This window comes from Paenibacillus sp. J22R232 (assembly GCF_056269165.1).
The window spans coordinates 461373-922745 of record NZ_JBWDNK010000002.1; the positions used below are offsets into that span (position 1 = coordinate 461373).

The following is a 461373-nucleotide window of genomic DNA, read 5'->3' on the forward strand; positions in this document are numbered from 1 at the left end:
AAGTACCAAGGTCGGGCAACCGGTTAACTTCAATCTTCGGTATCCCGATGCAGGAATGGGTCTTAATAGCAGGAATAAATTTTCGCTCCCTTCGGATCTTGTCCTAAAGCCTAAGTGGCCTGTACAGCCGCTTATCAATGGTACTTATGTTAACGACTATCAATTAGCTTCTAAACATATTTTCAATAACAATCGTATTTTTTCTTATTATCGTAAAAATAATGTTGATACATCATGTAACTGTTACGTTGCTGCTTATGAATATTCAGAAAGAGACGCCGTTACAGGTGTTCAATTAAGCCCAGCATTTACTATCGATGGAGGCACATGGGACACCGAATTACAAGAAGATGAAAAGTTCTATAGGAAAGAAGTGATCGATAAATCATATGTTAAAATAACGAGTTATGCCGACAGAGGACAGACGAAAGAAGTGCATACTTTTAATTTAATAGGCGTTGATAATAGGATTATATCGATAGGTTCATTTAAATTAACACCTGATTTTAAATCAGTAATCGTAGCGATTATTCATAATGATACGAATTACGGCAGGGTCCAAACCAACTACTATAAATATAGTTTTGAAAATCGTAACGTCGTATGGATTGCTACGGGTGCCGAATACAGTTCTTATGCGGGTGGTGGTTATTCTTTTACTCCGGAGATCTCTTTTACACCTGATGGAACAATTTATACTGCGGGAACGATAATTACAAAGATTTTGCCAAATGGCGTTAGAATTGATTCTCCAATTGTAGACGGTTATTCATCAGGCTCACCCGTGACGTTGAGTGATGATGGACAGTATGTTTACCGTGTTAATATTTCATCCATAAATGGAGATGAAATGAGATATACACTTACTACTTACAGAGCTAATGATCTAAGTGTCGTTAATAAATACGTGAACAGTGATTATTACGGCAGATATGACGAAGCCCAATATGGATTCTTTAGTCCAGTAGTAAGGACGGACGGGAATGTTCTACTTACGAATCGGAGTGCGCAATACCTTTTTTCAAAGACAGGAACGTTACTACTAAAATCCAATTTATTTCCTAATTTAGACTATTATTCATATATAAACTTTAGCTATCAACCAGGCGTGCTGCCTAATGGCGATGTGTTCACTGTAAAAAAACAAAGGATGGGTGCTATTGGTTACGGGCTCCTAAATATCACGCAACAAAAAGATATTATTCTAGTAGCGAATCAAGCGGGAGATGATTGGGGGGCAGGTGCTGGTGGTGTTACAGTAACACCCATTCTACCTAATGGTTCCGTATTCCTTATAGACACAAGGAATTGGCCTCATGTTGTCGTTCCCTTTGTTTCACAATCCGGGAATGCGAATTTACAGGATATTGATGCGAATACGGTAGGTATTTTTGATGATAATTGGGGTGGATTGCTGTATGATGCCGGAAGCGTAATTAAAAATTATGCGCTCGAATTTAATGTCAGCGTGAACGATATTAAAAATGACAAAATTATCGGAGCAGGCTTCCAGATTCAAAATGAAATGAATATGTACAGCGTTGAATGGAGCAAAACACATTTGATTCTGTATAAAACAGTAAATAGCGTGAAGACAGTGCTTCAGTCCGTTCCAGTAGCGCGTTCACCATTTTCATCTTATTTATTCAAAGTAGAAGCCACAAATGGCAAGCTAAGCGTATTTCTCAATAATACGAAACTAATAGAAGTGACAGACAGCACCTACACAAAAGGGGCGGCTGGGATCATGTCTCTTGGCCAATCGTCGGCTGCGTTCACGCAAGTAAAGAAAATCAATTACGGTGATACGTATACGCAAGAAACGTATGATTCGGTACTTGTTAATGATCCTATCACTTATGAAAAATTGTTTAGCGATATCGAAAAGGATCCAATGGCAGCTGAAGAGTGGAGCTATAGCCATAACCCGAATTTCTTCGAAAACTCAGAAGCAACAAGCGCGCATCATGGCCAGACTTACGGGGCAACAATCAATGCCATTGAAAAAGCCGGTGTCTACGAAATTACGTTCCGAGCACAAGATAATCCTGGATTGCTCGGTTATCGAAAATGGTCAGAACCTGTGAAAAAGCTCCTTTATGTCCATCGCCGACCGGTTGCTCAGCCTGATGTCAGATTTACAGGTAAGGTTTTTGCCGAAGGAGAAGCACTCGATTACGAAACATTCGATACCTCTTACGATCCTGATATTGCTCATATTTTAGCGGACAAAGTTTTCCGGACACGATGGGCGGACCAAGCTACATGGACGGCTGGAAAACGCGAATATTATAACCGCCCTGGCGTGGAGCTTATCGTTCAAGAGCAAGTAAGAGATATACATGGGGCATGGTCCTATTGGGGACAGTCGATCGTTTACAAGGCCGCAATAGCTCCCGTCAATCAGACGAAGCCGGTCATGACGATCACCTCGCCCGCAGGCTTGGCGGCGGCTTCGCCTACTGTTCTGACCAAAGAGCCTGCTATTCATTGGACTTATTACGATGCGCAAAACGATCCCCAGCAAAGCTATCGCTTGGTGCTCGCGTATGCTGACAACAATGAAACCGCTCTGTATATAGAGCATGAGGGCAACGCTCGTTCATATTCAATTTTAGAGGGTTCAATTGAGCAGGGTCGTGTCGTGAAGGTATATGGACAGGTCAGCTCCTCAGGAGTTTGGTCGAACATAAGCAATAGCAGATATTTTGTACTTGATCTCCCGCCGCAAATCTATTTGCTATCTTTTAATGGGGAGGATGCGAGTCAGCCGGTCTACTCGAAGAGCAGCCGTCCATTACTGCGAGTATTCACGGTAGACCCGGAGAACCACCCGATCAAAGCCATTGACTATGAGGTGTTCCATGCCGAATCGGGAGCAAAAGCAGCAGATACCGAACTAGCTACAGCTGCTTCTAGTTACTCGCCTGCTGCGTTAGCTGAAGGACTGCATTATTGGAGAGCAAGGTCCAATGACAGCTATTTATGGGGGCCTTATTCGAGCAACGGGTTTTTCTTCGTCGATACGGTAAAACCAAGGGACGTAAACGAACGGTTGGAGGTTGAGCCAACTGCTGTATCGGTTAGCTTTGAACCATTTAGCGATGCCATGCCTTCCTCCGGACATGCATCGCGGATATTCTATTTGCAGAAGGTAAATACAAACGGGAGCGTAACCAACATCGATTTGAACGGCGACGGCCAAGTGGAGTATAGTTTGCCGCTGGCACTTGACCGGACAGCGTATCGCGTAGCCGGGTTGGAAGCAGGGCAAGAATACCGACTAACTGTCATCGATCATGATATCGCAGGCAACGAAGGAGAGTTTACGTATATTTATTTCGTCACCAATCGTCCGCCGACGGCCGATTTCGATTGGACGCCAAAGCCGATATATGAGGGAGATCTAACCTCCTTCATGTCGGCAGCAAATGATCCGGATGGAGATACACTCTCCATTCTCTACGAGCTTACGAGCCCGACTGGTAAGAAAATCAACTTTTCCTATGTATCTGCGAGTCCAGGATACAAGGGAGTAGGGCCGGCGCTGAAATTGGATACAACAGGCTTGTGGAAAATGATCCTAACTGTAAACGATGGCGCAGCTCCACCTGTGCAAGTGACGAAAACGGTTCAAGTGCTGCCGCTACGGCTGACCGGTCTCGTGAAGCATACCGAGTTATGGGAGCAGCGCCGCAAAGCTTTCAATTTTAAATCATCAGGCAACGAGAATGCGCCGCGCGGCCAGTCTGTTTTTTGGGCAGGTGAAAAGTTTTTGCTTGAGGCGAATACGACATTGACGGCAACCGCGACGAAGGCAGAAAAAGTAGTGGTGAAGCTGGATGGCTATGAGGCTGTATTAACTCCTGTAGATGCCGTATCCCGCGATAAGTGGAAGGGAGAGCTGTGGAATGAGGATTTTTCAAAGCTGCCCAATGGTGATCTCAGCTTTGAATTTATCGTTTATTATAATAACGGTACCATGAAGACGGATTGGGTTACTGTAATCATTGAGGGGCAGTCGCTGCAATTGGTTGGCGTACACCGCGTCCAGTAACAATGCTTCGTATCGGATAGAACTAGATAGTACTAGATAATACTAGATAGTGAAAAGACCGAAGCATGTGAGCTTCCGGTCTTTTCCTGTTTGTATTTCAATTTGTATGTCAATCAAGATACTAATGAGGTTTCTATTGCACTTTCTGGAGCGTAGCTTCCACGATGGTGCAGACCATTGTGGCAACAGGGATATACCAAGTAACATCCGCCCTAGGTTGTACTTCCTGCAACGTAGCTTATACGATGGATTAGACCATTGTGGCAACTGGGATGTTCCTAGTAATTTCCACCCTACGTTGCAGTTTCTGCAATAGAATGCCCATTTAGTAAGCCAACCCCCACTCTACATTGCAGTTTTTGCAATGAAATCAGCAGATTCTATTTTGTTGCAGCGGAATTTACGTTTTTCGTTGTACTTTGTACAACGTGGCCCTCAGATACTGACCCGTATGAGGTTTCTATTGCACTTTCTGCAACGTAGCATCCACGATGGTGCAGACCTTACGAGGCAACTGGGATATACCTAGTAACGACCACTCTACGTTGTGCTTTCTGCAGCGTAGCATTCACGATAGTGCATACCATCGGGGCAACTAGGATGTACCTAGTAACGTCCGCCTACGTTGTACTTTCTGCATCGTAGCTGCCACGATAGTGAAGACGATACGAGTCAACTCGGATATATCGGTAACATCCGCCCTACGTTGCAGTTTCTGCAATAGAATGCCCATTTAGTAAGCCAACACCCACTCTACATTGTAGTTTCTGCAATGAAATCAGCAGATTCTAGTTTGTAGCAGCGGAATTAACGTTTTTCGTTGTACTTTGTACAACGTGGCCCTCAGATACTGACCCGTATGAGGTTTCTATTGCACTTTCTGCAGCGTAGCATCCACGATGGTGCAGACCTTACGAGGCAACTGGGATATACCTAGTAACGTCCGCCCTACGTTGCACTTTCTGCAGCGTAGCTTCCACGATGGAGCAGACCTAACGAGGCAACTGAGATATACCAAGTAACGTCCGCCTACGTTGTACTTTCTGCAGCGTAGCATCCACGATGGTGCCGACCTTACGAGGCAACTGGGGTGTACCTAATTACGACCACTCTACGTTGCACTTTTTGCAGCGTAGCATCCACGATAGTGCAGACCATCGAGGCAACTAGGATGTACCTAGTAACGTCCGTCCTACATTACACTTTCTTCATCCTAGTAACGTCCACCCTACGTTGCAGGTTCTGCAGCATAGCTTCGACAATAGCTCAGGCAATCTAGGTTACTTGATAACCTAGGATGAGGAGCATAGCTATTGCCCGCTTTTAATTTTGGAGAAAAACGTGCTGATCGCGTAATAAGCCGCTCCACGCACCGCGGATTGATCTTGAAGCTCGGCGAATAATATTCGCATCCGCTCGCGATGATAGGGCAGCGTACGCTGGTCAACGGCTGCTTGCACAGCAGGCTCCAGCCACTGCGCCGCGTGGCTCATACGATTGCCGATGATGACTACGTCAGGATTAAAGACGTTGACAATGTTGGCAATGCCGGCGCCCAAATAATCGCCAATGGAGCGAATGAGCGCCACGACGCGTTCATCTCCCCCAGCAGCTGCTTCCAATAGCTCCTCGAGGCTTTCATAACCGAGTAAAGAAGCGCGCTCAAGCAGCGCATTCTCAGATGCGTACAATTCCCAACATCCTCTGTTTCCGCAGCTGCACGGTTTGCCGTCATACTCAATCGAGAGATGGCCGAGCTCGCCGGAAAATCCCGAAGTCCCTTTATAGAGCTCTTTATTCAGAATGATTCCCGTCCCGATTCCGATTCCCACGCTTACATAAATTTGATTAGGGATGCCGCGGCCTGCTCCATACTTCTGCTCGCCCTGCGCACCCGCATTGGCTTCGTTGTCGATCGTGACAGGCAGGCCAAAGCGCTCCTCAAGCTGCTTCTGGAGCTCAACCTGACGCCACTTCAAATTGGGGGCAAATAGGATGGTGCCGTTGTCGTCCACAATGCCGGGAACGCCTACCCCAATTCCTACGATGCCGTATGGACTGTCGGGAGCTTGTTTTATTAACAGCTCGATGCAGGCGGTTAACTGAGCAATTGCCTGCTCGACATTCAGCTGCTTGAGTCCTTGCTGATGCTCGATATTCTGCTGTTCGGCAATCTGCTGCTTGAGTCCTTGCTGATGCTCGATATTCTGCTGCTCGACATTCAGCTGCTTGAGTCCTTGCTGATGCTCGATAATCTGCTGCTCGATATTCTGCTGCTTGAGTCCTCGCTGCTGCTCGGCTATGACATTGCCTTCCATGTCTACGAGCAAGCCGCGGATATAATTAACGCCGAGATCTATGCCTACCGCATAACCAGCCGTACCGTTGAACAGCAGCATGACGGGCTTGCGCCCTCCGCTCGATTGCCCGGGTCCATTCTCGAGAACGAGGTGGCTGTCGATTAAATCTTGCACCAAGCTTGAGACGGTCGCTTTATTAAGCCCGGTCAGCTCGGATATTTGCGCCCGCGAGAGCGGGGCATGCTTCAGTACGGCTTCAAGCACGATGGCCGTATTGATCTTTTTGATGAGCGCTAAGTCTCCTGTTGGTTTGATTTTCAAAAAATAAGCCTCCGTCCAAGTCACAATATCTATCATTGTATCACGAAATGTCGAATATACAGCTTGCTGGCTTCGCATACTGAATACGGCGATGCACGGAAATGCAAGGTACGTTTATTTTAACATAAAAACTTAGTTTGTTTAATAGACAAACTAAGTTAAGGCATGTTATTCTAAATGTAAGCACTAACAAAAATATCGAATTCCGATAAGGAGGATTTCAATTTCTATGAGTTATTTCAAAGAAATCAACACGATCCAGTTTGAAGGTAAAGGTTCCGATAATCCACTGGCATTCAAACATTATGATCCTAAACAAGTCATTCTAGGCAAAACGATGGAAGAGCATCTTCGCTTCGCTGTTGCTTACTGGCATACATTCAACGCTAACGGTACAGACCCGTTCGGCGCACCGACTATGGTTCGCGGATGGGATCAATATAACGGGCTTGACCGTGCGAAAGCGCGCGTAGAGGCTAACTTTGAATTTTTGAACAAATTGAACGTGCCTTACTTCGCGTTCCACGACGTGGACATCGCTCCAGAAGGCGCGACGCTGCAAGAAACGAACAAAAATCTGGATGTTATCGTTGCCCTAATGAAGGACAACATGAAATCCTCTGGCAAGAAGCTGCTTTGGAACACGGTTAACATGTTCTCGAACCCCCGCTTCGTGCACGGCGCAGGAACGGCGGTTAACGCTGATGTTTATGCTTACGCAGCCGCACAAGTAAAGAAAGGCCTCGAAGTCGGCAAAGAGCTTGGCGCGGAAAACTACGTTTTCTGGGGCGGCCGCGAAGGCTACGATACGCTTCTTAACACGGATATGGGCTTTGAGCTTGATAACCTTGCTCGCTTGTACCATATGGCAATCGCATATGCGAATGAAATTGGCTTCGATGCGCAATTCCTGATCGAGCCTAAACCGAAAGAGCCAACGAAGCACCAATACGACTTCGACGCGGCAACAACGATCTCATTCTTGCAAAAATACGGCTTGAAAGACCACTTCAAGCTTAACCTTGAAGCGAACCACGCTACGCTTGCTGGTCATACCTTCGAGCACGAGATTCGTACGGCTGCTATCAATGGCGTGCTGGGCTCGCTTGATGCGAACCAAGGCGACTTGCTGCTTGGCTGGGATACGGATGAGTTCCCGGTTGACCTGTACTCCACAACGCTTACGATGTTTGAAGTATTGAAAGCTGGGGGCATCGGCCGCGGCGGCATTAACTTCGACGCCAAGGTTCGTCGTGGCTCGTTCGAAGCGGAAGATCTGTTCCTAGGCCACATTGCTGGCATGGACAGCTTCGCTTGGGGTCTTAAAGCGGCAGCTAAGTTGACGGAAGAGAAAATCCTCGACAATATCGTTGACAACCGCTACCGCAGCTTCAAAGAAGGCATCGGCGCAGAAATCGTATCGGGCAAAGCAACGCTTGCGTCGCTTGAGCAATATGCGCTTCAAAACAACCCGATCAAAAACGAATCAGGCCGCCAAGAGCGCATTAGCCTGATCTTGAGCGAAGTTATTTTCAGCGTTTAAGTCGGGAGGCTTTGAGCATATGAGTTACGTAATCGGGATAGATTTGGGTACAAGCGCCGTTAAGGTGCTTCTCGTTGATAAGAACGGCACGGTGGCTGGGGAAGCATCCCGCAGCTACCCGCTGTTCCATGAACACACCGGCTGGAGCGAGCAGCGCGCGGATGACTGGGTTGAAGGAACGGTAGAGGCATTGAGAGAGCTTACGTCCGCTGCGGGCATTGATGCCAGTACGATTGAAGGCATTAGCTTCTCCGGTCAAATGCATGGACTAGTGCTGCTAGATGGCGAAGGCAATCCGATCCGCAATGCGATCCTGTGGAACGATACCCGTACGACGGGACAATGCCGCGACATTGAGCAAAAGCTTGGCGACAAGCTGCTCAGCATTACGCGCAACCCCGCTTTGGAGGGCTTTACGCTGCCTAAGATCCTTTGGGTGCGCGAGAACGAGCCGGAAGCCTTCGCCAAAGCAAAGCTGTTCCTTCTTCCGAAGGATTACCTGCGCTATCGGTTAACGGGCGAGCTGCATATGGATTATTCCGATGCGGCAGGCACGCTGCTGCTTGACGTAGCTGGAAAAGCCTGGAGCGGCGAAGTGCTTGAAGCGTTTGAGCTTCCAGCGAGCTTCTGTCCGCCATTAGTGGAATCACACGGCCTAGTCGGCCATTTATTGCCGGAGTACATCGAAAGCACCGGACTTCCGGCCACTACGAAAGTGTTTGCCGGCGGTGCAGACAATGCATGCGGAGCGATTGGCTCGGGCATTCTGTCCGAAGGCTTGACGCTGTGCAGCATCGGTACTTCAGGTGTCATTCTCTCATATGAGAATGACAAGTCGAAGGACTTCGCGGGCAAGGTTCATTTCTTCAACCACGGCAAAGAAGATTCCTTCTATGTCATGGGCGTTACGCTGGCTGCAGGCTATAGCTTAAGCTGGTTCAAGAAAACCTTCGCGCCAAACGAATCCTTCGATCAATTGCTTGAGGGCGTTGGCGGCGTAAAGCCGGGAGCAGGCGGACTGCTATTTACTCCTTATCTCGTCGGTGAGCGTACGCCGCATCCGGATTCCGTTATCCGCGCAAGCTTTATCGGCGTAGACGGCTCGCATGAGCGGATTCATTTTGCCCGCGCGGTTATGGAAGGCATCACGTTCTCGCTTAATGAGTCGGTCGATATGTTCAGGAAAGCGGGCAAAAAGGTCGACACTATCATTTCGATCGGCGGCGGCGCTCAGAATCCGGTTTGGCTGCAAATGCAGGCAGACATCTTTGATGCCAAGGTCGTTTCGCTTGCGAATGAGCAGGGACCGGGACTCGGTGCAGCCATGCTAGCTGCTTACGGCTCCGATTGGTTCGAGAGTTTGGAAGCCTGTGCCGACAAATTCGTGAAGCATGCGGAATCGTATTCTCCGAATCCGGAGGCAGTTGCTGCTTATGCGGGTATCTTTAAAGTGTATCAGCAGGTTTACGAGCAAACCAAATCATTGAACGAAGCATTGGCCCCTTATCGCGGATAAATTGCAAAGAACGGCTTGTCTCTCAGGAGATGGGCCGTTCTTTTTAGCAATATAAGAGTTTATAAGTTTCACGCGATAAAGTATTCTTCTATTTCTACGAAGAACGGATACTCTCCTCTTGCAGAGGACGGCGAAACCGCTTCTTCTTGCAATTTTCCAAATAAGCTTAGGTCGCTGCTTCTTGAAAAAACAGATGCCGATTAAGAATGAAGCAGCGATTAGTGCTTATAGCTGCTCCAAATCATTTCCGGCCGTACCCCCAGCTCGCCAGCGATTAGCTCCGCGGTTAGGCGCTGGGGCTTTTTTATTTTGCCATTGCGAATTTTGGAAATCGTCGTTAAGGAGATGAGGGTTGACTGCGCGAGCGAGGTGACGGATATGTTTTTGCTCAGCATGAGCATGCGGAGCTTATAGGAGGGATCCTCGTCTTGATTATTAACATTCAGAGAAGTAAGTATGACGACGAAGTTTTTGAAGGTGCGGTTCCCGTTATAGAAAGGCTGGACAACCGCTTCGGCGCCGTAATAGCGGTCTCCGAGCTTAAGCTGAAAATCAACGGCTTCGTCCGTACGGTTGTTTTTGGCATAGTCGAGCACTCGCTTGAGCTTGCTTCTGTCATGCTCGGCGACAAGGTCGAATATCGACTTATTCACGTACGACGACGAGGGCTGCTGCACGGGGGCATAATAATGCTTAAGGCTCATGATGCTGTATCGTTCGTTGATGAGGGACGATATCATTATTTTTTTGTGAGTTATATATTCATCAATCCATTTGGCTTCGCGCATATCCTTGCAAATCAGCACATAGACGGTTTGCTCGCCAATTTGCAGCTTACGGCAGGTCAGACGGACATCGGCGGGCAGAGAGGCTTTGGTCACCAACTTGCATTCCAGCAGGGGAGAGAGGGCGAAATCATCCGACAGCTGATGAATGGCTTGATCGAATGTCAGGCCGTTCTCCTCGGTCGAGATGATAAAAGAAGGATCAAGCAGCATAAGATCTGATTTCTTGAAGCCGGAAAAAACAGCAAAGGCTTGATTGACATCGCGAATGGACCAACGGGATTCGTCGGACTCGATGATAAGCATAGGATCTGAAAGCAAATAAAATAAATGATTCATCGGTGACACCCTCCCATCGATTCACGTATGCATCATACGCGTATGTAATGATTATGTCATAAAACCTAACATAATTATATAGTTAGTTGTGACTAAATCTTGTCATGCGTTTTTAATGCCTATTACATAATTGTTTCATAGCTGGGCAAGCTATCCCAAACGCTAGAAAGGATGATCGGACATGCCCAGCAATTCCGCATTACTATTTGATTTCAATGACGCTCAAAGCGCTGTTTTGGCCTGCGATACGCTTAGGGAGCTTGGCTATGAGACGGTTCTCCATGATGGGAGCCGCATGCATGTCCACACTGCGGGCAGCGACCTGACTTCGGCGCTTGAGATTGTCCAGTCTCACGGTGGGCAGCTGGTGGATCACGCTCAGATTGATGCCGATGCCGTCATGGGCAGCGCGTATTCGCTCGATGCGATCGCGATTCCTGCCCATCTTGTCAATGAGGATTGGATAGACGGAGATCAAACGATTATGGATGACGAAGAACTTCGCAACCGTGACGAGGACGCGGACTACCGTGACGAGTTTCTTCCGGATCCAGGCACCTATGATCATTTCTCGGGAGATGTTCGGATCTAATGGGGTTGACCCCTACCTAGACTTTCTGAAAAAGAAATCCGTAAACGAAAAAAAGGCTGTCCAATGTCTGAAGACATTTGCGACAGCCTTTTGCGTGTGCAGCTATAGTACCGCATGCAGTCCTGCCGTGTAGCCTGTGGAGAATGCGGCAGTAATGTTGTAGCCCCCGGTATATCCGTGAATGTCGAGAATTTCTCCGCAGAAATAAAGCCCGTCCATCAGCTTCGACTGCATCGTTTTTGGATCTACTTCCTTCAGGTTTATGCCCCCGCCCGTTACGAAAGCATCTTCTATCGACAGGGAGCCGTACACCCGAACCGGGAAATGCTTGATGAGCTGCGAGAGGGCTAGCCAGTCCTGCTTTGGAATGTTGTCATAGGTGAGGCTATCCGGCAATCCTGCCTTCTGGAGCAGAAGCGGAATCATTTTTTCGGGTAAAATGCCTTTTAGCACGTTTTTAATCGTTTTCTTGGAATCGTTCTCGGCAAGCCGCAGCGTCTCCTGATACACCTCGTCTTTGCTTTTTTCTGGCATGAGGTCGATCGCTACTTCAATATTGCCCGTGCCGAACTGCTTCAGCGCTTTGACGACGAACTGGCTGCACCGCAGCACGATGGGGCCGGAAATACCGAAATGCGTGAACAGCATATCGCCGTGATGCTTAATAAGCTGCTTCCCCTTCGGATTCCAGACGGATAGCCCAACATCCCTTAAGGAGAGGCCCTGCAGCTCCTTGCTTACGATAAAAGGCTCGTTCGACGTGAGGGGCACCTCCGTTGGGAAAAGCTCGGTAATCGTATGGCCCGCTTTTTCCGCCCAAGCATAACCGTCTCCGGTTGAACCGGTCTGCGGAACCGATTTTCCCCCTGAAGCGACGATTACGCTTTTGCTGCTGAAGGTTTCACCGGATTTTGTGCGAACACCTGTCACGCTTCCGCCTGCATACATGATATGATCGACAGGAGCGTTTAATATGATTTTGACGCCTTGCTTGCGAACCTGGTTAATTAACGTATCTACTACCGTTTTCGCTTTGTCCGACACGGGGAACATCCGGCCGTTATCCTCTTCCTTGAGGGCAATGCCAAGGTTTTCGAAGAAAGCGATTATATCCTTGTTATTGAAATTGGAAAAGGTGCTGTGCAGAAAACGCCCGTTTCCCGGAATATGCTTGATCAGCTCATCCAATTCCTTGTTATTCGTTACATTGCATCTGCCTCCGCCGGAGATGCCGAGCTTGCGGCCTAGCTTCTCGCCTTTATCGAGAAGAAGCACTTTCGCTCCTTCCTTGCTTGCGGCTATGCTGGCCATTAGTCCGGCAGAGCCGCCTCCTATTACAATTGCATCATATTGCATCGCTATCCACCTGCTATATTATTAGTAGGTTCTATCATACCACAAAAGAAAGGCGGCGTTCGGATGCTGCGTAAGGAATGGGTAATTGTAGGGGCCAAAGGGGCATCGCTATACGTTAGGGAATGGACGCCCGTTACGGGCAAACCGAAGGCCGTCGTTTGCCTGATTCATGGAATGGGGGAGCATGGCGACCGATACGTCCATGTTGCTGCCCGATTTGCAGAGGCGGGAATTGCGGTGATTGCACATGATCAGCACGGGCATGGGCGATCGTCGGGCAAAAGAGGGCATTTGCACTCGCTAGGCGCAGCAGCGAGCGACGCGGGTTTAGTCATTGAGTCGGCTGCCGAACGTCACCCTGGCCTTCCTATCTTTTTGTACGGACACAGCATGGGCGGCAATGTCGCCATCAATTGCGCGCTGCGGCTCCGCCCCGGCATTCAAGGTCTTATATTGACCAGCCCCTGGCTGCAGCTGGCCTTCAAGCCTCATGCGGCGGTAGAGTGGCTTGGCCGCAGGCTGGCTGCTGTCATGCCGGCGCTGCAGCAATCGACAGGTTTGAATCCCGCTGATCTGTTCCGACCCGGCTACGAGCATGCTGCTGCGATTGTAGGCGATCCGCTCTGCCATACCCGGATAACGCTTCACACCTTTAAGGAAATAAGCGATGGAGGGGAGTGGGCGCTTGCCAACGCGTCGAGCCTTCATGTGCCAATGCTGCTCCTGCATGGCACCTCAGACCGCGTAACTTCGATCGGAGCAAGCGAGCAGCTTGCGGGCGTGCTTGGAGACGTTTGCAGCTATAGGCGATGGGACGGCGGCTACCATGAGCTGCATAATGATCTCGAGGGGGAACGGGCGATAGGCGAGCTTATTTATTGGATAGAACAACAATTGTAAATACATGTATTTTGTGTTTTAATCGGAATAATAGGATTATATTTATGATAACGCTTTAATAAATATCTGATAATTAAATATGTGGCATGCATTCAAGGCGCGGCAGGGGGAACCGAACGTTGTGTTAAAGGAATTGCTGTTACAATTCATCGTGTCCTTGATTCCCGTATTCGCTTTCCAGCTTTGGTTTAACAAAGAGCAAAGTTGGAAGGGAATACATACATTTTTGGGTATCTTTTGCGGTCTGTCCATGGTTCTTTGTATGGTGACAGCCACGACCGTATTTGGCTATGAAGCCGATTTTCGCCTGATTCCGTATTTGATAGGCGCTCTTTATGGCGGCGTACCTACACTGGTTTTATTAACGGTCATATACATAGGCATTCGTATTCCGATGCTTGACAGTATGTGGGAAATACTTAGCTTCAGCTTGTTCGTCGTCGTTTTCGTTCCGACTATCCTAATGGCTATTCGGCGTTTTCAACGTATTTCTGCCGATCGGAAGAAAATAAAAGGACTTCTGATTATGTCGGGCATGATGCTATTCTACTCGATTACGATTATAGGCTTCATCTCGATCATAGAGGAGAAATGGTCGCCAATCATGCTGCTTGCGCTGTTAATCTCTACGTCAGCGGCACTGTTTGCCACTTGGCTGTCTATATTTATGATTGAGAATGTGAAGGAGAAGCAGCAGCTGTATGAAGAAGTGAAGCATTTATCGGTCAAATACCGCAACGAAGTAGAGAAGCTGCAGCAGTTTATTGATGAAACCTCCTTTGGCGTCATCATTGTAGACGGAGATGGAGCGATTACGCATTTTAATGAAATTGCTAAAACCTTACTTAGACTAAGGCCCAAATACATGGGGGCAAGGGAACTGCTCGGCACTTCTTTCTCTCTCGTATTCCAAAACGGAGAAGGGGAAACCTACGTCAATTTGCTTAATCAAGCGCTAAGCGGGGAGAAATCATCCCAAGTTCCTTTGGTAAGCGGAGAAAAGATGCTGCTGCTGACCACTATTACGCTTCGCATGCCGTTGGATGAGCAAAATTCGGGAGCAGCCCTGATCGCCCAAGACGTAACGGAGCTTCGCCATCTTCAGGATGAAGTAGGGCGGATGGAGCGGTTAAGCTTGGTCGGCCAGATGGCGGCCAGCATTACGCATGAGATCCGCAACCCGATGGCTGTTATCCGCGGTTTTGTTCAGCTCATTCAAGAGCGCAGTCCCAAAAGCCAAGAGGAATATTTCCGCATCGTAATCGAGGAGCTGGATCGCGCGAATATGATCATTAGCGACTTTTTATCGCTTGCCCAGAATCGGGCGATTGTCATGGAGCCTTCATCGCTCCACGACATCATTAATGAGCTTGTACCGCTACTTAATGCCGATGCGAACTTGCGTGGACAATTGCTCGAGGTTAGCCTGTGCGAGCATATGCCGCTAATTATGATGAACAATAGGGAGATAAAGCAGCTGTTTCTTAACCTTGCTCGGAACGGGATGGAGGCGATGGGGAATAAAGGTTCGCTTCATATAACTACCCGCCATATCGGGGATAAAGTCGAGCTCCGAATCGAAGACCAAGGCATAGGCATACCGCCTGAACAAATGAAGCATCTGTTCGAGCCTTTTTTTTCTACGAAAACGCAGGGAACGGGACTGGGACTTCCATTGTGCCTAAGCATAGCCGAGAGGCATAATGGCTGCATTGACGTAGAATCACGCGAGGGCGAAGGAACGACATTCATCGTGACGTTTTTTTTATCTCGGGTGCTGGCAAGCTAGAATAGATCGTCTATGATCATCTTCGTGAGGGGATTTATAAGTGAGCAGCTGCCTGCGCATACTACCAAAGAAGGATAACCGTTACATGCGGTTAGATGCGTTCTAGGGAGGAGGCGTTGGCAATGACAGCTAATAATGAGAGCAAAGGACGTTCTGCGGAGCAAGCAGAGCAGGAAGCAAAAAATAAGGCGGGTAGCGGTGAACAGCCCGAATCTGCTGCATTTGACAAAAAGCTGGACGGACCTAACCGTCCTTCGGTTTAGGATGGTGGGAGCGATGGCTCATGACGGTCAAGAAGAGAGCCGGGTTGGCGATGATCCGGCGCTTGATCCGTACGAGATTGCTTTTCTTCCGCAGTTTCGCGAGGGACGAGGCAACCGTGCTCCGTTCGTGAACAAGCATGGCATCGTTATTGGAGACCATGAATATGAATCTCCGGACTCTCCTTTGTCGCAATGGAGCGTTGACACGGATCCAGCCGTCATGGCTGGCGATGAATGGATTCATCCGTTCAAAGATATCGGATTTCTGACAGCCGAGAACCGTGATATTTTTGAAGAAGGCCTGCCGCCGCAGGGGGGCATATTTACCCATCCTGACAAAAATGCATCACACGGCTTGGACGAGTCTTGCGACTGAACAGAAAAAGAACAGCCGGAGCGAGCGCGCTCCGGTTGCTTTATTTTGACTACGGACGGTATAATAGTAGCTAAAATAAAGTAATTAAAGGAGTGTGTTTCGATGTCGATGTCATTCGAACGATACATGTTAGATATGGTGCAGCCTATGCGGGACGATCTTACTCGCATCGGTATCCAGGAGCTTCGCACACCTGAGGAAGTAGAAGAAAAATTGCCTAATGCCAAAGGCACGGCGCTTGTTGTCGTGAACTCGGTTTGCGGCTGCGCGGCAGGCCAATGCCGTCCAGGCGTTGCGGATGCGCTGCAGCATGATATTACGCCGGATCATTTGTATACGGTATTTGCCGGTCAAGACAAAGAAGCAACGGCCAAAGCTCGCGAATATTTCGCGCCATACCCGCCTTCCTCCCCTTCCATCGCTTTGATGAAAGACGGAGAGCTAGTACACTTTATCGAGCGCCACCAGATCGAGAATCGCTCCGCAGCAGACATTGCCGCTGATCTTTCGGACGCTTTCGATCGGTTCTGCCGCTAATTCAGGAAGGTGACTATGAGCTTACAACAAGAAATTATTGAGAGATTGGGCGTAAAGCCGGAAATTGATCCTGCAGCCGAAATTCGGGCTCGCGTTGATTTCTTGAAGCAATATGTGACCCAGTCGGGTACGACTGGCTTGCTGATTGCGATAAGCGGGGGCATTGACAGCGCGGTTGCAGCAGGGCTTTGCAAGCAAGCAACGGATGAGCTGAGCACAGAAACCGGCAAGGATTATATGACGCTGGGCGTGTTCCAGCCCTATGGCGACCAAACGGATATAGCCGACAGCTACGCCGTTGCGGAAGCGTTCAAGCTGAAGCATCGCGCGGAGACGAATATCGCCGAAGCAGTCGATGAGATTGCGATCGAAGTGGAGCACAGCTTCAAATCGATCGGAATTCCCCGTCATTTGAGCCGCGGAGGCAAAGGAAACGTAAAGGCAAGAACGCGTATGGTCATGCAGTACGCGCTCGCGTTCGATTTGAACCTGCTTGTAGTCGGAACAGACCATGCTTCCGAAGCAATCACAGGCTTTTATACCAAATGGGGCGATGGCGCGGTAGACGTGACACCGCTAAGTACCCTTAACAAGCGTCAGGTGCGTCAGCTGGCCTCGCATATCGGCGTGCCCCAAAGCGTGCTGGATAAAGCGCCGACAGCTGGGCTTTGGGATGGACAAACCGACGAGGATGAGCTAGGCATCACCTATGGCGACAATAGCGATTACCTCGAAGGCAAGGAAATCGGTGCTGAAGCGCGCGAGAAGCTTGAGAAGCAATATGTGAAAACCGAGCATAAGCGGTCCCCTATTCCGGGTATATAAGCTGCCGCTTACGCAAGCTTGCAACATACGGACTGTCCAGCCACCGATCAATCGGAGCGGGGCAGTCTTTTTTTAATATTTAAGAATGTATATTTTTTTACATATATCTGTGCTTATATTTCCGCGAAACGACTGCTTTTGGCACAGAGGAAGGCGACAGCCGTTTACGCTTGTTACCCGGGCTAGCCCAAAGAGGAATTCGGAAGCTTTCTTGTCAGCCGGCCGAATCAGCATCTTTGGTGCGAATGGAGTGGGGGAAGTGCAGAGTTTGAAAGTAAACATAAGTTATCTAATCGCAGCACTATCGGCGATGCTCCTTGGATATGGCTCGAGGCGGTACGCCGATGGTCTTCCCGCATTCGTTGCGGTGCATATGGGCGATACGCTTTGGGCGGGGATGGTTTATTTCGGTATTCGCATGCTTGGCGCCTCAGTGAGCTTGAAGCGCTCAGCGCTGCTGAGCTTCCTGTTTTGTTTTGGCATCGAGTTCAGTCAGCTGTACCAAGCTGAGTGGATTAACGCGATCCGTGGGACAACAATAGGCGCGCTTGTGCTCGGAAGCGGCTATTTGACGGTGGATTTGGTTCGATATTCAGCAGGAATCGGAGTTGCGATGTTATTGGACCGCTTACTGCTGCATAAACGGAAAATATGAAGTAGGGAGGGGCAGGAACATGCCGGATCAGAGCGTATTAGAGGAGGGCCTCGCCATCCTCTCGCAATGCAAGCAAGAAACCGGAGACATATGGCATGCGCATTATGGTGCGGCAGCGATCGCCGGTTATTTTTTTGCCAAAGAGCTTAAAGGGGATCGGATTCTTTCTCATGCGATTGTTTCCCAGACGGTGGCCATGCTGAACAAGCATGGCACAGCCTCCCTATCTGTGAATAGCGAGCATTGCGATCTAGCTTATGCCGAATCGGCCGTATTGGCTGCTTTGGAACAAACGATTGACGAGCTCCACTGGGTCGGTCATAACGTAATTTATAGCGCGGTTAGCTTGCTGGCGATCCGTGAGCTGCGGGGCTGGGGAACGGAAGCGCAAATTCATGGTATATCCGAGCTGATTCTCTCTTTCCGGAAGACCATTCCCGGGCGTTCATGGATCGGCTATACGGTTTCGGAAGTAAAGAGGCTGGAGCTGCCAATCGTGGATCAGCTTCAGCTCCCACGGGAGCCTAAGGAGCTCTCTGCATTCGTGCTGGAACAGCTGGGGGGGTTCTCCGTCATTTATGAGGCAGAGTCTCACCATGACCTTATCGGCCACATGCTGACGTTCTCCCACGCGCTGAATCTCTTATACGATATGGGACATCATTCCTTTTTTCAGAGAGGACAGCTGCCGCTGCGCAGGCTGGTTCACGTATTGCAGGCAAGCCAGCATCTCAAACCAGGCGAAACCATTAAGCTTCATTCGGCTGTTGACCGTATTCCGCTGGAGCTGGCGGAACGGTCGGAGTATTTGCCTACCGAGCTTGGATACTGGGAGAAGGGGCAAAGCAAACAGGACTGGGATTTCGGCCATGCTTTTAAATTCCCGTTCAGCTTTTATGACCATTTGAAGCGGGTAGGCAGCAGTGAAGCGCCATTCATTGAAAAATTCCGGTACATAATTGGCCGTTAAGCGGCTGGTTTGAGTAGTTGGCCGGGAAACAGCTGCCAATGAAAGGACGGTTGTCAGCCTTGGACGAGGCGTATACAATGTGTAAGAAGAAAATAGATGATTTGTTTAAGTAGGGAGTGCAACAGTCTTGTCACCTAGTGTTATTGCTTCAGCTTCGCTTTCTTCTTTTCGTTTCCGCTTAGTTACGCTGCTGCTTGTCGTTGTGGTTGCAGGAATGAGCCAAGGACTGCTGCTGCCGCTATTATCCATTATGCTGGAGGATTCAGGAATATCCTCCGATCTGAATGGCATTAACTCGGCCGCGATGTATATTGGCATTTTCTGTACGATGTTTTTCGTGGAGAAACCGGTACTTCGTTTTGGTTACAAAAATGTAATCATTGCCGGAATCGCGCTGGTAATTCTCGCCAGCCTCTTGTTTCCATTCACCCATTCGCTTGCGGTATGGTTTATTCTTCGGATGCTGGTCGGAGTGGGCGACAGCTCGCTGCATTATGCGACCCAGCTCTGGATCGTAAGCTCCAGTCCCGCGAATAAGCGCGGAAGGTATATTTCCTTATATGGGATGGCATACGGATTGGGCTTTAGCCTAGGACCGCTTGGCATCAACCTGCTTCCGCTGGGAAGGGCGGTTCCGTTTGTTGTATCCTGTTGTTTTTTCAGTGTCGTGCTTTTGCTCGTGCTGCGCATGAAGAACGAGCTGCCTGAGCGCCTTGTCGGCGACGCCGCAGCGGAAAACCGTTTCGTTCGAACGTACCGCGTCGCGTGGTTCGTTCTGATACCAGGATTTCTGTACGGCTTGATGGAAGCATCAATGAACAGCAGCTTTCCGCTGTATGGCTTGCGGATCGAGCTTAGCCAGCACTGGATTTCTCTGCTGCTGCTCGCGTTCGGTGCAGGCAGCCTGCTGCTTCAATTGCCGCTCGGCATTTGGAGTGACAGAATTGGGCGCAAGCCGATATTGATCGCTTGCGGCGTTATAGGGTCGCTAGTATTTTTCGCTGTGCCTGCGGCAGGAAGCAATGTGGCTTTGTTGTTTGTCTTATTCGCAATCGCGGGCGGCGTGGTAGGGTCGTTCTATTCACTCGGTCTGGCTTATGCGGCGGATATATTGCCGCGATCCATTATGCCCGCAGCGAATGTCATTGCATCCATTCATTTCAGCATTGGCAGCATTATGGGGCCGACGCTTGGCGGTTACGGCATCCGTTATTTATCCTTGCACAGCATCTTTTTGTTTCTTGGCGCTGCTTTTCTTGTTTTCGCGATACTTGGGTTCCGTTTTCGTCCGAAGGAACGGACTGAAGATGCGGCATGAAGCTTATTTGAACGCGAAAGGATGCCTTGTCCAAAGGCGTCCTTTCGCACCATGCCGATCACCTATATTTCTTCTCGCTTGAGGAGCTTTGCTTCGTTTTTTCCTTATTCTTCTCGTCCTTCACCTGCAAATTCAGGTCCTCGATAGGAATGGGATCGACGGTCTGCTGGCTCTTGAATTTATCGAACAAGCTCTCGTTCTCGGTTGGGTATTGCTCGGGATGGTCCCGCTTGCCTTTCCTCGCAACGCCGTCTGCATCCTTCTCGAATTCATTCATGCATGGTCACCTCTTTATGTCGAATTATGATGTAATTACCCAAGCACCCTGCTAGCCAAACAATTAGCTTCCGTTCGCCATGCCATGTTTGGTTCTCTTCTTGAAAGGGTATAAATAAACCGACACCAAATTTACCATACGAGGAGGAAATGATATGTCGGAAATCAACCATGTCGTGGATAAAGATGGAGAGCTGGAGATCGGGAAAATCGATCAAGCATTGGATCGGATGGACTCGGATAAAAAGGAAGAGATTTTGCAAAACTTCGAACAATTCAAAGGTTATCTTGCCAAACGAATCGAGCTTGCCGAGAATATCGGCTTAAACGAGGAACAGCTTGCTTTGGTCGCACAGAAGGTAGCCGGTTATTTGGCGAAGCACGAAGAGCCGCGCAACCGGGAAGAAAAGCTGCTGCAGGAGCTTTGGAAGGTCGGCAACGAGGCAGAGCAGCATAAGCTGTCCCATCTGCTCGTGAAGCTGGCGCAAGCTAAGGCATAAGCTATAGCATAAAGAAGGCTGTCTCCGAGGTTTTATCAACCAAGGGAGACAGCCTTTTTGTCTTATGATGCATGTTCCGTGGGCGAATGATCTAGTCGGAGGAAGCAAGCTTGCTGCTTGGGCTCTTGTACCAGGCTAGAAAAGCATCGGCTACAGCCGTACCGGCTAGTCCATTCGGATGCGGATCGTTATTCGGGCTCATGTACGCCGCCTGTACCAGCTGGTCCTGCGGTTCAGGCTGCCCAAGCACCTTTGCGATGTCGAAGATGCCTGACACGCTGTCTGCGGCTGTATGGCGGATCCAGTCGTTGACGGTACGCCATACATTCTCCTGGGCACCTTCAAAATTGAAAGCCGGCAGCGTGCATAACCAAAGCTTGCATGCTGGCTTATTGCTTTGCAGCTGCATGATAACGGAGCGGAGATCGGCAATTAATTGCTCCGCGCTGCGATTGGCCGTGCCGATATCATTTACGCCGAGGCAGATCACAACCTCGTCGCCCTGCTTCGCTTTGGATAGCCAGGCGCTTTCTTTAGTCAAATCATAAGCGCGGGACCAGCCGCTTCCAATATTCCAGACGCCAACCCCCGGGCCGAGTCCGGCCGCGATCTTGGCTGCCCAGAAGGCGTATCCGTCCTGCTCCGTCCTGACGCCTTGCGTAATAGAGTCCCCGAGAAAGACGATATGCTTCGATACCGGTTTTTTATAAACGAGCAGGGAGGGGAGCACTTGGCGGTTGCCTGCCGGAACGAAGCCTTCTCCAGTGGATTGCGCCGCATGGCTCCCTTCCGCCTCATAGGCGCTTGCAAGCAAGGTCTCCGTATTATAAGGAAGCCCGTTCAGCGGGCCATCTATCGTTATAGTCCAGCTGAAGGCTAGAAAATGCTGGTCGGGTATATGAACCGTGACGGAGTCGCTCCAGAACTGCTCGCCCTGCTCTACGTTTCGCGAGATTTCTCCATCGAACGTAACGGTACGCTCGCTGCCCGCAATGATACTTCCGTCCGGCAGGGAACCTCCATCTGCAACGAAGCACTGTTCAATGCGCCAGCGCCCTCCATGATCGTTAGCCCTCGATTCAGAGCCGTCTGCCCAAGTTGAATCTACCGTGTTGCTATGCCAAAGCTTTATTGGAAGCTGGCCGAATTCACGCGGACGAATATAGGTACGGAAGGTTATGGTTGTTATCTGTTCCGGCCTCCACATAAAGTTAGCTGCACTCGATAGTGCGGTTAGTGATGTCCATTCCTTAAGCAATAACTTCAGCTCCTATATATGTATTTCGGATTAAAGGGATTATTTCTTTCAAATTATCATGATTTGATATGGAACACAACGAGAGGTTTCCTAGGCGAGCCATATTAGATATGATAAGAAGAAAATGATGCCATGCAGGGGGAACCGAACAATGGGATTTATCACTAGGCAAAATGAGATTGTGCTCCGAATTGCTGCAGCAGCGCAGCAGCTGCCCGTATTAAGCAGCGGTCTGTGGTTCCATCACGATATCCGCGATAACTTTTATTACGCGTCCTATCTATTTGCCGCCGCGGAAGATCATCCAGGACAAGTATCTATCGGCTCGGCAGCTGCCAAGCAAACGGCTGAGGCCGTGCTGCTTGCGGTCCTAAATCTTCAGGACAAGGAGCAAGGCAGCGCCACCTACGGACATTGGCCGCTGAATCTAGGCACCGATCCGCGCGAAGCTGCTCCGAATCCTCTGCCCGCTGAGCTGATGGGGAGCCTGATGGCTTATTTCGTTAACCGCTACTGCTCACGGTTAAGCATGCCGCTGCAGGAGGCTTTCGCTTCTGCATTGAAGCATGTCTATCAAAGCCGGTTCTATTTGCAAAACAACGTGTTCGGCCACCATGACGCCAAGTACACATCCGCTAAGCTAATATTCGGCCAGCTGTTCGGCGACGGCGCTCTGCTAGAGGACGGAGTTCGTAATCTCAAGCGTACGCTTGCTCATATCCGCAGCCAGGGCATGTCTGAATACAATAGCTTGCCATGGTTCTGGCACTGGGTACAAGCCTTTACATGCGCGTGGCAAATGATAGACGACCGATCCATAAAGCAAGAACTGGCAGGCATGCTGGATTTTCTATGGCTGGAACGGGCGAACTTCTATTTGAAAGGCGCCTTCGTAGGTGCCCATTGCCGTGCGCAGAGACATGATATTCCGCGGGATAGCAACGTTCTGCATGACTATGTGCAATTCGGTGATTTCGAACTGCCTGCCGAGATGCCGAGAACCGAATATGCCGGCTTCTTGTTTTATGAGGCATCATCTGAGACACGCAGCATAGCGATGAACCGCATGGAGCCTACCGAGGTCAAAAAGCGCATTACGAAGCAAACGGAGACAAGCGCTTCAACGCTTCACAGCTACGCGTATATTACGAGCGATTATGCCGCAGGTGGAATGTGGGAGCGTTATGCGGAATTCGATAACGAGCAGCACCGCTGGGACATTTCACTGCCTTTAAGCCAGCAGGCCGGCGTGAACCAAGCATATTTCTTCCATCCTTCGGATTCGAACGCAGAGGAAGACCCTAGGCATCAAACGGGATATTCAGAGGTCTTATTCTATAGAAATACGATTATGGCTCTATATTCTATCCCAAATGGAACATTGGATCGCATATGCGGCATATTGCCGGCAATCGAATGGTTGCAAGAGCCGGACATGCTGCTTGGTCGGTCGAAGCACGTATACTTTGTTGTGTATAGCATGCAGCCCTGCGAGCTGGAGCGTGAATCTGACCGGGTCGGCGTGTCGAGCAGCGGGCAGCGCAATGGTATTGTTATCGAGGTAGTCGGCGCGGAGGAAGCAGCGCTTAGGGGGATGAACGGCTTTGAGGCATTCGCGTCAGCGGCTAGAAGCAGAAAGCCGGAATGGTCTGTAAGCGATGGCTTGAAGGTAAGCTATATAACAGGCGATCATGTCGAGCTTATGCTTAATATGGATGCGAATGGCGGCGTAGAAAGAAATATAAACGGGCAATCCGTCGATTTCACGCAATATACGATATAAAATGGATGAAAGAAAAGAGCAAGTTATCGAAAAGATAACCTGCTCTTTTTTGCGCAAAAAAGAAAAAAAAGACCTGACAATCTTGGTATGCGTATCCCCATTCGTCATACATGTCATAATCATCAGTTTCATGTCAAAATCATGATCGATCGCAGGGTATAATCTTAAATCGGTCTCGTCCTCAAAATTATCCTCTATAATGGGAAGCATAACTTCATAGCTATGGATGGCAAAAAAGGGGCAGACGATATGGGATTTTTCATGAATGCTTCGCTTCAGAAGAAAATTATTTTTTTAATGCTGCTGCTTTATGTGCCTCTACCGCTGCTTGGCCAATTTTGGTACGAGAAATCATACAAAGCGATCAAGGAAAATGCGATCGGCTCAAGCTACCAGTTGGTTAATCAGGTAAATGACCATTTGGACACGTATTTTAAGGAAATCCAGCGGTTAATGTACCCGGTTCTAGTGAATGACCTGACCTCTGATTTCTTGAACGGGAGGATGACGGATTCCTTTGAACGCTTCCGGCTGTCCGAGCAAGTAGAGCGAAAGCTGTTGAATCCCCTGATGACCAATAGAGAGGACATTCACGGCGTTTCGCTGGTTACCGGCAAAGGCATTGCTGTCTCCTCCTCGAGCTTTATGTCGGCAGAACGAAGGTTCGCTATCTATGATGAGCGGATGAAGGATATAGGCAAATTTGTCATTATGGGCCTGGAGCACGAAGAGGAGGGGCCTACATTCCTTACGATGGCCATTAAATTCAGCAGCTTGAATTATGGCGATAAGGATAGGGGCATGCTGATCGTGGATTTGAAGTTGGACGAAGTGATTAACATTACCCAGAATGTCCGTATCGGCAAAACAGGTTATATATGGATCGCCGATCCCGAGCAGAAAACAGCCTATCATCCGAGCGGCTACGGAACAGAAACGAGCATACCGGAGCATTACCTCAAGGAAATGGGGGACCAGCGTCGCGGGACATTTACGATGCCTACGGATGAAGGGAACAAGCTGATCGTGTTTTTCCGCTCTGACAGCACCGGGCTTACCTTGTTCTCCGAGGTTCTCCTCGATGAGCTCAATTCCTCGCTGCTGAAGGTTAGCCGAATATCTACGTTCGTTTCCCTATTGTTGTTTTTTCTCGTCATGGTCGTTGCAAGCGCAGTCATGTACTCTCTAAGCAACTCCCTGCTAACGCTGCTGCGATTGATGAAGCGGGCAGAGCTGGGCGAGCTTAGCGTACGTGCCCCGGAGAACAAGAACGCCGAGATAGGCAGTCTTTACCGCGGCTTCAATAAGATGGTGGGCGAAATCAAACGGCTGGTCGAGATCGTTCACGTATCGGAGCTTAGGGAAAAAGAGCTGGAGGTGAAGCAGAAGGAAGCGCTGCTGCACGCGATGCAGGCGCAAATTAATCCCCACTTCCTGTACAATACACTCGAATTCATCAATTCCAGCGCGATTGTCGAGGGAAATGACAAAATCAGCCGCATGATCGTTTCGCTTGGAGATATGTTCCGTTACAACGTGCAAAATCCGAACGATAGGGTTACTTTATGGGACGAGAAGCAGCATATCGACGCGTATCTATCCATCCAAGCCGAGCGCTACGAATCTTTGGCCTATTCGGTTGAGGTGAAGCCGGAGCTGGGGTACCGCGTATTATCCGTCCGTTCCATGCTGCAGCCGATCGTGGAGAATAGCTTCAAGCACGGCTTTCAAAAGCATAAAATACCGCCGAATTATGTCCGCGTATCCGTTGCGGAGACGGCTGACGGCTGCCTCGTTTCCGTGGAAGACGGAGGCAAGGGCATGACGGAAGAGGTGCTTGACTCCTATAATAAGTTGTTTGATATGCCTATCAAGGAGCTGATGGAGCACAAGCCCTCGTCAGAAAATAAAATGTCTATCGGATTGCTGAATGTGCATACTAGAATACGATTGCTGTTCGGAGAGCCTTACGGGCTGTTCATCGCCGCGTCCGGCGCAGACGGCACCTGTATTGATATTTTGTTGCCCGTCAAGCTCGAAGACCATCATGATGGAAGCAAAGGAGACGGCCATGGACTACCGAATTCTTCTCGTGGACGATGAAGCGATGAGCAAGAAAAGCTTATTTAAAATGTTGACTGGCGCGAACGCAAGCTACCAAATCGTCGGGGAAGCCTCCGATGGGGAGGAAGCGCTGCAAATAGCTAGGCGCGAGCTGCCTCATATGGTTATAACCGATATCAGCATGCCGGTTATGGATGGCATCGAGCTTATACAGCGGCTGCGCGAGGACGGCCATGATATGGATATTATCATTTTGTCAGGCTACGGCGAATTTGAATATGCGCAGGAAGCGCTGCGGCATGGCGTCGTGGATTATATCCTGAAGCCAATGAAGCCGGAGCAGGTGCTCGGGCTGGTAGCCAAGCGATTCGAACATTTTATGAAATCCAGACAGATTGCCATCATCAAAAATCAATTAATCGCACCGATCAGCTCGGCGGCAGAACGGATCGGCCATGAGCTGTGGATTGCCAATGAGCCGGGCATGCGTCAAGAGATGAACAGCCTCTTTGCCCTGATGGACGATACTGGAGTTATGCAGGAAGAGCGGATATCGCTGCTGCGCGATGCGGCTTCGTTGATCCGAAACCGGCTGCAGCCGCAATTCACGCATGAAGCGTGGGCATTTCCTTACGAGAGCCAAAGCTACGAACAAGCCTCTGCTTCTTTTGCAGGATGGCTGGAGGGCCTTCTGAATGAAATCAGGGATAAGCGAAATTGGGGCAAGCGTGGCGTGATCCATCAGGCAATTGATTATATTAAGGCAAACTTTTCGGATTCCGAGCTCCATTTGGAGAAGGTGCTTGCCCCGCTAGGCATTTCCTCCACGCACTTCTACCATATGCTTATGGAAGAGACCGGCATGTCCTATATTGCCTACCTTACGCATATCCGGATGGAGCATGCCAAGGCGCTTTTGGAGCATAGCGATTTGAAAACGTACGAGGTCGGCCAGCGCTGCGGCTACCCGGATTATCCTCATTTTACGAAGCGGTTCAAAAGGCAGATTGGCTTGTCGCCGTCGGAGTACCGAAAAAACATGCAGCATTCATGAGAGTTATGAAACCGCTAACATCAATAATGAAAACGACATGCACGCGACGAAAATGCCATTTTATTCGAATTCCCGGTTGACTACAATGAAGGGGCAAGCACATCTTTTACAAGGGGGATTCATCTTATGAAACGGCAAGCGGCTACAATGATGGCCATTCTGTTAAGCACCATGTTGATTCTGTCGGCATGCAGCGGCAATAACACAAACAACGGCGGCAGCGCTCCGCAAGCGGGAGAAGAAACGCCAGGGAATACAGCTGCGGCTGGCACGGTGAACGAGTTCGGCTGGGAGCTTCCGGCTAAAACGACGAAAATTCATTTCTATCAGGCTGATCAGGGCAATCCCGACAAAATAAATAAAAAACAAGCAGCCTTTCATACCTATCTGCTGGACAAGTTTAACGTCGATATTACGAGAAGCTCCTTGGACGTAGATCCGAAGGAAAAGCTGAATTTGATGCTCGTATCCGGCGATTACCCGGAGGTTATCGCAGCCATGGACGATTCCGCGATTTCGCAGTGGAAGGCTCAAGGCAAAATCATGGATTTGGCTCCGCTCGTGGATCAATACGGACCCAATATCAAAAAAGAGCTCGGCGCGCGTTACGAGTCCTACCTCGATGAAGACGGCAAGCTGTGGGGCATTCCACGCGGCTGGGGTTATCTGCCGATTCCGGACTTTACGGCACATATCCGCTGGGATTGGTACCAGGAGCTCGGCGCTCCGGCTATCGAAACGCCTGAGGATTACTACAACGTGCTTAAGCAGATGGTAGCGAAGCATCCGACTAACGCCAACGGCGAGAAAACGTACGCGCTGTCCTGGAATTCCGATGTGAACATCAACAATGCGCTCGGCTTCTGGGGACTGAAGGATGGCTACAAAGAGGATGCCGACCACAATTTGACCCACTGGCTGAATACGGAGGAAGGCAAGCAAGCGGTCCTTTACTACAACCGGTTTTTCCTTGACGGCATGATGGACCCGGACGCGTTCGTCAACAAGTTCGACGACTGGAGAATTAAATTTTCAAGCGAGAGAATTGCGGGGCATATCGGCCCTTGGTGGCAGTCATGGAATGCCGGCCATGAAGTATGGCTCAAAACGGATGCCGATTACAAAGAGGACAAGCGTTACGTACAGATTGCTTTTAAAGCGCCTGGCGCGGAGAAGGCTTACCTGTCGCCGAAGGACACGCATGGCTGGAACTACACGGTATTGACGGATAAGGCGCAGTCGCCGGAAGAAATCATTAAATTCCTTGATTTTATGATGACGCCAACGGGTACGCGCTTGCTTGGCTGGGGGATTCCCAATATCGAGGATTCCTACTGGAACTATGAAGAGGGCGGCAAATGGTCGTTCAGCGAAACGACGAAGCAGGCGCTTCTAGACGGCAAGCTGGACTTCGAGAAAACGGAAGCCGCCAACGGCAGCAACTCGTTCTGGCTTGCTTATCCTCAGGGACTGCTCAGCGACGACCAGAAGAGCACGGCTTGGTATGACCAGAACTTCATTCAGGATGACAAATGGAAAAAACTTATGCATGAAAACGTTAGCGACACGATCTACGACAGCACAGAACGCCGCGTGAGCTTTATGAATGACAATCCACTAACGATTAAAAACCAGCAAATCGAAGAGCTGATCAAAACCGGCTTTGCGAAGGCAGTGATGTCCAAGTCTGAAGCGGAAGCAATCAAAAACTTCGACGAGCTGCGGGAAAAAGCGGTCAAGATCGGACTTGCCGATATCGAGCAATACCGTACGGAGCAATTTAAAAAGAACATTGCTTTGCTGAAATAAACCGGAGAGCTGGAGGGAAGCCGAATCATGAACATCCTTAGACGCTTTTCCAGAGAGAGACAAATTTGGCTGCTTAGCTTGCCGATTATCCTGTGGGTGCTGCTCTTTGCTTATTTTCCCATGTACGGCTTAATCATTGCCTTTCAAAATTATATTCCCGGCCAGACGCTGTTTGGGAATTGGGTCGGTTTCGACAACTTTGTCCGCTTCTTCCAAGAGCCTGATTTCTGGATGATTATGCGCAATACGATCGTCATTAGCTTACTGAACCTTTGTATCGGTTTCCCGGCACCGATTATTCTGGCCTTGCTATTGAATGAGGTTAAGAACCGCGCGTTTAAGAAAACGATACAATCGTTGTCCTATATTCCTTATTTCATTTCTTGGGTTGTTGTAGCCAGCATTCTATTTACGCTGCTTGGCAGCGACGGCATCATCAACGACCTGCTGCAGCGCCTTGGCTTCATTCAGGAGCCCATCTTGTTTCTCGGTGAAGGGAAATACTTTTGGGCGATTATTACCTCAGGCAACCTGTGGAAGGAAATCGGCTTTAGCTCCATCATTTATTTATCCGCGATAGCGGGAATTGACCGCGAGCAATATGAAGCGGGAAGAGTCGATGGGCTGGGACGCTTCGGGCTCATATGGCATATAACTTTGCCAGGAATACGGGCGACGATCGTCCTGCTGTTCATCCTGGCGCTCGGCGGCATCCTGAATGCGGGCTTCGAGCAGCAATTGCTTCTGGGTAGCCCAACGACCCGGGATTATCATGAGGTCATTGATACGTATGTCTACCGTTTCGGCGTACAGCTTGGCAATTACTCCTACGGTACGGCAGTCGGCTTAATGAAGAGCTTAATCGGGCTTACGCTGGTGGTGCTCGCGAACCGGCTGTCGAAACGATTGATGCAAACCTCGATATTCTAGAAAGGAGCCTACAGGATGAACACACGATCCAAACCGGTATCTGAACGCGTTTTTGATGTCTTGAATATTACGGTCTTGCTATTATTTGGCGCAATGGTCGCCTATCCCTTTCTGAATTTGCTGGCCCTTTCCCTGAACGATGGAGCAGATGCCGCGCGGGGCGGGATCTATATTTTCCCAAGGAAGTTTTCGCTGGATGCCTATGTCCTGCTGTCGCAAAACCATAAGCTGCTTGAAGGCTTCGGCTGGTCGGTGCTGCGCGTGATTGTGGGTACATCGACGGCTCTGTTCGTGACGGGACTGCTTGCTTATATCGTAAGCATCCGGCATTTCTCCGGGCGCAAGTTTATGCGCATCCTGTTCCTCGTTACCATGTATTTCAACGGTGGGCTCATCCCGGTTTACCTGCTGATGGTTAAGCTTGGGCTGACAGACTCCTTTAACGTGTACTGGATTCCTACGCTGATCAGCGCTTATTTCATGCTGCTCATGGCCTCTTATATTTCGGAGCTGCCGGAAGCGCTGTTCGAATCCGCGAGACTGGACGGGGCAACGGAAATTACGATTTATATTAGACTCGTCATTCCGATGTCGCTCCCCGTGTTCGCCGCCGTATTCATTTATGCCGCGGTGGGGCATTGGAATTCATGGTTCGATGTCATTCTGTATAATTCCAGCGGGCATTTCGATACCTTGCAGGTATACTTGCGGCGTCTGCTTCTGGAGGTTGAAGCTTCCCAGCAAATTATGGACCAGCAATTGATCTACCAGAAATTCAACAGCTTATCTCCGCTGACGCTGCGCGCAGCGACAACGATTTTGGTAACGGTGCCGATTCTGCTTGTCTATCCGTTCCTGCAAAAATACTTTATTGGGGGCCTGACGATCGGCTCTGTGAAAGGATAAACGGCGATGAATATGGCTTCAAGCAAGATAACGTTCCGCTCAGATGACGAGGCGCTGAACCAAGGATTTGAATGGGCGAAGGGACAGGCGCTGGCTTACGCCCATGACGGGAGCGATCCCGTCGGCCTTTGGTATGAAGGGGCTTTGCCCGGGAGAGAAGCGTTCTGCATGCGGGATATTTCCCATCAAAGCATGGGAGCCTCCGTGCTTGGCTTGCAAGCGCACACCCGCAATATGATGCAGCGGTTTGCCGAGAATATCAGCAAGGGCAAAGATTATTGCACATACTGGGAGATTACAGGCGATAACGAGCCCGCCCCGGTGGACTACGAGAATGACGAGGACTTTTGGTACAATCTCCCTGCCAACTTTGACGTGATTGAGGCTTGCTACCGGCAATACCTGTGGACGGGTGACCGCTCCTATCTGGAAGATCCGGTTTTGCAAAACTTCTATCGCTTGTCTGTGACGGAATACGTGCAGACATGGGACAAAGACGGCGACGGCATTCCGGAGTATTACCCTTCCTATGGACGAAGAGGGCTTGCTAGCTACAACGAGGCCGGGGATTATCCCAAGATCGGAGCCGATTTGATCGCGGTTATGATCGCAGGCTATCAAGCCTATGCCGAGCTGGAAAAAAAGCTGGGGAACAACGAGCTTCATGCTGAATACTCGGCTAAATCGACACAACTCCGCCAGCAACTTGAACAGCAGTGGTGGGATAAAGAAGGCAGCTGCTTCTTCGTTGCCCTGGGACATGACGGTGGCTTTTTCGCGGGTGAGTCCGGCGAGGGCCAATTCCTGCCCCTTTATTACGAAGCGATTGCGGATAGAGAGAAGCGGGAGGGCGCGTTTCGCGAAATGCATAAGCAAGGCGTCTCCAACGTGGAGGGCATGTCTTATTTGCCGGAGACGTATTACCGGTGCGGCGAAGACGTCGAGGGCTTGCGCAGCCTGAAGGCGCTGATGGACCCAGCGCTCGATCGCCGCGAATATCCCGAAGTGTCCTATTCCGCGGTCGGCGCGGTCGTTTCCGAGCTTATGGGCATTTCAGCGGACGGAGACGCAACCGTAACGACGGTGTCACGCTTGACGGAGGACGTGAGCTGGGCGGAAACTTCCGAAGTTTCCGTGCTCGGTAGAACGGTGAGCGTGAAGCATACAGGCAGAACGTCCACCGCGTTCACTAACCTATCTGGCGGCGAAACGCTCGTATGGAGGGCGGTGTTCTACAAGGCGGCTGAAGCTCCGGATAAGCTGCATCATAATGGTGATGCGATTGAAAGCGCAAGCGCCTATGATAAGCTTGGCCGTCCGTATGTGTATGCGGAGATTGCGGTTGCGCCTGGAGAGACGCATACCGTCTCGATCGCATAGGGAGCAATTAGAGAGCGCAATAAGGAATATGGAACACAAAATACGAAATACGGAGGAAGCATGCAGCGTTGCCGATAATCGGCTGCTGTATGCTTTTTTTATGCATTGCCGAGCAGCTTGAGATCGTCTCGCGAACCTCGAATGACAGCATTTGGGGGCTGGATTTGCAGAACGGGGCTATCGTTTGGAATCAGCGATTCTGTGACCTGCTGCACCGCGCAGAGGCAACCGATTCGTGCATGGCACCTTCACACATCGTTCACAGCTCAATAGCCCTAACGAGTCATGCGCAAAGAAACCTCCATTGATACAATTTGGACAGTTAATCCAAATCGATGGAGGTTGTTTTATTATGTTGTTCAAAAAGAAATTAGTGGGCGCTGCTCTTGCGGCCGTATTAACGTTTGGGGCGGCAGTCCCGGTATTTGCTCATGACGGCTGGTCACAGACGAGTGCGCCGATCGTAGCGCAAAATCAGGTATCCTATGTGGAGATGATGTACGGAAACCACTCAAACGAGCATAAAAGCTATCGGATCGACGGGCAATGGGGGAGCACTTCCAAAGTGTTCGTAACGACGCCATCCGGTGTGAAGTCGGATATAACGGGAACCCGCTTCTATGCAGGGGAGCCGGCAACGGCGGAAACGCCGGCGCTTAACAACTATTTTGTAGCATCCTTCAAATCAAGCATTCCAGGCGCTTATATTATTTCGACGGAATCGGATAGCGTGTACAAAGGCGCGGAAGCTGCAAGCCGCACGCTTCGCAGCGCGAAATCGTTCGTAGCTGTCAGCGACATTCCCGTCATTGAGCGCGTAAGCGCGCTTAAAGGCTTTGCTAAGCAAGTTAGCCCTGACCGTGCAGAGCTTGTGCCTGGATTTAACCCAGCGGCAGTGACGCCGGACGAATCGGTGTCGATCCAGCTGCTATTGAAAGGCAAACCGCTTGCGGACACGGCTGTCGACGTCATTCGCCGCAGCAATTCGGAAGCGACGGAGCTGAAAACCGATGCGAAAGGCATCGTAACCTTTAAAACGGGAGCTGCCGACTATTACTTGGTTCGTGCGAAGCCTAGCACGACGGAAGCGAAGGAAGGCGAATACAGCACAACGAATTATGAAGCGACATTGACCTTCACCGTTCAGAATGAATCGATTAAGCTGCCGGGCTCGGCACCATCGGTGAAACCGCTTGTTTACGTCAACGGAAGCGTTGCGGCAGCGAACAGTCTTGCCATTGAACAAGGAATGACAAAGGTAGACGCGGAATTTATCAAGAAAAACGTAGACGCAGCATATCAAGGCAAAGGATTGGTATCCCTCCGCTCGGCAGCTGTAGCGGCAGGCGCTGCCGTTGAATATTTCCCTGCGGTAGGCGGAAATCAAGCTGCGGTTGCGATTTATACGAAATAAGGCTAAACGATGAAACAGGCATTGAAATGCATAATGGTTCTTATGGTAATGTGGGCATGCTTGCCGAGCTTAGTCTCGGCGCATGCCTATATTGCGCAATCGACCCCCTATTCGGATGCGGAGCTGACCGCGGCACCGCCTGCAATCCGACTTACTTTTACGGAAAAGATTGATACGAAGCTTAGCTATGTAACGCTGAAACGAATCGACAACGGTGCCGAGACTGCCGGCGTGTTAAGCGGCGATGCGGACATAACGCTTATATATACCATTCCTAAGCTAAGTGACGGCATTTATGAAGTGAGCTGGCAGGTGCTTTCGCTTGATTCCCACATTACGGACGGCTCCTTCCAATTCGCGGTCGGCACCAAGCTTGCGCATGCGAAGCCAGACGATACGGTATCGCTGGACGGCGGGGGAAAAGGAAGCTCGGATGCGGGGTCAGGTAATAGTCCGGCAGCAACGGATAAACCGATTTCCACGGTAAAACCTAAGCCTACGGTAAAACCAGGCAGCACGCCTAAACCGACAGCTGTAACGCCGTCTTCGGCAGCTCCGCAGGAGACGGCTGCCACGACTGCCGTTCCTGTCGAAACGGAATCGGCTGCAAGCAGTCCGGCAGCAACTGAATTACCAGCTGCGTTAGATGATGGTGATAAAGGAGCCGGGAATGCAGAAGAGGGTAGTGCCAGCACTCCTCCGGAAGATGAGGGGACTGAAGCTGAAGCTGGCGCGGAAACCCCGCCTTTGCAGGGAGCCGCGAACGGCAGTAGCGAGAGCGAGCATGCCGGCAGCAGCCATGCGGAAGCAGGCGAGCATGAGCACAAAGGCGGGCATGGCAGCATGGTCGCGCTGCGTGTGCTTGATATTTTGACAAGCGTGCTTCTGCTCGGCATTTTGTTTTTCCGATATGCAATGTGGCGAGAGGATGAGGCAAAGCCGCCTTTTGGTTTCTCCCTTCATGCCGAACGAATCGTTATTGCTGCGGCAGTATTCGTCTGGATCATTACAGGGTTAACGCGGTTATCCATGTTATCCGAGCAATTCGGCGGTATTTCCCTCTTTACGCTTGCCAGTGGTTCCATGATCGGCAAAGTTGCGATACTCAGGCCAGCGCTGGCCCTTCTCCTGCTGCTGCTTGCCTTTGCCCCAAGCAAAGAACGAGTATGGGCGAATCCCGTTAAGTTTGTTGCGGCGGTTGCCCTCATTGCGAGCTTTCCATTAACGGGTCATGCGTACGCCTCATTAGTCGGTGCTTCGACTGCAATCGTGGCGCATGTCTTCCATATGGCAGCTGCGGCGATTTGGTTCGGCGGGCTTGCGGGCTTGTTCGCGTTGACCTTTGAAAAGAGGGCAGGGGAGCGTTTGAACGAAGCGGCCGTGCGTTTCTCCTCGTGGGCGCTGCCAAGCATGCTTCTCGTGCTGTTAAGCGGGATCTGGCTGGCTTCAGCGAGGCTGTCTGCATGGGGAGAGCTATTCAGCACCGCATATGGCAAGCTGATCGTAGCGAAAACCTGTTTAACGCTGCTTGTGCTCGTTATCGGAGCGCTTCATATGTTTGTATTCATGCCGCGAATTTCTAAGCCAGATGCAAGGCGGGGGTTGCTGCTCGGTATCCGGGCGGAGGTGCTGCTTGCGGTTGCGTTGTTTGTCGCAGCCGGCTGGCTTTCGTCAACCTCGCCGCCTGAGGATAACGCCTCGGCACAGAGCGAGCCGATTTATTGGCATGTGATGGGCGATAAAGCGCATATGAGCATGCGTATTTCAGACGGCAAGCAGTCGAATGAACAAACGGCGAGGCTCGACGTTTGGCTTCCCGAAGGCCAGGGTGCGCCCGCGTCGGCCCAAGCAGTCGTCACCATTGACGGAATCAGCGGTCAACTGCCGATCCCGCTCGCGCTGCAGCCGCAAGAAGAGGAGTTGTTCGAATATCCCGGTTTTACCAAATACACGTACCGGGCAGCTGGGGCATTTATCGAAGCGAACCAGAATAGCTTAATTAAAATAGATATCGAGGATAGAGAAGGCAATAAATTTCATTACGAACGCTCTTTCGGGGATGAGCACCAGCATCCGTAACAGAGCCTTGATGCAAGGCTTGACTTCGTAAGAAGCATCTGCTAATGTCACCTTCAGGGAAAAGGCGGGTGTTAGCATGATCATCGGCATCGGACATGATTTATCTGAAATTGAGCGAATGGCTAAAGTGCTGAGCGGGAGCGCTGGCAAAAGGTTTCTGGAACGCGTGCTCTCAGCGGGCGAACGCGATCTTGCAGCCGGATTTTCAGGCGAGCGGCTTCATCAATTTACAGCTGGTCGTTTTGCAGCCAAGGAAGCTGTCGTGAAAGCTTTTGGCTGCGGGATCGGGAAAGTAATTGGCTTTACGGATATTTCGATCTTGCGTGGAAACTGCGGTAAGCCCGAATGCTTTCTTTCTTCCGGAGCGTGGGAACGGCTTGGACTAGAGCCGGAAGCGATGCGAATTCATGTGACGATTACGCATGAGCGCAAGCTTGCCTCTGCTTTTGCAGTGGTGGAAAGGATAAGGGAGTAACCTTTTGCCTATACTTGGAATGTACTATACCAAGTCAGCTTGTCGAGAGGGGATCACCTGGCATGAAGGAGCAGCGTCAGCAGAAGACGAAACGCCGGTTCAAAACGGGTCAATGGGTCGAGTACGAAGGCCTTTATACGGATGATTGGGGCGGTGACCTGGTACTGATGCAGGGCGATTTGTTCCCCTTGCATCCGCAGATGGGTGAAACGCACTGGACCTATGCGGGCCAGTCGGCCTTCCAATTTATGAATTCTCCCAAAATAAACGGCCACCACATCGGATATTAAACGATAGCTATTAAAAAGGATACCGGAAGCGGCGTTGCTGCTTCGGTATCCTTATTTTTATTTCTTGCCGGCCAGCCATTCGGATAGACCCGCTATTTCTTCGGCGCTCAAGCGCTCTTGAAAGGCAGGCATCGAGCCTTCGCCTTCTTCGATTTGCCGGGCAATATCCGCGGCGCTCATCCGGGCTCCAACCTTGCGAAGATCGGTTGCAGGTCCGACTCTGCCTTGCAGCCCGGTGCCATGACAGCTTACGCAGTTGGCTTTGTAGACGGAGACGACCTCGCTAGGTCCTTCTAACGCATTTTTGCCGTCATCTGCAGATTTTTCGTTGCTACCGCAGCCTGCTAAGGCGAGTACGAGCATAAAGGGAACAAAATAAGCAAAGGAGGCCTTCGAAATATGGTGAATCATTAATAATATCATTCCTCTCAATATTTCATAATTATGGAATTTTTGGACTTATCAAGGTGGATTCACAAGACGTCCATATGAATTTGCAACATTAATTCGTATAATAGAGAAGCTAGTTAACGATAACAATTACGTTTCCTTTATTATATCGCAATTTAAGTTACAGGAGAATTCATGAAACCGACAATAGATAGTATTTTACAAAACCAACTGCATAAGCTTCAAGCCGAGGTCCTCATTAGCGCATATACGGATAGCATGCCAGGCTGGATCGAGCAGAGGTCGGAGCCGGATTTTTTTCGGTTCTGTTATTGCGAGAAAGGAAAAGCCTGGCTTGATGTAGGAGAAGAAAAATATATCATTCAGCCGGGAACTCTTTATTTTTTGCCTGCAGGTACGCTACAATCATTTGGTACGGATGGCGCAGAACCGTTTGGCCGCTATTGGTGCCACTTCCGTCTGGAGCTTGGCGACGTGCAGGTTATCAATTCCTTGCAGCTGCCTCGGTTCATTTATGTGGAGGAGAGGCACAAGATTAAGGCACTGTTCACGAAGCTGGTGGAATGCCAGCAGATGCGCTCGATGACGAGGGAGCTTCGGTTGAAGGCGATCTTGCTGGAGCTGCTTGCCATCTACCTGGATCAAAGCCATGCCCAGCGTGAAACGCTGCATGAATCCGGGTTCGAGATCAAGTGGAACGAGGTTCTTGCTTATATCGAAGCTAATTTGCATGCGAATATCCAAGTAGAGGAGCTGGCGAAGTTCGCCTTCCTGCATCCGAATTATTTCATCACATCCTTCAAAAGCATTATGGGCTGCTCGCCGATTCAATATGTCACTAACCGGCGCATTGCGCTAGCGAAACAGCTGCTAATGGAAACAGATCTTCCAGTAGCGACGGTTGCGAAGCAGGTAGGCATGCAAAATCATTATTTATCGAGGCTGTTCAAAAGATATACAGGTATTACGCCGGTCCAATATAGACGGATCGGCAAGCATAACGGCAGTATTCGATTGCATTCTGCCAATGCGACGATCGAGGAGGAAAACAGCTAGTGGAACAGAACGAAATAAAAACGTTTTTTAGCACGGAGCTGCTTGGATGGTACCGGCTTATTAAGCGTGATTTGCCATGGCGCATGAACAGGGATCCTTACCGGGTATGGGTATCGGAAATCATGCTCCAGCAGACGCGCGTAGATACCGTTATTCCTTACTATAATCAGTTTATGAGCAAATTTCCAACGGTAACCGCGCTTGCGGAGGCACCCGAGACCGAGGTGCTTAAGAGCTGGGAAGGGCTCGGCTATTATTCAAGGGCAAGGAATCTGCAAGCAGGCGCCAAAGAAGTAAAGGAACGTTACGGCGGGATCGTGCCTGACGATAAAGCATCCGTTGCCGGCCTTAAAGGCGTAGGTCCTTATACGAGCGGGGCTATCATGAGTATTGCGTTCAATCGTCCGGAGCCTGCCGTGGACGGCAATGTCATGCGGGTGCTCTCGCGTTATTTCTGCCTGGAGGACGATATTGCGAAACCGTCCACGCGTGTCAGCATTGAGAAGCTGGCAGCCTCTCTTATTCCCGAAGGGGCTGCGGGAGACTTTAACCAAGCGCTGATGGAGCTGGGCGCACTCGTATGCACGCCAAAGTCGCCAAGCTGCTTGCCTTGTCCCGTCATGGAGCATTGCGCGGCGAGACTCTCCGGCAGGGAGACGGAATTGCCGATTAAGACGAAAGCGAAGCCGCCCCGAGCGGAATTCAGGACGGCAGCTATCGTAATGGGAAGCGGGGACCAGGCAGGCAAGATACTCGTGCGCCAGCGTCCGGAGACGGGGCTGCTTGCCCAGATGTGGGAGCTGCCTCATCTGCTGCTGCCGCCGGATAAAGCGAAGCTGCTAGCCGATACGGCGCCAAAGGAGCAGGGGGAGCTCGCTGAGATGATCAGCAGAATGCTTGAATCGGATACGGGAATGTTAATCCGTCCGCGAAGCTGGTTCACGGATGCCGATCATATTTTCAGCCATATTCATTGGAAGATGCGGTTTTATTTGGCTGATTTAGGCGAGGATGCAGCGTCGCTTGAAGCTGCCGCCGCGTCGACAGGCAAGGGCAATGCCCTTGTTGCGGCTGAATCTACTGGCGAATATACGTCTGAAGCACGCACGGGACAAGCTGAAGCGTCGAGCATTTATCGCTGGATTGGCAAAGAAGATATGGAAACATTGCCGTTTCCGAATTTATTTTTGCGGATTTTAAAGCAATTTTGGGCATAAAGGAATATAAGGGGCGGGGGAGAAGCTGATGGGCCAAATGCTTGAGCTGCTGCTGCAGCACAAAATCGTTGCGATACTAAGGGGAATTGAGGACCGGCATGCGGATGCGGCTGGGCAGGCTTTGATCGACGGCGGCATTCATATGATGGAAATTACGATGAATACGGAAGGCGCGGCGGTGATGATCGATCGATGGCGTGCCAAATTCGGGGCAAAGGCTGCGATTGGAGCGGGTACGGTAACGGACTTGGAGCTGGCTGAGCAGGCGGTTGCGGCAGGCGCGCAGTTTCTTATCTCTCCTAATTTGGACGAAGAAGTCATTGCATATGGCCTTGAACGCGGCATTTCCGTATGGCCGGGCGTGATGACGCCGACAGAGATCGTCAAGGCCTCGAAGGCAGGAGCCGAGGCTGTGAAGATTTTCCCGATGGGAACGCTAGGTATAGGCTATTTGCAGGAAATACGCGGTCCGTTGAACGCTATTCCGATGATGGCCACAGGCGGGGTGGATTTGCATAATATTGCCGATTATTTCAAAGCAGGTGCCAATGCCGTCGGAATGGGCAGCAAGCTCGTTAATTTGGAGTGGATTCGCGATGGGAAATTCGAGCAGGTCACGAAGAGGGCACGGCAATTCGTAGATGCCGTGCGTGAATTGTAGCGTAAAGGAGGCAGCCTTGTGGACGTTGTCTTGATAGGGATAATCGTACTTATACTGCTCATCGCCCTCATGTCTGCGCTTGTCTGGCAAATGGGGGTTAAAAGCCAGACGCCGCGTAAGCTTGCGAATGGAGAGTCCCCTGAGGCTTTGACGCAGTGGGAGCGGCACACGTTCATGAGCCACGGCTCCAGGCTCGAAGGGTGGCTGCTGCAGCCGGCTAACGATGCGTTGCTTGCGGCGGGGCTTGCCCCGCTCGTCGTGATTGCCCATGGCTGGGGCTCTAACCGCACGCGGGTACTCCGTTATACAAGGCCGATCTATGAAGCGGGCTATGCGGTGTTCATGTATGATGCGCGAAGCCACGGAGATAGCGAGTCGATTGCGGCTCCATCGGCGCTTATGTTTCGCGATGACGTGCTGGCCGCCGTGGAAGCGGCGAGGAGCTTACCGGGAATCGATACGAAACGAATTGCCATTATCGGCCATTCGCTTGGCGGCTTCGGCGCGCTTCTTGCGCTGGATCGAGGCTTGCAGGTAAGCTGCGTGATCACTGATTCTATGCCTGTTCGCTTCGAGACGATGATGAAGTCGGAGCTGCGGCGCAAAAAAATACCGATATTTCCGTTAGCCTATCTGATCCCGAGGATATGGCTTATTCGCGCAAAAATATCACTTACCCAGTTCAAGGAAGCTGACATACCGAAAGTCCTTCTGCGCCGGGCGGGAAGGTCCGGAGCTGGGCGAACGCCTGTATTGATGGTACATGCGGTAGGCGATGATTTCATTAGCTCAGAGGATTTGAAGCAATTAAAGGATGAGCTGCCGGGTGAAGTCGTAAGCACTTTGTTTGTTTCGGGAAACGGTCACAGCCAATCGGAGCAGGACCCTGCTTTCTGGGAGAGCGTATTGCCTTTCCTGCAAGAGACGTTAATGGTTGCCGATAAAAAAAAGGAAGCCCGCGGCACGAGGCTGCAGGCTTCAAGAGAGAATATATAATAAAGGGGGGTCATGAATTCATTATATAAGCATAAGATGAAACCAAGCTGAGAGAAACATTACAGTTTCATTACATAGTTATTAATCGTTGCTGTTTTTTAAAAAGACTTGCGATGCCATGCTTCTGAATAGGAGAAATTAGCCTCGCATACCGTTTAGGAGGTTCGAATGCAGAGAGTAGGATCCAAACTATTAGTCGTTGTTGTCATAATCGCTGCCGCGTTCTGGCTAGATCTTAAGCTGGATTTGTTTCCCGCAGCGGCCGAGTCGGAAGAGGTGGCGACCATGGGCGAGACGAATAAGCTGGAGGCGCTGGAGCTTGAGATCGCAAAACATTTTCAGGCACGATCAGAGCGATTCTCGGTTACGTATACGGGGGACAAGCAAGAACTGTCTGATCAAATGACGGATGTCATTCGGTTAGCGCTCAAACATGATGACTACTCCGCCTATATTCTTGAATCCTACATCTATACGATTCGCAGCTGGGGCAATAAATCGACGATCGCTCTCGAAGCAAGATACCGCGAGACTCTCGAGCAGACAGCTGTCGTCGACCGCGAAGTAGCAAAGGCGCTGCAAGCCATTATCGAGCCCGGCATGAATGACCATGAGAAAATCAAAGCGATCCATGATTGGATCGTGAGCCACGTGGAGTATGACCAATCGTTGTCCCATTACACAGCTTATCAAGCGGTAACCTTGGGCGAGGCCGTATGCCAGGGCTATTCGCTGCTAGGCTACAAGATGCTTAAAGAGGCCGGGCTGACGGCGCTAATCGCTGAGGGCACCGTGAATACGGGAGAGCATGCGTGGAATATGGTAAAGCTTGGCCATGCATGGTACCATCTTGATTTTACATGGGATGACCCGGTCGGCATTAAAGCAGCGGACAAAGACGTTCTAACGAAAACGGCTAATCCTGAACAATCTACCATTAGGTACAATTATTATTTGCGGACTGACGAAGAGCTGAAGGCTGACCATCAATGGACGAAGTCGTACCCGTCAGCAACAATATCGTATGCGGATACGATAAGCGAGCTGGAGCAGCAAGGCCATTCCAGTGAACGCAGCCGCTTCACCAAGCTGAAGCTGGCACTTGGCCTGCACTGGCTCGATCCTGAGTATACGGTATCTAGCGAAGACCAGCTCGCGCAGGTCATTCGTACGGCACTGGATTCGCGGTCAGCGAGCTTGGCATTCCGTTACGAGCAAGGAGACCGGTTTCCGGAGGCGCTAAAAGCAGCGTTCGAGCAAATCAACATAGCCGTAGGCTATCGGGCAAGCTACGAGCCTTATGCGGGAGACGAATCGCTGCTCGTCCGCTTGCAGCTGGAATACGGCAAATAATAGGGTCTGAATGCAGATGGCGTCCCAAAAGGACACACGAGAGTCGGCCTCCATATTATGCACAATTAACCTTCAATTCCACAAAAAAGTGGAGTTGAAGGTTTTTTTACGATGTATGTGGCAAACAAGCGGGAGCTTCGTTAAAGCGACTCTGGTTTAGGGAGATGAAGCAATTCTGCAAGCTGCGCAGCCAGAAATAATGGCGTGTAGGGTAAGTCATTTCGAAGCCAGAAAACAATCGTGCCGATAAATGCGGCGGAGCCGTACCAGATCGCGATATCTTTTTGTACGATCAAGGTTGAGGATTCCTCAAGTATGTTCATCCGAGTGGTGATAAGATCAGCAATCAGCTCCATGAGCCGTTCCGTAAAGACGGGTATGCGCTTGGAAGCCAGCAGAACCTTATAAAAATTCGAGTTTTCCGCGATGTGCTCAAGCATTTTGACGATGATTTGTACGTTGAAAACGGTTTGGCTATGCGCTTCCTTCAAGATGGCCTGCATTTCGTTAATCATGTCTTCTGCCAGCCTATCGATCATATCCGGAATATCCCGATAATGAAGATAGAAGGTAACGCGATTAATCGTCGCTCGCTCCGCGATGCGGTTCACGGTTACTTTCTCAGGCTCAAGCTCATGAAGCAATTCAATAAATGCGTCTCTTATTAATTGGCGCGTGCGAAGAATACGCGGATCTATTCGCACTGGTTTTGCTGACAAGAGCAAGCACTTCCTTTCTCCTTCGACGTGCTATGCGACAGATTCTGCGCAATTTGTAGATTATGTATCAAATAGGCGACACAATGATTGAAACCGTAAACTAATAAACATTTTTATAAAAGCTGTAGCTTGTGAACGATAGGATATGTGATTATAATTCTATTTACATCTAGTTCACTATACCACACACTGTAAATTAGTTGTAAATTGAATGCGAAAGGAATACGTAAAATGAGTAAAACGGCAACATTTGATAGTAGTACGATTAAGAAAGGCCCGCTTTTGTTTGTCATGATTTTGGGAGCATTCATTGCTATTCTGAATCAAACGATTATGAGCGTTGCTTTACCGGAGCTCATGGTCGAATTTGATATTTCAGCCTCTACAGGCCAATGGCTGACTACCGGCTATATGCTGGTTAATGGCGTTCTGATTCCGATAACGGCGTTCCTCATGCAGCGATTTACGACGCGTGAGCTGTTTCAAACATCCATGATTATTTTCCTCATCGGCAGCATTGTTTCAGCCTTTGCGCCCGGATTTGAAGTTTTATTGACCGGCCGCTTGATTCAAGCAGCAGGGGCAGGAATTTTAATGCCGCTTCTCATGAATGTTATCCTTACGATCTATCCGCCTGACAAGCGCGGAGCTGCAATGGGCATGGTGGGGCTGTCTATCATCTTTGCTCCTGCCGTTGGTCCTGCAATAGCCGGTTATATTTTGGAGCATTATTCATGGCGTGCTCTGTTCTACGGCATCATTCCATTTGCCGTCCTTGTTATTGTGGTTGCTTTTGTATATCTGAAAAATGTTTCCGAACGTACCTATCCCAAAATCGATGCGTGGGGCGCGGTACTCTCAACAATCGGATTTGGTTTCCTTCTTTACGGATTCAGTAGCGCTGGCGGCAAGGGCTGGTCAAGCACGGAAGTGGTCCTGTCTATCGTAGTAGGCGTATTCGCCTTGATTTTGTTCACATGGCGACAACTGGTTATCAAAAGTCCGCTTCTTGACCTTAGGGCCTTCAAGCACAACATGTTTACTCTGACAACGCTAATCAACATTGCGGTTACGATGGTCATGTATGCCGATATGATGCTGCTTCCTTTGTATTTGCAAAATGCCCGTGGATATACGGCGTTGGAGTCCGGAATACTCATGCTCCCAGGCGCGCTCCTTATGGGCTTGATGATGCCTGTGGCTGGGAAACTGTTCGATAAGTTCGGAGCGAAATGGTTGTCTATTATCGGTATGGCCATTACGATCGTAACGACACTCGGATTCATTAATCTGACGGATTCCACGAGTTATACGTATCTGGTTCTCATGTCTACAGGACGACGCTTAGGGATGGCGCTCTTCTTAATGCCAATCACGACGGCGGGCCTCAATCAATTGCCTACGAGACTGAATGCGCATGGTACCGCTATTTCCAACACGATTAAGCAAGTGGCAGGCGGCGTAGGTACGGCATTGCTAGTTACGGTTATGACGACCCGGACCGAGTCTCATCTCGTTGACCAAATGACGGCAACCGGAGTGGCGACTGCTTCTAAGGAACTTATAAAAGAGGCTTCCATTCAAGGTATTAATGATTCGTATCTCGTGATCGTCGGTATCGGAATCGTTGGCCTGTTGCTTTCCTTCTTCATTAAACGGGTAGGACAGGCAGAAGAGGAAGAAACGGTAACTAAGGAAGCTCTTGTAAAACCGAAAACCGTAAGTGCAACTTAGAAAATATTAGGTAAAGGTATGCAGGCAGGCTTTTCATTAAATGGTTGAGCGCACAAAAATGCATATTGAAGCATGAATGAAAGGCTGGAGAGCGATCTCCAGCCTTTTTTGTCCATTGCTTGCAATTCGATTACTTGCAATTCGATTACATGCAATTCCAGCGAAACTATGTTTATATGTTTTTGAGACGATATTCTGTCCATGCATAACATGCATGGTCGCTTACATTTCATTGACGCTGTTCGATTAGATTGAAAGGATTCTAGGGGTCAGCCGGGCGTAAATATGATTTCTTTTCATTCACAGAAGAACGGGTGTGCAGGCTGTGACATTCACAGCTTGCACACCCGTTTGATGTTCTATTCAAAAATAGGAATTGCCAGGCTTGCTGGGTTTGTTATTCGCCATTGTTTCTCGCTGCCGTCATTTGCTGCCAAACGGAGCCGGCAGCCTCCTCGCCGCGCTCGATTCGCTCAAGCGCCATTTGGGCTTGGAGCTGGATTTCGAATTCGCTGTCCTTTGCCGCCTCGCGGAGCGCCTCGATTGCCGATTCGTCTCCTGCCTCGTACAGGAATCTCGCAGCCCGCCAGCGGACGAGCTTGTTCTTATCACGAAGCGATTCAATCATCGGCTGCGTCGCTGCAGGATCGCCAATGTCCGATAGCGTATCGCCTGCGGTCCGCCTCACGGAAGTAGACGGGTCGCGGAGCGCAATGAACAGATACGACAATGCTTCCGGAGCACGCAAATCGCCAAGGTAAATGACGGCGAGCCTTCTAATCGATGTGTTCTCGTCCTTGATCGCTTCTGCGAGCAGAGGCAAGCCTTCGATTGCGGACACATATCTGTCCAGCGCCGCATAGCGTACCTGCCAATCGGGAGAGGCAAACTGAGCAGTTGCTTCCTCAAGCGTAAGCGGCGCGGGTCTAACGACGGATGGCGCTGCGCCGTCCTCAATTCCTGTTTGGCCTTGCTCGATCGCGGCTTGAACGAGCGTCTCTAGCCGCTCAGTCGAATAAGAGGCTTCCAGCTCGCGGACGATCTCAGCGGCGATCTCATCAGGCTCACCGTAGCGGACGCCGAATTCCTCCAGCTTGCGCTCCCGAATCATGCCTGAGCCGGCAGCGCGGCTTACGGCTTCGCCGAACTGGGCAGGCAAAGCAGAGCGTGCTTCCGTATCGCCCATTTGTACGCGTACCTGCATCGGGATGCCCCGGTACATTTGGACCAGAACCTGCGCTTCGCCGTAGCTTGTGGCAGGTCCTTTGCCGCTTGCCTGCTCTCCATCCGCGGCATCCTTCTGGAGCAGCTGTCCAGCCGCCGCTAGAATGGCCGCCCAATCCGCTCCGGGCTTGCGGTCCAGCGCGATAAAGTCGGCTGTGCGGAATAAGCTGCGTACGCCATTGATTTGAAGCAGCTGCTGCAGCAGGGCTGGAGCTTCGCTTGCCTCGCTCGCCTTATAGGTAAATCTGCGGCCGCGCGGCAGCGTCTCGTCCACGTTCAGCTTCATGGAATTCGGACTCGGCGTGGGCTCTATGGAAATTAATTTCATAAGGAAACCTCCTGAAAAGGTGATGGATTCGTCATTCGTTTCCAGCAATTGAGTAACGTTTGCTGCGTCGAAAGCGTAGTCTTATGTGTAAAACCTATATAACCAAGTGTAACTGATTTTAGAAATGGATGCGAACGTTGTACGGCATTCGGGTCAGAATCATTTTGCGGCAGGAGGCTTTACGTATAAATAACATATTTGCAATGTAAGCTGTCACCTTGGTATCTTATAAAAACAAAACAATTTGCGGGGAGGGATGAACGGTTGAGGTTAAAACGATTTGCCAACATAGATCCGATTGAACAGCACACATCGTTGAAGCAATTCAAAAGATGGCGTCAAGAGCGCATTCGCAGGCTGAGAATGAAGGATTATTCATTCACCGTTCCGAATGTCGAGCCTGACATCGCATATTTGGAAGATAACCGAAAATGGCCTTCCCTCACTTGGGTGGGGCATTCGACCTTTTTCATACAGCTAGGCGGTTTGAATATTATGACGGACCCGGTCTGGTCCACCCAGATGGCTTTTCAAAAAAGGCTCTCGCCGCCGGGTATTCCAATCGACGATGTTCCGCCTGTCGATGTTGTCCTTATTTCGCATTCCCATTATGATCATTTGAATATCAACTCGCTCAGGAGGCTGATCGGTGGCAGGCAGCTGCTTGTTCCGGCAGGACTTGGGGCTAAGCTTCGAAAAAAAGGCTTTATCCGCGTCCATGAGCTGCACTGGTGGGAATCCGTTATGATTAGCGGCGTCAAATTCACCTTCGTGCCTTCCCAGCATTCCACGCGGCGCAGTCCCTGGGATACGAACAGCTCGCACTGGGGAGGCTTTGTCATTGAGCGTCCTGCGTCGCGCAGCGGCAAGCTTGCGAGCAGGCCGGCAGGCAGTGACGCTTCGATTGCGAAGGTGTCTTCGGCAAGTGCCGAGGCCCGCGCCGAGACGGCAAGCGCAGCCCAGGCGACTGATCGCTTGCACCCGTTCTTTAGCGGAGCGGCAGAACAGGAGAGGCCTCAAATTGCGGATTTCCCGACGATTTATTTCGCTGGAGACAGCGGCTACTTCCAAGGCTTCAAGGAAATTGGCAAAAGGTTTCCGATTGACGTAGCCTTGCTGCCGATCGGCGCCTACGAGCCTGAATGGTTTATGGCACCGCAGCATATTACGCCTGAGCAGGCGCTACAAGCGTTCGATGATTTGTCCGCCAAATGGTTCGTGCCGATGCATTTCGGCGCGTTCAAGCTAGCCGACGATACGCCGCGCGAAGCGCTGGATCGGCTGGAAGCCGAGCGCAGGAGCCGAAGCATCCCGGATGAGCGTATCGTTATTTTGCCGCTTGGCGAGACGTGGCGATTATCGGGGAAATAACAAACGCGAACAAATGCACGCCAAATTCGCGCAATGACGGCAGTTGAGGAACGGGTTATACTGTTCTAGAGCATAGATTGGCAAATAATGACGAAACAAGGTTTGCAAGCAAACCTAAGCTAGAGCTAACGATGCAAGGTTTGCAAGCAAACCTAAGCTAGAGCTAACGATGCAAGGTTTGCAAGCAAACCTAAGCTAGAGCTAACGATGCAAGGTTTGCAAGTAAACCTAGGCTAGAGCTTACGAAGCAAGGTTTGCGAGCAAACCTAAGTAAAAGCTTACGAAGCAAGGTTTGCAAGCAAACCTATAAGGAGGAGCAACAAATGAGTCAAGCTAACATACGCCTTGGCATTATCGGGGCAGGCGCGATCGGAAGCATCCATATGCAAACATTCAAAGCGGTAGAAGGCATCGATGTCGTGGCAGTAACGGACGTTTACCTGCCGCTTGCCGAGCAACGGGCATCCGAGCACGGTATCGAGACTGTACATGCAAATCCGCAAGCGCTGCTTGAGGACCCGTCGATTGATGCCGTCGTTATTGGCGTGCCGAACAACTACCATGCTGCGCTTGCGATTGAAGCGCTGAAGCACGGCAAGCATGTTCTATTGGAGAAGCCGATGGCAATCAATTCGGATGCTGCGCGCGAGATCGTTGAAGAGGTTGAGAAATCAGGAAAAATCCTCATGATGTCGCATCAAATGCGCTGGAGCGGGCTAAGCCGCGCGCTTAAGCAGCACATTGACAATGGCGATGTCGGACAGGTATACAACGCGAAAGCGGGTTGGTTCCGCAAAAAAGGCATTCCGGGCTGGGGCTCGTGGTTTACGCGCAAGGATCAGTCCGGAGGCGGGCCGCTAATCGATATTGGCGTTCATATGCTGGATTTATCCCTGTATCTAATGGGTAACCCGAAGCCGGTATCCGTATACGGATCAACCTATGCAGAGTTCGGACCGAAGCGCGAGGGCATTGGCAACTGGGGAACGCCGAACTGGGACGGATACTATGACGTTGAGGATCTTGCTTCCGCGCTGATCAAGCTCGATAACGGCGCAACCCTGTCATTGGAAGTCAGTTGGGCTGCGCATGCGGCATTTCTATCGGAGGAGCCGTTCATTCACCTCATGGGAACGCAAGGCGGCGTCGCGATCGTAGGCAAATACGGCAAGTACGTAACGCATGCTGAGACGGGCGTTGCCGAAAGCGATATTGAACCTCTGGACGGCGAAGAGGATCGGATTCTGATGAGCCGCCACTTCGTAGAATGTATCCGGGAAGGCAAACAGCCGATTACATCCGCTCTATCCGGTTATACCAATAACCGAATCCTAGACGCGATTTACGAATCATCCCGTACGGGCAACGAAGTCAAGCTGAACTGGGACTAAACCAGCGACGCTGCGCCTTAAGACGATGTGATCGCTACGCGTAAGCCCTCGTAGAAGCTTGCTGTCCGCAGAAAGCTTCTACGAGGGCTTTTTACGCATGCAGCCTCTGACAAATAACGTTTAACAACAAGCGAACCCTGCGAAAAGGCCGCGACAAAGGCAAAAGAGGGTTCGGTTTCCGAGCATACTGTGGTATAATGGTTCGATATAAACTGATTTTGTAGTGAAGGACGGGATTAAACGAATGATTAGTACAAGTGGCATAACGCTCCGTTACGGGAAGCGGGCGCTTTTTGAAGATGTAAGCATTAAATTCACGCCAGGCAACTGTTACGGCTTGATTGGCGCGAATGGCGCCGGCAAATCGACTTTTCTCAAAATATTATCCGGTGAAGTAGAACAATCGCACGGAGAAGTGCATATAACGCCGGGCGAACGGCTAGCCGTTCTGAAGCAGAACCATTACGAGTACGATGAGTCAGTCGTTCTCGAGACGGTTATGATGGGGCATAAGCGTTTGTATGAAGTCATGAAGGAGAAGGACGCGCTGTATGCGAAAGCGGACTTCACGGATGAGGACGGCATGCGCGCAGGCGAGCTGGAAGCAGATTTTGCGGACATGAACGGTTGGGAAGCTGAATCGGAAGCGGCTGAAATGCTGAACGGCCTTGGCATCACGCCGGATCTGCATGACAAGAAAATGGCAGAGCTAAGCGGAAACGAGAAGGTACGCGTATTGCTGGCTCAAGCATTGTTCGGCGCACCGAACATTCTATTGCTCGATGAGCCTACCAACCACTTGGACATTGAGTCCATTCGCTGGCTGGAAGATTTCCTTGCCGACTATCAAGGCACCGTTGTCGTAGTCAGCCATGACAGGCATTTCCTGAACACGGTATGTACGCACATTGCGGACATTGACTTCGGCAAAATCCAAATGTACGTCGGCAACTACGACTTCTGGTATGAGTCAAGCCAGCTTGCCTTGCAGCTGATGCGCGGCGAGAACAAGAAAAAGGAAGACAAAATCAAAGAGCTTCAAGCGTTTATTCAGCGCTTTAGCGCGAATAAATCGAAAGCGAAGCAGGCGACGTCAAGGCAGAAGCTGCTTGAGAAAATCTCGCTTGACGATATTCGTCCGTCGAACCGTAAATACCCGTTCATCCTATTCAAAGGCGAGCGCGAGGCAGGCAAACAGCTGCTGCTGGTTGACGGATTGACCAAAACGATTGATGGCGAGAAAGTAATCGACAATCTAACCATCGCGCTTAACAAAGGCGACAAGGTTGCATTTGTTGGTCCGAACAGCTTGCCTAAGACGCTGCTTTTCCAGCTGCTTGTCGGGGAAGTTGAAGCGGATGCAGGCAGCTATTCATGGGGCGTAACGACGTCACAGGCTTATTTCCCTAAAGACAACTCCCCTTATTTCGACGGCATTGATCTGAATCTGGTGGAATGGCTTCGCCAGTATTCAAAGGATCCGGATGAGACGTTCATTCGCGGCTTCCTTGGCCGCATGCTGTTCTCCGGCGACGATGCGATGAAGAAAGCAAGCGTATTGTCCGGGGGCGAGAAGGTCCGCTGCATGCTGTCTAAGATGATGCTTGAGGGCGCTAACGTGTTTATTCTCGATGAGCCAACGAATCACTTGGATCTCGAATCGATCACAGCGCTTAACAATGGCTTGACGGATACGGATTGCACGATTCTCTTCACCTCGCATGACCATCAGTTCGTACAGACGATCGCAAACCGAATCGTTGAAATTACGCCGAATGGCGTAATCGACCGAATGATGACCTATGACGAATATCTAGAAAGCGCGGAAGTAAAAGCACTTCGCGAACGCATGTACGCGGTATAAACTGCTGCTATAGTTAAGAGAGCTCGCCTGTGAGGTTTATCTCACAGGCGAGCTCTCTTTTTGGGTTCGGAAAACATAGATTATAGCGATAGCTGGTCCGGCGTTGCCGTGAACTATGGCGAAGTTTGCGGCGTGATTCAGAACTTTCAATTAGCCGCTTGGGAGGCTGGTATCGAGCGGCTAGCAATAGGAGTGAAGGTCATTCAATCGTTGAGTGAAGAAGAGAGCGGCTTCCGCATGAAGCATGCTCTTTTGTTGAGCGGACAAGCAAATGTAAATTTTTGTTGCAAAGCCGGATATTTGAGACTATACTATCGTTGAAAAGGTTTTCAGAAAGCCTTTTCATGAATGTGCGAGGATAGACGGAGTATGCTCTCGTTTGCTCCAACCCATCCTAATGAGCAAGAAGGACGTGCAACTATGAAATCGACCATACGAGATGTAGCAAAGTATGCCAATGTATCGATTAGTACGGTATCGAGAGTCATGAATGCACCTGATACCGTGGTCGAAGAAAAGCGCTTGAAGGTGTTGGAAGCGATCGAGGTGCTGCAGTACCAGCCAAACGGTTTCGCTCGCGGCTTAATCTACAAAAAGTCCGATACGCTAGGCGTGATGATACCGGATATCGAGAATCCCTATTATGCAGGACTCATTCGGGGTATGCAGGACGCCGCTGTCATGCTGAACCATAGCTTAATGATTTGCAATACTGACCGAGACAAGAAGCGGACAATCGCATACGTTCAGACGTTTTTTGAGAAGCAGGTTGACGGCATTATATTCGCTAGCGACTCGCTGCACGAAGAATATTACGAGGAAATGCAGCGTTATCGCCTGCCTTTCGTGCTAGCTTCCACGAATGCGCCCGAATACGACATCCCCTCCGTTGATATTGACGATGAGCAGGGTGCATATGAAGCGGTAAAGCATTTGATCGAGTCTGGGCATCGCCGTATCGGCATGATTAGTTTCCCATTGGGGGATACGATCTCCGGCGAACCGCGTTATGCCGGATATAAGAAAGCGCTGCTAGAGTTTGGAATTGTCCATCATACGGATGAGATTGAGTTTGCCGAGCATCGATTCGAGCATGCGTACGAGGCGTCTGAAAAGCTTTTCGCCCGTTGCCCCGAGCTTACCGCTATATTTGCCGCATCGGATGAATTCGCAATGGGTGTCATTTCTTATTTGCGGGATCATGGCAAATCAGTACCCGACCAGATGTCCGTCATCGGCTTTGACAACATTCGGATGGCGCAGATGTTTATTCCCAAGCTGACAACGATTGACCAACCCACCTATGATATCGGCTATCGCTCGGTAGAGAAGCTGCATGAGCTGATTACGACCGGCGAGGTTGCCGTTTTGAGAGAAAAGCTTCCGCATCAGCTTGTGATCAGAGAATCGACCGGAATGAAATAGTTCAATAGGTGCTTGATTGTCAAAAGGCCTTTAAAGCTTTTTGAAACGAGCACCGCCCGGAAATCTTGAAAAGCTTTTCATATTAATTGAAAACGGTTACTTTATAGTGTTTGCTTATCCAGTTTAGATTATGGGCATAAAAAAAAACGGTATTGGCATTTTAAAGGAGGTGAGGCAAGCGGCGAGAGGAAAGTGACTTCTGATGTTTCGAAATGGCCATGAAGGTTTAAGGAAATTACTGGATTGTTTAAATAAGAAAGGATGAGGTCTATGTACGCGAAAAACACAAAGAAAGCATTGACTGCCTTTATTCTGCTAATCGTTCTTGCTATGGCAATAACGGCTTGCGGAGGAAAAAACAATGTTAATAACGGGACAAATACGCCGACTGAGAAGCCGGATGCAACTGCTGGCAATGGGAATACGGATGCGAATGGCGGCGACAGCGCGCTTGCCCAAGCCATGAATGGTGATTTCAAAGGCAAAAAAGTAACGATGTTCGGACCGTTTACGGACGCAGATGAAGTGAAATTCACGGAAAGCATCAAGGCGTTTGAAGAAAAAACGGGAATCGATATTGCATACGAAGGCTCAAAAGAGTTCGAAGCTACGATTTCTGTCCGTGTGAACGGCGGCAATGCGCCAGATATTGCGGATTTTCCTCAACCAGGCCTATTGAAGGGATTTGTAGAGGCAGGAAAAGTCGTTGACGTGAAATCATTTTTGACCGATGACTATTTGAAAAAGCAGTACAATCAAAGCTGGTTGGATATGGCTACGATGAAAGGCTCAAGCGGCGACGTCATGGCTGGCGTATGGGCGCGAAGCAGCGTGAAGAGCTTGGTATGGTATAACAAAAAAGCTTTCGCTGACGCTGGATATACCGTGCCAAAAACATGGGCAGAGCTTATGACGCTGACGGATCAAATCGCAAAGGACGGCGATCCGGCTTGGAGTATCGGCATTGAGAGCGGTACTGCGACAGGCTGGCCTGCAACAGACTGGATGGAGGATATTATGCTCCGTACGACGACACCGGAAAACTATGATAAATGGCTAACCGGCGAGCTCCCGTTCACCGATCCCATCGTGAAAAATGCCGCTGAAAAAATGGCTGAAATTTGGTTCAACGAAGATTATGTTTATGGCGGCCGCAAATCGATCGCTACGACTTCTTTCGGCGACGCGGTGAAACCGCTCTTTGACAACCCGCCAAAGGCGTGGCTTCACCGTCAAGCTGGCTTCATTACAAGCTTCTTCCCAGAAGGCTTGACTGCAGACGATTATGACTGGTTCCCGCTGCCTGCAATTGATGAGCAGTACGGCCAGCCTGCTTTAATCTCTGGCGATATCTACGCCATGTTCAATGACCGTCCAGAGGTTCGCGCAGTGCTTGAGTTTTTCACGACTGGCGAATCACTCAAAACATGGATTCAAACTGGAGGCGTAACGGCGCCGATGAACGACGCAGACGCTTCATGGTATCCGAATGATCAGGAACGCAGAATGGCTGAGTTTATAAAAACAGCGGATACGATCCGATTCGATGGCTCTGACTTGATGCCGGGTTCAGTTGGCGCAGGCACGTTCTGGAAAGGGATGACCGACTGGGTTAGCGGAACGGTTGATCTCGACACGGCATTGAAAGAAATCCAAGCTGGCTACAAAAAATAAGCCGTAAGAGATCACGGGGAGAGGTGCTCGCTGAAAGGCGAGTGCCTCTGCTAACCGATAACTTTATGAAATGGCTTGCTGCGCAAACCTAAGCTATTGCTTACGAAGTTAGGTTTGCTGCGCAAACCTAAGCTATTGCTTACGAAGTAAGGTTTGCTACGCAAACCTTGGAGGAGGACTCATATGGAACTGCAAGCTCGAAAAGGCAATGCTCTGCGTTTGCTCTTGATATCGGTAGTGGTGCCAGCCTTGAATATTGCCATTCATTGGGGCATCTTTTTATTCTTCCGCGACTCCAGCCTTCCGCCTGTATTCAATGCGGTGCTGGCTGTGCTTTGGGGGGCGCTAGGCATCTATTCCATTTACTACTCCTTCAACTGGGTAGTTGAGCAATATCCGGATCAATGGAAGCGAAGAATATTGCCTTTTGTATTTGTTGGTCCGGCGGTGCTGCTGCTAGGCTGGCTGCTCGTTTTTCCAACGCTTAGGACTTTATATTTAAGCTTCTTTGATGCAGGGTCGGTCAACTTTGTCGGATTCGCCAACTATGTTGCCGTATTCACGGATCGGCTTCTCCTAATGGCGCTTCGCAACAATCTGCTATGGGTATTTTTCGGGACGCTGGCGTGCGTAAGCTTAGGCTTGCTAATAGCCATTTTGGCTGACCGCAGCAGCTTCGAGAAGCTGGCTAAAGGATTGATTTTTATGCCTATGGCCATTTCGTTTGTCGCTGCAGGGGTAATCTGGAAGTTCATTTATTACTATCAGCCAGGTACGGAGCAAATCGGCCTATTGAATGCCATTGTCGTGAAGTTCGGCGGCGAGCCGCAGGCATGGCTCAGTATGATACAGCCGTGGAACAATCTGTTTCTGATCGCAATCCTCATATGGATGCAAACGGGTTTTGCCATGGTTATTTTCTCGGCTGCGATTAAGAGCATCCCGGAGGATACGCTGGAAGCGGCAAGGATGGACGGCGCAGGCGAGGTTCGGATTTTTTTCAAAATCATGATTCCGTACATTTCGGGGACGCTGCTGTCCGTGACGACTACGATTATTGTTTTTACGCTCAAAATATTCGATGTGGTTATGATCATGACCGGCGGACAATATGAAACGGATGTCGTCGCAACGCAGTTCTACCGGCAGCTCTTCATGTATCAAAACGCCGGCTACGGCTCGACTTTGGCTATCGTATTGCTGATCGCGGTTATTCCGGTCATTATTGTCAATCTGCGCCAGTTCCGTAGAGAGGGGGGATTCTAGGATGAGCAAAAACAAAAAAATTCGCAAGTCCAAATGGCTCGTGAATACGGTGCTCGCCATCATCTGCCTCATATGGACGATTCCGACGCTTGGTCTGCTGGTATCCTCGTTTCGGCCGGCAGCAGATATTTTGTCTACAGGCTGGTGGAACATACTGCCCCATCGCGATTGGCAAACCACGGAGCAGCTTCAGCTTCCGAAGGAAACGGATTTGCGGGAGCCGATTAAAGTCAATGGTGTGACCTATACGGATGATCAATTGCGTGCAGGCGTGGAGGTAAACGGAGAAAGACTGATTTGGGAAAATCGGCGAGCAAGACTGCTGAATGTACAGGATAAGCATTGGACGATTATTTCCAGCTTCACGACCCAAAACTACGAGACGGTGCTCGGCGGGAAAAGCTATTCGATTACGATGCCGGACGGGACGACGAAAACGGAGAAGGGCAGCGGAATGTCGCGTTCCTTCTGGAACACGATCGCGGTAACGGTACCGGCAACGGTCATACCGATTTTTATTGCTTCCTTTGCGGCGTATGCCTTTGCCTGGCTTCGCTTTCCAGGTCGAAAAACGCTGTTCGTCATTGTAATCGCCCTGCTTGTCGTACCGCTGCAGGTGGCGCTAATCCCGATTCTGCGCGATTACACATCGCTAGGCTTAAACGGAACCTATTTCGGCATATGGCTCGCGCATACCGCGTTCGGCTTGCCGCTCATAACTTATTTCATGTACACTTCCATCAGCCAGCTGCCGAAGGATTTGTTCGAATCTGCATTTATGGATGGAGCCACGAATTTCACGATCTTCAGCAAGCTGATCCTGCCGTTGTCGGTTCCGGCGCTTGCATCCATCAGTATTTTTCAGTTTTTATGGGTGTGGAACGATTATCTGGTATCGCTTATATTCCTTGGCAGCCAGCCGGAAGTGCAGGTGCTATCCATGAATATCGCCAACATGGTCGGTTCAAGAGGAAATGATTGGCATCTGCTGACGGCTGCCGCATTCGTTTCGATGCTGATGCCTTTGGCTGTATTTTTTGCCTTGCAGAAGTATTTCGTACGGGGCATGCTCGGCGGCTCGATCAAAGGATAGGTTAGTAAGTTTGCAGTACGATAGGAATGGCGCAGCGCCTCGACCGAATGCCGAGCATGCGCCATTTGTTTTTTGAACCTCGCAATCTGATAATTAAGGAGTGATCATCATGCAGTCAAATGAGGCTTGGTGGAAGGAATCCGTCGTGTATCAGGTATACTGGCGCAGCTTCCGAGATACGAATGGGGATGGCATCGGCGACTTAAGGGGAATCATTCAGAAGCTGGACTATATTCAGTCGCTTGGCGTGACGATGGTGTGGGTCAACCCCTTTAATGAGTCTCCTGACAAAGATAACGGCTATGACGTTTCTGATTACTATGCAGTAATGGACAAAGCGGGCACGATGGCGGATTTTGAGTCGCTGGTAGCAGAGACGCATGCGCGGGGCATGAAGCTGATGATGGATGTTGTCGTGAACCATACCTCGGATCAGCATGCATGGTTCAAAGAATCACGATCTTCGGCTAGCAATCCGAAACGGGATTGGTATATTTGGCATGATGGCTATCAAGGCAGACCGCCAACGAATTGGCGCTCTTATTTCAATCCGTCATGCTGGGAGCTTGATGAAGCATCGAATCAATATTATATGCATTCCTTTGCGGTTGAGCAGCCTGATTTGAACTGGGCGAATCAAGAAATGAGGCAAGAGATTTACAAGATGCTGCGATTTTGGCTCGACAAAGGTGTGGATGGTCTGCGGCTTGACGCTCTCGCGCTGCTAGCAAAGCCAACGCTGTTTGCCGATGTAGAAAATCCGCGGGACATTCGATATTTGACGCATAATGCGGGGCTTCATCGGTATTTGCAGGAAATGAACCATGAGGTGTTCAGGCATTACGATATGATGACAGTTGGCGAAATTGCTTTCGCAACACCGGAGTCGGGGCCGCTATTCGTCGATGAGGAGCGCCATGAGCTCAATACGCTGTTTCACTTCGAGGTGGCGGACGAAATGCCTGAGTGGGACATGCTGCGTTTCAAGCGCATCCAGAGGCTTTGGGCAGAAGCGTTGGACGGGCGCGGCTTTGGCTCTCAGTTTTTGAATAATCACGATCATACGAGGCAAGTATCCAGGTACGGCAACGATTCTGACTATCGGGTAGAGTCGGCCAAGCTGCTCGGCACCATGATCCATACGCTGCCAGGCATTCCATATATTTATCAAGGTGAAGAGATAGGGATGACTGGGGTCAGATTCGAGACAATCGGTGATTACAAGGATATCGCCATGATAAATAGATATGTAGAGGAAGTGGGGAAAGGTGGCGATCCTGCGGTCGTGTTCCGTGATTTGCAGCCGCTTAGCCGTGATAATTCAAGGACGCCCATGCAATGGGATGACGGGCCGCATGCAGGCTTTGGAGAAGCAGAACCATGGCTGAAAATCAATCCGAATTACGGGGAGATCAATGTTGCGCAAGCGGAGAAAGATCCGGAATCGGTATTGGCTTATTATCGAAAGCTGATCGCTCTGCGCAAAGCGAACCGGATTATGGTGTATGGCGACTTCACTGATATAAGCGCAGAGGATTCGCATTTGTATGTCTATGTGCGCGAGCTGGAAGGGACGGAGTGGATAGTGCTGCTCAATCATAGCGCGGAGCACCGCAATTTTGCATTTTCAGAATCGTGTTTTGGCAACAATGGTTTAAGTTTGAAGCTTATGCTTGGCAATTACTGCCAGACCGAGGTCGGTTGGAGCAGCGAGACGCCCGAAATGGAGCTTAAGCCTTACGAGGCAAGAATTTACGAGGTTATTTGAAGTTGACGAGCGGCTCGTTTCATTTCTGAAATGATGTGCCAATCATACGCTGAAAAAAGCTTTCATTGAAAATAGAGATAGGAATCAAAGCGCTTTAGACCTCCGTCTAGAGTGCTTTTATTTGTAAGCACCTGCTTTGGCGTCGGGACCAATTGTTGCATCAATGCATAAAAGTACGCACCTGGTAAACACTGTTTCTCTAGACCCACATGGCTTTGTTCGGGTATGATACCGATAGGTTATCGGAGTGCTTTACAAATACATACGTTTTTACGCTTGGGAGGGTATTGAAACTGAATCAGTATGAGGAGATTAAACAGGGCGAAAAAGGTGCCTGGGTTAGCATTGGGGCCTACTTGGCTTTATCTGCGCTAAAACTCGGTGCGGGCTACTGGTTTGTGTCGGGAGCTCTCGTTGCGGACGGCTTCAACAATCTAACGGACATCGTGGCGTCTGCTGCTGTATTGATCGGACTTCGAATATCGCAGAAGCCGCCGGACAAGGATCACCCTTACGGGCATTTCCGTGCAGAGACGATTGCTGCGCTTATAGCTTCCTTTATCATGGCGACGGTAGGCATTCAGGTACTGATCGGCGCCGTAAAGTCATTGTTCAACTCGGAGCACCAGATTCCGAGCCTAAACTCTGCTTGGGTCGCGTTATTCGCGGCTGTCTGCATGGGCGGCGTATATATCTATAACCGAAGGCTGGCCCTTCGTATTAATAACCAGGCGCTGCTTGCTGCGGCCAAGGATAATTTGTCGGACGCGCTTGTCAGTATCGGCGCAGCAATTGGCATTATTGGGGCTCAGTTCGGCCTCCCTTGGCTTGACCCGGTTGCGGCTTTGGCAGTGGGGGTCATTATCTGCAAAACGGCTTGGGAAATCTTTTATAGCTCGACGCATGCACTGACAGACGGATTTGACGAGAATGAGCTTTCTACGCTGCGCACGACGATTGCCAAAACAAAAGGCGTCAAGGCCATTAAGGATATCAAGGCAAGAGTTCATGGAAGCCATGTGCTTGTTGATGTCATCGTTCAGGTTGACCCGGAGCTTTCTCTAATCGAGAGCCACCAGATCAGCGACGAGATTGAGCATCGAATGGGTAGAAAGCATAATATTATGAGTGTCCATGTTCATGTGGAGCCTCAAGAGAATGTCGAAACTTCCGATATTATGTCGACTGAAAAGCATTGAAATAAGCGGTAATTGTTACCAATTACGGGTGATGTGATGACGCATGGTACCTATGGCTCATTTTCATTATCTACCCAAAAGACCCAAAATTATGAGAAAAAAATGATTTAACTGTCTTGAAACAGCTGTGAATGTTAAAAGCAATAGGTGAAAAGGCGGTTCCTAAGGGGGATCGTCTTTTTTGCATTATTTTACAGCGGTTGTATATGTCTTCCTGCCCATTTGATCGCCTCTTTAAATAGGTGTATTGGACGATACTTGTCTTCCCTAAACGAAACTACAATGGGATCAGAACCCGTTATATTTTCACTGTTTTCACACCAAGGGAGGCGTATAGTTTGCATTACACGATGAAACAAAGGATGGCAACAGCAACGTTAACGGCAGCGTTATTATTCAGTTCGATTTCGGTTCCGGCAGCGCTTGCTGCACAGGCAGGAGAGGTTCAGTCCGGCGTAAATATGCGGTCGGCACCTTCCACGTCAGGCTCGATTATTCGAAGCCTAAAGAAAGGCGAACAAGTTGCGGTTGTCGAGAAGGTCAATTCCTATTGGTATAAAATAACCGATTCCTCAGGCAGAACGGGTTACATATCGACTTCTTCCCAATATATTGAGCTGCAAAGCTCAGCACCGGAGCAAACGGGCAATGCAACCGTGAAAGCGTCGGTTTCCTTCCGCAAAGCGGCATCCACGTCAGGTGAACGCATCCGTTATTTGAAGAAAGGCGAGAAAGTGACGATCATTGCAAAAACGAACAGCTATTGGTATGAGGTTCGGGACGGCAATGGCGTCAGGGGATATGTGAGCACGCAAGCTGCATATCTAAGCGTCTCGGGCACTATTCCGGATGGAGGGACAGGCAATGACGGAGGCCCAGTCACCGCACCGGATGAAACGAAGGACGAGGCGGTTGAGAAAATGATCGCTGCGGGAATGAAGTATTTGGGTACGCCTTATGAATACGGTTCAGACCGCAACACGACGACTACCTTCGACTGTTCTGACTTTGTAAGGCAATCGTTTCTAGATGGGCTAGGGGTGAGGCTGCCGGCAGATTCAAGGCAGCAAGCCCAGTACGTCAAAGATAAAGGAACGGCAAATACGAATTGGAGAGCGCTTGAACGAGGTGATTTGGTTTTCTTCATGTCCTATAAAGGAAGTAAGGCTTCCGCGTACAACGGTATCGACAAATCCTCGCAGACGATCACGCATGATGGCATTTACTTAGGTGACGGAAAAGTATTGCACACGTACTCCAATGAAGGCGGTGGCGTTACAATCAGCAATATTGAAGGAACGCACTGGGAATACCGTCTCGTGTTTGGCGGAAGCGCGTTATAATCAAGCAAAAAGGCCGATCAGACTTATCTGATCGGCCTTTTATATATAAGAATTTATTTGTTTTCACATAATAATGTGCTTATATATCTCCGCGAAACGGCTGCTTTTGCCGCTGAGGAGGGCGACAGCCGTTTACACTTGCGTGTTTCTATACATAGCAATTAAGAATCGATTTGTATGGTTGTTCCTTCGGTTTGCTTGATTGGTTCTTGCGCCGCAGGCTGTGCTTGTTGTTCCGCTAAAGCCTTTTTTTTGTTGCGTTTCTTGCGAATGATCAAATACACGACGATGATTGGAACGGCTCCGAAGAATATATACAAGGAAACGTCTTTTACCATGCTTTCAGCGGCACGTCCATAGAAATAGAACAAGAGGCCGACGATATAAAATTTCAAGCCCCGTCCAATAGCCGCATACCCGATTAATCTCCAGATTGGAAAGTTCAAACAGCCTGACAGAATCGTAAATACTTTGAATGGAATAGGCGTGAAAGAACCGATGAGAATGGCGGCTTCGCCGTTCTTCTGGAATTTTTCAGTGGCAGCGTCAATCCATTCTTTTTTCAAAAACTTATATAGGACTGATTTGCCCATCACCTTGCCTAGATAATACCCTACGGGTGTACCTAAGAGACAAGCAACATAGCCCACGGTAGCCAGCCATAAGGCTGTAGATGGATTGAGAATGCTTAATGATACTTGAAGGAAAAATGCTGGAATCGGAAAAATAACGGCATCAAGAAATGCATGAATAAATAGTCCCAGAGGCCCGAAATCCTTTAAAAAATCGACAACTGCTTGAAACATTACCAGGCTCCCTTTCCATCAACTAACTGCACATAAAGCCTGCTTATCGAGATATTCGAAAATGGAAACTCCCTTATTTGCTAATATATGCTGCAGCTTGTTGAAAAAGCGCTTTAGCGCTTGATATTTTGATTATAGCACAATTAATCCGGTTAAGAAGATGATAGTTGTCATGTGTTCATTTTAATGCTAGTTCCTAAGAACGAATACGTATGATTCGCATATAGGTTTCAACCACTTTTATTAAACGTCCGATTTAACAATAAAGGGTTGTACCGTTCGTGTTCAGTGGCATGAATGGATATTCCCATCATACTTGAACAGAAAAACGCCGTATATTTACGGGATGATCCCATAGATATACGGCGTTTATTAAATACTCATAGAGTGCTTTACGTTTTTGGGCCTGTTGTAATTACCGTGAAATAATCGGTTGCTTATGGCGCGGCTATGTGGCCGATGTTATTCCCGCGTCTGACGGCGGGAAACGCCGCTCTGCTGAGCGGCTTGAATGACCCTTTTGCGAACCTCTTCGACAACGCGCGTATTGAAGACACTCGGAACAATGTACATTGGACTTAGCTCGTCATCGCTTATGACAGATGCGATAGCTTCTGCTGCCGCAAGCTTCATCTCCTCATTGATCGTCGTTGCACGGCTGTCGAGTGCACCGCGGAAGATGCCAGGAAAGCAAAGGACATTGTTGATCTGGTTGGGATAGTCCGAGCGCCCAGTGGCAAACACCGCAACGATATCCTCCGCAAGCTCTGGCCTAATCTCGGGCTCTGGATTAGCCATTGCAAAAACGATCGGGTCCTTTGCCATCGTCTCTATGTGAGCGCGTGTCAGTATACCGCCAGCCGAAACGCCGATAAAAACGTCAGCGCCGCTCAAAGCTTCTGCCAGTCCGCCGCTTTGGCGCTCCGGGTTCGTATTGTCCGCGTACCATTGCCACATCTGGTTGTCATAGGTCTTGTCGGCAGTCAGGATGCCTTCGCGGTCAACCCCAACGATATGCTCCGCGCCGCCAGCGAGCAGCATTTTGGTGCATGCGGTGCCGGCAGCTCCGATGCCGCATATGACGATTCGCGTATCGCGTATGCTCCGGCCAGTCAGCTTCAATGCGTTAAGCAAGCTTGCGTATAGGACGACGGCCGTGCCGTGCTGGTCATCGTGAAACACGGGGATATCTAGCTCATCCCGAAGCCTTTGCTCGATTTCGAAGCAGCGCGGTGCGGAAATATCCTCCAGATTAATGCCTCCGAAAGCGGGCGCCAGGTTTTTAATAGTAGCGATAATCGCTTCGGTATCTTGTGTGTCGAGACAGATCGGGAAAGCATCGACATCGGCAAATTGCTTGAAGAGCATCGCCTTTCCTTCCATGACCGGCATGGCAGCGTAAGGTCCGATATTGCCTAAACCAAGGACAGCGCTTCCGTCTGACACGACTGCCACCATGTTTCTTTTGACCGTGAGCGTAAAAGCCTTGGAGGGCTCTTCGAATATAGCTTGGCAGACCCTTGCGACGTCAGGCGTGTAAACCCGGGACAGGTCGTCGCGGTTTTGAATAGGCGTTTTGGGCTGGATCGTTATTTTTCCGCCCAAATGAAGCAGAAAGGTACGATCGGAAATGTGTACGAGCCGAATGCCGGGAATGGCCTTCAAAGCGGACGTGAGTCGTTCAGCAGCGCCGTTTTCGGTAATTTTCACGGTCAAATCACGCAAGCTTTTATTTTTATCCGTATGTATGACGTCGATTGCAATGATGTCTCCCTTAGCTTGCTCAATCGCGGTAGCAGCCCGTCCGAATTGCGCGATATTGGTATCAATCTCAACCCTCAAAATAATCGTTTTGCCGTCGGTCATCTGTGATCCCATTATAAACAGCTCCCTTCGTTCATTATACTATTTGAATAAGTACACACTATTTATGCTTCATAATCTCCCCAAAAAAGAAAGCCGTCACTGCATTAGTCGCAGGACGGCATTCGGACAACTCATTGGGTCGTATTGTAGGTTTCTCTTAGTTAGTAGACCTTCTCTGAATTGACCGGAGGCATAAGGCTCGTGGATGAGCGAAAACCATCGATCGACGGTATCGTTCGAATCGAGCATTTCACCAAAACCGTTGCTAATGAAGTATTCGCAGTTTTCTTCTTCTTGGCCGGGAATCGGTTCGTAGAAAAGCATTGGAATTCCTTTGCTCATGCCTTCCGTACAGGTCATGCCGCCTGGCTTCGTAATGAGCAGATCGGACACGTCCATCAGTTTGTTGACCTCTCGGGTAAAGCTGAGGATGCGAATATTCGGATGCCGGAAGAGAGGATCGGACAGCATCTTTTCCTTCATCTTCTCATTAGAGCCAACGCAGTAGATCAGTTGGGTGGTTTCGCGCCACTTGGTCATGTATTCGAGGGCATTGTCCTCATACATGATTCCCCAGCCGCCGCCCATAATGAGAACCGTCGGCATATTTTTCAACTGAAACTGCTCGCGTACTTCCTCTTTATCGTATGTATGCCAGAAATTCGGATGAACGGGAATGCCTGTTACTTCTATGCGATTCTCCGCGATCCCTTTGTCAATCAGTCTCTCCTTAACGAGAGGCGAAGAAACCAAATATCGGTTGACCTCTTTGTTCACCCAAGAGCCATGTGCATCGTAATCCGTAATTAACGTGTACAGCGGCATGTCCAATCCAAGACGCTTGAGTCTTGCGACAACCGCATTGGGTCCCGGATGCGTGCAAATGATCAGATCCGGCTTCAATTGGGAGATGACTTGCGATGTCTGGGTATAAAACATGCGATGGAGCGCAAGCTGTGTAAGTCGATTGAACGATTTTTTATAGTTGCTGCGGTACATAAGACCGACCATCTTGGGCTGTTTGCTAACTGTTTTGCGATATGCGGATATTATCCATGGACCAAGCACCGGATTAAGAAATTTTCCAAGCTCGATGACGCGGGTCTGAATCCCCGGACTTAACTGCTTTAGTCCGACAGCGAGCGCATAGGCAGCTTGAGTATGACCGGAGCCAAAGCCTTCAGAGAGCAGGAGCACTCTTTTCTTACGCATTCATTCCACCTACTTTTCTAATTCCATATTACGATGCAAGTGCAAGTAACACAAGTTTTATCCTTAAGGGTTGCGAATAAAGCTTTGGATAATTTATCCTAGAATGACGAAGTGCATGTGATAAGCTTATGCTTCCCTGTCCCTAACTATATTTACATATATTTTACAAGTGATAATAAAACAAAAAGCGAGGTTAATCAAAATGGAAATAACGAATCAAAATGACAAGGGCATCAAAATCGGTGACCATGTAAAAGCTGAGGTTCGATCCGGTCAGTATGTAGGAGAGCTCATCGAAATAAACGGACCCCGCGCCGTAGTCAAGGTGTTAGCCGTACTGAAGCATCCGGAGCAGGGGGATTTGCATAACCCTTATAATCCGGATGTTCCTATGTTCCATGAGCGGCGTGCCCTTAGCTATACAGAAAAAACAACGGTGCTGCTGCGTGACGTACTTCCCTATGCGGGCTCCGTACCGGAGTATGGTGCATCATTGAAAGCTGCTGCCGAGGCAGAGGTTGCCGCGCTGGACCGCCTGCATCGCTGGGCCGCAAAGGCACTCGAACAGATGCAGCAGCTTCAGAAGGAATACAAATAGACAAACTGCTATTTATTAATGAAGACCGTTTTTATGGTGCCGCGATAGATGACCTGGAACTGGAGTCCTACGGACAATGCTGCAAGCGGCACATACAGGGTTAGCGACTTGCCGAAGTTGTCAATAAAGGCAGGAGGCGCATCAAGCAAAATGGCTGCGCCATTCACCGTGATTGCAGTGGAGCCGGCCGTGATACCGACCGTACGGTCTGCCAGCATAATCGTTGCCGTGTGCGTGGGGGCGTTCCATTTCACGCTCGCCCCCATGGCTTCCGCAACGCTTCGGAGCGGCAAATAGGTGTGGTTCATTACAATTCGAGAGCCGCTTGTATCAAGCAGCTCTTTTCCGTTGATTACGATATGAATAGGCTCTTTCGCTCCCGCGGCCTTAACCTCGCGATAGTCACCCCATATGGCCTTTGCGAAGGCTAACCCCATTGCCGCATAACCCGCGCTGGTTGGATGTATGTCGCCGTCTGCAATGGATGTGTAGCGGAGCTCGTTATCTACGAAAGCGGCTGCGGCATTTGCGACTTTCACTTGATAGCCGTCTGCCGTCAACCATCGAACGACAAGGTTTAGACGCTCGCGCAGCTGCTTTACGCTTGATTCAAGGAACAAACGGTCGGCTTCTGGGTATAATGGAAAAACAAGCGCGCCGAGCCTAACCGGCTTAGGAATGGGCAAGTACTGGTCTGCAATAATGATTTGCGCTTGGGGCTGAAGACGGAGCATTAACCGCAGCGCCGATTCAAGCTCTGCTTCATACCCGCTCAGCGCATTCGTTAAGCTTGATGCCGTTTCTGCTGGATCAGCTCCTTTCTTGAGCTTCTCCAATATCGCGTACATGTCATTGCCGCCGATCGTTATCAGAATTAAGTTCGCTTGTTGCAATGCGGAACCCAGCAAGTGGGATTCAGCGATCAGACGCTCGGCACGTGGATCGGGTAGCCCTGTCTGAATATCTGCGCTTTTGACGTCCATCCCTTTGACTATTGCTTCCATCCAACGATTAGGGCCGGCGGTTCTAAGGCCAAGTATGCCGTAGTTTGCATAATCGGTGCGGTAACCGCGAAATAAGGCTTACTCGTAAACATGCTCTACATAGCCGTATGGGGTGGAGTGCTCGGTGAAGCCATGCTCATAGCCGGCAGTCACAGAATCACCGACGGCGACGATACGGTAGGTTTTGGATATGGCGGGAGCCGCCAAGTTGGATAGGGAAGCAGGCGCTGCCCGTACGGTAGGGCCAATCAGGGGATGCAGTGCAAACGTACTTACAAGTAACAGCGCAATAATAATGGACACTGCAGGCTGAACGGCCACTTTCCTTAACTTGCTATACAACAGGAACACTTCCTTCTGATAAAATATAAGGAAATAGAAGCAGCGAACTATGCTATGCTTGTATTTCGCGGTGAATCGGCCTCAGCATTGCTGAATAAAGGCAATATTCCAGTGCTATTGTAGTAAAATAGTGCAAATAATTATGAAAATATTAAATTGATTCCGCTATGGCCTAATGTTAAAATAATATAATAATCGCAATGTCGCGGTATAGGCCCGGTATATGGTCAATTAATCGGATGCGCTCTTTTTGCCGGAGCAGCAGCCGTTTAGCTTATGGGTGGAAAGGAGCAGGCCGATGCGCCTCGCTGACTACCATTCTATGATATAACAAGCGAAAAATGAAGCGTAATGCGTATTCATCGGTGCTTATTTTCAACACGTTCACGCTTACCCAAAAATCTTCTCATAGAAAGGTTGCACACAATGAAAGAACATATTTTGGGATTGCCGCCTAAGCAGGGGCTCTATGATCCGCAGTTTGAGAAAGATGCATGCGGCATGGGCTTTGTGGCCAACATCAAGGGAATCAAATCACACAAGGTCATCCGCCAAGCGCTGATGCTGCTCGAGAACATGGAGCATCGCGGCGGTCAAGGCAGCGAACCGAATACAGGAGATGGAGCGGGTATATTGCTTCAAATTCCGCATGCCTTTTTTGCGGCTGAATTAAAGAAGCAAGAAATCGTGCTGCCTGCCGAAGGGCATTACGCAGTAGGCATGATTTTCATGCCCCAAGATGAAGCTGCTCGCAGCGCAATTGAGCGTGAAGTGGAATCGATTGTTCTGGAAGAGAACCAATCGGTAATCGGATGGCGTACGGTTCCAACGGATGATAAGAAGCTAGGTGAATCGGCATTGGCTGTTAAGCCATATGTCCGTCAGCTATTTATTGGCATGAACGATAGTTTGAAGGACAACATGGCGTTCGAACGCAAGCTATATGTGATTCGTAAGCGTTCGGAGCTTGCGATTCGTTATGCCGGCAAAGAAGGCGGCAATATGTTTTATTTCTCGAGCTTGTCCTCGAGAAAGATCGTTTATAAAGGGATGCTTACAACGGAGCAGGTTCGCTCGTTCTACACCGAGCTGAACGATGAGTCGGTCGTATCGGCAATGGCACTCGTGCACTCCCGTTTCAGCACAAACACGTTCCCGAGCTGGGAACGCGCGCATCCTTTCCATTATATGATTCACAATGGCGAGATCAATACGCTTCGCGGTAACGTGAACTGGATGCATGCCCGTCAAACGTTGTTTGCAACGGAGCTGTTCGGTGACGATATCGAGAAAATCAAGCCGGTCATTAACCCTGACGGCTCTGATACGGCCATGTTCGATAATACGCTTGAATTCCTGTTCTTGTCGGGCCGTTCGATGGCGCATGCCGCGATGATGATGGTTCCGGAACCATGGTCCAACCATGAGAACATGAGCGACGAGCGCAAAGCGTTCTATGAATACCACAGCACGTTGATGGAACCGTGGGACGGACCGGCAGCGCTTGGTTTTACGGACGGCGTGAAAATCGGTGCGGTGCTCGACCGTAATGGTTTGCGTCCAGCGCGTTATTACGTAACGAAAGACGATCATATCATTCTCGGTTCCGAAGCAGGAACCGTCGAGATTCCGCCAGAGGATATTTTGTACAAAGACCGCTTGCGTCCAGGCCGCATGCTTTTGGTTGATACAGAGAAAGGCCGCATCATTTCCGATGAGGAAGTGAAAGCGGAGATCGAGACAGAGCATCCTTACCGCGAATGGTTGAATGAGCATCTCGTCGATCTTGAGGATCTGCCGGAAGCGCCTGAGCTTCCCGAGCCGAATCACGCTACTGTCCAAATGAGACAGCAGGCTTTCGGCTATACGTTTGAGGACGTGCGGAAAGTGCTTGAGCCGATGGCTGGCAGCGGCGCAGAGCCGATTGCTTCGATGGGCTACGATGCACCTCTTGCCGTATTGTCAGAGCGCCCGCAGCGCCTGTACAACTACTTCAAGCAATTGTTCGCGCAAGTGACGAACCCGCCGATCGATGCGATCCGCGAGGAAATCATTACGGCGACGGGTACGACAATCGGACCTGAACGCAACTTGCTTAACCCTGAGCCGGAGAGCTGCCGCCATATCAAGCTGGATACGCCGATTTTGTCCAATGAGCAGTTCGCTAAGCTTCGCCATGTGCGTCGCCCAGGCTTCCGTTCCATCACGCTCCCTATCTTCTTCCCTGCAAGCGAAGGGGAGACGGGCTTGCGCGCCGCGCTTACGCAAATGTGCGAAGCTGCCGACCGCGTAATCGCTAAGGGACATAACCTGTTGATTCTTTCCGATCGCGGTGTGGACAAAGACAATGCTGCAATCCCAGCTTTGCTTGCGGTATCCGCTTTGCATCACCATTTGATCCGTCAAGGTACGCGTACGAAGGTAGCCATTCTGCTTGAGTCTGGCGAGCCGCGCGAAGTACATCACTTTGCATTGCTGCTTGGTTACGGCGTAAGCGCAGTTAACCCGTACCTTGCTTTCGAAACGCTGGACGATATGATTCGCCAAGGCATGCTTCGTGGCGTATCGCATGAGAAAGCAGTGAAAAACTTCATCAAAGCCGCCACTAAAGGCGTTATTAAAATATTGTCCAAAATGGGTATCTCAACGATTCAATCCTACCGCGGCGCTCAAATTTTTGAAGCACTCGGCTTGATAGAGGATGTAATCAACGAGTACTTCACATGGACGCCTTCCCGTATCGGCGGTATCGGTCTTGATGTGATTGCTGAAGAGACGTTGAAGCATCACAACCGTGCATTCTCGGAGCAAGAGGGAAGCGAGAAGGAGCTTGATTCGGGCGGCGATTACCAATGGCGTAAAGACGGCGAGGACCACTTGTTCACGCCGCAGACGATCCATACGCTTCAGATGGCTTCGCGCGCGAATGATTACAAGCTGTACAAGAAATTCTCGACGCTCGTTCAGGGCGAGGACAAGAAGCATTTGACGCTGCGCTCCCTGCTTCAATTCAAGGATGGACGACAAGCGATTCCGTTAGACGAGGTTGAATCGATCGAATCGATCGTGAAACGCTTCAAAACCGGCGCAATGTCGTTTGGTTCCATTAGTAAAGAAGCGCATGAAAGCCTCGCTATCGCGATGAACCGTCTTGGCGGCAAATCGAATACGGGCGAAGGCGGGGAAGATCCGGCGCGCTTTATCCCTGACGCAAATGGAGATTCCAGACGCAGTGCAATTAAGCAAGTAGCTTCGGGACGTTTCGGCGTAACGAGCAACTACTTGGTAAATGCCGATGAGATTCAAATCAAAATGGCCCAAGGCGCGAAGCCTGGCGAAGGCGGACAGCTGCCTGGCCTTAAAGTATATCCTTGGGTAGCTGAGGTTCGCGGCTCGACCCCAGGCGTAGGACTCATTTCACCGCCGCCGCATCATGATATTTATTCCATTGAGGATTTGGCGGAGCTCGTTCATGATTTGAAAAATGCCAACCCGCGCGCGCGGATTAACGTTAAGCTCGTTTCCGGCGTTGGCGTAGGCACGATCGCGACTGGTGTCGCGAAAGGCCGCGCGGATGTTATCATGGTCAGCGGCTATGATGGAGGTACAGGCGCATCTCCAATGGGTTCTATCCGCCATGCGGGTCTGCCATGGGAGCTTGGTCTAGCTGAAACGCATCAAACGCTCATGCTTAACAAACTGCGTGACCGTGTCGTGCTTGAGACGGATGGCAAAATGATGAATGGCCGAGATGTTGCCATTGCAGTATTGCTTGGCGCGGAAGAGTACGGCTTCTCTACGGCACCACTCATCGTGCTTGGCTGCATTATGATGCGTGTGTGCCAGCTGGATACTTGCCCGGTAGGCGTAGCTACGCAGAACCCTGAGCTTCGCAAGAAATTCATGGGTGACCCAAGCCATGTCGTTAACTACCTGCGCTTCATTGCTGAAGAGCTGCGTGAGATTATGGCTGAGCTTGGCTTCCGTACCATTCAAGAGATGGTCGGACGCGTTGATATTCTTGAAACGAAGCAGCTTCGCGAGCATTACAAAGCGAAGGGCATCGATCTTTCGGGCTTGCTGTACGAAGCGGATCTTCCGCAGGATGCTGTTCGCTACAACATCCAAGAGCAGAATCATGGCCTTGAGCTATCGCTTGATATGCAGCAGCTGGTTCCTCTTGCGCAAGCAGCGCTCGAGAACGGCGAACGCGTACGCGGTACCTTCCCGATCTTGAATACGAACCGTGTTGTCGGTACGATTCTTGGCAGTGAAGTTACTCGCCGCTACGGTGCAGCTGGGCTACCTGAAGATACGATTTCTTATCATTTTGTTGGAACGGCTGGACAGAGCTTTGGCGCATTCGTGCCGAAAGGCATCACGCTATCGATCGAAGGCGATTCGAATGACTACGTCGGTAAAGGCCTCTCTGGCGGTAAAATCATCGTTGCACCATCTCCGAAGGCAACTTTCGTGGCTGAAGAGAATGTCATTATCGGCAATACTGCGCTATATGGCGCAACTAGCGGCCAAGCGTATATCCGCGGTGCGGCAGGCGAACGGTTCGCTGTACGTAACAGCGGAGCGAATGTCGTTGTCGAGGGTGTAGGCGATCATGGCTGCGAATATATGACAGGTGGACGTGTCGTTATCCTTGGCAACACAGGCCGTAACTTTGCGGCTGGTATGTCTGGCGGCGTTGCATACATCTACGACGAGAAAGGCGATTTCTACAATCATTGCAATCTTGAGATGGTATTGCTGGAGCGTCTTGAAGAGTCGGTCGATGTAGCAGAGCTGCGGGGCTTGGTTGAAGCACATGTGCAATATACGGAAAGTGCGATTGGATCACGTTTGCTGAATGATTGGGATGCGTCTTTGTCGAAATTCGTCAAAGTTATTCCGAAGGATTACAAACGCATGCTCGAGCAAATCCGTAAGGTTGAGGATACCGGTTTAGTAGGAGAAGCAGCATTGCTTGCTGCCTTCGAAGCGAATAAACGAGAGCTTGCGCGCGCAGGCGGGAAATAATATATTCAAGCGTCGTAACTGAATGATTGAAATAAGGGACTGTCCCTGAAGTAGCATAAACTACTTCAGGCGACAGTCCCTTTTGTTTTTCGACAAAATGCCACCAAATTAGAAAAAAGATGCGCCCATTAACTGACAAATTCCATCCGGCGAGTCGGGTATAATGATGTTAATATTTCTATCATTATCACTTTCTTATTAGGAGTTTATTCATATGAGTAGAGTCGAAGTCAAGAGGACAACAGAAGTAGCAGTCATGCCGTCACCTGTCATTGTTCTTGAAATAGATGACATATTCGATCAGATCGGGATATGCAGCGCTAAATGGCCGGCAGTGGTTGAAGGGATTAGTTCTCCAACCGTTCTGCTCGCACAAAGTTAATAAACCATTTTGTTTCCTCCGCGGTAAGAACTCGCCCATCAATAGTCAGTTGATATTTATTCAGCAGTTCATCATCCGCAAGCTCGAGTTGATCGACAAAACTCCGCACGCCATCGCTTAATTGCTGGCCCCGGATAGATGTCCGGCCAATCAAATAGTCGACCGTAACATGAAATAAATTTGCGAACTTCAATAACGTCTCAGAGTCGGGCTCTCTTCGGTTTTTCTCATAATGCGATAATGCAGCGCGTGAGATGCCTAGCGCGGCAGAGGTATGCAATTGCGTCCATTTCCGCTCAGCTCTGAGTGCCGCTAGTCGATTGCCGATATTCATTCAATGCCTCCTGTAATGAAAAGACTTCTGTCTATCTATTCTAATACGGATGTGAGAATTATGCATACATTTGCGAAAATTCATGAGGAAAAAGAATCAAATTATGTACTAGGTACGATGGAGGAGTGGCAAATGGCGACAAATGCAAACGATACCTCGCGCGCCCACATCAGGCTTCGCTTCACGGAAGGCGTAAAAGCAGAGTTAAGATTGGTAAGCAAGGACGGTCAGCAGTTGACTCCCTCGACGACTACCGTTCTACTGCTTAATTTAAGTCAAAACGGCTTGTGCTTTCTGTCTGGCCTGCACTTGCCCGTTCAGCATAATTATTTTGTTGAATTTAGAATGACGATCTCAAACGTTCAGATTATCGTTAGGGGAAAAATCGTCTGGAATGCCAAACAGGATAACCAATATGCACATGGCGTATTGTTCGAATGCTCGAATACGCTGCGTTCTTTGATCATAGGCGTAATGAATCAGGAAATTTTGGAGAGGCAGCCACAGCAGCAAAAAATCCATTATTTATATAGTCGGCTATTGAATACGAAAAGGCTGCATTACAGCGGATAGGCCGTTACTAGTTATTAGGCGAGGGACTGCAAGAAGGGGGATTATGCTTTGAAAATTATTTTGTTATCCGGCGGGTCTGGCAAAAGGTTATGGCCGCTGTCAAACAGCAGCCGTGCCAAACAATATTTGTCGGTGCTAGAAGGCCCGGATGGGACGATGGAGTCCATGCTGCAGCGACTATGGCGACAGCTGGATGAGGCGGATTTGCAGGAGCATACGCGGATATCGACCTGTCGCGAGCAGCTCGAGCTGCTGCAGAGGCAGCTTGGCTCGGAAGCGCCGGTCATTCTTGAGTCCGAGCAACGGGACACATATCCAGCCGTAGCATTAGCTTCAGCCTATTTGTATTCGATCGCAGGCGTATCATTAAGCGAAACGGTTATCGTAATGCCGGTTGACGCATTTGTGGAAAGTGATTTCTTTTCATGTATCAGAGGACTTCCGAAGCTGGAGAGAGAGAGCCGCTCAGAGCTGCTTATGGTCGGGACTAGGCCGTGCTGCCCTTCTGAGCAATATGGATATATCATTCCGGAATCGAGCCGGCTGAGCGAGGAAGAAGGCTCGTATGAGCAGGCAGTAAAGCTTTTCAAGGAAAAGCCATATGAGGCAGAAGCATCAGCATTGATTAAAGCAGGTGCGCTGTGGAATACCGGCATTTATGCGTTCAAGCTTGATTTTATGATCACGTTGCTCATGAACCGCGGTCTGCCAATCCATTACGATGAGTTATACAAGCAATATTATAAGCTGCCCAAAGCGAGCTTTGAGGCTGAGGTTACGCAAAAGACGGCATTGCGCTCTGTTATTCGTTATGATGGGCAGTGGAAAGATCTTGGAACATGGAAAACCTTATCCCAGGAAATAGCCTTTGAAAGGCTGGGGGCTGGGGACATTTCATATGATAGCGACAAGTCGCAGCTATTTAATGAATTAGACATACCGATCTCAATTGTGGGTTTGAACAATATCATAGTGGCTGCAAGCCCTGATGGGATCCTCGTTGCTAATAAAGACGCCGATTCGATGCTGAATGCAAAGCTTCAGTCCATGAACGAGAAGCCTAAATACGAGGAGCGGCGCTGGGGACATTCCAAGGTAGTAGATTCAGTGATCCTCGCTTCGGGATTACATAGCATGACCAAAAGGCTATTTATAGCAGCTGGCAATAATATGAGCTATCAAATGCATTTCAAACGCAGGGAAGCATGGACGGTTTTATCAGGGGAAGGGATTCTAATTCTTGATGAGATGTACAGGCATATTGGACCTGGGGATACGATAACGATACCGGAACGAGCCCGCCATAGCGTACGTGCCATCGTAAATATGGAGATGATTGAAGTTCAAACGGGCGAGCAGATTACGGATGACGATATCATTAGGCTTGGTGTCACTTGGGATGAAATTACTAGTCAAATTAATATAGTATAGGAGACTAGAGGATGATGGTTCGGAATGAGCTGGCTGTCATTATTGCGAAGGTCATTGCTAGCAGAGGTTTTATCGATATTACGTGCTACGGAGATGCGATGTATCCGTTCGTACAGGATGGAAACGTATCCACATTCGTGAAAGTACGCGAGAAGGATCTGCATATTGGCGATGTGTGCTTGTTTGTAAACAAAGAAGGACAGCTTTTGCTATATCGCATCATTGATTTAGATGATGAACAGCACCCAGCTATTTATACATTCCGAGCGGATACCTATGATGTGCCTGAGCTGCCCGTGCCCTACCCACAAATCATTGGAAAGCTAAGAGCCGTTCATAGGAAAGGCAGAGCGATATACGTTCATCATTGGCGCTCACGGTTGCTTGAAGCTGCAGTACTGCAAGTCCCTTATTGGACAAAAATATCAAGGTGGGCTGCCCATAGACGTTATGATCGAGCGTCTGCAATTGGAAACGAACGATAATCTAATAAAAAGTTGATACAATCATTACGAAAGAGAGAGGGAGCGATCTATCGGATGATATGTTCAAAGGACCGTTTTTATTGTGTTAGTTGCAGGGAGATGCTTACAAATCCTGAAGCGGACATTTTGTTCCGAACGGGTTTTTTCCGAGTGGTACATCCAATGGGTTATTGCTTAGCATGCAGCGTGGAGCAGGATAAGCTGGATGCTATAGTAGGAACGGCGGGTAAGACCAGTAACTATGACTATAAAATGTTCCTTCGCGCAGATGCGAAAGTTGCCGAACATGTTATACAGCCCTATCGAACGAATGATAATTCAAGCCTCCATTCCGCAGCTCAGCTGTAGGGTGGAGGTGTATTTTTTTGTAAACTTCCAATTGTTTCCTTAATCGTTTATAATGAATAAGATTTGGATTTTTGAAGGAGGAGCACAGATATGGAGCAGCCTATTGTTAAATTGCATAACGTAACTAAAAAAATTGGCAAAAGAACGATCATTGATCGATTGACGCTAGATTTGCCGCTTGGGGAAGTATTTGGTTTTCTTGGACCCAACGGTTCTGGTAAAACGACAACGATCCGCATGATGGTGGGTTTGATGTCGCTCACTGACGGGGAAATTACGATTGGCGGGCACAGCATAACCAACGAATACGAGAAAGCGATTCGTCATGTTGGGGCAATCGTGGAAAATCCTGAAATGTACAAATATCTAAGCGGATATGATAATTTGATTCATTACGCACGCATGATACCAGGCATTACCGAGCATCGTGTTCACGAGGTCGTTAAGCTGGTTGGACTAGAAGGCCGAATTCGCGATAAGGTCAAAACATACTCACTCGGCATGCGTCAACGCTTAGGCGTCGCCCAAGCCATCTTACATAAACCGCAGCTTCTCATCTTGGATGAGCCGACGAATGGCCTCGATCCTGCGGGTATTCGCGAGCTTCGTGATTATTTGCGCTTGTTGTCCAAGGAAGAAGGCATCGCTGTATTCGTATCCAGCCATTTGCTCTCCGAGATGGAGCTAATGTGCGATCGTGTTGCCATTATTCAGAACGGGAAGCTGATTGATGTAAGGACGATTAAGGGCGAGCACACGTCTAAGGCAAGCAATCGGGTCGTCATTGAGATTGATCAAGTTCAAGCAGCAATTAACGTATTGCAAGCTGCGGGTCTAGCAGGTGAGCTTGAGGGAGCCAATGCGATTGCGGTAGAAGCAGACCGGGAGAGCACGGCTGCAATCAATGCATCGCTCGTCGCCGCTGGCATTAAAGTGTACGGTATCCGTGCACAAGTCAAAACGCTAGAGGATCAATTCCTCGAAGTGACTGGAGGGGAACGAATTGGGTAATTTTTTGCCGCTGATTCAGAATGAGAATATGAAAATTTACCGTCGTCCTCGCACGTGGGTAATGGCAGGGATTTTGGTTCTGCTAGTATTAACGATTTCGATTTTATGGCTTATATTCGGTGAAAGAAGCAGCACCTCGATGTGGGATGTAGCCTTTATGGAATCATCCATTTTGTTCTTGCTCGTAACCATATTTACAGTTGTTATCGCAGCTGGGGGAGTTGCAGAGGAATTTACGAGCGGGACGATAAAATTGCTGCTGATCCGCCCTTGGTCGCGCTCCAAAATACTATTGTCTAAATATATATCGATTATGATATTCGCGCTTTTGCTTGCTATCATCTTGTTTGGCAGCACGCTGCTCGTGAACTGGATTTGCTTTGGAATAAATGCAGGTCCAGATGCCGAAACAACATTTATAGGGATGGAAGGCGGCAATCCGTTTTCCTATATGCTGAAATACTACGGTTTAACGCTGATTTCACTGGTTGTGACAGTAACATTGGCTTTCATGCTGTCCACCATATTCCGCAGCAGCGGGCTTGCTATCGGATTTGCGCTTTTCCTGCTGCTTGGTGTGAATAGCTTTGTTGGACTCATTGCAATGCTGGATTATACGTGGATCGATTATTTGTTGTTTATCCACTTGAATCTAACGCAGTATTTAGACGGTAACCCGATGAGGGAAGGCATGACTTTAGGGAATTCCCTAGCCGTGCTTGGCGTTTATTATGTCGTATTCATCGCGTTAACCTGGTATATCTTTAAAAAGCGGGATGTTGCTTCATAGGAATGGATGTATCGCTGCATTGATGGACGATCTCGAAATGTTTTTTTGAGACTCAGTTTCTGCTTTGTAAGCAAGATTGAATGAACAAGAACCTTCAGCTCCACTTTCTAGTGGCGTTGAAGGTTTTTTTGTGCATGCTGTAGGTCTGTTCGCTGGTACTACCTATTATCTTTAATACATATGGAAAAACGGCTTGCTGCACTAAGCATGCAGGCGAGCCGTTTTTCTCGGAATAAAGCATTATTTTGCAGAGGCTAACTCCAGCTGTGAAAGAGCTTGTTCGATTGCCGGCGTGAACGCAAAGGAGCGTCCCTGCTGCTGTTCGGGCGGCAATTCAGCCAACTGATCAATTCTTCTTTGTATTTCAAGGGATAGATCGTTTACGCGCTGCGAATATTTTCCGGCGTCCAGCTCATTTTTTTCGGCTAGTGCCGATTCGTAAGCTTTGACGTAGGACGTAATGGCAGCTTCATACAAGTTGATGTCCCAAGGGAATTTTTTAAGACCTTCGTCAATGACATCCAAGGATTCGTCGAATGAGCCTTTCGTTTGGAACAAACGATACTGAGACATAAGCAGCACACGGTTATAGGGATCAGCCTCTCTTCCGAGATACACGGTTTGTATAGCATCCTCCAACAAGGCAGCATCGCTCGTCTGTGCGTAGGCTTGCTCTAGCCAATTTACTTTCGTCAGTGCAAACGCCGAATGCGATGGCGATGCATGAATGGCCTCTTCTAACATGGGAAGCAGCTTATCCAGCGAGGTCTGCTGCTGAACGGCAAGCGTATATGTCTTGTCGTATTTATTAACCGCACTGGTTTCACGAGCGGCGATAATGATCGCAAAAAGGGATAGTACCGCTAACAGAGATGGGATTGCAAGCTTGAACCAGCCTTTGTCTGTTAATGATTTTAAGCTTATTCGCTCAAACGTAAGCTTGCTTCCGTAAGGTGCAAGCATGGAGCCCAAGCAGATAAAGACAACGGCACTGATATAGACATAGCTCATATCAAAATCAATCGCACTATGCATAAGCAGGCCTAATGAAAAGATGAAAAAGATAAAATGACTGCCGCGAAGCTCAGGATGGCGGATGAATTTTCTAATGTATAAGCCGTATACAAATACGAGAAAAGCAATGAGTGCTAGTAGTCCTAACCAGCCGCTTTCTACTAGTACTTGAACGAAAAAGCTGTGGGCTTGCCGGCTCCAATATGGATTGTTCTGATATTGCTCGTACATCGCTTGCCAAGCGCCGCCGCCGCCGCCGAGCAGTGGGTAGTCTTCGGCTACATGAAGCCCGTCTTTGTAGAACGTAAGCCGTTCAAGAACACTATGCTGCTGCAGATTAATATTCTCAAAACGGGTAGCAATTTTGTCAGGAAGCAATCCGCGAATGGCACTGCTGCCAAGCAAACTTCCGGCAACGATAGCTGCCAGTATAATCGCGATAACAGGTACGGCTAAGAAGGACCATTTGCGCGTGGCCAGCTTCGCCAGCTTTGTCTCCATCCAATCGCTCACTTTGGCATGATAAAGCATAACTAGAGCGGTTGTCACAATCATTCCGAGCAGAAGAAGTCCCCAGTTCTGCAACGGCAAGGAGCTAAATAAGGAAATAGGGCTTTCTGCTTTCGTTTCTGTAGGCTGCACAAGCTTAGCGATCGCATCCGCATTCGTAGTGAGCTTGCCTAATATGGACATAGAGACAATTACGGATAGTACCATGAAAATAAGATACGCAATTTGTTTTGTGAAACGAAGAAACGGAAGCAAAACCAGTATCATGACCGGAATGACAACAATTGCCCCGCGTGAATAGGTAAACATGAAGGAGATCCAAATTGGAACAAGCATAGCTGCATGAATGATTCGTGCAGAAGGACGAATACAGTGTACGGCATAATAAAGGCTAACTAGAAATAAAGCGACGAGGAAGCCCGCATACGTATTTGAATATTGAAAGACCGAGGATAGGCGATAGCCGTCGTGGGCTAGCCAAAGCGCGTCCCTGTTGTACATTTGACCAAATAAGTTGAAAATACCGAGCAAGACAATTAAGTAGGAAGAAAGCATGAGCGCGTATTCAATCGTTTTGCGGGATTGCTTAGACTCCGCCAGATAAAGGCTAGCAATGAATAAAGCTGCGAGTAAGAAAAAGACAAGCGTCATGAACTTTGCATAATAGCTGGAAACGGCTTGAATGGAAGACAGCCAATAAATGAGCGGCAAAATCATGACGCCAATCGACAAAAAGCCCCTGTAGCTGTGATGCTGGGCTTTGCGGTAAACGTAGGCGGCTGCGGCAATCAGCAGCACATATCCAAAAATAGCAGCAGCATAAATGGGCTTCTCAAAAGCCAGTTCATAACCATTGAACAAGCCTTTCTCATAAGGGAAAATGATCAAAAATAAGGCGATACCAATCGTTCCAATCCAACGCAACAGCGTAACATCAGCGGCTGCCGCAGGCGTATTGGCTTTTTCATTCGTTCGTGCGCTCATTCTTAAGTACTCCTCATCCTTGTTATATGTATGGAAATATCGATTGCTTCTGTTTGTATTTTAACAAATAGGGGGGGAGATTGCTAGAATAGGTGGGATATAATTTGTATGTTGTTTACAAATTTGTAGGTATTGGGATTTGTCGAATGCGGCGACGTTTCGCAAAAATTCTACAATTTGTTTGGTTTTGGAAGGAGAATGAGGTATGAATATGGGAGGAACTTTGGTAAGATAACGAGGGTGAAGAATCAGGAGAAGTCTCTTTGATTATTGATAAATGAAGTCTAACTTATTAAAAAGTAGTTCAATAAAAATAAAAATAGATAGAATGAGGTAAAGAAATGGTTAATACAAAGAAATTCATGTTACGTCATTTGTGGAATCAAAAAAGTCTAATCAATCAATTCATTAAAAGAGAAGTTATTGGCAGATACAGAGGTTCGTATCTTGGTATTGTATGGTCATTTATTAATCCATTGATGATGCTGCTTATTTATACTTATTTTTTTAGTGTGGTATTCAAAGCTAAGTGGGGCGGCGGAGCAGGCGAGAGCCAGGTTGAGTTTGCTTTGATTTTATTTTGTGGTCTAATTACCTTTAATTTATTTTCAGATGTAATTACTCGTTCTCCAAGCATCGTTATCAATAATCCAAACTACGTAAAAAAGGTCGTATTCCCACTTGAGATATTTCCAATTACTATATTAGGCTCGGCATTAGTCCATTTTTTAATAAGTCTATTTATTCTTACTTCAGGTTTAATACTCTTGATGGGTATTTTTAACTGGACAATCATATTTGTACCGATTGTTTTATTGCCGCTACTATTTATGTCTTTAGGTTTAAGTTGGTTTTTCGCTTCATTAGGCGTTTTTATTCGTGATATAGGCCAATTTTTAGGAATAGCTGTACAAGCGTTAATGTTTCTAAGTCCAATTTTTTATCCAATTTCAATTATTCCTGAAAAGTTTCGTTTTTTCTATTATATAAATCCGATTAGCTACGTTGTAGAGGATATGAGAAAAGTTATTATATTAGGCCAATTGCCTGATTGGTCATGGTTATTTATTGGAACAATAATTGGAGTCCTTTTGTCATGGTTGGGATATGCTTGGTTTCAAAAAACGAAAGGCGGTTTTGCAGATGTCCTTTGATGCACCTATTATCTCATTAAAGCATGTGAGTAAATCGTTTAAAATGTATGAAAAACCTATAGATCGATTGAAACAGTCCATTTTGAGAAAGAAAACATATAAAGAATTTTGGTCTCTAAAGAACATTTCGATGTCTTTGCACAAAGGACAAACCATTGGGATTATTGGGAAAAATGGATCTGGAAAGAGTACATTATTACAAATCATAGCTCAAACGTTACAACCAACTGACGGGGAGGTTGTTATAAATGGTAGAATCGCTGCTTTGCTTGAACTTGGCAGCGGGTTTAACCCGGAATTTACTGGTAGAGAAAATGTTATTATGAACGGAGCTATTAATGGCTTTAGTCCAACCGAAATTAAGAATAGAATGGATTCAATTGAAGAATTTGCTGATATAGGGGAGTTTATTGATCAGCCCGTGAAGACGTACTCATCAGGGATGTTCGTACGACTTGCGTTTTCTTGTGCCATTCATGTTAATCCAGATATTCTGATTGTTGACGAAGCTTTAGCTGTAGGTGATATGCAGTTTCAACTGAAATGTATTGAAAAGATGAAAGCATTTAAGAATGAAGGGAAAACTATTTTATTCGTAAGCCATGATGGCTACTCTATACGTAATTTTTGTGATGAAGCGATTTGGATGATAGATGGTCAAATTCATCAACGCGGGGACGCAAACACAGTAACAAAAAATTACGAGGATTTTATGAAATTTGGTCTTGATACAGAAACAAAGGATGACACTATAGAGCCTGAGAAAAATGCTTCAACCCATGTTATCTCAATAGACAAAGTTGAGTTCAAAAATGAAATTGGAGAAATAAAGAAAGATTTTGAGTTTGATGAGGATGTATATGTTGAAATGTCGTATCGTCAATTTAAGGAGCAAGAGTTCTTAGTAGGTGGCATCGCTTTGTTTGATCGGCAAGGTACTTATATATGTGGCTTAAATACGAAACTCGATGGATATGAATTGCCGAATGTTCCTGGAAAATACAAATTGATATTGAAATATGAAAAGATAAAACTGTTACCTGGGACTTATTCGGTTGATGTTGGCTTTTTTGAAAGCTCAGGTTTAGTAAGATTGGATTATAAGGCACGATATGAGTCTTTCCGGGTTAGCTCTAACAAATATTTTGCTGAAGGAATTACATTCATTGATCATAAATGGGATTTCGAAAGGTAGACGAAGGTATGAAATACGACTTTAATATTGATATGACATCGGATAATTCTTTATCGTTGATTCTCAGGGAAATTAAACCATATACGACCGTATTGGAATTTGGACCTGCTAAGGGTTATATGACTGCTTATCTAAAATATGAGCTTAATTGTAAGGTGATCGGTGTGGAAATAGATGCTGAAGCAGCTAAAATTGCGGAATCATTTGTTGAAAGAATGATTGTATGCGATGCAGAGACCTTAGAATGGAAGAATGAGATTCCTATTGGGGTTGAGTTTGATCATATTATATTTGCTGATGTGTTGGAACATTTGAAATATCCTGAAATTGTATTAAAGGAAGCAAGTGCTTATCTGAAATCAAATGGAACTATCTTAACGTCTATTCCTAATATCGGACATTCAGCAGTCATTATTGAATTATTAAAAGGTAAGTTTGAATACCGTTCTTTAGGGCTCCTTGATAACACACATTTGAGGTTTTTTACAAGGCAGAGTGTCAAGGAACTAATGAATAAAGCAGATTTGAAGCCGCTTAAATGGAAAACCACAAATATGTCGCCTGAACATACTGAGCTAAAACAGGATTATACAAGTATGCCAGTTGAAGTGAGTGATTTTTTGATTGCAAGACAAGATGCGCATGTTTATCAGTTTATTACGGTTTCGGGTAAAATAAGTGAATATGATTCGATCGAAGAGGTAGTTGAAAATACATCATACGTTTTTGCAGAATACGCTCAATTATTCTGGGCAAAAGATAAAAAGTTCAATGAAGACTCTTCATTGAAAGTATCGATAAATCCAATGGATAAGAGTTTGAAATTATATCAGTTTAACGTTAGAGGTGAATTCTTGCATCATCCATTGAGATTTGATCCAACAAATTTCGAAGGATTAATTGAGATTGATCATATCGTTTTATCAGATGAAAATGGGAATATTATTAATAGATGGATCGGACAGAATGTAGCATCAATGGTTACATGCATGCACGGCATAGAATATATCTTAAATGAAGAAAAGTGTGTATTGAGCGCTTATGGGAGCGATCCGCAGTTGCTTCTTCATTTTGATCTAATGCAAACAGAAGAAGAATACCAAGTTAGTATTCAAATGAAGATACAAAGAGATTCGGAAGGGTTTTTATCGCAATATGCCCAGTACATGACTAGTTTTAAAAAAGAAATTTCAAACATACAAAACGAAATTTTAATTACAAAAAACGAAAAAAATGAACTAATCAATTCTTTAGAGGAATTGAAAGTTAATCAAGATGTGTTAATTACCAAGCTAAAACAACTAGAGACCGATTTAGACATTTCTGGGAACGAGATCGGTTTATTGAAAACTCTGTTGAGAACGTTAGATAATGAGAAAAGCATTTTGTTAAATTCTCGATCGTGGAAGCTAACTAAACCTCTACGGTGGTTAACAAATATAATAAGAGGAGTGTCGGAACGGAAATGAATGAAGTTGTATTAACAAAGAATACAATGGAAGCGTTGGATATTATCATCGTAACGTACAATTCAGAAAAATGGATAGATATGTGTCTAGATAGCATTACTAAAACAAACTTCCCGCTTGATAAGATTCATATTACCTTTGTAGATAATAATTCTTCTGATCAAACGAAAAGTTTAATTGAAAAGTATTCTAAGTCTCATTATTTTGGTGGTTTTTATTTTCATTTCTTGAATGATAACCTAGGTTTTGGCGCCGCAAATAATTATGGTGTGAATAAAACAAAACAAAAATTTGTGTTGTTTCTTAATGTAGACACTGAAGTTGAAGAAAACGCAATACATGAACTTATGTTAAATGCATCAAATAGCAGTGAAGATGTTGCTTTATGGGAATGCCGACAATTCCCTTATGAGCATCCTAAAAATTATAATCCTATTTCAATGGAACTGACTTGGGCAAGTGGTGCGGCTTGTATGGTTCTTAGAGAGGTATTTATAAGTATAGGTATGTTTGATGAAAAGATATTTATGTATGCAGAAGATGTAGACTTAAGCTGGAGATTAAGAGCACATGGTTATAAACTTATTTATGTACCTAAAAGTATTATTCATCATTATACTTACGAAAGTGCAGGTCAAGTAAAACCTAACCAGTTTTATAACAGTACTTATAATAATCTAATGTTAAGATATAAATTTGGAACCGTTCGGGATATTGTAAATGGTTATGTACTTTATTATAGTTTGTTTTTTAATAGAGTACCTTTTGCTGGACATAGAAAAACTGTATTAAAAAAATTGGTGAAAAGTTTGGTGGAAGGTCAACGTTATAGATCTTGGAGAAGAACTAATTCGCAGTTAACATTCAAACCTTCTTTTCACTTGTGGGATTATGAGATAATTAGGGATGGTGCTTTCTATGTGAATCAACTTCCTCATAGAAAACCGCTCGTTTCGATACTTATTAGGACATGTGGAAGACCTGCTATGCTTAGAGAAACGTTAGAGAGTGTAAGAAATCAAACGTATTCTAATCTGGAAATTGTAATTGTAGAGGATGGTCCAGACGTTTCTAGACAGCTAATAGAGAAAGAATTTAATGATTTGAATATTATATATCAGGCTACTGGAGAAAAAGTTGGTCGATGTGTGGTTGGAAATATTGCAATGAATAGTGCAAACGGTGAATTTCTAAATTTCTTAGATGACGATGACGTTTTATATGCTGACCATGTTGAAGTATTATGTTATCAGCTTATAAATAATCCAGATAAAAAGGCCGCATATGCCCACGCATTTGAAACACCGATTAAAGTACTGTCAAAAGATCCATACATCTATGAGGAACTATTTCATAATGTTCAACATAGACAGTCATTTAATAGATTAGTGTTATTGCATCACAATTACTTTCCAATTCAATGCGTTCTCTTTTCAAAAGACTTGTATAATGAGCTTGGTGGGATTGACCCCGAATTAGAAGTGCTCGAGGATTGGGATTTATGGCTGAAATATGCATTGAAATATGATTTTATATATTTAGAAAAGGTAACTTCTGTTTATAGAGTTCCTGCTGAAACACAACATCATCATTCAAGACAATTATTGTTTGATAAATATTTAAAGATTGTCCGTGATAAGTATGCGAGCCAACAAACGCAATTGCCAATTGGCAATTGGTTTAATGATGCTGACCATATTTTGAGTAGACCACAAAATATAATCTATAATATTCAATCAATGTCATTAAAGACTCTCGTTTTCAAGGTGAAAAACAAGTCGTTCTCTCTGTTGAAAAGAATTTTGAAATAGTTATTTTTCTTGAAAGGAAAAACCTAAATGCACGGTAACAATTTATTATCTAATAAACTGAATGGAAGAATAAATAATTTTGATATTATTCGATTTTTGGCTGCGTTATTAGTCATATTTTCTCATAGTTATCCTCTGACAGGTAACGTTAATGAACCACTCGCAATTATGTCAAAAGGCCAATGGACATTCGGTGGAGTGGCAGTAGCGATTTTTTTTATTGTAAGTGGTTTTTTAATTAGTATTAGTTTTGAGAGATCTACAATGAAGCAATTTCTTATTAATCGAGGTCTAAGAATTTTTCCTGCATTAGTTGTTGTTATCATCTTGTCTGTAGTTATTTTAGGCCCAATGCTTACCGAAATGCCTCTCAAACAATATCTTAGCTCCAGTCAAACTTTGAGCTATTTGAATAATATTACCCTATTTAATATACAGTATGGATTACCGGAAGTATTTACACATAACTTGTATCCGAACGCCGTGAATGGGTCGATATGGACAATCCCCTATGAAGTTATTTGTTATTTGGGACTGGCTGTAGTTGGCTATTATGGGGCATATAAAAACAAGAAAGTAATATTACTTTTTTTTATTGGTGCACTATTATTTAATAATGTACTTTCTCCTCAATATCATTCTATAAATATTAACGGGTTTTTACTTGGGAGTTTATCAGAACTAGTTCTGTTTTTTTTGGTAGGGATGGTGTTTTATAGTTATCGGGAGAAGATAGTTTTAAAAGGAAAATATGCAATCTTGAGCGTTTTAATTTTATTTTTTTCGTTATTTAGCAATCAATTAAAACTTGCATTTTTATTTTGTGGAAGTTATTTGATTTTTTATTTTGCTTATCATAGCAAAATAAAGCTCAATAAGTTCTCAAATAGTGGAGATTTTTCTTATGGGTTATATATATTTGCTTTTCCAGTACAACAAGTAGTTCAATTGTTTCTTAATCATCAGCAATCACCGATTAAAAATTTTCTAATCTCAGCGCCTCTAACACTAGTACTTGCGGTGCTTTCCTGGCATTTTGTAGAGAAGAAAGCTTTGAATTTCAAAAGAAAATCTTAATGACCAATACTAATTTTATTTTAATACACATTGGTGGCATCTTATTTTCTCAGAATGGATACCTTTAAACGCGCATATGAAGAATTTCCTGAAAAATGGCGTAACAGTAACCTATTTAATTCAGTATTTTCCGATCCAGAAGATCAAAGCATCTTGTTTATTGTTTGTTATTCTGTACTACATTTATTAATACTATATAGGAGATTAACTGATGGAAATTAGTAAAGAGGAGTATAAAACGAATAATAGAGTCGAATGGGTAGATGTATGTAGAGGCTTGGCAATATTAGCTATTTTTATTGGCCATATTGCTCCAGGAGATAACGTTACCACTTTTGTTTTTCGGTATCATATTCCTCTGTTTTTCTTTTTATCTGGCTTATTTTATTCAAAAAAACAAGGGTTGTCATTTAAAAATTATGTCATTAATTGTGTAAAGACTATTCTAATACCATATATTTTCTTTTGTTTATTAAACATTGCATATTTTATAGCTACAACAGGAAGCGAGTTTGGATTAGTAAAAACATTTATAATCCAATCGTTATGGGGAATACGCAATCAAATAGGTTTTGCTGGTCAGTTATGGTTCTTTACATGCCTATTTACAATACAACTATTGTATTACATTTTGAATAAAGTAATTAGAAAAAAAAATATATTGTTTGTAATTACTTTTGTGTCTGCCCTAATAAGTTCTACTACAATAAAAGCTCCAAATGACCCATCTGTGCTTTTTAATATAGATAGTGCTGTTTATTATATTTTTTTCTTTTGTTTAGGTGATATTATATTTGCAAAAATTAGGGACTTCTCTTTTGCGCAAATGAACTTATTTTTTAAAGTGGTTTTTACAGCATTTGTTTGTTTGGTTTTAGTAAGTTGTTTTTACATTTATTCAAGACCTAATGATATCGATACGATAATGCTTAATTTCTCGAATGCAATTGGTGGTAGTTTATTTAATTCGTATTTATTTCAGATGTTTATTCTATTAATTACAATTCTCTTAATAACGACGAATCTAATTGTTGCTTATGCTTTAAAAAAATCTCATTATCTATCGTATATTGGGAAAAATACTCTGCTTCTTTGTGGTTTTGAAAGTATCTCCATGTCGATTGCTACAGCAATGCTTGCATTTGTAGATATTTCTGTTAAATCAAACTTGGTTTTATTTAAAGTGTTTTTAATGGTTCTAAAAGTAGAAATAACAAAAAGATTATTCTTTACACTGGTAAATAATCACATACCATGGGTGAAAGGTAGAGATTTATTTCAAACAGTTAATAGAAAATCGAAGTCAGTAAAATCTATTGGGTAAAGTTATTCTCAATACAAAAGGAGGCTACACTGTTGAAAGGAATAATTCTAGCAGGTGGAACAGGATCACGCTTGTTTCCCCTTACAAAGGTAACGAATAAGCACTTATTGCCTGTCGGTAAATATCCGATGATTTTTCACTCTATCGCGAAGCTCAAAGAAGCCAACATCCAAGATATTCTCATCGTAACCGGTAAAGAGCACATGGGCGATGTTGTTAACTTATTAGGTAGCGGTTACGAGTTCGGCGTATCTTTTACTTATAAAGTACAAGACGAGGCTGGCGGAATAGCTCAGGCTCTTGGTCTAGCAGAGCACTTTGTAAATGGTGATCAAATGGTCGTTATTTTAGGAGATAATGTGTTCGATCACAGTATTTCTCCTTTTGTAAGTAACTTTAAGAAACAGAATAAAGGAGCTAAAATTCTGATACAAGAGGTTTACGATCCGCAGCGTTATGGAGTACCTGAATTGAATGAAGAAAAAATTGTTTCTATAGAAGAAAAGCCGAAACTGCCCAAAAGCAGCTATGCTGTAACAGGAATTTATATGTATGACAGTCAGGTATTTGAAATCGTTAGAACGCTTAAACCTTCTAGTCGCGGAGAACTCGAAATAACGGATGTAAATAATGCCTATATTGAGGTGGGTGAGCTTAGCTATGATGTCCTCCAAGGCTGGTGGACGGATGCAGGTACTCATGCTTCTTTGACCAAAGCTAATGAGCTTGCTAAAGACATTACCTTCGGCGAAGAGTTCGGTAAACTAAAACTATAATTGTGTAGGTGACATATGAAAATAATAGATTCTAAGCTCCCAGGAGTAAAACTACTAGAACCTGCTGTATATGGTGATCATAGAGGCTTCTTTATGGAAAGCTATAATGAACAAGTCGCACATGATAATGGGATTTTGCATTCTTTTATCCAAGATAATCATTCCTTATCCGTAGAAGCTGGGGTACTCCGCGGCATGCACTATCAATTGTCACCTAAGGCACAATCGAAGCTTGTTCGTGTTACAGCAGGTGCAATCTATGATGTCGTCATTGATATCCGTAAAGGTTCACCGACATTTGGGCAATGGCAAGGCTTTATTCTAAGCGCAGCCAATAAACGCCAATTGCTAGTGCCACAAGGCTTTGCCCACGGTTTCTGCACACTTGTTCCCAACTGTGAGGTTCAGTATAAGGTGGATGCCCTTTACTCACCGGAACACGACCGAGGCATTGCCTGGAATGACCCAGCCCTTGCAATCGACTGGCCGACATCCAATCCGATCCTATCGGATAAGGATGGCAAGCATCCGTTGCTGGCTGACGTGGAAATCAACTTTGTATATGAAGGGTGAGTTATCTCGTGAAATTACTTATTACCGGCGGTGCCGGCTTTATCGGAAGCAATTTCGTGTTATATATGATTGAGAACTACCCGAGTTATGAAATCATCAATGTGGATGCGTTGACCTATGCAGGAAACCTTGAAAACCTACGTTCGATTGAGGAGCACCCGAGCTATACATTCGTGAAAGCAGACATTGCGAATAGGAGTGAATTGGAGCCATTATTCGAGCAAGGCTTAGATGCGGTCATTAACTTCGCGGCAGAGTCGCATGTGGACCGGAGCATTCTGCATCCTGAAATTTTCGTTCAGACGAATATTCTTGGCACGCAGACGCTGCTTGATCTGTCTAAGCAATATCATGTTGCGAAGTTCGTGCAAGTATCTACAGATGAGGTATATGGCACACTCGGCGAGACAGGCCTCTTCACTGAGGATACGCCGATTGCTCCAAACAGCCCGTATTCAGCAAGCAAAGCCGGTGCGGATATGCTCGTAAGAGCTTATCATGAAACATTTGGCCTCAATGTGAACATTACACGATGCTCCAATAACTATGGACCGTATCAGTTCCCGGAGAAGCTGATTCCGTTGATGATCCAGAATGCGCTTCAGGATAAGCCGCTTCCCGTTTACGGTGACGGTCTTAATGTGCGGGATTGGCTCTATGTAGAGGATCATTGCAGTGCAATTGACCTTGTCCTTCATAAAGGAAGCGCCGGTGAGGTTTACAATGTTGGTGGGCGGAATGAACGGACTAACTTGCAAGTTATCCGAACTATCCTAGAGGAATTAGGCAAGCCAGAATCACTGATCTCCTATGTCAAGGATCGCTTAGGCCACGATCGACGGTATGCGATTGATGCCGATAAAATCCGAAATGAATTAGGATGGCAGCCAAAGTTCAATTACGAGGATGGTATCAAAGAAACGATTCGCTGGTATCTCGGCAACACGGAGTGGATGGCGCAGGTGGCATCAGGAACCTACCAGCAATACTATGAAACGCAATACAAGGCTCGCCTGGAGGCGAACGAATCCGATGTCTAAAATAAAAGTGATCATTACGGGCGCGAATGGGCAGCTTGGACGTGAATTGACGGAATGGAAAACGGAAACGGCAGAAATCATCGGTTTTGGCCGCAATGAACTGGATATTACGAGCCTTCCGGCTTGCCGCAACTTATTTTCAATACATCGTCCTGATGTCGTCATTCATTGCGCTGCCTATACGGCAGTAGATAAAGCCGAGTCCGAGCCGGACGAGGCTTTTCGTGTAAATGCCGCGGGTACCCGCAATGTTGCGGTTGCAGCTCGCGAGGTTGGTGCGAAGCTTTGTTATATAAGCACGGACTATGTTTTCGATGGAGCAGGAACAACACCATACAATGAATATGACCGAACGAATCCACAAACGGTTTATGGAAAATCAAAGCTCGCGGGCGAGATAGCCGTGCAGTCGCTGCATGATCAATTTTACATCGTGCGCACCTCTTGGGTGTATGGGAAATACGGAAGTAACTTTGTTAAGACGATGCTCAAAATGGCTGGCGAACGTGATCGATTGAAGGTAGTATCCGATCAAGTCGGATCGCCGACGTATACATATGATCTGGCTGCCTTTTTACTAGAGCTTGTACAAACAGATTATTACGGCATCTATCATGCATCTAATTCCGGTATCTGTTCTTGGTATGATTTCGCCAATGCTATCTTTGAGGACCGTGCGATTTCTATTCAAGTTGATCCTTGTACAACGGCTGATTTTCCTAGACCAGCGCCAAGGCCTGCATACTCGGTCATGGATCACATTGCTATTCGCAGTAACGGTTTCCACCCCCTTCGTCCTTGGAGGGAAGCGTTAAACCACTATCTCAAAGACAGTGAGTGATAATTGGATGGCTACAGCCAGCGTTTGTATCGTTACCTATAATAGCGCAAATGACATAGTAAATTGCATTGAAGCCGTTCTTAGGCAAAGTTTCCCGATTGCTAGCATTGTCATCATCGACAATGCTTCCACTGATTATACGGCTGAGCGGGTAATGCCCTATGCGAAGCAGAAGCATGTTCAATTTATTGCGAACAAAGTGAACAACGGGTTTGCTGGTGGCCAGAATCAGGCTATTCGGCAGACCCGTTCGGATTATGTGCTCGTTTTGAATCCTGACGTGACGCTCGACCCGAATTACCTCACTGAAATTATACGATTTATGGAGCAAAATCCTTCGGTAGGAAGTGCAACCGGAAAGCTTGTTTTTGCGTCTAATACTGAAGTGATGGATAGTGCAGGGCTTGGGATAAAGCGCACAAGAAACGCATATGACCTAGCAGCGGGAGAGCTTGCAGCCAACTGGAAAGAAACCATGCAAGTGTTTGGCGTTTCTGGTGCAGCGGCTGTTTACCGCAGAGCAATGATCGATGACATCTCCTATTCCGATCAATTTTTTGACGAGCATTTTTTTGCGTATAAAGAGGATGTAGACGCTGCATGGCGTGCAAGCAAGCTCGGATGGGCTGCTTTCTATATCCCAGCAGCCTATGCTCTGCATCATCGAGGCTGGAAGAAGGGCGGACGCAGCAGTGTGCCGCTGTTCATTCGCCAGCATTCCTATCAGAACCGATTTTTTACGCTGATTAAGAACGAGGCGGTAGGCTGGCATTCTTTGGCGATAGGACCTTTAATAGCAGCTACTGAAATGATGAAGCTAGGTTACATTGTTCTAAAAGAACCTGGCTTGCTTCGCTGTTGGCCAGAAATTTTTCGCAGTATGCCAAGCATGCTGGCCAAACGGAAGTGGCTCATTCAAAAGGCAAAACAGAGGAATCTCCACTAGGACCATATAAATGAATCTCTCTCATCATATGGTATTAAATGGGGTTCTCCTTGCTTGTTATATTTGGTACAATGCAGGTAGAGTCGAAATTTAAGGAAATGCGGGTGAAAACGGCGAATGCTAAGGCAAAACCAACGATTTCTGACGCAATTGTATATGTTGGCGGACTTGTTCTGCACATTGGTCGTATTTATGGCCGCGTATTGGCTTAAATTTTACAGCGGTCTGCTGCCAAGCTATAATTCCGTTTCATTCTCTACCTATTTACTCTGGGGAACCATATATTCATTCTCCGCCGTACTTGTAGGATTTTATTTTCAATTCTACTCACCTAAACGCCGCAAAAACTATTCCTATGAAATATTGCGTATTTTACAGATCCAGACGATTAGCTTTCTCGGGCTGCTAAGTTTATTTTTCTTCACCCGCGAGGTACATATTTCCCGGGAATTTCTCGCCATATTTTTCGTTATGAATTTTCTCGCCATTACATCATATCGCTATTGGGTGAAATCGGTCCTCGCATCGCTGCGCCGCAAAGGCTATAACAAACGCTTTGTACTAATCGTAGGCGCTGGAGCAGTGGGACGCAGCTTTTATTCCAACCTGCAGCAGCATCCTGATCTAGGCTATGAGGTGGTTGGTTTTCTAGATGATTACCAGAAGGAGCATGCGGTGGAGCATCAGAGTATGAAGCCGATTATCGGCATGCTGAGCGATCTGCGGATGAAGCTGGACAAGGAGCCGATTGATGAGGTCATCATAGCGCTGCCGCTTGAGGCCCATGCGAAGTATGCGGAAATTATTGACGTATGCGAGCGGACCGGCGTTAAAACGCTGATCATTCCTGACTTTTTCGATTTGTTGCCAGCAAAGCCCTTCTTTGATAATTTTGCTGGAATCCCGCTTATTAATGTAAGGGACATTCCGCTTGACGAGCTCAGCAACCGTATTCTTAAACGCTGGTTTGATATCGCTTTTTCGCTGGCAGCCGTTATCTTAACCTCTCCGATTATGCTGTTCATCGTAGCAGGTCTCAAGCTAACGTCTCCAGGCCCGATTCTGTTCAAGCAGGAGCGCATGGGACTTGATCGCAAAACCTTTTATATGTTCAAGTTTCGCTCGATGCATGTGTCGGATGATTCGGTGTCGAACACGCAGTGGACGGTCGAGAACGACCCGCGCCGCACCAAGTTCGGCAGTTTTCTTCGGCGCACGAGTTTAGATGAGCTTCCACAGTTTTTCAATGTGCTGCTGGGGCATATGAGCGTTGTAGGACCGCGTCCGGAGCGCCCTTATTTTGTTCATCAGTTCAAAGAAGAAATTCCAAAGTATATGATTAAGCATCAAATCAGACCCGGCATTACAGGCTGGGCCCAATCGAATGGCCTAAGAGGCGATACTTCCATTAAGGACAGAATCATGTTCGACATTTTTTATATAGAGAACTGGACATTCTTCTTCGATATCAAAATTATTCTTAAAACAGTTCTGAAGGGCTTGATTAACAAAAATGCTTACTAAGAGCAACCCGGTATGCCTCGTTTCTGTCATTATTCCTACATTAAATGCTGGACCTGAACTGAATGAGCTGCTTAAACGGCTAAAGCAGCAATCGCTGCCTCCCTACGAATTGATCGTAATTGATTCCAGCTCGAATGATGGAACGGCAGAGCTTGCCCGTGAGGCTGGCGCGCATGTGATCCGTGTGAAGCGAAGCGAGTTCGATCATGGCGGAACCCGCAATCATGCCGCAATGCAAGCCAAGGGCGATATCTTGATGTTTATGACGCAGGATGCGATGCCGTGCGACGAGAAGCTTATCGAGGAATTGGTTAAGCCGCTGCTAATTACGGAGAAGAACGTATATGCTTACGCCAGGCAGTTAGCGAAGCCGGGAGCAAACGTACTGGAGCGGCTAGCTAGAGAACATAACTATCCAGCCGAATCGAAGCTGAAATCCTATGAAGATATCGACCGGCTAGGAATAAAGACGTTTTTTTGCTCCAATGTGTGTTCGGCTATTCGTCGAGAAGTGTTTGAAGCAATGGGACGTTTTCAGGAGCCGGTTATTTTTAACGAGGATCTCTTTATGGCTGCCAAATGCGTGCTGAGCGGGTATAACATTGCTTATAGCGCCGAGGCTGCTGTATACCATTCACATGATTATTCGGTTGCCGAGCAGTTTAAACGTTATTTCGATAATGGCATTTCGATGCGCTGCAACACTTGGATCACGCCGTACAGCGCAGTTGGCAAGGCAGGCTCGAACTTAGTAAAGCTGCAGCTTCAACAGCTGCATAAAGAACGTCAATGGCTGCTGGTACCTCAGCTTGCAGTTGAATCGGCAGCGAAGCTGATTGGATATAAGTTAGGCATGAATTATCGCTTGCTTCCCTCGTTTCTTACAAGGAAATTTAGCATGCACCGACTCATTCTCACGCATATCGAGAATCAGGCGACAGGAGTTGCCATGAAGCAATAATTCCACTTATATATGGATTAGAAGCTTTTCCGAATTTCAAAATTCGGGAGGCTTTTTTTATTTACGCCGTATACGTTGCTTACCGCCCGCTCAAACTAGACACACCTGTCAGAGCCTGCTCGGATGAAGGAAAGAGGTGTTAACCCCCATGTGGTCACTATGGATCACAGCTGCGCTTGCTGTTTACGTGATGCAAGTTGCCGTTGTGCTTGTTATGGAGCATCGGCGCCCGGTACAGCTGACCGCCTGGCTTCTCATTGTTCTCGTTTGTCCGATCATCGGATTTATTGCTTATCTCATGCTTGGCAAGGATTATGCTAGACGCAGACGAATCCAGCACTTCAAAGAAGAGACGCTGCGCTACGCGGAGCAGCTAACGGAGAGAGCGGCAGTGCCCATAGCGAGAAGAGGCGAGCAAATGAATAGGCAGGAGCAGCTCTTTCGCATGCTGAGTGGCCTAGCATCGTTTCCTGTTACAACGAACAATAAAACATGCGTACTGACCAATGGCAAGAGCACCTTTGAAGCGATTCTAGCTCAGCTGGAGCGTGCGGAGCATCACATACATATGGATTATTATACGATTCGGGACGATGACATCGGCAGACGCTTTCTGAAGGTGCTTACTAGGAAAGCCAAGGAGGGCGTAGAGGTTCGGATCGTGTATGACGGCATAGGCAGTCTTCATTTAAGCCAAGCATATATTGAGGAGCTTCACCAATCCGGCGTGTGGACAAGCTGTTTTTTACCGCCTAAGGTAGCTTTTTTTGATCGGAAATTGAATTATCGCAACCATCGTAAAATTGTAATCGTCGATGGCGCGGTTGGCTTTGTGGGGGGAATCAATATCGGGGATGAATATTTGGGCAAAGATCCGAAGCTTGGGTTTTGGCGAGATACGCATTTGCGGCTTGAAGGGAATTGTGTGGCCTACTTGCAGGAAGTTTTCATGAATGACTGGGCATTTGCAGCCAAGGAAGAGCTTTCGGGATCACGTTATATGCCTAAGCTGCCGGATTGCGGCAAGGAGCGCGTGTTGATCGTATCAAGTAAACCGGGACAGCATAATCATAAAATCGTTGAGGTTATGTTTGCGGCGATTACGGCAGCGTCCTCTAGAATTTATATAACGACGCCGTATTTCATTCCTGATCCAAGCTTGACGATGGCATTAAGGACGGCAGCGCTTGGGGGAGTTGACGTTCGGTTAATCATTCCGGGTATGGGCGATTCGAAGCTTGTACTGTTGGCGACTTTATCCTACATTCAGGAGATGCTTGATGCTGGCGTTAAGGTTTATCGGTACGAGAAGGGCTTCATACACGCAAAGGTGATGATTGTCGATCATTTGCTTGCTACGGTCGGTACGGCAAATGTCGATCTGAGGAGCTTGCTCAGCAATTTTGAACTTAATGCGGTACTCTTCGAGAAAGAGACGATTAATCGATTAGAGGCTGACTTTATAGAGGATCTAAAGCACAGCTGCGAGCTGCAACGAGAGTCCTTCTCCAGACGGTCAAAAGGACAGAAAATGGCGGAATCCGTGCTTCATATGCTGTCGCCTTTGTTATGAATGATGAATGGCATTACGCATTTTCGGGCATATTTTTCGAGATGGCTCTGGAAAAGAGCCATTCAGCAAAATTGAAGGAAGCGTGGGAGGGTAGAACTATGACCGAAGCGGGCAATGATGAAAAGCAAGCGGCGTCGGACCCGAAGCATGAGGGGCGCGAGGATTATTTTATGGACATTGACAGAATGGTCAATGAAGGACTTGGCGGAGGTAATGTTACGCTGCAGAACGGCCTAATTGATGAGTCAACGACGGACACGATGGGGCCGGAAGATAAATAACGGAGCAATGGCCCGGTAGTGATTTGAAGAAAAAGGAGGATGCGCTTCTGATGGATACGACACGCGCGAAGCAAATATATGATTCGGATCAGACCTTTGCTGTCCAGCTCGATGAAGATTCTGTCTGGATAGAAAACGTCGACGAGGCGAACGGCATGGCAACTGTAACGGTCGGCAATAATCCGATCAATACAAAAACGGTTTCATGCGACCGGCTGAAGGAAATCGATAAGTAAACAATAAAAGAAAAGGCTTGCAAATAACCGTATGAGCCATGCTTTCAGCATGGGTTCATATGGTTATTTTTATATGGAAAAAAATGATATTTTATCCTAGAATGAATCAGTGAGTTTTTTCTTTTATTATTTGCAAGGACGAGCAAGATGGACGGTAGAAGAGAGGGAGATAGGTTTGAACAAAAAAGGGCAAGGTCAACGAAAAAGCTCCAAGTGGATAAAAGGGATGATCGGTTTTGCGATTTCACTGGGGTTACTGAACGGAATGACATTCTCACAGTCATCTTTTGCCGCGGGGGAGAAAGCATACGTGGAGCAGGAGGAGGCAGTACAGAATAAGAAGCTCATTTCGGAGGAGCAAGCTCTCCAACGTACAGCCAAGCTATTCCCAGGATTGCTGGAAGCAGGTAAAAACGATTTATCGATCAAGCTCGATGAAGAGGATGAAAACAGGCCTAAATGGAACATTAATTGGAAGCAAAACACTAATTCGAGCCAATTTTTCACTTCAGTTCAGGTGAATGCTTTGAACGGTCAGATTATCGACTATTTTAACACATTCCATGCTGCAGCCAAATCAATCTATCCCCTCAAAGCAACGCTGGAGCATGCAGATAAGAAGGCTAAGCAGTTTGTAGCTAAAATGATACCAGGCATAAAAGAATCCGATCTGATCCTTGAGCCGGAGGATACGCAGTTTAGCAGGTCAACTTTATTTTATCCGGCTTACTATTCTTTGAATTACCATTTGCTTATTAACGGATACTCTTCCGAAGAGGAGAGTGTTAACGTCATTATTAACGGAAATGGCGATGTGGTTGCATTTAGCGCTTATCTTACCGATGCTGTCTATCCAAAGCCGGATGTGAAAGTAACGAAACAGCAGGCGGAAGACAAATTCAAAGCTGAAGTGCAGCCCGAATTGTTTTACATACCGGTTTATGATGAAAACTACAGTCACACCGATCCGTTAAAAAGTGACTATCGTATGGCTTATGGGGATAAGAGCAATGCAGCTCCCTATATAGATGCCAGAACAGGCGAAAAGTTAGGGCGTTGGAGCAGCGGCAACACGGAGGAGAAAATCGTTTATTCTGAGTTGAAATCGTCGGCTTCGCCATTTAAATTGGCCGAGAGTGGGGCATTATCCGAAGATCAAGCTTTAGCGGCAATTTTGTCAAAAATAACTATTCCGCCTAATGCGACGCGTGGCAATACCACCTATCTGGATGAATGGTATGGTCGCGGCTATTCGGTGTGGGAGTACAATTGGCAAATGCAAAAGGAAGCTGCATTTCAAACAGAAATGACTGCAGCGGTTGACGCAGAGACAGGGCAACTGCTTTCATTCTATTCGGATATTAGTGAAAGCGAATACGACACAGAACTCGCTGCGAAGCAACCGAGTATTTCAATGGAGACCGCTAAGCAGAAGGCAATTGATCTTGTGACAGGCGTATTTCTAGATGCGGCTAAATATTTGCGGATAGAAAGCGGTGTCTACGAGTTTACGGATTACGGACAAACCTTCTATACCTTTTATTTCAGCCAACTATACAACGGAGCTCCGGTTGGGGATAGCTACACGAGGGTAACCATAGATGGAGATGGTTATTTGTGGGAGTATAATCGGTCGTATGTGGACCCCGAGAAATTAAAGAATAAAATAAGCACCCTCAAGCAAAATACAACTCAGGAAAAAGCGCTTAGTATACTGCAGCATGCGATTAGTGCTGAACTGATTTATATTCAACAGAGAATTTCTGATGCTGCTAGCGAAAACCAAACAGCGGTCAAACTCGTTTATGAAGCACTTATTAATAAATCAAACGACGATTATATCGTAAACGCAGAAACAGGCGAGCTAGAGCTTGCTTATAATGAAACTCAGATTCCAGTTATAGAGACCATCAATAAGCCAACGGATATAGATATGCACTGGGCGAGTAATCAGTTAGGAATGATGGCCGAATATGGCATTCTGGAGACGGATGAAGAAGGAAAGTTGTATCCTGATTCCATCATTACAATAGGAGAATGGATAGCGATGCTTGAAAGAGCCATAAATGGCAATAGTGATGAATACGGTACGATACCGTTTGATATCGAAAGGGACTTTGGGGGATTGGAAGAAGAAGAGCCCGAAGATGACTATCCTGTTTTTTCTTATGAGCCCAAATGGCTGCAGGTATACAAAAACGAGGAATCGGATTTTTTCGAGCGAACATTAACGAGGGATCAGCTTGCATTAATGCTCGTACAAATGCTTGATTACAATAAGCTATCAGTCTTTATGATTAAGGATAAGGACATTACCTCTTTAAAAGACGCTTCATCGATTATTAATAAAGGGGCCGCTGCTCTCGCTATCAAACTTGGATTGCTGACTTCCTCAGGAGGCAAGTTTCACCCGAATGAACCCGTGACTAAAGCTCAGGCCAGCGTACTATTGATTCGCCTCGCAAACTTACAGGACAAGCTGGATACCCCGCTTATTTAAAAACGTGGATTCAAAAAAACCTGACTGCCAATGCGGCAGCCAGGTTTCTTTTTTATACATTAGCCGCCATAAGCGTCGCGAAACGCTGCACAGAGCTCAGCGCGGTTAACTTCCCACAGCTCCGCGATTTCCGCGCTGACGTTGTCGTCCCACCAGTCGGATTGTACCTTGCGGTTGCTCTCATTTTCAACGATCCATTTAAGATTAAGAATGACTTTTTTGACGTAGATAGCCTCTGCCTGATCCATTTTTTCTTTGGATATCCATAGCTTCATCCGCTTTACGGTTCGGTACAGCTCGTTGCTGCAAGCCCTGCGGATTTTACGAGCGGTCGGATAGCCGGCATTATGCTTGGGAGCATTTGTTTTCATCGATAACCGACTCCTCTCTTTATCCCATATGTATGCGGATCGGGAGGAGTAGGTCACTGCGGAGCCGTTAGGATCGCCTGTTAATCGTTAACCGTAATATATCCGACCATGGGGCCGCCATGACGCATATCGGTATGGGTGAGGCAAATAATCGGATAAGTGCCTGCTTTCTCAGCGGTAAAGCGAACGATCGTCGTTTTTCCTTTCGAAACCTCGCCGCGAATGCCAAGGCCTTCTACGACGAACGGATGGGAGTTGCCGTTCACTCCCGTAATGTGCAGCTCTACGGGCTCGCCTTTGTTGACGACAATCGAACCGGGATCCCAGCGATATACCTCCAGCTCTTTGCCGTCTGCGGTTGTCGTGCTGTATTCGCCAGTGACCAACTGGAAGATGCGCGGCTCTGAAGGCTGTGCGTTAACCTCCCGAGAACGGTCCCAGCTTAAGTAGACGCCTGTCAGAATGATCAACACAGCAACGACGATAAAGAGTTGAATTTGCCGCTTGCTAACAATAAATACCTTGGCCATGAAACGCTCACCTCATCCATTCGTATCATTTAAGGCTAGTCTATGCAGGGGCTTGTCAGCACATGACAAAAGTGGAAGGCTGTCCTTATCGTATGTTAGAATAGCTTCAGCGTAAGCGAAAGACCTATTTGAAGAAGGAAGGCGGATTGAGAGCAGGAATGGATTTTATTCATGAATTATTGGACGGCGTGCTGCAATGGGTGGAGAGCTTAGGTTATTTCGGTATTTTAATTGGACTGTTAATTGAGGTTATTCCAAGTGAAATCGTATTGGGCTTTGGCGGGTATCTCGTATGGAAAGGAGACATTTCCTTCTGGGGCGCGGTTTTGTTCGGAACGCTCGGCGCGATCGGCCAGAACTGGATTTTGTACTGGATCGGCAGATACGGCGGCCGCCCAATTGTTGAAAAGTACGGCAAGTACATTAAGATCAAGAAGAAGCATGTTGATATCTCCGAGCAATGGTTCATTAAATACGGAGCGGGCATTGTGTTCACCGCGCGTTTCGTTCCTGTAATGAGACAGGTAATCTCGATTCCTGCGGGCATGGCGCGCATGAACTTTGGCTTATTTACGCTGCTCACGGCGCTGGCATCGCTGCCTTGGTCCATTTTGTTTGTTTATTTGGGCAGGTCGCTTGGCGAGAACTGGGATAAAATTGATGAAAAAGCGGCTCCGTATGTCCAGCCTGCCATCCTCATCGCGATTGCGCTGATGATCGTATACGTGTTATTCAAATTTGTACGCTCGCGCCGTAAATCGGTATAATGGAGAGCGTAAGCATACTTTTTATTTTGCGTAACCTTAAATAATAGATGAAAGAGGGATTCTGATGAGCAAGAGCATAGCAGATAAGCTGGGCAAAGGCATTAGCCCACAGAAATTTATCGACGGCATGACTAAAAACAAGGAGCAATTTCTGGATTGGTCCGAGAAGTTTGCCTGGTCCGATGAAAGCGACAAGGAGTATTTCGAATCACTGAACAACCGTGACGATCTTCGCGTATTGATTTTGATGGCAGATTGGTGCGGTGACGTGGTTCGCAACATCCCCGTCGTGTTCAAAGCGCTTGAGAATAGCGGCGTTCCAACGGAGGTTCTGATCATGGAGGAGCATTTGGATACGATGGATCAGTTTTTGACGATGGGCGGACGTTCGGTGCCAGTCGTTATCATTGCTGATACAGGCGGAGCCGTTCTTGGTCAATGGGGTCCTCGCCCAGCACATGTTCAGGAAGCGATGATCGCATTCAAGAAAGAAAATCCGGATCGCGATGCGGCTGATTACCAAGACAACCTTGCCGTGACTAGGCAAGAAATTGGTCGCCGTTACGGAGAAGGCACAGGTTACCAAAGCGTTATTGTGAAAGAGCTTCGCACTTTACTGGAGTCATTCTAAGATCGCGATGACAACGACGATGCGAATTGAAACCTTCACACTAGGACCGATCCAAACGAACGCTTATCTCATATCCGTAACCGAGCCTGCGGCAAACGAGAACGAAAAACCGAAGGAGCGGGCGATTGTCATCGATCCAGGCATGAATCCCAAAAAGCTGCTTGAGCGGCTTGAGGGCGTACAGGTAGAAGCCATTCTGCTGACGCATGCCCACTTTGACCATATGGGCGGAGTAGACGAGCTGCGCAAAGCGGCAGGCTGTCCTGTCTACATACATGATCTCGAAGCGGATTGGCTGACGGATCCGCGTAAGAACGGTTCGATGCGATGGCAGGACGTCACGCCTCCATTATCGACCGATCCGGCCGAATATGCGCTTGCGGAGGGACAAACCTTGAAGCTGCTCGGCTTATCCTTCCGAGTGATGCACACGCCAGGGCATTCGCCGGGAAGCGTCAGCTTCCTCTGCGATAACCATCTTTTCTCGGGAGATGTGCTGTTTAAGATGTCTGTAGGCCGCACTGACCTGCCTGGCGGGCGCGAGAGGGATTTATATGACTCCATTCGCTTGAAGCTATACAAGCTAAGCCCAGAGGTTATCGTGTATCCGGGGCATGGCGGACGAACGACCATTGGCTTTGAAATGGCCAATAACCCTTATACGGGAGCATGATGGATAGGAAGGGGCATGACGTTTGACGGATACGAAGGTTCAGCCATATATAGAGGATGCTGAAGACGGAGCAGGAAAGCAGAAGCTGACAACGGAGCAGAAGACGGCTGAAAGTCAGCGCATCATAGCCGGAATAGCCGCCCAGCTGGCGATTCCGGCCAGCAAAGTAAAATCGGCGGTCAGCCTATTGGATGAAGGCAATACGATACCGTTTATCGCGCGTTACCGTAAAGAAATGACTGGCGAGCTCGACGAGAACGATCTGCGGTCCATTGAGGAGAAGCTGCAGTATATGCGGAACCTTGAGGAACGCAAGCGCGAGGTCATTCGGTTGATCGATGAGCAAGGCAAGCTGACGGACACTCTTCGCACTGATATCAACAAGTCAGTGAAGCTGCAGGAAATCGAGGATCTCTACCGCCCTTATCGGCAAAAACGTAAAACAAGGGCGAGCGTGGCAAAGGAGAGGGGTCTCGAGCCGCTGGCGGATTGGCTATGGTCGCAGCCTCGCAGCGGTGATCCGCTCGCGGAAGCAGCCCGTTACGTGAATGATGAGAAGAGCGTGCCTACGGCCCAGGATGCCCTTAATGGCGCAATGGACATTATTGCGGAGAACATTGCTGACGATGCGTCTATACGAGCATGGGTCAGAAAGTTCACTTTCGATCAAGCGCTGCTCAAAACCGATGCCAAAAACCCCTCTGAAGAGACGGTTTACGAAATGTATTACAGTTATCAAGAGCCGGTACGCAAGCTTCCTCCCCATAGGGTGCTGGCGATTAACCGCGCAGAGCGCGAGGACGTGCTTCGCGTGAACTTTGATTTGCCGTCTGAGCGTATACATGAGCATATCCAGCGGAGGCTGCTCCGCAACGGCACCGCACAAGGCGTACGTGACGTTCTAACGGTAGTTATTGAAGACTCTTATAAACGACTGATCTCCCCTTCTATCGAGCGGGAGGTGCGCGGTGAGCTGACCGAGAAGGCTGAGGAGCATGCGATTTCGATTTTCTCCGAGAACCTCCGCAATTTGCTTCTGCAGCCGCCGGTTCGAGGTAACGTTGTACTCGGCGTCGATCCGGCTTTCCGAACGGGCTGCAAGCTTGCAGTCATTGACGACATCGGCAAGCTGTTGGAGGTTGCCGTATCGTACCCGACGCCTCCAAACAATAAGGTAGCTGAAGCGGAGAAACTGATTAACGGGTTAATTGACAAGTACAAGGTCGAGCTGATCGTAATCGGCAACGGAACCGCGTCCCGCGAGACCGAGCAGTTTATTGCAACCTTGATTGGCAAACGCAAAGCAGCAGGAGCAGGCGGGCCTGAGCTGAAATATATCATCGTAAATGAAGCAGGAGCTAGCGTGTACTCAGCCTCTAAGCTCGCGCAAGAGGAATTTCCGTCTCTTGACGTGGCGGAGCGGAGCGCGGTTTCGATTGCAAGAAGGCTGCAGGACCCGCTCGCTGAGCTTGTGAAGATAGAACCTAAGGCAATCGGAGTCGGCCAGTACCAGCATGACGTTAGCCAGAAGCGGTTGGATGAAACGCTGGGCGGCGTAGTCGAATCTGCGGTCAACCATGTTGGCGTGGACGTAAATACGGCATCAGCGTCGCTGCTCTCCTACGTAGCTGGGATTAATGCGACAATCGCCAAAAACATCGTAAAATATCGCGATGAGAACGGTCGATTCGTGAAGCGTAACCAATTGCAAAAGGTGCCTAGGCTTGGCGCCAAGTCCTACGAGCAATGTATTGGCTTCTTAAGAATTGCGGAGCCTGTCAATCCGTTAGACAGTACGCCGATCCATCCGGAGTCGTATGATGTGGTAGATAAGCTGTTTAATGAGCTCGGTCTAAAGCTGAAGCAGCTCGGTTCTGAAGAGCTGAAAGCAAAGCTGGCGGAACTGGACGCGGACCGCATTGCCCCTACGCTTGGCGTGGGTGTTCCGACGCTGCGCGACATCATGGACAGCTTGCTTCGGCCAGGCCGTGACCCGCGAGAGGAGCTGCCTCCACCGATCTTCCATACGGACGTGCTGAACATCGAGGATTTGTCCCCAGGGATGGAGCTGCACGGAACGGTGCGCAATGTCATCGATTTTGGCGCTTTCGTGGATATCGGCATCAAAAACGACGGGCTCGTGCATATTTCCCAATTGAGCGATAAGTTTGTCAAAAGGCCGATGGACGTCGTATCCGTCGGTGATACGGTTACGGTATGGGTGCTTAGCGTGGATCTCAAAAAAGGCCGCGTGAGCTTAACGATGCGCAAGCCTAACTAACGAAGCCATATAAAGGGTTTGCCTAATTGCCGGCAAACCCTTTATACTTTAAGGAATGCATGGGCATCGCAAACTACCCCACAAGAGGAGTGAGATGACTATGAAAGCAGACCGGCTAACCAGCTCGGCACAGCCCAAATGGTTCGGGCTAGCGCTGCAAGCACTCGTCGTTCTATCGCATAAATCAGAGGTATACCCAAGCGCTGCGATTGCCGACCGGTTGGAATCAGAGGCTACGCAGCTGCGCAAAGTTATGGCGAAGCTGGCTGCGGCACAGCTTATTGAAACGCGGGAAGGCCGCGACGGTGGATACCGGCTGAAGCGACCGCCAGAGCTTATTTCACTCGCTGACGTTTATAGAGCTCTTAAGGTTGGGGAGCCGCTATGCAGCGGCATGTTGGACACCATTGGCTGCCGAGATTCAAACGCGCATATGCAGTCTGCATTCGTTGATATTGCAAAGGAAGTTGAAGAGAAGACCCTTGAAACGCTGCAGCAGCATACGATTGCCCAGCTTGCGCAGAGAACGCTGCTTCATTCTTCTTAATCAATGAAAATTTCACGAATTCACCTAATTGACAAATGCGCAATGTGCAACGTATACTGTGTATGTAAATGTTACAGTTCATTTCGCTGTTTACTGTGCAGCAACAGACACAGTATTATTTTTGAGATTAACTGAGTAAACTGACGCACAGATAAAATAATCCTTTGGAGGGAAAACCAATGTCTAACACACAAACAGCTTCACAAGTAAATGCTCAAAACAATGAAGGTACAGCTCCTTCTTTTTACACCGTGCTTGACGAGCGCCGTTCTGTTCGTAAATACGATAGCAGCGTAGTTATTTCCGATGCCGAAATTAATGAGATTCTGGAAATTGCAACAAAAGCCCCATCTGGTTCGAACATGCAGCCTTGGCGCTTCCTTGTCATTACGGATGCCGAGCTTAAGCAAAAGCTTCTTCCGATCGCGTTCAATCAACAGCAAGTCGTAGAAGCTTCGGCGATTGTTGTTATACTTGCCGATACGGAAATGTATGCCTTGTCTGAACAAATATACGGAGCTGCAGTAAAAGCAGGCTACATGACTGAAGAAGTGGCGAACAACTTTATTACGAACTCCACGAACATGTACTCGAGCTTGCCTGCCGAACGCTTGAAGGATATCGTTATTTTCGATACGGGCCTTGTCGCAATGCAAATTATGCTTACCGCGCGTGCAAAAGGCTACGATACCGTTCCTATGGGCGGTTACAATAAGGATCAACTGAAAGAGCTGTTCAACATCTCCGACCGTTACGTGCCAACCCTGGTATTGCCAATCGGTAAAGCATCTACCGCAGGACACCCAACGACGCGTTTGCCGCTTGAAGACATCGTTTCATACAACGCCTTCAAAGCTTAATGCCACAAGATTAGCCATGCAAACAAAAACCGGCCCAGCGCTTGCGCTGAGGCCGGTTTTGCTATAACAATATAAGCAGTTATTCGCTCACATGTATAACTTCACTTATATTTACTGCAAAGCGTTTATACTCTTGCTTCACGGCAGGAAACGCATGCAGTTATGTGCTTCATGTGGGATCCTTTATTGGAACTCGGTGCCATTGCTGATTTCCTTCGGACTTTGTTTATTACGGTAGAAATACCAGCAGTCATTAAGCAGCTTGATTTGTCTGCGATCTTTTTTCTGAAAAGCGCGCATGAGTTGATTGCACAGCCACTGTGGCATACGTATCGTCCTCCTCCCGGCCTAACTTGTTGTAATACTACAATATGGGGGAGGGCGAGTGTCCGTGCAGGTCCAACCTAAATGCTCTGTTCCTCTTCGTATTCCTCATACCACTGCTCAAGCTGTGCCTGCAAAGCGCGTATTTCCGTCAGCAGCGAAATGAGCGGATACGACTTTTCTTGCACGCCGGCAAAATCCTTCTCCAGGCCATTGATGTAATCAAGCCCGGAAACGATTTGGATTGACGAATCATGAAGCTCGACATTGCTGCATTCCGCAACCGCGTAAGGCAAGACCGGAACATGATCGGCCGTCAGCTTGTCGATTTCCTTATGAAGACGAAGGTTAAGCGCGCTTAGCTGGTAAGCGTGCGATTCGGGCATTTCAACAAAAAGAATGGTATCCTCTTGTTTCAATAAGACATAGCGCATCGTTGCCATAATAGTTGTTGTTCTCCCCTCGGTATGCATCCGTACGTATTTATGACCTATTTATTAATTCCTACTTGACAGTGTAGCCTATCGCGGCTTTAAAATTCAAGTAGTTGGGGGAGAATAATCGATGAACAATGAGGCTTTGCAGCAATGGGTTGAGCAAGTGTCGATCACCTATTTCGGACGACCTTTCCTGCATATCGCGACTTTCAATGCCCGCTTGAAGGCAACGGGCGGACGATACTTCACGCGCTCGCACAATATTGAGATCAGTCCGCATCAGCTAACCGCGTTCGGGCATGAGGAAACCGAAAAAATCATTAAGCACGAGCTATGCCATTATCATTTGCATATTATGAAGCGGGGCTACCAGCACAGGGATGCGGATTTCAAAACCTTGCTTGCCCAGGTTGGGGGCTCAAGATACTGTCAGACGCTTCCTGAACGGGCACAACGGATGCAGCAGCCGTTTCGTTACAAGCTCGTATGCATCAAATGCGGTATGGAATATTTGCGGAAGAGAAAGATCGATCCATCCAAATACGCGTGCGGAAAATGCCGTGGAAAATTAACGCTTAAAGTGATTGACAATCAAACTGCTACATGATATATTATTACTTGTCACTTTTACTTTTCCCTGATAGCTCAGTTGGTAGAGCACTCGACTGTTAATCGAGTTGTCACAGGTTCGAGTCCTGTTCGGGGAGCCAGATTTGGAGAGATACCCAAGTGGCTCAAGGGGACCCTCTGCTAAGGGGTTAGACTGCGTAAGTGGTGCGAGGGTTCGAATCCCTCTCTCTCCGCCACCATTTTTCACATTAATTTGCAACGGCAGGACCGTTCATCCGGTCTTTTTTATTTGCCACATAGGGTGCAGGTTATGTGTAATGGCTTTAGAGTAGTGAATAAATGGCCCGTTGGTCAAGTGGTTAAGACACCTCCCTTTCACGGAGGTAACAGGGGTTCGAGTCCCCTACGGGTCACCAATTTTTTCAAAGTGTACGAGCTCTAAGGAGTTCAAGTGCAAATAACAGCGAGAGCCATTAGCTCAGTTGGTAGAGCACCTGACTTTTAATCAGGGTGTCGAAGGTTCGAGTCCTTCATGGCTCACCATTTCTTAGCACGACTAAGCGAATGTGAGTGAAGGATAACAACATATAAATGTGCGGTAGTGGTGGAACGGCAGACACGCTATCTTGAGGGGGTAGTGTCCCATGGACGTGCAGGTTCAAATCCTGTCTACCGCACCATAACTTACTTCTTGCCGATGTATATAGGTGAACTTAGAGGGTGTCATTTCATGAGCACTTTTCTGATAGATGATGCCACTTTATATTCAGATCATAAAATCTGACTAGAGAGTGGTTTTTTCGTTATAAGTTACTCGAACCGTCCAAACAGATGCATCATTAGAGATGAGGAGCTGTAAACATGAAAATAAACTTAAACTTTACGAACAAGGGTCAAGCGGCGATTGGGAAATTTAATAACGAGGAATTGCTTGAGATTTTTGGAAGGTACAGCAACACCTTGATGAAAAAATATTCCATTGAAGTTACCGTTCCTGCAGAAGGCAATGAGGCCATTATTGAAAAAGGCGTATTGTCCGTTTATGTTGATAAAATCGAATGCGACGTAGAAACGTTCTTCAAGGAGCTCGGAAGAGACGTTAAGGTTCCGCTCAAAAAGAGACTTACTCCTGAAGACAAACTCGATAACGTATTTAAAGCGGAGACGATTGAAGCTTAATTCAACTACTCGGAATAACGGGTTCAAAAATAATGCTTGTACTTCAGTTGAATAGCTGATATAATCATTTTTGTTGTCTCGGATAACATTTGTTATCTGAATGAATGGCCCGTTGGTCAAGTGGTTAAGACACCTCCCTTTCACGGAGGTAACAGGGGTTCGAGTCCCCTACGGGTCACCAATAATCCTCAATGTGTATCAGCTCTAATGAGCTCGGATCACGTCACAGTGAGAGCCATTAGCTCAGTTGGTAGAGCACCTGACTTTTAATCAGGGTGTCGAAGGTTCGAGTCCTTCATGGCTCACCATTTACTCAGCTTGCAAGAGCGGGAGTAAGGGAACCTTCAACATTTCAAATGTGCGGTAGTGGTGGAACGGCAGACACGCTATCTTGAGGGGGTAGTGTCCCATGGACGTGCAGGTTCAAATCCTGTCTACCGCACCATACTTTATAATCATTGCGGCTCTAGCCATAGAGTCGCTTTTTTGCGTAAATAAGCTGTTTTCGCACAGATGTAGTTAGCCAATAAAGCGGGTTATTGTTAAAAGACGGCAATTTTCATAGAATGGAGGCGTGGTATGTATGCCAGGGGTTCATAGCAACTTAAGGGAATTGATGAGAGCCAAGGACCCGACCTTGTCGATTCGTCAGCTAGCCAAGGACATCGATTATCACTTCGATTCCGTGCGTAAAATGTACAAGGATGAGATGGTCCAATATCCGCGTGATCTCATATGGCGGTTATGCAAGTATTTCAATGCAACGCCAGGAGAGTTTATCGTAGTCATTCATGAGGATGTAGAAGAGCATGGTCAATAAAAGGAACCCTGTACGGGAAGTACAGGGTTCCTTTGTTATATCTATCGTATGCTTGTCAATTAAGCGACTATTTCTTCCGCATGTGTTTGTGAAACCCGGATCAGCACGGCCCCTGAATCGGACAAAACCTCAATGCCTTCGTGGAAAGCCAAATCGGATACATGGAGCTGATCACCAATTCCAAGTCCGCTTATATCTACCTCGAATGCGCTGAGCAGATTGTCAGGCATGCAGCGTACTTCTACCTCGTACATTTCTACTTGCAGAATCCCACCTGCTTTTACTCCTGCCGGTTCGCCGGAGAAATGAATCGTCACTTTGGAATCTAGGCTCTCATTCATGTTCAGTTGGTAGAAATCGACATGAACGATTTTGTTGCTGAGCGGATCTCTTTGAATATTTTGAATCAGCACGGGCTTGTTTCCTTGTGCTGGAATCGCCGCGATGAGAATGGCACGCTGGTTATTCTTGACTGCTGCAAGGATTTCTTTCTCGTTTACAATGACGGAGATGCTGCCTACATCCTTGCCATACACGATTGCAGGAATTTGACCTTGCTTTCTAAGTACATTTATTTGAGATTTGGTAAGATTGACCCGTTCGTTTAACTGGATAGAGTTGCTCATTTTTGTTGCCTCCTAATCGAATGGGTTGCTATGAATCGAAAATAAAAAAAGACGGATTAGCAATAGAATGTCTAATCAGTCCGCTAACGACCATATTTTCTTGTCATATGTTAATTTTATCACAAGTTTGCTCGTTGTCAAATGAGAGGCAGGTTATGTTCGATTGACAAGAAAATATGGTCGTGTTAAGGTTTAAGCAGCAGACAGGAGCGGATAATCAAGCAAGGGCTGTAACTAGAAGCAGCCAAATAGCGATAACGGAATGACTACAAGCCAATAACATAGGGACGGATAGGGGAATAAAGATATCTTTATTTCTTTTTTTTGTATCCATATGGAATAAAATTTAAATTATGGGAGTGATTTCTACGAAGAATGCATTGGTAAAGCATAACGTGGCTTTCCTTGGAACAAGTTTGCCAAGAGAATGCGGTTTGGCTACCTTCTCGCAGGATATGATGAATGAACTCGAACGGATTCAAGACTTCAATAAACCGAGAATGATTGCGGTCAACAATAACAAAACATATGCCTACGGCAATCAAGTTATGGGACAAATCGGGCAGCAAACCCGTGCGGATTATAGCAAAACAGCGGTAGAGCTTAATCAATCGAGCGTTGAGCTTCTGATTATCCAGCATGAATTCGGCATATATGGCGGAGAAAGCGGAGAATATATTCTCGATTTGGCTGAGAAACTAACCATCCCCTTTATCGTTATCTTCCATACCGTATTATCTGAGCCAAGTATGAAGCAGCTCACGATTATGAAGCGGCTTGCAGAACTGAGCATCAAGGTTATTACAATGGCCCAGACTAAAATCATAGATTTGCAAGAGGTTTATGGCATTGCGTCTAATAAAATCGAAATGTTCCATCATGGCGTGCCTGTCGTAGCTACGGCGAGCCGTTTGGAGTTGAAAGCTAGATTCGGTTATGCGAATCGGCAAATTTTATCCACGTTCGGCTTTCTGAGTCCGGGAAAAGGAATTGAATATGCGATAGAGGCGATGAAAGGCGTTGTTGCGAAGCATCCGAATGCTCTTTATATCATTTGGGGGAGGACGCATCCCGTTGTGAAGCAAGAGACAGGGGAAGTGTACCGGCAGCAATTGATTGAGCTTGTCGCAAGACTTGGCCTCGATAAGCATGTTGCGTTTGTCGACAAGCATCTGACGCAAGAGGAAGTCGTGCAATCATTGGTGCTATCAGATATTTACATGACCCCCTATCTCGGGAAAGACCAAGCGGTGAGCGGAACGCTTGCTTTTGGCATCGGCTATGGCAGGGTCGTTATCTCAACCCCATACCGTTATGCCGTGGAAATGCTTGCAGATGGAAGAGGATTGCTTGCGGAGTTCCGCGATGCGGATTCGCTTGAAACGCATATCGTTAACGTGCTTGATGATCCGGAATTAAAGGCTGAGATGGAAAGAAAGACGCTTGCGCTTGGGAGCACGATGATGTGGGACGAAGTGGCGAAGCGCTACGCGGTTCTTTTTCGCAAGATTATAGCTCAAAGATATGCGCTAAAAGGGAGTGCCGTGTAATGCAGAAGTCAGTGGCTCGCCCGCTCATTATGGACTATTTGAAAAGCCTCACGGATGATACGGGCATATTCCAGCATACGAAATTCGGCATTCCCGACAGAAGCCACGGATATACGTCGGACGATAATGCCCGGGCGCTTATCGCTGCTGTCATGCTTTACAAAAGCAGCAAGGATCAGGCGACGCTTGCGCTGATCAGGACGTACTTGGCATTTATCTATCATGCCCAGAACGAAGATGGCAGCTTTCGGAATTTCATGGGCTACAACCGCGAATTCCTGGAGAATACGGGCTCCGAGGATTGCTTGGGACGATGTATGTGGGCGCTTGGCTACACGCTTGCGGAGCCAGCCATTCCTCAAAATTTGCGGAACACATGCAGGTATTTGATCAACCAAGCGATTCCGAGAATGCGGGAGCTGGGCTCGCCGCGCGCCATAGCATATGCGTTGATCGGATTGACCACCATGCTGGAATCTGCGGAAGCTTTGAGCTATGGCTTGCCATATTCGAATAAAGAGGACGAAGACCCTGGTTTTCTGCCCCGGGCAGAGATTGAAGCCATAATCGAAGAATTGGCATTGCGTCTGCACAAGCAATATGAAAGCAACAAAGGAACGGGTTGGCATTGGTTCGAGAATAGCATCACGTACGGCAACGCGATGCTTCCATGGGCGATGCTGCAAGCTTCCACGGTCTCGCATACGGAGATGTTTCGGCAAACGGCCAAGGAGAGCCTCGGATTTTTGGCAGCGGCCACATTCTCGAAGGATGGCTATTATAAGCCGATTGGAAGCCATGGCTGGTTGGAGAGGGGCGGAGTCGCCGCATTGTTCGACGAACAGCCGATAGAAGCCTGTGAGATGCTGCTGGCATGCATGTCTGCGTACAAAAGGTTCGGAAACCATACGTATCTCGTCTACGCATCTACCTGTTATGAATGGTTTCATGGCCGAAACTCGCTTTCTGTATCGCTCATCGATGAACAGACAGGTGCATGCTACGATGGCATACACGCCACGGGAATTAATTTAAACCAGGGCTCCGAGAATATCGTTTCGTATTGCATGGCGCATATGGTGATGCAAAATGAATAAATTCGCGACGATATTAGCTGGCGGAGGCGGGACGCGATTCTGGCCGCTATCGAGGCAGGAACTGCCGAAACAGCTCATTAATATTAGCGGCAACGACATCATGCTTAATGATACGGTTCAGCGTTTTAACGGCGTAATACCGATGGAGAATACCATCGTCGTAACGAACCGCTCGCAGGCCGTGCTGCTGGAGAGCATGATGCACAAAAGCGTTCAGCCTATCAATATTTTGGTAGAGCCCGTTGCTAAAAATACGGCAGCAAGCATACTGCTGGCAGCGTTATTCATTGAGAAAAACCACGGCGACTCCTTGATGGCCGTATTCCCTTCCGATCACCATATTACGGAGGAGGATAAGTTCAAGCGGACATTGGAGCATGCATGCGAAGTGGCGATGAAGACCGGCAAAATCGTTACGATCGGCATCAAGCCTACGTTTCCATCCACCGGGTATGGCTATATTTCATGCAAAAGCGAGCCGGTGCTAACCGCGCCTTGCAGCGTGTTTGAAGTGGCAGAATTCGTGGAGAAGCCAAACTACTTGAAGGCGCAATCCTACTTGCAATCGGGCCATTACTTATGGAACAGCGGCATGTTTATATGGAAAACGTCCTGTATTATCGATAATTTCAAAAGATTTCTTCCGAGGCTGTATAAAACGATGTATCCTTTGATGGCCTATATAGGCACGCCTCTTGAAGAAGAAATGATAAATGAAATCTACCCGCAGCTGCAAAACATTTCAATAGATTACGGTATTTTGGAGCGCTGCGATGAGGTAGTCGTGCTGGAGGGCGATTTCGGCTGGAACGATATTGGCAGCTGGGATGCGCTTGGCGCTATATTTCCCCCCGATGAGCAAGGCAATATCGTCAAGGCTAATTACGTCGGAATGGATACGATTAATTCTATTATCTATGGGGAAGACCGGCTCATTACGACGATTGGGATTGATGGGCTCATCATAGCGGATACTAAAGATGCGCTGCTCATCTGCGCCAAGGATAAAGCGCAGGAGGTCAAGGAGATCGTTAGGATGCTGAAGGATAAGGGTATGCAGGAATACGCGTAGGGAAGGCAGAATGGACCTCATGATGAAGCTGGAATGGACAACAAAGACGTGCAAGGAGCTGCTGCTAGACTATGAGCCGGCTTCCGTTAAAGGTTCAAAGCTGAAGTTTGATGGCGTTGGCGAACGTGATGTATATAATATTACGGCACCTTTCTGGGACGAAGGGGAGCTGTACATTGCGGGACGCGTCGAAGAGCGCTATTCGGAGGATTCCGAGATTGTTTTTTTCACATGCGAGGACGGCACTTGGCTGCCGAAGCCGGGCTTGCCCCAATTCCAGCTTCAGGACCCCTTTATTACAAGGATAAAGGGAGAGTGGTTGTTCGGCGGCGTTCATCTATACTTCGCATCTGAAGAAGCGGAAGCGTCTAAGGTAATCATCGGCTGGAAAACGGTGCTGTATCGCGGAGCAAATCTACAAAACCTTGTGCATGCGGCTACAGGCCCATGGAATATGAAGGATATTCGGTTAGCGGAGCTCTCCGATGGCAAGCTGGGCGTTTTCTCCCGGCCATTCGGAATTGAAGGGACTAGGGCGGTTATCGGATTTAGCATACTGGATTCTTTCGATGACTTGTCGGAAACAGCGATTATAAAGGCTCCGCTGTTTCGCGATCAGTTTCTGAAGGACGAGTGGGGCGGTGCCAATGAAATTCATTTGCTGAAGAATGGATTTCTTGGCGTTCTGGGCCACATTTCTTATACGGATGAGGCCAATCAGCTGCATTATCATGCGATGTCCTTTGTACTAAATCCTTGGACTCGTGAGAAGTCGCCGATTAAAATTATTGCAACGAGAGGCGACTTTCCCGATGGCCCGTCGAAGCGGCCGGACTTAAAGGATGTCATTTTCAGCGGGGGATTGCTGCGGGAAGCAAACAATCGTGCAGTGCTGTATGTCGGTGCGAGCGACGCGGAAGCCTATTGTTTGCCAATTGCGGATCCATTCTCGGAATATGAAGGAATAGCATAAGCCAAATACGCGAAAATCCGAATGGGATAAAGGACTCCAGGTATGCTGGAGTTCTTTTTTTGTCGATTAAAACCGCAAAGTAGCGTTATTTTTGCACAAACTATGCATACATTTGGCAGCGCTTCCTTGGTAAGCTGGTCTCATGAACTTGAAGGAGGTAGACGCATTGCTTAAAGTAGCCATCATTGGGTCAGGAGCGATATCGAACGCGCATATCGAGGCATATTTGAAGTTTCCGGAACGCTGCCAGGTCGTAGCCATCAGTGACATTTATACGGAAAAAGCGGAGGATCGCATCAAGCAGCATCATTTAAACGCACGGGCCGTATCTGATTATAAGGAACTTCTGCTGCAGGGGCTGGATATCGTATCGATTTGCACCCCGCCTTACACCCATGCGGAGATTGCCGTCGCTTTTCTTGAGGCAGGCGTACACGTACTCGTTGAGAAACCGATGGCTTCGTCGCTAGAGGAGTGCGATGCCATGAACGAGGCGGCTCGAAAAAGCGGGAAGCTGCTGTCGGTCGTAGCCCAGAACCGCTTCAAGACACCGATGATGAAGCTGAAATCGGTGATCGACAGCGAATTAGCCGGTAGAATTGTTCATGCCCAGATTGATTCGCATTGGTGGCGCGGTCACAGCTATTACGATTTGTGGTGGCGGGGAACGTGGGAGAAGGAAGGCGGCGGCTGTACGCTTAACCATGCCGTTCATCATATCGATGCATTGATATGGATGATGGGCCGGCCAGCCGAGGTGCAGGCATTTATGACGAACGGGGCGCATGACAATGCGGAGGTAGAGGATTTGTCGATCGGCATATTGCGATACGGAAAAGGTGCTCTCGCCCAGGTTACGAGCTCGGTCGTGCATCATGGAGAGGAGCAGCAGCTTGTTTTCCAAGGGACGAAAGCACGAATCTCGGCGCCTTGGCGAGTGGTGGCGTCTACCTCGCGGGAGAACGGCTTTCCTGAGCCTAATAAGCAGCTTGAAGAGGAGCTGGAGCAGCTATACGAGGCTTTGCCTGAGGTTGCCTATGAGGGGCATGCGGGACAAATCGATAATGTACTGGCCGCTATTGAAAGCGGGACTCCGCTGCTCATAGACGGCGAGTGCGGGCGACAGACGTTAGAAGTCATCATTGGCATTTACAAAGCTGCAAGTACAAGGCAGCCTGTCTCTTTCCCGATCGAGGTTGGCGATCCGTTTTATTCGCGAAGCGGCATGCAAGCAAACGCAACTCATTTCTATGAGAAAACCGGCTCGGTATCGAGCTTCACGGATATGCCGATAACGGTAGGCAGCAATTACAAGGCGCCAAGCTAACGCGGCATTGGATAACGTTTGCTTCGGAACTGCTTCCGATATTGATGCGGGGTAATTCCGAGCTGTGCTTTGAACAGCTTGCAGAAATAAGAGCTGTTTGTTAGCCCGATTTCTTCACCGATGCGAGCGATGGAATAATCGGATGCGGTTAGCAGCAGGATGGCTTGCTGGATTTTTTTAGCGGAAACATAGTCGGATAGGCTGCTTCCCGTACACGCCTTGAACAAATGAGAGAGGTGGTGGGGAGACAAGTGCAGCTCGCTCGCCATTTGCTCCAGCCGTAGCGGCTCTTTGTAATGCTCCTGTAGCCATTCCAGCATTTTCTCGGCTTGGTGAGGCACTCTCGAAGCGGTTTGGGAGACAGAAGGCTTCTGCTTCTGCTCCCAAAGATGCTTGAAGATCCGAAGGAAGGCAACCAGAAATAAGGAGTACTCCTCGTAATAATCGCTTTGAGGCAATGACGGCAAAGTCCGCTCCCAGTTACCGAGCAAGCTATCGAGAGGTTCTGCAGCCCCTGTATCATAGACGCACTGCTCCCCTAGGCTTCCCATATGAATATGTTTATAGAAAGCTTGAAGGCTAGGCCATTTCTCCATATAATCTTCGAATAAAGTAGGCTCGTAATGTACAATCGAGCGAATAAAAGGCGTGCTTTCGCTCAAATCGACTTGAATATGATGAAGCTGATAAGGCTGGAAAATGCATAACATGCCCGGTGCAAGCTTATAGCTTTTTTGTTCAATGATGAGCGTGCCCGTGCCCTCGTGTACGATTAATATTTCAACGCCTTGGTGGGCATGAAAAGTTCCTTGGTAATGGTCGGCTTTATCGTTTATGCGTTTGTATGCGAAGTAAAGAGGCAGGTCTCGCAGGTTGACGCTTTGAATATGAGGCACGGCAGGCACATCCTCGCTTCCAAAAATCGCTTTGTCTCATTAGTGTACCATCTTGTCTATTATGGTGGGAATATCAATTAGGGCCTAATGGTAACGCGCGTATTAACAGGTACGATTCTGGAGAGGGCGACAACATCCTCATTGTACATACGAATGCAGCCATGCGATACCAAGTGGCCGATGGAAGCGGGATCATTGGTGCCATGAATGCCGTAATGCGGCTTCGATAGTCCCATCCAGAAGGCACCGAACGGACCGCCGGGATTGGTTTGCTTATTGATGATGAAAAATTCGCCAGTAGGGGTTTGCGTAACCATTCTCCCAATGCCTACCGGAAACGAGCGGATTACGATGTTGCTATCAAGCAGGTGAAGCATGCGGTCGGAAAGATCGACGATTATGCGGTAGTCAGGCATGGAATTCACTCCTTTTTCTTATCTTATGATGCGGGACGGGCTTTGGTTTCATCGAGGATGAAAAAAGCATAAGCCGCGGCGGCGGGTTCACAAGTAAAGCAGGAACGATAATTTTTTTAGCAAAATCAGTTAGTAGATATGGTAAGCTTATATTGGCTACCCCTATTTATATGGAAGGCACCTTCATAGAATATGGTTTATTTTATCGTTAAAAAGGAGAGGGCCTTAGAGTATGAAGCATTTATTTGTGCCCGTTTGTATCTTTATCTTTATACTAGCTGCAGCTGCGTTTATTGGGAGCGGAAACGATTTGGATTCCGAGATGGTTGATAAAGCGGTTCAAACCGTGAAAAAGGATTGCGGCAAATGGTGCCTGGATCCTCTTTTGCTAGTGGAACCCGGTGGACTGGATTATTACGGTGATCTCAGCGTTTATATAAATCGGAAAAAAGACAATGAAAGTGTAGCTGTGTATTCCGTTAATCCGTCTACCTTCGAATACAAATCGATGATATGGAGCTATGAATATGAAGTTATCCACAATGGGATCAAAGACCGATCATTAGCGTATGAGGGATTGAAGTTTGAACGAACAGAGGGGGCTGGCCTATCGTTTGGCTCGTCCAGAATAGCGAGTGTCAGCTTGGAGGATAAAGAGATAGCGAAGTACAGGGGACAGCTGCTGACTATGTTTGGGCCGCCTAATAGCGAATACGAGGATTACGAGCAGGGCTTTACCTATCTGATTAGAGTGACGGATGAATCGGGAGCAACATGGAGCCTATCCACATATCAGGGCCCAACGGGTTTCGCGATTGGCGGCGACAAGGATCAGAAGGATGCGGATGTCATTGCCTATCTGCTCGTTGCTGAACTCGGAAAAAGGGAAGTGACCGATTTTGAATCCAAAATGATCTATGCAGATACGGGAGAGGCTATTATTCATGGCTGCAAAAGCGGCGAATGTTATACAAGAAGCTGGTGATCAGCCAATCGGTTTCGTGTAGGATCATGTTATATAGGAACAAGAAACGCATTCTGGCGAGAAGAGAGGGGTAGTCGATGATCGTCGTAAGTGCTTGCCTCGCCGGATTCGAGGTGAGATATAACGGAACGCACAGCTTGAATGAAACCGTGCGCGAATTGCTGGAGCAGAACAAAGCGGCTTCGGTATGCCCGGAATTGCTAGGAGGCTTTATGACGCCGAGAGAACCGGCGGAGATCATTGGCGGCGACGGGGAAGATGTGCTTGATGGCGCTGCCAAGGTTGTCGAGATATCGGGCCGGGATGTTACGGAGCTTTATGTGAACGGTGCGCATTTGACCCTTAAGAAAGCCCAGGAAGCAAAAGCGGCGGTGGTCGTTCTGAAAGAATACAGCCCATCCTGCGGCAGCGCCATGATTTATAATGGCGAATTCAAAGGAGTAAGGGTAGTCGGGAACGGCGTAACGACCGCGTTGCTGAGAAGGAACGGCATTAAGGTGATTTCGGAGGAAGAGCTGGGCGATTATTTGGCACAGATCAAAGTGTAAGGGGATAGCGGTAATGAACAAAGGGTGCTTGCATAATATGCAGGCACCCTTTGCTGCGTTAATGACCGGAGGATTCAAAGTCATTGGATAGCTTCATCACTTCGAACAGCTTGAACAGCAGGCTGAGCACAATCGCGACAACGGTGGCAAGCGCCATGCCCGTTAGGGAGAAGTCGCCAATCGTAAGCTTAACGCCGCTAAGCCCGGTGACAAGCACGACAGTCGTTAGAAACAGGTTGGTCGGCTTGCTGTAATCGACTTTGGATTCCACGAGCATCCGGAAGCCCGATGCAGCGATAACGCCGAACAGCAGCAGCGATACGCCTCCCATTACGGGGGCGGGAATACCGGAGATTAAGGCGGAGAACTTGCCCGAGAACGAGAGTACGATTGCAATTACGGCGGCGCCGCCGATCACAAAGGTGGAATAAACCTTCGTAATGGCGAGTACGCCGATATTTTCACCGTAGGTCGTATTAGGCGTTGAGCCGGCGAAGCCCGATAAGATGGTGGAAATGCCGTTGCCTAGCATGGAGCGATGCAATCCTGGGTCTTTGGACAAATCCTTGTCCACGATATTGCCCGTCACGACGAGGTGGCCGATGTGCTCGGCGATTACGACTAACGAAGCGGGTGCAATCGCAATGATTGCCGTCCACTCGAATGCAGGGAAAGTGAAATGCGGCAACTGAATGAAGCCGTTCTCCGCAAGCTTGCTGAAATCGGTAAAGCCCATGAAATAAGCGAGCACATAACCGGTAACGATTCCAATCAGAATCGGAATGATTCGCATGAAGCCGCGGAACAGCACGGAACCAAGCACGGTAACGGCGAGCGTTACCGTGGAGAGCGTAACGATCTGGGGATCCATGGCCCACGCGGCAGCGGCAGCAGGCTCCAAATCAGTCGGCATGATCCAGCCGGCCATGCGTGCGGCAACAGGGATAAGCTCTAGTCCGATAATCGCGACAATGGCTCCCATTGCGGCCGGAGGGAATACGACGTTAATCCAGCCTGTGCCTGCAGCTTGGATAATGAGCGCAACGATTGTGAATATAACGCCCGATATAATAAAGCCGCCAAGCGCAGCTGCGTAATTGCCGCCTCCGGCAGCATGATCGCCAATGACGGCGCCGGCAGGTGCAAGGAAAGCAAAGCTGGAGCCAAGGTACGCGGGGATTTTATTCTGGCATATCCATAGGTAAAGCAAGGTGCCGATTCCGTTCATGAGCAAGCAGATAGCCGGATCGACGCCGAGAATATTCGGAACGAGCACGGTTGAGCCGAACATGGCGAATAGATGCTGTAAACTGAGCAGAAAGCTTTGCAACGCTGGCGGCCGATCAAGGACCCCAATTGCATTTTTCATGATGTAATTGCCTCCAATTATATGTAGTTTGAAAAAAGACCCTTGATGATTCTACATATTCAGTATCGGTTTGGCAAGTGTTTTCTTAATCATAGGATGGATCTATTCGAATATATTAGGGAAGAAGGGCGGTGACGGCATGGAGCTTTGGGCTTTCTGGCTTGTGCTTGCAGGTATTTTGCTGGTCGTTGAAATGCTTACGCTTACTTTTTATTTGCTATGGCTGGGCATTGGCGCCGTCGTAGCAGCGGTCATCGATTGGATTTGGCCCGGCTCGCTGGTGCTTGAACTGGTAGCGGGCTGCGTGGTAGTGCTCGTGCTGACGATCTTCACGAAGCCGCTGACTCGCCGCTTTCATGCCGCGGCGGAATATAAGGATGCGGTTGACGGCTTGGTCGGGAAGCATGGGCTTGTGCTGGAGGCTGTGGGAGCCGACTCGCCGGGCATCGTGAAGGTAGGCAACGAGACATGGAGCGCGCTGTCGACGGCAAGGCTGGAAAAGGGTGAAACGGTTGTTGTCGTGAGTCGCGGGAGCGCGGTGCTCCATGTGCAAAAATGGGGAGGTTAGCGGCATATGGGTGTTATCGTAGCAATTATTTTATTGGTCATCGTCATCGTATTCGTGGCTTTATCGGTCAAAATCGTACCGCAGCAAAGGATAGGCGTAGTAGAACGCCTCGGGAAATTCAATCGCCTGCTGACGCCGGGTGTCAATATTCTCATTCCGATCATCGATCATGTACGCACGTATCACGACCTGCGCATTCAGCAGGCGAACGTGCCGCCGCAAACGGTCATCACGAAGGATAACGTTCAGGTGAAAATCGACACGATCATCTTCTATCAGGTGACGGGCCCTGAGCAGGCTACATATGGCATTTCCGATTACGTGTACGGCGTGCGCAACATCAGTACGGCGACGATGCGGCAAATCATCGGTAAAATGGAGCTGGATGAGACGTTGTCTGGACGGGAGAAAATTTCGTCGGACATTCGTATTGCGCTCGACGAAGCGACGGAGAAATGGGGCGTGCGCATCGAGCGGGTGGAGGTTATCGATATTCAGCCGCCGGTTGATATCCAGGATGCGATGGATAAACAAATGAAAGCCGAGCGCAGCAAGCGGGCAATGGTGCTTGATGCGGAAGCGGCGAAGCAGGATATGATCCTGCGCGCGGAGGGTGACAAGCAGAGCAAAATTCTGAAAGCGGAAGGGGATAAGGAGGCACGCATTCGCCAAGCGGAAGGCCAGCGCCATGCGCAGGAGCTTGAAGCGTTAGGGGAGGCGAAGGCGATTCAGTCGATCGCGGAGGCAGAAAAAAGCCGGATTGAGCTTATTCGCTCAGCTGGTTTGGACGATAATATCCTCACGTACCGTTCGTTAGAAGCGCTTGCGGAGATAGCCAAAGGGCCGGCAAACAAAATATTCATACCTACCCGGGCAGTAGATACGCTGGGCAGCATCGGCGCGATGGGAGAGATGCTGAAGGCAAGCAAGGAGTAAGCGGCTGGCATATCCGATATTAGAGAACAGCGGGACAGAGGGAATCCTCTTTGTCCCGCTGTTCTTTTGTTTGAAGAGTCGCCGCGAATGGCGCAGATTTGATTGAAACGTCCATTCTATTCGGCATAGGGTCCGTATAAAGGAATACATGCCATCTGCATGCTGCTCTACATGCAGAGAGTTGCCCCAATAGCTGTACAACCTAGCCTTTAATTCCGCCTAAAAGCGGCGTTAAAGGCTTTTTATTGCGTTGTGCAATAATGGCGGTGGAAGCAAAGTGTGTTATTTTGGAGTACGAATCGTAACATTCTTGGCTAGTACGGCAGAGGCGACAGCTTTACACTTAGAAAAGTAAGCGCTTTATAAATGAGAACGAACAGGAGGAATGAATAATGACTAAAGTGAAATATGGAAGAAGCATTGGCATGCTCGTGACCTTGCTGCTCCTGTTTCAAACCGCCCTACTTGCTCCAATGGCGATTGCGGAAGCGGACACAGCGATCACGGGTGAGACGGTCTACGCCTTTGAAGCGGAGGCAGCAAGCAACACGCTTACCGGCAAGGCAGAGGTGAAATCATGCGAGGCGGCAACCGGCTGCTCAGGCAATCAACTGGTTGGTAGCCTATGGGGCGGCTCAGCGCTGCAGTTCAACGATGTAAATGTAGCGGCCGCAGGTGTTTATAAGATGACGGTGCATTACATATCGGGCGATCCGAGATCGTTTGCCGTTCGCGTGAACGGTGGACCAAGCGACCCTTACGCGCTGCCCAAAACAGCGGATTGGAATACGCTCGGCACCTACGAGCTGGAGCTTGAGCTGGAGCAGGGAGCAAACACAATCCTATTTGATGACGAAGGCGGCTACTCGCCGGACATTGATCTCATCGAGCTGCAGGCTGCTGAGCCCGGAACGGATCCGAATGAGCCTCCGCTCGGCAGTGGACAAGTGTATGAGGCGGAGTCCAGCCTGAATACGTTATCGGGAAATGCAGCTATCCGAGCTTGCAAAGCGGAAACGGCATGCTCCGGCAATCAAAAGGTGGGCGATATTTGGGGCGGCTCCAAGCTGCAGTTCAATCAGGTCGTAGCGGAGACCGAAGGCAATTATACGCTGGCGGTCAGCTACATTTCGGGGGATCCCCGTTCGGTATCGATTAAAGTGAACGATGGCGAGCCTGAGCCTTATTCGATGCCGGCAACGGCAAACTGGGACACGCTGGGCTTATTCACCATGGAAGTGAAGCTGCAAGTAGGCAGCAATACGATCACGTTCGACGATAACGGCGGATGGTCGCCGGATGTTGATCGAATCGAGCTCATTCGTTCAGAAGCGCCGGGAGAAAATCCGGATGACGTAGACGGGATCGCCAATATCGGTGCACAGGTTGAGGCATCCAAATTCGGCTCGATCAAAGTAGCGCAGCATAAGGCAGGCTTGACGCTGTCGAACGGTACCTATCAAATAACGTATAATACCGATTCCGGGCTTGCCGCTTACGCTTGGAACGGCAAGACGGTTGCCAAGGGCATATACAGCAGCATTCAACTAGACTCGCAGCTCGATAGCAAAAAATACGCTGAGCATGTATTTACTATGAAAGATGTGGAGAAGATCAAGGACGGCCACGGCAAAGGCGTGCGAGTGACAATCGAAAACCGCCAAAGCGGTCTTCCTACGATGAAGCAGATCTATCAGATTTATGAAGGCAAGCCTTATTTTCTGATTAGCCAGCAAGTAAAGGGGCAGCAGACGCTAACCACGAATGAAATGTCCCCACTCATTCTAAATGCAGCCGGAGGAATCGATATCGGCAGCTATGGCGACAACCGCGTGCTGGTTGCTCCATTTGACAACGATGCATGGTCCAGGTACCAAGCCCGGACGATCAACACGAATTTGAACACGAGTAACTATATCAGCTCGGAGCTGACCGCGATTTATGACAATACGAGCCGCGGAGGCTTGGTCATCGGCTCGGTCACGCATGACCAGTGGAAAACCGGCGTGTCTTGGAGCGGATCGAATGACCGCTTGAACAAGCTGAAGGTTTTCGGCGGCTTCACCTCGCCAAGCTCGACACATGATACGCTTCCGCATGGGAAAATTAAGGGAACGACCTTGACATCACCACAAATTCTGGTGGGCTACTATGCGGATTACCGCGAGGGTCTCGAGAGCTTCGGGGAAGCCAATGCGGTCGTTGCGCCGCCGCTTGCCTTTAAGCATGACATTCCAAAAGGCGTGCCTGTAGGCTGGAACAGCTGGGGCGCTTACGAGAGCAGCTTGAGCTATGACAAGGTCGTAGCCGTTTCCGACTTCTTCAAGAAGAATTTGCAGAAATCCAATTTTGCAAACAAAGGCAATGTTTATATTAATATGGACTCCTACTGGGATAATCTATCCGAGCAGCAGCTGAAGCAGGCTGTAAAGGTCATTAATAAAAATGGCCAGAAGGCAGGCATTTACTACGGTCCATTCGTTTATTGGGGAGAAAATATGGAGCAGCCCGTAGAGGGCACGAACGGAAAATATACGTATGGCGATATTATACTGCGGGACGCTAGCGGCAATCCGCTGCCTAAAGTGGACGGCGCCTACGCCGTAGATCCGACCCATCCGGGCGCGAAGCAAAGAATGGACTATTACTTCAAGCGTTTCCTAGATTACGGCTTCGAATATATTAAGATTGATTTCTTGAGCCACGGTTCATTCGAAGGCGTTCATTATGATCCGAAGGTACAGACAGGCATTCAAGCTTATAATCAAGGCATGGCTTATATGAATAAGTCGATTGGAGGCAAAATGTTTATCAGCGCGTCGATCGCGCCGTTATTCCCAAGCCAATACGCGCATGCTAGGCGGATATCCTGCGATATCGACGGTACGCTTGGCAGAACCGAATACCAGTTGAACAATTTGACTTACGGCTGGTGGCAGAACGGCACGATCTATCCATACACCGATCCGGATTATATGTCGCTTGTAAAAGGCGGCTCCTATGCGGCATCGCAGAGCAGAGTCAACTCGGCCGTCATCTCGGGTACGGTATTCATGAATTCGGATGACGTTAACGATCCGGCAGCCCAAGAGCTAATGAAGCAACTGCTCACGAATAAACAGGTGAACGAGGTTGCGTTGAAGGGCAAAGCCTTTAAACCGGTCGAAGGCAATACGGGAACGGCATCTGCAGACGTATTCGTCTTGAAGGACGGCAAGGACTATTATGTCGCCGTATTCAACTTTACGAACGAAGCTGCAGTCCAATCCGTTGATTTCGCGCGTGCCGGCCTGCCGCATGCATCGAAAGTAAAAGTGACGGATCTTTGGACCAACGAGACCGCTCAAGCGACGGGATCCTTGCAAGTGGATTTGCTGGGCGCGCAGTCCAAGCTATTCAAACTGACGGTGAAATAGCAAGAATCATGCACCGCCATTAAACGAAGAACCCCCTTCGGCAGTCTGATGCCGAAGGGGGTTCTTTGGTTATTTTGCTCATCGCACCCATGCCTACCGCCCTGGAATACGGATCGTTACAGTAGTGCCGATGCCGAGCCTGCTGTATATCGATACGCCGTAGGAATCGCCGTACAGCAGCTTGATGCGATTATCGACATTGCGGATGCCGTAGCCGGATAATGCGTCCCCTCTTGCCGGAAGCTCCTGAGCGTGGCTCTCTTGCATGCGCATGCCCATCCCGTCATCAATGACCTTGAGAATAATGTCCGGGCCTTCCCGGTAAGCTTTGATCATAATGTTGATGCCGAGCTTATCGTCCCAAATGGCATGGTTCATCGCATTCTCTACGAAGGGCTGCAGCGTCAGCTTGACGATCGGACAAGGCAAGACGGATTCGTCGATCTGATAATGAACGCGAATAAGCTCGGCGAAGCGAATCTGCTGAATCGCTACGTAATAGCGGGTAAGCTGTATTTCTTCGTGGATCGATATTTTGTTTTTCCCTTTGTTCAAGGAGATCCGGTAAAACTTGGCGAGATCGGTTACCATTTTATTCATTCTAGGATCTGAATTGCGGATGGCAAGCGATGAGATGGATGCGAGCGTGTTGTATAGGAAATGCGGGTTGATCTGAGCTTGCAGCACATTCATCTCCGCTTCCTTTTTATCGATTTCCTTCTTGTACACATCAGAGATCAGAATGCTCAGCCGCTGCGACATTTTGCGAAGCACGTTCCCTAGCTGTCCGATCTCGTCGCGGCCAAGCGGACGGATGTCAATATGCTCGAATTCTTCCCGCTCGATGCGGCGGATGATGCCGACTAAATATTCGACGCGCTTGGTGAACAATCTGGCTGTGACATAGATAAGCAGCGCCATGACGCTGAAGCTGATTAGCGCAAAAAGCAGTATCCGCTTTGCCGTGTTATTGGCTTTGGAGAGAAAGCTGCTATAGGGGACGAGCGAGACGCTTTTCCAGCCGAACTTGGTCGTGTTGTAGACGACCAGCATTTTTTCGCCGTTAAACGTGGTGTCGAAACGGCCTTCCTCACTCCCTGGAAAGTCAGTCGTTATAAACTGCTGCAAAGGAAGGTTCAGCATGCTTTTGTCCTTCGTGGACATAATGATGCCTCGTTCGTTAACGATCAGCACGGTTTTGTCCGAAGACTCCTTCTCCATCAAACGGAATATATCCGATTCTAGAATATTGATTGTCAGAATGCCGTATACCGTATCCAGCTTGCCGATATTCAGCATCCGCGAGAGCGTGAACATCGACGGCTGGTCGATGACGGGAGGCGTGGATATGAACCGTACGTTCCCGTAGGTGTTGAGCAGCGACCGGTAAATGATCGATTTGCGGAAGTCGTCATCCATTCTTCTGATATAAATATCGTCCGTCGGTAGAGAGTCGTTGTTGATATAAACCGAAAGGGATTTAATATCCGGATTGGTTGTCAGCATGTTGGAAAAGGTGCTGTTAATATATTGATAGGCATCCACGTACAAAGAAGGATCCATCGAGTAATCATTCGTCAAATAAGCACGGAGCGTGCTGTTTAAATAGAGCGTTGCCGAAAGCTTCGTGTAGGTATCCAGCTTATTTTCCAAGTTCGAGTTGATCTGGGCGACGGACGATACGGAATTCGTGTACATCTGGTCAGAAAGCTCGCTCTTGACCGTTTGATAGGAATAGGAAACAAAAAAGAGCAAGGGAATAATGGCACCGAGTAAAAACATGACAAATAGCTTTTCTCTCAGCCGTAAATTGTTAAAGGGCCTCGTCAGCCAGCCCGTTAGCCGTTTCATGGACGCTCACTCCAGCCTAAAAATACATTTTCCGAAATTCGTTCGGTGTACTGCCCTTATGCTTGTGGAAGACCGAGCAAAAGTAGGAGACATTCTCATAACCCACGCTATGGGCCACCTCGCGCACCTTTAGCGCTTTATCCTTTAGCAGCTCGGCAGCACGGTTGATTCTGATCTTCGTCAAGTAATCAAGAATGGTTTCGCCCATTTTTTCTTTGAAAATCGTACGGATATAGTTCGGCGAGAGGTATACCTCCTTGGCAATTTCTTCGACAGTCAGCGGCAAGTGATGCCGTTCGGCGATGATCCTGACGATTTGCTCGGCGATCGCTTGATTACGGTCGATCTCCCTTTCACTGGAGGCCTTTCTCATCTCATCGCAGAAATGAAGGACATAGGCCTGAATATGCGCCGCAGAGGGCATCATCGAAATCGCTTTCCAATGATCCGCCAACAGCAGCTCCTTAAGCGAGCCTGCAAGCAGCATGGAGAAATGCTGCTCCAATGCGGTCAATAAACGAATAACGGCCCGGATAGCAAAATTCCGATCCATCCGTTCTTGTTGAATGCGCGCAAATAAGGATTCAAGCGCTATGCGAATCTGTTCCATATCCCCTGCCTGAATCGAGGAAGCCAGCTTCGCGGCGACCTGCTCGACATCCTCGTCGGCTTGCACGGTTGGTTTAAGGTCTTCAGGGACGATGATGCCGCCGCCTATTCGGTAGAACTTCTCTTCGTTGCAGGAGCGGGCTTGCACGTACGCATCCCATATCTGGTCAAGCTCGGTCTGCGGGGAAGACAAGCCAATCGTAACCTCAAATCCGAGGGAGAAGGACAGCTGAGCTTGGAAGGCATTCCAGAAGGCAGCACTGGATACCGGCGAGCGTTGTTCTTCCTTCCATTGATGAAGAATAAACAGCGCATGCGGCGCAGCCTCCACAATCGTAAAGGATGCCCATGACTGCCTCGCAAGGGTCCGAACGAATTCGGTCCGGTCGGCGGGTGCGGCTGCAGCTGCGGAAGATAGCGGAGCGGGATAGCCCGCAGGCGAATCAAAGGTCATATAGGCGGCTGTGAACGGCCTGCCATGTACGAAGTCGGCTGCGCTTTGCTCCCACTTCGTAATCCATTCCGACCGGGCAGCCGGGTCCGGCTCGCTGATCATGCGCATCATCAGCTTCTCGCGAACCCAATCCCCGCTTTGATCCGCCAGTTGGTCCTCTTCGCACTTTTTCTTCACCTTCTCAAGGAGGGCGAGCAGCTCCTCCATATCAATCGGCTTCAATAAGTAGCCAGTCGCTTCAATATTGAGCGCTGCTTTTATATATTGAAACTCGTTATGGCCGCTTAAATAGATGATCTTGACGTTTTTGTCGATTTGCTTCGCTCTTCTGCCGAATTCAAGGCCGTCCATGATCGGCATGCGGACATCCGTCAAAATAATATCAGGCTTAAGCTCGGTCAGCTTGCCTAGCGCTTCTTTGCCGTTGCGGGCGGTTCCTGCCACGTTAATGCCGATTTTGTCCCATGGCACATAATGCTCAATGGTCTCGAGCTCTATCGCTTCGTCATCCACTAATAAAATACTATACATGCCTGTCCCCACCTTTTATCTCATGTAACGGGATGTTTAACTAGTTTATCCGCTATGACGCATTTCAACAATGGAGCATTTGGAAGTGTGTCGCTTTGTGTTACGAATCGGTAAATGCTTGTATAGAATGAGCCGCCCGCCAGACCTATAATGAAAACACAAAGCAACGCAAGACTGGCAGGAGGCTATAACATGGAATCAACAATGAAAGCGGAACCAAGTAAATCCGTACCCCCAAAAGGGAAGCTCGGTATCAAAAAAGCTAGCGTGTGGGGGAGGCTGAAGGAGCAGCGGCTGTTGTACGTGCTCATGCTGCCGGCTTTAATCGTCACGCTGTTATTCTCGTACGTCCCGATGTTCGGGTTGTACATGGCATTTATTAATTATTCGCCTGGCGGCGGTTCGTTCTTCGGACAGTTTTTCACGACGGAATTCGTCGGTCTGGATTGGTTCAATTATTTCTTTACGAACGGTGACTTCTATCGGGTTATGCGGAACACGCTGGCGCAAAGCTTCTTATCCTTGCTGTTTGGCTTCCCGATGCCGATCATTCTGGCACTCATGATCAATGAGCTGAGGAACGGCTGGTTTAAGAAAACATTTCAAACGGTATCCTATATGCCTCACTTTATTTCGTGGGTAATCGCAGCCAATATCATCATTACGGTGCTCTCTTCCGAAGGCGTCCTCAATAACCTATTGACCGGTCTTGGAATTATAAATGAACCGATTCAATTTATGCAGAAGGGTCCTTTGTTCTGGTGGATTATAGCAATATCGAACACATGGAAGGATATGGGCTTCAACGCCATTATGTACTTGGCTGCCATATCGGCTATTAACCCGGAACTATATGAAGTAGCAAAGGTTGACGGAGCAAGCCGCTTGAAGCAGATTGTTCACATTACGCTGCCTTCGATCAAACCTACGGTCATCATTCTCGCTATTCTGGCTGTTGGCGGCATATTGAACGCAGGCTTCGATCAACAATTTTTGCTGCAAAACAATACCGTGCTCCAGTATTCGGAAGTAATCGATACGTACACATATAAATACGGTTTGCAAAACGGGATGTTCTCTTACGGTGCAGCTGTCGGTTTGTTCAAATCGGTCGTCGCTTTCATCCTGGTCCTAAGCGTCAACACGATGGCCAAAAAAATGAATGAGCAGTCGTTGTTCTAGTAAAAAAGAAAGAGGAGATCACGCTATGATCAAGTCCAAAAATGACTTTCTGTTTATGTCCGGCGTTTACTTATTCATCATCGCCGTATTTATCGTAACCTTCTATCCGTTCTGGAATATTTTCATTATTTCATTGAATAGCGCCGAGGATACGCTGCGAGGCAATTTGTATTTGTGGCCGAGAGATTTCAGCTTGGCGAGCTATAAGCAGATTTTATCCGACAGCGAGATTTGGACGGCGATTAAAGTAACCGTGCTGCGGACGGTCGTCGGTACGCCGCTCGCAGTCGTCGTCATCAGCATGCTGGCCTTCTCGCTCAGCAAGAAAGAGCTGGTCGGCAATCGCTTCTGGTCGTTGTACTTTGTATTTACGATGTATTTCGGCGGCGGTCTGATTCCGTATTACATGGTGCTGAAAAGCCTGCACCTGATCGACAACTTTATGGTCTTTATATTGCCGAGCATGATGAACGTCTTCTATATGATTATCGTGCGGACCTTCATGCAGCAGCTCCCTCAGGAGCTCGACGAGTCGGCCAAAATGGACGGCGCCAATTACATGCAAATTTTCTTTAAAATCATTTTGCCGCTGACGACTCCGGTGCTTGCAACCATCGGGATGTTCACGGCGATCATGCACTGGAATTCATGGTTCGATTCCTATGTCTTCACCTACAGCTCGGACCTGAAAACGCTTCAGGCCGTACTGGTCAAAATTTTGAATCAATACCAGACAGGCGCTATGGTCGGCGATGCGCAGCAGCTTGCCGATGCATCGAAACGAATGGCGGTATCGCCGGATACGATTCGGATGGCCGCGACGATGGTTGCAACCCTTCCGATCTTGATGGTGTATCCATTCCTTCAAAAGTATTTCGTGAAAGGCATGACGCTGGGCGCCGTTAAGAGCTAGTCATGCGAAGCACTATTTGTGGAGGTGATGCGATCGCTTAGGCGCAATGTTTTTTAGTTGAAATGTACTATAATAAGATCATGAACAAGGGGGATTTATACGATGAAAATGAAAAAATGGCTTGTAATGTTTCTTAGCGCTATCGTTGTCATTTCGGTTTTATCCGCTTGCGGCTCCAATAATACAAAAAACAACGGCAATGCTCCTGCTGCAGAGAATGGCGGTTCCGGGGAAGCGGGCGACAATGAGCCGTTGACCATTACTTTTTTCGATAAAAATACGGGCGATAAATTCAGCAATGCCGTTGCGGCGGAAATTACGAAACGTACGGGCATTACGGTTGAAATCCAGCAGCCGACGGGCAATCCGGCGGAGAAGCTTAACCTGATGCTGGCGAGCGACGATTTGCCGGACATGATCTTGTTTGACCGCAGAAGCGATCTCGTTAACAAATATATCGAATCGGGCGCCATTATCCCATTAAACGATCTCATCGACGAGTATGGTCCTGACGTTACGACGATGTATGGCGACGTATTGAACAAAACGCGCTACAAGGACGGAAAAAACTACTACTTGTCCAATTGGTACGGCGTTGAAAATGAACCGGTTTACGGCTTCAATATCCGCAAAGATATTTTGAAGGAGCTTGCCCCGGATAAGGCTGAGGGCGGCGTGCCGTTCACCGCATCCGAATTCAAGCAGCTGCTTCAAGATTTCAAGGCGAAATACCCGACGATCGAAGGCAAGGATACGACTGCGCTTACGATGGATGGCGAAAACTTTGGCGGATCGTTCGGCACGTTCAAAGGGATGTTTGGCCTGAAGCAATTCTACGAAAACAATGGCCAAATCCAATTCGATGTCAAGGATCCTAAATACCGCGACATGGTTATGTATATGAATGACTTGTACCGCAGCGGCCTGCTCGACAAGGAATGGGCGATTAACAAGAAGCAAGTATGGGAGCAAAAGCTCGCTACGGGCAACGTTTTCTCAACGACCGGCTCCTATTGGGATCCAGGTGCCGCGAATACGATCCTATTAAAAGATCGCGGCGAGCAGTCGCAGCTATTCCCGTATAAAGTGGTTGCGGACGGCGTAGATCCGGGCCAAACGACGTACGGCGGACGCAGCTCGCTGGGCTGGGACGCGATTACGATTACGAAGAAAAACAAAAATCCAGAGCGCACGATGAAATTTATGAACTTCCTTGCTAGCGAGGAAGGGCAGTACCTCTTGATGTGGGGAGTCGAAGGCGTTCACTGGGATATGAAGGATGGCAAACGTACGCCGCGTCCTGAGGTGCTTGCAGGCTTCAAAAATGATTTCAACAACTATGCGAAGTCTACTGGTATCCGTAAGTGGACTTGGTTCATCAAAAACGGCAAAGGCACAGACGGAACGCCTTATGACCTTGCTGGCCGCTACGAGCGCGGTGTCGTCGACCAAATGGCGATCAAAAACTTGTCGGATTCCGTTTACGATACCGTTCTCTTTGACGCATTGGGGCCGCAGGGCGGAACGCCTGAGGCATTGAATGAGCAAAAGGTGAACGACATTACGAAACAAGCGTTGACGAAAGCGATTATGGCCAAGACCGCTGAGGATGCGGGCACTATCTTTGACAAAATGCTGAGCGACATGAAAGCAGCCGGCGACGAGAAGGTTGAAGCTATCTTTACGACAAACTACAAAGAACGCGTGGAGCTTTGGAAATAATCCAAACGGCGCATAGGGGGCCGGCTCAGCCGGCCTCCTTTCATTATATTAGAGGAGCTGATGAAGATGGAAATCGGAACATTCATGATCGAGCACGGACAAGGCGAATTTATTGTGGCTAATGAGGTTATCCAGGCAACGGCAAACCTTGAGAGCGGCGAGCTTACGCTGCGCTGGAGCAGCGGCGAAGCCTTGAGCGGCCTTTATGCGGAAGCACGCTACGGGCTGGAGCAGCTGCGCTCAACCTATTACGGCAAACATTACGTTCAGAAGTCCGATATTCAACCAATCGAGGACGGGTTTGGCAAAGGCTTGCGCTGGAGCTTTGAACATGAGGAGCTTGGCAAACCGACGCTGCGCCAGCATTTCAGGATGTACGAGCAGCTGCCGTATTTGCTGACTGAGCTTGAGGCGGAGAGTGAATTCGATTGGGAGACGAATGAATTAACGCCGCTTGCCGCTTATTTGAATGATGGAAGCGTAGCCGAATTCGGCGACGGCTCCGGGCCTGTAGAGGAGATCAGAACGCTGTTCATCCCCTTCGATAACGATAAATGGGTGCGTTTTGCATCCCATGCGATTCCTTGCAGCGTGCAGAGCTACGAGACGACGGCGATTTACCGTTCGCAGAGCAGGAACGGCTTTGTCATTGGATCGGTTACGCATGACAGCTGGAAAACGGGTATCGTCGTGGAAGGTACCTTTGCGGAAGCGGTCGGAAGGCTGCGCGTCTTTGGCGGCGCAGCCGACATGCAGACGAGGGACACGGTGGCGCACGGCGCTCTTCGCGGGAAAAGCATCGTATCGCCGACGATCTTCGTAGGCGCGTTCGCCGATTATCGAGACGGGCTTGAGCAATACGGCAAGGCCAATGCCGTTCTTACGCCGGCACTTCCTTGGGAAGGCGGCATTCCGATGGGCTGGAACAGCTGGTCGGCCGTTATGAGCAAGCTGGATTACGAAGTATACACGCATACGTCCGATTTCTTTGCCAAAGAGCTGCAGCAGAACGGCTTCGCTGACGACAACGACAGCTTGTACGTGAATTTTGATGCATTCTGGAACAGCCTGCCCGAGGAACAGCTTAAGGATGCCGTTCGAAGGGTGAAAGGGAACGGCCAGAAGCCAGGCATCTATTATACGCCGTTCGCGTTCTGGGGAAGCAACCCGGATTCACCTGTGGAAGGAACGGATGGCCGCGTGCTCTACCGAGATATCCTCATTAAGGACCAGGCGGGGCAGCCGCTTCCGAAGCTGGATGGCGCGTTCCCGATCGATCCGACGCATCCCGAAGCGCAGGAACGGATCAAAAGAAGCCTCGACAGCTTTGTGGAGCTCGGATTTGACTACGTGAAGCTCGACTTTCTGACGCATGGCGCGATGGAAGGGATCTTCCATGATGTGAGCGTGCGGACGGGTATTCAGGCCTATAACATAGGGATGGCGCTTGTTAGGGATACGCTTGCCCCAGAGCGGGTCGGTCGTCCGTTCTTGATCAATTTGTCCATTGCACCGCTGTTCCCGCATGGCTATGCGCACAGCCGCCGCGTATCCTGCGACGCTTTCGGAATGATTAGCGATACCGAATATATGCTTAACGCGTTAACTTACGGATGGTGGATTAACGACAACCTCTATCGGTACAACGACCCGGATCACGTGGTACTGTACAAGAGCGACAACCAGCGCGCAACCACCGAGCATGAGGGCAGAAGCCGCTTAAACAGCGCCGTAATTGCAGGCACCTCCCTGCTGCTCGGCGATGATTACCGCGAGCCGGAGGCTGCGCGCCGGGCGAAGGAATGGATGACGAACCGCGAGGTTATGGCACTTGCGCGCAGGGGGCAAACCTTTAAGCCCGTTGAGGGAAGAAGCGGCAGCAAGGGCGAGAACTTGTTCGCGCTTCATACCGAGAACGGCGTGTATGCGGCTGCATTCAACTTCGACGGTGACGCGGGAAGCATAATCCTTGCATCATTTGCGAGACTTGGCATAGATTCCTCTAAGGGGATAGTTGTTCGAGATTTATGGAGCGGGCAAGAGCTGCATCTGGAAGCGGGAAGCGGCGAGCATGGCATCGAGCTGGAGCCAGCCGAGTCGAGGCTGCTGCTGTTTAAACAAGCTTAATCGAAGGATAAGCTGCTTAAATCGTAGAAAAACGAAGAGAAATGATTGTTTATTCATAAAAACCAAACAATTTGCGAAAAATCCGTGACCTTTGGCTTACTTTCCCGTATTATCCCCTATAGCGATTTCTAATCGCCTATCTAAGAGATGCTTGAAAGGGGAGAGATGTCATTGAGCTTCATGGATCAGAACCAGAACCAGCCGCAGAATCATAGCATGGGCGGCGGACGGCGGCCGCCAGAGCTGAAACCGGGTACATTAAAGAAAATTATTCTCGGCGCAGCTGCCGCAGTCGTTGTTATTTATGTAGGATCAACTTCCTTCTACACGGTGCAGGAGCAGGAGAGAGCAGCCATTCTTACGTTCGGCAAGTATTCCAATGAGACTTCAGCGGGGTTGCATTTCAAATGGCCTTATCCGATTCAGCAGGTCATAACCGTTCCGGCGGAGCTGACGCAGCGCATCCATATCGGCTACCGCCAAGAGGGCTCGGAATCCATTCCGGTCGATGAGGAAGCGATGATGATCACGGGCGATGAGAATATCGTGTCGGCAGATGCGGTTGTGCAGTGGAAAATTAGCAATATTCATGATTACTTATACAATATCTCGGATGCAGAGCAGTTTTTGCGCAATGCGGCAAGCTCCTCGATCCGTGCGGTAATCGGTTCGGAGAAGCTTGATTATGCGATTACCGACGGTAAAACGGTCATTCAGGATAAGGTTCGGGAGAAGCTGATCGAGCTGCAGGCCAAGTATAAAACGGGCATTCAGATTATCGATATTAAATTCCAGGATATCGAGCCCCCGAGCGGCCAGGTAGCGGAAGCGTTCCGCGAAGTAACGAATGCGCGCGAGGAAAAGAACACCAAGATCAACAATGCCGCGAAATATGAGAACGACCGCATACCGAAAGCGCGCGGTGAAGCGCAGGCTCTGCTTGAGAATGCGGAAGGCCAGAAGAAATCCCGTATCCTGAACGCGGAGGGCGATGTCGCCAAATTCAACGCGATATTCGGCGAATACAAAAACAACCCGAACGTTACCCAAAGCCGCTTGGTGCTGGAGACGCTCGAGAAAATATTGCCGAGCGCCAAAATTTTCATTACGAATTCAAACAGCGATACCGTCAACTACCTGCCTTTGAATGAGCTGCTGAAGAGCGGTAGCGGCAGCACGGTTACGCCGCCTGCCACAACGCCGCCTGCTTCGGAAGCTCCAAAAGGGGGTGACGCGCAATGAAAAGAAACCATTGGATAACCATAATCATTGCGCTGGCCGTCGTCATTCTAGGCTCAGGCTCGATGTTTATCGTGAAGGAAGGCGAATACAAGGTTGTGCTTCGGTTCGGAGAAGCCATGCGGGCCGTTCCCGATCCAGGCTTGAAGTTCAAGCTGCCGTTCATTGAAAACGTGTCGACGCTTCCGAAATATCAAATGACCTATGAGAGCAGCCCGACGACCATACTGACTAAGGACCAGAAGCCAATCGTGGTAGATAACTATACCGTTTGGCGCATTACGAACGCATCGCAGTTTTTGAGAACGGTGCAATCGGTAAGCGGAGGCATCCAGCGAATCGACGAGGCCGTGTACAACTCGGTTAGACGGAAGCTGTCCGAGGTCAATTACGATAACATCATCAGCGAGAACACGGCGCGGGGCAACATCAATGACGAGATTACCAAGGATGTCGTGACGGCGCTGACCAGGGACAACTACGGCATCGAAGTCATTGACGTTCGCATCAAGCGGACGGACTTGCCGGAGGAGAACAAGCAGAGCGTATACAACCGTATGATCTCCGACCGCCAGTCGATTGCGGCAAGGTACTTGTCCGAGGGTGACGAGGAGTCGCGCAAAATTACGTCCAAAGCGGACCGTACCGCGACTGAGCTGCTTGCGCAGGCGCAGGCTGACGCCAAAAAAATCGTTGCGGAAGGCGAGCGCGAAGCTGCCGTCATCTATAACAAAGCATACGGCAGCGATCCGCAGTTCTACAATTTCTACCGGACGCTTGAGAGCTACACGACCACGCTTAAGAATGAGCCGGTCATTATGATTCCGATCGATTCTCCTTATGCCAAAATTTTATTAGGCCAATAACAAGCAGTCCCCTTCGCCTTGGCGGAGGGGATTTGTTTTTGCGGCGATTACAAAATTTTAAACGGTTGATGCACAAAATATTGCATTGTTGGAAGCGCTCTCTAAAGGCAAGATAGAGGTAAGGACATATCGATTGTCCGTCTATCCATCCATGGGGAGGGAAATTAGGAATGAAGCAAGGAATAAGAAGAAGCTTGCAGGTCATGCTTGCGTTTTTGCTGTTGGCGGCGGGAAGTATACCGTTCGGTGCGGCTGTCTCCGCAGCGGCCGTAGTCATCTCTCAGGCAGGCAGTGTTGTAACCGCTACCAACGGGGAGCTAGTCATTACGTACGATCTGTCGGACGGGCGTGGGGATTTCAAATCCGGCAGCACGGTCATCATGTCAGACTTCTATTCGGATTATGGGGTTGTAGGCAGCACAAGCCGCATCAGCTCTTATGATGCCGGAACCCGCTCAGCAAGCTGGGCAGCTATCGGCGCCGACGGATACGGGACTGGCGGCAAGCAGTTGACGATTACGAATACGCTCGCATCCGGGTCGACCATTATTCTGACGATCAAGATGTACGAGAACCGGTCATTCGTGCTTGCGGGCATGACGGTGAACAAGTCTGTCAGCCAAGCGATAAACTTTATGGAGCCGATTGCATCCGCCAATTTGGATATCGGGGCGGGATCGGATAAACGCATTTATACGACGCCTTATACGAACAATTACGATTTCGGGGTGGCGCCTGTCAATGACTTCGGCAGCAGCCAGAACGGGAATGACCGGCCTTACGGAGCCGGAGAAACCTGGGGCGCATTTAACGGGACAAGCTACTGGGTCGCTTCCATGTTCGACAATGCGAACAAGCACGGATTTATTGCGGGCGCCGCGACGACCTTCAAGTGGAAAAGCATGCAATATTTGCGGCAGGCTAGCACGGCTAACGGCAGCTTAACCGGCTTCTCCGTTTATAATGCGGGAGGCCAGCAGAGCGGCACCTCGGTAGCCAGCGATCAATTTTTCTTGGGATATTTCTCTGACTACCAAGCAGGGCTTGAGCAATTCGGCGAAATGTACGCCGTAGCCGAGCCGAAGCTGGACTGGACCGACGATGTGCCAATCGGCTTCAACACATGGTACGCGTACTATACCTATCCGACAGCTGACGCGATGCTGCCGATGACCGATTATTTCGAAGAGCACCTGAAATCGCTTGGCTACAACTACATGAATCTGGATTGCTGCTACCAAGGCGTGGAAGGGGCAACCGATTTGCAGAACCTGGAGGATTTCGTGGACTATGTGCACGGGAAGGGAATGAAGGCAGGCACTTACTCGGCACCGTTCGCGATCTTCGACGACTTGGCCGATACGGTACCGGGCACCTCCTACACATTCGGCAATATCGCGCTGAAGGATGCAAGCGGTAGCCCGATCAAATCGTATATCAACACGTATATCGTGGATGCGACGCATCCGGGAGGGCGGGCTTACATCCAGTGGGTCATGGACAATTACCATGTAGCGCCGGGATTTGATTACGTAAAGCTTGATTTCATCGACCTCGGCATGTATGACGGGAAGTTTTACGACACGACGAAAAACGGCATGCAAGCCTATCGGATCGGCATGGAATTAATGCGCGATACGCTGCTGGCTGCTCCGCAGGACATCTATATCAACGAATCGATCGCTCCGCTTCTGCCAGGCGGGTACGCGCATGGCAGAAGGACTGGCGTCGATACGACAATCGGGCTTGAGTCCTATCCGGGCATTGAGCGTCAGGCATTCAACGCGGCAGCCTCCTGGTGGACGAATGGGACGCTGTACGCCTATAACGACGTGGATATGATTTTCCCGGAAAGCGTCATTGACGGGTTCAATAAAGTGACGCTTAACGAAGGCACGCTGCTCTCCACGGCGATCGCGCTCGGAGGCGGGCATTGGCTGGTCGGAGACAATGTACCGTTTATTTCGGAGGACAGAATGGCTATTCTGCAAAACGAGGGCATTCTGGATTTGGTCAAAAAAGGAAACGCGGCTAAGCCGGTTAGAATGACTAATTTCTATCATAAGCTTGAGCATTCGCCGAGCGCGATCTACTTAACGGACACGAACGGAGACCGTATCGTCGGTTTATCGAACTGGGATATGAACAACGCATCTGCCGTTACGGTTTCATTCAGCGATCTCGGGTTAAGTCCAAGCACGGCGTTTACCTTGACCGAAATCTACAGCCAGACGAAGCTTGGGACGTACACGGGCAGCTTTGCTAGGACGTTGAAGCCTGGCGAATCGATCATCGTCCGGATATCTGCGAATGCCTCATCGCTTCCGATTGCGCCGACGAGTCTAGCGCTCGGTAAAACGGCGACGGCATCGTCCACTTGGTCTGCCGGAGCAGGCTATGAGGCATCCAAAGCGATCGATGGCAGCCTAAGCACGAGATGGAGCGCCGAGAACGGAACTTCAGGCAATCAGTGGCTGGAGGTTAATCTTGGCTCTGCCACAAACGTGAACCGTGTCGTCGTCAGCGAATACGGCTCCGGAAGCCAGAGCTTCCAGATCGATACGTATGCGCTGCAATATTGGAATGGCTCGAGCTATGTGAATCTCAGCCAGAACTTTACGGTCGGGGACCGCAGAATATTCAACTTCCCGACTGTCTCCACATCCAAGCTCAGATTATACGTGAAGAGCGCAAGGTTCATTCCGTCCATTCAGGAAATCGAGATTTATAACGTTGCTGGCAATACGGGCAGCCGAATCGATCAGGACAACAGCGGATCAGCGTATTCGACGTATTCGGATATCCGCGCTTCGATTCAGCGGATGCAAACCTTCAGCCTTACGCAGTCGAGCTTACCGAGAATGGATGTGTATCTGTACGAGAACTACGTGAACAAACTGCCGGAGGATAACTTGTATCTCGACATCGTGTTATTGGATGCAAGCAGCAACCCGGTGCAGACGCTATTCAGCGCCGCCCTGCATCCGAGCAATATACCTGGGGCCGCTACGCCGTATGCCGTTTATCCGAGGTTGACGGGGCTGGATACGACGAAGAAATACGGGCTCGTGCTGCGTTCACCGGAAACGCTCGACGACAGCTCAACAAGCAATAAGTACGGTTTTGCGTATAGCGACGCGAATCCGTATGCCGGGGGCTTCGCCAGACTTTCAACGAATGGCGGCTCGACTTGGTCAACCGAGAGCAGCGGAAACCGCGATTTGATCTTTACCATTTATAAATAAAGCAAGAGGTGGACGGTCCTAGCGGCGAAATTGGCTGCAGGACGTCCGCTTTTTCTTGTTTGGATAAAGGTATTCGGGCAGCGGCTGTCGTAGAGAGAAGTGTGAATTGACTTTATGGAGGTAGGCTTATGCTCAGGTTCCTGCTTAATCGCAGCATCAAGACAAAGATCGTATGGAGCACCGTAATCATATCTCTCATCCCGCTGCTTATTCTCTCTTATTTGTTCTATGATACCAATGCCCGTTCACTGGAGCGGACCATGTACCGCAGCTCTGACCAGAACGCGGACTACATGTCTGATTATTTGGACAAATACTTTCAGAATTTATCGGCCTCCGCCCTGCAGGTTTATGGCTTCCAGCGAATTATGAACCTGATGGAACACGGCATTGATTACAATAGCGAGGAATTTTTATTTCTGAAGGACTCGTTGAGCAATTACTACCGGCTGGTCGAGAGCAGGAATGAAAATATCATTAAGGTGATGATTTACGGCAAAGACAATAAGCTTGCCGACAATTGGTCGCGGGCGGCCAGCTACGACAATATACGCCTTGGGGAGAATACGCCGTATTTCGAAGAACTGCTGGATCTGCAGTACCAGCATTCCTTGATGTTCAATTACACGGATGCTGCGCTGCAGCAGCGGTTGTTCGTCTACGGAGTGACGATCTACGATCCGTTCTACCGAACGAAAACAGGGACGCTAATCTTTTATATCCAAAGCAAAGAGATCGATAAAATCATCAAAACGTATAATTACGAGCCGAATGAAATTATATTGCAGAATAGGCACGGCGAGCCGTTCTATCTAACCTCGGACCATTACGTCTCAGCCATCGATCCGTATGAGCCGCCGAATTTGCCGGTAGGGAAAGAGAAGCATAACCTGCGTTTCTCCGAGAACAAGAGCTTGCTCATCAATACGTCTTTTATAAATAACGGAAATATAAGATTATCGATCGTCTACCCGAATACGGAGCTGGAGCACAGCCGGGAACAGCTCATGAACATTACGGTCAGTGCACTCGTGCTTGTGCTGCTGTTTATTTTCCTGCTGTCGCTGCTGTCGCAGCAATTCATAACGAAGCCGCTCTTTCTGTTAGGGAAAGCGATGAAGGCGGTCAGGAACGGCAATTTTCAAATTACGGTCAAACAGCCGACGCTTTGGCGCGACGACATATCGGAGCTTACGCGCAGCTTTAATTTCATGACGGACAAGATCCGCACGATGATCGAAACCGAATACGAGATGCAGCTGCGGAATAAGGAAGCGCATATTATGGCGCTGCAGATGCAGATTAACCCGCATTTCCTCTACAATACGCTGCAGACGATTGGCGGCAAAGCCGTGCTGATGGGCGACTACGAGATTCATGAAATGTGCCGCGCGTTAGGCGATCTGTTTCGCTACAGCTTCTATGAAGGCAATATGGAATCGACGCTGCGGATGGAGCTCGTGCATGCGAACAATTATTTGTACATCCAGCAGCTTCGCTTCGAGAATGCGATCGAGCTGGTGATTGACGTGCAGGAAGAGCTGATGGATATGACGATCATCCGCTTCGTGCTGCAGCCGATTATAGAGAATGTCATCGTGCACGGCCTTGTGAAGGACGATCAGAAGGAGCTTCTGATCCGGATTGGAGCTGTCTTCAAATCGGGAAATTTCATTCTAACGGTACAGGACAACGGCCCAGGCATGGAACCAGGCAAATTAGAGTCTTTAAGGTCGGACCTCAAATATAAATCGAAGGAACTGTTTGACGGCGTGTCCATCGGACTGAAAAACGTGCATGAGAGGCTGAAGCTCGTGTACGGATCCGCTTACGGGCTGGAAATCAACAGCCGATTAGGGATAGGTACCGAAATTGCAATCATCATACCGGATAGAAAGAAGGAACCCTCGGATGTATAAGGTGATGGTAGTTGACGATGAGCCATGGGGCAGGAAAGCAATCAGCAAAATGATAAGCGAGCTTGCGCCAAGGCTTGAAGTCATTGCGGAAGCGAGGCACGGGGAGGAGGCGCTGGCACTCATTGGGATCAGCAGGCCGCATATCGTTGTGACGGACATGAATATGCCGGTGATGAACGGGCAGGAATTTCTAGCCAGGCTGCACCGGGAATATAACGAAATCAAAGTGATCGTGATTAGCGGCTATTCGGAGTTCGAGTATTTAAAAGCGGCGCTCACTTACCGTGCCTGCGAATACGTATTGAAGCCCGTTTCGGCGGCGGATTTGCGGGAAGCGATGGCGAAAGCGATCGAGGCGATTCAAAACGAATCGAGCCTGCTGGAGCAGAAAAAACATGCCGAGGACGTGCAGAGCCTGAAGCGGGAAGCATTCCTTCAGCATATAGCGAGCGGCCGCATCCATAATGTAGCCGATATTTACGAGCAGGCGGATAGGCTGGGAATCCCGTGCGCGCAGGAACGTTTCTGCGTCGCGCTCGTTTCGCTGCGTCAATATAGGCCCATCGCAGATATAAAATTCCATGGCAACGCAGACCTATTGATGTTCAGCGTGGAGAACGTTTGGCATGAGCTTCTAAGCGCGGATTCGCCGCTCGTGTTCAAGACGGATAACCGGGAGCGGATCGTGCTTGCTTTCCCTGAGCCCTACTATGACCGGGCCGATATCAAGAGCTTGCTCGATCGGTTTCAGGAAGCGATGAAGAGGATGTACGCTGCTGACGTGCTTGTCGGGCTAAGCAAGGCAGGCGCTAAGCTGGAGCAGCTTCCTGCCGCTTTCGAATCGGCGCATGGCGCATTGCTCGCGAATGGCTTCCATGCTGCGGGACTGTGCATATGCGAGCAGGAAGTTATCCGGACCGACGCTGCCGGAGGTTTGCTTAATACCTTCGAGTCGAAGGCGTTCAAACAGGCGATCGCTTCACGCAGCGGCAAAGACATGAAACGCATCGTGGAGAGCTTGGCGAACAAAATCAGGCAGCTGCCGGATATCACGATACGCGAGGTGCATAGGGAGCTTACGCATCTGGCTGACCTGCTAAGCATGTCCCCAGGCGCAGCCTTGACACGACCAGCGATCTTTGAGCCGAAAGCGATCGCGCATATATTGGATGGCAAGGAGCTGGGCAGCTGGCTTGCCAGCACGGCCTTGTTCATCGACAACATAGCGCTCAGCCAAGAGAAATCGGAAACCGATCAGACTATTCGCGATATTGCCGCGTTTCTCGATGAGCATTATTTTGAGGATTTGAGCTTGGTCGACGTGGCTACGAGGTTTCATATCGATCCGAGCTATTTAAGCAAGCTGTTCAAATCGGTTACGGGCGAAAATTTCATCGAGTATATGAGCCGGAAAAGAATCGAGAAGGCATGCGAGCTGCTTAGCGGCTCTGATCGTAAAATCGTGGAAATCGCGGAGCTGACCGGGTACGAGAACCAGCGCTATTTCAGTCAGGTTTTCAAAAAAATGAAAGGCCAGACGCCGTCCGAGTATAGGGAAGCGAGCTTGGATAAAGAAAGCCCAGTCTAAAAAATTGAACATAAGGTGCACAATTTTTTAAATTACGGTTTGGGCTGCCGGGTTCTATGATAGAGGTAGAGCGAAGCAGATTCGTTCGCCACTCCATATTTCGCAAAGGGGAATTAGAATGAACAAAAGAGTATACGTAAGCTTTTGCCTCGCTATGCTGATGCTGCTTCTGGCTGCTTGCGGCGGCAATGACGGCGCGCCTGCAGCAACGGAAGAGGCCGGCAATAAAGGGGCAGAGGAGACCGAAGCAACGCAGGCTCCCGTGGAAGAGAAGCCCGTGACCATTTCCTTCATGCACTTTAAGAGCGACGTGACCGATGGGGTAGCCAAGATCGTCGAGCAGTTCGAGAACGAGAACCCGAACATCAAGGTAGAGGTTCAGCCGGTCAAATACGACGATTATTATACGCTGATCAAAACGAAGCTGGCAGGTGGGGACATTATCGACGTGTTCACGCTGAACTCCGGCGCCCAAGCGAAGCTGTTCTCAGACGGCGGGTATATCATGGACCTGACCGGACAGCCGTTTCTATCGAACTTTGATGAAAGCGTGCTGAAAGGGCAAGCAACGGACGGCAAAAATTTCGTTATGCCGATAAACGGCGGACCGATCGCCGTTTTTTACAACAAGAAAATATTTAAAGATTTAGGTCTCGAAATTCCAAAAACATACGATGCCTTGCTGGAAGCGGCTAACCAAATCAAGGCTGCCGGGAAAACGCCGTTCGCGCTCGGGTGGAAGGACGGCTGGACGCTTGGCATGTGGGCGACTCGCGATCTTCCGAGCTTAACGGCGCTTGAAGAGGGCCAAACGGACTTCTTCCAAAAGCTAGAGGTTGGCGAAGCGAAATTCGCGGATAACCCTGCAGTCAAAGTAACCATTGAGCGCGCGAAGAAGCTGTTCGAGCTTGGCAATAAGGATCAGCTTGGCGTAGACTACAATGGCGCGGTGGATCTTTTCTCCAAAGGCGAAGTCGGCATGATGTACATGGGTACGTGGCCGCTCCTTGATATCGAGAAGAAAAATCCGGACTTCTATAATAACGACCTCGGGTATTTCCCGTATCCGTTCAGCAACGACCCGGCATTGAACAAGCTAGAATTTAATCCGGATGCATCGCTAGCCGTAGCAAGCAATACGCCGCATAAGGAAGCCGCATTGAAATTCATGGCGTTCATGGCAAGCAAGCAGGGCGGAGACGCTTGGGTTAACAATATCAAATCGCTCAGCTACGTAAAGGGCTCTACGACAAGCATCGCGCCGGCGATGGATGAATTGCAGCCATACTTCGATCAAGGCCTGACGTATGACTCGCAAATTTACTTCGCGAACACGACGCTTGACTGGTCAACGCAATTCAGCCAGCAGCTGCAAAAATATTTCTTCGGCAAAACAACGCCGGAGAAAATCATTGCGGAGATGGATGATTGGATCGCCAAAAACCATAAATAACTTTACGGAAGCAAAAACACGGCTGAGCGGGAGCCTATATCCCGCTCAGCCGTATTTTTGGAGAGGAGCAGCTATGAGCGTTTTCAAGCGGACAGTAAAAAATGAATTTTGGTACGTGCTGTTTCTAATGCCTGGTTTTTGTTTATTCGCATTGGCGCTGCTGGTTCCGCTCGGCATGGGAATCAGATACTCCTTCACCGATTGGGACGGCGTATCCCAGTCGCTCCGGTATATCGGATGGGGCAATTACAAAAATGCGCTGACGGATGACGATTTGTGGATGGCTTTAATCAATACGTTTAAATACGCCATCATCCTAACGGTTGTGGTGAACGTTTTATCCTTGCTGTTCGCTCTGTTGCTGGATTCCTATTTGAAATTCAGAAATGTATTTCGTACCGTATTCTTTTTGCCAAGCGTCATTTCCATCGTGCTTTCAGGCTTTATATGGAGCTACAACTACAGCACGGGCCTTCCCAAATTGTTCAGCTTCTTCGGCTTTGACAATGTGACAAGCCCGCTCGGCAATCCGAGCTATGCGCTGTTTGGCGTCATTGTCATTGCGGTCTGGCAGGGAATCGGCGCGCCTATGATTATATATATCGCGGGACTTCAGGGCATTCCGCAGGAGATCGTCGAGAGTGCGAGAATAGACGGAGCGGGAACGTCCAAAACGCTGTGGCATATCGTATTGCCGCTGCTTGCCCCGTCCTTCACGATCAATATGGTGCTTACGTTGACGGGCGCCTTAAAGGTGTTCGACCTGGTGTTTGTAACGACGCATGGCGGGCCGGCGTTCGCTACCGAGGTTATGTCCACTTACATTTACAGCAGCTCCTTTGCTTCCTATAAGGGGGGGTACGGCATGGCGCTATCGATGATCTTTTTCGTCGTCCTTGTCATCGTGACGCTCATCCAGCTCTCGGTGTTTAGAAGAAGAGAGGTGGAAGCATGAGGAAGGTCAGGCATATTTCCGTTTTTATACTCGTTTCGGCATTGGCAATCGTCTTTCTGTTTCCCTTCTACGTGGCGGTGCTGATGGCGTTCAAATCGCCCCAGGAAACGTATGACGCTTTTTATGCGCTGCCGGCTAAGCTTGATTTGGCCAACTTCGCGCACGCGTGGGATACGTCCCATTATCCGACCGCATTTATGAACAGCTTGATTATTACCGTTGTGGCCATCGGGTTAATCGTGACCATTTCGGCAATGGCCGGCTATTCGATCGCGAGGCGGAACAAAAAGTTTTATCAGATGTTTTTCGTTCTGTTCCTCGCGGGCATGATGGTTCCTTTCCAAATTACGATGCTGCCGATTTATAAGCTTGGCAAAACGCTCCATATGATCGATACGCATTGGGGAATTATTCTCATTTACGGCGGTGCAGGCATCCAGATGGGGGTGCTGTTCTATACCGGCTTCATTCGGGCGATTTCGAGAGAAATCGAAGAAGCGGCTACCATCGACGGCTGCTCGACACCGGGCATATTTTTTCGGATTATTCTGCCGCTGCTGAAGCCGGTAACGGCGACGGTGCTCGTTCTGAACGCGCTCTATATATGGAATGACTTTTTGCTGCCGCTCTTGTTTTTGCAGGATGCGTCTTACCGGACGATTCCGCTGCAGCAGTACTTTTTCTTCGGGCAGTACAGCAGCGATCTGAACCTGGCGTTCGCATACGCCGTTATGGGCATGGTCCCCATTATCGTTTTTTTCTTGTTCATGCAAAAATACATCATCAAAGGCATCGCCGCTGGCGCAGTCAAAGGCTAGCTTACAGCAGCGCATAAACAGAAGGAGTGTTTACTTTGCCCATTACTTATTTGGAAGCATCGAAGATCTTCGAAATTCGCACGAAGCGTTCATCCTATATTTTCGGCATCAACGAGAAAGGAAACCCCCAAAGCTTGTACTGGGGGGAGCCGGTCGAAGCATCGGAGACCGCCGATCTGCTGAAAGGCTGGGGACACAGCTCCTTTGATGCCAGCATCGAGCGGGACATGGAGGAGTACGGCGGCTGGGGCGGAAGCCACTACTCGGAGCCTTGCCTAAAAGTTAGGTTCGCAGACGGCGTTCGCGATTTGAAGCTTGCGTATGAGAGCTATGCGATTATGCATGACAATGAACTGATCATTTCCTTGGCAGATATGCATTATGCGCTTAAGGTCGAGCTACGCTACAAAGCCATTCCTGAATATGACATAATCGAGCGAAGCGTATGCATTCGCAACGAGGAAGCCTCGGCTGTCGTTGTCGAGCAGGCGCTTGCCGCAGCTTGGTCCATGCCAGCTATGTCTGCTTACCGGCTGACGCATGTCAGCGGCCGCTGGGCAGGGGAATTCCAGCTGCGAAGCGACCAATTGACCGAAGGCAAGAAGGTGCTGGAATCCCGTAGAGGGTTTACCGGAGCGAGCGCCAATCCTTGGTTTGCCATCGATATCGGGAAAGCGGATGAACGCTCCGGCAGCGTATGGTTCGGGGCGCTTGCTTGGAGCGGCAACTGGAAAATGGTCGTTGAGAAGTCTAACTTCGGACGTGCTCGGGTAAGTGGCGGGATTAACGATTTTGACGGCGCCTTCACGCTTGCTCCCGGCGCGGCTTACCGATCGCCGGCGTTCGTGGGCGGGTTCGCCTCCGACGGGTTCGGCGACATGAGCAGAAAGCTGCATCGTTACCAAAGCGAATATGTTCTGCCGGGTTCCCGCATTCGAAAGGTGTTGTATAATTCCTGGGAGGCGACGGAGTTCGCCGTATCCGTTCAGGGACAGAAGGAGCTCGCGAAGCGGGCAGCCGCAATAGGCGTCGAGCGATTTGTCGTGGATGACGGCTGGTTTGGCGGCCGGAACAGCGACAGGGCGGGACTAGGCGATTGGCAGGTGAATCCGGAGAAGTTCCCGAATGGCCTGCAAGAGCTTATCGATGAAGTGAAGGCGCTTGGCATGGAGTTCGGGATTTGGGTCGAGCCCGAGTCCGTCAATCCTGACAGCGAGCTGTACCGCAAGCACCCGGACTGGGCGTATCAATTCCCGACACGCGAGGGCACGCTGCTGCGCAATCAGCTGCTGCTTAACCTCGGCAAGCCGGAAGTAAAGGCATTCGTCCTCGGCTTCATGAAGGAGCTGCTCGGCACGTACGATATTTCGTTCATCAAATGGGATATGAATCGAACCGTCACGGAGCCTGGCGCGCTGCCGCTGCATGAGCAGCTTGGCGAATCGGTTTGGAACAGGCATGTCGAGAACTTGTACGAGATTTGGGCAGAGCTGAGAATGAGCTTTCCCCACGTGGAGTTCGAGACCTGCGCGGGCGGCGGAGCACGCATCGATCTAGGCATCCTACGTTATGCGGACCAGGCATGGGTTAGCGATAATACGGATGCTCGCGATCGCCTGTCGATACAAGAGGGCTTCACCTTTGTATACAGCCCCTCGGTTATGATGTGCTGGGTCACGGAATCCCCGCATGGCTTGAACGGGAGAAGGCTGCCGCTGTCCTTCCGTTTCCACAGCGCCATGATGGGCGGTCTCGGCATTGGCGCGAACATTAGCTGCTGGACGGAAGAAGAGGCGGCGGAAGCCAGCAAGTATATCGCATTATATAAGCAGATCAGATCAACCGTAACGGAAGGCAGCTTGTACCGTCTGGCTTCATTTGCGGACGGAAATACAGCTGCCTACCAATACGTGAGCAGGGATGGGCAGGAGGCTGCCGTCTTCGCGTTCCAGCAAGCGCAATATTTCGGCTATCAGGAAAAGAGAGTGAAGCTGCAGGGCTTGGAGCCTGGCAGAACATACGAAGTGTTATCCGAGAATGGGAACAGCGTCGTAAGGCACGGTTCCAATCTAATGCAAATCGGGATACCCCTCGAGTTGTCCGGGGATTATGCGAGCAGCATGGTTAGACTGAAGCTGCTCGCGGAGTAAGGAGCAAACGTTCATGAAATCGAATGGGACAACGATTATTGATGCGTCGTACAAAGGTTTGCCTTCTATCGTGATGGAGAATGGATTCGTGCGGCTGGAACTTGTACCTGAATTAGGCGCTAAGCTCGTTTCGATGATTTATAAGCCATCGGGCAAAGAATGGCTGCTCGATTCGGGAAACAGGCCGCTCCTTCCACCTGTCTATGGATCGTCTTTCGCGAACGGGGATATGAGCGGCTGGGATGAGTGCTTCCCAACGATAAACAGCTGCTTGACCGAGAGTGGGGCGACGCTTCCCGATCATGGCGAAGCTTGGTCGCTCCCATGGTCTTATCGGCGTAGCGGGAGTTCAGTCTCATGCACTGTAAAAGGAGTGATGCTGCCGTTTCTATTTAGCCGCGAGGTTGCGTTCTTGGAGAACGGAACGATCAGGCTTTCCTATGAAGCGCGCAACGAAGGGGAGAAGGCGCAACCTTTTTTATGGGCTGCTCATCCGCAGTTCGCGATAGAAGAGCCTACGGAGATTGTCCTTCCTTCCGAAATGCAGCAATTGCTATGCGTATATGGCGGCAATCGCCTCGTTACGGGCCAACGCTACGCGTTCGCCGGCCAACGCCTCCTTCGTCCGGAAATAACCGGTGACGGCAGGAAATTTTATTACCCAGGCCAAGCTCCCGAAGGGTGGGCGGCTTTGCATGGGCAAGCTAGCGGCAATTATTTGCGGCTGCGCTGGCCTCTCGGGCAAGTACCTTATTTCGGCGTCTGGATCGATGAAGGCATGTATAATGACCGATCCGTTTGTGCGCTAGAGCCGGGGATTGGCTACTATGACGCGTTAGACGCAGCGGTTCAAAATGGGACTGCCCAGACGCTCATGCCGGCGGAGGCCTATTCGTGGCATCTGGATATTGAGCTGGGACAGGGAAGCCTTGCCTAAGCAAAGCTCTATATACGTTTCGAGCCGGACTTATACGCGGAATGGGGCAATGGGGAATTCATGCCTCATGGGATTGCGACTAGAGCGCAGGCGGCTGTTATGCCGGAGAGAATGTATCTCCTTGCTTATTAAATAGCGATACGAACAGGACGCTCCCGCGCGGGGACGTCCCGTTTGCTTTGGACCATGACGGGCATCAGCCCGTATCAGCCCTTCAGCTTGCTGCGGTAGTCGGAGGGGGAAGCGCCGATAATTTTTTTGAACAAGCGGGAGAAGTAATACGGATCGCTGAGTCCAAGCGATACGCTGATTTCCTTGATGCTGTTGTTCGTCAAATCAAGCAATTGGCAAGCTCTTTGCATTTTGAGCCGCAAATAATAATCAATGGGGGCATAGCCGGTTGACTGCTTGAACAGATGGTTAAGATGCTGCTTGGAAATGGATGTATGCGAGATGAGCTCATCGATGGTCATGTTCTTCTCAAGCCGATCCTGCATGTACAGGATGGCTTGCTCGATGTAAGCCTGTGTTTTGGCTTCCTGCTTCCTGCGCGGTATAAGCCCGATGAAGCTGAGCAAGTAACGCATCGTATGCGACACATGGATGAGATGCGGGGCCGAATAAGCCTTGGACGAAAGCAAATCGTAGCATTGATTAAATAACTCCCTGATTTTGTCCGAATCGGTTAAGGAAACGTGGATCGGCCCGGCTTCGAGCCCGCTGCTTTGAATAAGTGAAGCGATCTGCCCGCCTTTGAGGTGAAACCAGTATATGCTCCATGGATCGCTCTCGTCAGCCCCATATTCATGAGGCGTGTCCGGCGGGATAACGGCAACGGTCTGCTCTGACAATGCAAGGGAACTTTGGCCGGCAAGCTTGATCCAGCCCTTCCCGCCTACGCAAAAGATTAAAATATAGGAATCGCTGCCCAGCGGCCGCTCGCGATAATGGCTTCTAGCGCGGCGATAGTAACCGATATCGGTTATATACGTATCGCTAATCAATGGATGAGAGATCATTTCGTTCAGCTGGTAGGGAGGCAATACGATGATTTTTTCGTCATGGAAGCCTTCTGCTTTGCGAGGAATAGGACTTCGACCTCCTTTGTTTGGCCTAAGCGTATTTTACATTCCCGCTTGTTTAAAAACAAGCAGAATAAATCAGTGGAAATCAGAGTATCATCCATCATGAACAGCGGATAATCAATGGTAAGGATGATGCGGCTCCAGTATGGTATAGCTATAGGATAATTAACTGACCATGAGGAGTGAGTAGATTGAATAAGAACGAGCAACGAGCGCGCGCGTGGGAGGAAGTCGTACACATTCCAACCTACGGCGTAGGCAAACCCGATAAAAATCCGATGTTTTTGGAAAAACGCGTCTATCAAGGAAGCTCCGGCCGCGTTTATCCGCATCCGGTTATCGATAAGATTGAAGATGAGAAGCAGGCCAAGCCCTACCAGATGGTCATCCTCGAGAATGAGTATTTGCACATTGCCATTATGCCGGAGCTGGGCGGACGTATTTACCGGGCGATAGACAAAACGAACCAATATGATTTTGTTTATTACAACCAGGTGATTAAGCCGGCGCTCGTTGGGCTGGCCGGTCCTTGGATTTCCGGCGGTATCGAGTTCAACTGGCCGCAGCACCACCGTCCGAATACGTTCGGCCCCGTAGAATACCGGTTGGAGGAAAATGAGGATGGCAGCGCAACCGTATGGGTAAGCGAAATCGACCGCATGTACGGAACGAAGGTAACGGCAGGCTTTACGCTGCATCCCGGCAAGGCTTACTTGGAAATTCACGCACAGCTCTACAACCGTACGCCGGAGCCGCAAACCTTCCTTTGGTGGGCGAACCCTGCCGTTGCGGTGAACGACCATACACAGTCGGTATTTCCTCCTGACGTAACGGCCGTATTCGACCATGGCAAGCGCGACGTATCGAAGTTTCCGATTGCGACAGGCACCTATTATAAAATGGATTACTCGGATGGCGTAGATATTTCGAGGTATAAAAACATCCCGGTTCCTACCTCGTACATGGCTTACAAATCGGATTATAATTTCGTCGGCGGTTACGATCATTCCGTGCAAGCGGGTCTGCTGCACGTAGCAAACCACCATATCTCCCCGGGCAAGAAGCAATGGACTTGGGGCAACGGTGAATTCGGCCAAGCTTGGGATCGCAGCCTAACGGACGAGGACGGCCCGTACATCGAGCTGATGACCGGCGTATATACGGATAATCAACCGGACTTCACATGGCTGCAGCCTTATGAGGAAAAGTCATTCAAACAATATTTCATGCCTTATAAAAATATCGGTGTCGTCAAAAACGCTACCATCGACGCGGCGGTTAACGTCGAGGTTGATCCGCATGCGGGAACGGCGACGATTTACGCTTATGCGACCTCTCATTGCACGGGAGCTGCCATCGAGCTGAAGAGCAGCCGCAGAAATTATGTGCTGGAGACGGCGGACCTCTCGCCGAGCTCGACCTTCACTTCAATCGTTCCCTTGCATCCGGATGACCAAGAGCATGATTTGCAGCTTACGGTGAAGGATGCCTCTGGGCGGCTGCTTGTCAGCTACCGGCCGAAGAAGCCGGGCATCGAAGAAATGCCTGATGCCGCTAAGCCGCTGCCAGAGCCGCAGGAGCTTAAAACAAACGAAGAGCTGTACTTAGCGGGCCTTCATCTCGAGCAGTACCGCCATGCGACGTTTGAACCGGAGTCGTATTACTTGGAAGGGCTGAAGCGGGATGAATCCGATGCCCGCATCAATGTTGCCTATGGCACGCTGCTGCTTCGCAGAGGCATGTTCAAGCAAAGCGAAGCCTATTTCCGCAAGGCGATCGGACGCCTGACTTGGCGCAATCCGAATCCTTATGACAGCGAAGCTTATTACCAGCTTGGCGTATCGCTGAAGCATCAAGGGAGATTGGAGGAAGCTTTTGCCGCATTGTACAAATCGGTGTGGTCAGCAGCATGGCAGGACAGCGGCTATTTCACGTTGGCTCAAATCGCTTCGGAGAAAGGCAGTTTTGACGAAGCGCTTGAGCTTACGGAGCGTTCCTTGATCCGCAATTCCCGCAACTACAAAGCAAGGGATTTGAAAACAGCGATGCTTCGCAGGCTAGGCAGGCTGGAAGAAGCCATTGCCTATGCTTCGGAAACGCTTAAGCTTGACATTGCCGACTTCGGTGCCTATAACGAGCTGTATTTGGTTTACAAGGAAGCGGGGAACGAGGCAGAAGCGAGTAACGTTCTGAAGGACTTGAAATCGCTGCTGCGTGGAGACGTCCATAACCATATTGCGCTTGCATCGGATTATGCGGGAGCCGGCCTATATGCCGAAGCCATCGACGTACTGCGCCATATCGCGCCGAATGCGCAATCGGATGTATATCCTCTGGTTCACTATACGCTCGCTTATTGCTATGCCAAACAAAGCAACCAAGAAGCGGAAGGCCTTTATTTGACGGCTGGAAACCAAGCAAACCCGGATTATTGCTTCCCGAACAGCCTATTCGATCTTCTCGTGCTGCAGTATGCTGTCGAAGCGCGTCCGGATGATGCCAAGGCCCTTTATTTCCTGGGCAATTTCTACTACGACAAGAAACGCCATTTGGAAGCCGTAGCGCTTTGGGAGAGCTCGATTGAAAGCGACTCAGCCTTCTCCGTTGCGCACCGCAATGTAGCGCTTGCTTACTTCAATAAGCTGAATGATGCGGCTAAAGCAAGAAATTCACTGGAAGCGGCGTTTAGGTGCGACCAATCCGACGCGCGCGTGTTCTATGAACTTGACCAGCTGTACAAGAAAATAGACCTTGGGGCAGAACAAAGATTAGCTCTGCTGCAGCAGCATCTGCCGCTCGTGCAGGCTAGGGACGATTTGTATCTGGAATATGTAACGCTGCACAATTTACTGGAGAAGCACGAAGCCGCGATCGAACTGCTCGCGTCACGCAGATTCCACCCTTGGGAGGGCGGCGAAGGCAAGACGCTTGGGCAATACGTGCTTGCGCTCGTTGAGCTGGCAAAGAAAAAGCTTGCAGCCAGCCAATACGTCGAAGCCGCAGAGCTGCTCAAGCAGGCACTCGATAACCCTGACAATCTTGGCGAAGCGAAGCTGGCTGGCGCGCAAGAGAACAATGTATATTTTTACCTTGGCTGCGCGTACGAGGGACTCGGGCAATCGGCAGAAGCAGAAGCGGCGTTCAAGACGGCGTCGGAGGGGCTTGAGGAACCGGCAAGCGCCATGTATTACAATGACCAGCCGCCGGAAATGATTTTCTACCAAGGCTTGGCATGGTTGAAGCTGGCGAATGAAAAAGAGGCAAAGCGCCGTTTCAATAAGCTGATCGATTTTGCCGAGAAGCATTTGTTCGATAATGTCAAAATCGATTATTTTGCGGTGTCGCTGCCTGATTTCCTCGTATTTGACGAGAATCTGAACAATCGGAACGTGATCCATTGCCGGTTTATGATGGGGCTTGGCCAACTGGGGCTAGGTCGAATTCAGGAAGCCAATGAGCAATTCGAGCTTGCTATGGCTATGGATCGCAGCCATCAGGGAGCAGCCATTCACAAACGCATGAGCGTGTAAATATTAATCGGCGTCTGGCGGAAATATTCGCCGGATGCCGTATGTTCATTTTAAGAGAAAAGGAATGAGTCAGGGAATGCCTACGACACGGATAACGACAGCATTAACGGAGCAATGGAAGTTTCAAGCGGACCCTGCGGGCCTCGGCATGGAAGAATGCTGGTTTGAGAGCGGATTGCCGGATGGAAGAACAGTGCAAATTCCGCATACGTGGAACATCGAACAGGGACTGGAGGAGTATCGAGGGCTTGCTTGGTACAGCCGTGATCTGTACATACCGGAGGAATGGATAGGGAAGACGATTCGCCTGCAGTTCGATGCGGTGTACCGTGACGCTGTTATTTGGATAAATGGCAAGCAGGCTGGCTCGCACGGCGTCTCAGGCTACACGGCATTCGTCGTCGATATCTCTGCTTTTGTCTCGCATGGCCAAACTAACCGGCTTGTCGTTTCTGTTCAAAACGAGAACAGCGAACATGCTTTACCGATTCGGAACAGCTTCGACTGGGCGGATGACGGCGGCATCATCAGGGGTGTTTCGATGATTGTGACAGGAGCCGTTGCGATCGATTACGCGAAGGTCGATGCGACTCCGCGATTTGCCGGACCAAGCTCCTTTTCTGATGAGGGCTTGATCAAGGGGAAGATAAAGCTTTGGCGCTCTGCACCTGCGGGGCCGCTGCCTGTAACCGTTAATCTATCCGTTTGGAAGGAAGACAAGGTGATTGCTACCGAACGATATGATACGGTGGCGGAGGATCTTACTCTAACGCTGAAGGAGCTGCGAATTGAGCAGCCAGAGTTATGGCATTTCGATCATCCTCATTTGTACAACATCCATATCACGCTGGTTGTTAATGGTGTCGAAGAAGATCAGATTAGCCTTCATGTCGGCTTTCGCGAGATTATGACGGAAGGAAATCAGCTGCTGCTTAACCGTGAGCCTGTACGCTTGATGGGCGTGGAATGGATGCCGGGCTCTCACCCTGATAAAGGCATGGCGGAATCGGAAGCAGATCTTGTTAAAGTGCTGGAGCAAATAAAACACGCGAACTGCGTGATTACGAGGTTCCATTGGCAGCAGGATAGCCGCCTGCTCGATTGGTGCGATCGGAACGGCCTTCTTGTTCAGGAGGAGATTCCGCATTGGCAGCAGCCCGGCGAGCCGGACGACAGTTTGCTTCCGATCGCCATTCAGCATGCGGAGGAAATGATTGTTCGTCATTACAATCATCCATCCATTTATGCATGGGGAATGGGCAATGAGGTGAATGGCCAGGATGAGCGTACAATTAGCTACATGAAACAATTGAAACAGCATATGCTGACTCTGGATGAACATAGGTTCATTAATTACGTTAGCAATACGGTTCATTTTCAGCCAGAGAGCGACGCGACAGGGGAGGGGGATCTCCTCATGTGGAATGATTATATCGGTACTTGGCACGGTGACTTGGATATGCCACAGATTGTCCGCAACATCGACACGGCGTTCCCGAACAAGCCGCTTGTCGTTGCGGAATACGGATTATGCGAGCCAGCTTTTACAGGCGGCGATGAGCGGCGAATTAGCATCTTGCTGGAGAAGACGGAGGAATACCGCAAGCATGATGGAATCGCAGCACTAATCTTTTTCAGTCTCAATGATTACCGTACCCAGATGGGGGAAGAGGGCGTAGGCAGATTGCGGCAACGGGTGCACGGCACGACGGATATGCATGGCGAACCGAAGCCTTCTTACCATGCGCTTCGCGCCGTGGGTGCGCCATTCGTGCTGAAGGATGCTTACGCAAATCAGAATCAATCGTTGACGGTAATCTGGGAGGTCCGAGACGACATTCCGAAGCATGCGGTCAACGGATATACGCTTACGTTACTTTATACCAATGGCAGTAGCAGCGTTCATGCTATTCCTCCGTTAAGCCCGGGGGAGGAATGGCGCTTTGAGCTTTCGGCAAGCGAGACTGCCGCTGGTGGCGGTATTGGGTACACGATTAGCCGCCCTACCGGATTCTCGGTACTGGACGGAAGGCTGAATTTTACGGAGCTGGAATAGCTGTACAATCAATGCTGGATAAATATGCAACCGAAATGGTGGGAATATACCTTGTATCGTGCATATTCGGTTTGTTGCGATAATAGAGTATTCGCTCGTAAAGTCTCAGTAGCCTATTGACCGATGGTTTGATCCAGCTATTTTCTTAAGCTACGAGCTGCAATAGATAAGGTTTATTACAGGAGGAATCGCAATTATGACCACTTACACACTTAAGATAGACGGACCGAATAAAGAGATTAAGCCAGGCAAGCTGGCAGGCAACAAAGGCTCGAACCCAAAAGGAGAAAGCTATGGATTTACCAATTTCTATATGCTGCGCAATGAGCAGCCCATTATTCCGGTCGTTGGCGAATTCCACTTCTCGAGATTCTCTTATTTGCACTGGGAGGAAGAGCTGCTGAAGATGAAGGCGGGCGGCGTGAATGTTATCGCTACCTATATCTTCTGGAACTATCACGAGGAAGAGGAGGGCATTTTTAATTGGAGCGAGAACCGCAATCTGCGTCATTTCGTAGATCTCTGCGCGAAGCATGAGCTGCCGCTTGTGCTGCGCATCGGACCTTTCTGCCACGGCGAAGTTAGAAATGGCGGCATTCCAGACTGGGTATTCGGCAAACCGCTTGACATTCGCTCGAATGATGAATTGTACCTCTTCTATGCAAAGCGTCTTTACCGTCAAATTGCGAAGCAAGTCAAAGGCAGCCTGTTCGCCGAAGGCGGTCCGGTCATTGCCGTCCAACTGGAGAATGAGTATATGCACTGCGGTGCTCCGCTTGATTCATGGGCCTATAAAGCCGGCGTATTCATGAGCTCCGGGAAAGGCGGCAACGCGCATTTGGCCGAGCTGCGCCGAATCGCGGAGGAGGCTGGCATTACGCCGATGTTCTTCACAGCTACGGCATGGGGCGGGGCAGCCGTGCCGGAGACCGATACGCTGCCGATGCTTGCAGGCTATGCGTATACGCCTTGGATCCCGAATCAGCCGCCGAGCGGCGAGTACATTTACCGCGATTTGCATGTGAAGCCGTCCGAGGAAGTCAACTACGATACGCTTGATTATCCCGTCGCTTATTGCGAGATGGCGGGCGGCATGCAGGTCAGCTATACTGCCCGTCCGAATGTAAGCGCTGAGAGCGTGGAAGCGATGACGCTGGTCAAACTGGCCAGCGGCAGCAATCTGTTAGGCTATTATATGTACCACGGCGGCTCCAATCCGGTAGGAAAGCATGGCTTTCTTAATGAATACGGCCTTCCAAAAATCACTTACGACTACCAATCACCGCTAGGTGAATTCGGGCGAGTCGGCAAATCCTATGACCGTATTCGCTCGTTGTCTTTGTTTATGGATGCATTCGGCTCGGTATTGGCGCCGATGGGTACAGTGCTGCCGGAAGGGCAGTCGGCTATCCACCCGGAAGACACGGAGTCGCTGCGCTGGTGCGTTCGGCAGAAGGACGGCTCGGGCTTCTTGTTCTTGAACAATTTCCAAGATCATCTGGAGCTTCCTGACCGTGAAGGCGTACGGATCGAGCTGGACACGGCGCAGGGCAAAGTCGCTTTCCCGCATGCGGGACATCTCACATTGAAACGGGATGTGAGCGCGGTGCTGCCTTTCAACATCGAATTGGAAGGGGCGCTCATCGTGAGCGCAACCGTTCAACCGCTTACGAAGCTGAACGTGGATGGGCAGCCAGTGCTTGTCTTTTATGCGCATCCGTCGCTTGCGGCCGAGCTCGTATTCAGTCGTACGAGCGTTGCAGCTGTTGAGCTGGGCGCGTCGCAGGCTGCTGAGGAAGCTAACGTGATCGTCGTTACGCCGCAAGTCGGCAAAGAGCATGCGTTCACAGTAGTGCTGACGAATGGCCAAAAGGTGAGCGTTCTCGTTCTAACAAGAGAAGAGGCGCTTCAAACCTATAAATTCCGGCTATGGGGCGATGACAGGCTAGTTATTAGCGACAGCCGCCTTTACGCAAAGGACGAGCGTCTCGTTGCGACCTCTGAAGGAAAGGCAAGCTGGAGCGTATCCATTGCGCCTGCTCTGCCGGAGAAGGCTTTGCTGGCAAGCTTGGGGGCGGTTCAAGCGAAGAGGGAAGGGTTATTTCAAACGTACCAGATTGAGGTGCCTGCCTATGAGCCTGCGTTAACAGTAAGTAAGCCGCTGGAGAGAAGCGCTCTTGTCGAGCTTGATACCAACTGGCCAAACCATGTTTCGGATGTCTTCCTGAAAGTGGCGTACGATGGTGACGTAGCGGCTGCTTACCTAGATAACCAGCTGCTTACGGACCATATTCATTACGGGGAGGCTTGGCCGATCGGACTGAAGCAATTCAAGGATGACCTGGAGCATAAGCAGCTGCATCTGTCGATTACGCCCCTACGCAAAGGAACGGTGCACACCTTCGTGAACCAAGCGCTCGTTGAGCGGTTCGAAGGCGTCGAAATCGCGGTATTCCATGCTATTGAGCCGATCCCGTATTATACCGTAGCCTTATATAAAGCTTTTAATTAATCATAGAGAACCGGAATTTCGGCCGTCATGCCGAGACTCCGGTTTTTTTGCGTGTCCAGAGGGAGCAGCGCCTCGCGGCCCTCCCTTGGAAGGGAGGGTTTGGGAGGGTTCGAAAAGCCTTGGAAGGTTGGTTTTACTATAGAAGGTTGGTTTAACTATATTTGCAGTCTATAAACATACGTACAATTGCTATAGAGCCTCCGTTCATAAAGTAAATGGAGGTGAATGGAGGATGTACAAAAAAGGATATGCTAGTCGCAATATAAGAGGGAAGCTGCTAGTTTGCAAATATTTATCGGCTAATCGCGATCTGCTGCCTTATGTTCCGAAAACGGTCCGGTTTAGCCGTAATAACCTGCAAATGATGCTGGAGCGCTTTGACATGGTGTATGTCAAACCCGATGTGGGCTCGCTGGGGATTGGCATATTCAAGCTGAAGCGCGTTGAATCCGGCTTCGAGCTGTATGAGCTCATCCGCAAAAAACAAGTTCGCCGCATTTATGAATCGATAGATGGGCTGCATAAGCGGCTGCTGAGGGAAGGGGGACGCAAGCTCATTATCCAGAAAGGCGTCTATCTGGACCAGGTGAATGAATGTCCCTACGATATCCGGGCGATGGTTCAGCGCAAGCCGGGAGGGCACTGGGTTTGTACGGGCTTTATGGTCAAAGTCGGCGGCCGCAGCAAAATCGTTACGAATTACTATCAAGGCGGGAAGATTTATTCCATGAATAGGCTCGGCTTAGAGCAAGGATTGTCCCCCGAGGAGACAGCAGGGCGCATAAGACGCTTAACGGATGCTGCGCTGCGAATAGCATGGGCATTAAGCAAAAAACGTGCAGGCATGCATGAGCTCGGCATCGATTTCGCCTACGACAAGGAGCAGCAGCTTTGGGTGCTTGAGGTGAATTCGAATCACCCGCAGTTCCATCCGCTTAAGCAGCTGGACCGGGCAGCATATGATAAAATGAAGCGTTTTGCGGCAAGCTATGGCAGACGCGACGCGAAATAGACATTTGGAAGCAGTCCAAGATAACGGGATATGCTTCTTTTTTTATACAAAACTTTGTATGTTTCACGCGATAAAGGATTGTTCTATTTCTACGAGAAACGGATACCCTCCTCCTGCAGAGGACGGCGAAGCCGTTTCTTCTTGTACTTAAAAATGATGGCGCTTTCCCCGATGATTGAAAAGTATCATTTTTAGTTGTTCAGATAGCTATTAGTCGTTTTGGGATCGAGATAGAATACAAGAAGAACAACAAGAGCAAGGGGGATTGAGTAAGTGGCGCAGCTATCCGTTAATGAAGAGCTCGTTAAAAAACCTAAAACTAAACATGCGTTCCTGCGATTTATGAAGCAAATGGACATCCAGCTAATGGTGCTGCCAGCATTGCTTCTGATCATTGTTTTCAGCTACATTCCGATGTACGGCGTATTGATGGCGTTCCAGGATTACAGCATTTTCAAAGGCTTTTTTGCAAGCGAGTGGGTTGGATTAAAGCACTTTGACATGTTTTTCAGCTCACCGGAGTTTTTTGAGGTCATGCGCAACACGGTTGTTATCAGCTTGCTGAAATTTTTCATCGGCTTCCCGGCACCGATCGTGCTGGCCTTGATGTTGAATGAAGTGAAGAATATGATGTTCAAGCGGCTTGTGCAAACGGTGAGCTATCTGCCGCATTTTATGTCATGGGTCATCGTTGCAGGACTTATCATGTCGATGCTATCGACGGATAACGGCAGCGTGAACATTTTGCTGGAGAAAATGAATTTCATCGAGGAACCGATTAACTTCCTCTCGCTTCCGGAATTGTTCTGGTCCATCCTCGTATCGACGGGCGTATGGAAAGAGATCGGCTTTGGCTCCATCGTGTACCTGGCTGCAATCGCAAGCATCGATCCGAGCATGTATGAAGCGGCTTCCATGGACGGGGCAAGCAAGTTCAAGCAAATTTTCTTGATTACGCTGCCGTCCATTATGCCAGTCGTGCTGATCTTCATGATCCTGGCTATCGGCAATCTGTTGAATGCAGGGTTCGAGGATATTCTCCTGCTGGCGGTTAACCCGGTGCTCAGGGACGTGTCGGACGTTATCGATACCTACGTCTACCGTGTCGGAATCCAAAGCTCCAGATATTCTTACGCGACAGCGGTCGGCCTATTCAAAGCAGTAATCAGCGTCGGACTACTGACGATGGCGAACTACCTGGCGCGCAGAGCCGGCAGCAGCTTGTGGTAAACGATACAATTAGCCCGGAAAGGCGGAGGATGCAGTGATCAGGCTTAGCTTCGGAGACCGCGTCATGACGGTAACCATCTATATTATTCTCACACTATTGGCTTTTCTAACCTTCTATCCCTTCTGGAATGCGCTGGTCATTTCCTTCAACGCCGGCATAGATACAGCGATGGGCGGCGTAACCTTCTGGCCGCGCTCATGGACGCTGGAGAATTACGGCATCGTATTCAAGGACGAGCGTTTGGTTGGGGCTTTCCTCATCTCGATTGCCAGAACGGTTGTCGGTACGGCAGCTTCCATACTCGTGACAGCCATATTCGCATACGGCATCTCGAAAAAAGAGCTGATGGGCCGCAAGTTTTACATGATTCTGTGCATCATTACGATGTATTTCAGCGGAGGTCTTATTCCTTCCTTTCTCTTAATACGGGAGCTTCACCTGATGAACACATTCTGGGTATTCATTATCCCGTCATTGGTCAGCGTATGGAATATGATCATATTCCGTACCTTCTTTCAAGGCTTGCCCGCAGGCCTCGAGGAATCGGCCAAAATCGATGGAAGCGGCAACTGGGGCATATTTTTCCGAATCGTCGTGCCGCTCTCCGGTCCCGTTATTGCGACACTTTCGCTGTTCACCGCCGTTTTTCATTGGAATGACTGGTTTGGTCCAAGCATTTACATCACCAATGAGAAGCTGTTGCCCATACAAACGATGCTGAAACAAATTCTGAATTCAAACATCGTCTCCGATCAGATGTCACAGCTCGATTCCGCCGCGCAAGGCCAATTAGCCAAGATGCGGACGGTTACGAGCAAGTCGTTATCGATGGCGACAATGATGGTGGCTACCATCCCAATCATCATGGTTTATCCTTTCGTGCAGAAATATTTTGTCAAAGGCGTTCTTGTTGGTTCATTGAAGGAGTAGCTGGAACTGAATGTAGCGTGGTTTAGAGCGTAAGCTTTGAACATATAAAAAAGAGCTTGAAAGGGGATTTTAAACAGATGAAAACGAAAAGTAAACTGCTCGTCCCTATCGTCTCCGCGTTTATGGCCGTATCCATGCTTGCTGGCTGCAGCAGCAACGGCGGCACCAAGAATAACGGAGAAACGGCAAACAATACGGCGGATGCGAATAACAGCAACAAACCGGCATCGGTTTATGAACTTGGCAAGGAGCAGCTTGATTTCACGCTTTACGGCCACTACGATTGGTACACGATGCCGGCATGGGGCGGCGATATTACAAGCACATGGATCAGAGATACGAAAAAGGTAAACGTGAAACCGATCCACTCCGGCGGAGCGGCGCCTCAGAAGCTGAACACGATGATCGCAACCGGCGACCTGCCTGATGCCATTTGGCTGGAGCGCGTGGATGTAGAGAAGCTTCGCAGCGCGGATATGCTCGTACCGTTCGACGACTATTTGGACAAATACCCTAACCTGAAGAAGTGGCTGGGCGAGGAAGGCATCAATATGCTTCGCTCTGAGGACGGCAAGCTGTACCAATTCCCGAACTGGTACACGAAACAGCCAAACGGCAACGCTGGTTATGTCGTTAATAAAAAGATCTACGCGGAGCTAGGTTCGCCGAAGCTTGAAACGACGGATGACCTATACAGCTACCTGAAGCTAGTAAAAGAAAAGTATCCGAACGTTGTTCCATACGAGCCGCATTTGGCAAAGGACGGACAAGGACTTGACGTGCTGTATTCCGCATTCAAAGAAAACGATCAGAAGTTCCCGGGCATGCGTGCTGTGCCTAACGGCGACAAGCTGACTTCGATTTTCCTTGACCCGCAATACCGTGAGTATGTGCAGTATACATCGAAGCTGTTCCGCGAGAAATTGATCACGCAGGATGCGATGACGCAAACGATCGATCAAATTACGGAAAAAGTAATGACAGGCCGCGTTGCGGTATTCGCGGCGGCAAGCCCGACTGAAATTGCCATGCAAGCGCATGCCGAGCTCGTGAAAAACGATCCGGAAGCCGGATATTTCATGATTTGGCCGATTCATAAAGAAGGCATTGACAAAGACAAGGTTTTCCCTGGCACTTATGGTATGCTTGGTTGGAACGTAACGGTTATTACGAAAAAAGCGAAAAACCCGGAAGCGATCTTCGCATTCTATGATTGGCTGACTGGCGCAGAAGGCCAAAGCGCATTGATGTGGGGACCTCCTGGCATCTATTGGGATGGCGTAGAAGCAGATGGCGAGACGCCGATCTTTACGGAGAAATATACTTCCGATGCAGGCGAGCTGGCTAAGCTTCAAGCCATTACGACGAACCTGAACTGGGTGGGCAACACGGTATTCCTTGATACGACCAAAGCGAAATTCGAAGCAACGCTTCCTGTTGAGCAGCAAAACTGGTCGACTCGCTACCAACGCGAGATTACGTGGAAAACGCAATCCAACGCCACGGAATTCATTAATATCGATCCGCAGCCGGATACAGAGGAAGGCATCATCCGCCAACGTATCGAGGATATGTACCTTGAGGTTAGAGCGAAAGCGTTGTTCGCGAAAAATGATGCGGAAGTGCTGGCTATTCTCGATCAAGCGGAGAAGGACGCGCAGGCTGCAGGCTACGACAAGCTGCTGGCGTTCAAGACAGAGAAGTGGCAAGCTAACCTTGCGAAAATGAAAGCACAACAATAAATAGATCATGAAAAACGACGGGTATGCTAAGCTTTTTAGCATACCCGAGTTTTTCGTTTTTCCGGCGTTATTTTAGCTGCCTCACATTTCGTGTTTTTTCAAATTGGAGCTGATAGGTTGATGTATAAAGTATTGCTTGCCGACGATGAGAGGCTGGACTTGGAGGGGATGCGCACCTTCATTCCATGGCAGGATCTGGGCATGGAGGTTGTAGCTGGGGTAATGAACGGCTTTGATGCCTGCAAGGTTCTGGATACGGAGAAGGTCGACATTATCGTGACGGATGTTCGAATGCCGAATATGACCGGCCTTGAGCTGGCGAGACGCGCGCTTGAGCGGTCAAAGGACATTAAAATTATATTTGTAAGCGGCTACCAGGATTTCAGCTACGTGAAGCAGGCCTTGTCCTTGAACGCGGTCAATTACGTGCTGAAGCCAATGGATGACCAAGAGCTGATTGACTCCCTGCTTAAGGTACGCGGCGATCTGGACGAGGAGCGTCAAAGGCAGGATGCCTACTGGCAGATGGTTCCGATCGTGAAGAATGAATATTTGCTGCAGTTGCTCGAAGGTACGAGCAGTGAAAAGACGATTGAGGTACTCAGCCAAGAATACGAAATGAACCGGTTCCGTTTTCCCGGCATAGCTGCGGTTATTGAAATCGACGACCGGTCTTGGAAACCAAGCGAGGAGAACCAGGCGGAAGAAGGCGAGATGCAGCAGGTGGTGTCGTTGTGCAGGGAGCTTGGCGTGCGGCAAATTTGTAAATTGAACAAGACGCGAATCGCGCTGCTTATTGAGCACTCAGACGGTGAATCCATACCGGAGCAGGTTGTCAACCAGGTGAAGCGGAAATTTCCGTTCTCCATAACAGCTGGCGTAGGAGATTCATGCGGCACGATTGGCGAGCTGTCGCAGTCCTATATGCAGGCGGTAGAGGCGCTTGACCTGAAAATGTTCTACGGCAAAGGCAGGGTGATTGTCCACGGTGAGGTGAGGTCTTCCGAGAAAGAGGATGTCAAGCATTTGGATGCGAAGCTGGAAGCGCTGTTTGGCGCAATGTCCGGCTATGAGCTGGTCCGAATTCATGACGAGCTTGACGAGCTGTTCCAGATTGCCAAAAGCTTGAAATCTAAGCTGACGCTGCGCAATTATGCCCTCTACATCGTGATGAAGCTTGATAATTATTTGCAAAGAACGAATGAAAACGTGTACCAGCTGCTTGGCCTCGAGCTGAACAATTACGATATTATGATGCAGTTCGAGACGATCAACGACATTCATCTCTGGCTGCGGCGCCGCGTTTATGAAATTTCAGAGACGCTGCAAATGAACAAGCAAAAAAAGAATTGGAAGCTGATCAAGCAAATTATCGATTTCATGAAAGAACGTACGCATGATAACATTACGCTGCGTGATTTGGCGGAGCAGTTCTCTTTGTCGCCGAATTATCTCGGTTTGATATTCAAGGAAGAAACGGGCAAAAACTTTAGCGAGTATTTCATTCAGCTGCGAATGGAAAAAGCATGCGAGCTGCTTAAATCGACGAATCTAAAGATTTACGAAATCGCTGATCGGGTAGGCTACCGCCACCTGCCGTATTTCAGCAGACAATTCAAGGAAATGTACGGCATGACGCCGTTGGAGTATAGAAGAACATGACGAACGTGAAGCAGGAGCATCGCTACATGCCGTTTGGAATCAAGCTGATGCTTACCTACAGTTTATTTATCATCATACCGGTCATGCTGGTCGGCTATGCTGCCAATATCATATTTACGAACTCGATCCAAGAGCGTACGCGCGAGATCAATCACGGTACATTGGAGCAAATGAAGGATAATATCACTTATAAAATGGAGGACATGTCCCGTATATCGGACATGCTCTATTTCGATAGCAATCTAGCCTCGTATCTCAGGCACTATGAGGAGGGCTGGGTCAGCTATGAGGCTACGACCAAGCAGCTCCTTCCCAAAATCCAGACGACGATTGAAGCGGCAAACAACAAAATGCGCCTTGCGGTTTATTTGCACAACGACACGCTGCCCGAGATTTATCACAATTACAAAAATACGGATCCGCTGAATGCCGAAGGTCCTTTGTTTGATTTGTACCACATCACGAGAATTAAGGATAAAGCTTGGTACTTGAACTACCCGAAGGAGAAATACGGACAAACGCTGCAATGGAAGCAGATCGAAGCTGATCCCAAATTCGGCCATATTTCGCTGTTAAGGCGATTAGTTAACATGAATGATCCCATCACGCTGGAGGAGATTGGCTTCGTTCGCATCAGCCTGCGGCTGACGGATTTGCTTGAGAGCGTCGACTCCGAAAAAATCGGAAAAGGCACAAAAATTTTCGCGATCGACGAGAACCGCAAGATCATGTTTTCGTCCGGCGATACGGATTACCAGCTTGGGGAGACGCTAAGCGAAGAAAAAATTTCTAATTATTGGGTTATTGACGAGCAGCTTCCGGAGCTGAAATGGCATTTGCTGGCACTCGTTCCGACGGACATCATGGAAAAGGCGACAAATGAAGTAAGGCTGTGGACCATACTCATTTGCTTAGCCTGCTATGTGGTATTCTCTTTCGCTGGTTTGTTCATCTCTCGCTTCTACTCGCGGAAGGTATCCAAGATCATTCGCGTGCTGGACGCCTTCCAGGAAGGCAATTTCCAGAAAAAGATTATGTTCAAGGGCAAGGACGAGTTTACCTGGATTTCCGTTGCCTTGAATGAAATGGGCCAGAACATCGACGAGCTGATCCAAGAAGTGTATATGACGAACATCAAGAAAAAGGAAGCGGAGCTGGAGTCGCTGCAAGCGCAAATCAATCCGCATTTCCTTTACAACACGCTATCCTCGATCAGCCGGCTGGCCAAATTCGGCGAGGTGGATAAGCTGCAGCGGATGGTGCTGGATCTGGCCAAGTTCTACCGCTTGTCCCTTAACGAGGGCAGAACGGTCATTCCGATTAAAAACGAATTGGAGCAGGTCGGGGCATACATCAACATTCAGAAAACGAAGTTTGGCGATGGGATGGAAGCGTTTTTTGACATTGACCCGGACATATTGCGATTTACGACCGTAAAGCTCATCCTTCAGCCGTTTATCGAAAATGCGCTTGAGCATGCCTGGTACGGGGACCGCATTAACATCAGGATCGTCGGCAAGCTGAAGGACGGGTTGATTACGTTCCAGATCATTGACGACGGAATCGGCATTCATCCCGAAATATTGCGGCAGCTGTCAGATCCGGTGGAGAGCCTGAACGTCGGATACGGCATCCGCAACGTTGACGGAAGGATACGGCTGCACTTTGGCGCCGATTACGGCGTCAAAATCGTTAGCAAGCGAGGAATGGGCACGTCGGTTTGCATAACGATTCCGGCAAACAAAAAGTAGAGCGAACAGGAACGTCCTCATTATTATGAGGGCGTTTTTGTTTATACAAGACTTTATAGAGTTCACGCGATAAAGTATCTTTCTAATTCTAGAAGAAACGAACCTCCTCTTGCGGAGGACGGTGAAGCCTTTTCTTATTGCTTTTTAATCATATGTAATAAAACCTAACATAAGTATTGACACATCCGTACGTTACCACCTATAATTCGGTTAAACGTTAGGTTTTATGACAAATGAATATCGGTTCTCGAGCAAGTTGAATGAGAACGACAAGCAGTCTAGGGTTCCGTTAACGCCGAGCAAGTCGTTAAGCCTGGTCCGAGAGACGGCGTATAGATGAAGGGCTTTACATGTCCTCATCTATATAACACGGAAGGATAAAAGCCTGGGAGATCAATCTCCCGGGCTTTTATTTTTTTTAAATATAGGAAAGCATATCATTCTGCCAACCTTCTCTAGATTTCTACGCGAAATGTTAGCTTAGCCGCCAGAGGACGGTGTCAGCCGTTTACGCTTGGGCGCGGAGAACGGATGCTTATAAAAAACAGATGACTGGAGTGGGGAAAATGAAAAAAACGCTTAGATCAACAGCAGCAATTATACTTATCGTAGCTATGGGATTGGTAGCAGCATGCTCCGGAAACGCAAAGGATTCGGCAGGTGGAGCGTCAGGCGATCCGATAACGATCGCGCTTAGTCCTTGGCCGGGCTGGTACATGTGGTATTTGGTGGAGGAGAAGGGTTTTTTTGAAAAGCATGGCGTTGATGTGAAGCTTGAATTTTTCCCCGTATATAGCGATTCATTGCAGGCGATCGCGGCGGGAAAGGTTGATGCGAACAGCCAGACGCTCAGCGACTCGCTCGCGCCGCTGTCGAAGGGAATCGGCTTAAAGGCCGTGCTCGTGAATGATAACTCATTCGGAGGCGATGCCATTGTGAGCAAACCAGACATCAACTCCATCAAGGATTTGAAAGGGAAGACCGTTGCTACGGAGCTTGGGACGGTAGATCATTTCCTGCTGCTGACCGCGCTTGCCGAGAATGGCATGGACGAGAAGGATATCAAATACGTGAACATGACCGTAAATGACGCGGGCCCTGCATTTATTTCCGGAAATACGGATGCGTCGGTGCTTTGGGAGCCATTCCAAACCACGGCTGTCAAAGAAGGCAAAGGCAAGGTGCTTTATTCGTCCAAGGAAACGCCTGGGCTGATTCCGGATTTGCTCGTATTCCGTGAATCCGTCGTGGAGAAGCGTCCGGAGGACGTGCAAAAAATCGTCGATGCTTGGTTCGATGCGCTGGCTTGGTATGAAGCGAACAAAGAGGAAGCGATTAAGCTGCTCGCGGAGAAGGCGGAGTCGACGCCGGAGGACTTTAAGCTGGGTCTCGACAGCATTAAGCTGTTTGGGGTAGACGACAATGTCAAAGCATTCGAGAAACGCGACGATTACACTTCGCTGAGCTATACGGGCATGAAAACGGCCGACTTTCTTTACAATTTGGATATGGTCGACAAGCTGGACAGCGTAGACGGACTATTCGATCCTCAATTCGTAAATAACAAGGCTGGGAAGTGATAGACGATGAGAACGCCATTGCGACGTAAACCGCATACCTTTCAAATTTTCAAAGACATCGGCCCTAGGCCGTTTGCCGTAACGGCAGGTTTTTCTTTCATCCTGCTGCTTGGCATCTGGTCGCTCCTCAGCTATACGGAGACTGTCAGCCCAATCTTTCTCCCTAAGCCCCATGCCGTGCTTGTTCAGCTCATTCTGAATCTTGGCAGCCCGGAATATTGGGGGCATATCGGGATCAGCGTATTCCGTGTAACCGCGGGTTTCCTGCTTGCCTGCGTCATCGCGATTCCGATCGGCGTGTTCGCGGGAACGTTCAAATACGGGGAAGCTTTCGTAGAGCCGCCAATGGAGTTCATCCGCTATATGCCGGCCGTTGCTTTCATTCCGCTCATTATGGTTTGGGCGGGAATCGGCGAGTGGGCGAAGGTGCTGCTTATTTTTATCGGCTGCTTCTTCCAGCTCGTACTGATGGTGTCCGACATTACGAGGCGCGTATCGCATGATTTGCTGCATGCTTCGTTCACGCTTGGCGCGACAAGGTGGAAGGCAATCGAAACGGTTATTATTCCGGCTATCCAGCCGCAGTTAATGAACACGCTAAGGCTCATATTGGGCTGGGCCTGGACGTATCTCGTCGTTGCGGAGCTCGTTGCCGTGAGCAGCGGACTCGGTTACCAGATTATGAAGGCGCAGCGGTTCCTGAACACGGATGAAATATTCGTAGGCATTATTGTCATCGGCCTGCTTGGCCTAATCAGCGACCGCATATTCGCTTTCCTGAATCGCAGGCTTTTCCCTTGGGCATAAGCGTTCACGCGAATGAAAAAGGCTTAACAATTGAATATAGGTTCTCGGCATTGCGATTGAGAACGAATAGCTGTCTAGGGTTCCGCTTCAGACGGCCGACGGGTTAAGGTGAAACACCATTTCCGTCAGCCGTCCGTTGGCCTGGTCCGAGAGACGGCATACAGCTTTCTTTTAGTCAATAGGGAAGGAAGCTGTAGCACACGGAAGGACAAAAGCCTGGGAGATCATTCTCTTAGGCTTTCTTTTTATCCAAAATAGGTGATTTCCAAGGAGGAAACGGCGATGAGCAGCATTTGGAGCACAACAATCCGCCCTGGGGGCAAATGGTCCGGAACGATTAGCAGAGGCAGATTGGTCCGGTTCACCGCACTCGAAGCGGGAGCTAATCTGGCGATGCTTTTATTCCACGCAGGAGACTTATCCGAGCGCTACAATATGCCGGATACGTTAAAAGCTCAGCATACCTCGCATTTAACGAGGGGGAACGTGCTTATGAGCGATAACGGACGGTCATTGGCGAGCATTGTCGAAGACCAGCTGGGTTGGCATGATCCGATCTGCGGCTATACGAGCAGGGCGGCCACGGATTCGAAATACGGAAAAACGACGTACCAGGAGCTGCGGAATGAGTGGCTGCACAGCGGTCAGGAGAACTTGGCGGTCGAGCTCGTCCGAAACGGCTTAGGCGTGAGGGATTTAATGCCTGTCGTCAATTTGTTCTCCAAGGTGCATTGCGACGAGCTGGGCACGATGCATTACAGTCTGGGCCATTGCCCGGCGGGCGCTTCCGTGACGCTTAGAACCGATATGGATGTGCTTATCATTTTATCCAATACGCCTAATCCGCTTGATCCAAGGACCGATTATCCGTCCGTGCCCGTGCAAGTGGAAGTGCTGGAGGCGGAAGCCGTCCAGGATGATGATTATTGCTTGAACTACCGTCCGGAGAACCGGCGCGCCTATGAGAATACGCAGCAATATTATTTGCTGCAAGGAAAATAGAGCTTAAATACGAGCAATTAGGAGGAATGGTGCATGACAGTATTTAATCGGGTGGAGAGCCCCCGCTTGGCGGCAGATGCGGTATATGACGAAGTGATCGCAGCGGGTGACGGCTGGATGTATGACCTGGAGCCTGGGCAAGTGCTGCGAATCGTCGATTTGGAAGGGAACCAGGCGGCAGATACCTTGTTCTACGATGCGGAGCAGCCCGAGGACCACTATAGCGCAGTGGCGACAATTGCCGGGCAAGGGAACATTTATCTTACGGCAGGCTCGGTGCTGCTGGCCGAATCCGGCAAGGAATTGCTTAAGATCGTTGCGGATACCTGCGGGAGACATGACACGGTAGGCGGCTCTTGCTCTGCCCAAAGCAATACGGTCCGGTACTCGCATGATAAGCTCCATATGCATAATTGCCGCGATACGTTCATGCTCCAGCTGGCGAAACGGAACGAGAGCTATTCGAAACGGGACCTTCCTCCGAATATTAATTTTTTCATGAACGTGCCCGTTACGGCCGAAGGCGGTCTCCAATTTGCGGATGGCGTGTCATCGCCCGGTGCTTACGTAGAGCTTCAATCCCTATGCAGGACGACGGCGCTGCTCAGCAATTGCCCGCAGCTTAACAACCCGTGCAACGCCTATAACCCGACTCCGGTGCGGGTGCTTATCTGGAATCAATAGCGGCATATAGCCTAATATACACAGATTATAGATTGATAGGGCGAGGAGAGGTTACGATGTTTACGAAAATATTGATTGCGAATCGCGGCGCCATTGCCGTTCGAATAGAGCGTACCTTGCGCAAGCTTGGCATCGCATCGGTGGCCGTGTACACGGGCGCTGATCAGGATAGCTTACATGTTGACAATGCGGATGAAGCGGTATTCATTGGCGACGGGCCTGCCAAAGAGAGTTATTTGAATACAGAGCTTATTCTGAAGACGGCGCTTGAGACCGGCGCGCAGGCGATTCACCCAGGCTACGGCTTCCTTAGCGAGAACGCGGATTTCGCCCGTGCGTGCCGGGAGAATGGCATCGTATTTATTGGGCCGTCGCCGGAACAAATGGAAATGTTCGGCTTGAAGCATTCGGCAAGGGAATTGGCAGAGCGTGCGGGGGTGCCGCTGTTGCCTGGTACGTCGCTGCTAACGGAGCTAGAGGAAGCAATAGAACAGGCTTCGCGAATCGGTTATCCGGTCATTCTGAAGAGTACGGCCGGAGGCGGCGGCATCGGCATGCGGGTATGCGCGGACGAAGAAGCGCTGCGCGCGGCATTTGACGGCGTGAAGCATTTGGCGGAAACCAATTTCAAGAACGGCGGCATGTTTTTGGAGAAATATATCGCAAGGGCACGCCATGTCGAGGTGCAAATATTCGGCAACGCCCTCGGCGAGGTCGTCACGCTGGGCGAACGCGATTGTTCCATTCAGCGCCGCAACCAGAAGGTCATTGAGGAGAGCCCGGCTCCGAATTTGTCGGATGAGGTTCGCGACGCGATGTTTGGCGCCGCGAAGCGGTTGGCTGCAGAAGCCGGCTATCGCAGCGCAGGCACGGTTGAATACTTGTACGATCCGGATTCTTGTGCGTTTTATTTCCTCGAGGTCAATACCAGGCTGCAAGTCGAGCATGGCGTGACCGAAGAGGTGCTGGGCATTGATTTGGTGGAATGGATGGTTCGCGAAGCGGCGAATGAGCTGGTTGATTTGCAGTCGCTCGTTAGAACGCCCGTGGGCCATAGCATTCAGGCCCGCATTTATGCGGAGGATTGCCTGCAAGGCTTCCGGCCAAGCGCTGGACAGCTGGATCAAGCCGTATTCTCGGCGGGCGCCCGCAATGAGTCATGGGTGAGGGATGGGCTTACCGTCACGACATTGTATGATCCGATGCTGGCGAAAGTCATCGTGCATGGCGCGAATCGCGTTGAAGCGATCCAGAAGCTGATTGAGGCGCTTGGCGAGACGCGAATGTACGGGTTGACGACGAATTTGCAATATGTGCGGGAGCTGCTGATGGATCAAGAAGTCATTGACGGCCATGTATATACGCAGCTGCTGAATGGCTTCGAGCCGGCAGAGCGGGCTATCGAAGTGGTGGAAGGCGGCGTTCAGACGACGGTTCAGGATTGGCCGGGACGTGTCGGCCACTGGGACGTAGGCGTTCCGCCATGCGGGCCGATGGATCCTTATTCGTTCCGAATCGGCAATAAGCTGCTTGGGAACGACGATCACGCAGCAGGCCTCGAGCTGACGCTGCGCGGCGGCTCGTACAAATTCCGCAGCGCTGCATGGTTCTGCATTACGGGAGCTGACATGGAGGCGGAGCTGGACGGCGTGCGAACGGAGCTTTACAAGCCGACGTTAGCGGCGCGCGGACAGGTGCTCAGCTTCGGCGAGGCGCAGCTCGGCTTGCGCGCGTACTTGCTCGTAGCCGGCGGCTTCGACATGCCGCGCATACTTGGCAGCTCGTCGACCTTCACGCTTGGCGGCTTCGGCGGGCATGGCGGCCGGGCGCTGCGGACGGGAGACGTGCTTGGCATAAACGAAGGAGCCGAACCAACGGATATGCGTGAGCTTGCAATGGAAGAGCGGCCGCAGCTGACGCGCGATTGGACGATTGGCGTTATTCCGGGTCCGCATTGCACAGCTGAGTTTCTGAAGCCCGAGTATTTGAAGCAGCTGTCCGAAACGGTGTTCGAGGTGCATTTCAACAGCTCGCGCACCGGCGTTCGCTTGATTGGCCCGGCACCGTTATGGACCCGCGAGGATGGAGGAGAGGCAGGGCTTCATCCCTCGAACATTCACGATAACGCTTATGCGATCGGTACGCTTGATCTGACCGGCGACATGCCGATTCTGCTAGGTCCTGACGGTCCTAGCCTCGGCGGATTTGTCTGTCCGGTAACGACCGCTTCGGCGCAGTTCTGGAAGATCGGGCAGCTGCATGCGGGAGACAAGGTTCGATTCCAATTGCTGACGCTCGAAGAAGCGGATGGGCTCAGGGATGCACAGGAGGAGCGGCTCGTCTCGATCGGCACCGGCGCGCGAGACGGCATGCCATCCTCGGAGCTTGCGAATGAAGCCTCCGAGCTGACGCCGGACTACCCGCTTCTCGTTCAAAAGACGGAGGGCTGCCGTTTTCCGATTACCATTCGCTGCAGCGGCGACGAGAATTTGCTCGTTGAATACGGCGAGCTTGAACTGGACCTGCTTCTGCGCTTTCAAGCACACGCGCTTATGCTGGCAATCGAGCAGTCGGGGAAAATCCCGGTTCTGGATTTGACGCCAGGCATCCGCTCCTTGCAAGTGCATATTGACCGTTCCAAAATAACGGTTGGCGAGGCATGCGGCATTATTTTGGAGCTGGACAGCGCGCTTCCGCCACTGGAGTCGATACAGGTGCCCTCGCGTATCGTGCGCCTCCCGTTATCATGGGATGACCCTGCGACGCAGCTTGCCATTGACCGCTACCAGCAAACCGTTCGCCCGGACGCGCCGTGGTGCCCGAGCAATATCGAGTTTATTAGACGGGTTAACGGCTTGGATAGTCTGGCTGACGTACAGCGGATTGTATACGAAGCGAATTATTTGGTACTTGGGCTTGGCGATGTTTACCTGGGCGCACCGGTTGCAACCCCTGTCGACCCGCGGCATCGGCTCGTGACGACGAAATATAATCCGGCACGGACATGGACGCCGGAGAATGCAGTCGGCATCGGCGGAGCTTACATGTGCGTATATGGCATGGAGGGACCGGGCGGCTACCAGTTTGTCGGCCGGACGATTCAAATGTGGAACCGGCTGCGCAGCACGGAGAGCTTTAAGCCTGGGAAGCCATGGCTGCTGCGGTTTTTTGACCAAATACAATTTTATCCGGTGGAAGCGGAAGAGCTGTTGAAGCTGCGCGAGGATTTCCTTCGCGGCCGCTTTGAAGCCGATATTACGGAGACGACATTCGACCTTGGTCAATATTTGAAGTTTTTGGACGAAATCGAGGAGAGCGCTTCGGCATTCAAGGAGAAACAGCAGGCGGCATTCCAAGCGGAGCGGGAGAGCTGGAAGGAGCTTGGTCTTGCCGAATATGTTGCGGAGCAAGAGCCTCCGCGTTCAGGCGAGGAAGAAGCGCTGCAGGAGGGTGCCGCGGCGGTTCGCTGCACGATGCCGGGAAGCGTATGGAAGGTACTCGCGCAGCCGGGCCAGCAAGTGAAGAAAGGCGATACGCTCATTATTGTCGAGAGCATGAAGATGGAATTCTCGCAGCAAGCTCCATGCGATGGCATGGTTTGTTCCGTGCATGTAGAGCCTGGCGGGCAGGTTCATAACGGACAGCTGATTGTCGGCATTATGCAGCATAAGGAAGCGGAGGCGGCAGTATGAGCGACATACATTTTCCTGAGATTTTGACGGCGGAGTGGCTTCGGCTGGGATACGGCAGCGGGACATTGTCGCCAGCTGCTGTAATGGCAGAAGTGGTCCGGCGGGCGGAAGCGGATGCGGCAATGAACATATGGATCACGCCGCCATCCTTGGAGCTGGCGCAGCCTTATCTGGATCGGCTTGTGCAGATGGATAAGAGCAGTTCCCCGCTATGGGGAATTCCATTCGCCATCAAAGATAATATCGATTTGGCTGGCGTTCCCACAACGGCTGGCTGCGCGGAGTTCGCCTATTCGCCCGAAGAGCATGCGACGGTAGTCAAACGGCTGATTGCGGCGGGTGCGATTCCGATTGGCAAAACGAATCTGGACCAGTTCGCCACGGGACTTGTCGGTACCCGAAGCCCTTACGGCGAAGCCCATAACGCGCTGCGTCCGGAGCTGATAAGCGGGGGCTCCAGCTCCGGCTCGGCTGTCGCCGTGGCACGCGGCCAAGCGGCGTTTGCGCTCGGCACGGATACGGCCGGCTCCGGCAGGGTACCCGCTGCGTTGAATGGTCTCGTTGGCTATAAGCCCAGCCTCGGCGCTTGGCCGGTCAAAGGTGTCGTACCTGCCTGCGCAAGCCTGGATTGCGTAACGGTGTTCGCGCACCATTTGGAGGAATGCCTGCTAGTGGACCGCGTTGCGCGAGGAATCGATGAGTTTGATCCTTGGTCGCGAGAGGTAACGAGGCTGAAAGCAGAACGGCCTGCCAAGCTATGCTTGCCAAAGGAGGCAGCGGCATTCTATGGTCCTTTCGCAGAGCAATATGAGGCTGCTTGGCTTGCTTCGGTCGAGCGGCTGAAGCAGCTCGGCATTCCGATCGAGTATGTGGACGGCGAGCTGTTCTCGGCTGCGGCAGCGCTGCTGTACGGTGGTCCCTTCGTGGCGGAGCGGTGGGCAGATTTAAGCGTATTTATCGAAGCAAATCCAGGAGTCGCATTCCCGGTAACGGAGCAAGTGCTGCGTTCCGGCGCTGCAGCGGAATATGACGCGGCATCCGTGTTTGCCGCGCTGCATAAGCTGCAGTCCTATAAGCTGGAAGCCAGAAAGCTGCTTCAGGATGCCGTGCTCGTCATGCCGACCTGCGGCGGGACTTGGACGCGCGAGCAATTGAACCTTAACAAGGTCGGTGCGAACAGCGACATGGGCCGGTATACGAATCATTGCAATTTGCTTGATCTATGCGCGGTAGCTTTGCCGTCGGGCGATGCGGGCGAGAAGCTGCCGTTTGGCATTACGCTGTTTGCGCTTGCCGAGAATGAGCACTTCATAGTTGGTGCTGCACGTTCGATTCTAAGTGGAGGCAAGGGACCTACAATGTCCGCAGACCATACAAAGGAGCCTTTGCAGCAAGCAGCAGCAGTTGAAGCTGATCGTCCAGAGGCGATGATTACGGTTGCGGTTTGCGGCTTGCATATGCGCGGCTATCCGCTTGAGAAGCAGATGGAGAGCTTGCGGGCAAGCTTTGTGCGTGAAGCAAGCTCCGCTCCGCGCTATAAGCTCGTGAAGCTGCCGACATCGCCGGCGAAGCCGGGCATGATCAAGCAGCGGGAGGGGGGAGCAAGCATCGAGCTTGAGCTGTGGGAAATGTCGGCTGCTGCCTTTGGCGAGTTTGTTTCCTTGATTCCGGCGCCGCTGGGTATCGGGAAAGTTGAGCTGCTTGACGGGACTGAAGTGTCCGGCTTCGTTTGCGAGGCGTATGCTGCCGATGGAGCAGAGGACATTACCGCGTATCGCGGCTGGCGCCACCTGCCGCTAGGATAGGCTTTAATGCTAGATTGAACATGGACTCCTAATGCTCGTTAACCGGGCTTGGGAGTCTTTTTACGCATAGAGGACAAGTTCTACGTGATCAAAGGAAGCAGCTCCAGAAACCGTTTCGCGGCTGCGGGTTGCGGTACGCCCCGCAAAGTAGCGATGCCGATGCTTCGTGCCGGGATGACCGGGTTCAGCGGAATTTCGATTAGCGTTCCTGAGGCCAGCTCCTCCTGTATGTATTCTCGAACAAGAAAGGCGAGGCCGAATCCGCTGCGCGCGAATTGGGCGAGCAGGTCGAAGCTGCCTAGCTCGAGCTCAGGGGCCAATGTTACGCCGTTTGATCTCGCATACTCGTCGAGATAGCGGCGGGTGCCCGCGCTTTTTTCAAGCAGCAGCAGAGGATGTTCGGAGAGCTCTCCCAGCTGCAGCACGGATTCGCCAAGCGCTGCGTAGTCAGACCCGCAGGCGAGAACGTCTTGCAGAGGCGCGCTGACCCGGAATTCAAGCTGGTTGTCAGAAGCAGGCATATGCACGACGCCGAAATCGATTTTGCCTTCTTTCAGCAGCGAAACCGTCTCGGGTGTCGTGCGATTCGTTACGCGGATGCGAATGCCGGGGTAGTCTTTGTGGAACCGCTCCAAGTAAGGCAGCAAATAATGCTTGCACAGCGTATCGCTGGCGCCGATACTGATCTCTCCGCTTTGCAAATTTTGCATTTCAGCAAGCATTTTCTCCCCTGTCTCCATAAACCGGTATGCTTGCTCGATGTAACGAAACAGCACCTCGCCTTCTGTCGTGAGCTTAACTCCCTTTGCCATTCGAAAAAACAACGGCCCGCCGAGCTTAGCCTCGAGCTGCTTAATGGTATGCGTGACAGCAGGCTGCGTAATAAACAGCTGCTCTGCCGCGCGAGACAGGCTGCCCGTTTTGGCTGTCCAGTAAAAAACCCGATACCACTCCATATTAACGATCATATATATTATCCCACCTAATGACTTGTATTAGTTATATCAATTATTCTAATGACGTTATGTTTATTATAATAAACGGCGTAGGGTGATAACAAGATCGGGAGGCGATAGCTTTGACGGTTACGGCAATCGTAGGGGCAAACTGGGGAGATGAAGGAAAAGGCAAAATGACGGATGCGCTCGCGGGAACTTCTTCATTCGTCGTTAGGTATCAAGGCGGCAGCAATGCGGGGCATACCATCATAAACGATTACGGAAAATTTGCGCTTCATATGCTGCCTTCGGGTGTGTTTTATCCAAATATAACGAATGTGATTGGCCCAGGCACCGCTTTGGATATCGATGTATTGCTCCGTGAGAGGGAGGAGCTGCTTGCAAGAGGCGTGCCCGAGCCGCGAATCCGGGTATCGGATCGTGCGCAAATCGTGCTTCCCGTCCACCGTTTGTTTGACGAGCTAGAGGAGGAACGGCTTGGCGGGGCTAGCTTTGGTTCAACGAAAAGAGGGATTGCGCCTTTTTATTCGGACAAATACGCGAAGCTCGGCATACAGGTTGCGGATCTTTATGACGAGGAGCGTCTATTGCAGAGGCTTGAGCAATCGCTGGCAGCCAAAAACGTGCTCCTCGTTCAGCTTTACAACCGGGAGCCCATCCAAGCACGCGAGCTGCTCGCGCACCTTAAAGTCCAAGCAGATGAGCTGCTGCCGTTTGTTTGCGACACAAGCAGCCTGCTGCATGACGCGTTCCGAAAAGGAGAATCGATTCTATTGGAAGGACAGCTCGGTGCGCTTCGTGATCCGGACCATGGCATTTATCCTTTTTCCACTTCGTCCTCGACGTTGGCGGGATATGCACCCGTTGGAGCCGGACTGCCGCCGTATGCGATTAAACGAATCATTGCGGTTGTCAAAGCGTATTCCAGCTGCGTAGGAGCAGGACCCTTCGTAAGCGAGCTGCATGGTGCTGAAGCGGATCAGCTGAGGCGGCTGGGGGGAGACGCCGGGGAATTCGGTGCATTGACCGGAAGGCCGCGCAGAATGGGATGGTTCGATGCGGTAGCGACGCGCAACGGCTGCATGCTGCAAGGCGCGACGGAGGTGGCGCTTACAAACCTCGACGTGCTCGGCTATTTAGACGAAATCCCGGTATGTACCGGTTATGAGCTGGATGGCGAGATCATAAAGGATTCTTTTCCGGTTACGGCCAAGCTGCATGGAGCGATGCCAGTCCTGCAGCGCCTTCCGGGCTGGCGGAGCGACATTTCGCAATTGCGCCGTTTCGAGGAGCTGCCGGAAGCAGCGCAGCAATATGTTCGCTTCGTAGAAGCATCCATCGGGGTCAAGGTAGGCAGCGTGTCCGTGGGTCCGAATCGCGAGCAGCTTATTACCTGCTGAGCAGGAAGTCATAGCAAAAAGCAGCTTCCTGGCAATCAGGAGGCTGCTTTTTCTTTACGCGGCCAAAACGTATAGCTGAAGCTGATGGCAAAATCGATGCCGAGCACGAGCAGCCATAACCGCAGCGTATCCTGCAACGTTTCCGTTCGTGCCTCATGACCGACCATCAGAATCATGCCGTACAGAATAACGGCGCCGATTAAAAAAGCAAGCAGATGGCGGAGCCAGCCAATCCGCTCGTAGCGCGCATGCGCTTTGCCGGATTTCGGCTTGCCGGCAGGCTCGGGCCCGTTAGCGAATCGATGCGCGAACCGCTCATCCGCCCAGCTGATCATGCGATGGCCGAACGCGATGGAAACGCCGATGTAGACGGCCGCCAAGCTATGGGCAAAGGTGGCTTCCGCGCCGCCGCGCATATCATAAACAGTGGCGATGACCAGAGCGAGATCAATAAGGGGTGTACTGTAGAGCAGTACCTTACCAAGCTTCTTAAGGCGGAAAACGTACCGGCATACCAAGCCGGCAAGCACGAAAACCCAAAAGCCGATTTCGCATCCAATGATAAAAGCAGTAATCATGTTATTCCTATCTCCTTCTGTTAAAATAGTGTAGCAGGATTCCATTATTTAGATCATTTAAAAGGGGATGAATTCGTGTATGGGCAAGTTGCTTGTAGTGGGTAGCATTAACATGGATATTGTCAGCACCGTTAGTCAGTTTCCGCTCCCGGGGGAAACGATAGCCAGCGTAAGAACGGACTTCTTTCCGGGCGGCAAGGGGGCGAACCAGGCAGTTGCGGCTGCGAGAGCCGGTGCGGATTGCGGCATGGTCGGCGCAGTTGGCGACGATTCTTTTGCTGCAGCTTTGCTTGCGGCGCTGCAGCAGGATGATATTGCCACTGAACAAATATTACGCAAGCCGGGCAGCTCCGGTTTCGCCATTATAACCGTTAATGAAGAAGGTGAAAACCATATTGTGCTAACGGCGGGGGCTAACGGCCAGCTCACGGCGAAGGATGCGGCGGATGGCGCTGGAAATTGGGGCGATATATTCGCAGTTCTTCTGCAAAATGAGATTCCATGGGATACGAATTTAGCCGTTATGAGCAGCGCGCATAGCAGCGGTGCACGTGTGTTCTACAACCCAGCCCCAGCGCATGCCGTCCCTGAGCATGTTTTTCCGCTCTTGCATACACTGATCATGAATGAAACAGAGGCGGCGGTCATTACGGGCTTGGCAGTCAATGATGAGCATTCTGCGAAAGCATCAGCCGAGTGGGCACTGGATAAAGGGGTAGAGGAAGTGATTATCACTTTAGGAGCAAAGGGCTGCTTCTATTTGAATAAACAAGGACAAGCCGCCGCCGTGCCAGCGTTCAAGGTTAAGCCGGTCGATACGACGGCAGCAGGCGATACCTTCTTTGGCGCATATGCGGCTGCAAGCGCAGACGGCTTGCCGGCTAAGGAAGCGTTAACCTTCGCGGCGGCAGCTGCAGCGCTAGCCGTTACGAAGCAAGGCGCGCAAGCTTCGATACCGAAGAAAGCGGATATCGAGGCATTTCTTCTGAGCCAAAGGGAGAAATAAAAATAGGCTTGCAATAACTAATGGTATTAGTTTATTATAAAACTAATAACATTAGTTTATTTGAGGGGGACATTTGGCATGAGAATGACGCGCGAGAAAACGGTGGTCCAGCTAACGTATTTACCGAAGGTTTTTCCTGTAAATTGTTATTTGGTGGAGGAAGATACGAGCTTGACGTTAATCGATGCTGCGCTTCCCGGCAACGTAAAAGCCATTATGGAGGCAGCGGTTAAGCTGGGCAAACCAATCACGCGTATCGTTCTAACCCATGCCCATGATGATCATATCGGTGCTCTCGACGGACTAAAGGCATTGCTCCCAAAGGCTGAGGTGTATATTTCCCGAAGGGACGCAAAGCTGCTTAAAGGGGACCGTTCGCTCGAGAGTGGTGAACCAACCGGACCTATCAAGGGCGGGGTTCCCACAAAGGTACTCACTAAGCCCGATGTATTGCTGGAGGATGGCGACCGCATAGGCTCGCTCCTTGCGGTGGCTGCACCTGGCCATACGCCTGGTTCCATGGCTTTCATGGATACGAGAAACCGGATTCTCATTGTCGGCGACGCTTTTCAAACCCGTGCGGGCGTGGCCGTATCCGGACAAATAAAGCTGCTATTCCCCTTTCCGGCTATGGCGACCTGGGATAAGCGTTCAAGCCTCGAGTCAGCACGCCGATTAAAGGATTTGAACCCGTCGTTGCTGGCTGCAGGACACGGTAACATGCTCGTCCGGCCGCTGGGAAGGATGGAGAAGGCAATTGCCGAGGCAGAGCGTTCGTTAGCCAAATAGAATCCGCAGGAGGAGAACAGAGATGTCACCGAGAAGAGGGCTCGATTTGCCGACAATAGTGGAAACGGCTGCCGCGATTGCCAATGAGCATGGCATGCAGGAGGTTACGCTTGCGTCATTGGCGCAAAGGCTTGGCATACGTTCACCTTCTTTATACAATCATGTGAACGGGCTGCCGGGATTGCGGGTTCAGCTTGCTATTTGGGGACTGAAGAAGCTGACCGTCGCGATCGATGAGTCGTTGGAGGAGCAGTCAGGCGATGAAGCCATTCATGCCATCGCATCCGCTTATATTCGTTTTGCAAGAGCCGAACCGGGGTTATATGAGCTGACGCTGCGATCGCCGGATGCGGAAGACGAGGAATATATGGCTGTCGCGCAGCAGCTTGTTGATAGGCTCGTGAATCAGCTAAGCTATTATAAGCTGGACCGCGACATGGCCATTCATATCGTACGAGGGTTTCGCAGCTTTCTGCACGGCTTCGCTTCGATTGAGCAGAAAGGCGGCTTCGGCATGCCGCAGGCCATCGACGAAAGCTTGCGCATCGCCATTCAGACTTATTTGAACGGGCTTCGCCAGCTTTAGCGGCCAAAATGAAAATAGCCACAGCCCCCTCGTTCAGGGCTGTGGCTATTGTTTAATAGGCTTGTTGAATGAGCGCGGCTGCACCGATCAGGCCGGCATCCTGCTGCAGGAGCGCGGGAACGATTGCCGCTTCTCTGCCGGACGGATTGAGCGCGTTTTTGGATACGTAATCCCTTACAGCCGAGAAAAGCGGGTCGCCAACCTGGGAAACGCCCCCGCCGATCACGATTTTGTTAGGGTCGAGTATGTTAATGAGCGATACGCAGCCCATCCCGATTGACGTGAATACGCGATTCACAAGCTCGGACATTTGCGGATCGCCTTCTGCCGCCAGATCAAAGGCTTCCTTGGAGGTAACCTCGCGGCCCAGCAATTCGGTCGCTTGGCGGGCAACGGCCGTTCCGGATGCCACATTCTCCCAAGGGGTACCGGCTTGATCAACGAGCATAAAGCCAGCATCGCCAGCATTGCCAGTTGAGCCTGTAAGGAGCTTGCCGTGCATGAATATGCCTGCGCCGATTCCGGTGCTTATCGTGATGAATATGAAATGCTCCGAATCTTTTGCTGCGCCGATCCACTTCTCCGCAAGCGTCGCCGCGGTTGCATCGTTCTCCATTTTAATAGGAAAAGGAAGATGCTTCTTAAGCTCCTCCACGACCGGAAAACCCCACCAGCTTTTGAGATTCGGAGGACAGGTAAGCTCGCCTTTTTGCGTGTTGAGCGGCCCTGGAGCCCCTACGCCAATGCCTTTTATGCCTTCAAGCGATAATTTTTGCTGCTCCGCAAGCTGCTTTACCGCATCCGCTACTCTTCCCAGCATTTCTGATGGCGAAACGGTTAAATCCGTTTTTAATGAGCCTTTCGCGAGTACTTCGCCTTGCTCGTTTACGAACCCGAATGCTATTTTTGTACCGCCGATATCAATTCCAATTGCAATGCCCACGAAATGCCCTCCTATGATTGAAGAAAATACAGCGCTAGCCTGAGAAAAAGTCTACCACACTCCACGCGTATTAGGAAGAACGCTAGGTTTGTAGGCCCTGTTATCCATGCTTATTTTACCCTGTACAAATGTAGGGGAGTGTAGTAATATCCAATCAAATGAAAGGCTAGAGAGAGGATCCTTTGCTTAAGCAAAGGGTCCTCTCAGCGTGACTAACCAATATGCGAAGAAGGTTGCCGAAAAAATGAAGTCAGAGTCCAAAGCAAGCCCGCGTTTCATGAAGTTTGGAATGCCGATGACCCGCAATGTATGGCGGAACGCCCGGATCGACCTTGGTGCCTCCTGTTTATTCAGCTTGTTCAATGTCGTGATGAATCAATTCTATATCGCGTTTGCGATTCAGCAGGGGGCGAGCCGATTTGAGATTGGCCTGCTAGCCGCGGCTCCTGCCATCGGCTTGCTGTTCTCGCCCTTCTGGGCAACCTTGATCGAGAGAACCAACAATCCGAAGCCGTTTGTCATGATTCCGAATGCGGTGGGGAGAATGCTGCTGCTCCTGCCTGCGATCTTTGCGTATCCATCCGTTTACGTCGTTGCGGCGTTGTTGTTCCAATTGCTGATGGGCATACAATCCCCTGCGTACGCTGCGCTCATCTCACAGATGTATCCCTCCGACCTGCGGGGAAGATTGATGGGATACGTGCGCGTGGCAATGGGCGGCATCATGATTCCGCTTGCGCTGCTCGTAGGCAGCTGGTCGGATGCATTCGGCCCCTCGGGACCGCTTATTGCGGCATCTGTTATTGGACTATTATCGATCGGGTTATTCAATAAAATCAAATTACCGGTACAAGAGCGGAAGCAAACGCCGATCGTGCTTCAAAAGACGAGCCGCTTTCCGCTGAAGGAGCAATGGAAGCTCGTTAAGGAGAACCGAACGCTAGGCGTGTTCCTCGCGGCTACGACATTTGCAGGCTTTGGGAATATGCTCGCCAATCCGCTGTACCAGATCATTCAGGTGAAAGTATTGGAGCTCTCCAATATCGAAATCGGCTTTGCCCGCGTGGCCTATTATACGGCTTTGCTGCTTACCTTTCTCATTGCGGGCTGGATGATTGACCGGATACATATTAAGTATACGCTGCTCTGCGGCATTGCGGCCTATGCGATCGTTCCGATGTTGTATGGGCTTTGGGGCACGTACGCGGCGGTCATTACCGGCAACGCGATTCAAGGCATCGGCGAAGCGATATGGGATATTGGCATTCTTGCCTTCGTATTCCGGCTTGCTCCGGGTCGAGAGGCGATGGTATTCGGACTGCATTTGATGCTATTCGGTGTCAGGGGCAGCATAGGGCCAATTCTGAGCGGTACGCTCTCGAGCAGCGTTTCGTTAACGGTGCTCCTGGTTATCGCGTCAATCTGCGGCTGGATCGGGACGCTTTTGTTCGTATCGGGCAACTGGAAAAGAAATCCGCTTCTGAGAAGAGGTTAAATGATATTCAGCCTTCATTCAGTTCTTGTTCATCTCTCGTTCATAATCGAATGCTAGAATTCGTTATGGACATAAGGAATGTCGACCACATTCATAGGAGATGAACGATATGAACAAATGGAAAGTGATGCTGAGCGCCGTCGTGATTGCAGCGGCATTGGCAGGCTGCGGCGTGCAAGAGGAACAGGCAGGAGCGGAGGTACAAGCAGACGCTCAAGCAGACGCTCAAGCAGACGTGCAGCAGAATGGTGCTGGCGCCGGCGATGGAACGCAGCAGCAAGGCGGGGGTAGGCAAGGAATGGGCCAAATGGGCGCTCAGGCTGATTTGATGGGCAAAATCAAGTCGGTAGACGGACAAACCATCACCCTCTACAAGTCCGCAATGGGACAAGGGGGTCCGCCGCAGGGAGACGGAGCCGAAGGCGCTCCTCCCGAAGGCGAAGGCCAGCAGCCTCCAGCTGGAGGTGAAATGCCTGCGGACGGTGAAATGCCGGCAGACGGCGATCGTCCGGAAGGCGGCGGCCGAATGGGCGGCATGGGAGCGATGTTCTCCGACGAGACCGTTGCGATTACGGTGACGGATACGACGAAGATTACGAGCGTTACGTTCGAGAACGAGCAAATGGTAGAGACGGAGGTGGCGCTTGCGGACCTCAAAGCGGATGATATTTTATCCGTGATGCTGAAGGATGATACGCAGGAGGCGGAATCGATTGCGATTCGTACCGGCGGATTTGGCGGGGGCGGAGGCGGAAGACAGCCCCAGCAGCAGGAGGGGCAGGCAGCGACGGCAAGCTAGGGCAGCGAAAGAGCGGGATATGCAATACGGCTAATCGGGAAATTTCCTGATTAGCCGTTTTTTGTTGCGTTAGAGACGTGGAGCGGCTGCAGCGGTATCCAAAAATATGTCCATATCATCTATAAATGCGGCATATGTTTGCCTTTTCGATCCGTTTATGATGAAAACACGGAAGACGCTGCGTCTATCCAACATCATCATTAGGGGGATAAAAAAATGAGTAAAGCTCGCAATAAGTTTTCCATGCTGCTTCTAACGGTTACGGGCGCGGCGCTAATCGCTGCAGGCTGCAGCGGCGGCAACAGCGGCGGAGAGAATGCGCCGGACGATGGCAAAAGCTCGGGAAGCGGCAAAAAAACGGAAATTTTGTTTTGGTCGCCATTCTCTGGCTCAGACGGCCCGTTCATGAAGAAGATCGTAGATAAATATAACGGCTCGCAGGATCAGTACAAAGTCAATTTCGTCATTCAGCCTAACGGCGAATATTACAAGCAGCTCGATGTCGCGCTTAGTACGGGCAAGGAAAGTCCGGACCTGATGATTATGCACGTTGACCAAGTGCCGACATACGCGAGCAAGGACCAGCTTCAACCGATTGACGACCTTGCTGCCGGAGCTGGCATTAACAAAGCGGACTTTGCTGAGGCGGCAACCGATTATTCGACGCTCGACGGCAAGTGGTATTCCATACCGCTCGATATTCATCCCCTTGTCATGTACTACAACAAAGATTTGTTCGAGCAAGCCGGCATTGCTTCCGCACCGACAAACCGTACGGAGTTTGACGATGCGGTCCAGAAGCTGACCGATAAAGGCAAAGGCGTTTACGGATATGCGGTTCCGACATTATGGCCGCAGCAATTCATATTCCCGACTCTTGTCTGGCAGAATGGCGGAGAGCTTTGGAACGGAACGGATGTCGCATACAACACGCCGGAAGCGGTTGAGATGGTACAGTGGCTGCGCGGGATGGTCGACAGCGGCGTTTCTCCGGCAAACGTGCAGCAGGACGGCGAGAATACGCTATTCCTTCAAGGCAAAAACGCGATTCAGTTTAACGGGCCGTGGATGAAATCCCAGTTCGAGGAAGCAGGCCTGAACTTTGGCGTAGCGCCAGTACCGCAAATCGGCAAAGCGAAGCAGGCTGTGTTCGCGGGCTCGCACGGCTTTGTCGTTCCGAAAAGCGTGACCGACGAGAAAATGACGGCAGGCATAGGCGACTTTTTGAAATACGTATCGACGAATTCGATGGATTGGGCGGAATCGGGCCAAGCGCTTGCCTCCAAGCCGATGCTTGAGAGCGATGCGTTCAAAGCCCTTGAATTCCAAAGCAGCGTAGCCTCCGCATTCCCTTACGTTCAATTCGCACCGAATGTTTTGAACTGGGGCACGGTTTCCGAGCCGATCTGGGGCGAGCTTAACAATGCGCTGCTAGGCAAAAAGGATGCTCAGAAAGCGCTGGACGATGCAGTCGCCAAATCTCAGCAGGCGCTAAAGAAATAATTGCAGCTTAGGAGATGCAGCGCGGAGGCTGGGGATCGCAGAGTCCGTTCCCAGCCTCTAAGGCTGTGTGTGCAGGAGATAGAAAATTCGCAAAAGCGTTAGGGGGGACTCCGGTTGAAAACGACATTAACGTCACGTTTGACTTCCTTTTTGTTCATATTGCCTTATCTGGCCGCATTCAGTATCTTTCTGCTATTTCCCATCTTGTACGGCATCTACATCAGTCTGCATAATTTCGAGCTGTTGTCCAAGGATTACGAATTTGTTGGGCTCGCTAACTATATCACCATTTTTACGCCAGGCACTTACATTAACGATATTTTCTTTAGAGGCTTATGGGTGACCGCTCAATTCGTGTTATTTTCCGTGCCGCTGCTCATCATAGTCGGCTTGGCGCTCGCAATGCTCGTTAATGCGCTTCCCGCTAGAATTCGCGGCTTGTTCCGTACCTTTTATTTCCTGCCTTATGCGCTTTCCGCTTCTGTTATGGCGGTCATTTGGCTGATGATGTTTGACACGAACGCAGGTTTTCTGAACAGCATGCTCGCCAAGCTCGGCATAACGGGCATACCTTGGCTGACGGATACGCCATGGGCCTGGATTTCACTTATTCTTACTACCCTTTGGTGGACGATTGGCTTTAATATGATTATTTTCATCAATGCGCTCAATGAAGTTCCGGAGGATTATTATGAGGCCGCTTCGATCGACGGAGCGAACGCCTGGCATAAATTCACGAAAATCACGCTGCCGTCGATTCGTCCCGTTATGCTGTTTATTATGATTACGTCGACGATTGCTTCCTTTAATATCTATGCTCAGCCTTTCCTGCTCACCCGCGGCGGACCGGGAGACACGACGAAGGTTTTGCTCATTAACGTGCTCGATCAGGCTTTCCTACGCAAGGAAGTCGGCGCAGCCTCCGCGATGGCTATCGTCATGGCGCTAATCATTATTGTTATTTCAATCGTTCAGTTCAAGCTGACGAGCGGCCGGAAAGGAGAGGCTTAGATGGTGAATACGAGAAAGCTATGGGTCACGCTGCTGGCCGTAATCATTGCGGTATTTTTCCTGCTGCCGCTCGTTTGGATGATCTCGACTTCCTTTAAGAACGACTTTGAGGCTTTGTCCGGCAAAATGAATTTTTTCCCGCTTAAGCCAACGGTCGACAACTTCGTGCAAGGCATCAACGGCGAGCTTATGAACGTGCCCATTATCCGCTGGATCATCAATTCCTTATCGGTTGGCGTAATCGGTACGGTTATCGTGCTCATTATCGATTCGATGGCGGCTTACGCGCTAGCTAGATTGCAGGACCTGCCACTTCGCCGAATCATGCTGTCCCTGTTTATCGCATCGCTCATGATTCCTGGCGTATTGACCTTTCTTCCCATGTATATGGAGTTCAATGCGCTTCATTTGATCAATACGTATCCTGCGCTTATTCTGCCTGCGACGGCAGGCGCGTTCGGCGTGTTCCTGCTCTATCAATTTTTCTCCTCCTTCCCGAGAGAAATAGAAGAAGCGGCGCGCATTGACGGCGCGAATAAATGGCAAATTTATGCCCGCATCCTGCTGCCATCAGCGGTATCCATTATGGTGACGCTGGCGATCTTCACCTTCATGGGCATCTACAATGATTTCGTTTGGCCGCTATATGCGACGACTTCTCCGGAGATGCGAACGATCACGGCCGGCATTGCCATGATGGCAACAGGCAGCTACACGCAAAGCTACGGCAAGCTGATGGCCATGACGACGATTGCGACGCTGCCAGTCGTCATCGTATTCATCCTTGGCCAGCGTTCCTTCGTGAAGGCAATAACGCAATCAGCCGTGAAATAATAAGGTGCACGAGATTAATAGAGTTAACGTAGACGCTGCAAAAAAGAGACCCCAAAGGTCTCTTTCTGCACATTAGCGCATAAAGGCGGAGGGATAACATGATAAGGAATAGATGGCGGATGCCGTTAGCTGTTATGATTATTGCAGCTGCGAGCCTACTTATATTGGGGGTATTAATCATGAATCAATCGCGACATGACACTTCGTCGGACGGCGCTTATAATGGTCATGGCGGAACGTTCAAAAATACGCTGGCTGAGATGGATACGCCGGATCCGAGCATTTTGCACAAAGACGGTTATTATTATATGACCTTTACGCATAATGGGGCGGATATTATGGTCATGAAATCACGCACGCTTGATTTTCGCCATGCAGAGCGAAAGGTGGTATGGTATCCGCCAGTCGACACGATGCATTCAGCCAATCTTTGGGCGCCGGAAATTCAATATATACAAGGCAAATACTATATTTATTACGCAGCCGATAACGGAGACAACGCGAATCACCGCATGTATGCGTTGGAAGCGGAAACGGATGATCCGATGGGCACCTATGCTTTTAAGGGACAAGTAACGGATTCGACCAACAAATGGGCCATCGACGGCCTTGCGCTGGAGCACGATGGCGGGCTTTATTTCGTCTGGTCAGGCTGGGAGGGCGACCAGAATATTCAGCAGAATACGTATATTGCGCCTATGAGCAATCCTTATACGATCAGCGGCCCCCGCGTGCTGCTAAGCGAGCCTGATTTGGATTGGGAGAAAGCGGGAGGCCCGCCGTTTATTAATGAAGGGCAAGCGATTTTGAAAAAAAACGATCGGCTGTTTATCGCCTATTCCGGAGCAGGAAGCTGGACGCCTTTCTACAGCATAGGCCTGCTGGCCCTCGAGCCAGGAGGAGATCCGTTAGATGCCTCCAGCTGGCGGAAAACGAAGGAACCGCTGATGCAAATGGATGACGAAGCAGGCGTCTACGGCCCGGGGCATAACACCTTTGCCCAATCGCAGGACGGGACGGAGGACTGGATCGTTTACCATGCTACCTCCCTGCAGTCCGATGGCTGGAACAACCGCAAAGCCCGGGCGCAGCGTATCGAGTGGGGAACGGACGGCATTCCTTCATTCGGTGCCCCGCTAGCGCTTGACGCCGCGATTGAGGTGCCCGCAGGCGACGGCATCATTCAAACAAAGCATGCGCGCTCTGAAGGAGCGGACAAACTTACTTTTGACGGGATACACGCTGCAACGACGGCAATAGCGCCTTTCCTCATTCATTATACGAATGAAAGCGAGCAAGATTTGCGCGTTCAGATTGGCGCAGCAGGACAGGCTGGTTCGGAGCTGGCACTGCCGCCTACACAGCCAAACGAAACAGGCTATGCCTACACGGAGCTGATGCTGACAGGAGGGCTGAACCATGTAGATATTAAAGGAGGAGGAGCGGTTAGCGCCGTGTCAGCGATCGAAATTCCGCGTTTCGAAGCGGAATACGCACAGCTCTCGCCAGAGAGCGAATTAGCGGAAAGCTCGCTGAGCTCGGGTGGACGCTCTGTTCAAGTTTTGCCTGGAGTAAAGGAAGCGGTAAAATTCGAGAATATAAGGGTGCCCGTGAAAGGATCCTATACCATACGGCTGAGCTTGAAAAACAAAACAGAAGGCGCGCAACAGATTGAGCTGTCTGTTAATGGAGACCGCGCTGAGAGACTGACGGTCCAAGCAGCCGGGCGTGATGAATTCGTCGAGGTAGAAGCAACCGTTAAGCTAGGCGCTTCACCGAACTCTCTTGTCCTTGGGAAAGCGACGGACCGGCTGGAAATCGACTGTTTGGATCTTGTCCGCCATAATCATTAAACGAACGAAAAGCTGAACGAAAACGGAGGCTAAGCGATGTTTATTCAAAGAAGAGGATCGTCATGTCTGATTTGTATGATTATGATGCTTCTCCTCGCGGCTTTGGCCGGCTGCGCCTCCAAGGATGTCGAGGAACAGCCGCAAGGCGCAGCAGGGACAGCCGCAGTGAAACTTGAATTCTGGACACCGTTCAGCGGCGGGGACAATCAGTTCATGACGGAGATGGTCAACCAGTTCAATAAGGAGAACCCGTCGATTGAGGTTGTTCAGATGAACACACGGCTGGATGATTATTATTCCAGGCTGAGGACGGCCATTATGTCTGGGAGCGCGCCCGATTTGGCCATATTGCATCAGACGAGCTTGCCTCAATTCGTTCAGAACGGCTACATCGAGAAGCTGACGGAGCCTGCTCTCCAGGCTGGGCTGGATTGGAAGGGCTTCAATGCCAATATACTCGAATCGATCGTATATGACGGCAACCCATACGCGGTGCCGCTGGATACGCATGCGTTGGTCATGTATTACAACAAGAGCTACCTGCGGCAAGCAGGCTTGCTGGATGGAAACGATATGCCGATTATGAGCGGCGGCGCGGATGCCTTTCATGCATTCTTGAAGCAATTGAAAGCGAGTATCCCGCCGGATGCGGCCCCCTTAGCCCAGCCAAGCACGCGGATCGATTCCGTCTGGCTGTGGTGGTCGCTTTATAATCAGCTAGAGGGCGGAGGCGCTTTCTACAACGAAGAGCTTACCGAAGCCGTGTTCAACAATGCTAAAGCGCTGAAAGCGTTGGATTATATGAACCAGCTGTATAAGGAAGAGCTTATCCCGCCTAATATTAACGATTCGTTCAAGCTGTTCTATGATGGCAAGGCAGCGGTGCTTATTACGGGAATGTGGGGAACGGGTGCGTTCGAGAAAGCGCCGGGACTGGATTTCGGCGTTATTCCGATGCCGGTTTTGTACGACCATGCCGCGGTATGGGGGGATTCGCATACGATCGCGATTCCTACGAAGCATGGCATGACCGGCGAGAAGAAGAAAGCGGCGCTGATTTTTGCCAAATGGTGCGTAGAGCACGGGGCAATGTGGGCGGAAGCGGGGCATGTGCCAAGCATGACAAAGGTTGTGGCGAGCGAGCCGTTCAACGGCTTGAAATACCGCAGCGCTTATGCGGCAACGGCCAATTACGTTGCGTATTGGCCGCGCCATGTCAGGCAGTGGTCTATCGTTGAAATACTCATCCAAGAATTCGAAAAGATGAATTATTCGCAGCAAACGCCAGAGCAAACGCTGGAGAATGCCGCAAAACGGGTTAACATCGAGCTGAAGAAATAAGGGGACAGCCATGAAGCGGATCAGCAGCATGATCGGATGGTTCAAAAACCAGGAGCTTGCAAGAAAGCTTATTCTCATCAACTTTATACTTGTCATGCTACCGCTCAGCATTATGGGCTATTTCGCCTTTAGCAGATTCGCGGCTACGCTGGAGCAGAAGGTCGGCGATTATCAGCAGCAGACGATGAAGCAGCTCACGTTAAACCTCGATACGTACATGGCGGAGCTGGACCGCTTGACGCTCATGCCCTATCAATATGAGCCTATCATTGCGTTCCTGGAGAGCAAGCGCGACCATGGGCAGGCTTTGACGCTCGAGGAGATTAAGCAGCTCAACGGGTTCGTTTCGCAGGTTTTTCTGAACGGCCGGATTGATATTGTCGGCGTTTCTTTGTTTGGCGAAAGCGGCGCTTCCTATGTCGTGCTGCCCGAGAGTCAATATGTAACCACCTATAAGCTGGACGAGAATGCGCAGTGGCTCAAAAATGAGCAGATGAGCAACGGGCAATCCACTTTTATCGCAACCCATAATATTCAGTCGACGAGCGGAACGGTTTTCCCTGTCTTCTCTATAGCAAGGGAGCTGCGCAGCTTCGACAGCGGAAAAAAACTCGGTTATATCGTAATCGATGTCGCGCCATCGGTTATCCACCAGATTCTGTCCCAGGTTACGCTTGGGAATCGGGATGCGATTTATATTGCCGATCAAAACGGAGGCCTAGTCGCGGGCAAGGAGCATGCGCAGCCTATTGCGGCTATCTCGTCGCTGCTGCAGAACGGACAGCGCGAAGGCGTAACCCATGCGGCTGTGAATGGCGAGAGGCAGCTTGTTTCCTATGTAACGTCCTCCGTAACCGATTGGAAAACAATCGGCATCGTTCCGGTAGCCGAGCTGATGAAGGACAGTTTCCTCATTCGCAATTCCATTATGCTGCTCGGAATCGCATGCGTAGGTCTTGCTATGCTTATGTCGGTCTTTCTGGCTTTCCAGATTACAAAGCCGCTGCGCGGGCTAATCAAGCTGATGCGCAAGGTAGAGCATGGCGATTTGCTCGTATCGTTCCCGGTCAAGCAATGGGATGAGGTGGGGCATTTGGGCAAAGCGTTCAATACGATGGTCTCGAAGCTGAGCGAGCTGGGCTATTTGCTGTATGAAACGGAAATACGCGAGAAGGATGCTCAGATAGCCGCCCTTCAAAGCAAGATCAATCCGCATTTTCTATACAACACGCTTGGCTCGATCAGTATGTATGCAGAGGTAGAGGGCAACCAAGAGGTCGTCAAAATGACGAACAATTTAAGCAGGCTGCTGCGCTACAGCTTGAACGGCCAGAAGGAACGCGTGAGCTTGAAAGACGAGCTGGATCATGTGAGGGGTTATATGACGATTCAAAAAATGCGCTACGAGGATCGAATTGATTTTCGTCTAGATTGCGGAGAAGCAGCATTGGCCTGCAAGGTGATACCGCTAATCATTCAACCCATCGTAGAGAACGCGATTAATCATGGAATCGACCAGGGGATCGGCAGCGGAATCATTTCGTTATCCTGCCGGATGGGCGAAGGGCTGCTGCGAATCGTCATTGAGGATGATGGCATAGGCATGACCGAAGAGAAGCTTGGTGCAATTCGGCGCAGATTGCAATATTCGAAGGATCTTGGCGGGAGCAGCGGAAATGGACTGTTGAACGTGCATCGCAGAATTGTTCTTCATTACGGCGAGTTATACGGCTTAAGCCTAGAGAGCATGCCTTACCAAGGCATGAAGGTTGTATTGACGCTGCCGGCTGTTCATGAAGGGTTGCATAAAGGGAGGGAGGATATCCATGCCTAGAATCGTAATCGTCGACGATGAATCCATTTTTCGAAAAGGGCTGCGCAAAATGATTGCCGAGCTTGATCCGCAATGGGAGGTCGTCGGTGAAGCACGCGATGGCTATGAAGCGCTGCAATTGGTAGAAGAGCTGCTGCCTGATGCGGTTCTAACGGATATACGCATGCCCCGCATGAACGGCATACAGCTGCAGCAGCTGCTGCGCGAGAGATTCAGAGACCTGCTATGCGTTGTCATAAGCGGCTTTGATGATTTTATATATATCCAACAATCGATGAGGCAAGGCGCAATGGACTATCTGATGAAGCCGATCGAGCGCGAGGAGCTGGGGAAGGTGCTTAGCCAGCTGCGGGAGAAGGTTGTTGCGGAACAGCGCCGCCAAGCAGATCCGGCTATCGCCGTCAAATCGCATCGCGAGGAGCACCGGATCAGACAGCATGTCAGCGAGCATCTGATTACGGCTCTGCTCAGAGGAAGCGTGAACGATGCCGACTTGGAGCTGCTTCGTTCGATCGGTATCGTTTTTCAGCATCGCTACTTTGCTTGCATGGTCATTAAGCTGGACAAAAGCTCGATCGGCAGCGAACGTTACAACCGTGCCGACCCTTCTTTATTCCAGTTGTATATCCAGCAGCTCGTGCAGGAGGTACTGAGCAGGCGGGTAAACGGCTACTGCTTCGTCATGTCGGAGACAGAAGTGGCAGCGCTGATCAATATTCCCGACCGCGAGCAGTCGATGGTTGACATAAGGGAAATAGGCGAGAGCATTCGCAGGCAAATGACATCTCTGTCGAACATTACGGTGACAGTCGGCATCGGTCAAGCTGTCGAAGGCTTTAAAGCGATTGCAGGGTCTTATAACGAAGCAGAGATTGCGCTGCTCCATCGTCTTATTATTGGCGGGGATAAGGTAATCGCTTACGGCGAGCTCGCCCGGGACGACCGTTTGTATAGCGATTTAAGCTCATCGTCTTGGGAGCTGCTGGAGCAAGCCGTCCACAAAGGGAAGCAGGCTCAGGTGGCAGAGGCCGTACACGCATTTGTAAGCGAGTTGTGCAGCAAAGCCCATTCGCCGGAAGTGGTTCACCAGCAGCTTTGCAAGCTTCTGCTTCATTATTACGAAACGGCGGGGAAGCTGGGAATGACAAAGGAATGGCTGGGCAGCAAGGATATAAAAGCCGTGCTGTTTCACATTTGCTCCATTTCCTCACGCGAGGAGCTGACAGAGGAGTGTTCGTTCTTGCTCGTCCGGTTGGCGGGATGTATCGCAGAGAACGTCGCGCAGCCCGAGCGTGACCCGATTGAAAAGTCGATTCGATACATTGAGCAGAACTATGCGAACGCATTGACGCTCAAAGAAGTGGCCGATGCCGTATATTTGAATGCGGCTTATTTCAGTACCTTATTCAAGCAGCGGATGGGCAAATCGTTTATCGAGCGGTTAACGGAAGTACGGATACATGAAGCGAAGCGGAGAATGGCTCAAACCGATCAAAAAATAGCGGCTATCGCAGAGCATACCGGCTTCGCCAATATCCGCCACTTTAACCGCGTGTTTAAAAATGAAACAGGAATGTCGCCTAAACTGTACCGCGATCAGCTGCAAGCCGGAGCTAACCCGAACAGTCAATAAGAATCAATAGGCCACGTACACCTGTATGTCTTGGTCATAGTTGCCGAACTGCTTGCCGAACATGCTTAATCCCCCGCTATGGGTAGCCGTTTCAGGTGCGCAGATGCGGAAGCGGATATCCTCGTTAAGGGCAACCGCCAAGTCTTCTACGCTTTTGGCAGACATGCGGATGCCATCGATATAGGAGCCTTCGGCATCGATGGTTATTTGCTTGAGCAAGCCGTGCTGCGTGCCAAGATCCCACCAAGCGGGAGTATATACGCCTTTGACAGCGCCGAAGTCACCGGGACAGGTCCAAGTGCCAAGACAGACGTCATTCAAATAGAAGGAAAGATCGGACGGCCAATTCTCGTTGTAGTGGGGAGCTTCCGAGCAGATTTCGAGCGAGATGGAAATGCTCCGAATCCGCTGCTTCCCGACTAAATAATTAGGGATGCGGTATTCGATATAGCCGCTGCCAAACCAAAGATGGCAAGCCTTTACATGCTCAGGATCCGAGAAGTAACGCGGATCGTCGACCATGCCGATGATTTTGGTATCCGAAGAAAGGCCGCAGGTCGGCTTTACCTCATAGGAGGAATACTGGCCGATTGGAATGGATACCGCGTAGCGGTTCTGATCGGCTTGTTCTTTTACCCGAAATTGCAGCGTTGCCGATTCAAGCGTCAGGTGGCATATTTTTTGCCGGCCACGCGTGCTGGGCACGCTCTCCGTCGTTATAATAGTAGCTTCTTCTAGCTTCTGGATATGTTTGGTTACGATGGCGGATGAAATGCCAAGCGCTTCTGCCAGATCCTTAATATTCATCGGCTTGATGTTCAGTAATTCAATAATCTTTATTCGCGTATCCGAAGAAAAGCATTCAAGAAATTTTAAATTGCTGCTATTAACCTCGATGTTCATAACTCGCTCCTCGTATTATGTGCTTTTGTTATTATATAACTTTGAGGTTAATCATACAACTTTAAAGTTTACGATTGCTGAGGCTTCTTTAGAATCATTAAAATGTTCCGTATACCGATACAATATACCTATTGTTATTTAGGCTAAAGGACAAACTGCACATATACTGCACATTTAAATGTTCTTCCGATCGCCATTGCTCAGGGATTCCTTTGAATCAATAAGTAATGGTTGGAATCCCTTCACAAAAACGACCGCTGACGCTTCTCCAGAATCATTTACATGCTCCGTTTACCATCATTTGCTGAAAGGTGCAGCAGCAGATCAAATTCAAAAAAATGGATATCCCTGCATCACTATTTCTGCTGTCCAAAACGGTGAGTCGCACTTCCATTTTTCAAGAAACGTTTTTTTGTTTTGCAAAATGAAGAAGAGGCGTCCCTAAGTCAATTATGACTTTGGAGACAGCCCCTATTTACAACGAATTGCAACTATACACAGTATACGTCGATCTCTTATATTGGACGGCGAAAGCTCGTCGAAGCATGAGCGGCCTGGATTAATAAAGTGAAATGGTCAGCGTATCGCGTTCGAAATAGGAATGAAGCGTCGCCTCGCTGCCTACGATCTCTACGCTTATGAGTGATTTGAGACAGGTTTTCAGCGCGTTTTTCCCCGTAGTCAGCTTGCGGTTCAGAACGGTGGAAAGTTTTTCGATGGCTTGTTTATTTGTATCGGTCAAATAGACGGGTATCGTTTTATTTTGGAACATCAGCATGGTTTTCATAGTAAGGACCTCCATCCCGCGAAGGATTTTTTTTATTAGTGTAACTTACAATTATTAAATAATTCTTAAAATTCGGTGAGTATTTGGTTACAATGCTGTAACTTTTGGGCAAAACGCCTTATATTGCTCGCATTTTGGCGGTCAAACCCGCCGTTCCGATGCCTCCAGCTGCTTTTTGCGAAACTGAGAAGGTGTACATTTCATCATTTTGCGAAATACTTTAACGAAGTAGCTAATATGATCGAAGCCAACATCGAGCGCTACAGCCGATACTTTAAGCTCGGGACGAAGCAGCAGGTCGGCCGCTTGCCTGATCCGATAAGCATTTAAGTATTCGATAGGCGTCTGTCTCGTCATTGTTTTGAAGAAGCGGCAGAATTGACCCTCGCTCATCGGAATCTGATCGGCGATTTCGACGATGCGGACCGGCCTGTGGAAATTTTGCTGCATATAAACAATGGCTTTCTTCAGCCTGTCGATTTTGGTTGTGTCGGACGTGCTTGTTTCGCTCCGGTTGCAGAAGCGTCCTTCTGCCGCAATTTCATGAAGCATTAAGTAGAAGTGGCCTTTGACGGCTGTTTCAAGACCTCTTGACGGCGTCTCGCAAATGTCCATGATGCTGTGCAAATGGCGAAGCAGCGCGGTTTCCCATTTGGTATGGGGCTGAATATGTCTAGGAAACGTGCGTTTCTTGTCCTGAAGCGGCGAAATGTATTGCTCTTGCACGGCGTCATAGCTTGCGCTTGACAGCAAATGGGTGTCGAAGACGATCGCGCAGAAGGAGCAGGCCTTGTCACCAAGCGCATGTCCGGCATGAATATCTCCGCCGTCAATAAAAACGGCCTCGCCGGCTCGAACGGGAAAATAATCGGTATCTACCTGAAACAGCACTTCCCCTTCAAGCACATAGAAGAATTCAGCCTCTGCATGCCAGTGGCAATCCAGGACGGGAACGCCAGGCTCGCCATGTTCGATCCAGTAAGCGGCAAGCGGGAACATGTTGTCGCCATGCAGACGGTCTTCCTTTAATGAATGGCGCGTGGTTTGATCCATTTTGGAAACGGCCTCCTGTGTTCGTAAAGGGTGCGATGGCCTAAGTAGAGGCATTTCGTCAAAATAGTGCTATAGTTGAGCATTATTCTGTTAGATTAGTTCGATTCATAATCAGTATAATGCAATTATGTAGGAATGCAAATAAAACAAACAGGAAGGTTGGTTCAGTCCATGAAATTTACAGACGGTAACTGGCTCATTCGTGATGAATACAAAGTATTGGGAGCCGTACAAGTACATGATTTCGAGCAAAATGAAGGAAAGCTGACGGCTTACGCTTCTCCGCAGCCAATCGTAACACGCTCCAATATGCTGGATACGATGCTGTTAACGGTCCATTTCCATTCGCCGCTTCCAGGCATTATCGGCGTAAAGCTCGTGCATCATGCCGGCGTGACAGAGAGCGGACCGGTATTCGAGCTTTCCTCGCAGACGGGAAACCATGTTGTTATTGAAGAAAATGACGAAGAAGCCGTGCTAACAAGCGGCAGCCTGAGCGTTCACATTCGCAAAGGTCCGGTATGGGCAGTCGATTTCTACCGCGACGGCGAGCGCATTACGGGCAGCACGCAGAAATCGATGGCATATATTAAAGAAGACAACGGCAATACCTTTATGCGCGAAGAGCTTGACGTCGGCGTAGGCGAATGGGTATACGGCCTTGGCGAACGCTTTACGCCATTCGTAAGAAACGGGCAAGTCGTTGATCTATGGAACAAAGACGGAGGCACAAGCTCCGAGCAATCGTACAAAAACGTACCTTTCTACATTACGAACAAAGGCTATGGCGTATTTGTCAATCATCCGGAGCTTGTATCGTTTGAGATCGCATCGGAGAAGGTAAAAAAAGTGCAGTTCAGCGTGGCTGGCGAGTCACTTGAATATTTCATTATCGATGGCCCAAGCATGAAGGAAGTACTTGGCAAATACACGGATTTGACGGGCAAGCCGTCCCTTCCGCCAGCTTGGACGTTTGGCCTGTGGCTAACGACTTCCTTCACGACCAACTATGATGAAGCAACCGTTAACTCATTCGTAGATGGAATGGCGGAACGTGATTTGCCGCTGCATGTCTTCCATTTTGACTGCTTCTGGATGCGTGAATTCCACTGGACGGATTTCAAATGGGATGAGCGCGTCTTCCCGGATCCTGTCGGCATGCTGTCGCGCTTGAAAGAAAAAGGGCTGAAAATCTGCGTATGGATCAATCCATATATCGCGCAGCGCTCCCGTTTGTTCGCAGAGGGCAAGGCAAACGGCTATTTAGTGAAGAAACCAAACGGTGACGTATGGCAGTGGGATCTATGGCAGCCGGGCATGGCACTCGTTGACTTCACGAATCCAGCCGCATGCGAATGGTATGCCAGCTACCTGCGCGAGCTTGTCGACATGGGCGTTGACAGCTTCAAAACAGACTTCGGCGAGCGAATCCCGACTGACGTCGCTTATTTCGACGGATCCGATCCGATGAAAATGCACAACTACTATACACAGCTCTACAACAAAGTGGTATTTGAAGTGCTTGAAGAAAAGCTTGGCAAAAACGAAGCTGCTTTGTTCGCCCGTTCAGCTACGGCTGGCGGACAAAAGTTTCCCGTTCACTGGGGCGGAGACTGCTATGCGGATTATGAATCCATGGCGGAAAGCCTGCGCGGCGGATTGTCGCTCGGCATATCAGGTTTCGGATTCTGGAGCCATGACATTGGCGGTTTCGAGAATACGGCTCCTGAGCATGTATTCAAGCGTTGGCTAGCGTTCGGCTTGCTGTCCAGCCACAGCCGCCTTCACGGAAGCAAATCGTACCGAGTGCCTTGGGCTTATGACACGGAAGCCGTGGACGTTACCCGTTTCTTTACGAAGCTGAAATGCCGCATTATGCCTTATCTGTTCAATACGGCTGTACAAGCAACGGAGCTAGGCTTGCCTTCCATGCGCGCAATGGTGCTGGAATTCCCTGAGGATCCGACTACCGAGGTTCTTGATCGTCAATATATGCTTGGCGACTCCTTGCTGGTGGCTCCGATCTTTAATGAGCAAGGCAAGGTCACATATTATTTGCCAGCTGGCAAATGGACGCATCTGCTATCCGGGGAGATCGTAGACGGCGGTTCGTGGCGCAAGGAGAAACATGATTTCTTCAGCCTGCCGCTATTCGTTCGTCCGAATTCGATCATCGCGCTTGGCGCTAACGATGTCCGTCCCGACTATGACTATGCAGACGGCGTATCGCTGGAGCTTCATAATCTGGAGGATGGAAAAACGGCAGCAACGATTGTTCGCGACGTAAAAGGAGCAACAGCATTAACGGTTACGGCTAGCCGCCAAGGGAATGCGATTTCCGTTCAAGTCGACGGCAGCGGCAAACCTTTCTCGTTCGCGCTGAAGGGCCTTGGTTCAATCGTTACGGTAGACGGCGTTACGGGTGAAGTGGATGGCAGCGTTCTGAAGCTGGCTTCCGGACCAAACCAATTGGCGTTTACCATTCATATCTAACGATACAAGCAGCAGCTCTTTCACAGTCTTTAACGGACTTGAGGGGGCTGCTCCTCTTTATTCGGGAGAAAGACGAGCATTTACCAAAATCGCATAAGAAAATGTTAATAAAACAGCTGTTTTTCACATGCCACTGCCGATATAATGAAAGTCGGAAAGCAAAATCAAATACATCAAAATAATAGATACGAGGGAGTGCGGCTCACATGACACGAATGAATGTTGGTTTGCAGTTGTACACGGTACGGGATGCTACGGCACAGGATTTCGAAGGCACGCTTCGCCAGGTTGCGGCTATGGGCTACGAAGGCGTCGAATTCGCAGGCTACGGAGATATCAAGGCTGAAGCTATGCGTGATTTGCTGCAAGAATTGAACCTGAAAGCAATCGGAAGCCATATTGGCTTGCATCTTCTAGAAAGCCAACTTGACGAAGAAATCGCTTATCTTCAAACCATTGGAGCTAAATATGCGATCTGTCCATGGCTTCCAGCCGATTCACGCGATACAGACGCATGGCGCAACCATCTCGTCAAATTCGAAGAGTATGGAAAGCGTTTCCGTGAAGCGGGCATTTCTTTCGCTTACCATAACCATGATTTTGAATTCGAAGTGGAAATTGACGGTCAAATCGTGTTTGATGCAATGTATGAGCGCATCGATGCGCAGTACCTGAAAGTTGAAATGGATATTGGCTGGGTGCAATATTCCGGCGTTGATCCGCTTGCTTACATTGCGAAGTACGCAGGACGCTTGCCGCTTCTGCATTTGAAAGATTTCCGCGCAGGCGAAAAGGGCCAGCAAATCGATACCGTAGAGCTTGGCAGAGGCGACTTGCCGCTGCTGGACATTATTGAAGCGGCTTCGAAGGCTTCGGTAGAATGGTTGATCGTGGAGCAGGACACTTGCGCGAACCCGCCGCTTGAAGCTGTTGCGGAAAGCATGGAATGGATGAAAAAAAACTTTTTAAACCAATAATCTAACTTAGAATGGATAGGGGAAAAATTTAATGTCTAAAGTACGCGTAGCAGTTATAGGTTGCGGTTCCATCTCGAAATACCGTCACGTTCCGGAATATGCGGCTCATGATAACGTTGAGCTAGTCGCTTTCGTTGATCCGATCATCGAGCGCGCAGAGCATTTCGCTAATCTCCATGGCGGCAAAGCATTCACGGATTATGAAACGATGCTGGCAGAGATCAAGCCGGATGCGGTAAGCGTATGTACGCCGAACGCGCTGCATGCTTCGATGTCCATTACAGCGGCTAACGCTGGCGCACACGTGCTGGTAGAGAAGCCAATGGCCGTAACAGACGAAGAAGCAGAAGCGATGATCGAAGCGGCTAAGAAAAACGGCGTCCACCTGATGGTTGGCCATAACCAACGCTTCATGCCGCCGCATGTTAAGGCTAAGCAAGTTTTGAAATCAGGCATTCTTGGCAAAGTACTCACATTCCGCACATCGTTCGGTCACCCGGGACCCGATGCTTGGAGTATTGACGGTGCAGAGAGCTGGTTCTTCCGCAAACCTGAAGCGATCATGGGCGCTATGGGCGATTTAGGCGTTCATAAATCCGATCTCATTCGCTGGATGCTCGATGATGAAGTGTCAGAGGTTGCTGGCTTTGTAGGCACGCTGGACAAAAAAGACACTGAGGTTGACGATAACGCTTCTTGCTTGCTTCGCATGAAGAGCGGCGCAATCGGCACGCTTGTGGCTAGCTGGACTTACTACAAAGGCGAGGACAACAGCACGATTCTATGGTGCGAGAACGGCGTCATGAAAATCGGTACGCATCATGATGATCAAGTTATCGTTGAGCTTCGCAACGGCACGATTGAGAAGCATAAGGTTGGAGCGATCTCCACTAACGATAAGCAAGAAACAAGCGGCGTAGTCAATGCTTTCCTTGAGAGCATCCTTACGAATACGACACCTGCTGTTAGCGGCGAAGATGGCCGTGCTTCCTTGAAAGTTATTCTGTGTGCTTTCGAATCGCAAGCTACAGGCAAATTCATTAGCGTAAACTAATTAGCGGAATACCTCCGGCAAGTTGGCAACGGCCAAACCGCCGGAGGTATTCTTTTTTGAACACTATCTTGCATTGTAGAATAGTATGTGTTAAATTGGAAAAAAGAGAAAACAGCCGTAACCAACTATACTGTATTAATGAATAGTAAACGATGCATCATATTATTTATTTTGAAGCGAATGTTTCGTTCGTTCGCTTACGGAGGACAGGGAATGAACATCCAATTTAAAAAGGGCGTGCTGGAAATTTGCGTTCTCGTACTGGCTACGAGAGGCGACCGGTATGGATACGAGCTTGCTGTCAAAATATCCGAGAAGTTCGAGGTAGCCGTTGGCAGCGTATATCCGTTGCTCAGCAGATTGACGCAGGATGGATATTTCTCCACTTATTTGAAGGAATCCAACGAGGGACCGCCCCGCAAGTATTATCAATTGACGCAGGAGGGCTGGAGCCATATGCGCAGGCTGATTGCGGAATGGGAAAGCTTCACGCAATCCGTAAATGAAATTATAGAGGAAGGTCTGAAGCCATGACGACGAGAGATAGATATATGTTGGAACTGGAAGGCATGCTCACCATCATTCCGGAGCAGCAGCGCAAGGAATGGCTTTATGATTATTATATTCACTTTCAGCAAGCGGTCGAGAACGGACAGAGCGAAGAGGATGCTGCGCTTGAGCTCGGAGATCCAAAGCTGATCGCTAACGAAATATTGCTAGGCTACCGCGTAGACCAGGCAGAGAGCACGAGCAGCTTCGGTAAGCTGTCGAAAGCGGTGTTCGCGACAGTAAGTCTTGGCTTGTTCAACATTATATTCATATTGGGGCCATACCTCGCGCTCGCTGCGGTCATTCTTTCATTATGGGCGGTTGCGGCATCCATCGGCCTTGCAGGCTTGGCGATTATTGCGGAGAGCCTTGTCAATGAAACGTTCAGCATGCCACAAGCTTTGACTGTAAGCATCATTACAACCGCTATCGCTATATTGCTTTTCATTGGATTAAAAGCGCTGACGGCTTCGTTCTATAAAATGACGTTAAAATATTTGAAATTCAACACAAGAATGGTAAAGGGGAATAACAAATGAAGAAGCTGGCTGCTATCGCAATCATTATGCTGGGAATCGGTATCATCTGCGCGTTTTTCGTTTTTAATGAAAACGACCTGATTAAGTTTAAAGGTGATACCTATACGGATGAAATCACGGTGGATGCTTCCGATATTAAGTCCATCCATGCGGAAACAGATACCTTTGATATTACATTCGTGCACAGTGATTCGCAGGATGTAAAGATGAAACTTGAAGGCAACGTTAGTAAGAAGCTAAAGGATAAAATCATTTTCAAAGCAGATAAAAGGGGAGATACACTCTATATCGTCGGCGATACGAAAAACGGCATTAATTTTGGCATTTCGATCGTAAACCTGAAAATGACCATTGAACTGCCGGATAAAATATGGGATACCTTCGATGTGGAGTCGGATACCGGTAAGATTAATATCGACCAAATCCAAGGTAACAAGCTGCTCCTTTCGGCGGATACGGGAAATTTGAACATTGCCAATTACAGCTTCAAGCAGATCGAATTCGATACGGATACGGGGAACGCGACGTTTACGGATGGAGAAGGAACGATCAAAGGCGAGACGGATACCGGTAATATCCGTTTGGATGCCGCTCAATTGCTGAGTGACGTGTCCTTCAATACGGATACAGGCAATATAACGGTCAATGTCGACAAACAACCCGATTCCGCATCAATTAAGATTAAAAAAGATACGGGAAGAAGCCAGATCGACTGGTCGGGATTTGAGATTGACAAGGAGTCCGGTAACACCGTAGAACGCTCTATCGGTTCAGGTGATATCAATATCAGCATAGAGTCGGATACCGGAAATATTAAGCTGGGGAACCGTTGAAAAATAAAAATGCAAAAGCAGGCTTTGGACAATATTGTCCAAAGCCTGCTTTTTTGTATGTCTGCCGTCTCGGGTATCCGATTTGCAGCATATAATGTAACAACTGTTCATCCGAAAGGAAGGGATGCAAGATGGCTGTCGAACGCAAAAACTTCCGTAGGTTTACTTATGCGGAGTATGTTTCTTATTTGAAGCCTTTTCTTACGAAAGTAAAATTCTCGCAGATTCATGTACATGGTACGTGGAAGCCAACGATTGCAGATTACCGCAGAGCATCGGACAAGATGAAAATCATCCAAGCAATGTGGCGGTTTCACGCCGTCACCCAAAATTGGGGAGATATTGCCCAGCATGCGACGATCGATCCGGACGGCTATATATGGGAGGGCCGCTCGCTGCTTGAAGCCCCCGCCTCGGCGGTTGGTTATAATGATTCGGACAATGACCGTATCCATCCATTCATGTTCGAGATGATCGGAAACTTTGATACCGGAGCAGAAACGCTCGAGGGAGCTCAGCTTGCCACAGCCGTTAAGCTGACAAGCCATATTGCGAAGGAGTGGAAGCTGCCGGAATCGCAAATTAAATTCCACCGCGAAATGAATCCGGCCAAAACATGCCCAGGAAGCTCGGTTAACAAAGCCTCGTTTCTGGAGCTCGTTCGTGATTGGAGGGATATCGATATGAGCCCTTCCGATGCAAATAAAATCATTTCGACATGGTTGTCTCCGGCTTGGTTCGCAGCTGCAACGAAAGCAGAGCGCGAAGAGATTCACCGTTTGGCCAATGAGCTCAGAAAAGCAAGCGGACAGCTATAAAAAGGCGCCAAATCAGCTGATGAGCATATTCTCATAAAGCAGCAGCGGTGCAGTTTTGCGGGCTGTTTTCATGCAATTGCCAGTTTTTGTGTCATGAATCGGCCAAAACCCCATGGTAAGATAAGTGGCGTCGGGAAGAACAACACGCAAACAAAACGAGTGCGCCGCTGAATTCAGCAGGAAGCGCAGGTCGCTTTTGTATAAAAAAACTTATCTTATTCTGGGAGGAATTATTCATGAAGATGCAACCCATTCGCGTAGGTGTCGCAGGTATAATCGCAGCAACGGTAATCGGCGCAGGATTTACAGCTCCATCAGCAAGTGCAGCACCGGTTGTGAAAACATACTCCAATTTTCAAACCATTACGATCAGTCAAGATACGATAAAGCAAATCGCAGATAGATACGGAGTAGACATCAGCTCGTTTTTGAACGGCGGTACAATTAAATGGCCGACCGGCAGCCAAACAGGTACAACAAAACCTGGCACTGGTACTGGCACGGTAACAAAACCTGGCACTGGTACTGGCACGGTAACGAAGCCGGGGACAGGCACTGGAAGCGGAACAGGTACGGTAACAAAGCCTGGCACTGGGACAGGCAATACGACTGGAGGCAACTCGGGCAGTGGGTCGACAACCGGAAACACAGGCTCTGGAAATACGGATTCAGGTTCAACGAGCTTGACTGCTATACAATCGCAAGTCATTGCCCTCGTTAACCAAGAACGTGCAAAGGCCGGACTATCCGCTTTGAAAAGTGACGCTTTGCTGACGAAAGTAGCAACGGAGAAAGCAAGAGACATGGATGTTAACAATTACTTCAGCCATACTTCACCGACATACGGCTCGCCATTCGATATGATGCGTTCTTACGGCGTAACTTATTCTTATGCAGGCGAGAACATTGCTTCGGGCCAAAAAACGCCGCAGGACGTTATGACGGCTTGGATGAATAGTGCTGGTCACAAGGCGAACATTCTGAGCAATAACTTTACTAAAATCGGCGTTGGCTATGTAAACGGTGAATGGGTACAAATGTTTATCGGCTAGGTCAAGCATGATAAAAAGCTTTACGGCAATTCGTTGAGGGCGGCTGCCGCCCTTGACCTTCTTTATCAATAACGCTCTCGAAGTTGTGAAACTTCGGGGACGCACAGGAGGATTTACCGCATGTTTAAAAGACGTACTTTAGCAGCAGCCGTGATTGGATTATCCGTTATGATGGCGGCAGGCACGGTGGACGCAGCTTCAAAAACACATACAACGACTGACAATGATACATTCTGGAAGCTCTCCAAACAATATAACGTTTCCGTGGATGCGCTGATGAAAGCGAACCCAAAGGTTAGTTCGCAGAACATATACAAAGGGTTGAAGCTGAACATTCCAGTAGCAGCAAAACAAGCGGCAGCTGCCGCAGGGGCAGTCCAAAAGACGGTTGCCATGAAAGCAACTGAGGATGCATCTGCTCAGACGATAACGGCGATAAACGGGAAAGAATATGCTTACTCCAAATCGATAAGCGTTCAAGCAACGGCATATACGGCTGCGGCTTCAGAAAATGGCAAATGGGGAGCCGTTGATTATTTCGGCGATAAACTTAAAGTCGGAACGATTGCGGTTGACCCGAAAATGATTCCGCTCGGAACGAAGCTATACGTTACGGGCTATGACTACAATGGACTGCCGCAAGGCGGCATGGTCGCCACCGCTACAGATATCGGCGGTTCGATTAAAGGCAATAGGATCGATATTTTCGTTCCTGGCGTGACCAGTCAAGCTATGTCATTTGGCTTCCAAGACGTCAAAGTTTTTATTCTTGAATAGCTGTATAAGAAAATAGGGGGTGACTCAAAAGGGGTCGCTCGCTGAAGAAACAGCTCACATTCAAAAAAGAAGAAAATGCCATAAAAAGCGGTGCAGAGGATTATCTCTGCACCGTTTTTTTGAATTTGGTCTCCTGCTGCTTACTTCAGCAAATTGTGGCCTTCCATACTAACAAGGACAGGTTTCTTTGTTGCTTATGTAACAGGTTAATGGTATACGGAGCATGAAAATGATTCTGGAGAAGCGTTAGCGGTCGTTTTTGTGAAGGGATTAGGGCCACTCCTCGTTGATTCAGAGGAATCCCTGAGCAATGGCGATCGGAAGAACATTTAAATGTGCAATTTATGTGCAGTTTGCCGTTTAGCCTAAATAACAACGGGTATATTGGATCGGTAAACGGAGCATTTAAATGATTCTGGAGAAGCGTCAGCGTTCGTTTTTGTGAAGGGATTCCAACCTTTCTACGTTGATTCAAAGGAATCCCTGAGCAATGGCGATCGGAAGAATATTTAAATGTGCAGTTTATGTACAGTTTATGTACAGTTTATGTACAGTTTATGTGCAGCTTGCCGTTTAGCCTAAATAACAACGGGTTATATTGCTGCATCGTCAAATGAATGCCTTTTGGAATATTTCCTTTTTTATCGTGCAGCTGGTTGTCCAAGAAGCTCTGGCAAGGTTACGAGCTCATACCCTTTGCTGCGCAGAAGGAGAATTAGCTTGGGCAATGCGTTCACAGTGCCATAAAGGTTTTGATTCATTCCGCCTCCAGCATGCTGAAGAATGATTGATCCCGGCTGTAGCGTTTTTTTTATGTTCTTCATAATTAAAGCACTGCTGGGATTGTCCTTCCAATCGACGGAATCAACATCCCAATTGACGATCGAGAAGCCTGCATACTTGCTCCATCTAACCTGCTGCGGCAGCAGCTCTCCGTAAGGCGGACGTATGAAATGAGGCGAATATCCGATGATATGGTGTATGATGGCATCCGTTCGCCAAATCTGCTTCTGGTAGCCCGTTAGTGTTAGGGTAGATAATACGGCATGATCATAAGAGTGATTGCCAATGATATGCCCTTCCTTATGTATGCGGTTCACGATTGCCGGATATTTGGCAGCGCGGTTGCCGACGACGAAGAACGTAGCACAGACATCATATTTGGCTAGCACATCCAATATTAGCGGCGTATATTTGGGGTCTGGCACATCATCGAACGTAAGGGCTACACGCTTCGATTGCCGCGAGCCATTCAGTAGAAAAGAGCTTGGATACTGCTGGTGCAGCTTCACCCAAGACATGGATGCCGCACGCCGTTTCTTTTTTTCTTTCTGAGGCAACCGTGCTTCTACTTGCCATGTATCTTGCGGATTACTTGCGGAATGAGCGTTTAATTCGGTCGTTGAACCGAGCAGCAGAATCGCAAGCAGAGCAATTCCGGCGGCATGCAGGCCTTTTATCCAACTTTTTTTATGCATCTTGATTCCTTCCCCGCAATCGTGTGTAAGTTAGCTGTGCCGCTATTTTACCCTTGCACGAAACTTTCATGCGCTTTACAGGGAAATAAGAGAAGCTTAAGATGTAAGAAGATGGATAAGGGAGGTAGTACGATGAAATTACTGCAGTTCAAACATTTTGACGAAATAAGATTAGGGTTGAAGACGGAAGCCGGCATTGTGGATTTAAAAGCAGCATCAGAGGCTCTTCATCTTCCTGTCCCTTTCACGATGGAGTCTGCTATTGCAGGCGGGGATTCTGCAAGAGCGCAGGTGGAGACGCTTTGTGCGGCTGCACTTACGGAGAACAGTCCTTCCTATGTTTTAAATGAAGCGATCATTGCATATGCTCCCGTAGTTTCCCGCCCGCAAAAGATCATCTGCGTTGGCTTGAATTACCGCAAGCATGCAGAAGAGACGAAAGCAGAGATCCCGACTTCGCCTATTCTATTCAACAAATTCGCGAATGCTTTAAGCGCACATGGTGATCATATCGAGCTTCCATTGACTAGCAATGAGGTGGATTATGAGGCAGAGCTGGCTATTATTATCGGGAAAACGGCTAAAAATATTGAAGAGGCTGATGCGCTAACCTATGTATATGGTTATAGCTGCGCGAATGATTTGTCTGCCCGCAATTTGCAGCGGCGAACATCGCAGTGGATGCTTGGCAAAAGCTGTGACGGTTTTGCACCAATCGGGCCTTATATCGTTACGGCGGATGAGGTGGATAATCCCGATAATTTGGCTATTTCCTGCAGCGTGAACGGTATACAAAAACAAAATTCTAGTACATCGGATATGATTTTTTCTTGCAGTGCTATCATCAGCTACGTATCCAAGCATATGACGCTAGTTCCTGGCGATATCATATTGACGGGCACGCCTGAGGGCGTAGTACTTGGCTATCCCCGTGATCAAAGGGTTTATTTGCAGTCAGGCGACGTGGTTGAGGTAGCCATTGAGCAGCTGGGTAAGCTAACGGTTCAAATGACTTAATTGTAATTGATAATCATTATCGAGTTTTGTATAATAAGAATAATGAATAATGCTTGCAATTGGGTTGTTACGAGGGGACGGGCGCATCAATGAATGAAGCCATGCTGGAATTGCTGGAGAGCAACTTTGATTTAACGTTCAAAAAACAAGAAGATCCTATTTTTAGCTGCCCCGTATCGGAGCTGCTGGACGAGGAGAAAATGAGATCGTTTTTGAAGCTGTACAATCCGATCTTGAAGGGAAATGACCCATCTGTAGCGGAGGTGTATGCGGCAGGCTGGTTTCGCGGACCGATGTTAGGATTGCTCTACATGCTTTCAGCTTGGGACAAAACATTGAACTTATCGATTCCTAATTTAACCGTTCAAATTTATATGGCTGACTATAACGGACATGAGTATGTAGCATCTAATTTGTATTTGGATGATTCCGCTCTGGATTCGGCAACTGAGCACATGCAGGAAGAATGGACAAAGGACAAAATAATTGAATTTTTCGAGCATACGGTACTTCCTGTATTTGAATCGATCGCCAAGGTAGGTACGTTGCAGGTCGGTATGTTATGGGGGCAATTGCCCACTTCGCTTGCTTATGGGTATGACCGGATAATGGGTATGAATGAGACCGATCAGGTCAAGCAAAAAGCGGAGCGGAATTTTGAGCTTGTGAAGTCGCTTGACGCTGCAGTCTTCGGGCGCAATAAAAACCCGCTTAACGTAAAGTTTCGCATGACCGAATCATTGGATAATCCTGATAAACAAATGCGGCTGAAGTCGTCATGCTGCTTGTATTACCATGTTGAGGGCGGGTATTATTGCTATAGCTGTCCTAGGCTCAAGGAGAGCGAGCGCGAAGAGCGCCGCTTGGAATATAGAGCCAAGCAGCAAGCGTAAACGAGCCTCTTCAAGCCAAAAAGCCCATCTTCTATCCACGTTGCTGCGGAATAGATGATGGGCTTTTTCCTATGTGGAGATGCTTATTTCATTTTGAAAACATTGATCGTTCTTAGAAGCTGGGCAGCCATTGTACGCATACGCTCCGTTTCCTCAACTACTGCTTGGACGGATGAGATTTGCTCGTTCATGGATGCAGAAACCTGTTCCGTGCCTGCTGCGGATTGCTGCGTAATGGCTGAGATGTTCTGGATAGCTCCAGAAATTTTGCGTGCGCTCTCAAGCATTGCATCGCTTTCTTGAGAGAAAACAAATATTTTGTCCGTAATAAATTGAACGCTCTGGACGATTTCAGTAAAAACAACCTCAGATTCTTTAATATGCTCGGTTTGCAGCTTTACAACCTCTTCGTTTGTTTTCATATTGCTAATCGTATGCTTGATTCCTTCGTCGATGGATTTCACAAGATTGAAAACCTGCTTCGTGGAAGCACTGGATTCCTCGGCAAGCTTACGTACCTCTTGGGCAACAACGGCGAAGCCGCGGCCGTGCTCTCCCGCTCTTGCTGCTTCAATCGAAGCGTTCAAGGAAAGCAGATTCGTTTGTTCAGCCAAATCGGAGATCGTCGTCGTAATCGCACTGATTCCCCGAGCTTTCCGAGCCAGATCCTCGATCGTAGCGGATACCTTTTCCGTAGCTTCGACGTTTCGGCGCATGCCTTCAGCCTGAATATCGAGCGCCTTCATGCCTTTGTCTACGAGCTGCAGCGTTTGCTCAGAGCGAGTGTTCATCTCTTTTGTCGAGGTCGCGTAGTCCGAAACCTTTTCTTCGATCTCCGTGATGGATTCGCTCATATCGGAGACATCCTCGGAAATTTCGTTTGCCCCAGTAGCTAGCTCGTTGGCGGAGGCTGCTACCTGCTGCATGGCGATTTGGATATTGTTGTTTTTATCGAATATGCTGTGACTCGTATCGGATACGTGACGGATAATGTTGGTTGTTTCCGTCAGTATGTCACGAAGCTTGTCTATCATGCTGTTAAAGGAATGGCCTAGCTCACCTAATGCCGAGGATGAGGTTGTGTCAATTTTTTGCGTGAAATCACCCTTCGAAATGCGAAGAGCCGTTCCTTTAATCTCATCGAAGGAATTGTTAATCGATTTCTCAATAAAGGAAACGAGCGGGAGCGTAGCGATTGCCATAATGATTGTGACGATGATGCCTGCAACAAGCGAGCCACCTGATACGGATAAAACGATAAGCATAATGAGGGCGAACACCGCTAAATTCAAATAAGAAGTGATCAGCAGCTTATTGCGCACAGAAAGCGAATAGTACCATTGGATCATTATGTAAGCGCTCCTTTTATTAGATTATCCATATTATAGCACCCGTTGCGAAATTGGTCTATAATTGTCGATTTGCAAAATATATAAATAATTGAAGCACGCAAGCGGCTTTTCGGAAAATACCAAACGGTTTTTCGGTGTGATAACAAATAGAAAATGATACCATTATCGGTAATCAAAAAATATTTTTGATAATTAATGTTAATAGTTGCGCGGTGGTCCTATTATCCTATATGAAAAGATGATTGTTCAGCAAAACGGGACAAGCTTGCTGCTGGAGAAATAAATAGGTCATATTATTCATATTGACTTCGGAATTGCTGGGACACATGCAAGGTTTATTTAAATATGTAATAAAAATACATTATAGAATAAACTTAAAGTCGAATAAAATCGTTAAATCAATAATATTGTAAAATAATATATTGTAAATGATAGAAAAGAACTATATAATATGAAACGAGACCTAATTGGTAACTCATACCTAATAAACCATAAAGGAGGATAATTTGTATGCAAACGGAATCGGCATCGCTCGCACGCCAAGTGGAATTTGTTTTTCGCCAGCTCGAGGGAGAATTGACTAATGCCACTGCAGGAACAGTATTGATACATATCAGAAACAATGCAGTCGGGAAGTTCGGGGTTAGGCACCATCCCATTGAAAGCAGGAACGGAAAGTTCGAAGTCGAGGACAAGGGACTATCTGCCTTGCAAGTGCAGGCTTTCAAGCAAATGGCAATCGAATCACTGAAATTCAGGCAGGAGTGGACGCATGGTGAGATCTTATATGATTTCTCTGTTCGCCCAAGCTCCAATTCATGGTCAGCCAGCATACTTTTCGAATCTAACTACAATATGGCTAATTGGAATTCGCGCTATTATCCGAAGCGAAATGATTTATGGGATAACAATAGACAGTCAAATGAATAAAAGAAAAAGCTGACGGCAACCGTCAGCTTTTTCTTTGCTATAGGCCGAAATCGAGATCGGGATACACATAGGGCGATTCAGGAGCTTTGACTCTCTCCATCTTAATGGCATCCAATGTGATAATTTCGTTGTCCATATAAGTTGAGGTGGTTAGCGTTCCTTTAACGGTAACCCATTCATCTTCGACGTAATCAAGCGCTTTGGGCCAATTAATCATCAAACCGTAAGGCAGCGCATCTGCCGAGCAGCAGTTCATGGCGAAGCGGCTGACAGCCAGGCGGTCCTTCCCCATATCCTCTTCACGGTAGACAAACCCCGTTATTTCTATTTCTTTCCCCATAAAAGCTTCCCGGTAAAGATCAAGCGTCGTAAGCGTCTCAATAAATTGCTTCTCAGGCACGCTGATCAGCGCCTGCTCGTAAAGCTTCTTGCCGTATGCAGCGTGCGTCTCCGTATATTCGTCATAGGGAAATAGAGCATCGATCCCGCTTCCCGCTAGGGCATCTTCTTCATTAGATGATGCAGCCTCGGTATCAACAATGAGACCTTGGCTATCTGAGCTCTCAAGCGCTGGCGGGGCTATGGCGTCAGAGCGTTCGATGCTTGCGCTGCCCGACAGACTCATTCCTTTTTTGGATGCAAGCGCGCTTCCGAGCGTTCCGGTAGGGATGAGGAAGCCAAGCAGCAGCGGGAAAATAAATAGACCGTAAATGAGCACATTTTTAACGATAGAAGGTGATGGCTCATGCTCGCAGTCGCAATCAGGAACCTGCTTGCCCATTCGCTTTTGGAGCGCGGCATAAATCTGGTAAATAGCTGCCGCGTAAAGGCCGAGAGCTGAAAGCTTGACGTAAAGCTCCATTCTTGGTGCGATGTACAACATCATTTCGCCAGTCCGGTCCAAGTAAACGATGAACATGGCAAAGCCGGTTAGGATAACTGCTCGAATTAAATGATGAATCATAATAGCACCTCCGTAATCATAGCGCCGATAAAGGTCAGCCCCGCTGTTAATGCAATAAGGACAAGGACGAATTTAACTCGGAACGTGGTTAGCAGCATCAGCGTGTTCTTAAGGTCGATCATGGGTCCGAAGACGAGAAAAGCGAGCAATGGTCCGAAATCGAACATGCCACTGAAAGAGGACGCGATAAAAGCGTCGGATGTCGAGCAAATCGAAAGAATAAAGGCAAATCCCATCATGAAGACATAAGAGAATACAGGCTGGTCGGCAAAAGCGGCCAACGTATTGCGATCAATCACGGATTGTATTACCGCGGTCAATAAAGCGCCAAATATCAAATATTTGCCCATTTCGAAAAACTCATCCGAAGCATGGGACAAAATCGAGGCAACCCGGCCCTTGAACCCTTTGTTATTTGCGCCGTGATCATGCGAATGGGAGTGGCCATGATGAGCCATATGTAGTGCAGGGGGTGCTTTGAGCGGACTTTTTTTCATGAACTTAAAGAGCAGCAGACCGACGATGACGGCGATCGCGAAGGCTAGTCCCATTCGAGAGTAGGCCATCTCGGGCTTGGTCCTGAAGGCAGTGAAGGTTGAAGCATAAACGATCGGATTGACGATAGGCCCTGCGAGTAAGTAGACAATTCCAATATAAGCCGGCATGCCTTTACGAATCAAGCGTCTGACGACGGGGATCATGCCGCACTCGCATAATGGAAACAAAATGCCGAGCAAAGCACCAAAGAGTACGCCTGCAATCGGATGTTTAGGCGTGAATTTTTGAATCAGTTCATCGGTTACGAATACTTGAAGCAAAGCCGAGAATAAAACGCCGAGCAGAATAAATGGAAATGCTTCTAATATAATGCTGATAAATAATATTTTAAAGGATTGCAGGTTGGCAGCATTTAGAAGCTCCGACGGCCATTCTCGGTTGGTAACGATTAACGCAAGCATGATCAGGCAGCCTACGCCGAGCAGCGGGGTACCAAAGCGGAATAAAAATTTCAACATGATTCAGGTATCCTCTCTTCTTTGTAAGGATTACGATTACCAGTATAGCTTATGCCGGAGAATACGACAATAGGACAACTATTTCATGACTTGACTTTGTAAATATCCTAGGTATAATCGTCTTAAATGCAATGATGGGGATAAGTAAGCTTGAATGACTTGCGCACAGAGAGCCGGTGGTCGCTGCGAACCGGTGCAAGCTTCGATGCAGAATGGACCCCGGAGCCTATGAACGGAATCCGGCAGAGGATGAAGCCGAAGATGTTTGTACGGACGCTCCCCGTTATGGAGCAAGAAGGCTTATGGGTACCAGACAACGCTTGATTCTTGAGTAAGCGTACCATTAGCGAATTAGGGTGGCACCACGGTCCCTCGTCCCTTGCGGCGGGGGATTTTTTGTGTTTTTTTATAAACCTAATAATGAATGAGGAAGAGGTCGGTACATGATGAAAAAGGTCCTTTCAGGCATACAGCCAAGCGGCCAGCTTACGCTTGGCAACTACATTGGCGCGATGCAAAACTTCGTGAAATTACAGCATACGGAAGAATGTTTTTTTATGGTAGTCGATCTGCATGCGATCTCGGTTCCTCAGGAGCCCGCAGCTCTTAGAGAGCAAACCGAGGCGGTTGCGGCTTTGTTTATAGCTGCCGGCATTGATCCGCTCAAAGCGAACGTGTTCGTCCAATCGCATGTCCGCGCGCACGCAGAGCTAGGATGGTTGTTCACGACGCTTGCCAATATGGGCGAGCTGGAGAGAATGACGCAGTTCAAAGATAAATCATCAGGCAAAGATTCGGTCGGCGCTGGGTTGTTCGTCTATCCGACTCTGATGGCTGCAGACATTTTGATTTACAATGCGGATCTCGTTCCGGTTGGGGACGACCAGAAGCAGCATTTGGAGCTTACCCGCGATTTGGCTCATCGATTCAATACAAGGTTCGGACAATACTTCACGATTCCGGAGCCTTATATTCCGAAGGTTGGCGCGCGCGTTATGTCGCTTGACGATGCAAGCAAGAAAATGAGCAAAAGTAATCCGAATGTCGGAAGCTTCATCGCGCTGCTTGATCCGCCGGATGTCATCCGCAAGAAGATTAGCAGAGCGACGACCGATTCCGGCCGCGAAGTGAAATTCGATCCAGCGAATAAGCCTGAAATCAGCAATCTGATGGGAATCTACTCGCACTGCGCGAATATTAGCATTGAAGAGGTTGAGGCTCGTTATGAGGGGCAAGGCTATGGGCCATTCAAGAAAGAGCTTGCGGAGCATGTTGTCTCCGTGATAGAGCCGCTGCAAGCCAGATATCACGAAATCCGCAACTCAGGAGAAATTCATGCAATTCTTAAAAAGGGTGCAGAGCGTGCTTCTGAAATAGCAGACCGCACGCTTGCTGACGTGAAAGAGCTGATGGGCTTCCTCTCTCCTCGCGGCTAGTCAATGAAACGAAAAAACCAGGATGGACGCATCGCGTCAACCCTGGTTTTTTCTGCGTAAACGGGCTTTTACAATAAAGCCAGCCCCAATCGTGAAGAGGCTCAGCAGCCCAAATAACAGAACAAGCCAACCGCTATAGCTGATGGAGACTGCCATCGCGCTCATAAATAAAATAGCAACCACGGAAAAAAACAAAGAAAGAGGCTTAGACACGGTGAATTTCTCTCCTTAACAAATCATCAATATATTTTTTAATGTTTAAGAATAGTTTCCGAAGCAGTGCACATAATAAGCTTGCAAGCTTGCAACACACATCAAAGTGCAGAGGACGAAAGGAGAAATACATTATGGCAGGAAGCAGAAGCAATCAACTTGTTGTTCCACAAGCAAACCAAGCTCTACAACAACTGAAACTTGAGGCAGCGCAAGAGCTCGGCGTGCAAATTCCTCAAGATGGCTACTACGGTAATGTTTCGACGCGTGATGCTGGCTCCCTAGGTGGCTACATTACGAAAAAGCTAGTCCAAATTGCTGAACAACAGCTTTCTGGCGGTTCCCGTTAATCGATTCTAATACACAATGATGAATTGAAGCCCAAGGCTTGCCTTGGGCTTTTTAAATATATAAGAATTTATATGTTTTCACATATAAATGTACTTATATATCTCCGCGAAACGACTGCTTTTGCCACAGCGGACGGCGACAGTCGATTACGCTTGTACGTTATGCCTTATTTTATCACAGGTAGGATAGAGATGCGCTTCTCTTTTTTTGACAAAAAAGAAGGGGCTGGCTCAAAAGGAGGACGCTTTCTGAAGAAACAGCTCGCACAATCGAAAAAATACCCATTAAACAAGCGTTGCAGAATAGCCCTCTGCAACGCTTGTTTTTGATTATGGTCTTTCGCTGTTTTCTTCAGAAAATTTTATTAAACGGAGCATTTAAATAATTCTGGAGAAGCGTCAGCGTTCGTTTTTGTGAAGGGATTCCATTCTCTTCTCGTTGATTCAAAGGAATCCCTGAGAAATGGCGATCGGAAGAATATTTAAATGTGCAATTTGATGGTCAGTTCCTTCTTTGGCGTTTCGTTAGTAAGTGTCCATCCGCAGCCGTTTCATTAACCGCTCATCGCTGAGCCAGCCTACGTAAGAGCCGATCGTTTCGTCATTTTTGTTCATAAGCAGAACTCCCACGAATGGGTATTGCTTGCGATGACGATATCTAACGTCACACCATCTTACCTCATAGCCCCACTTATGCTCGCGCACGTCAGCGCAAGCAAAGCTCGTGAAATAAAGAAAGGAGCGAATGGCCGGATCATTTTTGGATTTGGCGACGGCAGGGTGGCTCGAGCATTTCACGCGGTCCAGCCATTTGAGCTTGCCGTTCCGTAAATTGCCTATAACGAAACCGCCGTCTGGGGATTGCTTTACTACGTTCCAGATCGTTAAAGAGATGGTTGGTATAGCGATATACACGTCACCCGTTTCATATTCGGTATCCAGCTTCTTCATCCGCTGTACGGTGCTCCTTGCCGTTAACGTCCGCCATACGAAATACACGGCCAGAAACGCGTACATTAGCGGAAAAACGAAAGCAGGATTTACGAAGCCGCCTGCCCAAAGTAAAATAGCTATGACATGCGTGGAGAAAATGATTGGATCAAAGATATGGATGATATTCCAAGATATCCACTTATCCGTAAAAGGCCGCATCGCTTGGGTGCCGTAAGTGTTGAATAAATCAGTGAAGACATGTACGCATACGGCTAGCAGTATCCACCCGCCGACATGCAGCCAGGGCAGGCTGCCGCGATAAAAGAGCTGAAGGATGCCTGTAATGAGTACCGTCCAAATGGCGATTGCGGGCAACGAATGGGAAATGCCGCGGTGGTTGCGGACATATACGGCGTTCCCTTTCAATCGCAGCAAGCCGTCCAGATCAGGCGCTTGCGATCCGATAACGGTTCCGAGCAATACGGCAGTCTGAATCGTTTGATCCCCTGCAACCACGGGGTCAATCGCAGCTAGACCGGCAAGTCCAATGCCCATGACAAGATGTGTACCAGTGTCCATATTGAATCCTCCCATTATGAATGATTAGGTGTAGTATCGACGGTTCAGGGGAACTTTATCAATGTAAGTAAAAGGAGATGCGACGAATATGTACATTTGTTTTGCGGAGTACCGTATCGCGGAGGAGAACCGCCTTCCATTTCTTGAACTGACGAATAAGCTACTTCAGCATGAAATGGATATGTATTTATATGAAGGAACGGATCAACGGAATCTATTTGTCGAGGTATGGCAGGCAGCTACGTCCGATGAGGCGGAACAAATCAAAGAAGAACGCTGCAGCGAGCGTTCTTCTTGGTCAGAGGTTTCAAACTACATTGTCGGAGGGCGGGCAAAGCTGCATGTATGGGCTTTTAAGCCCGTTCATCCAGACAGGCAAGGCGGTTAGCGGCTAGAATTAACGGTGCCTAAGGTGGCCATTCCAAGCGGAGTGGATGAGCTTACGACACTGCCTTGGAACGGGTATTCATAAGCGATAGGCTCATCGAAAGTCACGTAATCCAGATTAAGCGTTAAGAGTAAGTAACGCATGCCTGTCGTTGGATCGCTGATTACAATATGATCGCGCCCGGCGGCTTCAATAACGCCTTTGAAAATTTTGGCGTTCCATTCCCGGTTGTTCTCGTATGTCATATAGAATGTTGCCATTTTGCCGCGGTTCAAACGAAGAATGTTCTCTACGTATGATTCCTCGACGGCTGGAAGGGTAACGATGTTGCCTCCGGCAGGCGTAACGAATGCGCCGCTCGGGACGTTAGGAGGAGTTTGCATTTGCGCGCCTTGCACCTGCATGTTTGTCGGAAGCTGGGCAGGGAACATCGTAGGCTGGGCAGCCATCGGATATCCGTAGTGGCCATAGCCTCCGTATCCGTAACCTGGGTAGCTGCCCGTATTTGCTGGACTTACCGGATTTTTGTAGCCGTAACCGTTAGACATGTTGAATTTCCTCGCTTTCACACATTAGAAATAGGATTAATAAACCGCCGGACAGTCGCCGCGAGTCGGGATGAAGAAGCAATGCGCTTTATATCTTCCGCTGTTGGACTGGTCCCACCATGTGCTTGGGCAGCTGCCTGCCGGACGGAAAAACCAAAGCGCATTGGACGCCGGATGCTGCCGTTCTCCATTAATGATCCGTTTGGCTAAGCGAATGTCCTTGTCGCGCGCGCTTTGGTAGAAATAGCCTTTTGTCGTAGCTTCGAAGCCGCCTGGCCGTTGATTGACCATCTGCGGGATGGAGCGGATGTTTTTGAAATCGAGACAGTTGCCGAGAACGCGGTTTACGCCGACATTGCCGACCATCAGCATGCCGAGCTCGCCTTCGCCTTCTGCTTCCGCTCGCATGAGCCTGGCGAGCATCTTCGTATCCTCGGAGTTCGTTTTAATGACTGCCATAGACTTAACGGTTCACTTCCCTTCGCTAGCTTTGAGAACTTCGGTTTGAATGGGCATCTAACTACATAGTCAGTGTACTCGGCGCCAACCCAAATGGTTACTAAATGATTTGTCACAATTTGCGTGGCAAAATGATGAACAAACCCGTCGAACGTTGTCACAGCTTCTTTTTTTCGGTATGATTAAGAACGGTTCATCAATGGATGATAGATGCCTCATGGCGTCTTGTCGCAAAACTCGGGAGGCTCGCTTCGTGCTGAAAGACTTAATTGCATTAACAAAACCGCGGCTACTTCGACTTAATGTGTTCGCTGCGCTAGGTGGCTTCTTGGTTGCTTCCAAATGGGATATTGATTTCCTATTGCTTATATGGGCGCTTATCGGTTCAACATTGACGATCGCGTCAGCTACCGTCATTAATAACTATTGGGATCGGGAACTCGATTTGAAAATGGAGCGCACGAAAGACCGCGCGCTGCCAACTGGCCGCATGCAGCCGGGAACCGTGCTTGCTTACGGCATCGTGCTCGGATTAGTTGGACTAGCCGTGTTATTCCTGCTCGTTAATCCGTTGTCGGGGTTTCTAGGCTTCCTCGGATGGTTCGTATACATCGTTATCTACACCATGTGGTTGAAACGGACTTCTACCTGGAGTACTTCGGTCGGTGGGATATCCGGAGCCATGCCGCCTGTCATCGGGTACTGCGCAGTTACGAATGAAGTCGATGCCGGTGCTTGGATTTTATTCGCGTTATTGTTTCTGTGGCAGCCTGCGCATTTCTGGTCGCTTGCCATTCGAAGGGTGGAGGAATACCGGGAAGCCGGATTTCCGCTATTGCCCGTCGTGAAAGGAATCAAGCGGACGAAGCTGCAAATGATTCCTTATATCGTGCTTTTGCTACCGGCTAGTATTTTGTTTTATACGTATGGGTACGTCGGAATCTATTTCTTAATCATTTCGCTTCTGATCGGTTTGCTATGGCTCGTTCATACGCTTCGGGGGACAGGCGCCAAGGATACGGAGAAATGGGCGAAAACGAATTTTCTTATATCGGTCAATTACTTAATGGTTATATTCATCGTTATGATTTTGAATACGACAGGATCATAGTCATCCGTACAGGGAGTGAACATCGTGGCTTTTGTAAAGAAGCATAGCTTTAAGATTGCGGTGCTGGCGCTATGCGCGGCAATGGGTATTTATTTGTTTATAACGTACGGGATGCAGCCGAAACAGACTTTGCCTGTGCTGCAGGCTGCTCCGGCTTTCGAAATGAACGACATCGACGGGAAGCCGGTATCGCTGGCGTCGACGAACGGCAAAGCGCGCATCGTTTATTTTTACTTTGCGAACTGCCCGGATGTATGTCCTCCGACCACCTTCCTGCTCTCGCAGGTTCAAGACCAGCTCGAAGCAGAAGGCAAGCTTGGAAAAAGCGCCGACCTGATCTCCATTACGTTTGATCCGGAGCGCGATACGCCTGATGCAATACGGGACTTTGCTAAGCGGCATTTCGCCGATACAAGCAGCTGGCATTTCCTGCGCGGCGATGAAGAGGCGAGCACGCTTCAATTGGCGAAGGACTTTGGCGTTGCTGTAATCAAAGAAAAAGACGGCTCTTATACGCATATGAATGTCATAACGATCGTCGATAAGGACGGACAAATTCGTAAGTGGATCAACGGAAGCTCAGAGGATTTAACGGCTGAGAGCATCGTTGACGAACTTAACAAGATTCTCTAAAATTCATCTTTGCTCCATAACGAAGCGGGACTCAGCGCAGCATAGTTAATATGCGCTTCGAGTCCCGCTTTTTCCAATTGCTCGATTAAATAATCAAGCGGGGTATGCTCTACGCCTGAATAGCCTTTGCGGGTATAGATATGCTCGGCATCAGGGAATATGTCGCGGAGAAGGAACCTGATCCGCTTGCCGGAGGAATCGTTGTCCGTAAATATGTAAGCTTGATCTTGACCTACCTGCTTGCGCAGCTTCTCAAGCTGATCGGATCCGGGCGTGCCGAATGTACAATGGATGCGTACCTCTTCGCCCAGGACGCGTCTTAATCTTGATTTATCGTTTTTGCCTTCAACAATAATGGCAATTTCCATCTGTCATCACCTCGAGTGAAAAATTAAAGCGGAGCGGAAGCGTTACGCTTAGTTTACCACCTTATCATCATTTTACCGAGATGACATGGGATATAAGATTTTGCATGGCAAAAAAAGAAAAATGGCTGGCCGGGATGATATCCCAGTCAGCCATTTTAAATTTCAACCTAGTACATGCATGTGCATGCGATGATCACGAGAAGGATAAACAATACGAGAATGATGCCGATATTCGAGTGGCCGTTGTGTCCGCAACCTTGATTCAATCCGCCTACATTTCCAGACATATATGGTGTCACCCCGTTTCATTTGCTTGAGAGCGATGATAGCCATCAGCCTGCTTCAGCTGTGTACCGGCTGGTCATTTGCCATAATGTATGATATGTGGGGGGGATGAATTAGCCCTGTGCGTTTACCCATGCCTATGAAAAATGGGTGCGCGAGGGAATCGAACGCGAAATATGCAGCGGCAAAAGCGTAACGGCGATCATTAAAGCAATGAATGCGATGTAATAAGGCGATAGATGGTCCCTTACTTGACCGGCAGCCATAGGACCTATAAAGGCGCCGATGGAGAACGCGATCGAAAGAACAGAAAAGGTTCTTCCGTAGCGGGCTCCTCCGCTGAGCTCGATCAGTAACGTAGAGAGCGCCGGCAGTATAACGCCTTTTGCCATACCGACTAAAAGCAGCATAAGCGTAAGCGGTGCCGGTATCTGGGAGGCTATGCCGAAATAGACGATGGCAAGAAATAATGAGCCCCATAATGTCCGTTGGTAAGCAGGTACGCGGTTGAGGAAAAGCATGCTCAGCGTAACGAGCGCTCCGATACTGACCACGGAGAATAAAAGTCCCGTCGTCATCATCGCTTCTTTGGTTTTGGCAAGCAGCGGCAGCTCGAACGATAGAATGCCTTGCGCGCAGCTTATCGCTACCGGCAGCAGATAGACGAGCCAAGGGATCGAAGCCGGCTGCTCCAAAGGAAGCTTTATTTTTTGCTTAGGCTGCTGCTCTGGATCGGGCACAGCTGTTTGAACGCTGCCTGCGCGCGCATCGCGAATGAAAAAAATAGCGCAAACGGAAGTGACGATGAGAATCCAGCCCAGCAGCGTAAAGGCAGTCGCAAAGCCGATTTTGGCAACCAGATAGGCGCCAGCGGCTGGAGAGACGACTGATGCGAGCGTGTGGACGAGCCCGTTCCCGGCCATGAGCTTGCCTTGCTGCGTGCGGTCGGTAGTCATTTTGGCAAGCAAGGATAGGCAGGCAGGAGACAGGAAGGCGAGCACGAAGCCGCTTATGGAGCGCAGCAGCAGCAGTTGCCAAGGATTGGTGACATGAGACTGGAATAAGAGTACGATACCGGCTGCCATCAGGCTGAACACGATAAAGAACCGGCTGCCGTATCGGTCAACGCCGAAGCCCGCTATTAAATTGCCGGGCAGATGCGTGATAGAGTACATGCCCATCATCAATCCAATAAAGGAAGGCGCTGCGCCAAGTGATATGGCGAATGGCGTCAAGATCGGATATTGCGCGTGCAGGTCAAAGAAAGCGACGAACAAAAATAAATAAAGCCAAATTGCGGTTTTCACAGGGCTCTCCCTCCTAGCCAATTACACACTTATATACTTGTACGTTTTAGTTGGACAGGATATGTCTGCTGAAAAAGAGAGCAAGCGTTTACGCCCTATAATCTGTAGGTTATAATATTTTGTAATGAGGTTATGTACGAGGTATAATGGAGGGGATGGCAACTTGGATTTTTTGAATTTTTCGACGTATGATTGGGACACATGGACGGCTTTCTTCAAAGAGCATTGGCTCGTGCTTGTCATTGCGCTTATTGTGCTGCTTCTTATTGTGCGTGTAGTTAAGACCGTCATCAAATGGGCGATCGCTGCGGTCATTATCATCGGTATTATCGTATATAGCGGATATAGCATGGACGACCTGAAGGAGATCGGCACCAAGGTGGCGGATACGGTCAAGCAGGAAGCCGTGAATGCCATGGTAGGCGAAGCGAAGGATGCAACCTTTGTTACGAATGCGGACGGCACCTTTACGGTAAAGACCAAAAACCTAGAGCTGACCGGCGTGCCGGGGGACAAAGATGTCGCCGTTTCGTTTCGCGGAACCGAGCTCGGCAAATGGAAGCTTGACAGCACGATACAAGCCCTCATTGATCAAGCGAAGCAGAACGGATAATGCTTATGGCGAGCTGGGTACAACGAGTGAATGAGCTGGAGCCTGTTGGCGTTATTGTGTTTTTGCTGCTGCTTGGCTCTCTAGTGCAAGGGATGAGAAGAGGCGCGTCTGGTTCAGCGAAGCGCCTCTTCTTTTTTGTATGGGAGGGCATCGTGATTGCGGTTTGCCTCGTGCTATCCGCTCAGCTTACGAATCGATTGTCGCCCGCTGCGGCCAAGTGGCTGACTGGCGCGGTAAAGGTCCCGCAGCAAGAGCTAAGCGGAATAGAGCAAGCTTGGTATACGCTTGTAACGAGCTTGCGCGATTTCGCGTTGCTCCGCTATGCGGTTATGTTTCTGCTCGGCTATTTGCTGCTGCGCGCACTGGCTGCGTTTATCGAGCCTATGGCAGATCGCGCCGTAGAGGGCATGCTGCGCAGCAACAAGGAAGAGCCGCTTGCTGATATGCGCGGCAAGAAACAAGCCAGCCGCGCAGTAGGTGCATTGCTGGGGGCAATCCACGGCGCTGGACGATCTTTCGTATTCGTAGCTTTACTCTTCGTTTATGTGTCTCTAATGCCGAATGGCTGGTATGTCGATCAAATATCCAATTCGCAGGTCTACAGCAAAGCTGCTGCTTGGTTAAGCCCGGTTGCCGGTGACGTTCTCACTGGACAAGGGCCCGTGTTTACCGAAGCGGTGGAAGCGCAGTTCAAGCAAATCTTGCAGCGCAAATACGAAATGATTGATTATGCCATTCCTGCAGAGATCGAGCAGGCAGCGGTCTATGTAACGAAGGATTCGCTGACGGAGGAAGAAAAGGCAAGAAGACTGTATGAATGGCTAGGAACGAGAATAGCCTATGACTATGACAAGGCACGCAATTATGAAGAGCAAGGAATATGGAAGGAACAAAACCCTCCCGAAACATTCGATACGCGCAAAGGCGTATGTATAGATATAGCTCGCTTGTATGCTGTTATGGCAAGATCCGTTGGTCTCGAGGTGCGGGTTGTAACGGGAATGGGGGCTGACGGGTCCGGAGGCTTTGGCCCGCATGCTTGGAATGAGGTGCGCGTCGGGGCTGGCGATGACAGCTGGATTCCGCTCGATGCTACATGGGCGAATGCGGGAGACTGGTTTAATCCGCCAGGATTTGAAGAAACCCATGTCAGGGAAGCATAGCTTGCTTAGAGAACGGCAATTTTAATATGGGAACATGAGGTGATTCAACATGCAGGATGATCCGCAGAAGCGGGAGATTATAAACCGGCGCCATTTTTCATTTCGATTGAACTTATTTTTTTTCGTAACGTTTGCTTTGTTTAGCGTATTAATCGTACGATTGGCCATTCTGCAGTTTGTGGAAGGACCCACGCTTAGCGCGGAGGGGATCGATAAATCAACCCGCAGCGTGAAAATCCCGCCGATACGCGGCAATATCTATGATTCCAACGGCGTTGAGATTGCCTACTCGACGTCAACGCAGTCGATTTACTTCAGCGTACAGCCGGAGCTTAAGCTCGCGGACGCGAAAGAGAACGCCAAGGAGATGGCCGCGAAGCTGCTGGAGGTTTTTACGGAATACGGAGATCCGGCCAAGGCGATGACGGTAGATGATATTATCCGGCAGATGGACTTGGACTTCAAACGCAACAATATTTCGACGCCTAGACGGATCAAATCCGGTTTAACCAATGAAGAGATCGCGTATTTCATGGAGAACCGTACCGAATTCAAGGGAATCGATATTATGGAGGAAAGCGTCCGGAACTACAGCACGGATTCCATTGCGGTTCAACTCGTTGGCTATTTGAAGAAATACAAGGGTGTACGTGAAACGGTCGATTTCTATAAAGAGAAAACGACCGAGGAAGATGCGACCCTTCAATACTTGGAAGAAGAGGACGTCGGCATGGACGGTCTCGAGTTCATGTACCAGGACGTCTTGCGCGGGACGAACGGCTTGAAGACGTACCCGGTCAACAATGCGGAACGGATCATCGGCCCGATGCAAATTACGAATCCGCAAAAAGGCTCCGACATTTATTTGACCATCGATAAAAATGTTCAGCTAAAAACAGAGCAAGCCATCATGGATCAATTGAAAACTATTACGACTTCGACAAACAAATATGAACGGGCAAAATACGCCCAAACCGGTTTCGCTGTCGCAATGGAAGTAGACACCGGTAAAATCGTAGCGATGGCGAGCATGCCGGATTACGATCCGAATATATGGTCAGGCGGGCGGATTAGTCCGGAGGATTACGAGAACTTCCAGAATGTGCTGTCGAACGGAACGATTCGAACCGTATATGGCAAGTATACGGAGGAAGAGCGCAACGAACATCCATCTTCTATTCTTCCTCCAGGTTCAACGATGAAGCCTTTAACCGTACTGATAGGCTTGCACGAGAAATTGTTCAAAACCTCGACCGTGTACCAGGATACAGGGGTATTCACTTATGGCAAGAAGGGATACGAGACCTATATCCGCAACTCGCAGGGCCATGTATACGGCAGCATAGACGGCGCTCAGGCGATTCAGCATTCATCGAACCCGTTCATGGCGTCGATGGTCGGGAACAAACTCTACATGCGCGACGGGAAAAGCGGCGTGGATATTTGGGACAGCTACATGAAGCAGTTCGGGCTTGGCGTATTGACAGGCAGCGGCTTGCCGAACGAAACAAAAGGGATTATCGAGTATTTCAAGGAGTCCGAAAGCGGCAGTGCGCAGTCGGCATTGATTCAAGCATCCTTCGGCCAACAGGGACGTTATACGACGCTGCAGCTAGCTCAGTATGCTGCGATGCTGGCGAATCGCGGCAAGCGGATGAAACCTCAATTCGTCAATGAAATAAAGGATTCTGACGGAAATGTCATTCAGGGCTATACGCCTGAGATTCTGAACGAAGTCGAGTTCCCCATTGAATATTGGAACGAAATCGAGACGGGCATGTCCAAAGTAAGCTCGGGAGGCTTTGAAGGCGTTGATTATACCTATCGCCGTAAGACGGGAACCTCCGAGCAATCCGTTAAAGGGCGTACGGCAGAGAATGCGGTATTTATCGCTTACGCGCCGGCTGACAAGCCGAAGCTTGCGGTAGCCGTTGTCGTGCCTGACGGGGGCTTCGGCTCATACGGAGCATCGCCGATCGCCCGCAAAATATTCGACGCCTACAATGAGGAAGTCGGACTGTACGGCGTACCTAAGAATAAAACGGTCAATAACGAGAAGAGCGCAGGAACCGCAGGCAATGCCGATAATGCGGATACGGCTGATACCGCCGATACCACAAACGTAGCGGTTAATGGGACGACGAATGAGTAAGCAAGAGATAGGAAAGGCAGGCTGGAGCAATATCTCCAGCCTGCCTTTTTTTCTGCGAACCCGCCCATTTTAAAATAAATGTTGCACTAGTGAAACATTTTTGTGTATTATTAAAAAAAAGGCATTAGGCAAACTAATATTCATAAGGGCAACCTTTGCCGCATATAAAAAAACGACAAGGATTTAGGAGGTCATATTTATGGGTAAAGCATTTAAGACGAATTCGGCTCTTCGCAGATTTATTATGACGATCGTATTTCTAACGGTGACGGCAATTGCAACTTCGGCCTGCGGGCAAAATGCGGATAATGGCCAAAGCGGTAAATTGAACATTACGGCGACGACGGGGATGATTACCGATGTTGCCCAGCAGGTAGGCGGCGAATACGTCGAGGTAAGCGGTTTGATGGGAGCGGGAATCGACCCCCATCTATATAAAGCATCGCAAGGCGATGTGAAGAAGCTGGACGAAGCGGATATCATTTTCTACAACGGGCTCCACTTGGAAGGGAAAATGGCCGAAATGTTCGAAGCGCTGGAGAAGCGCAAGCCAACCGTTGCCGTGTCTGAATATTTGACGGAAGAGCAGTTGCACACTGCGCCTGGCCAAGGGGCTGGGATGCATGATCCGCATATCTGGTTTAACGTAAAGCTATGGATATCGGCAACGGAAGTGATACGCGATACGCTGGTAGAGAAGGACGCTACCCATGCTGATTATTACAAAGACAACGCCGCGGCTTACATTAAGAAGCTGGAAGAGCTGGATACCTACGCTGCAGAGCAGATTGCAACCATCCCTGAGGCCAGCCGGATTCTTGTTACAGCCCATGATGCTTTCGGATATTTCGGTGAGGCATACGGGTTAACTGTCACGGGTTTGCAGGGAATGAATACCATGTCTGAGTACGGCTCCAAGGATGTCAGCAAGCTTCGGGATTACTTAGTCGAGAAAAAAATCAAAGCGGTGTTTATCGAATCAAGCGTGCCCAAGAAATCAATCGAGTCGGTTATCGAAGGTGCACGGCAATTAGGCCATGAAGTAGTCATTGGCGGTGAGCTGTTCTCGGATGCCATGGGCGACGCAGGAACGGCGGAAGGCACTTATATCGGCATGGTGAAGCATAATGTGGATACGATCGTAGCTGCATTGAAATAGCATAAACAGAGGAACGAAAGCGAGTGATGATGATGAGTCCATCTCAAACGGCAGCAAACACGACGGCGAAAACGGCAGCGCCGCTTAGCATTAAAGGTTTAAGCGTCGCATACCAGAAGAAGCCCGTGCTTCGGAACGTTTCCTTCGAGGTAAATGAAGGCGAGCTGGTTGGCGTAATCGGCCCGAACGGAGCAGGCAAATCCACGCTCATGAAGGCGGCGCTTGGACTCATTCCGAGCATCGGCGGGGAAGTTCTCGTATACGGGAAGTCCTACAAGCAGCAGCGCAAAATGATCGGCTACGTCCCGCAGCGCGAATCGGTCGATTGGGATTTCCCGACGAATGCGCTTGATGTTGTACTTATGGGCCGTTACGGCCATCTTGGCTGGTTCCGCCGTCCAAGCGCGAAGGATAAGGCACTGGCGCTAGAATGCCTGAACAAGGTCGGCATGGCCGATTATGCGGGCAGGCAGATCAGCCAATTGTCAGGCGGCCAGCAGCAGCGCGTATTTCTTGCACGTGCGCTTGCGCAGGACGCGAAGCTTTATTTTATGGATGAACCGTTCGCCGGGGTTGACGCCGCAACGGAAAAAGCGATCATTACGCTGCTTCAGGAATTGAAGCTGCAAGGAAAAACAGTCATCGTTGTGCATCATGACCTTGCGACGGTACAGGATTATTTTGATTCCGTCCTGCTGCTGAACGTGGAGCTTCAGGCGTATGGCCCAACCGAGCAAACCTTTACGCAGGAGCAGCTGCAGCGCACTTATGGCGGCAGGCTTGCCTTTCTTGACCGAAGCCTGCAATCCCCGTCGCGGGTTGACGGAAAGGGTGAGTAAAGATGGATAAGATTTGGTCAATGCTTTCAGATCCCAACATGCAGTGGATTTTCCTTGGTTGTACGCTGCTTGGCTTAAGCAGCGGCGTTATCGGATGTTTCTCCTATCTAAGGAAGCAAAGCTTGATGGGCGATACGCTCGCACATGCAGCGCTCCCAGGAATTTGCATCGCATTTATGCTCACGGGCATTAAATCGATTGGCCTTTTTCTTATTGGAGCAGGTATTGCAGGCGTAGTGGCAACCTTCGGCATCGGTTATATCACAAGGAATTCCAAGCTTAAGCAGGATGCGGCGATGGGGATCGTATTGTCGGGATTTTTTGGCTTAGGCATTGTGCTCCTTACGTTGATCCAGCATGGCGATTATGGCAACCAAGCAGGACTCGATAAGTTTCTATTCGGCCAGGCCGCATCGATGATCGCATCCGACGTCATTACGATGACTGTTGTCTGCGTATCGCTCATTACGATTTGCACGCTGTTGTTCAAGCAATTCAAAATCATATCCTTCGATCCAGGCTTCGCAAGAGGCCTCGGTTATCCGGTAGCTTTCCTGGAGCAGCTGCTAATGCTTCTTATTGTGGTAGCCGTAGTAGCCGGCATACAAGCGGTAGGCGTCGTACTCGTTGCTGCGCTTCTGATTACTCCGGCCGTATCGGCAAGGTACTGGACGGATCGCCTCGGGCTGATGGTCGTATTATCAGGCGTGTTCGGCGCCGTTAGCGGAGGCATTGGCACCTGGATTAGCGCTTCGGTTTCGAATTTGCCGACTGGGCCAGTAACCGTGCTTGCGGCAACGCTCCTATTCTGCATATCCATTTTATTCGGACCGCAGCGCGGCTTGGTTGCGAAGCGGCTGCTGCGCCAACGGGTGAAACAACGCTATAACCGCGAGAATGAGCGTCTTCTGGAAAGCAATGTGAAAAAGGAGGCGGCACTATGAGCGACTTTTGGATTCTGCTTACCGGTGCGCTCGTAGCTAGCTGCTGCGGCGTGCTCGGCGTGTTCCTGGTATTGCGAAAGATGGCGATGATCGGCGATGCAATCAGCCATTCGGTCATGCCAGGTATCGTAATCGCGTTTCTGCTAAGCGGCTCGCGAGATTCCTTGCTCATGATGTTCGCTGCCTTGATATTCGGGCTGCTGACCACCTTTTTGATTCAAATGTTCCAGCAAAGCGGCATTCAGTCCGATGCTTCTATCGGGGTAGTCTTCACTGCGCTATTCGCGATCGGGGTCGTGCTGGTTAGCTTATATGCCCGTCAAGTGCATTTGGATCAGGATGCGATTCTATACGGCGAGATCGCCTATGTGCACTGGAATATCTGGGAGCTTGGCGGCGTGAATATGGGGCCCAAAGCGGTATGGCTGCTCGGCATTACATTGCTTGTTATTACGTCGGTCATCGGACTGTTCTACAAGCAATTCAAGCTATGCGCATTTGATCCAGCGCTTGCAGCGGCGATAGGCATTCCGGTCGCACTGTTTCATTACTTATTAATGGGCCTTGTTTCCATGGCTACGGTCAGCTCATTCGAGAGCGTGGGAGCGATTCTCGTCGTAGGGCTGCTTATCATACCGGCCTCTACCGCATATCTTCTCACGGATCGACTTGGCGTTATGATTGGGCTTAGCGTCGGGGCAGGCGTAGCCAGCACATTTATCGGCTATGGAGCAGCGGTTATGCTGGATGCTTCCATCGCAGGCTGCATGGTTTGTGCTGCGGGGCTGCTGTTCGTTATCGCCTTCTTGTTCTCACCGTCACACGGCATTGTCGTCAAAAAGCTTCGCATGCGTAAGCTTGCCTAATAGGCTAGAAAAGCCCGCTATCCTGCAAAACGCTGGGATAGCGGGCTTTTTGCGTTGATTGGTGTGGGAACGTTGAAGAACGAACTTGGTTTTCTCATCGTTTATTCATATTACACCACCAAATTTGCAACTTTTACCCAGTAACTATCGTACTATATTTGGAACATATTAGGAGAATTAAAGGGAGAGTAGCTAATGATTAAGGTTTGGTCGAAATTCGCAATCCCGTTTGCAGCTTTTGCTTTTATTTTATCAGCATGCAGCTTTGGCGGGAACGGTAAGGGGCAGGACAAGGATGAGGCATCGGCGCTTAAGGTGATGTATTACGATGAAGGTGCCTTTTTTCAGGATTACGGCATGGTATTCTCGGCTTTGTACCCGAATGTAGAAATTGAAGTCGTAACTGCGCAATCTATGTACTCGGGTGAACAAAAGGACCCTGACGCTGCTTACGATAAGTTTATCGAAGAGAAGCAGCCTGATCTTCTGCTGCTCGATCCAGAGAAATACAAGAAGCTGGCGCAAGATGGCAAGCTCTATGAGCTGGATGCTGTCATGGAAAAGGAGAAATACGATACGGAAGGATTAATTCCCGGTATGCTCGATTATTTGCGTGAGCTTGGCGGAGGGCAGCTGTTCGGCATTTCTCCGAATTTTTACAGCCAGGTGATGTTCTACAATAAGGACCTGTTCGACCAATACAAGATTGCGTATCCGACGGATCGCATGAGCTGGAACGAGGTGATTCAGCTGGCGCGCCAATTTCCTACTGATGGAGACCGGAAGGAGCGTGTTTACGGACTCAAAATGGGCTATACCGAAGATCTCTTCGAGCTGGCAAGCACGCTGGCATCAGCCGATGGCATTAGCTATGTCAATGCTTCGAAGAAAGAGATGACGATCAATACCGATTCATGGAAGAATGCGGCTCAGGCGGCGCTGGATGCAATCGGCTCTAACGCGTTGTATTTCGAGAGCATGGATAACGACGAGTCAAATATGTCCCAGACATACGAGGAATATTTGCTGCGGGATCCATTCTTATCCGGGCGGCTCGCGCTTGCAATAGGAGACAGCCATTATATTAACCAAATCAAGCAGGCTAGCCAGAACGAGCAGGTCAAGGACAAAATCGTGAAAAATTGGGATTTGGTAACGGTTCCGGTCGGGCAGCAAAATCCGGACCAGTCGAATATGATCTCTTTTCAGAACCTTTTCGCCATTCGCGCGGAATCACCGAATAAGGATACGGCGTGGGAGTTTCTCCGCTATATTACAAGTGATGAGTACGCGAGAGTGAAGTCCAAATCGAACAATTACAATGGTTTGCCCGTTCGCACGAAATACATATCGGATACCGAAGGACGCAATTATGCGGCATTTTACAATTTAAAGCCTAGCTCTTTCAACAGCTATCGCGATTTCGACAAGCTGCCGGAAACCTTTTGGGGCGATTTTAGGGCGGCGACCCAGCAGGAATTCCAAAAGGTGAAGGATGACAAACAGACGATTAATGAAGCGCTCGATATTTTGCAGGTCAAAGGCCAGGAAATGCTGCTGAAGGTAGCGCCTGTAAGTAAAGACGAGCCTGCGATGAAAGAAGCAACGACCGAGGTGCAAGCGGATTCGGTTATTGTTAAATAGCGATCAACCCTTCAAGGAGGAAAAGCATGCTTTCGCGTTCGCGCGGAAGCTGTTTTTATTTCCGGTACCCCAATGTCGATAGGAATGGAATGTCTATCGTTTGGAATCTGCTGCAAATGTGCTAAAATAATTTACTAGTGGGTTACATCAAGGAACGGCATTAACGAGGAGGAACACAACTTGGGAGATTATAAACTGTTAGCGCTCGACATGGATGGTACGCTGCTTAACGAGCAAAGTGAAATAAGCGCTGAAAATGCGGAATGGATTCAGAAAGCGCTGGATGTGGGCGTAATCGTCAGCTTCTCGACCGGCCGCGGCTTTCGGAGCGCGCTCCCCTACGCGGAGCAACTGAAGCTGGAGACGCCGATGATTACCGTCAATGGCAGCGAAATTTGGCATCGCCCCCATGTCCTGCACAAACGGACGCATTTGAGCCATGTCTATGTACAAAGAATGCATGAACTGGCACTCTCGCACGGCGAGCCATGGTTCTGGGCCTATACGGCCGACGATATATTCAACAAAGAGAAATGGATTTCTCCCGCCGATGACTATGCTGCGCATCACTGGCTGAAATTCGGCTATTATACCGAGGATGACAGCATTCGCGAAAAAATTCTTGCCGAGGTCCAAAGCTGGGGAGCGCTCGAAATTACGAATTCTTCTCCTTGGAATTTGGAGCTAAATCCGCTTGGCGTATCCAAAGCGAGCGCTTTGCAGGAGCTTTGCGGCCTGCTTGGCATTGAGATGTCCCAGGTTATCGCGGTCGGCGATAGCCTGAACGATATCGCGGCCATTCGCGAGGCTGGCCTTGGAGTAGCGATGGGCAATGCCCAGGAAGCAGTGAAGGAAGCTGCGGACTTCATTACTTTTACGAATAATAAGCACGGGGTTGCGGAGGTTATTAAACGGTACGTTATGAAAGGGTGAGTTGAGTAGCGTATGGATATTTTAGGCTGGACATTAGTTATCATCTTGTTCGTTGTCGGCATGGCCGGAGCAATCTATCCGATCCTGCCGGGAGCGCTTGCTATTTACGGCGCGTTTTTCATTTATGGATGGTTCTTCTCCTTCAGCGAATTCGGCGTTTGGTTCTGGTTGATTCAAACGATTATCGTGGTTGTGCTGTTCGTAGCGGATTACGCGGTTAGCGCATGGGGCGTCAAACGATTCGGAGGCTCGCGTGCCTCGGTAATCGGCAGCACGATCGGACTCATATTCGGTCCTTTTGTTATTCCGGCGTTTGGACTTGTTATCGGGCCGTTTGCCGGTGCCGTTATTGGCGAAATGATTATCGGAACACGCTTTGATAAATCGCTCAAGGTTGGGCTTGGCTCCGTAGTTGGCCTATTCAGCAGCGTAGTCGTGAAATTTATTCTACAGCTCGCGATGATTGTTTTGTTTGTCCTTTGGCTCGTATTCTAATGGATAAGGTGGAACTGACGATGATTAAAGTAACCGTATGGAATGAATTTTTGCACGAGAAAATCCATGAGGAAGTAAAAAACGTATATCCGGACGGCATCCATCAGGCGCTTGCCAAAGGCATTGCAAACGATGACTTTGAAGTGGCGACTGCAACGCTTGAGGAGCCGGAGCACGGCCTTACGGCAGAACGATTGGCGAATACGGATGTTCTGATCTGGTGGGGACATATGGGCCATGACCAGGTAGACGATGCGATCGTAGAGCGTGTCCAGCAGCGCGTTTGGGAGGGCATGGGGTTAATCGTGCTCCACTCGGGCCATTTTTCGAAAATTTTCAAGAAGCTGATGGGTACGAGCTGCGATCTGAAATGGCGCGAAGCAGGCGAGAAGGAGCGGTTATGGGTCGTCAACCCGGCGCATCCAATAGCGTCCGGCTTGCCAGAGCATATTACGCTGGAGCATGAGGAAATGTACGGCGAGCACTTTGATATCCCAGCGCCGGATGAGCTTGTATTCGTGAGCTGGTTCGAGGGGGGCGAAGTGTTCCGCAGCGGCTGCACCTTCAACAGGGGACAAGGTAAAATCTTTTACTTCCGCCCAGGCCATGAGACGTACCCGACTTACTATAACCCGCAAATATTGCAGGTCATTCAGAACGGCGTGCGCTGGGCGGCACCTTCGCATGCTGCAGTGCCGGTTCGCGGCAACCATCAGCCGCTAGAGCCGATTGGCAATAAAGGATAGGGGAGACTTCCGAACACCATCATGTTAAAAAAAGACTCATTACTAAAAGGCACCATTATTCTGGCTGCAGCTGCGCTGGTTGTCCGTTTTCTAGGCTTGTTCCAGCGCATACCGCTCGATTATATGCTAGGTTCGATCGGGCAGGCAGCGTTCAACTCCGCGAATACGATTTATTTGTTGCTATTGACGATCGCCACAGGCGGCATACCTTTATCGATCAGCAAGATGATCTCGCAGCGTTATGCGCTCGGCAGGCCCGACGAGGCGAAACGGATCTACCAGGCCGCATTAATGTTCGGCGCCGTGACCGGCTTGCTGCTCGCAACCGCCATGTTCGTGCTTGCGCCTGTTTATGAACGGCTGTCGCGAGTGCCGGATTCCGCCGTATCGCTTCAAGCGATAGCGCCTGCGCTGCTGCTGTTTCCGATTATCGCGATGATGCGCGGTTATTTTCAAGGCAGGCAGATTATGGCCGCCGGCGGCATATCGCAAATCATGGAGCAAATATTGCGGCTCATCGGCGGTATAGGACTAGCCTTTATCGTACTCGGCTTAGGCTGGGGAGATAAGTACGGCGCCGCCGCTGTGGCGTTTGGTTCCGTTCTCGGAAGCATCGGCGCGTTTTCCGTTATGATGTGGTTTGCGAGAAAGCTGAAGAAGCAGGATCGAGATGAAGAGAGCACGATAGCAACGGACAAGGCTGCGAAACCAAGCTCCAAGCTGCTGTTCCGTACGATATACCGGGAAATATTCAGAACCTCTATCGCAGCTGTCGTAACGGCAATGACCGTTCAGTTTGTCTATTTCTTCGATCAGTCGTTTTTCATGAGGCTGACAACGGCATTCTACAACCACGATACGGCCATAAAAGTATTGGCAGAGTATACGAATAGAGCGATGGGAATCGCAGGTATTCCGCCCATACTGGCGATCGCGCTTGGGGCTTCGATTATCCCGGTCATTTCTTCGGCCTATGCCTTGAAGAACATGGAGGAGGTACAGCGGCAATCCTCGCTTGTGATGCGCATCGTATTTTTTACCGGTGTTCCGGTTGCCTTGCTGCTCACCGTTGCTTCCTATTCGGTAACGGGGCTATTATTCAAGAGCCCAAGCGGTTACGATACGGTTGCTCTTCTGACAGCTGGCGCGATTTTTCAAATCACGATGATGATTTCGAACTCGATTCTCTACGGCTTGAACAAGCCGAAGCAGCCCATGTACCATACCTTTATCGGGCTTGGCCTGAAGGTCGTCTGCAGCTTGGCGCTTGCGCCATTCTTTGGGGTTTACGGACTCATAATCGGATCATCGATTTGTTTCATAGTCATCACGCTTCTTAACGTAAAAACGATTAACAAAGAGATTAACCTGAACATTCTAGGCAACAAATGGTTTGCATACCTCGCCGCAATCGCGGTTCCTGCGCTTGCAGGCTGGGGGACTGAATACCTCGTGCTGCATATAACGGATGCGTGGGCGAATAAAGTCTCATACTTCTTCGCAGCGGCGGTTACTTCTATTATAGTGGGCGGTCTTTACCTCATTATGCTTGCAGCGCTCCGGGTGATAACGCCGGAGGATGTTCGCTCATTCCCGGGTCCGCTTCGGAAGGTGCTGACGCTTGTGCTGAAGCCCTTCTACAAAAGAGCAGTATAAGCTGTGGATGCTGAAAGACAGGACATGTCCCTTAACAAGGAACATGTCCTGTTTTTTATAGGATAACGGGCATGAAAATATGATTTTGTCAGCTATCCGACATTTTTAAACAAGAGGATATGATATTCTTTTAATAACACATCAGATTAGTCGGAATAAAACGGTTTGCGAAACGAGAGGTGTCGGAGAAGTGGATGAGCTAAGCGCACAAAACGGATTTCCTGAGCCAGACCAGCACAATGAAACCATTTTGCGTGCCTTTTATCAATACGGAACGAAGCGGTTGTACAAAAAAAACGAGTTTATCTTTCTGGAGAACGATCCTCCGGCAGCTGCTTGCTACGTGGAAAAGGGTTTAATCAAAATTTCGCAATCCTCCCAGGAAGGGCAAGGCATAACGCTTTTTTTGCGTTATCCGGGCGAAGTATTCGGCAATGCGGAGCTGCTAGCGAATGTGTCGCGCAAACGGTATGCGAAATGCTTGACGGACAGCGAAATCCTTACTTTTGAAGCTCGGCAGTTTTTGGCTTTGGCCAAAGAGGATCCTGCCTTTTCGTATTCCTTGGCGATCATCACGGCAAGAAGGCTGCTTCAAACGCAAAATATGGTTGAAACGCTGATCAGCAGGCCAGTTGCGTGGCGGCTCGGTTGGTTTCTCATCCAGATGGGGAAACGGGAAGAAGGGATTGCCGAGGTCCAGCTGCAGCTTAGCCATGAGGAAATTTCTTATGTCATCGGATGCAGCCGGCAGACGGTGACGGAGCTGCTGAACAAGTGGCGAGAGAAGGCATTAATCGCGTACGACAAGAAAAAAATCGTTATTTTGGATCCCAGCCGCTTCCTCTTTAACTTATAGAAATGTCCAGTATGCCACTTACCATTATTGAATTGGAGGTTTTTGCATTGTTTATTCAACAGCAAGAAAAGCTATTGCCGGATTACCATGAACATTTAAAGGTCATTTTGCTTGGAACGGGCACGCCGCGGGCATTTAGCGGAAGAGCCAAATCAGGCGTCGCGGTACTGGCGGGAAGCAAGGTTTTTTTGATAGATTGCGGAGGAGCTACAGTTGACCAGCTGATAAAAGCAGGCGTTATGCCGCAGCGAATCGAGAACGTGCTGTTCACGCATCATCACAGCGACCACAACTCCGGTTTCTTTGACGTGTTTATTTCGAGCTGGCGTACGCATGTGCTCCCTGACCGCGTATTCGAGGGACGCTCGGTACCTATGAATGTATATGGGCCAACGACAACGAAAGAGATCATCGGAAAAATGAGAGAATCCTTTGATTTTGACGCGAATCTTCGCGTCCATTATAATTTGTCGGCCGATCAAGGCGCGCATATTCACTATTTCGAAAACAATGAAGGCGTCGTTTACGATGCGGAAGGCATTCGGATTACCTCATTCGAGGTGGATCATCGCCCCGTTTATCCGGCGCTTGCCTATAAAATCGAATATAACGGGAAGTCTGTCGTCATTTCGGGGGATACGATTCCAGTAGCTAATATGGTTAAGTACAGCCGTGGCGCTGATTTGCTTATCCACGAGTCCTACAATAAAGCGTGGCTGGATGATTTGATTGAGAAGTTCCCTGAACAGGCGCAGTCCTTGTCCAATCCCGCTAAATACCACTCCACGACGCATCAGGTCGCTGAGATCGCAAGGCAAGCAGGGGTGCCACATCTTGTATTGACTCACCATATTCCGGCACCGACGCCTACGGAGGAAGCGGAAGCGGAATATACGAAAGGGATGAGCGACATTTATCCGAACCGAATTACGATGGGCCGTGATTTAATGGTATTTGAGCTTTAACAATCCTTGCAACGGGGGAGTCACAGCGGTTTATCCGCAGTGCTAGCATGCAAAGAGCTGCCGAGGGGCGGCTCTTTGCCCCTTTAGGGGATGAATATTAGGCGTCTGAAAGCGTTGCTTTATGCATAATTATCAATTTTTCGTTTAATCTGGGTTGACAATTCATATCATTCCAATAAGAATGGACTATATATTTGTATATGCAGAAGTCGATCGGTAGCATGGGATTTCATGTATGCGCTGTACTTGCAAGCAAAAATAGGGGGATGCTTAATGATTGACATTGACAGGGTCAGCAAGGAGTTCAACCAACGGGACGGAAGCAGCTTCCTAGCTTTGGAAAGCATAAGCCTATCGATTAAAAAAGGCGAATTCGTATCGCTGCTCGGTCCGTCAGGCTGCGGGAAATCTACAGTACTGAATTTGGTGGCGGGTTTCGACCGGAGCTATCAGGGGTCCATAAAAGTTAATGGTGGGGATATCAAGGCACCTGGTCCGGACAGGGTAGTGGTGTTCCAGGAGCATGGGTTGTTTCCTTGGTTGACCGTGCTCGAGAATGTAGCGTTTGGCTTAAAGCAAAAGGGCGTGGGGAAAAAGGAGCGATCGGAGCTTGCATTGGAGCAAATAAGAGCCGTGCATTTGAGCAAGTTCGCAGACCGTTATCCTCATGAATTGTCCGGCGGCATGAAGCAGCGTGCGGCGATTGCTCGCGCGCTTATTATGAATCCGCAAATCCTGCTGATGGATGAACCTTTTGCCGCACTTGATGAACAGACGAGGTTAGTCCTGCATCAGGAGCTGGAGGACATTTGGCTGCGCACGGGGAAAACCATTTTATTCATCACCCATAATATAAGGGAAGCTGTCATGCTGTCGGACAGGGTTCTTGTGATGTCGACACGCCCGGGAAAAATCAAGAAAGAATTTGTCGTGCAGGCTGCAAGGCCGCGCGATAGCTCGGACCCGCTGCTTCACCATGTAGAGAAATCCATTATGGAATGCCTGGCCGATGAGCTGGAGAAAGTAGTGAAGGAGGAAATGGGCGATGACACCTACAGTCTTAAGAAGAACACTGTTTCTGATCGCAATTTTGGTGGCATGGGAGGCGGCATATAGGATCATCGGCTGGGAGGAGTGGAAGTTTCCATCCTTGTTCCAGACGGTGGAGGCGTTCTACAACGGCTTCGCGCACGGCCAACTGCTGGATGCCATTCTGAACTCGCTGCGAAGGCTCCTGATCGCGTTTGCCATCTCCATTTCGGTAGGCTTATTGCTGGGCTTCATGTTTGCGAGATCCAAAGTGATAGACGACACGCTTGGATTTGTCGTAATCGCCTTGCAGACCGTGCCGAGCATAGCCTGGCTTCCGTTTGCGATTATTTGGTTCGGGTTTAATGATAAATCAGTCATTTTCATTACCGCCCTTGGAGCAACCTGGACGATGGCAATCGCTACGCGAACGGGAATCAAAAATATATCGCCCATATACATTCGAGCAGCTCAGACGCTAGGCACCGGTACCGGCTGGCGGATGTTCACGCAAATTTTAATACCGGGCGCATTTCCTCATCTAATGACCGGCATTCGCGTCGCATGGGCTTTTGCCTGGCGGGCGCTTGTTGCCGGCGAACTGATCGCGAACGGAGCGGGCCTGGGCCAGCTGCTGCAGGACGGCAGGGGCCTTGGCGATACAGCGTTAATGCTCACCGTGGTCATTATTATTGCGGTGCTTGGGACGTTGTCAGACCATTTCTGCTTCAAAAAGCTGGAGGACAAGCTGCTTATCCGCTACGGATTGGAAAATCAATCTAAATAAAAAAAACATTGACATTTTTGACTATTCCGATAAAATTGGTTGGAGAAAGAAAAGAGAAAACAATGTTTACGATGAAGGGTAGGAGAAAGAAGTGAAAAAACAGTTTAGCATTATACTAACGCTTGTATTTGTATTGATATTGAGCGCTTGCGGGGGCAACAACAACGCTGCGGGCAATAACGCGCCAGCGGCGAGTAACGGAGCTGAAGCGACGGATGCGCCTACGGATGCTCCAGTGAAGCTCGACCCGGTTACGGTTAAACTAGGCATCTTCAAAAACGTTACTCATGCAGCAGGATATATCGCTTTGGAGAAGGGATTTTTCCAGAAGCAGCTTGGCGAGCACGTAACGATTGAAGTTCAGGCTTTCGATAACGGTTCGGATTTCTCGACTGCTATCGCAACGGGACAAATTGATCTAGGTTACGTTGGGCCAGGTCCGTCTACGAACCAATTTCTTAAAAGCAGCAATTTCCGCGTAATCTCCGGTGCGGACAACGGCGGTGCCGTACTTGTCGCTGGCAAGGATTCCGGCGTTAGCACCGTCAAGGATTTGGTAGGCAAAACAATCGCCATCCCAACAAAAGGAAGCACGAATGAAATTTCGCTTCGCCTGTTGTTGGAGCAAGAAGGCGTGAAAATTGCGACGGACAAATCAGGAGCACAGATCGTTGCCCGTGCACCGGCAGATACGCTTGTCGCGCTTCGTCAGAACGAAGTAGCAGCGACTCTTATTCCTGAGCCTTGGGGCACGCAAATCGAGCAAGAGGGAATCGGCAAAGTCATCGTGCCATGGGATCAAATCCCGCCAAACAACGGCGACTACCCGCTCGTGATCCTGGTAGCAAGCGACAAGTTTTTGAGCGAGCACCGTGATTTGGCGAAAGCAGCCGTTAAAGCAAATCTTGAAGCGATTGATTTCATCACGGCAAATCCTGACGAATCTTATGAGCTTATCAACAAACGCTTAAGCGAGCTAAGCGGCAAAGGCCTTGATGTCGAGCTGATCAAAGCTGCGTTGTCTCATATGCGTTTGACTACCGACGTGAGCAAAGAGGCCATTGAGGAAATGGCTAAGGTCTCGATCGACGCCGGCTATATCAAGGATATAACAGTGGATACGCTTGATCTAAGCAAATTTCTAGATTTATCGTTGTTGGAAGAAGTGAAAAGCGGCAAATAAGGCCTAAATTCATTTGTAATTACAGGTTGCTCCCGAAGCGGCATAGCTGCTATTATCGGGTGCAGCCTTTTTTCTTTTTATGCAGCATGATCCTGCCATAAGCGCCAAATCATGCTATATTTATTTTAGCTTTGGATGGAGGGGGCATAGAGATGGAAAGAGAGACCATTCTCATGGTGGACGACGAGAAGGAAATATTAAGCCTGATGGATATCTATTTCAGGAATGACGGCTTCACGATGCTGAAAGCGTCCAACGGCGCAGAGGCGCTTGCCATGCTGAACAGCCATAAGGTTGATCTGATTATTTTGGATGTAATGATGCCTGTAATGGATGGGATTGAGGCTTGCATGAAAATACGCGAGCAAAATCATATCCCCATTATCATGCTGTCGGCGAAAACGCAGGATATCGATAAAATATCCGGGCTCAGCCTAGGTGCGGACGAATACGTCACAAAACCGTTTAGTCCCTTAGTGCTGCTAGCGAGCGTCAAATCACATATTCGGAGAGCGAAGCAGTTCCGTTCCGGGACGGTTCCGAATGAGGATGAACTCATTATCGATGAGCTGGTTATTAACACGGCCACCTATACGGTTACCGTCGATAGCCATGAGGTTAAGCTTACACCGCGCGAATTCGCCATTCTAAGTCTGCTTGCCGTCAATCGCGGCATCGTGCTGAGCATGGACAAAATATATGAGAAAGCATGGAATGAACCGTTCATGGATTCCAAGAACACGGTTATGGTCCATATCCGCAAACTAAGAGAAAAAATAGAAAAGGACACCCAAAACCCGAAATACATAAAAACAGTATGGGGAATCGGCTATAAGATGGAGGCGCTATAAGCTTCTAACCGTCCTCGGCAGCCGCAGGCTGACGAAACCCTTGAATACAGGTGATGAAATGAAAAAGAATCCTACTTACACGTGGGCAGCAGCAAGCTTGGCTATTGCCCTGCTCGCAGCGCTGCTTGCCAGAATGCTGCTAGCGTTCATGCTCCAGGTACCACCTTATAACAAGCCGCTCAAGTGGGTGATCGAGCATATTGGCTCTTTGCCAATCATGCTGGCTGTAGCTTTTCTAATCTTCGGCGATTGTTACCGCAAGCTATTTAAACAAGAGCTGGTATGGTTCCGAAGCGGAGCGGGCAAAGCAGCATTCAATCCTCGAACCAGTCATCCGTTGTTCCGCACGATACGCTGGACCTTTATGGCGGTCTTTCTGCAAAGCCTCGTGCTGATGATTTTTTTCGTCATAGCCGGACATCTGCTGGCATATGCTTTGATTCAATATACTTCCTACGATCGTGCCTTGGTCTGGATTGTCAATCATATTGGTTCGGCTCCGATCGCGGCAATGTTCGGCTGCTTCTTGTTTCTTGCGTTTTTTTTCTGGACGAGCCGCAAGATGATTGCGTATTTGAAGGAAATTAGAAATGGCTTGCAGCAAATGGCGGCAGGAAGGCTGGATCATGCGATACCGGTTAAAGCGTTCGATGAATTGGGTGAGATTGCGACGAGCATCAATGCGTTAGGCCAGCAATTCAATCAGCTGCTCCAAGAAGAGAGGAATGCGGAACGATCGAAAAATGACCTGATTACAGGCGTATCCCATGATCTGCGAACGCCTCTGACATCCATCCTCGGCTATCTGGAGCTTATCGAGCAGGACCGCTATCAGGATGAGGTCGAGCTTCGTTATTTTGTTAACATCGCATATGAGAAATCCAAGCAATTGAAAGGCTTAATTGATGATTTATTCGAGTACACGAAGCTGAACAACGATATGCCGCTCGCATTGGCAGAGCTTGATATCGTACGCTTTGCAGCACAGCTAGCCGAAGAATTCGTGCCCAGCCTGGAAAAAGCGGATATGAGCTGTCGGATTCAAGCCACGGCGCAGCGTTTGATCATTATGGCAGACGGAGATTTGCTCGCAAGAGCCTTCGACAACCTGATGGAAAACGCCATCAGGTATGGCTTTAAAGGCAAATATGTCGATATTCTGATTACGAGGACGGATGAGGAGGCTATCGTACGGTTCATTAATTACGGCGATCCGATCCCCGCCAAAGATATTGCCTATATTTTTGATCGATTTTATCGCGCTGACCGCTCCAGAACGGCTGAATCGGGCGGAACAGGGCTTGGTTTGGCTATAACCCGAAGCATTGTCGAGGCGCATAGCGGGTTGATTTCCGTTAGCAGCACGGCTGCCGAAACCTGCTTTGAAACGAGGTTTCCGATTGCGAAGCATGTATCTTAAGCAATCCTTAAGCATTTGATAAGCATATATGAAAGCAGTCGGTAAGATCCTTGCCATACACTATCCATAGCTTCAGGATGGAGGAGATGCGGGATGGATCGGATGAAACAGACTGGAATTCTATTGGCCGTGGCAATCGCTATGCTGGTCGGATGGCTGCTGAGGGATTGCATGCAGTAATAAGGACATCTTATCCTATAAACCAACGAATCTATCAAATTCGACAAAACTAGAGCTTTCCATACATTTACATTAGATAGAGTCTCCTGTACAATAAATGGAGTTTATCAGTAATAAAGACCTGCTACTATGCAATCATAAAGGAGACGAAAGAATGAAAAAAGGTTATGCAAGACCTAGTAAGTTTATTGCTCTCATATTAGCATTTACACTTGTTTTTGTTGCCGGCTGCGAAGCCATTTCGAATTTGGATTTTAATACGGTACTGAAGAACTCCTTAAAAGTAACGTCAAGCGAGGGCAAACAGTCTGTTGAGCTTAAGCTTGAGCTTGATGATACTGCCTATGAAGGGGCTACCGAAGAGGATATTGCGATTATGAAGCTTGTATCGAACGTTAAGCTGCAGTTTGATAATGTGAAGATGCAGGATAGCTCGAACGCATCCTTTAACGGAAGCTTGATATTCGGAGACACGGCTAGCGTTAAGTTTTCGCTTAAAATGTCCGACACGCTAGCTATCATGGAGATTGAAGGCGCGAAGCAGCCTTTTGCGATTGATCTGTCAAGCGAAGGCCTGCTTGGATTGACTGGCATGTCCGGCCTGCCAGTAGATGTTGCATCCGAGGCAGCTCCTGAGCTGGACGAAGCAACCGCAACTGCGCTAGGCCATGAGATTCTCGATACGGTTGGTTCCTATGTCATACATAATCTCCCGAACCCGGAGCGCATTGACGTGAAACCGGTGTTTGAGAATATTAACGGCGTTTCAACCTCCCTCATGAAAGTACATGTTGATTTCGACGGTACCGAGATTTGGCCTTGGGTGAAAAAATATGTGGATGCGCTGATCGCGGACCGGGCTGGCCTAGACAAAATGGTAGCAGGCGTGTTCGAGGTGCTGAGCAGCAATCCGCAGATTTGGGGAGCGGCAGAAGAAGTGATTCCATTCGATCAAGGCGGACTCGATAGCGAAGATCCTGCTGTGCTGATTGCGGAAGCTAGCGAAGGTATCGTAGAGCTTCTAACGGAGCTGCAAGGCGAGCTGAAGCTGCTTGAAGAAGAGGATCAGGAAACGCTCGACGAAATTTTCAACAAGGATCTTTCGATCAAAGCAGACATGTACGTGGACAACAAGCTTGATATCCGCAAACAGGCTTACGAGCTGTCATACGCTCCTAGCTTGGATCCGGAATTCGGTGTGCTCCCAATCAAAGGCATTACCCTTAAATTCGAGAGCGAGTCATGGAATGTGAATGGCGTGGTCAAAGCGGATGCTCCCGTTGCGTCCAAATCTGACCTTCCGATTGAACAGCTCGTTGATATGCAAGGCTATCAAGCATTGAAAAAGTTTGATGACAAATCAGTCGTCTACGACCTATTAAAAAATAAGCTGCATGTGAATAAACAAAATCTTACATGGTATTCTTATGAATATTATAATCCGGTAATCATTACGGCGAGCCATATTACGATTATTCCGCTTCGCTCCACGGTAGAGCAGCTTGGCGGCGTATTGACAGCTGACAAGAAAACTAAAAGCCTAAAAGTGTTTGACGAAGCGACGAATACGACGATAGTATTGAAGAACGGCAGCGATTCAGCTGTTGTTAACGGGAAGACCGTGAAGTGGGCGTTCCCTGTTACCGTTATTGACGGAGTAACGTATGTGCCAGCCCGCAATTTAGCCAATGCATTAAAAGCAAAGATTGCCTGGACGGATCTTGACGATGACATGAAAGTATTCTCGCTTGATCGGGAAGTATAAGCAATAACGAAACGAGCGAGTGAAGTTTATTATGTTAGCTAAGGGGTGCAACATGAGAAAATTAACGACAGAAGCCGCTTTCCGCGAAGCAGTCGCAGGCGAAGGCCTTACCATTGCCGTATTCAAAACGACCTGGTGTGCGGATTGCCACTTTATCGATCCCTTCATGCCGGATTTGGAACGCCAGTACGAAGGCAAAGTGAGCTTCGTTGAGCTGGATCGCGACGACCTTCCCGATCTGTGCTCGGAGCTGAACATTCTAGGCATTCCGAGCTTTATCGCCTTTCGAAGCGGTTCGGAAACAATCAGGTTTGTTAGCAAGCTCCGGAAAACAAGGGAAGAAATTGAGTCGTTCGTTGATCGCGCCATACAAGTAAGCGAAGCACTCAATTAAAAGTAAATGCCAGTCCGCGTTATAGGGGGAATGTACGATCCCTGAAACGCGGGCTTTCATTTTTTTTTGGCGTATGCGCGTTGAAGTGTCACATTTTCAACATGGCTTTTGCTTTTTTTTATAGCTATAATTGAACTGTTATTAAAACAAGAAATAAGGTGATTTCATAATGGTAACCGGGCGTTTTCGCGCGTTGGCAATCGCCGCGTGCATCGGAATGCTTCTTGTACTGCTCGGAGGGGCGCTTGTCACGAATACGGATTCTGGACGCGGCTGCGGTGATGACTGGCCTTTGTGCCACGGCAAATTTGTTCCCGCCTATACGATCGAGTCTCTAATCGAATATTCGCATCGGCTAATTACAGGATTCGAAGGACTTCTTGTACTCGCTACTGTCATTGCCCTCATACTCAAATTCAGGAAAGACAAGGCTAGCTATAAAGAACCGTTATTTTACGCTGGCGGAGCCCTTTTGTTTACGATTATTCAAGCGCTAATGGGTGCTGCTGCCGTTATGTGGCCGCAATCGCCGCCAATTATGGCCATTCATTTTGGGATCTCCTTAATCGCCTTTGCAGCGACCCTGCTGCTCGTGATCTGGACGTTCCGCGTGAAAAACGGGCCTGCAAAAGTGTTTACGGTACCGCGTTCGATATTCCCGCGCGTACTTGCGACAGCGATATACAGCTATGTCGTCATTTATTTGGGGGCATTCATCAGGCATACCGAATCTGGCGGCGGATGTCTTGGCTGGCCGTTATGCAACGGAGAGATCGTACCAGAAATCAACGGAGCTACTGGGGCCGTATTCATTCACCGCGTAGCTGCTTTAGTGCTAGCGATCAGCCTTGCAGGCTTGTACCTTCATATCCGTAAGGTCAGCGAAGGAGGAGCAGGCTTAACGAAGCACGCCGGATGGACGCTCGGGCTTGTCATTACCCAAATTTTCAGCGGTGCATTGCTGACGATTACGATTACCAATACAGATTGGTTTTTGTTCACGAACCTGCTCCATAATCTAATTGTGACCGGTTTGTTCGGCTTGTTAATGGATATATTGGTTCGTTCTTGGCGGTTACGCGAAGGGAAAACGGGCATGTAGCGTTGATAAGCGCCAGCCCGGAACCAAGCGGGCAGGACGAGTTGGAGAGAGAAAACTAAATATGGGACATGCTGAAGGTAGGCAAATGCTGCTTCAGTCCGTGATCCCCATCCAGCAAGCCTGCAGATGCGTATATTTCGCTTGCAGGTTTGCCTGTTATCTAGAGCTTTACGGATTGCTGTTCAGAGCAGGCGGCAGTCAAATTCACATGGAGGGACTGTACAATCATGCTGCGTTTCATGTTTGATGAACCGATGAGAGAAGCGGATGGCATACTGGCGGAAACGTTCCGGCATATGGATCAGTTCAATGCCATTCTTTCCAAAAAAATAAAAGCAGGAGCCGTTGATTCCCAGCAGCTCCGCAAATATGAAATTTGGACGCTCGGCCTGCGATCTTCTTTGGACGAGCTGGAGCAAAGCCACTATGTCGCGCTGAAATTCCAACATAAAGTAAAGTCAACCTCCCTTAAGCAAATGACAGATGAGGAAAGAATCAATTATAATCGTTATATCTACTTCGATAAAAACGCCTTTATCCGTGTCTTTTCCCTTCTCGACAAGCTGGGTACATTGCTTAATGAACTGCTGGATATGAGAACGGAGCGGATCAAAGCACATTTCTCTTATTTTACCGTATTGCGCAATATGCGGGAGAAGAAAGCGCATCCTGAGCTAACCTGGAAGCTGAACGATGTGAAGGAGAAGTACAAGGAGTCGATGACTAGGCTGCGTAAACGCAGGAATACGGAGATTCATTACATGAACTCGGAGATGCAGGATGATTTGATCCAAAGCAGTCGCATGTACGGGGAAGAAATTAAGCTTGAAAACGTGGCAGAGCAATCCGCTGAGCTGACACAGGGCTTGTATCTGGCCATGGAGTCATTGCTGCTTACGTTTCAGTATGCTTGTGGTTTAATGAGGAAGAAGAACACATAATCCCGAGGGGGGAAAACTCGTGGGACTGGAAGGCAAAACAGCATTAGTTACAGGGAGCGCGAAAGGACTCGGCAAGCGAACGGCGATCCAGCTGGCTGAGCAAGGCTGTAATGTTGTCATTAACTACTACGAGAGCGAATTCGAAGCCCTTCAGGTAAAAGCGCAGATTGAGCAGCTTGGCGTCAAAGCCATCACGGTACAGGCTGACGTCGCAACCATTGAGGGGACGGAGAAGCTGGCCGAAGCTGCTGAGCGCTGGGCAGGCGGAGTGGACATTCTCGTCAATAACGCCGGACCTTTCGTTCGCAAACGGCGGCTCTTCAGCGAATACGATGAGGCCACGATCGTTAGGCTGCTCCATGGCAATCTGTTAGGCGTGATGCTGCTTGACCACCGGCTGCTGCCGGGCATGCGTGTACGGAAATGGGGAAGAGTCATCCATTTTGGCTTCGGACATGCCGGAGAGGCAAGAGCTTGGCCGCATCGTGCCGTGTATGCTGCCGCGAAGACCGGGCTTGTGTCGTTTACGAAATCGTTGGCGGTAGAGGAAGCCCCTCACGGCATCACCGTTAATCTGATTGGGCCGGGCGATATTCGTGGCGTTAACAAGGAGAGATCGATTGCCGAGGTGGAGGAGGAATACGACAACGAATCGCCGATTGGAAGGCCTGGCGCCGGCGAGGACGTTGCGCGCGTCGTGCTGTTTCTTTGCGACAAACAGTCTAATTTCTTAACGGGAAATGTCATTGACGTTACCGGAGGCTTTGATCCTATCGTTGCCAACATTAAAGGCATGTTCTAATCATACGTTCAAAAAAAAGAGTCTTCTCGGTTAGGAAAGGAGCTAAGCTCCTTCCCGCCGATAAGACTCTTTAGCGTTTGCCATGCAAAGGCAGTATAGACGCGTTCTTATATTTTAGAATACTTGAACGACTTCGATAACACCATCAACTTCTTCAAGAAGGGCGCGTTCGATACCCGCTTTAAGCGTGATCGTCGAACTTGGGCAGCTGCCGCATGCTCCCATAAGGCGAAGCTTGATGATGCCGCCTTCGACATCGACGAGCTCAACGTCGCCGCCATCGCGCTGCAAAAACGGACGAAGCTTATCGAGTACGTCGAGCACTTCGTCATACATCGTATCTTGTACTTGTTCACTCATTGCAATCATCTCCTTTCTCCCCTATTATAGTACAAAGTGAAGCAATTGAAAATGGATAGTAACTAAGTAAAGTTAGGTGAAGCATGGTGTTTAAACCAATGATCGAGTTTTGTGCCAGTAATATGCATCATGGCACGGACCGCATAATGAAATTATTTGAAGATAATGATGAATTCGAGGTCACGGAATACGGCTGTCTCGGCAACTGCGGCGAATGTTATTTGAATCCATTCGCATTAGTAGATGGCGCAATTGTATCTGCCGAGTCGGTAGATGAGCTTTACGAGCAGATATTGAAAGCGATCGATCAGCAGCAGGCCGATAAGGAAGCACTGGACAAGCTGCTGGATGATCTGTAACGCTCAAGGCTCTCCGTACTAACCAAGGTGACGCTTGGAGCGCCACAATACACCGCTTTTGACCAGACGCGGCACTCGGCCCATGATGGCTGTTCCGCCCATCAGGCCGAAGCCGCTTTTTTTGCCCAACGAACCAAGAACGCCTTTGAGCTTAAGCTTGCCGAGACGAGGCGTCTTATCATGCCAGATGGCTTGCAGCACCTCCGCGATCTGTTTGCCTTGAGCACCAGCCGCTTGGCCGCTAGGTGAAAGCGGAAGGGCAGCGCAGTCGCCGACGATGAATACATCATTGTAATCAGGCAGTTGATGATATTCGTTGATGACGAGTCTGCCCTGATTGTCCTTCGGCAAATTCATCCGCTGCACGAGGGGGACAGGCTGGATGCCAGCCGTCCATACCGTCACATCGGTATAGATCGGGGTTGTTGAATTGCCGTCGTGGAGAATGCCTCCTTCAACCCGCGTAAGTCCGACATGTCCGCGCATCTCCACGTTATGCTCCTGAAACCACTCCGCCACAAACGATTGCAGCTTGCTTGGGAATGCAGACAGCACGCTAGGTCCCCTGTCCAGAATCCGAATATTGAGATCAGGACGGCTCTCGCGCAGCTCAGCTGCCACTTCGACACCGCTCAGTCCCCCGCCTACGATAGAGACTTGCCCATAAGGCTTCACGTCATTCAGCTGCGCGTAGGTTCGTCTTGCAGCCGAGAATGTTTGGATGCTTGTCGAGAACAGCTCAGCTCCCTCAATCCCATGATACTTATCGGTGCAGCCGAGACCGATGACAAGCCATTCATACACAAGTGATTCCTGTCCCTCGATGTGGACGAGCTTTTGCTCCATATCCACATCGGTCACCTCGCCGTATGCCAGCGAAATTCTTGGATCAACAGGGAATTTCACGCGCAGTTCGAGATCCGATACGGTTCCCGCGGCCAGCGCGTAATATTCGGTTTTCAAGCCTTGAAACGGCATCCGATCAATGAGTACGATTGATACGTCCAAGGGAAGCTGTTTCTCCAGCAGCTCGTTAGCAATCGCTAGACCACCGTAGCCGCCTCCCAAAATAATAAGTTTTCTCATATGATTTCCAACTCCACGCCTCTTGATGATAATCTATTTTGTGCTTTCGTGTTGCCGATTACTCATTCGTAAATTTTAATTTCGTTATAGAACGTGTCGCGTTCGACCGGGATACGGCCAGCGCCTTTAATTAGCCAAATCAAATCCTCGCGTGTGATGCCTTCCGGAGTCAGCGCTCCGGCTGCATGGCTGATTTTCTCCTTGACGATTGTTCCATGAGCATCCGATGCGCCCATTGTTAGAGCAACTTGGGTCAGCTGCACGCCAATATTGATGAAATAAGCCTTAATATGCTGGAAGTTATCAAGCATCAAACGGCTGATCGCAATCGTTTTTAAATCCTCGAACGCAGAGTTGCGGCGGCGAATGCCGGCACGCGGATTGATTGGCTGCATGGACAGGGGGATGAAGACAAGGAAACCATTCGTTTCGTCCTGAAGCTCGCGAATATGCATCAAATGACGAATCCGGTCTTCTTTGGTTTCTATGGAGCCGTAGAGCATCGTCGTGTGCGTACGCAAGCCGAGCTGATGCGCAGTGCGGTGTACTTCTAAGTACTGCGTAACATCCGCCTTGTCGACGCGCATTTTTTTACGGTAATGATCGGATAAAATCTCGGCACCGCCGCCAGTCAGGGATTGAAGGCCGGCTTTCATAAGTTCCTGCAGCACTTCTTTGTACGATAGGCCGCTGATGCGCGAGAAAAAGTCAATCTCGGCGGCCGTGTATGCTTTTAACGTTACTTCTGGGAAACGCTCCTTCAATGCTTTAAGAGAATCGACATAATACTGGAACGGAACGTTCGTATTGTGTCCGCCTACGATATGGAATTCGCGGACGCCAGGGTGGAAATGCTTCTCGACGTATTCAATCATCTCGGGGCCGCTCAGCGTATATGCGCCCTCGTCGCCTTCATCTTTGCGGAAGTTGCAGAATGCGCAGTGAGCCTCGCATACGTTCGTAAAGTAAAGGCTCATATTTTCAATAAAATAAACCTTTTTGCCGTTTTTGCGAATCGCAACCTCATTGGCAAGCTGCCCAATTGTGAGCAAATCATCGGATTCATATAAGTAAACGCCATCCTCTAATGATAAACGCTGTCCATGACGCACTTTTTCAATGATGTGCTGCATTTTTGAATCTTCTGTAGGTATAACGACGTTCATGGTGTAGCCACCTCAATTTCATAAGATTGTGAAAAAAAGAACTTTCTATTCCGATTAAAGAAGCTGTAACTATTATAAACCTCCTACGTAGCAGGGGCAATATCCACGAAGTACAAATTTAAAGGTAATCCATCAAATGAATTGAAATTTAACCATTCCTCAATAATTTATGGATAAATGGTACTATTTTTATTGTTTTTATTATGGAAATAGGACCTTAGATTTATAAGCAAATATAGATACAAAGTCTCGATTATGCAAAAGGCAATTATTCTATAATAGATTTAACAGTGTTCGACAAAATTTGACATATATATGGAAGAGGTGTTGATAATGGCTACTCCTTTTTTTAAGAAGAAAGACCCAGCAGAAAAACATCGGGAACAAGGTTCCGGGTTAGCTGTGGAAGTAAAGGCTCTGGACATGGACATGGATCTGGAGCAAGCGGCAGACAAAGAAGAGTTTGCTTCGATTATGAGTCCGGCTAGCAAAGCCAATATGGACAAAAAGTCGCTTGACCTGGTATTCGCGGTTGAGCAGATAATTCAATCAAGGCAGCATACCGAACTGAATATTAATGAGCTCCAAGACCGGCTTAATCACTCCAATAGCCACGTTGAGCGACTAAACCGGGATACGAGAAATTTAAATAAGGTAATCGAAGAGCGCGAAAAAAATATTCTTGAGCTTGAGAACAAGCTGGTTGAGAAAAATTTGAAAGTCGATCAAGTGATGGAGGACTTCCGGGAGCTGCAGTCCGAGATGTCCAACGAAACGGATGAACTTAAAAATGTCATTGAACTGGAACGGCAGAAATATAGCGGTTTACTGCAAAAACATAATGAGGCTAATGCCGATAAAAATTTGAAAATCAATGATTTGGAAGAAAAAATCGGCAGGCTGGAAGTGGAAAACACGCATTTGAAGCAAAAATACGAAACGATGCGCCAAGAAAAAGCATATTTGGCAAACATGATCAGCGATTTCACCAGCCGAATGTCATTGCCTCTAGGTCAGAATCAATCAAAGCGGATGGACGGTACGGAAGAGCATTGAGCTGCTGCTCCGACTGCTGCCGCTAAAGGAGATTTGAAGACAACTATGGAAAGCAATCCAGTCCAAATGATCGAGCTACTGTCGCTTCAACAGAGTGCAAGCGGCTATCAGATGGCGGTGTGCATATCTCGTGAATCTGCCTGTACTGATTGCGTCGTTGAATTAGACGAGTATACATATAATCAAGTTCTTTCTATATTGCCGCACGGCCAAGGCAGGTCCAGGCTATCGCTATATACGAAGTGGGACCCGTACCGTAAGCTCCATTACAGTCACATCGCATATAAAGAAGGACATTTGCGCTCAACCTTGTATTTTGCCTGCAGCACAGCATATATAGCCAAGCTTCAGTTGTTGAAGGAAGGCATTTATAACTCAGCCGATGAAGCAGAAGAAAGGTTATCCCCGGCACCCGTTGCATCACGACCGAAACCAATGCGCATAACCAAGCTAGGAACAAGCCTGCATAAAAGTCAGGTCATTGTTCGATGGGTCGCATTTAGTTTGTTTATCTTGATAGCGGTAATCAGTACAAGCGACAGATTGTTCAATGAGGAAGACGATTCGCTTAAACTAAGTGTCAATGCGGCAAGCTCGTTATATGATCAGCCTACAGAGACTTTTAGTAATGAGCTTCATGATCAACCTGCACAGACTAATACTCGCGAAGAACCTCAAGTAAGCACGATTGCATATTCGGTAAATCAAGAGGAGAAACCCCGACCGGTATCGCTTTTTACAGCTCAAGAAGAGGTAAAAGAAGAAGAACTAAAAGATGAAAATAAGCATTATGAAAAATATGTCCTTGAAGGCGATAAAGCCATGTATGCCTTGCCTAAGGGATACGTAGCCCTAACGTTCGATGATGGCCCATCGGCTTTTACGGAAGAGATTGTTAACATTCTGAAGGAACAGAAGGTGGCTGCAACATTTTTGTTCATCGGGAAAAACACCCGTAAATATCCAGATGCAGTAGCGTATGCAAGCGAACAGATGATGTCGGTGGGCAATCACTCCTGGGATCACGCCGACTTGGAGCATCTTAAGCGAGATGAGAAATTGGAAAACGTCGGGAAGGCAGCTAGAGCCATTGAAGAGCTTACGAAACAAACGAATACCGTTTTCCGTCCTCCTTACGGTTCGATTTCAGATACGCTAATTGAAGATTTGCATGAAAATAAAATGAAGGTATTAATGTGGAACCGCGATCCCGAGGATTGGAAAGCAGAGAGCTCCGATGCGATTATTGATTATTTTCAGAAAGTAGATCCCTCCGGCGGCATCTATGTGCTGCATGAGAAAGAGAAAACCGTAAAGGCTTTGCCAGCCATCATAAAATATCTTAAAAATAAAAAGCTAAAGTTCGTTATATTTGAATAACATCCTCATAATGGTTCCATTCTCAATAAAAATAAGCGCTGCTTGGCAACTTGCCGATTGATACCGCATAAACATTCCGTTATACTGTAAATAAGTAAGTGAGTTGCATAAGAGACGAACTAGATGGATAACGGAGGGATGTAGCATGATCACGATCAGTGACACAGCATCTGACAAAATAAAAGAAATGCTCGCGGAAGAAGGCGGACCTGAGCTTTTCCTGCGTATCGGCGTGAAGGAAGGCGGCTGCAGCGGCTTTTCCTACGGCATGGGCTTTGATGACGAGAAGCAAGCAGGCGACAAAGCGCTTGACATGGAAGGGCTAAAGGTTGTCGTTGACGAGGACAGCATCAAATATTTGAACGGCCTTGTGATCGATTTCAAGGAATCGGCAATGGGTGGAGGCTTCACCATCGAGAATCCGAATGCCAGCGCAACATGCGGCTGCGGCTCCTCGTTCCGTACAGCTAGCGACGCAGGCAAGCCGGCTGCTGCTGGCGAGTGTTAATCGGTCAGCCATTATGAATTGCATCTTCCGGAAAGTCCATCGAGTCGATGGGCTTCCCGGAAGATTTTTTTGTTCGTTTCGTAGCTTTACGTCTATCAATCAATCATCTTGGGGGATATCAGCGTATGAAATTTATTCATGATTATAGACATTTTATCGAAGTCGGGTGCTCGTCGTGCGGCAGAAAGCATACGGTTCCGAAAGGAAGCTATAACCTGACGATGCAAGGCTATACCTTCCATTCTCCCTTAAGCTGCCCCTGCGGCCACACGGCAAGCACAGCTGGCAAGGAGAAACGAACATGGATAAGCAAGGCCGAGAACAGCGCTATACCAAAGCGGAATAAAGCAACGACAGTCAAAATGCTGTTGGTCATCGGTTTCGTTATCGTATTTTTCGCAACGGAAATGACCTATATGTTTCATTCGTAAGCCGATTAAAAAAAATGGTGCGGCATTTGAATAAATGAAACAAAAAACGGACAAGATAGTGTTGACGGTGTGAAGAGAGGTGTGGTTCCGTTGGACCTTTTGGTGCTAGGACTGCAGGAGGAACTTATTTAATCACTAAGCTTTTTTGAAAGCGAGGGGATTGTGTCGCAGAGACAATCTGAACACACACGCCATAAGCGATCCCTTAAAACAGGATTGTGAAAAAGCGGTGCCCAAGTATTCTTAATATTGTGAAGTGTTAGATGCGAAGAGACTCATACGATCAAACACCGTCGGAGAAGGAGCCTGTCAAAGGGCTCCTTTTTTCTGTGCTTCCCTTGTAATAATTCAGGGAATTCCCTGACATACAAAGCATCGTTACCCATTTATAATAAAGCGATAGGATAGTCCGACATTCCTTAAGGAGGCGTGCCAATGAACACGGTTGAATCGGCTATCGCTGCCTGCATCGATCGGCTTCAATTTAATACAAACAGCGATTTCGCCATACTTGGCATGATGGATCCGAGCGGTCGCAGGCTTCGTTGGTCACTTTCGGCTGGCCGGACAAGCGAGAGAACGAAGCTTGTAGAGCAAAAGTCCACCACAGGGCTGTCTGGCAAAGCGATCCGCTCAGGCAGACAGGCAGCGGCAAATTCGGCAATGTCGGACCGGGAGCGATTCAAGCTTGGGGAGCCGATACTATTGACGGAGCAGCTTAGAATTGCCGTTAGCGTGCCAATTGCGATTCATAATAAAATTAGCGGCGTACTGCTCATAGGCAGGCGCACCGATAGCAGCTATGTTGCAGATGAGCTACAACAAGCTTCTAATGCCGCTAAAGAACTGGCGTCCTTGCTGGAATGAGGACGTCTTTTGTTTGTAATGGGCGATTCATTTGCCAATGTAAGGTATAATAGCGGTAAAACGAACAGGCATGGAAGAGGCCAATGGGCGAGGAGCATATTGAATGATTAAGCTGCTGATTTGTGATGATCATGCAATGGTTAGATCCGGCTTGGCGATGCTGCTGCATGGCAAGCACGGCATTGAAGTAGTCGGGGAAGCCTCGGAAGGAGACGAAGCCATTGAATTGGCCAAGCAATTATTGCCGGATGTGGTGTTGATGGATCTTAGCATGCCGCACGGCAAGGATGGCATGGCAGCGACTACGGAATTGAAGCAGCTGCTGCCGGAAACGGCCGTTCTTATTCTTACGATGCACGACGATGATGAATATTTGTTCAGAGCGATCCATATCGGAGCCTCTGGGTATATTTTGAAAAACGCGCCGCATGACGAGCTGTTGTCCGCGATTCAATCGGTAGCTCAAGGGAATGCCTACTTATATCCAACGGCTACGAAACGGCTAATGAGCGAATATTTGGTGAAGCTGAACCAAGGCGGCGCGGATCAAGGACCGTATGACACGTTATCGGAGCGGGAGAAGGAGGTCCTCGGCTGGATAGCCAAGGGCTACTCTAACAAAGAAATAGCGGAGAGCTTGATTATTAGCGTCAAAACGGTGGAAACGCATAAAAGCCATGTCATGGATAAGCTGGGGCTTAGAACGCGGCCAGAGCTGATCAAATTCGCGCTCAAGAAAGGACTGCTGAATTATGATTAAGCATAGCGGCAAGCACTACGCCCAAATTATCGGATCGGATGTCGATTATTTGCTATCTGTCCTCGAGAACGAAATCGACGATAAATCGATGCTTGCGCAAGTGAATCTGTCTCTTAAACAATTGGCCGACGTAAAGTTTGCCCTGGATGAATCCTCCATTGTCGCGGTTACGGACCACAAGGGTAAGATTGAATACGTCAACGATAAATTTTGCGAAATATCCAAATATAGCCGTGACGAGCTGCTTGGAAAGGATCACCGCATCATTAATTCCGGGCATCATGGACGCGAATTTTTCCGTGAGCTGTGGGAAGCGATAACCGCAGGCGAGGTATGGCGCGGCGAAGTCAAAAACCGCGCAAAGGACGGCAGCTTTTATTGGGTGAACACGACTATTGTGCCGTTCGTTGATGAGGCAGGGAAGCCTTATCAGTATTTAGCGATCCGCAGCGAGGTGACGCAAAGAAAGCGGGCCGAGCAGGAGCTGAAGGAAATGATGGTTAAGGTCATCGAGATACAAGAGGAGGAGCGCAAACGGATTTCAAGGGAGCTGCATGACGGAATCGGGCAGGGCTTATTTTCGCTGCTCATAAGACTGGACCGTTTAATAAGCGATCACAGCGGGCTAACCGAGCTGACGGCGCTGCGCAGCGATGTATCCGGGATGATGGAGGATATTCGCGGCTTAGCGTGGGAGCTCCGCCCTTCCGTCCTCGATGACCTCGGAGTGGTACCCGCTATTAGAACGTATACGGATAATTATTCGCAGCATTTCGGCATTCGCATCCAGCTGCATTGCAATCTTAAGAGCCGGCTGGGCATCATGAAGGAAACGGCAATATACCGCGTCATTCAAGAGGCGCTTACGAATATTGCCAAATATGCGGATGTCGCGGAGGCTGAGGTCGTGATAGAGGAGCAGCCGATGAAGGTTGAAATTCACATTACGGATGGCGGACACGGGTTTATGGTTTCGGAATCACAGCGGGGCGTAGGGTTATTCAGCATGGAGGAACGTGCCCGGAGTATAGGTGGACAGCTGGACATAACCTCCGAGCTTGGCAAGGGAACGACGGTACGGCTTATCGTGCCGAAAGATACGGGCAAGGATCAATCGAAGGACGCTACATAAGGAGGAATGGCATGTACCGCATCCTGATTGTGGAGGACGATGAAAAAATCGCGTCCATCCTCAAAAATAATATGGACAAGTATGAGTTTGAGGCATCGGCCGTTACGCAGTTTCGCGATATTATGCCGGAATTTCTAGCCGTTGATCCGCAGCTAGTGCTGCTGGATATTAACTTGCCATACTTTGACGGCTACTATTGGTGCAGGCAAATCCGGATGCGTTCTAGCATCCCTATTATTTTCATATCCGCAAGAGCGGGAGAAATGGATCAGGTCATGGCCATTGAGAACGGGGGCGATGATTATATTACGAAGCCGATTCATTTGGATTTATTGATGGCGAAGGTGAAAAGCGTACTAAGGCGCTCTTACGGAGAATACGCGGCGCCAAGCTCGTCGGCTTCGAGTGGCGTAGAGGGGCAGTCGCTTGCGGAGTTAGCGGCAGGAGGCCTTCGGCTTTTTTTGACCCGAAATGAGCTTACGTGGAAAGGGCAGCGCGTGGAGCTTACGAAAAATGAACAGCTGCTGGCTGAATGCTTCATGAAGCAGCCGGGCATCGTCGTATCACGCGAGCAATTGCTTGAGGCGCTATGGGATGACGTGCAATTCGTTGATGACAATACGTTAACGGTCAATGTGACTAGGCTCCGCAAGAAGCTGGAGGAGCTAGGTCTTCCCAAAGCGATAGAGACGGTGCGAGGGCAGGGTTACAAATTGAATATAGTAGAGGAAACGCCGCGATGAGAGGGCTATCGCTGGCGTTGTTTTTGCGTGACCGGCTGCTCTTTATCTTTATGGCTTTATTGCTGATCATGTTGTCCGTCAGCATGCTGCTGCTTGAGCGGGAGCGCTATCCAGGTCTCGTTGAGCTTGGAGCCGTGTATTATTTCATTGTGCTCGCCTTATTCTTTCTTGGCACTTGGCTGGCGGTCGATTATGCTCGCCAGCGTGCTTATTTCAAGCAGTTAATTGAAGCGATTTCTCGTTCGGATGAGCTGCAGGCTACGAGGATCATCAAATCAACCGTGACACGGGAGCAGAAGCTAGTGTCCAAAATGCTTCAGGAGCAGAACCGCGCTTACTTGAATGAGCTGGGCAAGTATCGCCGGCAGCAGGAGCTTCACAACCACTTTGTGCTCCAATGGGTCCATCATATGAAGACACCTGTTTCAGTCGTTGATTTGCTGGCGCAGGAAGCGCTGCAGAAGACTGCGTCTACGGAGGAGGAGCAGCGCTCGCTCGCCCTTAGCCTGCAGGAGGAGACGGACCGGATGTCGCGCGGCCTCGAGATGATGCTTTATACGGCGCGACTCGAAAAGTTCGAAATTGATTTGCATGTGGAGCGCACACCTCTGCATGAGCTGGCAAGGCAGGTCGTGAACGCGCATAAGAAGCTGTGCATTCGCCATTCTATCTTTCCGCGCATAGAAGGCGAGGCGTGGGTGGAGACGGATGAGAAGTGGATGACGTTCGTTTTGAATCAGTTCGTGAGCAATGCCATTAAGTACAGCAAAAGCAAGCCTGGCGCCAAGAAGCTTATTTTCAATCTGGAGGATTTCAGCAATGGAGGCGGGAGCCTGAAGGTGACGGATGATGGGATCGGTATCGCCTCTCATGAGCTGCCGCGTATTTTTGATCCGTTTTTCACGGGCGAGAACGGACGAACGACGGGAGAATCGACAGGGATGGGGCTATATTTGGCAAGGCAAGTATGTACGCGTTTGGGTCACGAGATGAGGGCATCCTCCGTAATGGGCGAGAGTACGACGATGACGGTGACATTCCAGCCGCGAGGCATCCATATACTTAAAGGCTCAAGTGACGGCAAGCTGCTGGATAAGTGACAACTTTGTAAGGTTCACAGCGCCCGATTGAAAGGAAAATCGATGGGTTCAAAGCTTCCCTCGCGTCTATACTAAGGATATTGAAGGCATTGACTTGGATAGATTCGGGGAGGAAGAAAGCAATGAGCGTTCTTAAAGCGCAAGGGTTAGGCAAAATATACAGCAGCAAAGGCAATGTAGCGTATAAAGCGCTTGAGGATATTGAGCTGCAGGTGGAAGCAGGGGAATTCGTAGGGGTAATGGGACCGTCAGGGAGCGGGAAGACGACGCTGCTTAACCTGCTGTCTACGATCGACCGTCCTACTTCAGGCGCGCTTGAGATTAACGGTATTAATCCAAGCAAATTGAGCGACCAGAAGCTTGCCTTGTTCCGCCGTCGCGAGCTTGGCTTCGTATTCCAGGATTTCAATCTCTTGGATACGCTGTCCATCAAAGAAAATATCATATTGCCGCTCGTGCTTGAGGGGATGGCACCTAAGCAAATCGAACAAAAGCTGGTACCGCTCGCCGAGCTGCTGCAAATCCAGCCGATTTTGGGCAAACGAACCTATGAGGTGTCGGGAGGCCAGAAGCAGCGGGCAGCGATCGCCCGTGCCATCATCCATCAGCCTTCTCTGGTGCTTGCGGATGAGCTTACGGGGAATTTGGATTCGAAGTCCGCCAAGGATGTCATGGATTCGCTTAAGGACATGAATGAGCGCTTTAAGGCTACGGTTCTTATGGTTACGCATGACCCATTCTCGGCGAGCTATTGCCAGCGGATCGTGTTTATTAAGGACGGCAAATTTTTCTCGGAAATTCGCCGCGGCTCGAACCGACAGGCCTTTTTCCAACAAATTTTAGATGCGCTCAGCGTGCTGGGAGGTAATTTCGATGACGTTCCGTTCGCTCGCGCTTAGCAATATCCGGGGGAACTGGCGGTCATACAGCGCATTTTTTCTGAGCAGCGTGTTTTCCGTAATGATCTTCTATATTTATGCGGCGTTTCTCTACCATCCAGGCGTTGAAAGCGGCCATATTATGGCGGCCTCGAAGATTCGTATGGGGATGGTATTCTGCGAATACATTATCGTTATCTTTTCATTCCTATTCGTGCTGTATTCGAATTCGGCTTTTCTGAAAACGAGGCAGCAGGAGTTCGGCTTGTTCTCCTTATTCGGCATGACGAAGGTTCAATTGCGCAAGCTCGTTATTTATGAGAATGCCGCCATTGCAATCATGGCGATCGCTGTTGGGATTGGCTTAGGCATGCTGTTCAGCAAGCTGTTTTTTATGGCCTTGACGGTACTCCTGAACGTAGAAGAATCAATACCGTTCGCAGCGCCATTAAAAGCCATCGGACTGACGGCAGGCGGTTTTTTCGTCCTGTTCATGGTTATCTCCATAGGGACGGCATTGCGTATCGGCCGTACCGAGATCGTAGATCTACTGAAAGCCGCACGAAAGCCGAAAGGTGAGCTCGTGTTTTCACGCTGGTTGGTTGCCGTCTCCGTTATTTGTCTTTTGGCGGCTTACGGAATGGCATTCATCATGAATAGCGAGACGTTTCTCGTATTGGCTTTGCCTATATTGATTACAGTCGTAATCGGAACGTATTTCCTGTTTACCCAGCTCAGCATTTTATTGCTACGGTTCATCCAGAAGCGCTCCGCTTTATACTATAAGCGTACCAATATGATCGTTTTCGCGCAGCTCGGCTATAAAATCAGGGACAATGCGCGGATATTGTTCATTGTCTCGATTCTGAGCGCTGTCATTATGACGGCGCTGGGAACGGTTTATATTTTGCAGGTGGGTTCGAAACAGAGCCTGCTTTACGGATCTCCTTATACCCTTGCGTACAGTGAAAAGGGGCTGGATACTCATGATGTGATTGACCCGGCTGAGCTGAAGCGGGTTGTAACCGAGGATGGATATACTATTACGCAGGAATCGAAAACAGCAGGCGTTCTCATTCATAAATATGAGATGCAGTGGGGCGATGATAAGCCTTGGCAGATGGATGGCAATGCTTTAGTCATTTCAGCGACGGACTACAACAGACTTGCTGCTTTCAACGACCAACCGAGTCTTGATCCTGAGAGCGGGAAGGTAACGCTTGTTACGCAGTTTATCGGAAAGGAGAAAAAGTCAGGCGTAGTGAGAGGAACCGTTAACGGCAATCAAAAGGAACTTCAGGTTGGCGGCGTGCTGGAAGCGAATGTCATGAACTGGCTTGACAGCAATTATTATACGTTCGTGATGGATGATTTTTCTTACATGGAGCTGCGCGCAAGCGTACCGGAAGACCAATTGTTTACGATGTACGGTTACGAGCTGCGCAATTGGGAGGACTCGTCCGAGACTGCAGCGAAGCTAAGCAAGCTGGTTCCCAAAGAGCTTAAAGGCCAGACGGATTTTATGCGAGCGGACCGATTGAAGGACATCAATGAGGCGGTATCCTTGACGCTGTTCATCGGTATGTTCATTAGCTTGCTGTTCTTTATCGCTTCCGGCAGCATGATCTATTTCAAGCTGTTTACAGAATTGCAGGAAGACCAAGCCCAGTTTAAAGCGTTGACTCGAATCGGGATGACGAGGGGCGAGATTCGCAGAATCGTCGTCACGCAGGTTGGTATCGTGTTTTTTGTTCCCGTGGTGGTAGGCATAGCCCATGCGTTGTTCGCCATGAAGGCGCTCGATAATATGATGCAATCGTCCAATTGGATATATTCCTTTATCGTAATTGGCATTTATATTGCGATGCAGACCGTCTATTTCCTCGTTGCATGCAGCAGCTACATGAAAAGCATGCTTCGCGGAGCAAGTGCATAACGATTATTTGTAAAGGGGCTATCCCATTGTCAGCAATTTGACGATGGAATAACCCCTTTGTAATTAAGGCTAAACAGAAAACTGCACATTTAAATATTCTTCCGATCGCCATTGCTCGGGGATTCCTTTGAATCAACGAGGAAAGGTTGGAATCCCCTCACAAAAACGACCGCTAACGCTTCTCCAGAATCATTTAAATGCTCCGTTTTAACGATGGAATATGCCTGTTGTTATTAAGGCTAAACGGCAACTGGACAGTTATTAAGGCTAAACAGAAAACTGCACAGTTATTAACGCTAAACAGAAAACTGCACATTTAAATATTCTTCCGATCGCCATTGCTCGGGGATTCCTTTGAATCAACGAGGAAAGGTCGGAATCCCCTCACAAAAACGACCGCTAACGCTTCTCCAAAATCATTTAAATGCTCCGTTTTAACGATGGAATATGCCAGTTGTTATTAAGGCTAAACGGCAAACTGGACAGTTATTAAGGCTAAACAGAAAACTGCACATTTAAATATTCTTCCGATCGCCATTGCTCGGGGATTCCTTTGAATCAACTAGGAAAGGTTGGAATCCCCTCACAAAAACGACCGCTGACGCTTCTCCAGAATCATTTAAATGCTCCGTTTTAACGATGGAATATGCCTGTTGTTATTAAGGCTAAACGGCAAACTGGACAGTTATTAAGGCTAAACAGAAAACTGCACACTTAAACATTCTTTCGATCGCCATTGCTCGGGGATTCCTTTGAATCAACGAGGAAAGGCTGGAATCCCCTCACAAAAACGACCGCTAACGCTTCTCCAGAATCATTTAAATACTCCGGTTACCATTATTTGTTGAAGAAAGGGGCAAGAGACCAATCAAAAAAGCGGTGCAGGGTTAGCCCTCTGCACCGCTTTTTCATGGAATTTCCTTCTTATTTTTGATTGTGCGAGCTGTTTCTTCAGCGAGCGAAGCCCTTTTGAGCCAGCCTCGTTATTCATAGCTGAGCCGTTCTTACCGGCAAGTGAATGTGGTAATCTGCCTCAAATCTATTCCCATATACATCCACGATCTTCCGAACCAGCGAAAGCCTGCTACGGAATTCCGGCCAACGAATACAGGGAAAAACCAAAAGCCTTGGCCATTCCTGAGCCAAACATAGGTATTGCGAAACAAGCATCCGGATATCGCGCCGGGATCAACAGCGAACAGCGAAGCGGAAGGCTGCTGGGGCGTAAACGAAGGGGGTGGGGAAGTCGGCATCATGCCGGGTTGTCCCTGCGGTCCCTGAGGTCCTTGCGATCCAGGTCCCTGAGGTCCTTGTGGTCCTTGAGGACCGAAAGGTCCGAACTGGCCAAACGGTCCAAGCGGACCCGGAGGGCCGGGAGGAGGCAAAAATGACATGCTTTATCACTCCTAATTAGTTGGGCTAGAGCATATTATGCAGCAGCAACGAACAAGGTTTGGGCGATTACAGCGGCTACCGCCATAATGGCTCGGCCTTCCCTTAATTCACGCAGACGAATTTCCTTTGTGCGTGATGAAGTTTCAGACGGGAGTATAAAACCGTTTATTATGACCACATTGGTTAGTATGAATTCGATGATTAAGCGAGGCGCAGCGTGACTAAAACAGAGCAAAGCATACCAAAAGAGGATGGGCCAGCGCAGAAAACGGTGCCGGCATCCATTGCGCTTACTTTAAAAGAGTTTGAGGGTTGCGCGGATATCATCTACAGAAGCCTGCCAGACATTGCGCTGGAAATGGTGTACTTTGACCATTTAACAGGCAGTGAAGAATTTACGCGTGACGTCGCCATTCCTTTTGGCTCAGCATCAGCACAAGAGGTCCCCGAGCTGCTCGAGAGGTCCCAGTATATGGAGATAACGGACTCGGATGCCCTTATCAAAGAAATATTAAATGGCTCCGTCGCGCTCTTCTTTCAAGAGAGATGTTATGCCATTCATGTCTATAAACCGGAATCCCGAACCATTCAAGAATCGGAAACGGAGGTTGTCATCACAGGCCCGCATGACTCCTTCGTGGAGACGGCTTCTTTAAATTTGTCGTTGATTAGGCGCCGCGTGAAAAGCTCGCGGTTGAAGGTCATCAAATGCGAGGTCGGAGAGGTAACGAAAACGGATGTCTTCGTCCTATATATGGACGGGCTCGCCAATATGGAATATGTGGAGGAATTCATTAAGCGGGTTGAGCTGATTGAAATGGACGCCATCCATGACGCAAATATGCTGGTTCAGTGCATCGACGATGACCCCAATTCGATTTTCCCACAATTTCCAACGACGGAGAGGACGGATGCCGCTGTCTCGAAGCTGGTTGCGGGCCGGATCGTCGCAATCGTCGATGGCAGTCCTTCTGTGATCTCGGCTCCTGCCTCCTTCTTTGAATTTTTCTCGTCGCCGGACGACTATTATCAAAGATGGGCGTTAGGTACGGCTACGAGAGTGCTAAGGTTTGCTGCATTTATCGTTACGATCACCTTTACGGCTTTGTACGTTTCCGTAACAACGTTTCATTATGAAATGGTTCCCGAGGATTTGTTGCTTACTTTGACGGAGTCCCGGAGCAGGGTGCCATTTCCGCCTATTTATGAAGCGCTGTTGCTTGAGGTTACAATCGAGCTGCTCAGAGAAGCAGGTGCAAGGCTGCCTACTAAAATCGGTCAAACGATCGGTATCGTTGGCGGTATCGTCATAGGCCAAGCAGCCGTGCAGGCGGGGTTGACCAGCAACATATTGATTATAGCGGTTGCCTCCTCGGCAATTGCCTCCTTTGTCATACCAAGCTACATGATGAGCGCATCCATACGGCTTGCCCGGTTTGGTCTCATTATTTTGGCAGGCTTATTAGGTAACTTCGGATTGATGCTGGGACTTGCCCTGATGGTCATCCATCTTTCGGGATTGACGAGCCTGAAAAGCTCTTACTTAACACCGATTGCCCCAAGCAATCTAAACGATTGGCGGGATACGTTTATCAGGGCACCGTTCTGGATGCTCAAAGACAGGCCAAGCCAGTCGAAATCACCTAACAAATCCCGAAATAAAATGAGGCAATAAAGGGAAGTGTCTATTCATTGACTGAGAAATTGCATCCTTTTCATATCATGATATTAATCTATATGAATCAAACAGGGGTAATCATCATGAGCCTTCCCCGTTTGCTTGCCGAGAACTTCGGGTACAACGGCTGGCTGGGCGTCATTCTCATCTCGCTGGTGGTGAACCTGAATATCTTCATCATCTCGATCGTCTATCGTCTAGGCAACGGACTTTCGATCTTTCAGATCATGGAAAGAACGCTTCCTCGTGCAATTACCTTTCCGATCTACGCCGTTCTCATCGGGATATGGTCTTTGACGGGCTGCATGGTGATCAAAAACTACGTGTACATTTACCAAATCATGTCCTATAACTCGACGCATGCGATGCTTCTGAAATTGCTGATTGATATTCTGGCTTATCTGCTCGTCATAAAGGGCATATACACGATATCAAAAGCAGCAACGAGTTTTTTTTGGATTACAACCTGGATGCTGTTTCTTCAGCTTTTTTTCTTTAAAGATTTTGAATGGGCGAGGCTGACTCCTTTTCTGTTTAAAGGAGAAACCGACTTTTTGACTGGCGGTTTTATGGTTTTTACGGCATTTCTGGGCTACGAGCTATGCTTTATGCTATTTCCTTATGCGGATAACCGTAAAAAATTCATCCCTTCCATAGTTAAGGGGAATTTGATCACAACGCTCACTTACCTTGTTTTTTGCTTCATTTGTTTTGGATTTTACAGCTTTGAACAGCTGAGGAACATGATGTACCCCATGCTTGATTTATTGTCATATATTCGCTTGCCCTTTATTGAAAGAGTAGAAAACTTATTGTTCGGATTCTTTTTGTTTACGACGATAGTATCCGTCGTGCTGTATTCATGGTCAGCTCAAGAAACGTTCGCTAGAATCGTTCCCAAAGCCAATAAGAAAGTATTGGCTTTTATCATTCTAGCGTTCGGATACGCCGTTGCCTGGTTTCCGGACACGCTCTCGGAAGTCGGGCAATGGCTGCAATATTTGGGCTATGCAGAGATCGGGGTTGCTTTTGGCTTGCCGCTTCTGCTGATTCTTATCCTCGCAATTCATAAAGGAGCGAAACCATCTTGAGGATATCGCCCAAAGCAGCAGCCCTTGTGTTTCTGCTCGTTATGGTCACAGGCTGCGGTGACCAGCGCATTCTGGAAAAGCAAGGCTTTATTCAATCGACGGGCTATGATTTAAATGATAAGAAGGATAAGGCAAAGGATGATCAGCTGATGATCACCATTGATATTCCGAAAGCGGACCCGGAGCAGCGGATGCAAAGGGAAACGTTGACCACAACGGCCCATACGAGCAAGGAAGCGAGAATATTGTTTGCGGGCCAAACCGAACTCTCATTGGTCAGCGGGCAGCTTAGAAGCACTTTGTACGGTTTGAGTTTGGCAAAGATGGGGATTTGGAAGAACATCGACACGTTAGTCCGAGACCCCTCGATCTCGCAAAGAGTGAAAATAGTCATCGTGAATGGGAGAGCGCATGATTTGCTCGTTAGAGACTATCCGCAGCATCCGAGAGCAGGCCAGTATATAGACAGGATGCTGGAGAAGGAAGCGGCATCAATGAACTTGCCATTGGTCACGATCTATGACTTTACAAGAGATTATTTCGATGACGGCATAGAACCGATTGCCCCCATTATTAAAGAGAGCAAAAAAAACATTTCGTTTGACGGTATCGCCCTATTCAAAAAGGATCGATACATAACGAAAATCGAGCCTGAGCATTTGCTTATCTTCTCCATGCTGAAAAAAAATTTCAAAAAAGGAGAAGTAAGCATGGAGCTTGGCGACGGGAGCAAGAAGCAAGAGCGGCTTCTTTTCAGCTCCGTTATTAGCGATCGGAAAGTCCATGTTAAGCGCAGTGCGAGTAATAAATTCAATATTCAAATCAACATGGTTATCAAAGGATCCGTATTGGAGTATTCGGGTAATCATGAAATCAGCAAAGACAATGATCGCAAGAAAATAGAAAAGTTAATGTCCGAATATATCGAAAAAGAAGCGGCAGCGATCATTGCAACGATGCAGAAGCACAATGTCGATAGCCTTGGAGTCGGGAAAAATGTCAGAAACAGCTTAAGCTACGAGGAATGGAACAAATTAGATTGGGACAAAGCGTATCCGAATGCGGATATCCGGATCTCAGCCAGAGTCGTCATTAAAGACTTTGGCAAATTCAAATAACAAGGGATCGCAGCCTTGATGTGCGATCCCTTGTTTGCATTTTAAACGGATGTCATTCGGTTGCCGTGAGACGTTCCGTACGCAGATCGCTGCTTCTTGCTCCAGGCGCGGTAGAGCAGGAATAGCTCATTTGGCCGCTAAGATCCAGAAGCGTGAGACGATGGCCGTGCTTGGCGCCGGTATCGATTCCTATTTTGCGCTGTCCTTGCCAGATGCTGCCCGGGATGGCTTTCAGCTTGAAGGTAGGCGTATGTCCGAAAATAATGATATAAGGCTTGCAGTCGTCATGCTCTGCCAGATCGTTATGAATGAACGCGTCGCGGATTTCGGTTAGATCCTGCCTGCTCTGCTTAAGCAAAGGAACGCCGGGCCGTATGCCCGCATGGACAAATAAATAAGGAGCTTCCAGATGATAGAAAGGAAGCTCTTGCAGCCAATGCTTGACGCTAGGCCCAAGCAGGCGAGCATTCGAATCCGAGGCTAGCAGCCGCAGCTCTTGGTTGCCGGCTAATGCGCGAGCACCACCCGCAACTAGCTGCCGGATTAGAGGTAGTGTGTTCCAAGTGGCTTTGTCGTCGGCATTGATATAATCGCCGAGCAAGATCAGCTTGTCTTGCGCAGGGTTGTAGGCTGCCTCCCGAAGCAAGAGCAGAAGCTCCTCGTGACAGCCGTGAATATCGGCAATGGCTAGAAGTCGATTGTCTGCGTTGGCTGGAGTAATCAATGGCATCGACTACCTTTCTACTTCAATAGGGTATATAAAAGCGGATTGCATGGGCAGTCTCACGCTTAGCTCCTCGCCTGGCTCAAGCGGGGTTGCGTGAACGAGATAAAGCTTCTGGCCGCAAGCCGTGTGTGCGACCGCACGCCACCTGTTGCCTTCAAACGTGCAATGGCTAACACGGAGAATAATGATGCTGCTATTAAGGACTGATGCGGCTGGAGCAGTTGATGTGGTTTCGGAGGCTGATTCAGCAGCTGCTGAATGCCGCTCGATAATGACGGCTTCCTCCGGTCGAAACATAACGATACCTTTCTCGTTATGGCCCAGTAGGGGCAAGTCGGGAGGCTGCAAGCCATAAATAAGGGAAGCTCCTATCTGCACAGCGCAGCCGGTCCCATCTTGTATAATTGAACCGCGAAGGCCGTTGATAGCGCCCAGCAACGAGGCTGCCCAGCGGCTTGCGGGCCTTGTAAAGCATTGCTGGGGCGTACCGATTTGGTCGATTTGCCCGTCCCGCAGAATGAGCAGCCGATCCGCCATCGCAAAGGCTTCCTCAGGATCATGCGTGACATGGAATACGCTCATGCCTAGCTGCCGGAACAAATAAGCCATTTCCGTACGCATTTCGACGCGCAGCCGCATGTCAAGGTTGGAGAGCGGCTCATCAAGAAGCATGAGGCGAGGCCTTGTCGCAATAGCCCTGGCGATGGCCACGCGCTGCTGCTGCCCGCCGGAAAGCTGGGGCGGGAGCCTGCGCTCCAGCCCTTCGAGGTGGAGCATGGCGAGCAGCTCCTCCACGCGCTGCTGAGTGTCGGTCTTGTTCAGCTTGCTTCTCTTTAGCCCGTAAGCAATGTTGTCGTAGACGTTCATATGCGGCCATAGCGCGTAATCCTGAAAAACCATGTTAACGCCGCGCTTCTCCGGCTGCATCATGACAGAGGTTGACGCGATTACATCTCCGGATAAAAGCAGCTGTCCGCCGTCGGGCTGCGATAAGCCTGCGACCAGCTGGAGAAGGGTGGATTTGCCGCAGCCTGAAGGACCTAGCACGCTTATGATTTCTCCTTCCTTCATATCGAAGGAAATGCCTTTGAGCGCCTGAAAGGAGCCGTAGCTTTTCGTCAATCCCTTTGCGGTTAGCAGCGTTGCAGAAGCAGCTTTATTCCCGTGGGCAGGCGATGGCGAGTATGTTTGTGCATCCATTGGCTTCTTGTGGGGTTGCTGAACTGCGGATGTCATAGCGTTGCCTCCTTGCGGCGGAGCAGCAGCTCAACCGCCAATATGATGAGTATGACAACGGCAGATCCAAGCACGGTTGCCGCTGATGCATAGCCGAAATTCAAATCCTCGAATGCTTTATTAATGGAAACGGGCAGTGTAAGGAAATTAGGCGGAAACAGGATCGAGTTGACCGCGAGATCAAACACGCTGGAGCCGAACGCGGCAAGGCCAGCGGACAGCAAGGCGCCGCGCACTAACGGAATGAGAATAAAGCGAATCCGGCTTATGAATGTATCGCCTTGCAGTTGAGCGGCGGTCAGCAAGCTATTCGGTACTTTGGCCATGGCGCCGACCATCAGCCTGGTGATGACGGGAATAGCGCCTGCGATAGCTGCTAGCACGAGAATCCAAGGGGTTCCATATAGAAGGAGACCTATCTTGTCCAGCCATTTCTGATTCCAAACGAATATATAGCCGATGCCAAGCACAACGCCTGGTACAGCAAGCGTGACAATCGAGAAAACCTCAATGGTGCGCTTGAATTTAAACTGCGAGTATGTGAGCACGTAAGCTGCGCATAGGCCAAGCAGCAAGCCAAGAAGGGCGGCGCTCCCCGCAATCATCAAGGAATGGGAGAGGCCCTTCAGCAGCACGCTCGAGCTGTGGAACAGCTCCCGGTAATGGTCCAAAGTCAGATTGTTGAACACAAAGCCGCCTGACTGTGTCTTGAAAACCGACATGAGCAAATTTGCGCCAAGCGGTATGCCGATAACGACTGCCAGAAACAACAGATTCAACCCGGTAAGCAGCATGCTGTATTTTCCGGCAGGCTTCGGCGTTGACCGTTCAGCCCGCGCCGACAGGAAATCGAAACGCGAGCGCCTCATCGCATAGAATTGAACGAACATGGCGATTCCGATAAGCAGAACGAGATAAAAGGAAAGAACGCCTGCCATATCAAAGCGGATTGGCGATGTGTAGATGGCCGAATAAATGGAATAGGGCAGCGTAGGGAAACGGTAGACAGCGGCAATCGATGCCGGCAATCCGAAATCGCCGATTGTATCCATGAACACGAGTGCGGCTCCTGCCCATACGGCTGGCAGAATGAGCGGCGCTTGAATCGTTCTCCATACAGTGAAAGCTGATGCCCCAGACAGCCTTGCCGCATGGGAGAGCTGATCGACCTTCCACTCCAATGCGGCGTATACGCTCAAATAAGCGAAAGGAAACTTGCTGAGCGTCATAATAAAAATGAGGCCGGCAGGCTGGAATACAGCGCCGGTGACCCAATCCCAGCCGAATGCGCTTACTGCAATCCCTCCTCCGGCAGCAAATAAAACCCAGCCCTGCGCCAAAATGAAAGAAGGCGTGATGATGAGGAGCCATACTGCGCCATCAAGCAGCTTGGCAGTTCTAAACGACCATTTGGCACGCACGGTAGCAAGCGCCATGCCTAGCATAGTCGCAAGCAGAGTCGTGCCTAGGCCGAGTACGATTGAATTCTCTAACGACTTCTGCCATAGCGGACGGCGGAAAATTTCAAGCAGCAGCGATAGGTTGCCAAGTTGCCAGTTGCCGAAGAAAACCCCGGGCAGCAGCACCTGAACGATGACGGCTGCCAAGGGATACAAGACAAGGATGAAGAGGAGGATACTGACGAACCAGCCCAATCGATCCTTCATGAGCGTATGCATGGCTTACTTCACGGACTGGTCGGCGAACCACTGCTTAATGGCTGCTTCGTTCTCGGATGCCCACGAAGCATCGGCTGCAACGAGCTTCGCATCGGCTGCGCGGTCGGCTTTTGCATTCACGCCGTTTACGGATGGCTGGAAGTAGCTTTCATCGCCTTGATCAATAAGCGCTTGCTGCGTTTTGGGATCAAGCAAAAACTCTATAAACGCTTTTGCTGCATTCGGATTCCCTGTATCCTTCTGAATCGCGGCAACCCGTACCGAAGCAGGAGCACCCTCGGCTGGCCAGATAATTTCGATTGGCTCATTTGCATTTTTCATCGCGTACGCATTGCTTTCCTGCAGGGCGGCAATAGAGATTTCGCCGGCTGCGAGCGCCTTGACTACGTTAGGGTTTTTAGGATAGACGCGCATGCCGTTGTCCATAAGCGTGCTGAAGAAGGCTTGGCCTCCGTCCATTGCTTTTTCCTTGAAAAACCAGGAAACGAATGGATATGCGGGTGCAGCGATCGCGGGATCGGCCATGCCGATCATATCCTTATACTTCTCGTTGGCGAAGTCCGCCCAGTTCTGGGGAGCATCCTCTGCCTTCACGATGTTTTTGTTGTATACGATCACGCCGGCTGCATGAGCGCCGGTTGGCACATACCATTGTTTCTCGGGCAAGAAGCCCTTTGCGAAGTCGGTCAAGTTCGCGACGTTGCTAGGCGCCCAATCTTCAAGCAGCTGTCCGCTTGCGCCAAGGCCGTGAATGGAAGGCATCGCATCAAGCCACAGCACATCCCAGTGCGGATTGCCTTTCTCAGCTTCTACGCGTGACATAATTTCTGCGCCGTTACCGACGACGACTTCCATCTTATAACCGGTTGCTTCCTCGAACATAGGAGCGATAATGCTGTCGAAATCATTCAAATAAACGGTTAGCGTTCCTTTATCCGCTGGCGGGGTTGTTGCTGTTGCTTCCGTTTCAGGCGACGGGGCGGTTGTTTGTACATTCTCCGCATTTCCTGCTGCGTCGTTAGCTGCGTTTCCCGTATTGCCGCATGCGGCAGTCAGCGCGGCCAAACCGGCAACCAATACCGTTCCCAACCAACGTTTCCCATTTGTTTTCATTATTTTTATTCCCTCCAATATCTGTTTTGCTTTCTATCTCACTCTAACAACCGTTTGTCAGATGATTGTTAACGCGATGTCTAGAAAATGTTAAATATATTCGATGCATATTGATATATATATAGATTTAATCTATATTAATTGAAAAATGCCGGAGAAGGTGCATACATGAATGTGCAGCAGCTGCATGTGTTTATGGAGGTCTGCTCAGGAAGAACGTTAGCTGATGCGGCAGACAAGCTCGGCTTGAAGCAGCCGACAGTCAGCTTCCATCTGAGAAAGCTCGAAGAGGAGCTTGGGGTAACCTTATTTCGCAAGCAGTCTAGAAGCTTGCAGCCGACGGAGGCTGCTGCGGATTTATTGCCGTACGCGAGAAAAATCGTGTTCCTAGTGGAAGAAGCAAAGCTAACGATGCAGGAACGAAGGGAGCAGGGGGAAGGCCGCCTGCGTCTAGGGGCGAGCTATACGCCTGCTACGTATGTGCTGCCGCCGCATCTCGCCGCTTATCGACAGCTATACCCAGGCGTCAACCAGCAGCTTACCGTGAAGCAGGCTGGATCGGTGCTGACCATGCTGCGCAGCTATGAGATCGACGTAGGCATCGTCTCCCTTAGCGATTCGCCGCAAGAGGGGCTTGTCGTGCAGCCGCTTGTTGCCGACGAGCTTAAGCTGCTGCTCGCTCCGCAGCATGCGCTAGCTAATCAACGTCAGGTCAGCTTAGACGAGATGAGGAAAGAAACGTTCCTGCTCCATGAGACGGGATCAACCTCAAGGACCTTGTCCGATGAGTGGGCAAACGCAGTTGGGCTGAAATGGGAGAGCGTCATGGAGCTCGGCGCGATCGAGACGATTAAGGAAACATTGAAGTGCAATATGGGAATCGGCATTTTGCCCCATCGCAGCGTGAGACGCGAGATTGAAGCGGGCGAGCTGGTTATGCGCGATTTGCCTCAATACGTGAATCGGAGGCATATTTGCCTCGCTTATCGGGAGGAAGAGCAGCTATCGCCGCATGTACGCTCTTTTATCGCATTTATGAGGCGTACTTTCGTATCCAATGGTAAGCTATAGCTAACGATGGCAGGGAGGCGACGATATGGGAAAGATGACGGGTAAAACGGCAGCTGTTACAGGAGCGAATTCAGGCATGGGTTTGGCGACAGTCGTGGAATTGGCCAAGCTGGGAGCGCATGTCGTCATGATCTGCAGAAGCAGGGAAAGGGGGGAGCAAGCACTAGAGCAAGCAAAGAAGCAGAGCGGAAGCTCCCAGATTGAGCTAATGCTTTGCGATTTGGGCTCCTTTGCAAGCATTAGGGCGTTTGCTGCCGCGTTCAAGCAGAAGCATGCTCGCTTGGATGTACTTGTTAACAATGCGGGAGTCGTGTCGCTGAAGCGGCAATTGACGGCAGACGGCCATGAATCGCAGCTTGGCGTGAATCACTTGGGGCATTTTTTGCTGACGCATGAGCTGCTGGAGCCGATCAAGCAGGCACCGCAAGGCCGCATCGTCAACTTATCCTCAGGTGCCCACAAAGCGGGGAAAATCCATTTTGACGATCCCACCTTGTCTAAAGGCTATAACGTCGTAAAGGGGTATGCGCAATCGAAGCTTGCCAATATCTTGTTTACTAAGGAGCTGGCGAGGCGCCTCGCCGATACGCACATTTCCGTTAATTGCGTGCATCCCGGCGCCGTGGCAACCAATATCGGCGTAGATAGAAATACAGGCTTCGGCAAGACGGTGCACCGGCTTCTCAAGCCGTTTTTCCGAACCCCGCTTGAAGGCGCGGCAACTGCCATTTATTTGGCAGCGAGCGACGAAGCCGCCGGTCTGACCGGACACTATTTGATCGACAACAAAATCGTCGCCACTTCAAGCAAAACAACAAATCCTGAGCTGGCTCTTCGGTTTTGGACATGGAGCGAGAAGCAGGTCGGGCTTACATAATGCAGGGGAAAGAGGCAACACTAAGGCAGACCGGATCTCATATCTGCGGAGGTGTCGCTTTTTTATGAAGCATTTGATTATTTATTGCCATCCTAATCCAGACAGCTTTAACAATGCGATCGTCGATGCGTTTATCGGTTCACTGAAGACGGAAGGCCATGAGGTCGTCGTAAGGGATTTGTATGCGATGCGCTTTGATCCCGTGCTGAAGGCGAGTGACTTCGAAGCATTGCGCGAGGGCAATACGCCTACAGACATCAAGACCGAGCAGGAGCATGTGAAATGGGCGGACGCATTCACGATGGTGTATCCGATATGGTGGACAGGACTTCCAGCGCTGATTAAGGGATATATCGATCGCGTTTTTTCTTACGGCTTCGCTTATGCCTACGGGGAGAACGGAGACATCAACAAGCTGCTTTCAGGCAAAAAGGGACTTATTATCAATACGCATGGCACGCCGTCTGAAATTTACAGCCGAACGGGCATGTATGACGGCCTCAAAATGACTTCGGATACCGGTATTTATGAGTTTTGCGGCATTAAGCCCGTAGGGCATATCTTTTTTGGCAGCGTTCCCCAAATCGATGACGATGCCCGCAAGCAAATGCTGGAGGAAGTCAAAGGCAAGGCGATTAGCTTATTTGAATAAAGAAGTGGTGAAGAGCCGTTCGCGATGCCGCGAGCGGCTCTTGCTGCACCTCATCCTCACGCGTTTTGCATGTGATGCTTGTCCTGACCGTGCATCAGGAGTATGATAAATGGCAAAAACGAGCAGAAAAAGAATGGGAGATTCAGCATGAGAACCGGCATACGCACCAAACTGTTCGCAAGCTTCTCGGTTGTGATCATCGCTTCCCTGTCTATCGTAAGCGTACTCTGGTACAACAAATATTACGACAGCCAGCGGGAATCGGCGGAGAGCTTTATGTCGCGCACGATACTGGACGCGAACAAGAGCTTCGAGCTCACATTGAAGGATATCGATTACATAAGCACGATTATTTCCCTGAATAAACCGAATGTCATCGACATGCTGCTGCCCGATGCGACAGAAACGCTGATTGAACGGCTCGAGAAGGACCGTAAGCTCGACAATTTCATTTCGAGCCTGTACGGCTACAAATATTACATATCGAGCATCCTCGTCGCAAGCACCGGCGGGCGCAGCTATGCGCAGGGGTCCACGGTGCCTGCCGATGAATTCATGCGCTCCATCTGGTACGAGCAGCTTCTTGAGCAGCGCGGGAATAAAGTGTTTATTACGACGCATGCCAATACGAAGCTGAACAAGGTATCCGCCTATTTGAACCAAAACGTCGTATCCATCTCGCGGGCGATCATGAACGGCAGCGAAGCTGTCGGATACGTAAATGTCGATTTTAACTACGAGGTGGTCGAGCGCATATTCAATACGCCGCTGCCGAATAAGAGCCAGCTGTTCCTGCTGGACGATAAAGGCGGCTTCGTGTATTCTCCCCGCGCGGAGGATATTAATAAGCCGATTTCCGGAACGGATTACGCGAGTGTGCTTCCGCTGCTCACGGCCAGCTCAGGAAAGCTTAGCATGAGCATAAACGGCGAGGAGCATCTCGTTGTCTACCATACATCGGATTATACGAACTGGACGACGGTCGGTCTGATTCCAAGGAGCGAGCTGCTCGCCGAGAGCAGGAAAGCAGCGAATAACATCATGCTGATACCCGTGCTGACGCTCATTGCAGCCTTGATCGTCGCGACGATTATTTCGAACCAAATCACGAAAAATATCGGACGCTTGCGTCATGCGATGAAAAAGGTAAGCGCCGGCAACCTATCCGATCCGATCGCGATTTCGTCCGGGGACGAGGTAGAGGAGCTGAGCCGCGGCTTCAATGCAATGGTTACCAACTTGCGGGTACTGCTCGATGACGTGAAGAAGACGGAGGAGCAAAAACGGGTACTCGAATTCAAGGCGCTGCAAGCCCAGATCAACCCGCATTTCTTGTTCAATACGTTGAACCAGATCAAATGGCTCGCCGATGTTCAGAAGGCTGACAATATCAAGCAGCTGGTTACATCGCTCGTTACGCTTCTGCACAGCAGCATGGGCAAGGGCGGCGAATTCATCTCGGTGCAGGAGGAGCAGCAGTACTTGGAGCATTATTTGAATATCCAGCAGTTTCGCTATTATGATAAATTCGATGCGGTTTTCGATATTGAAGAAAGTATTTTAGAAGCACGCATGCTGAAGTTTTTGCTTCAGCCGATCGTGGAGAACGCGCTGATCCATGGACTGGAGCCATTAAAGGGACGAGGCCAGCTTATGGTGAAAGGGTACGGCGATGAGGGCCATATCGTGCTGCAAGTATCCGATAATGGCGTTGGAATCGAGCCGGAGCGGCTCGCGACCATATTCGATCAGGTGGCAGAGAAAAACCAGTCGCGATTCAGCGGAATCGGGCTCGGCAATGTCCAGGAGCGGATCAGGCTCCATTACGGAGCGGGGTACGGGCTTCAGATTGAAAGCGTGCCGGGCTTGTTTACAACGGTGACGATGAGGATTCCGATCGAAGCGGAAGGGGAGAACGAGGATGCTTAACGTGCTGCTGGTGGACGATGACTTGCCTATGCTGAGCAAGCTGAAAAACATGATGAACTGGGAAGCGCACGGCTTCCTCCTATGCGGCGAAGCAAACGGAGGGCAGGCGGCAGTCAAGCTATTGCATGAACGCAACCCCGAAATCGTCATTACGGACATGAGCATGCCCGGCATGGACGGGCTTGCGCTTATTAATTACATCGCGGAGCAATTTCCCCATACGCAGGTAATTGCAATCAGCAGCTATAGCGATGTGCATTACGTGAAGAACAGTATGCGCAGGGGCGCCGTGGACTATATCCTGAAGCATGAGCTGGATGCGGGCATCCTGCAGGCAGCGCTCGCTGGCGCGAAGGAGCTGCTGGCCAAGGAGCAGGAGGCGCAGGAGAAGACGATACATATGCAGAAGCAGCTGCAGCAGAATCGGACGACGCTGCTTCGGGACTACGTAAGAGATCTTGTTCAGCACAGCTACGGCAGCGAAGAGGAGCTACTGCTGAAGGCGGACAAGCTTGATGTCGCGCTCAACCTGCGCATGCTGACAGTAGTCGTTGCGGAATGGGATAGCCGAAGGAAGCTCGAGGACCGATTCGATGCGAAGGAGCTTGCATTCATGAACGGCTCCTTCATGGATATTACGGATAACATTTTGGCCGATACGGGAAATGCGTATATGACGCCCATTGAAAACGGGAAATTCGCCTTCGTTTTTTCTTTTGATACGAACAGCAGGTTTATATGGCACACCATCATATCGGAGGCGCTGTCGCGCATTAGGGTGAGCGCGAAGCGCCAGCTGAATCTAATCATTAGCTGCAGCGTAAGCGAAATGTGCAGCAAGGTGGAAACGCTGCCGAGCTATTTCAAAGAGGCGGACAAGGCGCTGCAGGAGCGCTTCTATGAAGGCGGAGACGTCGTGATCTGGCCGGGGCTTCAGAGGAAGGAAGCCTCCAGCGTCAGTTTCTCCGTAGACGTAAAGCTGGAGAGGCAGCTGCTGTCGCTGCTTGCGACGCTCAATGAGGAGGAGCTCATTCTTCGGATCGACGAGCTGTTTGCCCGGATGGGGAAGGCGCGGGCTCCGCATAAGACGACTCAGATGGTCGCGGTCGAGCTTATTCATCTCGTTAACCGCAAGTCTAAGGAGGCGGGCATCGCGGAGCAGGATTTATTCGGGAACGACCATAATCCTTACCAAGCGATAGGCAAGTTCGATACGCTGGCTGAGCTGAAGGAGTGGATCGTGGAGATATACCGCAAGCTTGTTCAGGCACTGCGCCCGTTCGTGCATGATACGCTTTACTCGGATAACACGAGGCGGACGATGGAATGGATCCGCAGGCATTTCGCGGAGCCCATCACCCTGCAGGAGGCTGCGGAGGTCATTGGGGTCAATGCCTCCTATTTGAGCCGAGTGTTCAAAGAGGAGTGCGGACAGGGGTTTACCGATTATGTTAACCACGTGCGGGTGGAGCAGGCAAAGCTGCTCATCCGGACCGGTGACACAGACCTTAAGGATGTGGTGAAGCAGGTTGGCTTTAACCACTATAATTATTTTTTTACCGTATTCAAAAAAATAACCGGAACGACGCCGCTTGAGTACGAAAAGCAGCAGAAGCGGTAGATCGTCTGCAAAAAGTAAAAAAGATAGAGTAAAAGTAAAAATAATGGAGTCCGCGAGCGGGCTCTTCTTTTTTATGATTAAGGAGCAAGAAGAGAAGCACACATCTAAGGGGAGATGGGAAAATGAAAAAAGGATCATTTAAATTTGCGCTTGTGCTGGCATTGTCGGTTTGCTTGCTGCTGACAGCCGCGGCATGCGGTAATAAGAACGCGGAATCAAATACGGGAAATAACGGAGGCGCCGCCTCCGGCGAGCAGGAAACGGTGACCTTCTGGTCATGGGTACCGACTGACGTACAAGCAGAGAAGGCCATTGCCGCTTTCGAGGCAGCTAACCCGAACATCAAGGTTGATTACTGGCGCGGCGAGCAAACGGATTTCCAAAAGAAGCTGCAGGTTGCCATGGCTGCCAACGAAGGACCGGATCTGCTAGGCATGCAAGTAGGCGGGATGCTGAACCAATACGCGAATACGCTGGAGCCGATTGAGGCGCTTGCGGAGAAAAACTGGGGGACAGGCTGGCAGGACAATTTCGTGAAAGCGTCGATCGACCAAGTCAAAGCGACGGATGGCACGATGGTAGCTTTGCCGCTTAATCTTACGGGACAAGAGTTCGTGCTCTATAACAAAACGATCTTCGATAAGCTTGGCATTACGAAGGTGCCTGCTACCTACGAGGAATGGCTAAGCGTTAATGCCACGATTCGCGAAAAGGGCAACGGCATCGTTCCCGTAGCTTTCGGAGCAAAGGATATCTGGCATGACGTCGATATGTTCGTTTCGCTTAGCAACCAATTCGCGCCAGGCAAAATTTATGAAGCCGAGCAAGGCGAGCTGGCATGGACAGACCAAGCGTTTGTTGACACGATGACGGCTTGGAGCAAGCTGTTCACCGATAAAGTAATGCAGGACGGAGCACTCGGCTTGTCGACATATCCGGATGCGCGTGACCAATACTTCTATTCAGGCAAAGCGGCGATGTTCCTAACGGGCTCATGGCATGCAGGCTTCAGCCTGCCGGGCGGCGAGAAAGACGGTACCGCAATCGAAAATGACGAAACCGGCATTTTCCTGCTTCCGCAAATCGGGCCAAATGAAGCAAGAGCGGTAGCGAGCGTAGATACGGCGCTGTCCATCAACAAAAGCTCGAAGCACAAGGAAGCGGCTTGGAAGCTGCTTGAGTTCATGACGCAAGGCGAAGGACAGCAAATTATGGCGGACTTCATTCAAGGCTCGCCTGCCAAGGTTGGCGTGCAAATCCAATCGCTCGATCAATTCAAGTTCGAAGCCGAGCGCGAAGGCATCAAAACCGTCAATGACGCCATTGCCAATGCGATCGGCAAACGTCTGCTCGATTATCCGGAGCTTACGAATGCAATCGGCGTAGCGATGCAGGATGTCGCGGCAGGCAAAAGCATAGAAACGGCACTCAAGGATATTCAAAAGGTTTCGGACGGCATTGACCGCAATTAATCGGTAAGGAAAACAAAGAGCATGGATATGCGAGTCGGTATTCATGCTCTTTTCTTGTTAGTAGAGAGAGAAGCAAGCTAGAGAATTGGCAAATGGAGGAGTGATGCACCATGACTGGCAACCGTTCAGTGCTTTCCGGCTGGAGAGCGTATCTTTATGTACTGCCGATACTTGTATTGTCGGGATTGTTTCTGTATTACTGCATTGGATTTACCGTATACACAAGCTTTCATTCCTGGAACGGCATCGACACGGACATGAAATATATCGGCTTTGATAACTATATCAAGCTGTTTGACGATAAGTCTTACCATATCGCTTTGCGCAATAATTTAATCTTCTTCGTATGTACGGTCGGCGTGCAGGCAGCGCTTGGCTTAATGCTCGCGGTGCTGCTGCGCGCGAAGCTGAAAGGGCATGCGATTTTCCGTTCGGTTTATTTCATTCCGACGATTATGGCGCCGATTATAATCGCGGCGATCTTCCGGATTATTATGGATACGAATTTCGGCAGTTTGAACGAAGGGCTTCGCGCAATGGGGCTTGATTTTCTGGCCGTTTCCTGGCTAGGAGATCCCAAGTACGCGCTGATGTCAATTATTATCGTTAATATTTTTGAGTGGATGGGCTTTAGCATGACGCTTTATTACTCGGCGCTGCTGGCTATTCCCGATGAAATCTATGAATCGGCCAAAATCGACGGCTCCGGCTTCTGGCGCACGCTGTTCAAGATTACGGTTCCGCTCGTTGGAGGCACAACGTCTACGCTCGTCATTCTTGGCATTGTCGGATCGCTCAAAACATTCGATATCGTCTCGCTGCTAACCGGCGGCGGTCCTGGACGTTCGACGGAGTTTCTGACCACCTATGTGTATAAAAAAGCAATAGAGGAATTTAACGGAGGCATGTCCGCGGCAGCAGGCGTTACGATTCTGATTATCGCGCTTGTGCTTGCGGTGCTGCAAATCCAATATACGAACCGCCAGCAGCGTGATCTATAACAGGAAGAGGTGAGTCACATGTTTATTAATTTGCGAAAAATAGATAAGTGGGCGATTCAGGCCGTGTTGGCCGTATTCGCGCTCATTTGGCTGTACCCGCTCGTGCAATCGGTCATTAAGTCGCTTGGCATCAATGGGTTCGGCAATTACTTGGCGGTCATCCAGCATCCGAAGGTCAACTATTTCCTAGTCGTATTCAACAGCTTCTTCATCGCCGTGTGCACGACGATCGTTGTCGGGCTGCTTGCTACGCTTGCTGCTTACGCATTCTCCAAAATGCAGTTCAAGCTTAAAGATGTGCTGTTCTATTCGCTCGTAGCCTGCTTGGCAATACCGGCAACCGCGGTAATGTCCCCGCTGTTCTTCACGGCGAAGACGCTAGGCATTATGAACAGCTACACTGGCGTTATTTTGCCGCTGGTAGCCTTCAATGCCCCATTCATGCTGCTTATTCTCAAAAACTATTTCGATTCCATTCCGAACGCGATCCTGGAGGCGGGCATGATTGACGGCGCCTCGTCGCTGCGCATGTACAGAACGATCATGATTCCGCTAGGCGTGCCTGCCATTATCAACATCGCGGTGCTGACCTTTATTTACTCGTGGAACGATTATATTATTCCGCTGCTGCTTATTCGCGACGAGAAGATGTACACGGTAACGCTGGCTACGCAGTTTTTCACGGGAACGACCAATCAAACGCCTGAAATGGTCGCCCAGCTGTACGCAGCGCTTATTCTTATGACCATTCCTTCCGTCATCGTCTATATGTTCGGCCAGAATGCGATGAAATCCGGATTGACTGCCGGGGCGGTAAAAAGCTAAATTAGAAAAAATGGAGGATGATCATATGGACAAAAGAACGCAAGCAGATGGAATGCCGCTGAATAGCGCCGATTCGTATCGCAATCCGCTTCCGATTAAGGCAGGAGAAGGTCAGGCAGAGCCGTTGACGCTCGTGCATCCCGATCCGTATGTGCTGAAGCATAATGGATGCTATTACACTTACGCGACAAGTGAAGCGGGTGTAATCGTACTGCGCTCGGATGATCTCCTGAGCTGGGAGCATCTTGGCATTGGCTTCCGTATGGAAGGACGCAAAAACTATTGGGCGCCTGCCGCCGTTTACGAGAACGGCCGATTCTATCTGTATGTTTCCTCTATGCCCGAGCATGCGGACGACGTGCATGAGGAGCGCTTGATGGTTGCCGTATCCGAGACGCCGGAAGGACCGTTCGAGCATGCACGGACATTTTATGATACGTTTTCGCTGGATGCGCATGTCGTAAAGGATGAGCATGGCGATTATTATATGTTTTATTCCAACAACGAGTACTCCGGCGTAGATCGTGACCGCGCAGGGACGGTCATTCTGGTTGATCGGCTCCTCGATATGGTGACGCCGGCCGGAGATCCGCGGATTGTCGTCGTTCCTACGATTGACGAGGAGATATATGAAGAAAACCGTTTCGGCGACGGCCGTGATTGGCATACGATCGAGGGAGCCTTCTACTTGAAGCGCGGCTTGAAGCATTATATGATGTACAGCGGAAACGCCTATGTTCGGCCGAACTATTTCTTAGGCTATTCGATGGCGGATGCTGGCAAGGGGCAGTCGCTTCTTGAGCTGGATTGGCTTAAATATCCTTCCGATGATCAATATAAGCCGCTGCTTCGCAAAAATGACGGCGTAGAGGGAGTCGGGCATAACTCCGTCATCCGCGGGCCGAACAACGTAGAGCAGTGGGTGTTCTACCATGGGCGCAATGCGGACGATGTGCTCGACATAAACCGCGAGCAGCGCACGATGCGTGCCGACCCGCTGCTTTGGAGCGGAGACCAGCTATATATCGCCGGACCTTCGTATGCGGAGCAGCCGGCACCTGCACGGCCAGCCTTGCGTGATTTATTCGATGGCAGCGGCGAAGGATTGGGCGGACAGTGGCTGACGATTGCTGGCGATTGGTCGCAAGCAAGCAGGGAGGCCCTTCAGGCGAACCGGGCCGTTGTAGCCGGAGCTGTCACCCGTGAACAATATACGCACTATGTTCTTGAGGCAAGCATGAAGTGGCATAACGACCATACAGGCGGCTTGTACGGAATCTATGCTGCATATTTGGACGAGAGCAGCTATGTATCGGTATTATTTGACGTAGGCCGGAGAGTATTGCGGGCTGAGGCTGTCTACAAAGGCGTTCAGCATGAAGCGGTTGAGCATGCGCTGCCTGAGGCATTTCATTATGCAGCCTTTCATTTGCTGCGCGTGGAGAAGACGGGAAGGCGCTTCGTGATTAAGCTCGACGACGTTGCGGTCATTAAGGCAAACTTCCCGATCGTTAGCGGAAGCGTAGGCATGCAAACGCGCTATACGTCCGCAGCTTTCGCAGGCTTCGAGGTCACTCGGCATGTCGCTTTGACGGCTGAGAACGGAAGCTCCTTCGCAGAGCTCCTTGAGCGTGTGGACGGTGAAGGCGTTTGCCGCGTGAGCGGCGGAGAGCTGCACTGCCGCAGCAATCATAATCGCCGCACCTTGTGGCAAATACCATCATTCGGTGCTGCTGAGGCAGGCCGTGCCTATCGCTTTGAAACGGATATTCTGATCAAGCGCGGGGCTGCGTTCGGCATGCTTGCATCGTACTCCGATGAACGCAACGGGGTAGAGGTCATCTTGAACCGGGCTGCTGAATCGATTACGGTAACGCAGCATGCGGACGGTGCAGCGAACGTCATTTTGGCTGCGCCGCTAGCCGCCGATTCCTTTGACTGGACAAGGTGGCATACGCTATCTTGCACGGTGGCGGGAGGCAGCCTCGCTGTCCGCGTTGACGAGCATATCTGGTTTGCCGGCGCGGTTGCTGGGCTGGGAGGCGCACCGGGCTTTATCGGAACAGGAGAGGCGACTTTCCGTGAAACGAGCTGTACGGCCTTGTAGGCAAACGGGCTACCCCTTCAACTTCGGATAGGCATAGCAAAAGCTGCTCCATCAGGTCGCAACGACCTTTGTGGGGCAGCTTTTGTTTGCTTTACCGCTCATAGCCCGGATAGTTGTAATCGGTATCCTGCAGCTTGGTCAGTATGTTCATTTGGCGGATATGGGCTCTAGTCTCGTCTGTGCCGAGCTCATATACGGTGTGATAGACCTTGATCAGATCTTCATTGAATTTATCGGTCGCTTTATCGTGATCCGCGGATTTATAAGGAATCGGTGCCCGGAATTGCGTAATTTCATCATCACGCTGGATTTGGTCCAGCTGCTGCTGGAGCTCGCTGATCTGTTCGGACGTGCCTACTACCGTCAGCTGATCGTTGATGGAAGGCTCGGGCTCGATCCGCTTTCCCGAGATGGATACATAGTAAAATTTTTTGTGCGTCATGTCCTTCACTCCCCTTTGTATGCGTTACTAAGTAATAAAACAAATGCAGGCGGAATGAAACAATGAGCGGGAGGGCTAAATTTCCGCAAATAAGGAGAGAATGGAAAAGAAGGACATTTCGACGGATAGGAATGATCGCTATGATGAATATTCACTGGCGGCTTGCTGAGTTATGGCTGCTCCAGCAAAGCCGGGGCCTTAATGAGCAGGAGCAATCGGAAATGAACTCCTGTATGAAGCTGAACGCCAAATACGCACAGCGGCTTGCTGAGCAATACAACTTCGGATATATGGCGAATATGACCGGGGATGAGGCTTGGCTGCTGGATATTTCAGGCGAGATCGATAAGATGGAACGTTTCTATGAAAGCAAGCGGCCTGCGTTTTTCGAAAAGCAGCAGTAGCCATGCGGTGGATTGCCGTTTGTTTTTTTGCCGCGTCAATAAATCTCGAAAAATAGCAATCCGTAAGAAATCATAGGCTGTGAAAAATGCTAGAATAACGATATAATCAAATCGATTCGCTCTGAATCCAACCAATGCTAACTATTCTAAAGATGAGGTGATGGGTAATGGCTTTTAAGTCCAGCAACATATTTGTCAATTTACCGGTTAAAGATTTGAATAAATCAGTGGAGTTTTTCACGAAGATCGGCTTTGAATTCAACCCTCAATTTACCGATGAGAATGCAACCTGTATGATTATTGGCGACAATATTTACGCGATGCTGCTCGTTGAAGATTTTTTCAAATCCTTTATTGATAAAGAAATTGCCGATGCCGCAAAAACGACTGAAGTCATTGTCGCCATATCTGCAGAAAGCAGAGCAGAAGTGGATGAGATCGTCAAGCGGGCTTTGGCAGCGGATGCTAAGCCATACCGTGATCCGGTTGACCACGGCTTTATGTACAGCTGGAGCTTCCAGGACCTTGATGATCATTTGTGGGAGCTTGCGTTTATGGAGCCGAGCGCAATCGAGCAGGGCGAATAAGCGGAATAAGAAGAGGCGGGAGCATATCAATATGCGCCAGCCTCTTTTTTTTTGCAGCTGCCTGAATCGATGTAATTGCCTTAGTCCCAGCAGCTTGTATTGGAACAGCTGCTTAAGTCTAAGCTGCTTTATTCGGAGCAGTTGCCAACGCGGTAGCGTCTTTATGACGCATGATTTTTTTATAGTTTGGAATCAGCTATGCTTGGCAACCAATTCCCATAACAGCTCTCGCCTGCTGTTCACTCCGATTTTAGCGAAAATGGATTTGAGATGGTCTTGGACGGTATATGCGGATATGTGAAGGGAAAATGCCATTTCCTTCGTGGAGAAGCCTTTGATCATCCGTTCAATCACTTCATTCTCGCGTACGGACAAGCCATACGCCTGCGCGATTAGCGGAAGGACGTCGGCAGGCTTGGCCTGCTCGATCGTAATCCCAATCTGGATCAGGCTGGCTGAGCTCTCCAGCTTGGACGCTTTGACTGCCAGATATGAACCGTCCGGCACAAGGATGCAAACCTTCGCTGCGTTGCTGCTCTCGCCGGGTTGTCCCATGGCGCGTGAGCCAACAGCCCTCAGCGGCCTTGGCAGCGTACCCGGACCAAGCCCCTCCATCTTCCTCAGCTCGTCCAGCCAATAGATGGCGGCAGCGTTGAAGCTGCTCGGCTCAAGCCGGTCACTTAGGATAAGGAGGCCTGCTTCCTGCCCCCTCGCCCCCCTATCGGACGCAGCTGGCCTCAGCGCGGCGGTTTTTATCGATTTGGCTAGGATGGGAGCAACCGAAGCGATGAACAAACACTCCTCCTCGCGAAATAATGGTTCATCGGCGCGGCGGAATAGCGTTAAATAGCCCCAGCAGGCTCCTTCGTGTATCAGCACAGCGCGAAGCTCGTCGCCAAAGCCGGCCGGTTCAAGCACCTCGCGGTATCGGCCGCTGCGAATCGGCTGCCCTCCTGTCGCAGCGCATAAGCTGGCAGCCGGAAGCGGAGCATGGATCAAATGCTCGTAGCTGTTGAAATCCTCATGACCGTGGCTGTATTCATATTCGAACAGCCGGTGGTGAATGGCCTCGATGGCGTCATCGGTGGATGAACCGGTCGAGAGCAGCGTGATCGGATCAGTGGAGGTACAGCAAGCTGCGGCAAAAGGAACCGCAGCCCGGATCATGGCGAGAGCTGCTTCACGGCAGTGCCTCGCTGACAGCGAGGCCGGCCCCAACGTATCCAAATTTCGTTTAAAAGCTTCCAAACGATCGATCATGCTTTCGGCTCCTATCTAAAATCCCACATTTGTGGGATAGCGGTCGTTTGAATCCTCATCAATAATGAATAGTAATTCCCCATCATTTTACCAAAAAGACGGGGAGGATGAACAGACGAACGCAAATAGGAGTGAACAGCTATGAATCAAACAAACGCGTCGATGGATTGGAACAACCCCCAAGCGGGCAATTACGAGCGTACGATCGCTTTGAAAATACCGGGCTATCATCTGCTGTACGATATGATGGACCGACTGCTGACCGCGCAGCTCGCAGGCATGCAGCAACCGGCGCATATTCTTGTCGTAGGCGCAGGCGGCGGCCAGGAGCTGGCGACGCTTGGCGGGCGGCATAGCAGCTGGTGCTTCACTGGCGTCGATCCTTCTGCCCCTATGGTGCTTGCTGCGCGTCAACGTACGGAGCGGGCAGGACTAACCGACCGGGTGACTCTCGTTCAAGGAGAAATCGATAAACTGGATACACATATACGCTATTCGGCCGCGACTTGCCTGCTCGTCTTGCACTTTGTCCAAGGCGCCGGGCAGAAGCTAAAGCTTCTGCAAAGCATTGCCGACCGGCTTGATGAAGGTGCCCCGTTGTTTATTGCGGCTATCAATGGCAAGCTCGGGACGGAAGCGTTCACCGTTCAACTGCTGGCTTGGAAAAGCCATATGCTGGACAAAGGGATAACATTGCCCGAATGGGAACGTTTTGCGAGCTCGCTCGGCGCCGAATCCGACCCCATACCTGCAAGCGAGCTTGAGGGGTTGCTTGCGGAAGCCGGATTTGAGCAAGTGACCCGTTTCTTCGGCACGTATTTGATTGACGGTATGTTTGCCATAAAGAAAAGCAGGAGGCCGCTATGAAAACAGACATCCTTGTCGTAGGCGGCTACGGGCATGTCGGCGGGCAAATCTGCAGGCTGCTGGCAGACTCGTATCCCGGAAGGGTCTACGCTGCAGGCAGAAGCCTAGAGCGGGCCGAGCGATTTTGCAAAAACGCCGGTGGCGGCATTAAGCCGCTGCGCCTTGATGTCGCGAAACCAATGCCTAGGCAGCTTTTGGACAGCGTTAAGCTCGTTATCATGTGTTTGGACCAGACGGCCGCTGATTTTGCGGAGTCATGCTTAAAGGCTGGAACCGATTATGTCGATGTATCGGCAAACGGCCATTTTTTTGAAGTAATGGAGCAAGTGAAACGGAGAGACCGGAATTTGAACGGGACTGCGTTATTGAGCGTAGGGCTTGCTCCGGGGCTAACTAATCTTCTGGCACGGAAGGCTGTTCAAGCGATGGACCATACAGACCGGATCGAGATAGGGATTATGCTTGGATTGGGAGATGCGCACGGAAAGGCAGCGATCGAATGGACGGTGGACAGCCTCAATCAGCCATTCGATATTGCCGAAGACCGACGTTCCCGGAGGGTAGCCAGCTTTACGGAGGGCAGGAAGACTGATTTTGGAGGGAGATGGGGAGCAAGAACCGCCTATCGTTTTCCTTTCTCCGATCAGCAAACCCTCCCTTTGACGCTGGACGTGCCGAGCGTTTCGACTAGGCTATGCTTTGACTCCCGAATGGCAACGAGTGCGGTGTCCGTGCTTAGGAATGCTGGCTTTATTCGGTTTTTGCGAAGGGGCCATCTAAGAAAGCTGGCCATACAAGCGTTCGGGAAGCTTCACTACGGCTCGGAGGGATACGCTGTGAAAATTGCCGGCTACGGCAAACTGGCAGGGGCAGCTACGGTGGCAGAATACGGCCTTCAAGGAGAGCGGGAAGCGGACGTAACGGCTGCGGTTGCCGCTGCGGCAGCAAAGGAGATGTATGAAGGCAGCATGCCCAAAGGCGTTTTCCATATCGAGCAATTGTTTGAATTGGATTTGCTGGAGCATGGCATTTCGCTGCGAATGAATGGCGGCGATAGAGCAAGCCATGTCTCTCCCGTAAAGCCGATCTTAAGCTGGTCTCGTATCCAAAGCTAGTCATTTCCTTCATCCATTTGGTATAATTGGGATTCGGTTTCCAGTGGTTGAAGACCAAACGGACAGGGAGAGGGCGAAGCATGGATAAGCCTGCAATAATTGCTTTCATCATGGAGGAAATGTCGCATACGAGCATAGATAAACGTGGGTTTAACGCAAGCATGGAGCGGATATTCGGCAGCAAAAGAGAGCTTACGGCGGAGAGCTTGCTGGACTGGGCGGATGGGGAGCTCACCACGCTGTATAAGATTGTCTCAGGAATGAGGCTGACGCGTTTGCATGTGCCGAATCTAGCAGAAGCGTACGCGAGCATGGATACAAGCAAACTTTCCTCGCGGGTTTCGTTCGGGCAAATCGACCCTGAGGAATCGGCTCATGAACAGCCTCGCATCCATCAACAATACGGAAGCTACGTCGTTCCTCCTTCGGTAAGTCGATTGCATGAGCTAGAGGCTGAGCTCGGCGGCGCAATGGAAGCAGAGCTAGGACTCCTTATGCAGAAACATGATTTCCGCTATCCGATTACCCCGCCTGACTTTATTCCGTTTGCGAGCTCGGGCGGCGATGGCATTCAATATTGCTTTGTCACCGATTTCGGCATGGCTGCGGATCTGGAGCAAGCTGTTATTGCGGCAGTATCGCCGATGGATTCGGAATCCGGCATTTGGCTGGTCGCTAGAAACATGAATGATTTTTTGCGAATGCTCTATACGGACCGGTTTTTGCTGCACAATAGTCCTGAAATGCTGGAAGCCCATTTGGCGAAAAACCAGCAGCTTGCTGACGGGGAAATGTCGCCATCGCCAGTAATGGCGCGATTAGGCGAGATGTTTGGGCTGCATAGAATAACGGATTTATCCCATTATGCGCAAACGCTGCGCGAAGAAAGAAACAGGGCGATATGCATGGAAACAGCGGATACGGTTGGTATCGTTCCGCTGTCTGCGGCAGCAGCCCGAATAGCCGCAAAGCCGCTTTCGGTCAACTGGGAGGATGGCAGAGCGCTTATTGCCATGCTTCGCGAAGCCGAGCCGGAAACGACGCTTGCGATCATTCGCGACGCGCAGCATTTGAAACGGATACCGGCCGACAGGAGGCTGCTCACGCACTGCAAGCTTGCGCTGAAACAGCTTGGGCTTTACCATGAGGCATACAACTTAACGGAGCTGGATCGTTAAACGCAAACCAAACAGGAGCTTGCACTAGACGGCCTTTCATGACGGACCGGGCAGCAATTGTTTGGTTGAATGAAATCATCAGCCACTCGGCATCTGAAACCAATTATTTATCGGGGCTGTTCAAGAAGATTACGCAATATCGAACCTATTTGAAGGGGTGAGGGTTATTCATCTTTTGTTTGCAGCAGAAACAAGTGGCGAAGCTTGACGGCGGAGACGGTGTTCCAAGGCGTACACGGTCATGAGGTTAGATCCGCGGGGACGGAGGAAAACGCGCGCATCAAGGTAAACGCAGGCCATATTGGTTGGGCTGATCTTATATTCGCGATGGAGAAGAAGCATGTACGGAGACTACAGAGCAAGTTCAGCCAGGAGCTTGCAGGCAAACAAGTGGTCTGCCTGCACATTCCGGATGAGTTTGAATACATGAACGAGGATTTGATCGGATTGCTTCAGTCGTCCGTGTCCACGTATGTGGACACGGACAACGAATAACGCGCTAACCAGTCATTCTGCAACGAGCTCTCACTAAAATAAATTGTTGTCATTTGCAATTATCGGGTTTTCTCAGCGGAAAAAGGTAGGCTACTTCTCCGCCTATCCTTTGGAACCGTACCATTCGCCGTAATTTCTTATTTTCGGGAAATGGATAATCATTCGCGTGAAACGCTCCTCATCTGATTGCACGGACAAGTCGTGACCGAGCTTAAGCGCCAATTGCTTCGCTAGATATAGCCCCATTCCGGTCGATTTGGTCTGCATTCTGCCATTAGCCCCGGTAAACCCTTTCTCGAATACGCGTCCGATATCTTCGGCGGAGATTCCGATTCCGGTATCTACAATTTGCATACGCTTCTCTTTGCTGTCCTCTTCGAAAGAAACGGTAATTTTCCCGCCTTCCTTCGTATATTTCAAGCTGTTAGACGTCAGTTGGTCGATGATAAACGCGAGCCATTTGCCGTCGCTTTGCACCTCGAAGCCAGTATGCTCCATCTCAAAGCGGATATGCTTGTTAATAAACAGCTTTGCATGTTTTTTTACGCAGTCCTTCATCATTTGGGCAAGATGAACCTCTGTGATGAAGTAATCCCGCGAGAAAGAATCGATACGCGAATAATACAGCGCCTGCTCGACGCAGCCATCGATTTTGCCAAGCTCGTCCTCGAACTTGTCTACGATATAGTCAACGCTTTTATTCCCGCTATTGCTAATGAGAAGACGGCTCGCCGCGATAGGGAGCTTGACTTCGTGAATCCATGACATAATAAAGTCCTGATGATCGCGTTTTTCACTCACCAGCTGCTGCATTTGCTCTGCATGCTCGCGCTGGAGCTTGCCAATGAGCTGGAGATACAGCGCTTGCTCGGCATTTTGCGGCGTAGGCAAAGCAGCGGCAATCGAATCGCCGCCCTGCTCGATGACGGCGGTGAGCTCCTTTAGAAACCATTTCCGGTAATAGAAACCGATGACGATATACAATGCAGCGATTACGAAGCAGATGGCATTGACATAGACCACGTTGCTCAGCGCGGATTGGGAAGGGATGCTAATGGCTAGGATAAGGGATACGAATAGCATAATCACCGCGTAGAGCATGACAAAGTAACGTTTATCCTTCAAATAGTTGGGGAAGCTCATTGGACCATGTACCCTTGTCCTTTCTTCGTTGTAATGAAGCTGTCCTTGCCGAGCTCGGCGAGCTTTTTGCGCAGCCGCGTAATGTTGACGGTCAGCGTATTGTCGTCTACGAAGCTCTCATCCTCCCATAAGCTGCGCATTATTTTTTGGCGGGTAACGATCGCGCCCTTATGCTTCATGAGCATATGCAGAATAATAAATTCGGTCTTGGTGAGCTCAGCCTTCAGCTCGCCCGATCTCAAGTCGCCGTCCTTCAGGCTGAGTACGATGCCGTCATGCTCGATACTGCTGGCGCTGACCTCAACATAGGAATAGGTGCGCCGCAGCAGGGCGTTAATTTTGGCGAGCAGCACGTCCATGTAGAAAGGTTTCTGAATGAAATCGTCGCCGCCCATATTCATGGCCATAATCATATCCAGCGGCGTATCCCGCGAGGATAGAAACAGGATAGGCACATTGGACACTTCTCTTATTTTGCGGCACCAATGAAAGCCGTCGAAGGAAGGCAGATTAATGTCCATGAGCACGAGATGGGGCTGCTCTACTATAAAAAACGGAAGGATATGGTCGAAATCATCGGCGATCACGGCTTCAAAGCCCCATTTGGCCAGCGATTCCCCGAGCATTTCGGCGATGACGAGGTCATCCTCCACTAGCAATATTTTCATGGTTAGCTCCTCCGGTAGTTAGCTGTTATCCGCTTCGTCTCTATACTACGGAAGCTTGACGAAGACGTAAACCTATTTCCGCGATCCTAACAAAATTGTAAGGTTGGCGCTATTGTTGTAAGCCACAGCACAGGTTAGCTACGCTACAATAGAGGCAGGCGAAAGCTGCAAATCTTAAGCGTACGGAGGAAACATAGATGAGAACGATCGTTGAAGCACGGCAAGTGAAAAAGTTATTCGGCTCAAAAGGAAGCGTATCGACCGCGCTGCAGGAAATTGACCTGACGGTGCTGGAGGGTGAGTTTGTAGGCATTATGGGGCCGTCGGGCTCGGGCAAATCGACACTGCTGCATTTGATCGCGGCAATAGATGAGCCGACTGCCGGTTCCATCCATATCGATGGCAGCAATCTCCATACGATGAACGAGGAGCAAATATCGAAGTTCCGCCGCGACAAGCTGGGATTCTTGTTTCAGGATTACAATTTACTCGATACGTTGACGGTAAAGGAAAATATTTTGCTTCCGCTTGCGCTCGCTAAGGTTCCTGTAGCGGAGCTGGAGCTGCGCGTTGATGAAATTGCCGATAAATTCGGCATTAAGCCGCTGCTTGGCAAATATCCGTACCAGCTCTCAGGGGGTCAGAAGCAGCGTACGGCAGCTTCACGCGCCATTATTGCACGGCCCAGCCTGATTCTCGCCGACGAGCCGACCGGAGCGCTTGATTCCAAGTCGGCGACCGATCTGCTGGAAAGCTTGAAGGAGCTGAATGAGCAGGATCAGGCTACGCTGCTGATGGTGACGCATGATGCCTTCGCCGCAAGCTATTGCAGCCGTGTACTGTTTATTAAGGATGGCACTATTTTCACCGAATTAGTGAAGGGGCAAACGCCGCGCAAAGCTTTTTTTCGAAAAATATTAGATGTGCTGTCGGTGCTTGGAGGTGGAGCTGGTGACGTTATTTAGCACGGCAATCAAAAACATGAAAGGCAACTTTCGCAATTATCTCATCTATTTCGTATCGATGATGTTCAGCGTCGTTATCTATCACACATTCGTTTCGCTGCAGTACAGCACGGACGTTCAAGCGAGCATAGCGCTATCCAAAAACGTAGAGGTCACCTTTAAGACCGCTTCATTCGTCCTGATTTTGTTTGTCTTCATTTTTATCTGGTACTCGAACTCGTTTTTTACGCGGAAGCGTAAGAGGGAAGTAGCGCTTTACTCCCTGCTTGGCGTAAGGAAGCGCTCGATCGGCAAAATGCTCTTTTACGAAAATCTGATCATCAGCACCATCGTGCTTGCCGCGGGCATTCTGATTGGCACGCTGCTCTCCAAAATGTTCGGAATGCTATTGCTTAAGCTGCTCGGAACAACGGCGGAGATCGGATTTCACGTATCGGGCAGTGCGATCTTGAATACGACGCTGGTGTTCGCCGTCATTATTCTGATCACGTCGATTCAGGGCTACCGGCTTATTTACCGCTTCAAGCTCATCGATCTCTTTCAAGCGGACAAACAAGCCGAGTCTGTTCCGAAGGCATCTCCGATACTTGCTTTGCTGGCCGCCATTCTGCTTGCAACCGGGTATGTATTTATTTCCTTATCGTTTGATTCCGAGTCCGACTTGATGCGTAATTACGGCGTGGCTTTCGTCGGGATTACTTTGGGCACGTATTTGCTGTTTCGCTGCTTAACCGTATTTCTGCTGCGTCTTGCGCAAAAGAATAAAGCCCGGTATTACCGGGGGCTGAACGTAGTCGGAACGTCACAGCTGCTGTTCCGGATGCGCGGCAACGTCGGCACGCTGACCATTATTGCATTGCTCAGCGCGTTCACGCTGCTTGCAACCGATATCGCGTTCAGCCAGTATTACACGAACACGAAGCATGCGGAACAAACCTCGCCGTTTAGTTACATGCATCTGTCGCAGGGGCAAGCGTTCGACGAGCAGGTCAATCGGATCATTGCAGCTGACAGCAAGCACGCGGTAACGGCAGCAATTGACATTCCGGTCATTACATCAAGCGGCCGCACATCAAGCTCAGTCGTGCTTCCGGAGCGCTATTCCGAAGAGGAGGATAAGCCGGTCAAAATCATTTCAACGACTACTTATGGCGTAATAGCCAAGGCGCTCCACCTTGAACGGGCGGTCAATCCGGCAGCAGGCGAAGCCGTAGCCGCGAAGACGATGTACACCGACTACAGCCTAACTGATTACAAGAAGGAGAAGCTGACACTTGAGCTGCCGACGCGAAGCTGGGAGCTGTCATTCAGCGACCTGCTAGAGGATCGGATTTTAAGCTGGACGTTCCCTGACTTCGTAATCATTATAAGCGACGAGCTTTATGATGATCTGAAGCAGCTAAGTTCCGAGGTTCTCTACAAGGGATACAAGGTAGAGGGGGAGTCGTCGACAGCTGAGACAGCCACAGAACTGCTGCGGCTGGAAGGAGCGGAGAAAGCAGGTTTAACCTCCTATTACCATGAGTATAAAATGGGCTTGGAGGATACGGGAATCGGCACGTTCGTCGCCGTGTTCTTGGGCTTAGTCTTTTTGGCCGCTACCGGCAGCATCCTGTATTTTAAGCAGCTTACTGAAGCGCACTCGGATAAGGAGAGGTATACGATTTTGCGTAAAATAGGGGTGACCAGGAAAGAGATCCGTACATCCATATTGAAGCAGTCGCTGTTCATCTTCGGGCTTCCGTTGCTGCTTGGCATCACGCATAGCATCGTCGTCGTGAACGCCATGTCTAAGCTGTTCTCCAATTTGGTCGATGTGAACTTTACGGTACCCGTCCTTTTTTCCACTGCCCTCTACGTGATGATTTATTTGTTTTATTACATTCTGACAGTAACCTCTTTCAATAAAATCGTGAACGACTAAACCATCGAGCGGTTCCTTTGCCAATCCGGCTGATCCAAATCGCTGCTTGTCAATCCTGTCTTGGCAAAATAACGCGTCATCGCTCGGATCATATATTCGCGGCCAATGGGGCCCCAAGGGTCCCATTCGCGCGAATCGGGATAGTAGACGCGGTTTTCCTTGACCGCACGAAGATTCTGCCATCGCTCGTTGCTCGCCAGCTCGTTCACTTCGGCCTCTTCGCTCCATATGATCAATATGTTCTCGGGGTCGAGGTCAAACAGCTGCTCAAGCGCATTGTCGATGTAAACCGAATGCGTAATGCGTTCATCATTTTTGAACTGCAGCCTCCGGTAGAACAGCTCCGTGAACGTGTGATCTTTAATGCCGTATAGCCGGCAATTGTTGGGCAGCAGCCGAACAATAACCCATTTTCCGCGTTTGGTGACGGAGGAAAGCTTCTTTCTTGTTTCCTGCTCCAGCAATGTCATTTGCCGGATGATGCGTTCTGCTTCCCGTTCCTTCTGGACGCGAACCGCGATGCTTCGCAGATAATGCTCCCAGGTTGTTGAGGGATCAATAAAGATCGTGTTTTTGTTGGCGTTCCATAGGCTGTCATTCGGATTTTTTTGAAACTCCGTTTTGAGAACCATATCCGGAGATAATCGCATGACATCGCTCGTCATAATGGTCCGCTCCGCGTTGAGCGGAATCGTTCCGGTTAACCGGTCATGCAAATAGGTCGGGAAACCGGAAGGCGTCGTGAAATATTTCGGATAGCTGGGTGCCGCGATTGGCAAAATGCCGAGGGCGAGCAAATGATCCTGCAGAAAATAGCTGCTGACGACAGCGATTTTCCGGTCGCGCCGCTTGAGATAGACGGAGGGAGAAATTCCCTCCGTCTTTTTGAATACACGGCTGAAGTACAGCTCATCCTGGAAGCCGATTGACGTCGCGACGTCGCGCAGCGCAGCACCTGGCTCGCTCATGAGCTCCTTTGCGCGCATCATGCGCAGCCTCGTTAAATAATGGCCGGGCGTCAGCCCGGTCATCTTTTTGAATGCGCGGCAAAAAGAGCTAGGGGTCATTCCCGCCATAACTGGGAGGTCGCTCATCTGAATCGCCTTCGCAAACTTTTCTTCCATATAGGCTATCGTCTGCTGCACGGATTCGTTAACCGTCAGCTTGTTTGTTTTTGGCGGGACATGCATGTGGAGCAGCAGATCGCAGAAGAGCTGCTGCCTTTTAATATGGCTTAGCACGCTTTGTTCCTTGAACGATTGATGCAGCTGAATAACCAATGTCTCTGTGGTAGCAGCCGAAGGATAGCGAACGAGCTGCTCCTCGTCATATAACGGTGAGGGTTGAGCTTCTTCTGCCAAGCGATGCTCATTGGCGGATAGCTGTACGGATCTGTAGTGGATGAGATGAATGTGAATCATGTTATCTGAATCATTCATGATCTGGATTTTCATCGCGGGCTCAAGCAAGAAGATTGCCCCAGCTTTAAGCGGATAAGGCTGCTCATTTATGAAAAGGCAGCCGCTGCCATTCTGGACGCAGCCAATCGAGCTGCGGCCTGTCATAAACGGCTTGGAGCGAAAGCCAGGCTTGTATGTATGGCGTTTGATCGATAGTGGAGCAAATGACTGCAATGGATGATCAGTATGCAATAGCGTACATCCCCTTAGCGATGAATGGAAGAATTTTAAATATGAGAACCATTATCAATAACATCTTACCAAAAATGGAAAGACAAAAAAAGCGGTTTTTGAAGCAAACGCATCATAAATGACGTTTTTGTCCATATGAATCGGGCAATATCGTGTATACAAATTGGAAATCCCGATCTGTAGAATAGTATTGAAAATGATTATCATTCACACGGCAGGAGGGAATGGAACCATTTCTTACATCATGCTTTGGAGTAAGGCGGGGACGGGGAAACGCAGCTATTTGCTGCTTGCATACGCATTGTGCTTGATCGTCCTTCTCGCTGGCTGCGGAACGGCCGGCAACGAATCGGAAGCCCATTCGAAGGAGAATAAGGCTGAAGCAGCTGGAAACAGCGATCCGTTCGCGGATGCCGATGCTGTTGACATCCCGGATGCGCAATCGGGTATCTCGGATATGTCAGGCTTGATCAAATCGCTTAAACAAGCGGTGGAAGCTGATCAAACAGATGAGGCAAAGGCGTTCGCCAAGCAAATGGCAGGACTATGGGTTGCGTTGAAGCCGGACGTACAGGCGGCAGACTCAGCCAAGTCTCCGTTGCTGGAGGAGGATTTACGCCAGCTCATTCAAGCCGTTCATGCAAGCAAATGGGACAAAGAGCGGATTATTCAGCTCGATTACAAGCTATACCAAAGCTTCCGCGATTTAAAGCTGGAGCTGCAGGTCCAATAAAACAAAGAATAGGTGGTATTGAAATGTATTCGGTCAAAAAACGGTTCTTCGGTCTATTATTAGCACTAGCACTTGTGATTACAATCATTCCCGTTACGGCTGCAAACGCAGCGGCGGCAGCAATCAACGTAACGGTTGACGGCAAAAAAGTATCGTTCGCCGTTGCCCCGCAAACGATTAACGGGCGCACGCTAGTCCCGTACCGCACAATTGCGGAAACACTTGGCGGAGCCGTGAAATATGACGAGAAAGCCAAAAAAGCGACGATTACAAAAGGCAGCCAAAAGGTTGAACTGACGCTTGGAAGCAAAACGGCGAAGATCAATGGCGCTTCCGTAGCCTTGGATGCGGCTCCAGCCAACGTGAAAGGCAGCGTGCTTGTGCCGCTTCGTTTCGTTGGCGAATCGTTAGGCGTATGGGTGAACTGGAATGCTAAAACCTCGACTGCAGCACTTGAGACGAAAAAGACGTTTAAGCATGCGCTTGGCACTACGACGCTGAACAGCGTTCCGAAGCGCATCGTTATTTTATTCAACGGCGGCGTAGACATCTCCGTATTGCTTGGGGTAAAACCAGTAGGCGCAGTGGAGTCCTACGTGCAGCAGCCTTTCTATGAATATATCCGTTCGGGCCTAATTGGCACAAAAACGCTTGGCGACGAGACGCAGCCGAACGTCGAAGCGATCGTTGGCTTGAAGCCTGATCTAATCATCGCTACGAAAGACCGCCATGAAAAAATTTACGACCAGCTCAAAGCGATCGCGCCAACGATTGTTACGAAGGATCTGGCTGATTGGCAGGACAATCTGGCGGTTGCTGCTTCGGTTTTGAACAAAGAAGAAATCGCTGCTAAGTTTATCGCGGATTGGAAAGTAAAGGTTGCGGATTTCAAAAGCAAGCTTGCAGCAAAGGATAAAGGCGCTGAAATTTCCATCATCAGGATCAATCCAAACGGAAGCGCACGTGCTTATAATACGGGTTTTGCCTATAAAATCTTCCAAGAGCTGGGCTTCGCAACGCCGAAAGCGCAGCTTGCGACGAAACAAGAAATTATTAACGTAACGTCGAAGGAGCAAGTAAGCCTGCTTGATGGCGATTATATCTTTGACTTTACAACGGATTGGGACGGGGACGGCGCCATCTTCAAATACCAGAAGGAATGGACGGATAGCCCGCTTTGGAAAAACCTTGCTGCCGTTAAGAACAAAAAATATTACAAGGTTAACGCGGTAACTTGGAACTTATCCGGTGGCGCGATGGCTGCGAAGCTAATGCTTGATGATTTGTATTTCTACTTTGACCTGAACTAACCGTTAAGCAAGCAAACCAAACAGGAAGCCTACGAAGAATGAGCCAAAGCGCTCATTCTTTTGTGCGACTATAAGGCATATTCGGATATGGGATGCGGCTGATATATCGTTTCAAGCTAGAGGCTTTCGCCATCCACGGATGGCGGGAGCCGTCTGTGCTTTATTCATTAAACGTAATGGGAGCGTTCGACGGAATGAATAACAGAAGAAACAGCACCATAGGCAAGATCGCAGGATTAGTTGCAGGCTTCATTCTTATGTTAGGCTGCTTCATTGCCAGCGTCCGATTCGGATTTACGACAGTCAAATGGAGCGATCTGGCGGCTGTCATTACCGATTACGACGAAAGCTCGATGGAGCAGGTTGTAGTAATGACGACAAGGCTGCCCCGCGCATGCATGGCGGCAGCGATTGGAGCGAGCCTCGCGATGGCCGGGGCCATCATGCAGGCCATTACGAGAAATCCGCTTGCCTCTCCTAGCGTGATGGGCATTAACGCAGGCGCGAGCGTGGGAATAGTAGCGGCGATTACGGTTTTCAAAGTGACGCAAATGAGTGTGCTCGTATGGATCTCATTCGGCGGTGCAGCGGTGGCAGCTGCAGCCGTCTATGCACTCGGTTCGCTTGGCAGAGACGGGCTGTCACCGCTCAAAATCATTATGGCGGGCTCTGCGATGACCGCTTTGTTCGTGTCTATGACACAAGGAATGCTTGTCCATAACGAGAATGGCTTGCAGGATGTTATGTTTTGGTTGGCCGGTTCGATCGCAGGGCGGGACATACAAACGCTGGAGGCTGTTATTCCTTATATGGGAGTCGGTTGGTTAGCCGCAGTCCTGCTGTCCAGGCAGTTGAATATCATCGGAATGGGCGAGGAAGCAGCGAGAGGGCTTGGCCAGCGGACGGGCCTTATCAAGCTGGCTGCGGGCATTATCGTTGTGGTGCTGGCAGGCGGCGCGGTGTCGGTAGCCGGTCCGATCGGCTTGATCGGCATCGTAATACCGCATATTGCCCGTCACATTTGCGGCCAGGATTATCGCTGGCTGTTACCTTATTGTGCCTTGCTCGGAGCGGTTCTTCTGCTAGCCGCAGACGTGATCGCTCGCTTCATCATACTGCCGGAAGAGGTTCCCGTGGGCATTATGACAGCGGCCATTGGGGCGCCGTTCTTCATCTACATCGCCCGAAAGGAGCTGATGACAAGATGAAGCATTCCGTTGCGGGCGCAGGCCGCAGAGCTCGGTGTTTCCACTTGAAAACCGTTCGGGCAGCCTTGCTGCTCGGAGCTGTTGCAATCCTCGTGCTCATCGCGAACTTAGCATTTGGCGAGCAGTTGATTAAGCCGGCTGACGTATGGGGCGCCTTGTTAGGCAAAGGAAACCCTGATCATGTGCTAATCGTGCAGTCGCTGCGCGCGCCAAGGGTCATCGTGGCTTTTCTCGTTGGCGCATCGCTTGCGGTTGCAGGTGCGATCCTGCAGAGCGTAATCCGTAATCCGCTGGCTGCACCTGACGTGGTTGGAATTACTGGCGGGGCATCCGTCGGAGCCGTAGCTTTTATTACTTATATGCCAAGCGCCGTGAGCATTCATTTTTTGCCGTTCGCTGCCGTTCTTGGAGCGTTCGGAGCAGCCTTGCTTATTTATTTCATCGCTTGGAAAAAAGGCGTTAATCCGTTCCGTCTCGTGCTCGTTGGCATCGGAATCGCATCGCTGCTATCGGCGATAACGACCTTCATGCTCGTGTTCAGCCCTGCCTATTCAGCAAGCTCCTCTTATATATGGCTCACCGGGACGGTATATGGTTCGACTTGGAGCTATGTGTGGAACCTTTTGCCATGGAGCGTCGTCTTATTGGGTATCTTGTATTTCTACACGAAACAGATGAATATGCAGCTCCTTGGCGATGAGCTGGCTATCGGTCTAGGAAGCCAGGTCCAGAAGCACCGGTTTTTGCTCATTCTGATTAGCGTCGGTTTGGCAGGCTCTGCCGTTTCAATCGGCGGCGTTATCGGATTTGTCGGGCTGATCGCACCGCATGCGGCGCGGCGCATGGTCGGACCGATGGTCAGCAGGCTCATCCCCATATCGGCTCTATTCGGCGGTATTATCGTAGCATTAGCCGACTTGATCGCTCGGACGGCGTTTTTGCCGCTTGACATACCGGTCGGCGTATTCACTTCCGGCATTGGCGCCCCCTTTTTTATTTATTTGCTGTACCGTACCAGAAATAACAGGTAGCGCTAGTTTGAAGCGAGACTGGCTGGAGAGGGATACACGCCAGCCTATTTAGACAGCCATTCATTTACGGATGATGAGCGCCCGCTAATCGAATTCATTAATTTTCGGATTGGATTTATGCATGACGGTCATAGAGATGAGCCTATGAATCTGTATATCTTTTTCGAATAGTCGAAAACGAAGCGGGCGAACAATCATTTGTCCAAAAATAACGTTTCAATAAACATTGATTTCAATCTTATCTTGGATACATAGCACCTTAGAGAATTTTTCTCCGCTTGCATCGATTAAAAGACGCTGCTCCCCGCTCACTCCATTAACACGTTAGGAAACACCCACTTCGCGAGCATTGTCTCCATACTGAATTCAACCATAAATTCTGCAGTCCAGGAAATGAGGAAGCACTTGAGCTTTTCCAATCTTTTCAAAGGGGAAATGGTACAATGACAACTGATGAACTAAATGGTTAGTCTATAGAAATTACTCTATAGGAGGAATTGTATTTGAATAAATTAGAAACAAATGTAATCGATATAGACTCCAGTCAATGCGTGGTTATACAATGCCATTACGATATCGGACGTACATTCATTCGGGCAATGCGGGGGGAGGACGTAGCTTCTGGCTGCCAGATCTCCTATCGCGGGAAACTTCTTTCTTTGACCAGCCCAGAGGCAGTCAAACAGGTTGGATTTAGCAGTTTGGATGAAGGATTATATGAACGCTTGAAGGTGAGGGAGTTCTTATTATTTTGGGCAGAGCTGTATGAGGTTTCATCTCCAGTTGGAGAATTGCTTAATCAAATCGGATTGGCCGGAAAGGCAAATGAAAGGATCTCTAAGCTCAGCTATTCCGAGAAACGGCTGCTTAGCTTTGCGAGAAGCATCCTCCATGATCCACAGTTGATTGTTTGGGAGGATCCGGAACAAAATCTCGATTTGGAGAGCTGTATGATAGTCAGAAGGATGATATCGGGGCTAATACGCATGAACAAGGCGATTCTGATCACATGCTCGACGTTGGAGCAAGCACTCTCGGTATCGAACCGAATCTTCCGACTGACTGGAAGCTCGCTTGTCCCTGTTCCTATACAGGATCAATTAGAATCCAACGGGCCTGAGTCCGTCGCTGACGACGAAGAGCCCTACATAGCCAACCGCGAGCTGCAAGAAGAGAATGCCTTAAGGCTGGCTAAACTCATGGTGAAAACCGAGGATAAATATGTATTCCTAGATCCTAGTGATATTCATTACATCGAAAGCAACGAGGGCATCACACAATTGTATACGAAGGCAGGCAACCTCTCCTGTCCATGGACGCTTGCGGAATTAGAAACGAAGTTAAAGCTTTATCGGTTTTATCGCTGCCATCGCTCCTATATCGTCAATCTGGACCAGATCGCCGAATTAATTGTATGGAGCCGCAACAGCTACAGTCTGGTTCTAAGTAACGATGAAAAATCTAGAATTCCGTTATCCAAGGGGAAATTTGAGGAGCTCAGGACATTTGTTGGACTGTAGGTCTGCTCCATTGACACCCAAAATGACTGCATTCAGCTTGCGAATAGCACTTTTCATGGAAATTTTGCTGTATTTGGCTCCGTTCACGCTTAGTCTGAAATGGAGCTACCAGCTACTCATGTTAAGGGAAGGTGTAATCGTCATGCAATCAATCATTGAGGTAGAAGGCCTCGAAAAGCTGTACAAAAAGAAACGAGCTCTGAAGAAAATTAGCTTTCAAGTCAAGCAGGGAGAAATATTCGGCTTTCTTGGTCCCAGCGGCTCCGGTAAGACGACAACGGTAAAAATCCTTACTTCCCAGCTGCTCTATACCGCCGGGCGAGTAAACGTACTCGGGATCGATCCGGCACGGAGTCGGCATTCCGAGTTTTTGGGCAAGATCGGCGTGCTTACGGATAACAGCGGTACGTATGAGCGCCTTAGCGTGCATGACAATCTTGCTTTGTTCTGCCACCTGTATGGCGTGCCGGAACGCAGAATTGAAACCGTTCTAGATGCGGTGAATTTAAATGACGACAAGCATATGCTGGTCGGACGGCTTTCCAAAGGGATGAAGCAGAGGGTTACGCTGGCAAGGACGATTCTGCATGAACCGGATATCCTGTTTCTGGATGAACCGACGTCGGCTTTAGACCCTGTGAATAGCGGTCGTATCCAGCAAACGCTGCGCGAGATGAATCGCCGGGGGACTACGATTTTTTTGACAACGCACAATATGCAGGAAGCTGAGGAGCTATGCGATCGTGTGGCCTTTTTGAATAATGGTGAAATCTCGGCTCTCGATACGCCTCAGGCACTGCGCCTTCGGTACGGCGACCGTTCTATTACCGTGACGACGCAGCAGGGAAAACAGGTTATTCAGCAGGATGAAGCGGGAGCGGACTTTATAAAGGAGCTAATACAAAGAGGAGAATTGATAGCGATTCATTCCAATGAACCTACGCTTGGTGATATTTTTGTAAAATTGACAGGAAGGGGATTGGAATGACGTTCTCCATACGCCGCTTTAGAGCAATGGTCAAAAAAGAGTGGAAGGATGCCATTCGCAATCCGCAAATTTTATTAAATGCAGGAATGCCCATTCTGATTGCCGTTTTATTTAACCAAAAAGAAGACGGCCCGAGCGACCTGACATTTCTTTCTATTCCTATATTGGTTGCCATATCCATCACCGGAGCTTTCGTTCAGGCGAATATGATTGCCGAAGAGAAGGAGAAGAACACACTGCGCACACTCATGCTGTCTCCTGCTTCCAAGCTGGAGGTTCTAGCCGGTAAAAGTGCGACGACAACGTTGTTCGCGCTCCTTGTAATAGCAGCGTGTTTGGCGATATCTGGCGTACCTGATGTCAATATCGTATATTTGATCATCCTATCGATTCTGTTGCTGCTTATTTTTATGGCATTAGGTACCGTTATAGGCCTCATTGCACGTACAGCCTCGGAATCATCCATAGTAGGTCTTCCTCTGCTGCTGTTATTTATTTTCGGGCCGATATTTGTACCCAATCTGGATCTGCCTGCTCTGATGAAAATCATCAGCGTACTGCCCTCACACCAGTTTATGCTGGCGATAACTGCGCTTGTTCAAAATGGAGGGCTGCCGCAGATCGGCGGGAATCTTCTAAACTTAATCCTATGGACGCTTGCATCAGTGGCATTGTGCTTTCTTGTGTACGGTAAAAAACGGTTCGATAAGTAAGACGCGATGGTTATTCCTGACCATCCAAGGGGAGGAACGGCAATGAATAAATTAACAAAAAATATAGTCTTAGGCGTTGTCATACTTATCGTGTGCTTGGTTGTGAGAAAGCTATGGCTGCCAGATGGGATTTTTGGACTTTTTCAATAAGCGATGCGCGAACAGCATATTCAAAGCGAACCCTCAAGCACATGATACGTTTTTCATCGCGGTAAAGAGCAAGGGTCAGAATGGCGTATGGCCGATGTCGAATAAAAAAGCGGGAGCCGATGGTTAGTTAAACCATCGGCTCCCGCTTTTTGCTGCTGTCATATCGCGATTAGCCTGTTACAAACTCTACCTCGATACGAACAACCTCGGAGCGGCTTCCGATTCTTATCGGCGGCCCCCATGAGCCGAAGCCGGAGGATACGATCGCGTGAAGGCTGCCCTTTTTCAAATAACCCCAGTCCAGCTCGAACAATCGCTTCGTAATGAGATGGTTAGGCATCATTTGGCCGCGGTGCGTATGGCCGGATACGGAAATGTCGATGCCATTCTCAGCAGCCTTAGCGATGTCGGACGGCTGATGATCAAGCATAATTAGTGGCTTTGATTGATCGAGCGGCGCGATAAGGTCGCCGATTGTCATTCTTCCATCAGCCCCGAAGCCTGCGGATGCTTTATCCTTGCGGCCGACGAGATAAAAGCTGTCTGCGATGAGCGCTGACTCATCCATGAGCACCCGGATGCCAATCGCATCCATGGCAGTGATGAATTCAGGCACTTTGCGGCCAATATATTCATGATTGCCAGTTACGGCGTATACGCCTAAAGGCGCCTTCAGCTTGCCGAGCACGGCCGACATGTTTTTACGAAGAAACGGTTCAATGTCATCGTCGAGAATGTCGCCGGGCAGCAGAATGAGGTCAGGCTGAATCTGGTCGATGTGGCTGACCAGCCTCTCCAAATGCCGATTGCCCACGATATTGCCAAGATGGAGATCCGACGCCATGGCGATCCGCAGCTTCTTCAGCTCTCCAGCAGGCTTTTGCACTTGAACCTGATAGGTTCTAACGATAGGGCTCCATGCATTCCAGCTTCCCCGCAGCAGTAGGATAACCATCAGGCCGGCGGCGATGCTCCCTACACCAACGATATAGACAGTTGGATCTGTTCCGGCGGCTTTCAGAATAAGAGCGATAATATTCGCGGGCGGTAGAATGAGGACGGCGTATTCCAGAATGGCGAACCAATAGGATCCAACGACCTTAAAGGCCTCGGCGATCGGGCGCAGCGGCGTGCCGTAGGCAGCGCGGCCGATCATATACGCATAAGCGACAAGACCGGCGGCCAGCGCGTACCAGCCTGCGGATTTCAAGTCGAACACGGTCGATAAGAGCAGCCATCCATTCCAGCCGATATAGAAGGAAATACCGCTGTATACAAGCAACACGCAAAAAATAATAGCAATAAAACGCAGCTTCATCCCTCAACGCTCCCTAGCTTTTCATCTGTTAGCTTCTAAGCTGAATTTACTATAGCATACAGGGAGTTGGCACAGCAAAAAATGCGAGATTAGAAGAAGGTGATCAACCTTTGCCTGCTATATTGCCAATAGAATAGCGCGCTGACGCCCCAATCGTTGCGCAGGCTGCCAGCCTATGGTATCGTTTCGTCATAGAGGATCGCGCATATAAACGGAAACGGAGCGAATAATGAAATGAAATCGCTTGTATTGGCAGAAAAACCGAGTGTGGCGAAGGAAATTGCGCGCGTGCTTGGCTGCGGGCAGAAGCATAAGGGCTATATGGAAGGTCCGAAATACGTGGTGACTTGGGCACTAGGCCATCTTGTGACATTGGCTGAGCCGGAGGATTACGATCCGAAATATAAAACGTGGAATTTGGAAGATTTGCCGCTGCTTCCCCACAAAATGAATTTGAAGATCATGAAGGAAACTTCCCAGCAATACAGAGCAGTTGCCCAGCTATGCAAGCGTCAGGACATCGGCGAGCTCATCATCGCAACCGATGCAGGGCGCGAGGGCGAGCTTGTCGCCCGTTGGATCATGGAGCTTGTTCATTGGAGAAAACCGTTCAAGCGGCTGTGGATTTCCTCGCAGACGGACAAAGCGATCAAGGACGGCTTTAATCAATTGAAGCCGGGCAAGGATTATAATCATCTGTATGCATCGGCGGTTTGCCGGGCAGAAGCGGACTGGCTGATTGGGCTGAACGTGACGCGGGCATTGACGACCAAATACAATGCCCAGCTTGCTGCGGGCCGCGTACAAACGCCGACGCTCGCGATGCTGATGGAGCGGGAGCAGGAAATTCAATCATTTCAATCTCAGCCTTTTTGGAATGTGTTCGCTGATTTTGGCGATTTCTCTGCCATTTGGCGGGAACAGGACGCCCATGACGGACGAATATGGAGCCGAGAAGACGCGGATGCCATTGCCGCAAGAATCAAACGCGGGCAAGCAAAGGTCAGCAGGCTCCGTACGGTCGAGAAATCCGAGCCGCATCCTCAGGCTTATGACTTGACGGAGCTGCAGCGCGATGCGAATAAGAAGCTTGGCTTCTCGGCCAAGCAGACGTCCAACGTGCTTCAGAAGCTGTATGAGCAGCATAAGCTCGTCACTTATCCGCGTACGGACTCCCGGTATTTGTCCAGCGACATGGTTCCGACCTTAAAGGGGAGGCTGGAGAGCATTGCCGTCGGACCTTACGCGCAGCTTGCGCGCAGGCTGGTCAGAATGCAGCTGCCCGTAACGAAGCGAATTGTCGATGATTCGAAGGTTACCGATCACCATGCCATTATTCCTACGGAACAATTCGTCAACATCTCCGCGCTGAGCAATGACGAACGGAGACTGTATGATTTGATCGTCAGACGCTTCATTGCTTTATTCTACGGGCCTTACCGTTATGATGAGACAAGCGTCGTGCTAACAGTGGGCAAGGATCAGTTCTATGCCAAAGGCAAAATCGAGAAGGAAAAAGGCTGGAAGGAAATTTATCAATCGAGTGCGAATGCTTCCAGTCAGGATGACGACGATGACGATGATGGAGCAGGCGATGCCGGAGAAAGCAAAGCCGACCGCCAGCCTTCACAGCTTCTGCCGCCGCTCTCGAATTCGCAGACCCTTACGGTTAAGCAAGAGAAGATACGCGAGCTGCGTACGCTGCCGCCGCCTCGTTACACGGAAGCCACGCTGCTCACCCGCATGGAGAAGCACAGTCTTGGAACTCCCGCGACAAGAGCGGATATTATCGAGAAGCTGCTAGGAACGGATACCATTACGCGGACGCAGAATAAGCTGATGCCTACCGGCAAAGGAAAGCAATTGATAGAGCTGGTGGTAAAGGAGCTTAGAAGCCCGGATCTGACGGCCAAATGGGAGCAGGATCTGGAGCGGATCGCCAAGGGCAAGGGAGATCCTGCAGCTTTTATGAAAAACGTACGCCAGCAAGCAGCCAAGTGGGTGTCGGAGGTCATTGCGGAGACAAAGGAATACAAGCCGCATAACCTGACGCACTCGCGATGTCCGGAATGCGAGAAGCCGCTGCTTGAAATAAACGGCAAGCGCGGCAAATCGCTCGTTTGCTCGGATCGCGAATGCGGTTACCGCCGTGCCGCGGAGCCGATGCTCTCGAACAAGCGCTGTCCGAACTGCCATAAAAAAATGGAGATCAAAGACGGAAAAGCAGGGAAGTTTGCGCAATGCAAGCCGTGTAATGTCATTGAGATGCTTGGCGACAAGCAGAATGGCAAAGTTAACCGGAAGCAGAACCAGAAGCTCATTGAGCAATATAGCGATAATACGTCTTTATCGAACAGCTTGGCTGATAAGTTGAAGGCTGCGCTTGAGAAGCAATCGGATTAATAACGCTCGTAAAGTCGGCAAGCTCTCCGTCGTGAGAGCTTGCCGATTTTTTTGTTTGCACATAGACAGGATAACCGTGCTGCCCTTGGGGCCATAAACCTAGCAGCTACTGCTAGACTTCTATAATAAAGGCTACTAACCTATGTCATTCATCCAAGAGATAGATAGTTCTCCGTCATATGCTATGGATATGAAGATAGGAAAGGGGTTAGATTGGGATGGGTGAACATCAGGGCAGGCAGTTGGCCAGCAAATGGGCGAAAACGGCAATCTTGCTTTCACACTCGAGCATCGCGCCGCATATTCCTCCTACACGGAGATTTACGCCGAACAACCTCAGTTCCATGCTTGATTCCCATCAAATGGTTGTCGTAAAACCAGTTGTTGGAGCTGGCGGGCATGGCGTGATTAAGGTTACGAAGGACAGCGGAGGCTACGCGTATACTTATTATTCGCAGACGAAACGTTTTGCTAGCTTCGGAGCGTTAATAGGTGCACTTAACAAACAGCGCAAAGGCCGTTCCTATTTGATTCAAAAAGGCATTTATCTAGCAACTGTGGATGGCAAGCCAATTGACTACCGGGTGAAATACGTGAAGACAGACAGCGGCTGGGTCTACCGAGCAATCGTCGGCCGCATTGCCAAAAGAGGCTTGTTCGTAACGAATTTGTGCAGAGGCGGCACCATGGTAACCGCAGCCGAGGGCATAAGCAGATCGCTATCCTCTGCGCAGGTTTCGGAGAAAAAGAATAAAATGAGAGAGCTGACCGTACTCTCGACTGCTGTGCTTGAGGCTAAATATCCGGGAATCGGCCAGCTCGGCTTTGATTACGGAATTGATAAGCATGGAAAGATATGGATCTTTGAAGTCAATACGCGGCCTCAATAATTGGAAGGGGCAGTCCCTACAGAAAAAGCAGCCTCCCTTAACAGGCAGCTGCTTGTTTTCAAAGCCATTTTGAGAAATTTCGGCTCATACTCTCTAAGTTATCATAAAGGGTATAAGGAACCTTCAGCCTACTAATAAAGTGGTGTTGAAGGTTCTTTTGCGCGTTTTATGGAGCAAGGCTTTTCGAAAATAACCTTTTTGGGACGGCTTATTTACGCGGTAGGATGAAGGTTAAGTTAAGAAGTCGCATCGGCAGCAGCATCTACAACCGGTTTTTGGAAAAAGGATCCGCTCCGCAAGCCGTCCACGAATTGCTGAAGCCAGGTGTAGTAGTCGATGCCATGCCGCAGCTTATGTAGATCCTTTAGACAAAGCTGCCGCTCCTCCTCGTCGGTCTCTTTGGCCAAAATAATCTCGGAGAGAGGGGGAATGACTTCATTGATCGCCCCGAGCATCACGTCGATCTCGCGCTGCAGCTTGGCAGCGAAGAAGTTTTGAAACGCTTGGAAGAAGTCGGTTTCCGCGACATACAGGTCTTTGCGCTCCTGCTTTTCGTCAAGCTTCATAATCATCTTCGAGTCCATAAGGGAACGGACGGCGTAGCTCATATTGCTCTTGCTCATATTCATATGCTGCTTCATTTCCTCAAGCGTCATGGGCTTGTCCTCAAAAAACATAACCCCGTACAGCTGCCCGAAGGAATAATTGGCTCCGTATAAATCCATCGTTTGCGCAATCGCATCAATAATTTTCCCTCTAATTTGCTCCTGCGTCTCCGGAGTATCGCCCGTATCGGGATTGGATGCTCTCTTCATGTCTCTCACCCGCATCATTTGGATTTTCGAATCTTTACAAGATCTTTAACGGAAGTTGACGTTCCGATAATGCAGCCGTCATACACTGAACGTACAATAATTTTTGAACGATAGAGGTGAAAAACGATTTTATACGACTATTATACCAAATGTTAAAGAAAAATTGAACGAAATTAAGGAGGTTGCTGAAACCCGCTATGGTTAAGGAATGGAAGGCTCTTTTATTCACGCTGCCGGCAATGATTCCATTGATCGTGTTCTGGATTATCCCGCTCGGCACGATATTTTACTTGAGCTTTACGGATTGGGATTTCATGAGTCCTGTTAAAACCTTCGTCGGCCTAGACAACTATTTGTATTTGTTCGACAATCCCGCCTTTTACCAGTCGCTTGGCGTCACTTTGCTTTTTTGCCTAGGGAGCGTACTGCCGGTCATGCTTGGGGGCCTCGGACTTGCGCTGCTGCTGAACCGAACGCTGAAGGGGGCAGCATGGTACCGCACGCTCATGTTTTCCCCGTGGGTGACCCCAACGGTTGCTGTATCGATCGTATGGTCGTGGATATTCGAACCCAAGGTGGGACTGGCCAATACGGTGCTGCGCTGGTTCGGCTTGGAAGGCGTTGGCTGGCTTCAGGATACAAGCTGGGCACTGGCAGGCGTGCTGATCGTAACGATCTGGAAACTGATCGGCTGGACGATGGTGTTCTACATCGTAGCTCTGCAAAACGTGCCGCGCGAGCTGCTGCAAGCGGGCGAGCTTGATGGAGCGGGGAGCTGGAGCAAGCTGAGACACATCACGCTGCCGCTCATTTCGCCGACTACTTTGTTTCTATTTATCGTCCAAACGATCTCGGCGCTTCAAGCCTATGACCAAATTAACGTGCTGACCCAAGGAGGCCCTGCCGGTTCAACGAGAACGCTTCTGTACATGTATTATCAATCGGCGTTCGAGTCCTTCGATATCGGCGAGGCCTCATCAGTAGCCGTCGTGCTGGTGCTCGCTTGCATGCTTCTTTCGGTCATTTCGTTTGCGGTAAGTCGTAAAACGGTTCACTACAGCTCGTAATCACAAGGAATGACAGAAAGGAGAGCTTAACCTTGCCAGCCGTTCACCGCGTTCGAAGGATGCTCCATCATCTCATTCTGCTGCTATTTAGCGCCGCTATGGCTTTTCCGTTCTATTGGATGGCGACCAGCGCGCTCAAAACAAACGATGAGATTTGGCAATTTCCCCCGACCTTCTGGCCAAACTCGCCCCAGTGGGGCAATTACTTGGAAGCTTGGCTGGAAGCGCCATTTTGGCGATATTTAACGAACAGCATCGTCGTAGCTGCCGTTATTGTCGCGTTGCAGGCGATGAACTCCGCGATGATGGCATACGCCCTCACGCATATGCGCTTCCGATTGAAGAAAGCTTTTACCGCCATCATTATGCTTGGCTATATGATACCTAGTACCGCAGTGTACTTGCCCAGCTACATGATTCTAGCGAAGCTGAACCTGCTTGACTCTTATGCGGGGCTTATTCTATCGAATTGCGTCAGCGTATTCTCGATTTTTTTGATCAGACAAGCTTTTCTTCAGGTATCACATGAGCTGGTAGAAGCAGGACAGATCGACGGCGCGTCGCATATGCGAATCTTGGGCTCCATCTTAGTTCCGGTGGCGCGGTCATCCTTTGTCGTTCTCGCTCTTATCACCTTCATTGATCATTATAATAACTATTTCTGGCCGATGCTGATTACTAAAAATCCGGATTTGCAGCTTGTTTCAGCCGGCTTGAGAAGCTTCTTCGTGGAAGGAGGGGCTTACGGCTTAAAGTGGCCGCTCATTATGGCAGCAAGCTCGTTCACGATTGCGCCGCTGCTTGTCCTGTTTCTTTTTGCGCAAAAAACGATTCTGAAAAGCTTTAATATGTCTGCCGGAGCTAGCAAGGGCTGATTGGAAATTGAAAAGCTGAATACGTTGGCCGATTCATACAAATAGAGTGGAGGAAAAAATACGATGTTGAACAAGAAAAAAGGTTTAGCTTTGATGATGGCAGTTAGCTTTACGGTGCTTTCCGCCTGCGGACAAGCCGGAAGCGGCACGAACGGCGCGGCGAGCGGCACGAATGCGCCCACAAATGCGGCAACGAACGAGGCAGCGCCTAAAGAGCCCGTTACGATTGAGTTCTGGTACGGCCTAGGCGGCAAGCTGGGAGATACGATGAAGGAGAAAATTGAGCTATTCAACAGCTCACAGCAGGAAGTAGTCGTGAAAGGGATCGCGCAAGCAGACTATTCGGAAACGGAACAGAAGCTTCAAGCGGCCATTGCGGCGAAGCAAGCGCCTGCAGCCGTGCTTTCGTCGAATATGACTTGGGCGCAAAAGGGACTCTTCGCGGACATGAGTGGCATGATTGCCGCGGATTCAACCTTTAATAAGGAGGATTTCGTGCAAACCTTCCTGGGTCAAGGGCAATTGGACGGCAAGCAGTTTTTCCTCCCGATGTACGGAACGACGCAGGTCATGTATTACCGGAAGGACGCGCTAGAGAAAAACGGGTTAACGCCTGACAACTTCAAAACGTGGGAGGCGCTTGCGGAATCAGCGGCGAAGATGGCGACAAAGGCTGACGGGAAAACGAGCTTTTTCGGATGGGAACCGATGTGGGGCAAAGACAATATGATGGATGCGGTATTCAGCAAGGGCGGAACGGTACTTAGCGAGGACGGCAAAACGGTCATGATCGACTCGCCTGAATGGGTCGAGACGTGGGAGCTGTTCCGCAAATGGATTCACGAGGACCAAATTATGACGATTCACTCCGGCGGCCAAGGCTGGGAATATTGGTATAAGACAATCGATGATGTGATGAAGGGCCAAGCGGCAGGATACACGGGCTCAAGCGGAGACCAAGGCGATCTGGATTTCAATATTGTAGCTGCGATGGAGCAGCCAGGGTGGGAAGGCGTAGGAGTAGGAAAGCCCGCGGCATCAGCCATCATGGCAGGCATTCCGTCTGGCGTGAGCGATGAGCAAAAGGCTGCAGCCTACAAATGGTTGACGTTCTTCTCGCAGCCACAGAATACGGCTTCTTGGTCGATTAGCACAGGATATATCGCTGTACGCTCATCGGCTTTGGAGGATGAAGCATACAAAGCATTCAGCGAGCAAAATCCGCAAATCAAAGTACCGCTCATGCAGGCAGCCCATGCATCGGCGCCATTCCAAGACCCGACAGGGGGCAAAATAAACGATGCGCTTACCATCGCGGCAGACAAAGTTCAGATCGGCAACGTGTCGGCTGAACAAGCGTTAAAGGAAGCGAAGGCTACGGCACAGAAGGAACTTGATAGATTGAAATAGGGGTGACCGACATTATGCCTGACTTAATCATACACAATCGAGCATACAAGGTGGCAGGCATCTTGTTCGATAAGGATGGAACGCTGCTCGACTTTATCGCCATGTGGGGCTGCTGGAGCAAATCCGTATTTGAGGCATTCGAGCAGCAGCTAAGGAAGCGGGGCCTTTCCTTTCCATCCGATATCGTTCCGAGCTTATGGGGAACGATTCATGGGATAGACGGAACAATTACCGACTACGACCGGAACGGCCCGCTCGCGATGGGTTCGATGCAGGATTTGTACGCGGTGCTGTCTTGGCAAAGCTACCGGGCCGGCCTGTCATGGGCGGAGTCGATGGAGCTCGTGCAGCAATGCAAGCAGCATGCGGATAGGGAGCTGGAACGTCTGCGGCCGGCCGAGCCCCTTCCGGGGCTGCATGCCTTTCTGGCAAGCTGCAAGGAGCACGGCTTAAAGCTTGGCGTAGTTACGGCTGATGAAACAGAAGCTGCTGAGCGGCATTTGGCATGGATGGGAATTCGAAGCTATTTCGACGCCGTGGTTGGAAGCGATCTTGTTGAGCTAGGAAAGCCGTTTCCCGACATGCTGCAGCAAGCCTGCGGGAAGCTGTCTCTTTCATGCTCGGATACGGCTATCATTGGGGATACGAATGGCGATATGCGGATGGGCATGGCAGCAGGCGCAGCTGTTTCCGTCGGCATTCACGCAGTTGCGAATCCAGCAACTGCCGCGCGGTTGCTGCCCGATGCGAATGAATGGATAAGCGGTTACTCGCAGCTCCGTATCGGGAGGCGACCCGATGAAGGCTGATACCGGCTGGGGCTGGACGTTCCTGCTGCTTGCGATCGTTTTGGAATTGACGGGAACCGTTTCGATGAAATATTCGGCGGGCTTCTCCCGTTTTTGGCCATCCGTGCTTATGTTCTTATTCTACGGGGCGAGCTTTACGATGCTCAATTTCGCATTAGCCTATATGAACGTTAGCGTTGCTTATGCAATATGGTCCGGCATTGGCATCATTTTGATCACATTGGCCAGCTTTATTATGTTTCATGAAAAGCTTCCGGTTGCGTCATTGCTTTGGATCGGGTTAATCGTTGTGGGAGTAGTGGGATTGAATATGAGCGTGAAAGGCCACTGAACATGAAAAGAAAAAGGAGGTCGTTCCGATGCTTAGACCATTGGCTGGCGAATCACGCGTGTCTCCGGCAGGAGAAGACGAGCGGACGCCGATTATAAGCTTTCAGGTTATAACGGATACACATGTTACGGCAGACCCCGACCATCTTCATAATGAACATTGGATGCAGGCGCTTCAGGATATTGCCGCCAATGCCGCTAACAGCATCGGCATCATGCACGTAGGTGATGTGACCGATCGGGGGCTTCGTGCCGAGTATGAGGAATTTGTCCGGATATGGGACTGGTATAAAGCCGAATTGCCGCCGATTTGGCTTACGTACGGCAACCATGATATTTTTCTTGGCGAATGGGCGAGTCAATTGAGGCTCTATGAAAAGTTTACGGGGATGAAGGGGCCTTATTACGACGTTTGGCTTCAAAACTATCATTTTATTTTTTTGGGCTCGGAGCAGGGTTTGAAGGATTTTGCATATTTGAGCGAGGACCAACTGTCCTGGCTCGACCATAAACTTAGCGAGAGAGCCGATGCTGCCAAGCCAAAGTTTGTTTTTCTCCATCAGCCGTTGAAGGATACGGTAGCGGGGTCTCTGGAAGCGCAGGGCTGGTTTGGCGTAACGCAGGATAAGGAACTAAAGAAATTGCTGGAGAAATACCCGGAGGCGATTATGTTTAGCGGACATACGCATTGGGAGCTGGAAGCGGGTTTAACGGCTTTCGACGGCAAGGGGGAGACGGCCGTATTATTCAATTGCTCGTCGGTTGCCTATCTATGGACGAATGAGGACGAGTACAAGGAAGGCAGCCAAGGCCTATACGTAGACGTATACGAGGACAAAGTAATCGTGCGAGGCAGAGATTTCACTTCATCTGCATGGGTAGCGTCTGCTGCCTACCAGGTGAGTGTAGGCAGAGGAGCAGGAAGCCCTTAGGGGCTTTTTTGCTGTCTTGGCAGCTAGCAAATTGAAGGATATATGTAATGCCGTTAATATATTCCATTAATAGATTCATAGATTTCGATTAAAGTTTTTTATAGCAGTGCTTTACAAAACGACCTGTGGATAACTATATCCACATTATTCACATTGATTTTGCTCATCGATATCCGTATATGCACACGCTATGCACACCGTATCCACAACATCTTGTGTATAACTAGGGCTGTTGTCCTTCTATTAGTGCCATGCTACTATGAACAAGTAATAACCAAAGGATGGAAGAAAGGGTGTGTAGTGATGGAGCTACTGTCCGATGAAATGCTGGTAGACACCTATTATGCAGCTATCCAATTTAAATTGGAGCCCGATTTTATACGAATGCTGGCTATTGAAATGAAACGAAGACGACTTAATCCGGAAACGGCCAGAATTACTGCTTAACGCGGGAACGAGCTGCAGTCACACAACATGATTACCATTCGATAACCGATACTTCGGTTGCTTGCTTGCAAGTCGAGCAATATAGCATATGCATGCAGGCGCGAGCAGCTTGCTCAGCCGCCTCATTTCGGAGCGGATCGACATCGATTTGACCATATGGAGCATATGGGCCTGTCAGATCGGATGAACGGCCGCAATCAACAATTGCGCTATCGCAAGAGGAGCAGCGTTCATGCAGAGATTGAATTCCGTTGCAAACCGGACAAAACATAAGGGTATCCTCCTTGGCACGCCTCGCATATGTATGCGATAGGTGAACGTTTGATTAAACGCCAAGGTTAGGATACCCTTATGTTCGAATTTCAACTAAACGCGCAGACGGTTGTACCGTTATCTTTTCATATTGCTGCTATGGCCAGGCGACAGCTTAGCGCTTGGGTCAACGTAAACCTTCGCGTTGTTAATCGCGGTCGGAGCCTCGCCGAATCCTACTGCAATCAGCTTTAGCTTGCCAGGATATGTGGTAATATCGCCAGCCGCGAATATGCCCGGTATGTTCGTCTCCATCCGGGTGTCCACAACAATCGAGCCTCCTTGAATGTGAATGCCCCAATCCGCTATAGGTCCAAGCGAAGAGATGAAGCCGAAATTTACGATGACGGCATCGACATCCAGCTCGGTGGTTTCCATCGTTTTGACATCGGTCAGTGTCAGTCTCGTAATACGGTCCTCGCCATGCAGCGCCGTAATTTCCTTTGGCGTGAGGATAGTTACGCTGGATTGCATCAGCTGCTGGACACTATGCTCATGCGCTCTGAATTTATCTCTCCGGTGTATTAATGTCACGCTTTCTGCAATCGGCTCGAGCATGAGCGACCAATCTACGGCTGAGTCGCCGCCGCCGCTTATCAGTACCTTTTGCCCCCTAAACCGCTGCAAATCACCTACAAAATAATGAAGGTTATTTTTTTCGAATGTGGAAGCTTCCGGCAGCTCAAGCCTTCTTGGCTCGAACGCGCCTACCCCAGCTGTAATAATAACGGCTTTGGCATAATGCGAACCTTTATCCGTTATAATCTCAAAGAGGCGCTCGTCATGCTTGATGACGTTAGTTACCTTTTCCTCTAAGCATATTTCCTGCTCGAAATGCGAAAGCTGCTCCACCAATCGGTCAACCAGCTCTTGTGCCGTTACTTTTGGAAATCCGGCAACGTCATAAATATATTTTTCAGGATATAGCGCTGCAAGCTGACCGCCTAGCTGAGGCATGCTTTCAATTAGCTTAACGGATGCTTGGCGCATCCCGCCGTAGAAAGCAGCGAACAATCCTGCAGGCCCTCCTCCTATAATTAATATATCGACTGGGCTTGCTGCTGTATCAGGGTTAGTCAATGTAGCCACCTCCATGTTATAAGCATTACGATTACAATTATAATCCTTCGTAGAAGAAGAAGGAAATATTTAATTTGTATAGAGTTCTAAACAATTTCGTACATTTTGCCCTTGAACTTTTACTTAAAACTATGTAAAATTTCTGATGTATGTTATGCTCGGGACTGTTTGCAAAGAGCAGAGAAACCTCTTGATTCCGAGTGAATGATTCATTGATAAAACGGCTTCAATTAGAACACACTGAACTTATAATTATAGATATTCGGTTTAGCATGTGTAATTTTTCACAATGTAAAATGACAAAGATAAGAGGAATGGATGGGATCATACTATGAGCAACATACCTAAAATCGTCATTCTTGGCGCAGGGTACGGAGGCATACTAACAGCGCTTCGCTTGCAAAAAGAATTAAACTACAATGAAGCTGACGTTACGCTAGTTAATAAACATGACTATCATTATATTACGACACATCTTCACATGCCTGCAGCTGGCACGGACAATCCGGAAAACGCACGTGTGAGCATTTCGAAATTGATCGATGAATTCAAAATTGATTTCGTGAAATCGACGGTCGTGCAAATTCGTCCGCAGGATAAAAAGGTTATTCTCGAAGACGGTACGCTGTCTTACGACTATTTGGTAATCGGACTTGGCGGCGAGCCGGAAACATTCGGCATTCCGGGCCTTGGCGAGCATGCCATGAATATCCGCAGCATCAACTCCGTTCGTTTAATCCGCGAACATATCGAGTATCAATTTGCTCGTTTCAAGCGCGAACCGCACCGTACGGATTATTTGACGTTCGTTGTAGGCGGCGCTGGCTTTACCGGAATTGAATTTGTCGGCGAGCTTTCCGACCGTATCCCAGAGCTTTGCAAGCAATTCGACGTAGATCCGGCTCTGGTGAAAATTTACAATATCGAGGCTGCGCCAACTGCGCTTCCAGGCTTTGATCCCGAGCTCGTTGAATACGGCATGGACGTATTGACGAAGAAAGGCGTTACGTTCCGCATCGGAACGGCGATCAAAGAGTGCTCGCCTGAGGGTGTCGTAGTCGGAGAAGGCGAAGAAATCAAGTCCGCAACGGTTATCTGGACCGGCGGTATCCGCGGCAATCGCCTCATTGAAGAAGCTGGCTTCGAGACGATGCGCGGCCGCGTGAAGGTGGATGAGTTCCTTCGTTCGCCGGGCAACGAAAATATTTATATCGTAGGCGACAATTCGCTGATGTTTAATCCGGAAGGCCGTCCTTACCCTCCAACCGCTCAAATTGCGATGCAGCAGGGCGTTGTTTGCGCGCATAATCTGGTCGCTTCGATCCGCAACCAGCCGCCAAAGGGCTTCACGTTCAGCAACAAAGGAACAGTTGCATCGCTTGGCAAAGGCGAGGCAATCGGCATCGCGTTCGGCAAAAAGTATAAAGGGCGCGTAGCGGCTTGGCTGAAAAAAGCAATCGACCTGCGCTACCTGTTCATTATCGGCGGGATCTCGCTCGTGCTTCGCAAAGGCAAATTCCTATAATGAGACATTGCAGCGTACAGGTACGCGGCTTGCTGACACGGGATGAGCTGGATCGTTACAATGCCTTAATGGAAGTCGGTTCCTTCTTAGAGTCGCAGACGCGCTACGATTTGGCCTATACGGTGCAAAAAGAAGTGGACCTGTTGATTCAGCCGGCTATTGAGCGCTTGAAGGACAAAGGCCGCGAACGCGACCGTGCTACCCAGGAATACTTGGAAGCGAAGCGTCTTGGCCTGCAAGACGATGAGGATGAAGACGAGGACCTTTAATAGCAACAGGGCTTTCGATATTGAAGCGGCATGCATGCTGCTTCATGCGAAAGCCCTTTTTTGTGGTATTGAGCAAGGAGGCGAAATGGCATCATTCAAAAGGGTGGCACTCGAAAGTCTTTATTGAAAATTCCATCGCCTATTTGCTGCGTAAGCTGAAAAAGAACCTCCAGCTCCACTTAATAGTGGCGTTGAAGGTTCTATGGTCGACCCTATGGGATTTGCCAAAAAGGGGTTACCTTTTAGAGTTTAGAGACAGCCCCTTGTTAATTGGCTATATCGCCAGAAATTGCGTGAATTTTTCACCGTTCAAAATATTGCCGACATAGAAATCGCCGAAGTCGGCGAAACGCGCGCTCACTTCGTCAAAGCGCATTTCATAGATGAGCTTTTTGAACTGCAATGCGTCGTCCGCGAACAGTGTCACGCCCCATTCCCAGTTGTCGAAGCCGACGGAGCCGGTAATGATTTGTTTCACTTTGCCCGCATAGGAGCGGCCGATCATGCCGTGGCTGCGCATCATCGTTTTGCGTTCGTCCATGCTGAGCATGTACCAGTTGTCTTGCCCGTCGCGGCGCTTGTTCATCGGGTAGAAGCAAATGTGGCTGGCCTTCGGAAGCGTAGGCTTCAGCCTTGCGATAATATCCGGATTCTGCATCGGATCGGATCCTGGTGCCGCCATATAGTTGCTAAGCTCGACGATGCTCACATAAGAGTGCACCGGGTAAGTAAAGCTTGCGAAGGACGTTTTGTTGAACGCGGTCTCGATGGCATTCAAGTCCTCAAGCGTTTCACGCAAATGCATGAACATGAAGTCAGCCTTCTGGCCGACGATGGAATAAACAGCTGTGCTGCCTTCCTTATTTTCTTCTACCGCTGACCATTGCTGCAAAAAGCTTTGCAGCTCGTCCAGCGCACGGCTGCGCTCGCTCTCATCGGCTAAGCGCCACGCGGTCCAGTCGACGCTGCGGAAATCATGCAGCGCGTACCAGCCTTCTAATGTTTGTGCTGCTTCACTCATTGTATAAATGCTCCCTTCAAGCTCCATAATGATGCTGCAATCATTGTATCGTACTCTGGGCAAGCGGAGCAAATGGCGGTCTTGTGACATTTGCCCTTACATAATTGACTTCCTTCGGGCCATTAATTAAACTAATAACGAGAGTCTGAAAGGGGAAGTTTCGATGCTTCAGTTAATTATCGCAACGGTGCTGTTTTTGGTTATGATGTTCGGTATCGGCTTTATTCTGAATATGCTTTTAAAAACAACATGGTTCCCGATATATTTATTTATTATAGCTTTGATTGTACTAGGCATATGGGCCCCATGGGATGCTTCGGCGGAGACGACGATTCAAAACTTTGCCCACTATACGATAATCGACTACATACCGGTCATCGGCGCTTTGGTCGGCGCTTATGTAAGCGGCTGGGCCATTCAAGCGCTCCGCAAGGGCGGCTACAAAATGTTCTAATCTAGAAATCCCTCATTCGGGGGATTTTTCTATTTTTCGACACGTCCTGAACAACGGTTTTTATGTTAAAATGATAGAATGAAAGCAAGGGATGGAGCTGGTGCAGTGCGCATCAATAATATATTGCAATACACGGAACATCATAGATACTACATATTCCGTGACTTTTCTTTGAGCAGTCTGGACTACAAAATGCTGTCGCTAATCTATCAACCGATGATTGGCGCTTTTGCTGTCGCATTTTATCAGCAGCTTTATCATGGCATCGCGGAGGGAACCTCCGGATACTCAGCTATCGAGCCGCAGCGCAAGCTGTTTCTTGGACTCGGGCTTGAGATGAACGAGCGAGGGCGCAAGCACTTGATTGAGCAGGCTTCTAAGCTAGAGGCAGTCGGCCTGCTGCAAACCTCGCGACTAGGCGTACCCGATAATGCAGATGTTATATACGAATATGAGCTGTCGCAGCCATTGTCGCCGGCAGAATTTTTCCGCAATATGCATTTGACGATGCTGCTGCGCGATAAGGTTGGCAAATATGCGGTGATCTCGCTGCGCGAATCGTTTGGGGCTAACGAGCCGGATGAGCTGGCAGGCGCGCAATTGGCGAAAGAAAACATCTCGGTGCCTTTTTACGAGCTGTTCAAGCTGAATATGCAGTCGGTGGATGATGAGCTAGAGCAAGCGCTCACGGAGGTTGCGCCATCTAGGCAGGCATCCGCTAGAGCTGCCCAAGCGACGGCGGGGATTCCGTACGGGGAGATTATATTGCGGTTCCCGCGCAACTCCGCCAATCGCCGCTTTGTGGAGCGCTTGCGTAGCGATGAAGAACAGCTTGCGCAGGTCAATTACGTGGCCTACAAATATAGTCTTGCCGTTGTGGATATATGCCGTTTGCTAGACGAAGACGGGATTTTTAGCGAGGGCGGCACGCTTAACGTCGATGAGCTTCAGCTGCGTGCTAACCAATTCTATAGGCAGGACAAGAAGCGGGAAGGGGAGCGGCAGCGCGCGCTTTCGCGTACGCCGGTCGTATCCGGGGAAGAACAAGCGGACCCGGATGAATTGACAGAGGAGTTCGAGGTTCAGGAGCAGCATTACTTGCAGGTTCCGAACCAGCTCAGCGGCCGCTGCGATGTCCAGCAGTACAATATGCTGATGAGAAACGAGCCGCATACCCGGTTTTTGCAGCGGTTTTTCCCGGGTGCTGTCCCGGATTGGATCGAGCGCGTGTTCGAGCGGATGGATCTCAATTATAAATTGGCAGGGCCTGTCATCAATGTACTTATCCATTATGTTATCGGAGCAAATGACGCGCAGCGCGTAACCAAAACGTTTTTGGATGCAGTAGCCTCCAATATGCTTGTGAAACAGATCGATACGTTTGAGAAAGCGGTTCTGTATGTACGGGAGCAAGCGCAAGTCGAGCAGGATAAGGAGCGCCGCAAGGAAGCGGCGCTCAGCTACGCCGGTGGTTACAACAATGCCAAGGGCGGTGCACGGGGGGGCAGCGGCAGCCGGGGAACTTCCCGTAAGCCGTCCATTCCGATCGTACAGGAGGACACCTCTTCCTCGGAGGTGTCGGCAGACGAGCTTGAGGAGCTTCGCAAGCTGGCACGCAAATTAGAAGGCAAAGGATAAAGGCGGTGTGAGCAGATGATGGAATCGATGGGCGATTTGCTGAAGGCTTGGCCGTCAGGCAAAGCCATCACAGAGCAAGCGGAGCTTAAGCTGACCGAACTGCTTGCAGAACCGCTTGTAGAAAAGCTGAGACTGAAATACCCGGATTTGGACGATCAGACGATTCGCCTGAATCTGAACCGCGTATACCAATACGTCACAGAGTACCGGAATTGTACGAATTGCCCAGGGCTCGATAATTGCCCCAATGACTTTGAAGGACATTACACCTTGTTAAGCTCAGAATCGCTGAACGGCCTGACACAGCTGTATGACCGCAAGGTGGCGTGCAAGAAATTTAACGCCCGTCAAACGGAGGATCAGATCCGCAGCCGTGTACGGAGCTTTTATATCGATGAGAAAGCATTGCAGCGCGGCTATTCCTTGGATGAAATTTTGGAGAGCGATAGGGAACGGACGAAGGCTGTCGGTCAGATTCTCCGTTACATCGATCGGACGAAGGAGAATGGCTTGCAAGAAGAAGGCCTGTATCTCGCAGGACGCTTTGGGACAGGCAAAACCTATCTGATGTGCTACTTGCTGCATGAGCTTGCCAAAGCCGGTTATTCCGGCGTAATCGTCTATATGCCGGATTTCGTAGAGGATTTGAAGTCGCTGATGCATGAGCCCGGCAAGCTGAAGGAAACGGTCGAAATGATGAAAGAAACCGATTTGCTCATTTTCGACGATATGGGTGCAGAGAATTTGAATCCGTGGGTTCGCGACCATGTGTTGGGTGCCATATTGAATTACCGGATGCAGCGCAAGCCGACCTTCTATACGTCTAATTACGAGCTCGATGCGTTGGAGCAGCATTTCAGCTTCACGAGCAAGGATGGCGATGAACTGCATAAAGGCCAGCGGATTATGGACCGGATTCGGCCTTATGTAGAAGTGGTAATGGTCAAAGGCGAGAATAAGCGCGGACGGAAATAAGTGCGGTCGAAAATAAGTACGTACGGAAATAAGTGCGATCGATAATAAGTACGTACGGAAAGAAATGCGAGCGATAATAAGTACGTACGGAAATATGTTGAAAATGGCTTTGGTTGCGTGATCCTGACGGGATTGCGCTGCCAAAGCTATTTTTTATGCAAAAATGGTTGTATGCATCGGTTATTTAGTTACTTGGTTTGGGTTGTCTGTGGAAGTAGGGGGAGTGAGAAGAAAAGGCTGTAAGCGCATATGGGTTCTTACGGCGCGTAAGTGGTAGGTTTTTCGAAGCTCTAAGCACACCGGCGTGCTTACAGTGCTAGAAAAGCGAGTGTGTGGATCAGAGGCGGGATGTGACTGAATGGCTGGGTGGCTGTAAGCGCACGTGGGTTCTAACAGCGCGTGAGCGGCAGGTTATTCGAAGCTGTAAGCACACCGGCGTGCTTACAGCACCAAAAATGCGAGTGTGTGGATCAGGCGGGGTGTGACTGAATGGCTGGGCGGCTGTAAGCCCACATAGGTTCTAACAGAGCGTGAGCGATAGGTTATTCGAAGCCGAAAGCACACCGGCGTGCTTACAGCGCCAAAATTGCGAGTAAGCGGAGCGGGAGGAGTGTGACTGAATGGCTGGGTGGCTGAAAGCGCACATAGGTTCTAACAGAGCGTGAGCGATAGGGTATTCAAAGCCGAAAGCACACCGGCGTGCTTACACTGCTAGAAAAGCGAGTGTGTAGAGCGCGCGGGGTGACTGTAAGCACAAATGGGTTCTTACAGCACGTGAGCGTCAGGTTATTCCAAGCCGTAAGCACACCAGAGTTCTTACAGTGCTTTCGGCGGCAGTTTTTACGAAGATAACAGGAAACAAGCTCATATTTTGCTTTCTAGAGTAGCAACATTTCAACTAATTTAAGCTATGACGCTCTCCTTTATCCCGTTGCGGATAAAAGAGGAGCGAATGAGCAGATCAAATCTTTCAGAATAGAGTTGATTTGCAAATGTACGGCAGATTTGTTCCCCGTATAAAGCTTTCTTATTAAACTTATCATTTTTTTGAAATTAAGTATTGACAGTGTTAGGGGGTCGCTGGTAAGATTCTTCCATAACCAACTAAGCGGGTAGGAATAATGGTTTTCGACCGGACCAACCGGAGTAAACACCTATTATAGTGAAACACTGTACATGATCGTCATTATCCGTGTTTCTGCAAGCCTGTTAATTTAAAAAAGGGGTGTGTGTCAAAATGAAAAAGATTACTCACGTTCGGTCAGCAATTATTCTATTAGCATTAGTACTGGTTTTGGCAGCTTGCGGCCAAGGCGGCAACAACGAAGGAAACAAAGCGACGAATAAGCCTGCTAACGAGTCTTCATCGACAAATGCGGCAGCAACGGAAGAACCAGTGAAAGAAGAACCTAAGCCTCCTGTTGAGCTGTTGAACGTTTCGTACGATCCAACTCGCGAACTTTATGTAGCGTTTAACGAAGCATTCTCCAAGCATTGGAAAGCCGAGACTGGCCAAGAGGTCACGATCAAGCAATCGCATGGCGGTTCAGGCAAACAAGGGCGCGCGGTAATTGACGGTCTGAAAGCAGACGTTGTAACGCTAGCGCTTGGCTATGATATCGATGCAATCGTAGAACCCGGCTTGATCCAGGCAGATTGGCAAACTAAATTCGAACATAATAGCTCCCCATATACTTCTACAATCGTATTCCTTGTTCGCAAAGGAAATCCGAAAGGCATTAAAGACTGGAATGATCTTATCAAGGATAAAGTTGAAGTGATTACGCCTAACCCGAAAACTTCAGGCGGTGCCCGCTGGAACTACTTGGCAGCTTGGGGCTACGCGTTGAAACAAAACGGCAATGACGAAGCGAAAGCGCAAGAATTCGTAGCTGAACTGTTCAAGCATGTACCTGTACTGGATTCCGGAGCGCGCGGATCAACAACGACCTTCGTGGAACGCGGAATCGGCGATGTGCTGCTCGCTTGGGAGAATGAAGCTTTCCTTTCGATTAACGAGCTGGGTCCCGACAAATTCGAAATCGTTTATCCATCCTTGAGCATACTGGCAGAGCCGCCGGTTGCCGTCGTTGACAAAGTGGTAGATGACCGCGGTACTCGCGAAGTAGCCGAGGCATACCTGAAATACCTGTACACGGAGGAAGGCCAAGAGATCGCGGCTAAAAACTACTACCGTCCGATTTCTGAAACCGTTGCGGCTAAGTATACCGAGCAATTTAAATCGCTGGAGCTGCTTACGATTGACAAAGACTTTGGCGGATGGAAAGAAGCCCAAACCAAACATTTCGCGGATGGCGGCATTTTCGACAAAATTTATACACCGGGTTCATAATGCAGCATTCAAAAAAGATTGGAGCTGACTTCACATGAAAGGTTCCAAGTCCCGTAACGTGCTACCGGGTTTTGGTTTATCGCTTGGCTTTACGCTGTTTTACCTGAGCATTATCGTACTCATTCCGCTGGCTGCCGTTTTCTTCAAAACGGCAGAGCTCAGCTGGTCCGAGTTTTGGAGCACGGTTACGAATGCTCGCGTCGTTGCATCCTACCGGGTCAGCTTCCTTACCGCATTTTTCGCAGGGTTAGTGAATGCCGTGTTCGGCCTGTTAATTGCATGGGTGCTTGTTCGATATAAATTCCCAGGCAAAAAAATAATAGACAGCTTAGTGGATCTGCCCTTCGCGCTGCCAACAGCCGTTGCGGGTATTGCCTTAACAGCGATTTATGCGCCTAATGGTTGGGTAGGATCGCTTCTTGAGCCGCTTGGCGTAAAGGTGGCATACACCCCAATCGGCATTACGATTGCGCTTATCTTCATAGGTCTTCCCTTTGTTGTCCGCACGGTGCAGCCGGTGCTGCAGGACATGGAGAAAGAGACGGAGGAAGCAGCAGTCATGCTTGGCGCATACCGATTGCGTACCTTTTGGAAGGTAATACTGCCGGAGCTTATGCCAGCGTTGCTAACAGGGTTCGCGCTCGCGTTTGCGCGAGGAATCGGGGAGTATGGCTCGGTCGTGTTCATATCCGGCAATATGCCATTAAAGACAGAAATTACGCCACTGTTGATCATGACGAAACTGGAGCAATATGATTACGCTGGGGCTACTGCGATTGCGCTTGTCATGCTTGTCGTGTCTTTCCTCATGCTGCTGGTCATAAATTTACTGCAGTGGCGGATGAACCGCCGCACAGTATCGGACTAAGAAGGAGGCCTGACCATGGCTGGAGCAATTACCGTTCATACGAATGAAGAAGCGTCCAAGAGACCGCAGCATATTAATGAATCGGCACCTGTCCGCTTCGTGCTCATCGGAATCGCGATGCTGTTTCTCGGTTTAGTCGTACTGCTGCCGCTTGCGTCCGTGTTTGTTGAAGCGTTCAAGAAAGGCGTAGGCGTCTACATAGATTCCATTACGGAGCCGGATGCGCTGTCGGCACTAAAGCTTACGCTTATCGTGGCATTGATTGCTGTCCCGGTTAACACGATTTTCGGTGTCGCGGCAGCTTGGGCTATAAGCAAGTTCCGTTTCCGCGGCAAAAACATACTCATTACGTTAATCGATTTGCCGTTTGCCGTATCGCCGGTCATTTCAGGATTGATCTATGTGCTGCTGTTCGGAGCGCAAGGTTTTCTCGGGCCTTGGCTGGATGAACGCGGCATTCAAATTATATTCGCTGTGCCTGGGATTGTACTTGCAACCGTATTCGTTACGGTGCCATTCGTAGCCCGTGAGCTTATCCCGCTTATGCAGGCTCAAGGCGTGCAAGAAGAGGAAGCGGCAGCAAGCTTAGGCGCCAGGGGCTGGCAAATCTTTTGGAAGGTAACCCTGCCCAATATCAAGTGGGGATTATTGTATGGCGTTATTCTGTGCAATGCGAGAGCGATGGGCGAGTTTGGCGCCGTATCCGTCGTTTCCGGACATATCCGTGGCGAAACGAATACGCTGCCGCTGCATATCGAAATTCTTTACAATGAATATCAATTTTCCGCATCGTTTGCGGTCGCGTCTTTGCTCGTTATGCTCGCTGTCGTTACACTCATCGTGAAGAGTATCGTGGAGTGGAAATCCGCACAGCAAAAACCAGCGGTAATCACAGAATAACCGAAGTTTACAGAATAACCGGCAATCAAAGAATAAACGAATAAATTGGAGGGGTTTCGAATGGCAAAGCCTTTAGAAGTTGATGAGCAGTGGCTTGAGCGAATCGCGGACCAAGTGAGCGGACTGAGTTACGGGCATGTAACGATTACCGTTCATGATGGCAGAATCGTACAAATCGATCGGACGGAAAGAACGCGTTATGACGCAGCCAATCAGAAGCAGCAGGTATCGTCCGATTCCATACAGCAAGTAAAGCACCGTGAGGGGCAATCCACTGGCGAAGCGCTTCGCATCGTACAGTAATATCATTTTTAAGTGGAAGCATAAGCAAGCGGCTGCCCGAAGGATCGTCGATCCTTAGGAGCGGCCTTTTTTCGTTGGAAGGCAGAAGGATATTGTAAGCAGGCGGAATGTTTTCTACAATAGAAGGAAGAAAACGACGTACAGGGAGAATCACCATGCCGGATTGGAGCTACCAAACCTTATTTCGACCTTTGTTGTTCAAGCTGCCCGCTCGTTTGAGCAGGGGTCTGACGCTGCAAGCAATCGGTACGCTAAGCAAACTTCCAGGAGGCTCATTCGTAGTCAGAACGTTTGGCCATATGGAGCCGTCTCCTTTGTTAGAGCGTGAGCTGGCAGGAATATCTATCGATACGCCGATCGGACTGTCAGGCGGCGTTGATCCTGAGGGAATCGCACATCTGGCATTTGCGCAATTCGGAATCGGCTTCATCGAGCATGGTCCCGTTACCTATCGGCGAATTCAATCGGAAGAGCCGATTGTAAAGAATGACCGAGAGGAATGGATTCAATATCCGCATTATTATGAAAATTTTGGCGTCGATCATGTCGCGCGGCTAATCGCTTCTTCCAAACATCGCCTGCCCCAATTCGTACGGATTGCTCCGATGCCGAGAGCCGGAAGGGAGCAGGCGGTTCAGGAGCTTAAAAGCATGATAGATCGGCTCTCAGAAGCGGGTGCGGATGGGTTTTATCTCGATATGCTCCATGGGAACCGTAGCATAGAGGAAGCCATTGCTATGGGGATTGAACTCGCTGATACCCTGCAAACTCTAGCTTCTAATAATCTGCCGTTATTTTTGTATACGCCGCCCGACTATCCGAACGAAGCGTTGCTTGCGCTCCTCCAATCGATTCCGGAAGAAGTCTGGAGCGGAATCGTGATCGGTGAAACAGCCTTCAAGGATTCTGAGGGGGATTTTTCTTGCAAAGTAAGCAAAGAGGGAAAGGCAGACGGCCTGTCCAAAATAAAGCTGCTGCGGAGAAGCTGTCCGCCGCATTGGATCATTAAGGCAGGTGCTGGCGTACACGAGCCTCAGGATGCGCTTGATCTGCTCCGTGAAGGCGCGGACGCCATTATGCTGCATAGCGGTCTCGTATTTGCGGGTCCGGGGCTGCCTAAACGGATCAACGAAGCCATCATCTACGAGCAGGTGAAGGAGTGGCCAGCTGCTGTAATGCCATCCTTTTGGAAGCATTGGGGCTGGATGTGCTTACTCGGCCTCGGAATGATGATTGGCGGTTTATTATCTTGGATTATTGCGGCGACAACCGTGCTGCTGCCCTATGATTTGTCGTTTATTGGACTGACCTTGGATGAGCTGCATCATATCAACCATCATTTGCTGCACTTCATGTCCCATGACCGGATAACGTTGGCAGGCACGATGATCACGATCGGCATCTTGTACTTTCAACTGGCCAGGCATGGATTGAGAGATGGACTCCACTGGACAAAAACGGCGCTGCTCACTTCCGGCATAGTCGGTTTTGCAAGCTTCTTTCTTTATGTGGGTTACGGCTACTTCGACCCGCTGCATGCGGTGGCTGCTGCCGTATTGCTACCGATGTTCCTGCTTGCGATGCGGCGTAATCCAGACAGGCCATACCGTTTGCCTGTCAACGTAAGGAATGATCGGCGGTGGCGCAAAGCCATGTGGGGACAGCTTTGTTTCGTGGTTTTGGGGTTTGCGCTTTCGATTGGAGGCCTAACGATCTCGGCGGTGGGCATTACGGAAGTATTCGTTCAGACGGATCTTGCCTATTTGGATACAACCTCCGCGCAGCTCAAGGAAACGAACGAGAGGCTCATTCCGCTTATTGCCCATGACAGAGCGGGCTTTGGAGGAGCACTGCTATGTGCGGCTCTAGCCTTGCTCATTATGGCGTTATGGGGCATTCAGCAGGGCTCCCGTTGGTTATGGTGGACGTTTCTGCTAGGCGGAGCGCCAGGCTTTTATGCGGGGTTAAGCGTTCATCTGTCCATCGGATATATTGATTTTTGGCATCTATCGCCTGCCTTGTTTGCGCTTCTGCTCTATATACTGGGTCTTATTCTTCTTTATCCCTATCTAATGGCTACACCCAAAGCGTCAGCCGCCAAATGATGACACAAAAAAAAGGAGCAGCACGCTGCTCCTTTTTTCTATGAAATGATGAATTTAACGATTACGGCAACGGCGAAAATGACGGTCATAAAACCGAGCATTCCGCCAAAGCCGAATACGACGTCCATCAAGTCATGGCGAGGCTCTTCGTTGAAATGCTCGCGCGGGTCTCTTACGTTATCCATCGTTGACGTCCTCCTTGAAAAAGACCGATTGCTTCAATCACAACCTCGAACGGTCGTCTTTATGTAGTATCGGTTTATTCAACTTATATTAGTATACCCAAACTCCTAAACAGTTGTAAAGCAAATACAGGTGACAATTGTAAGACATAACGTGGTGCAATTATGCTAAAATGTGTACAGAATCAATCGGTAGTCGGAGGCGAGAGCATGGATGAGCAACAGATGGAACAGAAGCAGGCCGAGCAGGCGCTTGCGGAAGCCAAAGAAACGATACGCAACAAATTAGCGCTGCTCCCCGATCAATCAGGCTGTTACCTGATGAAAAACGGAGAAGGCGTCATTATATATGTTGGCAAGGCGAAGGTGCTCAAAAATCGTGTGCGGTCCTATTTCAACGGAAGCCACAATGGGAAAACGCAGCGCCTCGTATCTGAAATTCGGGATTTTGAATTTATCGTAACCTCCAGCAATATGGAAGCTCTTATTCTGGAATGCAACTTAATCAAGCAATACCATCCCAGATATAACGTGCTGCTGAAGGATGACAAAACCTTTCCATATATTAAGATCACGAATGAGAAGCACCCCAAGCTCGAAGTAACGAGGCGAATCATAAAGGACAAAGGGAAGTACTTCGGTCCTTACCCGAACGCCTATGCGGCACAGCAGACGAAGAAGCTGCTCGACCGTCTTTATCCGCTTAGAAAATGCAAGACGCTGCCGGACAAGGTTTGTTTGTATTACCATTTGGGCCAATGCATCGCCCCTTGCGAATTTGACGTGGAGCAATCGGAATACGACCGCATGATTCAAGAAATATCGCGGTTTTTGAACGGCGGGCAGGATGTCGTGAAGGTCGAGCTTCAGCGCAAAATGGAGGAAGCGGCGGAGAAGCTGGAGTTCGAGCGGGCGAAAGAGCTCAGAGACCAGTTGATCGCCATTGATGCTGTCATGGAAAAGCAGAAGATTACGATGCCCGACGCATTGGACCGCGATATTTTTGGCTTTGCCGTAGATAAAGGCTGGATGTGCGTACAGATTCTTTACATGCGCCAAGGCAAGCTGATCGAACGCCATGGATCGACCTTTCCTTATTATGGCGAAGAATACGATGATTTCATGACGTTTGTCACGCAGTATTACAGCGATAATCCAGCGCTGCCCAAGCAGATCCTGCTGCCGCTGCCGCCCGAGGCGGAGCAAGCGGAAGGAGTGGCTGCCGAGGAAGCAGCCTCGCATGCGGATGACGTGATCGCGTCGCTTCATAGCTGGCTGAAGGTTAAAGTATTAATGCCGCAGCGAGGACGGAAGAGCGAGGTCGTGTCCATGGCGACGGACAATGCGAAGGTGATGCTGGACGAGAAATTCCGGCTTATCGAGCGGGATGAGGAGCGCAGCGTCAAAGCATCCGAATCATTAGCGGGATGGCTGGGCCTAGATGAAGTTCGACGCATCGAAGCGTTCGACAACTCGAATATTCAAGGGACGAACCCGGTTTCGGCAATGGTCGTTTTCACGGACGGCAAGCCTGACCGCAAGGAATACCGGAAGTATAAAGTGAAGACGGTAGTTGGACCCGATGATTACGAAACGATGAGAGAGGTCATTCGCCGCCGTTATGAGCGAGTGTTGAAGGAGGAGATTGCACCTCCGGATCTGATCGTTGTCGATGGCGGCAAAGGGCAAATCTCAGCCGCGCTCGACGTGCTGGAGAATGAGCTTGGGCTGTACATCCCCGTTTGCGGGCTCGTGAAGGATGCGAAGCATAAGACAGCGCAGCTAATGACTGGCGATCCTGCGGAGATCGTTCCGCTGCCGCGCGATAGCCAAGAGTTTTATTTGCTCCAGCGCATCCAAGACGAAGTGCATCGGTTCGCCATTACGTTTCACCGCGAGCAGCGGGCCAAATCGATGGTGGAATCGAAGCTGGATTCGATCCCGGGCATCGGAGAGAAACGCCGGAAGCTGCTGCTTAAGCATTTCGGCTCCATCAAAAAAATAAAAGAGGCCTCAGTCGAAGACTTCCGGCCTCTGTCTATTGGGGATAAATTAGCTTCGCAAATTATAGCTGCTCTAGGGGAGGAGTCGTCGTAACCGGCGGCTTCTTCTCTTTTTTGTGGCTGAAATATTTGAGAGCGAACGCGATGATAACTGGCAATACCGAGAAGAAGATAGCCGAAATGATATTCGGAGCGGTACCGATGGTAAGCAGGGACAGGCCAACTGCAACGCTGTTAAAAATAGCATGGGTGAACATTGACGTGATGAATCCGTATCTGACGAAAATAAAGCTGAACATCAATCCAATGATCATAAGCTCAATCAATCTGGTCGAGGACGGATAAAACGGATACATGACATGGCCGAGCGCCCAGAACAAAGTCGGCAATAAAGCGGCTGCAAACGTATTTTTGAACCATTTGCGGAATAATCCGATACCGAAAAATCTGAAAACGGCTTCCTCGGATATGGCGGCAGCCCAAGCGAGCACCGGCATGAGCCAAAGGATGCCCATATTGTAAGGAGATTGCGTGGCGTCGGTCGTATCCCAAGTGCCGATTGTCAGCTTAAGCAAGATGAATATGACGGATTGCGTTGCAAACAGGATAATGGCAAATAGATAAGCGAGTCCAACGCTTCTCCACACGTGGTTGCCGTATCCTTTTTGGCCGAATCGAGGCCATAATGCACGCCCTTGCGCCTTCCAAAGGCCATCTCCGGCAATTATCGAAATGTAGATGGACCCTGCCATCGGAATGGTCAGCAATACGGTGAAGATCGCAGTGAACAAGACGGTTTGGCTGGCTAACTCGGTTTCGCCCAAAGATGCGCGTATGCCGTCCAGCACATTCAAGTTCATGATGATATAGGTAATAAAATAGACGATGGTCAAAATAATGCCGAATTTAAAGGAAGTGAACTTCCGGTAAAGGACGGCGTAGACGATGGCTAATACAAACAGGACAAAGCTCATAAACATGTATCCGATGCCTGTGAGGAAGCCGGCAAGCTTATCCTGTTTCTTCACGTATTGGATATAATCGGCCGGTGCGACAAAGGCTGGCTTGTATTTGGTTATGACGTTCTGGCCATTGATATTTTGTCCTTTAATATGAATGCTTAGAAGGGCTTCTTCAATGGCGTAACCGGCCGGCGCTTCGCCATGCCATCCCCCGTTCCCAAGCAATTCCTGCTCCTTGAATGACTGCGCGTCTAGGCTTTGGCCTGCCAGAAAAACAGGAACCTCCTTGTTGAGCTCAGCATCGGACAGAGATTGGCCGTCGAGCATAAAGTTCCAAGCTACGATTTTCTCGCTTTGCATATGTACATAGACGAAGCCCGTTCCGCCCCCGTCAAATTTCAGTTCCACTTGGTAGGTGTCCGTCGGGAAGCTTTGATCGTATTTGTCGCTATAGGCTTTGATGAGCTCGTGCTTGGATAAGTAGCCGTTTATGACTTTATCGGTTTGATGGACAGCCTTGGCGGACTTCACCTGGAGCCCTGATTGCTTCGCAGCGAACACGGAGGCCCTGCTTTCAGCCGTTTCCTTCTCAATGACCTTCGTATTCAAATCACCGTTGCTAATGGAAAAAATCATCGGTACGATTTCAACAGCCGCGAAAATAATAAAGCATGCAATCGCTGCCCATAGAAAACGTTTCCATTCATTTAACTTAATTGAATCAATCATCGGTTCACCTCTACTATCCTTTTTATAAGTTACGTATTCCATTACCTTAACATACCAATCCCTGAATTATCCAATAGAAAAGCACGTTTGCTCTCAAGATCAAGCGAAATAACGATATCCGACAAGCCTGATGTATGCTGTAGCTTCTACTTGCCCTTTTTTGGTCCAAAATCGGCTTGTTTGTCATTAATATAAGCTTTATATCGTGACTGCTTTGGGATTATAATCGTTAACGTCATACTAATCGAATAGCATAGCCGAATTTCCTAAGGAAATCGGGGGAACCATAAAGTTGTCGGAATCGTTCAGCCTGCTGCAGCCAGCAGCGCTTCTGATCCGGCGGCATGGGGTGAATTTCTACGGTGAAACTTAATCTTCATCGATAGAATAGGGCTGCCTGTCCAGGCCCGAATCCGTCAGCTAACCTCGAAGGCGTAAATGGAACAGAACTCATCGCACGAGCACTTGGGTTTCAGTGCTTTTTTTTATGCTTAAATATAGGTAGTGCTCCATAATGACACACTGCAGAAGAAGGACAATGGATGAAGGTAGACTTTAACGTGTTGAAATGGTCACCCCCGCGCATACTGGTCAGCGGGTTTGCGCTTATTATATTGCTGGGAGCTCTATTATTATCCATGCCCTTTGCTTCTGCGTCTGGCGAGCGCTTGCCGTTCATGGACGCATTGTTCACGGCAACCTCGGCAACTTGCGTGACGGGGCTCGTCGTTGTGGATACAGGCACCTATTTCTCTGTGGCGGGCCAGGTCATCTTAATGTGCCTTTTCCAGCTTGGCGGTTTGGGTTTTATGACGATGGCGACGCTTATCGCGCTCGTCCTTCGCAAAAAAATTTCGCTGCGCGAGCGTCTGCTGCTTCAGGAAGCGATGAATCAGTCGAGCATGGAGGGGATAGTCAAGCTTATTCGGCGGGTTATTATTTATTCTTTATCGATTGAACTCATAGGAGCAGCGCTGTTTGCGTCTCGCTTTGCACTCGATATGCCGCTTGGCAAAGCGATCTATTTTGGTGTTTTTCACGCCGTATCGCTTTTTAATAACGCTGGCTTTGATATTTTTGGTGACTATCGCAGTCTCACCTTGTATGTCAACGATGCGGTCGTGAACCTAGCGGCGATGCTGTTGATTATAACCGGCGGCTTGGGATTCGTTGTCATGTCGGATTTGATGGAATACCGCAAAAACAAACGGCTATCCTTGCATAGCAAGGTCGTTCTCGCGACGACCGGAACGCTAATAGCCGTCGGCACCATCGTGATATTCCTATTTGAGTTTTCAAATGCTAAAACGCTGGGCTCATTGGATTGGGGCGGCAAAATATTAGCCTCCTTCTTCCAGTCGGTAACGCCAAGGACGGCTGGCGCGAATACGCTCGATTATACGCAGCTAAGGCAAGCGACCATGTTTTTCACGATCATCCTCATGTTTATTGGCGCATCCCCAGGATCAACGGGCGGCGGTATAAAAACGACGACGTTCGCTACTTTGGTTGGTGCCGTTATTGCGATGATCCGCGGGCGCGAGGATATCGTGCTGTTTCGTTACAGGCTCGGCAAGGACCGGATATTCAAAGCACTGACAATTACCTTAATTTCGTTGCTGCTGGTCATTATCGTTACGATGATTCTCTCCATGACGGAGGATAAAGCTTTTATCGAGCTGCTGTTCGAGGCTACGTCTGCGTTCGGTACGGTCGGTTTGTCGGTCGGCGTCACGCCCGATCTTAGCATAGTGGGAAAAATAGTAATTTCATTAACGATGTTTGCTGGACGGCTTGGCCCGCTAACGCTTGCTTATGCGCTTGGGCCTCGCACAGAAAAAGAATTGTACCGGCATCCTGAAGGCAAAATCACGATTGGATAGGAGAACTGCGCAAGTGGGAATGAAAAAGAAGCAATTCGTCATTATTGGTTTAGGCCGCTTCGGCTCTAGTTTAGGCCGGGAGCTCATTGAATTAGGCAATGAGGTGCTGGGTATCGACAAGGATGAGGAGGCTGTTCAGGAGATGAGCAGCGCCTTGACGTATGCCGTCTCGGCTGATTGCACCGACGAGGAAACGCTGCGTTCGCTCGGCGTCCGAAATTTCGATTGCGGAGTCGTTGCCATCGGCGACGACATTCAAGCCAGCATACTGACGACGATATTGCTTAAGGATTTAGGCGTGAAACAGGTTGTCGCCAAAGCGATGAGCGAGCTGCACGGACGTGTCCTGGAGAAAATCGGCGTTGACCGAGTCGTATATCCGGAGCGCGATATGGGGATTAGGGTAGCGCATCAGCTTGTATCTCCGAATCTACTTGATTATATCGAGCTCTCCAAGGAATACACGATCGCAGAGCTCGCGGTACCGCAGTGTTTGGATGGAAAGTCGCTGCATGACCTAAATCCTCGCGCCAGATTCGGCTGCAGCATCGTCGCGATCAATAAGCCGAGCGGCATCATTATTGCGCCGACGGCGACCGATGTGCTGGCCATGCGAGATGTCATGGTCATAATCGGTACAAATGAGCAAATCGAGGATTTCGAAGCGACGGTTATACGATAGTCTAAGAGCGGAACGGATTTGGAAGCTTATAATTGGAAATGCTGAAGGACAGCGGCCTATTAAAGGCTGATGTCCTTTTTGGTAGGGAAACGGGCTGCCAGCTCATTGATCCAAAGCCGGACGGATGGACTAAGCGCTGCGGAATCCGCATGGATGAGCGAGGTTGTCCGCTTCGTATCCTCGAGCTCCCGAATCGGTACGATGACAAGGTCGTTGTCTTCGAGAAGCTGGCTTCGCATATAGGATTTCGGCAGCAGCGTCGCAGCGCGGCAGGTATGAAGCAGACGCAGGATCGCTTCGAACGAATCGATCTCCATTCGAACATCCGGCTGGAGATGGTATTTGTCGAAGAGCTCGTCCGTAAGCAGACGGTACCAGGTGCCCTTGGAGAACAGAATCATCGGCATGCCGGTCAAATCCTGTATGCCAAGCGCACCTTTGTCGGTAATCACTTGATTGCGCGGCAGGACAAGCGAGAGGTGGTCCTCGAATAAGGGAATGCATCTTAATGTCGAATCCTCAATGCTCGAAGCTACGATGCCGATATCAGCCTTATGGTCACGGACAAGCGAGACGATTTCATGCGTCTTGCCGGTTATCGCTTTTATGTCGATTTCTGGATGGGTAGAGGTTAGGCGCTGAATGAGATCGGGAAGCGTCGTTTGCAGGGTCGTTAAGCTTGCGCCGATCGTAAGGGTAGTGTGACCCGTTGAGGTGAATTCCGATACCGTCTGCAAATATTTGCGATGCAGCTGTCGCAGCTCGAGAGCGTATTCGTAGGTCAGCTGACCAATGCGGGTCAGCTCTAGCCGTTTGCCGATGCGGCGGAATAAGGGAGAGCCGATCTCCTGCTCGAGCTTGGCGATTTTACGAGAGAGCGCAGGCTGCGAAAGATTGAGCAGCACAGAGGCTTTGTTCATGCTCGATTGCTCGACTATTACGGTAAAGACATGCATCTCTTCATTCATTGGTTGCGCTCCTTATGTCATTTTGTTATAAGAAATTATAAAAAATAAGCAATTCCATTATAAGCTGAAAAGGAGTAGGATGGGAAGTGTGGCTAATATGTGTCGACTTTTGTTGACGGGGGTACATGCTGGGGTTACAATGTAGAATGATTTGCCATGCGTAAAGGGCTGGTTGCTGCCGTGAGGCAGCGGGGCATTCCGTTTGCGCTGAAATATAAGCAATGTATAAACGGCTGTCCGATACATTCTTATATTTTAAAAAAAGCATGCTAGCACTCACAGTTTTGAAAGGAGAAGGAATGACATGAAAGGAAACTCGTATTTCTCGCGCAAGCTTCACTCGCTTCTCGGGATCATTCCACTCGGCGGTTTCATCGTCGTACATGGACTGACCAACTACCAGGCGTTTGAACGCGGACCGGAAGGCTTCGACAAAGGCGTACATTTGATTAACAGCTTGCCTATTTTGCCGCTGCTCGAGATTTTCGGCATTTACCTCCCGCTATTGTTTCATGGTATTTACGGCTTGTACGTCGCTTACCAATCGAATACGAATACGGGACGCTTCAAATACGGACGGAACTGGGCATTCACGGCTCAGCGCGTTACCGGGGTTATTACTTTTGTATTCGTTTTCTGGCACGTATACCAGACGCGGATGCAAGTATACTTCGGCAACATCACGCATGAGGAGCTTGGCTCTACGATGAATCAAATCGCGAGCAGCCCGACATATTTCGTGCTATACGTAATTGGCGTACTGGCAGCCGTATTCCATTTCAGCAACGGCCTTTGGGCGTTCCTGATCAGCTGGGGCATTACGATCGGCCCGAAAGCACAGCGTATTTCTTCTTATATTTGCATGGGCGTATTTGTTATCGTTGCAGCGCTGTTTATCCTTTCGCTTGTCGCGTTCAGAGGCGATGAATTCGCGGAAGCGGCAAGTGCGGCTTTGGCACTTACGAATATCGGTTAGTTTGTAGACAAGGAGCGAAGCGTAATGGCTAAAAATAAAATAATTATCATTGGCGGCGGACTAGCTGGCTTAATGGCTACCATTAAAGCGGCTGAAGCCGGCGTGCACGTCGATCTGTTCTCCATTGTGCCGGTCAAACGTTCCCACTCGGTATGCGCGCAAGGCGGCATCAACGGCGCCGTTAACACAAAAGGCGAAGGCGATTCTCCTTGGGAGCATTTCGATGATACGGTTTATGGCGGAGACTTTCTTGCGAACCAGCCTCCGGTCAAAGCAATGTGTGATGCAGCACCTGGCATTATCCACCTGATGGACCGGATGGGCGTTATGTTCAGCCGTACCTCGGAGGGCTTGCTGGACTTCCGTCGCTTCGGGGGCACGAAGCATTCCCGTACGGCATTCGCTGGCGCAACGACTGGACAGCAGCTTCTATATGCGCTGGATGAACAAGTTCGCCGGTGGGAAGCAGCAGGGCTTGTGAATAAATACGAGCACTGGGAATTCCTTGGCGCAGTAGTAGACGACGACGGCGTTTGCCGCGGCGTATCGGCGCAGGATTTGCGCTCTATGGAAGTACACACGGTTCGTGCGGATGCGGTTATTCTAGCATCAGGCGGCCCTGGCATTATTTTCGGAAAAACAACGAACTCGGTTATTAATACAGGTACTGCTGCGAGCGCGGTTTATCAGCAAGGCGTTAACTACGCGAACGGCGAATTCATTCAAATTCACCCTACCGCTATTCCGGGCGACGACAAGCTGCGCTTGATGTCGGAATCGGCACGCGGCGAAGGCGGACGGATTTGGACGTATAAAGACGGCAAGCCTTGGTACTTCCTTGAGGAGAAATATCCGGCTTACGGAAATCTCGTGCCTCGTGACATCGCGACGCGTGAAATATTCAGCGTCTGCGTCGATCAGAAGCTGGGCATCAACCAAGAGAACATGGTTTACCTCGATCTCTCCCATAAGGATCCGAAGGAGCTTGACGTTAAGCTAGGCGGAATCATTGAGATTTACGAGAAGTTCATGGGCGATGATCCACGCAAAATCCCGATGAAGATCTTCCCTGCGGTTCACTATTCGATGGGCGGCATGTGGGTCGATTACAATCAAATGACGAACATTCCCGGCTTGTTCGCGGCAGGCGAATGCGAGTATCAATACCATGGCGCGAACCGTCTCGGCGCAAACTCGCTGCTTTCCGCGATTTACGGCGGTATGGTTGCGGGACCGAAGGCAGTGGAATACATCAAAGGCTTGAAGAAATCGGCTGAGGATGTTGCTTCGTCCGTGTTCGACCGTGAAAACAAACGCCAAACGGATAAATACAACAGCATTATCAATATGAACGGCAATGAGAATGCATATGTCATTCACAAAGAGCTTGGCGAATGGATGACGAACAATATGACGGTTGTCCGCTTTAACGATAAGCTGGAGCAAACGATCCACAAGATCAAAGAGCTGAAGCAGCGTTATGCCAAAATCAACATCAACGACACGGCGCAATGGAACAACGCAGGCGTGGCATTTACCCGCCAGCTGTGGAACATGCTTGAGCTGTCGGAAGCGATGACGCTTGGCGGATTGCTGCGCAACGAGAGCCGCGGAGCTCACTACAAGCCAGACTTCCCAGAACGCGACGACGATCATTTCATGAAATCGACGATTGCGAAGTGGACGAAGGAAGGCCCGCAAATCTCATACGAGGATATCGACGTAAGCTTGATCAAGCCTCGTAAACGCGATTACTCGAGCGACAAGAAGAAAGGAGAATAATGATGGCTGAAACGACTGTAGCTACAAAAACGGTTAAGTTTATCATCACGCGCCAAGATACTCCTGATTCCAAGCCCTACACGGAAGAGTTCGAAATTCCTTACCGCGCAAACATGAACGTCATTAGCGGCTTAATGGAAATTCAGCGTAACCCGAAAAAGTCCGATGGTGCCAGTACAGCCCCTGTATGTTGGGACTCCAACTGCTTGGAGGAAGTATGCGGAGCATGCTCCATGGTTATCAACGGCAAACCGAGACAAGCGTGCAGCGCTTTGATCGATCAATTGGAACAGCCGGTTCGGCTTGCGCCGATGAGCACCTTCCCGGTTGTCCGCGACCTCGTTATTAATCGCGAGCGCATGTTTGGCGCCTTGAAACGCGTTAAGGCATGGATTCCGATTGATGGCACCTATGATCTTGGTCCAGGGCCTCGGATGGCTGAAACGAAGCGTCAATGGGCGTACGAGCTCTCCAAGTGCATGACTTGCGGTGTTTGCCTCGAGGCTTGCCCGAACGTAAACGATCGGAACAGCTTTATTGGTCCAGCAGCTATTTCGCAGGTTCGATTATTCAACGCTCATCCAACGGGCGAGATGAATAAAGAAGAGCGTCTGGATGCGTTGATGTCCGATGGCGGGATTGAAGGCTGCGGCAACTCCCAAAACTGTGTTCGCGCATGTCCGAAGGGCATTCCGCTTACCACTTCCATTGCTGCGATCAACAAGGATACAACCAAACATCTATTCAAAAAATGGCTTGGCATGTAGGTCATTTGCAATAACGAAACCCTCGGCTATCGGGGGTTTCTTTTTTCTTTCATATGATATTGATTATTATTATCAATGATAGTAGATCGAGAATCCTTTGTCAATTATGTAATGCAAAGGAGACGATAAAACAAAAAAAACCGCCTCGGCGGTTTCTTAGACGTATAGGAAAGTATACGAGATTGCTCATGCTTTCTCTATACGTTTCGCTGAAACGATGGCGGATATAGGAAGGAGGCCGTCAGGCGATTCTTCTTAAAATATAGGAAAGTATATCCGTGGGCTATACATTCTCTATATTTCTCGGAATGAAACGCGCCGCCAAGGACGGCGATAGCCGTTTCACCTTGCTTACATCCATTGTTCTCCCCATTTTTGAATGGACTCAATGACGGGCTCAAGCTCACGGCCTTTGCCGGTAAGTTCGTACTCGATGCGTACGGGCATTTCAGGATAAACCTGACGTTTGATAATCGTTATTGTCTCAAGCTCTTTCATCCGGTCCGTTAGCATCTTGTCGCTCATTTCGGGAATTTGTTCTTTGATCTCTTTGAACCGTTTCGGTCCGCCAAGCAATACCCGAATAATTCTGCCTGTCCATTTCTTACCTAATATGTCGGCTGCGGCTTCATACTTTGGGCACATTGTCGAATAATCCAACCGTATCACCCCGCTTTTTGTAATACTATTGTAGCATATCAACAAACTAAAAGTAAGTTCATTTGAGTGGGAATAGGTGTTATTTCAAAAAAATATATTTACTATATAAAAGTTAGACGATTAAAAGCAATAAAACGGCTTCAAAGCCGTATAACGACCAATCCGAGTATGGTGAAAGCAAAAGCGGCCCACTGCACGGCCGTGAGCTTCTCTTTGTAGACGATGATTGCGCCTGCGGTTACGACAAGACTGTTGGTTGCGAAGATTGGCGCAGCGAGATTGGCTTGGCCCGTTGCAAGAGCTGCCGCATATAGCTGTAGGCCGCCGTATGAAAACAAACCGGCAATGATGCCGAGCCAGAGCCCCGTGCGATCGGCGGTACGGGAGGCTACTGATTTAGCCGGAATGAGAAACCAACAAAGCGATAGCGCATAGGCAATGAATAGCAGAGGCGCGCTCGGAAGCCCGAGCTCGTCCGTTACCTTCAGGCCGCCATTGCGAACGGCGAACATGAGGATAGCGGTTCCAACGAGAAGAAACCAGCGTCTTTCTTTGATCGTGATCGGCTCTTTCCGTTTATGGGCGATAAATACGACCGCGAGCAGGAGCAATACAATTCCAATCGATTCCGTGGCGCTTAGCGGCTCTTGGTACCACCAGGTTGCCACGGCAATGACGATGATGATATTCATATTCGTAAGCGGCGACGTTAAGCTTGCGGGTCCGTAATGGAGCGCCTTCATAAAAAGCGCGTTGCCCCAAGCGGACCCGGCTCCGATAATGACGCCGGCTATCCATACTTGCGGATTGGCAAGCCAGCCCCATGTTCCCTCAAGCGCCGCATGTACGCCGAAGCCGGCCGTTCCGGATGCGTAAAGCCCGAGAAGCAGCGTCCTTGTGCTTCCGCCGCGCATTTGCGATACCTTCATCCACCAGCCTGCCAGTCCGAAGAGAAATGCGCTGCCGATGGCCGTAATGAGCCACATGGATGTCCAACCCCTCAAATTTGTTACACAAATGAAATAGTTCTGTTATCGTCTCATTACATAAGTGGGCTATTATAATAAACAAGACCCCCTTTTTTAATATATCCTTTGGGACCTGCATCGTGCAGGTCCACTTTTTTGTCTTTTTCTATGCGATCGGCACGATGATCTGCTGTCGCTTGCGGTAATAAACCCATTGCTTAAACCCGATTTCTTTTAATTTCTGCTGCACGAGCTCCCATTCGTCACCAACCCTGCTCGGAATGTGGGCGTCCGACCCGAAGGTAACGTTTACGCCGAAGTGGAGCGCCCGCTCGAGAATAGCATCCGAAGGGTACCAGCCTCCAACATATTTCGTACTGCCTGATGTATTGATTTCGATGGATACACCGCACTCTGCGACCGTCTTCAGCGTTTCATCGATTTCAGCGGTTGCCGGTATATCGGAGAACGACGGATAATATCCCTTCATCGCATCGATATGGCCCAGAATGTCGAACATGCCGCTTCGCGCGGACTGCTTGATCAGGTCGTAATAGCTTCGTTTCACAGCGACATGCTGCTCATCATCCAAGTCCTTCCAACGGTTTCTGTTGAAAATGCTAACATCGCCGACCTGATGAACGGAGCCGATCAAATAATCGAAGGGCACGCCTTCGTAAGCTTTTTTGTAGCTCTCGATATGCTGAGGGAAGAAATCGGATTCCATGCCCAGCAAAACCTCGATTTTACCCGCGTATTTCTCTTTTAAACGAAGCACCTCTTCGATGTAGTTCGCGAAATCGCTTCTAGCCATCGCAATGCCGGGAGAAGGCTGGTCATGCTCGTGATAAAAGTAAGGGGAATGGTCAGAGATGCCGATAACCTGAAGCCCTGCGTCAAGTCCGGCAACAATATAATCCTCAATATTTCCGTCTGCGTGCCCGCATCTTACATGGTGAGTATGTAAATCGAATTTCATGCTGTCCTCTCCTTATTGAGCTTCTATTTGAAGTTAACAATCTTAACTATTCGCTGCTGATGAAATGATGCTCAGGCATCCCTTTCAAATCGCTGAGAAATTGCTGCATTGCCGTATTAATATAGCGTCCCGATTTATATACGACACCTACGGGATGGCTCATATCGAGCTCGTTTAATTTAATCATCTTCAACGATCCGAGGCGCAGTTCATTCGCAATGGATAGCTTGGATACGACTGCTGCGCCTAAGTTGATTTCGACCATCCGCTTTACCTCTTCGCTGCTCGAAACCTCCATGACAACATTCGGCTGTACATTGTGTTTTCTGAAAATTTGATCGATGAACCTGCGTCCTAGCGTGTCCGGCGCAAGCATAATCATGGGTATGTCCTTAAGCGAATCAACGGTTGTATGAACAAGGCGGCTCATCGGATGCGCGGGTGAAACGACAAGCTCAAACGTATCATAATATAAGACGGAGGAGGTTACGTTCGGGTTTTTTTCGGTTAGGTATGTAATGCCGATATCAACGGAGCCGTTCTCGACGCTCGTCATCACTTGGGATGAGGGCATGGAATGTATGGTTGTTTTGATTTGAGGGAATTGATTCTGGAAATAAGATAAGACGCGTGGCAATATCTGAATCGCGATGGATGATGTCGTGCCGAGCAGGATATGTCCTTGCGGCGTAAGGTTCAAATCGGATAGCTTTTGCTTCAGCTCTTCTACGATCATTAGCACTTGTTCGGCATGCTCGAGAAAAACTCGTCCGTGATCCGTCAAAGTGACGGGCTGGTTGCGATCGATAAGGACCGTTTTGAATTCATCTTCCAAGCTCTTTATTTGTGCCGAAACGGCAGGCTGCGTCAGATTAAGGAGTTCTCCGGCCTTCCGGAAGCTCATTGTCTTGGATATCGTCAGGAGTGTTTCAAGCTGGCTAATATTCACGTCAATCCCCCTTTCAAAGGTACGAAATACTGGGCTGTGTCTTTCATTATTATAATGGAAAGAAGGAGCAACAGCAAAAAACGGGATGCCCCGCCTGAGGCATCATAGCCTCAGCGGACGCATCCCTTTTGGGCATAGCGAATGAATTCCTTAGAGCCATTCCTTCTTGCGGAAGATGAAGAACATGCTGATTCCGAGCACCAGCATAATGCCAAGCAGAATGTATGAGCCAAGCCTGAGATGAAGTCCCGGTATAAAGTCGAAATTCATCCCGTATATGCCGGTTATGAAGGTAAGCGGCATGAATATCGTCGTTATTGCGGTAAACACGCGCATGATTTCATTGGCTCGGTTGGATACGCTGGACTGGTAGGCCTCTCGTAAGTTGCCCATTAGATCGCGGTACGTATCGAAGGATTCGGCTATTTTTAATGCATTCTCGTAGATGTCGCTGAAATACTTCTGCAGCTGGTCGTCGATAAGCTTTAAATCCTTCTTATTCAGCGTTGCGATCACGTCGCGCTGCGGACCGAGTACCTTCTTCAGCCATAGGATCTCTCCGCGCAAGCCGATGATTTCGTTCAGATGCGACTTCTTGGTATGCATTAATATATCTTCTTCAAGCGCTTCGATGCGGTTATCGATTCGATCGCCTACAAGGAAATAATTATCGACGACGATGTCGACGAGGTGATAAAGGAAATAATCAGGACGGCTTACTTCTTGCTCCCACAGCACAGGCTTCAGAGAGCGCAGCTCGTTAATTTTTTGTTTCGTAACCGTTATAATAAAATGGCGGCCTAGAAAAATATTCAGCGCCCTTAGGAAGATTTCTTCGTCATCGAACCTAATGCTGTTTATCACAATGAAGTAATGGCTTTCGTAAATTTCGATCTTAGGACGCTGCTCCTCCTCGCTGAGGCAATCCTCAACCGCGAGATCATGCATGCTGAACAACGGCTGCAGGACAGCGAGATCCTCCACATCGGCATCAATCCAGTAAAAACCTTCCTTGGAGGGAATCAAAGTTTCATTAATATCATCGATGGTGGTAAAAATGCCATTGCTAACGAGACGTATTTTCATCCGGCGTTCTCCTTTCTTTCTTAGAGGAAACTGCCGGCTGAAATGGACTTGGCCGGCAGTAACCGTATTCGTTCGATTTCGGGCTTAGGTCTGTCGCCTTCCATGTCCGTTTGCACCCCTTTATCCAATGGAATAATTACTCGTAACGGCTGTTGCTTGCCATTAGGGGCACCAGCTCGTATGATCAAGAAATATAAGAACCGCATTCACGTTTGGAAAACGCATAATCCCTTATATTTCGAAATAATTCTTGTCTAGTATACTCCCGCACCAGCTTTACATTCAAGCACAAAAACGGCGGATTACAGCCAATTTGTTTCAGATCGCAAATGAGCTTCTTGACTCAAATGACGGAATGCATTAAAGTGATAGTGAAATGTAACCGCGGAAAATTGAATAGACTACTTTCTTATCAAGAGCAGGCGGAGGGACTAGCCCGATGAAGCCCGGCAACCGGCGTTAACACGCACGGTGCTAATTCTTGCGGAAGCATTTATGTTTCTGAGAGATGAGAGAGGCGGATGGCTTCTTTACTGAGCATACGACCTTTTCTCACAGCAGAAAGGGTCTTTTTCATGTTCAAGCGGTCATACTGCCTTTAGAGGAGTGATACCTATGCCAATTAAAGTTCCAGACAACTTACCGGCCAAAGAAATTCTTAGCAACGAGAACATTTTCGTGATGGATGAGACCATCGCCTATCAGCAGGATATCAGGCCGCTCCGCATTGCCATCCTTAATTTAATGCCGACAAAAGAAACGACTGAAACGCAGCTGCTAAGGCTCGTTGGCAATACGCCGCTGCAGGTAGAGATCGTGCTGCTGCACCCTAGAACGCATACTTCGAAAAATACGTCAGCCGAGCACTTGGAGTCTTTCTACAAAACGTTCGATGAGATTTCGCATGAGTATTATGACGGGCTCATCATAACGGGTGCACCAGTAGAGCAAATGCCTTTTGAGGAAGTAAACTATTGGGAAGAGCTGCAAGAAATTATGGATTGGAGCGCAAGGCGCGTTACGTCAACCCTCCATATTTGTTGGGGAGCACAAGCAGGTCTTTACCACCACTATAATGTACCGAAATATAATCTCGACAACAAAATATTTGGCGTCTACCCGCATGTTGTGGAAAAACGCAACGTAAACCTGCTTCGCGGCTTTGACGAAATGTTTTTCGTGCCGCAGTCGCGCCATACGGAGTTTCGCCGCGAGGATATCGAGCCGATTGAAACATTGGACATCTTGTCAGGCTCCTCCGATTCCGGTATTTATATTGTTGCATCGAAGGATGGCAAGCAAATTTTCGTAACCGGCCATTCCGAGTATGATCCAACCTCGCTCAAGTTTGAATATGACCGCGATAAAGCGAAGGGCCTGGACATCGAAGTGCCGAAAAACTATTTCCCGGGCGATAATCCAGAAAACATGCCTTTATCTACATGGCGTTCGCATGCGAATTTGTTATTCTCTAATTGGCTTAATTACTATGTATATCAGCAAACACCGTTTGATTTGGGTGGAGGCATTTAATTATATAACTAAGGGAGAGCTGCATAACCATGAAGATCGAGAGTCATTTAGCCCAGATTGGATCCATTAAAGAACCCGTTACGGGAGCGATTAGTTTTCCCGTCTATCAAGCGACTGCATTCCGTCATCCAAAGCTGGGTCAAAGCACCGGCTTTGATTATGCGCGTACAAAGAGCCCGACTAGAGCGGTGCTCGAAGAAGCAGCAGCGCAATTAGAAGCAGGAGACGCAGCTTTTGCCTGCAGCTCGGGCATGGCTGCCCTGCAAACCATATTCGCCCTATTCAGCCAGGGGGACCATCTGATCGTCTCGCTCGACCTATATGGCGGCACGTATCGCCTGTTGGAGCGGATAATGTCGAGATTCGGAGTCACGGCCTCTTATGTGGATACGAATGATATTGATGCCATGTCGGCCTTGTGGACGCCAAGCACGAAAGCGGTACTTATCGAAACGCCTACTAATCCGCTGATGATGATTACGGATATTGAGCGGGTAGCCGCATGGGCGAAAGCGAAGGGTTTGCTGACGATCGTGGACAACACGCTCCTTACGCCATTCTTTCAACGTCCGATCGAGCTGGGCGCCGACATCATCATCCATAGCGCGACCAAATATTTAGGCGGCCACAATGATGTGCTTGCCGGCCTGATCGTAACCAAAGGCAAAGAGCTGTCAGACGAGATGGCTTTCCTGCACAACTCAATCGGCGCGGTGCTCGGTCCCCAGGATTCATGGCTGCTAATGAGAGGCATGAAGACGTTGGCGCTGCGCATGGAACGCCATCAGCATAACGCGACGACCATCGCTAATTACTTGCTTGAGCACCCGGCTGTCGAGGATGTTTATTATCCGGCTCTGCCGCATCATCCTGGCCACGATATTCAAAATAAGCAATCCTCGGGCAATACGGGAATTTTCTCGTTCCGTCTAAAGGATGCCAGATATATCGAGCCCATTCTACGCCATATCAAGCTAATCGCGTTTGCGGAAAGCCTAGGCGGCGTAGAGTCATTAATGACTTATCCGGCCGTACAGACACATGCCGATATCCCGCTTGAAATACGTCAAGCAATCGGCGTGGATGATCGACTGCTTCGTTTCTCTGTCGGCATCGAGCATGCGGATGATTTGATTGCGGATCTTGCGCAAGCGCTGGCTGCCGCGAAAAGTGAAATCGAGGAGGTTCAGTAGCAGATGAGCACTGACAACAATAACAAAAACGCCCGTGATCGGCGTTTTGCAACGAAGCTGATTCATTTCGGCGCCGAGATCGATGAGCAGACCGGTGCTTCGAGCGTGCCGATTTTTCAGGCATCCACGTTTCATCACCATGATATTTTCAATCCGCCGCAATATGATTACAGCCGCTCCGGCAATCCGACGCGGCAAGCGCTTGAAGATTACATTGCGCTGCTTGAAGGCGGAGCACGGGGCTTCGCTTTCGCATCAGGCATGGCTGCGATTTCAACGACCTTTCTTCTGTTGTCCGCCGGTGAGCACGTAATCGTAACGGAAGACGTATATGGCGGAACCTACCGCTTGCTTACTTCAATTCTAGATCGTCTGGGCATTGAATCCACCTTTGTGGATATGACAGACTTCGAAGCGGTCAAAGCCGCGCTCAAACCGAATACGAAAGCGGTGTTCATGGAGACGCCTTCCAATCCGACGCTTAAAATTACAAATATCGCTCAAACGACGGCATGGGCGAAAGAGCATGGGCTGCTTACGATGCTCGACAATACCTTCATGACGCCGTATCACCAGCGTCCAATCGAGCTGGGCGTAGATATCGTGCTGCATAGCGCGACTAAGTTTCTAGGCGGTCATAGCGATGTGCTTGCTGGACTTGCGGTAACGGCTGATGAGGCGCTGGGCAAACGGCTCAAGCAGCTCCAAAACGGCATGGGCACCGTCCTAAGCGCGCAAGAGTCTTGGCTTCTGATGCGCGGCATGAAGACGCTGCAGATGCGTATGGAAAGCAGCGAGCGCAGTGCGCGCAGGCTGGCGGAATGGTTGTCTGAGCACAGTGAGGTAACCGCGGTTTATTATCCAGGATTGCCAAACCACCCAGGCAGAGAAATTCACGAGAAGCAATCGCTTGGCTATGGCGCGGTTGTGTCATTCGATGTAGGCAGCGGGGAGCGGGCAAAAGCGCTGCTAAGCAAGGTTCAAATTCCGCTTGTAGCCGTCAGCCTCGGCGCGGTTGAGAGCATCCTGTCTTATCCGGCGATGATGTCGCATGCAGCAATGCCGAAAGAGGTTCGGCATGCACGCGGAATTACAGACGGCTTGGTACGCTATTCGGTTGGCCTTGAAGATATTGAGGATCTGATTGAGGATTTGGATAACGCGCTTCGCCCTTAAATGGGACGAAATGAAAGAAAAGCACGGATGTTCATGCGAACATGCCGTGTTTTTCCTTATTTCAAGGCGAGAGGGCATCATATGGAAAGTGACTTCGGACTATGCTTTATGTTAGGATTAAGTAATGGATTGTTTACCTAGAATGGGAATAAGGAGGTCTTGCGGAATGGGAACGTTAGACCATATTTTGGATAAAGCATTGCGCGGCGAGCGAATTGCGCTCGAAGAAGGCATGGAGCTGTTAGCTTCAGATCAGATAGAAAAAATGGGGCATGTCGCGAATCAGATTATGCTGAAGCATCACCCCGAGCCAATTACGACCTTTGTCGTTGGCCGAAACGTCAATTATACGAATGTTTGCGATGTGTATTGCCGCTTCTGCGCTTTTTACCGTGCTCCAGGGTCCAAGGAGGGTTATGTCCTGCCTGACGAGACGATACTTAGCAAAATACAAGAAACCATTAACGTCGGCGGCACGGAAATATTGATGCAGGGCGGAACGAACCCTAACCTGCCGTTTACTTATTACTTGGATCTGCTTCGCAAGATCAAGCAGCATTTCCCTCATATTACGATGCATTCCTTCTCGCCTGCGGAGATCCAGAAGATGAAAGTGGTCTCCGACGGCCTTTCTCTGGATGAAGTAATCAGACAGCTGCATGAAGCCGGTCTAGATTCCTTGCCGGGAGGCGGCGCGGAAATTTTGGATGACCGTACCCGTCGCAAGATCAGCCGGATGAAGGGCTCGTGGACCGATTGGATGGACGTCATGAAGTCTGCCCACCGCCATGGCATGAATACGACTGCGACGATGGTATACGGTCTGGGCGAGACGGTTGAGGAGCGTGCGCTGCATATGCTCCGTATCCGTGACGCACAGGATGAATGCATAGCGAACAAATATGATTCAACCGGCTTCCTAGCCTTTATTTCATGGCCTTTCCAGCCGGATAATACGAACCTGAAGCTGGAGAAAGCGAAGCCGGAGGAGTATCTCCGTATCGTTGCGGCTAGCCGGATCATGCTCGACAACATTCCGAACTTCCAATCTTCGTGGGTGACGATGGGGCCAGAGATGGGCAAGCTTTCGCTGTCATATGGCTGCAATGATTTCGGCAGCACGATGATTGAGGAAAACGTGGTCTCGGCTGCGGGAACGACTCATAAAGTAAACATTGAACTTATCCTTGAGCTCATTCGCGAGGTTGGAAAAATCCCTGCTCAACGGGATACCAAATACAATATTTTGAAAATATACAATGAAGCCGACAAGGCAGACCTTGATTTCGTGATGCAAAACTAAGCCTGCTTAGAGCAAAAAGGTACGAAATAGACGTTTGCGCAGCTTTCCACCGTTAAGCGGGAGGAATGCCGCGCGGGCGTCTTTTTGTATATACGCTTCTTTTATTCCAATGTCTTCATCGTATATCCCCGTGCGCGGCACCATATACTGATAAGGAAGGAAAGGGGTGAGCTTATGGAGCTATTCACGGTAACATTGCCTGCAAGTCTCCAAAAGTCAGTGAGCAAGCTGAAGGAATTGTTGACGGAACAAACGCTAGTCGATTTACATATCGATTCAAAACTGGAGCAGCCAGCGTTCATCGCGTATGAACAAACCTCGGAGCTGACCATAAGCTGCGAAGCTATGCTTCCGCATTTCCAGCTGAAAGCTCACGGTCAAGCCGTATATCATGCGGCGGCTGCCGCAATTGCAGAATTTGTTGTCAGTGAAATGGAGCCTTCCATGCTGGCTGCTATTATACGAAAGAAATATCGCAACAATAGTGCTGCGGATACGGCAGCAATCGAGAAATATTGCCATGATCTGCTGCATGGCAAGGAATGGGATGGACTAGGTACCAAGTTTCTGGACGCGGACCGGCTCAGGCGGAAAAATAAGGTCGCCGTGGAAGCGGAGTTGTTTTTGCAAGAGCATACGTGGCTTAACGTAGATGGATTCACAACTTTCCGGTTAATCCCTTACCGCAAGGAATTGGCGGAAGTGGTGGAATATGCGCTGGATGAATACGTATTAGACAAACAATACCAGGAGTTTATATCCCTGCTGAAATATTTTGTGTTCCTGCAGGATACGAAGCTTCCGATGGTTCATTTGCTGCACAAGGGCGGCCATGATTTCATGTTGTACGATGACGCTTTTCAGCCGCTTGATCCTAACCCGCCGTCGGATCGCATTGTAGCGGAAATGCTCGAAACGGAGATGAATATCGAGGATATGGTGATTAGCTCGCTCATAGCCGTATCCCCTAAACATATTACGATCCATACCAGGCAGCCGGATATGCAGGTAATCCGAACGATCGAAACGATTTTTGACCAGCGCGTTACCGTCTGCGTTCAATGCGTTTCGTGCAGCAGCAGCCTGGATGAGCTCGTTCAGCCGTGACAATAGCCTTGACCAATTAAACAAGCCGGGCTATAATAATCTTCATATGAAATCTAATCAGCAATGACAAAGACATGCTTCTGCTTACGATGTTAGGCCCAGAGAGAGGAAACTTGGCTGCAATTTCCTTCCATAATGTCCGCAGATGTACCCCTTTGAAGCTGTATGGCTGAACCTGTAGCAATCTTTGATGAAGATGCTGCGGCAGTATGCCGTACCGGATATCTCCGTTATCGGATATTACGAGGACTGCAATGAGCATGGAGCAACGCTTGCGCAGTCGAAGTAGGGTGGAACCACGAGCATACAAGCACTCGTCCCTTTTTAGGGATGCGTGCTTTTTTTGTGCTCTTTTTTGCTTGTGGATAATGAAACATCGATTCGTTTGCTAACTAATTGGAGGATGAACAACTATGGCTATTCATATCACATTGCCAGACGGCGCAGTAAGAGAATACGCTGTCGGAACAACCATTGAGGAAGTGGCGGGCTCCATTAGCCCAGGACTTCGTAAAAATGCAATTGCGGGGAAAATCGACGGCAAAGTGGTCGACGTATACACGCCAATCGAAGCGGATGCAGCCATTGAAATCGTGACGGTTGAATCCGCTGACGGTCTCGAAGTATACCGCCATAGCACGGCGCATTTGCTCGCGCAGGCGATTAAGCGCATATACGGCAACAAAAACGTTAAGCTCGGCATAGGACCGGTCATTGAGGATGGATTCTATTACGATATTGATATGGAGCAATCGCTCACGCCCGAGGATCTCGTGAAAATCGAGAAGGAAATGGACAAAATCATTCAGCAGAACCTAGATATTCGCCGCAGAGTCGTAAGCAGGGACGAGGCGCTTGCGATCTTTACGGAGCTGGACGACAACCTAAAGCTGGAGCTTATCCGCGATCTGCCCGTGGAATCGGTTATTACCATGTACGACCAAGGCGAGTTCTTCGATCTTTGCCGCGGACCTCATTTGCCATCTACAGGACGTATCAAAGCGTTTAAGCTGCTGAGCGTAGCAGGGGCGTATTGGCGCGGAGATTCCAAAAACAAAATGCTGCAGCGGATTTACGGAACGGCATTCCCGAAAAAAGCGCAGCTGGACGAGCATCTTCATTTCCTTGAGGAAGCAAAAAAACGCGATCACCGCAAGCTGGGGCGCGAGCTCAAAATGTTCACCTTCTCCCGCGAGGTCGGCCAAGGCTTGCCGCTATGGCTGCCTAACGGCGCGAAGCTTCGCAGAACGATGGAGCGTTATATCGTTGACCTTGAAGAGAGATTAGGCTACGAGCATGTGTACACGCCTGTGCTTGCGAACGTGGAGCTATACAAAACATCGGGTCACTGGGAGCATTACAGCGAGGATATGTTCCCCAAAATGATTATGGACAACGAGGAGCTTGTGCTCCGTCCGATGAACTGTCCTCACCATATGATGGTGTTCAAAAGCGATATGCGCAGCTACCGTGACCTGCCCGTGAGGATTGCCGAGCTTGGAACGATGCACCGGTATGAGATGTCGGGTGCGCTGACAGGCTTGCACCGCGTACGTGCGATGACGCTTAACGATGCACATATCTTCTGCCGTCCGGATCAAATTAAAGAAGAATTCGCGCGCGTCGTCAACCTGATCCGCAAGGTGTATGAGGACTTCGGCATCAAGGAATACCGTTTCCGTCTATCATACCGCGATCCAAAGGATACGGAGAAATATTTCCAAAACGATGAGATGTGGGAAATGTCTCAGCGCATGCTTCGCGAGGTTGTCGAGGAGCTGGAGCTTCCATTCTTCGAAGCAGAAGGAGAAGCTGCGTTCTATGGTCCCAAGCTTGACGTGCAAATCAAAACTGCGCTTGGAAAAGAAGAGACTTTGTCAACGGCTCAGCTGGACTTCCTGCTTCCGGAACGCTTCGAGCTTGAGTATGTAGGCGAGGATGGCAAGAAGCACCGTCCTGTCGTTATTCACCGCGGCATCATCAGCACCATGGAGCGTATGACTGCTTTCTTGCTGGAAAACTTCGCGGGCGCGCTGCCGCTTTGGCTGTCTCCCGTACAAGCTAAGGTTATTCCGGTTTCTACAGCCTATGAAGGTTACGCTCGCAAAGTTGCGGAGCAGCTTCAAGAAAATGGCATTCGTGTCGAGAGCGATCTTCGCAATGAGAAGCTCGGCTACAAAATTCGCGAAGCTCAGCTGGAGAAAGCGCCATACATGCTGGTCGTAGGCGAGAATGAAATGCAAGCGGAGGCGGTATCCGTGCGCAAACGAGGCGAGGGCGACTTGGGTGCAATCCCAGTGACTGAGCTGATTACGCAGCTGCAGAAGCAGATTGCAGACAAAGAACAATAATCATGTACGCATAAAGCTTGGGCCACTGGGGCATTATTCTTCTGAGGAGGAAGCAAACCAGATGGCCACAAGCTTTTTTTATTTCAGAAGAGGTTTTACTTTGTTGCTGCTTATTACTGTTTTTGTGATCGGTATAAATACAATGAAGTGCTCAGCGCAGGCGGAGCATTCCCATCCGAAGAAAAGTGCCAGTACGAGTGCTAGTCAAGACTCCAAAACGGGTAAGGCATCGCCAATGAACGCGGAGAAGCCCGCTAAGGTAGAGGTTGTCGCTACCGGATATACGGCAGGCGTAGAATCGACGGGTAAACGCCCGGGGCATCCGCAATACGGAATCACCTATTCCGGCGTTAAGGTGCGCAGAGATCAGGTGTCTACGATTGCTGCCGACACGAGATTGTTCCCGATCGGAACCTTGCTCTATATCCCTGGCTACGGTTATGGCGTTGTGGCGGATACCGGATCTGCGATAAAAGGGAAACGCATCGATTTGTATTTTGAAACGATCAAACAGGTATACGAGCAATGGGGCAAGCGAACGGTGGATGTAGAGGTGCTTCGGATCGGAACGGGCAAGCTCTCACAGGCTTGGCTTAATCAAATCAATCAGGCAATTGAAGCAGGAAAGCCTATCCCACAAACGTATTTAGAATCGTAAATAGCCCGTATAATAAACGCCGATTCCGCCATACTATCTTTAGAACGGGGAGGTGATTATAATGGCTAAAAACAAAAACAACAAAGCCCAAAACAACCAATACAATGCGGAATTCGCAGAAGAATTGAACCAAAATAATGCTGCTGGCAAACAAGCAGCAAACACAGCGCAACAAAAAGCTGAGAAGTAATATTTTTTGCCATGTAATAACGTGAGCGAAAAGAGGAGCCCTAGCGGTTCCTCTTTTCTTTTGCCCTATGCTGATATATAATTTAGGGAAATTTTGTATCAGCATGCGAGAGGAGCAATAAACCTGACATGAGTCCCACGACCAGTTGGTTTTCTCGGAATACGAAAGCCCGTTCGGCTGCTTCAGCAGAGGCGGCTGAAACGGTTAAGATGACACGCTTGTTGAATGAATCCGTCGTCATATCCGACCAATTAAACGCTGCTGTACACGAGGTGGATCAATCTGCGAGCCGCTTGACTGAAATTGCCGATGTCTCCTCAGAGCATGAACAGAAGCTGCGGTCGAACAGTACGCTTGCGATGAGCCGAATTGAGGAAGCGTTCTCTGCGCTGCAAGAGGTTGCCTCGGCAGCCGAGCAGATCAGCGGGACATCATCGCATTTGAATACGAAGAGCAAAGAGACGAAGGAAGTAGTCCTTGACGTAGTCCGTTCATTGACTAGCACGGATGAAGTCATGCAGGATCTGAACCGCAATAACCAATCCATGGAGGAGCATATCCATCAGTTAATCGAGCAAACCTCCCATATTAACGAAATCAATCAATTTATACAAGAAATCGTATCGCAAACCTCACTGCTGGCTTTGAACGCTTCCATCGAAGCGGCTCATGCCGGCGAATATGGACGGGGTTTTTCTGTCGTTGCCCAGCAAATCAAAAAACTCGCGGAGCAGAGCGGGGAAGCAGTTAAGCGCTCTTCTTCCATTGTTGAGCAAATTGAAGGCAGGGTGAAGCAGGTCGTGGATGCGGTCGACAGAGAAAAGCACTCCGTTGAACGAGGAGTTGCGGAAATGACCGTAAATCGAGATCGCATGGATCTTATTTTCTCTAGAATCGTAGAAGTCGATGAGCTTGTCGAACAGACGAGCGCAGCCAGCAAGCAGCAAACCGACCATATGACCGAATCGACGCTTATGTTGAAGGATGTCGTCGATTCCGTTCATGACACGCTTCAAAGCGTCGATAACACGCTTGAGATGACAGAGCTGCAGCGTGAACAAATCGGCCATATGAACCGAATCAGCCAAACCCTCAAACGATCGTCCTCGGATCTGTCGCTAGCGATTGAGCAAGTAGGCGTTCGCCAAGAGAACCGTGAGATCAAAGTGAATGTTGCATCCGTTTTGGAATGGCTGAGATTGGCAGCTGCGGAATTGAAGCTGGCACAATTAAGCCAAGCCGAGCATGAACCGAAGCTTACGGCATTGCTGAAATCAAAACCCGAGATAGAGGCGATTTGGTCTAATCGGGCTGACGGTTCCTTTGTCTTTTCTTTGCCGGAAGCAGGGCTTATGAATGCAAAGGGAAGAGAATGGTGGAAACGGGCAATGGCGGGACAGAACTTTCAGTCTGAGGTTTATGTTTCGGCAATAACCAAGCAGCTATGCTTGACCGTCACGGTGCCTATCTACCGTGAGGATGGCAGCGTAGCAGGCGTGATTGGCGCAGATATTTCCATCGCGTAAAAAACAGTTTTCAACGATCCTGATTTGTTGTATGATTACATATGTAAGAAATAATAACATGACAAGACAGGTGAATTCTCATGACAGATCCGATCATTCATTCAGGCTTTGTAATTGCTGCCCATCATCGTAAAGCGGGCGAGGTTTTTCCTTTTATTGATGCCTACGTAGCTAAGAAAGAGCAGGAAATAGCCGAAATTGAACAGATGGTTGAGCGTTATGAGAAACGAAGGCTGATGGAAGACCGTGCTTATCAATCGATGTCTACGCTAAGAAGAATGCTGACAGGCAAAAAGCCTGATCACCATTTGGCTGTTGAATATATCCATTTCGTAAGAAAGCCGATGGAAAAGGTTCGCGCTCTGCGCCTTGAAATCGAAAGTGCCCGTTCCATTAAAAACGTAGCCGCCCCTACGGATATCGTTACCGTTTCCTACGAGCTTGCCAACGAGATGAACGAATAACGAATGTGGCTTTGTGAAGAAGGAATAATGAACGTGGCTTTGTGAAATAGGGATACTGAATGCAGTTATAGAATGAACGAAAGCAATCGTGGTATTAAGGTGAACAAAACAATTGCAGGGACAGGATCAGGCCTAATGAAACCAGCCGCATATAGATAAAAAGAACCGTCTTTGCCACTTGGCAGAGACGGTTTTTTGTGTTTATTTGCTGTTTCTCAAGCGATCGAAATCGAGGAAGTCATGCTCTTGGCTGTAAGCGGGTACGCCGTGTATGCCGACATCAAGCCCGATAAGCTCCTCGTCCTTGGATACGCGGACAGGCATCACTTTACGAATGAGCCATAGCGCACCCCATGTAAGAAGGAAGCCCCATACGGAAACCGTTACGAGTCCTAGCGCTTGTACGCCTAGCAGATTGAAGCCTCCGCCGTAAAATAATCCGTAATACCCTTTTCCCACGCCTTCGGTTAATTCAGGAAGCGCGAAAAGGCCAACTGCGAGAGTACCGATGCTGCCGCTTACGCCGTGAACAGCAAAGGCGCCAACAGGGTCGTCTACCTGCCTGCTCTCCAGCCATTCCGTCACAAGCACCATCGCAATACCGGATACAGCTCCTATTCCGATTGCGGCAATGTCGGAAACGAATGCGCAGCCTGCGGTAATTCCGACTAGACCGGCAAGCGAACCGTTAATGACCATAGGGGGATCCGCTTTCTTATAGCGGAACATAGTGAACAGGATGCAAGTCGCGCCGCCCGCAGCAGCGGAGAGCATCGTTGTAATGGCGATATGGCCGATTGAACCGTTTGTAGCGCTAAGCGTACTTCCCGCGTTGAAGCCGAACCATCCAAACCACAGGATAAACGCGCCAACAGAAGCAAGCGGCAGATTAGATGGCGGTACAATGTTTACCTTGCCGTCAGCGCTGAATTTGCCTATTCTCGGTCCGATAAAGATTGCGGCTGCCAGCGCCGAGAATCCACCCAAAGCATGGATAACGGCAGATCCCGCGAAGTCAATCATGCCCAGCTTCCCGAGAAAGCCGCTGCCCGACCAAACCCAGTGACCGGCAAGCGGATAAATAAAGCCCGTCATTGCGATGGTTAAGAGAATATAAGCTCTGAAATTGATCCGTTCCGCAACCGCTCCCGAAACGATGGAGATGACGGCGATTACGAATGCGCACTGGAATAACCAATACGTTTCGTGAGTAATATTTAAGACAATGTGTGACAGGTCGCCATTAATGAGAAAACCGGTTGTTCCGATTAAACCGCCTGCATCTTGTCCGTACATGAGAGCGAATCCAAAAAAGTAAAAAACGAGTGCGCCGAAAGCGATGTCGACAAACACCTTCATGATAATGCTGACGGCATTCTTCTGCCTGACAAATCCCGCCTCAAGCAAAGCGAAGCCGCCTTCCATTAGCAAGATCATGGCTGCTGTCAAAACGACCCATATCGTATCCAGTCCCTTTGACAGTTCGATAACGTCCATTGCTTCATCTCCTGTTCCTTCATTTATGCATAGTTGTCTCTATTATCCTAATCCGTTCATCATTATAAATAGAAGAAGTGAGCAATGTCAACGTACGAAGTGATGTTTCATGACGCATGTTAGGTATGAATTGGATAGAATCAACAAAAGCTCCGTCTAGAGACTGATTGCGATTTCAATCGGCCGTCCCTTTTTCTATTGATTCCCGTCCGTTATACTATGATTATCAAACTAAGATGGAATCGTAAGGAGCTGGAGCCGCATGAACGGAAATTTCGCAAACCGGTTGTTCACCGGGTTAGTCATCATTGCAATTGGCGTATTGTTTTTGCTTAGGCAGACAGGTCATGTGACCTTTGATATTGGTTATGTGATTTCCACGTATTGGCCTGTTGCGCTCATTATTGTCGGAATACGCGGCTTATTGTCCTGCAGGTCAAACGGCTCGGGCTCGAGCTGGTGGGGAGCCGTCGTAATGGTGATCGGCTGTATATTCCTAGGCCGGAATTTAGATCTATTCTCGTGGTCGATTGGCGATATTGTTCCTTATATTTGGCCAGTTGTCGTTATTTTAGTCGGTATTAATCTAATCTGGAAACCTAAATCAAAGTTTCAGGCGCCTCCGACGGATGATTGGAAGTCCTATCAGCCTTATTCGGAAGCTGCAGCGGTTCCGCCGGCTCCTCCCCTTCATCCGGATCCCACCAAAGAGCCCCTTGAGGCTCCGAAGCAGGAAGGGAAGATGGAAGGAGAGGCTCATAAATCCTATGACGCATTCCCATCCGGCAAAAAGGAATTCAAAGAGTGGAAAAACCATTATAAAGCAGAGCTCAAAAAGAACGCGCATGATTGGAAAAGAAACCATAACCATAAAGAGCATGTTGAGTGGTGGAGCCACGGTGATTCAAGTGTCCAGACCCGTTCCGGATTCATCGGCGATATTCACATTGGCCATGATTATTGGGATCTAAAGCCGCTTAATATCTCGCATTTCATCGGCGATACCGTGCTTGATTTGACGAAAGCCCAGGTTCACCCAGGCGAGACAAAAATTCATATCTCTTCCTTTATAGGCGACGTGAAGGTATATGTACCGAATGATTACGAGGTGGGCGTGCAGGTTATATCGAGCGCTTTTATCGGTGACGTGAAAATATTGGGCCAGAAGGAAGGCGGATTATTCACGAATATCAATATCCAGTCACCTTCGTATCAAGAAACGGACAAAAAAATCAAGCTGATCGTCAGCACGTTTATTGGTGATGTGCGTGTCACGAAGGTAGGGTGATCGGAGATGATGGTTCGTTTTCTGCGAAGCGGCAAGTGGGAGCTGATCGGCATGTTCGTTATTGCCTCTGTTTTTTCCCTTGTGCTTGGCGCGGTTACCTGGCTCGGACTAATCCATGAAGCAGGAAAGACGGAAGTGCGCCTTGGGGCGGCCTCCGTCTTCCTGCTTGTGAGCGCGGCTTTCGGTTATTGGGCAGCACAGCGAATCGGACGCCGGATTGATACGCTGCATTTGTCGTTAAAGCAGGCCGCTAATGGCAATTACGGCATTCGGATCACGGAGGGCGGGCATAATTCGTTTATTGAGGTTTATCGGGAATTCAATGAGCTTGCCGGGCAAATGGAAGAGAAAATGAAATGGCTGCAAATGCGCGGCGAGGAATATGTCATGACAGAATCTGCTTCTAATGAAGCAGCGGTTCTGGAGGAACGCAAGCGGCTTGCAAGGGATTTGCATGATACGGTAAGCCAGCAGCTCTTTGCGATTCATATGTGCGCTTCCTCACTCCCGAAGCTGCAGCAGGTCGATCGAGAGCGTGCCGATTCCGTTCTGGAGCAGCTAGTCAACATGTCCAATCTGGCACAGAAGCAAATGAGAAATTTTATCGCTCAGCTTCGTCCAATGGAGCTTGAAGGAAGAACGTTATATGAAGCGCTGGATAAGTGGTTTCCTGATTATTGCCGGCAAAACAAGCTGCAGGGCGAATTGGAATGGCGTTTGAAGGAGCGCTTGTCCGAAGCGAAAGAGCATCAGCTGTTTCTAATCGCACAGGAAGCGATGGCTAACATCGTGAAGCATGCTGGCGCATCAGGCTGTACGTTAACGCTCACGGACAATGAAAGGCAGGTTGTGATGATTCTGCAGGATGACGGGATCGGATTCAAGCCCGATGAGGTCAAAAGAGGCTCCTATGGTCTTTCTACGATGCAGGAAAGGGCGCAAAAGCTTGGCGGAGCGGCAGAAATATGGAGCAAGCCTGGCGGCGGAACCAGAGTAAAAGTTACGATACCTAAGATGCTGAGGGGAGAACTGGAAGAGTGAGCGGAGCAGAGCAAATTAAAATTATGATTGTTGATGACCATGACATGGTCAGAACCGGTCTTCGGACGTATTTGATGCTGGAGCCCAAATTTCAAGTGATTGCGGAGGCAAGCAACGGACAGGCAGCTATCGACTTTCTGGATTCAAGCTCGGACGACAAACGCCCGCAAATTATTTTGATGGATCTAATGATGCCGGGCATGGACGGCATTGCCGCCACGAGAGCGATTATTGCCAAGCATCCGGATATGAAGATCGTCATGCTGACGAGCTTTCTGGAGGATGATAAGGTTTATGGCGCGATCGAAGCCGGTGCTGTCAGTTATGTGCTTAAGACGGTTTCCGCAGAGGAGCTTATCTATGCCATTAGCGGCGCTTTCAAGGGAATGCCCGTGATGACGGCGGATGTATCCCAAGCATTAACGAGAGGGCTTAGGCAGCGTACGGCGCAATCGGGAGATGAAGGCCTAACAGAACGCGAGAAGGAAGTGCTGCTGCTTATTGCCGACGGCCAATCGAACAAAGAAATTGCTGAAGAGCTGCACATTAGCATCAAGACGGTGAAAACGCACGTGAGCAATCTCTTAATGAAGTGCGAGCTGGATGATCGCACTCAGCTGGCCGTTCTCGCCCATCGCAAGGGCTGGGCGAATCGCACATAAAGGAAGATATAGGCGGGCATACTACCTCTAGCCGAATGAAGCTGAGAAATATGCTAGGGGAAGGAGCACCTTTCATGATACCGATATCGTCCGTGCTGGAGTCGCGGGAGCAACATTTTCTACAAACGAAGGAGCTGCTGGAGTCCAGGCAATTCACGCTCGGGGGCAACTGGGAATACGACGGAGGTTCATTTGACCGATCGCTTGATGAATCGCATAAAGTATGGCTTCGCATACCTTTCGAGGTGGTAGCCGGGCATATCGATATTGGTGAAGCCGACAATGAGGCGACGATCAAGATGGGCACGCCATACGTGCTGAAGCATCTTTACCGGGAAGGAAATGATCCAGAAGCATCGGTGCGCGTCGCCGGCGCGCTGTTCGATCAATTCCAAGCGCCAACCGATCCAGACGCCCATATTGAGCCCGAATGGATTGATCAGGCTAAAGCGGCTCTTGCTGAAGTGGAGCAGCTTTTCCCTCATTAAATACAAAAACGTACACAAGGAAAACGTTTCCAAAATCACTTTGGGGCGTTTTTTTTATTTCTGTTTAAATTCCTTTTAAGTTTGTTTTAAGGTAGAATGTGCATGATAGAGCTATACCAAATAACAGGCTGCGTGCGAGAAGACAGCACGGGAGCATGATGCAATAAGATTCAAGGAGGAGAACGGACATGGATGATCAAAACAACAAAAAGGGCTTTGATGATTTCTTTCAAAAAAATGATGAGGAGCAAGGAGCGCCTGAAAGCGTTGATAGCAGCGTAAACGAAGAGCCGCAAGCGGTATCTGATTCTCAGGAGCAAGCAGCTAAGCCCTCTTATTATTATTCTTACGGACCTTTTAAAGCGAATGCTCAAGAAGGCGCTAATGCTGCCAATCAAGGTCCAAGCCTAGAGAAGCCTAAGCTGATTCAAGACGAGCCCTATGGGGACATACAGCGAAGCCAACCCGATGCTCCGCATTCGCAAGGCGCACTGCCGGAAGCGGAGCAGGCAAGGCCGCAGGCTCCGATCCAATCGCCAATTCGTTCGTTTAATCCATCTCCGCAGTCTGCAAAGGGACCTTGGCAGGTTCGCGAGACGAAACGAACTTCTTTTAAGGCGGTATTCGCATCGTTTCTTGCAGGCGTAATTCTTGTAGGATCATTGATGTACACTGCCGACTTAAACAATTGGTTTACGAGCGAGCCGGCTGCTGCCAATACTACGCAATCTAGCGGAACGGGCTCTGCGGCATCGGCAGGAGCGGGTAGCGCAAGCGGAGCAGCGACAGTTGCTGCCAGACCTGACAACATCGCTCAATTGTTCGAGACGGCTAGTCCTGCTGTCGTGAAGATCGAGACCTATGTAAATCCGGCTAAGCGAAGCAATAGCGGCAGCATGCTGGACGATTCCTTTTTCAGACAATTTTTCGGAGATGACTATCCAGGTACGACAGAGCCTGAAGCAGGAACCAATCAGGATGACAGTCAAATGCAGCAATCAGGAATCGGTACAGGTTTTTTCTTTGAATCGACCGGTTATATCCTAACGAATCAACACGTTGTGGGCGAGTCCGATCAAATTAAAGTTATCGTACAAGGCTACGATAAGCCGTTCACCGCTGAATTGCTTGGATCAAGCTATGATCTGGATCTAGCCGTACTTAAAGTGACAGGAGACAAAGCGTTTCCGACGCTGCCGCTTGGCAACTCCGACAACATTAACATTGGCGATTGGGTTGTGGCGATCGGCAATCCGTACGGCTTCGATCATACGGTAACGGTAGGGGTGCTTAGCGCGAAGGAGCGTCCTATCGATATTCAAGATGCACAAGGCGAACGCAAATACGAGCATTTGCTGCAAACGGATGCTTCTATTAATCCCGGAAACTCAGGCGGTCCGCTGCTGAACGTGAACGGAGAGGTAGTCGGCATTAATACAGCGGTAAGCTCGCAAGCGCAAGGTATCGGCTTTGCGATTCCGACAAGCACGATCCAGGAAGTGCTGGAAAATCTTAAAAACAACACTACGATTCCTAAGCCGGCTGTTCCTTATATCGGTGCGGAGCTGCAGGATGTAACGGCAGATATCGCGAAGCAGCTTGGCATGGATACGGTAGAAGGTTCTATCGTACGTAATGTATATTATAATTCTCCGGCATATCTAGCCGAGCTTCAGCAATTTGACGTTATTGTCGGAATCGACGGCAAGAAATATGGGAACACGCAGGAGCTTATTGCCGCGATACAAACGAAGAAAGTCGGCGATAAGGTCGAGTTGAATATCGTACGCAAAGGCAGCGCTATGAATTTGCAGGTTGAGATCGGAGATAAGAATTTATCGGCCGCTCAATAAGATTAAAAGATTGACGTACGGCAAAAAGCGCAGAGTGACAGATGGCTCTGCGCTTTTTGCTGCAAATAAAGGGGATACGCAGATGAGACAGCATATTGTGGTGGTAGATGATGATGACAAAATTATTTCGTTGCTTAGAAGAAGCTTGGCATTCGAAGGGTACGAGGTGACAACGGCTTCAAACGGCATGGAAGGACTGAAGGTGCTGCTCAAAGCCGAGCCTGACTTGCTCATACTCGACGTTATGATGCCACAGGTGGATGGCTGGGAGGTTTGCCGCCGCGTGCGCGAGAGCGGAAGCACCATTCCAATCATGATGCTGACAGCAAAGGATGACGTCATTGACCGGGTAAAGGGGCTTGACCTTGGGGCAGATGATTATTTGGTCAAGCCATTCGCGCTCGAAGAGCTGCTCGCCCGCGCCCGCGCGCTGCTTCGCCGCAAGTCTGATAAAATCGAGCAATCCAGCAATCAGCTATTATATGAAGATTTAATATTGGACATGGATGCGAGAGAGGCGATTCGCTCCGGTCGCCGGATTGAGCTTACATCGAAGGAATATGACCTGCTTCTGCTGTTTATGCAGAATCCGCGCCGCGTGCTTACCCGTGATGCGATTATGGAGAAAATATGGGGCTATGATTTCAGCGGCGAATCGAACGTGCTTGAGGTATATATTGCGATGCTTCGCCAAAAGGTAGAGGACGGAGGCAAAAACCGGCTTATTCAGACGGTTCGCGGCACCGGCTATGTGCTTCGCGGAGAGGCGGGTTAGGCATATGTCAATAAGGCTAAGGCTTACGTTATGGATTTCGGGCTTGCTAGCGGTTACGATGATCGTTTTTGGCATCGGCATTTACTTTTTCGTTAACTGGAATACGTATGCTGAGATTAAAGAACAAATGAGAGTTCAAGACAGCAAGATAGATGTGATCGGGGCAACGAATTTTTTGGATCAAACGTTAGACTTAATAGTAGGCCCTCAATTTCGCATTGAAAAGAAAGACATGTTCATTCAATTAGTGAATTATAAAGAAGGCGCTATCAAGCAGTCGAACAATTTTCCCTATGAATTCGTCATTACCTACCCTGAAGCGAAAACGAATCCGAAAAAGGGCTTTGTAAAAACGCATGTCGTCATTAATAAAAGCAAATACTCGATGCTGACTTACCAGCGGCCCTATTATTTAGATAAAGATTTGGTAGGACTGGTTCAGGTTGCCGTATTTTCGTATAACGAGGAGAGGTTTTTAAGCGGGCTCCGTACGATTCTCATATTCTCCTCATTAGCAGTCGTTTTTATCGCATTCACGGTAGGACTATTCGTTGCTCGCCAAGCCTTGCGGCCGATTGAAAGGGTAATTCGCGCCACGGAGCAAATTGAGAACGGGTCGGACCTTAGCGTCCGAATACCGGCATTGGGGCCGAAGGATGAGATCGGCAGGCTGGTCACAACGTTGAATATCATGTTGGGGCGACTTGAAATGGCGTATAATGAGCTTAATGAAGCCTATAAGGCACAGCGAAGGTTCGTATCCGATGCGTCGCATGAGCTGCGGACGCCGTTAACGACGATTAGAGGCAATATTGAGCTTCTAGAGCGGATGTGGATGAAGGTAAAGGAAACGAACCAAAATGCGGAAACCGGGGAATGGATGCCGCTTGATCTAGATCGGTGGGAAATGTCGAAGGAATCGATGAGCGATATTTCAGCCGAAGCGACCCGAATGAGTACGCTGGTGAATGATCTGCTCGCGCTAGCAAGGGCGGATGCAGGTTATACGATGGAGAAGACGCCGCTTGAGCTTATGCCGCTTACGGAGGAGGTTGTCCGCAGGGCGCAGCTGCTTCCGCGAACGGCGAATTGGGAGGTCGGCGATCTTTCTGCGCTTGTTGGCGTTCGCGTGAACGCGAATCATAATTATTTGCAGCAGCTGCTGTTTATTTTTATTGAGAATGCGTTCAAGTATACCCCGGAAGGATCGATAGAGCTAAGTGCGGTCCGTAATGACCAGCAAATCGGCTTCGTCATTCAAGATACGGGGATCGGTATGAATCCGGAGGAGATTCCGCATATATTCGACCGCTTCTACCGGGCAGATGAGTCCAGAGGCGTTACCGTCGGTACGGGCCTTGGCTTGTCGATTGCAAAGTGGATTATTGACGAGCACCAAGGGTCCGTGGAAGTGACGACACGGGAGGGCTTCGGAACGAAGTTTATTATTTGGCTGCCATTAAGCTTTTCTGACACGTCTCATTCGTCTATAATAGTAGCAACGGATGAAATGAAGGAATCATAAATGTTACGCATATCCGGTCAGAAAGCAGGTGCAAGGAATGGAAATCGTAAGAATATCACCACGCGGCTACTGCTATGGCGTCGTTGACGCGATGGTGCTGGCTTTGCAAACGGTCAAAAACTTAGAGCTGCCAAGGCCCATCTATATATTAGGCATGATCGTTCATAATGCGCATGTAACGGATGCATTCGAGCAGGAAGGCGTTATCACGCTCGATGGCGCGAACCGTCTCGATATTCTCGATCAGGTCGATAAGGGGACTGTTATTTTTACAGCGCATGGCGTTTCTCCCGAGGTTCGCCAGCGCGCTCGCGAGAAAGGCTTGTCTGTCGTGGATGCTACCTGTCCCGATGTAACGAGAACGCATGATTTGATTCGCGACAAGTCAGCCGAGGGCTATCATATTATTTATATCGGCAAGAAGGGGCATCCCGAGCCGGAAGGCGCAATCGGCGTTGCGCCAGAGCAGGTCCATCTTATTGAGCGTGAAGAGGAAATTGCTTCCCTTAACGTACCAGATGGCCGTATTCTCATAACGAATCAAACGACGATGTCGCAATGGGATATCCGTCATATTATTAGCCGCCTGTTGGAGCAGTATCCGACGGCCGAGGTGCATAACGAGATTTGTATGGCAACCCAGGTCCGTCAGGAGGCCGTTGCCGAGCAAGCGGGCGAGGCCCAGCTTACGATCGTTGTAGGTGATCCGAGAAGCAACAACTCTAATCGGCTTGCGCAGGTTTCGGAAGAAATTGCGGGGGTGAAAGCCTATCGCGTATCCGATGTGTCGGAAATCGAGCAGGAGTGGCTTAAAGGCGTTGACCGCGTAGCGGTTACCTCAGGGGCTTCTACGCCGACTCCGCTGACGAAAGAGGTGATCACCTACCTGGAGCAATATGATCATAACAATCCGGATACGTGGGAGATTCGTCGTACCGTGAATATGAATAAGCTATTGCCTAACGTTAGGGTGAAATCCGCAGCTACGCCGTCCGCAACGGCAACGGCAGAGAAACCGGAATAAACCGCGTACCCCAATCGAAAAAGGAAGCCAGCTCATCGAGAGAGAAATGACTCGCGGTGAGTTTGGCTTCCTTCTTTTTAATGCTCAAGGGTTGACGATTCCGATATTCTCGTGTATATTTACTTTAGTGATTAAAAGCGTAGAAGCTTAAAAGCTACGAAGCATAAAAGTCTTAAAGCGAACGTGGCGTTGTTAACATTCATTGTTTCCCTAATCTGCATGTCAGCCAAGCTAATGCTCGCGAAGCGGGCCATGCTTTATCCAACCAATAAAATTCAGGAGTGATCCCTATGATCGTAATTACACATTCAAACATTGCAGAAGAGCGTATTTCCGAAATCGTCGCCCATATTGAAAAAGCCGGCGTTCAGGCGCATGTGTCCAGAGGTACGGACCGTACGGTTATTGGCATCATCGGCCAGGCTGAACCAACTCTTGCTGAGCATTTGCGACAAATGAAAGGCGTAGAGAACGTTATCAAAATTTCGAAGTCCTACAAGCTTGCAAGCCGCGACTTCCATCCGGACGATACGGTGATCGATATTAAAGGCGTGAAAATCGGAGGGAACAACCTCGTTATTATGGGAGGACCATGTGCAGTTGAAACGCCTGAGCAGATCGATGAAATCGCTCGTCTGGTGAAAGCAGCTGGCGGCCAAGTATTGCGCGGAGGCGCGTTCAAGCCGCGCACAGGGCCTTACAGCTTCCAAGGCGTAGGCGTAGAAGGCTTAGTCATGATGGCGGAAGCAGGGAAGAAGCATGGGCTTCTGACGATCACTGAGGTTATGACGCCTGAATACGTAGACGTGTGCGCGGAATACGCCGACATTCTGCAAGTGGGTACGCGCAACATGCAAAATTTCGATTTGCTGCGCAAGCTTGGAACGATTCAAACGCCGGTGCTTCTGAAGCGCGGATTCAGCTCCACGTATGATGAATTCCTTAACGCAGCGGAATACATTCTAGCGGGCGGGAATCCAAACGTTATGCTTTGCGAGCGCGGAATCCGAACGTTCGAAACGTACACGCGCAATACACTCGATCTGTCTGCTATTCCGGTTCTGCAATCACTCAGCCATCTGCCGGTCATCTCCGATCCGAGCCATGGTACAGGACGCCGTGAATTGGTAGAGCCGATGTCCAAGGCATCAGTAGCAGCGGGCGCTAACGGCCTAATCGTGGAAATGCATACAGATCCGGACAATTCAATGACCGGAGATGGCGTGCAATCCCTGTTCCCGGATCAATTCGCCAACCTTCTGAAGGATTTGGAAAAGCTTGCTCCAATCGTGGGCAAGCAATTCGACACAGAGAAAGCGCCTGCGGAAGCTTTTCAAGAATGGAAGATCTAATCCGTAGCTAAATCGAAAAGCTTTGCTGCCTTTGAAGAGGCGGCAAAGCTTTTTTTGCATGTGGCTGGCAATTTCTACCGTATGCAAAAACACGCTGCTAATATCTCTCAGCCGTTGCTATTCAAGGGATGAGGCGAAATTCAAGATGCTTTAAGGATGAATTGTGAACAACTGTTCAAACTTGTAAGTATAGCTTACATAGCTTTAAAAAATACCTTACATAGCTATTGACGGAGATTGAGAGCTAGTTTTATAATAACGACATGGATTTGGAGCAATAATTGAACAATACCTGTTCAACACTACGCTAATGTTCGGAAATGGAGGAAATTATTAATGTCAGTTCAAAACGTTTTGGACAATATTAAAGAAAACAGCATTCAGTTTGTAGATTTCCGCTTCGTGGATCTTCTTGGTCATGCTCACCACATTACACTGCCAGCAGCTGAGGTAGACGCTGATACTTTCGTAAACGGGGTAGCATTCGACGGTTCTTCCATTCACGGTTTCCGTGGTATTGAGAATTCCGATATGGTTATGATCCCAGATACAGATTCCGTATTTATCGATCCTTTCACTGATCACCCTACACTAAACATTATGTGTAATATTCATACACCTGAAGGCGACCGCTATGACCGCGATCCGCGCAGCATCGCTCAAAAGGCTGAAGAGTATCTTCAAACGACTGGCATTGGTACGACAGCATTTTTCGCGCCAGAGCCTGAATTCTTCATCTTCGACGAAGTTCGCTACGAAAGCTCAATGAATTCTTCCTCCTACATGGTTGAATCCGAAGAAGCTGGCTGGAACACGAACCGCAAAGAAGAAGGCGGCAACCTAGGTTCCAAAATTCCGGTAAAAGGCGGCTACGTTCCTGTAGCGCCAGTTGATTCCCAACAAGATATCCGCAGCGAAATGGTTCGCCTATTGCAAGAGTCGGGTCTTCGCGTTGAGCGTCATCACCATGAAGTTGCTACAGCTGGTCAAGCGGAAATCAACTTCCGTTTCGATACCCTTACAAAAACAGCTGACAACCTGATGAAATTCAAATATATCATTCACAATACAGCTCGCCAATACGGCAAAACGGCTACTTTCATGCCGAAGCCGCTTTTCGGTGACAACGGTAGCGGTATGCACGTTCATACTTCTATCTTCAACGGCGACGAGCCTATGTTCTACGATAAAGGCGCGTATGCAAACCTTAGTGAGCTTGCTATGCACTACATCGGCGGCGTGCTTTACCACGCTCCGGCTTTGATCGCAATCACTAACCCAAGCACGAACTCGTTCAAACGTCTTGTGCCTGGTTACGAAGCACCGGTAAACCTAGTATTCTCGAAAGGTAACCGTTCCGCAGCAATCCGTATTCCGATTGCAGCTGTAACGCCTAAAGGCTGTCGTATCGAATTCCGTACACCGGATAACACGGCTAACCCTTACCTTGCATTCGCAGCGATGCTGCTTGCAGGCCTTGACGGCATCAAGCGCAAGCTTGATCCAGTAGCTCTTGGCTACGGTCCTTTCGACAAAAACATCTACGAATTGCCGGAAGAAGAGAAAAAAGAAATTCGCAGCGTTCCTGGAACGCTTGACGAAGCGCTTAACGCTCTTGAAGCTGATTCCGATTTCTTGACAGAAAGCGGCGTGTTCACGAAAGAATTTATCGAGAACTACGTAGCAATCAAACGTCAAGAAGCGAAAGCTGTTGCAATCCGCATTCATCCGCATGAGTTCAGCCTTTACTACGATTGCTAATCCAATCGCTAAGAAATATAAGAAACGGGTCCTTCTGGGACCCGTTTTTTTATGAATTATGAGCAAAATGTAAATGAAAACCGAATGTTTTTTGTCGGTAATTCGACATACGTTCGACTTTTAGTTATTTTTATATGCGGAATATACTTGATGAAGGCCTCCAAAATTGCTATCATAACCATATCATAAAGAAAATATAGAGGTGGGTATCCGAAGATGACACGAGCATTTAATTTCAATGCAGGACCAGCCGCAATTCCACTCGAGGTGCTGAAGCAGGCACAGGAACAATTTGTTGATTATCAGGGCGCGGGCATGTCCATTATGGAAATGTCTCACCGCAGTAAAATGTATGAAGCGGTAAACGATAAATCGCAGTCCTTGCTTCGCGAATTGTTCGGAATACCCGAAAATTACGATGTGCTGCTGCTGCAGGGCGGAGCAAGCACACAGTTTGCCATGCTTCCTATGAACCTTCTGCAGCCTGGCAAGCCAGGCGCATATGTCATGACAGGCGCTTGGGCAGATAAAGCGTTGAAAGAAGCGAAGCTTGTCGGAGAAACGGTAGTAGCCGCATCGACGGAAGCCGACAAATTCATGCGCATGCCGACATTGTCTGAGATTGAGCTACCGGGCAATGCTTCTTATTTGCATGTTACTTCGAATGAAACGATTGGCGGGACTCAGTTCAAGGAGTTTCCTGAAACGGGAGATGTGCCGCTAATTGCTGATATGTCGAGTGATATTCTGAGCAAACCGGTTGATGTAAGCAAATTCGGCGTTATTTATGCAGGCGCTCAGAAAAATTTGGGGCCATCGGGCGTTACGCTCGTTATTATCCGCAAGGATCTTGTGGAGAATGGTTCGAAGTCTATTCCTGCGATGTTCAGATACAGCACGCATGCGAAGACCGGCTCGCTCTACAACACGCCGCCATCTTTCTCCGTGTACATGATGAATCTCGTGCTTGAATGGATCAAGGATAAAGGCGGAGTTGCCCAACTGGATCAGCTTAACCAGAACAAAACGAAGCTTATCTATGATACGATTGATCAAAGCAGCGGCTTCTATATCGGATGTGCGCAGCCGCAAAGCCGTTCGCTTATGAATATTACGTTTCGGATCCAGAACGAGGAGCTTGAAGGCTTGTTCGTGAAGGAATCGGAGAAGGAAGGCTTTGTAGGCTTGAAGGGACATCGCGATGTCGGCGGATTGAGGGCTTCGACCTATAACGCGGTACCGCTTGAAAGCTGCCAGGCACTTCAGCAATTTATGGTTGATTTCCAAAAACGCAACGGCTAACAGCCGAAATCGCTGCGCGGAAGAAACAGCAGAGCACAAAAAGCCGCCCTTTCCTTGCAAGAAGCAGGAGGGGGCGGCTTTCATTTGCATAACGCTTCGTTATGCCTGCAAAGCTGAGTTCTCGGCAACCTGAGGGCCGCCCATCTTATAGCCGACATTGCGAACGGTCATAATGTACTCAGGCGTACGGGCATTTTTCTCGATTTTGTCACGAAGATGGCTGATGTGGACGTCTACGATGCGGGTATCGCCAAGGAAGTGATAATCCCACACACCGTGCAGCAGCTGCTGGCGGCTGAGTACTTTGCCCTTATGACGGCATAAAAACAAGAGAAGCTCGAATTCCTTGGGCGTAAGCTCCACAGGCTTGCCATCGACGAATACTTCGCGCTGTTCAACTTGAACCTTGAGCCTGCCAATCGTAAAGGTGGTTTCATCCGATGTGCCAGGCAAAGACTGCACTCTGCGGAAGATGGCTTGAATGCGGGAAACAAGCTCCTGGGGACTGAATGGCTTAGTCATATAATCATCGGCGCCGTTATCGAGACCCGCAATTTTATCGGTGACGTCCTGAAGCGCAGTAAGCATAACGATCGGCACGGCATTGCTTTGCTTGCGAAGCTCGCGGCAAACTTGGATTCCGTCCATTTTGGGAAGCATGAGGTCTAGTACGATCAAATCCGGGCGAAATGGCTTCAGCATATCAAACACTGCTTCACCGTCGCCTACACAGCGCACATCAAAGCCTGCCAGCTTTAAATTAAATTCAATCAGCATCGAAATGGATGGCTCATCATCCACGACCAGTATTTTTTTTCGCATGGTTCAGCTCTCCTTCATGTGTTTCCGCCTATTCTGTTTCCTATTATGAGGGTGGAAATTATGCTTGAGATTAACGGTACGTAAAGTGGGTGTAAAAATATTTGGCTTTTTCGTGTATAATAGGCAAAATGAGAGGTGAGATAGAAAGCCATGCCATTTCATATTGTTTTGGTAGAACCGGAAATTCCGGCAAATACAGGGAACATCTCGCGTACCTGTGCCGCAACCGGTACAATTCTGCATTTGGTAAGACCGCTGGGCTTCGATACGGATGACCGTACGTTGAAAAGAGCGGGACTCGACTATTGGCATTCCGTACAAATCGAGTACCATGATTCCTTTGAAGAGGTGCTGTCTGCGAATCCGCAGGGGCGTTTTTTCTATGCAAGCACGAAGGCAAGCAAGCCATATTCACAATTCGATTATCAGGACGGCGATTTTTTTGTTTTCGGCAAGGAAACAAAAGGTTTGCCCCAGGAGCTCATAGATGCGAATATGGAAACTTGTATCCGGATGCCGATGACGGATAAGGTTCGATCGCTTAATTTATCGAATTCAGCGGCAATCATCGTGTATGAGGCGCTTAGGCAAAATGATTTTCCGGGACTTGACTAATAAAGTTTCTTTATTTATCATTTTTTGGGATTTATTAGCCTGAAAAAAAGTTTTTATTGCAGGATATTAAGAAATTATGAAAATGGGAAGGAAAAGCCGAAGAGCCATCGAAAGACTATAACGCAGGGGTTTCTCAAAGATGACTTGCGAAACCAGACACAGAAGAGGTGAAAGTGATGAAACCAGCAGGTGTAGTAAGGAAAGTGGACCAACTCGGACGTATTGTACTTCCAAAATCATTACGTAAACGTTATTTGATGAACGAGGGCGATCCCGTTGAAATTTTCGTCCAAGGTGACCATATCATTTTGGAGCGTTATCGCCCCAAATGCGTATTTTGCGGATCGATGGTTGAAGTTCGTGATTTCAAGGATCGATATGTATGCGGAGTATGCATGGAAGAAATGGCGGTTATACAGCGTTAATTAACGCTGCGGGCTGCTGCCTGAACGAAATGAAGCTTCCCGTAGCGAGCATAAGGCTCGTACGGGAAGCTTCATTTGTTGTGAAGGGCGTTTCCTTCATAAGGAAGCGACGGTACGCTATAAGGAACCGGGCGCTTGCTATATGCCGATTGCAAACCGGATTATAGTCCTTTTGTTTTGTCTTCGTTGTAGGAGCTGGTAAGCATCGCCGTAATGAACAATGCAAACACAGTCATGACGATAATAAAGTTCATCTGTGGGACACCTCCAAGTATATTGTCTTTATTATAACCAACGTCGGCTAAAAAGAAAACTTTAAAAGTTGTGAACACATTGTTAACATAGAGAGTATAAGCGCAGTTATCGTTTCAGCATACGAGGAGGAGCATTTGTTATGAACTATCGTTTTTCATCCCGAGTATCACAGCTTAAATCGTCAGCGGTTAGAGATATTTTGAAGCTGACGCAGGGCAAGGACATGATTTCGTTCGCAGGCGGCTTGCCTGCCGAAGAATTATTCCCGGTACAAGCCATTCGCGAAGCGGCAGACCGTGCTTTTACGGCGGGTACAGGAGCTTTGCAGTATGGCTTGACTGAAGGCTATATGCCGCTGCGCGAGCAGCTATGCGCGCGGATGGCCGCAAAGGACATGCACGTGAATCCGGAGCAGATGATTCTGACCACTGGCTCGCAGCAAGCGATTGACTTGCTTGTTGGCGTGCTCACGGAGCCCGGCGATACGGTTCTGGTCGAGAAGCCAACCTATCTGGCTAGCCTGCAAGTATTCGCGCTGCATGGTCTTAACGTGATTGCTGCCGAAAGCGATGAGGATGGCATCATTCCCGAGGATGCGGAACGGCTGATCAAGGAGCACCGTCCGAAGCTGCTATACGCGGTGCCTACCTTCGGCAATCCGACGGGTAGGGTGTGGAGCCTGGAGCGCAGGAAGAAGCTGCTTGCGCTCTGCAAACAAAATGAGATGCCGATCATTGAAGATGATCCTTACGGAGATATTAAATTCGATGACAGCGAACAATTTCCTGCGTTGTTCTCTCTTGAAGGCCAAGCGGAAAGGGGAGCCGTTTTTTATACGAGCACATTCTCCAAGACGGTTGCACCTGCTTTGCGTTCGGGCTGGGCCATGGGCGATAGCAGCGTGATCGGGATGGTAGCCAAAGCAAAGCAGGCTGCGGACCTTCATTCCAGCGCAATCGACCAGCAAATACTGAGCCAGCTGCTCAGCGGATTTGATCTTGATGCCCATATCCGCCTGATCTCTACTTCCTACGGTGAACGGATGCTCGAGATGCACGAGCTATTGAAACGCCAGAACCTGAAGGATATCTCGTGGGTAAAGCCGAAGGGCGGCATGTTCTTGTGGCTTGAGCTGCCGGAAGGTCTTGATGCAGAAGCTCTCCTTCGCTGCGCAGTGCAGAAAGGCGTTGCTTTTGTGCCAGGCAGCTCGTTCTATGGGGTTGATCCGCAGCGCAATACCGCTAGGTTGAATTATACGTACAATTCAGGCGCGCGCACGGAGCTCGGCGTTGAGCGATTCGTAGAGGCGATTAGTGAATTTACGGCGCGGAGCTAACCTGCGAAGCCCATTCGGCTATCACTTCGCCATATTCGGTTAATGCAGCTGCGCCCTCCGGGCGCAGGCTGTATTTGCCGCGGCCGACACGGTCGAACCAGCCGTAATAATTATTGCGCAGCGTTTGCCCGCTTTGGCTATACCCTGTTATGGCGGCAACCTGGCGCGGAGCAAGCGGTCCCGCCTGTTGGAGGGCGTAAGCGCACCTTAGAGCCTTCTCGCGGTAAGCAGTTACAAGCTTGCGGCGCGTGCTTCCGCCTACGTTGTAGTCGCCGCTGCGTTCTTTAAACTCCGTTAGAAGCTGAGCTTGCTTCCTGCGCCTGATGCCCCGCTGCGGCGCGTCTCCCGGCTGGCAGAGCAGCTCGATGACCGGCGGCTTCGTTTTATAGAAGGTGACTGTCATTAATCCAAGGCCGAGCATTCGGCAAAGCTCCGTCAAATCGCCGAAGCGCTGATTATGGGCACCGCTTTTTTTTCTGTTCCGTTCAATGGCGAGCACGACATGGCTATTCAAGCGAAGGCGTTCAATCCCTTGCAGCAGCAAGGCGAGATTGAACGTTTTTTTCATTTCGACAATTATCGTTTCATCCTGCTCGGGATGAATCGCGACCAAATCACAGTGCAGCACCTCGCTTTTTACGATAAAGCCAAGCTGCTCATAGTGCTTTTTTATAGGGGTGTAGAGCTCTTCCTCGCGTGCAACAGCCAAGTTCGTTTTCTCCTCTCCGGTTGTTTCGATCCATGCATATGCCTTCATTATAACAAAGGAAGCTGCCAGCTTGTCGGTTTTTGATGGATGATGGACAAAAATAGTGTGCAATTATCTTGGCGAATAAGCATAGGATTGTTATATCTCAATAAAAGTTGGCACCACGGAATAGAGCGTCTAGAGACAAATCCCGGGCGTAGAATGATAAGTGGAATGCGGAAGCGATGGGAGGAGGCACGGTATGGACATTTTCAAGCGAATATCGGAGTATCAGGCTGAGAGCGAGAAGCTTGCATGGACAGGAACATTCAAGGAGTATATTGAGCTGCTGAGGAAGGACCCGTCCCCGGCCATGACTGCACATTCACGCGTTTATGAAATGATTGAATCTCATGGGGTAGAAGATGTTGGCGGCAACAAGCAGTATAAGTTTTTTGATCAGGAAATTTTCGGGCTGGATCGTGCGATTGAGAAGCTGGTTGAGGAATATTTCCACTCATCGGCTCGCAGGCTTGAGGTGCGCAAACGGATTCTGCTTCTAATGGGTCCCGTCAGCGGCGGCAAGTCAACGATTGTTACCATGCTCAAAAAAGGTCTTGAGCGCTTCTCCAGAACAGAACGCGGAGCTGTCTATGCCATCAAAGGCTGCCCGATGCATGAGGATCCGCTGCATCTCATTCCGCATGAGCTTCGCTTAGATATCGAAAAGGAGCTTGGCGTCCGTATCGAGGGCAATCTATGCCCGTCTTGCCAAATGCGGCTTCAGACGGAGTATAGCGGCGATATCGAGAACGTGTTTGTTGAGCGCGTGTTCATCTCGGAGGATAACCGCGTCGGAATCGGCACGTTCAGTCCGTCCGATCCAAAGTCGCAAGATATAGCCGATCTTACGGGAAGCATCGATTTCTCAACGATTACGGAGTTCGGCTCCGAATCCGATCCGCGCGCCTACCGTTTCGACGGGGAGCTTAACAAAGCCAATCGCGGCTTAATGGAATTTCAAGAGATGCTCAAATGCGACGAGAAGTTTCTATGGAACTTGCTATCCTTGACGCAGGAGGGCAACTTCAAGGCTGGACGCTTCGCGCTAATTAGCGCCGACGAGCTGATCATTGCGCATACGAATGAATCCGAGTATAAATCGTTCATCAGCAACAAGAAAAACGAGGCGCTGCACTCCAGAATGATCGTTATGCCGGTTCCATACAACTTAAAAGTATCGGACGAAGAGAAAATTTACAAAAAGCTAATCGCCCAGAGCGATATGCGCCATATCCATATTGCGCCGCATGCGCTTCGTTCGGCCGCGATCTTCTCCATCCTGACGAGGCTTAAGGAGACGAAGAAGCAAGGCATGGATCTGGTCAAAAAAATGCGGATGTACGACGGCGAGGAAGTCGAGGGCTTCAAGGAAGCCGACCTAAAGGAAATGCAAAACGAGTATTTGGAAGAAGGCATGACCGGCATTGATCCGCGCTACGTGATTAACCGCATATCCAGCGCGCTGATCAAGCAAGATACACAATGCATTAATGCGCTTGACGTATTGCGTGCTCTCAAGGAAGGGCTGGATAGTCATCCTTCTATCACGAAGGAGGAACGCGAGCGGTACTTAAATTTCATCTCGGTTGCGCGCAAGGAATATGACCTTCTTGCGAAGAAGGAAATTCAGAAGGCATTCGTCTACTCCTATGAGGAGTCGGCCCGTACCTTATTCGAGAATTATCTCGACAACATCGAGTCTTACTGCAACTGGGCCAAAATCAAGGATCCGCTCACCGGCGAGGAAATGGATCCAGACGAGCGGCTTATGCGTTCAATTGAAGAGCAGATCGGTGTTTCGGAAAATGCGAAAAAAGCGTTCCGCGAAGAAATATTGATTCGGATCTCCTCCTACTCGCGGAAAGGCAAAAAATTCGATTTCACTAGCCATGAGCGTCTTCGCGAAGCGGTAGAAAAGAAGCTGTTCGCTGACCTGAAGGATATCGTCAAAATTACGACATCCACGAAAACGCCGGATGAGAGCCAGCTGAAGCGGATAAACGAAGTGACGAAACGGTTGATGGATGAGCATGGCTACTGCCCGGTATGCTCGAATGAATTGCTGCGTTACGTGGGAAGCTTATTGAATCGATAAGCGGCTCTCGCAGCGGCAGAGAAGCTGATAGACAATTGTCTATCGGCTTTTCTGCACATCATTGAGGTTTAAAAAGAATTTAATAGGTCCATACTAATTCTTGTATGTTTTCCGATATAATAGGTGATAGTGCACGACTATACACCGAAGGAGTCGGGATATTTGATTAAATTATCGGCAGAGCGCAAGAGACAGCTAGACTATACGGGCATTACGGAACTGGATTTGAAGCATTTAGCAGACAATAAGCTTATTTTCCAGAAGATTGTGGACGAAGTGGTTGACCGCTTCTACGACAGTGTCGGCCAGCAGCCGAATTTGGTATCTCTAATTTCAAAATTCAGCACCATCGATAGACTGAAGGAAACGCAGCGCTCCTATTATATGTCGCTTACCGATGGCGTCATCGATCAAGCTTATATTGATAATCGCATAACGATAGGTGCCGTTCATTCACGGATCGGTTTGACGACCGATTGGTATTTGGGTGCCTATATGACATATCTGGACATCTCCACTAACGTGCTGCAACGAGTTCTTCCGGGGAACTGGCAGGAAGTCGTGCATGCGCTGACGAAATTGTTTAATCTGGACTCGCAATTCGTACTCGAAGCCTACAACCAGCATGAGCAGCATAAAATCCAAGAGCTTGCCGACAATCGTTCGGTCATGCTGACTACCGTGACGAGCGCCGTACAGGAACTCGCTTCGCTCATGTTCGAATTGGACGAGGGGGCACAATCTATTGCGGCAACTGCAATTTCGACCTCGCAATCGCAGGATAAGACGCATACATTATTAGGGGAGCTTCGTGAGGAGCTGGACGGCATCAATGAAATGGGCACATTAATTCGCGGCTTGTCGGACCAGACGCATTTGCTCGGGCTCAACGCGGCGATCGAAGCGGCTAGAGCGGGAGAGAATGGGCGAGGATTCGAGGTTGTGGCGAATGAAGTGCGTAAGCTGGCAGCTTCATCGCGCAATGCGCTTGAAGGGATACAGTCAAAACTTGAAGAGATTGACAAAAAGCTCTCCGCCGTACGTCATGAATCCGAGCTAACCTCGGTTGAAGCGCGCAACCAGGCAGCAAGGTCGCAGGAGCTTGCCTCATTCGTCCATATGGTCGATAAGGTTACGAAGGACCTGCAGCAATTAAACCAATCCTAGAATACGACGCAGCTTAGAAAAAGCAGGAATTCTCTCCACCGAGGGTTCCTGCTTTCGCGTTATATAAGTTGACACAATTTTCAGTTTTTAGTATGATAATCCTAACATTAAGATGCGATTCGGTTATAAATGTTAAGTTTTTTAACATAAATATAACGCAATTGGTCGAATGTTTACCCAGCTCGTACCAAATTGGTGCAGCGCCCATCATGGAGGAGGCGGTTGTCATGTCGACGGCCAAACAGTCGCAATCGCAATATTACGATGCTCAAACCTTTTACGATGAAATGTTCGAGAAGGACTTTTCGGTCCGTGCCCACTATGACACGGTACACCGGTTGTTCGGCAGAATGAAGCCGGCAGAGCTTGCCACCAGGCAGAAAGCGATCAATCAGCGCATGCTGGAAGAGGGCATTACGTTCACGCTGTACAGCGGAACGCAGAATGAACCGCTCGAGCGCACCATTCCGTTTGACTATATCCCGCGCGTTATTCCGAAGCATGAATGGGATGGTGTGGATCGAGGCGTCAAACAGCGGATACGAGCTTTGAACGCATTCCTTCATGACGTGTATCATGGTCAAAAAATCGTATCGGACGGCATTATACCTCGGCGCATGATTGTATCGAATACTTATTTCCGGCCGGAAATGGCTGGTCTACATGTACCGGGCGGTGTATATATTACAGCATCGGGCATTGATTTAATCCGTGATGAAAAGGGCCGTTATTACGTGCTGGAGGATAATTTGCGGTCACCTTCAGGTTTCTCCTACCTCTTTAAAGGCAGAACGCTAATGAATGAGCTGTTCCATGATCTGTATTTATCGAGCTCCGTACAAAGCATTGACCGCAGCTTGAACTGCTTCCTAAGCTCGCTTCGCGCATTATCTCCAAATGGCAAACGGGATCCGTTAATCGTATTGCTCACGCCCGGAGCCTACAATTCCGCATATTACGAGCACACCTTTCTTGCGCAGCAGATGGGCATCCATCTGGTTGAAGGAAGAGACCTCGTCTACAAAGACCACAAAATCTATTTGCGTGATTTACGCGGACTTCGCCAGGTAGACGTCATTTACCGCCGGATCGACGACGATTTTCTGGATCCGCTTGCCTTCCAGCCTGACTCCTTCCTCGGCGTGCCGGGTCTTATGAATGCGTATCGTGCAGGCAATGTCGCCATTGCCAATGCGCCAGGAACGGGAGTGGCGGACGACAAGGCAGTATATGCCTACGTGCCGGATATGATCCGCTACTACTTGGGAGAGGAGCCCATTCTGCAAAACGTACCGACATACATCCTCTCCCGCAAGGAAGAGCGGGAATATGTGCTTGAGCATCTTGAGCAGCTTGTCGTGAAAGAGACTTCGCTGTCCGGCGGTTATGGCATGCTGATCGGTCCAAGCGCTTCGCCCAAAGAAATTCAAGCATTTGCGGAGGCCATTAGGCGCGAGCCAGAGCGATATATTGCGCAGACCACGATGAAGCTATCCCGCGCGCCGGTCATGGTGGATGGAGGCATGACGCCGCGGCATATCGACTTGCGTGCTTTTGCGTTAATGGGCGAGGAAACGCATGTCATCCCTGGAGGCTTAACGCGTGTCGCGATGACCGAGGGTTCTCTCGTTGTCAATTCATCGCAAGGCGGCGGCGTCAAGGATACTTGGGTTCTTAATCGATAAATAATGGGAGGGAATGCCATGCTGAATCGGAATGCAGAAGCATTATTTTGGATTGGCCGTTACATGGAACGGGCGGAGAATCATGCGAGGCTAATCGATGTGCACTATCATCTTCAAGGAGAGGATAGCTCGGAGGAGGCGGAAGGCAAGCAAGCGGGAGAGGCGGCTGAGCCCTATTTGAAATGGGCAAGAATCGTCGATGCCTTAGGCAGCAGAGAGTCATACGAGCAGCAATACAGCAGCTATAATGAACGCGATGTATTGTTCTATACGACGCTTGACCGTGATAATGCCAATTCCCTCGTTTCCTGCGTCAGCCATGCTAGGGGCAATCTGCGTACGCTGCGCGAGAAGGTGCCGAGCGAAATGTGGGATGCGACAAATGCTTTTTATTTATGGCTGCGCGAGAAGCAGCCCGACGATCTGCTCCGGGAATCTCCGCATCTGTTTTTCGGTAAAATCAAGGAATGGACAGCTTTGTTCCAAGGCGTAAGCCAATCCGTCATGCCGCGCGAGAATGAATGGCATTTCATCGAATGCGGCCGTTATTTGGAGCGTTCGGAGAATACGCTTCGGATTATCAAAGCGGTAGGCAATGCTGCCAGCGGCGAAGGATGGAACAGCGCAGGCGCGTATCCCTATTTGCAGGCGGTGCTCCGTTCGGTAAGCGGCTATCAGGCATTTAGGCGATACTACGCGGATGGCATTTCGGTTGAGACGATCGTCGAATTCGTTGTGCTGAACGCCGCATTCCCGCGTTCGCTGCATTTTGCCCTGCACACGCTTGATGACCATATGCGCCATATCGAGCTGCAGGATAAACAGCTGCGCATTGCCCATGAGCGAGTGATTCGCCAAGTAGGCAAGGTGAAAGCGGATCTCGCATGCCTCGAGCGGGAGGATATGGTTCTCGATCGGAGCGGCGCAATCGTTGCCCATCTGCTGGATGCCAGCCAGCAGCTTGGGATGATGTTCGCCAAAACCTTTTTTCGCATGGGGGAGGCAAGCGCATGAAGCTGAGTATTTCACATGTGACGCAATACGAGTATGCGGAAGCGGTAACGGACAGTGTCAATGAAATCAGGCTTACGCCTAGCACGAACGAGAGGCAATCCTGCTATCAGCAAGCGATTTCCATTGAGCCGAATGCTTCCCTATTCACCTATGAGGACTATTTCGGCAATCGTGTACATGCTTTTTCAGTGAATGGACCACATAAGAAGCTTACGATTCGGACGAATATGACGGTCGTTACGAAGCAGGCGCCAAGCTCGGAGGAGAGAGCCCAATACTTAAGCAAGCGCTCGCCGGAACAAGCTTGGAGCTGGCTGCGGACAGAGGATGCGGCCAATCGCTTTACGGAATTTCTGCTTACGACGGAATATACGGCGGTTACGAGCGAGGTAGAGGTTTTTGCCCGCGAGATTTCGGATTCCGGAGAAAACGGCAAAGTAAGCGTGCTGGATTGGCTCAATGCGCTGTCGACCAAAATAAGATCGGAGTTCATTTATGATCCCGAAGCAACCGACGTAAAAACAAAAACATCGGACATGTTTCTAAGCAAGCGCGGGGTTTGCCAGGATTTCGCGCATTTGATGATCGCCAGCTGCCGTGCCTATACGATACCTTCGCGCTATGTGAGCGGATATCACTTTGTGGGTGATTTGCAAGGCGGAAGCGCGGATTTTGAGCAAGCGTCGCATGCTTGGGTAGAGGCATTCGTGCCCGGGCTAGGCTGGTGCAGCTTTGACCCGACGAATGTCGATCCTGTAGGCGAACGCTACGTGAAGCTGGGTCATGGACGGGACTATAAGGATATTGTCCCGGTCAAGGGCGTATACCGGGGCACGGGCGAGCAATTGCTGCATGTTTCGGTTGATGTAAGAAATGTAGAGGATTGACGGATGGAACAGGAGCCATAGAAAGAACAGTTAGCCGCTGAAGCATGCCGCGGTCAACTGTTCTTTTTTGCATGTATGATTTAACGCCAATAGCAAATCTTAAACGTAATAAGCAGGAGGTGCATTGGCATGTTTGTAGGACTCAGGACGGCGGCCGTATCTATAATCGTCCTTGTATTAGGCAGCTCGTTAGCGGCATGCGGGCAAAACGGCGAAATGAAACAAGCCGAATACCGGGCAAAAAACGAAATCCGGCGAATCGAAACGAAAACGATGCCAAACCGGGACATGATGATGGAGAAAAACAAGACGCAATATCATCAACGGCTCAGTATGGATGCGCCAGAGGAAAAAGGCATGGCTGCGGGAATGGACCATAACGCGAAACAGCTAGAGAACCGAGCCGATCAGGTGACGGGCGTGGGAAAAGCGAAGGTTGTGCTTCTGAAAAGGGATGCTTTCGTAGCCCTTGATCTTGATGAGAACGGTAAAAAATCAATCATCGAGAAACAAGTATACGCGGCTTTGAAGGGGCAATATCCGGCATACGATATCCATGTAACGTCGGATGAGGGCTTGCAGGAACGAATACATTCGTTGAATGGGCAAATCAAGAACGGGGCTTCCATCCAAAGCTTATCTAAGGATGCGGCCTCGATAGTCCGGGATATTAACGCGGAGTGGTCACCTGCCGTGCGGTAAAAGATATTTTGGGAATGGGACAGCTTGCTACGGTAATGAAGAAGCATGTTGCGTAAAAAAGATAGGAAGAATGCTCATTCGCTTGCATGGAGAGCTGTCGTTAGCAGCTCTTTCTTGCGGTGAAGCTTGTTGAATGGCTGGGGGGTATTGCATTGTTAATGTTGAAGCGGGGGTCGCTATTGCTGTTCGCCGCCTTAATGCTGGCGGGGTTCGGTATGCCTGCTAGAAAGGATCGCGCTTTTTATGAGCAAAGGGGAGAGATCGTATGGGAGGTTCCGACGAAGGACAGGAAAATTGCGTTAACGTTCGACGATGGCCCTTATCCGGCAACGACGGAGAGGATATTGGATATCCTGAAAAAATATAACGCCAAGGCGACTTTTTTTGTGTTAGGCAACAAGGTGGAGCGGTATCCTGAAACCATCAAGCGGGAAATCGCAGAGGGGCATGAGGTAGCCAACCATACGTTTAATCATGTTTATTTTGAGCGTTCGGTAAGTCAAGCAACGATGAAGGAAGAAATTCTGAAAACGGAAAGGGCTTTGGAAACGTTGACCGGAAAAAAATCGCAGCTCTTTCGCCCGCCTGGAGGCTTCTACAATGAGCGTTCGATCGAAATGGCCAAATCGCTAGGATACACGACCATTATGTGGTCCTGGCATCAAGATACGAATGATTGGCAAAGTCCCGGCGTGAACAAAATCGTTAATAAGGTGCTAAACCATGCGAGAAACGGGGATATCGTGCTTTTGCATGATTACATACCCGGTTCGACGCAGACCGTAATAGCGCTAGACAAAATACTAGATGAGCTGAGTAAGCGAGGTTATGCGTTCGTCACGGTAACAGAGCTGATGAATACGATGATCGAGGTTCCGACTTATTGATAGAAATGATACATATTGCGGTACATAAGCGGAATAAAGCAGGGAGCTCTTTGGCGCGAGCTCTCTTTTGGCTATTCATATAGACGATTTTTAGCAATGTTATGGACGATTTATAGGCTTTTTAATATTTCCGTTTACGGGCTTGACCTCGTTCCGGCCAAACGTTAATAATTAGCGGTATGATCGACAATGTTATTATGAAATGATGGAGATGAGCCCTATGGCCTTTCTAAGAAAACTATCCATTCGCTCTCAGCTGTTAATATTGGCGGCGTCATCCATTATCGTTATCCTGATTGTTATTTTGCATACGTATTCCATGATGTCCGGGATGATTACGAAAAACCACGAGGAATATGTGAGGCAGACCGTCACGGAAATTCAGAAAAACGTGATTTCCAATAAAGACGTTGTCTATAGGCTTATGCAAAACATCTCTTACAATGAAGAGGTGCAAAGCTTTCTTGTCGAGAAAAACGCGTTGCGCCGATATGAAATGTTTAAAAAGCTAAGCCAGCTGATTACGAATCAGAAGGAGCTGAAGGATGGCGTGCTCGATATCGTCATCTCCGGAAATAACGGCGGATGGGTCGATATCAATGGCGGAAACCGTTATGTTGCTCCGATGGTCGGCAAGCTGCCCAAAACGAAATTTAATGCTTATTACGTAGGGATGCAAACCTTTGGCAGCTCCTATGGGTCTGCGGAGGGTCTCATATTCGCGACGTCCATTACGTATATGCAGCCCGGAGAGCTTTTTAATACGAATGTGGGAACGCTCTTCTTCATCATCAGGCCGAAAGCGCTTGCAGGTGATGAGGAATACGCGATGAAGGAAACCGGTACGCAAATCTATTTGCTGGACCGTAACCAGAAGGTTATAACGAGCAACTCGAACGACAAGGTTGGCTCTGTGCTGCCGGAGGGCTTCCTTATTGGCGGGAGCAGCGGCGGCCAGCACACCGTGCAATGGAAAAACAAGCCGTACGTGATTCAGACCGAGCCTCTGCCGGATATCGATGGCGTCATTCTGAGCATAGCGCCCAAGGATGAGCTGCTGCGCGACCTGCGGTCGATCCGCGAGGTCGAGCTTGCTATATTGGGTGTTTGCCTTCTTGTCCTAGCGATACCGTTCACGTTTATTATCAACAACATTTTGCGGCCGCTCAAAAAAATGATGTTATTCATGACCAACGTCAAGCGCGGAACCTTATTTGAATTCCAAAAGAGAATCGCGCTGCACGGTTATATGGAAATCAATGTTCTCGCGACGCAGTTCAATCATATGCTCGATGAGATCGAGCAGCTGACGCAGCGCTTGCTGGAGGCAAACAGCCGCTTGTACGGCAGTGAGCTGGAGAAGAAAAAAGCGGAGCTTGCTTTCTTGAAAAGCCAGATCAACCCTCATTTCTTGTACAATACGCTTGAGGTCATTACGGGGATCGCGGTTGTCGAGAAGCAGACGAGAATTAAGAACATGACCAGATCCTTATCGGCGATATTCCGGTACAGCATCAAAGGAGCAGATGTCGTTCAGCTGCGGGAGGAGGTCAAGATGGTTGAATCCTTTATTCAAATTCAGCAAATCAGGTTCGCGGATCGATTCGCTGTCCGCTATGATTTTTCGGAGGAGGCATTGTCTTACCGCATTCCCAAAATGATTCTGCAGCCGCTCGTAGAGAACGCGATCTACCATGGGTTCGAACCGACGCTAAAGGTCGGTGAGCTATGGCTCAAAGGGGAAGTGGACAAAGAAAATACGCTCCATATTCTTATTTCGGATAATGGTGTCGGCATGCCGGATGACCGATTGGGCCAAATTCGCGATATGCTGGCTGAGAGTTCCTCTGCGCCGGCAGCCGACGAAAACGTCAAAAGCATCGGCCTTGGCAACGTAAATAACCGGATCAAGCTTATTTACGGGAATGAATACGGCATCCAAATCGAGAGCAAAGAGGGCCAGGGGACGAAGGTGAGGCTCATGATGGCGGAGAGGAAGAAGCATGATGCATAAGGTGTTTCTAGTCGATGATGAAAGCTGGGTCGTGGAAAGCTTGAAGGATTTAGTGGATTGGGGCAGCCATGGCTTTGAAGTGGTGGGACAAGCCTATAACGGAATGGCTGCTCTGGAAGCGATGGCGGAGATTAAGCCGGATGTTGTTTTTACCGATATACGGATGCCCGAGATGAATGGGCTGGAGCTGATCCAAAGAGGCAAAGCTTTTCCTTTTGCCATTCAATTCGTCATTGTAAGCGGCTATGCGGAGTTTGCTTACGCACAAAAAGCGATCAGCCAGGGGGCCGTTGCTTATTGCTTAAAGCCTTTTGACGAGGTGGAAATATCGAGCGTATTGGCTAGATTGAACAAGCAATTGCTTGCGGCTAAGCCTGCTTTCGAGCCGTCGCTCATTCATCTCATTGACGAGCCTAGCTTGGAGAACGAATGGATGATCAGCGATCGATTGAAGAGGGCTGGCGTGTTGGCGGAAAAAGGCGATTCGCTGATTGCGGTTATCTCCGTTGGTCCGGAAGAATTGCCTGCGTTTGCGCAGGGGATAATCCGAATGAAAATCGGCAAAGCCAAAACCGCATATTTGATCGATGCGAAGCTTGCGGCTGCGGCGAGGAACGAATGGGAACAGACCTGCCCGGGATCGATGCGGGGCATCGGGATGAGCGAGCCTTTCCATGATTTGAAGGAAATAAAGCAAGCGATCGAGTATGCGGATGTGCTTGCCCACCAATATTTTGTAAGCGGCAAGGTTATGTACGTGAACGGCGACGCGCAGCCGGGGAGCGGTGCTGAGCTTAATGAATGCCTATTGCAGGTAAGCCATGCGATTCAAGAAAGGAACCTGGAATCGGCGTTGCATGCAATGGACAGGATCGGGAGCTTGTTCGCGGACAACTCGTTAACGGTAAAGCACGCACTCAAAGTTTATCATATGACCGTATCCTTTTTGTTTGGCCTTGGAGAGACGGAGAGCATGCTGTATAGCTATGAGCAGCTTGTTGAGTCGTTTGATCACCTCTCTAGCATGCTAGGCGAATTGAAAATGCTGTTGACCAAATATTTGGCCAGTACGGGAGCATCGCCTGTCGAAACGAAAAACCCGACGGTTAACTCCATCCTGCACTACGTAGCTTTAAATTTCCGTAGGGACATTTCGCTGCAAGACCTGTCGGAGCAATTTTTCATGAACCCGAGCTATATAAGCCAGCTGTTCAAGAAAGAGGTAGGCGAAACGTTAACCGCACATATGGCTAAGCTGAGAATCGCTTATGCTTGCGAGCTGCTGGATAGCGAAGCTGGCTCCATTCAAGACATTGCCGAGAAGATCGGCTATCATGATTATTTTTATTTCACGCGCATATTCAAGAAAATGACGGGCAAGACACCTACCCAATACCGTGAGAAGCATTCATGATAGGCGAGGTGGACGATTTTTATGATCGGTATGGATTATTTCAAGAAAACTTTCGATGAAGGTTTTCTTTTTTTATGCAATAGGTTGAAATTGCAGAGGGAACGAATGGAATGCGTCCATGTACGCTTCCTCCTTGTCAGGCGATAATAAAGCAAGAAAGTGACAACGCTTACAAGGAGGTTTGACTAACATGAATGTATTAGGGAAGGAAATGTACAAACATCGTTTCTTGTATATTTTGCTCCTTCCTACGTTGCTCTTTTATGTGTTGTTTCAGTACGTCCCGATGTACGGAGTGCTGCTCGCATTCAAGGAGTATCACATCAGGGAAGGGATAATGAGCAGTCCGTGGGTAGGATTGGCGAACTTTCGGGAGCTCGTGAACCAAAGCGATTTCTGGCAAGCGTTTACGAATACGATCATCATCAGCTGCGGCAGAATCCTGTTCGAATTTCCTACGGCCATCCTATTGGCGCTGCTGATCAACGAGGTAACGAAGGAGAGGTTCAAAAAGTTTTACCAGACCGTGTATACGTTCCCGCATTTCATTTCGTGGGTTATCATAAGCGGCATCATGTTCAACTTTTTAAGCGAATCCGGGGTGTTGAACCAAATAATCGCGTCATTCGGCTTCGATAAGCAGACGTTTATGACCGATCCGGGATTGTTCCGGCCCATTCTGTTCTTGTCCAGCATGTGGAAGGAAATCGGCTGGAGCGCGATCATTTATTTGGCCGCAATCGCCGGCATCAATCCGGAGCTGTACGAAGCGGCTCGCATTGACGGTGCCAACCGCTTTCAGCAGCTGATGGCGGTGACATGGCCTTCGATCAGGGGGACGGCTGCGATACTATTGATCCTAGCCGTAGGGAATGCGATGAACGGCGGGTTTGAGCAGGTGTTCAACCTCTACAATCCAGGCGTGTATGAAACTGGCGATATTATCGATACGTATTTGTACCGCTCCGCCTTTGGCGATGGGTTAAGCTTTGGAGTAACGACCGCCGTTGGCTTGTTTAAAGCGGTTCTGAACTTTGTCTTGCTGTACTCCGCTAACTTTATGGTGAAGCGGCTAGGCGGGGAGGGATTGGTATAATGGCGGCGCAAAGCATAAAACGACGCAAAAAGATTAGCATGCCGGATGTAATCATCCATACGATCTTGATCCTGCTTACGGTCTGTACCATCTTTCCTTTCTATAATGTGGTCCTGATGTCGTTCAGCGATTCGGTGGCTATATCGAAGCAGATCGTCTATTTGATTCCGACGGCATTTGATTTCTCGGCATACAGCTATATTTTTCATGAGCCGCGCTTTCTGGATGCGTTTCTAGTGACCATTTTTGTTACGGTTGTAGGAACGTTCATCAATATGCTGGTCACGCTGACCGGCGCGTACGTGCTGTCCAAAAGCGGATTTCCCGGCCGGAAAGCGGTTATGTCGGCTATCTTATTCACGATGTTTTTCAATGGCGGACTCATTCCGTTCTATCTGACCATGAAGAGCTATGGCTTGATTAACAATCTATTCGTGATGATTCTTCCAGTCGCTGTAAATACTTTCTATATGATGATTTGTATTGCCTTTTTCCGGACGTTGCCGGCCGCGCTGGAGGAATCGGCGAAGATTGACGGCGCGAATGAGATTCAAATTTTGTATAAGGTCATATTGCCGATATCGAAGCCAATGATCGCGACCATCGCTTTGTTTTATGCGGTGGATCGTTGGAATGAATGGTGGTTCGGCGTATTGTTCATGACGGACGTCAATTTGCTGCCGCTGCAGGCGCTGCTCAGAGAGCTGCTGACCAACTATCAACAGCTGCTGACCAGCATCAGCGTAAGCTCCGTCGTCTCGTCAAGCTCGGCTTTGCAGCCGGAAATGCTCAAAATGGCGGTTCTGGTCGTTAGCGCATTGCCGATTGTATGCTTGTATCCCTTCCTGCAAAAATATTTCACGAAGGGCGTTATGATCGGTTCGATCAAAGGGTAGTAGAAGCTTCGCGCTTTTATTATATAATTGTACAGGGGGAACGAGAAAATGAAGAAAACAAGCAAAGCTGCCTCATTCACGTTATTGACCGCATTATTCATTTCTGTATTATCTGGCTGCGGATCGGCAAATAACGTGCCTGAAGCCAGCAACAACGCGCAAGCGCCAACAAATGCGGAGTCTGATAACCCGTATAAGGACCATATGGACATTTCCGTATCCTGGTGGGGAATTGGCGTCGGCTTTCAGCAGAAGGATGAGATTTTGCAGCATGTGGAGAATACCTTCAATGTCACCTTCAAGCCGATGGACATCGGCTGGGACAACTACAAGCAGAAAGCGCAGGTATGGGCGGCTGCTGGCCAGCTGCCGGATATTATTACGAACAGCATTACCAATGACAGCCCTGCTACTTATAATGAATGGGTAAATCAAGACCTGATTCATGCGCTTCCCGATGATTTGAGTGCGTATCCGCATGTGGAGCAGGTAGCCAAAGCGAAAGGCGTGGATGGCATTCGCCGTGACGGCAAGCTGTATGCGATTCCCCGCATGACGTTCCCGCTGGAGCAAGCGGAAGCGGTATGGGCTGTTGACCGTGCGATCTTTGTCCGGAAAGACTGGATGGAGAAGCTGGGTATCGCGGATCCGAAAAGCTTCGACGAATTTAATGCGATGCTGAAAGCGTTTGTAGAGAAGGACCCTGACGGCAATAACAAAAACGATACGACGGGCATCGTAATGAACACGCTTGGTTATTTCAAATCGGTCTTCGTTCCTACCTTCCCGCAGATGGGGAACCAGGGCTGGGTAGAGGAGGATGGCAAGTGGATTCCGTTCTATGCTTCGCGGAAAATGGATGAAGTGGTCGTTCAAGCTCGCCAAATGTATAAGGATCACACGCTGGACCCTGATTTTGCGGTAGCGAAAGCGGGAGAGGGCAACCAAAAGTTTTACCAAAACAAAGCTGGTGCGTTTGCGTTCAAAACGGATGGTATTCTTGGCGCTACAGGCATCAAATCGGAATGGGAGAAAAACAATCCCGGGCTTAACTTTTTTGACCACGTGAAGATTTTGCATCTGTGGCCTGGCGCAGACGGAACGGTCTACCGCCAAGTGAACAGCCCGTGGTGGTCGGAGACGATGATTAACGTGGATGTGGATGACGAGAAGCTTGACCGCATTCTGCGCATCTATGATTGGCTGTTGTCAGCGGAAGGCAAAGAGCTGTTCGACTACGGCATTGAAGGCAAGGATTACACCAAGGATGGCGATAAATATGTCATTACTCGGGCGAAAGAAGAAAACGGCCAATTTATCGATTTGAAAAAAGCGTATCCTTCGATGGATATCATCTCACAAATGGCTGCTTGGAGAAATGCGAGCGCAATCGAGGACAGCGAGTCCAATCGAGCGGCGCATGGAGACGCGGCGATCCAGTTCATCCAAGATGAAATAAAGTGGCAAATGGATAACGCCAAGCCGATGCCGACTGCATTCGAATTTTTCACGATGACCACGCCTGCGAAAGACAAGCTGTCCGCAATCAACTTCGACGATGATTTCACGAAGATGATATTAGGCAAGGACGATCCGGTCCAAACCTGGAAGGATATCGTCAAAGGTTATGACAGCAAAGGGCTGCAGCAAGCAATTACGGAAGTGACGGCGGAAATGGCCAAACAATAATAAACGAAATAACAAAGGGAATGTTCTGTCCTATGCGGCAGGGCATTTCCTTCGTTCATGAGGCATGAGGAGGCCAAATGGAATGACGAGAGAGCAAATTGCAAATTGGGAACGGCAGACGGTATTGCAGCTTGCCGATTTCGGAGGCAAGCCGGACTCGGGCGAGGATGCGATGTCCGCGATGCAGCTTGCCATCGAGGCCGCTTCGCGGGCAGATGGTCCCGTCGTGCTGGAATGCGCGCCAGGGAGATATGATTTCTTCGCGAATGGGGCAACGAGAAAGCCCTATTATATTTCGAATACAACGAGTGAAGCGGAAAATCCGGATATTACGAAAACGATTGGCGTTTTTTTGAAAGGCATGCGCGAGTTTACGTTAGAGGGGAATGGTTCGTTGTTTGTCTTTCACGGCAAGCAAACGATGTTTCTCATTGATGAATGCGAGCATATCGTTTTTCGAAATATCAACGTCGACTATGAGCAGCCAACCGTCGTGGAAATGACCGTGTTAGAGACGGGAGCACGTCATCTTATCCTTGAGGTTCATCCCGCATACCGATACGAGATCGAAGAGGGGAAGCTGACATGGGTAGCGGATGATTGGCGCTTCCTGGCAGGCCCGATGCAGGAGCTGGACCTCGAGGAAAACCGCACGTGGCGAACCGATAATCTATTCGAGCATGCGGTCAAAGTCGAAGAAATATACAGAGGGAAGCTGAAGGTGCATATGAATGATCGACCCGTTCAGTCGAATGGGAACATATTGCAGGCACGCGACGGCATTCGTGACCAGGTTGGCGCGTTTATTAATAGAAGCAGCGGCATTCGATTCACGAACGTAGGCATGCATTTCATGCATGGCCTCGGGATTGTTTGCCAATTCAGCGAAAATATGACGTTCGAGCGCATGGAGATGAGGCCGAGGCGGGAAACGGGACGCACGGTGAGCGCTTTTGCTGATTTTATCCATTTCTCTGGCTGCCGAGGACTCATTCAGGTGAACGATAGTAAATTCAGCGGGGGACATGACGATCCGATCAACGTTCATGGCACGCATCTTCGCATAGTTGGGCAACCGTCGCAAAATCAAGTGAAGGTGAGGTTTATGCATCCTCAAACCTACGGCTTTGAAGCTTTTTTTGCTGGGGACGAGGTCGAATTTGTTAGATGCAAGTCATTGAATGCTTATCATAGCAACAAAGTAACCAGCGCCGTACTGTTGAATCCGCGGGAAATGCTGCTTACGCTGGAGCGGGCCGTGCCGGAGACTATCGAACCGGAGGATGTCGTCGAAAACGTGACATGGACACCTGAAGTAAGCATCGTCGGCAATGAATTTGAGAGAGTGCCTACGCGAGGCATACTGGCTACGACGAGACGCAAAGTCGTGATTGCCCGCAACCGATTTGAGAAAATGACGATGAGCGCGGTTTTTATTGCGGATGACGCGGAGAGTTGGTATGAATCAGGCCGCGTTCAGCAGGTCTCCATTCAAGATAATCACTTTATTGCTTGCGGAAACGAGCGGCATCCCGTTCTGTTCATTGCTCCCGAAAATACGCTGATTCATGCGGAGCAGCCTATTCATAGCAATATCCGTATCGAGAATAATAGATTCGAAACGATTGACGCGTTAATCCTTTCCGCCAAAAGTACGCGTGATATTGGATTTTTGAACAATGAGATTATCGTAAAAGGCGACCGAAACGCATACAGCACCCTTCAGGATGCCATTCGTTTTGAAGCGTGCACGGCTATTGTGCTCGAAGGCAATTCCTTGATTAGAGAAGGCTGAGCAGCGGAAGTTCGGTAATCTATTGCGGCGTTTGCTCGGTAGATTTTCCTTGCTAGATTAAGCGCTTCACTTCATAATAGGATTCAAACCGGATTATGTGACAAACAAAGAGAGGTGCTAGCATGAAGCTGCAATACAAGAAACCGGCTTCCGCTTGGACGGAAGCGCTTCCTATCGGCAATGGACGCTTGGGGGCAATGATTTTTGGCGGCGTGGAAAAAGAAAGAATTGGGCTTAACGAGGATACGTTATGGTCAGGCTACCCGAAGGATTGGAACAATGCGGGAGCCAAAGAAGCTCTGCCGCGCGTGCGCAAGCTGATCAAGGAAGGTCGGTATGCGGAAGCGGATCTGGAGACCAAGCAAATGATGGGGCCATATACGCAGTCTTACCTTCCGTTCGGCGATATGCATGTAACATTCGAGCACGGCAATAAATATGAAAACTACCAACGGACGCTGGATTTGGAAAACGGCTTGTCTACCGTCGAATACGAGATTGGCGGGATTGCCTACAAAAGGGAATTGTTCGCTTCGTATCCGGATCAGCTTATTTTGTTGAAGCTTGAGGCTAGCGAGCCTGGCGTTCTAAATGTCCATGTGAGATTGGATAGTCCGCTCCGTTACCGCACGGAAGCGGACGGGCAGCGCTACCTCCTGAAAGGAAAGGCGCCTGAGCATGTTGCTCCCAGCTATTTCAAGGATAACCATCCAATCGTATACGGCTCCGGCGATGAGCCGGAAGCTATGCGTTTCGAGGGCGTGCTCGCCGCCACGTCGAAGGAAGGAACCGTTATAACGGATGCTGACGGGCTTCATGTGTATGGTGGCACCGAGGTGGTTATCTATTTCAGCGGAGCTACGAGCTTTAACGGATACGACCGGCTTCCGGGAAGCCAAGGCAAAGATGCGTCAGCCGCAGCTGCCTCTGCGCTGGAAAACGGGTTTAAGAAATCGTATGCGGAGCTGAAAGCTTCGCATCTATCGGATTATCATCTTCTGTTCAATCGGGTCGAGTTCCGAATCGGTGAAGCTTTGGCGCCGATAGATATGCCGACAGACCAACGGATTAGTCAATTTGGCGCGAAGGATCCGGGCTTAGTTGAGCTGCTTTTTCATTACGGTCGTTATTTGATGATCGCGAGCTCGCGCGGAGGGACAAAGCCCGCGAATCTGCAGGGGATATGGAATGAATCGACCAGGCCGCCATGGAGCAGCAATTGGACGTTGAATATTAATGCGGAAATGAATTATTGGCCGGCGGAAACCTGCAATTTGGCCGAATGCCATCAGCCGCTGCTCGCTTTTATCGAGGAGCTTTCGGTGAACGGTGCCGTTACGGCTCGCACGAATTACGGAGCAAGGGGCTGGACGGCGCATCATAATGCGGATATATGGGCGCAAACCGCGCCGGTTGGCAACTATGGGGACGGTGATCCCGTTTGGGCCTATTGGCCAATGGGCGGCATATGGCTTGCCCAGCATTTATGGGAGCATTTTTCGTTCGGCAGGGACGAAGCGTATTTGCACAGCCATGCCTATCCGATTATGAAAGAAGCGGCTTTATTTTGCCTCGATTGGCTGATCGATGACGGGCAGGGACGGTTGATTACGTCGCCTTCCACCTCGCCGGAGCATAAATTCAGAATCGGGGATAAGCTATTCGGCGTAAGTGAAGCCGCTACGATGGATTTGTCGTTGATCTGGGATTTGTTTACGAACTGCATAGAAGCCACGGAGAGCCTGGATACGGATGAAGCGTTCAGAGCGGAGCTGAAAGCTGCGAGGGCAAGCTTGCTTCCGCTGCAAATCGGCAGTTTCGGACAGTTGCAGGAGTGGTCGCAAGATTATGCGGATGAGGACAAGCATCATCGCCATGTCTCGCATTTGTTCGGTATTTATCCCGGCCGGCAGCTTACGCAAGACGGAACGCCGGAGCTGTACGCTGCGGCGAAACAATCGCTGCTCCGTCGCGGTGACGACGGGACGGGCTGGAGCTTGGGCTGGAAGGTGGGATTGTGGGCCAGGTTCCGCGACGGGGACCACGCTTTGCGCCTGCTGGATCAGTCGCTGCGGCTCGTAAAGGAGAATGAGGCGGAGCTCTATGATCATGGCGGCGTGTACGGCAATTTATTCGGCGCGCATCCTCCTTTCCAGATCGACGGGAATTTCGCTGCCACGGCGGGCATTGCCGAGATGCTTCTGCAATCCCATCAGTCTTACTTGGAGCTGCTTCCGGCTCTTCCGGCTGCCTGGCAGTCAGGCGAGATCAAGGGGCTGCGGGCGCGCGGAGCATTCGAAGTGAGCATTCGCTGGGAGAATGGGCGTTTCGTCGAAGCGGAGCTCCTATCGCTGAGCGGCGAGGACTGTTCATTATGGACAGAAGCATCATGGAGGATTGAATCGCCGGAAGGATTAATTGCTGGCAGCAGCCAGCCCGATGAGCCGGTTGTCCGATTCCGTACAAAGGCCGGCCAAGTCTACCGGATCTTTGCGGTTTGATATAGTGGATTGTAATTAAAATTAAAATTAAAATTGAGATTGAAATAGAAGTAGAAATAAAAATAAAAATAAAAATAAAAATAAAAATAAAAGCCATGATTAAAGGTCGTTCCAGACCGATAATCATGGCTTTGTTTGTTGCTGCTGATTGTTAAGTTAAATGCTAGGTGCGTACGATTCCTTTAGTGCGAGCCTCTCTCAGCCACTGCGGATATTCATGAAACAATCGATCATACAATTCCTCGTCACTTACTTGATCCAAATCATCAAGCGCAAAAAAATCCGCGTTATCGAGCACTCGGCCTCTCAAATCGTCGAGCTGGCGCAGCACGCCGAAATCTGCTCTGCCAAGGCCGACGAATTGCCAAAATATATTTTTGTCCGAACTGTCGATGAGCAGCTTTGAAATCTTTTTGGTCTCGTAGATACCGCCATCGCTGAAGAACACGATATAGGTAGGCATGCCGGAAGGGTCTTCTTTTGTATATTTCTTGATGATATCCGCCATAACTTCAGGTTCATTGTTGCCTGCGCCTAATCCTCCGAATAATCGAGGGGCGGGGTAGGTGTTTTTTACGTAATCCGCATACTCGTTTTCGTTGACGCTCTTCATCCGTTTGCTCTTCGAGGCGAAAAACCAGACGTCCATCATGCCGTCGTCATCCATGCTGGCGGCTACCGCGAGCACGCGCTCGAAAGCGCGCTGAACGACTCCGTTTGCATAGAGGCTGTACATGGAGCCGGAAGCGTCAAAGATAACGGCGACGCGAGCTTTTTCCTGCTCTATGTTATTTTTGCGCAGCGAGACAGCTACCTTCTGCTTCAATAGATCAATTTTGCTCAGGTTGATTTTGGTTGGCGCAGTGCTTGCGGCGCCGCTTGCAGCCTCGGAGCGTGCAGCTTTGATGGCGGAGGAGGAGGCTGCCTGCGACTGCTTATCCGAGACGGCAGGAGCGGGAGCTGCCTCACTGTTTACGTTATCATCCTCGGCAACATGAACGCCATGCGCCTCCGCAAGTGGCTTTAATCCACCGTGAAATCCTCGGCCAACCGCACGGAGCTTGAATCCGCTTGCATGTCGATACAACTCGGCAAGCACCAACGAGGTTTCGGCTTTTCCTTCCGTTATTTCATAAACGACCTTGTTCGCTGCGGATTCTGCAACAATTCGGCAGCCGTCTACATCGGATAGGGTACCGGGACCGTCCAGCGTGATGGCAAATACGCATTTTTGGATAGAAGAAGACCATAAGGCGTTAAGATCAATGGTGAATTCACTGCAAAGCTTGTCCTTGGGCAAGTATTGCACGATGCGGCCAGGATCAGCGGGCTGGTTATAAAAAACAAAATAATCATCAGAAGGCACTTTTCCGTCCGAACCAACCATAAAACAGCTGACATCGAGATCTGCCGGCGAATGCTGACAGGAAACGGTCACCTTCACGGTTGAAGCGCTGCCGAGTGGGGCGTTGGCTCCGGTAATCAATTGAATCGTAGTTCCGCTCATCTAATTGCTCTCCTTGTCTTGAAATCAGATTTTGAAGCGTTAAACGATAAAATATGGAAACGAAACTATGGAATGGTTGAATTATAACATAGTCTTTTCGGACATTCATGTGAGAAAGGATGCAGAGAACAACGATCGGTATAACGCTTCCTTTTGTGAAGTTTACAGTCAATGTGTTAAATAACATAACATTAAAGATCTATATTTGTGAAAAAAACGAAATTAGTTCATGCTTTTTTGTGAAAAATACAAAGACATCGCATTTTATTTGTAATATAATATGACACAAGAAGAAAAACGAAAGAAATTAAGTTAGGTTATGTGACATAAACGTCTAGCTAAGTCATATGCCGACGAGCTTTGGAGGGAGAATGAAGCATGCAAATTACAGCAACGCCTTACAGCTGGCCTTATGATGGAACAATCGATCCTTCGAAAACCGCATTAGTCATTATTGATATGCAGATCGATTTCTGCGGCAAAGGCGGATATGTGGAGCAGATGGGGTATGACTTGTCATTGACGGCGAAACCGATCAAGCCCATTCGTGAGCTATTGCAGCGCGTTCGGGAAATTAAAGGCTTTCATGTCATTCACACGAGAGAGGGACATAAGCCTGATCTATCCGATTTGCCTGCGAACAAACGGTGGCGCAGCAAACAGATTGGCGCGGAAATAGGCTCGCTTGGACCTGCGGGACGTATTTTGGTCAGAGGAGAGCCCGGATGGCAGATCATTGAGGAGCTTGCTCCGATCGAAGGCGAATCGATTATAGATAAGCCGGGCAAGGGCAGCTTTTATGCAACGGATTTGGATTTGATCCTGAAAAACAAAGGGATTACCCACTTAATTTTGACCGGCATTACAACGGATGTTTGCGTGCATACGACGATGCGCGAAGCGAATGACCGAGGATACGAGTGTTTGATTCTTGAGGATTGCACGGGAGCTACGGACCCGGACAATCATCATGCGGCGCTTAATATGGTGAAAATGCAGGGCGGCGTGTTCGGAAGCGTAAGCAGCTCGGCGGAAGTATTAAAAGGACTTATCCATTGCTAAATATGCAACTGAGATAGAAATGAAATTGAAGTAGAAATAGTAGAAGTAGAAGTAGAAGTAGAAATAGACAAACCAACAACATCGGAGGAAACCATATGTGGAAATTATCCAGAAAGTCGTTAATGATCGTAATGTCGGCGTTTTTACTCGTGTTATCCGCTTGCGGATCCAATAATCAAACGAGCTCGAACGCTGCCGATGGAGAAACAGGGGAGCTGAAAAAAGTCGTTTTGCGATTGAAATGGATTCATCAAGCACAATTTGCCGGGTTTTACACGGCGGTTGAGAAGGGCTTCTATAAAGAAGCAGGCTTGGACGTCGAAATTAGACCAGGCGGGGCAGATTTCCCGTCTGTTCAAATGATCGCATCGGGCACGGAGCATTTCGGCGTGACGGGCGCCGATCAAGTATTGATGGCTAGGGAAAAGGGAGTTCCGGTGAAGGCTCTTTCAACCATTTATAGAAAAACGCCTTTCGTATTGTTCAGTCTGAAGGATTCCGGCATTACGAAGATGGAAGATCTAGTCGGCCAAAAAATCGGCGTTAAGCTAGGCGGGAACGAAGAGCTTACTTACCGCGCTATGGCGAAAAATGCAGGCATAGATGGTTCGAAGGTGGAAGAGATGCCTGCGAAATATGACCTGAGCCCGCTGCTCAGCGGCCAAGTGAAGGCATGGCCTGGTTACGTGATCAATGAGGTGCTTGCCGTACAGGAGCTGGGCCATGAAGTCAACATCATAGAGCCGAATGATTATGATATCAATTTTTATGCGGATACTTTATTCACGACTGAGGATATTATCAAGCGCGATCCAGAAATGGTGAAAAGCTTCGTTCAAGCTTCCATGAAAGGGTGGAGCTACGCGATTGAGAACCCGGATGAAGCGGCGGCATTTGGCCTGAAATATGGAGATAAGCTAACGCTTGACCACGAGGTCAGCATGATGAACGCGAGCATTCCGCTGCTTGAGCCCGAGAATCTGCCTCTAGGCAAGATGGAAACCGATGCATGGGATGTTTTGCAAAAAAACCTAATCGATCTTGATTTCTTGAAAAAGGAACAAAACCTTGACGACGTCTTTACAAACGAATTTATCGAATAGGGTGTGATTTTATGCTAACGACGGCCAGTGATCTGGGGAAAGATTCTTCAAGGCTGCAGAAACGACCTACGACCAATTCTTCCAAGAGCGAAATCGCGGTTACTTTAAAAAATTGCTCCCTTTCGTTTGGTGACGTACAGGTATTGAATAACGTGTCGCTAGATATTTACAAAAACGAATTTGTCTCGATCCTTGGACCGAGCGGCTGCGGCAAATCGACGCTGCTCCGTCTAATGCTTGATTTGCTTCAGCCGAATGCCGGCGGGGAGATCGTCTACCCGTCGAAGGACTTAACGCTTGGCATGGTGTTCCAAAAGCCGGTTTTGATGCCGTGGCTGACCGCGATTCAAAATATTGCCCTGCCTCTTACAATTGGGGAGAAGAAATTTACGAAGAAGGAAGCGAAAGAGAAGGCGGAGGGTGCGCTTCGGCTAGTGGGGCTGCAGGATTTCATAAACCATTTCCCGCATCAGCTAAGCGGGGGCATGCAGCAAAGAATCGCGATCGCACGGGCGCTTGCTGCCGATCCGACCGTATTGCTAATGGATGAGCCGTTTGGAGCATTGGATGAATTTACGAGAGAGAAGCTTAACTTCGAGCTGCTGCGTTTATGGGAAAGTCCAGAAACGAGCCTGAGCACGGTTGTGATGGTTACCCACTCGATTCAGGAGTCCGTGCTGATGTCCAACCGTGTCATCATGATGTCGCCAAGGCCAGCCGGCGTGGAGGATATTATCCCAGTACCGCTGCCGTCGCCAAGAGAAGTTGGCATGGAGGAGCTTCCGGCTTTCCATCAGACGGTTAAGGAATTAAGAAAGCGGGTCAAACACCTATGAGAACGAAAATAAAAGACGCCATGTATCCTGTCGCATTTGCCATTGGATTTCTAGTCATATGGGAGCTTGCGGTACGCCTGTTCGATATACCGATCTACTTGCTGCCCTCTCCCACCGATATCGCGGCTGTTATAGACAACTCGCTGTGGTCGCATATGTTCGTCACGCTGATGGAGGCTTTGACCGGTTTCGTGCTTGCCAATATTCTTGGATTAATTACTGCCGTCATATTTGTTCATTCCAAGCCGATTGAGAAGGGCATATTCCCGCTTGCGATTGCGCTCAAAACAACGCCGCTCGTCGCTCTTGCTCCGCTCCTAGTCGTGTGGATGGGAACGGGCTACTCCTCCAAAGTCATAGCCTCGATGCTGATCTGCTTCTTCCCTATTCTCGTCAACAGCGTGAAGGGATTGAAGGCAATCGAGCATGAAGCATGGGAGTTGTTCTCTACCTATAAAGGCACGAAAGCAGAAATATTCTGGAAGCTGCGCCTGCCGACGAGCTTGCCTTACGTGTTCTCCGCGCTGAAAATATCTACGTCGCTTGCGATTGTTGGTGCTATTGTCGGTGAGTTTGTCGGCGCAAACAAGGGACTTGGGTACGTCGTATTGGTATCTTCGTACCACATGGATACACCTGTGATGTTCTCGGCCATTATCGCTTCAGCACTATGCGGCTTGGTTCTCTTCTGGGCAATCAGCCTGCTGGAGAAAAAAATTATTTTCTGGCAAAGGACGGATGACATATGATGAAATGCACGGTGAATCGCGTTCCGAGCCGCTCGCCGAACGATGTGGCTGCGCTTGATAAATACATGAAAGAAGGAAGGATAGACCCGCAGGACGTCGTTGCCGTCTTAGGCAAAACAGAGGGCAACGGCTGCGTGAACGATTTTACCCGCGGTTATGCCGTGCTCGCGTTAAAAAGCTATTTTGCCAAGTATCGAACGGAAACGGACGCCGCGATATCGTATGTCATGTCAGGCGGAACCGAAGGCGTATTGAGTCCTCACTTTACGGTGATTAGCCGCAAGGGAAACGGTAGCCAGGCCGCGGTGAAACAGGATCGCAAATCGCTAGCGATCGGTGTTGCAAGAACGGCTGATTTTCTTCCGGAAGAGATTGGCCGGCTTGCTCAAGTAGATGAGGTGGCTGCTGCCGTCAGGCGCGCGATTGCGGAAGCTGGTATCGAAGCAGCGTCGGACGTGCATTTTGTGCAGATCAAATGCCCGCTGCTAACGGCTGACCAGGTTCATGACGCGCATAGCAGAGCCGTTAGCACCGTAACGGAAGATACGTACAAATCGATGGGATATTCGCGGGGCGCATCGGCGCTCGGTGCAGCGGTTGCTCTTGGAGAGGTTAATCGCGAGAAGCTGGAGGACGGGGATATCTGTACTTCATGGCAGCTGTTCAGCCGTGTAGCTTCCACCTCCGCAGGCAGCGAGCTCGCGTATTGCGAGGTTATCGTATTCGGTAATTCCGCATATGCGGAAGGCCCTTATTTCATCGCTCATGACGTGATGAAGGATGCAATCGACGCGCAATCGCTCAGACGCTTGCTGGACGAGCATCAGGATTCGGAAATGGTGCAGGTGCTGGCAAAGGCAGAGGCTGATCCTACCGGCTACATCCGCGGCCATCGCCATACGATGCTGGACGATTCGGATATTAATCATACGAGGCATGCCCGTGCGGTTGTCGGCGGCGTACTCGCTTCGGTGTGCGGCGATCCGATGATTTACGTATCCGGCGGTGCAGAGCATCAGGGCCCACCGGGAGGCGGACCGGTAGCTGTCGTTTTTAAACGCAGGGAATAAACCTAATAAACCAATCACATCGCGAATATGGGAGGAATATCATTATGATCACAGCAAAGAAAACAGAAGTAATCATTGGAGAACAAATGCCATGGGGGCTTATGCCGGACCATATTGAGCTCTATCACCGCGAGATTGTATCAGCGGCACAGGCCGATCAAATGGGGTTCCGCACCAGCTCCGTGCTATGGGAGAAAATCGGCGTTGGCGGTCAGGTGCTGCCACATTATCATGACGTAGCGGAAATTATCTATATTACGGTAGGCAAAGTAAAGCTGCTGTGCAACGGAGAATGGCAAAGCTACAAGGCGGGCGATACGTTCCATGTGCCGGCAGGCGTTGTACATTCCGTAGCGAATGACGATGATCGGCCCACGGAGCAGATCAGCATCTTTTTACCTGTAGGAGAAGATACCCCGGTCAACTCGTTTTTCAATACGACGCTTGTGGAAGATGTATATTCCACGCAGCTGAAATAACAGGTGGGATTTGCGATGGCAGATAACAAGAAGGCAGGCTTCACGTGCAGCGACGTTTTGCTGATTCCCGACTTTAAGGAAGCTGTCGTCTTGGCAGGCGCTAATGGCATGCAGCGAATCATTAACCGCGTGAACGTGATGGAAGTGCCGGATGTTATCGATTGGGTGCGGCCCGGAGAGTTTCTCATTACGAGCGGCTTTCCGTTCCGCGACCAGCCGGATGCCATTTCGGATATGATTCCGCAGTTAGTGGAAAAGGGCGTATCTGCCCTTGGGATTAAGACCAAACGTTTTATCGATAAAATACCGGCCCGTGCGCTGGAGCTTGCCGATCAGCTGGACTTCCCGATCTTTGAGCTGCCGTCGTCGACCGTATTCTCGGATGTTGTGCGCGATATTATGGAGCGGGTGCTCGTTCAGGAGGCAAGGGAGCTGTCGCTGCTGCAAAGCCGCTTCCAGAAGCTTTCGCAGCAGCTATTGTACGGAAAAGGGCTGGAAGAGTTTTTGCAAACGCTGGACGGCATATTGAATAACCCGATTATTTTGCTTGATGATTCCAACCATCTGTTTCTTTCTCCGCAGGCGGAACAGCTGGGAGAGGCAGACAATGCGATGCTCTGGGCTGGCCTGCGAGAGGAAAGCAATCTAGGTGTCAGCTTTGTGACGCTTGGCGAGCGCCGCATCCGCGTATACGTATCGGCAGTGAACGACAAGCAGTATGAGAAGTGCCTGCTTATTCTGCTGGAATGGAACCAGGAGCATTCGGTTGTCGATCGGCTGACGATCGACCGCGTTGGCGTATTGGTGGGATTAGAAATGATCAATGCCAATGCCAGGCGGGAAGTCGAGCTGAAATACGTTGATCAGTTTTTGCAGGATTGGATTACAGGCAGGATCGTGACCATGGAGGATTTGAAGCTGAGAGCGGAGGCATGTGGCTGCCCGCTGGAAGAGGAAAGGCCGCGTTATGTTGCGCTGGTGCGCTTTCTGAATGCCAAACCAAGCATCAAGCATATGCAGCAGGCGATCAAACGGCTTAGGACCAAATCTATTTGCGATGACCTTCAAGCAACGATACTCGAGGGAGAGATGATCATTCTTTTCCCGGAGGCGAAGCAAGGTGCGCGGAATTTCGCGATTGAGGCGATTTCGGCGGATCTGAAGGCGGTCTTCCCTACGGAGAGCTATTCGCTCTGCATCGGGAATCGGACCAAAAGCGCCGATAGCGTGTATGAAAGCTATAACGATGCCAAAAAAATCCATCATATCAGCTCGATTTGCGATTACCGTGAGCCTTACGTGGATTATATGAAGCTTGGAGTATTTCAATTGCTGTACCATCTTCCGGATACGGAGGAGGTCAAAGATTACCGCAATCAATTCATTATGCCGCTGCTTGCCTATGATGCGAAGCATCACTCGCAGCTGTTTGAGACGCTGAAGGTTTATTTCAAGCATAACCGGAATGTGAAAAAGACGTCTGCGGAGCTGTTTACCCATTACAATACGGTATCCTACCGGGTAGAGCGGGTATGCGAATTGCTTGGCATCAGCTTGGATAATGGCGATGATATTTTGCAGCTGCATCTAGCGGTTAAACTGAACGAGATGAGACCGGCATAACGTAAAACGGGATTGAAGGAGGGGAGCCGGATGAGCAGGCTGAATATTCCGCTTGAGCTTTCGATAGATTGGCTGCGCGAGCAATATGCGAGCGGGAATCTAACACCGGAGCAAGTAATAGAGGAGGTTATCCATCGCGCCCGTGAGGACGAAGGGATGAATATTTGGATTGCGCCGCCTGAGAGGGAAACGATTCAACCTTACTTGGAGAGTCTGGGGACGATGGACCATTCCTTGCCGCTGTGGGGCGTGCCATTCGCAATTAAAGACAACATGGATTTGGCAGGCACGCCTACGACGGCAGGCTGCTCCGAATTTGCCTATATGCCTGACCGGCATGCGGCAGTCGTGGAACGATTGATAGCTGCCGGAGCGATTCCTGTCGGCAAAACGAATCTGGATCAATTTGCCACTGGGCTTGTTGGCACCCGAAGTCCTTATGGCGAGACGCATAACGCGCTGCAAGGCGATTGGATTAGCGGAGGCTCCAGCTCAGGCTCCGCCGTAGCGGTTGCGCGGGGGCATGTCGCATTTGCGTTAGGTACCGATACCGCGGGATCAGGAAGAGTACCGGCGGCGTTAAACCGTTTGGTCGGTTATAAGCCAAGTCTTGGAGCATGGCCGACTAAAGGTGTCGTACCGGCCTGCGCTAGCCTAGACTGCGTTACCGTATTTGCCCATACTTTGCAGGATGCGAAAGCCGTTGATCAGCAAGCACGCGGGTTCGACCATACAGACCCATGGTCGAAGAGCGTCCCGCGCCTGCAAGCGAAGCTTCCGCATAAGCTTTTCCTGCCGAGCAAGCCGCTGGATTTCTATGGTCCGCTAGCCGAGGCTTATCGCAGGGCATGGGACGAAGCAGTGCAGAAAATGAAAGGACTGTCTATCCCCATTGAATATATCGATTATGAATGGTTCGCGGAGGCTGCGGCTCTTTTGTACGAGGGACCTTGGGTTGCTGAGCGTTGGGCTAGCGTTGGCGGGTTTGTCGAAGCCCGTCCAGGTGTTACCTTCCCCGTAACGGAGCAGGTGTTGCGTTCAGGGGCACCCGGAAAGCATGACGCGGCTTCCGTGTTTAAGGCGATGCATCAGCTGCAAGAGCTGCGTATGAGATGCAATGAGCTTCTGCAGGGCGCCGTTCTAGTTATGCCTACTTGCGGAGGAACATGGACGAGAGCGCAGGTCGCTGCCGAGCCGATTGCTGCTAATTCGGCTATGGGCCTTTACACAAACCATTGCAATCTGCTCGATTTGTGTGCGGTTGCCGTACCGGCAGGTGATGCCGCGCCGCAAATGCCCTTTGGAATTACATTATTCGCGCTTTCCGCCAATGAGCATTTGGTGGAAGGAGCCGCTGCTTCGTTTCTTGGAGCGGAATTGTCGCAGCCTGCGGCTGAGATGGCGGACAATATTCCAGTCGCCGTCTGCGGCTTGCATATGAGAGGTTACCCGCTGGAGCAACAAATGCTTGCCTTTGGCAGCCGTTTCGTGCGGATGACCCTTACAGCGGAAAAATATCAAATGGTGAAGCTCCCGACTGTGCCGGCTAAGCCGGGGCTGCTGAAAAAAGGCGATGGCGGACATGCCATCGAGGTCGAGGTGTGGGAAATGCCCGTTTCATCTTTCGGGGCATTTGCAGCCTTAATTCCTGCGCCGCTCGGCATCGGGAAGGTCGAGCTGGCAGACGGGACAGAGGTATCCGGCTTTATATGCGAGGGTTATGCGGAAGCGGGAGCCGAGGATATTACCGCTTATGGCGGGTGGAGATATATTAAGCAGCAATAAACTGCCCTTATTCGATCTATCAGAGCGGTTCAATCCTGTAAAAGGCAAATAAGAACCTTCAACACTATTGAAAATGGTGATGAAGGTTCTTTTTATGCCGAAATTCCTTACTATACGGGTACTGGATGTTCAGAAATGGTTCTAGGATAGTGTTTTCTGTTATTAGTCCGGCAGGAAGAACCATAGAATGAGGCTTTACGCTCATTTTCGCAATGCCGTGCTTGAATAAGAAGGATTTTCCTCCACTATTGTCGAAATTCGTAGAACAGAATTTTGAAATGGAGGAAAGCCAGCTTGAGACTTCGAAATCAATTATTAGGCGGAACAGCCATTATCGCTTTATTATTTGGGGGATCAGATGCCGCCAACGCTTCCATTCAGAGCCTATCAGGAGGGAAAGCGTCCAGCACCAGTCCCCAACTATTCGCACAAGCTAAGGTTGTACCAAATAAAGCAACAGTAGCAAAGATTACGGACATCACTAATTTGCGAAAAGGGCCAGGTATTCAATATGAGATCGTAGCGAGGGCGGTTGCCGGCGATTCGTACCCGATTGTCGGATCGGAGGGAGATTGGTATCAGGTCAAGCTATCAAGCGGCAATAAGGCTTACGTAGCGAATTGGGTCGTGGATACGGATGCCTCTACGAACAGCGGTGGTTCATCGAATGCGGGGCAAAAGCCCGATAAGGAAGCGATTGTAAAAATAGTAGATACGACCAATCTACGAAAAGGACCGGGGCTTGATTATGAGGTCGTAACGAAGGCAAGGGCAGGTGAATCGTTCCCGATCATTACGTTAACCGGGGACTGGTATCAAGTTTCATTGCCCAGCGGAGGCAGCGCATACGTTGCGAAATGGGTCGTTAATACGGGTGAAGTCAGTCAAAAAGATAGCAAAGTATACATCTATCATACCCATAATCGTGAATCATGGAAAAATGTATCAACCAGCACGAAAGGCACCTCTTACGATGATTCAAAAGTTAACATTACGCTCGTAGGCAAACAACTCGCGCAAAGCTTGGAGAAAAAGGGAATCGCGTCTTTGGTAGAAGAGACCGACTTTGCTGCCAAGCTGAATGAGCAGAAATTAAGCTATACGAAGGCTTATGCCGAATCACGCAAAGCAGTAGACAATGCGATTCAGACCCATGCTTCCTTGACTTATTTCTTCGATATTCATCGTGACGCAGACGTGCCTCGCAGCAAAACGACGGTTACGATTAATGGGAAATCGTATGCACGCATCATGTTCGTAATTGGGGACGTGAATCCGACTTATAAAGAGAACAAAAAATTCGCAGATGCCTTGCATGCACTGCTAAACAAAAGGTACCCCGGCATTTCGCGTGGCGTTCTGACCAAAAGCGCGCATCAAGGGAATGCCGAATACAACCAATCTGTTTCTAACGGAAGCCTGCTGCTGGAATTCGGAGGCGTAAACAATACGCTGCAAGAAAACCTGCTAACAGCCGATGCTTTCGCTGACGTGTTCGCGGAATATTACAAATCGATCAAGTAATATTGAAGTTATTTGATAGTGAATTAATAGAAAAGCGAGGGAAGGTCTCCCTTGCTTTTTTGTTGTTCGAGCAGCATTCGCAACATTTCATTGAGACTAACGTCCAATTATTTGAAGGGCTTTGGCTCGAATAACCGAAAGAAAGGAAGCCGATGATGAAAAAAATCCTCACTCTGGTATGTATGCTATTGCTATGTCTTACTTGGATGCTTCCAATATCAGAAGCAAATGCAATGTCTTATCATTCTATCCGTATACCACATGATAAATTGACCAGTGGACGGCTGCTTGTGCCTATACGTTCCATATCTGAATACGTAGGCGGAAGCGTACATTGGAATAATAGGAATAACACGGTCTTAATCAGCAAGAATGCGAAGCAGATTGAACTGCAAATCAATTCAAAGTCAACTCAAGTAAACGGGGAGCCCATTGAGATGGATGTGCCAGCTGTCGTTGATCGAGGCGTAACGTACGTGCCCATCCGTTTTGTAGGCCAGTCGCTAGGATTAACAATCGAATGGATGCCACGCGACCGTTTGGCATTGTTGCTTGATAAGGAGCAGCAGAAAAGAATCGAAATCATCGTGGAGCCTCCGCTTTCTTTGGAGGATGCGGTCGCGTTAATGAACAAGGCAGCTATGGCAGATGACCTGTCAACGATTAAACAAAAGCAACAGTATTTAAGACCATATTTTACAGAGGGCATGATACGAGAAGTTTTGTTTACGGGTGGTTTGAAGCAATTTCCAGACAATCCTAAAATCCCGTTCATTTCATTTTCTAGCGACAAAAAGCCAAGCTACCAATATGGGAATGAGAGCATGATGTTTATTAAAAGAACCGTTATGGTGGAGCAAGAAGGCGCGTATGCTTACGAAAATGGAACGCTTGCCAAAACAGCAAACGGTTGGAAAATTGCAGTGGTAAGATATACGCTGGATTACCCGCATTAATTAATTGAGATGAATAGGATAGATATCAGATCACAAAAAACCCGATCGTTTTGGATCGGGTTTTTGGCAATGCATCTTTCTGCTTTCCGCTTCAAAATAAAGGCCAACTCTTTTCGTTAAAATAAGGATCACGTTAAGGCGGATCTGTATTTACGGCGATACTCGGTTGGCGTCAAGTGGACGCTCTTCTTGAATTGTCTCATGGAGTCCAAAACGGAAGAAAAATGGTACGTGTTCATAGATGAGTACGTGGATCGTAGCTAATGCCCACTCGAAACAACGGATTTGAACTCCGGCCAATGGACTTTGCCCGAGTGCTCCTCTTTGCCTGCTTCGCCTCGCCATGGCTCGGTCATTCCCGTTACCCAGTTGGAATACGATAGATTGCTAGAACGATAAAGAGGAAATTAATTGAGGAATATCGCTTAATTGAGGTGATTCAAATGAGCTGAAACGACGGATGCAGCAAAATCCTCCGAACTACAAGAAGTGTAGCTTATATTTTATAAGATGGAACGCTTTGCTGCCGAATCGTCCAATAGTTCGGTCAAAATTAATTGTTATTTCACATAGTCGAAGTAGTCCGAAACCTATTTTCTATAAAAATAGTTTTTCGTCTATTAATAGTTAGTCAAATGTCCATACCAACATGAAAGAAAAATCATAATATAAAGATGTTAATAGGGAGGTGTTAAACTTGCGTTGTGATAAAGCCAATAAAAAAATTCGAAAGACTCTATTGAAAAATAAACCACTGCTTAAAGAGAAATGTAAACTCAAAAAAAAGAGCATCTATGTAGCCGATAAACAAATTTTGAGGGGCACATATATCTGCCGAAGTAAAGTGTGCAAAAAGAAAAAAGTGACTTGTCCTGCGAAGAGGATTAAACGTAAAAGGGTTATTTCAAAAAGAAAAATATCTATCCGCCTAAAGCCAATAATTAATGTAACTACTCAGCAAGGCCCACAAGGATTACAAGGATTACAAGGTATACAAGGATTACAAGGAATACAAGGACCTACGGGACCACTGAGTACCCCACTTGTCAGTAGTAGGCTAACTGCGAATAGATATTTTTTTATTGCGAACTCAGATATTCCTCTGCCAACAGAAATTCCTGCGAATCAATTCATAAACGATGATGGTGAATCAATAACTGAATTTCTAGACTTAGATGAAAATAGCTATGCTAATCTCTATATCAACGGGATAATGCAAGATGGTAGCTCTTATCGTTTAAATTCAAGAACATTAGCCATTGTTCCCAACCATGACACTATTTTTGCAGGCACCCCAATTATAGTTGAATCCATTCGATTGTATGTGCAATTAATCTCTTAAAATAATGTAATGTATCATTAGCCGTTCACGGTATTCTATCATCTGCATAAGCTGGTTGAGAGAAGCGAGGTGATATAAATGCCAATTACAAAACCCTTTATGGCTGCTAGAAGATTTAGTGCTACAGTAGCAGACGGAACTGGTGTGGGTGCTGCATATAACATTCTTGCTACAGCCACCACCAATGACGCCGGCGTTGCTCCCACAGCATTTCCAACTGCTCCTGCGTATTACAATCTTTATATCAATGCACAGATTCAAACAGCTGACACTTCAAGCGTTACCACTACTGCGATTACCATTCCAGACGGTGATACGCTCGACCCTGCGACTCCAATCGTAATTGAATTTGTTGTAAACTAACCTTCTATATTGATGTTATGCCGGCAATCTTGATTGTTTTGGATTGCCGGCATTTTCAAAATAATCGATCATTGTGACGTATGCTGTATCTGCTGCGTACATACTTAACAAAATTTTGTAGGGGAGTGAATATAAAATGCCCATCATATCTCCAATCTTTCCTCCTATAATTTCTGGATATATTTATAATGTAAGTGCTCAAACCGTTCCTGTAGAGGTTGATGTTACATTCGATTCAAATGGTATTCTTAAACCGGGCATTACACATACCCTAGGAACTTCTCAGATTGCAGTTACCAATTCGGGTAACTATGAGATTACGTTTTCCTTATCTAATGTTGAACCCAATCAATTCGCACTATTTATAAATGGCGTTCTGGCCACGGGAACCGTTTACGGTTCGGGTGCAGGCACCCAGCAAAATAAAGGTCAAGCTATAATCGCTTTAGCGGCAGGTGATATTCTTACTCTGCGAAATCATAGTTCTGCAGCAGCGATCATTCTTCAAACTTTGGCAGGCGGCACACAAATAAACGTAAACGCTTCTGTTGTTATCAAAAAATTGAGTTAATTTTTTTGTTTTTTGAAGGAGATGCCGATGCATCTCCTTTTTGGCGTGAAGGCAGGATAACGGAGGAGTTAATTGAGTTCGCTGGCGTTTTATGTTTTTATGAAATTCGGAAAATATAGTGTAATTCCTTTTATATGTGATAATTCAACTTAAGTTTTTCAAGAAAATCGTAATTCTGTCTAGTGTTCTCTTGCATTTATTACATGGAAAATGAAATGAATATATGTTCGCAATACGAATCATACTGTCGGAAAAATTCAGTTAGAGGAGAACGAGAGATGATAGGACGTTCGGTCAATATAACAAAGGGAATCTATAAAAACTTCGCATCGATCGCGATGGAAAATGAACGGATCCGAGTTGAAATCGTGCCGGAACTCGGTGGGAAGCTGGTTTCGATTCGATATAAGCCATCAGGAAAGGAATGGATGCTGGACTCAGGCCAGCGTGCTTTGCGGCAGCCTGTGTACGGTTCAGCTTTTTCGGATTGGGATATGAGCGGATGGGATGAATGCTTTCCGACGATCAATAGTTGCTCAGAGATGAACCTTGCTGATCACGGCGAGCTTTGGGCGCTCACATGGAGCAGCATGATTGAACAAGACACGATCGTTTGCTCCGTTCGCTGTCCACGGCATCCGTATGTATTCACTAGACAAATCTCGTTCCCTTCAGCAGATAAGATCAGGTTTGATTATCGTGCCGACAATACGAGCGAGCAACCGATTCCCTTTTTGTGGGTGCCTCATCCACAATTCGCAATAACGGAGCCGACTCGCATTCTCCTACCGGACTCCATGCATAAGATGCTTTGCGTGTATGAAGGCCATGCTCTGAGAGAGGGTGCCGCGTACGCTTGGGATGATGTTTCGTTGATATCCCCAAAGGTTACCGGAGACGGGAGAAAGTTTTATTATCACGAAAAAGCGCCGGAAGGCTGGTCAGCATTGTATGGCGAAGAAAGCGGCAACTTCTTAATGATGTCAGTACCACTGGAGAAGGTTCCCTATTTAGGTGTTTGGATAGACGAAGGCATGTTCAATGATCGAGTGACCTGCGCATTAGAGCCCAGCATCGGTTATTATGATTCTCTGGAAATGGCCGTCAGTAATGGTACGGCACAAATCATACCGGCAAAAGCATCCTTTTCATGGCATCTTGAGCTCACTGTAGGATCTGGAGAATTAGATGACGTTATAGCGAGAAGAGGATGGCTTCCTTGAGAATCTATGGGGTCGGCGTAAATAGGATAAAAAACATAAAGTGCCGATGATGCTGCTTATGATAAAGTGGTTTACGGGATAAACAAAAGATCCGGCCGGTATCATCGGCCGGTTCTTTCTTGATTTTATCCTCTGATCTGACTGCGGTATTCGGTTGGTGATCGACCTATCATTTTCTTGAAAAGCCGGGAAAAGTAGAAAGGGTCTCCTATACCCAGAGTCAATCCAATTTCTTTGATCGAATTATTGGTCAAATCCAGTAATTGACAAGCTCTTTGCATTTTCATGCGAAGATAATAATCAATGGGAGAAATACCGGCAGCTTTTTTAAATATATGATTTAGATACTGTTTGGATATGCCAGTTTGATTCGCAAGCTCGTCCAAACTAAGGCTCATCTCAAGTACTTGCTGCATGTGCAAGACGGCACGGTCAAAATAAGCTTGTGATTTCTCTTCCTTTTGTTGCTTCTGCAGCAGGCCTAAATAACTAACGAGATATTTTACGGCATGAGATACATGGAGGAGGCTGGTATCCGTATACGCCCCTGACGATAGCAAGTCGTAGCAGCGGTGGAAAAGGTCTATCAGTTTTTCGGCATCGGTAGATTGCAAATGAGTAGACCCGCTTTGCAATCCGCTGGATAAGAGGATTTGCCCAACATCCTCGCCTTTCAAATGGAACCAGTAAATACTCCATGGATCTTCCTCGTTGGCGCCATAAGAATGAGGAACGCCTGATGGGATTAGCATGTAGGTATTTTCATTTATCTCAATCTTGGCCTCACCGTCGAGCCTAAACCATCCTTTGCCGCTAACGCAGTAAATGATAATGTATGCCTCAGTGCCGAAGAGCCGCTCCCGGAAGTGGTATGAGGCTTGGTGATAGTATCCAATATCAGTAATATAAGCCTGTTTTATTAAGGGGTGCTCGGCCATTAGTCCAAGCTGATCCTGAGAAATCACAAATGTTTTTTTTAGATCAAAACCTTGCTCTTTCTCTTGTATATCCATGCAAGTCTCTCCTTCGGGCAATTTTAGCATACATGGCGATAATCCTATTTTAGCAGAGAATGTCGCTTGCGAGAACAGAATATAATCCATTCTTTTAAGAATATGTTTAATGGTTTGAACGTAAGCGATGCGGTAAAGTAAAGCTAAGAATATCATTCGGGTCGTTGAGAGAATGGTATAGAATGAGTGTGAAATTAATCATTTGCGGTAGACAATATGAAATGGGATATTCTTTGGCAGAAGAAATGGAATGCTTTTATAATGAACTCGTAATTTATGCTTGGGGGCACAGTATGGAAAACATAAAGCTGCTTATCGTAGACGATGAGATAAGGACAAGGGAGTTTCTGCATCACCGTATGGATTGGGTTAAGGTTGGCATAACCTTGGTGGAATCTGTGAAAAATGGCGTTCAAGCGCTTGAATTGTCCGCCGACTGGTTGCCCGATATCATTATTTGCGATATCCGCATGCCGAAGATGGACGGTATTGAATTCGCGCGCCGTCTTCGGATGCTGGATGTCGAGACTAAATTGATTTTTCTGAGCGGCTTCTCCGACAAGGAATATTTATTCTCAGCCATTCAGCTGCAAGCATTTCAGTTTATCGAGAAGCCAATCAAGCCGGAGATTGTGCTTCAAGTAACGGGTGAAGCGGTTGGCATCATTCTAGCCGAGAAGGAACGCAAAAAAGAGGAGCTCCGGCTTAAAGTCAGTTATGACGAGCACGTTCCCATACTGCGAAGGGAGATGGTTCGCAAGCTGATTACGGAGCCTTCTTCTCCCCACGTCGTTCCGGCCTTGCGTGATCGCGGCACATTTCTTCTGCCCCTGCAGGGTCCGTATACGGTCGCAGCAGCTCCGTTGTTTTGGAGCGAGTCCGTAATCGTTAAGAATGCGGGACTGGTTCAGGAGGAATTGTTAAACGCTTTCTCTAATCATGAGCAATTTGTGAACTGGAACATAATAGCCGGCTTTGATTCGCAAAGCTGGCTCGTGCTCATTATGCCGGGCAGCTTCTCATCGCTGTACACGGCTGGAAGATCCAGACTGGAGCAGGTGCATCGTTTGCTGAGAGAAGTGCTAGGAGACAGCATCCAGTTTCACATGGGTATCGGACATCATGCCGCAACATTGGAGGGTATTCCGCATGCTTACCGGTCTGCGGTCGATGCTGGGAATTTGCAGTTCTACAAAACCTACGGCGAGCTTGCATTTCCTCCTGAAGAGGGAATAAGCGAGGCGCTTGAGATTGACTGGGAGGAATTGAGAAGCATACGCGAGGCGATTCGGCGGGGGGAGCCTGAGCAAGCTGCGCAAGTAATCGATGCGCTAACCGAGCGTGCCCAACGCTGCCTTGATCTTGATATTATTCGAGTTAAAGATGTTTACTTCCAGTTTATTCTTATTTTGTTAGAGGCTGCGCTGCAGCAAGGGCTGACAGACAAAGGCGATGAAGGAGAGAATCGTTATATCTGGAAGGAAATCGATGGAATCCCCAATCTTGAACGGCTGCACAGATATGTCCTTTCATTCCTTGTATTGTTTGGCAAGGAGGAGAACGGTGCAGGAGCGGGGACCGGGAAAATGCGGGAGATTATCCGATTTATCCATTCCCGCTTTCATGAGAAAGGCTTTGGAATCCAGACGATTGCCGAGCATGTCAGCTTAAGTGAAACGTATCTTTGCTCCTTTTTCAAGAAGCAAAGCGGGCAGACGATTAAAGAATATATAACAGGCGTTCGCGTGGAGAAGGCGAAGGATTTGCTTGCGAATCTGGATCTCAAGCTTTATGCGATTGCACAGGAAGTAGGGATTGCCGACTCTAATTATTTTACGACCTTCTTTAAGAAATACGTAGGCTGCACGCCAACTGAATACCGGGAAAGGCAGGGGAACACGCGATGAAACGCTTGATTCTTTTATGGTCAAACCTTGGCATTCATTATAAATTGTTTGCGGCCGTTTTGTTCGCTGTCGCCTTGCCTTTTGCGGTGCTGCTCTATATTCACCTCAATATGAGTGCAAGCGATAGCAAGCGGCAAGCGAACCAGACTGCGCACAAGGTGATGGAGGAAACGAAATCCTATCTCGAATATAAGGCTGATTCCATTCATGAGGTGCTGAACTTTATCTCCTTCAATGACATCGTACAGCAAGAAGCATCCCGCATTAACGGGTACGAGGACGTAAATGAATGGTTACTCCATGCGAATAGAATTGACAAGGCGCTACGTCAGTTTCCGTATAATGAGGAAATCAAAATGATTAGGCTGTATTTGAAGGCTGGTCTCGCCGGCGAAGCCGGGAACAGAGACTATTTGTTGATCGATCATATAGCGGATAGAGGCTGGCTCAAACATTTCAAGGAATCAAGAGAATATTTTTATTGGCTTCCTTCTACCGAATTGGACCAAACCGCACAGAAAGGCGAGATATCCATTCTCCGTAAAATCCCCGAAGAGCATAGCGTTATCCAGTTCTCAGGGCTGGCAGGCGCGGTAATTTCGGCTTCCTCTCTCCAGAGCGTCTTGGATCATGCGAAGCTCACGACCAACTCCTCGGCATTCCTCTTCAATAAACGCGGCGACTTGCTGAGCACCAGTACATCAGTCTCTTTGCCTGAGGCTGATGTTTTGCGTTTGGCAGACAGCATTCCAGAGAGCAATGGGCTTGAATCCCGCTGGCAGGAACATGTTACCTACAAAGGAAGGGATTACTTGGTAGGCCAATCCTATGTGCAGAATATGACGATGAAGCTGGTCATAATTATTCCAGAATCCGATATTATGGCGGCTGTCTATCAAACGCGCAACCAATTAATTTCTATTTTTTTGATCATTGTACCCTTTGTTTTGCCTCTGTCATATTTTGTCGCGGGTTCGTCAACAAAGCGTTTGCGTCAGCTAAGTAGGCATATGCGCCGGGTGAAGGATGGTGATTTCAGTCTCACCCAGCTAGTTGCGAATAAGGATGAGATTGGACAACTTATCTATACCTATAATGCAATGGTCGTCAATATTGGAAAGCTGCTGGATGAGACCTATCAACTAGGACGTGAGGTGAAGAATAAAGAGCTTAAGGCGCTGCAAGCGCAGATTAACCCTCATTTTCTTTACAATACACTCGATTTAATCAACATCATGGCGATCGAGACGGATGAGAAGGACATCTCGACCGTTGTCGAGGAGTTGGCGGTATTCTACAAGCTCAGTCTCTCCAATGGTCACGAAAAAATATCGCTCTGCAACGAGCTGAAGCATGTAGAGGCTTACGTACGAATTCAAAATATGCGTTTTGGAGGAAGCATTGACCTTAGACTTGAGGTAGCCGAGGAAGCCATGGATATTGAAGTCCCGAAAATTATATTGCAGCCGCTCGTAGAGAACTCCATTCTTCATGGCATTCGTGAGAAGGATAACGAGGAAGGCATGATTCTTATCTCAGCGGCAGTGAGCGATGAAGGGCTTTTATTGCGTATTCAAGACGATGGGGTGGGCATGGACGCGAAGCAATTGGCCGGGGCGGTTACGGGAAGGAGCAGTAAACGGACAGGCGGTTTTGGCGTGCGAAATATTCAGGAAAGAATTATGCTGCTGTTCGGAGCAGAGTACGGGCTGAACTACGAGAGCACGCCTGGTGTCGGCACTCGAGTCACTATTAAACTGCCATCGAAGAAGAAAGACTGAGAACATAGGTTTTCAAAGAACATCGTAACTTTGTCTGGTAGGTTACCGTTTCCGTTGCCGTTACAATAAAGTCATATCAGAATACGGATGGTGATGAAATGAAGCAAGAAACGGCCCTGAAGGCAGCGAACAAGCCGGGTAGGAATATTCGGATCGGGAAGACATCGGTGTTCGGGGAGCTGCGCAGGCACTGGCCGCTGTATACCATGTTTATTCCGATCGCGATTTATTTTTTGATTTTTGCTTACGCGCCTATGGTGGGCATCGTGATGGCATTCAAGGACTTTAATTATCGGGACGGAATTTTTGGCAGCCCGTGGAATGGTTTTGAGAACTTTGAATATTTCTTCGTTTCGGGCAAGGCATGGATCGTAACGAGAAATACGATTTTGTACAATGTCGCATTTCTTGGAATGTATACGATTTTCTCCATAATAACCGCCATTTTGCTCTCGGAAATTATAAAAAAGTGGTTCAAAAGAATTACGCAAACGTTTCTGTTCCTGCCCTATTTCATCTCGTGGGTTACGGTCTCGGCATTTGTGTACAATTTCCTTAATTACGAATTTGGCATTGTCAATGTGATTTTTAGACAGTTTGGCATGGACGCGATTGATATTTATTCAACGACCTGGTATTGGTTCATCCTGCTTCCTTTGTTGTACGTGTGGAAATGGGTGGGCTACGGAAGCATCCTTTATTTGGCGGCCATCGTCGGAATCGACCAGGAGGTCTATGAAGCTGCAACGATCGATGGTGCCAATCGATGGCAGAAAATCACGAAAATTACGCTTCCGCTGCTGCAGCCAACGATGATTATTCTGGTCTTGCTTGGTTTGGGGCGAATCATGCGCGGCGAGTTCGATATGTTCTATCAATTGATTGGGAATAACGGTTCCCTGATGGATGCGACTGACATTATCGATACGCTCGTATTCCGCTCTCTTGTGAATACGCAGGACTTCGGGATGGCTTCCTCCGTTGGCTTCTATCAATCGATTCTGACACTCATTATTATTCTGACGGCGAACTGGCTCGTCAGACGTTATGACCGGGATCAGGCTCTGTTCTAATCATGCGATTCTAAGACAAGCAGGTGATATAGGTTGAATACTAACAAATTGAATTCATCGCCGGTGTTTTCCGTTCTATCCTACAGCCTCATCGGCATCATTTCATTAATTACCTTTATTCCATTTATCGTGCTAATCTCGGGCTCTTTTTCTTCAGAGAGCTCCGTACTACAGTCAGGGTACTGGTTCTGGCCTCGCGAGATCTCGTTCGATGCGTATGCGTTTATCTTCCGCTATCCGGCAGAAGTGCTGTCGGCTTACCGCGTGTCGATCTTGATTACCGTCATCGGCACGCTCATAGGTTTGCTTTTCTCGACGATGGCTGCCTATGTGCTATACCGCAAGGAAATAAAATACCGCAACGCGCTTTCGTTCTTCTTGTTCTTCACGACGCTGTTTAATGGCGGTCTTGCACCGTTCTATATTCTGGTCACCCGCTACTTGGAGTTGAAAAATACGCTCGGCGTACTTATTCTTCTTCCGATGTTCAACGTTATGTTTATTCTCATTCTGCGTAGTTTTATCCGCGGTTCGATACCTGAACCGCTCATTGAGTCTGCCAAAATTGACGGGGCGGGGGAGTATCGCATTTTCTTCCAAATGGTGCTGCCGCTATCCAAGCCAGCGCTTGCTTCTATTGGCTTGTTCACGGCCCTTGCTTATTGGAATGATTGGTGGACAGCCATGATGTTCGTCGATAAAGATCATCTGGTACCGCTGCAGTATATGCTCTACAAAATGCTGTCTTCGGTCAACATGTCTTCCGCTATGGCTCAATATGCCGGAGCGCTGGACCAGCCGAAAGAAACGTTCAAGTTGGCAATGACGGTAATTGCCACGGGGCCGATTCTGCTGGTGTTCCCATTTGTCCAGAAGTATTTCGTAAAAGGCGTTACGATCGGTGCTGTCAAAGGCTAACCGTACAACTCATGCGCCATGTATCTTCAACGATATGAATCTGCTTGCCGGATTTATATAGCATTATCATTTATAAGGGGGATATAAAGTGAAAAAGAAACTAAATGTGGCGATTATGACTTTGATGATGTCTGCGCTCGTTCTGTCTGCCTGCTCCGGAGGCAGCAATGGCAACAAGCCTTCCGAAACCGGCAATGCCTCCGGTACGCCTTCGAATGCTGCAGACAACAGCGTCATCGACAACTCGAAGGAAGTTAAACTTAAAATGTACCTTCTCGGCGATGCGCCAAAAGGCATGCCGGATGTTATCGCCGAGATTAACAAAAAAATGAAGGAAGACATCAATGCAACGCTTGACCTGAACTATATCGGTTGGGGCGAAGTACAGTCCAAGTATCCGCTGGTATTGGCTTCGGGCGAAGACGTAGACATCATCTTCACGGCTGACTGGAATTTCTACGTGCAAGAAGCGATGAAAGGCGCGTTCCATGAATTAGACGCAGATATGTTAAACAAATATATGCCAAAGCATATGGCTAAGCTGGACCCGGCCGGCTTGAAGGCCACCGAAATTAACGGCATTCCATACATGGTCCCAACATCCACACCTGACCGTAAAGCAAGCGTGGCTTTGATTCGTCGCGATTTGCGCGAAAAATATAATATACCGGCAGTTGAAAAGTTTTCGGAGCTGGGCCCATACCTTGAAGCGATCAAAAAGAACGAGAAGGATATGATACCGCTTAATCTGGACAGTCAGTTCGATTTGCCGAGTCCGTTTCTTTACTTAACGAATGAAAAAATTGCGTATACTCAGCCGCTTGATTCGGGCAATCCGATGGCGCAAGGTATCGGATACGATTTCGAGGATACTTCAGGTAAATTATTTACAACCGTGGAGGAACCATTCCTGACAGCAGGCAAGTTTGCAGCCAACACGATGAAGGAATGGTATGACAAAGGCTACGTAAACAAAAATCCTTATGCCAACAAAACGCGTTCCAAGGATAACTTCTGCGAAGGTAAGTCAGGCGTAGCCTTCGGTAATACTCTGGACGTAGCAGCCGTAACCGAAAACTGCGCAGCAAAAGGTATTGAAGTAGATATTCTGACTACCGTGTCTCCGCAAGGACATGTGCCTCAGAACACTTGGCTAAACAATGGCCTTGCTGTAGCCGCAAGCTCGGAAAATCCTGAGCGGGCACTTCAGGCAATGGATCTGCTTATGCAAGACCCTGCTTATGTATATCTAACCTCGTTCGGTATCGAAGGTAAAAACTATGTGATTACAGCAGATGACAAAATCGGTTTGCCGGAAGGAGTAACTCCTGAAAATAATACGTTCCCGGCTGATGCCAGTGGCTTCTGGTTCGTGAACAAGGATCTGCTGAAACCGATGGCGAATTGGCCGCAATCTTATATCGATCATCGCAACTCCGTTGGTGACAAGATGATACCGCAGCTCTACGGAGGCTTTACGTTCAACAGCGAGAACGTGAAGGCGCAAATTGCCAATATAGCCAACGTATCGACGCAATATGGCAGCCCGCTCTTTGTAGGCGCGGTTAAAAACGTAGACGAAGCTTATGTAGAACTGGCTAGCAAGCTTAAAGCGGCTGGCATAGATAAGGTGAAAGCGGAACTGGAGAAACAAACGCAGGAATACCTGAAGACTGTACAATAAAAAGCGTAAGCCAGGGTAACCGAGCAGCGTGCAATTCCATAATGGTCCGCAAGGCGGTCTAAGGTTTGCGGATGCTAGAATTGTTAAATGATATGATTTAAATCGTCAACTTATTTAAATTGTAAAATTATCCCTAAAGCCTGATCCTGGGATCCGGCTTTAGGGATCATACATTCTGATTATGAAACAACCTCCCTACAAGTATTCTTCCCTCTAAAGCTGTAATAGTCTTCATATCCCCAACTAGATTCTCCATACAGACGCATTATCCCATTTTGAAGGACATAGCGAGGAATGTACTAGTAGCTTGCCTGCAAACAGAACTAGTGCTTTTTGTTCTAGGGTACTATCGGATGAAAAGAACGAAGGATATTCATTGAGAGGTATAAGAAAAACGGAGCTTAGCTTAGTATTATCTTTTACAAACAAAATGAAAGCGCTCTAAAAATAGCAGATAAAGATTTACGGATAATAACTTACTTATAAAGGAGAGAGTTTGGAAATTATGAGGAAAAGATTGCAACGCATCATGATTGTCTTATTGGTGATCCTGTTAGGAGGCAGCGGCCTCCTAGTTCCTAATGCAGAGGTTAGTGCCGCTACGGATGAGTCATCCAATTTGACACGTAATCCGAGCTTTGAGCTGGACAACGCGGCTTCGGTAGCTCCAAGCAATTGGAACATTATCCAATCTGGCGGTACGGTCACTACGCAAAGCGGAGGTACGGAAGGAGCCTATTCGGCACGTCTTACATCGGTAACGCGGTCCGGAACTTTCGAAAACCCTGGAGTCGGTATATATCAACGTTTCACGAACTTGGAACAGGGGACCTACACATTAACGGCGAGAATTCGCAGCAACAATCCGAATCCTTCTAGCGTGTCGAATCAGGAAGGCGCTTTCATGGAGGCCAAGAATACGGGTGCACCCGCCATGAGAGCGTTTCTGAATATTTTCGCGGAAAATAACTCGGACTGGAATTTGGTCACGCTTCGGAACGTTATCGTATATAACGGCGAAGCTACGATCGGCTTCTATTTGAAGGATGCAGCTGCGGGAATGACGATAGAAGTAGACGACGTCCAGTTTTATCTGGAGCATTCCGATCAGAACGCCTTGCAGAATTGGGGCTTTGAAACAGGCAATGCGGCTTCGTGGCAAACGACCGGCAATGTCAGTGTAGTGACAGGCCATGCCGACTCCGGCACGTACGCCGCACGTTTGGAGGCGGGCTCCAAAGCGGCGCAAACGGTAAGCGTTAAGCCGAACACGGACTACATCGTGGCGGCAAGGTCCAAGGTGTCATCCAGCAGTAACCGACTTCGCATCGGTGTTGAAGGCATTCAGGAGACGAGGTCGGCTCCTTCTGCAACGACGGATTACACGCTGCTTCCTCTTTCTTTCCGAACGGGGCCGAACGAAACAAGCGCGACGGTCTATATTGAGCAAACCGCAGAGAGCGGTGGGATAGGCTATGCGGACAGCATGGACTTGTTCGAGATGAACAACGACATCGTCAAGGGAGTGGACGTATCTTTCCTAGCCATCGTAGAGGATTACGGCGGCAAGTATAAAGCTAACGGCGTTGAGCAAGACTTCTTCGATATTATTCGAAATCGCGGCGTGAACGCGGTAGCGTCCATGTTCTTCGTGGAATCAGGCAATTATATTTACGAAGAGAGCGAGTGGAATGACTTCCAGGCCGGACTGAGGGAAGATCTTCCGAAACAAACCTATGACATGACATATGTCAATGATTTAGCGCATTTGGGAAGCATGAAAATTCCGTTGCAGATGTGGCCAGGATATTTTGGAAAAGAGCAGGCGCTGGAAATCGGGCAACGGGCAAAGGCGCATCATATGAAATTCGAGTTGTCACTTCATTACAGCGATACTTGGATGAGCTCGGGCAAAGCCTGGAAGCCGCTTTCGTGGTTTGGCCAAGACCTGCAGCAGCTTCAGACGACCATGTATAACTACACCTATGATCTGATTAAATCATTGGATGATGCTGGAGTATCGCCTGATTCCGTCAAGCTGGGCAATGAGCAAAATTCCGGCATCGTATGGCCGGATGGTAAGGTATGGTCTACCGGCCGAGATGGCTTCGCTAAGCTTGTGAACGCCTCTTATCAAGCCGTGAAGGATGCTTCGCCGACGACTCGCGGCTTTATCCATTTGAATAACGGCTATTTGGTGGATTACACCAATCAATGGTTCGGCGTGAACGAGGCTATCGGCATGAAGTGGGACGGAGAAGCCTATTCCTTATATGGCGGGCGACCGACCGGGGCGATCATTGACATGCTGAACAATAACCTTACGAAGTGGAAAGGCAACGACGTTGTCTTCTCGGAAACGGGGTTGATGCACACCTCTGAAAATTTCGATCCAGCGGGCAACGGTTCCGGAATGAAAAATAAATATTATGAAGTATCGCAACGCGGACAATACAATTGGCTCATTGAATATATGCAAGCGTTCCGTGACGTTCCGAACCCGCACGGAGCGCAGCTGGGTTTCTTCTATTGGGCAGCGGAGTGGATATCCAAGGGAGACGGGCATGACGAATGGTACAGCCCATGGCTTCCGGGAGGCAGCACTTCGGAGTACGGCAACACCGTTGATTCTCGAACACTCTTTACTTATGACGGGCATGCATCCGATGGGTTATATGCTTATTTATGGAGAGGGAAAGCAATTAGTAAACCGCTTGGGGGAGAAGTGTCCCATAACTCCGTAGCGGAGTCCTATGAGGTGGCACCAACAGAGGCACAAAGCATTAGTGTACCTTCCGGCACGCTGGAGCTGCGTGAAAGAGAAAGCCGACAGATCGTGCCTACCGTTCAGCCGGTCAATCAGTTCGTGTACACCAAGATGAAATGGGAAACAAGCAACGGCAGCGTGGCCAAGGTCAACGAGAAGGGGATCGTGACTGCTGTCGCGCCAGGCACGGCTACCATTACGGTTACTTTAGGTGAGCTAACAACCTCCCAAGAGGTTGCGGTAACGGCAGCGAAACTTGCCGAGTCGGTTGCATTTACGAGTCCGAACGTGGCTTCTGGCACCAAGGAAGCCATTGTGGGGGATCGAATACGCATCATGACGAATTTATCGGAAGCAGATAACCGCAACGTAATCTTCACATCGTCCGATCCAAGCGTGGCGTCATTTCTGGGTGAAGCGGTAGAGACCTCAACTCCGGGAGAATTGATTCAGCAGACAAACATAACGCCTGATGTCACGCTGCTGGTAAAGAAGAATGGCGTGTCTACCATAACGGTGACTTCCGCCGATGGGAACGCATCAAGCAGTTTCCAATTAAATGCGAAAAAAATTGCGATTGATGCTATTCATATTAATGAAGAAAATTTTGAGCTTGAGATGAACCGAACCAAACAGCTAGCGGCTATCATAGATCCTGTAAATGCTTCTTTCCAAGACGTAGTTTGGGAATCGAGCAATAACCTAGTGGCTACCGTTAGCAAGACAGGGTTTGTTACGGCAGTCGGGAAAGGCCAATCGGACATAACTGTCAGAGCGAGCGATGGGGAATTGTCCGATTCCGCCCAGGTAACTGTCGTTGACGTGAAGACGAAGTCGATTAAGCTGAATCACGAGCTAATTCGATTGCGTGCAGGCAAGAATACCATTGTCCAGGCTACTGTACTGCCGGTAGACACCACAAATCCGGCAGTTCAATGGATAAGCAGCGATACCGGCGTGTTTACGGTCGACAATGGCGTGATTACCGCGGTTGCGGACGGATCGGCTACGTTGACGGTTCGTGCTGTGGATGGCGGGGCAGAAACGACGGTTGATGTTGTCATTGCCGATCAAATTCCGGTGGAAAGCGTGGCGATCGACCAAAGCGCCGTGTCGCTGACGGCAGGGCTGACAGCCACATTATCGGCTGTCATTCAACCTGCATCTGCGGATAATAAGCGGGTATCATGGTCTTCCTCAGACGAATCGGTCGCGACTGTCGATGCGAATGGACTTGTCATCGCCAAAGGCAAAGGTGAAGCGACGATTACGGTTACGGCAGCAGATGGCGGTCTGACGGGCACTTCCGCCGTGACGGTGAACGACGAACTGCAAACCCATTTCGTGAGCGCGGGATCGAACCGTCATCGAGCTGCGAATGCGGCAGCCCTTGCCTTAGATAACAATGCCGCTACGGCATGGTCGCCAGGTGGCTACAGACAAAACAATTCGGATACTTGGTGGATGGATTTAGGGCAGTTGGCGGAGATCCAGACCATTGACATGAGCTTCTGGGCGACGCAGCGGTATATTATTCAAGTTTCGGAAGCAAGTACAAGCGACTATGCCCAAGCGACAGGATTCACGACAGTCGCTGACCAATCTGCTCAACTAAGCGCTGGCCTCGCAGTAACTCATACAATGCCGGCAGGTACCAAAGCCAGATGGATTCGCGTGCAAGTATTCGAATCCTTCCCGAGCAATAACTGGCTGTCGATCGTTGATTTCAAGAGCCATGGACGTTTCCTTCCGCAGGCAACAAAGGTCGACATAAATGCGAGTACGGCAACGGTTATCATGGGGGATAGCTACCAGCTCCAAGCGACGGTTAGCCCCTCCTACGTGCCGCAAGCGGTGCAGTGGACGACAAGCGATGCGACCTTAGCCACAGTGGATGCGAGCGGCAATGTTACGACAAAGCCCCACAATGGCGAGCAAGGAGAAATTAAACCGGTCACCATTACGGCTACGGCTTCGAACGGGGTGTCGTCCAGCGCCGTGATCGGCGTGAAGTCACCGATTATCGTGGAAGCCATCTCGATCCATCGAAAAGATAACCAACCGTTACCAGGTACTGGAATAGTTATGAATCCAGAGGCGACGATTGATCTTGACGTTTCAATCTTTCAAGGTGAAGCTGCATACCGCTCGGTCGTCTGGAAGTCGGCACAGCCAGAAATGGCATCCGTTGACCCTTCTACGGGAGTTGTCACGGCTCATCGGGAAGGGATCGCAGAAATATCAGTCGAGGTCGATTCATACAGAAACCTGCCGGGAGGGTTCGTGTTCATCGATCAACTGAATGTCATCGTTCAAAAAGAAGTGGAAGCGCCAACCTATCCGGCGCCAACGGGACTGCAAGCAGCAACGACAACAACGGATTTCATAAACCTTTCTTGGAACGCCACGGAGGAAGCATCCGGGTACAATGTGTACCGTGCTTTGGAGGCTGGCGGTAGCTATGTCAAGGTAAACGCGGAACCAGTGACGGGTCTGGCATACACGGATAGCGGCTTGAATGAAGCCTCCACGTATTATTACAAATTAACCGCGTTATACGATGAGCAAGAGTCGGAGCTTACAGCATACATCGCGGCTGCGACAAACGAAGGCGAAATTGAAACGCCGTCCTATCCGGCACCAACGGGACTGCAAGCAGCAATGGCAACAACGGATTCCATAAACCTCTCTTGGAACATTGCGGAAGGAGCAACCGGCTACAATGTCTACCGTGCTTCGGAGGCTGGCGGCAACTATGTCAAGGTAAACGCGGAATTAGTGACGGGTCTGACGTACACGGATAGCAGCCTGAACGAGGCTACCGCATATTACTTCAAACTGTCCGCGGTATATGATGAGCAAGAATCGGAGCTTACAGCATTCGTTATGGCGAAGACAGGTTCAAGTACCGGAAGCGGGGGAGGCAGCCCAGCACCGGAACCGGAACCGGATACGGCTCTAGCTGAAGTGAAGGAAGGGACAATTACGGTTCAAGGCAAGACGCAGGAAAACGGAGCAATGGTCGTCAAGCTGTCCCAGGATGCTTGGAAGAGAGCAATAGAGTCGTCGGCAACCAACCAGATTACGATTGAAATTGCATCGAATTCGAGCGTGGAGTTACAAACAACGACCGTTACGTTGCCTTTGAAAACGCTAAGGGATAATGGCACCATTGACAGGATTATCATTCATTCCGGAAACGTGAATATTCAAATCCCAATTCAAGCAGTTAAAACCGACGCGCAATCGGAACAGGCTGAGGTCATGATCAGTCATGTCCGGGAAGAGGATTTACCTGCAAACATCAGGCAGCTCGTGAAAACGGATATGGTCTTAGATCTTTCCATTAAAGTAGACGGACAGGAAGTTCAGGCTTTCAAAACAAGCGATCCAGTAATTGTGAAATTGGAATATGGCTTAATGCCGGGCGAAAATCCGCATCAATTAGTCATATATCGAGTATTGGATAATGGCGATTTGCAAGCCGTCAAAACCTCGAGATACGATCAAGGCGTACTTGCATTCCGGCCCGAAGCAGACGGCCGATATGCAGCTTCCTACGTAAGTGTCCCATTTGCAGACCTAGACCAATCGATGTGGGCGAAAACCATGATTGAGTCGCTTGCAGCAAGAGACGTATTGCAGGGCGTCGGCCATGGCAACTTTGCCCCGTCACGGTCGATAACTAGAGCAGAATTCCTTGAGCTGCTGCTCCAAGCATTGGATTTGAAGCAACGCGACGCAGCGGGGAAAGGCTTTGCGGATGTGAACGAGGACAAATGGTATTTTAATACCATTATGACGGCTGCGGAACTTGGCATCGTGCAAGGTAAGCCAGACGGCACATTTGGGGCGGATGAGGCCATTTCCCGTGAAGATATGGCTGTCATGCTAGCCCATGCATTCGAGCTGCTAGGAATGAAAGGCGGTTCGGAACCATCCAGTAATCAGTTAGCGGATGAAGACCGGATTTCCGGGTATGCTCAGGAAGCCGTAATTCGCTTAACTGAAGCAGGTATTATAAAAGGATTCGAAGACGGAAGCTTTAGACCGAAAGAACAGGCGACTCGCGCTCAAGCAGCAGTTTTGATTTATAATATGCTTTATAATCTTTTCCAATAGATCTGAAGGTTTGGGTTATTATAATTTGCATATCAAGATCGAAGAGCATTCCCTTGTAACGGGGAGTGCTTTTTTTGTACAAACTCATTGTCAATATAACAACAACAATGTATTCTTTAACACCATATTTTTATTGCAAAACGATAAATTATATGTTAAAGTCAATTTAAATTTACGAACAAGAGAGGTTTTTTTATGAAACGAGGATCAACATTCTTTTTAAAAGCAGCCGTTTTTCTTATCGGAATTCCGATTCTGGCTTTGTGCGTATTTTTGGTGCCTGAGATCGCGAATTATGCGGTCGAGCTGTACCCGGATTATCCTTATTTGAAATATCTCATTTTGATTGATATGTATGCGGCGACGATTCCTTTTTACTTCGCCCTGTATCAAGCTTTTAAGCTTCTGAGCTATATCGATAAGAACATCGCTTTCTCGGAATTATCCGTACGGGCTTTGAAAAGCATAAAATATTGCGCCATTATAATCAGCAGTTTGTATGTATTAGGACTGCCGCTCTTCTATCTTGTTGCGGAGAGAGACGATGCCCCTGGGATCATCGTCATCGGATTGGTCGTCATTTTTACCTCTTTGGTAATTGCCGTGTTTGCGGCTGTCCTCCAAAGGCTTTTGCAAGAAGCGATTGCTATAAAATCTGAAAACGATTTGACGGTCTGAGGTGAATAACATGGCGATAATCATAAATATTGATGTAATGCTGGCGAAAAGAAAAATGAGCGTGACGGAGCTTTCGGAGCGGGTCGGAATAACGATGGCTAACCTTTCCATATTGAAAAACGGGAAAGCAAAAGCGATTAGGCTCTCAACACTAGAGGCAATTTGCAAAGCATTAGATTGCCAGCCCGGAGACATTTTGGAATATAAAAGCGATTCAGACGGCCAGGGGCAATAAACGTTGGTTTAGTAATATTGCAAAGTGAGTAGGACTTATCATGACATTTATTAGGGGAGGCATAACGTGGGCAATAACAATTTGATTATTGAGAATATGGCTGACCCCCAGGCGCTGGAGAGTTTGTACAGAAAAGAGCCGGAAGCCTTTAAAAAGGCATTCACAGATGCCTGGGAACATAACCCGGATTCGCAGGTTCTTGCCGTTTGGCATGAGCGACTGTATTTCAAGGAGACGGAAAGTACAGAAAGAGCTTCCCTGCCTCTCAAAAATTTCTTAGTCATGGGCATATTAGCCATTCTTGCGGGTATAAGCACGAGAATCCTATTCCATTTTACCGAACAGCAAGCCATTGCACCTATTAACCTTATTTTTGGCGTGCTTCCATTTATCGCGGCTTATTTTGTATATAATAGTAAACCCCAGAAAAACGTGATTTACACCGTTGCTTTGTTGTTTCTAATTTCGGGGTTCTTTCTGAATGTACTGCCGCTAGAGCTTACAGACAGTATTATCCTGGCTTATCTTCATCTTCCCATTTTCTTATGGGTGTTGCTTGGGCTTGCCTTTACGGGAAATGAACATGGAATAGGCAGTACAAGGTTAGCTTATCTTAAATTCAACGGAGAGTTTTGCATACTCTACGCCAGCATGGCAATCAGCGGTATGCTGCTAACGGCATTAACCATGCAGTTATTTCGTATTGTCGGATTGGATATATCGCAATTTTATTTTAAAAATGTCGTTTTATTTGGTGCTACCGCTCTCGCTATCGTGGCTGCTTACCTGGTATCGGGCAATCTTAAGCTTTCAAAAAATATTGCACCGTATATCGCTAAAATCTTTAGTCCGCTTGTACTTGTTACTTTGGTTGTATATCTTATAACGGTTGTTTGGGTCGGGAAAAACCCGTTTTTGGACCGTAACTTCCTTCTATCCTTCAACGGAATACTGCTGAGTGTATTGGCGGTCACCATATTTTCCATTACCGAAAGCGGCAAGGACGAAAAAAAGAATATTTCTGATTTTATAAATATTGCCCTGATCGTTCTTGCTCTTGTTATTGACAGCGTCGCTTTATCGGCCATCGTGTTCAGGCTTTCTTCATATGGGATAACGGCAAACAGGCTTGCCGTTTTAGGGGTAAACATACTGATCTGGGCCAATTTAATATGGATTATGATCTCTTATATGCAATTTCTGAAAAACAAAACCGGACCGTTAACCATTCAAAATGCCGTCACGAAGTATTTGCCGGTTTATGGGCTTTGGGCAGCGTTCGTGACATTTACTTTTCCCTTCATCTTTAATTAGACGGTTCTGACAAGATTCCCCCTACGATAGGCAGGTGAGATAATACACCCTGCGATTGTAAGGGGAATTTTTGTTGTTTAGCGGTACCCGCATGCCACAAATGATAGGTATTCAGAATGGTCGGAAAATGCGTCATCCTCTGATCTTGTATGAGCTCACTTGTTTTTTTCTATGCGACTTCTTATGAAAAAGGCTATTAGTAACCATTTAAATGAATAAAATATAATTTCTTAATAGTAATGGTGATTTAATTTTACATTGTATTGTTATAGTACTCATTAATTAATAATTTTATTGAGGGAAGAAGGAAAAGTAATGAAAGCAAAGGTATTTCGCAAAACAATCGTAATCGCATCAATCATAACGTTGCTAGGAGGTGGTTTACATACCGGTTTAGGTCAAAATAATCATGTCTATGCAGTAGATGATTCTACGCCATCCGCGATCGTTGAAGATTTTGAAGATGGAATCTCAGACGTGAAATTCAACCCTAAACGCATGTATAATGCGACGCTGCATTTGGAAGATAACAAGAAGCTCGTAAGGAATGGACAATATTCGGCTAGAATTGATTACGATATGATTGGCATTGTAGATAACCCCTCGCAAATTGAGGTTGGATATAAAACGGGGAATATCCCGGTAACAGGTTACCCTACTAAAGTAGGCATGTGGGTATATGGAAACAATGAAGGACATTTGCTAACGACAAAATTCAGAGATGGCGGCGGTTCTTCATTCCAAGCTGAATTTTATGATGGAAATCAATTGGGCGTAGACTGGACAGGTTGGAAATATATCGAGGCAGCTGTTCCGCAAGGTAAACCAGGTCCGATTGTTCTCGAATTGTTTTTCCAATTGAAGCAATCGAATATGAGCAAAAAAAATAAAGGCTCTATTTGGGTAGATGACATTACCTTTATTTATCAGGAGGTGGATGAGGATAAAGACGTTCCTACCATTAAACCTCTATCGCCTATTCCCAATGAAGTATTAAATACTCCACTTGACGAATTAAAGGTTGAGCTAGACGATAGCGGCTCAGGTTTGGATTTGGATACGTTATCTGTTCTTTTGGATGGAACGAATATTACGGAAAATGTGGCTTATTCTGAAGAAACAAATGTATTAACCTATCCTGGTAAAAATGTAGATGGCGGATATCATGAGCTTGCTATCGAAGTGAAGGATAAAGCGGGTAATCCGGCAGGAAAAACATTCGCCTTCACAGTGAATGCAGGAGAACGTTTATTCATGAATGCTGACAAAGAAGCAGTAAGTAATGAAATTTACGCTGTTAAGGTCGGTATCAAAGATTACTTGAATGCAGAACGGGCAGAATTCGCATTACATTATGATGCCAGTACCCTTCAAGTCGAAAGCATTACGCAGGCGACCGGAGTTGCCTTAACCTCAGATATTGATAATGAACAGGGAACGGTTCAGGTAGCACTTAATAACGTAATCGCATCAGCTCAGGAAAGCGTTACGGTTAATTTTAGAGTAAGCCCTCATGCCGCATTAGAGCGCGGTGAAAACTACAAATCGATAACAATGAGTGATACAAGTCTTACAGCCGGTGAGGTTCAGACTAGCTCGCCGCTGGCAGCTCCTATTCACTATACAATCGCATTTCCGTATCAGATGGAGATGACGGGAGTTGGTTTAGGCACGCCTTCTACATTTACAGTATTAGACCGTGAGGGCAAAAGATATGAAGGTGCGGATATTGTTTTCATAGGTTTATTAAAGCAAAGCTCCGTAGTAACGGTTAACACCGTAACGTCTAATGTATACGAGGATGACGATACGTCTTCTGCTGTATTAATGGTTGCATCGGCTGGCGAACGTTATTATGCTTCAGCAGAGGCTGAGGATGGTTTATTCGAGGTTATTCTCGCAGATGGCCAAACGACAGGTTATATCTCCGAATCTGATGTTAGCTCTCAATTGTTGAACAGCAGTCTTGGTAAAACAGATGCTAATGGGCAATTAACGACAGACCTGACTACATTGGCGCTTGGAACCTATCAGGTTCAAGCTGTCAACGGCGAGCAGAACAGTAAGGTTGTCAATTATGAAGTCGTAGAGCAGTACGGTACGGATGCACCTCAAAATGTTCAAACGTATGTGGCAGAAGATCTTTCTTCCGAGCTGAGCGCTGCTTGGCAAACAAAGCCAGACCAAACCATTACTTATCTTCAATACATTGAAGCTAGCGAGTGGGGAACAGAAGAAAACCCTGATATCAACCAAGTAAAACAGCAACAAGCTGAGAGTGAGCTTCAAGTGCTTAGTATGAAGGAAAATGGAACGAAGGGTGAGATCCGGTTTCATAATGCCCTGATCGAAGGCTTGAAAGCAGATACGGCATACAAATATCGCGTAGGCCATGAGGGCAATTGGTCGGAGTGGCATGAATATTCGACAGTTGACCAAGATAAAACAACACCGACCTCATTCTTGTACGTGACCGATTCTCATACGAATCAATCACAAGGAATCAAAGCCTATCAAGAGCTTATGACTAGTGCATTGGAACAACATCCATCCACACAGTTTGTTATGCATGGCGGGGATATGGTTGATGTGGGCGGCGCATTTGAAGAATGGGAAAAGTTCTGGGAAGCCTCTTCGGTCTATTCAACAAAAATTCCAACCGCTCTAACATTGGGTAATCATGATGTCAAGAGTGAGGGGAAAGAAGTATTCACCAAAGGAGCGAATTTCCCAACGAACGGCCCAGAATCTCAGCTGCAATATGCCTACTCTTATGAAGTCGATGATACCCATTTTGTCGTATTGAACTCAGAGGGTACAGAGGAACAAATGATTGAACAAGCAGCATGGCTGGAAGAAGATTTAGATAAAAACGATAAGAAATGGACGATTGCGATGTTCCACCGTCCTGCCTACCATACAGAAAATGGCCGAGAAACGCTGGTTGAGTATACGCAAACGTATTTTGCGCCAATCTTAGAAGAGAAAAAAGTAGACTTGGTTCTCGTTGGTCATGATCATGTGTATGCACGCACCTATCCGATGCAGAATGGAAAGCCCAATAAAGCAACAAACGAAGGTACCGTATATCTTGATGGCGGTGCTTCGGGCTGGAAATTCTATGATGGTACGCAATACAATTATTTGAATTTTATTTTTGATGAAGACGTGCCCGTATATTCCGCTATTGAAATTTCTGAAGATGGGATTCATGTGGAAGCACGTACGAGTGCGGGGAATAAGATCGATGAATTTACTGTCGTGAAACCAACAGGAAACGAGACGACACCGACACCTACACCGTCGCCGACAACACCGACAACACCGTCGCCGACACCGACAACACCGACATCACCGACATCACCAACGCCGACACCGACACCGACACCGACACCGACACCGACAGCAACAGGGAAACCAACGCAGTCAAAGCCTGTCTTCAATGACAAGATAGATGCGGACGTAGTTAAGGCAATCGTGGAAAAAGAGAAATCTGCTCCTGAAGTAAGCTTTAAGGACGTTCCTGCGTCTTCATGGAGTGCTTCAGTTGTGGAACGTGCTGCTAAGATGGGGATTGTAACGGGCTATAGCGATGGCTCTTACCACCCTAATGAAAAGGTAACTCGCGCTGAGTTTTCCACAATGCTTGCAAAAGCGTTTGGACTAAAGGGTTCAAGCGGTACCACTTTCTCTGATGCAAACGGGCATTGGGCTTCTGACGCAATTGCAGCATTACAGGCTAATGGAATCATTACTGGATATAGCGATGGGACATTCCATCCTAATCAAGAAATCTCACGTGCTGAGATCGTGGCTATGCTTGCACGTCTAACGAACTATGTTCCTAGCACAACCAATCTCTTCTCGGATGTCGTTACGAGCTGGGCTTCCGAACAAATCAATGCTTTCGCAAATGCAGGCATCGTAAGCGGCAAAGGCAACGGATCGTTCAAACCGAATGAATCGGCTTCCCGTGCGGAGTCTGTTGCGATGATCATTCGCTTGTTGGATAAATTGCTTGAGCAATAAGTGAAGTTTTTTTGAAAAAAGAGCAGTTAACTTTGACCAACGGATGACACTGGGAAATTCGAGTGACTGTTGATTACTAAACACTAAATAGGGTATCCCTGAAGCATCTGGCTTTGGGGATACCCTTTTATCTAGGTACGATTCGCTACAATGCACTATTCCATCAGATCCCCATTAACGAACGTCAATGTTTTATCTTTAAATGCAATGATTAAGGTGTTTGGGTGCTCCGTCTCGTTATTCAAGTGAGTGCCGACCATAACCTCATTTCCTACGTTATCCAAAGGGTTATGAAGCAAGCCTCTGGGCGTGTAGCGACTTATGTAACCAATAACATTGCCATCCTCATCCTTTATAAACTCACTTTTGCTCGAAAACACCAGATCTTGGCTTTGCTTCTTCGAAGTCAAATTTATCTCCAGAATACCGTTGTTCTTTTCGTAAACGATGTTTACATCTTTAGACGACAGCGGGAAACCAATGACAAAAAGTCCAATAATGGAAGCAACCAGTATAAGTACGGCTGTGATGGAAATCATAATCGTTTTTTTGTTCTTTTTCTTAATCTTCTTTAAGTAATTAAGCTTCTCCACTTCTGCGTTATCAATGGAGGGCAGCGAAAGACCGGTTGTTTCAATCATTTCCTTATAAAACTGTTGACACTCTTCACAGGTTTGCAGATGCTTTTCGATTTCCTCGTTGCTATTTTCAGAAGTTAGCTTTTCAATATAGGAAGGCATTAAATCCCGTACAATATCGCATTTCATGATGATCTTCCTTTCATCAATTTTTGTTTTCCTCGGTAGAAGGTAACTCTTGCCCATGTCTCATCTCGGCCAACGATTTCGCTAATTTCCTTAAAACTGAATTCCCCGGTCATGCGCAGATACATGACTTCTTTCGTAGAGGGATCAAGCAAATGAAGCTGTTTGAACAAATCCATTTTATCTTGTGCTAGAATGAATTGGGATTCCGTGGAATCAGAGTCAACTAAGGCGGTATCTTCCAACTTGTCGTGATCTCTCTTGTTCTGCTTGTCCAGCTCTTTATACCAGACATGCTTAGCAATTTGGCAAAGCCACACGTATACTTTGCAGGTTCCATCGTATCTATGTATGGATTTTATCGCTCTATAAAAGGTTTCTTGGGTTATTTCTTCTGCCAATAAGTGATTATGGCAAAAACTAAAGACGAATTTATATACTTGGGTCGAATATTCCCTGTATAACTTCTCGGTGTCCTGCATCTGTTCACCTCCTCAAGCTATATATCCGAAAATAACGCTAAACGTTACAACATGCTTTAAAAATATTTAGTTTTTAACCAAACGGCTTCATTTTGGATAGAATTAGTTTTGAGTTACGGTTTTGTGAATCGATCAGCTTACGAGTGAACGGCTATTGAAATAGTATAATCATATTTTCCGGTTATTCTCTCAACTTTTTCTGAAGTGATAGGATTCCATTTTGATAACTTTTCTTTTCCTATTGCATCTTGGCTTAATCGTCGTTGTTTAAGCATATAATTATAGTTGAATAGGAGGGTTCTACTTCTATGGTATATATAGAAGCAGGAATAAAACTAGCATTGTTTATAATCGTTATTTCACTATTCTTTAGTATGGTAAGGTTTCTAGTCCAGAAATATCTAAGTGAATTCTTTCAAGGACTTTTTAACACTATAATTAAAATATTACGATTAATTAAAGGGATTTTTTAAAACCAAGCTGACTAATCCCCTGTATTCTAGCAGCTTAGGTGACTCAAGCTAGCAATCGTTCATGTATGCAACAGCATCGCATCCACGAATGCCAAAAACCGGATCCCAGGATCCGGTTTTTGGTTATAGACAATATAGACAATAGGTACATCAAACAAACTTCCTGCTCGTTTTCTTTCCATCGAAGCTAAACACGATCTTTTTATCCTCAACGAACGTCTCCAGTTGCACGTTTTTACCCCAAAGCTGAACGACATGGGGGAGCGTGCGCTCTACGTATTTCAGGTCCAGCCCCATGTTCTCATATTCATGAATGAGATACAGCTCACCCACACGGTTGAAGTCTCTGTCTTTCACCATTAGACTTGGAAAACTGCCGTTGACCTTTGAAATAGACGAGCTGGTCACGAATATTCTCCCACGACTTATCTGTGATTTTCCATTCTGGCTCTTTTTTCTCGAAAATGTACAGATCGAGATCATTGATCAAATCCTTGGTCAGATAATTGCGTAGGAAAGAGATATCCGAGTCGAGTTCGCGAACCTCGAACATCTTCTTTCTGCCTTTGCCGGGAACGCGGTCGAAACAAACAGAACTTGAGGATGACGTAATAGGTTTTTTTCATTCAAGAAACAACTTCCAATTGTTTGAATTTTTCCACCTCACTCGCAGTCCGCACCATGAAGCGCCGGCAATGAAAGGCTGGACGAATGAAACAAGGAATGTGAGACGGGCTGGCTAGCCCGATCTCTGCAGCCGCCGTGGTATGCCCCATTAGGAGCTTGGCCTTGCATTGCCATAGGCGCGGAGTGGTAAGGTCGGAGCATGAAGTTTAAAATACAATCCATTCAAAAGGAGATGCATTTGCAGCTCGTTACGTTTGCTATTGTTATTCGCCTTTTAGCGTGAAGACTTTGCCTTTAAAGGTACCAATTTCGTAGTTTTGAACTGTTATGGGGATCTCGGTTATATCCGTCCATTTTGGAAGATCAGAACCTTCCGTGTAAGCGGTGGTCGGCTGATTAGCCACGTCTACGGTTAATTCGAAAGGTTCGAAGTTTGAGCAATTAAGCTTCTCGACATACAGATCTTCTGTCACTAAACCGCCTTCTACGCGATGGTCAAAGTCCAATGGGCAATTAGAGCGTATGTTTGCTACAGAGCTTCAGCGCATGATTTTATATGCCCTGCAGCAACATCATTTCATTAATGCAGGGTTACAGACACCAAGTGGCCGCGATATTTCACTGTATGACGTGGATGGTGAAACTGTAATTGGTGTATTTCATGTTGGAGGAAAGTAAAAAAAGTATGCTCAAGTGTTACACTAACGGGACACGATAGTTCTATAATACAGCAACTTCGGACACTGTATTTTCTCAAGACAAATAAGAGGCTTACACATTGTAAACCCCTTTTTGAGCTGATCGATCCATCGCCTCAACTACTATATTCAATTATATTTTTTTGATTTCTAAAACATATGCGGCTTGCCGCCTTAAGGCAGCTGCATCACACGCGCTGTGTATCTAATGGTGTAACTGAGTGGGTGTTATGATGCCTGGCCGTCATTTTTTTTCGAGAACCCGATGAAAAAAATTAAGTATATGATCGGGTAGAGAATTTGAAAACGTATTTGGATATGGTTCCATAAGCTCGAGCTCATTAAATGAGCTATTAATAAGTTCACCGTGTAAACGAATGTATGGTTTTAATCTCTTTGATGTTAATTTCTTGGATTTTTTATTCATGCTAATCGTTAATGCCTCCCGCAGATTAGGATATATGATTGTATGTCAGGGAAATGTGATTTGCCTGTGCATTAGTCTATCAATTCGAAAATGCCAAGAAACATGTTACTGCTCTGGAGTTACCGTAGGACATAACAAAAAAGAGCTTCAGTTACAACTCTCATTCATGCCCTCCTCATGCTCCACATTTCTCCATCAGTCGTTTCGACCCTTTGTAGCGGACAAGATTGTCCTTTCTTGGACATGATGGCAAGCACTTTCCTTTGCGTGCGCGCCTTGGTTAATAGCGATTAAATATGCCAATACTGCAGATACCGGTGTCTTTCTATTGGGTAAAGGGGATATGCGACACTTCCTCTTATTTCGCCAGGAAGAATGACAAGTACATGGACCAAACGGGGAAATGTAGTATCTTATGACGCCGTTTGCTTGGAGGAACATAACCCCCCAGAAAGAGGAGTGTGAAACTGGTGATAACACCTGAACCGATAGAGTTGCAATACATAAAACGACTAAGTGACGAAGAGAATACTCTGATCGAAGCGCTACGAACAATCCATATGCCTCCTGCTGCTGCTTTACTGCTGGTTAGAAATGAACTGAAAGGACCGTTGGAAAACGTGACGATGGCAGAAATCCTGGACGGGTTCTTGGCGAGGCATACAGAAGGAGATGTCAGGTGAGTCGGCTTTTTTTGAGCCCCGTCCTGCGAAGGGAAGTCAACAAGTCAGGCCATGTAATGTCAGAGGACAAGAACATATATGCATTAGAAGCCGCGTAAATTGCGGTTTTTTTGTTTTAAGGATATAAGTTTTTGTCTTGTCCAAACTCAAGCACAAAAACTTATATCCTTAACCGAAAAGGACAGGCACAGGCGCGATCTATATAGATAATGTGAAGGTAACGAATTAAAAACGATTAAGAAAGAAGAGGACGCTCGCTTCGTATGAAGCGGGCGTCTTGCGTCCAGCGATGCAATCGGTTCTCTGCAAGTTCAAAATATTCTCTAGTAATCCTCCAAATATGGTCTAACCATATTTTGTAGAAATGCTAGTATACTTGGGCTAGAAATGAAAACGATTACAGGAGGTGCGTGATGAACAAACGCAAGTTGAATCAAAGGATAATTCTTTTTCTTGTTGCCAGTTTAATCTTGACCCTGTTCACGGGGGCGTTCGGGGAAATGCCGGAAACGGCTGAGGCAGCCCCCGTTCAGATTGTGGCGGAAGCGGATGCGATGTTAAGCTCTAAACCGAGCGAGATAAACACGAATTTTAGCGATCCGGTTAATAATCAGATCCTTTTGAGAACCCGCCTGCCTGTAAATCCGGATGATTTACAATATGGCATCCTGAGATTTGATGTCAGCTCCGTTCCGAGCAATGTGACGGAAGCCAAGCTTCGGTTATTTTTTACTGCCCAAGGTCCTGGCGATGTGGGTGTTTATGCCGTCGCGGATGACAATTGGATTGAGGGCGGAGCGGGTGGAATCACCTGGAGCAGTAAGCCTGAGCATGGTCAGAGAATTGCTGATTTTACCAATCTGACATCAACTGCCGCTTACAATGAAGTGGATATTACGGAATATATTCTTCAACAGAAAGAGTTGGACGGTAAAGCTAGCATTATGCTGATTGCGGATCCAGGCGCTTACAGACAGGTGTTCACAAGAGAGCGGATATGGGACCAAAAGCCGCATCTTGCTATAACGGCCGATACAGCGGCCCCCGTCTATGAGAGCGCCTCGGTACATGAAGGATATGCAGGAGTCGATCTCGCCTTTAATGAACCGATCTTGAAGTCGGATGCAGTCGCGGACTTGAAGGCGAATGTGTTATTGGCTCGTAACGGCATTGATTATGACCCGCTTGGAGAGAACGATTCGGCGGCAATTGCGAATCGCAAGCTGACGATTACGCTGGATGAGCCGCTTGAGGGAGGCTTGAATAAAATCAAGGTGCTCGCAGGCACATTGCGCGACGCTGGTGGCAATTCCATCGCCACGAATATTGAAACGGACAATTTGCTAGGAGCTGATGCGCCCGTTCCGGAGCCGGTGTATGAGAATGGACGTTCTCTGCCGGCGGCAGCCGACGCTCAAGTGGACAGCGGCACAGCCAATGTGAATACGAATTACGGGACAAGCACCACGATGTCGCTTAAGGAAGGCGGGAGCCTCTATAACCGCCGCATTTACATGAAGTTTGACTTGTCAGATGTGAATGTGTTGAATAGCGCGTTGCTTAGAGTGTTTTTCACCTCTACAGCGGTAGCGGGTAATGACTCTCTTGACCCCGTGAAAGTATATGCCATTACAGATGACAACTGGAGCGAGACCGGAGCTAACGGCATTACTTACGCCAATCAGCCAGCCGTCGGCGAACTTATAGGCACGGCATCGGTCAATGGCGCTCCGGGCTGGTATGAATGGGATATTACATCGTATATTAACGCACAGAAATCGGGTGACAAGATCGCTTCTTTGGTCATTATCGGTACGGCGACTAATGCCAACAGAGTAGCCGTGGCCAGGGAGAGCGCTTCGAACAAACCACATTTGCTGCTTGATTACGACGTCGTTCCGCCCGATCTTGGAGGCGGCGCAGTCAGCCAGAAGAACAAACGAATCGAGCTGCTGTTCGACGAGGATGTTCACAATAACAAGGCGGATTTGGCCGCGTTAAGGAATGAAATGTCTTTGGCAAGAGCTGGAGGAACGTTCGTACCCCTAGGTAGCGGCGATTCTGTCGTCATCGAGCAGAATAAGCTGGTCATTCAATTGGAGAATCGACTGAGCGAGCAAGGCGCCAAGATCAGAATGAATGCGGGCGCATTAAAGGATACGGCGCAAAACGTTACGCTCGAAGCTGTAGTATCGGATGCTCTTCAGTATGATACGGTAGCTCCCGTATTGAACGCGAACGTTCGTCTAAACGAGTCGCAGAAGGTCGCAATCATTTCGGCGGATGAACCCTTATTCCGCGCAACGGCGAATGACGCCGATTTGAAAGAGGCTGTCTCCTTCGCCGCCGATGGGGAGGATTTCGAACCTTTGGGTACCGGCGATACGGTCAAATTGTTGGACGGAGAATTGGAAGTGGCGTTCGCAAGCAAGCTGACGGGCAATCAGAGCCGAATCCGAATCGCTGCCCAAACGGCAGAGGATGCTGCGGGCAATGTACAGGCAACGCTTTATACATCTGCTCCCATTATTGCGGATTCCACGCCGCCTAATCTGGTACAGGCGTACACCATTAATCGCAACAAAAAAATCGTGCTGGCATTTAACAAAAGCATCGTCAGCCAATTGGCCAACGAATCGGACTTTAAAAATGCGCTGAAGTCGTCATCGGACGGCGGCGCTACCTACCGCGCTCTGGGCGCTAATGATTCCGTCAAGGCAAGCGGCTCGACGATTACGGTTATTATGGAATCGCCTGTCAGCGGCAACGCCAACCGAATCAAGCTGGAGGGAGGCTCCATTAAGGACCTCGCGGGCAACGTGCTTCAGACGGAATTGATTACAGGCAACATCGCTGCAGCCGACACCAAATATCCATATGCGCCTCCGAGACAAAGCGATCAGTTGGCTGCATTGACGGATGCGGCGAGTATCCGATTTGGTAATCTGGACGCTGCGCAAGGCTCTGCGATTGAAGAAAAATCCGGGAAAGCGTTCAGCGTCATTGCCGAGACGATTGCCTCGGGCAATCGCGATCCGCAGTATATCGATTTATTCGTGTCCACGGTCAAAAAAATGATTACGACGCCGGAATTCATGCCGAACTTGCAGGCGGGACTGGATTCTCGCGGACATGGTTTTATGTTGTACGGGCTTGCGCTTCTGTGGGACGACAACGAAATAATGGAAAGATTCGACAACGAAGATAAATCGAAGCTGGACACCTTTCTGAAGGCAGCGCTGATCAGTTCTGCCTACACGGTAAGCGATTACGATCATGCCGGCAATCGCAGACCGGGCAACCGCCCGGCCATGAACGGGGATATGAATACGTGGATCGGAACGGGCGTCAACTACTGGGAGCCTAATCTGACGTTATTTTATTCCGCCGCGCTTATGCTCGGGCTCGAGAATGTGGATGAAATCATGCAATCCTACAAACATTCGACTTTTATTGAGGAGTTGCACAGCCAAGGCCTGACGGAGATCGAGAAAGCCTTCAGGAAAACAACCAATTTCTCCACAGCCGCCACCGAGGAGCTTCGATTGGAAGAGAAAGCCGCCAAGGTGGAAGGAACGATCAAGAGCAGTTTGTGGTCCTTCAAAGGCATATCCATGAAAGAGATGCTGGAGAACCCGATGAAAATGCATGAAGCGACGCAGAAGCTTTCGTGGACGCATCCTGCGGAGGATGGCGATTATTTGGGACAAATGGGCATGGCTCATGAGTTCGACACCGTCGATTCTATGGGCTCGAGGCAAAGCGCCATGTATGTAGCGCGAGGCATCGACCCTTCATTGGTCAATCGCGTCATTATGGATTATTACGGCTTCTGGCATGCGCCGGGCAACGAAGCGTTGGCGAATACGGTAGATAAGCTTCAGCGCGTTGGAGTATCGGATTATTATGCCAAAGTGACTAACGGCTTTTATTCACAGTCCTCGTACGAGGTCAAGATGGATTATATAACCAGCTTGAATTATGCCGTTAACACGATGCTGTCGTTAGGCCTGATTAATCCGGCCTTATGGAATGATACCTTTAATTATTCCGCGTCCGCGCCAATGAACAATCATTGGACGGTAGAAGGCGGGCAATGGAACGTCATCAAGGACAGCGTCATTCCGTACAACACGAAGAATCCGCTGACCAACTTCCCGAATGCCGTTCCGGTGGATCCGAATGAAACATTGCTTTACCAAAGCGATGCGAACAACGCTACTCTTGCTTATTCGAAGCAAACCTTCGGCAACGTCAACTATCATGCTTGGCTTGAAGCGGAGCAAGGCGGAGATGTCGGCATACTGATTCGGGCGAGAGACAAGGATAACCATTATCGCATGTCTTATGGCAACGGCAAGCTGTCCGTTGTCAAAGTCGAAGACGGAGTTGCCGAGGTGCTGGAGGAAAAACCGTATGCCTGGATTGCCGGTGAACCTTATCGGTTCAGGGCGGTGGCTGTCGACGATGAGCTATCCTTCTATGTCAACGGCGAGCTCCAGCTAACGGCTACCGATAATACGATTACCCAAGGGGCCGTCGGTCTGTACTCCTCTGGGACGAAAGCGAAATTCGACGGCGTTCTTGTGCAGAACGCCAAGCTTGAGGCGCCGAAACTGGAGTCGTTAACGGTCGGCAACGGCCAATTGACGGTTCGTTACGGCAATGTGCCGGGAGCAACGATGTATCGCGTGAAATACGGCACGGCTTCCGGCGTGTATACGAATGAATGGATCACCTCAAGCCATACGCCGGTAATTAGCGGCTTGACGAACGATACAACTTATTACGTTGTCGTCACGGCCGTGCACGGCAGTCAGGAATCGGCTCGTTCGAACGAACAATCCATGACGCCTAGAGTGCCGACGGCAGCAAAGCCGACGTTGACGAGCGTCATTGCGGATGGCGGCAATGTGCGTATCAACTTCACAACCGATGCAATTAATACGGAGTATACGATTAAATATGGGCTGAACCCGGGCAAATACACGCACGTAGTTGAAGATTTGCCCGGATCGGGTTACGTGATCCCGCTGCCGATCTCCCAGGTGCCGTATTACTTTGTTGTCGAAGGCAACAATGATTTCGGGCCGAGCGCTCCATCGAACGAGCTGCAAAGTTCGGGCAACGGCACGCAGTTGTTTAATGATCATTTCAACGATGGGGAATATGCTACCGACTGGATATTGTCAACCGGATCGCCGGTCATGGAAGCAGGCCGGATCAAGACGGGCGGAGGCGACCCCGAACGGCTGTGGCTAAAACAAGGCAGCGACTGGAAGGATTATGTCATAACGACCAAGTTTGAGCTCCCTTCGGAAGATATAACAAAGGATGTAGCCGTCTTGGCCCGCATCGACACTTCGGCGAATTATTATGTTGCCGGATATAAGTACGACAAGGCCGCGGGAACCGAGAAGGTTACGTTTAGAAGGAAAGTGAATAACGCGTTCTTGCCGGACATAACGGCAGACTTCGTATTGGACAAAAATGTGGCCGAACATACCTTGAAAGCTTCCTTCAGCGGAAGCGAAATTAAAATTTACATCGACGATGCGTTGGCCTTGGAAACGACGGATACTTCGTTAACCACTGGCACGGTCGGCATCTTCTCCGTGAAAACGCCCGTCTACTTCGATGACTTTAAGGTGGAGCTGCTGAACGGGCTGCAGAAGCCGGTCATTGCCGAGGCGAAGGCGAGCGGCACGAAGGCAACTGTTACATTTGATGAAATTCAAGGAGCAACGGGCTACAAAATCAAATACGGCACGCAGCCGCGCGCCTACTCGAATCAGCTCACCGTATCGGGTTATTCCGAGAATGGGGCTGAGCTGACAGGTCTGACGCCGGGGGCAACCTACTATGTGACGGTCAGCGGCTTCAATGCCAAGCTAGAGAGCGAGAATGCAGCCGAAGCGGAATTCAAAGTTCCTTCGGGACCGGTATCGACGCCGGATCCGGGTCCAACTCCGACGCCGAGTCCGGGTAATGGGAATACGGATGCTGGTTCGTCCGGCACCCATGATCCCGTCATTAAGGACGGAGTGGCGAAAGTGACGCCGACCGTATCCGGAAACAGAGCCAAAGCGGTGCTGGCAAAGGAAGCGCTGGATGCCTTGTTTACACAAGCAAGCGCAGGTGGGGACGGCGTGAAACGCGGCATCATCGAGATTGTGCATGCAACGGGCAGCGGGGCGTATGCACAGGAGCTTCCAGCCGCATGGTTCGCAGCTGGGAGCGGCGAACAACGACTGGAAATTCGGACGGCGGTCGGTACAATCGAGCTGTCGGACGAGATGTTGTTGAGTGTCGATCTGGACGGAGCAGTCTCCGTCGAGATTCGGATAGAAAAGGCAGACCCGGCCAAGCTAAGCGATGAGCTGCGGGACAGAATCGGCAATCGACCGGTTGTGGAGCTATACGTGCTGGTTGACGGCAAGGTGATCCCATGGGACAACAACCGCGCTCCGGTAACGGTGTCCATCGACTATGATCCGACAGCGGAAGAGCTGGCCAATCCGGAGCATATCGTCGTCTGGTACATCGACGACAGCGGCAGCGCGGTGAGCGTCCCGTCGGGACGATACGATGCGTCGACGGGCATGGTAACTTTCACGACAACCCACTTCAGTTCCTATGCGGCCGTGTACGAAGTGAAGACGTTCGCCGATCTGGCGGGCTACGCTTGGGCGAAGAGGCCGATTGAAGTATTGGCGTCTAAAGGCATTATTCAAGGCATATCGGAGAGCAGATTCGCGCCGGGGGCGGCCATTACGCGTGCCGACTTCCTCCTGCTGCTCGTACGGACGTTCAATCTGCATGCGGAAGCGGATGCTACATCCTCGTTCGCGGATGTGGCGCCTGGTGACTATTATTACGAGGCGGTGGGCATCGCGGAAGCGCGGGGCATTGCCAAGGGAACAGGCGACAACCGTTTTAATCCGCGGGCTGGGATTACACGGCAAGATATGATTGTGCTGACGGCAAGAGCGCTGGAAGCGGTGGGCAAGCAGGCAGGCCATGGCGGCGAAACGTCGCTGGCAGGTTATAAGGATACTTCGGAAGTAGCGGACTACGCGCGTGAGAGCGTCAGCGCGTTCGTGAACGCGGGTCTGATTGAAGGCAGCGGAGGTAAGCTAAATCCGAAGTCGAACACGCTCCGCGCTCATGTTGCGGTGCTGCTGCACAGGATTTATAACGACTATATGGAGTAACAGAAGTGCGGCAAGAGGAATCGAAGGATTCCTTTTGCCGTTTTTGGTGCGCGGCTAGCTATTTAAAACGGCGGTCTCGCCATGCAGCCGACGCTTTTTCCTGTCCTTCAGCAAAGCCTTGAGAGGCTGATGCCCGTCATGTTTTGAATTGTTTGCTGGAATAATAAATATTTTGATATCCCAGCGCTTCCGCGACTTACCCGACTGACATGCCATGATGCCGAAGCAAATATTCTGCGCTTTCAATCCTTTTCTCAATGAAAAAGCTTTCGAGCGTTTGTCCCATCAGTTCTTTGAAATTCAACGAAAAATAGCGCCGGCACAAATAGGCGTATGCCGCTTCAATTGCAAATGAATATTGGTTACAGTAAGCGGCATGTCCGGATTATCGTTGCGATTCCACTTCCAGTTGCGTTCGCATATGGATTTGCCGAAATGGGGAGAAAGTAATATCGATTTAGAGGACAGCGTTGTCATACGTACGTCACCTTACTTTGAATGATATGTATTGTAGTATAAATTATTTGTTCAAATATAACATTTATTTTATAGCGTTTCATCGGTATCATGAAATGGTTCGAAAAGAAAATTGTATAAATAAAACTGGAGGGCTGCACATGTTAGGAAGCGTATTGCACCATTATTTGACATCCACAGAGGGCGAGGCTCTATTGGAAGGTATCGACGGATCTGCCCGCGTGTTGAAAATGAACGGCAAACGTGGCGTTAACACCACAAGTATTCATTCGAAATTGTGTATGGATCGTCATAATTTGAATGACGACGAAGGAACGGTAAGTTTCTGGATGTTCGTTATGGAGGATTTGAGCGCGGCTCCGTCTTATTCCTGGATGGGCAAGCATAACGATGCTTTTGCTTATTTTCCGCTCTTGACGGATGTCAAGGAATACGACAGGGCGCTGGAATCGCACTTCTCGCTGATGTGGGATTCCGGGTGGTATCCGCAGTTCAACGCGAAGTTTTATCGCGGCAGCATTTACCCCGATGCGTATGCCGCGCCGCAGAAAGCGGTGGCGTCGGCCAATCACTTTCATTTTGACAAGCATAAGTGGTACAACATCGCCTTGACATGGAGCAGAAGCAAGCAGTTGATTCGGTTGTATATAAACGGTATTCTGGTAGCCATAGAGGATCAGACGCATAAGGGACTCCTTTTCGAGCGCTCCGGCGATCGGTTGTACGCGGGAAATCCGATGTTCTGCTTGAGCGATATCAAGATGTACGGAGCGATGGCCGAAGAGGGCGATGCGAAGGCGCTGTATGAAGAAGAACCATCTCTTCATGATGAGCAACTTCAGGAGCAATTGACGTCTATCTACGCTCCGCGGCAATTGATGCCGTTCCAATGGGAGCCGGATTCGGAGGACTGGACGGAAGAGCTGTCCCTGACGCTTGCATCGGCCTCCGATCTGAAGAATTTCTATGTGCAGGGCTGCGTCGACGCACCGTCGATTACGGAGGAAGGGCTGCTGGTGGAGACACCGATGCAGAATCCGGCGCATGATCTCCAATCGGTGGAAGAAGGCAAGCGGCATGTATATCTATGGACGGAGAAAAGCTTCGAGGGGGACTTGTATGTCGAATACGAATTTAACCCGTTGCAGACGGGCGGATTGAGCCTACTTATGACTCAGGCCACTGGGATGCAGCGAGAGGACTTCATGAACGATTACGAGCGGAGCACGCATGGGACGATGAGCATGGTATGCTGGGAGGATGTGCGCAATTACCACTGGGAGTATTACCGGGAGATGAACGATGTCCGCAATGACCTCGGATCGAGCGCGCTCATCAAAAATCCGTTCCAGAAGCCGCTTGCGTTCGGCTTGCACGGTGAGCAGCTTGACAAGAACAAGTGGCACAAACTGCAATTTCTGCAAATCGGGAACCGGTTGACGGGCGCTATCGACGGGAAGATCGTGTGGCAAGTGGAGGACGATGGGCATGGCAATTCGGGGCCGGTGCTCTCTTCCGGCCATATCGCGATCCGTTGCATGATTCGTACCCGAATGATGTTTAGAAACTTGAAGGTGTACAACCGGCAGACGGCATTCGAGGTAACCGAGTGAAGACTTCGCCAGGCAACGAGTCGCGATAACAACGAAGAAATCCGTTTTGATTCCTTGAAAATTAACAGCACGAGCGACATGTATTTGCTGGGCGATGTCGATCCCGACGACCAGATGCTGGGATTTATAGGGCTATGACCCGTAGCGTACTCCCATCGTACCGAGGCGCTCGTTTTTTTTCAAAGCGGTAATTTAATGCTCTACAGGAATGCTAACGAGTAACGTTAGTTCAATGAAACAGCGACAGTCTAGGAGTTTATTTTCGCATCCTTGGCTGTCGCTGTTTCAATTTCTGAGGTCAGTCTAAAACTTATTTTATGAAGTCTGACATTATTACAATAGAAAATCAACGTGGAATAAAGATACTCAGTCTAATCCTTTATTTCTATCGACATTAACGATTATTTGGCAAATCGGGATTCGGAGTGGATGGGCCCGATCTATCATTTCCTAGGGTTAACGGTACACTCGGTTCAATCGGGCATGAGCCTGTTCGTAAAACGGGAAGAGTACGCCGCGGATATACCGTATGTTACGGCCAAAGAGGCGGGATTCGATTATTTGCGCGACACGATTGCACTAAACGAAGTCGATACGGTGCATCGTTCTTACCACTACGTCAGCGTTGACAATCGCCTCGGTTTGCATGGCGGTGATATCGTTGCGAACCATTGCAAGCGGCATTCCCCTCATCTCCTTTGGTCTTTCCGTTGTATAAATTCACCGTATATGGGCCTGCCTTCAAGCTTCGGAAGCCAAAACCCGCAAGCCTCGCGGCGAATAGCCATATTTGCGCTTAAACGACCGTTCAAAATGGTTCAGCGTATTAAAGCCGGAAGCCAGACAAACCTCCGTGACGCTCATCTTGGACGAGGCGAGCAAGGCGTGGGCGAATTGCAGCCGAATGCTGAGCAAATAATTTTGAAAGGTCAGCCCCGTTTCTTTACGAAAGCGCTCGCTAAAATAGTTGGGAGAAAGGTTGACCTGCAAAGCGACAACCTTCAGCGTTAATGTCTCGCGAAAATGGTGCTGCATATACACCAATGCCTGCTGAATGAGCGTATTCGTCCCTCTGGCCTCGTCGTCCTCGCCTAACCTTGAGCAGCACCTGAACAGATCCAGCAGGATGCGATTGAGCGTATAAGCAATGCCCAGCATCCGGCCTTCTTCCTCCCCCGCATACTCCCGCCACAGCCGTTGAAAATCAGCAGCCATCCAGGCTGCCTCCTGCTCCTCAAGCTGTACGGTCTTCTCTTGCAAATGGCGAAACAGCAGGAGACGAACCCTGTCATCCAGCAGCTCATGCGAGAATAAAACATTGAATTTTCTGAGCGTATTCCCGGGATTTGCCCTGACCTCATGAAAATCGGCGGGAGTCAGCAGCATAAGGCCGCCTTGTCTCAAGGGCTCCTCCTTGCCGTTCAAGATTTGGGTCCCTTCCCCCTCCAAAATATAACTCAGCTCGTAGAAGTCATGCCAGTGCATAGCTACCGGAGCTTTCAACTCACTCAGAGTCATATGAAAGGACGCGGTCGAGCTTGTAAAGTCATGCATGAGCAACCGGGTCGGCTCTCTTTTGTTCATCTGCTTCCCCTCAACTTTTGAGATTCGCCTTCGCGTCGCTGCCGCGATGCCTGTGTCTGGTGCTAGGCGTTCTGATACACGTTGCCAGCCATATCCTTGCCGCGGCAAAGCCATATTTCTCGCTCATCCAGCACCTTCGTATCGGCGGCGAAGTACCTCATCGTATACCCGCATCGGCGGAATTCACTTGTGTTCGCTTGGGCTCCATGTATAATTCTGGAATCATGCAACGAGCATTCGCCGCGATTCAGTTCAAAATACACCGCTTTCGACTCGTCCACCGATTTAATCTGGGTGCCGAACGTATTGATTTTGCTGTCAACAGGCACATATTCAGAGAAGCCGTTCGCATGCGTTCCGGGAATAACCCGCATACAGCCGTTCTGCTTACTGCTCGGATCGATAGCCAGCCACAGCGTTACGATATTCTCGAACGAGGAAGCTTTGCCTTTCCAGTATGCAGAATCCTCATGCCAAGGCGTCGCTCTGCCTTTGAAGGGATCTTTGCTAATAAAATGGCTTGACCAAAGCGCTATATTCGGTCCAATGATCGGTTCAATGATATCCAACACTTCATCGCTAAGCAGAAATTCCAGCAAGCGAGGGTCGCGCACATGTGGCCTATCCAGCTCGTCTGATATTTTATCGCCTTTGTCGCGCAAATGATCCTCGAATATGCTTTCCAGGCGATGCATCTTATCTTCCGAAAAAACAGTTTGATTGTAAATCAGGTAACCATCTTTGCGGTATTTCACTGCGTCAGCATGATTCAATTTCAACATAAGTTCCACTCCCTTAACATGATTGAGATGATTGACTTCCTGTAATCATCATAAAGGAATGTCTCCGCGCCTTCTCAACCTAACCACGGTTAAATCATGCTTATCTTCTGCTTGGTTCGCATCCGCTCTCCTTGCCGGCTAGCTGTCAACAGAATCAAACGAAATTTTAAACATACATATTCATTTGCCAGCGTTCAGACAAACACCAGAATGTTTTCCGCTTTTTTCATAAAATAACCATACCATAGAAACGTAGCCGCAGTAACAATGCGCCTTTGGCCGCACGGAGTGCTGACAATTGCCGCTTCCCCATTCGCAAACGTGCCCCGAACCGGGCGGTTCGGAACGGTTGATGGAGTAGACTTAAAACAAAGTTTGACTATTTGGAATAAAGATTGATAATACGTATGCGAACTACTTCTTCCGGGATTTAAGTGCCCCAACTTTTGCCATCACGTCCTTCATTCCAAATGGGAGGAATAATTGACTTGAATGATTGGTTGCCTTTCGCACTGGCGGTATCATGCTAATGGGAACTATAGCCTAACTATCACTAGGACGAGGCTGCTGGCATAAATCGGCAGCCTCGATGAGCTAACTGGAAGGATAGTTTAATGAATTAGCGAATATTAAACTATAGTTGAGGTGGCTTGCTTTGTGGCCTTAACGATTTGGCAATGAAAGGCAGAGTGAGCATAATTGAAATATGGGAAAGAAGTTGGTAGAGGCAATACTGCTACTGTATATGAATGGAAAGAAGGTAAAGTGCTTAAGCTTTTCGATCAAGGATACCCCAAAAATGCGATTGAAAGAGAATTTCAAAACGCTAAAGAAATGAATGATTTAAACTTTGCAAAGCCAAAGGCTTATGAAATAATTTGTTGCGAAGAGCAAACGGGTATTATATATGACAGAGTGGAAGGCGAATCCCTTTTGGATTGGGTTCTGAAAACAGGTGACCTCCAGGGATGTGCTGAACATATGGCCAGGCTACATAAGACTATCGTTCAGAACAGAGTCATCAATGTACAGAATTACAAAGAATTCTTAAAATCAAATATCTTAAACGCACGCTTGACTGATCATACGGAACAAGAACGAGTATTAGAAATCCTAGATAGATTGAAAGATGGGGATATGCTTTGTCATGGTGATTTTCATCCAGGTAACATCATATTATCAAACGGTATCACATTCGTTATAGATTTCATGAATGTGTGCCACGGGGATTTTCTATATGATGTTGCAAGAACTGTTTTTTTGGTGCAATATACACCAGTTCCAGCAGGTTCATATGATAGAGAGGAGCTTCTGCGGTTTAAGAAAGCGCTGGCAGATTTATATCTTATTGAAATGAATGTTACCCGAGAAATGATACATGATTATCTATCTGTGATTATTATGGCTAGAGTAGGCGAATGCCCTAATGAATAGATTACTTTAGACGTTTATAAATAACTAAAACGCGGCTGCCGGTATGAATCGGCAGCCGCGTTGTGCTAACGGGCAGAATTGACCTTGCTTTAATTGAGTAGAAAGTAAGAAACCCTCGTTATAACTGTCAGTCTAATCATTAAACCGCCTCCAAAAGCTGTAACGGCGGGATGTAATTGTTGGAGGAATGCGTTCTCCTTTGATTGTAGAACAGTTCAATGTACTCAAATACAGCCTTTTTAGCCTCGGCCATGCTTGACCACTTTAGAGCGTATTCCGTTTGCTTGCATGAGGCGGGCTACATGGGTTCGGCCGGCTTTCTGATCAGGTGGTAGATTTTTTTGTGATTTGTGGCGATCCCATGAGTTATACGCACTGTTATCTATTGAGAACTACCCTATCCTATACATACACAAACTTCATGACGGAACCTTCGGAAGCTGCACATTTCCGTAAAATCGAGTATAATCGGTTCGTGATCGGAAGGCGAGGTGGATGGAATGAATAAATTGCTTATCGTTGAAGACGAAAAGGATATTCGTAATGGTTTGCTCAGGCATGAGATATGGAATGAATTGGGCTTCGAACGGCTATATGAAGCAGATGACGGATATACGGCTATTGAGATTATTAAAGAGATTCCCGATATTAGTCTCGTTATTACCGATATCCGAATGAAAAATTTGTCCGGTCTCGAATTTATACAGAAGCTGTACGAGGAGCTTTCATTTGATGGTAAAGTTATCATAATAAGCGGCTACGATGATTTTCAGTATGCGCGCAAGGCGATGAGCTTTGGTGTTGTAGATTTCTTGCTGAAGCCGGTCAACATGGCCGAGTTGAAGGAAGTTGTGATCAAAGCGTTGCTACTCCTGCAGCAAGAGGAGAAACGCCAGAGCAGTCTTACCATGATAGAAGGCGCCATACCGAAGCTCCGGGAAAGAATGCTACAGGAAATGGTTGATCGTTCGTCGAGCGTAAGCGCGGTCCCTCCTAATAAACAATTGCTGGACCAATATGATATCGGCTGGATCGGCACGGACAAGTTGGTTATGCTACTGCTAGAAGCTAACAATCTGAAATCGTATGCGAATCCGGGACTCTCTTCCAAGGAACAGAACAGGATCATGTTTGCGATCGGTAACGTGCTAGAGCATTCGCTGAGGGAACATGCCGCACATGCGGGGAACTATGTGCTGTTCCGTATGATGCCGGGGGACAAATGGATTGGTATTTTTGGTGTTCAGCCAAACGCGCTTTCTGAATTTGACTATTGGATTCGAGAATTCAAATCGACAATGGCCGCCAGGATCAAAAAGTATGTGAAAGTAAGCGCAACGATCGTGATTGCGTCCGAAGGTAACTTGAACTCGCTACCGGAGCTGTACAACGAATCGATCGATAAGCTGACTCAGGCCAGAATATACGGAGACGTTGAATTGGAAGGCGAGCTTGAGACTGAACCGGTAAATTTGTTCAGGGATGTTGATCTTCTGCTTGAGCCTAAAGCGTTAGCGGACTTGCTCAAGCATGGAGAAGAACATGATGTACGGGAGGCCGTGTTGCAGTTTCCCGTTATGATTCGCGAGTGGGGCGTCGGCATAATACGGGATTTACATCATCAAGTATTTGAATGGCTGTTGGAGGTATTCGACGAAGCTAGACGGATGGGCTGGAAGAACGAGGAGTGGAAAAGGAAACCGCTCCTCTTATGGGAGAAGATTGAAGCTTTCGATACGATTCAAGCTCTCCAACAGTTGGTCCTGGACAGCTTGTTGCAGGTGAATTCCGAACTGCAGGGCAGCTCGCGGAATCAAATTTTGCAAAAGGCGGAGCAATATATACGGGAACATTATTCAGAGCCGATCACGGTGCAGACAATAGCGGATCATGTCTATGTTTCGCCGGAATGGCTCAGCACCCTGTTCAAAAAAAACGTTGGCATGACGTTCCTGGATTATGTTACTCATCTAAGAATGGAAAAAGCAAAGTTGCTCCTACAGGACGTTTCCATGAAAATATATCAAATCAGCAGCGAGGTTGGCTACCGAGACACCGTGTATTTCTCGAAGCTGTTCAAAAAGAATTTCGGTTGCACGCCTAGGGAATTCCGCAACATGAAGGGGATAGACGGTGATGATTAAGCGTCTAATCAGCTATCCGATGTCAATGAGGTATCGGTTTTTGTTCGTTTTTTTTATTTTGATCGTCGTCCCGTTCGTGCTCGTTGGCTATATCGCCTTATCCAATTCAGAGAAGACGATTTATGCCAGCAATCTTGATTCCGTCGTGCAAACGGGTAAAAACTTGGACCAGTTTTTTTATTATGTCATGAACGAGCAGGATAAAATCATGGCGTCGGATGATATGCAGGCGCTGTTTAATCCTATGCTTAATGATTCGCAAGACGAGATCGGCTTCGCCAACAAGTTGATTTCATTTGCAGAGACCCTCAATTATTCCAATCGATTGTTTAAGATTCGATTGTTTCCACTCGATCCTTCGGAGCATCCGACCTATATGAAATCAACGTATCGGTCTATCGATATGAAGGAGGTTCCATGGTTTGCCGATATCTCGACGAATGGCCGTTCCTTCTGGAAGGTATTTGAAACCGAGGATCATCCCAGCTTGTTCGTTCAGGCTACGCTCGGCAGCGTCAAGAGACTCCACAGCTTAACAACCTTCGAGCCACTTGGCATCGTCATTATGGAGATCAGGCCTTCAATTCTGGCGGAATTTATTGATCCGGTGAAGCAATTCGATAATCAGAGGTTGATGTTAATCAATAAAAATAATCAAATCATCTATAGCACGGATAACCAGTACGGAAGCATCGATAAAGGTTTGTCGCAAGTGCTCGAACGTCCACTTGTTTCAAAAACGTTGGACTACGAAGGATTAGAATCGCTTGTAAACGTGTCTGCTATACTGAGAGATGAGCTTAGGCTGGTCAGCATCGTGCCGCTCAAAGATTTGAACAATCCGGTTGCAGTGCTTAATAAGCTGACCGTGGCGTTTCTCGTTTTTTATTTTTTGTTATCTTTGTTTCTAGCGGGGTATATTACGATAAAATATACGAATCCGATTTCCTTGCTCGTTCGGCAGATGAAAATATTGGCCAGAAATAATTTCAAGGAAGACGCAATAAACAATTCAAAGCTGGTCGAAAGAAGCGATGAGGTGGGATGGCTTTATCGCAGTATGAACAATATGATCCGGGAAATTAATAAGCTGCTCAAGGAAACAAAGGAATCAGAAAAAAGAAAAAAACAGCTTGAATTCCAAGTGCTTGCTTACCAGATCAATCCTCACTTTCTGTATAATACGTTAGATACGATACGTTGGAAGGCTGAAGCCCACCATATCGACGAAATTAGCGAAATCGTCAGTTCCCTGGGATCTTTGTTCCGCCTTAGCTTGAACGGCGGAAAGGAAGTGACGACCGTGCGAAGAGAGCTGGAGCTACTGGGTTCGTATATTCATATCGAGAAAGTTAGGCAGTCGAGTCTGGTTCGTATCATGTACAGGATAGAAGAAGAAATTCAGCATCTGCCGTTCATGCGTCTTGTCCTTCAGCCGCTGGTGGAAAACGCGATTCGGCACGGTATTGCGGATAAGGGCGATACGGGAATGATTCTTATTCAAGGCAGCCTCGAGAAAGGCGGCATCTGCTTCCGGATCACCGACAACGGACCGGGAATTCCGGATGATATCAGACTAACCTTGCTTGATCCCGCTAGGGAAAGGAGAAGCGACTTTGAAGGAGGACTGGGGCTGATTAATGTGCATGAGCGTTTAAGGCATTACTTCGGAGAGTCCTACGGATTGGAGATTGAAAGCGAGAAAAACAGAGGAACGACGATTGTTCTCCGGCATCCCTTATTGCCGTTGAATACGACGGATCTAGATATTTAACGCTTGGATACAAGCGTAAGCAGAACGTCTTCCATTTAATGGAGGACGTTTTTTTTTATAAATTGAAGAAAATCCGATACATTGGTTTTGTATCAGTAAAGCTTAGACTTGTCTCATAGGCAGCTCGGAGAACTCATAGTATTCTTTTTACAGGAGGGGAACGCGCAATGAAGGAGCTGGAAGCAGGAAGGAATCGAAGGAATAATCGAACCTGGAACGTATTTAAATCTCAACTTACACTGCAAATGATGATTTTACCATGCATGCTGTTTCTCATTATATTCGCTTATATTCCGCTCGCAGGCAATATAATCGCTTTTCAGGACTTCAAGATCACGTCCGGATTTACAGGAAGCAAATTTGTCGGATTTGAAAATTTCGCGGAGATGTTTTCGGACCCGAATTTTTATATGGCGATGCGAAACACGGTCATTTTGAGCCTGCTAAATTTGCTGATCGTTTTTCCGGTGCCGTTGTTGTTCGCGTTGTTGATCCATGAAATTCCATTTATGCGATTTAAAAAGATCGTGCAAACGACAAGCTACTTGCCTCATTTTATTTCCTTTGCAATGGTTGCGTCCATGTGGATCATTTTACTCGACAACAAAGGATTGGTTAATCAATCGCTGCTGTTGCTGGATATGATCCGGCATCCCATCGAGTTCTGGACGGAGCCCGGACTGTTCCGGCCGCTCTCGACGCTGGTTAGTATCTGGAAGGAGACTGGCTGGAGCGCCATTATATTCTTGGCCGCCATCGCCGGCATTAATCCGGATCTCTATGAGGCGGCTACGATGGACGGAGCAGGCCGAATCAAAAAAATGATCCATATAACGCTACCCAATCTTGTTCCGTTATTCGCTATTTTGTTCATACTGAAGATTGGCACCTTGTTCAGCGGAAATCTCGATCATTCTATCTTGCTCGGCAATTCGTTTAACAAAGAAACGTCGTACGTGATCGAATATTATTCCCTGCAAATGGGGCTCGAACTAACCCGGTACTCATATGCTACGGCCGTCAGTTCATTACAGGCCGTCATGTCTTTGGTGCTTGTATTGTTCGCCAACTGGTTCTCCGGCAAAGTATCCGGCAACCGATTGTTTTAATTTGACTGCATGGGAGTGACTGCAATGCGTACATCCATTAAGCTAACGCTGGAAGATAAGGTTGTGAACGTTACCGTCATAATCATTGGCATTATTGCGTTTCTGGCGACCTTTTATCCGCTTTATTACTTGCTCATCTATTCCTTGAATGATCCGGTCGATGCGGCCAGCGGTCAGCTATACCTGTTCCCTAGACAATTTACATGGTCCAACTACAGCGTTATTTTTCAAGACGAGCAGCTGCTCCATTCTTTTCTCGTCACGGTAGCCCGTACTTTGCTCGGCACACTAACCGGCGTGCTATTTACGGCAATAGGCGCCTACGCGCTGTCAAAGGAACGGCTGCTGTTCAGAAAGGTGTATTCTTTGGTCGGACTGGTTACGATGTACGTAAGCGGCGGACTAATTCCAACCTATCTTCTGCTGCAAAAGCTGCATCTTCTTAATTCCTTTTGGGTTTACATCATTCCGGCAATGTTCAATATATTCAATGCGCTGCTGTTTATGGCTTTTTTCCGGCAGATGCCGAATGAGCTGGAGGAATCGGCTAAAGTGGACGGAGGAGGCGACTTTTACATTTTCATGCGAATCATTCTCCCGCTCTCCAAGCCGGTGCTGGCTACCGTTTCCTTGTTTGTCGCGGTTAATCATTGGAACGATTGGTTTAGTTCAGCCTACTTTGTTTCCAATCAGGAGCTTTGGACGCTGCCGACGATTATCGTGCGCATGTTGTCCGACACGGCCATTATCGACAATATGCAGAACCTGCCACCCAATATGCGGTTGGATCCTTTATCGACATTGCTCGCTATCAAATACGCAACATTAATCGTTACTATATTGCCGATCACGCTCGTCTATCCTTTCATTCAAAAGTATTTTGTGCAGGGCATGATGGTTGGAGCTATCAAAGCTTAGTAGCGGTATCGAAGGCTTGTCTTCGGAAAGCCTATGATATATAGAAAAAATAAGGGGAGGACGTTTACAATGAAAAAATCGTTTAAAAGCTTGTCTGCGTTGCTGATTGCCAGTTTGCTAATCTCTGTGCTCGCGGGATGCGCAAACAATAACAACGGGGCCGCGACGCCAGAAACATCGGCTGAACCGCCTGCGGACAATGGGCAAGCCGGCGAATCACCGTTGACACTTGATTTGTATTCCGATCGGGCTTGGTACAGTGATTGGACCGGTGCGGGAGCGAAGAGGATTACGGAAAAGACCGGAATCACCTTTAATGTCAAAAAGCCGGTACAAGACGACGGCGACGGCAAAGATATTTCGCTCATGATCGCAAGCAACAGTTTGCCGGACATTATGGTCGTCGACAGAGGAAACAAGATGCTACAGCAATTGGTTGAAGGCAATTATTTGTATTCTCTGGATGAGTTGATCGAGCAATATGCACCGAACCTGCGCAGCATTCTGAACGAGCAATATGGCGAGGAGCTGCTCGCGAATTTCAAGGAAGAAGACGGCAAAACCTATAAGCTCATTTCTGGCTATCAAACGACAAAGTATTTGGATGAAGCGAAGCTAAACGCCGGTCTGGCTCCTGTCTGGCTGCCGCAATTCGTCGTCCGCAAAGATTATTACGATGAGATTGGCCGTCCTGACACTTCAAGCCCGGATAAATTTTTGGCTGCGCTTGAGCAAATGGCTAAAAATCATCCCGACAAAATTCCTTACCTGGGTGACAAAGGGCAGCATTCGAACGATCTGGGCTGGTTCCTGCCTCAATTCGGAATCGCGGACTATTATTTAAACGGTGATAACGTTCAACACAAAATCAAAGATCCGCAGTGGAAAGAAATGGTGAAGTTCGCCTTTAAGATGGCCGGTAAAGGATTGCTGACGAAGGAATCGTTCGTTAATACCGGAGAAGTTACCGCGCAAAAGGTGGCAGCAGGCGATGTTATCGTTTCCGCGTTGAACTCGGCAGCGAAAAATAATACACCTCCAAAGGATAATCCGGATACCAGCTTTGAAATGCTTTCGCCGTTTTCTAGCTATATGTATCCGACCATTCCGAAAGGATGGATGGCTCTTGTTATTCCGAAAAGCAACAAAAATCCAGAGCGTACGATGAAATTATTGGAATATGCGGCTTCAAAAGAAGGACAGGCTGACTTTTTCTTCGGCGTTGAGGGGACGGGGAAAGAGGGATTTATAGACTTGGAGAACGGTCCACACTTCTATTATGACAATTCGGTGGCAAATAACTATTTTAAGCAAGGAAAACCGACATTTACAACCGGTTTTAGTGATTCCTTGAATGAGGATTGGGGAGGTACCTGGAAGCAGGCGGGATTAGGCGAACCGATTTTACTAGTGGCGAATTGGGCAGTGTCTAACTCCGTGTTCTGGGATCCCCAAAATCAGGAAAAGCAGGCATATGATCAATTAATGGCTCCAAAGATGAAATTTTTTCCTGAATTCGATTTTGTTCTCGACAGCGCAAGCGAGCTTGGCATCATAGAGGCGAAAATAAATAACCTGAGAACCGACTATTTGACAAAGCTCGTATTCGCGGAAACCGAAGAAGAGTTCGAATCTGTCTTCAGCTTTTTGCTGGACAAGTCGGAAGAGCTCGGGATTGCCAAGCTGGAGGCAGAATATACGAAGCAGTATGCCGACAATGTAGCAAAATAAGCAAGTAATGACATCGATATGACCAAGGGGAGGGGCGGCGGGTTTGATGCGTTCCTCTCCTTTGTCGTTAGGCGGGAGGCCTTGGTATGTTTCTATTGGAGAATGATCATTTATTAGTGGAGTTGTACGATTGGCCGGGGATCAGGGGATATGTGCACAAGCATACTCGCATCGGGATGAACGGAAGCGGTCCGGAAGGAAAATGGTCCTTGAATGGAAGCGTGAAGTCTTGGGACGAGTGGGAGATTGAGGCCAGACAGCTTCCAGAGCGGTCAACCGTCTCTTACGATATGAAATTAAAAAGCAATGATGTGAGACTATCGGTCATCTACCGTCTGGAGCAAAACGAAGTATCCGTGCAACTGCTAGTGATAGAAGATGCCACGCAGTGGCTGGAGCGGATCGATTGGATCGATCAGCCCTTGCTTGGGTGCACCAACGATGGCTTCTCGTATGCCCGGACCGAAATTCATCCGAAAAGCTGGAAGTTGATTCCCGGCGGGGGCAGAGGGTTGTACGATAGAAAGCAGATCAAGGATAAAATTGGCGATGCCGTTCCCGACCGCCATGATGTACCTACTATGCATACCTGTTTGTTCAATGGCGAGCTTTGTTGCTTCGTGCACACCAACTATCCGGTCATTCCGCTGCTCAGTAAAGTTTCGGGCGGCAGCCAATACGCCGAGCGCTCGGAAGGGTACAACATAAGTCTGAATACGTACCAATATCGCGTGCGCGGCCAAGCTATGGAGCCTCTTGAGATGAGAATTGTTTTTTTGACAGACGGAAACGGCGATGGCAAGGCGGATGAATGCGACTATCAGCTGTGGATGAACCGACAGTTTCCGGATGCAAACCCGATCTACAAGGAAGCGATCTGGTACAAAGTGTTTTGTGCGGAGAGAAAACGGGGCGTTCTTACAACTTTCAAGGAAACGCTGGACATTATACGTCAAGTCCACCATATTACCGGGGGGATTCCTCAAATCGTTTATTTGGTCGGCTGGCAATTTGACGGTCACGATACAGGTTATCCGTCGCTGAACCGGATTAATCCGAAGCTGGCCGTAAATCCGGACAAAGCACGCGAAGAGTTGGTGGAGCTAGTTCGAACGGCTAATGAGGAATACGCATGCACGGTCAGTTATCACATAAACGTTGACGATGCTTATGAAGACTCCCCGGACTGGCATCCGGATATTTTGAGCCGCGATCCGGACGGCGCGGCGCGCGTTTGGCTGGATTTGGATCAGCGGGTGTACCACATTTCTCATACGAAGGATGTTGAGAGCGGTCATGCGTTTGCTCGACTGGACGAATTTCTTAAGCTCGTGCCCGTTGTACGGACAGTGCATCTCGATGCATTCCGCAACACCAACGCAAGCTGGGACGGCGATGACTACATCGGTCCTATGGAAGAGCTTGTCTGCGGAATGAAACCGATTATTACGTATTTCAACGAAAGAGGGATTGACGTCTCCACGGAAGGCCAGAACGGCATGCCAATCGAGGATGCTGGCGTATTCAGCGCATATTGGCATTTCTCTCCGTCCCAGATGTATCACGGGAAAATCGTCGGCGGAGGCAGCGTGGACATGAATGCGATCGCATGGGGAAAAGGCGCTTCGATCGATGCAGATATTTTGTACCGTGGCGAGCCTACCCGTCTCGAAGGTGAGATGGTTCAATCGGCCTCCTTTGATTCGAATTGGAATCAAATCGTGGATGTCCTCTATTTGGGCTCGATGCTTTACCGCTTTTATTTGGCTAGGGAGCTGGTTGAAATGCGCGAGGATGAACACACCGTTATGATGCGGTTCGGCGACGGTGTAACGATGAAGGCGGACAAAGGGGCGAATCGTCTCGCGGTTACCTGTGGAGATCTTGTGATTGCGGACAACGACGACCGTTTCATTCCGATGGATAATCGGATATATGCATACAGCAGGGATGGGAGCGAACGAAAATGGACGCTTCCGCGGACTTGGCAAGGGATGAAGTATCAAGCCTATCGCCTAACGAAAGACGGTCGCGAACTCTATGATGATTATACCGCCGAGAACGGATCGATTCGGATCAAGCTGGAGCCACATGTTCCAGTAATATTGGAATTAATATAAATAGATAGAAAATTCAGTTGTTGGTGTGAGGAGAGGGAGGTTGTATGGCAGCAGCAAGCGTAAATGACGGCAGTACGGTGAAACTTGAATTTGCACAGTTTGGCGGCAAGCCGGACTCGGGAGAAGACGCCGTGCCTGCGATGAAACGCGCGATTGAAGCGGCCTCGCGGATAAGCGGGATGGTTGTGACGCTAGTCATAGAACCGGGACGGTATGACTTTTATGCCGATTCCGCCGAAAGAGCCGTCTATTATATGTCTAATACGGCCAGCGAAACGGAAAATCCGAATCCTGTGAAAACGATCGGGATCTGCTTGAAAGGTCTGAGCAACTTCGTGCTCGACGGCGGCGGCGCTCTCTTCCTATTCCACGGGAAAATGACCATGCTCGTGATCGACGATTGCGAGCGCATCGAGATTTGCAATCTGAAGTTAGATTACGCCTGGCCGACGGTCGTAGAGATGAAAGTTGAGAAGACGGCGGTGAATGCGGATACCGGCGCCTATCTGGACATTTGTGTACACTCAGACTCCCGGTACGAGATTAGGGAAGGTTTGCTGTGCTGGATTGGTGACGGCTGGAGTTTTCGGGACGGTCCCATGCAAGTCTTTGATCAAGCGAGCAATTCGACATGGCGAATCGCTAACGTGTTCAAGCAAGCCCTCCGCGCCGAGGAGCTGAATCCGGGGAGGATCAGGCTTCACTACGAGCTGCTACCCGATATTGCCGAAGGCTGGATTCTGCAGGCGCGGGACGGTATCCGCGACCAAGCGGGAGCGTTCATTCAGAGAAGCCGCGACATTCGTCTGGAAAGAATCGGCGTCCATTTCATGCATGGACTTGGCATTGTAGGCCAGTTCAGCGACAATCTGAGCTTCAACCGACTCGACATGTCTCCGCGTCCGGAGACGGGGCGGACAGTGGCGGCGTTTGCGGATTTCGTACACCTGTCCGGCTGTAAAGGCCGGATCTTTATTAAGAACAGCCGCTTTGTCGGAGCTCATGACGATGCCATCAACGTGCACGGCACACATCTACGCATCGTTGGCTTTCCGTCCGCCAATCAGGTTCTCGTTCGGTTCATGCATCCGCAAACGTTCGGCTTCGAAGCCTTCTATGCAGGCGACGACATCGAATGGATCAAGGAGCGTTCGCTTTTATCTTCGGGCAGCACCCGGGTAATGGATGCGAAGCTGATCGAGCCTCGCGTGATGCTGCTTACCTTGGAAGCGCGCCCACCGGAGGGCATTAAGGAAGGAGATGCCGTGGAGAATGCAACATGGACGCCGGAAGTGGAAATCACGGACAACTATTTCTCCCGTATTCCGACGCGAGGCGTGCTGGCGACGACGCGCAAGCGTACGGTTATTGCGCGCAACGTATTCGAGCGGATGCGGATGAGCGCCGTACTTGTCGCCGATGATGCGGCGTCGTGGTACGAATCCGGGCGGGTGGAGGATCTACTGATTCGGGAGAACGGATTCATCGAATGCGGAAGCGGCGAGCTGGCGGTAATTGCCATTGTGCCGGAGAACGTAGAGATCGATCCAGAATCGCCAGTCCATCGCAATATTCGGATTGAGGAAAATCTCTTTCTTATGTCACAACCGCGGCTGTTAGACGCCAAGAGCGCCCACACGCTGCGCTTCAGAAACAATGTGGTCTTGGCGGTGCCCGGCTTCGAACGTATAAAGGAGGTGAATGAGAGCATCCGCTTGACGGCCTGCACCGATGTGGATATTTTTAATAATTCGCTTGGCTCTATTAAATAATTTATTAGCACAGGATTAATCATGGGGA

Annotated in this window: 389 protein-coding genes, 8 tRNA genes, 3 pseudogenes, 4 riboswitches and 1 other annotated feature (1 of these 405 cut by a window edge); of the genes and pseudogenes, 317 read left to right on the forward strand and 83 right to left on the reverse strand. The window is 49.1% G+C overall.

The genetic code is table 11. The features are described from left to right. A protein-coding gene (locus tag AC0YN3_RS08385; protein ID WP_475774649.1) for an Athe_2463 domain-containing protein crosses the window boundary here: on the forward strand, window positions 1–4057 show its 3' portion. It extends 2408 nt beyond the left edge of the window; 4057 of the gene's 6465 nt are visible here — the last part of the coding sequence; its start codon lies off the left edge, out of view; it ends in the stop codon at window positions 4055–4057. A gap of 1310 nt (window positions 4058–5367) precedes the next feature. Here the strand turns inward: AC0YN3_RS08385 and AC0YN3_RS08390 are convergent. Further along, entirely contained in the window at window positions 5368–6678 is a 1311-nt protein-coding gene (locus AC0YN3_RS08390) for an ROK family protein (RefSeq protein ID WP_475774650.1), read from the reverse strand. A 229-nt stretch (window positions 6679–6907) separates the two neighbouring features. On the opposite strand from AC0YN3_RS08390, the gene xylA reads away from it, so the two are divergent. Together xylA and xylB are read left to right on the forward strand one after the other, a co-directional pair. Next, complete coding sequence (xylA, locus tag AC0YN3_RS08395) at window positions 6908–8221, forward strand: xylose isomerase (RefSeq protein WP_475774651.1); 1314 nt, start codon at window positions 6908–6910, stop codon at window positions 8219–8221. A 19-nt stretch (window positions 8222–8240) separates the two neighbouring features. Further along, window positions 8241–9737 (forward strand): xylulokinase, encoded by a 1497-nt coding sequence (gene xylB / locus AC0YN3_RS08400; protein ID WP_475774652.1) that lies wholly within the window; start codon window positions 8241–8243, stop codon window positions 9735–9737. A 218-nt stretch (window positions 9738–9955) separates the two neighbouring features. Here xylB and AC0YN3_RS08405 read toward each other — a convergent pair whose 3' ends face one another. Continuing rightward, the gene (locus tag AC0YN3_RS08405) at window positions 9956–10861 is read right to left on the reverse strand and encodes a helix-turn-helix domain-containing protein (protein WP_475774653.1); all 906 of its coding nucleotides are present in this window, start codon (window positions 10859–10861) and stop codon (window positions 9956–9958) included. 181 nt (window positions 10862–11042) lie between these two features. Here AC0YN3_RS08405 and AC0YN3_RS08410 point away from each other — a divergent pair, with 181 nt between their 5' ends. Next, window positions 11043–11453 (forward strand): hypothetical protein, encoded by a 411-nt coding sequence (locus AC0YN3_RS08410; protein ID WP_475774654.1) that lies wholly within the window; start codon window positions 11043–11045, stop codon window positions 11451–11453. Between the two features lie 102 nt (window positions 11454–11555). On the opposite strand, the gene AC0YN3_RS08415 is transcribed toward AC0YN3_RS08410, so the two are convergent. Beyond that, window positions 11556–12809, reverse strand: coding sequence for a BaiN/RdsA family NAD(P)/FAD-dependent oxidoreductase (locus tag AC0YN3_RS08415; RefSeq protein ID WP_475774655.1), 1254 nt, complete (start codon window positions 12807–12809; stop codon window positions 11556–11558). 63 nt (window positions 12810–12872) lie between these two features. On the opposite strand from AC0YN3_RS08415, the gene AC0YN3_RS08420 reads away from it, so the two are divergent. The 9 genes from AC0YN3_RS08420 to AC0YN3_RS08460 all read left to right on the forward strand — a co-directional run bounded on the left by AC0YN3_RS08420 (window position 12873) and on the right by AC0YN3_RS08460 (window position 20442). After that, a complete protein-coding gene (locus AC0YN3_RS08420) occupies window positions 12873–13709 on the forward strand; it encodes a lysophospholipase (protein ID WP_475774656.1) in 837 nt (278 codons plus the stop codon). Between the two features lie 121 nt (window positions 13710–13830). After that, on the forward strand, window positions 13831–15498 hold the full coding sequence (locus AC0YN3_RS08425; RefSeq protein ID WP_475774657.1) for an ATP-binding protein: 1668 nt from the start codon (window positions 13831–13833) through the stop codon (window positions 15496–15498). 122 nt (window positions 15499–15620) lie between these two features. Continuing rightward, window positions 15621–15761: a hypothetical protein gene (locus AC0YN3_RS08430; RefSeq protein WP_475774658.1), complete on the forward strand. Its 141-nt coding sequence runs from the start codon at window positions 15621–15623 to the stop codon at window positions 15759–15761. Between the two features lie 13 nt (window positions 15762–15774). Further along, window positions 15775–16137: a DUF3905 domain-containing protein gene (locus AC0YN3_RS08435; protein WP_475774659.1), complete on the forward strand. Its 363-nt coding sequence runs from the start codon at window positions 15775–15777 to the stop codon at window positions 16135–16137. Window positions 16138–16239: 102 nt separating this feature from the next. Continuing rightward, complete coding sequence (locus AC0YN3_RS08440; RefSeq protein ID WP_475774660.1) at window positions 16240–16674, forward strand: BrxA/BrxB family bacilliredoxin; 435 nt, start codon at window positions 16240–16242, stop codon at window positions 16672–16674. Between the two features lie 15 nt (window positions 16675–16689). After that, window positions 16690–17499, forward strand: a complete 810-nt coding sequence (gene nadE, locus AC0YN3_RS08445; RefSeq protein WP_475774661.1) for an ammonia-dependent NAD(+) synthetase — start codon at window positions 16690–16692, stop codon at window positions 17497–17499. A gap of 268 nt (window positions 17500–17767) precedes the next feature. After that, window positions 17768–18154, forward strand: coding sequence for a ribosomal maturation YjgA family protein (locus AC0YN3_RS08450; protein WP_475774662.1), 387 nt, complete (start codon window positions 17768–17770; stop codon window positions 18152–18154). Between the two features lie 19 nt (window positions 18155–18173). Then, window positions 18174–19124, forward strand: a complete 951-nt coding sequence (locus AC0YN3_RS08455; RefSeq protein ID WP_475774663.1) for a hypothetical protein — start codon at window positions 18174–18176, stop codon at window positions 19122–19124. Between the two features lie 127 nt (window positions 19125–19251). Then, window positions 19252–20442, forward strand: coding sequence for an MFS transporter (locus AC0YN3_RS08460; protein WP_475774664.1), 1191 nt, complete (start codon window positions 19252–19254; stop codon window positions 20440–20442). Window positions 20443–20500: 58 nt separating this feature from the next. Here AC0YN3_RS08460 and AC0YN3_RS08465 read toward each other — a convergent pair whose 3' ends face one another. Then, window positions 20501–20719: a hypothetical protein gene (locus AC0YN3_RS08465; RefSeq protein WP_475774665.1), complete on the reverse strand. Its 219-nt coding sequence runs from the start codon at window positions 20717–20719 to the stop codon at window positions 20501–20503. Window positions 20720–20873: 154 nt separating this feature from the next. On the opposite strand from AC0YN3_RS08465, the gene AC0YN3_RS08470 reads away from it, so the two are divergent. Next, window positions 20874–21218, forward strand: coding sequence for a DUF3243 domain-containing protein (locus AC0YN3_RS08470; RefSeq protein WP_475774666.1), 345 nt, complete (start codon window positions 20874–20876; stop codon window positions 21216–21218). Between the two features lie 91 nt (window positions 21219–21309). Here AC0YN3_RS08470 and AC0YN3_RS08475 read toward each other — a convergent pair whose 3' ends face one another. Beyond that, window positions 21310–22476, reverse strand: coding sequence for an SGNH/GDSL hydrolase family protein (locus AC0YN3_RS08475; RefSeq protein WP_475774667.1), 1167 nt, complete (start codon window positions 22474–22476; stop codon window positions 21310–21312). Window positions 22477–22627: 151 nt separating this feature from the next. Between AC0YN3_RS08475 and AC0YN3_RS08480 the strand changes: the two genes are divergently transcribed. The 11 genes from AC0YN3_RS08480 (at window position 22628) to AC0YN3_RS08530 (ending at window position 36660) form a co-directional block, all read left to right on the forward strand. Continuing rightward, window positions 22628–24259, forward strand: coding sequence for a hypothetical protein (locus AC0YN3_RS08480; protein WP_475774668.1), 1632 nt, complete (start codon window positions 22628–22630; stop codon window positions 24257–24259). 249 nt (window positions 24260–24508) lie between these two features. Further along, complete coding sequence (locus AC0YN3_RS08485; RefSeq protein ID WP_475774669.1) at window positions 24509–26362, forward strand: cache domain-containing sensor histidine kinase; 1854 nt, start codon at window positions 24509–24511, stop codon at window positions 26360–26362. Then, entirely contained in the window at window positions 26331–27377 is a 1047-nt protein-coding gene (locus AC0YN3_RS08490; protein WP_475774670.1) for a response regulator transcription factor, read from the forward strand. The genes AC0YN3_RS08485 and AC0YN3_RS08490 overlap by 32 nt, the downstream gene beginning before the upstream one ends. Before the next feature lie 126 nt (window positions 27378–27503). Further along, entirely contained in the window at window positions 27504–29186 is a 1683-nt protein-coding gene (locus AC0YN3_RS08495) for a type 2 periplasmic-binding domain-containing protein (RefSeq protein WP_475774671.1), read from the forward strand. 27 nt (window positions 29187–29213) lie between these two features. Next, the gene (locus AC0YN3_RS08500) at window positions 29214–30116 is read left to right on the forward strand and encodes an ABC transporter permease (protein ID WP_475774672.1); all 903 of its coding nucleotides are present in this window, start codon (window positions 29214–29216) and stop codon (window positions 30114–30116) included. A 15-nt stretch (window positions 30117–30131) separates the two neighbouring features. After that, window positions 30132–31022 carry a carbohydrate ABC transporter permease gene (locus AC0YN3_RS08505; RefSeq protein ID WP_183559347.1) on the forward strand — a complete coding sequence of 297 codons (891 nt, stop codon included), beginning with the start codon at window positions 30132–30134 and terminating at the stop codon, window positions 31020–31022. Window positions 31023–31028: 6 nt separating this feature from the next. Then, the gene (locus AC0YN3_RS08510) at window positions 31029–32402 is read left to right on the forward strand and encodes an MGH1-like glycoside hydrolase domain-containing protein (RefSeq protein WP_475774673.1); all 1374 of its coding nucleotides are present in this window, start codon (window positions 31029–31031) and stop codon (window positions 32400–32402) included. 352 nt (window positions 32403–32754) lie between these two features. Continuing rightward, on the forward strand, window positions 32755–33816 hold the full coding sequence (locus AC0YN3_RS08515) for a DUF4198 domain-containing protein (RefSeq protein ID WP_475774674.1): 1062 nt from the start codon (window positions 32755–32757) through the stop codon (window positions 33814–33816). A gap of 9 nt (window positions 33817–33825) precedes the next feature. Further along, the gene (locus AC0YN3_RS08520; protein ID WP_475774675.1) at window positions 33826–35895 is read left to right on the forward strand and encodes a CopD family protein; all 2070 of its coding nucleotides are present in this window, start codon (window positions 33826–33828) and stop codon (window positions 35893–35895) included. Window positions 35896–35971: 76 nt separating this feature from the next. Then, on the forward strand, window positions 35972–36370 hold the full coding sequence (acpS, locus tag AC0YN3_RS08525; RefSeq protein ID WP_475774676.1) for a holo-ACP synthase: 399 nt from the start codon (window positions 35972–35974) through the stop codon (window positions 36368–36370). Window positions 36371–36432: 62 nt separating this feature from the next. Continuing rightward, entirely contained in the window at window positions 36433–36660 is a 228-nt protein-coding gene (locus AC0YN3_RS08530; protein ID WP_475774677.1) for a hypothetical protein, read from the forward strand. A 57-nt stretch (window positions 36661–36717) separates the two neighbouring features. Here AC0YN3_RS08530 and AC0YN3_RS08535 read toward each other — a convergent pair whose 3' ends face one another. Further along, window positions 36718–37071 carry a c-type cytochrome gene (locus AC0YN3_RS08535; RefSeq protein ID WP_475774678.1) on the reverse strand — a complete coding sequence of 118 codons (354 nt, stop codon included), beginning with the start codon at window positions 37069–37071 and terminating at the stop codon, window positions 36718–36720. 174 nt (window positions 37072–37245) lie between these two features. Between AC0YN3_RS08535 and AC0YN3_RS08540 the strand changes: the two genes are divergently transcribed. The 5 genes from AC0YN3_RS08540 to AC0YN3_RS08560 all read left to right on the forward strand — a co-directional run bounded on the left by AC0YN3_RS08540 (window position 37246) and on the right by AC0YN3_RS08560 (window position 42354). Further along, complete coding sequence (locus AC0YN3_RS08540) at window positions 37246–38127, forward strand: helix-turn-helix domain-containing protein (RefSeq protein WP_475774679.1); 882 nt, start codon at window positions 37246–37248, stop codon at window positions 38125–38127. Further along, window positions 38127–39344 (forward strand): A/G-specific adenine glycosylase, encoded by a 1218-nt coding sequence (gene mutY, locus AC0YN3_RS08545; protein WP_475774680.1) that lies wholly within the window; start codon window positions 38127–38129, stop codon window positions 39342–39344. The genes AC0YN3_RS08540 and mutY overlap by 1 nt, the downstream gene beginning before the upstream one ends. A gap of 28 nt (window positions 39345–39372) precedes the next feature. Next, window positions 39373–40005, forward strand: a complete 633-nt coding sequence (locus tag AC0YN3_RS08550; RefSeq protein WP_475774681.1) for a bifunctional 4-hydroxy-2-oxoglutarate aldolase/2-dehydro-3-deoxy-phosphogluconate aldolase — start codon at window positions 39373–39375, stop codon at window positions 40003–40005. An 18-nt stretch (window positions 40006–40023) separates the two neighbouring features. Continuing rightward, window positions 40024–41001, forward strand: a complete 978-nt coding sequence (locus tag AC0YN3_RS08555; RefSeq protein ID WP_475774682.1) for an alpha/beta hydrolase — start codon at window positions 40024–40026, stop codon at window positions 40999–41001. A 168-nt stretch (window positions 41002–41169) separates the two neighbouring features. Beyond that, entirely contained in the window at window positions 41170–42354 is a 1185-nt protein-coding gene (locus AC0YN3_RS08560; protein ID WP_475774683.1) for a transglutaminase domain-containing protein, read from the forward strand. Window positions 42355–42494: 140 nt separating this feature from the next. Here the strand turns inward: AC0YN3_RS08560 and AC0YN3_RS08565 are convergent, their stop codons facing one another. Further along, window positions 42495–43073, reverse strand: a complete 579-nt coding sequence (locus tag AC0YN3_RS08565) for a TetR/AcrR family transcriptional regulator (protein WP_475774684.1) — start codon at window positions 43071–43073, stop codon at window positions 42495–42497. A 231-nt stretch (window positions 43074–43304) separates the two neighbouring features. Between AC0YN3_RS08565 and AC0YN3_RS08570 the strand changes: the two genes are divergently transcribed. Further along, window positions 43305–44807, forward strand: coding sequence for a DHA2 family efflux MFS transporter permease subunit (locus AC0YN3_RS08570; RefSeq protein ID WP_475774685.1), 1503 nt, complete (start codon window positions 43305–43307; stop codon window positions 44805–44807). A gap of 397 nt (window positions 44808–45204) precedes the next feature. Here the strand turns inward: AC0YN3_RS08570 and AC0YN3_RS08575 are convergent, their stop codons facing one another. After that, a complete protein-coding gene (locus AC0YN3_RS08575) occupies window positions 45205–46359 on the reverse strand; it encodes a virulence factor (protein WP_475774686.1) in 1155 nt (384 codons plus the stop codon). A 264-nt stretch (window positions 46360–46623) separates the two neighbouring features. Between AC0YN3_RS08575 and AC0YN3_RS08580 the strand changes: the two genes are divergently transcribed. From AC0YN3_RS08580 to AC0YN3_RS08630, 11 genes are all read left to right on the forward strand, one after another. Then, complete coding sequence (locus AC0YN3_RS08580) at window positions 46624–47730, forward strand: MBL fold metallo-hydrolase (protein WP_475774687.1); 1107 nt, start codon at window positions 46624–46626, stop codon at window positions 47728–47730. 323 nt (window positions 47731–48053) lie between these two features. Continuing rightward, a complete protein-coding gene (locus AC0YN3_RS08585; protein WP_475774688.1) occupies window positions 48054–49121 on the forward strand; it encodes a Gfo/Idh/MocA family protein in 1068 nt (355 codons plus the stop codon). Window positions 49122–49365: 244 nt separating this feature from the next. Beyond that, window positions 49366–50985 (forward strand): ABC-F family ATP-binding cassette domain-containing protein, encoded by a 1620-nt coding sequence (locus AC0YN3_RS08590; protein ID WP_475774689.1) that lies wholly within the window; start codon window positions 49366–49368, stop codon window positions 50983–50985. A 60-nt stretch (window positions 50986–51045) separates the two neighbouring features. Beyond that, window positions 51046–51306 (forward strand): hypothetical protein, encoded by a 261-nt coding sequence (locus AC0YN3_RS08595; RefSeq protein ID WP_475774690.1) that lies wholly within the window; start codon window positions 51046–51048, stop codon window positions 51304–51306. Window positions 51307–51405: 99 nt separating this feature from the next. Beyond that, window positions 51406–52410, forward strand: a complete 1005-nt coding sequence (locus tag AC0YN3_RS08600) for a LacI family DNA-binding transcriptional regulator (RefSeq protein WP_475774691.1) — start codon at window positions 51406–51408, stop codon at window positions 52408–52410. Between the two features lie 270 nt (window positions 52411–52680). Beyond that, the gene (locus AC0YN3_RS08605) at window positions 52681–54084 is read left to right on the forward strand and encodes an ABC transporter substrate-binding protein (RefSeq protein WP_475774692.1); all 1404 of its coding nucleotides are present in this window, start codon (window positions 52681–52683) and stop codon (window positions 54082–54084) included. A 183-nt stretch (window positions 54085–54267) separates the two neighbouring features. Beyond that, entirely contained in the window at window positions 54268–55350 is a 1083-nt protein-coding gene (locus AC0YN3_RS08610; protein WP_475774693.1) for a carbohydrate ABC transporter permease, read from the forward strand. A 1-nt stretch (window position 55351) separates the two neighbouring features. Then, window positions 55352–56443 carry a carbohydrate ABC transporter permease gene (locus tag AC0YN3_RS08615; RefSeq protein WP_475774694.1) on the forward strand — a complete coding sequence of 364 codons (1092 nt, stop codon included), beginning with the start codon at window positions 55352–55354 and terminating at the stop codon, window positions 56441–56443. A 109-nt stretch (window positions 56444–56552) separates the two neighbouring features. Then, window positions 56553–58211, forward strand: coding sequence for a glycoside hydrolase family 13 protein (locus tag AC0YN3_RS08620; protein ID WP_475774695.1), 1659 nt, complete (start codon window positions 56553–56555; stop codon window positions 58209–58211). Window positions 58212–58504: 293 nt separating this feature from the next. Continuing rightward, on the forward strand, window positions 58505–59410 hold the full coding sequence (locus AC0YN3_RS08625) for a cation diffusion facilitator family transporter (RefSeq protein WP_475775106.1): 906 nt from the start codon (window positions 58505–58507) through the stop codon (window positions 59408–59410). Between the two features lie 338 nt (window positions 59411–59748). After that, window positions 59749–60753 carry a C40 family peptidase gene (locus tag AC0YN3_RS08630; protein ID WP_475774696.1) on the forward strand — a complete coding sequence of 335 codons (1005 nt, stop codon included), beginning with the start codon at window positions 59749–59751 and terminating at the stop codon, window positions 60751–60753. Window positions 60754–60914: 161 nt separating this feature from the next. Here the strand turns inward: AC0YN3_RS08630 and AC0YN3_RS08635 are convergent, their stop codons facing one another. The 3 genes from AC0YN3_RS08635 to AC0YN3_RS08645 all read right to left on the reverse strand — a co-directional run bounded on the left by AC0YN3_RS08635 (window position 60915) and on the right by AC0YN3_RS08645 (window position 64637). Continuing rightward, window positions 60915–61559 carry a YqaA family protein gene (locus tag AC0YN3_RS08635; RefSeq protein ID WP_475774697.1) on the reverse strand — a complete coding sequence of 215 codons (645 nt, stop codon included), beginning with the start codon at window positions 61557–61559 and terminating at the stop codon, window positions 60915–60917. Between the two features lie 462 nt (window positions 61560–62021). Beyond that, window positions 62022–63437 carry an NAD-dependent malic enzyme gene (locus tag AC0YN3_RS08640; RefSeq protein WP_475774698.1) on the reverse strand — a complete coding sequence of 472 codons (1416 nt, stop codon included), beginning with the start codon at window positions 63435–63437 and terminating at the stop codon, window positions 62022–62024. Window positions 63438–63521: 84 nt separating this feature from the next. After that, window positions 63522–64637: an MGDG synthase family glycosyltransferase gene (locus tag AC0YN3_RS08645; protein WP_475774699.1), complete on the reverse strand. Its 1116-nt coding sequence runs from the start codon at window positions 64635–64637 to the stop codon at window positions 63522–63524. A 202-nt stretch (window positions 64638–64839) separates the two neighbouring features. Here AC0YN3_RS08645 and kapB point away from each other — a divergent pair, with 202 nt between their 5' ends. Further along, complete coding sequence (gene kapB / locus AC0YN3_RS08650) at window positions 64840–65235, forward strand: kinase-associated lipoprotein KapB (RefSeq protein ID WP_475774700.1); 396 nt, start codon at window positions 64840–64842, stop codon at window positions 65233–65235. Between the two features lie 8 nt (window positions 65236–65243). Here the strand turns inward: kapB and AC0YN3_RS08655 are convergent, their stop codons facing one another. From AC0YN3_RS08655 to AC0YN3_RS08665, 3 genes and pseudogenes are all read right to left on the reverse strand, one after another. Then, a complete protein-coding gene (locus AC0YN3_RS08655) occupies window positions 65244–65672 on the reverse strand; it encodes a copper amine oxidase N-terminal domain-containing protein (RefSeq protein WP_475775107.1) in 429 nt (142 codons plus the stop codon). Further along, window positions 65673–66293: pseudogene (locus tag AC0YN3_RS08660) on the reverse strand (SGNH/GDSL hydrolase family protein); the annotation flags it as partial. A gap of 24 nt (window positions 66294–66317) precedes the next feature. Continuing rightward, window positions 66318–66581, reverse strand: a complete 264-nt coding sequence (locus tag AC0YN3_RS08665; protein ID WP_475774701.1) for a hypothetical protein — start codon at window positions 66579–66581, stop codon at window positions 66318–66320. A gap of 426 nt (window positions 66582–67007) precedes the next feature. On the opposite strand from AC0YN3_RS08665, the gene gltB reads away from it, so the two are divergent. Beyond that, window positions 67008–71612 carry a glutamate synthase large subunit gene (gene gltB, locus AC0YN3_RS08670; RefSeq protein WP_475774702.1) on the forward strand — a complete coding sequence of 1535 codons (4605 nt, stop codon included), beginning with the start codon at window positions 67008–67010 and terminating at the stop codon, window positions 71610–71612. A 214-nt stretch (window positions 71613–71826) separates the two neighbouring features. Then, window positions 71827–71994: a hypothetical protein gene (locus AC0YN3_RS08675; RefSeq protein WP_475774703.1), complete on the forward strand. Its 168-nt coding sequence runs from the start codon at window positions 71827–71829 to the stop codon at window positions 71992–71994. Here the strand turns inward: AC0YN3_RS08675 and AC0YN3_RS08680 are convergent. Continuing rightward, window positions 71960–72328, reverse strand: a complete 369-nt coding sequence (locus tag AC0YN3_RS08680) for a helix-turn-helix domain-containing protein (protein ID WP_475774704.1) — start codon at window positions 72326–72328, stop codon at window positions 71960–71962. The genes AC0YN3_RS08675 and AC0YN3_RS08680 overlap by 35 nt on opposite strands. Window positions 72329–72460: 132 nt before the next feature. Between AC0YN3_RS08680 and AC0YN3_RS08685 the strand changes: the two genes are divergently transcribed. The 6 genes from AC0YN3_RS08685 (at window position 72461) to AC0YN3_RS08710 (ending at window position 76966) form a co-directional block, all read left to right on the forward strand. Further along, complete coding sequence (locus AC0YN3_RS08685) at window positions 72461–72901, forward strand: PilZ domain-containing protein (protein WP_475774705.1); 441 nt, start codon at window positions 72461–72463, stop codon at window positions 72899–72901. A 48-nt stretch (window positions 72902–72949) separates the two neighbouring features. After that, window positions 72950–74332: a sugar phosphate nucleotidyltransferase gene (locus tag AC0YN3_RS08690; protein WP_475774706.1), complete on the forward strand. Its 1383-nt coding sequence runs from the start codon at window positions 72950–72952 to the stop codon at window positions 74330–74332. Between the two features lie 11 nt (window positions 74333–74343). Beyond that, on the forward strand, window positions 74344–74817 hold the full coding sequence (locus AC0YN3_RS08695) for a S24/S26 family peptidase (RefSeq protein ID WP_475774707.1): 474 nt from the start codon (window positions 74344–74346) through the stop codon (window positions 74815–74817). Between the two features lie 162 nt (window positions 74818–74979). Continuing rightward, window positions 74980–75165 (forward strand): hypothetical protein, encoded by a 186-nt coding sequence (locus tag AC0YN3_RS08700; RefSeq protein ID WP_183559280.1) that lies wholly within the window; start codon window positions 74980–74982, stop codon window positions 75163–75165. A 90-nt stretch (window positions 75166–75255) separates the two neighbouring features. Beyond that, a complete protein-coding gene (locus AC0YN3_RS08705; RefSeq protein ID WP_475774708.1) occupies window positions 75256–76176 on the forward strand; it encodes an ABC transporter ATP-binding protein in 921 nt (306 codons plus the stop codon). Next, the gene (locus AC0YN3_RS08710) at window positions 76169–76966 is read left to right on the forward strand and encodes an ABC transporter permease (RefSeq protein WP_475774709.1); all 798 of its coding nucleotides are present in this window, start codon (window positions 76169–76171) and stop codon (window positions 76964–76966) included. The genes AC0YN3_RS08705 and AC0YN3_RS08710 overlap by 8 nt, the downstream gene beginning before the upstream one ends. Window positions 76967–77206: 240 nt before the next feature. Here the strand turns inward: AC0YN3_RS08710 and AC0YN3_RS08715 are convergent, their stop codons facing one another. Further along, entirely contained in the window at window positions 77207–79474 is a 2268-nt protein-coding gene (locus AC0YN3_RS08715) for an O-antigen ligase family protein (protein ID WP_475774710.1), read from the reverse strand. A 341-nt stretch (window positions 79475–79815) separates the two neighbouring features. Between AC0YN3_RS08715 and AC0YN3_RS08720 the strand changes: the two genes are divergently transcribed. From AC0YN3_RS08720 to AC0YN3_RS08800, 17 genes are all read left to right on the forward strand, one after another. Then, window positions 79816–80628: an ABC transporter permease gene (locus AC0YN3_RS08720; protein ID WP_183559272.1), complete on the forward strand. Its 813-nt coding sequence runs from the start codon at window positions 79816–79818 to the stop codon at window positions 80626–80628. Continuing rightward, window positions 80618–81823 (forward strand): ABC transporter ATP-binding protein, encoded by a 1206-nt coding sequence (locus AC0YN3_RS08725; protein WP_183559270.1) that lies wholly within the window; start codon window positions 80618–80620, stop codon window positions 81821–81823. Before AC0YN3_RS08720 ends, AC0YN3_RS08725 begins: the two co-directional genes overlap by 11 nt. Window positions 81824–81831: 8 nt before the next feature. Further along, complete coding sequence (locus AC0YN3_RS08730; protein WP_475774711.1) at window positions 81832–83292, forward strand: class I SAM-dependent methyltransferase; 1461 nt, start codon at window positions 81832–81834, stop codon at window positions 83290–83292. Beyond that, complete coding sequence (locus AC0YN3_RS08735) at window positions 83289–85103, forward strand: glycosyltransferase family 2 protein (protein WP_475774712.1); 1815 nt, start codon at window positions 83289–83291, stop codon at window positions 85101–85103. Before AC0YN3_RS08730 ends, AC0YN3_RS08735 begins: the two co-directional genes overlap by 4 nt. Before the next feature lie 27 nt (window positions 85104–85130). Then, entirely contained in the window at window positions 85131–86180 is a 1050-nt protein-coding gene (locus AC0YN3_RS08740; protein WP_475774713.1) for an acyltransferase family protein, read from the forward strand. Window positions 86181–86391: 211 nt separating this feature from the next. Beyond that, on the forward strand, window positions 86392–87504 hold the full coding sequence (locus AC0YN3_RS08745) for an acyltransferase family protein (protein ID WP_475774714.1): 1113 nt from the start codon (window positions 86392–86394) through the stop codon (window positions 87502–87504). A gap of 32 nt (window positions 87505–87536) precedes the next feature. Continuing rightward, on the forward strand, window positions 87537–88280 hold the full coding sequence (locus AC0YN3_RS08750) for a sugar phosphate nucleotidyltransferase (RefSeq protein WP_475774715.1): 744 nt from the start codon (window positions 87537–87539) through the stop codon (window positions 88278–88280). Between the two features lie 15 nt (window positions 88281–88295). Then, complete coding sequence (rfbC, locus tag AC0YN3_RS08755; RefSeq protein WP_475774716.1) at window positions 88296–88853, forward strand: dTDP-4-dehydrorhamnose 3,5-epimerase; 558 nt, start codon at window positions 88296–88298, stop codon at window positions 88851–88853. Between the two features lie 8 nt (window positions 88854–88861). Next, the gene (rfbB, locus tag AC0YN3_RS08760; protein ID WP_475774717.1) at window positions 88862–89893 is read left to right on the forward strand and encodes a dTDP-glucose 4,6-dehydratase; all 1032 of its coding nucleotides are present in this window, start codon (window positions 88862–88864) and stop codon (window positions 89891–89893) included. 1 nt (window position 89894) lies between these two features. Next, the gene (gene rfbD, locus AC0YN3_RS08765; protein WP_475775108.1) at window positions 89895–90734 is read left to right on the forward strand and encodes a dTDP-4-dehydrorhamnose reductase; all 840 of its coding nucleotides are present in this window, start codon (window positions 89895–89897) and stop codon (window positions 90732–90734) included. Between the two features lie 7 nt (window positions 90735–90741). Then, a complete protein-coding gene (locus tag AC0YN3_RS08770) occupies window positions 90742–91680 on the forward strand; it encodes a glycosyltransferase family 2 protein (protein WP_475774718.1) in 939 nt (312 codons plus the stop codon). Between the two features lie 117 nt (window positions 91681–91797). After that, on the forward strand, window positions 91798–93204 hold the full coding sequence (locus AC0YN3_RS08775; RefSeq protein WP_475774719.1) for an undecaprenyl-phosphate glucose phosphotransferase: 1407 nt from the start codon (window positions 91798–91800) through the stop codon (window positions 93202–93204). Then, the gene (locus AC0YN3_RS08780; RefSeq protein WP_475774720.1) at window positions 93194–94165 is read left to right on the forward strand and encodes a glycosyltransferase family 2 protein; all 972 of its coding nucleotides are present in this window, start codon (window positions 93194–93196) and stop codon (window positions 94163–94165) included. The genes AC0YN3_RS08775 and AC0YN3_RS08780 overlap by 11 nt, the downstream gene beginning before the upstream one ends. Window positions 94166–94313: 148 nt before the next feature. After that, window positions 94314–95738 (forward strand): cardiolipin synthase, encoded by a 1425-nt coding sequence (gene cls, locus AC0YN3_RS08785; RefSeq protein ID WP_475774721.1) that lies wholly within the window; start codon window positions 94314–94316, stop codon window positions 95736–95738. 98 nt (window positions 95739–95836) lie between these two features. Continuing rightward, window positions 95837–96019, forward strand: coding sequence for a hypothetical protein (locus AC0YN3_RS08790; protein ID WP_475774722.1), 183 nt, complete (start codon window positions 95837–95839; stop codon window positions 96017–96019). Between the two features lie 50 nt (window positions 96020–96069). Then, window positions 96070–96255: an H-type small acid-soluble spore protein gene (locus tag AC0YN3_RS08795; RefSeq protein ID WP_475774723.1), complete on the forward strand. Its 186-nt coding sequence runs from the start codon at window positions 96070–96072 to the stop codon at window positions 96253–96255. A gap of 175 nt (window positions 96256–96430) precedes the next feature. Continuing rightward, window positions 96431–98755 (forward strand): YcdB/YcdC domain-containing protein, encoded by a 2325-nt coding sequence (locus tag AC0YN3_RS08800; RefSeq protein ID WP_475774724.1) that lies wholly within the window; start codon window positions 96431–96433, stop codon window positions 98753–98755. A 59-nt stretch (window positions 98756–98814) separates the two neighbouring features. Here AC0YN3_RS08800 and AC0YN3_RS08805 read toward each other — a convergent pair whose 3' ends face one another. Both AC0YN3_RS08805 and AC0YN3_RS08810 read right to left on the reverse strand, forming a co-directional pair. Then, window positions 98815–99126, reverse strand: coding sequence for a dehydrogenase (locus tag AC0YN3_RS08805; protein ID WP_475774725.1), 312 nt, complete (start codon window positions 99124–99126; stop codon window positions 98815–98817). Window positions 99127–99206: 80 nt separating this feature from the next. Then, window positions 99207–99656: a cupredoxin domain-containing protein gene (locus tag AC0YN3_RS08810; RefSeq protein ID WP_183559232.1), complete on the reverse strand. Its 450-nt coding sequence runs from the start codon at window positions 99654–99656 to the stop codon at window positions 99207–99209. 158 nt (window positions 99657–99814) lie between these two features. Here AC0YN3_RS08810 and uptA point away from each other — a divergent pair, with 158 nt between their 5' ends. From uptA to AC0YN3_RS08840, 6 genes are all read left to right on the forward strand, one after another. Continuing rightward, complete coding sequence (gene uptA / locus AC0YN3_RS08815; RefSeq protein ID WP_475775109.1) at window positions 99815–100423, forward strand: undecaprenyl phosphate transporter UptA; 609 nt, start codon at window positions 99815–99817, stop codon at window positions 100421–100423. Between the two features lie 64 nt (window positions 100424–100487). Next, window positions 100488–101054, forward strand: coding sequence for a thioredoxin family protein (locus AC0YN3_RS08820; RefSeq protein ID WP_475774726.1), 567 nt, complete (start codon window positions 100488–100490; stop codon window positions 101052–101054). 7 nt (window positions 101055–101061) lie between these two features. Further along, the gene (locus tag AC0YN3_RS08825; protein WP_246431590.1) at window positions 101062–101727 is read left to right on the forward strand and encodes an MBL fold metallo-hydrolase; all 666 of its coding nucleotides are present in this window, start codon (window positions 101062–101064) and stop codon (window positions 101725–101727) included. Between the two features lie 22 nt (window positions 101728–101749). Further along, a complete protein-coding gene (locus tag AC0YN3_RS08830; protein ID WP_475774727.1) occupies window positions 101750–104008 on the forward strand; it encodes a Tex family protein in 2259 nt (752 codons plus the stop codon). 94 nt (window positions 104009–104102) lie between these two features. After that, the gene (locus AC0YN3_RS08835) at window positions 104103–104555 is read left to right on the forward strand and encodes an RrF2 family transcriptional regulator (protein ID WP_475774728.1); all 453 of its coding nucleotides are present in this window, start codon (window positions 104103–104105) and stop codon (window positions 104553–104555) included. Between the two features lie 179 nt (window positions 104556–104734). Beyond that, window positions 104735–105415, forward strand: coding sequence for a nitroreductase family protein (locus AC0YN3_RS08840; protein ID WP_475774729.1), 681 nt, complete (start codon window positions 104735–104737; stop codon window positions 105413–105415). A 183-nt stretch (window positions 105416–105598) separates the two neighbouring features. On the opposite strand, the gene cmpA is transcribed toward AC0YN3_RS08840, so the two are convergent. Both cmpA and AC0YN3_RS08850 read right to left on the reverse strand, forming a co-directional pair. Further along, window positions 105599–105742: a cortex morphogenetic protein CmpA gene (gene cmpA / locus AC0YN3_RS08845; protein ID WP_138755216.1), complete on the reverse strand. Its 144-nt coding sequence runs from the start codon at window positions 105740–105742 to the stop codon at window positions 105599–105601. A 77-nt stretch (window positions 105743–105819) separates the two neighbouring features. Then, window positions 105820–106182, reverse strand: coding sequence for a hydrolase/acyltransferase (locus tag AC0YN3_RS08850; protein WP_475774730.1), 363 nt, complete (start codon window positions 106180–106182; stop codon window positions 105820–105822). A gap of 121 nt (window positions 106183–106303) precedes the next feature. On the opposite strand from AC0YN3_RS08850, the gene AC0YN3_RS08855 reads away from it, so the two are divergent. The 11 genes from AC0YN3_RS08855 to AC0YN3_RS08905 all read left to right on the forward strand — a co-directional run bounded on the left by AC0YN3_RS08855 (window position 106304) and on the right by AC0YN3_RS08905 (window position 108745). Beyond that, on the forward strand, window positions 106304–106783 hold the full coding sequence (locus AC0YN3_RS08855; RefSeq protein ID WP_475774731.1) for a SprT family protein: 480 nt from the start codon (window positions 106304–106306) through the stop codon (window positions 106781–106783). Window positions 106784–106810: 27 nt separating this feature from the next. Further along, a tRNA-Asn gene (locus tag AC0YN3_RS08860) sits at window positions 106811–106886 on the forward strand. Between the two features lie 5 nt (window positions 106887–106891). Beyond that, window positions 106892–106982 (forward strand) — tRNA-Ser (locus AC0YN3_RS08865). Window positions 106983–107087: 105 nt separating this feature from the next. Then, window positions 107088–107162: transfer RNA gene (locus tag AC0YN3_RS08870), tRNA-Glu, on the forward strand. Between the two features lie 51 nt (window positions 107163–107213). Beyond that, window positions 107214–107289 (forward strand) — tRNA-Lys (locus AC0YN3_RS08875). A gap of 52 nt (window positions 107290–107341) precedes the next feature. Continuing rightward, a tRNA-Leu gene (locus AC0YN3_RS08880) sits at window positions 107342–107426 on the forward strand. Between the two features lie 181 nt (window positions 107427–107607). After that, entirely contained in the window at window positions 107608–107925 is a 318-nt protein-coding gene (locus AC0YN3_RS08885; protein ID WP_183559217.1) for a hypothetical protein, read from the forward strand. Window positions 107926–108031: 106 nt separating this feature from the next. Then, window positions 108032–108106 (forward strand) — tRNA-Glu (locus AC0YN3_RS08890). Between the two features lie 51 nt (window positions 108107–108157). Continuing rightward, window positions 108158–108233: transfer RNA gene (locus tag AC0YN3_RS08895), tRNA-Lys, on the forward strand. A 52-nt stretch (window positions 108234–108285) separates the two neighbouring features. Next, window positions 108286–108370 (forward strand) — tRNA-Leu (locus AC0YN3_RS08900). Window positions 108371–108508: 138 nt separating this feature from the next. After that, window positions 108509–108745 (forward strand): helix-turn-helix domain-containing protein, encoded by a 237-nt coding sequence (locus tag AC0YN3_RS08905; RefSeq protein ID WP_475774732.1) that lies wholly within the window; start codon window positions 108509–108511, stop codon window positions 108743–108745. 59 nt (window positions 108746–108804) lie between these two features. On the opposite strand, the gene AC0YN3_RS08910 is transcribed toward AC0YN3_RS08905, so the two are convergent. Then, complete coding sequence (locus AC0YN3_RS08910; protein WP_475774733.1) at window positions 108805–109371, reverse strand: 50S ribosomal protein L25; 567 nt, start codon at window positions 109369–109371, stop codon at window positions 108805–108807. 434 nt (window positions 109372–109805) lie between these two features. Between AC0YN3_RS08910 and AC0YN3_RS08915 the strand changes: the two genes are divergently transcribed. From AC0YN3_RS08915 to AC0YN3_RS08935, 5 genes are all read left to right on the forward strand, one after another. Next, window positions 109806–110921, forward strand: a complete 1116-nt coding sequence (locus tag AC0YN3_RS08915; protein WP_475774734.1) for a glycosyltransferase family 4 protein — start codon at window positions 109806–109808, stop codon at window positions 110919–110921. Then, window positions 110921–112018 (forward strand): glycosyltransferase, encoded by a 1098-nt coding sequence (locus AC0YN3_RS08920; protein ID WP_475774735.1) that lies wholly within the window; start codon window positions 110921–110923, stop codon window positions 112016–112018. Before AC0YN3_RS08915 ends, AC0YN3_RS08920 begins: the two co-directional genes overlap by 1 nt. Beyond that, on the forward strand, window positions 112011–113090 hold the full coding sequence (locus tag AC0YN3_RS08925; protein WP_475774736.1) for a mannose-1-phosphate guanylyltransferase: 1080 nt from the start codon (window positions 112011–112013) through the stop codon (window positions 113088–113090). The genes AC0YN3_RS08920 and AC0YN3_RS08925 overlap by 8 nt, the downstream gene beginning before the upstream one ends. Before the next feature lie 19 nt (window positions 113091–113109). Continuing rightward, a complete protein-coding gene (locus AC0YN3_RS08930; protein WP_475775110.1) occupies window positions 113110–114063 on the forward strand; it encodes a DUF1861 family protein in 954 nt (317 codons plus the stop codon). Between the two features lie 166 nt (window positions 114064–114229). Next, a complete protein-coding gene (locus AC0YN3_RS08935) occupies window positions 114230–115390 on the forward strand; it encodes a Gfo/Idh/MocA family protein (RefSeq protein ID WP_475774737.1) in 1161 nt (386 codons plus the stop codon). On the opposite strand, the gene AC0YN3_RS08940 is transcribed toward AC0YN3_RS08935, so the two are convergent. Together AC0YN3_RS08940 and AC0YN3_RS08945 are read right to left on the reverse strand one after the other, a co-directional pair. Then, window positions 115387–116286 carry an AraC family transcriptional regulator gene (locus AC0YN3_RS08940; RefSeq protein ID WP_475774738.1) on the reverse strand — a complete coding sequence of 300 codons (900 nt, stop codon included), beginning with the start codon at window positions 116284–116286 and terminating at the stop codon, window positions 115387–115389. The genes AC0YN3_RS08935 and AC0YN3_RS08940 overlap by 4 nt on opposite strands. 77 nt (window positions 116287–116363) lie before the next feature. Continuing rightward, the gene (locus AC0YN3_RS08945; RefSeq protein ID WP_475774739.1) at window positions 116364–116702 is read right to left on the reverse strand and encodes a L,D-transpeptidase; all 339 of its coding nucleotides are present in this window, start codon (window positions 116700–116702) and stop codon (window positions 116364–116366) included. A gap of 232 nt (window positions 116703–116934) precedes the next feature. On the opposite strand from AC0YN3_RS08945, the gene AC0YN3_RS08950 reads away from it, so the two are divergent. Together AC0YN3_RS08950 and AC0YN3_RS08955 are read left to right on the forward strand one after the other, a co-directional pair. Next, window positions 116935–117687, forward strand: a complete 753-nt coding sequence (locus tag AC0YN3_RS08950) for a hypothetical protein (RefSeq protein WP_475774740.1) — start codon at window positions 116935–116937, stop codon at window positions 117685–117687. 77 nt (window positions 117688–117764) lie between these two features. Then, window positions 117765–118235, forward strand: coding sequence for a 2-thiouracil desulfurase family protein (locus tag AC0YN3_RS08955; RefSeq protein ID WP_475774741.1), 471 nt, complete (start codon window positions 117765–117767; stop codon window positions 118233–118235). Between the two features lie 58 nt (window positions 118236–118293). On the opposite strand, the gene uraA is transcribed toward AC0YN3_RS08955, so the two are convergent. Continuing rightward, window positions 118294–119604, reverse strand: a complete 1311-nt coding sequence (uraA, locus tag AC0YN3_RS08960; protein WP_475774742.1) for a uracil permease — start codon at window positions 119602–119604, stop codon at window positions 118294–118296. A 139-nt stretch (window positions 119605–119743) separates the two neighbouring features. On the opposite strand from uraA, the gene AC0YN3_RS08965 reads away from it, so the two are divergent. From AC0YN3_RS08965 to AC0YN3_RS08975, 3 genes are all read left to right on the forward strand, one after another. After that, window positions 119744–120172: an NfeD family protein gene (locus tag AC0YN3_RS08965; RefSeq protein WP_475774743.1), complete on the forward strand. Its 429-nt coding sequence runs from the start codon at window positions 119744–119746 to the stop codon at window positions 120170–120172. A gap of 6 nt (window positions 120173–120178) precedes the next feature. Continuing rightward, window positions 120179–121108 (forward strand): SPFH domain-containing protein, encoded by a 930-nt coding sequence (locus AC0YN3_RS08970; RefSeq protein ID WP_475774744.1) that lies wholly within the window; start codon window positions 120179–120181, stop codon window positions 121106–121108. A gap of 392 nt (window positions 121109–121500) precedes the next feature. Beyond that, window positions 121501–124524: a carbohydrate-binding protein gene (locus AC0YN3_RS08975; protein ID WP_475774745.1), complete on the forward strand. Its 3024-nt coding sequence runs from the start codon at window positions 121501–121503 to the stop codon at window positions 124522–124524. Between the two features lie 93 nt (window positions 124525–124617). Here AC0YN3_RS08975 and AC0YN3_RS08980 read toward each other — a convergent pair whose 3' ends face one another. Beyond that, window positions 124618–126375: a sensor histidine kinase gene (locus AC0YN3_RS08980; protein ID WP_475774746.1), complete on the reverse strand. Its 1758-nt coding sequence runs from the start codon at window positions 126373–126375 to the stop codon at window positions 124618–124620. Window positions 126376–126391: 16 nt separating this feature from the next. Then, entirely contained in the window at window positions 126392–127969 is a 1578-nt protein-coding gene (locus tag AC0YN3_RS08985) for a response regulator (protein ID WP_475774747.1), read from the reverse strand. 192 nt (window positions 127970–128161) lie between these two features. Here AC0YN3_RS08985 and AC0YN3_RS08990 point away from each other — a divergent pair, with 192 nt between their 5' ends. The 14 genes from AC0YN3_RS08990 (at window position 128162) to AC0YN3_RS09055 (ending at window position 149083) form a co-directional block, all read left to right on the forward strand. Next, window positions 128162–129151 (forward strand): ABC transporter permease, encoded by a 990-nt coding sequence (locus AC0YN3_RS08990; protein ID WP_475774748.1) that lies wholly within the window; start codon window positions 128162–128164, stop codon window positions 129149–129151. A gap of 25 nt (window positions 129152–129176) precedes the next feature. Continuing rightward, entirely contained in the window at window positions 129177–130064 is an 888-nt protein-coding gene (locus tag AC0YN3_RS08995) for a carbohydrate ABC transporter permease (protein WP_183559180.1), read from the forward strand. A 102-nt stretch (window positions 130065–130166) separates the two neighbouring features. Continuing rightward, window positions 130167–131786, forward strand: a complete 1620-nt coding sequence (locus AC0YN3_RS09000; RefSeq protein ID WP_475774749.1) for an extracellular solute-binding protein — start codon at window positions 130167–130169, stop codon at window positions 131784–131786. A gap of 66 nt (window positions 131787–131852) precedes the next feature. Next, window positions 131853–133913: an alpha-galactosidase gene (locus tag AC0YN3_RS09005; RefSeq protein WP_475774750.1), complete on the forward strand. Its 2061-nt coding sequence runs from the start codon at window positions 131853–131855 to the stop codon at window positions 133911–133913. Window positions 133914–134093: 180 nt separating this feature from the next. Next, window positions 134094–135155 carry an FtsH protease activity modulator HflK gene (gene hflK, locus AC0YN3_RS09010; RefSeq protein ID WP_475775111.1) on the forward strand — a complete coding sequence of 354 codons (1062 nt, stop codon included), beginning with the start codon at window positions 134094–134096 and terminating at the stop codon, window positions 135153–135155. Then, entirely contained in the window at window positions 135152–136018 is an 867-nt protein-coding gene (gene hflC, locus AC0YN3_RS09015) for a protease modulator HflC (protein WP_475774751.1), read from the forward strand. The genes hflK and hflC overlap by 4 nt, the downstream gene beginning before the upstream one ends. A gap of 170 nt (window positions 136019–136188) precedes the next feature. Next, window positions 136189–139263 carry a discoidin domain-containing protein gene (locus tag AC0YN3_RS09020; RefSeq protein WP_475774752.1) on the forward strand — a complete coding sequence of 1025 codons (3075 nt, stop codon included), beginning with the start codon at window positions 136189–136191 and terminating at the stop codon, window positions 139261–139263. 128 nt (window positions 139264–139391) lie between these two features. Then, window positions 139392–141182, forward strand: a complete 1791-nt coding sequence (locus tag AC0YN3_RS09025; protein WP_475774753.1) for a sensor histidine kinase — start codon at window positions 139392–139394, stop codon at window positions 141180–141182. Continuing rightward, entirely contained in the window at window positions 141175–142770 is a 1596-nt protein-coding gene (locus tag AC0YN3_RS09030) for a response regulator (protein ID WP_475774754.1), read from the forward strand. The genes AC0YN3_RS09025 and AC0YN3_RS09030 overlap by 8 nt, the downstream gene beginning before the upstream one ends. Window positions 142771–142888: 118 nt before the next feature. Beyond that, window positions 142889–144223 (forward strand): ABC transporter substrate-binding protein, encoded by a 1335-nt coding sequence (locus AC0YN3_RS09035; protein WP_475774755.1) that lies wholly within the window; start codon window positions 142889–142891, stop codon window positions 144221–144223. Window positions 144224–144296: 73 nt separating this feature from the next. After that, entirely contained in the window at window positions 144297–145178 is an 882-nt protein-coding gene (locus AC0YN3_RS09040) for a carbohydrate ABC transporter permease (RefSeq protein WP_475774756.1), read from the forward strand. After that, the gene (locus AC0YN3_RS09045) at window positions 145175–145996 is read left to right on the forward strand and encodes a carbohydrate ABC transporter permease (protein ID WP_183559164.1); all 822 of its coding nucleotides are present in this window, start codon (window positions 145175–145177) and stop codon (window positions 145994–145996) included. The genes AC0YN3_RS09040 and AC0YN3_RS09045 overlap by 4 nt, the downstream gene beginning before the upstream one ends. 26 nt (window positions 145997–146022) lie before the next feature. Then, window positions 146023–148146 (forward strand): alpha-galactosidase, encoded by a 2124-nt coding sequence (locus AC0YN3_RS09050; RefSeq protein ID WP_475774757.1) that lies wholly within the window; start codon window positions 146023–146025, stop codon window positions 148144–148146. 13 nt (window positions 148147–148159) lie between these two features. After that, entirely contained in the window at window positions 148160–149083 is a 924-nt protein-coding gene (locus AC0YN3_RS09055; protein ID WP_475774758.1) for an aldose epimerase family protein, read from the forward strand. 206 nt (window positions 149084–149289) lie between these two features. On the opposite strand, the gene AC0YN3_RS09060 is transcribed toward AC0YN3_RS09055, so the two are convergent. Beyond that, a complete protein-coding gene (locus AC0YN3_RS09060; RefSeq protein ID WP_475774759.1) occupies window positions 149290–150087 on the reverse strand; it encodes a helix-turn-helix domain-containing protein in 798 nt (265 codons plus the stop codon). A 272-nt stretch (window positions 150088–150359) separates the two neighbouring features. Here AC0YN3_RS09060 and AC0YN3_RS09065 point away from each other — a divergent pair, with 272 nt between their 5' ends. From AC0YN3_RS09065 to atzF (AC0YN3_RS09135), 15 genes are all read left to right on the forward strand, one after another. Then, window positions 150360–153698 carry a DUF5107 domain-containing protein gene (locus tag AC0YN3_RS09065; RefSeq protein WP_475774760.1) on the forward strand — a complete coding sequence of 1113 codons (3339 nt, stop codon included), beginning with the start codon at window positions 150360–150362 and terminating at the stop codon, window positions 153696–153698. Window positions 153699–153762: 64 nt separating this feature from the next. After that, a complete protein-coding gene (locus tag AC0YN3_RS09070) occupies window positions 153763–155754 on the forward strand; it encodes a glycoside hydrolase family 2 protein (RefSeq protein WP_475774761.1) in 1992 nt (663 codons plus the stop codon). Between the two features lie 196 nt (window positions 155755–155950). Further along, window positions 155951–158266, forward strand: a complete 2316-nt coding sequence (locus AC0YN3_RS09075; protein WP_475774762.1) for a beta-galactosidase — start codon at window positions 155951–155953, stop codon at window positions 158264–158266. 232 nt (window positions 158267–158498) lie between these two features. Beyond that, a complete protein-coding gene (locus AC0YN3_RS09080; RefSeq protein WP_475774763.1) occupies window positions 158499–159278 on the forward strand; it encodes a YheC/YheD family protein in 780 nt (259 codons plus the stop codon). 273 nt (window positions 159279–159551) lie between these two features. After that, on the forward strand, window positions 159552–160508 hold the full coding sequence (locus tag AC0YN3_RS09085) for an ABC transporter permease (protein ID WP_475774764.1): 957 nt from the start codon (window positions 159552–159554) through the stop codon (window positions 160506–160508). 34 nt (window positions 160509–160542) lie between these two features. Beyond that, complete coding sequence (locus AC0YN3_RS09090; protein ID WP_475774765.1) at window positions 160543–161439, forward strand: carbohydrate ABC transporter permease; 897 nt, start codon at window positions 160543–160545, stop codon at window positions 161437–161439. Window positions 161440–161516: 77 nt separating this feature from the next. Continuing rightward, window positions 161517–163181 carry an extracellular solute-binding protein gene (locus tag AC0YN3_RS09095; RefSeq protein ID WP_475774766.1) on the forward strand — a complete coding sequence of 555 codons (1665 nt, stop codon included), beginning with the start codon at window positions 161517–161519 and terminating at the stop codon, window positions 163179–163181. A 120-nt stretch (window positions 163182–163301) separates the two neighbouring features. Then, window positions 163302–164843 carry a response regulator gene (locus AC0YN3_RS09100; protein WP_475774767.1) on the forward strand — a complete coding sequence of 514 codons (1542 nt, stop codon included), beginning with the start codon at window positions 163302–163304 and terminating at the stop codon, window positions 164841–164843. Next, window positions 164840–166594, forward strand: coding sequence for a sensor histidine kinase (locus tag AC0YN3_RS09105; RefSeq protein WP_475774768.1), 1755 nt, complete (start codon window positions 164840–164842; stop codon window positions 166592–166594). Before AC0YN3_RS09100 ends, AC0YN3_RS09105 begins: the two co-directional genes overlap by 4 nt. Before the next feature lie 267 nt (window positions 166595–166861). Further along, window positions 166862–166988: riboswitch (guanidine-I (ykkC/yxkD leader) on the forward strand. Between the two features lie 172 nt (window positions 166989–167160). After that, window positions 167161–168174 carry an ABC transporter substrate-binding protein gene (locus AC0YN3_RS09110; protein ID WP_475774769.1) on the forward strand — a complete coding sequence of 338 codons (1014 nt, stop codon included), beginning with the start codon at window positions 167161–167163 and terminating at the stop codon, window positions 168172–168174. Window positions 168175–168180: 6 nt separating this feature from the next. Beyond that, window positions 168181–168981, forward strand: a complete 801-nt coding sequence (locus AC0YN3_RS09115) for an ABC transporter permease (protein ID WP_475774770.1) — start codon at window positions 168181–168183, stop codon at window positions 168979–168981. Window positions 168982–169044: 63 nt separating this feature from the next. Further along, window positions 169045–169206: riboswitch (guanidine-I (ykkC/yxkD leader) on the forward strand. Window positions 169207–169263: 57 nt separating this feature from the next. Beyond that, window positions 169264–169983 (forward strand): urea amidolyase associated protein UAAP1, encoded by a 720-nt coding sequence (locus AC0YN3_RS09120; protein WP_475774771.1) that lies wholly within the window; start codon window positions 169264–169266, stop codon window positions 169981–169983. 33 nt (window positions 169984–170016) lie between these two features. After that, window positions 170017–170667 (forward strand): urea amidolyase associated protein UAAP2, encoded by a 651-nt coding sequence (locus AC0YN3_RS09125; protein WP_475774772.1) that lies wholly within the window; start codon window positions 170017–170019, stop codon window positions 170665–170667. A gap of 56 nt (window positions 170668–170723) precedes the next feature. Continuing rightward, window positions 170724–174359, forward strand: a complete 3636-nt coding sequence (uca, locus tag AC0YN3_RS09130; protein WP_475774773.1) for an urea carboxylase — start codon at window positions 170724–170726, stop codon at window positions 174357–174359. After that, window positions 174356–176164, forward strand: coding sequence for an allophanate hydrolase (gene atzF, locus AC0YN3_RS09135; RefSeq protein ID WP_475774774.1), 1809 nt, complete (start codon window positions 174356–174358; stop codon window positions 176162–176164). Before uca ends, atzF (AC0YN3_RS09135) begins: the two co-directional genes overlap by 4 nt. A gap of 80 nt (window positions 176165–176244) precedes the next feature. Here the strand turns inward: atzF (AC0YN3_RS09135) and AC0YN3_RS09140 are convergent, their stop codons facing one another. Continuing rightward, entirely contained in the window at window positions 176245–177132 is an 888-nt protein-coding gene (locus AC0YN3_RS09140) for a LysR family transcriptional regulator (protein ID WP_475774775.1), read from the reverse strand. 110 nt (window positions 177133–177242) lie between these two features. Between AC0YN3_RS09140 and AC0YN3_RS09145 the strand changes: the two genes are divergently transcribed. Then, complete coding sequence (locus AC0YN3_RS09145; protein WP_475774776.1) at window positions 177243–178523, forward strand: adenylosuccinate synthase; 1281 nt, start codon at window positions 177243–177245, stop codon at window positions 178521–178523. A 35-nt stretch (window positions 178524–178558) separates the two neighbouring features. On the opposite strand, the gene AC0YN3_RS09150 is transcribed toward AC0YN3_RS09145, so the two are convergent. Continuing rightward, window positions 178559–179101 carry a hypothetical protein gene (locus AC0YN3_RS09150; protein WP_475774777.1) on the reverse strand — a complete coding sequence of 181 codons (543 nt, stop codon included), beginning with the start codon at window positions 179099–179101 and terminating at the stop codon, window positions 178559–178561. 79 nt (window positions 179102–179180) lie between these two features. On the opposite strand from AC0YN3_RS09150, the gene rbsK reads away from it, so the two are divergent. From rbsK to AC0YN3_RS09165, 3 genes are all read left to right on the forward strand, one after another. Next, window positions 179181–180107, forward strand: coding sequence for a ribokinase (gene rbsK, locus AC0YN3_RS09155; protein ID WP_475774778.1), 927 nt, complete (start codon window positions 179181–179183; stop codon window positions 180105–180107). 78 nt (window positions 180108–180185) lie between these two features. After that, a complete protein-coding gene (locus AC0YN3_RS09160; RefSeq protein ID WP_475774779.1) occupies window positions 180186–180896 on the forward strand; it encodes an MBL fold metallo-hydrolase in 711 nt (236 codons plus the stop codon). Window positions 180897–180918: 22 nt separating this feature from the next. Further along, window positions 180919–181482 carry a TetR-like C-terminal domain-containing protein gene (locus AC0YN3_RS09165; protein WP_475774780.1) on the forward strand — a complete coding sequence of 188 codons (564 nt, stop codon included), beginning with the start codon at window positions 180919–180921 and terminating at the stop codon, window positions 181480–181482. Window positions 181483–181534: 52 nt separating this feature from the next. Here AC0YN3_RS09165 and AC0YN3_RS09170 read toward each other — a convergent pair whose 3' ends face one another. Further along, a complete protein-coding gene (locus AC0YN3_RS09170) occupies window positions 181535–182425 on the reverse strand; it encodes an ROK family protein (protein WP_475774781.1) in 891 nt (296 codons plus the stop codon). Between the two features lie 208 nt (window positions 182426–182633). Between AC0YN3_RS09170 and AC0YN3_RS09175 the strand changes: the two genes are divergently transcribed. From AC0YN3_RS09175 to AC0YN3_RS09215, 9 genes are all read left to right on the forward strand, one after another. Continuing rightward, window positions 182634–183920: an MFS transporter gene (locus tag AC0YN3_RS09175; RefSeq protein WP_475774782.1), complete on the forward strand. Its 1287-nt coding sequence runs from the start codon at window positions 182634–182636 to the stop codon at window positions 183918–183920. A gap of 109 nt (window positions 183921–184029) precedes the next feature. Further along, a complete protein-coding gene (locus tag AC0YN3_RS09180) occupies window positions 184030–184719 on the forward strand; it encodes a hypothetical protein (RefSeq protein WP_475774783.1) in 690 nt (229 codons plus the stop codon). Between the two features lie 216 nt (window positions 184720–184935). Beyond that, the gene (locus AC0YN3_RS09185) at window positions 184936–186222 is read left to right on the forward strand and encodes an ABC transporter substrate-binding protein (protein ID WP_475774784.1); all 1287 of its coding nucleotides are present in this window, start codon (window positions 184936–184938) and stop codon (window positions 186220–186222) included. 114 nt (window positions 186223–186336) lie between these two features. After that, complete coding sequence (locus AC0YN3_RS09190; protein ID WP_475774785.1) at window positions 186337–187233, forward strand: carbohydrate ABC transporter permease; 897 nt, start codon at window positions 186337–186339, stop codon at window positions 187231–187233. Further along, a complete protein-coding gene (locus tag AC0YN3_RS09195) occupies window positions 187234–188067 on the forward strand; it encodes a carbohydrate ABC transporter permease (RefSeq protein ID WP_475774786.1) in 834 nt (277 codons plus the stop codon). Between the two features lie 179 nt (window positions 188068–188246). Continuing rightward, complete coding sequence (locus AC0YN3_RS09200; protein ID WP_475774787.1) at window positions 188247–189920, forward strand: family 43 glycosylhydrolase; 1674 nt, start codon at window positions 188247–188249, stop codon at window positions 189918–189920. A 36-nt stretch (window positions 189921–189956) separates the two neighbouring features. After that, window positions 189957–191261 carry an ABC transporter substrate-binding protein gene (locus tag AC0YN3_RS09205; protein ID WP_475774788.1) on the forward strand — a complete coding sequence of 435 codons (1305 nt, stop codon included), beginning with the start codon at window positions 189957–189959 and terminating at the stop codon, window positions 191259–191261. Window positions 191262–191271: 10 nt separating this feature from the next. Then, window positions 191272–193095, forward strand: coding sequence for a cache domain-containing sensor histidine kinase (locus tag AC0YN3_RS09210; RefSeq protein ID WP_475774789.1), 1824 nt, complete (start codon window positions 191272–191274; stop codon window positions 193093–193095). Next, the gene (locus AC0YN3_RS09215; protein ID WP_475774790.1) at window positions 193088–194728 is read left to right on the forward strand and encodes a response regulator; all 1641 of its coding nucleotides are present in this window, start codon (window positions 193088–193090) and stop codon (window positions 194726–194728) included. The genes AC0YN3_RS09210 and AC0YN3_RS09215 overlap by 8 nt, the downstream gene beginning before the upstream one ends. 3 nt (window positions 194729–194731) lie before the next feature. On the opposite strand, the gene AC0YN3_RS09220 is transcribed toward AC0YN3_RS09215, so the two are convergent. The 3 genes from AC0YN3_RS09220 to AC0YN3_RS09230 all read right to left on the reverse strand — a co-directional run bounded on the left by AC0YN3_RS09220 (window position 194732) and on the right by AC0YN3_RS09230 (window position 197471). After that, a complete protein-coding gene (locus AC0YN3_RS09220; RefSeq protein WP_475774791.1) occupies window positions 194732–195631 on the reverse strand; it encodes an ArsR/SmtB family transcription factor in 900 nt (299 codons plus the stop codon). 559 nt (window positions 195632–196190) lie between these two features. Beyond that, a complete protein-coding gene (locus tag AC0YN3_RS09225) occupies window positions 196191–196418 on the reverse strand; it encodes a 3-dehydroquinate dehydratase (RefSeq protein ID WP_138754710.1) in 228 nt (75 codons plus the stop codon). A 141-nt stretch (window positions 196419–196559) separates the two neighbouring features. Further along, entirely contained in the window at window positions 196560–197471 is a 912-nt protein-coding gene (locus AC0YN3_RS09230; RefSeq protein WP_475774792.1) for an AraC family transcriptional regulator, read from the reverse strand. 171 nt (window positions 197472–197642) lie between these two features. Between AC0YN3_RS09230 and yicI the strand changes: the two genes are divergently transcribed. From yicI to AC0YN3_RS09275, 9 genes are all read left to right on the forward strand, one after another. Next, the gene (gene yicI, locus AC0YN3_RS09235) at window positions 197643–199964 is read left to right on the forward strand and encodes an alpha-xylosidase (protein WP_475774793.1); all 2322 of its coding nucleotides are present in this window, start codon (window positions 197643–197645) and stop codon (window positions 199962–199964) included. A gap of 206 nt (window positions 199965–200170) precedes the next feature. Next, the gene (locus AC0YN3_RS09240) at window positions 200171–200941 is read left to right on the forward strand and encodes a sugar phosphate isomerase/epimerase family protein (protein WP_475774794.1); all 771 of its coding nucleotides are present in this window, start codon (window positions 200171–200173) and stop codon (window positions 200939–200941) included. A 31-nt stretch (window positions 200942–200972) separates the two neighbouring features. After that, window positions 200973–201995 carry a Gfo/Idh/MocA family protein gene (locus tag AC0YN3_RS09245; RefSeq protein WP_475774795.1) on the forward strand — a complete coding sequence of 341 codons (1023 nt, stop codon included), beginning with the start codon at window positions 200973–200975 and terminating at the stop codon, window positions 201993–201995. A gap of 213 nt (window positions 201996–202208) precedes the next feature. Then, window positions 202209–202529 carry a PadR family transcriptional regulator gene (locus AC0YN3_RS09250; RefSeq protein WP_183559080.1) on the forward strand — a complete coding sequence of 107 codons (321 nt, stop codon included), beginning with the start codon at window positions 202209–202211 and terminating at the stop codon, window positions 202527–202529. Further along, entirely contained in the window at window positions 202526–203083 is a 558-nt protein-coding gene (locus AC0YN3_RS09255; RefSeq protein WP_475774796.1) for an HAAS signaling domain-containing protein, read from the forward strand. The genes AC0YN3_RS09250 and AC0YN3_RS09255 overlap by 4 nt, the downstream gene beginning before the upstream one ends. Then, complete coding sequence (locus AC0YN3_RS09260; protein ID WP_475774797.1) at window positions 203080–203916, forward strand: DUF4097 family beta strand repeat-containing protein; 837 nt, start codon at window positions 203080–203082, stop codon at window positions 203914–203916. Before AC0YN3_RS09255 ends, AC0YN3_RS09260 begins: the two co-directional genes overlap by 4 nt. A gap of 131 nt (window positions 203917–204047) precedes the next feature. After that, a complete protein-coding gene (locus AC0YN3_RS09265) occupies window positions 204048–204734 on the forward strand; it encodes a peptidoglycan recognition protein family protein (RefSeq protein ID WP_475774798.1) in 687 nt (228 codons plus the stop codon). 236 nt (window positions 204735–204970) lie between these two features. Beyond that, window positions 204971–205786: a CAP domain-containing protein gene (locus tag AC0YN3_RS09270; protein WP_475774799.1), complete on the forward strand. Its 816-nt coding sequence runs from the start codon at window positions 204971–204973 to the stop codon at window positions 205784–205786. A gap of 120 nt (window positions 205787–205906) precedes the next feature. Beyond that, a complete protein-coding gene (locus AC0YN3_RS09275) occupies window positions 205907–206563 on the forward strand; it encodes a 3D domain-containing protein (RefSeq protein ID WP_475774800.1) in 657 nt (218 codons plus the stop codon). Window positions 206564–207204: 641 nt separating this feature from the next. Here AC0YN3_RS09275 and AC0YN3_RS09280 read toward each other — a convergent pair. Then, a complete protein-coding gene (locus AC0YN3_RS09280) occupies window positions 207205–208041 on the reverse strand; it encodes a polysaccharide deacetylase family protein (protein ID WP_475774801.1) in 837 nt (278 codons plus the stop codon). A 132-nt stretch (window positions 208042–208173) separates the two neighbouring features. Here AC0YN3_RS09280 and AC0YN3_RS09285 point away from each other — a divergent pair, with 132 nt between their 5' ends. Further along, window positions 208174–209058, forward strand: coding sequence for a fumarylacetoacetate hydrolase family protein (locus AC0YN3_RS09285; RefSeq protein ID WP_475774802.1), 885 nt, complete (start codon window positions 208174–208176; stop codon window positions 209056–209058). A gap of 89 nt (window positions 209059–209147) precedes the next feature. Next, the gene (locus AC0YN3_RS09290) at window positions 209148–209951 is read left to right on the forward strand and encodes a (2Fe-2S)-binding protein (RefSeq protein ID WP_475774803.1); all 804 of its coding nucleotides are present in this window, start codon (window positions 209148–209150) and stop codon (window positions 209949–209951) included. Between the two features lie 83 nt (window positions 209952–210034). Here the strand turns inward: AC0YN3_RS09290 and AC0YN3_RS09295 are convergent, their stop codons facing one another. Beyond that, window positions 210035–211297: a methyl-accepting chemotaxis protein gene (locus AC0YN3_RS09295; RefSeq protein ID WP_475775112.1), complete on the reverse strand. Its 1263-nt coding sequence runs from the start codon at window positions 211295–211297 to the stop codon at window positions 210035–210037. A gap of 516 nt (window positions 211298–211813) precedes the next feature. Between AC0YN3_RS09295 and AC0YN3_RS09300 the strand changes: the two genes are divergently transcribed. Next, complete coding sequence (locus AC0YN3_RS09300; RefSeq protein ID WP_475774804.1) at window positions 211814–212233, forward strand: O-methyltransferase; 420 nt, start codon at window positions 211814–211816, stop codon at window positions 212231–212233. 37 nt (window positions 212234–212270) lie between these two features. Here the strand turns inward: AC0YN3_RS09300 and AC0YN3_RS09305 are convergent, their stop codons facing one another. After that, window positions 212271–213197 carry a TIGR03943 family putative permease subunit gene (locus tag AC0YN3_RS09305; protein WP_475774805.1) on the reverse strand — a complete coding sequence of 309 codons (927 nt, stop codon included), beginning with the start codon at window positions 213195–213197 and terminating at the stop codon, window positions 212271–212273. Continuing rightward, window positions 213194–214213 (reverse strand): permease, encoded by a 1020-nt coding sequence (locus tag AC0YN3_RS09310; RefSeq protein ID WP_475774806.1) that lies wholly within the window; start codon window positions 214211–214213, stop codon window positions 213194–213196. Before AC0YN3_RS09310 ends, AC0YN3_RS09305 begins: the two co-directional genes overlap by 4 nt. A gap of 122 nt (window positions 214214–214335) precedes the next feature. Continuing rightward, window positions 214336–214596, forward strand: a binding site (T-box leader). Between the two features lie 63 nt (window positions 214597–214659). On the opposite strand from AC0YN3_RS09310, the gene trpS reads away from it, so the two are divergent. Next, complete coding sequence (trpS, locus tag AC0YN3_RS09315) at window positions 214660–215649, forward strand: tryptophan--tRNA ligase (RefSeq protein WP_475775113.1); 990 nt, start codon at window positions 214660–214662, stop codon at window positions 215647–215649. Window positions 215650–215685: 36 nt separating this feature from the next. Here the strand turns inward: trpS and AC0YN3_RS09320 are convergent, their stop codons facing one another. Next, window positions 215686–215862 carry a DUF5325 family protein gene (locus AC0YN3_RS09320; RefSeq protein ID WP_183559057.1) on the reverse strand — a complete coding sequence of 59 codons (177 nt, stop codon included), beginning with the start codon at window positions 215860–215862 and terminating at the stop codon, window positions 215686–215688. A 134-nt stretch (window positions 215863–215996) separates the two neighbouring features. On the opposite strand from AC0YN3_RS09320, the gene AC0YN3_RS09325 reads away from it, so the two are divergent. Then, window positions 215997–216212, forward strand: coding sequence for a small, acid-soluble spore protein, alpha/beta type (locus AC0YN3_RS09325; RefSeq protein ID WP_475774807.1), 216 nt, complete (start codon window positions 215997–215999; stop codon window positions 216210–216212). 525 nt (window positions 216213–216737) lie between these two features. On the opposite strand, the gene AC0YN3_RS09330 is transcribed toward AC0YN3_RS09325, so the two are convergent. Further along, a complete protein-coding gene (locus AC0YN3_RS09330) occupies window positions 216738–217724 on the reverse strand; it encodes a metal-dependent hydrolase (protein WP_475774808.1) in 987 nt (328 codons plus the stop codon). Between the two features lie 88 nt (window positions 217725–217812). Here AC0YN3_RS09330 and AC0YN3_RS09335 point away from each other — a divergent pair, with 88 nt between their 5' ends. Further along, complete coding sequence (locus tag AC0YN3_RS09335) at window positions 217813–218112, forward strand: hypothetical protein (protein ID WP_475774809.1); 300 nt, start codon at window positions 217813–217815, stop codon at window positions 218110–218112. Here AC0YN3_RS09335 and gerQ read toward each other — a convergent pair. Beyond that, window positions 218109–218660, reverse strand: coding sequence for a spore coat protein GerQ (gerQ, locus tag AC0YN3_RS09340; RefSeq protein ID WP_475774810.1), 552 nt, complete (start codon window positions 218658–218660; stop codon window positions 218109–218111). The two genes, AC0YN3_RS09335 and gerQ, sit on opposite strands and share 4 nt — an antisense overlap. 36 nt (window positions 218661–218696) lie before the next feature. Further along, window positions 218697–219119, reverse strand: a complete 423-nt coding sequence (locus tag AC0YN3_RS09345) for a cell wall hydrolase (protein WP_475774811.1) — start codon at window positions 219117–219119, stop codon at window positions 218697–218699. 217 nt (window positions 219120–219336) lie between these two features. Here AC0YN3_RS09345 and cyoE point away from each other — a divergent pair, with 217 nt between their 5' ends. Both cyoE and AC0YN3_RS09355 read left to right on the forward strand, forming a co-directional pair. Next, window positions 219337–220230, forward strand: coding sequence for a heme o synthase (gene cyoE, locus AC0YN3_RS09350; protein WP_475774812.1), 894 nt, complete (start codon window positions 219337–219339; stop codon window positions 220228–220230). 24 nt (window positions 220231–220254) lie between these two features. Beyond that, window positions 220255–220863: an SCO family protein gene (locus tag AC0YN3_RS09355; RefSeq protein ID WP_475774813.1), complete on the forward strand. Its 609-nt coding sequence runs from the start codon at window positions 220255–220257 to the stop codon at window positions 220861–220863. Here the strand turns inward: AC0YN3_RS09355 and AC0YN3_RS09360 are convergent. The 3 genes from AC0YN3_RS09360 to AC0YN3_RS09370 all read right to left on the reverse strand — a co-directional run bounded on the left by AC0YN3_RS09360 (window position 220860) and on the right by AC0YN3_RS09370 (window position 222823). After that, window positions 220860–221231, reverse strand: coding sequence for a toprim domain-containing protein (locus tag AC0YN3_RS09360; RefSeq protein WP_475774814.1), 372 nt, complete (start codon window positions 221229–221231; stop codon window positions 220860–220862). The two genes, AC0YN3_RS09355 and AC0YN3_RS09360, sit on opposite strands and share 4 nt — an antisense overlap. A gap of 167 nt (window positions 221232–221398) precedes the next feature. Then, on the reverse strand, window positions 221399–221518 hold the full coding sequence (locus AC0YN3_RS09365; protein WP_183559041.1) for a hypothetical protein: 120 nt from the start codon (window positions 221516–221518) through the stop codon (window positions 221399–221401). Between the two features lie 135 nt (window positions 221519–221653). Next, window positions 221654–222823, reverse strand: a complete 1170-nt coding sequence (locus AC0YN3_RS09370; protein ID WP_475774815.1) for an MFS transporter — start codon at window positions 222821–222823, stop codon at window positions 221654–221656. 163 nt (window positions 222824–222986) lie between these two features. Here AC0YN3_RS09370 and AC0YN3_RS09375 point away from each other — a divergent pair, with 163 nt between their 5' ends. The 24 genes from AC0YN3_RS09375 (at window position 222987) to AC0YN3_RS09490 (ending at window position 248308) form a co-directional block, all read left to right on the forward strand. Beyond that, window positions 222987–223436 carry a hypothetical protein gene (locus AC0YN3_RS09375; RefSeq protein ID WP_475774816.1) on the forward strand — a complete coding sequence of 150 codons (450 nt, stop codon included), beginning with the start codon at window positions 222987–222989 and terminating at the stop codon, window positions 223434–223436. Then, a complete protein-coding gene (locus AC0YN3_RS09380) occupies window positions 223436–224599 on the forward strand; it encodes a transglutaminase domain-containing protein (RefSeq protein WP_475774817.1) in 1164 nt (387 codons plus the stop codon). The genes AC0YN3_RS09375 and AC0YN3_RS09380 overlap by 1 nt, the downstream gene beginning before the upstream one ends. A gap of 49 nt (window positions 224600–224648) precedes the next feature. After that, window positions 224649–226751, forward strand: coding sequence for a peptidoglycan D,D-transpeptidase FtsI family protein (locus AC0YN3_RS09385; protein ID WP_475774818.1), 2103 nt, complete (start codon window positions 224649–224651; stop codon window positions 226749–226751). A 199-nt stretch (window positions 226752–226950) separates the two neighbouring features. Further along, window positions 226951–227910, forward strand: a complete 960-nt coding sequence (locus tag AC0YN3_RS09390) for a metal ABC transporter solute-binding protein, Zn/Mn family (protein WP_475774819.1) — start codon at window positions 226951–226953, stop codon at window positions 227908–227910. A gap of 26 nt (window positions 227911–227936) precedes the next feature. Beyond that, a complete protein-coding gene (locus tag AC0YN3_RS09395; protein WP_475775114.1) occupies window positions 227937–228749 on the forward strand; it encodes a metal ABC transporter ATP-binding protein in 813 nt (270 codons plus the stop codon). A gap of 2 nt (window positions 228750–228751) precedes the next feature. Next, entirely contained in the window at window positions 228752–229693 is a 942-nt protein-coding gene (locus tag AC0YN3_RS09400; RefSeq protein WP_475774820.1) for a metal ABC transporter permease, read from the forward strand. Further along, window positions 229690–230559, forward strand: a complete 870-nt coding sequence (locus AC0YN3_RS09405) for a metal ABC transporter permease (protein ID WP_475774821.1) — start codon at window positions 229690–229692, stop codon at window positions 230557–230559. Before AC0YN3_RS09400 ends, AC0YN3_RS09405 begins: the two co-directional genes overlap by 4 nt. A gap of 195 nt (window positions 230560–230754) precedes the next feature. Beyond that, entirely contained in the window at window positions 230755–232203 is a 1449-nt protein-coding gene (locus AC0YN3_RS09410) for an ABC transporter substrate-binding protein (protein ID WP_475774822.1), read from the forward strand. Window positions 232204–232383: 180 nt separating this feature from the next. Further along, window positions 232384–233136 carry a Cof-type HAD-IIB family hydrolase gene (locus AC0YN3_RS09415; RefSeq protein ID WP_475774823.1) on the forward strand — a complete coding sequence of 251 codons (753 nt, stop codon included), beginning with the start codon at window positions 232384–232386 and terminating at the stop codon, window positions 233134–233136. 12 nt (window positions 233137–233148) lie between these two features. Next, window positions 233149–233631 (forward strand): DUF456 domain-containing protein, encoded by a 483-nt coding sequence (locus tag AC0YN3_RS09420; RefSeq protein ID WP_475774824.1) that lies wholly within the window; start codon window positions 233149–233151, stop codon window positions 233629–233631. Between the two features lie 20 nt (window positions 233632–233651). Next, window positions 233652–234377 (forward strand): ThuA domain-containing protein, encoded by a 726-nt coding sequence (locus AC0YN3_RS09425; RefSeq protein WP_475774825.1) that lies wholly within the window; start codon window positions 233652–233654, stop codon window positions 234375–234377. Window positions 234378–234398: 21 nt separating this feature from the next. Then, window positions 234399–236033: a putative polysaccharide biosynthesis protein gene (locus AC0YN3_RS09430; RefSeq protein WP_475774826.1), complete on the forward strand. Its 1635-nt coding sequence runs from the start codon at window positions 234399–234401 to the stop codon at window positions 236031–236033. Between the two features lie 190 nt (window positions 236034–236223). Next, window positions 236224–236889 (forward strand): Crp/Fnr family transcriptional regulator, encoded by a 666-nt coding sequence (locus AC0YN3_RS09435; RefSeq protein WP_475774827.1) that lies wholly within the window; start codon window positions 236224–236226, stop codon window positions 236887–236889. A gap of 47 nt (window positions 236890–236936) precedes the next feature. After that, on the forward strand, window positions 236937–237854 hold the full coding sequence (locus tag AC0YN3_RS09440; protein ID WP_475774828.1) for an MBL fold metallo-hydrolase: 918 nt from the start codon (window positions 236937–236939) through the stop codon (window positions 237852–237854). Between the two features lie 273 nt (window positions 237855–238127). Continuing rightward, the gene (locus tag AC0YN3_RS09445; RefSeq protein ID WP_475774829.1) at window positions 238128–238970 is read left to right on the forward strand and encodes an ABC transporter ATP-binding protein; all 843 of its coding nucleotides are present in this window, start codon (window positions 238128–238130) and stop codon (window positions 238968–238970) included. After that, complete coding sequence (locus AC0YN3_RS09450) at window positions 238900–239670, forward strand: ABC transporter permease (RefSeq protein ID WP_221226250.1); 771 nt, start codon at window positions 238900–238902, stop codon at window positions 239668–239670. The genes AC0YN3_RS09445 and AC0YN3_RS09450 overlap by 71 nt, the downstream gene beginning before the upstream one ends. 91 nt (window positions 239671–239761) lie before the next feature. After that, entirely contained in the window at window positions 239762–240853 is a 1092-nt protein-coding gene (locus AC0YN3_RS09455; RefSeq protein ID WP_475774830.1) for an ABC transporter substrate-binding protein, read from the forward strand. Between the two features lie 152 nt (window positions 240854–241005). Next, window positions 241006–241704 (forward strand): response regulator transcription factor, encoded by a 699-nt coding sequence (locus AC0YN3_RS09460; RefSeq protein ID WP_475774831.1) that lies wholly within the window; start codon window positions 241006–241008, stop codon window positions 241702–241704. A 58-nt stretch (window positions 241705–241762) separates the two neighbouring features. Beyond that, the gene (locus AC0YN3_RS09465) at window positions 241763–243124 is read left to right on the forward strand and encodes a sensor histidine kinase (RefSeq protein ID WP_475774832.1); all 1362 of its coding nucleotides are present in this window, start codon (window positions 241763–241765) and stop codon (window positions 243122–243124) included. 334 nt (window positions 243125–243458) lie between these two features. Then, window positions 243459–245069: a copper amine oxidase N-terminal domain-containing protein gene (locus AC0YN3_RS09470; RefSeq protein ID WP_475774833.1), complete on the forward strand. Its 1611-nt coding sequence runs from the start codon at window positions 243459–243461 to the stop codon at window positions 245067–245069. Window positions 245070–245121: 52 nt separating this feature from the next. After that, complete coding sequence (locus AC0YN3_RS09475; RefSeq protein WP_475774834.1) at window positions 245122–245463, forward strand: thioredoxin family protein; 342 nt, start codon at window positions 245122–245124, stop codon at window positions 245461–245463. A 169-nt stretch (window positions 245464–245632) separates the two neighbouring features. Further along, a complete protein-coding gene (locus tag AC0YN3_RS09480; protein WP_475774835.1) occupies window positions 245633–246565 on the forward strand; it encodes a COX15/CtaA family protein in 933 nt (310 codons plus the stop codon). A gap of 227 nt (window positions 246566–246792) precedes the next feature. After that, complete coding sequence (locus tag AC0YN3_RS09485) at window positions 246793–247506, forward strand: Cthe_2314 family HEPN domain-containing protein (protein ID WP_475774836.1); 714 nt, start codon at window positions 246793–246795, stop codon at window positions 247504–247506. A 25-nt stretch (window positions 247507–247531) separates the two neighbouring features. Continuing rightward, window positions 247532–248308 carry an SDR family oxidoreductase gene (locus AC0YN3_RS09490; protein ID WP_475775115.1) on the forward strand — a complete coding sequence of 259 codons (777 nt, stop codon included), beginning with the start codon at window positions 247532–247534 and terminating at the stop codon, window positions 248306–248308. A gap of 114 nt (window positions 248309–248422) precedes the next feature. On the opposite strand, the gene AC0YN3_RS09495 is transcribed toward AC0YN3_RS09490, so the two are convergent. Then, the gene (locus tag AC0YN3_RS09495; RefSeq protein WP_183559000.1) at window positions 248423–248668 is read right to left on the reverse strand and encodes a NifU family protein; all 246 of its coding nucleotides are present in this window, start codon (window positions 248666–248668) and stop codon (window positions 248423–248425) included. 98 nt (window positions 248669–248766) lie between these two features. Here AC0YN3_RS09495 and AC0YN3_RS09500 point away from each other — a divergent pair, with 98 nt between their 5' ends. After that, on the forward strand, window positions 248767–249027 hold the full coding sequence (locus AC0YN3_RS09500) for a YuzB family protein (protein WP_475774837.1): 261 nt from the start codon (window positions 248767–248769) through the stop codon (window positions 249025–249027). Between the two features lie 18 nt (window positions 249028–249045). Here AC0YN3_RS09500 and AC0YN3_RS09505 read toward each other — a convergent pair whose 3' ends face one another. Then, window positions 249046–250113, reverse strand: a complete 1068-nt coding sequence (locus tag AC0YN3_RS09505; RefSeq protein WP_475774838.1) for an NAD(P)/FAD-dependent oxidoreductase — start codon at window positions 250111–250113, stop codon at window positions 249046–249048. A gap of 62 nt (window positions 250114–250175) precedes the next feature. Further along, window positions 250176–251279 (reverse strand): aminofutalosine synthase MqnE, encoded by a 1104-nt coding sequence (mqnE, locus tag AC0YN3_RS09510; protein ID WP_441944312.1) that lies wholly within the window; start codon window positions 251277–251279, stop codon window positions 250176–250178. A gap of 333 nt (window positions 251280–251612) precedes the next feature. Here mqnE and AC0YN3_RS09515 point away from each other — a divergent pair, with 333 nt between their 5' ends. The 11 genes from AC0YN3_RS09515 (at window position 251613) to AC0YN3_RS09565 (ending at window position 262070) form a co-directional block, all read left to right on the forward strand. Continuing rightward, complete coding sequence (locus AC0YN3_RS09515) at window positions 251613–252335, forward strand: hypothetical protein (protein WP_475774839.1); 723 nt, start codon at window positions 251613–251615, stop codon at window positions 252333–252335. Window positions 252336–252632: 297 nt separating this feature from the next. Further along, complete coding sequence (locus tag AC0YN3_RS09520; RefSeq protein ID WP_475774840.1) at window positions 252633–253715, forward strand: polysaccharide deacetylase family protein; 1083 nt, start codon at window positions 252633–252635, stop codon at window positions 253713–253715. Between the two features lie 145 nt (window positions 253716–253860). Further along, the gene (locus tag AC0YN3_RS09525; RefSeq protein WP_475774841.1) at window positions 253861–254223 is read left to right on the forward strand and encodes a HesB/IscA family protein; all 363 of its coding nucleotides are present in this window, start codon (window positions 253861–253863) and stop codon (window positions 254221–254223) included. A 125-nt stretch (window positions 254224–254348) separates the two neighbouring features. Continuing rightward, on the forward strand, window positions 254349–254654 hold the full coding sequence (locus tag AC0YN3_RS09530; RefSeq protein ID WP_475774842.1) for a hypothetical protein: 306 nt from the start codon (window positions 254349–254351) through the stop codon (window positions 254652–254654). Between the two features lie 435 nt (window positions 254655–255089). After that, window positions 255090–255521, forward strand: coding sequence for a GAF domain-containing protein (locus AC0YN3_RS09535; protein WP_475774843.1), 432 nt, complete (start codon window positions 255090–255092; stop codon window positions 255519–255521). Between the two features lie 103 nt (window positions 255522–255624). Beyond that, the gene (locus AC0YN3_RS09540) at window positions 255625–256281 is read left to right on the forward strand and encodes a response regulator transcription factor (RefSeq protein ID WP_475774844.1); all 657 of its coding nucleotides are present in this window, start codon (window positions 255625–255627) and stop codon (window positions 256279–256281) included. After that, entirely contained in the window at window positions 256274–257413 is a 1140-nt protein-coding gene (locus tag AC0YN3_RS09545) for a PAS domain-containing sensor histidine kinase (protein ID WP_475774845.1), read from the forward strand. Before AC0YN3_RS09540 ends, AC0YN3_RS09545 begins: the two co-directional genes overlap by 8 nt. An 11-nt stretch (window positions 257414–257424) precedes the next feature. Further along, on the forward strand, window positions 257425–258156 hold the full coding sequence (locus AC0YN3_RS09550; protein ID WP_475774846.1) for a response regulator transcription factor: 732 nt from the start codon (window positions 257425–257427) through the stop codon (window positions 258154–258156). Continuing rightward, complete coding sequence (locus AC0YN3_RS09555) at window positions 258153–259256, forward strand: sensor histidine kinase (RefSeq protein ID WP_475774847.1); 1104 nt, start codon at window positions 258153–258155, stop codon at window positions 259254–259256. Before AC0YN3_RS09550 ends, AC0YN3_RS09555 begins: the two co-directional genes overlap by 4 nt. Window positions 259257–259378: 122 nt before the next feature. Beyond that, window positions 259379–260155, forward strand: a complete 777-nt coding sequence (locus tag AC0YN3_RS09560) for an ABC transporter ATP-binding protein (RefSeq protein ID WP_475774848.1) — start codon at window positions 259379–259381, stop codon at window positions 260153–260155. Further along, window positions 260130–262070, forward strand: coding sequence for an FtsX-like permease family protein (locus AC0YN3_RS09565; protein ID WP_475774849.1), 1941 nt, complete (start codon window positions 260130–260132; stop codon window positions 262068–262070). Before AC0YN3_RS09560 ends, AC0YN3_RS09565 begins: the two co-directional genes overlap by 26 nt. A gap of 1004 nt (window positions 262071–263074) precedes the next feature. Here AC0YN3_RS09565 and AC0YN3_RS09570 read toward each other — a convergent pair. Beyond that, complete coding sequence (locus tag AC0YN3_RS09570) at window positions 263075–263464, reverse strand: collagen-like protein (RefSeq protein ID WP_441944300.1); 390 nt, start codon at window positions 263462–263464, stop codon at window positions 263075–263077. Window positions 263465–263682: 218 nt separating this feature from the next. On the opposite strand from AC0YN3_RS09570, the gene AC0YN3_RS09575 reads away from it, so the two are divergent. Genes AC0YN3_RS09575 through AC0YN3_RS09585 form a run of 3 tightly spaced genes read left to right on the forward strand, consistent with a single transcriptional unit; the run spans window position 263683 to window position 267352 of the window. Next, window positions 263683–265140, forward strand: coding sequence for a spore germination protein (locus AC0YN3_RS09575; RefSeq protein WP_475774850.1), 1458 nt, complete (start codon window positions 263683–263685; stop codon window positions 265138–265140). Between the two features lie 29 nt (window positions 265141–265169). Then, on the forward strand, window positions 265170–266234 hold the full coding sequence (locus tag AC0YN3_RS09580) for a GerAB/ArcD/ProY family transporter (RefSeq protein ID WP_475775116.1): 1065 nt from the start codon (window positions 265170–265172) through the stop codon (window positions 266232–266234). Then, window positions 266231–267352 (forward strand): Ger(x)C family spore germination protein, encoded by a 1122-nt coding sequence (locus AC0YN3_RS09585; RefSeq protein WP_475774851.1) that lies wholly within the window; start codon window positions 266231–266233, stop codon window positions 267350–267352. The genes AC0YN3_RS09580 and AC0YN3_RS09585 overlap by 4 nt, the downstream gene beginning before the upstream one ends. A gap of 52 nt (window positions 267353–267404) precedes the next feature. On the opposite strand, the gene AC0YN3_RS09590 is transcribed toward AC0YN3_RS09585, so the two are convergent. From AC0YN3_RS09590 to AC0YN3_RS09605, 4 genes are read right to left on the reverse strand one after another with little or no spacing between them, the layout of a single operon-like run. Beyond that, window positions 267405–268082 carry a metallophosphoesterase gene (locus AC0YN3_RS09590; RefSeq protein WP_475774852.1) on the reverse strand — a complete coding sequence of 226 codons (678 nt, stop codon included), beginning with the start codon at window positions 268080–268082 and terminating at the stop codon, window positions 267405–267407. A 3-nt stretch (window positions 268083–268085) separates the two neighbouring features. Next, window positions 268086–269315 (reverse strand): ABC transporter ATP-binding protein, encoded by a 1230-nt coding sequence (locus AC0YN3_RS09595; protein ID WP_475774853.1) that lies wholly within the window; start codon window positions 269313–269315, stop codon window positions 268086–268088. Beyond that, the gene (locus tag AC0YN3_RS09600; RefSeq protein WP_475774854.1) at window positions 269312–270994 is read right to left on the reverse strand and encodes an ABC transporter permease; all 1683 of its coding nucleotides are present in this window, start codon (window positions 270992–270994) and stop codon (window positions 269312–269314) included. Before AC0YN3_RS09600 ends, AC0YN3_RS09595 begins: the two co-directional genes overlap by 4 nt. A 3-nt stretch (window positions 270995–270997) precedes the next feature. Continuing rightward, on the reverse strand, window positions 270998–272107 hold the full coding sequence (locus AC0YN3_RS09605) for an extracellular solute-binding protein (RefSeq protein ID WP_475774855.1): 1110 nt from the start codon (window positions 272105–272107) through the stop codon (window positions 270998–271000). Between the two features lie 168 nt (window positions 272108–272275). Between AC0YN3_RS09605 and AC0YN3_RS09610 the strand changes: the two genes are divergently transcribed. The 9 genes from AC0YN3_RS09610 (at window position 272276) to AC0YN3_RS09650 (ending at window position 283662) form a co-directional block, all read left to right on the forward strand. Beyond that, a complete protein-coding gene (locus AC0YN3_RS09610) occupies window positions 272276–273178 on the forward strand; it encodes a LysR family transcriptional regulator (RefSeq protein ID WP_475774856.1) in 903 nt (300 codons plus the stop codon). A 34-nt stretch (window positions 273179–273212) separates the two neighbouring features. Then, window positions 273213–274055 (forward strand): SDR family oxidoreductase, encoded by an 843-nt coding sequence (locus AC0YN3_RS09615; RefSeq protein WP_475775117.1) that lies wholly within the window; start codon window positions 273213–273215, stop codon window positions 274053–274055. A gap of 64 nt (window positions 274056–274119) precedes the next feature. Further along, on the forward strand, window positions 274120–274707 hold the full coding sequence (locus AC0YN3_RS09620) for an NAD(P)H-dependent oxidoreductase (RefSeq protein WP_475774857.1): 588 nt from the start codon (window positions 274120–274122) through the stop codon (window positions 274705–274707). A 147-nt stretch (window positions 274708–274854) separates the two neighbouring features. Beyond that, window positions 274855–276636 carry a cache domain-containing sensor histidine kinase gene (locus tag AC0YN3_RS09625; protein ID WP_475774858.1) on the forward strand — a complete coding sequence of 594 codons (1782 nt, stop codon included), beginning with the start codon at window positions 274855–274857 and terminating at the stop codon, window positions 276634–276636. After that, window positions 276629–278257, forward strand: a complete 1629-nt coding sequence (locus tag AC0YN3_RS09630) for a response regulator transcription factor (RefSeq protein ID WP_475774859.1) — start codon at window positions 276629–276631, stop codon at window positions 278255–278257. Before AC0YN3_RS09625 ends, AC0YN3_RS09630 begins: the two co-directional genes overlap by 8 nt. Window positions 278258–278379: 122 nt before the next feature. After that, the gene (locus tag AC0YN3_RS09635) at window positions 278380–279729 is read left to right on the forward strand and encodes an ABC transporter substrate-binding protein (RefSeq protein ID WP_475774860.1); all 1350 of its coding nucleotides are present in this window, start codon (window positions 278380–278382) and stop codon (window positions 279727–279729) included. A 110-nt stretch (window positions 279730–279839) separates the two neighbouring features. Then, window positions 279840–280730, forward strand: coding sequence for a carbohydrate ABC transporter permease (locus tag AC0YN3_RS09640; protein WP_183558945.1), 891 nt, complete (start codon window positions 279840–279842; stop codon window positions 280728–280730). A gap of 18 nt (window positions 280731–280748) precedes the next feature. Further along, window positions 280749–281555, forward strand: a complete 807-nt coding sequence (locus AC0YN3_RS09645; protein ID WP_475774861.1) for a carbohydrate ABC transporter permease — start codon at window positions 280749–280751, stop codon at window positions 281553–281555. 25 nt (window positions 281556–281580) lie between these two features. Beyond that, on the forward strand, window positions 281581–283662 hold the full coding sequence (locus tag AC0YN3_RS09650; protein WP_475774862.1) for a glycoside hydrolase family 43 protein: 2082 nt from the start codon (window positions 281581–281583) through the stop codon (window positions 283660–283662). A gap of 91 nt (window positions 283663–283753) precedes the next feature. On the opposite strand, the gene AC0YN3_RS09655 is transcribed toward AC0YN3_RS09650, so the two are convergent. Then, window positions 283754–284104, reverse strand: a complete 351-nt coding sequence (locus tag AC0YN3_RS09655; protein WP_475774863.1) for a hypothetical protein — start codon at window positions 284102–284104, stop codon at window positions 283754–283756. 140 nt (window positions 284105–284244) lie between these two features. Between AC0YN3_RS09655 and AC0YN3_RS09660 the strand changes: the two genes are divergently transcribed. Both AC0YN3_RS09660 and AC0YN3_RS09665 read left to right on the forward strand, forming a co-directional pair. Next, a complete protein-coding gene (locus AC0YN3_RS09660; RefSeq protein ID WP_475774864.1) occupies window positions 284245–284508 on the forward strand; it encodes a DUF7667 family protein in 264 nt (87 codons plus the stop codon). Window positions 284509–284675: 167 nt separating this feature from the next. Then, the gene (locus tag AC0YN3_RS09665) at window positions 284676–285095 is read left to right on the forward strand and encodes a VOC family protein (RefSeq protein ID WP_475774865.1); all 420 of its coding nucleotides are present in this window, start codon (window positions 284676–284678) and stop codon (window positions 285093–285095) included. Between the two features lie 192 nt (window positions 285096–285287). On the opposite strand, the gene AC0YN3_RS09670 is transcribed toward AC0YN3_RS09665, so the two are convergent. After that, on the reverse strand, window positions 285288–286355 hold the full coding sequence (locus AC0YN3_RS09670) for a helix-turn-helix domain-containing protein (RefSeq protein ID WP_475774866.1): 1068 nt from the start codon (window positions 286353–286355) through the stop codon (window positions 285288–285290). 141 nt (window positions 286356–286496) lie between these two features. Here AC0YN3_RS09670 and AC0YN3_RS09675 point away from each other — a divergent pair, with 141 nt between their 5' ends. The 5 genes from AC0YN3_RS09675 (at window position 286497) to AC0YN3_RS09695 (ending at window position 290010) form a co-directional block, all read left to right on the forward strand. Beyond that, window positions 286497–287222 (forward strand): class I SAM-dependent methyltransferase, encoded by a 726-nt coding sequence (locus AC0YN3_RS09675; RefSeq protein WP_475774867.1) that lies wholly within the window; start codon window positions 286497–286499, stop codon window positions 287220–287222. Then, window positions 287219–288337 (forward strand): saccharopine dehydrogenase family protein, encoded by a 1119-nt coding sequence (locus AC0YN3_RS09680; protein WP_475774868.1) that lies wholly within the window; start codon window positions 287219–287221, stop codon window positions 288335–288337. Before AC0YN3_RS09675 ends, AC0YN3_RS09680 begins: the two co-directional genes overlap by 4 nt. Window positions 288338–288417: 80 nt before the next feature. Beyond that, complete coding sequence (locus AC0YN3_RS09685) at window positions 288418–289515, forward strand: hypothetical protein (RefSeq protein ID WP_475774869.1); 1098 nt, start codon at window positions 288418–288420, stop codon at window positions 289513–289515. A gap of 38 nt (window positions 289516–289553) precedes the next feature. Next, entirely contained in the window at window positions 289554–289676 is a 123-nt protein-coding gene (locus AC0YN3_RS09690) for a hypothetical protein (protein WP_475774870.1), read from the forward strand. A 43-nt stretch (window positions 289677–289719) separates the two neighbouring features. Then, window positions 289720–290010 (forward strand): protein tyrosine phosphatase, encoded by a 291-nt coding sequence (locus AC0YN3_RS09695; RefSeq protein ID WP_475774871.1) that lies wholly within the window; start codon window positions 289720–289722, stop codon window positions 290008–290010. Between the two features lie 102 nt (window positions 290011–290112). Here AC0YN3_RS09695 and AC0YN3_RS09700 read toward each other — a convergent pair whose 3' ends face one another. Together AC0YN3_RS09700 and AC0YN3_RS09705 are read right to left on the reverse strand one after the other, a co-directional pair. Beyond that, window positions 290113–291153, reverse strand: a complete 1041-nt coding sequence (locus AC0YN3_RS09700; RefSeq protein WP_475774872.1) for a sensor histidine kinase — start codon at window positions 291151–291153, stop codon at window positions 290113–290115. Continuing rightward, complete coding sequence (locus AC0YN3_RS09705; RefSeq protein ID WP_475774873.1) at window positions 291150–291821, reverse strand: winged helix-turn-helix domain-containing protein; 672 nt, start codon at window positions 291819–291821, stop codon at window positions 291150–291152. Before AC0YN3_RS09705 ends, AC0YN3_RS09700 begins: the two co-directional genes overlap by 4 nt. Window positions 291822–292018: 197 nt before the next feature. Between AC0YN3_RS09705 and AC0YN3_RS09710 the strand changes: the two genes are divergently transcribed. Together AC0YN3_RS09710 and AC0YN3_RS09715 are read left to right on the forward strand one after the other, a co-directional pair. Continuing rightward, the gene (locus AC0YN3_RS09710) at window positions 292019–292786 is read left to right on the forward strand and encodes an ABC transporter ATP-binding protein (protein WP_475774874.1); all 768 of its coding nucleotides are present in this window, start codon (window positions 292019–292021) and stop codon (window positions 292784–292786) included. Then, a complete protein-coding gene (locus AC0YN3_RS09715) occupies window positions 292773–294710 on the forward strand; it encodes an ABC transporter permease (RefSeq protein ID WP_475774875.1) in 1938 nt (645 codons plus the stop codon). Before AC0YN3_RS09710 ends, AC0YN3_RS09715 begins: the two co-directional genes overlap by 14 nt. Here the strand turns inward: AC0YN3_RS09715 and AC0YN3_RS09720 are convergent. Beyond that, window positions 294707–296362 (reverse strand): helix-turn-helix domain-containing protein, encoded by a 1656-nt coding sequence (locus AC0YN3_RS09720; protein ID WP_475774876.1) that lies wholly within the window; start codon window positions 296360–296362, stop codon window positions 294707–294709. The two genes, AC0YN3_RS09715 and AC0YN3_RS09720, sit on opposite strands and share 4 nt — an antisense overlap. Window positions 296363–296558: 196 nt before the next feature. Here AC0YN3_RS09720 and AC0YN3_RS09725 point away from each other — a divergent pair, with 196 nt between their 5' ends. The 7 genes from AC0YN3_RS09725 (at window position 296559) to AC0YN3_RS09755 (ending at window position 303865) form a co-directional block, all read left to right on the forward strand. Beyond that, the gene (locus AC0YN3_RS09725) at window positions 296559–297095 is read left to right on the forward strand and encodes a hypothetical protein (RefSeq protein ID WP_475774877.1); all 537 of its coding nucleotides are present in this window, start codon (window positions 296559–296561) and stop codon (window positions 297093–297095) included. A 23-nt stretch (window positions 297096–297118) separates the two neighbouring features. Beyond that, entirely contained in the window at window positions 297119–298405 is a 1287-nt protein-coding gene (locus AC0YN3_RS09730) for a stalk domain-containing protein (protein WP_475774878.1), read from the forward strand. Window positions 298406–298599: 194 nt separating this feature from the next. Continuing rightward, entirely contained in the window at window positions 298600–299613 is a 1014-nt protein-coding gene (locus tag AC0YN3_RS09735) for a FecCD family ABC transporter permease (RefSeq protein ID WP_475774879.1), read from the forward strand. Next, window positions 299610–300644 carry a FecCD family ABC transporter permease gene (locus tag AC0YN3_RS09740; RefSeq protein WP_475774880.1) on the forward strand — a complete coding sequence of 345 codons (1035 nt, stop codon included), beginning with the start codon at window positions 299610–299612 and terminating at the stop codon, window positions 300642–300644. The genes AC0YN3_RS09735 and AC0YN3_RS09740 overlap by 4 nt, the downstream gene beginning before the upstream one ends. A gap of 503 nt (window positions 300645–301147) precedes the next feature. Further along, the gene (locus AC0YN3_RS09745) at window positions 301148–302164 is read left to right on the forward strand and encodes a LytTR family transcriptional regulator DNA-binding domain-containing protein (protein ID WP_475774881.1); all 1017 of its coding nucleotides are present in this window, start codon (window positions 301148–301150) and stop codon (window positions 302162–302164) included. A gap of 142 nt (window positions 302165–302306) precedes the next feature. Continuing rightward, window positions 302307–303152 carry an ABC transporter ATP-binding protein gene (locus AC0YN3_RS09750; protein ID WP_475775118.1) on the forward strand — a complete coding sequence of 282 codons (846 nt, stop codon included), beginning with the start codon at window positions 302307–302309 and terminating at the stop codon, window positions 303150–303152. Then, window positions 303149–303865, forward strand: a complete 717-nt coding sequence (locus AC0YN3_RS09755) for an ABC transporter permease (protein ID WP_475774882.1) — start codon at window positions 303149–303151, stop codon at window positions 303863–303865. Before AC0YN3_RS09750 ends, AC0YN3_RS09755 begins: the two co-directional genes overlap by 4 nt. Before the next feature lie 319 nt (window positions 303866–304184). Here the strand turns inward: AC0YN3_RS09755 and AC0YN3_RS09760 are convergent, their stop codons facing one another. Then, a complete protein-coding gene (locus tag AC0YN3_RS09760) occupies window positions 304185–305333 on the reverse strand; it encodes a metallophosphoesterase (protein WP_475774883.1) in 1149 nt (382 codons plus the stop codon). A 234-nt stretch (window positions 305334–305567) separates the two neighbouring features. On the opposite strand from AC0YN3_RS09760, the gene AC0YN3_RS09765 reads away from it, so the two are divergent. Further along, on the forward strand, window positions 305568–307736 hold the full coding sequence (locus AC0YN3_RS09765) for a DNA topoisomerase III (RefSeq protein WP_475774884.1): 2169 nt from the start codon (window positions 305568–305570) through the stop codon (window positions 307734–307736). A gap of 218 nt (window positions 307737–307954) precedes the next feature. Next, complete coding sequence (locus tag AC0YN3_RS09770) at window positions 307955–308626, forward strand: YheC/YheD family protein (RefSeq protein WP_475774885.1); 672 nt, start codon at window positions 307955–307957, stop codon at window positions 308624–308626. 236 nt (window positions 308627–308862) lie between these two features. Here AC0YN3_RS09770 and AC0YN3_RS09775 read toward each other — a convergent pair whose 3' ends face one another. After that, entirely contained in the window at window positions 308863–309441 is a 579-nt protein-coding gene (locus tag AC0YN3_RS09775) for a GbsR/MarR family transcriptional regulator (RefSeq protein ID WP_475774886.1), read from the reverse strand. Between the two features lie 197 nt (window positions 309442–309638). Here AC0YN3_RS09775 and AC0YN3_RS09780 point away from each other — a divergent pair, with 197 nt between their 5' ends. From AC0YN3_RS09780 to sda, 7 genes are all read left to right on the forward strand, one after another. After that, complete coding sequence (locus AC0YN3_RS09780) at window positions 309639–310508, forward strand: carbohydrate ABC transporter permease (RefSeq protein WP_221226262.1); 870 nt, start codon at window positions 309639–309641, stop codon at window positions 310506–310508. 59 nt (window positions 310509–310567) lie between these two features. Beyond that, window positions 310568–311383 (forward strand): carbohydrate ABC transporter permease, encoded by an 816-nt coding sequence (locus AC0YN3_RS09785; RefSeq protein ID WP_475775119.1) that lies wholly within the window; start codon window positions 310568–310570, stop codon window positions 311381–311383. A gap of 63 nt (window positions 311384–311446) precedes the next feature. Continuing rightward, window positions 311447–312793, forward strand: coding sequence for an extracellular solute-binding protein (locus tag AC0YN3_RS09790; RefSeq protein ID WP_475774887.1), 1347 nt, complete (start codon window positions 311447–311449; stop codon window positions 312791–312793). Between the two features lie 14 nt (window positions 312794–312807). Then, window positions 312808–313602 (forward strand): HAD family hydrolase, encoded by a 795-nt coding sequence (locus AC0YN3_RS09795; protein ID WP_475774888.1) that lies wholly within the window; start codon window positions 312808–312810, stop codon window positions 313600–313602. Then, window positions 313592–313933 (forward strand): DMT family transporter, encoded by a 342-nt coding sequence (locus tag AC0YN3_RS09800; protein WP_475774889.1) that lies wholly within the window; start codon window positions 313592–313594, stop codon window positions 313931–313933. Before AC0YN3_RS09795 ends, AC0YN3_RS09800 begins: the two co-directional genes overlap by 11 nt. Window positions 313934–313961: 28 nt before the next feature. Then, window positions 313962–314864: a metallophosphoesterase family protein gene (locus AC0YN3_RS09805; RefSeq protein WP_475774890.1), complete on the forward strand. Its 903-nt coding sequence runs from the start codon at window positions 313962–313964 to the stop codon at window positions 314862–314864. Window positions 314865–315167: 303 nt separating this feature from the next. Continuing rightward, the gene (gene sda / locus AC0YN3_RS09810) at window positions 315168–315311 is read left to right on the forward strand and encodes a sporulation histidine kinase inhibitor Sda (RefSeq protein WP_441944256.1); all 144 of its coding nucleotides are present in this window, start codon (window positions 315168–315170) and stop codon (window positions 315309–315311) included. Window positions 315312–315342: 31 nt separating this feature from the next. Here sda and AC0YN3_RS09815 read toward each other — a convergent pair whose 3' ends face one another. Both AC0YN3_RS09815 and AC0YN3_RS09820 read right to left on the reverse strand, forming a co-directional pair. Continuing rightward, a complete protein-coding gene (locus tag AC0YN3_RS09815; RefSeq protein WP_475774891.1) occupies window positions 315343–315582 on the reverse strand; it encodes a hypothetical protein in 240 nt (79 codons plus the stop codon). A gap of 119 nt (window positions 315583–315701) precedes the next feature. Further along, the gene (locus AC0YN3_RS09820; protein WP_475774892.1) at window positions 315702–316703 is read right to left on the reverse strand and encodes an NAD(P)/FAD-dependent oxidoreductase; all 1002 of its coding nucleotides are present in this window, start codon (window positions 316701–316703) and stop codon (window positions 315702–315704) included. A gap of 331 nt (window positions 316704–317034) precedes the next feature. Between AC0YN3_RS09820 and AC0YN3_RS09825 the strand changes: the two genes are divergently transcribed. Next, window positions 317035–318228 (forward strand): NAD(P)/FAD-dependent oxidoreductase, encoded by a 1194-nt coding sequence (locus AC0YN3_RS09825; RefSeq protein WP_183558888.1) that lies wholly within the window; start codon window positions 317035–317037, stop codon window positions 318226–318228. After that, window positions 318228–318497: a hypothetical protein gene (locus tag AC0YN3_RS09830; RefSeq protein WP_475774893.1), complete on the forward strand. Its 270-nt coding sequence runs from the start codon at window positions 318228–318230 to the stop codon at window positions 318495–318497. Before AC0YN3_RS09825 ends, AC0YN3_RS09830 begins: the two co-directional genes overlap by 1 nt. Window positions 318498–318771: 274 nt before the next feature. Here the strand turns inward: AC0YN3_RS09830 and hemQ are convergent, their stop codons facing one another. Continuing rightward, the gene (hemQ, locus tag AC0YN3_RS09835; RefSeq protein ID WP_475774894.1) at window positions 318772–319518 is read right to left on the reverse strand and encodes a hydrogen peroxide-dependent heme synthase; all 747 of its coding nucleotides are present in this window, start codon (window positions 319516–319518) and stop codon (window positions 318772–318774) included. A 163-nt stretch (window positions 319519–319681) separates the two neighbouring features. Between hemQ and AC0YN3_RS09840 the strand changes: the two genes are divergently transcribed. The 8 genes from AC0YN3_RS09840 (at window position 319682) to AC0YN3_RS09875 (ending at window position 329114) form a co-directional block, all read left to right on the forward strand. Further along, complete coding sequence (locus tag AC0YN3_RS09840; protein WP_183558882.1) at window positions 319682–319972, forward strand: YuiB family protein; 291 nt, start codon at window positions 319682–319684, stop codon at window positions 319970–319972. Window positions 319973–320077: 105 nt separating this feature from the next. Next, complete coding sequence (locus tag AC0YN3_RS09845) at window positions 320078–321610, forward strand: replication initiation and membrane attachment family protein (RefSeq protein ID WP_475774895.1); 1533 nt, start codon at window positions 320078–320080, stop codon at window positions 321608–321610. A gap of 18 nt (window positions 321611–321628) precedes the next feature. Then, a complete protein-coding gene (dnaI, locus tag AC0YN3_RS09850) occupies window positions 321629–322585 on the forward strand; it encodes a primosomal protein DnaI (RefSeq protein ID WP_441944351.1) in 957 nt (318 codons plus the stop codon). A 1237-nt stretch (window positions 322586–323822) separates the two neighbouring features. Beyond that, window positions 323823–324938 (forward strand): sulfate ABC transporter substrate-binding protein, encoded by a 1116-nt coding sequence (locus AC0YN3_RS09855; protein WP_475774896.1) that lies wholly within the window; start codon window positions 323823–323825, stop codon window positions 324936–324938. A gap of 34 nt (window positions 324939–324972) precedes the next feature. Next, the gene (gene cysT / locus AC0YN3_RS09860) at window positions 324973–325806 is read left to right on the forward strand and encodes a sulfate ABC transporter permease subunit CysT (RefSeq protein ID WP_475774897.1); all 834 of its coding nucleotides are present in this window, start codon (window positions 324973–324975) and stop codon (window positions 325804–325806) included. A gap of 15 nt (window positions 325807–325821) precedes the next feature. Beyond that, window positions 325822–326706: a sulfate ABC transporter permease subunit CysW gene (gene cysW / locus AC0YN3_RS09865; protein WP_475774898.1), complete on the forward strand. Its 885-nt coding sequence runs from the start codon at window positions 325822–325824 to the stop codon at window positions 326704–326706. A 60-nt stretch (window positions 326707–326766) separates the two neighbouring features. Further along, a complete protein-coding gene (locus AC0YN3_RS09870) occupies window positions 326767–327009 on the forward strand; it encodes a YezD family protein (protein ID WP_475774899.1) in 243 nt (80 codons plus the stop codon). Window positions 327010–327164: 155 nt separating this feature from the next. Then, on the forward strand, window positions 327165–329114 hold the full coding sequence (locus tag AC0YN3_RS09875) for a dihydroorotate dehydrogenase (RefSeq protein WP_475774900.1): 1950 nt from the start codon (window positions 327165–327167) through the stop codon (window positions 329112–329114). A 38-nt stretch (window positions 329115–329152) separates the two neighbouring features. Here the strand turns inward: AC0YN3_RS09875 and AC0YN3_RS09880 are convergent, their stop codons facing one another. Then, window positions 329153–329299 (reverse strand): YqzM family protein, encoded by a 147-nt coding sequence (locus AC0YN3_RS09880; protein ID WP_183558871.1) that lies wholly within the window; start codon window positions 329297–329299, stop codon window positions 329153–329155. Between the two features lie 222 nt (window positions 329300–329521). Between AC0YN3_RS09880 and uvrC the strand changes: the two genes are divergently transcribed. Next, the gene (uvrC, locus tag AC0YN3_RS09885) at window positions 329522–331393 is read left to right on the forward strand and encodes an excinuclease ABC subunit UvrC (RefSeq protein WP_475775120.1); all 1872 of its coding nucleotides are present in this window, start codon (window positions 329522–329524) and stop codon (window positions 331391–331393) included. Here the strand turns inward: uvrC and AC0YN3_RS09890 are convergent. After that, complete coding sequence (locus tag AC0YN3_RS09890; protein ID WP_475774901.1) at window positions 331362–332990, reverse strand: lysostaphin resistance A-like protein; 1629 nt, start codon at window positions 332988–332990, stop codon at window positions 331362–331364. The genes uvrC and AC0YN3_RS09890 overlap by 32 nt on opposite strands. 245 nt (window positions 332991–333235) lie before the next feature. Beyond that, window positions 333236–333440, forward strand: a riboswitch (cyclic di-AMP (ydaO/yuaA leader). 92 nt (window positions 333441–333532) lie between these two features. On the opposite strand from AC0YN3_RS09890, the gene AC0YN3_RS09895 reads away from it, so the two are divergent. Both AC0YN3_RS09895 and AC0YN3_RS09900 read left to right on the forward strand, forming a co-directional pair. Continuing rightward, on the forward strand, window positions 333533–334873 hold the full coding sequence (locus AC0YN3_RS09895; RefSeq protein ID WP_475774902.1) for a TrkH family potassium uptake protein: 1341 nt from the start codon (window positions 333533–333535) through the stop codon (window positions 334871–334873). 19 nt (window positions 334874–334892) lie between these two features. Continuing rightward, window positions 334893–335555, forward strand: coding sequence for a potassium channel family protein (locus tag AC0YN3_RS09900; RefSeq protein WP_475775121.1), 663 nt, complete (start codon window positions 334893–334895; stop codon window positions 335553–335555). A gap of 59 nt (window positions 335556–335614) precedes the next feature. Here the strand turns inward: AC0YN3_RS09900 and AC0YN3_RS09905 are convergent, their stop codons facing one another. Then, window positions 335615–336523, reverse strand: a complete 909-nt coding sequence (locus tag AC0YN3_RS09905) for a LysR family transcriptional regulator (protein ID WP_475774903.1) — start codon at window positions 336521–336523, stop codon at window positions 335615–335617. Between the two features lie 304 nt (window positions 336524–336827). On the opposite strand from AC0YN3_RS09905, the gene AC0YN3_RS09910 reads away from it, so the two are divergent. The 3 genes from AC0YN3_RS09910 to sdhB are packed head-to-tail and all read left to right on the forward strand — an operon-like array spanning window position 336828 to window position 340048. After that, a complete protein-coding gene (locus AC0YN3_RS09910) occupies window positions 336828–337499 on the forward strand; it encodes a succinate dehydrogenase cytochrome b558 subunit (protein WP_475774904.1) in 672 nt (223 codons plus the stop codon). Between the two features lie 24 nt (window positions 337500–337523). Next, a complete protein-coding gene (sdhA, locus tag AC0YN3_RS09915; protein WP_183558860.1) occupies window positions 337524–339281 on the forward strand; it encodes a succinate dehydrogenase flavoprotein subunit in 1758 nt (585 codons plus the stop codon). A 2-nt stretch (window positions 339282–339283) separates the two neighbouring features. Continuing rightward, entirely contained in the window at window positions 339284–340048 is a 765-nt protein-coding gene (gene sdhB, locus AC0YN3_RS09920; RefSeq protein ID WP_475775122.1) for a succinate dehydrogenase iron-sulfur subunit, read from the forward strand. 351 nt (window positions 340049–340399) lie between these two features. Here sdhB and AC0YN3_RS09925 read toward each other — a convergent pair whose 3' ends face one another. From AC0YN3_RS09925 to corA, 5 genes are all read right to left on the reverse strand, one after another. Next, the gene (locus AC0YN3_RS09925; protein WP_053371996.1) at window positions 340400–340708 is read right to left on the reverse strand and encodes a winged helix-turn-helix transcriptional regulator; all 309 of its coding nucleotides are present in this window, start codon (window positions 340706–340708) and stop codon (window positions 340400–340402) included. A 140-nt stretch (window positions 340709–340848) separates the two neighbouring features. After that, window positions 340849–341694: an EamA family transporter gene (locus AC0YN3_RS09930; protein WP_475774905.1), complete on the reverse strand. Its 846-nt coding sequence runs from the start codon at window positions 341692–341694 to the stop codon at window positions 340849–340851. A gap of 148 nt (window positions 341695–341842) precedes the next feature. Then, a complete protein-coding gene (locus tag AC0YN3_RS09935; protein WP_475774906.1) occupies window positions 341843–342655 on the reverse strand; it encodes a histidinol-phosphatase in 813 nt (270 codons plus the stop codon). Window positions 342656–342701: 46 nt separating this feature from the next. Continuing rightward, window positions 342702–343604 carry a LysR family transcriptional regulator gene (locus AC0YN3_RS09940; protein ID WP_475774907.1) on the reverse strand — a complete coding sequence of 301 codons (903 nt, stop codon included), beginning with the start codon at window positions 343602–343604 and terminating at the stop codon, window positions 342702–342704. A gap of 150 nt (window positions 343605–343754) precedes the next feature. After that, window positions 343755–344690, reverse strand: coding sequence for a magnesium/cobalt transporter CorA (gene corA, locus AC0YN3_RS09945; RefSeq protein ID WP_183558850.1), 936 nt, complete (start codon window positions 344688–344690; stop codon window positions 343755–343757). Between the two features lie 406 nt (window positions 344691–345096). Continuing rightward, window positions 345097–345205: riboswitch (SAM riboswitch) on the forward strand. 100 nt (window positions 345206–345305) lie between these two features. Between corA and metA the strand changes: the two genes are divergently transcribed. The 10 genes from metA (at window position 345306) to AC0YN3_RS09995 (ending at window position 356191) form a co-directional block, all read left to right on the forward strand. Further along, window positions 345306–346223: a homoserine O-acetyltransferase MetA gene (gene metA / locus AC0YN3_RS09950; protein ID WP_475774908.1), complete on the forward strand. Its 918-nt coding sequence runs from the start codon at window positions 345306–345308 to the stop codon at window positions 346221–346223. A 29-nt stretch (window positions 346224–346252) separates the two neighbouring features. Further along, window positions 346253–347416, forward strand: a complete 1164-nt coding sequence (locus tag AC0YN3_RS09955; RefSeq protein WP_475774909.1) for an aminotransferase class I/II-fold pyridoxal phosphate-dependent enzyme — start codon at window positions 346253–346255, stop codon at window positions 347414–347416. Between the two features lie 3 nt (window positions 347417–347419). After that, on the forward strand, window positions 347420–348592 hold the full coding sequence (locus AC0YN3_RS09960; protein ID WP_475774910.1) for a trans-sulfuration enzyme family protein: 1173 nt from the start codon (window positions 347420–347422) through the stop codon (window positions 348590–348592). A 166-nt stretch (window positions 348593–348758) separates the two neighbouring features. Next, complete coding sequence (gene mqnC / locus AC0YN3_RS09965; RefSeq protein ID WP_441944235.1) at window positions 348759–349895, forward strand: cyclic dehypoxanthinyl futalosine synthase; 1137 nt, start codon at window positions 348759–348761, stop codon at window positions 349893–349895. 174 nt (window positions 349896–350069) lie between these two features. Then, window positions 350070–351002 (forward strand): putative sporulation protein YtxC, encoded by a 933-nt coding sequence (locus AC0YN3_RS09970; RefSeq protein ID WP_475774911.1) that lies wholly within the window; start codon window positions 350070–350072, stop codon window positions 351000–351002. Window positions 351003–351415: 413 nt separating this feature from the next. Further along, window positions 351416–353353 (forward strand): threonine--tRNA ligase, encoded by a 1938-nt coding sequence (thrS, locus tag AC0YN3_RS09975; protein WP_475774912.1) that lies wholly within the window; start codon window positions 351416–351418, stop codon window positions 353351–353353. 61 nt (window positions 353354–353414) lie between these two features. Continuing rightward, the gene (locus AC0YN3_RS09980; RefSeq protein WP_475774913.1) at window positions 353415–354011 is read left to right on the forward strand and encodes a 3D domain-containing protein; all 597 of its coding nucleotides are present in this window, start codon (window positions 353415–353417) and stop codon (window positions 354009–354011) included. A gap of 61 nt (window positions 354012–354072) precedes the next feature. Continuing rightward, window positions 354073–354201 carry a hypothetical protein gene (locus tag AC0YN3_RS09985; RefSeq protein ID WP_269433050.1) on the forward strand — a complete coding sequence of 43 codons (129 nt, stop codon included), beginning with the start codon at window positions 354073–354075 and terminating at the stop codon, window positions 354199–354201. Between the two features lie 128 nt (window positions 354202–354329). Then, entirely contained in the window at window positions 354330–355727 is a 1398-nt protein-coding gene (locus AC0YN3_RS09990; RefSeq protein WP_475774914.1) for a methyl-accepting chemotaxis protein, read from the forward strand. A gap of 80 nt (window positions 355728–355807) precedes the next feature. After that, window positions 355808–356191, forward strand: a complete 384-nt coding sequence (locus AC0YN3_RS09995; RefSeq protein WP_183558835.1) for a hypothetical protein — start codon at window positions 355808–355810, stop codon at window positions 356189–356191. 201 nt (window positions 356192–356392) lie between these two features. Here the strand turns inward: AC0YN3_RS09995 and AC0YN3_RS10000 are convergent, their stop codons facing one another. Further along, window positions 356393–357688 (reverse strand): ammonium transporter, encoded by a 1296-nt coding sequence (locus tag AC0YN3_RS10000; RefSeq protein ID WP_475774915.1) that lies wholly within the window; start codon window positions 357686–357688, stop codon window positions 356393–356395. A 262-nt stretch (window positions 357689–357950) separates the two neighbouring features. On the opposite strand from AC0YN3_RS10000, the gene liaF reads away from it, so the two are divergent. The 11 genes from liaF (at window position 357951) to serC (ending at window position 370759) form a co-directional block, all read left to right on the forward strand. Continuing rightward, the gene (gene liaF / locus AC0YN3_RS10005; protein ID WP_475774916.1) at window positions 357951–358976 is read left to right on the forward strand and encodes a cell wall-active antibiotics response protein LiaF; all 1026 of its coding nucleotides are present in this window, start codon (window positions 357951–357953) and stop codon (window positions 358974–358976) included. 6 nt (window positions 358977–358982) lie between these two features. Then, the gene (locus AC0YN3_RS10010) at window positions 358983–360017 is read left to right on the forward strand and encodes a sensor histidine kinase (RefSeq protein WP_475774917.1); all 1035 of its coding nucleotides are present in this window, start codon (window positions 358983–358985) and stop codon (window positions 360015–360017) included. Between the two features lie 23 nt (window positions 360018–360040). Next, a complete protein-coding gene (locus AC0YN3_RS10015; protein ID WP_183559641.1) occupies window positions 360041–360679 on the forward strand; it encodes a response regulator in 639 nt (212 codons plus the stop codon). Window positions 360680–360753: 74 nt separating this feature from the next. After that, complete coding sequence (locus tag AC0YN3_RS10020) at window positions 360754–361167, forward strand: YugN family protein (RefSeq protein WP_475774918.1); 414 nt, start codon at window positions 360754–360756, stop codon at window positions 361165–361167. A gap of 188 nt (window positions 361168–361355) precedes the next feature. After that, the gene (locus AC0YN3_RS10025; protein WP_475774919.1) at window positions 361356–363020 is read left to right on the forward strand and encodes a S1C family serine protease; all 1665 of its coding nucleotides are present in this window, start codon (window positions 361356–361358) and stop codon (window positions 363018–363020) included. Between the two features lie 82 nt (window positions 363021–363102). Further along, on the forward strand, window positions 363103–363795 hold the full coding sequence (locus tag AC0YN3_RS10030; protein ID WP_475774920.1) for a response regulator transcription factor: 693 nt from the start codon (window positions 363103–363105) through the stop codon (window positions 363793–363795). 4 nt (window positions 363796–363799) lie between these two features. Beyond that, complete coding sequence (locus AC0YN3_RS10035; protein ID WP_475774921.1) at window positions 363800–365320, forward strand: sensor histidine kinase; 1521 nt, start codon at window positions 363800–363802, stop codon at window positions 365318–365320. Between the two features lie 37 nt (window positions 365321–365357). Beyond that, entirely contained in the window at window positions 365358–366344 is a 987-nt protein-coding gene (locus AC0YN3_RS10040) for a 4-hydroxy-3-methylbut-2-enyl diphosphate reductase (RefSeq protein ID WP_475774922.1), read from the forward strand. A 290-nt stretch (window positions 366345–366634) separates the two neighbouring features. Next, window positions 366635–367696 carry a 3-deoxy-7-phosphoheptulonate synthase gene (gene aroF / locus AC0YN3_RS10045; protein WP_475774923.1) on the forward strand — a complete coding sequence of 354 codons (1062 nt, stop codon included), beginning with the start codon at window positions 366635–366637 and terminating at the stop codon, window positions 367694–367696. 336 nt (window positions 367697–368032) lie between these two features. Continuing rightward, window positions 368033–369457 carry a type I glutamate--ammonia ligase gene (glnA, locus tag AC0YN3_RS10050; RefSeq protein ID WP_475774924.1) on the forward strand — a complete coding sequence of 475 codons (1425 nt, stop codon included), beginning with the start codon at window positions 368033–368035 and terminating at the stop codon, window positions 369455–369457. A 216-nt stretch (window positions 369458–369673) separates the two neighbouring features. Further along, complete coding sequence (serC, locus tag AC0YN3_RS10055) at window positions 369674–370759, forward strand: 3-phosphoserine/phosphohydroxythreonine transaminase (RefSeq protein WP_475774925.1); 1086 nt, start codon at window positions 369674–369676, stop codon at window positions 370757–370759. 99 nt (window positions 370760–370858) lie between these two features. On the opposite strand, the gene AC0YN3_RS10060 is transcribed toward serC, so the two are convergent. After that, complete coding sequence (locus AC0YN3_RS10060; protein ID WP_475774926.1) at window positions 370859–371581, reverse strand: response regulator; 723 nt, start codon at window positions 371579–371581, stop codon at window positions 370859–370861. A gap of 150 nt (window positions 371582–371731) precedes the next feature. Here AC0YN3_RS10060 and trmL point away from each other — a divergent pair, with 150 nt between their 5' ends. The 3 genes from trmL to AC0YN3_RS10075 all read left to right on the forward strand — a co-directional run bounded on the left by trmL (window position 371732) and on the right by AC0YN3_RS10075 (window position 374212). Continuing rightward, entirely contained in the window at window positions 371732–372196 is a 465-nt protein-coding gene (trmL, locus tag AC0YN3_RS10065; RefSeq protein ID WP_475774927.1) for a tRNA (uridine(34)/cytosine(34)/5-carboxymethylaminomethyluridine(34)-2'-O)-methyltransferase TrmL, read from the forward strand. A gap of 176 nt (window positions 372197–372372) precedes the next feature. Then, a complete protein-coding gene (locus tag AC0YN3_RS10070; RefSeq protein ID WP_183558806.1) occupies window positions 372373–372621 on the forward strand; it encodes an AbrB/MazE/SpoVT family DNA-binding domain-containing protein in 249 nt (82 codons plus the stop codon). Window positions 372622–373015: 394 nt separating this feature from the next. Beyond that, window positions 373016–374212 carry an aminotransferase-like domain-containing protein gene (locus AC0YN3_RS10075; protein WP_475774928.1) on the forward strand — a complete coding sequence of 399 codons (1197 nt, stop codon included), beginning with the start codon at window positions 373016–373018 and terminating at the stop codon, window positions 374210–374212. Here the strand turns inward: AC0YN3_RS10075 and AC0YN3_RS10080 are convergent. Next, window positions 374196–374921 (reverse strand): DUF2161 family putative PD-(D/E)XK-type phosphodiesterase, encoded by a 726-nt coding sequence (locus tag AC0YN3_RS10080; protein ID WP_475774929.1) that lies wholly within the window; start codon window positions 374919–374921, stop codon window positions 374196–374198. The two genes, AC0YN3_RS10075 and AC0YN3_RS10080, sit on opposite strands and share 17 nt — an antisense overlap. 241 nt (window positions 374922–375162) lie before the next feature. Here AC0YN3_RS10080 and AC0YN3_RS10085 point away from each other — a divergent pair, with 241 nt between their 5' ends. The 14 genes from AC0YN3_RS10085 (at window position 375163) to AC0YN3_RS10150 (ending at window position 394805) form a co-directional block, all read left to right on the forward strand. Next, window positions 375163–377058 (forward strand): PrkA family serine protein kinase, encoded by a 1896-nt coding sequence (locus AC0YN3_RS10085; RefSeq protein WP_183558797.1) that lies wholly within the window; start codon window positions 375163–375165, stop codon window positions 377056–377058. Between the two features lie 162 nt (window positions 377059–377220). Next, entirely contained in the window at window positions 377221–378225 is a 1005-nt protein-coding gene (locus AC0YN3_RS10090) for a protoglobin domain-containing protein (RefSeq protein ID WP_475774930.1), read from the forward strand. A 227-nt stretch (window positions 378226–378452) separates the two neighbouring features. Next, a complete protein-coding gene (locus tag AC0YN3_RS10095; RefSeq protein ID WP_475774931.1) occupies window positions 378453–379910 on the forward strand; it encodes a circularly permuted type 2 ATP-grasp protein in 1458 nt (485 codons plus the stop codon). A gap of 18 nt (window positions 379911–379928) precedes the next feature. Next, the gene (locus tag AC0YN3_RS10100) at window positions 379929–380924 is read left to right on the forward strand and encodes an alpha-E domain-containing protein (RefSeq protein ID WP_475774932.1); all 996 of its coding nucleotides are present in this window, start codon (window positions 379929–379931) and stop codon (window positions 380922–380924) included. Then, the gene (locus AC0YN3_RS10105) at window positions 380921–381811 is read left to right on the forward strand and encodes a transglutaminase family protein (protein WP_475774933.1); all 891 of its coding nucleotides are present in this window, start codon (window positions 380921–380923) and stop codon (window positions 381809–381811) included. Before AC0YN3_RS10100 ends, AC0YN3_RS10105 begins: the two co-directional genes overlap by 4 nt. Before the next feature lie 129 nt (window positions 381812–381940). After that, on the forward strand, window positions 381941–382513 hold the full coding sequence (locus AC0YN3_RS10110) for a YhcN/YlaJ family sporulation lipoprotein (RefSeq protein ID WP_475774934.1): 573 nt from the start codon (window positions 381941–381943) through the stop codon (window positions 382511–382513). Between the two features lie 158 nt (window positions 382514–382671). Further along, a complete protein-coding gene (locus AC0YN3_RS10115; protein ID WP_475775123.1) occupies window positions 382672–383400 on the forward strand; it encodes a polysaccharide deacetylase family protein in 729 nt (242 codons plus the stop codon). A gap of 220 nt (window positions 383401–383620) precedes the next feature. Continuing rightward, window positions 383621–385414, forward strand: a complete 1794-nt coding sequence (locus AC0YN3_RS10120; protein ID WP_475774935.1) for a sensor histidine kinase — start codon at window positions 383621–383623, stop codon at window positions 385412–385414. Further along, window positions 385404–386828: a response regulator transcription factor gene (locus AC0YN3_RS10125; RefSeq protein WP_475774936.1), complete on the forward strand. Its 1425-nt coding sequence runs from the start codon at window positions 385404–385406 to the stop codon at window positions 386826–386828. The genes AC0YN3_RS10120 and AC0YN3_RS10125 overlap by 11 nt, the downstream gene beginning before the upstream one ends. A 190-nt stretch (window positions 386829–387018) precedes the next feature. Next, window positions 387019–387924, forward strand: a complete 906-nt coding sequence (locus AC0YN3_RS10130; protein WP_475774937.1) for an ABC transporter permease — start codon at window positions 387019–387021, stop codon at window positions 387922–387924. After that, complete coding sequence (locus AC0YN3_RS10135; RefSeq protein ID WP_475774938.1) at window positions 387924–388820, forward strand: carbohydrate ABC transporter permease; 897 nt, start codon at window positions 387924–387926, stop codon at window positions 388818–388820. The genes AC0YN3_RS10130 and AC0YN3_RS10135 overlap by 1 nt, the downstream gene beginning before the upstream one ends. Before the next feature lie 48 nt (window positions 388821–388868). Beyond that, window positions 388869–390509 carry a type 2 periplasmic-binding domain-containing protein gene (locus tag AC0YN3_RS10140; RefSeq protein ID WP_475774939.1) on the forward strand — a complete coding sequence of 547 codons (1641 nt, stop codon included), beginning with the start codon at window positions 388869–388871 and terminating at the stop codon, window positions 390507–390509. An 82-nt stretch (window positions 390510–390591) separates the two neighbouring features. After that, window positions 390592–392304: an alpha-1,3-galactosidase-related protein gene (locus AC0YN3_RS10145; RefSeq protein WP_475774940.1), complete on the forward strand. Its 1713-nt coding sequence runs from the start codon at window positions 390592–390594 to the stop codon at window positions 392302–392304. A 122-nt stretch (window positions 392305–392426) separates the two neighbouring features. Next, window positions 392427–394805, forward strand: a complete 2379-nt coding sequence (locus AC0YN3_RS10150) for a glycoside hydrolase family 95 protein (RefSeq protein WP_475774941.1) — start codon at window positions 392427–392429, stop codon at window positions 394803–394805. 163 nt (window positions 394806–394968) lie between these two features. Here AC0YN3_RS10150 and AC0YN3_RS10155 read toward each other — a convergent pair whose 3' ends face one another. Then, a complete protein-coding gene (locus tag AC0YN3_RS10155) occupies window positions 394969–396312 on the reverse strand; it encodes a vWA domain-containing protein (protein WP_475774942.1) in 1344 nt (447 codons plus the stop codon). 378 nt (window positions 396313–396690) lie between these two features. On the opposite strand from AC0YN3_RS10155, the gene biuH reads away from it, so the two are divergent. From biuH to AC0YN3_RS10225, 14 genes are all read left to right on the forward strand, one after another. Beyond that, a complete protein-coding gene (gene biuH, locus AC0YN3_RS10160; protein WP_475774943.1) occupies window positions 396691–397374 on the forward strand; it encodes a biuret amidohydrolase in 684 nt (227 codons plus the stop codon). A 95-nt stretch (window positions 397375–397469) separates the two neighbouring features. After that, complete coding sequence (locus AC0YN3_RS10165; RefSeq protein ID WP_475774944.1) at window positions 397470–398477, forward strand: ABC transporter substrate-binding protein; 1008 nt, start codon at window positions 397470–397472, stop codon at window positions 398475–398477. An 11-nt stretch (window positions 398478–398488) separates the two neighbouring features. Further along, window positions 398489–399313 carry an ABC transporter ATP-binding protein gene (locus tag AC0YN3_RS10170; protein WP_475774945.1) on the forward strand — a complete coding sequence of 275 codons (825 nt, stop codon included), beginning with the start codon at window positions 398489–398491 and terminating at the stop codon, window positions 399311–399313. Next, window positions 399310–400062 (forward strand): ABC transporter permease, encoded by a 753-nt coding sequence (locus AC0YN3_RS10175; RefSeq protein WP_475774946.1) that lies wholly within the window; start codon window positions 399310–399312, stop codon window positions 400060–400062. The genes AC0YN3_RS10170 and AC0YN3_RS10175 overlap by 4 nt, the downstream gene beginning before the upstream one ends. Next, window positions 400059–401132, forward strand: a complete 1074-nt coding sequence (gene atzD / locus AC0YN3_RS10180; protein ID WP_475774947.1) for a cyanuric acid amidohydrolase — start codon at window positions 400059–400061, stop codon at window positions 401130–401132. Before AC0YN3_RS10175 ends, atzD begins: the two co-directional genes overlap by 4 nt. Before the next feature lie 44 nt (window positions 401133–401176). Beyond that, window positions 401177–401611 (forward strand): cupin domain-containing protein, encoded by a 435-nt coding sequence (locus AC0YN3_RS10185; RefSeq protein ID WP_475774948.1) that lies wholly within the window; start codon window positions 401177–401179, stop codon window positions 401609–401611. Window positions 401612–401626: 15 nt separating this feature from the next. Then, on the forward strand, window positions 401627–403234 hold the full coding sequence (locus tag AC0YN3_RS10190; protein ID WP_475774949.1) for a PucR family transcriptional regulator: 1608 nt from the start codon (window positions 401627–401629) through the stop codon (window positions 403232–403234). A 30-nt stretch (window positions 403235–403264) separates the two neighbouring features. After that, window positions 403265–405019 (forward strand): allophanate hydrolase, encoded by a 1755-nt coding sequence (gene atzF, locus AC0YN3_RS10195; protein WP_475774950.1) that lies wholly within the window; start codon window positions 403265–403267, stop codon window positions 405017–405019. A gap of 294 nt (window positions 405020–405313) precedes the next feature. Further along, window positions 405314–406543 (forward strand): stage II sporulation protein P, encoded by a 1230-nt coding sequence (gene spoIIP, locus AC0YN3_RS10200; protein ID WP_475774951.1) that lies wholly within the window; start codon window positions 405314–405316, stop codon window positions 406541–406543. A 233-nt stretch (window positions 406544–406776) separates the two neighbouring features. Next, window positions 406777–407499: a copper amine oxidase N-terminal domain-containing protein gene (locus tag AC0YN3_RS10205; protein WP_475774952.1), complete on the forward strand. Its 723-nt coding sequence runs from the start codon at window positions 406777–406779 to the stop codon at window positions 407497–407499. A 697-nt stretch (window positions 407500–408196) separates the two neighbouring features. After that, on the forward strand, window positions 408197–408841 hold the full coding sequence (locus AC0YN3_RS10210) for a DUF4183 domain-containing protein (RefSeq protein ID WP_475774953.1): 645 nt from the start codon (window positions 408197–408199) through the stop codon (window positions 408839–408841). Window positions 408842–408919: 78 nt separating this feature from the next. Then, window positions 408920–409204 (forward strand): DUF4183 domain-containing protein, encoded by a 285-nt coding sequence (locus AC0YN3_RS10215; RefSeq protein WP_475774954.1) that lies wholly within the window; start codon window positions 408920–408922, stop codon window positions 409202–409204. Window positions 409205–409340: 136 nt separating this feature from the next. Further along, window positions 409341–409775, forward strand: a complete 435-nt coding sequence (locus AC0YN3_RS10220; RefSeq protein WP_475774955.1) for a BclA C-terminal domain-containing protein — start codon at window positions 409341–409343, stop codon at window positions 409773–409775. 278 nt (window positions 409776–410053) lie between these two features. After that, window positions 410054–410998: a DUF5107 domain-containing protein gene (locus tag AC0YN3_RS10225; protein WP_475774956.1), complete on the forward strand. Its 945-nt coding sequence runs from the start codon at window positions 410054–410056 to the stop codon at window positions 410996–410998. 125 nt (window positions 410999–411123) lie between these two features. Here AC0YN3_RS10225 and AC0YN3_RS10230 read toward each other — a convergent pair whose 3' ends face one another. Further along, the gene (locus AC0YN3_RS10230; protein WP_475774957.1) at window positions 411124–412011 is read right to left on the reverse strand and encodes an AraC family transcriptional regulator; all 888 of its coding nucleotides are present in this window, start codon (window positions 412009–412011) and stop codon (window positions 411124–411126) included. A gap of 293 nt (window positions 412012–412304) precedes the next feature. Here AC0YN3_RS10230 and AC0YN3_RS10235 point away from each other — a divergent pair, with 293 nt between their 5' ends. The 10 genes from AC0YN3_RS10235 to AC0YN3_RS10280 all read left to right on the forward strand — a co-directional run bounded on the left by AC0YN3_RS10235 (window position 412305) and on the right by AC0YN3_RS10280 (window position 432519). After that, the gene (locus AC0YN3_RS10235) at window positions 412305–413918 is read left to right on the forward strand and encodes a response regulator (protein WP_475774958.1); all 1614 of its coding nucleotides are present in this window, start codon (window positions 412305–412307) and stop codon (window positions 413916–413918) included. Then, window positions 413915–415699, forward strand: coding sequence for a cache domain-containing sensor histidine kinase (locus AC0YN3_RS10240; protein WP_475774959.1), 1785 nt, complete (start codon window positions 413915–413917; stop codon window positions 415697–415699). Before AC0YN3_RS10235 ends, AC0YN3_RS10240 begins: the two co-directional genes overlap by 4 nt. A gap of 206 nt (window positions 415700–415905) precedes the next feature. Then, the gene (locus AC0YN3_RS10245) at window positions 415906–416772 is read left to right on the forward strand and encodes an ABC transporter permease (protein ID WP_475775124.1); all 867 of its coding nucleotides are present in this window, start codon (window positions 415906–415908) and stop codon (window positions 416770–416772) included. Between the two features lie 33 nt (window positions 416773–416805). Further along, a complete protein-coding gene (locus AC0YN3_RS10250) occupies window positions 416806–417690 on the forward strand; it encodes a carbohydrate ABC transporter permease (RefSeq protein WP_475774960.1) in 885 nt (294 codons plus the stop codon). A gap of 88 nt (window positions 417691–417778) precedes the next feature. Further along, a complete protein-coding gene (locus AC0YN3_RS10255; RefSeq protein WP_475774961.1) occupies window positions 417779–419374 on the forward strand; it encodes an ABC transporter substrate-binding protein in 1596 nt (531 codons plus the stop codon). 505 nt (window positions 419375–419879) lie between these two features. Continuing rightward, window positions 419880–426263: a glycosyl hydrolase 53 family protein gene (locus AC0YN3_RS10260; protein WP_475774962.1), complete on the forward strand. Its 6384-nt coding sequence runs from the start codon at window positions 419880–419882 to the stop codon at window positions 426261–426263. Window positions 426264–426458: 195 nt separating this feature from the next. Beyond that, complete coding sequence (locus tag AC0YN3_RS10265) at window positions 426459–426941, forward strand: DUF2975 domain-containing protein (RefSeq protein ID WP_475774963.1); 483 nt, start codon at window positions 426459–426461, stop codon at window positions 426939–426941. Between the two features lie 10 nt (window positions 426942–426951). Then, window positions 426952–427176 (forward strand): helix-turn-helix domain-containing protein, encoded by a 225-nt coding sequence (locus AC0YN3_RS10270; protein ID WP_475774964.1) that lies wholly within the window; start codon window positions 426952–426954, stop codon window positions 427174–427176. Between the two features lie 66 nt (window positions 427177–427242). Beyond that, complete coding sequence (locus tag AC0YN3_RS10275) at window positions 427243–428490, forward strand: DUF4153 domain-containing protein (RefSeq protein WP_475774965.1); 1248 nt, start codon at window positions 427243–427245, stop codon at window positions 428488–428490. Window positions 428491–428805: 315 nt separating this feature from the next. Further along, window positions 428806–432519, forward strand: a complete 3714-nt coding sequence (locus tag AC0YN3_RS10280; protein WP_475774966.1) for an S-layer homology domain-containing protein — start codon at window positions 428806–428808, stop codon at window positions 432517–432519. A gap of 155 nt (window positions 432520–432674) precedes the next feature. Here the strand turns inward: AC0YN3_RS10280 and AC0YN3_RS10285 are convergent, their stop codons facing one another. The 4 genes and pseudogenes from AC0YN3_RS10285 to AC0YN3_RS10300 all read right to left on the reverse strand — a co-directional run bounded on the left by AC0YN3_RS10285 (window position 432675) and on the right by AC0YN3_RS10300 (window position 435338). Then, on the reverse strand, window positions 432675–433286 hold the full coding sequence (locus tag AC0YN3_RS10285; RefSeq protein WP_475774967.1) for a zf-HC2 domain-containing protein: 612 nt from the start codon (window positions 433284–433286) through the stop codon (window positions 432675–432677). Further along, the gene (locus AC0YN3_RS10290) at window positions 433283–433765 is read right to left on the reverse strand and encodes an RNA polymerase sigma factor (RefSeq protein WP_475774968.1); all 483 of its coding nucleotides are present in this window, start codon (window positions 433763–433765) and stop codon (window positions 433283–433285) included. The genes AC0YN3_RS10285 and AC0YN3_RS10290 overlap by 4 nt, the downstream gene beginning before the upstream one ends. A gap of 623 nt (window positions 433766–434388) precedes the next feature. Next, window positions 434389–434824: pseudogene (locus AC0YN3_RS10295) on the reverse strand (SpoVR family protein); the annotation flags it as partial. 304 nt (window positions 434825–435128) lie between these two features. Next, window positions 435129–435338, reverse strand: a complete 210-nt coding sequence (locus AC0YN3_RS10300; protein WP_475774969.1) for a hypothetical protein — start codon at window positions 435336–435338, stop codon at window positions 435129–435131. A 49-nt stretch (window positions 435339–435387) separates the two neighbouring features. Here AC0YN3_RS10300 and AC0YN3_RS10305 point away from each other — a divergent pair, with 49 nt between their 5' ends. Together AC0YN3_RS10305 and AC0YN3_RS10310 are read left to right on the forward strand one after the other, a co-directional pair. Next, window positions 435388–435543, forward strand: coding sequence for a hypothetical protein (locus AC0YN3_RS10305; RefSeq protein WP_475774970.1), 156 nt, complete (start codon window positions 435388–435390; stop codon window positions 435541–435543). A 1543-nt stretch (window positions 435544–437086) separates the two neighbouring features. Next, on the forward strand, window positions 437087–443887 hold the full coding sequence (locus tag AC0YN3_RS10310) for a CBM96 family carbohydrate-binding protein (protein WP_475774971.1): 6801 nt from the start codon (window positions 437087–437089) through the stop codon (window positions 443885–443887). Between the two features lie 300 nt (window positions 443888–444187). On the opposite strand, the gene AC0YN3_RS10315 is transcribed toward AC0YN3_RS10310, so the two are convergent. Further along, window positions 444188–444364, reverse strand: a complete 177-nt coding sequence (locus AC0YN3_RS10315) for a hypothetical protein (RefSeq protein ID WP_475774972.1) — start codon at window positions 444362–444364, stop codon at window positions 444188–444190. A gap of 140 nt (window positions 444365–444504) precedes the next feature. On the opposite strand from AC0YN3_RS10315, the gene AC0YN3_RS10320 reads away from it, so the two are divergent. Next, window positions 444505–445977 (forward strand): DUF1961 family protein, encoded by a 1473-nt coding sequence (locus AC0YN3_RS10320; RefSeq protein ID WP_475774973.1) that lies wholly within the window; start codon window positions 444505–444507, stop codon window positions 445975–445977. A gap of 387 nt (window positions 445978–446364) precedes the next feature. Beyond that, window positions 446365–446607: pseudogene (locus tag AC0YN3_RS10325) on the forward strand (DEAD/DEAH box helicase family protein); the annotation flags it as partial. A gap of 111 nt (window positions 446608–446718) precedes the next feature. On the opposite strand, the gene AC0YN3_RS10330 reads toward AC0YN3_RS10325, so the two are convergent. Then, entirely contained in the window at window positions 446719–447561 is an 843-nt protein-coding gene (locus tag AC0YN3_RS10330) for an AraC family transcriptional regulator (RefSeq protein ID WP_475774974.1), read from the reverse strand. A gap of 62 nt (window positions 447562–447623) precedes the next feature. After that, window positions 447624–448343 carry a phytanoyl-CoA dioxygenase family protein gene (locus AC0YN3_RS10335; RefSeq protein WP_475774975.1) on the reverse strand — a complete coding sequence of 240 codons (720 nt, stop codon included), beginning with the start codon at window positions 448341–448343 and terminating at the stop codon, window positions 447624–447626. A 699-nt stretch (window positions 448344–449042) separates the two neighbouring features. On the opposite strand from AC0YN3_RS10335, the gene AC0YN3_RS10340 reads away from it, so the two are divergent. Then, entirely contained in the window at window positions 449043–449777 is a 735-nt protein-coding gene (locus AC0YN3_RS10340; RefSeq protein WP_475774976.1) for an aminoglycoside phosphotransferase family protein, read from the forward strand. Between the two features lie 139 nt (window positions 449778–449916). Here AC0YN3_RS10340 and AC0YN3_RS10345 read toward each other — a convergent pair whose 3' ends face one another. Further along, the gene (locus AC0YN3_RS10345; protein WP_475774977.1) at window positions 449917–450030 is read right to left on the reverse strand and encodes a hypothetical protein; all 114 of its coding nucleotides are present in this window, start codon (window positions 450028–450030) and stop codon (window positions 449917–449919) included. A gap of 247 nt (window positions 450031–450277) precedes the next feature. Here AC0YN3_RS10345 and AC0YN3_RS10350 point away from each other — a divergent pair, with 247 nt between their 5' ends. The 7 genes from AC0YN3_RS10350 to AC0YN3_RS10380 all read left to right on the forward strand — a co-directional run bounded on the left by AC0YN3_RS10350 (window position 450278) and on the right by AC0YN3_RS10380 (window position 461345). Beyond that, window positions 450278–451921 (forward strand): helix-turn-helix domain-containing protein, encoded by a 1644-nt coding sequence (locus AC0YN3_RS10350; protein ID WP_475774978.1) that lies wholly within the window; start codon window positions 450278–450280, stop codon window positions 451919–451921. Further along, a complete protein-coding gene (locus tag AC0YN3_RS10355) occupies window positions 451914–453695 on the forward strand; it encodes a sensor histidine kinase (RefSeq protein ID WP_475774979.1) in 1782 nt (593 codons plus the stop codon). The genes AC0YN3_RS10350 and AC0YN3_RS10355 overlap by 8 nt, the downstream gene beginning before the upstream one ends. Before the next feature lie 167 nt (window positions 453696–453862). After that, entirely contained in the window at window positions 453863–454804 is a 942-nt protein-coding gene (locus tag AC0YN3_RS10360; RefSeq protein WP_475774980.1) for an ABC transporter permease, read from the forward strand. A 24-nt stretch (window positions 454805–454828) separates the two neighbouring features. Continuing rightward, complete coding sequence (locus tag AC0YN3_RS10365; RefSeq protein ID WP_441944383.1) at window positions 454829–455722, forward strand: carbohydrate ABC transporter permease; 894 nt, start codon at window positions 454829–454831, stop codon at window positions 455720–455722. A gap of 69 nt (window positions 455723–455791) precedes the next feature. After that, window positions 455792–457453, forward strand: a complete 1662-nt coding sequence (locus AC0YN3_RS10370) for an extracellular solute-binding protein (RefSeq protein WP_475774981.1) — start codon at window positions 455792–455794, stop codon at window positions 457451–457453. Window positions 457454–457539: 86 nt separating this feature from the next. Next, window positions 457540–459573 carry an endo-alpha-N-acetylgalactosaminidase family protein gene (locus AC0YN3_RS10375; protein ID WP_475774982.1) on the forward strand — a complete coding sequence of 678 codons (2034 nt, stop codon included), beginning with the start codon at window positions 457540–457542 and terminating at the stop codon, window positions 459571–459573. A gap of 44 nt (window positions 459574–459617) precedes the next feature. Further along, window positions 459618–461345: an alpha-1,3-galactosidase-related protein gene (locus AC0YN3_RS10380; protein WP_475774983.1), complete on the forward strand. Its 1728-nt coding sequence runs from the start codon at window positions 459618–459620 to the stop codon at window positions 461343–461345. Window positions 461346–461373 lie beyond the last annotated feature (28 nt).

Excerpts from the sequence above, each read along its gene's own strand:
- AC0YN3_RS09115 (WP_475774770.1), top strand. The coding sequence starts at position 168,181 with ATGAGAACGCCATTGCGACGTAAACCGCATACCTTTCAAATTTTCAAA.
- AC0YN3_RS10330 (WP_475774974.1), bottom strand. The coding sequence starts at position 447,561 with ATGAACAAAAGAGAGCCGACCCGGTTGCTCATGCATGACTTTACAAGC.
- AC0YN3_RS10320 (WP_475774973.1), top strand. The coding sequence starts at position 444,505 with ATGTTAGGAAGCGTATTGCACCATTATTTGACATCCACAGAGGGCGAG.
- AC0YN3_RS09215 (WP_475774790.1), top strand. The coding sequence starts at position 193,088 with ATGCCTAGAATCGTAATCGTCGACGATGAATCCATTTTTCGAAAAGGG.
- AC0YN3_RS09730 (WP_475774878.1), top strand. The coding sequence starts at position 297,119 with ATGTATTCGGTCAAAAAACGGTTCTTCGGTCTATTATTAGCACTAGCA.
- AC0YN3_RS09325 (WP_475774807.1), top strand. The coding sequence starts at position 215,997 with ATGGCAGGAAGCAGAAGCAATCAACTTGTTGTTCCACAAGCAAACCAA.
- AC0YN3_RS09955 (WP_475774909.1), top strand. The coding sequence starts at position 346,253 with ATGAAGATCGAGAGTCATTTAGCCCAGATTGGATCCATTAAAGAACCC.
- AC0YN3_RS09605 (WP_475774855.1), bottom strand. The coding sequence starts at position 272,107 with ATGAAAACAAATGGGAAACGTTGGTTGGGAACGGTATTGGTTGCCGGT.
- AC0YN3_RS08700 (WP_183559280.1), top strand. The coding sequence starts at position 74,980 with ATGGGTTATTGCTTAGCATGCAGCGTGGAGCAGGATAAGCTGGATGCT.
- sdhB (WP_475775122.1), top strand. The coding sequence starts at position 339,284 with ATGGCTGAAACGACTGTAGCTACAAAAACGGTTAAGTTTATCATCACG.
- AC0YN3_RS10125 (WP_475774936.1), top strand. The coding sequence starts at position 385,404 with ATGATGCATAAGGTGTTTCTAGTCGATGATGAAAGCTGGGTCGTGGAA.
- AC0YN3_RS10150 (WP_475774941.1), top strand. The coding sequence starts at position 392,427 with ATGAAGCTGCAATACAAGAAACCGGCTTCCGCTTGGACGGAAGCGCTT.
- AC0YN3_RS09890 (WP_475774901.1), bottom strand. The coding sequence starts at position 332,990 with ATGATTGATTCAATTAAGTTAAATGAATGGAAACGTTTTCTATGGGCA.
- AC0YN3_RS09765 (WP_475774884.1), top strand. The coding sequence starts at position 305,568 with ATGAAATCGCTTGTATTGGCAGAAAAACCGAGTGTGGCGAAGGAAATT.
- AC0YN3_RS08885 (WP_183559217.1), top strand. The coding sequence starts at position 107,608 with ATGAAAATAAACTTAAACTTTACGAACAAGGGTCAAGCGGCGATTGGG.
- AC0YN3_RS09285 (WP_475774802.1), top strand. The coding sequence starts at position 208,174 with ATGAAATTACTGCAGTTCAAACATTTTGACGAAATAAGATTAGGGTTG.
- AC0YN3_RS09555 (WP_475774847.1), top strand. The coding sequence starts at position 258,153 with ATGAGAGGGCTATCGCTGGCGTTGTTTTTGCGTGACCGGCTGCTCTTT.
- AC0YN3_RS09665 (WP_475774865.1), top strand. The coding sequence starts at position 284,676 with ATGGCTTTTAAGTCCAGCAACATATTTGTCAATTTACCGGTTAAAGAT.
- AC0YN3_RS08640 (WP_475774698.1), bottom strand. The coding sequence starts at position 63,437 with ATGGGATCACAGATGACCGACGGCAAAACGATTATTTTGAGGGTTGAG.
- AC0YN3_RS10140 (WP_475774939.1), top strand. The coding sequence starts at position 388,869 with ATGAAGAAAACAAGCAAAGCTGCCTCATTCACGTTATTGACCGCATTA.
- AC0YN3_RS09560 (WP_475774848.1), top strand. The coding sequence starts at position 259,379 with ATGAGCGTTCTTAAAGCGCAAGGGTTAGGCAAAATATACAGCAGCAAA.
- AC0YN3_RS09750 (WP_475775118.1), top strand. The coding sequence starts at position 302,307 with ATGCAATCAATCATTGAGGTAGAAGGCCTCGAAAAGCTGTACAAAAAG.
- AC0YN3_RS08585 (WP_475774688.1), top strand. The coding sequence starts at position 48,054 with ATGAGTCAAGCTAACATACGCCTTGGCATTATCGGGGCAGGCGCGATC.
- AC0YN3_RS10015 (WP_183559641.1), top strand. The coding sequence starts at position 360,041 with ATGATTGTTGATGACCATGACATGGTCAGAACCGGTCTTCGGACGTAT.
- AC0YN3_RS10365 (WP_441944383.1), top strand. The coding sequence starts at position 454,829 with ATGCGTACATCCATTAAGCTAACGCTGGAAGATAAGGTTGTGAACGTT.
- AC0YN3_RS09680 (WP_475774868.1), top strand. The coding sequence starts at position 287,219 with ATGAAAACAGACATCCTTGTCGTAGGCGGCTACGGGCATGTCGGCGGG.
- AC0YN3_RS09035 (WP_475774755.1), top strand. The coding sequence starts at position 142,889 with ATGAACAAAAGAGTATACGTAAGCTTTTGCCTCGCTATGCTGATGCTG.
- AC0YN3_RS09535 (WP_475774843.1), top strand. The coding sequence starts at position 255,090 with ATGAACACGGTTGAATCGGCTATCGCTGCCTGCATCGATCGGCTTCAA.
- AC0YN3_RS08600 (WP_475774691.1), top strand. The coding sequence starts at position 51,406 with ATGAAATCGACCATACGAGATGTAGCAAAGTATGCCAATGTATCGATT.
- AC0YN3_RS09120 (WP_475774771.1), top strand. The coding sequence starts at position 169,264 with ATGAGCAGCATTTGGAGCACAACAATCCGCCCTGGGGGCAAATGGTCC.
- AC0YN3_RS10060 (WP_475774926.1), bottom strand. The coding sequence starts at position 371,581 with ATGCGAAAAAAAATACTGGTCGTGGATGATGAGCCATCCATTTCGATG.
- AC0YN3_RS09270 (WP_475774799.1), top strand. The coding sequence starts at position 204,971 with ATGAAGATGCAACCCATTCGCGTAGGTGTCGCAGGTATAATCGCAGCA.
- AC0YN3_RS09760 (WP_475774883.1), bottom strand. The coding sequence starts at position 305,333 with ATGAAGCTGCGTTTTATTGCTATTATTTTTTGCGTGTTGCTTGTATAC.
- AC0YN3_RS09055 (WP_475774758.1), top strand. The coding sequence starts at position 148,160 with ATGAAATCGAATGGGACAACGATTATTGATGCGTCGTACAAAGGTTTG.
- AC0YN3_RS09610 (WP_475774856.1), top strand. The coding sequence starts at position 272,276 with ATGAATGTGCAGCAGCTGCATGTGTTTATGGAGGTCTGCTCAGGAAGA.
- AC0YN3_RS09500 (WP_475774837.1), top strand. The coding sequence starts at position 248,767 with ATGATCGAGTTTTGTGCCAGTAATATGCATCATGGCACGGACCGCATA.
- AC0YN3_RS10310 (WP_475774971.1), top strand. The coding sequence starts at position 437,087 with ATGAACAAACGCAAGTTGAATCAAAGGATAATTCTTTTTCTTGTTGCC.
- AC0YN3_RS10130 (WP_475774937.1), top strand. The coding sequence starts at position 387,019 with ATGAATGTATTAGGGAAGGAAATGTACAAACATCGTTTCTTGTATATT.
- AC0YN3_RS09100 (WP_475774767.1), top strand. The coding sequence starts at position 163,302 with ATGTATAAAGTATTGCTTGCCGACGATGAGAGGCTGGACTTGGAGGGG.
- AC0YN3_RS09590 (WP_475774852.1), bottom strand. The coding sequence starts at position 268,082 with ATGCCATTGATTACTCCAGCCAACGCAGACAATCGACTTCTAGCCATT.
- AC0YN3_RS08930 (WP_475775110.1), top strand. The coding sequence starts at position 113,110 with ATGATGAAGCTGGAATGGACAACAAAGACGTGCAAGGAGCTGCTGCTA.
- AC0YN3_RS09305 (WP_475774805.1), bottom strand. The coding sequence starts at position 213,197 with ATGATTCATCATTTAATTCGAGCAGTTATCCTAACCGGCTTTGCCATG.
- AC0YN3_RS09330 (WP_475774808.1), bottom strand. The coding sequence starts at position 217,724 with ATGGACACTGGTACACATCTTGTCATGGGCATTGGACTTGCCGGTCTA.
- gltB (WP_475774702.1), top strand. The coding sequence starts at position 67,008 with ATGAAAGAACATATTTTGGGATTGCCGCCTAAGCAGGGGCTCTATGAT.
- AC0YN3_RS09075 (WP_475774762.1), top strand. The coding sequence starts at position 155,951 with ATGACCACTTACACACTTAAGATAGACGGACCGAATAAAGAGATTAAG.
- yicI (WP_475774793.1), top strand. The coding sequence starts at position 197,643 with ATGAAATTTACAGACGGTAACTGGCTCATTCGTGATGAATACAAAGTA.
- AC0YN3_RS09110 (WP_475774769.1), top strand. The coding sequence starts at position 167,161 with ATGAAAAAAACGCTTAGATCAACAGCAGCAATTATACTTATCGTAGCT.
- AC0YN3_RS08415 (WP_475774655.1), bottom strand. The coding sequence starts at position 12,809 with ATGCAATATGATGCAATTGTAATAGGAGGCGGCTCTGCCGGACTAATG.
- AC0YN3_RS08520 (WP_475774675.1), top strand. The coding sequence starts at position 33,826 with ATGAAACAGGCATTGAAATGCATAATGGTTCTTATGGTAATGTGGGCA.
- AC0YN3_RS09685 (WP_475774869.1), top strand. The coding sequence starts at position 288,418 with ATGGATAAGCCTGCAATAATTGCTTTCATCATGGAGGAAATGTCGCAT.
- AC0YN3_RS10370 (WP_475774981.1), top strand. The coding sequence starts at position 455,792 with ATGAAAAAATCGTTTAAAAGCTTGTCTGCGTTGCTGATTGCCAGTTTG.
- AC0YN3_RS09550 (WP_475774846.1), top strand. The coding sequence starts at position 257,425 with ATGTACCGCATCCTGATTGTGGAGGACGATGAAAAAATCGCGTCCATC.
- AC0YN3_RS10315 (WP_475774972.1), bottom strand. The coding sequence starts at position 444,364 with ATGACAACGCTGTCCTCTAAATCGATATTACTTTCTCCCCATTTCGGC.
- AC0YN3_RS08950 (WP_475774740.1), top strand. The coding sequence starts at position 116,935 with ATGAAGCATTTATTTGTGCCCGTTTGTATCTTTATCTTTATACTAGCT.
- AC0YN3_RS09400 (WP_475774820.1), top strand. The coding sequence starts at position 228,752 with ATGGATAAGATTTGGTCAATGCTTTCAGATCCCAACATGCAGTGGATT.
- AC0YN3_RS08490 (WP_475774670.1), top strand. The coding sequence starts at position 26,331 with ATGGACTACCGAATTCTTCTCGTGGACGATGAAGCGATGAGCAAGAAA.
- AC0YN3_RS10235 (WP_475774958.1), top strand. The coding sequence starts at position 412,305 with ATGGAAAACATAAAGCTGCTTATCGTAGACGATGAGATAAGGACAAGG.
- rbsK (WP_475774778.1), top strand. The coding sequence starts at position 179,181 with ATGGGCAAGTTGCTTGTAGTGGGTAGCATTAACATGGATATTGTCAGC.
- AC0YN3_RS09095 (WP_475774766.1), top strand. The coding sequence starts at position 161,517 with ATGAAAACGAAAAGTAAACTGCTCGTCCCTATCGTCTCCGCGTTTATG.
- AC0YN3_RS09420 (WP_475774824.1), top strand. The coding sequence starts at position 233,149 with ATGGATATTTTAGGCTGGACATTAGTTATCATCTTGTTCGTTGTCGGC.
- AC0YN3_RS08975 (WP_475774745.1), top strand. The coding sequence starts at position 121,501 with ATGACTAAAGTGAAATATGGAAGAAGCATTGGCATGCTCGTGACCTTG.
- hflC (WP_475774751.1), top strand. The coding sequence starts at position 135,152 with ATGAAAAGAAACCATTGGATAACCATAATCATTGCGCTGGCCGTCGTC.
- AC0YN3_RS08705 (WP_475774708.1), top strand. The coding sequence starts at position 75,256 with ATGGAGCAGCCTATTGTTAAATTGCATAACGTAACTAAAAAAATTGGC.
- hflK (WP_475775111.1), top strand. The coding sequence starts at position 134,094 with ATGGATCAGAACCAGAACCAGCCGCAGAATCATAGCATGGGCGGCGGA.
- AC0YN3_RS08685 (WP_475774705.1), top strand. The coding sequence starts at position 72,461 with ATGGCGACAAATGCAAACGATACCTCGCGCGCCCACATCAGGCTTCGC.
- acpS (WP_475774676.1), top strand. The coding sequence starts at position 35,972 with ATGATCATCGGCATCGGACATGATTTATCTGAAATTGAGCGAATGGCT.
- AC0YN3_RS08970 (WP_475774744.1), top strand. The coding sequence starts at position 120,179 with ATGGGTGTTATCGTAGCAATTATTTTATTGGTCATCGTCATCGTATTC.
- AC0YN3_RS10305 (WP_475774970.1), top strand. The coding sequence starts at position 435,388 with ATGTTTGCTACAGAGCTTCAGCGCATGATTTTATATGCCCTGCAGCAA.
- AC0YN3_RS10215 (WP_475774954.1), top strand. The coding sequence starts at position 408,920 with ATGCCAATTACAAAACCCTTTATGGCTGCTAGAAGATTTAGTGCTACA.
- AC0YN3_RS08925 (WP_475774736.1), top strand. The coding sequence starts at position 112,011 with ATGAATAAATTCGCGACGATATTAGCTGGCGGAGGCGGGACGCGATTC.
- AC0YN3_RS08610 (WP_475774693.1), top strand. The coding sequence starts at position 54,268 with ATGGAACTGCAAGCTCGAAAAGGCAATGCTCTGCGTTTGCTCTTGATA.
- AC0YN3_RS08810 (WP_183559232.1), bottom strand. The coding sequence starts at position 99,656 with ATGGCCAAGGTATTTATTGTTAGCAAGCGGCAAATTCAACTCTTTATC.
- AC0YN3_RS10205 (WP_475774952.1), top strand. The coding sequence starts at position 406,777 with ATGTCTTATCATTCTATCCGTATACCACATGATAAATTGACCAGTGGA.
- trpS (WP_475775113.1), top strand. The coding sequence starts at position 214,660 with ATGAAAAAGGTCCTTTCAGGCATACAGCCAAGCGGCCAGCTTACGCTT.
- AC0YN3_RS09655 (WP_475774863.1), bottom strand. The coding sequence starts at position 284,104 with ATGACGCACAAAAAATTTTACTATGTATCCATCTCGGGAAAGCGGATC.
- AC0YN3_RS08615 (WP_475774694.1), top strand. The coding sequence starts at position 55,352 with ATGAGCAAAAACAAAAAAATTCGCAAGTCCAAATGGCTCGTGAATACG.
- AC0YN3_RS09855 (WP_475774896.1), top strand. The coding sequence starts at position 323,823 with ATGAAAAAGATTACTCACGTTCGGTCAGCAATTATTCTATTAGCATTA.
- AC0YN3_RS08515 (WP_475774674.1), top strand. The coding sequence starts at position 32,755 with ATGTTGTTCAAAAAGAAATTAGTGGGCGCTGCTCTTGCGGCCGTATTA.
- AC0YN3_RS08825 (WP_246431590.1), top strand. The coding sequence starts at position 101,062 with ATGACAACGACGATGCGAATTGAAACCTTCACACTAGGACCGATCCAA.
- AC0YN3_RS09565 (WP_475774849.1), top strand. The coding sequence starts at position 260,130 with ATGACGTTCCGTTCGCTCGCGCTTAGCAATATCCGGGGGAACTGGCGG.
- AC0YN3_RS08645 (WP_475774699.1), bottom strand. The coding sequence starts at position 64,637 with ATGCGTAAGAAAAGAGTGCTCCTGCTCTCTGAAGGCTTTGGCTCCGGT.
- mqnE (WP_441944312.1), bottom strand. The coding sequence starts at position 251,279 with ATGAACGTCGTTATACCTACAGAAGATTCAAAAATGCAGCACATCATT.
- AC0YN3_RS09675 (WP_475774867.1), top strand. The coding sequence starts at position 286,497 with ATGAATCAAACAAACGCGTCGATGGATTGGAACAACCCCCAAGCGGGC.
- AC0YN3_RS10100 (WP_475774932.1), top strand. The coding sequence starts at position 379,929 with ATGCTGAATCGGAATGCAGAAGCATTATTTTGGATTGGCCGTTACATG.
- AC0YN3_RS09895 (WP_475774902.1), top strand. The coding sequence starts at position 333,533 with ATGAAGGTAGACTTTAACGTGTTGAAATGGTCACCCCCGCGCATACTG.
- AC0YN3_RS09430 (WP_475774826.1), top strand. The coding sequence starts at position 234,399 with ATGTTAAAAAAAGACTCATTACTAAAAGGCACCATTATTCTGGCTGCA.
- uraA (WP_475774742.1), bottom strand. The coding sequence starts at position 119,604 with ATGAAAAATGCAATTGGGGTCCTTGATCGGCCGCCAGCGTTGCAAAGC.
- AC0YN3_RS10010 (WP_475774917.1), top strand. The coding sequence starts at position 358,983 with ATGATGGTTCGTTTTCTGCGAAGCGGCAAGTGGGAGCTGATCGGCATG.
- AC0YN3_RS10350 (WP_475774978.1), top strand. The coding sequence starts at position 450,278 with ATGAATAAATTGCTTATCGTTGAAGACGAAAAGGATATTCGTAATGGT.
- AC0YN3_RS08575 (WP_475774686.1), bottom strand. The coding sequence starts at position 46,359 with ATGAAATTAATTTCCATAGAGCCCACGCCGAGTCCGAATTCCATGAAG.
- AC0YN3_RS08820 (WP_475774726.1), top strand. The coding sequence starts at position 100,488 with ATGAGCAAGAGCATAGCAGATAAGCTGGGCAAAGGCATTAGCCCACAG.
- AC0YN3_RS09830 (WP_475774893.1), top strand. The coding sequence starts at position 318,228 with ATGAGACATTGCAGCGTACAGGTACGCGGCTTGCTGACACGGGATGAG.
- AC0YN3_RS10000 (WP_475774915.1), bottom strand. The coding sequence starts at position 357,688 with ATGGACGTTATCGAACTGTCAAAGGGACTGGATACGATATGGGTCGTT.
- AC0YN3_RS09185 (WP_475774784.1), top strand. The coding sequence starts at position 184,936 with ATGAGTAAAGCTCGCAATAAGTTTTCCATGCTGCTTCTAACGGTTACG.
- kapB (WP_475774700.1), top strand. The coding sequence starts at position 64,840 with ATGGAAATAACGAATCAAAATGACAAGGGCATCAAAATCGGTGACCAT.
- AC0YN3_RS09635 (WP_475774860.1), top strand. The coding sequence starts at position 278,380 with ATGAAAAAAGGATCATTTAAATTTGCGCTTGTGCTGGCATTGTCGGTT.
- uptA (WP_475775109.1), top strand. The coding sequence starts at position 99,815 with ATGGATTTTATTCATGAATTATTGGACGGCGTGCTGCAATGGGTGGAG.
- AC0YN3_RS08605 (WP_475774692.1), top strand. The coding sequence starts at position 52,681 with ATGTACGCGAAAAACACAAAGAAAGCATTGACTGCCTTTATTCTGCTA.
- AC0YN3_RS09180 (WP_475774783.1), top strand. The coding sequence starts at position 184,030 with ATGAACAAATGGAAAGTGATGCTGAGCGCCGTCGTGATTGCAGCGGCA.
- AC0YN3_RS08560 (WP_475774683.1), top strand. The coding sequence starts at position 41,170 with ATGCAGAGAGTAGGATCCAAACTATTAGTCGTTGTTGTCATAATCGCT.
- AC0YN3_RS08505 (WP_183559347.1), top strand. The coding sequence starts at position 30,132 with ATGAACACACGATCCAAACCGGTATCTGAACGCGTTTTTGATGTCTTG.
- AC0YN3_RS08955 (WP_475774741.1), top strand. The coding sequence starts at position 117,765 with ATGATCGTCGTAAGTGCTTGCCTCGCCGGATTCGAGGTGAGATATAAC.
- AC0YN3_RS09150 (WP_475774777.1), bottom strand. The coding sequence starts at position 179,101 with ATGATTACTGCTTTTATCATTGGATGCGAAATCGGCTTTTGGGTTTTC.
- AC0YN3_RS08775 (WP_475774719.1), top strand. The coding sequence starts at position 91,798 with ATGCTAAGGCAAAACCAACGATTTCTGACGCAATTGTATATGTTGGCG.
- AC0YN3_RS08910 (WP_475774733.1), bottom strand. The coding sequence starts at position 109,371 with ATGAGCAACTCTATCCAGTTAAACGAACGGGTCAATCTTACCAAATCT.
- AC0YN3_RS09335 (WP_475774809.1), top strand. The coding sequence starts at position 217,813 with ATGTACATTTGTTTTGCGGAGTACCGTATCGCGGAGGAGAACCGCCTT.
- AC0YN3_RS09240 (WP_475774794.1), top strand. The coding sequence starts at position 200,171 with ATGACACGAATGAATGTTGGTTTGCAGTTGTACACGGTACGGGATGCT.
- AC0YN3_RS08905 (WP_475774732.1), top strand. The coding sequence starts at position 108,509 with ATGCCAGGGGTTCATAGCAACTTAAGGGAATTGATGAGAGCCAAGGAC.
- AC0YN3_RS09410 (WP_475774822.1), top strand. The coding sequence starts at position 230,755 with ATGATTAAGGTTTGGTCGAAATTCGCAATCCCGTTTGCAGCTTTTGCT.
- AC0YN3_RS09385 (WP_475774818.1), top strand. The coding sequence starts at position 224,649 with ATGCAGGATGATCCGCAGAAGCGGGAGATTATAAACCGGCGCCATTTT.
- AC0YN3_RS08720 (WP_183559272.1), top strand. The coding sequence starts at position 79,816 with ATGGTTAATACAAAGAAATTCATGTTACGTCATTTGTGGAATCAAAAA.
- AC0YN3_RS09360 (WP_475774814.1), bottom strand. The coding sequence starts at position 221,231 with ATGGAAATTGCCATTATTGTTGAAGGCAAAAACGATAAATCAAGATTA.
- glnA (WP_475774924.1), top strand. The coding sequence starts at position 368,033 with ATGTCAGTTCAAAACGTTTTGGACAATATTAAAGAAAACAGCATTCAG.
- AC0YN3_RS09870 (WP_475774899.1), top strand. The coding sequence starts at position 326,767 with ATGGCAAAGCCTTTAGAAGTTGATGAGCAGTGGCTTGAGCGAATCGCG.
- AC0YN3_RS09495 (WP_183559000.1), bottom strand. The coding sequence starts at position 248,668 with ATGAGTGAACAAGTACAAGATACGATGTATGACGAAGTGCTCGACGTA.
- AC0YN3_RS09970 (WP_475774911.1), top strand. The coding sequence starts at position 350,070 with ATGGAGCTATTCACGGTAACATTGCCTGCAAGTCTCCAAAAGTCAGTG.
- metA (WP_475774908.1), top strand. The coding sequence starts at position 345,306 with ATGCCAATTAAAGTTCCAGACAACTTACCGGCCAAAGAAATTCTTAGC.
- AC0YN3_RS08740 (WP_475774713.1), top strand. The coding sequence starts at position 85,131 with ATGCACGGTAACAATTTATTATCTAATAAACTGAATGGAAGAATAAAT.
- AC0YN3_RS09020 (WP_475774752.1), top strand. The coding sequence starts at position 136,189 with ATGAAGCAAGGAATAAGAAGAAGCTTGCAGGTCATGCTTGCGTTTTTG.
- AC0YN3_RS09735 (WP_475774879.1), top strand. The coding sequence starts at position 298,600 with ATGAATAACAGAAGAAACAGCACCATAGGCAAGATCGCAGGATTAGTT.
- AC0YN3_RS10185 (WP_475774948.1), top strand. The coding sequence starts at position 401,177 with ATGATCACAGCAAAGAAAACAGAAGTAATCATTGGAGAACAAATGCCA.
- cysT (WP_475774897.1), top strand. The coding sequence starts at position 324,973 with ATGAAAGGTTCCAAGTCCCGTAACGTGCTACCGGGTTTTGGTTTATCG.
- AC0YN3_RS08440 (WP_475774660.1), top strand. The coding sequence starts at position 16,240 with ATGTCGATGTCATTCGAACGATACATGTTAGATATGGTGCAGCCTATG.
- trmL (WP_475774927.1), top strand. The coding sequence starts at position 371,732 with ATGCCATTTCATATTGTTTTGGTAGAACCGGAAATTCCGGCAAATACA.
- AC0YN3_RS09630 (WP_475774859.1), top strand. The coding sequence starts at position 276,629 with ATGCTTAACGTGCTGCTGGTGGACGATGACTTGCCTATGCTGAGCAAG.
- AC0YN3_RS10380 (WP_475774983.1), top strand. The coding sequence starts at position 459,618 with ATGGCAGCAGCAAGCGTAAATGACGGCAGTACGGTGAAACTTGAATTT.
- AC0YN3_RS10245 (WP_475775124.1), top strand. The coding sequence starts at position 415,906 with ATGTTTATTCCGATCGCGATTTATTTTTTGATTTTTGCTTACGCGCCT.
- AC0YN3_RS08990 (WP_475774748.1), top strand. The coding sequence starts at position 128,162 with ATGGAATCAACAATGAAAGCGGAACCAAGTAAATCCGTACCCCCAAAA.
- AC0YN3_RS09620 (WP_475774857.1), top strand. The coding sequence starts at position 274,120 with ATGAAGCATTTGATTATTTATTGCCATCCTAATCCAGACAGCTTTAAC.
- AC0YN3_RS09390 (WP_475774819.1), top strand. The coding sequence starts at position 226,951 with ATGGGTAAAGCATTTAAGACGAATTCGGCTCTTCGCAGATTTATTATG.
- AC0YN3_RS08980 (WP_475774746.1), bottom strand. The coding sequence starts at position 126,375 with ATGAAACGGCTAACGGGCTGGCTGACGAGGCCCTTTAACAATTTACGG.
- AC0YN3_RS08780 (WP_475774720.1), top strand. The coding sequence starts at position 93,194 with ATGCTTACTAAGAGCAACCCGGTATGCCTCGTTTCTGTCATTATTCCT.
- AC0YN3_RS09000 (WP_475774749.1), top strand. The coding sequence starts at position 130,167 with ATGAAAATGAAAAAATGGCTTGTAATGTTTCTTAGCGCTATCGTTGTC.
- AC0YN3_RS09245 (WP_475774795.1), top strand. The coding sequence starts at position 200,973 with ATGTCTAAAGTACGCGTAGCAGTTATAGGTTGCGGTTCCATCTCGAAA.
- AC0YN3_RS09690 (WP_475774870.1), top strand. The coding sequence starts at position 289,554 with ATGACGGACCGGGCAGCAATTGTTTGGTTGAATGAAATCATCAGCCAC.
- AC0YN3_RS08715 (WP_475774710.1), bottom strand. The coding sequence starts at position 79,474 with ATGAGCGCACGAACGAATGAAAAAGCCAATACGCCTGCGGCAGCCGCT.
- uvrC (WP_475775120.1), top strand. The coding sequence starts at position 329,522 with ATGGAACAGAAGCAGGCCGAGCAGGCGCTTGCGGAAGCCAAAGAAACG.
- AC0YN3_RS09930 (WP_475774905.1), bottom strand. The coding sequence starts at position 341,694 with ATGTGGCTCATTACGGCCATCGGCAGCGCATTTCTCTTCGGACTGGCA.
- AC0YN3_RS08455 (WP_475774663.1), top strand. The coding sequence starts at position 18,174 with ATGCCGGATCAGAGCGTATTAGAGGAGGGCCTCGCCATCCTCTCGCAA.
- AC0YN3_RS09255 (WP_475774796.1), top strand. The coding sequence starts at position 202,526 with ATGACGACGAGAGATAGATATATGTTGGAACTGGAAGGCATGCTCACC.
- sdhA (WP_183558860.1), top strand. The coding sequence starts at position 337,524 with ATGGCTAAAAATAAAATAATTATCATTGGCGGCGGACTAGCTGGCTTA.
- AC0YN3_RS10225 (WP_475774956.1), top strand. The coding sequence starts at position 410,054 with ATGATAGGACGTTCGGTCAATATAACAAAGGGAATCTATAAAAACTTC.
- atzF (WP_475774950.1), top strand. The coding sequence starts at position 403,265 with ATGAGCAGGCTGAATATTCCGCTTGAGCTTTCGATAGATTGGCTGCGC.
- AC0YN3_RS10375 (WP_475774982.1), top strand. The coding sequence starts at position 457,540 with ATGTTTCTATTGGAGAATGATCATTTATTAGTGGAGTTGTACGATTGG.
- AC0YN3_RS08920 (WP_475774735.1), top strand. The coding sequence starts at position 110,921 with ATGCAGAAGTCAGTGGCTCGCCCGCTCATTATGGACTATTTGAAAAGC.
- AC0YN3_RS08510 (WP_475774673.1), top strand. The coding sequence starts at position 31,029 with ATGAATATGGCTTCAAGCAAGATAACGTTCCGCTCAGATGACGAGGCG.
- AC0YN3_RS09200 (WP_475774787.1), top strand. The coding sequence starts at position 188,247 with ATGAATCAATCGCGACATGACACTTCGTCGGACGGCGCTTATAATGGT.
- AC0YN3_RS09785 (WP_475775119.1), top strand. The coding sequence starts at position 310,568 with ATGCTCCATCATCTCATTCTGCTGCTATTTAGCGCCGCTATGGCTTTT.
- AC0YN3_RS09165 (WP_475774780.1), top strand. The coding sequence starts at position 180,919 with ATGTCACCGAGAAGAGGGCTCGATTTGCCGACAATAGTGGAAACGGCT.
- AC0YN3_RS10270 (WP_475774964.1), top strand. The coding sequence starts at position 426,952 with ATGGCGATAATCATAAATATTGATGTAATGCTGGCGAAAAGAAAAATG.
- atzF (WP_475774774.1), top strand. The coding sequence starts at position 174,356 with ATGAGCGACATACATTTTCCTGAGATTTTGACGGCGGAGTGGCTTCGG.
- AC0YN3_RS09670 (WP_475774866.1), bottom strand. The coding sequence starts at position 286,355 with ATGATCGATCGTTTGGAAGCTTTTAAACGAAATTTGGATACGTTGGGG.
- AC0YN3_RS09260 (WP_475774797.1), top strand. The coding sequence starts at position 203,080 with ATGAAGAAGCTGGCTGCTATCGCAATCATTATGCTGGGAATCGGTATC.
- AC0YN3_RS09515 (WP_475774839.1), top strand. The coding sequence starts at position 251,613 with ATGGCTACTCCTTTTTTTAAGAAGAAAGACCCAGCAGAAAAACATCGG.
- AC0YN3_RS09980 (WP_475774913.1), top strand. The coding sequence starts at position 353,415 with ATGGCCACAAGCTTTTTTTATTTCAGAAGAGGTTTTACTTTGTTGCTG.
- AC0YN3_RS09595 (WP_475774853.1), bottom strand. The coding sequence starts at position 269,315 with ATGACATCCGCAGTTCAGCAACCCCACAAGAAGCCAATGGATGCACAA.
- AC0YN3_RS09040 (WP_475774756.1), top strand. The coding sequence starts at position 144,297 with ATGAGCGTTTTCAAGCGGACAGTAAAAAATGAATTTTGGTACGTGCTG.
- AC0YN3_RS09795 (WP_475774888.1), top strand. The coding sequence starts at position 312,808 with ATGCCTGACTTAATCATACACAATCGAGCATACAAGGTGGCAGGCATC.
- AC0YN3_RS09450 (WP_221226250.1), top strand. The coding sequence starts at position 238,900 with ATGACACCTACAGTCTTAAGAAGAACACTGTTTCTGATCGCAATTTTG.
- AC0YN3_RS09225 (WP_138754710.1), bottom strand. The coding sequence starts at position 196,418 with ATGAAAACCATGCTGATGTTCCAAAATAAAACGATACCCGTCTATTTG.
- AC0YN3_RS09570 (WP_441944300.1), bottom strand. The coding sequence starts at position 263,464 with ATGTCATTTTTGCCTCCTCCCGGCCCTCCGGGTCCGCTTGGACCGTTT.
- AC0YN3_RS08550 (WP_475774681.1), top strand. The coding sequence starts at position 39,373 with ATGGGCCAAATGCTTGAGCTGCTGCTGCAGCACAAAATCGTTGCGATA.
- AC0YN3_RS09485 (WP_475774836.1), top strand. The coding sequence starts at position 246,793 with ATGCTGCGTTTCATGTTTGATGAACCGATGAGAGAAGCGGATGGCATA.
- xylB (WP_475774652.1), top strand. The coding sequence starts at position 8,241 with ATGAGTTACGTAATCGGGATAGATTTGGGTACAAGCGCCGTTAAGGTG.
- cmpA (WP_138755216.1), bottom strand. The coding sequence starts at position 105,742 with ATGCCACAGTGGCTGTGCAATCAACTCATGCGCGCTTTTCAGAAAAAA.
- AC0YN3_RS10165 (WP_475774944.1), top strand. The coding sequence starts at position 397,470 with ATGTGGAAATTATCCAGAAAGTCGTTAATGATCGTAATGTCGGCGTTT.
- xylA (WP_475774651.1), top strand. The coding sequence starts at position 6,908 with ATGAGTTATTTCAAAGAAATCAACACGATCCAGTTTGAAGGTAAAGGT.
- AC0YN3_RS09995 (WP_183558835.1), top strand. The coding sequence starts at position 355,808 with ATGACAGATCCGATCATTCATTCAGGCTTTGTAATTGCTGCCCATCAT.
- AC0YN3_RS08465 (WP_475774665.1), bottom strand. The coding sequence starts at position 20,719 with ATGAATGAATTCGAGAAGGATGCAGACGGCGTTGCGAGGAAAGGCAAG.
- AC0YN3_RS10355 (WP_475774979.1), top strand. The coding sequence starts at position 451,914 with ATGATTAAGCGTCTAATCAGCTATCCGATGTCAATGAGGTATCGGTTT.
- AC0YN3_RS08855 (WP_475774731.1), top strand. The coding sequence starts at position 106,304 with ATGAACAATGAGGCTTTGCAGCAATGGGTTGAGCAAGTGTCGATCACC.
- AC0YN3_RS08470 (WP_475774666.1), top strand. The coding sequence starts at position 20,874 with ATGTCGGAAATCAACCATGTCGTGGATAAAGATGGAGAGCTGGAGATC.
- AC0YN3_RS09725 (WP_475774877.1), top strand. The coding sequence starts at position 296,559 with ATGATTATCATTCACACGGCAGGAGGGAATGGAACCATTTCTTACATC.
- AC0YN3_RS10145 (WP_475774940.1), top strand. The coding sequence starts at position 390,592 with ATGACGAGAGAGCAAATTGCAAATTGGGAACGGCAGACGGTATTGCAG.
- AC0YN3_RS09475 (WP_475774834.1), top strand. The coding sequence starts at position 245,122 with ATGAGAAAATTAACGACAGAAGCCGCTTTCCGCGAAGCAGTCGCAGGC.
- AC0YN3_RS09960 (WP_475774910.1), top strand. The coding sequence starts at position 347,420 with ATGAGCACTGACAACAATAACAAAAACGCCCGTGATCGGCGTTTTGCA.
- AC0YN3_RS10285 (WP_475774967.1), bottom strand. The coding sequence starts at position 433,286 with ATGAAATGCGATATTGTACGGGATTTAATGCCTTCCTATATTGAAAAG.
- AC0YN3_RS09625 (WP_475774858.1), top strand. The coding sequence starts at position 274,855 with ATGAGAACCGGCATACGCACCAAACTGTTCGCAAGCTTCTCGGTTGTG.
- AC0YN3_RS10345 (WP_475774977.1), bottom strand. The coding sequence starts at position 450,030 with ATGGCCGAGGCTAAAAAGGCTGTATTTGAGTACATTGAACTGTTCTAC.
- AC0YN3_RS08435 (WP_475774659.1), top strand. The coding sequence starts at position 15,775 with ATGGCTCATGACGGTCAAGAAGAGAGCCGGGTTGGCGATGATCCGGCG.
- AC0YN3_RS08635 (WP_475774697.1), bottom strand. The coding sequence starts at position 61,559 with ATGTTTCAAGCAGTTGTCGATTTTTTAAAGGATTTCGGGCCTCTGGGA.
- AC0YN3_RS08675 (WP_475774703.1), top strand. The coding sequence starts at position 71,827 with ATGAGTAGAGTCGAAGTCAAGAGGACAACAGAAGTAGCAGTCATGCCG.
- AC0YN3_RS08620 (WP_475774695.1), top strand. The coding sequence starts at position 56,553 with ATGCAGTCAAATGAGGCTTGGTGGAAGGAATCCGTCGTGTATCAGGTA.
- AC0YN3_RS10190 (WP_475774949.1), top strand. The coding sequence starts at position 401,627 with ATGGCAGATAACAAGAAGGCAGGCTTCACGTGCAGCGACGTTTTGCTG.
- AC0YN3_RS08965 (WP_475774743.1), top strand. The coding sequence starts at position 119,744 with ATGGAGCTTTGGGCTTTCTGGCTTGTGCTTGCAGGTATTTTGCTGGTC.
- AC0YN3_RS10095 (WP_475774931.1), top strand. The coding sequence starts at position 378,453 with ATGTCGACGGCCAAACAGTCGCAATCGCAATATTACGATGCTCAAACC.
- AC0YN3_RS08680 (WP_475774704.1), bottom strand. The coding sequence starts at position 72,328 with ATGAATATCGGCAATCGACTAGCGGCACTCAGAGCTGAGCGGAAATGG.
- AC0YN3_RS09365 (WP_183559041.1), bottom strand. The coding sequence starts at position 221,518 with ATGTCTGGAAATGTAGGCGGATTGAATCAAGGTTGCGGACACAACGGC.
- AC0YN3_RS10110 (WP_475774934.1), top strand. The coding sequence starts at position 381,941 with ATGTTTGTAGGACTCAGGACGGCGGCCGTATCTATAATCGTCCTTGTA.
- AC0YN3_RS08840 (WP_475774729.1), top strand. The coding sequence starts at position 104,735 with ATGTCTAACACACAAACAGCTTCACAAGTAAATGCTCAAAACAATGAA.
- AC0YN3_RS08485 (WP_475774669.1), top strand. The coding sequence starts at position 24,509 with ATGGGATTTTTCATGAATGCTTCGCTTCAGAAGAAAATTATTTTTTTA.
- AC0YN3_RS10280 (WP_475774966.1), top strand. The coding sequence starts at position 428,806 with ATGAAAGCAAAGGTATTTCGCAAAACAATCGTAATCGCATCAATCATA.
- AC0YN3_RS09825 (WP_183558888.1), top strand. The coding sequence starts at position 317,035 with ATGAGCAACATACCTAAAATCGTCATTCTTGGCGCAGGGTACGGAGGC.
- AC0YN3_RS09910 (WP_475774904.1), top strand. The coding sequence starts at position 336,828 with ATGAAAGGAAACTCGTATTTCTCGCGCAAGCTTCACTCGCTTCTCGGG.
- thrS (WP_475774912.1), top strand. The coding sequence starts at position 351,416 with ATGGCTATTCATATCACATTGCCAGACGGCGCAGTAAGAGAATACGCT.
- AC0YN3_RS09205 (WP_475774788.1), top strand. The coding sequence starts at position 189,957 with ATGTTTATTCAAAGAAGAGGATCGTCATGTCTGATTTGTATGATTATG.
- AC0YN3_RS08735 (WP_475774712.1), top strand. The coding sequence starts at position 83,289 with ATGAATGAAGTTGTATTAACAAAGAATACAATGGAAGCGTTGGATATT.
- AC0YN3_RS09070 (WP_475774761.1), top strand. The coding sequence starts at position 153,763 with ATGAGTCAGGGAATGCCTACGACACGGATAACGACAGCATTAACGGAG.
- AC0YN3_RS10175 (WP_475774946.1), top strand. The coding sequence starts at position 399,310 with ATGAGAACGAAAATAAAAGACGCCATGTATCCTGTCGCATTTGCCATT.
- AC0YN3_RS08745 (WP_475774714.1), top strand. The coding sequence starts at position 86,392 with ATGGAAATTAGTAAAGAGGAGTATAAAACGAATAATAGAGTCGAATGG.
- AC0YN3_RS08835 (WP_475774728.1), top strand. The coding sequence starts at position 104,103 with ATGACTATGAAAGCAGACCGGCTAACCAGCTCGGCACAGCCCAAATGG.
- AC0YN3_RS10115 (WP_475775123.1), top strand. The coding sequence starts at position 382,672 with ATGTTGAAGCGGGGGTCGCTATTGCTGTTCGCCGCCTTAATGCTGGCG.
- AC0YN3_RS10030 (WP_475774920.1), top strand. The coding sequence starts at position 363,103 with ATGAGACAGCATATTGTGGTGGTAGATGATGATGACAAAATTATTTCG.
- AC0YN3_RS09195 (WP_475774786.1), top strand. The coding sequence starts at position 187,234 with ATGGTGAATACGAGAAAGCTATGGGTCACGCTGCTGGCCGTAATCATT.
- uca (WP_475774773.1), top strand. The coding sequence starts at position 170,724 with ATGTTTACGAAAATATTGATTGCGAATCGCGGCGCCATTGCCGTTCGA.
- AC0YN3_RS10240 (WP_475774959.1), top strand. The coding sequence starts at position 413,915 with ATGAAACGCTTGATTCTTTTATGGTCAAACCTTGGCATTCATTATAAA.
- AC0YN3_RS08790 (WP_475774722.1), top strand. The coding sequence starts at position 95,837 with ATGACCGAAGCGGGCAATGATGAAAAGCAAGCGGCGTCGGACCCGAAG.
- AC0YN3_RS09545 (WP_475774845.1), top strand. The coding sequence starts at position 256,274 with ATGATTAAGCATAGCGGCAAGCACTACGCCCAAATTATCGGATCGGAT.
- cysW (WP_475774898.1), top strand. The coding sequence starts at position 325,822 with ATGGCTGGAGCAATTACCGTTCATACGAATGAAGAAGCGTCCAAGAGA.
- AC0YN3_RS10155 (WP_475774942.1), bottom strand. The coding sequence starts at position 396,312 with ATGAGCGGAACTACGATTCAATTGATTACCGGAGCCAACGCCCCACTC.
- AC0YN3_RS09805 (WP_475774890.1), top strand. The coding sequence starts at position 313,962 with ATGCTTAGACCATTGGCTGGCGAATCACGCGTGTCTCCGGCAGGAGAA.
- AC0YN3_RS09045 (WP_183559164.1), top strand. The coding sequence starts at position 145,175 with ATGAGGAAGGTCAGGCATATTTCCGTTTTTATACTCGTTTCGGCATTG.
- gerQ (WP_475774810.1), bottom strand. The coding sequence starts at position 218,660 with ATGTCTAACGGTTACGGCTACAAAAATCCGGTAAGTCCAGCAAATACG.
- AC0YN3_RS09775 (WP_475774886.1), bottom strand. The coding sequence starts at position 309,441 with ATGAAGAGAGCATCCAATCCCGATACGGGCGATACTCCGGAGACGCAG.
- AC0YN3_RS09265 (WP_475774798.1), top strand. The coding sequence starts at position 204,048 with ATGGCTGTCGAACGCAAAAACTTCCGTAGGTTTACTTATGCGGAGTAT.
- aroF (WP_475774923.1), top strand. The coding sequence starts at position 366,635 with ATGATCGTAATTACACATTCAAACATTGCAGAAGAGCGTATTTCCGAA.
- liaF (WP_475774916.1), top strand. The coding sequence starts at position 357,951 with ATGAACGGAAATTTCGCAAACCGGTTGTTCACCGGGTTAGTCATCATT.
- AC0YN3_RS09880 (WP_183558871.1), bottom strand. The coding sequence starts at position 329,299 with ATGGATAACGTAAGAGACCCGCGCGAGCATTTCAACGAAGAGCCTCGC.
- biuH (WP_475774943.1), top strand. The coding sequence starts at position 396,691 with ATGCAAATTACAGCAACGCCTTACAGCTGGCCTTATGATGGAACAATC.
- AC0YN3_RS09525 (WP_475774841.1), top strand. The coding sequence starts at position 253,861 with ATGATCACGATCAGTGACACAGCATCTGACAAAATAAAAGAAATGCTC.
- AC0YN3_RS08590 (WP_475774689.1), top strand. The coding sequence starts at position 49,366 with ATGATTAGTACAAGTGGCATAACGCTCCGTTACGGGAAGCGGGCGCTT.
- AC0YN3_RS08695 (WP_475774707.1), top strand. The coding sequence starts at position 74,344 with ATGATGGTTCGGAATGAGCTGGCTGTCATTATTGCGAAGGTCATTGCT.
- AC0YN3_RS09900 (WP_475775121.1), top strand. The coding sequence starts at position 334,893 with ATGAAAAAGAAGCAATTCGTCATTATTGGTTTAGGCCGCTTCGGCTCT.
- corA (WP_183558850.1), bottom strand. The coding sequence starts at position 344,690 with ATGAAAATACGTCTCGTTAGCAATGGCATTTTTACCACCATCGATGAT.
- AC0YN3_RS08420 (WP_475774656.1), top strand. The coding sequence starts at position 12,873 with ATGCTGCGTAAGGAATGGGTAATTGTAGGGGCCAAAGGGGCATCGCTA.
- AC0YN3_RS09990 (WP_475774914.1), top strand. The coding sequence starts at position 354,330 with ATGAGTCCCACGACCAGTTGGTTTTCTCGGAATACGAAAGCCCGTTCG.
- AC0YN3_RS10025 (WP_475774919.1), top strand. The coding sequence starts at position 361,356 with ATGGATGATCAAAACAACAAAAAGGGCTTTGATGATTTCTTTCAAAAA.
- AC0YN3_RS09445 (WP_475774829.1), top strand. The coding sequence starts at position 238,128 with ATGATTGACATTGACAGGGTCAGCAAGGAGTTCAACCAACGGGACGGA.
- AC0YN3_RS09250 (WP_183559080.1), top strand. The coding sequence starts at position 202,209 with ATGAACATCCAATTTAAAAAGGGCGTGCTGGAAATTTGCGTTCTCGTA.
- AC0YN3_RS08770 (WP_475774718.1), top strand. The coding sequence starts at position 90,742 with ATGGCTACAGCCAGCGTTTGTATCGTTACCTATAATAGCGCAAATGAC.
- AC0YN3_RS09770 (WP_475774885.1), top strand. The coding sequence starts at position 307,955 with ATGGGTGAACATCAGGGCAGGCAGTTGGCCAGCAAATGGGCGAAAACG.
- AC0YN3_RS08805 (WP_475774725.1), bottom strand. The coding sequence starts at position 99,126 with ATGAAAACAAATGCTCCCAAGCATAATGCCGGCTATCCGACCGCTCGT.
- AC0YN3_RS09460 (WP_475774831.1), top strand. The coding sequence starts at position 241,006 with ATGGAAAGAGAGACCATTCTCATGGTGGACGACGAGAAGGAAATATTA.
- AC0YN3_RS09005 (WP_475774750.1), top strand. The coding sequence starts at position 131,853 with ATGGAAATCGGAACATTCATGATCGAGCACGGACAAGGCGAATTTATT.
- AC0YN3_RS09275 (WP_475774800.1), top strand. The coding sequence starts at position 205,907 with ATGTTTAAAAGACGTACTTTAGCAGCAGCCGTGATTGGATTATCCGTT.
- AC0YN3_RS09815 (WP_475774891.1), bottom strand. The coding sequence starts at position 315,582 with ATGTTTTGTCCGGTTTGCAACGGAATTCAATCTCTGCATGAACGCTGC.
- AC0YN3_RS09300 (WP_475774804.1), top strand. The coding sequence starts at position 211,814 with ATGCAAACGGAATCGGCATCGCTCGCACGCCAAGTGGAATTTGTTTTT.
- AC0YN3_RS09615 (WP_475775117.1), top strand. The coding sequence starts at position 273,213 with ATGACGGGTAAAACGGCAGCTGTTACAGGAGCGAATTCAGGCATGGGT.
- sda (WP_441944256.1), top strand. The coding sequence starts at position 315,168 with ATGGAGCTACTGTCCGATGAAATGCTGGTAGACACCTATTATGCAGCT.
- AC0YN3_RS09790 (WP_475774887.1), top strand. The coding sequence starts at position 311,447 with ATGTTGAACAAGAAAAAAGGTTTAGCTTTGATGATGGCAGTTAGCTTT.
- AC0YN3_RS08535 (WP_475774678.1), bottom strand. The coding sequence starts at position 37,071 with ATGATTCACCATATTTCGAAGGCCTCCTTTGCTTATTTTGTTCCCTTT.
- AC0YN3_RS10085 (WP_183558797.1), top strand. The coding sequence starts at position 375,163 with ATGGACATTTTCAAGCGAATATCGGAGTATCAGGCTGAGAGCGAGAAG.
- AC0YN3_RS08945 (WP_475774739.1), bottom strand. The coding sequence starts at position 116,702 with ATGCCTGACTACCGCATAATCGTCGATCTTTCCGACCGCATGCTTCAC.
- AC0YN3_RS09705 (WP_475774873.1), bottom strand. The coding sequence starts at position 291,821 with ATGAAAATATTGCTAGTGGAGGATGACCTCGTCATCGCCGAAATGCTC.
- AC0YN3_RS09230 (WP_475774792.1), bottom strand. The coding sequence starts at position 197,471 with ATGGATCAAACCACGCGCCATTCATTAAAGGAAGACCGTCTGCATGGC.
- AC0YN3_RS08530 (WP_475774677.1), top strand. The coding sequence starts at position 36,433 with ATGAAGGAGCAGCGTCAGCAGAAGACGAAACGCCGGTTCAAAACGGGT.
- AC0YN3_RS09700 (WP_475774872.1), bottom strand. The coding sequence starts at position 291,153 with ATGAGCTTCCCCAACTATTTGAAGGATAAACGTTACTTTGTCATGCTC.
- AC0YN3_RS09030 (WP_475774754.1), top strand. The coding sequence starts at position 141,175 with ATGTATAAGGTGATGGTAGTTGACGATGAGCCATGGGGCAGGAAAGCA.
- AC0YN3_RS09080 (WP_475774763.1), top strand. The coding sequence starts at position 158,499 with ATGTACAAAAAAGGATATGCTAGTCGCAATATAAGAGGGAAGCTGCTA.
- AC0YN3_RS09780 (WP_221226262.1), top strand. The coding sequence starts at position 309,639 with ATGGTTAAGGAATGGAAGGCTCTTTTATTCACGCTGCCGGCAATGATT.
- AC0YN3_RS09985 (WP_269433050.1), top strand. The coding sequence starts at position 354,073 with ATGGCTAAAAACAAAAACAACAAAGCCCAAAACAACCAATACAATGCG.
- AC0YN3_RS08725 (WP_183559270.1), top strand. The coding sequence starts at position 80,618 with ATGTCCTTTGATGCACCTATTATCTCATTAAAGCATGTGAGTAAATCG.
- AC0YN3_RS09530 (WP_475774842.1), top strand. The coding sequence starts at position 254,349 with ATGAAATTTATTCATGATTATAGACATTTTATCGAAGTCGGGTGCTCG.
- serC (WP_475774925.1), top strand. The coding sequence starts at position 369,674 with ATGACACGAGCATTTAATTTCAATGCAGGACCAGCCGCAATTCCACTC.
- AC0YN3_RS09310 (WP_475774806.1), bottom strand. The coding sequence starts at position 214,213 with ATGTTGAAATTTTTATTCCGCTTTGGTACCCCGCTGCTCGGCGTAGGC.
- AC0YN3_RS09105 (WP_475774768.1), top strand. The coding sequence starts at position 164,840 with ATGACGAACGTGAAGCAGGAGCATCGCTACATGCCGTTTGGAATCAAG.
- AC0YN3_RS08500 (WP_475774672.1), top strand. The coding sequence starts at position 29,214 with ATGAACATCCTTAGACGCTTTTCCAGAGAGAGACAAATTTGGCTGCTT.
- AC0YN3_RS10335 (WP_475774975.1), bottom strand. The coding sequence starts at position 448,343 with ATGTTGAAATTGAATCATGCTGACGCAGTGAAATACCGCAAAGATGGT.
- AC0YN3_RS08985 (WP_475774747.1), bottom strand. The coding sequence starts at position 127,969 with ATGTATAGTATTTTATTAGTGGATGACGAAGCGATAGAGCTCGAGACC.
- AC0YN3_RS10220 (WP_475774955.1), top strand. The coding sequence starts at position 409,341 with ATGCCCATCATATCTCCAATCTTTCCTCCTATAATTTCTGGATATATT.
- AC0YN3_RS10020 (WP_475774918.1), top strand. The coding sequence starts at position 360,754 with ATGATACCGATATCGTCCGTGCTGGAGTCGCGGGAGCAACATTTTCTA.
- AC0YN3_RS09470 (WP_475774833.1), top strand. The coding sequence starts at position 243,459 with ATGAAAAAAGGTTATGCAAGACCTAGTAAGTTTATTGCTCTCATATTA.
- AC0YN3_RS08495 (WP_475774671.1), top strand. The coding sequence starts at position 27,504 with ATGAAACGGCAAGCGGCTACAATGATGGCCATTCTGTTAAGCACCATG.
- AC0YN3_RS10260 (WP_475774962.1), top strand. The coding sequence starts at position 419,880 with ATGAGGAAAAGATTGCAACGCATCATGATTGTCTTATTGGTGATCCTG.
- AC0YN3_RS09405 (WP_475774821.1), top strand. The coding sequence starts at position 229,690 with ATGAGCGACTTTTGGATTCTGCTTACCGGTGCGCTCGTAGCTAGCTGC.
- AC0YN3_RS08995 (WP_183559180.1), top strand. The coding sequence starts at position 129,177 with ATGATCAAGTCCAAAAATGACTTTCTGTTTATGTCCGGCGTTTACTTA.
- AC0YN3_RS09540 (WP_475774844.1), top strand. The coding sequence starts at position 255,625 with ATGATTAAGCTGCTGATTTGTGATGATCATGCAATGGTTAGATCCGGC.
- AC0YN3_RS08410 (WP_475774654.1), top strand. The coding sequence starts at position 11,043 with ATGCCCAGCAATTCCGCATTACTATTTGATTTCAATGACGCTCAAAGC.
- AC0YN3_RS09645 (WP_475774861.1), top strand. The coding sequence starts at position 280,749 with ATGTTTATTAATTTGCGAAAAATAGATAAGTGGGCGATTCAGGCCGTG.
- atzD (WP_475774947.1), top strand. The coding sequence starts at position 400,059 with ATGATGAAATGCACGGTGAATCGCGTTCCGAGCCGCTCGCCGAACGAT.
- AC0YN3_RS09905 (WP_475774903.1), bottom strand. The coding sequence starts at position 336,523 with ATGAATGAAGAGATGCATGTCTTTACCGTAATAGTCGAGCAATCGAGC.
- AC0YN3_RS09505 (WP_475774838.1), bottom strand. The coding sequence starts at position 250,113 with ATGAGAAAACTTATTATTTTGGGAGGCGGCTACGGTGGTCTAGCGATT.
- AC0YN3_RS09465 (WP_475774832.1), top strand. The coding sequence starts at position 241,763 with ATGAAAAAGAATCCTACTTACACGTGGGCAGCAGCAAGCTTGGCTATT.
- AC0YN3_RS09160 (WP_475774779.1), top strand. The coding sequence starts at position 180,186 with ATGAGAATGACGCGCGAGAAAACGGTGGTCCAGCTAACGTATTTACCG.
- AC0YN3_RS09600 (WP_475774854.1), bottom strand. The coding sequence starts at position 270,994 with ATGCATACGCTCATGAAGGATCGATTGGGCTGGTTCGTCAGTATCCTC.
- AC0YN3_RS08405 (WP_475774653.1), bottom strand. The coding sequence starts at position 10,861 with ATGAATCATTTATTTTATTTGCTTTCAGATCCTATGCTTATCATCGAG.
- AC0YN3_RS09875 (WP_475774900.1), top strand. The coding sequence starts at position 327,165 with ATGCCGGATTGGAGCTACCAAACCTTATTTCGACCTTTGTTGTTCAAG.
- AC0YN3_RS08480 (WP_475774668.1), top strand. The coding sequence starts at position 22,628 with ATGGGATTTATCACTAGGCAAAATGAGATTGTGCTCCGAATTGCTGCA.
- AC0YN3_RS09395 (WP_475775114.1), top strand. The coding sequence starts at position 227,937 with ATGATGATGAGTCCATCTCAAACGGCAGCAAACACGACGGCGAAAACG.
- AC0YN3_RS09210 (WP_475774789.1), top strand. The coding sequence starts at position 191,272 with ATGAAGCGGATCAGCAGCATGATCGGATGGTTCAAAAACCAGGAGCTT.
- AC0YN3_RS09840 (WP_183558882.1), top strand. The coding sequence starts at position 319,682 with ATGCTTCAGTTAATTATCGCAACGGTGCTGTTTTTGGTTATGATGTTC.
- AC0YN3_RS09755 (WP_475774882.1), top strand. The coding sequence starts at position 303,149 with ATGACGTTCTCCATACGCCGCTTTAGAGCAATGGTCAAAAAAGAGTGG.
- AC0YN3_RS10120 (WP_475774935.1), top strand. The coding sequence starts at position 383,621 with ATGGCCTTTCTAAGAAAACTATCCATTCGCTCTCAGCTGTTAATATTG.
- AC0YN3_RS10265 (WP_475774963.1), top strand. The coding sequence starts at position 426,459 with ATGAAACGAGGATCAACATTCTTTTTAAAAGCAGCCGTTTTTCTTATC.
- AC0YN3_RS09380 (WP_475774817.1), top strand. The coding sequence starts at position 223,436 with ATGCTTATGGCGAGCTGGGTACAACGAGTGAATGAGCTGGAGCCTGTT.
- AC0YN3_RS09025 (WP_475774753.1), top strand. The coding sequence starts at position 139,392 with ATGCTCAGGTTCCTGCTTAATCGCAGCATCAAGACAAAGATCGTATGG.
- AC0YN3_RS09280 (WP_475774801.1), bottom strand. The coding sequence starts at position 208,041 with ATGCATAAAAAAAGTTGGATAAAAGGCCTGCATGCCGCCGGAATTGCT.
- AC0YN3_RS09125 (WP_475774772.1), top strand. The coding sequence starts at position 170,017 with ATGACAGTATTTAATCGGGTGGAGAGCCCCCGCTTGGCGGCAGATGCG.
- AC0YN3_RS10135 (WP_475774938.1), top strand. The coding sequence starts at position 387,924 with ATGGCGGCGCAAAGCATAAAACGACGCAAAAAGATTAGCATGCCGGAT.
- cls (WP_475774721.1), top strand. The coding sequence starts at position 94,314 with ATGTGGTCACTATGGATCACAGCTGCGCTTGCTGTTTACGTGATGCAA.
- AC0YN3_RS09710 (WP_475774874.1), top strand. The coding sequence starts at position 292,019 with ATGAGAACGATCGTTGAAGCACGGCAAGTGAAAAAGTTATTCGGCTCA.
- AC0YN3_RS08850 (WP_475774730.1), bottom strand. The coding sequence starts at position 106,182 with ATGGCAACGATGCGCTATGTCTTATTGAAACAAGAGGATACCATTCTT.
- rfbC (WP_475774716.1), top strand. The coding sequence starts at position 88,296 with ATGAAAATAATAGATTCTAAGCTCCCAGGAGTAAAACTACTAGAACCT.
- AC0YN3_RS09345 (WP_475774811.1), bottom strand. The coding sequence starts at position 219,119 with ATGGCAGTCATTAAAACGAACTCCGAGGATACGAAGATGCTCGCCAGG.
- AC0YN3_RS08795 (WP_475774723.1), top strand. The coding sequence starts at position 96,070 with ATGGATACGACACGCGCGAAGCAAATATATGATTCGGATCAGACCTTT.
- AC0YN3_RS08570 (WP_475774685.1), top strand. The coding sequence starts at position 43,305 with ATGAGTAAAACGGCAACATTTGATAGTAGTACGATTAAGAAAGGCCCG.
- mqnC (WP_441944235.1), top strand. The coding sequence starts at position 348,759 with ATGGGAACGTTAGACCATATTTTGGATAAAGCATTGCGCGGCGAGCGA.
- AC0YN3_RS09650 (WP_475774862.1), top strand. The coding sequence starts at position 281,581 with ATGGACAAAAGAACGCAAGCAGATGGAATGCCGCTGAATAGCGCCGAT.
- AC0YN3_RS09290 (WP_475774803.1), top strand. The coding sequence starts at position 209,148 with ATGAATGAAGCCATGCTGGAATTGCTGGAGAGCAACTTTGATTTAACG.
- hemQ (WP_475774894.1), bottom strand. The coding sequence starts at position 319,518 with ATGAGTGAAGCAGCACAAACATTAGAAGGCTGGTACGCGCTGCATGAT.
- AC0YN3_RS10230 (WP_475774957.1), bottom strand. The coding sequence starts at position 412,011 with ATGGATATACAAGAGAAAGAGCAAGGTTTTGATCTAAAAAAAACATTT.
- AC0YN3_RS10040 (WP_475774922.1), top strand. The coding sequence starts at position 365,358 with ATGGAAATCGTAAGAATATCACCACGCGGCTACTGCTATGGCGTCGTT.
- AC0YN3_RS10105 (WP_475774933.1), top strand. The coding sequence starts at position 380,921 with ATGAAGCTGAGTATTTCACATGTGACGCAATACGAGTATGCGGAAGCG.
- AC0YN3_RS10170 (WP_475774945.1), top strand. The coding sequence starts at position 398,489 with ATGCTAACGACGGCCAGTGATCTGGGGAAAGATTCTTCAAGGCTGCAG.
- AC0YN3_RS10075 (WP_475774928.1), top strand. The coding sequence starts at position 373,016 with ATGAACTATCGTTTTTCATCCCGAGTATCACAGCTTAAATCGTCAGCG.
- AC0YN3_RS09140 (WP_475774775.1), bottom strand. The coding sequence starts at position 177,132 with ATGATCGTTAATATGGAGTGGTATCGGGTTTTTTACTGGACAGCCAAA.
- AC0YN3_RS09800 (WP_475774889.1), top strand. The coding sequence starts at position 313,592 with ATGAAGGCTGATACCGGCTGGGGCTGGACGTTCCTGCTGCTTGCGATC.
- AC0YN3_RS09660 (WP_475774864.1), top strand. The coding sequence starts at position 284,245 with ATGATGAATATTCACTGGCGGCTTGCTGAGTTATGGCTGCTCCAGCAA.
- AC0YN3_RS09740 (WP_475774880.1), top strand. The coding sequence starts at position 299,610 with ATGAAGCATTCCGTTGCGGGCGCAGGCCGCAGAGCTCGGTGTTTCCAC.
- AC0YN3_RS10360 (WP_475774980.1), top strand. The coding sequence starts at position 453,863 with ATGAAGGAGCTGGAAGCAGGAAGGAATCGAAGGAATAATCGAACCTGG.
- nadE (WP_475774661.1), top strand. The coding sequence starts at position 16,690 with ATGAGCTTACAACAAGAAATTATTGAGAGATTGGGCGTAAAGCCGGAA.
- AC0YN3_RS10290 (WP_475774968.1), bottom strand. The coding sequence starts at position 433,765 with ATGCAGGACACCGAGAAGTTATACAGGGAATATTCGACCCAAGTATAT.
- cyoE (WP_475774812.1), top strand. The coding sequence starts at position 219,337 with ATGGCGTCTTGTCGCAAAACTCGGGAGGCTCGCTTCGTGCTGAAAGAC.
- AC0YN3_RS08730 (WP_475774711.1), top strand. The coding sequence starts at position 81,832 with ATGAAATACGACTTTAATATTGATATGACATCGGATAATTCTTTATCG.
- AC0YN3_RS09425 (WP_475774825.1), top strand. The coding sequence starts at position 233,652 with ATGATTAAAGTAACCGTATGGAATGAATTTTTGCACGAGAAAATCCAT.
- AC0YN3_RS09640 (WP_183558945.1), top strand. The coding sequence starts at position 279,840 with ATGACTGGCAACCGTTCAGTGCTTTCCGGCTGGAGAGCGTATCTTTAT.
- dnaI (WP_441944351.1), top strand. The coding sequence starts at position 321,629 with ATGGAATCGATGGGCGATTTGCTGAAGGCTTGGCCGTCAGGCAAAGCC.
- AC0YN3_RS08540 (WP_475774679.1), top strand. The coding sequence starts at position 37,246 with ATGAAACCGACAATAGATAGTATTTTACAAAACCAACTGCATAAGCTT.
- AC0YN3_RS08430 (WP_475774658.1), top strand. The coding sequence starts at position 15,621 with ATGACAGCTAATAATGAGAGCAAAGGACGTTCTGCGGAGCAAGCAGAG.
- AC0YN3_RS09935 (WP_475774906.1), bottom strand. The coding sequence starts at position 342,655 with ATGAAATTCGATTTACATACTCACCATGTAAGATGCGGGCACGCAGAC.
- AC0YN3_RS10035 (WP_475774921.1), top strand. The coding sequence starts at position 363,800 with ATGTCAATAAGGCTAAGGCTTACGTTATGGATTTCGGGCTTGCTAGCG.
- AC0YN3_RS09220 (WP_475774791.1), bottom strand. The coding sequence starts at position 195,631 with ATGAACATCGAGGTTAATAGCAGCAATTTAAAATTTCTTGAATGCTTT.
- AC0YN3_RS09480 (WP_475774835.1), top strand. The coding sequence starts at position 245,633 with ATGGTAACCGGGCGTTTTCGCGCGTTGGCAATCGCCGCGTGCATCGGA.
- AC0YN3_RS10070 (WP_183558806.1), top strand. The coding sequence starts at position 372,373 with ATGAAACCAGCAGGTGTAGTAAGGAAAGTGGACCAACTCGGACGTATT.
- AC0YN3_RS08655 (WP_475775107.1), bottom strand. The coding sequence starts at position 65,672 with ATGGGGTTAGCCTTCGCAAAGGCCATATGGGGTGACTATCGCGAGGTT.